We start from the raw sequence: 461,373 nt of genomic DNA, 5'->3' as shown, positions 1-461,373 counted from the left end.
TCCAAACAACCGTAACAGCGCGATGGCGCTGATGCTGCAGCTGCTCGAATCCAGAGGAGATCCAACCAGGAGGTCCATCCATGAGTTTGACATCGTGTCACGTTCACTTCTCGCCGCACAGCGATAGAGTCATCCACTTGTCGGGTTCGCTCCTTAAATCGTTGAAACTGTCGGGTAAGAAGACGGTTCAAATAAGGTTCGGCAAGGAAACGATTACCGCGGCATTGAAATCCATTCGACGCCAAGGCCATCACTTATATCTGTCCGCCGGCGTGCGCCAGTTGATCCGGGTACCGAAGACGGGCAGCATCTCGCTGCTGCATGCAGCCGAGAACGAAGTGAAGATCGGGCCCTTGATCGGGGTATTGACGGACGCCGTTTCCCGTTCGATAACCGCGCCGTTCGGCCCCCGCACCGGACATATCAAACAGCTCGTGCGCACAGGAGAGAGCAAGGCTTACTTCTTCGCCTTTACGCCGCGGGATATTAACTGGCAGCAGGAGACGGTCAACGGCTATTTTCTGAACCAGAGCGGCTGGTACCGCAAGATCGTCCCTCTTCCCGATGTGGTGTATAATCGCCTGCCCAGCCGCAGAGCGGAAACAACTCCCAGCATTATGAATTTAAGAGAGCGCTTCGTGAAGAATAAGATTCCCTTCTTCAATTGGAGCTTCTTCGATAAATCGGATGTATATAAAATGCTTGACCAGGATGTAGAAGCGCTGGAGCATCTGCCGGAATCGGTCAATAACCCAAAGCCGGAGAAGATCAAAGAAATGCTGGAGAAGCATCAATTTATCTACTACAAGCCGACTGCCGGCAGTCTTGGTATAGGCATATACCGGTTAACCTACCATCCGAAACGGGGTTATTTCGCCCGTTACCGCCGCAATGGCTCGAATGTTCTGCTGCGCTTTACGAACTTTCAAAGCCTGATGCGGATGCTGCAGGCCAGGCATGGCAACGCACTTGGACGCTATGTATGCCAGCAGGGTGTCCGGTTGATTGAAATTGACGGTTGTCCGATCGACTTCCGTTTCCACATGCATAAGAACGGTTCGAACGAATGGATTCCCGTCGGGATCGGGGCGAAGAAAGCCGGCCGCGGCAGCGTGACCACCCATATTAAGAACGGCGGAACGCTGCTTACGCCGGAACAGGCGCTTGGGCGGACGTTCGAAGGCAGTGCGGGCGAGATTCTCGATAAGGCCAAGAAGGTTTCCATTAAGCTGTCGGAAGCGATCGAGCGGAATTTCCCGCATACGCTTGGCGAGCTGGGGCTCGATATCGGAATCGATAAAGAAGGCAAGGTTTGGATGTTCGAAGCGAATGCGAAGCCAGGACGATCCATCTTCAGCCACCCGTCCCTGCGCTCACAAGGACGGGACTCCTTCACCCACATTGTTGAACACTGCATGTATTTAAGCAGGTTTAAAGGAGGGGGCAGTTGATGCCAATCGAACCCCAGGATCCGCAGGATTCGGTGGACATCCTGAGCAAGAAGCCGGTGCTCGCCATCCTGACGATCGATGACGACATCCAACTGTTCCGGGGCAACCGAAGCAACTATGCCGACTTAATACGCATTGGCCGCGAGCACGGATTTCTTGTTTATGTCGTGACCATCAAACAGTTGAAGCTGAAGCGAAAAGTTCTCGATGGCTACACTTACCAGGAATCTTCCGATGCATGGCAGCTGCAGCAGTTCCCTTTTCCCGATTTGATCTATAACCGTATTCCGCAGCGCGAGGATGAGCTGCTGCCGATGGTCCGCCAGAAAATCGCCGCATGTATGCGCAGTCCGCATGTCCAGCTGTTCAATCCGAAGTTCTTCAATAAATGGAGTCTGTTCAAATGGCTGCGGCAATCAAGTACGACAAGACCCTATATCCCGTCGACTCAGCGCATGCTGACCCGGGAAAGTCTGGCCAACATGATGCGCAAGCATACGTTTCTGTATTTGAAGCCGATTAGCGGCAAAGCCGGCAAAGGGATCATGACCATCAAGGTGCAGCCGGAGAGGTCGCTTCCCTATAAGCTCAAAGTTCAGGCCAACAAGAAAAGCCTGACGTATAGCTGCGGAACGCTCCAAAAGCTGTGGGTCCGCGTGAAGAAGGAATGCGGCGGCGAGCGGTATATAGCCCAGCAAGGCATTATGCTTGCCGCCTACAATGACCGCCGGTTCGATTTGCGCGCGCTCGTGCAAAAAAACCAGCGCGGCATTTGGGAGCTGTCAGGCATCGGAGCCCGCGTTGCCGGCTCCTTCAGCATTACGACCCACGTACCGCGAGGAGGCAGCATCGAGGACCCGGAGAAATTGCTTGTCAGCGCATTCGGCCAAGAAGAAGCGCGTAAACTGCTAATGAAGGCCCGCATCACCTCCCTGCTGATTGCCAAACAAATCGAGCGCGGCGCCGGATATACGCTCGCCGAGATGTCGATGGATCTTGGCGTTGACCAGCATGGCAATCTGTGGTTCTTCGAAGCCAACGCCAAGCCGATGAAATTCGATGAGCCGGATATACGGAGACTTTCGCTGGAACGCATTTTTCATTATGGCCGCTATTTAATACGAACGAAATCCAGTTAATCGCGAGGTGATTGCACGTGGACATCAGGCTGCTGCCCCCCGACCGATGGCTCGCCACTCGGGAGAAATTGCTCGCCTTCGCCGTTCAATGTGGCAGCGGCCGTTTGTCCGTCGATGCCCTTTCCTTGCTTCGCCATGTTCAAGCATTAGAGCCTGTTACCCATAATAGCCGGACCAGACCAGCCGGTGTTGATGCCGGCACTGCGCCGCGGCAGCCGGCAGAACGCGAATCAGCCGCTATCGCCGTTGCCGTGGAAGCCGGCAAACTAGCGGGCTTCGCCTTTGCCGTGGATGCCGGCGAGCGGGCTTGCATCGTGGTGGTCCGCCCGCAGATGCGCGGCCGCGGCGCCGGCAGCGCCCTGCTGACGCAACTGCGGCAGCATTACGGGCAGCTGGCCTGCAGCGTCGCTGCGGATAACCCGGCCAGCATGCAGATGTGCTTCCGCGCCGGAATGAAGGCTGTCGGGATGCATCGCGGGCCGACTGGCAAGCCGACGCTCCGATTTGAATTCAGCCGCTAATGCCTTCATAATTTTCATGCTTACGATGATGCGTTTTCCTGGTCGAAAACGTCTTAGGAGGAAGCCCCGTGGGATTGCCTGTGCTCGGGATATTGACTCTCTATTTAAATGATAACGGCGCCCTTGAAGAGAGGCCCATCTACCAGCGGATGACGTTAGCCGGCAAAAAGATCGGACTGGATGTCTTCGTCTTTACGCCATCGGATGTTAACTACAAGCAAAACCGGATCCATGCGCATGTCTATAATACGGCTACGAAGAGCTGGTCGCGCAAGTGGAGCTCATTTCCCCATATGATCTACGACCGATGCCGGATTCAACGCAGTCATAGATTCGAGCAGCTTCTCCACTTCCGGAAGCAATACGGTCACCTGACCTTCCTGAACCGGGTGCTGCGAAACAAATGGACGGTTTATAAAACAATGCGCAAGGATGAGCGGTTCCGCGCCAATCTGCCGCATACGCGCATGTATGAAAGCCAGAAGGATCTGACCGATATGATCCGCAAGTACCCTCTTGTCTATTTGAAACCGATCAATGGTACGGGGGGACGGGGCATTCTTCGCATCGAGAAGAATCAAGACGGCACTTATCTCATCCAAGGGCGGGATCAATCGCGGCGGATCATCAGTCCCGTGCGCGTGCCGCTATCCGCGCTGCACAGCCGTCTCGCTTCATGGAATTTGAAAGGAAATCGCTATTTGGTTCAGCAGGGCATTCAACTCAAGCTTTCGAACGGCCGTGTCCACGATTACCGGATGCTCGTGCAAAAGAACGGTTCGGGCGCATGGGAAGTGACGGGCTGTGCAGGACGAATCGGAGCGCCGCGCAGCATTACCTCGAATCTGCACGGGGGCGGCGAGGCCGTTACGATGAAGGCGCTGCTGGAGCGGTGGATCGGCAAAGAAGATTCGATCGAAAAGATCATGCGAACCGCTGAAGAGCTGGGCGTGCAGACCTCCTCCTTCCTGGAGCAATCTTACGGGAGACTTTGCGAATTAGCACTGGATCTAGCCATTGACCGCAAAGGCCATATCTGGCTGCTTGAAGTCAATCCCAAGCCGGCGCGCGAAGTTTTCATTCAAGCCGGGGAGAAGGAGACCTACCGGCGCGCGATCGAAAAACCTCTCGAATATGCCTTATGGCTGTACAATCAGAAGAAGCTTCGCAAAGAGAAAGCGGCCACGCGCGAAGAAACAAATCCCGACACGTAACTACGCTGCCGGGATTCGTCTTCTCTTCCTATATTCGAATGGATAATCGCTACAGCTCCAACAGCTCGCGGAAATCCCGGATGAGCACATCCGCGCCCCGCAGCTCTTCCTGCTTGCCATAGACCGCATAAGCGCAGCCGACGACCTGCAGTCCGTTGTTCTTGCCCGCTTCGACATCGGATGAACGGTCGCCGATCATCCAAGCCGTCTTAATATTGTGGTCTTCGAGGAGTCTTGCGACAAGCTCTACCTTCGACGCCGTCTTGTATTCGCCTGCGCTGTACAAGCCGTCGAACAGTCCGGCAATCCCGCGATACTCCGCCACGCCCTTTACGTATGCCTCCAGTCCGTTGCTGGCGACGAACAGCTTGCGGCCCCGCGCTTTAAGCTCGCGGAGTGTCGTCTCAACATGAGGATATAACGTGCCCTCGCCGGCTGCGAGACCTTCCAGCTCGTACTGCAGCATCAACACGTCCGCTCGTTCGCGAGCCGCATCCGAGCTGCCTGGCATCACGATTTTCCAAATATCCTCCAGCAGCATGCCGAGACAGCCCAGCAGCTTCTCCACCGGCGGGTTCGGTCCCTCATACAGCCCTTCCTCCCGAAGCGTTGTAAAAATACGCTCATGTACGCTTAGGAGCAGCGTATCCGTCTCGAATAATGTGCCGTCCATATCGAATATGAGCGCCTGAGGCTCCGGCAGTTTGTTATAATCGTTCAGTTTATTTCTCTCCCTTCAAAGCATTACCACCTAAAAGTTTTGCTCGTATTCGCTGCCGAAGGAGCGAATACGAGCAAAACTGTCTTCGGAAGCATATGCCCTATTCTACCACTTTCCGCGTTCGATATCCTGCGGTCTTAGCCATCCAAACATTCGGCATCTTTACCTGAATCCGTCCCCCTTCTCTCAAGGTAAAATTTGCCATTGATTTTTCTTTGAACATACACTAAAGTAGTACATAATTTCATACGAAGGTTTTCTAGGGTTCCGCGGTTCAACGCCGGTCTGGTCCAAGGGAAAACGCGCGGAAGCCATTTTTTCGTGAATACACGGAGGGACAAAAGCCCGGGAGATATCGTACAACGATATTTCTCGGGCTTTTTTTAATGGTCCGCATTCCTGACTGGGCAAACTGATGCTATGACCGATGCTGCAGCGAAGCCTTGGTAAATTTTCACGAGACAAAGGAGAGTTGACCATTATGAAATCAGATTGGGTCAAAGTCATTATCGCCGCACTATTTGAGGTGTGCTGGGTAATCGGGTTGAAACACGCGGATTCTGCATGGGAATGGGCCGGAACGGCAGTGGCCATCTATGTCAGCTTCTATTTGATGATTACCGCCAGCCGCCATATACCGGTAGGGACTGTCTATGCCGTCTTTGTCGGTCTGGGAACAGCCGGCACCGTTTTGGCGGAAACGCTGCTGTTCGGCGAACCGTTCAAAGCGGCTAAAGGTTTGCTTATTCTGCTGCTGCTTGCCGGAGTCGTCGGCCTCAAGCTTGTTTCCGATAAAAAAGCAGTGAAAGGGGAGGAAGCGTAAATGGCATGGACTTATTTAATTCTCGCCGGCCTGTTTGAAATGTTTGGGGTAGCCATGATAAATAAATTGAATAAAGACAAGAACTGGAAGGCGTTTCTGCTGCTCCTTACCGGATTCGGTGCAAGCTTCCTATTCCTCGCTCTTGCGATGAAATCGCTGCCGATGGGTACGGCTTATGCGGTATGGACGGGAATCGGCGCATCGGGCGGAGCCATTCTAGGCATGCTCGTCTATGGCGAGCCAAAGACGGCGCTGCGCATTCTGTTTATTGCCATGGTGCTCGGCGCAGCGGTTGGATTAAAGCTGATTTCCTAGCGCTTGACCATTTTCGCATCCAGCTTTTGCATGTAATCCCGCTCCTTATGACATGATAAACAAAGTGATCGATATCATGTGTAAGATGCAAAGGATGGATCCGTATGTTTGCACGTATAAGTTTGCTCGGGATGATCTGCCTTTCGGTTCTGCTGATGGCTAGTGATGCAAACGGAGCGCCCCTAAAGAAAGACCGGTTTTATTATGAGAAGAAAGGCGAAATGATTTGGGAGGTCCAAACGGATCAGAAAATGATTGCGCTCACCTTCGATGACGGCCCCGATCGCAGACAGACCAATGAAATTCTGGACCTGCTCGAACGTTATGATGCAAAATCCACCTTCTTCGTCGTGGGCAAGCGTGTCGCACAGTACCCCGATGTGGTCAGACGGGTCGTAGCCGAAGGACATGAGGTAGCCAATCACACGTACAATCACGTTTATTTCCAGCTGCCAGCCTCGGAGGAGCTTGTCCGGGAGGAAATCGAACGGACGGAGAAAGAAATCATTCAGGCAACAGGACGGAAATCCGCTTTATTCCGTCCGCCGGGCGGGACCTATGACGATCATATCGTACAAATTTCCAACCGGATGGGTCTGATGCCCGTCATGTGGTCATGGCATCAGGATACGCGGGATTGGAGCCGCCCCGGAACACGCAAGATTATAAATAAAGTTCTGCAGAATGCACGAAACGGCGATATCGTTCTGTTCCATGATCATGTGCGCGGTAATTCGCAGACGATACCGGCACTGGAGGTCATCCTTCCTGAATTAAAGGAACGGGGGTTTCGCTTGGTGACCGTTTCCGAGCTGATCAAATCGTCCGTTTCCGAAATCAACAAGAAGCTGCCAGCAGGTGGCAAAGGTTCTTGATTTTTACCCTGTATGGTTCACCAGCTTCCCGCACATTCTATGTGCAGGAGGTGATAAACCAAATGTTAAAATACTGTGGAGCCTTGGTTTTATCAGCAGCGCTAATTGTGACTGCAACTGGATGCGCAACGAACAGAACTACTGACGGTGTTAAAACAAATCAATACAAGGCTCGTACTACTCACCCTGGTACTCCCCTTGGTACGGACGGGTATCGCACCCGCACGACGACGCCTGCGCCTTACGGCACGACGGACGGATTCCGTACCCGTTCAACCACTCCGTATGGCATGGATAACACGTTGACGGATGGTAATCGGACGCGTACGACGGGTCCTCACACAATGATGGATGGCACTGGCACTGGCACGCATACGTCTTATCACAAGGATCATTCCGATAAGCTGGCCAAGCATATCTCCTCCATTAAAGGCGTGGATAAAGCGACCGTCGTCGTTCATAACAATGACGCTATCGTCGGTCTTGATGTCAAACCAGGGCAAAACACGTCGAAAATCACAGATGAAGTTCGACGCACTGTGGAACGCGAACATCCCGGATATAAAGTGCATGTAACGACGGATAAAAACATGCATACAAGAGTAAAGAACTTCCAAACGCAGATGGTTCCTCTGGACGGACACCCGATCCGCAACATGTCGGAAGACGCCGGAATCCTGATCCGGGATATCGGCCGTACCATAACTGCACCATTCCGTTAATGCCGCTTCAATAGGTTTCGGATAACAATAAGGGCAATCCAAGCTGGCTTCAGCTTGGACTGCCCTTATTAAATAATGCCCGTTGGATTGGTTAGCCTCTGAAAAACTTCTCGGCTTTATCGTAAAACACCTTGTCCTCGTCTGTCATTTCATCTTCCCATACAATCGCATCTACCGGACATGCTGCTTGGCAAGCGCCGCAATCGATACATATCTCGACATCGATAAAATATTGATCCGGTCCTTCCGCAATACAATCGACCGGACATACGTCCACGCAATCCGCTGCTTTCTCGTCGACACAATTACCTGTAATTACAAAACCCATGATGTCCCATCCTTTAAATTATGCTTCAAGCTGTTTAATAACCTGCTGGGCAAGATTCGCGTAAATCGCCCCGTTAGTCGTTTCCGGCTTATAGATGGAGGTCGAGAAATCAGGCTCGTCCTGATCATTCGGAGGCGTATCAATCGGAATTTGCGCGAGCAGCTCCGTCTGCAGCCTTTCCGCCAGCTGCTTGCCGCCGCTGCGTCCGAATAAGTAATGCTTCTTCCCGGTCTCGTCTTCATAGTAAGACATGTTCTCGACAACCCCTAGAATACGATGCTCGGTTTGAATCGCCATCGCTCCCGCCCGGGTTGCCACACCGCTGGCCGTCGCGTGAGGAGTCGTCACGATAATCTCCGCGCATTGCGGGATTCTCCGGTTAATGTCCAATGCGACATCTCCGGTTCCTGGCGGCAGGTCGATAATCATATAATCGAGCTCGGGCCATTTGACTTCATTCAAGAACGTATTCAGCATCTTCCCGAGCATCGGTCCGCGCCAAATTACGGGATTATGCTCCGATACGAAGAAGCCGGTCGAAATAATATGCATGCCATACCGTTCGACCGGAACGATATGATTCTTGTCGGTTTGGCGCACATCCTCGACACCGAGCATGCGCGGAATACTGAACCCGTAAATATCGGCATCGATAACTCCGACCCGCTTGCCGGCCCGTACCAGCGCCGAAGCAAGGTTTACCGTGACCGTCGATTTCCCGACGCCGCCTTTACCGCTGGCAACAGCGAGGAATTTCACGCTCGAATCCGGCGATGCGATTGGTGCGAGCTCCTGCTTCGCGCTTGGGATGCGAGCGGGCTTCGGGGCATAAGCTCCGCTGACGATAGCATCCTTCTCCTGTTTCGTAATGCTTTTGACACGGATATGCACGTCTTGAACGCCGATCGCATTCAGCTTTTCCGTCAGCTTCGTCCGGAAGAGGGCTTCCTCTCCGCTTTCTTCCGAATGGAGCAGCAATGTTAGCGCAACTTGGCGCTCATTGACCATTACGTCACGAATAAGACCCGTATCCAGAAAAGGTCTTCCGCTCTCGTCATCTATTAATTCGGCAAGTGCTTTCTCAACAAGTTCTCTTTGCATGGGCTTCACCTACTAATCCTTGAACTGGGTGGAAAAATTGCAACTTTGGGACTTACTGCGTTGGTTGGGCGCGTATAGCAGCACGCGAGAGGCTGTAACGCCGAAAAACGACGCGAGCGCTGTAAGGCCGTTTTAGGGACTTACAGCGTGGAATGCGCACGCGTGAGCAGCCCGCGAGAGGCTGTTAGTTATTTCAGGGCTGAATATGTTTTAGTGTCTAGTAACGCCTGTATTATACACCCGTATAATCGGATATGCAATATTGCAAGAGCGAGTTGCGATAATAGGGCTAAAGCCAATAAAAAAGGGCTTTTCCCGACTATATACTGTGCAGAAAAGTACCCTATCGATTCATATACTTTCATTAAAACAGTCTCCCGCTCTCTGAGTAATTTCATACTTTCCTGAGGACCCACTTTATCGATGTCATATCAACAGGTGTCGCGAGCCTTATTCTCCGTGACAATGCCCTCGTATTGCTTAGCAAGAGGATCGCCCTTGTCTTGGAAAAGGCAGACATCCTAGGAATGCCTGAAGCATTGCTGTAGAACTAGGCGCTGTCATAGAGGGCGAAGTATTTACACAGTCAAGCCGCTTTCATCTGCCCACAATTTAACATCGAGATATAACAGGAAAAAGTACTGAATTTTTCATGTGTTTCGCCGATTTTGGTCAACAGGTATAAGAAAGACCAAGACACATCTATCTTTGATCCGTTGCATAAATATGCTGCCTTTTTAACTTCCCTGATTAATAAAAGCTTGTCGTATTTGGCTCCACTCGAAGAAACCCACATATTGGCATCAATACTGAGGGTTACTTCTGAACAATATAAACATATAATATACAAACGTACGTTCTGTAGAGAGGTGGGATTCTAATGAGGCGTAACATTCCTTCCCGCAAAGAAATAGAGGCTGTGCGTGACTACATCTTATTGCCGTTTATGTTGGATATAGTGGAGACAAATCGAAGGAAGTTAATGAGCGACCCCTTGTCCCTGAGATTATTGTTTGAGGCCTCCTGCGGATTGCTTGCTGATCGGATTCACCAGGATCTTATTAAAGTCCGGAAATTCCTAAAGGAACATGAAATCAAAGTTGCGGACGTCGGTCAGTTCGAGGGGCAGATGAATTTTAAATATTGGGTACGCGGCTATGAAGATTCGTTTATGCTATTGCGGGAGTTAGTAAAGGCGGAGATCAGCAAAAGATTCGGAACGTATATTTCGGAGATAGCAAGAGGATGGAACACAAATGTTAAAAAATCCCTTATCAACAGATATGGTCAGTGAGGACTTACTTCGTTCACTCTACTTTTATACGAGTCTTACTAATAAGGAGGCACAGATCGCTAACGTGGTTCTACATTAGGCTTTCCACCCCCAAAAAAAAAAGCTTTCCCGGCTAAACTGCTCCAGGAAAGCACCCTAAAATTCAATTAAAATACTTTCTTTGTCTCCCGGTCCGCCTTAATGATCTCAACCGCTTCCTTAAAGCGCAAGGCGTGAACAATCTCCCGTTGGCGGAGGTACTTCAAGCTGTCTTGGAGATCCACGTCATCGGTCATATCAATGAGCCATTGATAGGTGGCGCGTGCCTTTTCCTCTGCAGCTATATCCTCATAAAGATCGGCAAGCGGATCGCCCTTGGCTTGAATATAGGCAGCCGTCCAAGGAACGCCGGAGGCGTTGTTGTAGAACAATGCGCTGTCATGGGAGGCAAAATGTTCACCGAGCCCAGCCGCTTTCATCTGCTCCGGCGTCGCGTCCTTGGTCAGCTTATAGATCATCGTCGCAATCATTTCAAGATGCGCAAACTCTTCTGTTCCGATATCAGTCAGCAGGCCGATTACTTTATCGGGAATCGTATAACGTTGATTTAAGTAGCGCAATGCGGCGGCAAGTTCGCCGTCGGCCCCGCCGTATTGCTCAGCCAAATATTTAGCCATTTGCGGGTCGCACTTGCTGACCCGTACCGGATACTGCAGCTTTTTATCATAAATCCACATGAATGCCTTTCCTCCCCGTTACCTGCCGACTTAAACTTGCCAAGGCCAGGGCGTCTCAACCCACTGCCAAGGATACTTCGAAAAGCTGTGCCCGTACTGAAGCAGCGGCCCGTAGTGCATCTCAAAATGATAGGCGCATTGCTTGCGCTGCTGAGCCAATTGATTGAATTGCTGCAGTGCCTGCATATCGTTCGGATGCGTGTCTAGATACAACGTCAGCTCGACAAGGCCAAAATCAAGCTGCTGCAGCTCTTCCAGCTTGTGGTAGTACTGTTCATCCAGCTTCGTATTCATGTTATGTCACTCCTGTTCCGCATTTGGAATCATACGGACTGTATAAGGCAGGCCATAACGTTCCCCGTCTAAGCGCTTCCGGGAGCGGGAACTGTGGTAGGTTCATTGGCTGAAAGGGAATGAATTGATTGGGGGGAACAACATACGTCTTCACGTACTTCGGCGGACAAGGATCGAACGGTCCGACAAACGGGTACCATTCCCGGGTTTGATTGCTTACGTTCACGTGCTCTTCCTCCTAAAAGTTTAGTGGAGCATTTCTTCAAGGACATCTTCGTAACAAAACTGCTTCGTAAGCATACACTTGAGTTTTGTGAAGCATTGCTTCACTGGACAACTTCGCAACAATACTGCTTCATAAGCATACGCCCATTCCTACCCCATCTTATGACAAATGCCTATAAATGGTTCGACAAATGCTGTAAAGATTTCCCGGGTAATAATGGAGTCACAGGTCAAAAGTCACGTAATATGATGCAAAGCACGCATTTTGCCCACAAAAAAAACCAGCATGCGCACAAGGCGCACACTGGTTCCGCTTACAAGCTACAATTTTATTTTCAACTGAAATAGTCCAGCCTTACGGGCTGCCATATAGATAATAACGACGAGCGGTCCGAGAAAAACGCCGATAATGCCGACCAGCTTAAATCCGACATAGAGACTGATCAATGCTGACAACGCTCCGATTCCAACCGAGTCGCCAAGCACTTTCGGCTCAACGATCCGGCGGAAGACGGTTATCACAATAAACAGTACCAGGAGTCCGATTCCTTCGAAAGTAGCGCCGGTCAGAATCAGGTACGAAGCCCAAGGAACGAGGACAGAGCCTGTGCCTAGAATCGGCATGATGTCTACGATGACGACAAGCAGCGCAATGGCAAGCGGATATTTTAATCCAAGGATAAGCAGCCCAATGAGCGTAATGATATACGTTAACACGCTTAGGATGAACTGCGAGCGAATAAATCCGAATATCGAGCGGCGGAGGTTCTGAAGCACCTCATCCACCTGCTGTCTTGAACGTTCATCGAATATGGACAGAAATGATTTTTTTAAAGTATGCAAGCTGTAGCTGAACAAGTAAACGGCTACTAAGAACACGATAAAGAAGATAAACATGCTCGGTATGCCCTTGGCGAAACCTACAAAAGCACGTGAAACCGACGTTATCATGCTGAACAGCGCATTCGTTAAGCCCTTAAGCCAGCTTTCCAGCTGAGCGGCGGCATCGGGCGGCATATGTTTATATAGATTCTTGGCACTCTCCAGCGTACTCTGAATGTAATGATTGGCCTCGCTGACGACGCTCGGCACTTTACCCCAGAAGGCAATCAATTCGGCAAACACCTTAACGCCGACGATAGCCATCAGCCCGATAAGCAGCACCGTAAATATCGTACTGGATATCGTGGCTGAGGCCAGTCGGTTCAGCCGCATCTTGCGCATGAACAGCTGCGTAAGCGGTTCGAGAAAAATAGCCACCACCAGCGCTAACAGAAAAGGTGCGCCGACAGTGAATAGCAGGTATAGAAAAATTAAGCCTGCTGCGGCTATGAATAGTTGTTTGAACGACATCAGCCTTCCGATCCCCCCTATTACTCCCCTGATCTAATCCTCCGGATCTACAATCTTCAACTGCGGTTCCTGGCCGCTCTTGCGCCGATAAATAAATACCCGCAGCACACGCAGCTTGGCGCTCTCGGCTACTTCGAACACGTAGTCGTCGTACTCGATCTTCTTCCCCTTAACCGGATTCCCTTCCAGCTTCGTGAACAGCCATCCCCCAATCGAATCAACATCCTCGTCCTGGATATCCAGGTGAAACATGTCATTCACCTCTTCAATAAGCATACGCGCATCTACCGAGGTGATGTCCCCTTTCACGATGACGCTTGGCTGGTCGTCATCGAATTCATCATGGATTTCACCGACGATTTCTTCCAGGATGAGCTCGACAGTAAGCATGCCTGCCGTTCCGCCATACTCGTCGACGACGATGGCAAGCTGAGAATGCTTCCGCTGCATGAGCTGCAGGACATGGCTGATCTCCATCGATTCCGGCACGTTCAGAATCGGGCGAAGGAACATTTTCAAATCATGCTCTTCGTCAGGATCGGCCGTTAACAAATCGGTAATATGTACGAATCCAATGAGCTGATCCTTGTCTTCGAAACAAACCGGATACCGGGTATGCTTCGTCTTGTAGACAATCTTCATGTTCTCTTCATAGGACTGGTCCGCGTACAAACAATCCATGTCCGTCCGGGGAAGCATCACTTCCCGGGCAAGGCGGTCCGAAAATTCAAAAATGTTATCGAAGAGTTTCATCTCATCCTTGTCGATAATGCCGCTCTTGGCGCTTTGATCCATCAAAATGCGAATCTCTTCTTCTGTATGCGCGGATTCAAGCTCGCTTGCGGGTTTAATGCCAATCAGCTTGAGAAGCTTATTAGCGGCTCCGTTTAACAGCCATATGGCTGGCAGGAACAAGCGATGGAACCACATCAAGGGCATAGAAAGCCAAAGCGAGGTCGCTTCGGATTTCTGAATGGCCAATGATTTCGGCGCCAATTCTCCAAGCACAATATGGAGAAACGTGATAACAAGAAATCCGATTAATACCGAAATGGAAGTCGTGATAGAATCATGATTCATCCCCAAGTCCAGCAGCAGCGGCTCGACGATAAGTTCGGATATGGCCGGTTCCCCTACCCAGCCTAATCCAAGCGAAGCCAATGTAATCCCGAGCTGAGTAGCCGACAGATAAGCGTCAAGCTTCTTGTTCACTCTTAACGCATGCCGCGCGCGCGTATTCCCTTCATTAGCCAGCTGCGTCAGCCTGGACTGACGCACTTTGACGAGCGAGAATTCCGCAGCAACGAAAAATCCGTTCAAAAAAACAAGAAAGAGAACAAGCAACAGGTTCAGCACTATGGGCCCGGCTTCCAACGAACTCACTCCTTAAAGGTGAACTGTACTATTAAATAACCGCTTGGCGCTTACTGAAATCCGTTTCTTTATAATACATATCTTTCACGAGCAGATTCGGTCCGCAGCAGGAAGCCGCAGGACAATGGCAATCCACGCTGCGCGCGAGCGGATTGGCGAGCCACCGCTCGAACAGATCGTCGAGATTATCGGCATTTACGTTCCCGAATGCGGGAACATCGGAGAAATCGGTGACATAAACATCTCCCGTAAACAAATTGACATTAAGACGGTTGCGGCCATCCGGATCGTTGCGTACCGTTACGTTCGGCTCCTTCGCCAGACGTTCCAGCAGGATCCTCTCCTGCGGGTCGTCGCTGCAGCGGAAGAAAGGAAGCGTGCCGAACAGCATCCAGACATTCGGATCGCGATTGTCGAGAAGGGACGTTACCGCGGCTTTCATCTCGTCCTTGCTGATGACCGGCAGATCCGCAGCGAAGGAGCTCGGGTACATCGGGTGCACCTCATGCCGCTGGCAGCCCATTTCGACGATTAACCGGTGAATTTCGGCCATTTTGGCATGGGTACGGAAGTTGATCATCGATTCTGCCGACACGAGCAAGCCGCCTTCGCTTAGCCTGCGGGCGTTATCGATCATTCGTTCATACATGCGGGCGGCGTTATCGTAAGAAACGGCATGGCCGCTCTTCGCAAATCCCACCTGATGAAAATCGTCAGCCGACGTATAGTTGAACGAGATGTGCATCACATCCATATAGGGTGCGATCGCTTCATAGCGGCTGTAATCCAAGGTGACGTTGGAATTGATTTGGGACCGGACTCCTCGGCTGCGCGCGTATTGAAGCAGCGGGATCAAGTAATCTTTGACCGTCCGGTTCGAGAAGGTAGGCTCCCCGCCCGTTATACTGATCGTTTGGAGATGCTCCACTTCCTCCAGCTTCCTCAGCATGGTCGCAAGCGGAAGCTTGGCCGGCTCAGATAAGACGAGCGTATCGCCGACGGCACAATGTTCGCATCTCATATTGCATAAATTGGAAATGGTCATCTCGACGCTCGTCAGCCGGTGACGGCCGAACTCCCGCAAGGAGACGATAGGATCCCATGGGTCGTTCGTAGGAGATAATGCAGGAAGCAAGCTTGGATGTTCAATGGCTTTCATTATGTTCAGCACCTGACTTTAATTGAATTAACAGTATTCTTTATATTCTAATGTTCATCGCCCCTCGTTGCAAATGAATACAAGAAAAAAGAGCCCTTCTGCGGCTCCCAGTCCTTTGTTCTCATGTTGTCTGTTGCATCAAGCGGGTGAATTGACCAGCAGCTGTTCATCATTGACATTGACGATCATGGCAGTCAGCTCCTTGGACAAATCGATTTCGTAGGGAGCCTTCAGCTCTTCCCCGTATTCGTTATACAGGATGCGCACGATCGGCCGGTGCGGGCACGAGGCGTTGATATCGACGACAACCCCGGATTCGCCGCTTAGCAGCTTGACCGTGAGGCCAAGCGGATAAATCGCCACCTTATCGCGGAACAATTGCAGCATGCGCTGCTCATAGAGCGTTCCCGAACCTGCGTACAGCGATTCCACCGCTTGATGGGGAAGCATCGGATTTCGGTATATACGCGTTGATGTCATTGCGTCGTATGAATCGACAAGGCCGATCCATTTGGCATATTCATGAATTTCATGGCCTCGAATGCCGCGCGGATAGCCGCTGCCATCCAGCCGTTCGTGATGCTGATACGCGCAATGGGCAACGATGAGCGGCATGTTGGGCTCATCCTTGAGCAAATAATAGCCGCGCTCGGCATGCCGCTTCATTTCTTCGAATTCGTCCTGTTCCAAGGAGCCTTTCTTCTTCAAGATGCTCGTGCTGACTTGGGTCTTGCCGATATCGTGCAGCAGCGCTCCAAGACCCAGAATCATCAGCTCGTCGCGCGAATATCCGGCAGCTACACCGAGCAGAGTCGAATATACACATACATTCAAGGAATGCTGGAATAAATAATCGTCTACGATCCCCATGTTCATAAGCATGATGAGTGCGTCCTTCTGGTTGGACAGGTCGTCAAGCACCATGTTCATTACTTGGCGAAACGGTTTCGCGATATACGGGTATGTTACACCGCTCCTCCGGTTGGGCCGTTCCATAATATCACGGAAATTCGAGCGGATTTCAACCAGGGCTTTACGCCTAGTTTCTTCCGAGATCATGTCCGGTATCTGCAGATCCGCCGTCCTAGGATCTTCGATATACACAAAGCTGACGCCGCAATCGCATAAACGGTTAATCAGATGGCTTGTTAATTCGACATGCTCCGCCAGAAGAACTAAGCCATCCTCGGAATATATTTTCTTAGCCAGTCTCATGCCGGGCTGGCAAACCTGAGTGGGCAATAATCGCATTGTACCGACCCCTGCCTTGCTTCTATTTTCCTAATCTTCATCTGGAAAAAACTTCGTAATGTTAATGTAAGATATTTTAGGAAAAAGAGCAATAACTCTTTCGTCAAAACTCGACAATAAGCATGAGATTTCGATCTCAACGCATCACAAGCAGCCAGAAGAGCGCGGCCAATGCAAATCGGTAGAAGGCGAAATATTTCAGCTTGATCTTCTGGATATACTTTAGAAAAATAACGATAACCAGCCAGGCCACAACAAACGATACGATAAATCCAACGACGAAGAACAGCAAATTGTCGCCTTGTATGTACTTGTAATTCTCCAGAAGCTCATAACCTGTAGCGGCTGCCATAATCGGAATCGCCATAATAAAGGAGAAATCCGCAGCGGCTCTATAGCTAGTGCCGACCAGCATGCCTCCGGCGATCGTCGAGCCCGACCGCGAGTAGCCCGGCCAGAGCGACAAACATTGCAGCAGTCCGATATAAAGGGCCTGCTTGTACGTAATATCATCCAACGTATCCGATGACGTGCGGATTCGCTTCGTCTCGACAAGCCATTCCGCTGCCCACATATAGAGTCCACCGACGACAAGCGAGATCAGAACCGTGGTCTGGTTGAAGCCTTCCCCCTTGATGACGTCCCGCAGCAGGAAAGCAAGAAGCAGTGCAGGTACGATGCCGAGTGCGATATGAATAAGATTCATCTTGCGCCGAGTTACGTCTTTGGAGGCGAGATCCTTGATCTTGATGACCTCCGTCCGACGCGAAAACCCGAGAATGCTTGCAATCCTCTCCCGGTAGACGAGCGCGATCGCCATGATAGCCGCAAGCTGAATAATGATTTCGAACGTAATGATCTGCTGGTTATCCGGTAAATAACCGAGCAGCTTATTCGTGAGAATCATGTGGCCGGACGACGAGACCGGCAGAAACTCGGTGAGGCCTTCAACAATAGCTAGAATTATCGCGTTAATGATATCTCCCATACGCTATTCATCCTCGCTCTTTAATATATCGGCTCCATAGTCCGTATCTTCACTCCGATATCCATCGGCTTCGCCTGCAATCGATGAGTGCAGAACGATTGCGCAGCTCTTCTGCCAACACGTTGCGTATAAATTCTGGAAGAAAATACCTGATTTCGGCGCCGCTTTTGATTGTCTCATAGCCGACACCGAACGTAAACATGTCAATCGTCCCGACCGTATACACACGGTTTATGTCGAATGGCTCATTGTTCACCGATAACGAAACGATTTTGTTAAGCGCAGGCCGATCGGAATTCCAATGAATGCTCATACCGTCTACCGCCAACGTGCCCAGCACCGAGCCGCGAAAGCCGAAGCCGCGGATGGGCTTGTCGATATATTCGTCGAGAAGAGACTGCTCCAGCGCTTGAAGAATGGCTTGGCCGCTCAGCCTCATGCTGCACGGATTAATCGGAGACGGACAGAGTGAATGGATCTCCCCTTCCGTTACATCTCCGGCAGCCAGCCCGCCAAGGAGCTGCCCCGCATTGACGATTCCGATCTCGGCTCCCGTCCAGCGGCGCAAGCCGGCTGCCAGCAGATTGCAAAGCGGCGACTCCCGGTCCGACCTGGCGGATAGCGGAGCTTCCAGCTTCGTAACGACCCGAGCTAGCCGCTGCGCCGCCGTTTTCTTATAGCCCTCAATGATTTCGGAAGCTTCTGGCTGCTCTTCATAAGCAGCGACAGGAACGCACGCAGCCTTGTAAGCCGGTTTAGCAGTTACAGCATCCAGACGGATCTCAATCCGTCCGATATATTCGCCGAATTTGCCGGCAGCGCACACTCTGGTCGTCCCGATCAGCTCCGGCTGTTCCAGAAGATGATGCGTATGGCCGCCAAGAATAAGATCGATACCGCTGACCTCTTGTGCCATCCGCCTGTCCAATGTCAGGCCGAGGTGAGACATAACGACGAGAACGTCGACCCGGTTCCGGAGCCGGGACACCTGCGCCTGAACTGCTTCAAGCGGATCCGTAACATCCCAGCCGAGCAGCGTGTAGAAATCGGAGAACGCGGCCGTAACGCCGATAAGGCCTATCCTTATGCCCCCCTTGCGTATAATTGACGACGGCAGAAGCCATTCCGGCCGGGTGCCGCTCTCTGTACGCCTCATGTTGGCGCATAAGGCCACGAATTTCGCCTGTTCGTTGTAAGCCCGTTCCAGCTGCTCCAGCGTAAACGTCAACCCTTCGTTGTTGCCGAGTGTAACCGCTTCATACCCCGCTTCATTGAGCAGGTCGATATTGACCTGTCCGTCGCTTCCTTCCGTCTCGAGACGCATCCGATCCATATGATCGCCGATATCGATCGCCAGCACGCGATCGTTCCCATGCATCCGTCGCGTATCCGCAATGTAGGAGGCCATCTTGGCCGCTTGCTCCAAACGGCTATGTATGTCATTGCTGTATAACAGCACGACTTCCGGCGCATCTTCTGGTGTTTCGTTCATGATTGCCTCCGTCCTCTGGAAGAATTAAGGTTTTTTTAGCAGCTCCTGTGTGGAAAACGTGTTTTTAAATCCATATGCAGCATAATCGAGATTATCCGCATCCTGTAAAAATCGGAGGACAACGACGCTCTTGACGTTCAAGCAGGCGCTTGATCCGCTGGGCGCATACAGCCTGATCGGCCCGCCCTTGACAAGCGGTTCTCCGGCAATAGAAAACTGGATTGCAGCATCCTCCAGCTGCTTCCACGGGATGACAGCCTCGAAGGTATCGATGCCCTCAACCTTCAGATGGGTTGGGAACGGCACGTCCGCTCCCAGTCCGTTCTCCTGACGCCATGCCGCATACCATTCCTTGAAATCGAACGCTTCCCCTTCGCCGTTCCCGATGCGCTCAGCCAGCGGGAACACCTTTCCTGCCTGCGCAGCCATCGCTTCAGGGCTTGTTACGGCCGGCTCCGCTCCATCATGCTCAATTCGAATTGACTGCATGTCTACGGTATTCCCCATTATTGTTGCCCCTTCCCGAATGAAAAAGTCTTGTTCTGCCCGCAAGAGTCGTCAACCGCCAATCTGCGACATGCGCCTTCCGGTCGGTTCATGGCTCTGTGATTCATCGGACAGCTTCGCCGCCATCTCATGATTGAGAGGCTTAATATCGAGCGCACGCATGAACAGCTCACGCAGCGCCGCGGGATCTCCGATCGCCTGCTTGACGTTCAATTCGTCCACCCAGTACAAGCACGGCTTCAGATTTCCATCCGCCGTCAGTCTTAACCGGTTGCATCGCTGGCAGAAGTGGTCGCTGACGGGATGAATCAGCCCAAACGATCCCTTGCCTCCCGCAATCCGGTAATCCTCGGATGGCCCGTTGCCCACGATATCATGCAGCCGGGTGACTTCGAACTGCTGCTCCTCCGCAATTTCCAAAACGCGGGATAAAGGCAAGTAGTGACTCTTCCAATTTTCATCCGCATGTCCGATCGGCATATATTCGATAAACCGGACATGAAGCGGCTGCTCGCTGCTAATCTTCAAGAAGGAGGCGATCTCATCCTCGTTAATCCCCTTCAACAGGACGCAGTTCAGCTTGATCGGGCCGAATCCGACCCGTACGGCAGCTTCGATCCCTTCCATCACACGCTTCAAATCCCCTCTTCTGGCGATCAAGCGAAAGCGTGCGGGATCCAGCGTATCCAAGCTGATGTTGACCCGGTTCAAGCCGGCGCTGCGAAGCGCTTCGGCACGATCGGCCAGCATTATGCCGTTCGTCGTCATAGAGATATCACGAATGCCCGGTATGGCCGCAAGCCTGCGTATCAAGTCTTCCAAATCCGGGCGAACCAGCGGCTCGCCGCCTGTTATCCGAAGCTTGGAGATGCCAAGGCTCGCCGCTGTCTCGACGACCTGGACGATCGCGTCGTATGTGAGTAATTCGGAGGACGGGGCAAACTCAACCCCTTCTTCCGGCATGCAGTATAAGCACCGTAAATTGCACCGGTCTGTTACGGAAATTCGCAAATAATCGTGTATGCGTCCGAAGCGATCCGTTAAAGCGGACATGGGCTGCACCCTCCCTTTACGTCTTTGCTTTCAGCATAACATTTTCGGTTATATTATGGTATGCTATTAGCACGAATACGAGCCAAATTGAGAGGTTCTTTACGATGACATTCGAATGGAAATTGCAGTTATTCGCCGGTCTTGCCGAGCGGTTCGGCACACCCGCGCTTACGTTAATGCTTGATCATGTTCAATTAACCGCAGCAGGCCTGAAAGAAGAGCTTATTCGCGCATATCCCCAGCACGAGCCGCTTATTCGCGTCTCCTTCTTGGCTTGCAATCAAGCTTATGCCGCCGATCAAGACTTGATCCGCGCTGCAGATGAACTCGCCTTGCTTCCGCCTGTATCCGGAGGGGAGGAGCCCGCCGCCGATGCTGCCGGGACGATCGAAGATAACCGGTACCGGATTACGGAAGAGCCGATATCCGTTGCCGGCGTTACGGAACAGGTTATCGTACCCGGTCACGGGGCCGCGATTACCTTCACCGGCACGACGAGAGAGTGGACGCACGGCAAGCGGACCGTACGCCTCGAATATGAAGCCTACATCCCAATGGCAATGAAGACGCTCCGTCAAATCGGAGATGAAATCGATGATCGGTGGCCCGGCGCCTTATGTGCGATCACCCACAGAATAGGTGTTGTCGATATTGCCGAGATCAGCGTCGTCATCGCGGTATCCGCCCCTCATCGAGAGGCTTGCTACGAAGCTAGCCGCTATGCGATCGAAAGATTGAAGCAAATCGTACCGATCTGGAAACGTGAAATTTGGGACGACGGGTCCGAATGGAAAGGACATCAGCTCGGCCCTTGGGATCCCGCGGCGCCACCCGCTATATGAAGATCATGACTCAAGCTCCTCATTCTGGCCTCCTTCGGGAGCGGATAAACAGAAGCTTAGAGTCTATCCTTTCGAAGCGAGACGACTGGGTACCGCTTTCTTCGGGAACGGCAAAACTTTAAGCGTATGCTTCCGAAGTCAGTTTTGCTCGTTTTCGCTCCTTCGAAAGCGAATGATTTCACAAAACTTTAAGCGTATGCTTCCGAAGTCAGTTTTGCTCGTTTTCGCTCCTTCGAAAGCGAATGATTTCACAAAACTTTAAGCATATGCTTCCGAAGTCAGTTTTGCTCATTTTCGCTCCTTCGGAAGCGAATGATTTCACAAAACTTTAAGCATATCCTTCCGAAGTCAGTTATTTGCTCATTTTCACTCCTTCGGAAGCGAATGATTTTCACAAAACTTTAAGGAGGTGCACGTTTGTATCATTCCTCCCATTCGGCTCTAGGAGCTGGAGCGGACGACAGATATTCCCGTCAAACCCGGTTCGCGCCCATCGGACAGGAAGGGCAGCGCGGACTCTCCTCCAGTTGCGCCGTCATTGTCGGAATGGGCGCCCTAGGTTCCGTTATTGCGCAGCATCTCGTCCGTTCGGGTGTCGGGCGCGTTCGGATTATCGACCGCGACGTGCTTGAGCTTAGCAATCTCCAGCGCCAAGTGTTATACACCGAAGAGGATGTTCGCGATGCGCTGCCGAAAGCGGAAGCGGCAGCCGCACGCCTGCGCGCAATCAACAGCTCGGTAAGCATCGAATCCGCCGTTGCCGACCTGACGCCGGTCAATGCCGACACGCTGCTCGCCGGAGCCGATCTCATTCTCGACGGTTCGGATAATTTCTCCGTGCGCTATCTTATCAACGATTATAGCCTAAAACATCATATTCCTTGGATTTACGGCGGTGTCATCGGCGCTTCCGGAATGACAATGACTTATATCCCGGGAGAAACGGCATGCTTCCGCTGCCTCTTCCCGAATCCGCCTGCGACAGGCGCCGTGGATACCTGCGATACAGCGGGCGTTATATCGCCGGCTGTCGATATCATCGCTTCCCTGCAGGCCACCGAAGCGATCAAATGGTTGAGCGGCAATCGCGACGCTCTTCACGGAACGCTATTCCAAATCGATCTCTGGCAGCATCGCTGGATGCCTCTTAAGACAGAGGGCTCGAAGAAAGCCGATTGTCCTGCCTGCGGGCAGCATAAATTCACCTTCCTGGAAGATAACCGGCTGGAACCGGCTGCGGTTTCCTTATGCGGCCGGAATACGATCCAAATTACGCCGCAAAGCGAACTCGTCATTTCATTAGCCGAGCTCGAGAAGCGGTTATCGCGTATCGGACGTGTGGAACGAAACCCGTTTCTCCTCCGTTACTATCGGGATGATCAGCATATGGTCGTTATTTTTCCTGACGGCCGCGCCTTCATTCAAGGCACGGAAGATTCAATCGCCGCCCGGCGCATTTATACGGAGATTCTTGGCAGCTGACCCAAGTGCGTACCGCTGCTCTTTCAATGGTAAGGATTCTGTCATTCTATCAATTCGTCTATTATAACTCGGTGCTTTCTGCCTATTTATTTTCATACCATAATGATAATACTCGTTATTTCGATTTGCTCTTATTGCCAATTCTTCGATTTATTGCTACCATAGTCTTAATTAACGGAGAGAATGAGTACGTTCGAGGTGGATCATGAAGATACATGTGACAGAAATTAAAGATGGCGACAAACTGATATACGATGCGTTCAACTCCTACGGATTACATGTATTATCGAAGGGAACAACGTTATTCACGAAAGAAATTTCAGTTCTTCTCCAGCACCAGATCGATTATGTGGATATCGAGACGCGGCAATCCGATATCCCTTTAAACCGCACGTTGGAATCGGGCTTAAGTCCTAAGTGGCTTCCGACGATTGAACCCATATACCAAGAAGTGATTCATGGCTGCGAGCAGCTGTTTTTGGATGCGCTTCATAACGGCCGCATTGCAGAGGATGACGTCTCGGCCACCTTCCAACCGCTTGTCGATAACTTCAAGATGGAACGCGACGTGGTTTCGATGCTTCTCCTGCTCAATACGAAGGATGACTATACCTACCAGCATTCCGTCCAAGTAGGCATGCTTACATACTACTTATCTTCTTGGCTGGGCTATAGTGAAGAAGAATCGGTCAAGAATGGGCAGGCGGGATTTCTGCACGACATCGGCAAATGCCGGATTAAAGACGATATCTTGAATAAACCGGATCGGCTTACGCCGGAAGAATTCGAATTAATCAAGCGGCACACGATTGATGGCTATCAAATTATACAAACCTCCTTCGGTGAAGATTCCCTCGCGGCCACGGTGGCTCTGCAGCATCATGAGCGGATCGACGGAACCGGTTATCCGCACCAGATTACGGGCGATGAGATGCATCCCGTCTCGAAGATCGTCGCGGTCGCCGACGTTTACAGCGCCATGATTTCTTCCCGGGTATACCAGCAGAAGCGGGATCTGCTCTTCGTCCTGCGCGAGCTGTACCGGATGAGCTTCTCCGAGCTGTGTCCGACTACGACGCATACATTCATCCGGCATATGATCCCGAACTTTATCGGCAAGAAGGTAGAACTCCACAGCGGCGAAGTCGGAACGATCATTATGACGCATCCTTCCGAGTTCTTCCGTCCGCTTGTTCAGATCGACGAGCACTTCATCGATTTGTCCGTGGACCACTCCCTTGAGGTGAAACAGGTCTATATGTAAATAGAACTTACATAAACAAGGAATAAGAAGAATGGCTGAACAAGCTTGAATGAGCTTGTTCAGCCATTCTTCTTTTTTTGGGCTATGTTAAACCTTAATCTTGATTTTCAACTAAAGGAAAAACCGCCCTCTCGGACGGTCTACTTGTTCAGCTATCGTTCCCCGTTTAGCTTAATGAAAAAAAGAGCATCTGCCGCGGCGATCTGCTCCCTGGATCGTTCAACTAACGTTCTCCGTTTAGCGTAACGCGATTCGGTAAAGCATACAAGAATTATCAATTAGCGTGTAGTGTTCATCAGGTAATTTGTCCTTTAATGACTGCTCTATTAAAATGGCATGAAACTTTTGTAGGTTATCCTTGAAATTAAGATTTGCTAAGTGATATTTCTCATTTGGCCAAACTACATTAACATCAAACAAACCTTTCATATCTTCTTCAATTGCTAAACCACCTACGCTAAACTTTAACTCTCTATAGAGTGAGATTAATAAACAGATAAACTCATCAAGTTCATCATCTCTTATACCTGGCTGATTCCACTCTGGAGCATCATCTTTAGCTCCGAAAAAACAAATTGAAAATGATAATAACTCCGAACTTATTTTCTCAACAAACAGTAAAGCTCTCCGTTGTCGGGTTGTGTGGACAGTTAAATTGATTTCTATTCGATGGATCATCACACTGTGGGGATCATCCTCATCATAAGGATAACCCTCGTAAAATTGCTGTATATATTCTGGCGAGTTGTGTACTTCTATTTTAACGTTAGTATTATTCAGTTTAGAGATGACTTTTTCAATTTTCGTTGGTTCATTAAATATAAAGCTAAGTTCTAAAAACGGTCCACCTTGTAACCAACTCATTAATAATCACCTCACAAATAATAATACCACTTATTGGAACTATCCTGCCCGTTGCTTAATGAAAAAGGAGCAGTTGCCGCGGCGATCTGTTCCCTGGATCGTTCAACTATAGTGTCCCTTTAGTGGAATGAAATTTTACTTGGACTGCACTTCTAACTCTTCTCCAATTAGCTTTGTACCTTCATAAATGACACCATGGTCATAATTCTTTATATCAAAATACCCATTATAATAATCCCAAACATCTGAACGATTTGAATACGTAGCAATAACGTCCAATATGCGATTAAATAAAATGGATGCTTCAGCTTCTGTAGGATGTCCATCAACCATAAGCCTGAATTTTATGTCCTTTTTGCCATCAAATGCAGAAACAGCAGATTCTATCCCCTCAAATTGCCTAAAATACTTCTCGGACTTTAAAACTGCATCTCCTATGTCTTTCTCAATTGATATTAAGCTTGGTGATTGCCATCTCTTTTTCTCATATTTAACCCAATACTTCTCTCCAACTGCAATCAAATCACTAATATTCAAGGATGTTGATACGCTCGCTTTCCGCCCACTTTCATTTTCTAAAGAAATTGAGTTTGGTGTTTTCTCTACAATTGTTGCATATTCGTAGGTAACTGTCGTATTTGAAAACCAAATAAAGACCGCAAATATAAGCAGGGCAGTAAAAACTGTCATCATTATTTTCCACTTCTTCGTTATTACTCTATAAATGTTCTCCACTTCCTCTTTCAATCAATTAGGCACTGTCAGCAAAGGAGTTATACAATTTCCATTTACATCCTATACGTAGACCCTAAGGGATTTGTTACGCATGCTGCCCGTTAGCGTAATGAAAAATGGAGCAGCTGCAAGGTGCAGACTGCTCCATGGTGTTGAACTAACGTGTCCCGTTAGGTCAATCGTCAATTCCATAAATAACTATGTCATTTCGCATAACTGAACAAATTTTAAAGAATAAGGGATCCTCTGACTGCCGCTACAGCCGGAGAATCCCTATTAAAGTAACGTGCCCTTTAGGCCGCTGGGTCAACCGCACAACTAAGCTGGAACGTAGGTCAACCTGATTACCTTCTCGCCAATTCGATCGCTTGCCACGAGGCGCAGCGGCGGCCGCGGACCGGCGAAGAACGGCTTGCCGTGACCCAGCACGACTGGATGGAGATAGAGTCGATACTCATCTACGAGACCGAGCTCCGTTAGACTGTGGGCCAACTCCGGCCCGGCAACTTCAATCTCCCCTTCATGCTGAGCCTTCAGCCCACGTATGGCCGCTGCGAGGTCGCCCTCGATCAGAGAAGCGTTCGGACCGACGGACTTTAACGTCCTCGACACCACCCACTTCGGTTTGCTTTGCCACGCCGCTGCGTATTCCCGTTCCGGCGCATCCCATTCAAAATGGTCTCCGTCCCAATACCGCATGGTCTCGTACATGCGGCGCCCGTACAGGCTGCCCGCCAGGCCGCGCACGTCGTCGATGAAATGACGGAATAGCACGGGGTCGGGCTGAAATGCCGTGTGGTCGTGGTCGACGAATCCGTCCAGAGACTGGTTCAATGCGAAAACGATCTTTGCCATGCGACTGACTCTCCTCCCTGGTTTTCTCGCACATTCATCATCAAGATTACACGTTCCATATGCAGCCTCCTTTATGTCTACATTTTATCATCCAACAGCATGTCCGGTTTCTCATGGATTGCTAATGTACACAGTCCTGGCCTGACTGAATACAAATTTAATTTAACGAAGGATGGTAAATTAAACAATTCTGCCCGTTAGCCATCCATGTATCCCTTGATCTGCACCACAGAGCATGAAATTTAGTCCGTTCTTTCATAGTAGTTCAACAAGATAACCTTGTCTATTTTTTGGAATTGCTAATTACAGTAGAGCCAACGACAAGCGTAACTGCAATGACCACTATAATAAATGCAGTTTCTTCTATGTTATGAACCTGATGAATTAAATTAGCAAAGTACAGTAGTTCAATTAATAAGATAATTATCCAGATTCCTACATAACGATTGAGATTGATTTTTAACACCTCCTATTGAGACGGCAGCCATTAAACCGAATGCCGTTCGTCCTGTTCGTTGAGCTAACGTCTCCCGTTAGCGTAATACCCCCTCTAAATCAATGATGTGTCTTTACAAAAATGAAAAGACTTATCCATAAAAAAGCTCCAAACAAAAGGGATGTAATAAAAATGAGCAGATTACTGTTATCCTTGTTTATAATCGCTCGTATTGTACATAAAAATAACAACATAAAGAAAAAACAAATTAAGCCAAAGGCAATATCTAATTGATCCCTCCGTCCTGCATCAAACAATCGATCCACTACAGTTAGACGTCCGCAATTTACAGAAAGTTCCACATTTTAAACAATACATTCACCCTCCGACTCTACTGCCCGTTCGTAACAACAAGGCCGTCGCGGCAGCCTGTTGTTTATTGTTGAGCTATCGTTCTTCGTTAGCTCAACGATCCTTCATTTTGTATTAGTTTCATTTCCAATTATTTTTCACAATGAGAATGACAAGGACTAGCAAGAATAAGCCGGCAATATACCATAAAACTTTTCCCCAATCAAATGTGGAACCGGCATATTCACCCTCATAATTCGCTTTAATGAATGACCCATCTTTTATCTTTATCGCAATTGCCTCATTTTTGTCAACGCCTTTGATATTGTAATATTCAGTGCCCTTCGGATAGTGATTCGAAAAATTACCTGAGTATGTGCCTTCCTTGCCTGAAAATGATGTAACTTTGCCGATTATTGAACCGATTTGTTCCTTTTCCACTCGATTGTCAGAAACCTCTCCTAGCTTCGCCACTTCATCAAGCAAAGCATGCCCCAACAAAAACAAGCGGAAGAGGAGCCGTCTGATGGCTTTACCTCTTCCGCTTGCTCCAACACACTGAGTATCGCCGAGCGTTATGACACCCTTATCCGTGTCCTTTCGAATTTCCATTGCTGCATCCGCGGTAATCTTCTTCTTTCTAATGCATGGAGTTCAATGTCCACACACTTCCCAGAACGATAACGAGTGCGATAAAAGCAGCGGAAAGCATCTTGCCGATCTGCCAAATTCCGTTTTCACCTTCGGATATATGCATAAACATAAACAGCTGAATCGCTGCTTGGATAAACGCTAGGACAAAAACTAGAATAGCAATCGTGCCATACGGTAATTCCGTACGAATACCGATCCAAACGGCTGCGAAAGTTAACGCTACGGACAAGAGGAAACCGATGACCTGCGACCATGGAAAAGAATTGCGTTTCACTGTTTGGTTTTCCATTATCCCACCATCCCCAATAGGTAAACACCTGTAAAGACGAAGATCCATACAAAGTCCAAAAAGTGCCAGTATAGACTGGAGACAAATACCTTTTTAGCCGTATCAGGTGTTAAACCTCTTTGTTGTACTTGCAACATAATTAAGATGATCCATCCAATACCTAGCGATACGTGAAGCCCATGTGTTCCAGTCAGCAAGTAGAAAGACGACCAGAAGGCATTCGTACCCAGCGCAGCACCTTCATTCACTAAGTGAATGAATTCTTCGATTTCCATATATAGAAAGGCCAGACCGAATAATAATGTAATGACTAGCCAAACCATCATGGATTTAACGTTGTTTCTTCTCATTTCATTAATCGCCAAACCGGACGTGAAGCTACTGAACAGCAAAATTAATGTCATGACGATCGTGTTGTTTAAGTCAAATACATCACCCGGCAGCGGGCCGCCGGCTGTGCCGTCCTTAAGGGCAAAATAAGCCGCAAATAAAGTCGCGAACAAAGCAACTTCCGCCCCAAGGAAAATCCAGAATCCAAATATGTTAAGTCTGCCCGTGTCAGACTGATATTCCAAGGGCGTGTTAGGATTGGTTTTATGGTTTACTTGTGCCATAAATTCACGCCTCCCTCTGAATCGGTTGTTCCCGTTTTTTTATTTCATCCACACTGACATAATATCCTTCGTCTTCCCGGTGCGAACGAAGTGAACGCAGGACCAGGCAAGCAAGGATACCGATCCCGCCGAGTATGGCCATCCACCATAGTTCAAACACTAATCCGAAGCCTGCAACAAAGAAGAGCACGGACATGACAAATGGGGTTGACGCATTACTAGGCATATGAATCGGCTTATATTCGATGTTTTCTTTCTTAACGGCATTGTTCGCCTGTTTGATCTCCCAAAAAGCATCGATGCCTTTCACTTCAGGAACGACCGCGAAGTTGTAATGCGGAGGCATCGCAGTTGCGGTTGCCCATTCCAGCGTGCGTCCGTTCCACGGATCGCCCGTCGTCTCTCTCTTCGCATGACGCATGCTATATAATACGTTGTAAACCACGATCATAAAGCCAATCCCCATACCAATAGCACCGATGGTAGAAACAACATTCAATGCTGTCCAGCCATCTTCCGGAAGGTACGTGTACACTCGTCTTGGCATACCTGCAAATCCTAATAAAAACTGCGGTAAGAAGCAGACATTAAATCCAATCGCAAAAAACCAGAACGCCAATTTTCCAAACCGCTCATTCAATTTATGTCCAAACATTTTTGGATACCAGTATTCAAAGCCTGCGAAGCAAGCGAATACGACTCCGGCAATTAAGGTGTAGTGGAAGTGAGCAACAAGGAAGTAGTTGTTATGATATTGGAAGTCTGCTGCTGCCATTCCAAGCATAACGCCTGTTACTCCCCCGATGACGAACGTCGGAATAAACGCAAGCGCCCACATCATCGGTGTTGAAAATTGGATTCGGCTTTTGTATAGCGTGCCTAACCAGTTAAAGATTTTAATCCCCGTCGGTATGGCAATAGCCATCGTCGTAATGGAGAACACATTGTTCAACGCTGCGCTTCCTCCCATTGTAAAGAAATGGTGGACCCAAACAAGGAAGCTTAGCAGCGAGATGACAACTAGAGAAATAATCATCGACTTATGGCCGAACAATGTTTTTCTGGCGAATGTTGAAATAATCTCCGAGAAGATCCCGAATGCAGGCAGAATAACGATATAGACCTCCGGATGTCCCCAGAGCCAGAACAGGTTCGACCAGAGCATCGGATTACCGCCGTCAGTCAGTGTAAAGAAATGCGTTCCGAATAATCTGTCAAAGGTCATTAATGCCAATGAAACGGTTAAGATCGGAAACGCAAAGACGATGATAAACGAGGTGATTAACGATGTCCATGTGAACATCGGCATACGCAGTAATGTCATGCCAGGTGCACGCATTTTGAAAATCGTTACAACAAAGTTTATCCCCGTCAGCAGCGTCCCAATCCCTGAAATCTGTAAACCGAGCAAGTAATAATTGATTCCCGGCCCGGGACTTCCTTCAATGGCCAATGGAGCATAGTTTGTCCAACCGGCATCCGGCGACCCGCCAAATACGAATGATACGTTAAAAAGAATGGCGCCAAAGAAGAAAGACCAAAAGCTTAAGTTATTCAAATACGGAAATGCCACATCTCTTGCTCCGATTTGCAGAGGAATAACGACGTTCATTAACCCAAGCAGAAACGGCATCGCCATGAATAGAATCATGATCGTACCGTGTGTTGTAAAAATTTCATTATAGTGCTGAGGTGTCAACAGTTCGTTATTAGGCACTGTTAATTGCGCTCTCATTAATAATGCATCGAAACCGCCACGGAAAAGCATCAATAATGCAGCAATGATGTACATGATTCCAATTTTTTTATGATCGACGGATGTGATCCACTCGGTCCAAAGCCATTTCCACTTCTTCAGGTAGGTAAGAGCAAATACAATGCCAATTACGGTAAGCGCAATGGAAATATTCGCTCCGAGAATCAATGGATCATCTAGAATTAAATGCTCCTTTATAAACTCAAACATCTGCCGTTCCTCCCCTCTTAATGGCTTGAGTGAGATCCGTGATTGGAGACCTCCACATCACTTTCGCCTTCATTGCCATTTGCTTTCACTTTAATCCCTTTTACTTCAACCCCATATTTCGCGCGAATGTTCATGGCATATTCGGAATTTTGGCCATGATCGACAAACTCCAGATGGGTCGAAGAAAATGACATTTCGTCAACGTTGTCAGGAAGCATTAGCTTTTCATAGGTTTCTTCGGCTAATTTAGGCGCGTTCTGCTGCGTATCTTTCACCCAATCCTGATACTCCTTTTCTTCTAATGCAACAAACTTAAACTGTTGATGCGTCATGCCTAAACCGGTAAAGTTCGAGTTCCGGCCTTTATACTCTCCCGGCTCATCGGCCTGCAAATATAAATCGTTGACCATCCCCGGCATCCCGTAAATTTGGCCGCCGATTTGCGGAACCCAGAAGGAAGCCATAGAGTCTGCAGCAGTTACTTTGAAGAGAATGGGGTGATCTTCAGGAACATTGACGTAATTAACGGTTTCGATATTTTCCTCCGGATAACTGAATATCCATTTCCAATCCGCTGCAGTAGCATGAATGACAATCGGCTCTTTATCGACCGTTGATTTCGGCGGTTCCTTCAATTCATAGAGAGCCTTGGCATTGGGAATCGATAGTGCGGTTACGATAATGATCGGAATGAGCGTCCAAATAATTTCCAGCTTCGTGCTGCCATGCATATCCGGTTTATAATCATTGCTATTATTTTTGCTGTGCTCACGATACTTAATAACCATATAAGCAAACAAAACAAAAACAACGACAAGGATAGCAAGCATAAAGTAAATGGAATACATAATCAGATCCTTTTGAAGGGCACCAACCGGTCCCTTAGGATCCAATATGATGAGGTCGCTTCGAAGAGCCAATACTGTGATGACCAATAGTGATGCTATACTAATCAATACAATAATCCATAATTTTACATTTTTTAACATATCCGTTCCGTTCACCTTCCTCTCTAATTGGGGCTAGCTGGCAGCTTACAGCTATGCTACAACATATAAACTATGATTAGTAGTATAATAATCATTTATCACCAGTTAGCCATTGTTTGTTCAATACTTCCTCACATAACAATCATATTTTATTCACAAATAGATCATTATAAATTTACATTAATTGGTGTCTCCATTCCCCTATAAAGCCGGGCCAATAAATAGTGTCAGCGCGACTCAGGCTTGCGAGCGTGAAAGTCGCAGGACCTCAAAAATATATAGAAATCACGATAGATTACGTTTAAGATTAATGAGGTGAGTACGCTGACGTCAGCGATCGTATTTTGGTCGTCGTCGCGCAGCCTTATTGATGTACATAGGAGGTCGTAAGCGATGAGCCTTCCGGACGCCGTCCAGAAGCAAGTAACCAGACTGTTGAGTCCGCTGGCTGGAACCCCTGTCCGCATCATACGGAGCGAGCCGGTCAGTGCGGGCTGGTCAGGTCAGTTCGAGACGTATCCCTGGGTCGTACGATGCCTCATCGAAGCCGATAATAGCACCCTGCCAGCTTCGGTCATTGTTAAGCTGCGCCGCCTTGCGGCGCATGGACGCAGCGAGCTGTTCCGGTTTCATAATGAAACGGCGGCTTTGGAGTTCTTGACCTCCATTGGCAGCACTATCGGGCCGCAATTTCTCGCCGCTGACGACGAAGCCGGCATTCTTGTTATGGAGGACCTTGGTAACGGCCCTTCTCTGGAGGATCTGCTCATGGGCAGCGATTCCTCCGCCGCCGCGGATGGACTCGTTGCGTTCGCTGAAGCACTAGGCCGCATGCATGCAGCTACCGCCGGTCATGCCGTGAAGTACTACCAGCTGAGAAGCAGAGATGAGAAGACTGACTCCGCCTTTGATCGGGTCAGTATCCTCGGCTTGGGCATTGAGCGCATGTGGTCTTCCCTCCAGGAGATCATGGCTAATTCTCCTTTCTTGCCGGCTCCCCTTGCTATCCATTCCGATATCGACGAGCTGCTTCATGTCCTGTCTGAGCCTGGTCCCTTCCTCGCCTTCTCCAATGGAGATACCTGTCCAGCGAACTGCAGAATGACAGAGAATGGCCTGCGCTTATTCGATTTCGAGCACGCTTCCTTTCGCCATACGCTGCTAGACGCAGCCGCTCTGCGTTTTCCATTCCCGGCCTGCGGGTGCTGGTCCCGTCTGCCTGAACATGTCGCCCGAAGAGCCGAAGACGCTTACAGGAAAGAGATGGCCCGTTCCTGCCCTGGCGTACTCGATCCGGCGAAGTTTGAACATGGACTTACTGTGGCTTGTGCTGCCTGGACGATTGTACGCATGGTGCGGCTGCCCAAACTGGATCAGGGAGATGTCCCTCACCCGATAGGTTTTTCTAGACGGGGACAGCTCCTCGACACCATCGATATTACCGTGAACTGTTCACAGCAATCCCGCAGCCTGCAGCCCCTTGCCTCCTGGCTCGCATCTGTCAGCGATGCCCTCCGTGCACGCTGGCCGCACGTGCCTTCAACTCAGCCTTTCTACCCAGCCTTCCGATAAACGCCAATTTATATCGCTAGGGATACTTTCACTATTAGCATCAACACGGCACATCCTACCAATATGACATTCCTGCGCTTAGTCTCAACTGGAGCCAAAACAAAAAGGCACCCTCGTAGATACGTGAGTGCCTTTTATTGTTCCTCTTGATCATCCGGCTCAATTGGAGCCGTTATCCATCTGCTTGAGGCCGGTGCAAAATAAAAAAATACGTGTCCGAGCGACTTGACCACGCAAGCGTGAAAGTCACTGCAGACACGTATTTACATGTTACTACTAAGATTGAGGACGACGCCCTCACTCTATACGCCTAGGATTAACCGATGCTTCCTTCCATCTCGAACTTGATCAGCCGGTTCATCTCTACCGCATATTCCATCGGAAGCTCTTTCGTGAACGGCTCGATAAAGCCCATAACGATCATCTGCGTCGCTTCCGCTTCCGTAAGGCCGCGGCTCATCAGGTAGAAGAGCTGGTCCTCGGAAACTTTGGAGACGGTCGCTTCATGCTCAAGCGTAATGTTGTCGTTCAGAATTTCGTTATACGGAATCGTATCGGAAGTGGACTGGTTATCCAGAATAAGCGTATCGCATTTGATGTTCGCCTTGGAGCCTTCCGAATTGCGTCCGAACGAAGCGAGGCCGCGGTACGTCACTTTGCCGCCATGCTTGCTGATCGACTTCGAAACGATCGTAGACGTCGTCTCCGGCGCCAAATGGTACATCTTCGCGCCTGCGTCCTGATGCTGCCCCTTGCCGGCAACGGCGATGGAGAGTACCATGCCCTTCGCTCCGCGGCCTTTCAGAATGACGGCTGGATATTTCATGGTCAGCTTGGAGCCGATGTTGCCGTCCACCCATTCCATCGTCGCATTCTCTTCGGCCACCGCGCGTTTCGTAACGAGGTTATAAATGTTCGGCGCCCAGTTTTGAATCGTCGTATAACGCGCGCGCGCATTCTTCTTGACGATGATTTCGACAACCGCGCTGTGCAGCGAGTTCGTGCTGTAGACAGGCGCCGTGCAGCCCTCGACATAATGCACGAAGCTGTCCTCGTCCGCAATAATGAGCGTGCGCTCAAATTGTCCCATGTTCTCGGAGTTGATCCGGAAGTAAGCCTGCAGCGGAATTTCGCATTTTACGCCTTTAGGGACGTAGATGAAGCTGCCTCCCGACCAAACTGCGCTGTTCAGTGCAGCGAACTTGTTATCAGACGGCGGTACGACAGAGCCGAAGTGCTCGCGGAAGATCTCCGGATATTCGCGCAGCGCGGTGTCCGTATCCGTGAAGATAACGCCCTGCTTCTCGAGATCCTCCTGCATGCTGTGGTAAACCACTTCGGATTCGTACTGCGCGGAGACGCCGGCAAGGAATTTCTGCTCGGCCTCCGGAATACCCAGCTTATCGAACGTCTCTTTAATTTCAGACGGCACTTCTTCCCATGTCTTGCCTTGCTTCTCCGAAGGCTTGACGTAGTACTGGATGTCGTTGAAATCCAGATCGTCCATATTGCCTCCCCAACGGGGCATCGGCATCTTGAAGAACTGCTCCAGCGACTTCAGGCGGAAGTCGAGCATCCATTGCGGCTCGTTCTTCATCTCGGAGATCGTACGTACGATCTCCGGGGTCAGACCTTTACCGGATTGAAAAATAGCTTTATGCTCGTCGCGAAACCCATACTGGTATTCGGATAAATCGGGCATTTGTTTAGCCATTGATATAGCCTCCCTTTCGGCAGCGCACCCAGTTGTGCCCTGCCGTTATATTATTGCTGGTTCTCGATCCCTTTACGCAGCGCATTCCAAGCGAGCGTGGCGCACTTGATCCGCGCCGGAAACTTGCATACGCCGGAGAGCGCCTCAATATCTTCGTAGTCCTCGAATTCCACCGGCTCGCCTTTGACGAAGGAGGAGAACTGATCGGCAAGCGCGAGCGCCTCATCGAGCGTCTTGCCTTTGACGGCTTCCGTCATCATAGAGGCCGAAGACAGGCTGATCGAGCAGCCTTCGCCAGTGAATTTCGCTTGCTTTACCTTGCCGTCCTCCACCTGCATCTGCAGCGTAATGCGGTCGCCGCAGGTCGGGTTGTTCAGGCTGATGGAAATCGCATCTTCTTCTAATGATCCGCGGTTTCGCGGATTTTTATAATGATCCATAATGACGCGGCGGTACAAATCATCCAATTGCATAACCGAAGAACTCCTTTGTCTGATGGAGGGCGTCCGCAAGACGGTTAACGTCCTCTTCGGTATTGTATAAATAAAAGCTGGCCCGTGCCGTAGCCGAAACGTCCAGCCAGCGCATCAGCGGCTGACAGCAGTGATGGCCTGCTCGAACGGCGATTCCTTTCGTATCCAATACGGTCGCGACATCGTGAGGATGAACGTCGTCGAGATTGAACGTTACGAGACCGGCGCGATCCTGCTTCGGCCCGTAAATCGTCACCCCATCGATCGCGCTCAACCGTTCATATGCATATGCTGACAATGCGTGTTCATGCGCTTCGATGTTATCGAGTCCGACTTCTTCCAGAAAATCAATCGCAGCTCCGAGTCCGACTGCTCCTGCGATAATAGGCGTGCCGCCTTCAAACTTCCACGGGAGCTCCTTCCACGTCGATTCGCACAAATCGACATGATCGATCATCTCGCCGCCGAATTCGATCGGCTCCATCGCTTCCAGGAGCGCCTTCTTGCCATATAGTGCGCCAATCCCCGTAGGGGCGCACATCTTGTGACCGGAGAACGCATAGAAGTCGCAGTCCAAATCCTGGACATCGACACGCATATGCGGAATGCTTTGCGCTCCGTCTACGACCATCTTCGCGCCATGGCGATGTGCGATCGACGCGATCTCTTTCACAGGGTTCACGACGCCAAGCACGTTCGAGACATGCACAACGGATACGATCTTCGTCCGTTCGCCCACCGTCCGCTCGACGTCTTCAAGCCGAATGCTGCCATCAGGCTGCAAAGGAATGTACTTGAGCGTTGCGCCCGTTGCTTTGGCAACCTGCTGCCAAGGAATGAGATTGCTGTGATGCTCCATAGGCGTCAAGACGATTTCGTCGCCTTCTCCGCATACAGCGCGGGCATAGCTGCTTGCGACCAGGTTCAGCGCCGTCGTCGTGCCCCGCGTATAAATAATTTCCTGCGTGCTGGCCGCATTCAGAAACTTGCGAACCTTCTCGCGGGCGCCTTCATAGGCATCCGTCGCCCGCGAACCAAGCGTATGAACACCGCGGTGAACATTCGCATTGTCCAGTTCATAATAGCGCCTAACCGCATCAATGACGGAACGCGGCTTCTGGGAAGACGCCGCGCTGTCCAAGTAAACGAGCGGATGCCCGTTTACCTCTTGATGAAGAATGGGGAATTGCTCCCTAATCGCCTTTACGTTCATATTTCCAGCTTCCTTTCAAGCAGCTGCTGGAGCTGATCCCGGACCGCCTTGACCGGTATTTCCGAGACGGTCGGAGCCAAGAAACCGTGTATAATAAGCCGCTCCGCTTCCTGCTTCGAGATCCCACGGGACATAAGGTAGTAAACTTGTTCCGGGTTTACCTGTCCGACGCTCGCCGCATGTCCGGCTTTCACGTCATCTTCGTCAATCAGCAAGATCGGGTTCGCGTCTCCGCGCGCTTTCGGGCTAAGCATGAGCACTTTCTCCATCTGCTGGCCGTTCGCCTTCGTCGCGCCCTTCTCGATCTTCGTGATGCCGTTAATGATTGCCGTCGCTTGATCCTTCATAACCGCGCGCGTGACCATCTCGCTCTCCGAGTTGCGGCCGAAGTGAACAGCGCCTGTCGTCAAGCTCATCTGCTGCTTGTTCTTGCCGATGCTGATTGCTTTCGCATCCGATGTCGAGCCGTTGCCTTTCAGCAGCGATCTCGTATCGGACAGCGTATGTCCTTCATTCATATCGCCGACGATCCATTCCATGCGTCCGTCATTCTCGATCAGCGCGCGGCGGATCGTCATGTCGACAACGTTATCTCCCATATGATGGACGGTTGCGAACCGGACATGCGCTCCTGGCTTCACTATTACTTCTACGACAGCCTGTTGGACCAGCGCCTGCGGCTCTGCCGCGGCCGAATAGTCCGATGCCGCATTCTCCACATAGGTCACGCGGCTGTGGCTGTCCGCAACAATCAGCACGTGGCGGGAGAAGCTCGCTTCCGCATCGTCGCTGTGGAACAAGGCTTGCAGCGGCAGTTCCACTTCGACGTTCTTCGGTATATATATGAATACGCCGCCGCTCCATACGGCTGAGTGCAGCGCCGTTAGTTTATTCTCATCCTGCGCCACCACGGTGTTCAAATATTTCTGAACGAGTTCTGCATGCTCGCGCGAGGCGGTTTCCAGGTCGGTGAACAGAATGCCCTTCGCTTGAAGCTCCGGGGACAGCTGCTGATGCACGACGCCGGAATTGCGCTGTACGATCAATCCGGCAGACGCTTCGCCGCTTAAGCTGCGCACGCTTTCCGGCAAATCCGCTGCCGAAGCGACCGGAGACTGCGGTTTAAACGCGCCGATCGCATTCAAGTTCCAACGGTCGATCCGGGTTTTCTCGGGCTTCGGCCACTCCAGCGTTTCCGCGAGTTCCGCTCCCTTGACGCGCCGCTGCGCTAGCCAATCCGGCTCGCCCTTGCTCCGGGACAGCGCTTCGACCGATTGACGGTTTACCGGAGTCGTTAATTGTGTACTCATAGTCAATGCTCCCCCTCCGCTAAACCTGGCCAACCGTTTCGTCGACGATCCCCAGTTCATCTTTAACCCAATCGTAGCCTTCGCTCTCCAGACGCTCGGCAAGCTCCGGTCCGCCCGATTTAACGATACGGCCCTGCATCATAACATGTACAAAATCCGGCTTAATGTAGTCCAGAAGACGCTGATAGTGCGTAATGATCAAGAATCCGCGGTCCTCGGAGCGCATCGAATTGACGCCTGCTGCGACAATTTTCAGCGCGTCGATGTCAAGGCCGGAGTCGATTTCGTCCAGAACGACGATCTTCGGTTCCAGCAGCATCATCTGCAAGATTTCGTTGCGTTTCTTCTCGCCGCCGGAGAAGCCTTCGTTCAAATAACGGTGAGCGAACTCGGGGTTCATCTCCAGCTCCTTCATCTTGCCTTCCATCTGGCGGATAAACTTAATGAGCGAAATTTCCTTCCCTTCCTCGCGGCGCGCGTTGATCGCGCTGCGCAGGAAATCGGAATTCGTTACGCCGGCAATTTCACTCGGATATTGCATCGCCAGGAACAGTCCTGCGCGAGCCCGCTCATCCGTCGCCATATCGAGAACATCCTCCCCGTCCAGCGTGACCTTACCGTCCGTTACTTCATATTTGGGGTGCCCCATTAACGCCGACGCGAGCGTACTCTTGCCCGTTCCGTTCGGTCCCATAATCGCGTGGACTTCGCCGCCTTTAATTTCAAGGTTGATCCCCTTCAAAATTTCTTTATTCTCGATTGCAGCTTTCAAGCCGTCTATCACAAACTGCGTTGCCATGTTATACTGCTCCCTCCGTATTCGGATGTCTCTCTATGCGAGGATTCCATTTATAATTATTCTAAAATGATTCTCATTGATTCTCAATAATCATTTTAATATGAATCCCTATATAAAGCAATCAACACCTCTCCCCAAGTGAGGAAACGTCACACCTTCATCACTTTAAGAGCGCTTCGAATTTCGTTCACGCGGGCGTTAAATTCTTGATCCTCCAGCACGGGCCGCGTCTCCGGCATCGAGACGCCTTCTTCGATTTGAACCCATGACTTGCAGCCGCTGTAGGCTTCTCTCATCGGAATCTCAATCGGATTTGCCAGAATGCCAACCCGCAGCAGCAGCAGGTGAAGAGGCTTCGTCCTTCTCCATCTTAACCGTTCCTCGGCGAACGTGTCCGTCCAAATATGGTATTCCCTTATTTTGTCAAGCTTAGTCTGGTCGTGGATTTCGATATCGTCCACGGCTTCGGCGTATGCACGGAGCTGTACCGTTCCCGCTTGCGGGTCCCACCGCTCGAGCGTCCTTGATATGCCGCCGCGATGCTCCTCCTTAAGCAGCTCCGGCTTCTGATGCTCATAGGCAGGCAATAAATAGAAGCGCGGGCTGACTAATCGAAAGTCGCGCGTTTCCTCCGCGATGCCGCCTTTGCGAAGCACGAGAATCTGCTTGCCTTCGGTCAGCGCATCGACTGCGACCGCCCACTCTTTTAGCGCGATTGCTTCGTTCAAATCGGTCATTTTCTTCCCTCGCAGTCCGCTTGTTTCCTTTCATTGTACCAAACGAGGTATTCCAACGCGAAAAAGAATTCGCTATACTTGTTAAAAAGGTCACACGTACGCGCGAAGGCCCTTATCTATTACCCCATATTGGAGGTGGACAAGCAGTGTCTGCTTATCATCCATTAAACGAAGAAGAAGCGATTGAAATCGCCCGATCCTTAGAAGGCTTTTTTCCGGGATCCGGGCCCTTGAACTGCCGCGAAATCGGCGACGGCAACTTAAACCTGGTATTCCACATCAGCGACCCGGTTAGCGGTCGAAGCCTGATCATGAAGCAAGCACTGCCTTATGCCAAGGTTGTAGGCGAATCGTGGCCGCTTACGCTGGACCGTGCCCGCATCGAGAGCGAGGCGCTTATGCTGGAAGGGAAGCTGGCGCCCGGACTAGTACCGCAAGTATACCAATACAACGCGGATCTCGCCTTGACGGTTATGGAGGATTTGAGCGACCACGTTATCATGCGCCGCGGACTTATCGAGGGCGGACGCTATCCGCTGTTTGGCGAGCATATATCCACGTTTATCGCACAAACGCTGTTCTTTACGTCCGATCTGGGCATGAATCAGCAGGAGAAGAAGCTGAATGTCGGCCGCTTCATCAATCCGGAGCTGTGCAAGATCACGGAGGACCTTATCTTCGACGACCCTTACACCAACGCGGCAAATAACAGCTTCGAGAACGCGATTCAAGACGAGGCGCAGGCGCTTTGGAACGATGAGCAGCTGCACTACGAGGTGGCGCTTCTCCGCGAGAAGTTTCTGACGCAAGCGCAGGCGCTGCTGCACGGCGACCTTCATACCGGCAGCATCTTCATTACACCCGAATCCACGAAAGTGATCGATCCTGAATTTGCTTATTACGGCCCGATGGGCTTCGATATCGGAGCGGTTATTGCGAACCTGCTGCTGAACTACGCTGCTCGCGAAGGCTGGGACAAGAACGAGGCGGCGGCCCAAGACTACCGCCATTATTTGCTGGAAACCGTGCGCGAGGTCTGGACCAAATTCGATGCCAAGTTCCGCGCTTTATGGGACGAGCACGGCAAAGACCGTATGGCCATGACCCCGCCCGGATACAAGGACGACTATATGCTGCGCCTCTTGCGGGATACGATCGGTTATGCAGGCTGCAAGATGGTTCGCCGCATTGTCGGACTTGCGCATGTGGCGGACATCGATCAGATCGAAGACGCCGCAGTTCGGGAACGGGCTCAGCGATCCGCCCTGGCAATCGGCAAATCGCTCATTAAGCTAAACCGCCAAGCCAGCTCAATCGAGCAGCTCATTGAAATCGCGCAAACCGCTGCCGCTTCGGCAAAAGCGTAACGAAAGGGATGAAACGACCATCATGACTCAAACAAACAGCAACGCTCTGCAATCACTCATCTGGACGGACAACCGGCTCGACCTTCTCGACCAGCGCTTGCTGCCCGAGGAAACCGTCTATCTGCCGCTCACAGATGTCGAAGAAGTGTGGGAGGCCATTCGCCACCTGAAAGTGCGCGGCGCCCCGGCGATCGGAATCGCTGCCGCATACGGCGTCCTGTTTGGCAGCCGGAATGTCGATGCCGGCAAGCCGCAGTGGCTTGCCGCAGTCAACGAAGCCGCTGCTAAACTAGCGACATCGCGTCCAACCGCCGTCAACCTGTTCTGGGCGCTCGACCGGATGAAGGCGCGGGCGGCCGAGCTTGCTGACAGCGACCTTACGTTGGAAGCGTGCAAGGAAGCACTCGTAATCGAAGCAATCGCGATCCAGAGCGAGGATGAAGAAACGAACCGGCTGATCGGCGAACATGCGCTGACTCTATTCGAGGACGGCATGGGCGTACTGACTCATTGCAATGCAGGAGGGCTTGCCACCGCAAAATACGGTACCGCGCTGGCGCCATTCTACTTGGCCAAGGAGCAGGGCATGTCCCTGAAAGTGTTCGCGGACGAGACGCGTCCGGTGCTTCAAGGAGCTCGTCTTACCGCCTTCGAGCTGCATCAGGCCGGCGTCGACGTGACGCTTATCTGCGATAATATGGCCGGCATGGTCATGAGCAAGGGCTGGATCAACGCCGTCATCGTCGGCACCGACCGCGTCGCCGCCAATGGCGATGTCGCCAACAAAATCGGCACCTACAGCGTCGCCGTACTGGCGAAGGCGCACGGCATTCCGTTCTATGTCGCTTGTCCGCTGTCGACGATCGACTTGAACACGCCATCGGGCGACCTTATTCCGATTGAGGAGCGCGATCCGGCGGAAGTTACAGAGGGCTTCGGCAAACGCACGGCACCGGGCGGCGTCAAAGTGTTTAATCCGGCGTTCGACGTAACGCCGAATGAATATGTAACGGCTATTATTACGGAGAAGGGAGTCGTTCGGGCTCCGTTCGATACGAATCTGAAGAAGCTGTTCGAAGAATAACGCCTTATTCGCCTTCGCTGACAGGCGGTGTACCGCCACCTCATGCAAAAAAGGGCTTCCTTCCAAGTCGCTCCACCGAGCGCTTCCAGGCGAGGAAGCCCTGTTATTGTTGTGCAAGCGCTTATATCATTAAGCGAACTGCATCCGCGCCCTTCATACCGGGAGCGATTCCCAGCGCTTCCGCTGCCACGGTGACGGATTCAAGAGGCGCATCCATCAGCTCTTCCAGCGTACGGACGCCAACCGCACGTCCCGCAATAATCCCTCGATCTCCAAGGCGCTCGTTCAATAAAGCGACATCCAGCGCACCGCACATAATATACCCTTTGTCTGTCGCAACCGCCAGCAGGGTCGTCTTCGGCAGCTTCACTTCGACGCCGAGCACGCGGACGCCGTCCTCGAGTGAAATGGGAACCATACGCATCATCCGAAACCACCTCCTTTGAACAAAGGTTTCCTTCGATAAGCATTGTGAATTCGCGTATTGCACGCTTCTTCAATATATGCCAAAAGTCCGATTCGGTGTGAGTCTACACTCTCATATGGAGCAAGCCTAATCCGACGCGCTGAATCTGAATTAAAAACTACTTTTATCGCCGGATTAATGATATGATAGAGACATTCACGATATTTACGGAGGCTTTATGAAACCAATCGACAACGATGACGACACAGGTCAAAGTGCCTACTTGTTCAATGTGGATATTCTCGTTGAAGGCTCCGCGAATGCAGTCGCTTTGGAACGGCTGCTGCATCTCTTGAACAACAATTCCGGCGTCCGCGACTTTCGCGTAAATTCCGGCATTCAACTGGGCGAAATCATTCGCGAGCTGGAACAACGCAATGGTTCGAATTACGCAGCGGTCCCCATCCCTGAGCATATGCAGGGCGGTATGACAGCCGCCGTAACGGAAGCCGCAAGCGCAGATGCTTCAAGCGCTGTTTCCAAGCCGAGCATTGCCGAACGAATCCGCGGATATATCGCCGAGAACCGATTAATCCGATTAAGCGTAAATAAAGGACAGGGCGTCAAGCTCAACATCCCGTGCCGGGTCATTCAATTCGATGAAAGCACCCAGCTGATCACGGTTTATCATGTGGATGAGAAACAGGTGTACGCCTTCAATTGGAATGAGATCGACGACTTTGTCGTCTAAGACCGGATCGTTTTCTTCACCGCAGACATCAAGAAACCTCTCCTTGTTCGATGGCAGTACGGCTGCCATCGAACAAGGAGAGGTTTCTTTCTTTTGAATATATTTAAAGAACAGTCCGGATGCAAGGCGAGCTGTAGGATCAGCGGCTGCCTGACTTCCAGAGCGACATGGCCGTAAGCGCCCATGCCGCGATAAAGGCTACGCCTCCGAGCGGCGTGATCGGGCCGAACGCCTTGATGCCGGTTAAGCTGAGCGCGTAGAGGCTGCCGGAAAACAGGAAGATGCCCGCATGCATCAGGCGTCCTGCCCACAGCATTCGCTTGCTCGTACCGATGCGCTCCGCAATCAGCGCGAGAATAAGCAGACCGAGACCGTGGTACATATGGTAACGCACCCCGGTTTCGAATACCTCCAGCATATCCGCCGCAATCTTCCCCTTGAGACCGTGTGCGGCAAATGCGCCTAATGCCACAGCGAGCAGGGCATGAACGGCGCCGTATGTACCTGTTCTTGAAAACATTCTCGATACGCCTCCCTCGATGTATGCGTATAAGCTGAACCCGTGTTTCGAACACTCGTCGTATCTTTCTTCCGTTCAACTTATATCGATTAATATTACTTTCAAGCTTTGCGGTACAAATAAGTCTTTCTTATCCAGGAACAAATCGGTTACAATCATACGAGAACAGCTGCAGCCTCATACCGGAACATAACCACAATATAGGTAAAAGGAGTTCGATTCCATGAACGAATATGAGAACAACACCCATAATCACCCGGACGGCTTCCGCCCTATTCCTGAGCCTGCCATGACCGAACAGCCGAAGAAAATCTCGGGACTCGGCATCGCTTCATTCATTATCGGACTTGTCAGTATAATAACGTTCATCGTATGCATGGTTGTCGTGACCTCTTCCATTATGGACTACATTACCGAAGACGGCAAGCCTGTCATAGATGCCGAAGCGGTCAGTGCCAACGTATCGCTTATCCTCTCCGGACTCTTCCTTCTTGGCAGTCTGGGGCTCTCCTTCATAGGGCTTGTTCTGGGCATTGTCGGAGCATGCATGAAAGACCGCCGCAAAGCGTTCGCCATCGTCGGCATCGTCCTGAACGGGCTGCTCGTTGTGGGAACAGGCGGATTGTTCCTTCTCGGAATATTCCAATCGGCCATATAGCGCTGCATAGCTTCGTCACTGATTTGAATCCGCATGACGGCCTGCGTCATGTGGATTTTTTTGCGTAGGCGCGTCAGCATAAGGCGGTGAAACAACCTTAACAGGCACATTTGCTTCACATAACCGTCCCGGACTTGAATACAATGTTTAACAACCGTATTAGCGCCAAGAGGCTTGTCCGATATGCCACCCGCCGGCTGGTGATGTATAGCAAATCAACGATACGAAAATTGGGGTGAACCAGCATGACAGAACCGTTATTCATCGTATCCCGTGAAGATTGGACTTTGCACCGCAAAGGATATACGGATCAAACCCGGCATCAGGAGAAGGTACGCGAAGCCATCAAGCAGAATCTTCCGGATATCGTTACCGACGAGAGCATCGTATTGTCCAATGGCAAGCGTACGATCAAAGTACCGATCAAGAGCATCGACGAATACCGTTTCGTCTATAATCACAACAAGAAGCAGCACGTCGGACAAGGCGACGGCGATACGCAAGTCGGCGATGTGCTCGGAGTTGACCCGCAGGAGTCGAAGAGCGGGCCCGGGAAAGGCCAAGGCGCCGGCGATCAGCCCGGGGAAGATTATATGGAAACCGAGATCAGCATGGCTGAATTGGAGGATATGCTGTTCGAAGAGCTCGAGCTCCCCAACCTGGAGCAGAAGCAGAAAGAGCAGGTGCAGACGACCGATATCGTATTCCAGGATATTCGCAAGAAAGGCATCATGTCCAACCTGGACAAGAAGCGAACCCTTATCGAAAACCTGCGGCGCAACGCCAATGCGGGAAAATCGGGGATCGGCGGCATATCGCCTGACGATTTGCGTTTCAAAACCTGGCAGGAGGTCATCAAGCCCGAGTCCAATGCAGTCGTACTCGCGCTGATGGACACTTCGGGCAGTATGGGTTCATTCGAGAAATACTGCGCCCGCAGCTTCTTTTTCTGGATGAGCAAATTTCTAAGACGCAAATATGAGCATGTCGAGATGGTCTTCATCGCCCATCATACGGAAGCGAAGGAAGTGACGGAAGAGGAGTTCTTCACACGCGGCGAGAGCGGCGGGACCATCTGCTCCTCGGCCTATCAGAAAGCGCTGGACATTATCGACAGCCGGTACCCTACCGCGAATTGGAACATCTACCCCTTCCACTTCTCGGACGGCGACAACCTCACCTCCGATAACGAGAAATGCGTGAGGCTGATTGAGGAGCTCATGAAGCGGTCCAATTTGTTCGGCTATGGAGAAGTCAATCAGTATAACAGGAGCAGCACGCTAATGTCGGCTTATAAACATATCGGCAATAAGAAGTTTCTGTACGCGATCATTCGGGAGAAGAGCGAGGTATACAAAGCATTGAAAACCTTCTTCTCCAAAACTGCAAGCAGCGTATAGGCTTCATACGGTGACTGTTCATATGAAAATAACAAGCCCGTATGCGCGAGTGAGCGATACGGGCTTGCTTATGCCAGATTATGCAGAGCAGTCTGTACAGGTGCAGCACGGTTATGAGCGAGTGAGCTGTTCCTGCCCTGAACCGGTTTGTGCCGCGAAATGCGCCAGCTTGCTGAATAAGTCTCTGAAGACCGGGTCCCGATGGGCGTAATGCGCCGAGCGAATGAGGTGCCGGGATGTGTCGCGGCTCCACGTCACCTGGTCGGTCAATACGGGGCTGTTCACGAGCGTCGTCGGAATCCAGCTGGCATCGATCAGCCATGCGACGACAGAGATATCCCAGATCACGCGGGAGTATGCAAAATGATCGCTGCTGCAGCCTTCATACCGCTCTGCCAGGAAATCGCCGATTGCCCCTTGTCCCCTCACATAGCGGTCAACCTCCGGAAGCGTCGTATGCAGATGAGAGGCGACCCCCATACAAGGCACAAGCACGGCCGGGACGCCGCAATTGAAGATGACTTGCGCAGCCGGCACATCCTGAATCAGATTAAACTCCCTGGCATCGTTCCAGTCCAAGGCATTCCCGCCCAGCCATACGACAACGATTTTCTCGATGATGCGCGGCTCCAGCAGAATGGCGGATGCCACATTCGTAATCGCGCCGATTGCAACCACATAGAGCGGTTCATCGTCCGGCGCGGCAAGCGCCTTGGCGATCAGGTCGCGCACCGCTTCGCTCTCTACCGGCTGCTCCTTGTCCGGCAGATAACGGTCGGATCCGCGGAAGACAAACCCGTCCGCCGGCACATTCATACGCGTCAGGATGCGGATGATTTCATCATAGCTCTTCTCCATCCCGTCCTTCGGACCTTCCGACAGATCATTGAAGAATGGCGCGGCATATACGGCCTGAAGGTTAATCCGCTCCTTGGACAGCAGCGCGTATACCAGCGCGAACTGATCGTCGATCTCATTGTAAGTGTCGGTATCGAGCACCATGTTGATCCGGCCGGACGGCGGCCGCAAACGGCGAAGACGGACTTCATCGGATATGATTGGAAATTGCATCGGCATAAGTATATTCCCCTCTCCTCTTAGATACCCTCCCTATTCTATGCGCTTGCAGAGCTTGACACTATTACAAACTGGCTTTCTTCTTATATAAGTTGGCGATGGATTTCATTCAACGTCGGCAAGCGAATAGAACGATATAACAAAAAGAAGAAGCAGCAATATGCCGCCTCTAATCGCTGCTCTGAGTTCCGAGTACCTCTTCCAGTGTCGGCATGCCGTCCTGTGCTCCGAATTTCTGCACGGATAGGGAAGCTGCCGTTACGGCAAATGAAACCGCGTCATGCATAGGCTTGCCCTGCGCTAGCGCAAAGGCCAGAGCCGCATTGAAGGAATCCCCGGCGCCGGTCGTATCGACCGGCTTTACTGCAGGCGCCCGAAACGTTGCGAGCTTGCCGTCAACCGTATAAGACGCCCCTTTCTCACCGCGCGTTACGATAACGTTGCAGCCGTACCGGTTCTGAAATTCGGCGATGGATGAAGCAAGCCGATTCTCATCCTGGTCATCCGTGCCGCTAATCAGCTCCCATTCGGTCTCATTTGGCGTCATGTAATCGGTCAATTGCAGCAGCCCTTCTGGCAGCGGCCTGGCCGGTGCCGGGTTCAGGATCGTAAGCGCCCCGCCGCTCTTGGCCAGCGTGAACGCCTCCATAACGGCTTCCAGCGGCACTTCCAGCTGCGCCATCACAATATTGGCGGTCTGGATCGCTACCTTGCGCTCCCTCACGTAAGCGGCCGTGCACGATTCGTTGGCGCCGGGTACGACCACGATACAGTTGTTATCGGGCGTATGCGAAATGTGCGCCGTCCCGGTCATCCGTCCTTGAACAGCCTCCAGCCCGTCAAGCCCGATGCCGTTATCCTTCATCTGCTGCAGCAGCGTCTCGCCGAACATATCTTGTCCGACGCAGCCGATCATTCGGGTATCCGCCGTCAGGCGGGCGCAGCCCAGCGCCTGGTTGGCGCCTTTGCCGCCTGGAATATAATGTACCTCTTCGCCATGGATCGTCTCGCCAATCTTGGGCATCCGTTTCATCGAAACGACGATATCCATGTTCAAACTGCCTACCACCGTAATTCGCGGCGTAATCATACCTTATTCATCCTTTCAACCTAACGGCTCGTCAGCTTATATCGGCTATCTCTAACCAGCGCGAGCCCTTGACCTTATCCTACACAACGAAGCCGCAGAGAGACTATCCGTTTCTGGCGGTATGTTTATAGATTTTGGAGCAAAAAATGTTCCCGGTAAGCCTTGGGCGAGCTTCCGGTATCTTTCTTGAACATCATACTGAACTGTGGAGCATTGCTGAAGCCGCATTCCAGCGCAACCTCAGTTGCCGTCTTATCGGTATCAAGCAGCATCCGTTTGGCCTGCTCCAGCCGGTTGCGGATCATAAACTGGGTCGGCGAATAACCCGTTTTCTCCTTGAAGAAATGACGAAAATGATCATAGCTGTACCCGAGACTGTTCGCCAGGGCAACCATGTCAATCTTTTCGGTACAGTACTGCTCCATATATTTTTTGGCGTAGGTGACCTTATCGCTCGTTTCTTGCTTGGGCAGGCCCTTCATGAGCCTTGCGGAAGCCGCGATCAATTGGCACAACAGGCCGTGCAGAGCCATATCGTAATAATTGTCCTTGCTGCCCAGCTCATCCAGCATCTGCTTCAATATCCCCCGGATCGTTCCTTCCTTATCCTCATACAGTCCATTCTCGAACCGAACGCGTTCATTGTCGTAATAGAAACAGATGAAGATGACCTCCGTATCGGTCTCACGGTATTCATCATGCTTACAGCCGGGCTGGATAATGGTGAAGGTGCCGTCGGAATAACGATACGGGATGTCTCCGATCTTCGTCGTCCCGGTCCCGCTCACATAATAAACCAGTTCATAGTTGGCATGACTGTGATCGTCGATATGAGTCCGCTCTCCCCTTACCGTGTGATACAAAAAATCAAAGGAGAATTTCACCCAATCCCTCCCCTTGCATGCTGCCGACATCCGGCTGCTTCATGTTATCTCCATTATAAGGGATTAGGGCAGCGTAGCAAGCAGCCCCTTCATCCGATATTAAGCGCCAAGGGGCTGTCCATGGGTATGGGCAACCCACGAACAGCCCCTTGATTATGCCACCTATAACCATCTGTGCGCGAAGCGGTCACCGCGGTTCCAGAAGTCCGGATCTGGAACCGGCTCTGCCGCCCAGGACAAAGACAAGCACCCCGATCCAGCCGATAATCGAAGCGCTGGTCAACAGCACGGTCAGCGATACGCTGTCCACGAGTACCGTACTGAGAATCGGCGCGATCGTTCCGCGGATACCGAACAGCATCAGATGCAGGCCGAAGACGACGGCTTCCCGTCCAGGCGCCAGACGGAACACATAGGCGAGAATGCCGATATCCCAGATCGCATCCCCGATCCCTTGAATCCCGCTGCCGACCAATACGGCGGAGTAATTGCCGAAGAACGCATATAACATCGGAACGACGGCGAAGGCCGCAATCCCGTAGACCATCGTATGCTTGGCCGAGAAACGGTCGATAACCCATCCGATCACGAAGTAACTGATTAATAAGCATGCATAGTAAGTGGCGCGCGCATAGCCGATTTCCAAATTGCTCAATTGCAGGCGATCCACCTGAATGATTTGATAGAGCGGATTAGCCAATATATTGCCGAAGCCGGAGAAGAAGGTGGCGAGCAGGAAGATGCCCAGTTCGCGGTTCTGCTTGATTACCGTCATCTGCTCTCTCAGCGAAGCACGTTTGGCCGCCGGGGCAGGAACAGGCTCCGTTCCTCCGCCCTCCCGCAGCTTCGAGAAGACGAGAATCGAAATGACTCCCGTAATGGAGGCAACCATCAGCGGCCCGGAAGGGCCAGAAACGTCCATCCAGCTTCCGACCAGGAAGGCCATGGGGATCATCAGCGCCCCCATCATAATGCGGACATTCGCCATCAGCTTGCCGCGATGCTTCGCGGGATATACGCGCGTAATCATGGCTGCGTATGCAGGGGCTTGTATGCCCATTAAGATCTGGAAGACGAGCGCAGCCGCCACGTAAACGAGCGGAACGCCGAAGAAAGCCGGGAGCAGGATAAGTGCCCGGCCAATCAGGTTCGGAATAATCATATACGGCTTCGGATTGGATCTCTCAATTTGAGCCGCCCAGAGCGGGGAGAACAGCAGACCGATTGCGGGCGCCGCAGCAAGCAGGCCAACCTGCAAATTCGTAGCGCCTTCACGAATCGCCATCGGAATGTAAAATTGGTTGAAAACCACGTTGAACATACTGAACAGTACGGAAGCGATCGCATCGATCCTGTAATTATGTCTGGCTGTAGGATCCAATTGAAGCTTCAATCGGGACATGTTAATCGATCTGCCCGCCATTATCCATCCTCTGCCCTTCTCCAATGACTTAATACGCTAGTAGTCTCGCATGGATAACTATCATGATGCTCTATTATAGGGCATGTCCATCATAGATTATCGGGAGAAACCCGCCTATATAATGAATAATAGATGGTATATCAAAATAGTCAATAGAACTTCTCACAGGGGACCCGCAGACGACACTATTTATCGGGTGAATAGGATGACAATGTCGAATAACGGCTGCTTGGTCAGCGGCGCTGCATGAAAGCTGATCCCCCGTCATTCCTCCCCTTGTGATTGTCCACACTAAGAATGCTCCGAGATTGCCGCCGTGGACGTTTCCAAGCTTCTTACCGTTAGTGTGTGAGTACTGCGTAGTTATTGGAGCTACTGCACGTATTATATGGACATAGGATTCGCTATTCGCTGAATATAGGCCGATTTACGACAGCAGCGGACACCAAAGCCGTTATGCGCCCCAGCCCCATCCATTTAGGGGCATTATGGCACAAATAAAGACTCTCATGTCCGCAACACTCGCAAAACGACCTTGAATAATACATTAACGGATCTCAAGTCCGTTCCCTGTTAAATCGAACAGCAGTCGGATTCCACTTGTTGTTGTACAAGCTATCTTACAATTTCAACCCTGAACGGGTTCGATATTTGAGTGCTGTCCTTCCTTGTGCCCTAACGATATCACGAGTAGAGATGAAATAAAATGCCGGTGACAAACGTCCTGGCCACTTCGACATCCCTCTCTAACACTTACCAAATATTTACATTACGGCAAATCAGGTTTCGACAGGATATATGGAAGTAAAGACGCTATCAGAGGCGGGAGATAGCTGCTCCGGCGGCATCCCGGTATCGTTTCACAGCAAGAATCACCCATCGCATGAATGGGTGATTCTTGTAGGATTGGGAGCTACCCGGTGCTTTGGGCATTCTTCTTGTAGATGGATGGCGATACGCCGGTGTACTTCTTGAACGTCTTCGAAAAATAAGTCAAATCGTTAAAACCGACGCCATAGCACACATCGGTCACGGTCAAGTCGGACCGGAGCAGAAATTCGGTCGATTTATTGATTCGCACGTCGTTTAAGTAATCGTTGAACGTTTTTCCGGTAAACGATTTAAACAAATGGCAAAAATACGTTTTTGATATTTTGGAATATTTGCAAATGTGCTCCAACCGGATTTCTTCGTCGTAATGCTTCTGGATATATTCAACCGCCCGATTAATATTGGGCCAATACTTGCCTGACTTATCCTCCTGCAGGGAGGCATTATTCTGCCCGGTTTCCCGGATAATGTAGGACAACAGCTTGAGCAAGCTGCCTTTCAGCACAAATTCGTAATAGTCCTTGAATCCCTCGTACTCCTCCACCATATCTTGAAATAGCGTTTGAATCCGGTGTACATTAGCGCCCGATAACGGCAATTTCGGTATTTCGTTCAGTTGGCTTATCCGGAACGGATAGTCGATAAATTCCGGCTGAAATTCGCACCCGTAGATTTCCAGCTTGTCGGTGTCGAATTCAAAGCTGTGCACGGCATAGGGCGGAACGACAAACATGCTTCCCTTCATCATAGTGTACTCACGGCCTTGAATGATGTGTTTGAACGTTCCCTTGCTCACATACCAGATTTGCACATAATCATGAGCATGAGGCAGTTCAATACTTCCGAATGTCTCATCGATTTTATACAGCTTGCAAGACATATTCTCCCGCATTTCAAACTTTGCTGAGAAAAACCGGATTCCGGCCATACGTATCACTCACCTCGCATGTTTCCAAGATTAGTTGGACTGGACTAGAGTGGCGGCTGCATCCTTCATTACTGCTTGACGTATGTTCCCTTGACAAATTGGTACATCAGATCGTAATTCTCGCGAACGGCCGGGTCTTGGCTTCTCGCGCTGTCCAGCAGGGCTGTGTTGCCTTGATAATGAGCTTTGTACGCGCCTGTCATATAACCGTAGTCGACCCCTCCGTTCAAATAATGGATGTACCGTTCCTTGAACACCGGATCGGTATTCATCCGTTCATCCAGCTCCATCTCCACGCCGATGCCATACTGCTTCGCCAGCTCCGCCGCAGCTTGGATGCGCGAAGGGTCCATTTCGTCGAAGAAGAAGTTCGGCTGGTACGCTACAGCGTCAAAGCCCAGCTCCTCCCAAGCAAAGATGCCGCCGCCGTAGAAATAGGGGATCCAGAAAAACTTCTGTTTCTCCTGATGCACGAGCCCGCTCGTGTACTGGATAATTTTCTTATCGTTGGCATCGTACAGATCGGCGCCTTCGTTCAGCCAATACATGCCGGACAATTCCAGATTGGAGTAGTTCTTCTCCGCCCAGCGCTGCTTGACCTGGTTCATATACCATGTCACGGCTTTCTGCTTATCCAGATAAGCCGATTCCATGCCAACCTGGTCCGGATTGAAATTCTCCATAACGCCGTCGCCGTCCACGTCCCCGAATTCCCCTACCGCATCGCCCGGGTTCGGAACCATCAGCACGACCTTCACCTTATGCTTGGCCTCGCCCAGCTTGCCCGCGACCTCCTTGGCGGCTTCGTTGAGCTGCCACATGTCGCCTTGCGCCGCAAATGTCTTGTCCAGATACCACTGCCAATCCGCGAATTTCGCATTGATGCCGAAATCCCGCTGTCCGTCCTGCGTCCGCAAACCAAGATACAGCACGCCATCGTAGAACCAGTCGACAGGCTCGCCTTGACCGTCTATATAGCTAATGTACGGGATAATGTTGTCCTTCGTCCAGTCTCCCGCTCCGCTGTCATAGTGTCCATTATACAGCAGCGCCAGATTGCGGATGCCGTCCGTCGCTTTGCCCGGCTGCAGATAAGCCGGCTGCTCCGGCTTCAGCTTGACGGCATGCTTCGCTTTGCCGTCGACGCCCCAAATTTCGATTTCGTCGATGAAGGTCCACACCTGGGTCATAAACGTTATTTTGACATACCGCGTATAGACCGCCTGCGCATTCTTATTGTCTTTCGGCAGGCCGTCTTCCGCAATGTCCCAGACAAAATTCTGATCCGTTGCCGGACCCGGCGACCAGAGCGGGATAGCGGAATTCATGTCCTTCAGCGGCGCCCAATTCACCCCGTCATCGGACACATACATCGAGACCGCATTCGGGTAGAAGATGCCGACTCCCGTATCCTGAATGAAATGCGCCTTCACGGCATGAATCGATTGATAATCCTGCAAGTCAAAGACAACTTCCCGCGTAAGTCCTCGAAGATGGCCCTGCCAAGCCGGGTCCATAAAGTCTAACGACCCGTTCACGCCATCGGTCAGCTCGTTACCGGAATCCGGATAGGACTCGTAAGGATCCTCCGACAATTGATAGCTTAAGCCTGAGGCCAGATTTCTGGGGCTTTCCGCGTCCTTCTTGGCCAGCGCAGTCGAAGCAAGCGCAAGCAGCATAACGACTGTTAACATGAGGGTAAGTCCTTTCCTTACAGAAACCATCAAATTACCTCCTCAGATTCAAATGGTTTATTTCATGCTTCCACATTCTTAACGTCCGGCTCGCGCACCTAGTGCGCGTTCATATCCACCTCCCCTCGGTGCCGGATGGCTTCTACAAACCGCTTCGTAATCTCCTGCGGCCGTGTAATCGCCGTTCCGATCACAACGGCATGCGCGCCCGCTTCAAAGCAGCGAAGGCAATCGCCTGCCGTCCAGATGCGGCCTTCTGCCAATACGGGCACCCGCTTCAAGCCGGCCAGCCGCCGCACCAGCTCGAAATCCGGCTCCTGCTGCTGCAGGCTGTAGGACGTATAGCCGGACAAGGTGGTGGACACCAGATCGGCTTGCAAATCCATCATGCGGACGCCTTCCTCGAAGGTGGATACATCCGCTACGATGGCGACCGAAGGGAATCGTTCGCGCAGCGAGCGAATGAACTCCTCCAGGGCAAGACCGTCCGGCCTCGTTCTTGCGGTCGCATCCACGGCGACGAAATCGGCGCCGGCGGATACGATTTGCTCGACTTCGGTCATCGTCGGCGTAATGTAAATGTCGGAGTTGTCGTAGATTCGTTTGTACAATCCGATGACCGGCAGCGAGCAGCGATTCTTAATCACTTCGATGTCCTTCGGCGTATTGGCGCGAATGGCGACGGCCCCGCCCTCCTCGGCGGCGACGGCCATGGCCGCCATCATGTCCGAGCCGAATAACGGCTCGTGCTTCAAGGCTTGGCAGGATACGATACATCCCGCCTTTAATCGATTAATGAGTGCGGTTTCCATCCGTTCCACTCCTTCGTCTGTAGAAAGATCATCTTAGCCCACAAGCCCTGTCCGCTCTACGCTTTCGACGAAATAGCGCTGCGCGAACAGGTACAGCAGGAAGATCGGCGCAATAGCGAGAAGCGTCGCGGTATTGATAAGCAAGGATACATAGGAGTACTCATCCCGGATGGCCAAGAGGTTGGATGGGAGAATGTACAGCATTTTTGACAAGACGACGGAATTGGCCATATACAAGTTGGTGAAATAGTCATCGTTCCACTGCCATACGAAGGAGAACAGCGCAACGGTAGCCATCGCCGGGATCGCATTGGGCAGCATGACTTTGAAGAACGACTTCATGATTCCCGCTCCGTCCACATAGGCGGCTTCCTCGAGCTCCTTCGGAAGCCCCCGGAAAAATTGCCGGAATATATAGATGTACAGCCCGTTCTTCATCCCCATCGCCGTCGCCGACGATATGAAGAACGGCCAGTAGCTTTCCAGCAGGTTCACGCCCGGTTTGCCGGTGAACAGGCCGTACAGCCCGAATACGTCGAAGAAGCGGAAATGCAGATAGGTCGGCGCCATAATCGTTTGCGGCGGAATCACGATCGTGAATACGACCAGCGCAAACACGATGCTGCTGCCCTTAAACTTCAATCTCGCAAATCCGTAACCCGCCAGCGCGCAAGAGATGACTTGGAGCACAGCCGTTCCGGCGCTCAGAATGAAGGTGTTCGTCACGGCCTCGAAATAATCCAGCAGCTCGATCGCCTTGTAAATATTGTCCATCGTAAAGTGCCGGGGGATCCAGACGATCGTCGAATCGAAGATATCGGCGCGATCCTTGAAGGCGATCGACAATTTGGTCAGAATCGGGTAAATAATGATGAAGCAGATCCCGAACAGAAGAAAGCTTCGGACTATAATCCACAGCACATTTTTCACTTTATCGACCGGCCGGTAGCTGCTGTTCCACTCTCTCACAGTGGCGGCGGCTGAAGCGCCGCGGTTAGGGGTTGCTGCTTTCATACGTATCCTCCCGCCTAATCATAGTAGAACACCCGCTTGGAAATGATGGTTGTCGAGATCAGCAGAATGATCGAGATCAAGACAAAATACGCCCAGGACATCGCCGAGCTTAAACCGAAATTCAACTGCCGGAACGCAATGTCCTTGATGTAGTTCGTAACATTGTTCTTGTAGAACGAGTCGACGATCGAATATACCGTGTTCGTTAATATAAGCGGCGTCATCATCGGGAACGTAATTTTCCAGAACGATTCATACCCTGTCGCTCCCTCCATCTTGGAGGCTTCGTACAAGGACGGCGAAATCGACTGAATCCCCGCCAGGAAAATGAGAATCTGGACGCCGGAAGACGTCACGATCTGATAGATCCGGTCGACCGCCCCGGCAAAATAGAAAACGACGGATCGGCTCATGCCGGCATCCAGCAGAAAAGGAATCAGGTCGAAGCCGCTAAGGCCGGTATAGTTTCCTTCCATGTCGTTAGCGGCCTCGCCCATCATGGATGCCAAATAGTTGCTGCCGTCCAGGCCCGCGATGACCCCCGACGCCATCACGACGGGGAGGAAGATGATCGACCGCGTCAGCATCCGTCCCCGGAATTTTTGCGAGAGCAGCGTCGCCGTGAACAAACTGAAGAAAATGATCAGCGGCACGTTCAGCAGCATCTTCGTCACCGCTTCCGTCAAGCTCCGGTTAAACCAGGTATCGACGAAGAACGCTTTATTGAAATTAGCCCATCCGACGTATTCAAGCGAGTAGCCTGTCGCGTTAATGGTCAATTCGCTGAAGCTGAACCGGATCGACTGGTATAAGGGGACGGCCATCAATAGCAAGAATCCGATTATCCACGGGGAAATAAACAACACGCCAAATATCGATTTTTTCCTCTCCAGGCTGAGCAGACGTTTCTTTGCCATGTGCGATTCACCCCTTCACCTTATAGTGCTCGGCTTCAATCGTTTCGCCGTCGACCGTAACCGCTTCATAACCGTAATTGACGATAACGGACAGACCGTTCTCGTAAGTCGTCTCGTAGACGCCTTCATCCAGCTTCTCGTGCTTGATCATGCGCTGCCCCCGGACCTGCTTCAGAATGCCGTTCACCTCGCGGTAGATTTGCTGCGCTTCATCCATCCAATCCTTGTAATAGGTCGCATACAGCTCCTTATAAATATTGGGATTGATCGAAGCCGGATCCTTGTACATCCATCTGTAAAAGACATTCGATCCCGTCTCGAGCGATTTCAGCACCGACTTGCGGATATTCTGATCGTCGTTATAATTGAACGGCTTGCCGGCATAATCGACATATCCGTGCAGCACCATCTGATAGAACGGAATCGATTCGTCCGCCAGCTGATAACGGTTGCTCTCCAGCGGCACATGGAGCAGTTGGCTGGCATAAGGCAGCACGAACGCATTGCCCCCGCTGACCATCAGCTCCGGCGCTTCCTCCTTAAGCCGTCCGGCCTCGGCGGTTATGGTTCGTACCGCAAGCTGCCTGTCGACCGTTTCCCCGACCGTAAAGTCCGAATTGACTTCCTCGCCCAGGTCGTGCAGGGACAGGGCGCCCGGATTATAGTCCCGGTAATCCTCCAGAAACTCGTCGATAAGACCGCCGAGCTTATTCGGAGACAAGTTATAATGCGAGAACAGGTCATAGTTCTTCTGATAGGTGGCCAGATCGTACGTATAGATCTTCGTAATTCTCCGCGACAGGAACTGCGCGGCATCCCGGGAAGGGCTGTAGCCCGACTTGCGGTATACCCGAAGGAAGGAAACATCGGGATACAAACCGCCGCCGTCCTGCTTCAGCCGCTCGGCAAGCGCTTTCCATTCCTTGCGGGTGCCGAGGACGCTTTCGTGCCTGACCTTGGTCGGAATGCGATGCTCCAGCCCGCCGTTAAACCAGCCGTTATAGCTGACTCTTATATTGCGGATGTCCTGGGCGTTCAGACTGTCCAGCAGCTTATTGGCCTGTGCGAAATCGGTTAAAGGCTCCTGCGTATCGTAAGGAATTCCGAGCAGACTGTCCGGCTTGGACATGCTGCCGAGCAGCTCCAGGTAGAACGGGGCATCTCCCTTCGCCTGCATCGTCTTCATGCCGTATTTCTGTTCGAGATAATGGCGGTAATACGCAGCCATGCTGGAATAATCCGCCTTCTCGCCGTTAAGAAAGCCGTACCGGATTTGCAGCTTGCCTTGATACATCCGATTAGGCGTCCGGATCGTTTGCTCCGTATTGCTCAGCTGTACGACATCTTTGGGCAATACGGTAAAGACGCTGCTCACCGTGTTGTATTGATGCAGCCGGCCGCTAATATCCGCCGTCAATTTGGCCAATGCCTCGCCATCCTCGATAATGCCGAACAATGCGGCATCGCTGCGTTTCATTCCGAATACCGGCAGCCGGCTCGATTCGACCGTTACGGCCTTCTCCGTCTTGCTCATCGACCCATCGTCGCCATAGATCGGGAGGATCAGCGGCTGGGACAGCAGCTTTCCGTTGTTCAGGTTAATGAGCGCTCCCGAACCGTCGGGCACAAGCATGTAGCCTTGATCGCTCAGCCCCATTGCCCCGAAGCTGCCGAGCAGCCCGATCGAATGAATGCGATACGGCTTGCCGTCTTCAATCTTGGTCGTATCGACCGAGGCGATCAAACTGTCGCCATCGAGCGAATATTGCAGCGGAACGGTAAATTTGGCGGCGCCTCCGCCTTCATCGGACGCTTCCACGCCGTTTTCTTGATTGTCCGCGGCCAAATCCTCCTCGGTATAGCCCGCTAATTCAAACAGCGCAATCAGCCGCTTGAGGGCAGCCTTCGGAATTTCCCGCCGCTCGTAAATTTGCGTCTCCTTGTTCAGCTTGAACCGGGCGTCGAGCTCTTCCTTATCGCCTTCATCGTTCAGCTTGTTCATCAGTTTCTCTTCGAATCTTGCTTTACTGATTTTTTGCGGGATCGATTCGATTCCTTTCTCCGTGCTCCCGAACCGGTAGGTTACCGTAACGCTGCTGTCCGATTGCTCGATATCGAATTGTTTATACTGAACGCTGTCCGTATAGCTGTCATAGCTCTGCGTCTGATTGTTCCGGACCAAGTAGACGAGCTGCAGCTGGGAAGATAGATTGGACAGAATTTGCGGTGTTGCCAGCGGATCCTTCTCGCGGTCAGCCGGATTCGATCTCCATATTTGGCCGCTTCGTTTATCCAATACCGCCACTTCAGTTGTCTGCTTGTTCATGAATAACCGGAGCGTCCCGTTCTCCAGTACAGGATCCATGCCTGCCGGAGGCTGCAGATCAGACGGCGCGGCCGTACCCGATTCGTCAAAAACCGGTATGCTCTTCTGCGCGGCTGGATCCTTACCCGCCGCAGGCAGGCTGCCGGAGCGGATCGGATCCGGAGCGAGGACGGTTCCATAGACGATAACCGCAGCAATAATAACAAACAGGGTTGATACGGTTAGAATGTGTTTCCAATATGCCGTCACCTTCCTCACCCCTCCCCGATCCGGAACTTGATCTCTTGGTATATCGTCGTTCCGAACTGTAATATTTGCTGCGCAAGGCTGACCATCAGCATGCCCAGGAAGACGATGATTCCCATGACCAGCAAGGTCAGCAGCATCGTGACGACCGTCTTCAGCACATTGTACTGATGTACGGTCAGCATACCGATGAATAACAGCAAGACGAACCACAGGTATGCGAATGATTCGATCAAACTGTAGAAGGATACTTCCTTCAATGTGATGACTCTGGAGAACAAGAGGAGCGGTCCCTGCACAAGCAGCAGCGGAATCAGCGCCACACCGGTCGCCATGACGATTTCCTTGAACTTGCCCTCGCCGTCCATGAGCGTCGTGATCGACCAGTTGGACACGCACCAGAGGAAGAACGGCAGCACGATAAATTTAAGCTCATCCAGACTGTTGACGACCATATCGTTGACCGGATTAATGACGAACCCGGAATATTGGCGCCTCAAAATCGACATGATGGTGAGCAGGAGCAGTATGAGAAGGGTGAACCATACCCTGCCTTTCTGCTCGTATTTCATCGCCCAGAATCCGTTGAACGGTCTGAATAACGTCTGCCAAGCCGAGCGGATGACGCCCGGTTCCGTATCGCGAACCCGGATGAGCTTGAAGGCCAGGATCAGCAGCACAATGGCGACGACACTGACAGACGCAATGGTGGGGAAGTGGTTCCACAACCATTCCTTCCGGTACCGGTCGAATGCCTTGGAATAATAAACCGGATGCGTCCCGAGCTTAAAGCTTGCCATCGCCGCATAGTTATTGTTCTGCACAAGCTCCCCTTTGCCGATCCCGAGGTAAGCCATTTCCAGATTCCGGTTTAATTTCAATGCCTCCTGCCACCACTTGACGGAATTGCTCTCTTCGCCGAGGTCGTTATAGATGACGGCACTGCGGATGGCTTCCCCATACCGCGTCGGCTCGAACACGGTCAGATGATTCAAGCCCCTATCCAGAACAACGATGCGGTCGCCGAGCACGCTCACTTCCACGGGAGTCTTGAATTGCCCGAATTGCTCGCCGAGCGCGCCGAACTGGTACATCATTTTGCCGTCCTTGTCGTACGTGAAGATCCGCCCCCGCTTCGTGTCCAGGATGCTATAGATCCCGTTCTTATCCGGAGCGACGCTGACAATCGTGGAACGCCCCTGCCTGGTGCCTCTGAACGATGTGCGGATGTCGCCGGACGGCGTGAACCAGCCTTCGCGGCGCAGCACGTCGGAGCCCGAAGGATTGAGCCGCCGCACCGGCTCCGCCGAGGTGCCGTCACTCGTCGTCACATATAGAAAATCCTCTTCGTCGATATCGATATTGTTGAATTCAACGGGGATGAACAAGGCCATCGCTTCCCGCTGCGCTTTGGTCGAGACCTGCTTCCAGAACCATTCCGCCGGATCGACCATAACCTTATTCACGCCGATAAATCCGGTGAAATTGCCTTCCGAGTCGAACTCGATGACGCCGTCGAATACCCCTTTGCTGACGACATAGAGGCGTCCTGCCGTATCGACAACGAGCTTTGTCGGCACGTAGGTGAAATTAGCCCGCAGAATATCCGCCTTCGGCGGGCCGATCTCGCGGATGAATTCGCCGTCCGTCGTCAGCTCGACGACCCGTTTATTGCCGGTATCTGCCACGAACAGGCGGTTCCGGTCGCTGACGAAGAGGCCGAGCGGCTCCTTGAACGTATCGGTTCTGCCGCCGTTATCGAAGCTCTCGATCACGTTCATTACGTTCCCCGCTTTATCGATCTCGACAACGCGCTGATTTCCTGAATCCAATACGAAGATATGGCCTTCCTTCGTAATGTACATATCCTCCGGCGTTTTGAAGGAGCCGATATTCAAGCCGCCGCCGGTGATCAGTTTTGCCGGCAAATAAGGGACCGGGGCCGAGTCGGCCGTGCCTTCGTCGGAATAGTTATATCCGTCGTAGGGGGCCGCATATGCCGCAGGCACAGCCCCGGCCGCAGCAAGCAAGAACAGGAAAAGCGTCACAATCTTCCGTATTCGCTTCACGATAGGCTTCTCCTTTTCCACTAATCTTTCATGCCTGAGGTGGACATCGTCTGCAGCACATTGCTCTGCGTAATGACGAAGATGATGATCGGAACGCTGATCATGAGCAGCGTCGCCGCCATCGACGGACCTGTGCGGATAATGCCCCCCGCAAGAATTTGACCCAGCGCGTAATCAATGGTTTTCAGCTGTTCGCTGTAAATATACATCGATCCGGCAGCACCGCCGGCTCCCCACAAGCCCTGGAAGGAGAAGATGATCAGGGTCAGCCACGCCGGCTTGACCACCGGCATGACAATGCGCCAGAAAATGCGGTACTCGCTGCACCCGTCAATTTGCGCCGCTTCCAGCAGCGCATCCGGGATTTGCTCCATGAACTGCTTCATCAGGTACAGCCCCAGCGACGAGCCGATCGCCGGAATGATGACCGCCCAATACGTATCGATCATGCCGAACCAGGACATCGTCATGTAGTTCGTCACCTGCGTTACCGTCCCGGAGAACATCAGCGACAGCACGACGACCGTGAACAGCACCGATACGCCCGGAAATTTGCGCTTCGCCAGCGGGTATGCGGCAAGCGATGCGATGATGACGTGGCCTGCCGTTCCGATGAATGCAATGAAGAACGTGTTGAACATATATCTCGTAAACGGCACCCATGTACCCGACATCAAATTATACAAGTCGGTAAAATTGTTCAGGCTCGGGTTCCGTACGAGAAACTTCGGCGGAAACTGCAGGATTTCGTTGATCGGTTTAAAAGCGTTGCTGATCACGAATACAAGAGGCAGCGCCATAAAGTAGCCTAACGCCGCAAGGAACAGAAACAGCAGCAGATCGCCTGCTCGGGACCGGTTGATTTTGTTGCCCCTTAATAACTTGGCAGCGGCACTCATCTTAATCACCAACCTTCTTCAGCAGCTTTTGCACGAGCAGATTGGAGCCAAGCATAATGCCGAACAAGACGGTTGCGATCGAAGACGCGTATCCCATCTCGAACCGGATATTGCCATAGTCCATCAAGTGCGTCACAATCGTATGGCCCGCGTACTGCACGCTCGGAAAACCGGCAAGCGTTGTCGCGACTTCAGCGACGGCAAATGACGATGTGATCTGAATAACCGCGCCGAACATCAGCTGGGGCCGCATCGAAGGCAGCGTAATGAACCACAGCTCCTGCCACCGGTTGCGGATGCCGTCGATCGCGCCGGCCTCGAACAGCGTCTTATCCATGCTCTGCAAGCCCGCGATAAACGCGAGAAAGCTGGTGCCGAGGCTGAGCCATAGTTGCACGATAATAATGATCGTCATAATGTATTGCGGATCCTTGAGCCATAAGATCGGCTCCGCGATCAAGCGGAATTTCAGCAGGAAGGCATTGATATAGCCGTAAGAGTCCCCGCTGAACAATAACGTCCATACGATGAAGGCGTTGCCGGACAATACCGGAGCGTAGAAGACTAGTGTCGCCACCGCCCTGACCTTGGGCGACAGCTCGTTAATGACCCACGCCAGCACGAAACAAACGACATAACTGATCGGACCGGTAATCGCCGCAAAATAAATCGTGTTCTTCACGGCAAGCAGAAAGATATCGTCTCTGATAAACAATCTCGCGTAATTTTGCCAGCCTACCCAATCGGGAAATTCCAGCATGTTGAAATTCGTAAAGCTGACCGTGAGCGACAAGAAAACCGGGAGGACCGTGAAGATGAGAAATATCGTAAAATAAGGCGCAATCATGACATACATGTGTTTGTGCCGCTTCACTTCGCTCATTTTCTTCGCCCAAACCGACGCTCTTGGCTGCTTCAGCACCCGTTCTCCCGGTTTCCGGCTTAATGGAATCATGCTCATGACCGCCCTCCCTTCTCCTCTGCTGTCGGCAGCTTGAATTCTTTGCGCTTGATCGTTATTTCTTCATTGATCGTGCGCACGTAATCAAGCAGCGTTTCCCTCGGATCGGTCTTGCTGTTGATCACGGAATAGAAAGCGTTCTGCACATGCCGCACCAGCGAATACCCGCCGGGAACATCTGGCATTCCGCGCACCCACTCCCATTGCGACATTAACTGGTTGTATTCCTTGGCGGACCAAGGCAGCTGTTTCATTGCTGCGATGTTCGCGGCCGCATACCGGCCGGATTCGCCGAGAAGCGCTTCCAATTCGCGGCCGAATGTCGCCTGGGCTTCCGTATCGGTCCACCAGTCGATAAACTTCCATGCCGCATCCTTGTTTTTCGTATTCTTGAACATGACCGTTCCGATGCTCGTCGACAGCGTCTCGCGGTGTATCTCGCCGTCCTCGCCGAGCACGCCCGGTACGGGAGCGAAGCCCCATTGCCCGCGGATTTCCGGCGCGAAGATTGTCAGCGTATTGTAGGTCGTATAGTCCGCGATTCCTAGCGGCATCTCGCCTGTCCGGAAACGGTTCACGAATTCGAATTCCTGCGGCAGCTTATAGTTGTTGTACAGCTCCGTCCATTTCTTGAACGCCTTGATTCCGACGGACGAATCGAGATCGGTCCTCATTCCTTCATCCTTGTAGTACTGGCCCCCGTTCTGATAGAGGAGCATCTCGAATACGGGCGTCGGCGTCATGCCGACCTGCATATGATGCTTCTGCAGCACGGGGATGACATGGTACAAATCCGTCCACGAATCGGGAACCTTCAGCTTGAGCTCCTCCAGAATGTCCTTGCGGTAGAACAGCATCGGGAAAGATTGCTTCTCCGGAATAGCGAAAATTCCGTTCTGGTACGTGAAGCCGACGAAGGCGCTGTCCATGAACCGCTCCCGGACGTCGTCAAAGCCGGGGTATTTCGACAAATCTTCCAGCGCATGCCGCATCGCGAAGTTGACGACCTCGCCCGTCGACAGAGCGACATCGGGACCTTTCCCCGCCAAGGTCGAAGGCAGCAGCACTTTGCTGTCCACCAACTGCAGGTCGATCTTGATCCCCGTCTCCGGCGTAAACGAGTTATCGATCATCGAGCGGATCAGCTGCGCCTGATCGCGGCCGCCGTTCACCCACACGACTACGGAGTCGTCCTTGAAGCCGCTTCCGACATTGTTATAATCCTCCGTGAACGAGGATGCGAAGGAAAGCAGATCATGCTTCAAGCGGCTGAAGAATCCCGTCGTAGCTTTGGGCGTACCGGCATCCGGCGATTTGACGAACAAATAATCGAGCTCAAGCGGCTGTTGATTGACGCCAAGCAGCCACGTTCCAAGCGATGTTACGTTATCCTTGAAGTTCTTCAGGCGGTCGGTCAGCGTCTCCGGCCGGCTGCCGAGATCGCCCAGCTGATAGGATGTCGTGCGCAGAATCGTGGCGCTTTCGCTTGCCCCTCCGATCAATTGGTCCATGCGGTCTGCCGCCGCTTCGAGCGATTTGCTCTGTTTCAGAAACATGTCCGTCATTCCCGGAATCAGCTTCTCCAGCTGATAGTCGCGGAAGGCATCCGGCTCCGTGCCGGTAATCATGATAATCTGCCGATACAGCTTGTTTAGTTCCTGAATGCTCTTGCGTACCGATTGAATGACTTCCGAGAGCTCGCCCATCGTCACTTCGAGCTTGATTTCATGCTTGCCCTTGGTCAGATAGAATAAGTAAGGCTGTTCCTCCGGGCCGGCAACGCCGACCTGCCAGGCGCCATCGTATTGAAAGGTGATGTGCTCCGCTTCCTTGAACGGGATTTGATCGTCGATATACAGCTTGCGCACGACGTTCACCCCACGGGACAGATTCTGTTTATAACGGAAACCGATCTCGTATAGGCCGTCTTCGGGAATGTCCGTCTCCCAAGTGATCCATTGACCGGGAATTTTCCAATTGATCCCGCCGATTGTATTCATCCGAATCTTCGACACATGGTAAGGCTCCGTTCCCGGACTCGACCGGTCGTTGATCGGGTACAGGGAAGGGCTCGATTTGTATAGCGCATCTTCGCCTTGAAGCTTGATCATAACGTCATTCGTAACCTTGTAGCCCTGCGCGTCATAACCGCCGGCAAGCTCCTCGTAGGACGGAAGCTGCTTCTCTTGAAAGAACTGCAAATAATCGATTACCATCGGTTCGCGGAGAGAGACCAGCTCAATCCGGTGCTTGCCCTTTGTCATATAAAAGGAGAACGGCTCCTGAAAGTAGCTCTCCGCATCGCTAAAGCTCTTGTCCTGCCACTTGGGACTTTCGACTTGCCTTGGCCGCAAGTCGTTCTCGTTGCGGTCGCGCTGTATGTCCGGCCGTTCATTGCGCCATACCCGAGAAAAAACGAGTCTGTTCGCTTCCTCGAACGGAAGCGCGCCATCGATCCGGAATTCCCGTTCAATAGGCGAGCTGTTCCCGGCAACCGGAAAATAACGCAAACCGAAGTGATACAGCCCGTCTTCCGGAACTTCAATGTCCCAGTATATCGATCCCGATTCCTCCGTCCGCACGACGGGGCTTGCCGCTTGCTCGAATGAATCCAGAATTTCCGCCTTCATTCCGTGAGTACCCGCGAACGCTTCCGCTTCGATCCGCCCAATTCCATCAGGACGGACGGCATTCGAGTATCGGGCTGCATACTGTTCATAGCGAAGTATTGACGACGATGGGGTATCCGGCGTAACTTCCGGCTGGTCCGCCTCCGTCCCGGCTAGCGCCGGTTCCTTCGCTTTGATTGCCGGCTCATCCGCCGTTATAAAAGAGGTGACGATCCATACGGCAACAATCGCGATTATGGCAACAGCAGCAATATGCTTTCTCTGTAAGATCCGCACGCCCAGCTCTCCTTCCTTACCTGATCCACTACTGTCCCAAGGCGTACCCGAAGGCGTTCCCCATCCGCTCAATCATAAGAGCGTCTGCGCTGTATTCATTCAAGCTTATGCCGCCCTTGCGGGCAGATGGGGATAGGCCGTTCGGTCTAGCACTCTAGCACGCAAACAATCTAGAACCCAGCTATCGATTATTTTTTTGCTTTGTTCAAGATATCGTCCAATGATTTTTGGACCGGCTGCTTGATTTTTTCCATTTCGGATTCCGGCGTACTGCCGTTACGAACAAAGTTCCATATCGCAGGAGACAAATTCCCTCCGATATCGCCTACACCGGCCCAAGGCACGGGATTGACCCAATCGGAAATCGTCAGTGCAGCTTCAACGTCTTCAGCGCCCTGCAGATTGCGCTCGTTGAATTCCTTGCGGATGTTGCGGGTTTCATCCCACAGAATGAGATCATTCCAGATTTGGGCGACGACTTCGGGCTGCTTCACATTGGCAGGCATGAAGTATAACGAGAAATTCTCAAGAGAATTGGCGTATTCGGTCGCCTTCGGCCCTTTCGGGAAGTACACGAATCCGAATTCGTCCGTCATTTCCTTGCGTCCGCCGGCTTCCCACAGCTCGCCGGTGACCATCGCCGCTTTTCCCGTATGGAACGCGGTTTGCGAATCGACCCAATCTTCGAAATTGCCGTTTTTGTTCGGCATCATGACTTTGTGCGTATTAACCAGGTCGTACAGGAAGCGCATCGCTTCAACGGCATTCGGCTCGTCGCCGGTGAATACCCATTTGCCGTCGCGGTTTTCAACCAGCGCTCCATTGTTGGCGTACATAATGATGCGGGCGATGATCGGAGCATGGTTCGCGATGCCCCACTGATCGATATTGCCGTCGCCATCGGTATCCTTGGTCGCTTTCTTTAAGATTTCCAGGAAGGTATCCCAGTTCCATTTGTCCTCTTTGACCAGCTGATGCGGATCAGGCAAGCCTTCGCGTTTGAACAACGTTTTGTTGTAATAAATGCCCGAGCCGGCATTGACCGAATCGGTGAATCCGTACATTTTGCCGTTCCATGCGCCGAAGTTCTGAATCCCTTTCGGCCATTTCGGATCGTTGAAATCGAATAGATCGTCGACCTCGCGCAGCAAGCCTTGGTTGATCAATGGAATCGCGAAATACTTGTCGATGGCAACGATGTCGGCGACCGGCTCGCCGGCCAGCCCCGACGCGATCAATTTCTCGTTGACTTGCCCGTAAGCGAGCGGTTCGTACACGATTTTCACGTTATACTTCTTCTCGACTTCCTTCTGTCTCTCCATCCGCATATCCCCGAACTTCGTGCCTTCGACCGGACCGCCCAGACCGCGCTGCTCGGCGTCGTCGAGCAGAATGCGAATTTCACGTCCGCCCAGATCGATCTTCGGCTCCTCCGGTTCTTTCGGTTCGGGCGTGTCCTCAGGAGCAGCTGCATCGTTCTTAGGCGTTTCTGCATTCTTCTCCGCCCCTGGATCATTATTAGGTTTATCAGACCCCGAGCATGCCGTAACAAAAATGAACGCAAATACGAGCATTACAGATGCAAACGTTTTCAATTTGCGCATTAAAAATAACCTCCCTAGTTTGTTGTCGTATGTGGAAGACCGACATAAAAGCATAAACCGTACCGTTTACATCACGCGAAGGGTGCATCACCTCCTTATCAGCTTAGTTTGATTGGTTTTTTTCTTTATCGCGTTAATAAATAAAGAAAATCTCCTTTTTATAAAGCCGCACAGATGCATGAACAAGATAATCGCTTGCTTTATCTATTATAAAGAGTGTTCTTCCGGGATGATGGAACTATTGTTCAAAAAAGTTGCACTATCATCCATTGTTTCCCATATGGAACAACAAAGAAACTCAAGCCATACATGCAGCCTGAGTTTCACTTTGGTTTCATTTATCTTGATTCGCATTCATTCACACCATTAATTCCATTCTTTTGAAAACCTCGTGTCCCGCTCACTTCTGGATCTGCCGCTTTCTTCACTCCACCTGTTCGGACCAATATTGAATAAAGGCATTCGCATCGGCAATTAATGCCGCTTTCGCACGGCCGGTCATCTCGTCCTTCTTGGACGGGTTGTTAACCGTCTTGATAAAGTCCAAGACCGCTTTGACCGTTTGTTTGGTCTTCCCCTTCGCCCAATGCTTCCCGGCTCTCTTCAGATCCCGCTGGAGCTTCTCCTTGAACGATGCGTTCATATCGCCGGATGCGAAATAACGATCCACATTCTGCATGAGGTCTGCGATCCGCGGTGCAGGGTTTCCGACCTGTATGATTTTCTCCAGCGACCGGGATTTGCCGTTGTATGTCATCGTCACCTTAATGACCGCTCTGCCCTCTTTGACCCCTTTAATTGTGAGGCTGTTTCCCTCTGCGCGTACCCGCTGCGCCGCATCCCCGGTTATTTCCCATACGTAGGAGGCTTCTTGCGCCTGAACCATGTATCCGTTATCGAAGGAGCTCGCCAGTCGGACGGTCTTTTCCGCGGACAGATCGACTTTGAAATTTCCCCCGTTAAGTTCATTCACGGTCCATGGCGATACTTCCATCACGGTGGACGACGCTTCCACATTCCCGACGAAAGCGCGAATGACCGCTTTGCCCGGCTCACCGGCCTTGAACGCACCGTCATCCAACAGCTCCATTACATGAGGGTCCGAGCTCGTAAATCGAACGTCCGCCGCTTCTACCGGGCTGCCTGTGCTATTGTTGACGATGACCGGGCTCCATACCTTGCCGGGATCCAGCGAAGGGATTCCATTCGGCCATTGAATCGTGTAATCCGGTACCGGCTCCAGCCCCTCATATTTTAACAATTTCATATCGTCGACATAGAATGTGGCGTCCTCCGTTTGCTTGTTTCGCATCAGCGCAACGCGAATCATATTCCCGGTGTTCGCCCCGCTCTGTTTCAGCTCATCAATCGGCTGCTTGACGACGGTCCATTGATGAGGCGCCAGCTCGATATCCTTCACGACCGTCTTCGCCCAGCTGTATTCGTACATATATACGAACCGCAGCTCCTGCGGCTGGTCGGAAGGATTGTAGACGGCCGTCGATACGAAATCGTACGAACTCCAGTCTTTAAGCGCGTATGCCGGGTAATGCTCCACGTCCGCAAAGCCCGTATAGTCGGAATCGATATAGAGCCCTACCCAGCTGTCCGGATACGCTTTAAAATCGACCTTCAACGATTGGCTGCCTTCGGTCACAACAATAGGATCTTTCGTCATGGAACGCTGCACATAATAGCCGTTATTTGTGCCATAGATCATGCCGCCTTCGAAATCCGCCAATTGGAATGACTCCTTCAGCGTTCCTTCATCCGGATTCTGCAGCACAATATCGCGATAGACCGGATATCCCTGGGGAATATCCACTGCAATCTGCCGGGTGCTGTAGCCGCTTTTGCCCACCGTGTATGTATGCTGTACGGCGAACAGATCCGGAATGACAAACCGCCCGTTCACATCCGTTACCGCGATTGCGCCGTTATCGTCCTTCAGCGCGGCGCCCGCGATCGGAGCTCCTTGACCGTCGAGGACCCGGCCTTCGAAGCTTCCCTTGGGAGCTTGGAACGTTCCTTTTGCAAATTTATAAATATCTTCGTACAGCTGTCTTCCGAATGAACTCTTATGATGGTAAAAATCATGAATCGCATACACGTCCTGATAATAAGCCAGGATGGAATTGTTCATGTAACCCTTCTTGACGCCTGCAATAAGGTAATTGTACAGCGCTTGACGGTACCACGGGTTGACGAGCACGGTCTGGTCGAATTCGATTTCGACGCCGGCCCCGCTCACCTCCGCAAGCTCCGCCGTCTCCTCCACCCGCTTAACGGTCGAGTTCCGGTCGAAGTAATGATTCGGTTGAATGAGCGAGAAATCAAACCCCAGGCGGCTGCCGTTCGCCTTCTCCCCTGCGCCCGACCACGGAATCCATCCCAGCCGCATATTCATTCCGTTCAAGTAGGCGGATGCGTACTGAACGCTCTCCTGCTCGCCCGGCACGGTAGTGTCCAGATCCTCTTGAAGCCAATAAAAACCGCTTAATGACAGATGCTTGTACTGCTTCTGCTCAAATCTTGCCGACATCGCATCGATATACCACTTGATCAGCTCTTTGCGCGTATCCAGGCTTTGCAAATCCTTCACCGTGCCGTCGCCGTTGAAATCGCCGAAATCGCGGCTCTGCGGATCGGGGAACGGCAGCGTCAGATAGACATTTACTTTCTTGCCGGAATCGTTAAGATCGGCGCTGACCTGCTCCACCGCCTGCTCCAGGCCGTCCAGCTGCAGATCCTCCTCGAATACGCGGTCCATCGCCCACTGCCAGTCCGCAAGCGTCCCCGGCTTGCTGCCCGCCACCCAATCGTAATAACGCGCCAAGCTGCCCTTATGAGGCGAGCCTGTCGTCAGCATTAAGAACGTATCGAAGAAATAATCCTCCGATTTTCCTTCGGCATTCAAGTAGCCGACATATGGCAGAAATTGATCCTTATCGAAATCTCCAATCCGAACGCCGTCGTAATTGGCCGGGTTGTAGTAGCCGGTATAAATCAAGGCGATGTTCGAGGCATAGTTCGACCTCTCATGCTGCTTGGGAAAATAAGCTGCAGACGCAGCAGAAGGCCATAATGACAGGACGAGCATGACGGCCAATAGAAAACCCGCACTTTTCCATACCCTCATAACGTTCAATCACTCCTATGGATTCAATTCCCCACCATTATACGAACATACGACGCGATGTTGTTATAACGATTGAGCATAAAAGTTGAACAATCATACAAAAAGAAAAAACCGGCATCAGGAAGGTAGCCTTTGCTCCCACGGATGCCAGTTTTGCCTCCTATACCTATGATTCTAAGAAACCGGGAACAAAAGTGATCCGAAGAACATTCTGCCTGCGGCGGGCTATGTTCGAAGCATTGGTTTGAATTGGTTTGACTTATGCAGAACCTGGCTATTACTTTAATTTCGAATTGAAAATGTCGAGTATGTTCCGGGCGTATGCGATATCGGCATACATCCGCCGCTTCACCTCCGGCTGGACCTCGATTGACTGCTGAATGCTGTTCTCCAGCTTATCCAGCCGTTTGCCGGCCTGCTTCGCCGAGCCCCGGCTAAATTTGCGGTCATCCTTCGTCTTGTCGGCGGCATCTTCGATTTCTTCCTTCAGCTTCTTCGCCGTGTTCCGGTCCATGCCCCCCAGAGGCAAATATACATCGTCGATCTTCCGTTTCATTTCCTTCAGGATGGTGACGAACGGCTTCGATGTCACGTAATCGGGCATGATCGCCTCCGTACGATACAAGCCCAGCTTCAGCTCGCGGTCATAGCCGTTATTGAACAGCGACTCGAACTCGAACAGCGCGGTGCCCGATACGCCGGTCTCATTCACTTTGTCGATTTGCTCGGCGAGCACCGATTTGGTCAGATTAATGAAGGTGCCGACGCCGGAGCTGACGAACGCCCTTCCGTCAGCCAGCTGCAGTGAATGTTGCGCATCGATGACGATCAGCGACGGGTCCGGCACATAAGACATGTGGAACAAGTGGTCGATGTAGCCTTTGTCCAGCCATGCCTTCGTATCCTGCAGCACCTTCTGCGGCGCCTCCTCATAATTCGGCCATACCGCGGCCGTCAGCTTCATGCCCGGGCGGATCGGCATCACTTCCTCCACGATGCGGCCGACAAAGGAATCGATTATGCCGCTGCGGAATTTGGTCCAGGTTTCCCACAACGGATCGCCCGGATTAATACCGATCGGATCGACGCCGTATTGATTTTGGAACAGGCTCCGCGTATAGGTGTCATACGAGAAGTCGTTCGTATAGTCGCCGGAATCGGGATAACGGGCAAAGTCGAGGTGGATGCCGTCCACATCGTATTTACGCACCAGTTCCTTGTAGATGTTGAGGACGAATTCCTGCGCTTCCGGCAGCGCCGGGTTGATGAAATAAAATTTTTCGCCATTGATATCGTCATAGAGGTCGCCCTGCTTGCTGACCATCGTCCAATCGGGATGATTGACGTATACCGGGCTGACATGATTTTGACCGACATAGAAATTTTCCACCCAGGCATGGATCTCGATCCCGAGCTTCTTTCCTTCCGCGACGTAAGCTTGAAGGACATCAAAGCCTTGATGAATCGGGTTTAAGGCCGTATCGGGACTGGCGATCGGGAACGCCGTATGTCCGTCCCACCACGTTTCCAAATAAATCGAATTGATGTTGGCGGCTTTGATTTTCTGCATATGCTCGCGCACCTGTTCGATATTCGTTTCTTTCGGACGGAGCCACAGCCCCCGCGTTTCGACCTTGCGCGATTCGAAATTCATGAAATTGGCGTCGGTCACGTCGCGGTCCAGCGTATTCAGCAGCTCGATCAAGCCGTCGTAGGAACCGGATGCCAGCTTGCTCCTTACTTGAACGAGCGCTTCCCTGACATTGGCCAGCTTCTGCTCGATTTGCGCGTACGGCACGTCAAGGAAGCGGCTGCGGGAATCCGACAGCCCTTGCTCCGCCTGAGCAATCGCGATTTCGGCTTTGTCGGCGTACGATTCCGGCGTATAAATAAACACGACCTGCTTGCTCGCCTGATTAAGCGTCACGGTGGATCCGATCCAGACGTTATTCGACAGCCAAGCAGCCGTCGTCCCGACGCCTGATACGACGAAACCGCCCTCCGGAATAACATTGTCATTGCCGCCGTTGCTGATGACCTTGCCGTTGGCATTGACGACGACTTCATTGCCCCACGGGTTTGTACCTGTCCGCTCGCCATAGCTGCCGTCATAGATGATCAGCTGATCGGGTCCGCGCAGGCCCGGGTATGGCGTATTGGTCGGATCGTGCCAGCCGCCGGGATTATCCTCCCGCGTACGCGGATTGAGCGCATCGTAGCCGATTTTCCCCGCCCGGTACGCCAAGGTGTCGAGCACGAGCTCCACGCTGTCGCCCACCGCTACTTTTCCGTTCAGCTCGTTATAGTATGGACTGGCCGACTGGATGGACAATACGTACCCGTTCGCGGGAATCGGCGAGTTGTTGTCGATAAAGTTGCCCGAAGCGTCGGCTGCAATCGCAACCACCCTCGTCACGACGTTATCCGCGACGGTAATCTCCATTCCCCAAGCATTCGCCCGGGTCGAGGAGCCGTAGGATGGCTGATACAGGACCACCTCGGCCAATCCGCGTCCTCCGTTGATTTTGTCGATGCCGACGGCAGTGCCCTTGACCTTGGCATAGGAAGCCGGCAGAATCGGAATATCGAGATTAAACGACTGCACCGATTGCCCGACATTCAGGCCGGCCAAGGCTTCCACAGCCGTACCGCTCGCAGAAACGACGTAACCCGTTGTTGGAATGTACGTTCCTGCCTGACCGTTCGTATTGACGACTACGACGACGCCCCCGGAGATGATGAATTCCACCGTATCGGCTCCGAATGGCTTCGTAAAGCTGCCATAGCGGGTCGTATAGACCGCGGTTTGATTCGTTTGGCGTTCCGCATCCATCGCATCGACGGCAACCTCGGTGCCGTCCTCCAATCGGAGCAATTGACCCGTAACCGGCATCGGCAGCTCGTAACCGCTGATGGTTACCGTATCGCCGGCCTGCAGGTTGCTCAGCACCCATTGGCCGCTGTCGTTATTGGCAAAGAGGACAAATCCGTTGCGCGGAATGTTGACGGCGCCTTCCTTGTCTTTAATGGCCGTCACGACATAGCTGCCGTCGACGTAATCGGCGACTGCCGCCGTGGACCATTCATTCGAATCGGTTATCGGACTGCTGTTATCCCGCGTGTACAAGATCACTTCGTTGACCGCTTGGATCGGCCGGTTGACGGCCGTTATGGTTAGCGTGCTTCCGCCCGGCGCTGTTGCTGTGATGAGATTCGAGGAAGCCGCATCCGGCGGCGGATCGGTCTGCTCTCCGTATACATAGGTAATCGTTCCTGAGAGTAAGAGCATGAAGCACATAATGAAAGAAAATGATCTCTTCATAATATTGACCTCCATCTCAAATATTCAGGTGCTTCGACTTGATTGCATCACTTCAGCAAAGCAGGCAGCAGCCCCCACCACTGATAATATTCCAGGTAGCATACATCGAACAGCATGACGCCATGCGACCGCTCGCGGCACATTGCAACCGCTTTCGCAAACTGGTCGGGATTGTTCTCGTAATCTTGCAAATACAGGCTCGCGATAAAAGGAATTTGACCGTTCACCGCGGCGGCGCTCATTTCGATCCCGCCCTCTACGCTGTACCAGAACGCAGGCCGGCCGTTATTCGCCGCTTCTTCCTTATAAACCTCCGGATAATAACAGCCGGTCATCAGGAAATCCAGTTCATCCGCATAACCCGATTCATGATATGTAGGCGACGCCCAGTCCAAGCCGGCTTCATACGTTGCACTGGCCCAGTTGACCCCTTCTTCGTAATACAGCGGGTACCAGGAGCCGACATAGATGCAGAACAGCGCGTCAGGGCGCAGCGTTTTGAACGCCGCCTTGGCTTCCTGGACGAATTGCTTGATATTCATGGCCCGCCATTTGGTCCATTCCGGAAACAGAGCGCCATGGTGAATGCGTTCCTTGCCCTCCCCGCTGCCTCTCGTAAAGATATCCTCCGGCCATCGCTCCACCTCGGCGCCGATGTGAGCTTCGAACCGTTCCCGGCTCAAGTCGCCGAAATCTCCGTACACATTCGGATATCTGCAGCGGTCCAGCACGATGCCGTCGACCGGATAGTTGCCGGCGATTTCATGAATGATGGCAAGTTGATGGGCGCGTACCTCCGGATGAAGCGGATTGACGAAGATGCTGTCCTCGTGTCCGTCTTCGGCTTTGATGAATGCCTGAGCTTCTCCTTCGGCTGCGGGCTGATAGTAAGTCACCTGCCAATCCTTGCGGTCGTATGCCAGTCCGTCCCGGCTGCGGATCGTCCCTTCCGCGAATACGTCGATATTGGCGACGACCGTGAGCCCCGCCTCATGGGCCTTGCCGGTCAGCTCCCTTAGAAAATCGCGCCCGGCCCAGGCGCTGAATCGCCCTCCCGACCACTCGCTCACATGCGGCGCAGCCGTCGAGCTGGCGAACGTGACGTGCCCGTACGGAATCTTCGCATCGACAATCAGATGCGTAATATGCGCCGCCTTCGCCTGATTGACCAGCTTTAGCTGCTCTTGCGGATCCGCCAGCCGATTTCCGTTTGCCAGAAAATCGACCCATAACACATTAGAACCCTTCTCGATCCTTGCGCTCAATCTTCATTCCACCTCACTTATGATGATTAGTAGTGCCTGACTACATCGTAAGATGGGGGAATCTGGCAGTCAATAGATTTTCGGAAAATGTTTTTGTTTTGTTCGGGGGAAAAGAAGGAAAATTTCTTGATGTATAAATAGGCTGCAAAGACGAGAATTCTCACTTTGCGGTCAGATCGCAGAGAATGGAAAAACCGACTCCACTAGGAATCGGTTTCGGCTCTATTTTATGAAGGTAAGGTTACATGTTGAATAGTTTATCCAGGGGAATGGTTAGATCAGCAAATATAGCGGATTGAATCGCATCTTGTTCCGCATATAATTCCCTGACGGAGTAGCTTCCATCCTGCAGCGCAAACAGATGAATCGTTCGGTTGCCGGGGTCCACAATCCAATATTCCTTCACCCCATATTTCTGATACAGGTTGAACTTCTCATTGAAATCCTTGAGTGCGGTAGCTGGCGACAGCACCTCAATGATCAATGATGGGGCGCCATGACATCCCTTCTTGGATATTTGTTCTTTGGAACAAACGACCGAGAGGTCAGGCTGCGTCACATGTTCGGGGGAGTCATAATCATCATTTTCGCTGAACAATACATCGAATGGGGCCACGAACACATAGCAGCTGCGATTTTGAAAGAAAGTCCTTAAGGAAAAATGAAGCTCGCCTACAATAAATTGATGCAGCGGGTTCGGAGCTGGCGACATATCTTGATAGGTGTGGATTTTCTTCTCATCCGGATTAGACATGATGTTCGACCTCCTTCGCGTACTGCGTCAATTGTTTCTTCTAATTGTAACATGTTGGAGACCTTAACTAAAGCTAAGTAATAGGTAACGAATATCAATTACCTTCAATATGGAAAATCCATCACTAACCCGCATCCCGCTCCCGCGTATATTGGCCTACCTTTTCCCATACGTATAGATATGAACGACGAAATCGACCTATATTGAATGAACGAAATTGCGTTCTGCCTGCGCGGCGGCTTGTGTTCCAATCATTCGTTCAATCTATATAGCAAGGGGGAAACAAAGCGTGCACCAAGATGAAATCAAGGCGCTGGAGAGGGCCATCGATGAGATTACCGAGGTTGCGGTAGGATTCGGTCTCGATTTCTACCCGATGCGTTATGAAATCTGTCCGGCGGACATTATCTACACCTTCGGCGCTTATGGCATGCCGACCCGCTTTAGTCATTGGAGCTTCGGTAAGACGTTCAATCGGATGAAGATGCAATATGATTTTGGCCTTAGCAAAATTTATGAGCTCGTCATCAACTCCAATCCGTGCTACGCGTTCCTGCTCGACGGCAACTCGCTCATTCAGAATAAGCTGATCGTCGCCCACGTGCTTGCGCATTGCGATTTCTTCAAGAACAATGCCCGGTTCGGCGGATCGAACCGCAATATGGTCGAGAGCATGGCCGCCACGGCGGAGCGGATCAGCCAATACGAGATGGATCACGGGAATAAGGAAGTCGAGAAATTCATCGATGCCATTCTCGCCATTCAAGAGCATGTCGATCCGACGATCATCAAGCCGTACCAGCTGGACAAATCTCGCTATATCGAGCTGCTGACCAAGGAGCAGAGCCGCTCGTCGCAGGACCCTTTCAAAACCGGCTATGAGGATGTATGGGAGCTGGAATCCGATCCCGAGGCCGAAGAGGCTGCGCGCATGAAGGCGAACGAACCCAAACGGTTTCCGCCGAAGCCGGAGAAGGATCTCATCTGGTTTATCGAGGAGTATTCGCCCAATTTAACCGACTGGCAGCGGGATATTCTGTCTATGCTGCGCGACGAGATGCTTTATTTCTGGCCGCAAATCGAGACGAAAATCATGAACGAAGGCTGGGCCTCCTACTGGCATCAGCGCATCATCCGCGAGCTCGACCTGACGAGCGAGGAAACGATCGAATTCGCCAAGCTGAACTCGGCTGTCGTGCAGCCGTCGCGCCACAGCTTGAACCCTTACTATCTCGGTCTCAAAATATTCGAGGACATCGAGCAGCGCTGGGATAAGCCGACGAAGGAAGAGCAGGAACGGCTCGGCCGCAAGCCGGGAATGGGGCGGGATAAAATCTTCGAGGTGCGCGAATTGGATTCCGATATCTCCTTCCTGCGCAATTACTTGACCAAGGATCTGGTCAGGGATTTGGACCTGTACATCTTCGAGAAGAAGGGGGCCGAATGGAAAATTACCGATAAGGGCTGGGAAAACATTCGCGAGCAGCTCGTCTATTCCCGGGTTAATGGCGGATTCCCCAGCATTGTCGTAACGGACGGCGATCACAACCGGGTCGGCGAGCTTTATTTGGTTCATCAGTACGAGGGCGTGGAGCTGGATTTGAAATACGTGGAACGCACGCTGCCCTATGTCGTGCAGCTCTGGGGCAAGTCCGTGCATCTGGAAACCTTCGTCGAGGATAAGCGGATCGTCTTCAGCTGCGACGGGAAGAAAACAAGCCGCAAGTTTATTTGAACCGTCTCGGACCAACATGCAGAACATGGCCATCTTCAATCCCGTTTACAAGCGGCGAACCTTCCGCTGTTTCAGTTTCCGGCAGGGAGGTTATGTAAATGTAAACAGGGAGGCTTCTCCCGGAACGAAGAGGTGAACAGACAATGAAGATTGTGCTTATTGTCGTTGGTATCGCGGTGCTCTTGTTCCTTGTTGCCATGTTATTCCGAACGAGCCGGTGGAAAACGATTCTGTCTGCGCCGCCAGGAGAAAAGTCGGATGAACTGCAGGATAAGCATGCTTATTTGCATAATAAAGGCGTTCGCTGCCGGGTCCGCGCCGAGGAAAACCAGCCTGCATCCGGTATAGCCGGAGGCGCCAGTTATGGAGCAACAGGCTCCAGGAGCAGCGCTAGCTTGAGGCTTCAAGTACATCAGGACGATATCCGCAAAGCCTCCGATGCCTTGGAAGAATTCGACCGCCAACGCTACACCAGCCAAACGCCAATTGTATAGGTAAAATGCATAAAGATCGCCTGCCGGCCATCAGGTCCGGTTCAGGCGATCTTTGTGTGCCAGGATGCTCCTTATTTAATTGTCTAGTCGTTGAGCTGTTTCAAATCGTTCGTCACTTTCTCGATGGTCGTTACGAAGGCAGCCAGCTCTTCCGATCTTGCCGCTTGCTCGCGCGCTTGTATGGAAAACTCTTCGGATTCCTTGCGGACGACCGAAACCTTCTGCTCGATCTCCTCCAGCCGGTCCTGAATGGAAGCCATCGCCTCGCGCGAAGACGCGGCCAGCTTCCGCACTTCATTCGCGACGACTTCGAAGCCGCGGCCGTGTTCCCCTGCCCTTGCCGCTTCAATTGCCGCATTGAGTCCGAGCAAATGGGTCTGATCCGCAACGTTCCGAATGAGCGTCCCGACCTCTCCAATGTTCTCCACATCGGTCATGAGCTCACCGAGCATCCGGTTGGAATGATCCTGCGATTCCGCGGTCAAGACAGCCGAATCCGCCATCGTCTTGGCGCTTCCCTCCAGATCCACGATCATGCCCGCCAGCTCCTGCACCGCCTGCGTAACCGAACTCAGCATGTTCTGCCTGGAATCCGCCAAATGCTGCACATGCTCTTGCTCCAGCTTCTGATAGGCTTCAAGAACAAGCTGGGAATCGTAATTAAACATCTTGGATAAGGAATGAATGATTTGCTGCCAGCGGTCGGGCATCAACCGCTTAAAGATCTGCGTCGCCAAATCCAAATAGATGGCGTATGAGCCCAGATACCAATCGGTATTCAAGCCGATCTTGGAATGAACGATACCGACCCGTACGCGATTAGCGATAAAATCATCATCGATTTCTCCCGCCGTGAGGGACATCCAATAGACGCGCATCGTTTTCTTCAGCCTGTCGATCGTGCTGTATTTATTAATGATCGCACATAGTTCAGATTCCTTCCCGATCCGATCATAGAACCGGTCCACAACCTCACCTGCGACCTGGTCGAATATTTCACGGTTACTGCTTAAGAGCGATAGATCTTCTTCCGTGATCCCAATAAAATCAAGCTGTCGTTGTCTTTCCGCCGAAACCTGAATCATGCTGTTTTTCCCCCTAGGTCGATATCAAAGGTGACAAACCTTGTATTCTTATATCATCGACGGTTAGAGGTGAAAAATTTACCTTTTCGTGGCGGTTATCCGAATCCGTTCATAATCCAATACCCATTCTCCATTCCGATAGAGCTTGGTTTGCTTCAATCTGCGCTCCGTTTCACCGATTACTTCTCGGCGCTTGGCTTCATTCAGGGGCATCAGCAGACCGTTAGCAAACGTCTCCAGCCAGATCCGCAGCCCTTGTTCGCCCCCCGTTAACGGGGTCGGTCTCTCCATCCGTACCGCCATGCGCACCGATAGCCCGTGACGTTCCAGAAGCGGAGTATATTCGCCAATGGATGGAAAGTACCAGGGGAACTTCAGCAGCTCCAACACACCTGCTCGATCGAAGGATTCTTGAAGCGCCCGCCTGACCTCCTGAATATTGCCCGCAGCGCCAAACTCAGCCGCAAACCGGCCGCCCGCACGAAGCGACCCGGCGATACTCGCAGCCGTCGATTCCGCATCGGTCATCCAATGCAAAGCCGCATTGCTCATAACCGCGTCCACCGGCGTGTCGGGCCGATACCGTTGACCATCCGCTACAAGGAACGTGATATCAGGATATTTGTGCTGCGCTTGTGCAATCATCGATTCGGATGCGTCAATTCCCGTTGCAATGGCTCCCTTCTTGGACAGCTGGGCAGCCAAGTCGCCTGTGCCGCAGCCCCAGTCTATGATCCGTTCGCCTGGCTGCACCGCAATTAAATCCAGAATATCCTCTCCATACTTGGATACAAAGCTCATCGCCTGGTCATACATTCCCGCTTCCCATCGTTGTTCCATCCACTCATCCTCCTTCGATAGCCGTTTCTGCTATCGTTATAACATGAAATTTGATATAGATGGAAATATATAAAGTAAATATAATTTATAGATATTACCTATAAAAATTGTTGGGTCTAGCACGTCCTTCACCAGTTCCTCGAACACCACAAAGGCCGCATCTGGTTGACCGCCGTCATGCAACGCCACACCGCGCGCCATGAGGTGCGCGCGGTGCACTTGCTTGACTCTACTACGATTCATCGCTAAGCCGTAAGAGACAGACCGCTGCCTGTATAGCTAACCGCTTGTCCAACAACCGGTTGAGCTGCGGCATAATAATCCTGCTTCGAGCTGTCGGATTCCCGAATCAGATGGCGCAGCTTATAGCTGTTCGCCGCTGACACGGTTGCGTACAAGCCTCCCCCGCCGGCCGCTTCTTCATCATAATGCAGCTTTCTCTCCACCGGATCGAATGCAACTGCCCGATCTATGTTCGCGATCATATTGCGATCCACTTGCTCGAACCCGTGAGCTCCCAACGCCCGCAGCAGCTGCGCGGCCGTATTCGGCAGCCGGTAGCTTCCCTCTCCGGTTACGAACAATGGGCCTTGTTTCGTCATCGTGATCAGCAGCACGTCTTGAACATGAAGCACAGACGGAAATCCGTTCTTATCCAATACGATCATTTGCATCGAAACCCTCCCCATTAATAGGAACGTGTGTTCTCATTTTATCATATTCATCTGCACATTAAAAGCTGCCTCAGCGAACATGCTGAGGCAGCTTTTCAAAGTATTGCTATGCGTCTATTGTGCAGCCGACTGCATGGATTCATTATAGACTCTTAGCAGCGTATAACGATTCGGCCGGATACGGTGCGCCTCCCGCAAGCTGCGCGCAAGAAGCTCATCGTCGATTCCGAGCGTCTCCGGCATATCGGGTCCTCCGACCTTGCGCAGCAGACTTCGTATGGCATGCTCATCCGGAAGCCGATGGATCTCATCCGCAATCCTCGACTTCTCTGGCCCTGTAACGAATGGGAGCTGCTCTGCCGCAAGGCGGTGATACAGCTTGGATATTTCCGCGCAGGCTGCGCCGACCTTAGCTCCGTGCAGAAGCTGTCTGCGGCCGAGCTTCAAATATTCCATTTCCCAATAATGCGATAGATGGTGCTCCGCTCCCGACGCGGAATGCGATTGGCCGAATAACAGCATCGCAAAGCCGGACTCCAGCAAGGCGCTCATCAAAATTTGGATTCCCGCGTTGCTGCGGGCTGCGATTTCATCGACGTTGTCTACGCAGCGCTGAAGCGCATTCCGGGTCAGCTTCGCAACAAAGGGAGAGTAAGGCTCTCCTCCGGCCAGATGGCCGAATGTCCAGTCGAACAGGGACGTATATTTGCCAAGCATATCGCCAAAACCAGCCGCCACGAGCCCGGACGGCGCTACGGTCAGAATATCCAGATCGGCGAAGATCGCATCCGGCCCAATGGACGGAATGGTTATCTTCTCGCCCCGGACAATAATCGGCGCGCCCTTGGAATTAAATCCGTCGACGGAAGGCGCTGTTGGCACCGATACGAACGGGATGCCGGTCGTATAAGCTGCGAATCTGGCAATATCATGAAGGGTGCCGGAGCCGGCCGCGATAACAACCTCCGATCCACGCTGCCTAATATCAAGCAAAAGCTGGACAATGGACACCTCATCGGCAATGACATCCCCTTGCGAATTCGGCTTAATCATCGTCGAACGCACATCGATTCCCGCGTCTGTTATCGAAGCCGCTATAGAGCCGCCTGCAATCTCATACGTAATGCTGTCTGAGACGACCGATACATGCCGGTAACCCTTTGCTGTAAGATACGGCGCCACCTCCCGTATTGCCCCGGAATCGATGCGTACAGGCCCCATGTCCAGCACGGCGAGATCAAGCCCGGATTCCGCGGCTGCAGCTGCTTGTTTCTTTATGGAAGATAAAATATCTGTCACGCGATTTCCTCATTCCGATTTAGAATCGATTTCAAATCACCGATGGACTCCCATACGCAATCCGGCTTAACCTCCGACGCATCCAGTTCATTACGCGTAACCGAACCGCTAAGCACAAGTGCAGTGCTTATTCCGGACCGTTTCCCAAGCCGAATATCAGACATTAAGCTGTCGCCGATGATCATACAGCGCTCCGGCGGCAGCCCCAGTACGTTCAATGCCTCTTCGGACATATAAGCCGACGGCTTGCCGATTACGACCTCCACTTCCTGGCCGGTCGAAGCGACGATGGCGCCGATCATACCCGCCACGTCGATCGAATCCCCCTCGTCTCCGGGAAAGGTCTTGTCATCGTTGGTTGCGATAATCCTCGCCCCGTTCCGAACCGCTTTGAACGCCTGATTCAGCTCTCTATAAGTAAGCGTCTCGTGCAGCGTGATGACAACCCAGTCCGCCTCTTCCGGCTTCTCTGCCAGCTGAACGCCGCCTGATGCCAGTTCCTCCCGCAGTCCCGGGTCGCCGAGCGCCCATGCCTTGCTGCCTGGATTGTGCTGCATCAAATAGCGTGCCGTCACCGTGGACGATAAGATAATTTCTTCTTCGGGCACATGTATTCCCATCGCCGCCAATTTATCATGACACATCGTTCTCGATATATTGCCGCGGTTGCTTAAGAATACCATTCTCTTGCCGATCGAGCGCAGGTAATCAATCGTCTCTCCGGCTCCCTCAATCGCTGTTGCTCCCTTATATACCGTTCCATCCAAATCAATAATAAAGCCGTCGATCGTGTTCAACATCGTTATCTGCTCCTTGCTGCTCTGTTCCTTATTCTATCTTATATTTTCCTCCCGTTTTTCTTTATTTGTCAACCTTTGTTTATCTTTACCGACGTTTGCATTCGTTTGCAAACGAACGTTTATTTATTGTTAAATAACGACCGTTTTATTCAAGCGACTACTTGCCGGCAATGATAATATCGATACCGGTTAGCTGACGAAGAAACTCCCCGTCGGCCTTGGCATCGGTAATCAAGGTATGAATCCCCTTCGCCTGCACCGAAGTGGCGATCGATCTGCGCCCAAGCTTCGTGTGGTCTACAAGCGCCACCGTCTTGCTTGCATTCGCGGCCATCAGCTTCTTTAATTCGGCCTCGTACAAGCTGAAGTCCGTCATTCCTTCGTTCAAGCTGAACCCCTCGGACGAAGTGAAGAAGATGTCCGCATGAATATCCTCCAGCATCGATTTGCCCAGTACGCCTTCAACCGTTCTAGAGCCGGAACGCAGAATGCCTCCGATCAGAATGACATTGATTCGCGGGTTCTGGTTAAGAATCATGGCTGCTTCCAGCCCATTCGTAACAACCGTCAGGAAATCGCAATCGATCAGCGATTTGGCCAGCTGCAGCACTGTCGAGCTTGCATCCAATATGATACACTGCCCCTTGGTGACGAGCTCTGAAGCTTTCTTCCCGATGACCGCCTTCTCTTCGGCGTTCAGCTCGCCGCGGGAAGGATAGCCGTCGACCTGGAACGACGCCCTTGATTTTACAGGCACTGCGCCTCCATGCGTCCGCTCAAGCAGCCCTTCATCCTCCAGGATCTTCAGATCCGTCCGGAGCGTCCCCTCCGACACCTGAAGCTCGCGCGCCAGCTCCTTGACGACAATTTGCTTATGCTGCTGAAGCAGCTGTACAATTCTCTCCCTACGGTTTGCAGCAAACACCGAACCGACCTCCTCTTTTTATCTCTCTATTATATAGAAACAAACAACAATAAACATCAATAAAACGCAATATACAATAGCCCCATCTAACTGGTCTAGGGGAAATGCCGTTTTATATACGCTCGAGCAAGTGTACATGACCGCCGTCTGCCGGAACATAAAGAAGATCGCCAACCACCTGGCAAGCTGGCCTGGTAGGGCGATCTTCTTCTTTTCAAATACGCGATAATTCACGTTGCGGCGCGCCTGCCCTAGCTTGCCGGCCGTTCCTCCAATCTCTCCAGCAGATTCAGGACGGCTTGTGCCGATTCGGCGCGTGTCGCCGTCGACTGCGGCGCGAAGCGATTGGCTCCTTGCCCTTTCATGAGCGCAAGCGAATGCGCCTTGCTCACGTCCGCCCGAGCCCAGGCCGCGATCACAGCCCCGTCCACATAGGGCGTTTCGTCATCTGCCGGGGCATCCACCGCGCGGCCGAGACCGAGTTCGTACGCCCGAACCAGCAGGACGGCCATTTGCTCGCGGGTGATGCGTTCGCCGGGACGGAACGCGCCTTCGCTGTCGCCTTTGACCAGTCCGGCCTCGTAGGCCGCCGCCGCATTCGCCGCATACCAGGCGCCGCTCTCGATATCCGCGAACGGAAGCTCTGACTGCTTGCCGCTTGCTTCGAGTCCCAGCGCCCGGACCAACAGCGCGACGAATTCCGCCCTAGTTACCGTACCCGCAGGTTGAAACCCGTTCGCGCCAACGCCGCTTGCGATATGCTTCGCCGCCAGCGTCCTTATCGCATCGTACGCCCAGTGCCCGGCCGGCACGTCGCCAAACCGTTTGTCGTACTCGATCGCCGCGTAGAGGCCGAGATGCTTCAATTTCACGGATATGCGATGCGCTTTGGCATCCGTCCGACCGCCGACATACTCCCATGTCTTGCCCGTTTCATCGTAACGATAAACGCCGAGCAGCTTCCCTTCGACGGCTTCTGGGTCGAACGGCAGCGTGACGGTTGCCCCGCCTTCCGTTGCCATGACTTCATAGGTTTTGCCGTCCGGCGTCACCGCGCGTATCGATATATCGTACGCCTGCCCGGCGAGGCGGATATTTGCGGATTCGCCCTGACGCTTCGGTGCGAGGAGCGAGTCCTTCGCAACTCGGGCCATATGAACGACGATCGTCGTCCCTTTCTTATCGCCCGCCTGGGCCAGCAATTTACGCAACAGCTCTCCGCCGATGCGCAGCGAGGCGCCGTCGCCCGCCTGAACGTCCAGCGGCCGGCCGCCGAGCTGTTCTGCGAAAATCGAGACTTCGTCCGCATCATCCGCGATTTTTACCGATAGCACCTCGCCACCGCCACCGTTATTCCAGTCATCCGGCTCGTCGCCGTCGTCCACGGATGGAACGGACGGATACCAGCCGCCCCCGGGATTACCCGGGTTGCCGGGATTTCCGGAGTCCTCCGGCTTGCCCGTCAGCAACATGTCCGACCACTTCGCCTGATCGTCGCCGTCGCCGGACCACATGAGCTGTCCCCATACCCCGTTGCCGGCGTTGCGGGTAGCCGCGACGGTCATGCCGACCTTAGTACCGTTCTTCGGCGCGAACGGCATGATTTGCAGCGCACTCCACGGAATGGCCAACTCCACCGTATACGTATGCGCCGCCATTTCCACGTTCGAATTGATCTTCGCACTGTCGAGCGCGTACTCCTCTTTGCCGCCGTCCGCTCCCTGCCGCATGAAGACATGAGGCTTGTCGTCCGGTCCGCTCGGCGTGAAGAAGATGGCATAATCCCCGTCCAGATAAGCGGAGCCGCTCTTGCCGCGATCCATATCCAGGAACAGCATCGATGCCGTAGAGGCATACATCGTAGCCCCAGTCTCAGTAAAGGCGAACGCGCTGTCTTCTCTTTGCTCCAGCACGTACAGATTGGCATCGTCCCATTTCAGCCGGTAAGTTGCTTTCACGTTGCCGGCCTCGCCCCATACTTTGCCGAATCGCAGCAGATCCGGATCGCTCGAGCTTACCGTGATCGTCCGGGCGCCGCTCCATTCGCTCTCGTCGGCCCTCCCGTCGATAGCGATCGGCGAAGCCGCCCATGTTGCCGGATATTCCGGCTTGATGAAATTGATTTTGACCGGCAGCTCGTAGTCGGTGAAGTCTCCGCCGGCCGACAGCCGGATCGACTGCTGCGGCAGCGCGGACTGAATACCGGATTTCGCCGTTACGGCCACTTCGATCAGCCGCGTCTGATGCGGCTGCAGCTCGATGCCGTCGTTCGGGAAGGCCACCTCCAGCTCGCCCTCGCCCTTCGCCTGCAGCGTCAGCTTCTTCAGCATGCCGCCCCAGCCGCCTGACGGCTGGCTGTTGGCGATTTTGACATAGACGTAGCCCCCGTCGTTCGTGTATTCGCCGAGCTCATAGCTGCGCTCGCCCAGATTGTTCTCGCCTTCCGCCGCCGCCATTTCGCTGTCGACGATCGTCCAGTCGTCCCCATCGCGCGACAGGGATACCTGATAGCGATTCGCCAGCGTCAGCTTCGCGACCGGGGCTTGCATGTCCGCTGGTACCGGCAGCTTGTAAACGAAATAATTTGCCAGATCGGCGTACCGGCCGCCGTTACCCGCCAATTGGGAACCTTCGTTCTCGAACAGATAGTCTGCTTCGGCCGCTGAGCCCGCTGTGAACGACAACGCATTGTACGTGCTCCTGCCGATGCTCATGTCCACCGTCTTCACTTCCGACAAACGGTTCGTAACGGCCAGCTTGAGCATCCTCGTCTGTCCCGGCACCAGATCCAGTGTCTCATTGGTTCGAACGCCGAACGGAGCGATCCGCTGCTCGAAGCCGAGATTGAATCCGTACAGAACGGGGCCGTTCCCTCTCGTCTTGTCGGCATTTTCCATCTTGATATAGACGAAGTCGTCCGCGCCTTTATAGGCTGACAGATCGATCGTCTTGATGGCCCGGTTGCTTCCGTCCGTAATGACGCCCCCGCTCGAATCCGCCGTGTAGAGCGGCGTCCAGGCCGCCTCGTCCGGCGATACGCTCAGCACGTAATTATTCGCCACGTCGAGTGAGATCCGCGCATTGGCGTATCGGTTCAGATCGAACTTGTAGACGATTTCCGCCGTGGTGTCGGCAAACCGGAAAGCGTCGATGGCGCCGCCGGTGTTCCTCCATAAATAAGCCGCATCCAGATTCTCATTGTTCGTCTTCACGTTCAATTCGGCAAAATCGACCGCCGGCGAATCGGCGACGGGCGTTTCCGACCACTGCACGCGTATGGTGACGCCCTGCTTCCGGTGATCGTGGCGGACGAGCAGCGTGTTGGAACGGTTCTCCCATTCCCAGGATACCGTTACCGGCGCGCCGCCGCTGTCCGTTCCTTCTATCGCTTGCGGATAGAGGCCTTGCGGCGCGCCGATTCGGGCTGCCGCTCGGGAATTCGGGGTACCCGCCAGCGTGTAGAGCGTTTCCGCCGCCGATTCGCTCACGCCGGTCAAATTGCCGCTCGCGAACAGAATCGCGGGCTTGTCTCCGGACGTCCGGCCGGTAACGTCGTACAGTAGCGCGCTCGATTGCGCCATCATTTCCGTCTCGCCGGTTACGACCGGCAGCCGGTCGTCGAACAGATCGATATAGCTGCTGCTTTGCAGCTCAATTCGCGCCGGCTCCTCCAAGGTCTGAATCGCCGTATACGGACCGCGGATCGACTTCATGACGTTCGCCTCCGCATAGGTCGCGCCCGTCTGCTCCACGGCGTATTTCGCAATATCGCGAAGAACTTGCGCCGCCATTGCGCTGGATGCGAAGTAGCCGGGCGCCACGCCGGCGACGATCGCTTTGCCGCTGCCAATCGGCTGTTCGTAGACGACCGCCTTGCCGTCGGCCGTCGTATAGAGCGGTACGGCCGGGCTAGCCAAGGTCCCCGCTGTGACGGCGAATTTGGCCGGGACGTCGATCGTTCCGCGACCGCCGAAGACGCCGTTTCCGGCACCTGCCGCACGCAGCGTGACCGTCCCGCTTCCCGTCGTCGTCGCTTCGCCGCTCACGGCAAGGCCGAGCTTGTTCCACAAATCCCGCTTCGGTGACGACAGATCCGCTTCCGACCACCATTCGGACAAGTCGTCGCTGCTCCCCGCTCCTCCCGTATAGACGAGCACGCCGCCTTGGCTAACCCAGTCGCGAAGCGCTTCGTTGACTTTGACGCCGATTCCGCCGCCGCCGTTGCCGTCGACCGCTTTCCAGACGTCGTAGCTGACGAACAGCACATTCATATCGGCGAGCGCGTTCGGCTTCGTCAAATTTTCCGCGGGGATGACCTGAATCGGCACGCCTTTCGCCACGAGAGGGACCGTCGTGCCGTAGAAAGCGTTAATGTCCCCGGACGTCGCCATCTGCGAAATCGTGTCTGAATACAGAACGCCGATGCCAGGCGTGCCCGCTTCCACTGTCGCCGGCTTGTCATACATGTCCTGCAGCGCGCGGTAGACGTTCGTCTGAACCGTCTTGTACGGTCCCGGTGCTTGCGCGAATCCCCGCTCCGACCATGGCACGACCTCGAACTGCTTGAACTGGGGCTGCATCAGCTGAGCCGCGATGGTCGTTTTGTAAAATGCTTCGTACTCCGGCCAACTGTACGTTCCCGAATCCGCCTTGGGATCCGCGAGCGCGTACAGCTGCTTGCCATCGTTGCCCAGCTTCAAATTGGCGAACGAGGAGTAATCGATGTAGGCGGATTCAAAAACCCGCCGTTGGCTTGTGCCGGCGTACGGTACGGGCACCAGCGCCGTGTCGCTCCACACTTGGGCGATATACCCGTCGATCGTCGGGATATTGTAATAATCGTAATTGGATGTCGTGATGCCGTACATCAGGTAGCTGAGTGCCGTATGAGAGGCGATCAGCACCTCGACGTCGGGATAGTTGCTCTTGATTTTCTCCGAAATATCTTTGAAGGCCCGGTAGCTCAAATAGACTTTCAGCTTCTGCGACATGTAGCCCGCATCCTTGGACGATACGGGATCGATCCAATCCGAGCCGTAGAAGGACTTCCACTCGCGTTTGAAGGCGTCGGAATAGCCCGACTTGAGGAATACGTCGGGCTCCTCGAAGACGATCCGCTTCGCGCCGGCTTCGATGGTGCGACGGGACAATTCGTACACGTACTTGTTCCAGTTTTCCGTCGGCACCATGTAAGGCACGTTCACGTCCGTCGGATGGGTGAACCGATTGCCGTCACGATCGACTTGGATTTCGTCGTAGTGCGTCTTCCCGTCGAAATTGCCCCGTACGTAATCGTTCATGTCCCGATTGACGGCCAGCATGGCGTCAACTTGATAGCCTCTGTTCGTCCATGAGGCGATATGCGATTCGATGGAAGCCGGATTGCCGATGTAGGCCATGACGGAATCAGCCAACACATGCGCGTTTTCGTAAGCGCCGCCGGCCCCCGTCTGGAACGTGGTGCGGACCGGAGCGGCTTCGGCTGCCGCCACGCCCGATCCGGCCGGATTAGGTTCCGCGGGCGGTTCAGCCCCCGCATAGACCGGCATGGATAAAGCCATCAACAAAATAAGCGGGTATAAGATCAGCTTTCGGTTCACGTTATACTCCTCCTTGTACTATGACTGCCGGATGCCAAGCATTTTATCGGCGTCCGCTTGTTAACAAACGGCATCATCGCCCGCGATCACCCTGCTTTTCGATACTTCCGGTGGATGAATCAATTCTCGTTCACTATTGCTGTGCTCTCCGGTTTGGTGGGGCCCCACACCGGATAATGAAAGCGATTACATATCCATAAAACGAGATGCAGCTGAACACGAAAAATAAATTACCATAGGCGCCAGCATTTAATAAAAGTAACCCCCTTCCCAAACGTTCTGCATGTCATGTCCTTCAAACAAGCAAAGTCTTGGCACATCTTGGTTTGACTATATCCGAGGTTAAAGTCATATTAAATTACATATTGACTTATGTCAATATTCAAACATTAATAAATGTATTATTATATTATGATAATCATCGCAGCCCATCTTAAAACTCTATATCCGTCATCGGCGAGAAAAGGGAAAAGCGATTGCCGCGACACACCGATCCGTTCCCCTATTCGGTCCAAGCATGTACCGAACATTCACCTGACTGGCTAAAGCGATAAATGACCGCGAATTTCCCAGCATGCGGCCAGCTGTCACGCGTATTTCGAGTTGGACCTTTTTAAACATAATGATATAATACATTATATTACTTTTCTTAAATCGAAAGGAATCCATATGTCTCAACCTATCACAAACCAACCGCTGTATCTGCAAATTCGAGGCATGCTTAAAGAAAAGATCGAGCAAGGTGAATTGCAGCCCGGGGATCAAATTCCGACCGAAGCGGACCTGATTCAGCAATTCGGCGTCAGCCGGATTACGATCAAGAGCGCTTTGAAACTGCTTGTGGACGAAGGACTTGTCTACCGGATCGCAGGCAAGGGCACGTTCGTCGCGGATCCGTATGCCGCGCCGGAAGCGGCTCCGGCTCCGACTGAGGAGCCGGAGCTTGCGCTTCGCAAAATCGGCTTTCTCAGTCCGATGGCCAACGACCAATTCTCAATGCAACTGCTTCAGGGCGTCGAGGAAGCTTGCAAGGAACAGAACGTCATTCTGATCGTCCGCTGGTCTTCCACGCAAGCAGAGGAAAAAGAAGGCATCCGCTTCCTTCGCGCCGCCGGCGTTGAAGGGCTGCTCATCTTTCCTGTGGACGGCGAGTCGTATAGCGAAGCGATTCTGAGCTTGAAGACGGAGGGCTTCCCTTTCGTCCTGATCGACCGTTACCTGCCGGGTATCAAGACCAATGCCGTCTATTCGGACAATTATTTGGGCGGCTATATTGGCACCGAATATTTGATCAGCAAAGGGCATCGTCAGATCGGTATCGTATCTGGCACCAAATCGAAGACATCCAGCTCCGAGGACCGTTTTTCCGGCTATCTGGTGATGGCCAAGAAAGCCGGCCTGAGAATTGAGCCATCGCATTGGCTGACCCGAATCGACGAAATCACGTATATGGACACGGACGTCAGTCAGGAAATGGTGCATGATTGGCTGCTGTCCCAACCGGAAATAACGGCCGTCTTCGCCTTTTCGAGCGCGATTGCCGTCCATGTCGGGGAAGTGGCCATCAAGCTCGGCAAGAAGGTGCCGGAGGAACTCGCCATCCTATCGTTCGATACCCCGCCGATTCGCGATTTCAACGGCAACTTCTTCAGCTGCATCCAGCAGCAGGAGGGGAAAATGGGAGAGGAAGCCGTCACCCTGCTGCGCGAAACGATCGAGGACCCCACCATTATCCGGGAAATCATCATTCCCGTATCGCTTCGGGAAGAGCGCACGACCTAATTGTCTGGATAAATAAAAGAAATCTTGAAGTATCGCGGATTTGAAAAGAAGAAGATCGCCTAACCCGGCCAGCTTGCCAGGTGGTTGGCGATCTTCTTTATGTTCTGGCAGACAGCGGTCATATGCGCTTGCATTAAAACTTTTTCTTGCCGCGCAATCGGCAAGAAAAAGTTCGTGCAGCTCTTTGGTATCCGCGCAACTTCGCTCAATCGTGATCAGATATAGATATTTATCCGAGCGAGAAGGTCCAAAAGAAATAGCCTGTTGAGGTTTCTCAACAGGCTGATGCATGCGCCATTATCCCAATATCCTTCCCCGCATCCGCTTCCTCTTACCGGTTCAACAGACTTCCGACATAACGCATCAGCTCGTTGGCACAAACCGGGCAATAGCCATGATCGTCGATCAGGCGGGACGTCACCTCGTTGATCCGTTTGAGCTGCTTCTCATCCGGCGTCTTCGTGGACGTCGTAATTTTGACGATATCCTTCAAATCGGTAAACAGCTTCTTCTCGATCGCTTCGCGCAGCCGGTCATGGCTGGAGTAATCGAACTTCTTCCCTTTACGTGAGTAGGATGAAATTCGAATGAGGATTTCTTCGCGGAACGCCTTCTTGGCATTCTCGGATATGCCGATTTGCTCCTCGATCGAACGCATGAGCCGCTCATCCGGATCCATCTCTTCTCCCGTAAGCGGATCTTTGATTTTGGACCAGTTGCAGTAGGATTCGATATTATCGAGGTAGTTCTCGAACAGCGTCCTCGCCGACTCCTCGAAGGAATAGACGAAGGCCTTCTGCACTTCCTTCTTAGCCAAATTATCGTATTCCTTACGGGCAAACGAGATGAAGTTTAAGTACTTTTCACGCTCTTCCTTCGTAATGGACGGATGCTGATCCATTCCTTCCTTGAGCGCACGAAGCACGTCTAACGCATTAATGCATTGCAAATCCTGCTTAATGAGCGCACTTGAAATCCGGTTAATGACATACCTGGGGTCGATCCCGGACATGCCTTCCTCGATGTATTCGTTCTGCATTTCCTTCAAATCGGCTTCCTTGTACCCTTCGACTTCCTCGCCGTCATACATATGCATCTTCTTGAGCAGATCCATCCCCTGCTTCTTCGTTTCCTTCAAACGGGTCAGAATCGAGAAGATGGCCGCCGCTCTCAACGCATGCGGAGAAATATGGATATGCTTCATGTCGCTCTGGCTGATCAGCTTGGCGTAAATTTTCTCCTCTTCAGACACTTTCAAATTGTATGGAATCGGCATCACGATCATCCGCGACTGCAGCGCTTCATTCTTCTTGTTGCTGATGAACGCCTTATACTCCGTCTCATTCGTATGTGCGACGATGAGCTCGTCGGCGGAAATTAACGCGAATCGGCCGGCTTTGAAATTTCCTTCCTGGGTTAACGAGAGCAGGTTCCAGAGAAATTTCTCGTCGCACTTGAGCATCTCCTGGAATTCCATCAGACCGCGATTCGCCTTGTTCAATTCGCCATCAAACCGGTAAGCGCGAGGATCAGACTCCGAGCCGTATTCGGTTATGGTCGAGAAATCAATGCTCCCCGTCAAATCGGCAATATCCTGCGATTTCGGATCGGACGGGCTGAACGTGCCGATGCCGACGCGGCTTTCTTCCGAGATGAGCACCCGTTCGACGAGCACGTTCTCAATATCATTGGCATACTCGGTACGCAGCCTCATCTGGCAGGACGGGCACAGATTCCCTTCAATCCGTACGCCAAGCTCCTTCTCCGCTTCCGCCCGCAGCTCGTTGGGTATCAGATGCAGCGGTTCCTCGTGCATCGGACATCCTTTAATCGCGTATACAGCACCCCGCTCGGTTCGGGAGAACTGCTCCAATCCCCTTTTCAGCATGGTGACAATCGTCGATTTGCCTCCGCTGACCGGCCCCATCAGCAGCAGAATCCGTTTACGGACATCCAGCCGCCGCGCTGCCGAGTGAAAATATTCCTCCACTAAACGCTCAACCGCCCGGTCGAGACCGAATATTTCCTGCTCAAAAAATTTGTACTTCTTCTGGCCGGACTCATCCGTTACGCCGTACGACTCAATCATTTCATAGACACGAGCATGTGCTGTCATAGCAGGAGCCGGATCTTTCCTCAGCCGTTCAATATACTCTTTGAACGTCCCTGTCCACGCGAGCTTCTCACTCTCTGCTTTGTACGCTGAAATTCGTTTCAAAATGTCCATGCCGTACCTCCTCTCGTCCCTCCCGATGTTCCTGGCCGCTTGACTTCACCGTGGGTCGTTTATCTATCCGACAACTTGGTTTGATAAGCTTTTTGTTGAAGTAATACAATCCTATGCGATAACGGCAGGGAAGTTGCCCTAAATTTTATTCGTCAATCCATCAAAATCCGAGATTTCTCGCAAAGTGCTGCTGCCTCACCAGGAGGGCTGGTGTGGAGAAGGCCGAAAATAGGCGGATGACCAGAAAAGGAAGCGGATCAGCCCTTTGCGGAACAACTCGATTACTGCCGATGATTTGATTCAATTCACCTGTTTCATGGGTCCCCAAACGAAGCGGATGTGGTATAATGCTCGGGGAAAGGAGCGTTCGGCATGGCAGTCAGGCATGAGACGGAGTTATATCAACCGGTCAAAGCCTATTTCGAAGCGCAGGGCTATGATGTGAAGAGCGAAGTGATGCATTGCGATTTGGTTGCGCTTCATCCGGTAAGCGGGGAAACGATCATCGTCGAGTTGAAGAAGACGTTCAATCTGGCATTGCTGCTGCAGGGCATCGAGCGGCTCAGGCTGACCGAGCAGGTGGTCCTCGCCGTGGAGCGCAACCGCAAGAAGAGCGGCGCGCACAACCAGCGGTTCGGCGACTTGGCCGAGCTGTGCCGCATGCTTGGGCTCGGGCTGATGACCGTCACCTTCTTCAAGACGAAGGCACCGGTCGTCGAGATGCTGTGCGAGCCCGGCGACATGCCGGTCCGCGGCAAACGCCGGGTCCGGGTATCCCGGCTGCTGACCGAATTTCGCGAGCGCAGCGGCGATTACAATGTCGGCGGGAGCACGAAGGCCAAGCTGGTAACCGCTTATATGGAGAAGGCGCTTCGCATTGCGTGGGCTCTTCGTGTCTATGGCGATATGGCGCCGCGGAAAGCTGCGGAATTATCCGATGTCGTACGAGCCGCTTCCATTTTACAAAAAAACTATTACGGGTGGTTCGAGAGAGTCGATCGCGGAATTTACCGGTTGCGGGACGAAGGCAGCAATGCCGTCGCCAACTATGCGGATGTTCTCGACAATTGGCTGCTCACCAAACAATCCAGCACGAAAGGAGACCTTCATTATGAGTGAAGAACAACGTCAAGGTTACCGCGCTATCGGCAAAGTAGAAGATTTCACCTCCTTCCCTGCCCCCGTGACGATCGACTACGATCCCTATTATATCGTCAAGGAAGAATCGGCAGACGGAGAGGAATCCTACAAGCTCATCTGCGCGATTTGTCCGCATGCCGGAGGCATCGTAAGCCAGCATGGGGACGAGTTCATCTGTCCGCTGCACTATTGGATGTTCGACATCCAAACCGGGGAATCGACAAACATGCCCGGCGCCGCGCTCGATTGCCAGCCTCTTGAAGTGATCGACGGCCAATATATGCTGAAGCAAGCCTAAGTCCTACATAGTACAATTTCGCACATTAGAAATAGACCGCTGCATGCTGCAGCGGTCTTTTCCGTTTCATACACGCTTATCGCGCACCGCACGCTGCCCCAGAATGCATTGTGGCGTCACCATGACACGTTGGTCATCGGCCCTTCAACGCGCAGGCAAGGCAGCCACGGCACGAGGTGCTTCACGCAACCCCAATGGCAGATGCCATTCTCAGCTGCGTGCCACGAATTCGGAGATGGCCTCACCAAGCCGGGCGATGCCGGCGGCCATTCGTTCACCGGATGTATACGTGTAATTCAGTCTGGCTGTATTCCGTATCGGCTCCCGCACGAAGAACGTCGAGCCCGGGACGAACGTGACGCCCTTCATAACGGCACAGCGCAGCAGCGCTTCGCCGTCAAGACCTTCAGGAAGCTTCAGCCACAAGAACAGCCCGCCCTGCGGCTCCGCCCACGAAGCATCTCTCATCCCGAGCTGACGCAGGAGGGACTGCATGTGCTGCATCCGCTGACCGTACGATTTCCCGAGCTTGCGGGCATGCCGATCCAGCGGAAAATGACGAAGCAGCTGGTCCACGATTTGCTGATCAAGCGCGCTCGATTGCAGATCCGCCGCCTGCTTCGCCTTTGCCATCATTCGGATGACATCCCTGTCGCCCATTACCCAGCCCAATCGGACAGCCGGCGCCACGGTATGGGTTAAGGTGCTCGTATACAAAACAACGCCGCCGCCGGCCTTCCCCTCGATGGAGAAAAGCGTCGGATAATGCGCATTGGCGTCGAACTTTATCTCTCCATAAGGATCGTCCTCCACGATGGGGATCCCGTGACGCCGGCAGCACTCCACTAAGCCTCGGCGCCGCTGTGTCGTCCATGCCCGCCCGGTCGGGCTCCCGAAGGTAGGAACGACGTACACAAGAGCCGGCTTGTGCTGGCGTATAAGCCGCTCGGCTTCCTCTATAATCATACCGTCGGTGTCGCATTCCACCGGGATGACATGCAGGCCGTTCAGATGAAAAACTTGAAGCCCAGCTATATTGGCCGGATTCTCGACCAATACAGCGCTGCCCGGCTCCGCGAGCGCGCGCACAGCCAAGTCGATGGCTTGCTGAGAGCCCGTTGTAAGCAGCATTTCATCCGGGCTGACAGGCATTCCCTTGGATGCCATCCGCTGGCCCAGCTGCTCGCGAAGCGGCAAATATCCTTCGGTAAGGCCGTACTGAAGCACGCCGCTGCCGTTCTTAAACACCCGGCCGGCCGCTTCCCTTACCGCCTCCAGCGGGAGCAGTTCCTCCGCCGGAAGGCCGCCTGCAAGCGATATGATTTCCTTTCCCCCCGTCCATTTCATGATGTCCCGTTCAGCGGATGATTGCAGCCGATTCACTTTGCTCGAAAATCGATAATCCACGCTCACGCTCGCCTCCTCGCTTCGTTCTTGCCATATCTTACGCACGACGAAGCCTACGGGCTACTGGAGAAGCGATTACCGTAATCACAAAGCATATCTATCTTAGGATATCCGTTCCAAAGCATGATTCATGCACGGCTTATTGTAACAACTTGTTCACATTTGATTGCATTTTCTTTTTGCCTGCGGTTGGTTATAATAAAATCAGGTTTACTGGAGGTGTGCAGGATGACGCTTAATTTTCTGATCGTATTAACCGTCTTCGTCTTGTTCCTGACGGCGATCTTGACATCGTCTTACAATGACGACAAGACAAACGGCATTTAATTGGACGTAATAAAAGAAGCTTCCTGTTGTCGTCGATCGGCAGCAACAGGAAGCTTCTTTTATTTTGGCTTGCCACGCTATGTGTTCGGCGCTTACGCAGGCACGGACTTGTTAAGCCCGGCGTAAACCTACCATTTCAGACACACATACAGAGCATAAGTGACGCTCCTTAAATTCGCGAACTTCATCCATTGATCCACAAAACACGCATCTTGGGCGGTAACGTTCCAAAATGATATGGTCACCCTGGACAAGAATCTCCACGGGGTCTCCTTCGTTCATTTGATATCTTTTGCGCAGCGATTTGGGCAGCACAATACGGCCCAGTTGATCGACTTTGCGCACGACGCCAGCTGGTTTCAAACGTTTTCACCTCTTCTGCAGTCTCGATTTGTAAGTCATGCAAGAAACCTATGCAACTATAAAAATTCGATAGGACCCTACGTTTTCCTCCCCATGCTGCGATTTTCTTAATATTCTGCAACACGCGAGTGATCTCTATCTATACCTCCGGTCATTCCTTAAGAAGTAAAAACCTCGTTAACTTATCTAATATCCGTTACCCCGTACGATGAAACAAGCTCCCCGGGCAGGGAGCTCGTTCAATTTGAACAGGATTTATTCCATCCCGGGAAAACCGGTTTGCCTGAACGCTTCGTACACGACAATTGCGGCTGAATTCGACAAATTAAGCGAACGAACCTTGTCCGTCATCGGCAGCCGCATGCATGTCGCAGGATGCTCGTTCAGTATAGTCTCCGGCAATCCTTTGGTCTCTTTGCCAAATACGAAGAAATCGCCATCGGCAAACGTAAAATCCGTGTATCGTTTGGAAGCCCGGGTGCTTGCGAAGAAGAAACGCCCTTGCGGATTCTTCTCCTTCACTTCCTCGAAGGAATCGTAATAAGTGAGGTTAACCGCGTACCAGTAATCGAGACCCGCCCGCTTCAGCGTCTTGTCGTCGGTATTGAATCCAAGCGGCCGGACCAGATGAAGATGCGTCCCCGTCGCCGCGCACGTGCGTGCGATATTGCCTGTATTCGCCGGTATTTCCGGCTCGACAAGCACAATATGAAATGCCATTTGCTTATTCCTCCCCGCCTTCTGCTTATTATACATGAAATCGAATTCGTTCATAAATTTAACATCACGTTAACGTTTCCTTAATCTAACGAATAACGTCGGTCTTCATAATGAGCTTATATTGCCTGTAAAGGAGAATGAGACGATGAAGAAAAAAATACTGGTCGTCGATGACGAGCCTTCAATCTCCATGCTTATCGAATTTAATTTGAAATTAGCCGGGTATGACGTCCGCTGCGTGCATGACGGCGAAGCCGTATTCGACATGTTAAAGCCGTTTCGCCCCGACCTCATCATTCTCGATCTCATGCTGCCCAAGATGGATGGCATTCAAGTATGCCGCGAGCTTCGTAAACAGAACAATGCCGTTCCGATCGTCATGCTTACCGCCCTTCAGGACGTGACGGACGTGATCGCAGGTCTGGACAACGGTGCGGATGACTACATGACCAAGCCGTTCTCGCCCCAGGAGCTGCTCTCCCGTATTCAAGCGATATTGCGCCGGGTCAAATCGCTGCCGGGCACATCAGAAAATACCGTTCATGAAATTGGCCGGCTGACCGTCTTCTCGGAGCAGCGCGAAGTCCATGTCGATAATAAGCCTGTGGAGCTGACGCCCAAAGAATTCGAGCTCCTGCTGTTCCTCTGCCGCCACCGCGGAAAAGTACTCAGCCGGCAGCAGCTGCTTCACGGCGTGTGGGATTATCATTTCCTTGGCGATACGCGCATCGTTGACGTTCATATTAGCCATCTTCGCGATAAGATCGAGAAATCGGCCCGCTCTCCCGAATATATCATGACCGTCCGCAACGTAGGCTATAAGCTGTCGGGACCCAGTACGGTAGACAGCTCCGTCGCTTCGCTCTAAGCCCGCCGGGCTGCCTTTAAGCGCACGACAGAAGACCGCCCCATTCTCAAGTAGATGCTTGAGGATGGGGCGGTCTTCTTCCTGAATGAATTAACCGTTGCGTTTCTGGAAATCGCTCATGAATTCAGCAAGCGCTTTGCAGCTTTCGAGAGGAACTGCATTGTAGGTTGAAGCTCTCAAGCCGCCGACACTGCGGTGGCCCTTCAAGCCGACGAATCCATGCTGTTCCGACTCCTTGACGAACTGCTTCTCCAGCTCCTCGGTTTGAATGCGGAATGTAATATTCATCACCGAACGGCTGTCTGTGTCGGCAAACCCGCGATAGAATCCGCCGCTTTGATCGATAGTGTCGTAGATCAGCTTCGTCTTGTCGCGGTTATATTGCTCGATGGCCGCTGCTCCGCCTTTGGCTTGCACCCATTTCAACATCAGGTTGGCCAAATAGACCGAGAAGGATGGCGGCGTGTTATATAAAGAGTTGTTCTTCACATGCGTATCGTAGCGCAGCATCGTCGGAATCGATTTCGGACTTTCCGATACCAGGTCTTCTCTGGCAATAACAATCGTAACGCCGGAAGGACCCAAGTTTTTCTGCGCGCCCGCATAAATCATCCCGAACTTGCTGACATCGATCGGCTTGCTCATAATGTCGCTGGACATATCCGCAATGAGAGGTACCTCATTCGTTACCGGAAACTGCTTGTATTGCGTACCTTCGATCGTTTCATTCGAGGTCACATGCAAATAGGCGGAATTGGCTGGAATTTGAATATCGCTAATGTTCGGAATCCGGTTGAATTTGTCAGCCTCGGAAGTTGCTGCAACTGCCGTTTCCCCGATCAGCTTCGCTTCTTTGATGGCCTTGTCGGCCCAGCTGCCTGTCATCACATAAGAGCCGACTTGGCCGGACTTCAACAGGTTCATCGGAATCATCGCAAACTGCGTGCTTGCTCCGCCTTGCAGAAGCAAGACCTTATAATTCGCTGGAATTTCGTACAATTCACGAAGGAGCGATATCGCCTCGTTATGAACCTTCTCGTAGATTTCGCCGCGATGCGACATCTCCATGATGGACATGCCAGCACCCTCGTAGTCGACTAACTGTTCCTGTGCCTGCTGCAGCACTTCAAGAGGCAGCGCAGCCGGTCCAGCGTTAAAATTGTATGCGCGTTTCGTCACGGTAACCCACTCCAATCATCTGTATGCCTAACGTTATGATAGCAATTTTAAGGGCAGGCATCAAGTACAAAAAGTCGAACGTGAAGAACATCAGGACGTATAATCATTCGGATTTTGCGGGTATGAAGCCATAAAAACAAGCTCTCCCATCGGGAGAGCTTGAGGAATCTTAAATCGATAAGTGCTGATTAGCAGTCGAAATACAGGCTGTACTCGTGCGGATGAACCCGAATCGTAACCGCTTTGGCTTCTTGCCGTTTCACGGCAACGTAGTTATCGATGAAGTCTTGCGTGAAGACGCCGCTTTCGGTCAAGAACTCGCTGTCGGCTTCCAGAGCGTCGAGCGCTTCGTCCAGCGTGCCTGGAACCGAACGGATCTCTTTCTTGTCCTCGTCGGACAGCTCGTAGATGTTCTTATCGAAAGGTCCATAGCCAAGCGCGACCGGATCGATCTTGCGCTTAATGCCGTCAAGGCCGGCAAGCAGCATCGCCGCGAACGAAAGATACGGGTTAGCGGTGGAATCCGGCGTACGGAACTCGATGCGGCATCCCTTAGGCGTTACTGCGGCAACCGGAATACGGATCGCAGCGGAACGGTTGCCTTTGGAGAAGACGAGGTTAACCGGCGCTTCGTAGCCCGGAACCAGACGCTTGAACGAGTTCGTCGAAGGATTCGACAACGCGATCAAAGCCGGAGCATGGTGCAAAATACCGCCGATGTAGTGCATTGCCATCGGGCTCAGGTTGGCATAAGCGCCTTTCTCGTAGAACAATGGCGAATCGCCGTCGAAGATCGATTGATGTACATGCATTCCGCTTCCGTTATCGCCGAAGATCGGCTTCGGCATGAATGTAGCGCTTTTGCCATACTGGCGCGCAACGTTATGAACGATGTACTTATATTTCATCAGGTTATCGGCCGTCTTGGTCAGCGTATCGAAACGGAAGTTGATTTCCGCTTGGCCGGCCGTTGCAACTTCATGGTGGTGACGCTCGACGCGCAAGCCCGTCTCCTGCATCACGCGAACCATTTCGCTGCGGATATCTTGCTGGGAATCGACTGGCGCAACGGGAACATAGCCGCCCTTAACACCGATTTTGAATCCGAGGTTTCCGCCTTCTTCCTTGCGTCCCGTGTTCCAAGCCGCTTCTTCCGAATCGACGGAGAAGAAGGAGGTGTTCATCGAGCTCTCGTAACGAACATCGTCGAAGATGAAAAATTCGGATTCAGGCGCGAAGAATGCTGTCGTACCGACGCCGGATTGCTGCAGGAATTCCTCCGCCTTCTGGGCGATGCTGCGCGGATCCCGTTCATAACGCTCGCCGTCCGGCGTGTATATGTTGCACATAATGTTCAAGGTCGGGTGATCCATGAACGGATCGACAAATACCGACTCCGTATCCGGCATCATGACCATATCGGATTCTTCAATACCGCGGAAGCCTGCGATCGAGGAGCCGTCGAACGCAACGCCATTAACGAATGTATCCTCGTCAACCTCTGTCGCCGGAAGCGTAATATGATGCGCGCGACCTGCGAGGTCTACAAAGCGGAAATCGACAAACTGAATATTGTTTTCTGAGATTGTGTTCAAAACGTTTTGAACTGACATAGGGTGTTTCCTCCATTTCCGAACATTTGCGTAGTTATGAACGACGAACGTTCAATATTCTGCATCAACTTATGAGGTAATTATAAATTTCGGCTCCATCGTCGTCAATAGTTATGTCAGGTATTTTTTACTCATATGTAAGGTATCTTCACACATTGTTTGATAATTCAATAAAAATACCTGACATGACGCACAGAAAAAAGTCGCGAACCCCGATTGCGATCAGGTTTCGCGACTTTTTGGCTCTACATGTTAATGTTCGAGAAATCGATTATATCTTCCAGCTTGCAAAAGCTTCGGCTGGCGCTTTCTCCGTGTCGAATCGTTTCCCGACGATATTCGCAATTTGCTCCAGTTCCTTCAGGAGGCCGGCGAACTGATCCGGGAACAGCGACTGTACGCCATCGCCTGTCATCGAGTTGTCGGGATCGGTATGCATCTCAATGATCAGGCCGTTCGCACCGGCGGCGACAGAAGCTTTGGACATCGGCTCAACCAGCTCGCGCCGGCCCGTGCCATGGCTTGGGTCCGAGATAACGGGCAGATGGCTCAGCTGCTGCAGTACAGGAATGGCTGCAAGGTCAAGCGTGTTGCGCGTGTATTGCTCGAACGTCCGGATACCGCGCTCGCACAGCATCACGTTCGGATTCCCGCCGGCCAGCATGTATTCCGCCGCGTTCAAGAACTCGTCATAGGTAGCGCTGAATCCGCGCTTCAGAAGTACCGGCGTTTGAATCGTGCCCAGCTTGCGAAGCAGGTCGAAGTTCTGCATGTTGCGTGTCCCGACCTGTAAAATATCCGCGTACTCGGCGCAAACATCGACGTATTCCGGCGTCATTACTTCTGTAATCGTGAGCAGGCCGTGCCTGCGTCCCGCCTCCGCCATCATGGCCAAACCTTCAACGCCAACGCCCTGGAAGCTGTATGGGCCTGTGCGCGGCTTGAACGCGCCGCCGCGGAGCACCTGGCCGCCGGCCGCCTTCACCAAACGAGCGATCTCATCGATCTGCTCCGGCGTTTCCACGGCACAAGGTCCGCCCATGATAACAAGATTGTCGCCGCCGATTTTGACGCCTTTAATATCAATAACCGTATCGTCGGGATGGAAGTCCCGGCTGGCCAGTTTATAAGATTTCGATATTTTAATGACATTCTCGACGCCCTTCATTTGGCGAAGATGCTCGGCGAGCGTCGGCTCTGCCTTGCCGACGATGCCGATAACCGTCCGGTCCGTTCCTCGCGATACATGGGCTTGAACGCCAGATTTCTCGATATACGCGGTAATTTCACCAATTCGCTCTTCCGTAATGCTGCTGTTTGTTATGACGATCATATCCAATACCCCTTTTCTCGCTTCAACGCGTATACGCTTTTATGCTTCTAAGCTTTTGTGCTTTTAACCACTAAAGCAAATATACAAGAAAAAACCGATCTCGTCAAGAGACCGGTTTTTCCCTTTTTTCTTTATGCGATGACTTCTGTCTACTCTGTCGCGTGCTTCGTGTTCGGCGGAACAGCGGCTTCGAATAAGCTTCGCCGCTCCTTGCGCTTCTCTCTGCGTTTGTCCGCAACGAGCTGAATCGCCCATCTGATCACGAAATAGAACAGTACGCCGAGCAGAATGCCATCGATAATCCCGCCTACAATGAGCTTCAAATTGACGAGCAGGATATGGTCGATCCACCCCGGCGCAAACGGAATATGAATTCTTAGCTGGTTAGGAAGCACCCAGCCTCCCACCATACTGTTCACGAACGCCACGGGAATATATATGATTTTGCCGACGACAAACCCTAGCAGCGCTCCGGCCAGACTTGCGTTCATCCAATAGATTAGGGGAAAGATAAGGAAGAATGCAAGACCGTATGTGGGCAGCGTAACCATTTCGACGGCTATGCCGATCGCAAATCCGAGCGCTACAAAGGATGCTCCGCCGGGAGCCCGCATCAGCTGACTGTATTTATATTTGATCCAGCGTTTAATTGAGCGCGGTTTGCGTCTCACACTCATCCGATATGCGCCTCATTCCCTTTAGATCGACGTGTTCGTACGGACGGTTGGCAGCAGCTTGTTCATGTTGATCGTTCTTTTAGCCACCCATGTGTCGGGGGACGCATCGTCAAACTGTTCAAGATAAGAGATGACTTCCTTGGTAATCGGCGTCGGCGTCGATGCGCCTGAAGTAACGGCAACGCGCTTCTTGCCTTTCAGCCATTCGATCTGGATTTCACTTACGTCAGCGACCCGGTACGCCTTCACGCCGGCAATTTCCTCCGAAACCTGGGCAAGCCGGTTGGAGTTATTGCTTCGCGGATCGCCCACGACGATACAGAGCTCCGCTTCTCCGGCTTGACCGGCAACGGCTTCCTGCCGGACCTGCGTAGCCATGCAGATCTCATTATGAATTTCCGCTGTCGGGAACTTCTCGGACAGCTTGTTGATCAGGTGGCGGATGTCCCATTGCGACATCGTCGTCTGGTTCGTAATGATCATACGATCCGTCGTCAGCGCAAGCCGATCAATCTCTTCTTCACGTTCGATCAGATGCACATGACCTGGCGCAATGCCGATTGCGCCCTCAGGCTCAGGATGCCCATTTTTGCCGATATAAATGATTTCATATCCATCTGCAACCTTATCGCGTATGAGATCATGCGTCTTCGTCACGTCCGGACAGGTCGCATCGACGATCGACAGCCCTTTCTCGCGGGCGATCCGGCGAACCTCGGGCGAGACGCCGTGAGCCGTGAATATGACGGTGCCTTGATCGATTTTGCTTAAAATCTCCAGGCGGTTCTCGCCGTCCAGCGTAATAACGCCTTCCTGCTTGAGCGCCTCTGTAACGTGACTGTTGTGAACAATCATGCCCAATATATAAATTGGGCGCGGCAATTCTGAATTTTTGACCGTTTGCAGTGCCATAACCATAGCATCTACAACCCCATAGCAATAACCGCGCGGTGATATTTTGACAATTTCCATACGTGCACCTACCTTCCCAAAGCCGAGCTTCGTTCTATTATACCTGATTCGACTTGTCGAGAAAAGCAAGAGGCAGCCATACGGTAAATGTCGATCCTTCGCCTTCCCGTGTCGAAACCTCGATCGAGCCGGAATGCTCATCGATAATCCATTTGGCAATCGAAAGCCCGAGTCCCGTTCCGCTTGTCTTGCCGCGGGATACGTCCGCACGGTAGAACCGCTCGAAGATGTGCGGAATTTCATCGCTGTTCATGCCGATTCCCGTATCTTGAATGACAATGCCCGCTTGGTTGCCGGATTTGACCGCATGCAGCTTGACATACCCCGACGGCGTGTATTTGAATGCATTCTCTACGAAGATGAACAGCAGCTGGCGCAGGAAGTCTGCATGGCCGTGTACGGTAACGCCCTCTAACGGGGACAGATCGCCTATCACCCATTCAGCCGTCCGAGGCAGCAGCTGCGCTCTGCGCGCAACGTCCTCGACCAGCGGAAGGAGCAGCTCCTCCTGCTTCTCCATGACGTATCCCGCATCTGCGCGGGCCAGCGACAGCAGATCATTGACGAGCCCCGACATCCGCTTCGCTTCGGCGGCCACATCCATCATGGCTTCCCGCGTCAGCACAACATTGGATTCCGTTAACAGCGATCCCATGTCACCTGATCCTCCGTCTGCCCGTTTGGCTTGCGCCGCTTCCAGCGCGGGCAGCCACATTCGCTCCAGCAGCTCGATATTGCCGCGTATAGTCGTCAGCGGCGTCCGCAGCTCATGCGACGCGTCGGATACGAACCGACGCTGCGCCATATAGGCCTCATCCAGCTCATTGTACGTCGTTTCAATGCGCTCTAGCATGCTGTTCAGCGTATCCGTCAGATGTCCCATTTCATCATTGGGGCCTTCGCGCTCGATCCGCACGCTAAGATTCGATCCGTTCTTGATCTGCGTAACGGCTTGAATGACGTTCTTGACCGGCCGCAGCGCCTGCCGCGCAATAATAAGCCCGACTGTAAATGCGATTACGATGACCGCGAGGGAGGAGAAGATCAGAGTCGTTCTTAAATTTTTCATATAATTGTCAAGCGGGCTTGTATAATAAGCGACCTGCAGCACGCCGACGGTCTCATTGTTAGCCTTTAATTGCAGTGGCAGCTGATAGGCCAGAAACCGGTAATGATCGACCTCCAATTGCACATAACCGGTTTCAATCTTCTTATCGGGATCCGGAACAGGCAGCCGCAGCCTCGTATCCTTCAGATTGTCGGACTGATCCAACTCCCCGTTCGTATAATTGACAACCTGAATATACACATTGTTGCCTTCGAACCGGTTCGAGTAATTAAGATTCAACCCCCCGCTGAAAAAATCAACCGTCGGCACAATGCGCAATTGGCGAAGCTGCTCCTCGATTTGCGATTTTACGTCCCTATAAGTGTTATAGTTGACGAACCAATAGATGGATACGCCAAAGATAAGAAGCGTCACGGCCAGCAAGGAAGAATACCACATCGTTAGTTTCAGCCGGATCGACATCGGATCAATTCTCTCCTCTCAACACATAACCGGTTCCGCGAACTGTCTGGATGAGCCGCTTGTACCCGCCTTCCTCCGTCTTCTGCCGGAGCATGGCGATGTACACTTCAAGCACATTCGATTCGCCGCTGTAATCATAGCCCCATATCTTGTCCATAATGGAATCGCGCGTTAAGACTCTGCGCGGATTCTGCATAAACAGGTGAAGAAGATCGAATTCCTTCGCCGTCAGGTCGATTCGCCTTTCATTGCGGACGGCTTCCCGCGAGTCCAAATCCAGTATCAAATCTTCGTATACGATCCGATTGGTCTGTTCCTCGAGCTTATCGGTTTTCCGGCGCAGCAGCGCTCGGACCCGGGCCAGCAGCTCCTCCAGCGCGAAGGGCTTGACCAAATAATCGTCGGCACCGATGTCCAATCCCTTGACCCGGTCCTGAATATCATCCTTTGCGGTCAGCATCAGGATCGGCACCGTGCTTCCCCCTTCGCGGACGCGGCTGCAGACCTCCCAGCCGTCCACCTGAGGCATCATAACATCCAGAATAAGCAGATCGGGATCGCTTGTCAGCATAGCCTTTAATCCTTCAAGTCCGTTATTGGCAGTCGCCACCTCGTAGCCCTCGAAAGCCAGGCTGCGGCGCAGCAGCGAAGTAATTTTCTCATCGTCGTCCACGACCAGAATATGCGGTCTCATCGGTTCTCTCCCACTCCTTAGCAATCTCTCTTAACGTCTAGTATAACGCAATTCATCACCCGAATCCCAGCCATGCAAAAATGCGCAGGCAGTACTACCTACTGCCTGCGCCGGTTCGGTGCGCTTTATTACTATTGCTGCTGCCGCTGATTCTGCGGCTGCTGAGCGAACTCGTTGGCGTTCCCGATTTCGACAGTCACATCCATGGATTTGCCGTTACGGATAATGCTCAGCGTAATTTTATCTCCAACGGCTTTCGTCTTGACCGCGGCAATAAATTCTTCTTTTGTTTTGTACTTCGTACCGTCCATTGCAGTGATGACATCGTATTGGCGAAGGTCGGCCAAATAGGCTGGCGATTTATAGATCACGCTATCGATATAGAAACCCTCTTTGCTGGAAAGTCCGAGCTCCTGTTGGAGCTGGTCCGATATATCGCCCAGTCTTGCGCCGATAAACGGAGCCGGTTTCTTCGGAATCTCTTTGTTTGCTTTCAGTGCTTCCAGATTCTCCATAATCGTACTGGTCGGAATCGCAAATCCGATGCCCTGCGCTTGCGAGCTGACGGCCGTGTTGATGCCGATCACTTCCCCTTGCAGGTTGAGCAGCGGGCCGCCGGAGTTGCCGGGATTAATGGAAGCGTCTGTCTGCAGCAGGTGCTCGTAGTTACGCGTTCCCTCCGCATCCGGAATGCTGATCGGTCTTTCTTTGGCGCTGAGTACGCCGACCGTTACCGTATGGTCGAAGCCGTGCGGGTTGCCGATCGCCACGACCCAATCGCCGATATCGGCTTTCTCGGAGCTGCCTATTTTCAGCGTCGGGAACCCCGTCCCCTCCACCTTCAGCACCGCAAGGTCAAGATCGTAGTTGGCGCCTAGCTTCTTCGCCGTGAGCGGCTTGTCGTGGCCTTCGACCGTCACCTGAATCTCGTCGGCATCGGCGATGACGTGCTGATTCGTCAGGATGTAACCGTCGGATTCGAAGAAGAAGCCGGTTCCCATTCCGCTCGGAACGAGCTGACCGGTACCTTGTCCGGAGCTGTCGCCGCCGCCTTGATCCCCGTACCCGTCGCCGAAGAACTGACGGAAGAACGGGTCATCCAATATGCTGTCGCTTCGGTTCGATTGCTGCTGCTTGGAGAACGTCTGGATTTTTACGACCGCCGGGCTTGCCTGTTCGAAAATTTTGGCGATGTTATTCGGTCTGACGACATCGGAGACATTCGATACGACGCCGTCGTCTCCCGGCTTGGCGTTCGTGTTCGCCCCTTGTCCGACCGATGGCGAGCCGCCAAGCGCTTGATCGCTGGAGAACCAATTTTGCCGGTCCGCCATGAACATCAAGGAGCCGACTGCCACTACTCCGACCATGAAAGAAGCGAAGACCGCTTTGAACGATGTGCGCCGCGGCTCACGTCCCTGCCAACCGCCTTTAGCCGACTGTGTCGGAGCGAACGGCCGAAGCTGCGCAGGCGGCGTTACCTCAACCTGACTGCCCGGAGCCGAATCGCCGCCATATGCCTGTTTGGATTGCATAGGTTTCGAATCGGCTTCCGCCGCCGGTTTGAACGGACCATACGAATAATAATAGGCCGGCTTCTGCTGCTCGGAATTTTTATCCGTTTGGTGCTCGTTATATGTCTCGTCCGCTTTATCCATCTTGTTGTCGCTGCTGCCCGATTGGAAAAAGTCGTCGAATGGGTTCTTTTTGTTGTCTTCCATTGTGTATCTCCTCCTCATGTTTCATTCCTATTGTACATCATTGCTCGTTTCTATAGTTCTATCTTGCACAATCTACCTTAAATCAAACTTAAAAACAATTTAAATAGACATAAAAAAATCCGACTTTGCTTCAACAGCCTCGTCGGATTCGTCCATTATTCTATTTCACTGCGGCAGAACCTGCTCCAGTTCTCCCAATACTTGTTTCGCTTTATCCACCCAATGCGGTTCGATCTCGGCATCGGGATCGGAAGGTGACTGAAATTGGTCGACGAAACTCCCAAGCGCCCCGGACTGCGCATCGGAATCAAGCCCTTCTTCATATACATGCTTCAGGACAAAGGGCTGGCCGAACCGGATTTTGGCATCGTTATCCGTCGTTTCGCCGTCCAAATTGCCATTGGTAACGTCGAACGGCAGACGAAGCCATACCATGTTCGCTTCATCCAAGGAACGGTCGAAGGAACCGTGGTCATACTCCCAATTGCCTCCAAGGGAGAAGTTGTAGTTCGCCAGCTTCGTTCTCATCTCTACAAATTCCTGCTCGTTATCTTGCAGCTTCGATGAAAGGGGGATCATAGCGTATGCATTCTCCTAACATGTAATCGTTATTTTCTTGTTAGAATGTCCATTACGATCCGTTGCTATCCCGTTTTCACCCATCCTTTGCGATGAGCGAATACGGCAAGCTGCGTTCGGTCCTCCAGCTCGCACTTCATAAGCAGATTGCTTACATGCGTTTTTACCGTCTTGATGCTGATATGGAGTTCCTCGCCGATCTCTTTATTCGAGCGTCCCTCCGCGATGAGCAGAAGAACCTCCCGTTCCCTCTCCGTCAGTCCCTCGTCCGCTCCCTGCGCGGTCCGCTGCCTGAGGCCGCGCGTCAGCGCTTGGGACACGTCCGACGTCATGACCGGCATCCCCTTCACCGCTCCGTTCAGCGCGTAGATCAGCTCTTCGGCGGATACGGTCTTCAGAACATAGCTGACGGCGCCCGCTTCCACCGCAGCAACGACCTTCTCATCCTCCAGAAAGCTTGTCAGCATGACGATCTTCTGCTCGGGAAACTCCTTCATGATGGCTTTCGTCGCTTCCACGCCATCCATATGGGGCATCATCAAATCCATCAGGATTAGATTCGGCTCGCCTCCAGGCACGCCCTTCCTCAGAATATCCAGCGCCTCTAAACCATCGCCTGCCTCGGCAACAACATCGAACTTCGGCTCCAGCATGAGATAGGTGCGAAGACCCGCCCGCACCATATCATGATCATCAACAATCATTATTCTCCATTGTTCATTCCCGTTCATCGTCCATTTCGGCTCCTTTATGGCTATAATTTGGCAATGTGACCCGAACGCGCGTCCCGCTGCCCGGCTTGCTGATGATAGAGGCGTCTCCTCCGAGCTTGTTCGCCCTCTCCCTCATTGTAGAAAGTCCGTAAGATCCCCGCTTCACCTGATCGGCGCGGAAGCCCGCCCCGTCATCCTGAAGGGTCATGACAATTTGCCGTTCCGTCTCGGAAATCGTCAGCACCGCGGTTTGCGCTCCCGAATGCTTGACGATATTGGCCATCGCTTCTTGAAGAATCAGAAACAATTGATGCTCCTTCGCTTCGGACAGCTTCTCCTTCACGCGCCATTCCTGGAAGCCCTGCAGGCCATTCTGGCGGCAGTAATCCGGAAACCACTTGTCGATCGCCTCTTGAAGCGACCGGCCTTCCAGCTCCAGCGGACGAAGCTGGGCAATAAATCCGCGCATTTGCTTCTGCGCCATCGAAGACATGGTTATGAGCTGGTTCATAACCGATTCAGCCCGCTGTTTGTCCATCTCCAATAACTTGGGAAGCGAGGAAGCCGACATATGAATAGCGAATAACTGCTGGCTGACCGTGTCGTGCAAATCCCGCGCCAAGCGCTTGCGTTCCTCAAGCACCGCAGCCTCGTTCGAAGCCGCCTCGTGCATCACTTGCTCTTCGCCCGTACGTTGTATCAACTGCGTACGCTCTTCCAGCGAGGCGACCAAGTCGTTAAACTCCTGATATGCGGAAGAGAACGATCTGGCGCCGGCCACTGGCAGACGGACGGCATAATTGCCGTGCGCGGCCTGCTTGATGCCCAGATACAGCATATCGATCCGGCGCTGCGTCCGCTGCGCCGCCCAATACCCGAAGCCGCTGCTGACAAGTAAAAAAACGGCGGCAACGCCGATCCACAGATCGTGTTTCCCGAACTGTGAATCGACATAGTGGCCTCCGAAAACCCAAACCAGAACCGATATGATCGACGATGCGACGAACATCATGATCATTTCCCATTTACTGCTGCGCAGCAATTTCACCATCATGAACGAGAATCACCCTACCTTCGTAACGCGCACATCGCCGATAAAGGTGCTGACGACCAGCTTAACTTTTTTTTCCGTCTCGTGAAAGTATGCCGTCTCCACATTCATATTCTTGAACATGCCGCCTTCCTTGCGGTCCAGAACGGAAACATCGCCGATAAACGCACTGGATACAACGTGAACGCCGACTTCATAGTCGTTCGGGATAAATACCTTCACATCGCCGATAAAGGAAGAGATATGGATCCGCGTCTCACCGAACGGGATTTGCGCCTTTGTTAAATCAAGCACCGTATCTCCGATAAAGTGGGAGATATTCATCGGCTTCAGCTCATAATAATCTTGCCCGACATAGATATCGCCGATAAAACCGGAACGGTTCTGCGCATTCGAGTCCGAATTCCACCATTCGGTGCGTCCATGGCGTTCCCCGCAGCGATGGCTCCAGTTATCCGCCTTCCGTTCCATCCGTTCCCGGACGCGTTCCGCGCGTTCTTGCATCCGGTCGAGCTTCGACTGCATCTTGGATTCGTAATGGCCTGCGTTGTTATGAGGCGTATATCCTCCCTCATGATGCGGTCCGAACGAATTCGGATTCGGGTTCGGATTCGAATTTTTTGATCCCTGCTGTTCCGCGCCATAATCGTTCTCATTCAGGCCGGAGCCCGGCTTCGTCGGATCCGGATGAAGCGGCGGCGCCGGCGGAACCGGCTTATCCGATGGCGAATACGGGTAGGCCTTCCATTCATCGGTAGGCGACGGCGTATCGCCGCCCTTCTTCTTCGGCTTCATAATCATCCGAAAGCCGAACAAGATAATGATAACCGGCAGCGCGAATTGAATGATATCCCCGAATTCCCATATAAACCAGCCCATATTACGCCCAAGAAATACGAAACCGACAATCGTCAGTACCGCTGCCCCCCAGAAGGAGCCCTGTCCGCCAACCGCTCGCTTAACAAATTCCTTCAAGCCCAGAAACATCAGCAGCAGCGGCCAGAAAACCGAAATAATATCTCCAAGGTCAAAATCGAACACTCCGCCCTGCTTGAGCATCAACCCTACCCCGATGGCGATAATGAATAATCCCCACATCAGACGGTTTAAAAAATGTCCATTCATATCAGCACCAGCCTTCAATTACTCTTTTGTCTTTGTATCCACAGTATACTCGATGCCAGAGGGGGGATAAAGGGTCTGCCGATTGAAAAGATCCTACATCTTAAGACCGAGAACGGACACTTACCTTCGGCATTCACGCAGCAGCGGCTGGCCGAAAACGGCGGCCATAAGAAAGAGGAGCCCTGCGCGGCTCCTCTTGAGATTTGCTTTTATGATCCGGGAAGTCCGGTTACTTGTTCGCTTTTTGCTTAGCGGCTTTGTTTGCTGCTGTATTACCTACTGGTTCACCTGCGTTCTCTTGAGCAAATTCAGCATTGAACTGATTCTGGGACGCCTTCATTTTATTGTTCTTGTTTTTCGCCATTGTACTCACCTCCGTACACCGATAGTATGGCGGAGCGTCAGACACTTTATGTAATCGGCGTATCATCCTAGGCGCTTTCGGGGGAGTCTGGTAGAATAAGAACAGAACATCTGCAGATAAAGGAGAAATACCATGTCTGATATGAACGATAATAAGCCCTCATGCTGCTCGGCTTCCCGCCCTTCCTCCGATAAGGCCATTTCGGAGGCTGATCCTGTTCGTGAAAGCGTCCGGCATCAAGCTCCGCTGACGGAGATGATTCTGCTCCCTGGCGGGACGTTCCGGATGGGCAATGATATGCCCGACGGGTTTCCCGCTGACGGGGAAGGCCCTTCCCGCGATGTGACGGTTTCACCATTCTACATCGCACCCCATACGGTCACGAACAAAGAGTTCGCCCGGTTTGTTGAAGATACGGGGTATACAACCGAAGCGGAACATTTCGGCTGCTCCTACGTATTCCATATGCTAGCAACGGAAGAAACGAGAATTAACTCACAAGTGCCTGTCGAAACACCATGGTGGCTCAACGTAGTTGGCGCCTACTGGCGCGAACCTGAAGGTCCCGGATCCAGCCTGGAGGATCGCTGGAACCATCCGGTCATACACATTTCCTGGAACGATGCGATCAAGTACTGTCAATGGGCCGGTGTCCGTCTTCCTACCGAAGCGGAATGGGAATACGCCGCTCGGGGCGGTCTCGAGCGCAAGACGTACCCTTGGGGGGACCTGCTCAAACAAGACGGCGAGCACCGCTGCAACATCTGGCAAGGAAAATTCCCGATCAAAAACAATGCCAGTGACGGCTATATCGGAACGGCTCCGGTCGATACGTATGAGCCGAACGGTTACGGTCTCTACAATATGTCCGGGAATGTCTGGGAATGGTGCTCGGACTGGTTCATGCCCAATTATCACCGCAGTACGCCAGCACAGGATCCCAAGGGTGAAGTACCGTCCGGCAACCGTTCCATGCGGGGAGGCTCTTACCTGTGCCACCGCTCGTACTGCAATCGTTACCGGGTAGCTGCCCGAAGCAAGAATACGCCTGACAGCTCGTCCGGAAACATCGGATTTCGCGTCGTGGCGGATGCTTAAGATCTCGCGTCCGGGCAGGATAAGCCATGGATAACTAAAAGAGGGCCGCTTATAATCAGCGTGCCCTCTATTTATTGATTCGTCCATCTTCACGACGGGTCAGATATGCAGCTGTTCGTCCATCAGCCGTCTCAATAGCAGCTTCGTACGGTGTATCCGGGCTTTGACGGTACCGACAGGCACCTTCATCGCATCGGCGATCTCCTGATCCTTGAAACCATAGTAGAACTTATACAGCAGCAGCGTCCGGGCCTTCGGATCAAGCAGTCCCAGCAGCTCCGACAGCTCCATCATCAATTCGGCCTCGCTGCTCGTGTCGCAATCGGGATCCTGCTGCTCGTCTGCCAGCCGGTCGCTGGGCTGCGAGCGCTTCGTCTGCCGGTTGATATTGATGGCCACATTCGTCGTAATCGCCTTCGCCCAAGAATTCAGCTTGCTCTGCTCGCGCAGCGTATCCTGTTTCGACAATATGCGTACCCACGCTTCCTGGACCGCATCCTGGGCATCGGATTTATTATTGACCTTTGCGTAAGCCACACGGATCATCTGATTATAAAGATCACGAATTTGGGCTTCATATTGTTCATAGCCAATCGCTTTTCTGTCCATCATTTGATCCGCTCCAAACAATTTATGATGGCGTTTATAATCATCATTATATAGTAAATCTTAACATACTTATATGGCAAAAAAAAAAAGAATGTACAAGCCGGCAAGATGCCAGGGTACATTCTTCTTTTACATCGGCACTAAGATTCGGGCAAATTCGCCGGAATCCTCTTCTGGGCGAGAACGGCGCTGTTCAACGATTTAAGCTTTGCCTCCGTAAGCTTGCCCTCGCCTTTCTTCAAGACTTGAACGGTAACCTTTCGTTTTCCCCATTGCTTATATACTTGCTTCTTCGTCTCGAAATAGAGATCGATTTTCTTCCCTTTGATTTTGGAGCCGGTATCCGCTACGACGGCATATCCGTAACCGGGAACGTACATCAGCGTGCCGATCGGAAACACTTTAGGATCAGCGGCAATCGTAGATACATGGCTGCGCTGAACCTTAACGCCGGAGTAGGTGATTCCGTACAACTTGTGACCGGGCCGCTTCCCCGTCGATTCTATTCCCGCCGTGTAACCGGTGGCAACTACGCTCACCTGGCTTAGCGCTCTTTCAGCGGCAATTGCTGCCTCTGCTTCTTCATTTACAGGAGCCTGAGCCTGTGATTGAGCCTTTGGTTTTGGTGACGGCCCTATGAGGGTGTCAGGCGATGTTGTTTGCATAACCGGCTTCTCCATAACGGCTCGGCTGTCATTGCCGATTTCCTGGGCGAAGCATTCAACCGTAATTCCCGCCATAAAGAGCGCAATCGTGAGTACACCGATATTTATGCAACGTTTGAACGTTTTAAAGCTTGTCGACATCTGGAAGAACTCCTCCTTGTTTCGAAGGTTACCCCATTGTAACAAGCTTTATTCACAAATCTATCATCCAAATACTAGAATACCGGCTGCAAAACCGGATTTTGGTAGATTCGGTTCAATCCGCCTCTTTTGTTTCAAGGAAATCGGCCAATTGGGTTTGGAAAATGTTAACGGCCGCCTTTGTTCCCGACTTTGATGAAAATCAGTGATATTCGTGAACAACAGCGACCGTAAAAACCATTCTGCCTGTACAGCAGGATTATGCTCCAATCATTCGTTCCAAGCGATATCGAGATTAGATTTGCTTTGTGTTTATTTCATCATTCAGCAGCGAAATAACTTCGGCTACCGGCTTCGCTCCGATGTCGCCTTCGCCGCGCTTACGGACGGATACCGTGCCGGATTGCGCTTCATTATCGCCAACGACGAGCATGTACGGCACTTTCTCCAGCTGAGCTTCGCGAATTTTATAACCAAGCTTCTCATTGCGCAAATCCGCTTCGACGCGGATTCCGGCAAGCTGCAGCTTCTCTTCAACCTCCCGGGCATAGCCTTCGTAAGCGGTCGAAACCGGAATGACTTTGGCTTGAACAGGCGCCAGCCAGAGCGGCAGCGCCCCTACGAAATTCTCAAGCAGGAATGCCGTCATCCGTTCCATTGTACTGATGATGCCGCGATGGATAACGACCGGACGGTGCTTCTTGCCGTCATCGCCTACATATTCGAGCTCGAACCGTTCAGGGAGAAGGAAATCGAGCTGCGCCGTGGACAGCGTCTCTTCTTTGCCCAGTGCGGTCCTGATTTGCACGTCCAGCTTCGGACCGTAGAACGCCGCTTCGCCTTCCGCTTCAAAGAATGGCAGCTCAAGCTCTTCCACGACTTCACGAAGCATGCGCTGCGACATTTCCCACATCTCGTCGTTAGGGAAATATTTCTCCGTATCCTTCGGATCCCGGTACGATAACCGGAAGCGGTAGTCCTTAATGCCGAAATCCTCATAGACGCGGCGGATCAGATTGACGACACGGGCGAATTCTTCCTTGATTTGATCCGGGCGGCAGAAAATATGCGCGTCATTCAGCGTCATCGCTCTTACGCGGTGAAGGCCAGTGAGCGCTCCCGACATTTCGTAACGGTGCATCGTGCCAAGCTCCGCAATACGAATCGGCAGGTCGCGATAAGAACGCATATCGCTCTTGAACACCATCATATGATGCGGGCAGTTCATCGGACGAAGGACGAGCTCTTCATTGTCCAGCACCATCTTCGGAAACATGTCTTCGCTATAGTGCTCCCAGTGGCCGCTCGTTTTGTACAGTTCTACATTCGCGAGCACAGGCGTATAGACATGCTGATAACCAAGACGCTCTTCGAGATCGACGATGTAACGCTCCATCGTTCTGCGGACACGGGCGCCGTTCGGCAGCCACAGCGGCAGGCCTTGACCAACCTCGCGCGAGAAGCCGAACATCTTCAATTCGCGTCCAAGCTTCCGGTGATCGCGTTTCTTGGCTTCTTCCAGGAAGTGAAGATGCTCTTCCAGCTGCGATTTCTTAGGAAAGGCCGTGCCGTAAATCCGCTGAAGCATCTTATTCTTGGAATCTCCGCGCCAGTATGCCCCGGCCACGCTAAGCAGCTTGAACGCTTTGATACGGCCAGTCGACGGCAGATGCGGACCGCGGCATAGGTCGAAGAACTCCCCTTGATCGTAAATCGTAATCTCTGCTTCAACCGGCAGATCGCGAATCAGCTCCAGCTTCAGCGGATCGCCGAGCTCGGTGAAGATTGCGATCGCTTCTTCCCGGCTCACGACGCGGCGGCGGATCGGGAGATCCTCCTTCACGATGCGCTCCATTTCCTTCTCGATCTTCGTCAGATCGTCCGGAGTGAGCGACTGCTCCATATCGATATCGTAGTAAAATCCGTCTTCAATAACGGGACCAATGCCAAGCTTTACTTCCGTGTTTCCATATAGCCGCTTGATCGCCTGCGCCATCAGATGCGCCGTGCTGTGACGGTATACCTCCAGCCCGTCGGCCGTTTCGACCGTTACGATCTCAAGTGCCGCATCCGCATTCAGCGGCGTGTACAAATCGACGACCTTCCCATCAACCTTGCCGGCAATCGCATTCTTTTTCAATCCTTGGCTGATTGAGCCTGCCACGTCTTCGATCGTCGTACCTGCGGCATACTCCCGCTGGGCTCCGTCCGGCAGCTTCACTTGAATTGACATGATGATTCCTCCTAAAAGTTTTTGCGTGCGAAGCCCGAAGGAAGCAAGAACTCACTTCGGAAGCATTCGCTTTGTTTTTGCGTGCGAAGCCCGAAGGAAGCAAAAACTCACTTCGGAAGCATTCGCTTTGTTTTTGCGTGCGAAGCCCGAAGGAAGCAAGAACTCACTTCGGAAGCATTCGCTTTGTTTTTGCGTGCGAAGCCCGAAGGAAGCAAAAACTCACTTTGGAAGCATTCGCTTTGTTTTTGCGTGCGAAGCCCGAAGGAAGCAAAAACTCGCTTCGGAAGCTTTGCTTGGCTGTCAAGCGATGTGGAAAAAAGCGCACAAAAAAAGCACTCCATCCCACAAAGGGACGAGTGCTTGTTAGACCCGTGGTTCCACCCTGATTCGACCGTCGCTTAGGCTTCTGCCTGCTTCCGATCCTTTCGGAATTCTGTAACGGGAACGACCCGGCTCGGCTTACTGGCGGACATTGCATCCGGGTTCAACGAGCAGCTAAAAAGGGGTACATCCGCACCGCGCGTAAGGAAATTACAGCCATCGTTTCCTCTCTCTGGGACGTGCTTGTCTTGCGGATACATATCTTTGTCAACGCTTTTGCTGCCTCCATTATAAACATTCCACGCCGCTTCGGTCAAGTCAGGATGCGCCTGATAGATGCCGCCTTGGACACCGAGCCAGGAGCCGTATGCGGGGTTTCGCCAAAATGCGGGGCACAATGCTCGCATATGACGCAAAGGCGTACGCGCTGCTCGAAGATCGTCTCTAGTGTCCGCATCACCGGCAGCTCGGGCTGACGGGTGTGGATGACGATCTGTTTTGGAGAAACGGTAATCAGCGTGCTGACAATCATATCCTCCATGTTCATTTCCGACTCCAGCATTTCCGCCACGATTCGATCGGCAGGAGCCGTCTCCAGCCGCTGGAAATACTCGTCGTACAGAGCAAATTCGCTGCCGCCGTTGTGGAATACATTGACAATCGGCAGTTTGACCTCCTGCATACGCACGAAGTATTTAAGCAGCGAAATAAATTCCTGGTACTGCTTATCCATGACATATTCATCGACCGCATAGGCAACCACTTCGCGAAGCTCTTCCCAATAGGATGTCAGTCTGAATGTGACAAAGCCATCGAGATGAATCCGCGTGTGACTGTTAAGGAACAAATCAATCTCATCGGCCACTTTTGCTTGCCGGCGTTGATTGTCCATTGCGATGGTATCGGCGGAGTAACGATACTCGGATGAGGTTTGCGCTTCATACAACATGCTGCGGCAGTAACGCTCCACGATCTCTCCCTCTGTAGGATCCTCGTAATGGAATTGCTTGCGGATGATCGCCTTCAGCAGCAGAGGCTCCATCTCGGACATAATATACCGGGCGAAGGCAGTTGCGGCCTTCCTGTACACAAGAGGCCCATGCTCGGGAAGACGGAAATTCGTCAGATTGGCGGTGCAGCGGATTTCCCTAACAAATAGATCCATATCGAAACGAATCATGCCCGATTCTGTGCGATCCCTATGTAAATCGTCGGCGAATTCCTCATTTAGAAATTGCTGCAGCCGCTCCATCAATTCACTGGAGGCAGACATTAAAGAAACTGTGAACAGTTCCATACGCTCACTCCTATAAGTTTTTGCGTGCGAAGCCCGAAGGGAGCTAAAAACTCACTTCGGAAGCATATCTTAAGTTTTTGCGTGCGAAGCCCGAAGGGAGCTAAAAACTCACTTCGGAAGCATATCTTAAGTTTTTGCGTGCGAAGCCCGAAGGGAGCTAAAAACTCACTTCGGAAGCATATCTTAAGTTTTTGCGTGCGAAGCCCGAAGGGAGCAAATACTCGCTTCGGAAGCCATACTTAAGTTTTTGCGGGACTATGGTTAATCTGCTTCCGAAGGTAAGCGGATTGGAGCAAATACTCGCTTCGGGAGCTTTCATTTTGCTCATTTCCTTGGCTGCTTTAGTGCCACCTATACAGTATATGGTCCGGTCTAGGCATATATACGATGCAACGGGTGGAGGAATTGGTTAGGGATTGGAATGGATGTACATTCGTGGTATATTGTCTTTTATACGAAGTTGGCCGTTGGAGTGAACTTAATGGATTTTGAATCACTGGATTATAAACGTTCTCGATGGAATCGAATGCTGCTTAACGGATTCTGGTTTATTCTGGTTCTGACCATTGTGCTGGAGTTTCTATATTTGACGGTCTCGGATATATCCAATACGTCCTTTCTAATCGACTACATCTTGAGGCCTTCCATTATACAGCTTGCCGTTCTATGCCTGTCCGAGTTGGGCTTGAAGCTTCTGAAGGGCAAGTACCAGGATTACATCTTGATTTTCACCTCTGCTATACTCGCTTCCGTAATCGTTCTCATTCATAATTCGATTAATTATTTATTGCTAGCCCTCTTTCTTCCTGTAATGGTATCCATCTTTTATTTTCACATCCGAAAGCTGCTGTTTGCTTTCGCAAATACGCTTTTATCCCTTTATGTGCAGTACGGAATCAATGCTTCCATGCAAGAAGATCTGTCAGTGGTGAGTCTGACGACGATTACGGTCATGTTCACGGCGTTCACGTTAATTGCCTGGGGCATTATTTTGCGCGGTAAAGAGCTCATGAACCACTTGAAATCGTATTTCGAGTCCAATCAGCAGCTGCTTGTGAAGACCATCTGGATGGACAAGCTGGCCAAGACCGATGCGCTGACCGAGCTTTACAATCATATGACCTTCCATGAGTTTTTCGAAAAGCTAATCGAGCAGAACGAGCGCAATCAGCTTCCCCTTCAGTTAGCGATCATGGATATCGATTATTTCAAGCAAGTAAACGATACATACGGACACCGTGCCGGGGATGCCGTTCTGAAGTGCGTAGCCGGTATGATCCGTTCCAAAGCTTCGATGAATGATTTTGTGGCCCGGTACGGAGGCGAAGAATTCGCCGTGCTGTTCACGGACAAACCGGTTGACGAAGCCCACTCAATAGTCGAATCGATCCGGCAAGAGATCAGCGCCTGCACGCATGATGCGCTTGGCGGCAAGCCTGTTACGATCAGCGTCGGCTTCGCTTCCTATAATAGCGGGGAAGGCAAGGAATGGTTCTTCAACCGTGCGGACAAGGCGCTCTACAAAGCGAAGAATACCGGCAAGAACAAGGTGGTCGTTGCATCCGAGCCATTCGATAAGCTTGTAAAATGGGTATAGAAAAAACCGTCGAGGAAGTCCGTGAACTGCGACCTCTGACGGTTTTTTCTTCGCCTGTTTAGTTGAACGGCTTCTCCAAGCTGACTGTGCAGTTTGGCAGCTGAGCATAATGGACATAAGAATCGTTATTCACTGAATTTCGCCCTATTAGCGACGGTTGCGGACAACAGATCCGCTATGTGCATGAGATCCATTGATTTGGAGGTCTTTTTGCTCATTTAACGGCTCTCAGGTCCGCAAGCACTCGTAAACCTCTCTTAAATGATACAATAACGGATTTCATGTCCGTTGCATGTTAACACTGCGCCGCGGATCGATTCGAACAATAGCTGCTCATTAGAATGTTCCAACAACGTAAATAAATCTCTGTACGGTTTAGTTCTTCATGACAAAATCTTGCGTAACGGTATCCGCATCCTGGTGCATCTTCAATTTAACGTAGCGCGTATTGCGCTGCGCAGGGATCTTGCCCGCATCGTTTCGCAAAGCAGCCGTCACAGCGGCTGCTTTTTGGCGTCTTTATTTCGATTGCCGCTTCACGCGAATTCGTTTTCCGACATAGCGGCTTTTTTCTAACTTGAGCCGTTAACCTTTGAGCGCGCCGGACGTCATCCCCTCCACGATCCGCTTGTTGAAGAAAAGGAACAGGATCAGCGGCGGGATTGAAATCAGCAAGATGTTCGCAAACAGTAAATTCCATGAGGTCGTGAACATGCTCATAAAGTTGTACAGCGTCAGCTGCACCGTCACATTATCCCCGCCCGGAAAGAAATAAAGCGGGTTGACGAAATCGTTAAACACCGAAATCGACTCTAGAATAATAATCGTCGACGTCACAGGCTTAAGGAGCGGAAAAATAATAGTAAAGAAAAGCCGAAGGCCGCCGCTGCCGTCAATAAAGGCGCTTTCGTCGATTTCTCTCGGCAGCGTCGCCACGAACGACTGGTAGAGAATGACGCAGAACGAGAAGTGCAGCGCGACCTCGATCAAGGTAATGCCGAGCAGCGTCTTGAACAAACTGAGCGCATCCAGCACCCAGATGGTCGGAACGATCGCCGGCGGAATCATGAGTCCCGCCAGGATCAGAAAGTTGATCGTTGCCGTCCCCCTGCCACCGGCCCTCCGTTGGAGCACAAAACCTGCCATGGCGCTTACGAGGATTAGGATGAGCACCGAAAGAACCGTCAACAAGGCGGAGTTCCAGAAGGCGCGGATCAACATATTCTGCGAAGCCGTCAGCACCTCTCTATAATTTTCGATCAGATGAAAGGATGACGGCCAATTCATATTCAGCTCTGAGGATTCCGACTTATTCTTGAGCGAGTTGATGATGACGAAATAGAAGGGGACCCAGAATAGAACCGCGGTAGTAAGGAATGCGACTGCGCCTACGGCATATTTCCTCGTGCGGTTGATCATAACTGAACCTCGTTCTTATTCAAATACCGGTAGAGCGGAAAAGCCAGCACCGATACCAGAATGAACAGAATGACATTGCCCGCTGTCGCAAGCCCGTAAAAGCCGGCCTGATATTGCTTATATATAATAGAGGCTACAAGATCCGTCGTGTACCCGGGACCGCCCTTGGTCATGGCCCAGATCAGGTCGAAGGAACGCAGTCCGCCGATAAAAGCGAGAATGATGACCGAGTTCATCGCGGGCCGGCTGAGCGGCATCGTAAGATGACGGAAGCTGGCCCAGGACCCTCCTCCGTCGATCTTGAGCGCCTCGTAGTATTCCTTCGAGATGGCCATGATTCCGGCGATATAGATGACCGTGGCGATGCCTACGCCCTTCCAGACGTCAACCAAGGCGACGGACAGCAGAGCGATCTTGGTGTTGCCGAGCCAATCGGGGCCGGTAATGCCGATGGCTGCCAGACTGGTGTTGATGATGCCCTGAGACGGATGCATCATCATCGAGAAGGCGATTCCGACCGCAATCGTACTTAGGAGCGTAGGGAAGAAAATAATGGAACGGAGATAACTTTTGAGTACAATATTGGATGTTAGGAAAGTTGCTAGCAGAAGGCCCAGTATGACTTTCAAGGCGCAGGTGACGACGGCGTATACAAAGGTATTCCGGAAGCCTATGCTGAGTGCGGTCTCGGAAAAGAAGGTGACATAGTTCTGGAAGCCGATATACTCCCAATCGGTCAGCGTCCAGCGGGTCATGCTGAAAAAGAGCGAGAGCACGGTAGGCAGCAAGTAAAAGATGAAGTAAATGATCCCGCCGGGAATCAGGAATGCGAACGAATACCGCCGCGCGGAAAATTTGGTCACGTTGATTCTCTCCTCTTCTTAGAGAAAAACAGGCCCTGCAGCATGGATGCAGGGCCTTGCTTTTCAATCGAATTCTGACCCGGGCTGCGGCTTACCAGCCCGGCAAATCCAATTGCTGAGCCTGCTTGATGACGTCTTTATCGTAGTCCTCTGCGCCCTTCTTGGCGGAGCTGATGCCGCTGCCCACTTCCACTGTGATGTTGGACAGGTTGGGCCCTTTGATCGGGGAAATGAACTCGAGCGCGGGGGCAGTCCCGCCCTCGTCGAAGTATGGCTGCATTTCCTTGACGCCGGCATAAGTATCCTCCGGCAGTTCAACGCCTTTGACGACATACGGTCCCGCAGCTTTGAGAGCCGAGGAGAGCACGGTCTGACCCTCGATGGATATGAAGTATTCCACCCACTTCTTCGCGGCATCCAGCTTCTTGCTTTCTTTGTTGATGTACAAGCCGCCCGGCATCCATACGGTCAGTCCGTTCTTGTCCGCGCTGTCTCCCGGTTGGGCGAACACGCCGATGTCATTGATGGCTTCGGGGTAATTCTGATTGATCGCGTCTAGTGCCGAAGTTAGCATCGGATAGTGGGCGCCTTTGGCTTCAGCAAGCATCTTGAGTGCCGCATCATAGGTGGTGGCGAGAAAATCCTTATTCATATAACCGGCCTTGAACACTTCCTCCGTCTTCTCGAAGCCGCGTAGAGCTGCCGGCGTCGTTGCGTATTTCGTCTTGTTGTTCGTATAGTCTTCGGCAAATTTCGGCACCTGTGCCTGTACGTTGTAGTAATCCGCAAGCACGAACAGCTGGGAAGTCCACGTATCTTTATAAGAGGTGATGACAGCCGTTTTGCCGGCTGCTTTGATCTTTTCATTGTTGGCCATGAACGCTTCCCACGTCTTTGGTACGGCCAGTCCCAGATCGGCATAGACCTTTTTGTTGTACAAGATCGCGCCCGCACTGGAAGAGCCGACCGGTACGCCGAAGATTTTGCCGTTAACCGTCACCACCTGCTTGAACGTGTCCAAGATGCTGTCCATGTACGGCTCGTTCGTGAGGTCCGCGAAGTTCTGCTCCGGATTGATAGCTTGCAGGAGCGCGCCGGAGTTATATACAAGCAGGTCGGCCATATCGCCGGTCGCCAAGCGGGTTTTGACAACGTTGTCTCCTTCGACGCCATCCGGCTTAATGTCCCATTCGACGGCAATATTCAGCTCCTTCTCCGCCTCTGCCGCCACTACCTTCAGCGCTTCTAACGTAGTCCCCGTATTGCCTACCATTAGAGTGATCGTTTCTTTCTTGCCGAGTTTGCTTTCTGCAGCCTTATCCTTGGCCTGCGCGTCTCCATCCGCTGCAGCATTATTTCCATTGACCTTATCGCTGCTGCCGTTTCCGCTCCCGCAAGCAGCGAGCATGGCACAGACCATCAGCATGCAGAGAAATAGTGAAGCCCTTCTGAATCCGGTTTCGCTCATTCCGATACTTCCTCCCTTTTATCTTGGACGTTGGCCGGCTTCGCCCCGTTTAGCTCAACGGCTCTTTTTGAGCCTTGCGGTTATTCTATAATGCCGGTTATGGCTTGAATGCCTGTTTTTTTAACCATTTTCGGTGGGTAAGTTTTCTTATTTTCTAATTATTTCGACCGCTTGCTGTAGCTGATAGGCGGCTCGCCCACGATCTTCTTGAACAACTGGCTGAAATGCCTGGGATCTTCATAGCCGACAAGCCGGCTCACGTCGGTCAGCCGCTCCACTCCGGCGGAAAGCAGCTGCTTTGCCTTCTCGATCCGGTAGCGGATCAGAAATTCAGAAAACGTAAAGCCCGTCTGCTCTTTGAACAGCCTGGACAGGTATCCCAGACTTACGTGGTTATCCGCGGCAAACTGCTGCAGCGATATATCGCTGCTGTAATGCGTATGAATCCAGCGGATAATGATTGGCACCAGGCATTTGGGCTTCATGTCTTTCTGCTCCGCCGCTCCAAACAGGTGCCAGACTTTCTCGTTCAGCCATTCCGCAAGCTCGTCGTAGCCTTCGATTTCACCGGCCATTTTCAGATCTTCCTGCAAATGGTTCATATTGGCTTCGCCTATATGGAAGGCCTGCAGATTGTACTTGAGCGAGTAGAACAGATCGTGGATAAACAAGGTCAGCTGCCTGACGGTAATTTCTTTCATCCTGAGATCGTTAAGGATGTTCCGGATCGTCTCTTTGCCTTTGGCCATCTCACCATTCTTGATCAGGGTCTCAAGAACCCTGACCTTGTTCCAAACGCCGCTAACGTCGGCGTCCGCAGGCTGCGCATCGGGCGGGCTGATCGTGGACACGCCGAGTTTGCGGTTGTCTTCGATCCGCTTGGCCAGAACGGCGTAGGGCTTGTCCAAGCCCTCCCGCTCCTTCTTGAAGGCATAAGCCGCGTGAAACTTCAACAGATGCCGATCAAGCTCTTGGCACAAGGCTGCGATTCCCGACTCGATCCGCCTGCCGTCATTTTCGCCGCCGAACGGGACGAGAACCAGCTTGCGCTTCGGGTCGACATCGAAGCAATGAATGTCCTGTTCGCCAATATCCCCGAAGGAAAAATGCCTTTGTATAGAGCCATTTGTTGCCGGTGTATCCCTCCAGCTTCGACAATTGGAACCGCTTTCCATATATAATAATGCCATTACAAATTTGCTGTTGAATATGGACGCGGAAATTTCGTTCTCGACCGTGTAGGAAGTAAGCAGCATTTGGGCGATCGACCAATTCACCTGATCCATCTTCTGTCTGGTATCCTTCTCAATGTTTTCTATCGCCTTGTCGATCGTTTTGTAAAGCGCGTCTTTCTTCGCCGGCTTAAGCAGATAATCGATCACGCCGATCTGAACGCCCTTCTGTGCGTAAGCAAACTCCTCATGCACGCTCAGTATGACGCCCTTGATTGACGGATCGATGCCGTTTAGTCTGCTGATGAGCTCAAGCCCGTCAATTCCCGGCATATTGATATCGGTCAGCACCAATTGCGGCCGTATCTTGCCGGCCGCCTCCAGCGCGTCTTCTCCGTTACCGAAGGCATACACCTGGTGCTTCGGCTCGTAAACCTTGAACAACGACGTAAGCTCGGCCAGCGCCCAGGGCTCATCCTCCACCAAAAATATAATCATGCGAGTCAGACGCCTCCTCTTTCTTGTATGTCAAGCAGGGGAACGTCAGACGCACCGTCGTTCCATGATCGGTTGCGCCGTGGATTTCAAGACCGTAAAGCTCCCCGTGATACAACTGGATCCTTTGCTTGATATTGCGCAATCCGATGCCGCGCGCGCCATCCTCATCGTCATCCATGCGGCTCCTGCTTTCGAGCGAATGGCGAATCGATTCCAGCTTCTTCTCATCGATTCCCCGGCCGTTATCGGCAATTTCGATGACGAGCAGTTCCCCTTGCTTGCGGACCCGTACATCTATATAGCCGCCCGCCTTCACTTTGCCCAGCCCGTGAATGACGGCATTCTCGATAAGCGGCTGCAGCGTCAGCTTGAGCACGGATGCACTCATCAGAGAATCGGGAATGTCTATGCGCAATTGAAAGCGGTTGCCGAACCGGTGCTGCTGAATGTTCATATAATTGCGGATATGCTCGATTTCATCGCGTAACGGAACCGGGTGATGAAGGTTCCTCATGCTGTATTGAAACAGCTCGGCGAGCGACTCCGATATCTCGGCAACTTCATCGACTCCCTTGACCCGGCTGATCGATTTCATGATATTTAACGTATTGTACAGAAAGTGGGGATTAATTTGTGCCTGCAGCGCTGACAACTGGGCATTTTTCTCCGCAAGCTTCGACTCATACACTTCGCTGATCAGGCGCGAGATGCTGTCCAGCATTTTGTTATAGATCCGGCTGAGCCTTCCAAATTCATTGTTGCCGCCGATTTCCATGCGTTCGCTGAAATCGCCCAGCTCAACCCGATTCATCTTCATCATCAAATACCTCATGGGCAGCGTGATTTGATGGGAGAGCATATACGAGACAAGGGCAACCAGAAGCATTGCCAGCAGCCCGACGGGCACAAGAATATATTGAGACCGTTTCTGCTTGGAGATGATCACGTCGTTTGGAATCAGCACCAGTGTACTCCACCCGGTATAAGCTGATCTCTTCACGGTGTAAAGATACCGGCGGCCGTTCCAGTCCAAGTCGCCGTAATGGCTGTCCTGTGCAAGAATCGCGGAATTCAAACCGACGGCCTTGCGGCCTGTCAGCTCATCCTTGTTGTCATATACAATGCTTCCGTCGTCCGTGATGATAAAGACGCGCATCTTCTGTTCAACTTCGTTTCTTCCTGGCGGCACCAGCATGCCCTTCAGCACATTGACATTAATGTTAATCTTCATGTAGGCAATAACTTCGCGGTACGGGATGCGGTTGATGTTGCGGACGAAGGAAACAACCTTTTCCTTGCGACCTCCGTATGTAGCTTCGTAGTAGGTAGGGAGCAGAAAAAATTTATTTTTTAACTTCTTTTCGTTATCCTCGTACCAATCTTCTTCCTGCAGACTGAAACTGACCTTCTCCCCGTTCGCCTTGGAAACGTAATAAACATTCCGGTCAAGCGCAAAAATATAGATACTCTGAAGGAATGGCCTAGGCTGCAGGTAAGTGAACAACTGTCTGTTGATCGCCAGCTCGATCGCATTCTGCACAACCTCATTATTCGTTGAATAATGTTCCAGCAGATTGCTCTGGATGACCGGATCGCCAAAGATCGATACGGATAGCCGCTCTATATCCTGAATAAAAAGCTCAACCGTAAGGCTGAACTGCCTAGTTATCGTGCTCGAAAGCGCATAGGTCTGACTTTTGATATCGCTTACATTTTTGTAGTAAAAAATAATGCATGTCAAAATGACGATAAAGAGGGACACGGCGGAGAACACGACGAACATCTTGGTCTTCAACAATAAGTCATTCCAGCGCTTCATCCCTTATTCCTCTCTTTACTCCGTTAATGGCAGGTTCACCTCGGAAACGTGAATCCGTTAATCGGAAATACCCGATTTCGGCTGGAAAGCATACCGTTTGATCCGTTCCCAATTATTGTAATCCACCTGCCGGCAAACCGCCAATCTTGGTTTTGACAGAGGACAAGCATGCTTTTTTTCTTCCACGGATATCTCTGCCAGACGACAAATAACGCTTTTCCATACTAATCCCTCCATTTGGATTAATATAGACAAGCGTTGTAGTCACTATGACAGAAAAACAGGGTAAATGCTCCATTATATGCAGCACATACCCGTTAATCTACCTATGAAGTTTTAACCCTATTCACTGATTTCATCGAAATTTCCACATATCGCCCCGAAACAAAGCTGATTTAGTTCTGCATGACAAAATCATTCGTAACCGTATCGGTATCATGATACATCTTCAAAATTTCGTAGCGCGTATTGCGCTGTGCCGGGATTTTGCCCGCCTCGCGGATCAATTGAAGGATGAGTTCAATATTCACTTTATGCGTCGTGCCTGCCGCCGATACGACGTTCTCTTCGATCATCGTGCTGCCGAAGTCGTTGCAGCCATAAGATAGCGACAGCTTGCCGACCTCAGGCCCCATCGTCACCCATGACGATTGGAAATTGTCGATATTGTCGAGTGTGATACGGCTGATGGCGAGCGTCTTCAGATATTCCTCCGGCGTCGCTTTCTCCCGCTTCATATTGGTGTTGTCCGGCTGGAACGTCCAAGGAATGAAGGCCAGGAAGCCCTTCGAATCATAGCCGCCCGCGATACACGCATCCTGCGCGTCACGTACGCGCAGCAGATGCAGCGCCCGCTCCTCCATCTCTTCGCCAAAGCCGATAACCATCGTAGCCGTCGTATTCATCCCGATCTTGTGGGCGGTCGTCATCACGTCCATCCAATCGGTCCACGAGCCCTTCAGCTTGCTGATCTTGCGGCGCGTCCGGTCGTCAAGAATTTCCGCGCCGCCGCCAGGCAGAGAGTCGAGCCCCGCTTCATGCAGCTGGCGAACCACCTCTTCCAGCGACAGCCCATCCGATACTTCACGCATCTTGTGAATTTCCGCCGGCGAGAACGAGTGCATCGTAATATCCGGAAAGTGCTGCTTAATCTTGCGGAGCAAATCCAAATAATAAGGGAATGGCAGGTTGGGGTTCGTTCCGCCCTGCATCAGAATTTCAGTTCCGTTCACATCCTGCGTCTCTTGAATTTTCTGCAGAATGGCTTCATCGGAAAGAACGTAGCCTTCCTTCGATCCCGGTGCGCGGTAAAAGGCGCAGAAACGGCAGTAAACGTCACAGACGTTCGTATAATTGATGTTGCGTCCAACGACGAATGTCGTAATCGGATCCGGATGCCGGCGCAGCATCAGCTGGTTCGCGGCATGACCCATCTTCTCAATTTCATCGGATTCAAATAATGCAACGACGTCTTCCAGCATTGGCCGTTTGCCGTTAAGCGCATCCTGCAAAATACGGTCCACTTGACTCATCTTAGGACCCTCCTTCTTCTCTTGGAACCAACGTTCCTTAACCTGAAAACCTATATGCTCATCCTAACATAAATGAACCGCCGCAGTCACCCTTGGAGGGTTTCGACTGCGGCGGTTCGCTCTTCGCATGCATAGGGCTTGCTGCTTATCTGGCAGCCTTCGCCTCTTGGACGGCCTTGCTGAACCGTTCTAACGCTTCCAGGAGAATCGAGCGCGGGCAAGCCAGGTTCACACGCAAATACCCTTCTCCCTGCTTGCCAAAAACGGAGCCCTCGCTGAAGGCGACGCCCGCTTGTTCGAACATTAGCTTCTTCAGCTCCTGAGGGTTGTCCGAAATCGCGCGGCAGTCCATCCAGACTAGATAGGTGCCTTCCGGACGCACCGGCTTCACATCGGGAATATGGGTTTCCACATAATCCAGAAGCGCATCCAGATTGCCTTCCAGGTAGACGAGCAGCTGTTCAAGCCATTCCTCGCCGTGCGTGTAGCTGCTCTCCACCGCGGTCAGCCCGAAGTAGCTTTCCATATGCAGGGAGAGCGTCTTCAGCAGCGTATTATATTGCTGGCGGAGCTTCTCGTTCGGAATGATGACTACAGCAGCCTGCAGACCGGCCAGGTTGAACGTTTTGCTCGGCGCGATGCACGTAATGGAGGCTTGCGCGATCGAATCGGAAATCGATGCGAACGGGGTATGCCGATGTCCCTTGTATACGTGATCGTGATGAATTTCATCCGCTACAACCAATACGCCATGCCGCAGGCAAATGTCGCCAATCCGCTCCAGCTCTTCCCTTGTCCACACGCGTCCGCCGGGATTATGCGGCGAACAAAGCAGCAGCATCTTCGCGTCCTTCGCTTGTTCCTCCAGCAGATCGAAGTCGAACCGGAATTGCCCGTTCTGGAAAATAAGCGGATTATCCACGATGACCCGGTCGTTCATGCGAATGACATCGTAGAACGGATAGTATACCGGCGATTGCAGAATAATCCGGTCGCCTGGTTCCGTATAGGCCATAACCATCATGCTGAGCGCCGGTACAATGCCCGGGCTTGAAGATAACCAATCATGCTGAACCTTCCAGCCGTGGCGGCGGGACAGCCATCCGCTTACCGCCTCATAGTAAGAATCCGTCCGGAGCGTATAGCCATAGATCCCCTGCTTCGCGCGCTCCGTTATCGCTTCGACGACTTCCTTCGGCGCTTCGAAATCCATATCCGCAACCCAGAGGGGAAGAACATCGCGATTGCCGAACAGCTTCTCGGACTGATCCCATTTATAAGAAGCGGTTCCGCTGCGGTCGATTACGCGGTCAAAATCGTATTGAATTCGTGTCATGATGTCTTATGCCTCCCCAATTTCGCGTTTCGCCGCTTCCAGAGCCTGTGCCAAATCGGCGATCAAGTCATCCGCATGCTCGACCCCAACCGAGAACCGGAGCAGCCGGTCGTCCACGCCAACCTGGCGGCGAATGTCTTCCGGAATATCCGCGTGCGTCTGTACGGCCGGATAAGTCATTAGCGATTCGACCCCGCCAAGACTCTCCGCAAAAGCAATCAGCCGGATATGCCTCAAGATCGGCTCGACGTAACGTGCATCCTTCAGCCGGAACGAGAAGATGCCGGTATTGCCCGAGGATTGCCGATTCTGAATTTCATGCCCCGGGTGATGGGGAAGCGCCGGATAGTAGACGTCCTCCACAGCTTCATGCTCCAGCAGCCAGTTCGCGATCTTCGTCGCATTCTCCTGATGACGGTCCATTCGCAGCGCCAATGTCTTCATCCCCCGCATCAGCAGCCAGGAATCCTGCGGGCCGAGTACGGCGCCGATCGAATTGTGCAGGAACGCCATTTTCTCCGACAGCTCCTTGCCCTTGGTGACAATCAAGCCGGCCAGAACATCGTTATGTCCTCCGAGATATTTGGTCGCGCTGTGAACGACGATGTCCGCTCCAAGCTCAATGGGACGCTGCAGGTACGGCGTCAGCAGCGTGTTATCGACGATGGTCAGCATTCCCTTCGCTTTCGCCCAAGCACAGACACGTTCGATGTCGGTAATCATCATGAGCGGATTGGTCGGCGTCTCGATCAGCACCGCTTTGGTATTCGGGGTATACAGTGCGGACATCGCGTCGATATCATTCGTGTCTACGTAAGAAGCGGTGACGCCGAAACGGCTCATAATCTGCTCCAGCAGCCGGTACGTTCCCCCGTACAAATCCAGGGATACGATAAGGTGGTCGCCCTGGGAGAACAGGGCAAAGATGGTCTGCAGCGCAGCCATTCCGCTGCTGCACGCGAATCCGGCATCGCCGGACTCCAGCTGAGCGGATGCGTCTTCAAGTACTTTGCGTGTAGGGCTCTTCGTTCGTGAGTAATCGAAGCCTGTGCTTTCGCCAAGCCGCGGATGGCGGAACGCAGTCGCTTGATAGACAGGAAAGCTGACTGCGCCGGTAACCGGCTCGCTCACGGATCCAATTTGGGCTAAACGACTTTCGATTTTCATAAATGAGATGCTCCTTCTATAAGTATCGGAGAGAGGAGGCTGGTACCTGCCTTGGTACACAGCGCCCTCTTTACGTATGATCATCCGTAAATCTTAATCTTTAAATACCTGCGCCCAAATCGTAAGGTGTCTGCTGATACACATAATAATTTAACCAGTTCGAGAACAATAGATTAGCATGGGCCCGCCAGCTCGAACGGGGCTGAAGCGACGGATCGTTACGCGGAAAATAGTTCTTCGGCACGTCGATCGTCATTCCCTTCGCCTTATCGCGGTCGTACTCGTACTTCAACGACAGCGGATCGTATTCGGAGTGGCCTGTTACGAAAATTTGCCTTCCGTTGCGCGAAGCGGCGATATACACGCCTGCATCCTCGGATACGGACAATACCTCCAGATCCGATACACGATCGATATCCTCCTGACGCACTTCGGTGTGCCGGGACTGTGGCACGAAGAACTGCTCGTCGAAGCCGCGGAGAAGCGGAACGTTCTGCTTCTCGATCGTATGGGTGAAGACGCCGAACATCTTCTCGTCCAAATCGTACTTCGGCACCCCGTAGTGGTGATACAAGCCTGCTTGAGACGCCCAACAAATATGGAAGGTTGACGTCACGCGGCGGGCGCTCCAGTCCATAATCGTCTTCAGCTCTTCCCAATAGTTTACTTCCTCGAACGGCAAATGCTCGACCGGCGCCCCCGTAATAATCATGCCGTCATAATACTCATGCTCGATTTCGTCGAAAGTCTTGTAGAAAGACTCCAGATGCTCGGAAGATGTGTTTTTCGACGTATGCGTCTTCGGGTGAAGCAGGACGGCCTCAACCTGGAGCGGCGTATTGCCGATGAGACGGAGCAGCTGGGTTTCCGTCGTTTCTTTGGTCGGCATCAGATTCAGTATGGCGATCCGCAACGGACGAATATCCTGGTGGTACGCAACGCTCTCGTCCATAACGAAAATATTCTCGTTATTTAAGATTTCCTTGGCTGGCAAATGGTCTGGCACTTTAATTGGCATCTCGATCACTCCTTAATGATAATGTCAATCGCGGGCAAAATTAGGATTGCTGTAAGTCGATCGGCATCGGCATGGAGAAACAAGAACGTAGAAAGCCCCTTCTCCGAAAGGGAGAAGGGGCATAAAGGGTCCATTCATGCGCCTCTCATCTCTCAGAAACCAACTACGTTTCCGCAAGAATTAGCACCGTGCTTTACGCCGGTTGCCGGGCTTCATTGGGCTGTGTCCCTCCGCCTGCTCTTGATAAGAAAGCTATCCTATTCAATTGTGATTTGCTTAAGCTATACTTTAAATCATTCCGGTAATTCCGTCAAGCGGATTCCTGCTTCCAGCTAGCCGCATGCAGTGCACGCACTCGGAGCGCTCCGCACCGCACTGGGGAGCTTCCGCAAGATGCATGTACTTAACGCTTGAATGGAAAGACATTGTAGGAGTATACTAGGTCATGGAATTATTCCATATGATCAATCAATCGACTACAAAGGGGTGTTAGCGAATATGGACGGCGACCCGAGGCCTGCGGACAACCGCAATGATAACCGGTACCGTAAGAACAGATCGTCTCATGAACATCCATGTTCGCCGCATGCCGCAGCGATTTTATAGGACCGCGGAATACGGGCACCTCGGCATGGCTTGATTCGTGAACGTATCTCTCTTTTTTGGATTCCGGCATCCGGGAAATAATCAACATGGGATGAAGGGAGAGGGCGAGGATGAAAATCCGTTTGGTGAATCAAGGCGTGTTCACACCAGTCCAGGATATTAACGAAACGCTTGTCGCTCCAGCCGAAGGCTTCTATTGGATCGACGCCGATGTCGACGATCTGGCTGTGCTGCAGCCGCTGTTTGCGCTGCATGATCTGGCTGTGGAAGACTGCCTCAGCGAAGAGGAGCAGCGGCCGAAGATCGAAATTTATGACGGCCATTATTTTATTGTTATTAACAGCATTCGATTCGATGACGAAGAAATTTTTCTGCGCGCGCTTAACATTTTTTTGGGACGCCACATTATCATTACCGTAACGAAGCAGAAGATCAATGAGCTGCGCTCGTTGAAGCCGATTCTATGGGAAGAGGAAGTTAACCGGCCGGACCGGTTTCTGTACCACCTGGTCGATCTCGTCGTGGATAACTACTTCCTCGTCGGTGACCGGATCGAGACCCGAATCGAGTCGTTGGAAGAAGATATCCTGATGCATACGAAGAAGTCTCACTTGACCGAGATTATCGGGCTTCGAAGCGAGATTCTGTGGCTGAAGAAAATGCTTGGCCCGCAAAGGGACGTCATCGCCACGCTGAACAAGAAAGACCTGAAGCTAATCGACGATCAGCTCCAGAAATATTTTAGCGATATCTACGAGAACGCCGTTAAGATCGCCGAGACCTTCGATACCTATCGCGATCTGATGGGCAACTTGCGCGAGGCGTACCAATCGAGCCTCTCCGCACGGGCGAACGAGATCATGCGCGTATTCACCGCACTGACGACGATCTTCATGCCGCTCACGTTCCTCACCGGCGTATACGGCATGAACTTCGATTACCTCCCCGGCGCTCACATTCAAGGAGGCTCGTTAATTCTGATTTCCCTTATGCTTATCCTCGGTCTTGGAATGTTCTTCTTATTCCGCAAGAAGGATTGGCTCTAACGGTTATACACAAGAAGGCTTTCGCGGATCCCATGCGGTTCGCGAAAGCCTCTTTTATATTCTTGTTTTCCTACATAAGTTGAACGAAAGGTACACGAAAGCGCAGCGGGAAGAATGATTCTGGAGAAGCGTTAGCGTTCACCTTTGTTCCCGGATTTCAACCTAATCGTTCTCATTCACAGAAAACCGGGAACAACAGCGATCGGAAGAACATTCTACCTGCGCAGCAGGTTGTGCTCCAATTTTCCGTTCAACTTATCTACGCGCCTGTTTCTTCCGCGAGCGCTTCCCGCCGTCCCTTCTCCAGGTTGACGAAGGCCAGCAGAACAATGCCGATAATAAAAAAGGCGACAAGCGACAAAATAGCTAAGCGGCTGCTTCCGGTAATGGTTCCCGTTACGGCGAAGACGAACGGACCCGCTACGGAAGAAAATTTGCTCGATAAGCTTAGAAACCCGAAGAATTCAGCCGTACGCGATGGCGGAATGAGGTTCGCATACATCGAACGCGCGATGGCCTGACTGCCGCCCTGTACAAGACCGACCATGAAGGCCAGTAAATAAAAGTGAAGCGCGCTCGTCATAAAATAACCGAGGATGACGATAATGACATAGACGGCCAGCGAGCCGTTCAGTGAAGACTTCGCCCCGAACCGCGAAGCCAGCTTGATGAACAGCAGCGTGCTCGGGTAGCCGACGAACTGCGTAATGAGCAGCGCCACGATCAAATGGGTCGTCTCGATGCCGATCCCCCGGCCATATATGGTCGCCATTACGATGACGGTATTGATGCCGTCATTGAAGAACCAGAAGGATGCCATATATTTCAACAATTCAGGATACTTTCTGGCTGTCTTGAACGTTCGGCCGATCCGGATGAATCCGCTCTTGATCGCCTCGCCGGCGCCCTGCGCGTGTCCTTTGGCTTTCTCTTTCACATTGCGCATCAGCGGGATGGAGAACAGCAGCCACCAAATTCCGACCGTTACGAAAGCGGCGCGCGTCGCCGTCGTCTTGTCCGGAAATCCGAAGGCGCTCCAGCCTTCAATCATGGCAATGTTGACCGCAAGCAGCAGGCCGCCGCCTAAGTATCCGAGCGCATAGCCTTTCGAGCTGAGGCTCGTGCGTTTCTCCGGCTCTGCCAGGTCCGTCAGCAAGCCGTCATAGAAGGTGTTGCCTGCCGAGAAGCCGATCGTGCCGAGCACGACCAGGACCGACGCGAGCAGCCAGCTGCCTTCCCCGGCTAAGGCCAATGCTCCGCTTGACAGTGCGCCTATTATCGCGAAGAACGATAGAAACTTTACCTTCGAGCCTGAATGATCGGCAATCGCGCCCAATATTGGCGATAACAAAGCTACGCACAGCATAGCCACTGTCTGCGTATAGCCCCAATAATTCTCGGCGGTATTGCCCGGCAATCCGGCTCCAGCCACATCCTTGTAGTAAATCGGCATCACCGCTGCCAGAATGGTCGTCGCAAATACCGAATTCGCCCAATCGTACATAAGCCAACTGCGAACCGCTTTTCGATTCACGTCTATTCCGCCCCTCTTTTCGCTTTTGGCCGGCGGTTTGTATCCGCCCTCATGACCATCCATTCGACAGAATAAAATCATTTCCTTCTAAAAATATTGTAAATAAAGGCGTGGTGACCGCAATATGCTTGAAAAATAGTGCACATCGCTTTTTTTCGGGATCTTCCTGTTTTGCGGTCGAACATAAAAAGCTTTATAATAGAGGAATTAGTGATAAAAAAGATTGATCAATAAGGAGGGATTCCGTGAACATTAGCCAGCTTGAAACCTTACTGACCATCTCCAAGACGATGAGCTTCCGGAAAGCAGGCGAGCTGCTCAATTTGACCCAGCCTGCCGTATCCGCACAGATTAAAAGTCTGGAGGACGAGTTCAAGACGGTACTGATTGACCGGAATCAGCCCGTTACGCTTACAGACCGCGGTCAAGTTTTTCTGGATCATGCAGAGAAGATTCTTGGCATCGTCGAGGAATTGAAGCAGAAGCTGTCGGACCTCAGTCAGACGCCGCAGGGCCATATCGTTCTAGGCACGACAGCATCCATTGCGATCCAGATTCTTCCCCGTGTATTATCTTATTTCCAAGATCAATTTCCAAGAATCAAAACTACCATCCATTCCATGCCCTCCTCGCAAGTGATGGCAGCCGTCGAGAACGGATCCGTCGACATCGGCATCACTTACTTATCCGAACGCAATCCGAACGTGGAAACGTCCATCCTGTACTATGATACCTATGAGCTCGTCGTCTCCCCGGATCATTTCATGAGCGGCTTGAAGCATACGACCGTCGAATCCTTGAAGGATATTCCCATGATTATGCTCTCCCCGGACACGCTTGGAAGGCGATTCCTGGATCGGATATTCCGCAAGTACAGCCTTCAGCCGAATATTGTGATGGAGCTGTCCAGCAGCGAGGAAGTGAAACGGATGGTCGAGATTAATCTCGGAGCCGCCGTCGTCTCCAAGCTGTCCATCGCCAATGAGGTGCGGCTGGGTACATTGAAGATGATTAAGGTCAACGAGCTTGATCTTAGCCATCCGGTTGGCCTCGTATATAAATCGGGCCGGTACTTGAACTCCGCCATGCAGCAGTTTCTAAGCGATTTAAAAGGAATGCCGGAAGATCATTTCATCGGCAGCGAATAAGGGAGCGAAACGACATATGATCAAATTCGATTTGCATACTCATCACTACAGATGCGGACATGCCGACGGGGATATCGAGCAGTATATACTAGCCGGCAAGGAAGCCGGACTCGCTGCGATCGGCATCTCCGATCATTCCCCCTATTTCGCCAGCGAGCACGACCAGCCTCAGCCCGGGATCGCCATGGCGAAGAGCGACTTGGTCAATTACATCCAAGAGGTGCTGCGGCTCAAAGCCAAGTATGAAGGTACCATCGACGTGCTGCTGGGTATGGAATCGGACTTCTATCCGGAGCATGCCGATTTGTACCGCCGCATGTATGAGCCTTATCCGTTCGATTACATCATCGGCTCCGTCCATCAGACGCGGGGCGTCAGCATCTTTAACCGGAACCGGTGGAAGAACTTGTCCGAGAAGAAGCAAATAGAGGAGAAAATCCATTATTATGATTTAATTCGCCAATCGGCGCGCACGGGCTTCTTTCAGGTGCTTGGACATATCGATGCCATGAAGGGCTATTATCCGCAGTTCGCCGAGCTTCCGGCCCATGAAGCCATCGACGAAACGATGCAGGTCATCGCGGATAACGATATCGCCATTGAAATCAATACGTCGGGCAAAACGAAATCATGCGGAGGCTGGTATCCGTCCGATGCGCTGCTTGAGCGTGCGCACCATTTCGGCGTACAGGTGACGTTCGGCTCCGACGCGCACACGCCATCCCGTGTCGGAGACGAATGGGAGCTAGTGCGCAAGCGCCTTAAGGAAATCGGCTTTCGCCAATGGGTGTACTACAAGGAAAAACGGAAGGTCATCGTTCCGATCGATTGAGACGTGCGGGCGCCAGAACAAAAAAAGAGGACCTGCGCAATCGGCAGGTCCAACAACATATATAGTAAAAAGGGGGTCTTGTTTATTATAATAGCCCATTAATATGATCGTCCGATAACAGAACGATTTCATTTGTGTAACAAATTATTTCAGGTTAGACACAAATGGAACTAAGTGGACAGAATCCAATAGCGGCGCGGTTTTTGTGGTTTTTAGGGATATCCTCAAGCTCCAGCGCCACCATGATTCTAAAGGGCGGGAGCATTTATTTATGTCGTCCTCTGATGATTAAACTATCGTTTCCCATAATCGTTTCCCATTAACGAAGCAATAGATTGTTTTCAACATTGATAGTTCGAAATTTGACTTACATGCCGATAAACATATTTCTGCTGGAAGGACCCCAGTTCTCCCCCATATAACCTGTTCTTCCCTCTAAATTAACAAAACAAGGTAGTACCGTATACATGACGCCCGACATAGCATTAACCCTAAATGATATGTTAAATCTCATATTCGAATTGTCGGCAGGTGTAATCCGTCCCATATCAGGACGTATTGCGTTTGATGACATAAGTGCGTCACCCATTCCTACGGTTGCAATACCGGTGGGACGCTCCATGTTACTCCTAATCCAGTAATTAGAGACATTCATTGCTGATGATAAATCAGTCCGCTGATCATAAGTAATTAAAATTTGATTTGGGGCAATTTGTTTAGCCTCCAGAAGAATGGGATGAGGTATCATCTGGCGATCGTTTCGATAAGAAATCATTATTTACCTCCACAATATATTGAAATAGTCAAAAGACTATTTATCGTATGGTATTTGACTTGTTCATGTTCCCTAGAAAATCTGCCCGTTGCTTAATCATATATAACCACCGATTATCGCAAATAATAGCGTCAGGCTGCCCCAGACGCAAATTAACACGCTTATGCGAACGTTCAATGATATCTCGCAGTATGTAAACGTCCAAAACGTCACGGCTCGCGCAGGCTATCTACCGCTAACCAATGAGCTACTCTCGGACAATGACGCCAACATCGAATCGCACCATGAAATGTCTCTACTGTGACAACTTGAAACAAATAAAAGGGAAAAAACATAAGTGCTGCATTTGTCGCTGCTGCCCTTCACATGCCCGTAAACTTATCCATTCGTTGTCGCCATACAAGCCCTCCCATGTATTTTCGATTCAAAGGCTAATGTCATATAATAGATGTCTCGGCAACAAATACCCAATCACACAATAATCATCGTGCATAACTTAAAGGGTGTTCTACAGGTTAGGAGGTGCATTGAAAGATGTCTGGATTTGTTGGTGGAGCTTTCACAAGTATAGGAACGATCCTGGTTCTTTTTATTTTGTTGGTGATCGTTGCTTGTGCCTGCATGGGTTTCGGCCACTTCTAGAGGCTACCTGACTAGCGTTCAAGATGTAACCTGCATAAGCATGGACTGTACAATTCCTCCCTCCCAGATAAGGCTCGCATTCACAGCGGGTCTTTTCTATTCATATCGCCGGTCCAGCATTTCTACAAACGCGACGGCTACGGCTGCCACCTATATGGCTTCAGTGCACAAGTTGGCATAACCGCCCTTCTTTCGCTCCTCCTACCCGTTTCTGAACACCGTCTCGTCAATTGCCTAGCACAGCTCACCGAACTCTTCGCCTAGGATCTCGAGCCAGTAAACCGAATCATGGTTCTGCTCGCCCCATTTAGCATCTTGCCGGGCGCGCTTGATGACGACTGGAGTGTCTTTGGTTTCTCGACCATCATGGTCAACAGGCCATAGTAAACGTGCATCAAATTTTTTCTCTTCCAGAGAGCTTTGTACTGTATTGCTGTTCTATCAAGCCCATATGCCTGATCTGGCAAGCTTTGATTGCTCATCTCCGTTCGCCTCCCGTCTTTGCAAACTCCAGGTATTTAGCCGCCTGCGCAAATCCTCGCTGCCATCCTTTAAGCCCGCCCGCGTCACATATTTGAGCACATTACCTTTGCCGGGCGAATTCTTCCGGCGTCAAGCGCATCGAGCTCTTCCGCTCTCCCTTTCCAGCTTTGCACGTCCTCCCGCAGCTCAGCACTAAAGCGTTTCTCTTCTTCCAGCTCTTCCTGCAGCTGCTTAAACTCGACCGCCTTCACTTTTGAATAACACTCCTTTGTTCCCGGCGCCCAGGGAATCGCCATGCCCATTATGTCTAGCGCGTTGTCGAGCTCGTCGGCGCTATCTTTACCTTTTGGGATAAATACGCTATTTTAATTACCAAGAGGTAAACAAGGAGCGATACATATGACAGCGTCGAGGTCATTGTCGATGGCAGACGGAAGAGGAAACAAAAGGAGACAGAGTCATATGCTGCAGCAAAAGAAGCATATGACGCCGGGATCTTAATTGCCGCGGACAAACAGCGAGGGAAGCATGTCGACCAGACCGACGGAGCGGTGTACACTGGTTCCTGATCGTTTTGAAAAAATCATGGGTTAGTCGCCGTATGGGTAACCGGTGGGTAAACCACCTCAAAATAATTCATTTGTTCATTCCATGCTATTGTCGTTATACACAAAAGGGGTTGGCATATCAGATGTGGTTTGCAGCGGCCGTTGGCAGTGCCCTGCTGTTCGGGCTGGCCGGCTGGTGGATGAAGGTATCCCAGATGAGGGGCGGCTCCTCGTCCTATTTGCTGCTGGGGTTGTACATTTCGGGTACGATCGGATTTGGCGTCCATGCAGCCGTCGAACGTACGCTATTGCCCGACTTGACCGACTGGCGAGTATGGGCCGCCGGCTTGCTGATCGGGGCGGGATCGGCACTCGGCAACGCTTTGTTCATGAAGGCGCTTGAAAGCGGTCCGGCCAGCCTGACGTCTCCGCTGACGAACATGAATATCGTGCTTGTCATCGGGCTCGGCACGTTCGTCTATAATGAACCATTCACAAGCATGGAAATGTCGGGCGTTCTGCTGCTGCTTGCAGCGGTCGTGCTCATATCCATACGGGGCAACGAGCAGTTGACTATCACAAGCCGGAATTGGTATTTGTATGTGGGCCTAAGCGTCCTGCTGTTCGCCGTGCGGAACGGCGGCCTGAAGGTTACGGAGGAAATGGGGTTATCCGGCGCTCCCATCCTGCTGATCGCCTATGCGCTGTCCATCATCTGGTTCGGGGCTGCTGCATATAAAGAACGAAATGCAATGAGATCTGCCATGCGCTCGCAATCATCCGTGACCCGGAATATGACTACACCCGACTACTCAAGTTCCTCCGCAATCGGCATGCGCCTCGGGCTGATCTCAGGGTTGTTCTCATACGGTGGACTTCAGCTGTACACAATCGCGCTGCAAACCGGCCAGGCTAACATTGCCGGCCCCATATTCGCATCGAACAGTCTCGTCGTAGCCGTTGGCTCCATTGTGCTCTATCGGGAGAGGCTGTCGCTGCTTCAGTGGATCGCGTTCGTGCTGATGTTTGCAGGATTAATCCTCATACGGTTGTAGAAGAATGGTATGCTCCGGTTATCGCCGGCATGAACGAATTCGTTTCAGCGATAGCCCAATCGCATCTTTAAGCTTGCGATAACCGAGCTTCACCCGGTTCGTAGAGCTTAGCTTCATCGATGAACCCCACCCGTCGTAACGCGCATCATAATGCGAGATAAGCCGGTACAGCTCGCGGACCCGCGCGTTAACCGTATCGAGCAGCACGTTGTCATACCGGCTGATCACAAGCGGATACGGGTAGCCTGTATCCGGTTCCCCCTCCTTCTCCCGTTCGATCAGATACCCCAGATTTTGCAGCGATTGCTCCATCTCCTGTCTGTCCTCGGCTTTCCGGAACAGAAGCCAATGATACACGTTGCGCGGTTGTTTAATATCATCTCCCTTGTGAATGAGGGCATAGATCATATGCGCGTTGTGAACGTACAGCTCTTCCAGCTGATCCGGCAGCATGTACCGGTAGAAGGACCATTCGGGGTCCGCTTTGACATATTCCGTCACTCGAAACGACCAGCTGCCTTCCATCCACTTCCGAAACCGATGAGAATCGAAAAGGTCCGTCTTGCAGTAGAAGTAAAATTCAAGCCGGTTCACCGTATTGATTCTGCCGATATAGAGAGCGGAGAACGTTTCGGAAAGCCAGCCCTCCAGCTTGGCTTCGAACCGTTCAAGCTGTGACACCAGCGCTTGCTTGGTCCGGTTGTTTCGCAGAATCATATATAGATTCACGGTAACGGACAATAAATCGCCGTGCTCCGGCAAAGGAGCCTCCCCTTTATAGCCGATATTAACGAGGACGCGCATCTGCTCCGATTCCGTCCGCCGTTCGTAGAAGCCCCAATCGTCTGCCATGATGCACCTCTTGTCTGTTGGAATTTGGTTATACGAAATAAAACCTGTTGTGTATCCACCATTATAACGTTATCGTCCGACAATATACTAACACATTTGCGAGAAAAGCTAAAAACCGCCAAGGTCATTAACCTTGACGGTATCAATTGCGGACAGTCTTCAGGAAAGCAGAGCATCGATGGAATAGTCGCCTGCACCGGCAATCGCGACGCTTACCGCAATCGCAATAATGATGAGATTATATTCAAAGCCGTTCTTCGTCGCCCACAGCCCGTTCGCGCCATGCACCTTCACGATGGCAACGATCATCGGAATGACGATCAAGATTGCGGCAAACCATGTGAACAACCCGAGCGCGAAAAGAAGTCCGCCTGCGAATTCGCCTACTGCAGCTGCCAGAGCCATCAGCATTGCCGGGCGCATGCCCATCGATTGCAGCCATCCGGCCGTACCCTTCAGCCCCGGGCCGTCAAACCACCCGAACAGCTTCTGAGCGCCATGAGCGGCGAATAATAGTCCGAGCACGACCCGGATCACAAGCAAACCTGCACTTACACTTACCATGTTATTTCTCCCCTTTATTTTGGTTTGTCGATCGCTCAACGAAAGTAATTATACGAAATAAACTTACTTTTGTAAAGTACATATATTTACTATTGTTATGAAGTTTTTTTACGTTATTACTTCCATATCAGATTCGCGTTGTGTTACAATAGAGTTACCGATAGAGGGGTGATACCAATGGATTATTCCCATATGTGTCCAAAGTACGAAATGGCTGCCGAACTTCTCGGCAAGAAGTGGTCCAGTTTAATTATTTATGTGCTGCTAGGGGGCCCTAAGCGGTTCAAGGAAATTAAAGAGCAAATTCCCGATATGAGCGATAAGATGCTGACAGACCGCATGAAGGAGCTGGAGCATTGCCAAATTCTTAAACGCAATGTGTACCCGGAGATGCCTGTCCGGATTGAATATGAGCTTACCGAGAAGGGCCAAGCACTCAAACCCGTCATTGAATCCATTCAATCATGGGGCGAACAATGGTGCTAAGCTAAGCAGCTCAACCCCGTGCAGGACCTGAGGTCCATACACGGGGTTGTTTTCGTATCCGCCGCGCGTTAGCGGGCCGCTGCCAAATCAAGAAAAGAAGCCTCCATTACCGCCTGTTAACAGCGGTAATGGAGGCTTCTATGCGTATTACATGCCAAGCCAAGATTTGAACAGATGCTTGGTCGTATCTTTGTTGATCGCTGCGATTGAAGTGGTCAGCGGAATGCCTTTCGGGCAGGAGCGCACGCAGTTTTGCGAGTTGCCGCAGCCTTCGATGCCGCCGTCATCCATCAGCGTCTCAAGACGCTCTTCCTTGTTCATCTCGCCTGTTGGATGTGCGTTGAACAGACGAACCTGCGAAATCGCCGCAGGGCCGATAAAGCTGTTGCGGTCGTTGACGTTCGGGCAAGACTCCAGGCAGACGCCGCATGTCATGCACTTGGACAGCTCGTAAGCCCATTGACGCTTCGTCTCCGCCATGCGGGGTCCGGGACCCAGGTCGTAAGTGCCGTCGATCGGAATCCAGGCCTTCACGCGCTTCAAGGCGTTGAACATCCGCTCACGGTTAATGACAAGGTCGCGTACAACCGGGAACGTGCTCATCGGCTCCAGCTTGACCGGCTGCTCCAATTGATCGATCAGCGCGCTGCATGCTTGACGAGGCTTGCCGTTAATGACCATCGAGCAGGCGCCGCATACTTCTTCCAGGCAGTTGGATTCCCAACATACCGGTGCCGTCGCCTGTCCGCTCCGCGTCTTCGGATTGCGCTGAATTTCCATCAGCGCACTGATCACATTCATATTCGGACGATATGGAATTTCAAACTCTTCCGTATAAGACGGCTTATCGGGGCCGTCCTGACGCGTAATGATGAGTTTGACCGTTTTTGATGCAACTGTCGTTTCCGCCATCGTTATTCTCCTTTCTACTTGTCCTTCGAGTAATCCCGTTTACGCGGCTTGATCAACGAAACGTCGACATCCTCATAGGAGATTGTCGGACCATCCGGAGTCCATGTCGCCTTCGTTGTTTTGAGGAAATCCTCGTCGTTACGATCCGGGAAATCCGGCTTGTAGTGTGCGCCGCGGCTTTCGTTCCGCATCAAGGCGCCCAGCGTCATCGCCTCGGACAGCTCGATCATATTCCACAGCTGGCGCGTAAACGCGACGCCCGCATTGTTCCAGCGTGCTGTATCGTTAATGTTAATGTTGTTGTAGCGCTGCTTAAGCTCTTTGATTTTGCCGATCGTTTCTTCCAGCTTCTTGTTGAAGCGGACGACGGTCATGTTGTTCGTCATCCATTCCCCGAGCTCCTTATGAAGCACATAAGCATTCTCGGTTCCGTTCATCTTCAAGATGCTTTCGTATTTGTCCGTTTGGCGCTTCTTCTCGCGGTCGTATACGGAAGACGAAATATCATCAGCCGATTTCTTCAGCCCTTTAATATATTCAACGGCCTTCGGACCGGTAATCATGCCGCCGTAAATTGCCGACAGAAGCGAGTTGGCTCCCAGCCGGTTGGCGCCGTGATACTGGTATTCGCACTCGCCGCAAGCGAACAATCCGGGGATGTTCGTCATCTGATTAAAGTCGACCCACATGCCGCCCATAGAGTAATGGACCGCCGGGAAGATTTTCATCGGAATTTTACGCGGGTCGTCGCCCATGAACTTCTCGTAAATTTCAATGATGCCGCCGAGCTTGACGTCAAGCTCCTTCGGATCTTTATGCGACAGGTCGAGGTAAACCATGTTTTCCCCGTTAATGCCGAGCTTCTCGTCGACGCAGACATGGAAAATTTCCCGCGTCGCGATATCGCGCGGAACCAGGTTGCCGTATGCCGGGTATTTCTCTTCCAGGAAGTACCACGGCTTGCCGTCTTTATATGTCCAGATCCGGCCGCCTTCGCCGCGCGCCGATTCGGACATGAGGCGCAGCTTGTCGTCGCCCGGGATCGCCGTCGGGTGAATTTGAATGAATTCGCCGTTGGCGTAATGAACGCCCTGCTGATAGACGGCGCTTGCGGCCGTACCCGTGTTAATGACCGAGTTCGTCGTTTTGCCGAAAATAATGCCGGGGCCGCCCGATGCAAGAATAACCGCATCGCCGGATATCGTAACGACTTCCATGGAACGCAAATCTTGCGCCGATATGCCGCGGCATACGCCGTCATCGTCCAGAACCGCGCCAAGAAACTCATGATGCTCGAATTTCGTTACAAGTCCCGCGGTCTCCCAGCGGCGAACCTGCTCGTCGAGCGCATACAGCAGCTGCTGGCCTGTTGTTGCGCCGGCGAATGCCGTACGGTGGTACTGCGTACCGCCGAAACGGCGGAAATCGAGCAGACCTTCCGGCGTACGGTTGAACATGACGCCCATCCGGTCCATCAAGTGAATAATGCCCGGCGCCGCTTCGCACATCGCCTTGACCGGCGGTTGGTTAGCCAGGAAGTCGCCGCCATAAACCGTATCGTCGAAGTGCTCCCATGGGGAGTCTCCTTCCCCCTTCGTGTTGACGGCGCCGTTAATGCCGCCTTGCGCGCAAACGGAGTGCGAACGTTTAACCGGTACGAGCGAGAACAGGTCGACGTGCATGCCCGCTTCCGCTGCTTTTATCGTAGCCATCAAGCCGGCAAGACCGCCGCCGACGACAATCACTTTACTTTTTGCCATATCGATTCGCTCCTTATCTTAAAGCCTAAACGAGATTCGCCCATGCCAGAGCGGCAGAGGCTGTTTCTTTAAACTCGTCGCCGCGGAACGCTCCCAGCGACATCAGGAACATCACCGTTACAATGACGAACACGGCCATCCAAATGTAGGACGAGATGCGCTGCGCGCGCGGCCCGACCGTAATGCCCCAGCTTACAAGGAATGCCCACATGCCGTTACTGAAGTGGAACACCGCGGAAACAACGCCGATAATGTACAGGATGAAGAAAAGCGGGTTGTTTGCAATGTCGTGCATGACGCCGCCAAGCTCTTCGTGCGATACATTGCCGATCATGACTTGGAAGCGCGTCTGGTACAAGTGCCAGAATACGAAGATGAACGTGATAACGCCCGATATGCGCTGCAGCGTAAAGGCCCAGTTGCGCCCATATTGGAAGCGTCCTGTATTCAAGTTCGATTGGTAGGCGATATACAAGCCGTATACGCCGTGAAACAGCAGCGGCAGCCAGATGCCGAACAGCTCCAGGAAGAAGACAAGCGGCAGCCCGTTCAAGAAAGCTACACTGTCCTTGAATCCTTGCGGCCCGCCTTCGACAGCCGAAAAGTTCGTCAGCATATGTTCAACGATGAACAAGCTGAGCGGGATCACCCCTAGAAGGGAGTGAATCTTGCGCGATAAGTACGAATTTCCTTTCATAACATCTGCGTTCTCCTTTCAATACTGTGGATAGCTTTTTCCGTCACATTTTGTCAAGACACCAAGATTCATTGTACCCCCGACCCTTTACAGCGTCAACAACATAAGATGACACATTTTAGCCACACTTCACATCATACTCCTTTTATGCTTATAATGGAATTGCTTATTATCGATTAAAAGTTATAACTTATTTGCATAAGCAGCCTGAGGAGGGCATGAGATGATCCATGAATTGAACCTGTTCGCCGTCGTCGTCGATCAATCCAGCATGAATAAAGCTTCGACGCTGCTCAATATCTCTCAGCCCGCACTCTCCCGCAAAATCGCCAAGCTGGAGGAAGAGCTGGGTGTCGAGCTGTTTCGGCGAATCGGCAAAAGGCTGGAGCTGACGAGAATCGGCCAGCTGACGTACGAATACGCGGTCGAGGTACGGCAGCAGCATCTCCGCTACCTGCAGATGGTTGCGGAATACAAGGCCGCAGGCCGTACGCTGCTTACGATCGGAGCCAGCCTAACGACGCTGCAAACGACATTGCCCGACTTGCTTCACGCCTTGACGCAGCGGAGCCCGGAGCTGGACATTAAGGCCATTACCGGCAAGACCCATGAAATCGTCACCCTTGTCCGGGAGAAGAAAGCCGACGTCGGCATTGTCGCCTCCCAAATCGACGATCCGTCGCTAACCTGCATCCCGCTGTTCGACGATCACCTTATTCTCGTGCTGCCCCGCAATCATTTCATTATGGAGAAAGGGCTGCCTGAAATTCACGATCTGAACGGCATGCCGATGATTCTCTTCTCCAAGGGAACCTGGTACCGTATATTGACCGACGAGCTGTTCGAGAAATACCGGCTGCTCCCCGACGTTCGGATGGAGATCGATTCCTTCGAAGCGATACTGAGGCTGCTCCATACATGCCGGGCCGGAACCCTGCTCCCGAAATCGTATTTGCGGCCGCAACTGCTGGCGGACAATGATCTTACCGTCGTCTCCATACGCGAGCTTGAGGGAACGAAGCGGACAACGTCGCTCATCCATGCCGAACCGGAAAGCCTTAGCCCGACCGTCCGGCTGTGGGTCGAAGAGCTGTCTACCTTTTATAAACGCACTTAGCGCCGGGCAAAGCACTCCCTGCCAATATAATGAGAAAGGACAGCAGCCGCGAAACGCAGCCCTGTCCTTTATTGTTGCCATTTTTCACATCTGAATCCGCTTCTTTCATTAAATAGATGAATTGGCGAATTATTAAGAAACGGATTCCTCGAATTGCTCGATCTGATTGTTCGTTCCGATGACGACCATAATATCTTTCTCCGCAAGCACGTCGGTCGCTGCGGGAGCGATGATGATGCCGCTCGGTTTGTTGATCGCGACGATGCTGCAGCCGAACCGCGCGCGCGGATTAAGCTCCTGCAGCGATTTGCCGTTCAGGCACCGGGGGACCGCCAGCTCGGCGATCGTATATTCCTTGGACAGCTCGATATAATCAAGCAGGTTCGGCGATACAAGCTGATGCGCAACCCGAATCCCCATGTCCCGCTCCGGGTATACGACGCGGTCGACGCCGATCTTCTCCAGCACCCGCCCATGCAGCTCGCTCATCGCCTTCGCCACTACTTTCTTCACGCCCAAATCCTTAAGCAGAATGGCGGTCAGAATGCTTGCCTGAATATCGTCGCCGATAGCCACGACGCCGCAATCGAAATTGCGGGCGCCGAGCGAACGCAGCACTTCTTCATCGGTGGACTCCGCCACGACGGCATGGGTCAGAATATGGCTCATGTCCTGTACCGCTTCCTCGTCCTTGTCGATGCCGAGCACCTCGTAGTCAAGCTCGATCAGCTCGCGCGCCAGGCTCGAGCCGAAACGCCCCAGACCAATAATAAGAAATTGATTCGTCTTCATCCGCTTCTCCTACTTCCCTATCCAATCGTAATTTTGCCTTCTGGATACCGGAACAGTTCTTTTTCTGTACGTGGGCCGAGCGCATATGCAAGCGTGAGCGGGCCCAGCCGTCCGGTAAACATCATGAGTGAAATCACTATCTTGCCAAACATCGTCAGCTCCGGCGTTACGCCGAGCGACAGCCCTACCGTGCCGAAAGCCGAGGTCGTCTCAAACAAAATTTTGAGGAAAGCCTGATCCTCCGTCGTCGACAGCAGCATCGTCACAAATATGACCAGGGCGAGCGAAAGCAATGTAATCGTCAGCGCTTTAAAGATGCGTTCGCGCCCCAGCCTCATTTTGAACATAACGATATCTTCTTTCCCCCGAATCATCGCTATGACCGCACCGATCAAGGTGGCGAAGGTGGTCGTCTTGATTCCGCCCCCCGTCGATCCCGGCGATGCCCCGATAAACATCAGAATGACGATAAAAAATTGAGTGGCCTGCCGCAGCTGCGTCAGGTCGACCGTATTTGGGCCGGCCGTCCGGGGAGCCACCGACTGAAATAAGGACGCCCATATTTTGCCGTCCCAGCCGAGTGCTCCGAGCGTGTGTTCATTCGTAAATTCGAAGATGAAGATCACGATCGTCCCGATAGCAAGAAGCGCGCCCGTCATGGATAGCACCACTTTGGAGTGCAGCGTCAGCCGCTTCTTGTTCCGGAAGTCGATGACATCGGACATGACGATAAATCCGATGCCGCCCAGAACGATGAGCAGCATGGCGACAATATTGACGATCGGATCGTTCACATACCGGGTAAAGCTGACGAACGGCGTTCCGAACTGCCCGAACAAATCGAAGCCCGCGTTGTTGAACATCGACACGGCATGCCACACCCCAAAGTAGATCGCTTTGCCTAGCGGCATATCATAGGACCAGCGGATGGCGAGCAATACGGCTCCTACGGCTTCGATCGTCAAGGAATAGAGCAGTACTTTGCGAATGAGCCGAATAATCCCTTCCATGCTGCTCTGGTTCAACGCCTCCTGCAGTACAAGCCGTTCCTTCAGTGAGATCCGCTTCCGCAATATAATGGCGAACAAGGTTGACATCGTCATGAAGCCGAGTCCGCCGATTTGAATAAGCGTCACGATAATGATCTGACCGGCTGCCGAGTAATGGCTGCCTGTGTCAACGGTAACCAGACCCGTCACGCAAGTAGCCGATGTTGCCGTAAACACGGCGTCGATGAAGGGTGTTCGCGTGCCCGCTTCGGAAGCGAATGGCATCGACAGCAACAGGCCTCCAAGCAGGATGATGAGCGCGAAGCCCGTTACAAGGATGCGAGGCGGGGACCAGTGCGACAATTTGAACAGTGAAACCACAATCAGCCTCCACCCTATATTTAGTTCTGCCTGATTTTTGGGCACAAAAAAAAGCACTGGATGCCCAATGCTGTTCGCGATGAGTCCTGTTCCATACAGCCTACGAGGTTAGCTGACGGATTCGGGCCTGGAAAGGCAGCCCTATTCGCATGCTGCGTGTGGACGCAGACGGCAAAATTCACCCCTTGTGATCCGTTCAATGCCCGCCCCGTCCTGGCAGCTTGCAGCGGATAACAATTTGGTTCCCCCGTTTTCGACTAGAAATTCGGCTGAGCTATTCAATTCGTCCCCATTATAAAGCCAGATATTAAAAACACCAAACGGAAAACATATAGAAAATGAACCGAAAAGCGCCAAATAGCCGTAGCGGACGGCAAAAATCGAAGTCATCCTTGTTTTCTCCATCGATTATCTCGTCCGCATCACGAAATAAGCGGTTACATGGATAATTTCTGCATAGAATGTTATGGTACAAGTATATTTTCCTACTTGTGCCGTATCCATACCGTTGAAGAGGTGAGCTCATGTATCTAACAGACACGCAGCCAAATTGGAAGATGTATTCGTGGTTTGCCGCCATTTGCGCCGTCATCTATTTGGTTGTCCAAATCGTACCCGTGACCGCCGACGCATTCTTTGGCACGAGCAGCCAGCAGGTTATTAAGAAAAGCGAGGCCGAGCGAGCCGCCTCTGCCTTTACGCAGAGCCAGTTTAATCAAGTGCCGGACAACACGCATGCGGTTCATCAATCGAACAGCCTGCTGTACGGCTATTTGTCCAAACAACAGCGATTATCGGATTACGAGAAACGCTATGGCGCCAAACTCCCGACGGATACCTATCAGGTGTCGGCAAGTCTGCCTGACGGGAGCACACTGTTCGTCTATGTCCATATGGAAAGCGGTGACGTCGTCGCCTGGAACCATTACAGCGAGCAAAATCATATAGCCTCTCCCCCTGATAAGGCAATGGATGCCGCGATTGCTTTCGCCGTCAGTCAAGGATTTGCCAAGGAATCGATCCAGCAAGGCAAGAAACCTCTGGCTGATGGTACGATCCGGCTGTACATCAGCGGCCAGGACTTCGACGAGGCCAAGCTGCAGCTGTCCATCCGCACGGAAGAAACCTCCAGCGGGCAGACGGTTATCGCGGGCTATAAACCGGCTTTTGTCGTGCCGGCCCACTATGAAGCCTATGTGACCGAGCAGTCCAAATTCGCATCGATGCTGTCGCTAATCGGAAGCGTTCTGCTGTCGATCGTCCTCTTTATCCTCGCGATCGTATACGGCGTGTTATACCGCCGCCATACGTCATTCGTGAGGGGATTGTTATTGACGGGCCTATTTCTCGCGTTCTACCTGGTCAATAACATGAACATGACCGACGGGCTGATCGCCAGCTTTGGGGAGGAACCGGATGCTGCCGGGTATGCAGTCGTTGCGGTCGCTATCACCTGTATCATCACCGTCGTTATGGCCGCAGCCGTCTACTTCTCCCTTGTCGCGGGCGATGGCTTATGGCGCGCGATGGGCCGTAATTTATGGCCGCGTATGGGAGAGCCCGGATATGGAACGCATGTCTGGCGCAGTATGTGGCTGGGTTATTTGACCGCCTTTATATTGCTTGGCGCGCAGACTATCATCCTGCTCGTACTGGAGAAAGCAACCGGAGCTTGGTCGACGACGGACGTCACCCAGTCGCCCTACAATTTCGCAGCCCCATGGCTGCTTCCTCTGCTCGCCTGGTGCGCCGCCATTTCCGAAGAGGCTGTATACCGTTTCTTCGGCATCGGCATATTGAAGCGATGGCTGCGCAATACGTTCGTCGCTTCGCTCATTCCGTCCGTCATCTGGGCGCTGGGGCATGTGACGTACCCGATCTTCCCGGCGACAACGCGGCTGCTGGAGCTGACCATAATCGGACTTGCATTCAGTTATGTCTTTCTCCGTTACGGCCTGGTCACGGTCATCTTCGCCCATGCGATATTCAACAGCATTATGATGGCGATCTCTCTTATGTTCATGGGATCAGCGGTTAATATCTTCATGGGCGTCATCTATATCGTGCTGCCAATCCCAATCGCAGCGATTATCCGGTACCGGCACAACAGAACGCCGGTAAGAGAGATTAAGCTGTAGTCCGTTTTCGAAGGATGCGCATCTGCTTAACCCTTCGGATTTACTTAGATAGCGCAAAAAAGGAAGAGCCCGTTGGTTCTACGGCTCTTCCTTCAGCGCTTCTATAATTTGAGCGGCGAGCTTCTCGCCGATCGACAGAGGCCGGAAATCTTCGATTTCGGCTTCTTTTATTTTTTTGATGGAGCCAAAGTGCTTCAGCAGCGCTTTGCGCCGCTTCTCGCCGATACCCGGAATCGCGTCCAAGCGGGACGCAATCATCGACTTGCCCCTCTGTTCGCGGTGGAAAGTAATGGCGAACCGGTGAACCTCGTCCTGGATCCGCTGCAGCAAATAAAACTCCTGGCTGTCTCTGGCCAGCGGAACGATAACCGGCGGATCGCCGCACATCAGCTGCGCCGTCTTATGCTTCGCATCCTTGACGATTCCGCATACTGTGATGTCAAGGCCCAGCTCATTCTCAAGCACATCGAGCGCCGCCGAAATTTGCCCGCGTCCGCCGTCGACGACGATGAGGTCGGGCAGCTGCAGCCCTTCCTTCATTACCCGTTCATAGCGCCGGCGGATCACTTCGCGCATCGTTTCGTAGTCATCCGGACCTTGTACGGTTCGAACTTTGTATTTGCGGTACTCCTTCTTGTCCGGCTTTCCATCGGTGAAGACCACCATCGCGGATACCGGATCCGTGCCCTGAATGTTCGAGTTGTCGAATGCCTCGATCCGGCGGATACCCGGCATGCCAAGCGCATGCGCCAGCCCCTCCGATGCCTTGGAGGTCCGCTGCTCATCCCGCTCGATTAGCTGAAACTTCTCGTCCAGGGCCACTTTGGCATTGTCCACCGCCATGGCGACGACATCCCGCTTACGGCCGCGCTGAGGCATGAATACTTTCACCTTCAGCCACTTCTGCAATGAGGAGCGAATTTCATCCCCTGCCGAGCCGGGGGCCGCTTCCCCGTCATCCGGTTCATTCATGTCCGATGCAGCCGGACCCGGTACATCGGGGAGCGAAGCCTCTTTATCTGCGTGCACTTGTTCATCCTTCGGCTGGTCGGCGGCCTCTTCCGGCGCCGCCGGCAGCAGGATCTCCTTCGGCAGCGCCGGATTTTCGCTATAATACTGGGTAACGAACGTCATGAAATCATCGTAAGCTTCCCCGTAATAAGGAAATAGCGTGGCACGGCGCTCGATCATTTTCCCTTTGCGCATATACATGATCTGCACGCACATCCAGCCCTTGTCCGTAGCGAACCCGAATACGTCGCGGTCCATCGCGTCCGTGAGCGTAATTTTTTGCTTCTCCATTACCGCATCGATCGCAATGATTTGATCGCGGTATTCTTTGGCCCGCTCGAACTCCATCGCTTCCGCGGCTGCCTCCATTTTCTCTTGGAGCGTCCGTTTGACTTCCTCGTGTCCGCCATTGAGAAACCGGGTGATTTCATGAACCATCGCTTCATACGTGCCCGGCTCGACTTCAAATTCACAAGGGGCGACGCATTGTCCAAGATGGTAGTACAGGCACACCTTGTCCGGCAGCGTGTTGCATTTGCGCAGCGGATACAATCTGTCCAGCAGCTTCTTCGTCTGCTGTGCCGCGAATGCATTCGGATATGGGCCGAAATATTTGCCCTTATCCTTCACGATCCGGCGGGTTACCTCCAGCTTCGGATGCTTCTCGCTCGTAATTTTGATATACGGGAACGTCTTATCGTCCTTGAGCAGCACGTTGTAGCGCGGATGATACTGCTTGATCAGGTTGCACTCCAGAATGAGCGCTTCCATGTTGCTTGATGTGACGATATATTCGAAATCGCGGATTTCCGATACCAGACGCTGCGTCTTTCCGTTATGGCTGCCGTTGAAGTAGGAACGGACCCGGTTCTTCAGCACCTTGGCCTTCCCTACGTAAATGATGGTTCCTTCCCCGTTCTTCATCAGATAACAGCCCGGTTGATCGGGAAGCAGCGCCAGCTTGTTGCGAATGTGTTCCGACGCTTGCTTGCGTCCTTCATCAAAGCCCGTAAATTGGCCTTCTTCCATCCGTCTCCCCCTCCCTAAAAGCGAAACGCAATTCTATTTGTTCATTCCCTTTGTGCTTGGAAGCTTGTTGCTCCGGTAATTAAACACATATTTGGCTTTCGATTCGGATTTGTAAATTCGATAGTCCGACTGTTTCGTGAATTCGCTTTCCCGGTAACTTCGATAACACCGGTTAAAGTCACTCCCTTTATTGTAACATAGCCGGCGCAGTTTTGCGGTATGGTCCATCGTAGCCTGCTTTTTTGTAAATCGTTGTCTCATAATTGTCACAAGGCAGCTTTACATTTATTCGGATTGTTGGGTATACTAAGGGAAGCAAAGGTCGCCCGAGGAGGAAATTGTCACATGGAGAATGTTAGAGACCCGCGCGAACACGTAAACGAAGAACCCCGCAACGACTTTTTTGACGTTGCCATCGGTTTTGGCGGTTTCTTCGGGATCATGTTCGTCGTGTTCGCAGCTGCGGTAATTGTGAAATTCATCATTTCGTAATGAAATTGAGAACGAAGCTTCGGTCGCTTTAGCGGCTGGGGCTTTTTTTCAATATGCTCCGGCTCCGGTTGACAAACACGGCTTTGACGCATACAATAGCCATACAGATTATGGAAGGAGGCTGATGTAGATATGTACAACGTTCTTATTGCAGTACCCGAAGCGTCAATCGTATATGCAGCGGTCTCTCCCGGTATGGTCCACATAGTTGGATAAACGCTATTCGAGCTTGCTGCCTTTACTTTCGTAAGGGCGTGGCAGGCGTCGGATCGTCCTTCAACGCAACCATAGCCGAAGAAACCGCATTGGTTTCTTGCGGCTATTTTTTGTGCCTCTTCGCGGCTATCTATGATGTTCTCATGCGTCCCTCTTTGTTATAGGAGGGGTGTAAGAGTCGTCGTTCGAAAGACGGATGGGGTGCTCTAGAACAGCCGCAGGGAAACCGCCTGCGGTTTTTTGTTATGCCGTTCACACCCACAAAACAAATATGAGGAGCACACCCGACACATGACATTATTAAAATTAAAGCAAGAACAGCTAGCCCGATTGACTGCCTTCGGCTGGAACGAACAGCGGGAAGCCGAGATGGGAATGTACGGAGAATATGAACCGGCACGCGTTATTGCTCAGCACTCCAACCTGTACCGGATCGTAACGGGAAGCGGCGAGCTTACGGCAGAAGTATCCGGCAAGTTTCAGTTCGAGGCGGCGGCGCGAAGCGACTACCCCGCTGTTGGCGATTGGTTAGCCGTCAAGGAGCTGCCCGGCGAATCCCGGGCGATTATCCACGCCGTGCTGCCGCGCCGCTCGGCCATGATTCGCAAAGCCGCCGGACCTATGGTCGCCGAGCAGGTTATCGGGGCAAACATCGATGTGTTGTTTATCGTCAATGCGCTCAATGATGATTTTAACTTGCGCAAAATCGAACGTTACCTGGTGGCGGCTTGGGATAGCGGCGCCACGCCTGTCGTCCTTCTGACGAAATCCGACTTATGCAGCGACACTGCCGCAAGGATCGCGGACGTTGAAGCGGTGGCGCCCGGCGTTCCGGTCCATGCCATCAGCGCACTGCAAGGAGGCGGTATCGATGCGCTTGCTTCGTATATGCGGCCAGGCAGCACGATCGGCGTAACCGGCTCATCGGGCGTCGGCAAATCGACGCTGCTGAACCGGTTGGCCGGCGAGGAGCTGCAGCAGGTACAAGGCATCCGCGAGGATGATGCCAGAGGCCGCCATACGACGACGCATCGCGAGCTGTTCCCGCTCCCGGGCGGGGCGCTGATGATGGATACTCCCGGTATGCGGGAGCTGCAGCTATGGGAAGCTGACGAGGGCCGCGAAGAGGCTTTCGCCGATATCGAGGCGCTTGCCCTCTCCTGCCGCTTCCGCGACTGCCGCCACGAATCGGAGCTTGGCTGCGCCGTCAAGGCGGCTGTGCAGGACGGCTCGCTCGACTCCCGCCGGCTGGGAAGCTACCGCAAGACCGGCCGGGAGCTTGCCCATCAAGCCCGCAAGGAAAGAGCGGTCAGCCAGCGGCTGAAGAAGAACGCGGCGAAACGACAGCCGGCCGCTGGCCGCAATGACCGCTCGGTGGAGGATTGAAGCCCGGCTTCAATCCTCTATATATCCAGCGCTTCTGCACGGAGACGGCTTCATATGCACGGTGTGGCGCTTCACCCTGCTGCACCGTATTTGGTTGGATTACAGCAGCGATTTAGCTTTCACTACTCTTGCGCTGTCGGGCGCCGTAAGAGCAGAAAACGGACTTACAGCATCTCCCTCCAGCTTGAGGCAGTGCTGTAACGCCGTTTTTGGGTCTTTCAGCTGCGTGGTCGATTATACTGCGAGCAGCCGGCACTGTACACGATAAATAAGCGCCCCGTATACCCGGTGAATCCGAGTCACGGAGCGCAAATCAGCAGCCATTATATAATACGCAGCGGAGAAGGCTATCCTTTGACAGCCCTCAGCTTGTCTCCGCAGGTTTGCGCCGGGTCCTGCTGCTTGCTGGCCGAAGCGTCGAATCGTTTGCGCTCGGTGCGGTCGATCTGCACAATACGGCCGTCATGGATGGTTATCAATACCGATCCGTATTCCAGTCCGTTGACCTGTCCGGCAATGCGCTCCAGCCATTCTTGATCCAACATCAAAGGCTTAGCCATAGCAATCTCCTCCAATCAGGTATGAATGCATCAAATATGGACCGGCAGCGGATCCGACTTCAGGGGATTTTCCACCATCGATGCCGTCTGCTCGGTAACAAGATAGAGGCGATGGATGAGAACATGAACATCATCACCGGGCTGCAGCGGCTCTTGATCCAGAGACCGGTGGGCCGACAGCCGGTTTTCTCCCACCTGCACCTCAAGCTCCAGATGCGCGCCGCGGAAAAACACATGGCGGACTGTTCCCTTCGCAGCGGCAGACGGATACAGAAGCTCTCTCCGGCGTCCTACCTCGACGAACTCCGGACGGATAATGGCTCTGCTGCTTCCGCTTCCCATTTCAAGACTAGCCACATGCTCGAATCCGCGAAGAAGCTGAGGTTTCTCGATCACCGTGGACTGTCCGATAAAACCGGCGACAAACGCGGTCTCCGGCGCGGTATACACCGATAACGGGGTCCCCTGCTGCTCCAGCCGGCCCTGCTGCACGATCAGCATCTCGTCGGCGACTTCGACCGCTTCATCCTGGTCATGCGTAACGAAGATCGACGTGATGCCGAGGGTTGCAATCAATTGCTTCAACCAGGTACGCAATTCCTTGCGCACCTTGGCATCGATGGCCGCGAACGGCTCATCCAGCAGCAGCAGCTCCGGCCGGGGAGCGAGCGCCCTTGCGAAGGCGACGCGCTGCCGCTGCCCGCCGGACAGCTGATGCGGATAACGGCGTTCGAATCCGCGAAGACCCGTCAGGTCCAGCAGCTCATCGACTCTCGCCGCAATTTCTTTCTTGTCCGTCTTACGAATGGTTAGACCAAAGGCAATATTATCGAACACATTCATATGCTTGAACAAAGCGTAATGTTGAAAGACGAATCCGATCCCCCGCTCCTGAGGAGGCACGTCGTTAACCCGCTTGCCATTAATAAAGACATCTCCGCTATCCGGACTTTCCAGTCCGGCCAGCATACGAAGCAGCGTCGACTTCCCGCCCCCGCTCGGTCCGAGCAGACCGATCAGCTTGCCTCGCCCGACACTGAAGCTGACATCCGCTACGGCCTTATGCGTGCCGAACGTCTTGGATACATCGCGTACCTCAATGTGCATGCTCACCGCTCCTTTCCCCATCCGGCTCCCGTTGAGCCGTTTTCCATTCCACGAAGGATTTGACGACGAGTGTGAAAACCGCCAACAGTACAAGCAGCGACGCTACCGCGAACGACGCGGAGAACTGATACTCGTTATACAATATTTCAACATGGAGCGGCAGCGTATTCGTCTCCCCGCGGATATGACCGGAAACGACGGATACCGCGCCGAATTCCCCCATCGCTCTGGCGTTGCACAAAATAATGCCGTACAGCAGCCCCCACTTGATATTCGGCAGCGTCACCCGCCAGAAGATCTGCCATCCCTTGGCGCCCAGGCTCGCGGCGGCCTCTTCTTCCTGAATGCCCTGCGCCTGCATCAACGGAAGCAGCTCGCGGGCCACGAAGGGGAAGGTGACGAAGGTCGTCGCAAGCACGATACCCGGCAGCGCGAACACGATCTGGATGTTGTGATCGTCCAGCCACGGGCCGAACCAGCCTTGAGCGCCGAACAAGAGGATGAAGATGAGACCGGCGATAACCGGCGATACGGCAAACGGCAGATCGATCAACGTAATAAGCAGATTCTTGCCGCGAAAATAAAATTTGCTTATCGCCCAGGCAGCCGCTATGCCGAACAGCGTATTCAGCGGGACGGAAATCGCGGCGGCGAGCAGCGTCAGCTTAAGCGCGGATACCGCATCCGGATCCGTAATCGACGCCGCATATACGCCGGCTCCCTTCTTGAACGCCTCGACAAAGACGGATGCGAGCGGAAGGACGACGATCAGCCCAAGAAACAATAGCGCAGCGGCAATCAGCACCCACCGGATAATCGGCGCTTCGGTGGTATGCTTCGGGCGGATCGATGCTTTATCGGACAAATGAGTTGTTACAGCTCCTGCCATTGCAAGCCCACCCCCCTATTCCGACGCTGTGCGCCGGTTGCTGCGCCACTGGAAGTAATTAATAAGGAACAGCATCAGGAACGATGCCGTCAGCATAACAAGCGCGATTGCCGTCGCTCCCGCATAATCGAACTGTTCCAGCTTCGTCATGATCAGCAGCGGCGTAATCTCCGTCTTGAGCGGCATATTGCCCGAGATAAAGACAACGGACCCGTATTCACCGATCCCCCTGGCAAATGCGAGCGCAAACCCGGTCAAGAGGGAGGGAAGGAGCTGCGGCAGAATGACCTTGCGGAAGGTCACCCACCGGTAGGCTCCGAGCATTACCGCCGCTTCCTCCGTCTCATTGTCCAGCTCTTGAAGGACGGGCTGCACCGTGCGAACGACGAAAGGTAGCCCGATGAAGATCAAGGCAATCGTAATGCCAATAGGCGTGAATGCCACCTTGATGCCGATCGGCTCAAGCAAGGAGCCGATCCAGCCGTTCGGCGCATAGATCGCCGTAAGAGCAATACCCGCCACGGCGGTAGGCAAAGCAAACGGCAGATCGACAAGACTGTCGACGAGCTTCTTGCCGGGGAAGCGGTACCTCACCAGCACCCAGGCAACCAGCAGACCGAACACAAGATTCGCCAGCGCTGCGGCAAGCGCCGTCATCAAGCTGACGCGGTAGGACGCGAGGACGCGCGCATTCGTTACGGTCTGCCAGAATTGCTCCCACGTAAGACCGGTTGTTTTGATAAACACGCCGGCAAGCGGAATCAACACGATCAGACTTAAGTAAAAAATCGTAAATCCGAGGGACAACCCGAAACCGGGCAGGACGCTGCGAGCTTTGGAACCTTTCATGTGAAGTCAGCTCCCGTCAGCATCCGGATTATGAGCCTGGCGTATAAATTTGATCAAATACGCCGCCATCTGCAAAATGTTTGGATTGCGCTTCTTTCCAGCCTCCGAAATCGCCATCGATGGTCAGCAAGTCAAGCTGCGGGAACCGGTCCTTGAATTGCTCCGCTACGGATGCCAGCTGCGGACGATAGTAGTTCTCCGCTACCAGCTTCTGTGCTTCTTCCGTGTATAAATAGTTGAGATACGCTTCCGCGACATCGCGCGTTCCCTTATTGTCGGCCACCTTGTCGACAACGGCTACAGGCGGCTCTGCCAAGATGCTTATCGAAGGATAGATGATTTCGAATTTATCCTTGCCCAGCTCATTGACCGACAGATACGCTTCATTCTCCCAAGCCAGCAGAACGTCGCCCAGACCGCGCTCGACGAACGTCGTCGTCGATCCGCGCGCGCCGGAATCGAGAACCGGCACATGCTTGAACAGCTCCGCTACGAAAGCCTTCGCTTTGTCTTCATCTCCGCCGTTCTGTTTGAGGGCATAACCCCAGGCAGCCAAATAGTTCCATCTGGCGCCGCCGCTCGTCTTCGGATTCGGTGTGATAACCTCCACATCATCCTTAATCAGATCATTCCAATCTTTGATGCCTTTGGGATTTCCTTTGCGTACCAAGAGCACGATCGTTGACGTATAAGGCGAGCTGTTGCTCTCGAATTTCTTCTGCCAGTCGGGATTGGTGATCCCTTGGTCCGCTATGGCGTCGATGTCGTAGCCAAGGGCCAGCGTCACCACATCGGCCTTCAGCCCATCGATCACGGCGCGGCTTTGTTTGCCTGACCCGCCGTGAGACTGCTTGATCGTGACGTCTTGATTCTGTTCCTTCTTCCAATAATCGGCGAACAGCTTATTGTAAGCTTCGTAAAGCTCTCGGGTCGGGTCATAGGAGACATTAAGCAGCTCTACGGCCGGTTTCTTTGCTTCCCCGGATGAATGGCCGCCGGTTTCGTTGCCGGATGCTTCGTTCTTCGCTTTGCCTGCATCTTCGCCCGCGTCTGCTTTGCCATTGTTATTGGCGCTGCCGCAGCCTGAAAGGACGATTGCGAACACGACGAGGACCAGAAATGAACGGAATGAGAACATGGATTTCGCTGTCATATGTGACATATAAAAAGCTCCCCTCATCACTTGAAACAGATCGATGAATCAATCGTTCACTCCGGTGGTCCGGTCGAAACCATTATTATTCCTACCTGTTTAGTATGTTATGGATGAATAATAGCAGTGGACTAGCATCGATGTCAACCAATTTTTTTAAATTTTCTAATTAGGGGTATAAGTTCCGCTTATATATGTTCGGGCTGCCTATTCACCACATGCCACATGCCACACGCCACACACCGCTCACCTCCCCCGTACGATGTACAACGTCCTCCCTCTGCATTACAACGGCAAAAAGCCCCTTTCCCGTCAGCAAACGGACAAGAAAGGAGCTTCAATTTGTATGATTCCACGCTTACATTACACGCCGCGTTTATTATGGCCGGTAACGAGAACGGTATCCACGTAAGGCCGTACCCGGTCCATCAGACGCTGGCCCTTATGCAGCTCATCGCCCTCCCGGTTCGTAAAGCTGAAGTGGCGTTCGAGCATATCCAGATCATAGTTAGATGTATAAAAGGTCGGCTTCCGGTTCATCCGGTAGTTCAGGATCGCACCCATCACATGATCCCTCGCCCAAGGATTCAAATTCTCCGCCCCGATATCGTCAAAGATGAGCAGGTCCGTCTCCTTCATCAGATCGACCGTTTCCTTCAGCTTCCCAGGCTCATGCATGAGCATCTTCAAATCCTCGACAAAATCCGGCATGTAGACGATCGCTCCCGTATAGCCGGCTTTCGCCAGCTCGTAGAGCATATAGCACATGAGAAACGTCTTGCCTGTGCCGAACGAACCGGCCAGATACAGCCCTCTGCGCTGCAGTCCGCTCTCCTTGGTCTTGTCGATGTATTGAAATACCTGCATGACCGCCTTGCTCCGCTTCAAATCACTCGTTAAGATTTCGTCCGCCGAATACCCTTGGGACAATGCTGTCTCGTCTACATAGAAGCTTCTCACCCGGCTGCGGATTTGTTCTTCGTTCTGTCTGGTCCGCAGCTTGTTGCACATGACTTTGCGGTCATTGAGCTGAACCGTTTCCCCGACGGTTTCACAAGATAATAACGTATAATGGCCTTCGAAATCGTTCGGACAACGATCGAGTCCCGGGCAATCGGAACAGCTGCGCTGCTCCTTCACATATTGATACACGCGGTTCAGATTCAGCCGGATCGTCTCCCGGTCAAGCTCCGGATGCTCGGCGCGAAGGCGCTCCACGAGCGGATCCCCGAGCAGCTCTCCCAACAGACGATCCGCCTCTTGAAGGGCATTCTTGCCTGTCGGCCATTGTTTGATAATTGCGCCAAGAGATTCCATCGCCATATCCGTCATCACCTCCGATTACTTATTGCCGTCCAGCTTGCGCGCAAGCCGGCGCATTTCTTCCAGCTCTTCCTGCGATACGGCCAGCTCTCCGGCCTCCTGCACGATAGCCATGGCCGGTTTACGGCCGCGCGTCCGTCCGGAAGCAGCGCCTCGCGCTCCTCCGGAAGCCTTTCCTCCCGCAGCTCCGCCAGCCTGCCTCAACTCCCGGTCCTTCTCCATGCGAACCTGATCCCGGACATAACGCACCGCTTTCTCGAACGAGTCGATCCGCTTCACTAGCATATTAGAAGCAACTGCATCTATGTACGTCTTCGTCACCCGCTGCGCATCGTTCATGCCGAGCACATAGTGAATGAGCACATTAATGACTGATCCCGTAAGCCGATAATTCAAATCGATCACTTCGAACACTCGTATAATCCATTCCGGAACGGCACCCGGGAAGAACCTGGTGACAAACCTCGTATGCGGCTCGTTGCGCATCAGCATATTATACTGATGAATATCGCAGCGCCCGGCCAGCTGTGCCGGCACCTCCATATAGAACTCTTCCTGAACGGCCACTTCCTCCAGCGGCTCGTCGCCCGTGTCGCCTTGCTCGCCTGCGCTAGCCGCCTCCATCCGCCCCTGCATGCGCAGCCGGTCCTCGTCGCGCTTGCGGTCTTGACGGTACATCTGGCTCGCGCGAAGCTGCAGCTCGTCCATCATCAGCTCGCCCCGGGTACTGAACACATCGTCCTCGTCCAGCAGCCTGCATAAATCGACAACGGTCAGGCTGTATTTATAAGCGACGAAATTGAGCTGAGCCATTTGTTCCTCATCGCCGCGCAGCCGCTCGACATATTTGCGGTTCGCCGAGTTCCGCGGGAAGCGGCTGATGATTTCTCCGTACTGGATGCCTGCCGTCTCCAGCTGCGGCTTCGCGGCCGGGCTGCGGGTCGGCGCAACCTCGGACAACGCCTGCTCCAGCTCCACATCGACCGTCTGCGCATTCAACTTGAACAGCTCATAGAACGGAACCGTTATGTTGTCGCGCGCAAGCTCCGCCCCCGCCAGCTCATCCGCTTCCTTCTCGTAGAATGATTCCCGGAGCGAAATGACCGCGTATTTGCCAACCTTATCCCGAAGCAGCAGCATAAGATGAGGATTGCGGAAAAACTCATCCGGCGAGAGCGGCTTAATGAGTTCATATTCATAGACATAATCGTCGCTGTCGGGAACGCCCAGACGGGATGTCTGCAGCAGACCGACGGCCTCCAGGCGCGATGCCTGTTCGACAAATTCTTGTCGTCCCCGCTCATGCATGTCCAGCCCCGATCCGAGGAACAGCTTCCGCTGCGGCTCAAGCGGCGAATAGCCTACTCTATCATCAGGCACCAGCTGATAGAACAGCTGATACAATCCAGTTGCAAACGCACCGATCATCGGCTGATAGATCAGCCCGATCATCTTTCGGTCTACAGCGCTTAAGGAGAAGTCACGGTAGCTGTAGTACCGGTGATGCTCCGTAAATTGATGCATATTACCGATTCGCATCGTGCAATCGTCTCCATCCGCCTTATACTTTCTACTATTCTAACATACTTTCAAGCACGTCGAAAAAAAGAAAATTCCCCCGATCCGAGGGAATTCGCTTCTCATAAGAATGCCGCGCTTCACGCGCAGAATCAAGGGCTAAATAATGGGATGGGGATATTCCCCGCCGGGCTCGATCCCCTGCTCCGCCAGCTCCTGGAGCAACGCACTCCGCTCCTCGTACGTATCGGCCAGACTCGGCTCCTCCTGCTTATCCAGCCATTGGCGGATAACTGCGGCTGTCTTGGCCGGCTGCTTCATGAGCAGCTGCCGCTGAGCCCTCAGCACGCAATAAATTTCGGCATTCGGCAGCCGCTTATACAAATTCTGAGCGTAATCGCGTCCCGCCTGGTCGCCGCTTCCGTACAAGATGAGCATCTGCTGCCTGATTTGCGGCAGCTGCCGCTGAAGCGTGCCGTTCAAGCAAGCGGCCACATATTCCTTCCATCGCATCGCGTCGCCCAGCTTCGCTTCTTCATTCAAGGCATGGAATGCCGTCCGGTTATCCGCTTCGCTCCAGGCCGCTTGGAACGCCACCGCGCTTTTGGCCTGCAGCACGCTGGACACGTAAGCCGCCTGCAATTTCGACCTGTTTACAATATCGGTATACGCTGCCGTTCCGGATACGATAATGCCGCCTCGGAAGCGATCCGGATACGAAATCAAGGCGGTTAACGCCGGGAATGAACCGGCCCCGTATGAGCATACGTACGCCTCGCGCACCTCGCATTTATCAAGCAGGCGTCTCATATCCTCGGCTATCAATGGAAGCGCAAGCGGCGCATTCCCCGGCTCGGAGCGCCCGTGGCCGCGCATATCCATCGTAATGATTCGATGGGAGCCGGACAGCTCCGTTCTGATATAAGTAAATAAACGGCTGCTTAGACATGGAGGATGAACGCATAGAATGGGTACGCCGGAGCCTTCTTCGTGAAAATGGAGGGATACGTCTGAAAGGCGAAAAAAGGGCATGCTACCACACCTCGGATCTCTTGCCCGTCCTGCATTGGCTGCTTGGAAGGGAAAAATTTTTCCTTAGTATGACCATGCCCTTGCGGTTTTCATGTTAGAACATTTTGTATCCGCCGCGACGCAGCGCACGGATCGCAGCACCGCTTATATACGCCCCAATAACAGCGCCGATTCCCGGAATGATGTCCACGAACGTAAACGCCGTGAAATTGGCCGTGAAGGACTTATCATGATCCCAGGTCTGCCAGATGAACAGAGGCAGCAGGACGATGAATAATAAATAAATCGGAAACCATGTGGTTTTGAGCAGCATGTTGAGAATAAACCCGATTCCGAACATCATGACAAGAAATAATACGGTCGCAATTGCAAGCTGCAATATATCGACATCTGCATTCATGACACATCGTTCCCCTTTCGCTACGATTAGTTTAGTAGATGATACTTAGGAAGTCAATTTCATTCGTCGACTTGTCACAAGACCGTCATTTGCTCTTCCTTGCACGGGTACGTTACAATGAATGCGAATATGTATACAAACCGATATTGGGGTGTTACAGACACCTTAAGAGGGAGAGATAACACATGAGTGAAGCAGCACAAACATTAGACGGCTGGTATGCGTTGCATGATTTCCGTTCCATTGACTGGAGCGCATGGAGACAAGCGGACCCTGGCGTCAGAACTGCGGCGTTGGACGAGCTCCAGAGCTTCTTGAAGCAATGGCAGGCGGCCGAGGACGCAAGAACGGGAAGCACGGCTTTCTATGCCATTGTCGGCCAGAAGGCGGACTTCGTTCTCATGCACCTTCGCGAGACGCTTGAAGAGCTAAACGAGCTCGAAACCGCATTTAACAAAACCATATTCGCCGGATTCACGACACCGGCTCATTCTTATGTCAGCGTTGTCGAGCTCAGCAATTATATGACGCCGCCTGGGGTGGATCCGATGCAGAACCCGGATATCATCGCGCGTTTGAAGCCGGCGCTGCCGAAGTGGAACCATATCTGCTTCTATCCGATGAATAAACGCCGCCAGGGCAATGACAACTGGTACATGCTCAGCATGGAAGAGCGCCGCAAGCTGATGTACAGCCATGGCATGATCGGCCGCCAGTACGCGGGCAAGGTTAAGCAAATCATTACCGGATCCGTCGGCTTCGACGACTGGGAATGGGGCGTAACGCTGTTTGCCCATGAAGCGCTGCAATTCAAGAAGCTCGTATACGAAATGCGTTTCGATGAAGTAAGTGCGCGCTACGGCGATTTCGGCGACTTCTATGTAGGCAACCTGCTTACGGAAGAGAAGCTGTCCCGGATGCTTCAAATCTAATAGAACAAATAAACCGTCAGGGCCTATTGAGAGGCTCTGACGGTTTATTATTATTACGAATCGAATGAAACCGCCAGCCGCTTCATAGCGGAACGGTTCATTCTGTAATAGCCAGCTCTGATCTAATCGTCGTCATCCTCTTCCATCAGCCTCTTCGCTTCAAGATAGGCCTCGGTCTGACGGTCGCGCTCCCGCCCCTTCTCCTTGAGCCGCTCGATAGCGGGAAGAATGAGAATATCGACTTCCTTCTGCACGGTATAGGACAAGTCGTAACGGTTCTGGGATTCCAGGAACGAGCCGACTTCCATGAGCGCATTGTAACGTTCCAGCTCATCACGGGTCAACAGGCTTCGGACTTGCACGCTGCAGTGTCTCATTAGAGTATCTTTCCTTTACGGACAACGAGTGGAATGCCGCCAATAATATAGAGATACCGGATATCAATGGCTTTCTTAAACCAAGCTGCCTTGCTGCCTGTATACTTCTTGCCGAACACGATCCCGATCGCTTCGCCCTTGCCCAGAGAAGCCACCGTACCTTTGTTCTTGAATTCAAATTGCTTCAGCGGCTGGTTGCGGATTGAAGCGACCAGGTTGTGAGCGCAAACGACGCCCTGCTGCATTGCAATTTGAGCGGTTGGCGGATATGGACGCCCTTCCGGATTAAACACGAGCGAATTATCCCCAACGACGTAGATATTCTCATGATTCGGAACGCGAAGACACTCGTCGATCTTCACGCGCCCGCGCATCGTCTCGATGCCTGCTTCCTCGATCAGACGGTTGCCGCGTACGCCTGCCGCCCATATAACGGTAGCCGCCCGGATTTCTTCGCCTTCGCCGACAATGACGCCATCCGGCGTGCATTCCTTGATGGCGGTACCGATGCGGAATATAACGCCTTTCTTGGTCAGCACCTGCATGCCGTATTCCACAAGTTCCGGGTCAAAGCCTGGCAGCGCGGTAGGAGCCGCTTCAATATTATAGAGCTTAACCAACTGCGGATCGACATCGAACTGCTTGCACAGCTCCGGTATGCGATCGGCCAGCTCGCCTACGAACTCGATGCCGGTAAAGCCGGCTCCGCCGACGACAAACGTGAGATAATCCGTGCGATGCGGCTCGCGCTTGTAGCGGGCAAATTGGTATTCAATATGTTCACGGATCAATCGGACGGAATTTAAGCTGCGAATATTCATGGCGTATTCAAGCATGCCCGGTATACCGAAAGTTTCTGGCTCCCCGCCTACGCCGATAACCAGGTAATCATAGGACAAGGTGCCGTCCTCGAGAATGACCTTCTTATCCTGCGTTCGAATTTGAACCACGGTCGACTTGACGAAATCGATTTTGAATTCGTCAATAAGCTTGGAGATGCTGACTCGCGCATTCTCGGCACGGTCCGTTCCGGCTGCAGGCATGTGCAAATGAGTTGTAATGTAATGATAGTCATGCTTGTTAACAAGCGTTACATCAGCCTCATTGTAATTCAATTCTTTCTGGAGGCGAAGCGCCGTCAATATGCCACCGTAACCAGCCCCGAGAATGACGATTTTCGGTATGTTACTCATCGCAGAATCCCATCCATTCCTGTTCCCTTTAACTTTGTGAAAAATTACACAATCGAAGTTAAAGAAGTTAACATTTCTTTTTCTGTAATGTTCGAAAACACGAGTCTTGCTCCATCTTGCGCATTGTAGACAATCTCGCTTTTAATACCTCACATGATACAAACTTTTTCATTAAAGTTCAAGGGTTAAAGTATACGAAAAACTTTAGAATAACATACAATTTTCATTTCCATCCAGCTTGTCGAAAAGCTATAATGAACTCTGTGGATCGATAAAATGGAGGTGCCACCATGTCTAACTCTGAAGCAACAGAATCCATCGTTGATATTGTCATTATCGGCGGCGGCCCAACCGGAATGTTCGCCGCTTTCTACGGAGGAATGAGGCAAGCTACCGTTAAAATAATAGAGAGTATGCCGCAGCTTGGAGGACAGCTTGCAGCGCTCTATCCGGAGAAATACATTTACGATGTAGCCGGCTTCCCGAAAGTGACCGCTCAAGAACTGGTCGATCAGCTTAAGCAGCAGATGAACCACTTCAAGCCTGAAGTATACCTTGAAGAAAAAGTTCAGGAAGTTAAAAAGCTGGACGAGCGCTTGTTCATGGTCAAGACAGACAAAGCAACCCATTATGCGAAGGCCGTCATTATTACGGCAGGCGTCGGTGCCTTCGAGCCTCGACGGCTGGAGCTGCCCGAAGCGGCCAAGTTCGAGAAGAAGAACCTGCATTATTTCGTAAGCGATCTGCAGCAGTTCAAGAATCAGCATGTTCTGATCAACGGCGGCGGAGATTCCGCAGTCGATTGGGCGCTCATGCTTGAGCCGATCGCGGCCAGCGTTACGCTCATTCACCGCCGCGACAAATTCCGCGCCCATGAGCATAGCGTTGAGAATTTGATGAAATCCAAGGTAAACGTGATGACACCGTATGAAATTACAGGGCTGCACGGTACGGATCGCATCGAGCGTCTGACGCTGCAGAACATCACCACCAAAGAAACGAAAGAGCTGCAAGTCGAATCGGTCATCATCAATTTCGGATTCGTCTCATCGCTTGGTCCGATTTCCGATTGGGGAATCGATATCGAGAAAGGATCGATCCTTGTCGATTCACGGATGGAAACGAGCATCTCCGGTATTTTTGCCGCTGGCGATATTACGACATATCCCGGCAAGCTTAAGCTGATAGCCGTCGGCTTCGGAGAAGCGCCTACCGCCATCAATAACGCCAAAGTTTACTTTGATCCCGATGCAAGGCTGTCGCCGGGACACAGCAGCAATATGAAATTGTAGATCATCTGATTGATCCATAAAATGAGGGTATCCTATTCAATACCGACGGTTGACGAGACCATGCGGATCGAGGAGGATACCCTTTATGTTATGTCCCATATGCAATGGATTGGAGCAGCTAGACGCACGGTGTCCGGTCTGTGCAAGTTATATGGACAATTGCGGATTACCAGCCGATTATACTGCTCCGTATGCGCCTTATCAGCCGATTGATGAAGCCTCTTCCAATTTCATGGAAACGGTTATTGTCGATCAAAAGTGCCAGCATGTTGTATATTGTCCGCGATGTGATCATGTTTGCGAGGTGTCGATCCAGAAATGGCGCGAGGGCGGGGCTTGAACCGCTCCTTCACGGTTCTTATGCGGTGATGCGATAGTGATCCGGGTTGATCTGCCTGCGTTTTATTTCAGCGGCGAGCAGTTTGATGAATTCGGATTCCAAGCTTAACTGGATCGCCGCATGATAAGCATCTATCAGCAGCTCGTCAGACAGAATCTCCATGTTCCACACTCCTTTCCTGTATCTTCCATGTTTATCTTAGCATCTCGAAAATGGCGGAACAAGCGTTCCGATTATCCACAGATTACTGTGGACAGCATGTGAGTATGTTGTGGGTAAACGTCGAAAAAACAGGAATATCAACGAGGATAGTGTGAATAATGTTATGCACAACGCCATTTCGAAACGTTCCAATAAAAAACTTTGATGGTAATCTATGAACCTATCAACCAAATATATTAAATGCCATTAACGGCAGCAATCTACTTATTGCGGTCTCGTATTGACTTCAAATATCCACAGCTTGCCGCTTTTATCGATACCGAAATCGAAGCCAAGCTGGCCGATTCCGGGAAACCGGCTTTCCAGCACCTGTGTGGAGATCCTTGTCAGCTCCCGCATCTGCCGTTTCTTGCCAGCGACAGCCGAAGCCGAAACCGAGCGGCGTATGCCATCGGAGCCCAATAATTGCGTGCCGCCCCGGCACAGATTGGTCACGAACAAGCCGGGACGGGCCAATCGTCCGACAATGGCGCGTATCGTCCATACTCCGTTCTCCTTCACGTATTTAACGCGGTAATCAATCGGACGCCCGTCGATCGTTGCCAGACGAATGCCTTTCTGAATCAGATATCTGCGCCCCTTGCGCATCTTGTCCAACGATGCGAATAACCCTTCGAAGCTGGCAAATCGCTTGATCTGGGAATAGTACGTATACGAGTATCCACCTTGATCTTCCATCACTTTAATGACCCCGTGCCCGCCTGCGCCCTTAACCGGTTTAATGACCACCATACCATGCGCTGCCATCATACTTCGCAAATTCTGCGATGAGAACAATCGCGTCGGCGGAATATGAGGCGCAATTCGCGGATGAGACAGTAACGCTTCCGTCTTCGCCCACTTGCTTGCCAGCTGCCTTCCCTGTATTTCAACCATCCTGCTCTCTCCCTTCGATCTGCTTTCTCATAGATAACGTATGCCAGAGAGATAAGTGTCTCTTGGATGATTGTCCTCTATCCTCTCAAAAACAATCATACGCCTTGCATCTGCTAGGTTTATTTAATGATGATAGGCAAGCAGGGACGAACGGTCAAAAACATAGAATAAATAGGCGGCTTCATGAAACGTAAAAAAAAGACTCCCGTCAGGGAGCCTCTCTTATATCCTTATCCGATTCATTCCCTTATGAACTGTAAAGCTGCCGGCTGCTTCACTTTTGTCTTGCTCCGCCATCTCTTACGTATAATCGACAAGATTCTTGAGCTGACCATCCACGTTCTCGCTGCTTATGCCTCCGTGGTAACAAATAACCGATTCAATGTCATAATCCAGAAACTTCTTCAGCGAACGCAGGGCGGTATCCATATCCAATGTGTTTCGTTGAACAGGACCTCTTAAATTACCGTCCGCGCTTATCATAGCGTCGCCGGCAACAAGAATCCGGCTTTGTTTCAGATAGAGACTGATGTGGCCCGGAGTATGCCCGGGAGTGAAGATAACCTGAATTCCTCCGCAATACGGAAGCTCTTGGCCGTCCTGCAGCGTATGGTCTATATGAGCCTTAGGCGGATTCGCATACAAAATTCTGGATCCTTCCGGAAGCGACTCCCACGCCTCTTTACTCATACGGCCCGGATCCGTCTTGATAAGAGGCATGCTCCCTTCGATATAAGGCTTGTCCAGCTCATGGGCATATACGTCAATATGATGATTCGATTCCTTCAGCAGCTCCGGCAGGCTTCCGATATGGTCGATGTCCTGGTGAGTCAGAATCACGGCCTTTAATCGATTCAAGGGAACCCCAGCCTCACTCATGGCAATGCGCAAAGGTTCCAATAGTCCCGGCACACCCGTATCGATTAATATGGCGGCTTCATCATCCCAAATGAGAGTGGGATTCAATACGAAGCCCTGTACATGGATTTCAAGCATTGCGACGCCATCTGATATTCTCAAAGATTGATCCTCCTTCGATGAAGGTATGATTTGGTTTGCATCCTATTAATAGCACATCTCATCAGAAGGAATCAATAATAAAATATTATATTATATCACATAAATTATTATTTGTCAATATGAATGAATCGAACATTCCTTGAACTTATCCCCGCGCGACTTGCACCGATTCGCCTGATGTAGGTCGGCTCGACCTAATCAAATGAATTCAAATTACAACAGCCGGGGATTCCAGTATACTGTCTACACCGCCGCTTTAAGCATCCGTCTCATGTAAGCCATATAAGCAACGACGAAGTAAATGCTCTGCATGACGATGTAGATGGCGATTACTACGCCGGCATATACCCAAGTGCTCATATTGAGCAGATTGCCGAGCGCCTTCATCGCGAAGAACGTATGGAGAATGCCCAGACCCAACGGGACAAAGAAGATCATTCCGACTTGCGAAGCCACGATCCGCTTCATCTCGCCCGCGGTCATCCCAATCCGCGTCAGCGACCGGAACTGCGCCTCGTCGTCCTTCATTTCGGTAAACAGCTTGAAGTAAAGCATGCTGCCGGAAGCAATGAAGAACAACAGGCTGACGAACAGGCCGACGAAGAGCGTCAATGCCGACGTTTGCTGCAAATCCAAATACTGCTCGACACGGAACGTATTCACCTGAAGCTTCGTCTCGTCGGTCAAGGACATCGCGTTCTCGATCTTCTTCACCGTCGGCAGCGCTGTCGTCCAGTCCGCGATTTCGAACCCGTACATGACGTACTGCTTGCTTTCCGGCGTTTCCTGGCGGATCTGTGCGAAGCGGTCGTCATCTACCACGAGCAGGAACGTGAACGGACCTGCGGGCAGCATAACGGCGCCGAACCTGGTTTCCCCTAACGGATAAACGGTTGACTTGCCATTGACCTTCACTTTAATCGAGTCGCCCGCATATAACGGATTTTCACGCATTTCCTCGTAAGGATTGACGATGACGGCCGATCCGGCGCTAAGCGACAGCGGTTTATAACCCTTTACCTCGGCGGCGTGATTATAATCGGCTTGCGATACTATCGCGGCCTGCATGTCGCTTCTGCCTCTTGACCATTTTCCGCCTTCGGCAGGCTCCATCAGCTCGGTAGGAATACCGACTGTCCGCAGCTCGTATGACAATGACCGGTTGTCTGCTTCGATGATCGAACGAACCTTGGCCGGATCGATAATCTCCTGCTTGTTAAGGCCTTTCTCGTAGTATGCGATCGTCTGCGGATAATGCGTCGTAAGCTGTTCTTTACTGCCCTGCTGAAACACATAGAACGTCCCGGAAGCCGTTAACACGACAGCGCTCAGCAACGATACCATGAACAAAATCCGGGCATTGTCTTTCACCTTGAAAGCCATCTGCGAGAACGTAATCAGCCGGGTTCGCTTGAAATAAAACGGCTTGTTCTTCTGCACCAGACGAAGCAGTCCAATACTGCTCTGCGTGAAAAGAAAATATGAGCCCAGCGTCACTAAGCCGAGAATCGGCAGCGCAAAAACAAGAAATGTGGACATATTCATCATCCAAGCGAGCGCATAGCCGCCCCCAAGACTGACAACGGCCAGCAGCGACAGCCACGGCGAAGAGGCCGGAACCTTCTTGGGCTTGTTCGCTTCCTTCAGCAGATCGATAATTTCCGATCGGCCGACGCGAATGCTGGTGAGAACCGATAGAAAGAGGTATAAAGCAAAGTAACCAATCGCCGTGATGAGCAGCGCCTTGAGCGGCACCGCAAACCGGATCGGATTGTTCACGTCCAGCAGCAGCGCAAGCGCCATGAAGAACAGCTTGCTGAACAGAATGCCTATGCCAATGCCGACGCCAATCGCCAGCAGGGCAATAATGGCGCTCTCCATCACGATCATTCGTCTTAGTTGAAAGCGCGTCATCCCGAATAAGGTGAAGAGGCCGAACTCCTTCTTGCGCGTCTTCAGAAATGCGGAGTTCGCATAGAGCACGAAGAAGAACGAGAAGATAACGACGATATACTGGCATGCTTCCATTCCTCTGCGCACCCCGGCCGCCGCTTTGATATGGCCGTTGATCACATCGGGATGATAAATAAACGATCCGTACACGTAGAAGACGAAGACGGAGAACACGCTGCTTAAGAAGAAGGCGCTGTACGCCCGCCAGTTGCCCTTGATGCCGCTAAGCGCGAGAGAACGGAATGTCATCGAAGTTCCCTCCCAATACGCTGAGCGCGTCCAGTATTTGCTGGAAGAACAGCTGGCGGCTTGCGCCCTTGCGGATTTCCGAGAAGAACCGGCCGTCTTTAATGAAGATGATCCGATTGCAATAGCTGGCTGCGAACGGATCGTGAGTGACCATCGCAATCGTGGCGCCCATCGTCTCATTCAATTTCTTCAGCGACTCCATCACGTCCTTGGCCGCCTTCGAATCGAGATTCCCTGTCAGCTCGTCCGCAAGCAGAATGGATGGCTTGTGAATCATGGCCCGGGCGATGGCCGCGCGCTGCTTCTGACCACCGGATACCTCGTAGGTCCGTTTGTCCAGAATGGCCGTAATACCGAGAAGCTCCGCATAGGGATATAAGCTTTCCTCGATCCGCTTGACCGGCACGCCCTCCAGCACGAGCGGAAGGACGATATTCTCCTTTATCGACAGCGTATCGAGCAGATTAAAATCCTGAAACACGAAGCCAAGCTGTCTGCGCCGGAACAGCGCAAGCTGCTTCTCCTTCAAGCTGGACGGCTGCGTGCCGTTGATCTCGATCTTGCCCGAGGTCGGCTTGTCGATCGTGGCCAGCAGATTGAGCAGCGTCGTCTTCCCGCTTCCCGAAGGCCCCATAATGCCGACGAATTCGCCGGCTTCAACCTCCAGATGAATATCGATCAATGCCTTATGGGTCACATTGCCTTTGCTGCTGTACGTTTTGCACAGCGCTTCTGTTCTAAGTACGTTCATGTGCTCCTCCTAATTGTTTATATGAAAAGTAATCCGGATATCGTAAGCGAGAACTTTACGATACTCAGTATAAACCGGAGGAAGCACCGAACCTCATCGATTTACCTTTCAATGCCGATGACGAACCTTACAATCCTGTCACACTTCGGTCCCGCTTGAAAGAATTATTGAAACTTGTGCAGAACTTGCATCTGAAAAGAAACCGTGAACGTCGTACCGCTGCCGGGAACCGACGTTACCGACAGCCGATGCCCGAGCTTCGCGCAAACCTGCTTGGCCAAATAGAGGCCCATACCGGTCGATTCCTCGACAAGCCTGCCGTTATGGCCGGTATAGAACGGATCGAAGATCCGGGGCAGCTCGTGCGCCGCGATGCCGATTCCTTCATCGGTTACGCGCAGCGAGACGCCGCCGTCATCTGTCCGGTCGATTTGCAGCAGCAGTTTCTTCGTGCCGGGCTTAAGCTTACTGTACTTCACCGCATTGCCGACCAGCTGATGTACGACGAAGGCGATCCACTTCTCGTCTGTCTCCACATCCGCCTCTCCAATAATTTGCGGAAAGATAGAATGCTTGATGCAGAGTCTCTTATACGTATTCGTGACCTGTCGAACCAGTTCGTGCAGCGAAACGCGGCGAATATGCACATCCATCTCGAATTTATCCAGCCGCGCCGTGCTGAGCATCATATCGAGTCCCCGGGTGAGCCGCTCCGTCTCTTCACGTATACTGCCCAGTCCGGTCTGCGTATCGCCCGCGCCCTCCATCTGACCGGCCTGCTGCACGATCAAATCAATAACGGCGACGGGGGTCTTCATCTGATGAACCCATTGATGGATAAAGTGATTGTGCATCTCCTGTTGGCGCCGGTAAACGCCCAGCTGCTCCATATAGGCTTCATACTGAGTCCGGAGCAGCCGCTGAACGGCGATCTGATCCGTCGTAACCCCAGACCTGACACGCAGGGCCGCATCCAGCAAGGACGCCTGCCGCTTGGCTTCTTCTAACTGGCGGTAATAGGCGCGCTGTCGCAAATAGTCATATGCGAGCCACAGGGATAAACAGAAGAAAGCCAGCACGCCCGCATATACGGCCGTTGCCGGCTCAACGTCTCCCGGGTTGCGCAGCGCGCCGAGAATAAGAGCTGTATCCGATAATAGCAGCGCGGCCGTGAAGGCCGCGATATAGCTGAGACTGTCTTGGATATAGCGAAGCGGTCTGACCGCTGTTTCCGGTTTATCCGTGCCCGGAGCGGCGTCCGTTTTGTTGTTGTCATGATTCATTCAAACGCCTCCCAATCTTATCCTTCGCCCGTAACGAATTTATATCCTTGACCGCGGACGGTCTCGATACTACCCGGAAGGCCGAGCTCCTCCAGCTTCTTGCGGAGCCTCGTGACATTGACCGTCAGCGTGTTGTCGTCGACAAACTGAACGTCGTCCCACAACGTCTCCAGCAGCTGCTCGCGCGTCACGATTCGTCCCGCATGGCCGATCAAGCATTCAGCCAGCAGGCATTCATTCTTGGTCAGGGCGACGGTAACGCCCTGACGATCCAGCTCGCTTCGGCTAAGATCCAGCTTAAGCCCGTCCGCTTCAAGCAGCGCGCCCGTATTGTGCCCGGCGGCATACTCGCCGTACGCCCGGCGGAGGAGCCCCTTGATTTTGGCAACCAGCAGATCGAGCGGAATCGGCTTCGTAATATAATCGTCTCCTCCGTTCTCAATCGCCATCACCTGATCCATCTCGCCGGAACGCGCGGAGACGAACAGAATCGGCGCGCTTGTAACGGTCCGGAACTGCCGGCACCAGTAATAACCGTCAAAATGGGGCAGGTGGATGTCCAGCAGGATGAGATGGGGTTTAACCTCCACGGCCTCCTTCTTCAAGTCATGAAGGCGGATCGCCCGAACGGCTTCGAAGCCGTATTTATCCAGCGACTGCTTAAGCAGCAAGCCGATTTTGTCATCATCTTCAACAATCATGATCCGATACATCGTTCAACCACCTATTTTCCAACTTAACTTCTATACAATTACGCTATTATTCATTCCTGACATGCGGCTAAACTTCCTTCGCTTCGGGTTCTATTGTACCCGAATTAATTTTTGAATCGCAATGCCCGAAGGACGGCGAATCGCTTCTGGATAGTTGATAACCTTCATTTCAGTCCTTCATTTCCCTCCTGCGGTTCACTATAATGAGAGTGACATTCCAATATGAAGGAGAGATGTTGGCATGAAGTACCGCAAGCTTGGCAAGAACGGTCCCGAAATATCTGTAATTGGCTTCGGCTCTTGGGCGATTGGCGGAAGCGGATGGGCAAGCGCATGGGGAGAGCAGGACGACGATCAGTCCTTCGAAAGCGTGCGCGCGGCGCTGGATGCCGGAGTTACCTTCTATGATACGGCGGCTGTCTACGGACTGGGCCATTCGGAAGCGATGATCGGCAAGGCGCTTGGCGGCGATCGCCATAACGTCATTTTGGCGACCAAATGCGGGCTCGTCTGGGACGAATCGAAAGCGATTTCCCGAAGCGGGACCTATGACTCCGTCATACGTGAAGCGGAGGCTTCCCTCCGCCGGCTCGGAACCGACTATATCGACTTGTACCAAATGCACTGGCCGGCCGAAGACGCACCCGCGGAAGAGACTATGCGCGCCATGGACAAGCTCGTACAGGACGGGAAAGTCAGATATGTCGGCGTCAGCAATTACAATGTCGAGCAGCTTGAGAAATCGCTTACTGTCCGGCATGTAGACTCCCTTCAACCCCCTTATTCGATTCTGAGGCCGGCCATCGAAGAGCAGGTGCTGCCGTTCTGTCTCAAGAACGGGATTGGCGTCGTCGCATACAGCCCGCTCACATCGGGGCTGCTCTCGGGCAATTATACCTATGACACGAAATTCACCGAGGACGATTGGCGTTCACGGAATAAAGCGCATACCGGGGAAGGCCTGCGCAAGAACGTCGATAAAGTCGAGAAGCTGAAGCAAATTGCGGCGCGTCACGGCCTGACCATGCCGCAGCTGGCGGTTGCTTATGTGCTTGCGCATCCGGCGCTGGCGAGCGCGATAGTCGGCGTTCGGAAGCCAAGCCATATTACGGGCGTGCTCCCCGCAGCCGACGTCTCGCTCGACGAAGTCACCCTGGCCGAAATTCGCGCCATTGCTGCGGAATAACCGCCAATAACTGGGATGGTTGCTGCAAAGCCCAACGTGTTTTTATCCTTCGCACCGCGCGCAGTTCCCTGCGCGGTGTTTTCGTTGCATGTCGGGGGGCGGTCGACCACAACCCCTAACGCAAAGAGGCTGGACAGGTTTGTATTACCTGTTCAGCCTCTTTCAGTGTATGATTGCGCGATCTAAATAGGCTTTCTAAATCGATCCTTACCTGAATTAATCGGCAATCGAATATTTGGCCCGGGCAAGGCGGGTCGCTTCTACCATGTGCCGCAAGGAGGTCTCGGTTTCCTCGCGTCCGCGCGTCTTCAACCCGCAGTCCGGGTTAATCCAGAACAAGGCGGGATTCAACACCTGGAGCGCGCGATCGATCATGTCGGACATTTCCTCGACCGGCGGAACACGCGGACTATGAATATCATAAACGCCGAGCCCAATCCCCAGATCGTAGGTATTCTCCTCGAAGCTGTGAATCATCTCGCCATGGCTTCGCGACGTCTCGATCGAGATGACATCCGCGTCCAGCTCCTTGATGGCGTCAATCATATCGTGGAATTCGCAGTAGCACATATGGGTGTGGATCTGCGTCGAATCCGCTACGGTGCAGGTCGCCAGCTTGAATGCTTTAACCGCCCAATCCAGGTAGGATTCATGCTCTTCTTCCTTGAGAGGCAAGCCTTCGCGCAGGGCAGGCTCGTCGACTTGAATCATGCCGATGCCCGCCTTCTCCAGCGCCTCCACCTCCAGCCGAAGCGCATAGGCGATCTGATAGGCAACCTGCTCGCGTGTTATGTCCTCACGGACGAACGACCAGTTCAGAATCGTGATCGGACCGGTCAGCATGCCCTTGACCGGTTTGTCCGTCAGCGATTGCGCATAGACCGTCTCTTCAACCGTCATCGGACTAGTAAAGGCGACGTCGCCATATATAATAGGAGGCTTCACGCAGCGGGAACCATAGGATTGAACCCAGCCGTTCCGGGTAAAGGCGAAGCCGGCCAGCTTCTCTCCAAAATATTCGACCATGTCCGTACGCTCGAACTCTCCGTGCACCAGCACGTCAAGGCCGATTTCTGCCTGCAGCTCGATCCAGATCCCGATCTGCTCCTTGATATAGTCGCTGTAGCGTTCGGCGCTCCAGTCGCCCTTGCGCCAATTTTGACGCGCCTGGCGTACCTCTGCCGATTGCGGGAAGCTCCCGATCGTCGTCGTCGGCAATAAAGGAAGCTGCCACTTCTGCAGCTGAATGCTGTGGCGTTCCTTAAAGCTGCTAGCGCGTGCTGCAGATTGAGCCGCCATGAGCGATACCGCCTGCTGCACGTCTTCCCGGCTGCGCGCAGGCGATTGCTGGAGCTTCCTTAGCGCCTCCTTCTGCCCGGCAAACGCTGCCGCGGCGGAAGCGCCGCTTGCTGCTGCACCCGCAAGAAGCACGATTTCATCCAGCTTCTCGTCGGCGAAGGCGAGCGCATTGCGCAGCTCGGGGGCAAGCTGCGTCTCCCTCTCGGCGGTTACCGGCACATGCAGCAGGCTGCAGGATGATTGCACGATAATCCGGTCATATCCCACTTTATCCGCAAGCTGACCCATCAGATCCAGCTTCTGCTCCAGGTCGGCGCGCCAGATGCCGCGCCCGTCGATTACGCCGGCGCCCAACAGCTTGCCCGCGGGAAACCCATGCTTTGTCAGCGCAGCCAGATTCCCGTTCCCGCCGTGGACGAAATCCAGACCGATACCGTCGACCGGCAGCTTCACGATCTCCTCGTAGCTGTCGACCGCTTCGAAATACGTTTGAAGCATAATCTTCAGCTTCGGCGCTCCTTCGGCAAGCTTTTCGTAGATCGTCTTCAAACGGATGATATCCTGATCCGACACGGACGTGACGAGAATCGGCTCGTCGATCTGCACCCATTGCACACCTTCCCGCTCCAGCTCCTGCACAACTTGTACATACAGCGGGAGCAGACGCTCGATCCAAGCGTCGATGCCGGCGGCGTCATAGCCTTTGGACAGCTTCAGGAATGTGAGCAGGCCGACCAGTACCGGCTTCCCTTCGATGCCGAGCGCCTCCTTCGCTTCCTTGTAAGCGGCGAGCGGACGATTCTCCGTTAGAGCCGGTGCCGCATCGCTTAGTTCCGGCACGATATAGTGGTAATTCGTATTGAACCACTTCGTCATCTCGCAAGCAGCAGCCCCTTGCGTTCCCCTGGCCATGGCATAATAGACGGACAGCGGCACGCGTCCTCCTTCGTAGGCGAAGCGCTTCGGAACAATCCCGAACATCGCTGCCGTATCCAACATATGATCATAGAAGCTGAAATCGTTGACGGGAATCCAATCGATCCCTTTCAGCTGCTGCTTCTTCAAGTGGCTTAGCCGGATTTCTTGAAGCCGTGCCGTGAACTCAGCCTCCTCCAGCTTGCCCGACCAGAACGTTTCAAGCGCCTTCTTCCATTCCCGGTCCGCTCCGATCCGCGGGTATCCCAAACTGCTGCTTCTCACCATGTAAGATTCGCCTCCATAAATTAGGTCTGTTATTCATACATTCATGCAAAAAAGACATCCTTCCCCTTATGAAGACAAGGGAAAAGATGCCTCTCGTTTACGTACAACGGCGGCTGCCATCTTTAACACCTCCCTATCTCCCGTAGGTACAGCAGTGCTTTCAAGAACAGGCAGGTCTCCTGGCTTCAGAATCAACGTCCGCGCAGCCGCCTTCCCAATTGAAAGCTCAATCAGTGGCTCTAGGCTGCAGACTCCTCTGTTACAGTGGCGGGACCGCGCCGGCATCTCACCGGACTTCCCTATTAAGCGCCGGGGAAAGTTCCCGGAGCACCTGTTCCAAATTATTTTATTGAGCGATGGTTCACATCACTGCATAAGTATACATAATGATTAATATTAATACAACACTATTTTAAAAATCGCTTAATTATATAGGTTGAATCAAAGTAAGGAATAGCGACACAGTGCTTGAAGATTGATTATGGAAAGCGGCAGCGGTTCGTTGGCAGGAAACCGTTATGGCTGCGTATTCATGTATGTTATACAACATTGGACGGGTAAAACGCTGATGAATTGATGATTGTTGTAAAATCTGCAATAATTCTCCCCTGCAGAGCGGTTAACCGATGATTTCGCATCCCCAATGCTGTATAAAGTACAACAATATAGTCATTGAGGCTGTATGACGAGGATAATGTTGCATGCTGTACAATACTTTCTCAGCTACATCGATCGAACTAAGAAAATTTTGCATTCATGGACGGTACCGGCAGTGATCGTAAGACCATTGAAAGACCATTCTGCCCATACGGTTAGCTGTGTTCAAATAATTGAACTTATTTAGCTGTACGGATGTCTTGGACCGACCTGCATACTGGAACTGGTCCAGGTGGACGGCTTCATACGATTGAACGGAAGCTCTGACAACACGCAAAAAAGCCCCGAACGATAGCTGTAATGGCTTCGCTCGGGGCTTGCATCTATACGCGGGGCACGAAGTCCCTCTAATGGATCAGCATTCGCCTTCGGCAGCCGGTTTGCCCGCAGCCGTAGCTGTACGGAACGAAGAACCGCAGCCGCATGTTACGGAAGCATTCGGATTATGCATCGTAAAGCCGCCACCCATGGCGGATTCCTTGAAGTCGATCTCAAGTCCGTTCAAATATTTGAGGCTTTCGTTGTCTACCGCAACGGTAAGCCCGTTAATTTCCATGAATTGATCGTCGGCATTACGCTCGTCGTCAAAACCCATTCCGTATGAAAATCCGCTGCAGCCGCCTTCCTTCACGCTGACGCGAAGAAACATATTCGGCGTACCTTCGGCCTCCAGCATCTCTAGTATTTTCTCGTTCGCTAAATCGGTAACTGTGATCATGTGCATTCCCTCCCGTTTTCGCCGCTTCCGCCTTCAGGGCTCTCTTCAATGAGACAGCCCCTGCCGGAAGTGCGCTAATACCCCTAGTATACTCCTAATCGACAATTGCCTCAAGAGACGGATGTCCGTCCATTATCATGCTCAATTCCGCCTGTGCTCCTTCATCAGACTTTTCTTGTTGCCGCACCGCAGAGAGAAGATTATAATAAGGACAGTTATTGTGATTTGTATCCGCTCGGGGTCAGAAAGTTCTTTTTTTCACAAAGTTTCAGCCTACTTGCCTTCCTTTATCATACCCATCCCCCGTGACACAGGATTTCCATCGCATACCCGACGATTGCGGCTGCTCATGCAACACGTTAGAAGTGCAGCCTTATTCAGCCATGCGCAACATCAATTCCCATTATCCGGACCAATATGTGCCCGGCGGACCAGGAGGAAACTCTCATGAACGTCGTCATACCAACAGAAGACAAACAGATGCAGCTTATTAAGGAGAAAGTCAGCTCCGGTGAGCGGCTTTCGCATGAGGACGGCGTGTTTCTGTACCGTTCCGACGATCTGCTGTCGATCGGCCAGATGGCCAACGAAGCCAATTTGCGCAAGAACGGGCGCAAAGTTTATTTTATCGAGAATATGAGCTTATACTTTACGAACGTCTGCGAAGCGCGCTGCGCGTTTTGCAATTTCCGCAAGGATCAGGGCGACGAAGGCGCCTATACGCTAAGCGGACCGGAGATGATTGAGTATGTGGAACAGCATTTCCATCCGGGCGTACGGGAATTCCATATTGTAGGCGGCCATAATAACCATGTGCCGTTTCAATATTATGTCGATTCGTTAAAATCATTACATGAGCGCTATCCCGATGTAACGCTTAAAGCCTACACGGCTGCCGAGATCGACTTCTTCTCGCGCATCAGCGGTCTCAGCTACCGCGAGGTGCTGCAGGAGCTGATGAAGGCCGGCTTGAAGAGCCTGACAGGCGGTGGAGCCGAAATCCTGTCCGATGAATACCGGCGCAAGATGAAGGTCACCAAGGCAGACGTCTCGCAATATTTGGACGTTCACCGTACCGCGCACAACCTCGGATTGCGTACGCACACGACCATGCTGTACGGCTCGGTCGAGAAGCATGAAGACCGCATCAGCCACATGATGCAAATACGCGAGCTGCAGGACGAAACGAACGGCTTTCTCGTCTTTATTCCGCTTTCCATGCAGCCCATTAGCCCGAAAGCAAGTATCCGCCGCCGTAATTCGGCCTTCGAAGATTTGAAGACGATTGCGATCAGCCGCTTGATGCTTGACAATTTCCAGCATATTAAAGCGTATTTCATCAATATCGGGACGCAGCTGACGCAAGTCTCGCTTACGATGGGCGCCTCCGACGTTCACGGTACGATTGTGAAGGAGCGGATCAGCCATGCAGCCGGAGCGCTTACGCCGGAAGGCATTACACGCGAAGACTTGATTTGGCTGGTGAAAGGCGCGGGCCGCATTCCAGTTGAACGCGACACCTTCTACAATGAAATTAAAGTGTACGAGTAAGAAATTCCGCGCATACTAAACGTATACAAAATAGCGAAGACAGCATGAGGGCATTATTCTTACAAATATAACGCAAGGTTGGGATTTCAATGAAACGCATTATCATTTTAGGCGGCGGCTACGGCGGCTTAACCGTCGCACATGAGCTTCTCGCAGGCGAGCTGCCGGACAACTCGCATATCGTCCTTATTGACCGCATGCCTCACCAAGGGTTAAAAACGGAATATTATGCCCTCGCGGCGGGAACGGTGGCAGATGTTGATCTGCGGATTGCTTTCCCATCGGATCCGCGTCTAATTATGACATATGGCGAAGTCATAGACATTGATTTGAACAACAAACAGGTCATGATGGCCGGTCAAGACCCGCTCTCATACGAATGGCTTATCATTGCCTTGGGCTGTACGGACAAATACCACGGCATCGATGGCGCAGCGCAATATTCGAACAGCATTCAGACGTTCGGCGCTACGCGCAGGACGTATCAGCAGTTGAACGATGTGAAGCCGTATGGCCAAGTTACGATCGTCGGCGGCGGGCTTAGCGGCGTAGAGGTCGCATCCGAGCTGCGCGAAGGACGGCCGGACCTCAACATTCGTATTCTGGACCGCGGACCGTCCATTCTATCCGCATTCCCGAAGAAACTCCAGCATTACGTCTCCGAGTGGTTTCTGGAGCATCATGTGGAGATGCGGGGTCACGTCGCCCTGAGCCGCCTGGAGAAGGGCGTGCTCTACGACAGCAATTCCCCTCAGCCGATCTTAACGGATGCTACGGTTTGGACGGCCGGCATTCAGCCCGTATCGGTTGTCCAACGCATGCAGCAGCCCAAGGATAATATGGGCCGTCTGATCATTAATGAATATCATCAGCTGCCGGAGTACAACAATGTCTACATCGTCGGCGATTGCGCCGCACTCCCCTTCTCGCCGAGTGCGCAAGCTGCCGAGGCGCAAGGCAAGCAGGTAGCCGAAGTATTGCAGGCGTTATGGAATGACAAGAAGCCCCGGATTTCGAAGATCAAGCTGAGGGGCGTTCTCGGCTCGCTCGGCAAGAAAGCAGGGTTTGGATTAATGGGTCGCACGGCTATTATGGGACGGGTGCCACGCGTATTGAAGAGCGGCGTATTGTGGAAATCCAAGCGCCACCTTGGGTAGAAGGCTTCACTTCGGATGCCTAGGGGCGTTTTACGCCCCCTAGCCTTCGATCCGCTCGGCATTGACTTCTTCCATGATGCGGTCATATAGTTCATCGGCAGTGGAAGCCGCAACAATTTCACCATTTACGAGAGCGAACGGAAACAAGTAGCATTCTCCGCAGTTGCCCAAACAGCCGTATTCGATGACTTCGGTCAGGCCTTCCTGCTCGAGCCGCTTCATGATTCGATCGGTATCGTGATGCATATTACTTGCGCAAAATTCTATAATGGGTTTTTGCATCATTCATTCACCTTGTTCCTGCTTTGATATCCATTTTCAATTGTATCGTTTTGTACTATAATAGGGGAGAAAGGAGTTGAGTGCAATGAGCGAAAGCACACAAAATACCATGTATGATGAAGTATTGGACGTTCTGGATAAACTTCGTCCGTTCCTGCAGCGCGACGGCGGCGACGTTGAACTAGTCGACGTTGAAGATGGTATCGTTAAATTGCGTCTTGTAGGTGCTTGCGGCAGCTGTCCAAGTTCGACGATTACGCTTAAAGCGGGTATCGAGCGCGCCCTGCTGGAAGAAGTCGAAGGCGTACAAGAGGTTATGCAAGTATTCTAAGACCGAACGGTCCATTATTCAATAAGAGTCTTGCCGGCATAAGCATTTCATCCGAAATGCGAATCCGGCAAGACTCTTTCTCTGTTTTATGGATCTATCAGGACTGGCTGATTATACTCGTTTTAATCGGATCGAACCCGCCGTTGACATCAACGATGTTGCCGGTCAAATAATCGGATTGCGGCAGACATAGGAAAGTAATGACGCGTGCGATATCTTCACCGCTTCCCGGACGGCCGAGAGGCGATTCCTCATCGCGTTCATGGAGCACTTCAGCGATGGTCCGCTCCTTATTGATGCCGCGAATATCGCCGGGACATATCATATGAACTGTAATCCCGCTGGAAGCTTCTTCGACGGCAAGCGTCTTCGTGAATGAGACGAGGCCCGTCTTCGCGGCCGCGTACACGGCACGATGTGGCCAAGCACGGCCTTCTCCTGCATGGCCGAAGCCGAAGTGAATGATCCGCCCCCACTGGCGTGCTCTCATTCCTCCAAGAAGCATATGGTCGAGCAGCATAACGCCAAGCAAATTGCCATGCAGCAGGCCGACGATTTCCTCTTCGTCGTAGTCCGCGAATACCCGGCGCTCCCGGATAAAAGGGCCCGCGTTGTTGATCAGAATGTCGATACCGCCGGTGGAGGACCACTTCTCCGCTTGTTCGGCGAGTTGCTTGACCTCTCCCTGATGTGCAATATCGGCGCGGATTGCTGTTGCGCGAACGCCCAGCTGGCTGATCACTGCGGCAAGCGAATGAGCCTCTTCCGCACTGTTCACATAGTTAAGAACGATATCGCATCCCATATTCGCCAGCGCTAATGCCGTCATTTTTCCTAAACCTTTGGCACTGCCCGTGACCAATGCCGTTCTGCCCTTCAGCTCCATGGGCATTCCCTCCTCATGTAAACGAACGACGTTCCTTGAGAAGTATAGCATATTACAGTCTTTTCCTCATCCGTCTTTCTGCATATTCGAACGACAAGCGCAAGCTTTCCATGACAAGATCCATTCCCTGCCGCAAGTCCTCCGATTGCGCCTGCAAATTCTCCAGTCTGTAACCGGAGCCGTATGCGGTGTGGCTCTGCATCAGATCATCCTGCATTTCCGAATTCATGTAATGAACCTCGGTGTTCCGGCGTTTGCGCAGCCGGCCCATCGGCTCCTTATAGCGTTCCTTCAGCTCATTCAATGCGAGCATCAGCTCGGGATGCGCATTGCGCTGGCGCATGTTGCGAAGAACGGTAAAGTATGAGAAATGCGCCTTGAACCTCTCGGTCTGCAGCTCCAAAACATCGTTGAGCAGCGTACCCAGCTTGTCCAGAATCGAGAACAGCCGAATAAAGGCATTCTTGTCGAAGTAAACATATCGGTTATAATCGAGCCGCTCCGAGCTTGACATGGCGTCAACCGAGCCGGACGTCACCTTGGCCGCAAACTTCTGGGAAGCATATTGGCTCTGTTCCAGTTCATCAAGAGAAGCCAGCAGCCCTAACGTCCAAATTTCGTACTTGCGCAGCTTATGGCTGGAATCGCTGTCGCGCTCGATTCGTTTATTCAGCATACGGCCGAACCGTTCCATGGCCTGCATCGCGCTTAGCAGCTTGCCCTCCGCTTGACGCGGCTGTTCATCGAAGATCATACGCAGCATCGTCTCTTATGCCCCTCCCTGCGCAGCAAGGTGTCCGTGCTTGGAATTCGTTTAGGATGCCCTGCTTAAGGTTCAATAAGCCTGGTCAGTATTCAATCTTCTGTTTAGCCCCAACTACAGCGTGTTTGGACAGTCAGTTTGATCATCGATCCGAACGATCATCGATTCAACCGGTGTTCCTGCCACTTCCAGGCTCGGATGGCCAAATCGGCGACTACCCCGAAGAAAGCGGAAATAATCAGGTTATGGAGCATATTCGTAAAAATAAACAGCTCTTCATTCGTCAGCGTTGCCGTCAGAAGCGCTCCGCTGAGCACTTGGGCGACAATGAGGGCGAATGCGATGACGCCGGAGCGGCGCAGTGCCGCATTCGTTTGGCAGACGCGGTTGATCAAGATCATCAGCCAGCCTACGACGAGAAACAGAATGAATGCTGCAACCCGGTGTGCAAATACGAAACGGGTTATTCCTTCCCATTCGGGAATAATCTGTCCATTGCAGAGCGGCCATCCCAGACAACCGCCTGCTGCATCGGTATGGCGGATGTAGGCGCCCAAATAAATGACGAAATAACAATATACAATTGTAGCAATCGCCAGCATCAAGACCGATCGCGGCACCGCAGCCGCAGGCTTGTCAAGCGATTCTCCCCGGTTCATCCGTCTTGCCCACAGCCAGAGGAGCAGCGTGAAAGCGAAGGCCATGATGGACAAACCGAAGTGAAGCGCCATTACTGCAGCCGATTGCGGCCACATCACAGCTGCGGCACCCATCAGCGCTTGCAGCACGGTAAAGAAGAGTGCGCCGGACGCATGGACGACTCCCTCGCGGTAACGAAAACGGCGGTACAACAGAATGCTTCCAATGAAGGAAGCGAGAACGAAAAGCCCAACGATACTTGTAACAAGCCGGTGGGAGTATTCAATGAAAGATTCAAGCGTATAGGCAGGAATGAACTTACCGTGACATAGCGGCCAATCGTCGCCACATCCGCGGCCGGACTCTGTATTCGTTACGAGCGCGCCGCCAAGCAGTACAAAGAGCATTCCGAGGCACGTCACAGCAGTGAGCATGCGAAACCGTCTGGATACCATGTGTCATCACCTTACTTCCGCGAAATAATCTACTCAATTATAGCCATAAAGATAGGCAAAAACCATGTTGAAAATGTGAACATGGCGATGTATTTCCGGTGTGTCACACTTCGGACATCCTTTAGTATAGCCCGATTCCGCGCAAAAAAAAGACCGCAGGCTGGCCGGAAGTACGGCCATAGCCTGCGGACATTTAACGAGCGCCTATCCGTTATTTAGCGCTCCATCCACTTGAAGCGCGCGGTCAAGGAATTGTTCGATTTCTTCGCGGGTTTTGCGAAGCTTGCTGACGAAGCGGATCATTTCCTTGCCGCTTCGGAACGCAATGAAGCTTGGAATACCGAGAATGTTCAATTCGCTGCACAAGTCCGGCAGTTCATCCCGGTCGATCTGAAAGAACCGGATTCGTCCATCATACTGCTGCTCGACATCCGGCATGAACGGATCGAGAAAGTGGCAATCCTTGCACCAGGTCGTCTTGAACACGGCGACTGTTAATTCTTCCGAAGCAATGGCTTCGCGGAATGCTTCTTCGGTACGAATACTTACCATCGTGCTGTGCTCCCTCCTAAAAACGAAGCCTCATCGGCTCGTTACAGTTCGCGTTCGATAACGAGCATTTTCTCGTCATCGTAGCTGTCCTCCCAGTATACCTTACCGCCAAGCGCTTTGACAAAGTCGCGTGCCGGCACATAGGTAACGCCGTCCACAACGGTGACGGGGAAGGACCAATTAACGGTTTTGCCGTTAATTGCCGCCTGCTTGCTGCCGCTCTTCAGTTCGATCGTCGTCGAGGTCGCATCGTCGCGAAGCGTGATGCTCTTTCCTTTGTCCGTCGCCTTGATCGTTGCTCCAAGCCGATCCGACGTATCCCGCAGCGGAATGAGCGTAATTCCTGCCGGCGTTATAATCGGCGGGTTGCTGCTGTACTCCGGGTACATATGGATTTGCTGACGCGAAATGTGCATCTGATTGCGCAGTATGTCGTACATTACCGAATTGTTGTCAAACTGCCGCAGCACTTGGTAGCCTTGCATATCGAAAAACTGTTCAACCGTTAAACCGTCTTTGGGAATGACGGCTTCATCCGGCTTGATGTCTCCGTTCACATTAGACTTCTCGGAAGTCGCCTTGATCCAGATGCCTGTAATTGGGGAGAAGGACATTTCTTCATCGCCTTCAACCGCGGAAGGCTTAACGGATACTTCAATTACTGATTTACGAACGTCGAGCTTGCTATCGACGAAGAGGTCCGCCTTGACGAACGTTTCTTCATTAAAGATAGCGTTAACGAAGTCGGCTTCCTCTTTCTCCGCTTGTTCCATCTCTTGCTTCAAATCCGCAATGCCTTGAACGATCTCATTGACGGCTTCGTCGATGGCCTTCGAACGGTCATCTTCTTCAGGTATGGAACCGAAGATGCTCTCCGTGTCGACTCCCGCGGAACCAAGCACGTCTTCTTGGCTTTGAACCAGATCGTATACGGCCGCAATCGTCTTGCGGAGATTTTCTTTGTCGCTTACGAGCGCATCCATATAGGACTTGATCCATGGATAGATTTCCTTGCCGCTCAGTTCTGCCTGAACATGCATCACATTGACATTTTCGCCGCGAACGGTTTCCTGAGCCGGACTTACCTTAATCCGCGCCGGATTCGGCAATTTGTCGATCGCATAGCCGGCCACCGTCTCGATCAGCTGCTGGCCTGCTTTGGCCAGGCTCTCTTCTTGGTCTTGTGTAAGCTCTGGCTGATCCGGTTTCCCGTCGATGGATAATTCTTGATCCACCACTTGTCCGAACAATTCGTTCGACGCCATCAGATTCGCGACTTCAAGCACAATCGGCTTCTTGGCGCCGTCCAGCTCAAGAACGGCGGCTTCCGCGTTCATAGCCAGCTTGAAGCCGATCTGCTTCTTGCCCAGCTCCAGTTTCCCCTTGAAGGAGGCATTCTCCGCATCCTTCACCTTGATGTCATCCAGCGTCAGCTTGATATGGGAAATAAGATCAAATAACGCCTTATCTTCTTCTGACGCCCCCAGCTCCCCTTCATCCATTAGAAGCTTGAACTCGAGGGTCTGGCTTCCTTCGTATGCGCCCACCTTAAGCGTTTGCTTCAGCATTTGGTTCAGATCGACCCCGCCGACAGCTTGACAGCCGGCTGCAATCATCATAACTGCCGCGAGCATGACCGCTAATACCGATTTTCGTTTCATCCATTTGACCATAAAAAAACCCCTCTCCATGGGTAGAAAGACTAATGCCTATTCTACCATGCAGAGGGGGTTATTGGAATATATAAGGAAAATTATAGACTAGCTGCTCCCTGTCCCGCGGCTTCTTGCAATCCGCATGACTGGTCCGAGAAGCTTACGCAGCGGACCCGGGAATTGACGGGCATCCTCCGGCCTTACAACCCGAAGCAGCACGAGCAGCAGGACATATAGGCCTAGCGCTACAATGCCTGTGGCTGCAGCGGAGAGGAAGTACGTCAGCTTGGACGGCAAGCCTTCCAGCAGCTGTCTGACGCCCATATCCACGAGCCAGCCCGTTCCTGCGGATACGATGATGGTGGCCATGTAACCAAGCCAGCGCGACCCGAGAATCGAGTACGGAACCACTTTGCGGATCGCCCGCAGGTTGAGCGAGGCAATGGTCAGGAAGCATAGCGTGGAGGCGATGATAAGCCCATAAGCGCCGAGGAGCGGTGCAAGCACCACGCTGCCGACGACTTTCACAATCAGGCCGGCCACGGTATGCATCATCGGAAGCTTCGCCCTGCCAAGACCGAACAGGATGGAGTTGCTCGTCATCATCGTAATCTGGAAGATCGTTCCGGCCGTAAGCGCCGCAACCAGCCCGCTGCCGCTCGCATCTTGATAAATCAATCCGGTTACCGATGGTGCCGCAACAACCAGAGCAAGCGCAGCCGGAACGCCGGTGAAAACCACGATGCGCATAACAAGCGACGTCTGCCGCTGCACCTCGTCCATATTCTTGACGGAATACGCCGACGAGATGATCGGCAGAATCGATGTACTTAACGCGATGGCCAGAATCGGCGGGATGCCAGCCAGCGCCTGAGCCCGGTTCCCAAGCTCCGCCAATGCCTGCAGCGAATCGGCGCTGCTCGCGTAGAACGCATCCGTCAGTCTCTCAAACAGCCAGGTGTCAAAATTATAAATGAATTGAACCGTCATCGCAGCGATGACGATTGGAATCGAGATGGCGAACATCTCGCGGTAAATCGTCTTGAAGGAAAGCCGGCGGCTCGTGTCGGGCCGCGGCTCCGGTTCACTCTTCGCTTCCTGAATATCCTGCTTTCGCAGTTTGCGGGCATAGTACAACATGACGGCGAAGGCCGCCAAGCTGCCGAATACGCTGCCGAATGCCGCAGCAGCCGCCAGCCAGCGGTCGCCCCATCCCCATGATAACACAATCAAAACCAGACCGATCGCGGTCAGGACGCGGGCGAACTGCTCGATAATTTGTGAAATCCCGCCCGGCGTCATCAGCTGCCTGCCTTGGAAGTAGCCGCGCATCATCGCGATGACCGGAAACACCAGCAGTGCCGGCGCAATGGCCGCAACGGCTGCCGAGGCGTCGGGATGGCCTCCGGAAGCCGCAAATACGGGAGCCAGGAAGAATAGTAATGTCGCAATGATGACGCCAGCCAACAAGCCGAATAATAACGCAGCCCTGTAGATCCGCTGTGCCTCCCGCTTCCGGCCCAACGCATAGCGCTCGGATATCATCCTGCTGATCGCGCTTGGGATGCCGCCGGTTGCAATAATCAGGAGCAGCAGGTAAACGTTGTTCGCTATATTGAAGTAGGCAATGCCGGCGCTTCCCATAAGATAATCGAATGGAATGCGCTGGAACAACCCGAGAAACCGGGCCACCAGCGCCGCCGCTGCGAGAATGAGCGTCCCTTTTATCAAGGAGTCCTTTTTTGCCATACGCTGTAAGCCGATCTCCTTGCTGTAAGTTTATTTCGATTTGATGGTCTCAAGCGGCTGATGATTGCCGCGAACCGGAGCAGCCGCACCGGACGGAGCAGCCCATTTGATTCCGTTACGAATAACTTGCAGGACGTTCTTGTCGTAGTAAGTCGGATACGTCTCGTGACCCGGACGGAAATAGAAGACTTTGCCTTGTCCGCGGAAGAAGGTACAGCCGCTGCGGAACACCTCGCCGCCTTCGAACCAGCTGATCAGCACCAGCTCGTCCGGCGCTGGAATATCGAAGTGCTCGCCGTACATTTCCTCACGCTCTAGCTCGAAGTGCTCCGGCAATCCCGCAGCGATCGGATGCGCAGGGTTAACAACCCAAATCCGCTCCGTCTCATTCGCTTCGCGCCATTTCAGGTCGCAGCCGGTTCCCATCAGCTTCTTGAAGATTTTGGAGAAGTGTCCCGAATGGAGAACGATTAGCCCCATTCCTTGCAGGACGCGGGCCTGAACGCGGTCGACAATGGCATCCTCCACTTTGTCATGACCCATATGTCCCCACCAGATAAGAACGTCGGTATTCGCCAGAACCTCTTCCGTCAATCCATGCTCCGGCTGATCCAATGTTGCGGTACGGACCTCGAAGCCGTCCGTGCCGATCCCGTTGGCAATTGCGTTATGGATGCCGTCCGGGTAAACCTTGCGTACTTCCTCATGCTGCTTCTCATGCAAAAATTCGTTCCATACCGTTACTTTAATCATGAATACAACCTCCTAAAATGTGATCCGCTTCACCGCCGGTTATCCGGCAAGCCGGCATCGGATCGCCGTAAGTAATCCGTTGACCGCCATCATGCAGCACGACACCGCTCTAAAATCGATGTGCCGCTGCTCCCAATAACGCAGCGTAGAAAGCAGGCTAGATCCAAATAATGAACAATACGATCATGACAGCTTGCAAAATAATCTTGACGACCATGCTGGAAAACAGCCCGACTACCGAGCCGAAGCCGACTTTAAGCGACTTGTCGAAGCTTGCGCCGGCAAACAATTCGCCAATAATCGCGCCGATCAGCGGGCCTAGCAATAATCCGAAGGCCGGAATGGCGAACGGTCCGACAATAACCCCGACCGTACTTCCGATAACGGATGCGCGAGAGCCTCCGAACCGTTTCACTCCCCATGCATTGACCGCATAATCGGCAATAAACAGCGCCGCGACGATCAGCGTCTGAATCGTCCAAAACCAGAAACCGAATGGCGAGAAGGATATAAAAAAACCGTAAACGAAAAAAGCGGCGTAGATCGCTAACGCCCCCGGCAATATCGGGAAAATGGCACCGGCCATCCCAATTGCAAACAATGCGATGACAATGATCCAACCCGCGATTTCCACCCTTCTCTCACCCTTTCAGCACAAAGTTTCGAATCAGATGCGCGACAGCATGCTCGTTATTGGTTACGATGACCTCATCGGCAGCTTCTTTAACCACAGCCTGCGCATTACCGACCGCAACGCCTAGACCGGCCTTGCGGATCATATCGATATCGTTCAGGCTGTCGCCCATTGCGGCCACCTGGGACATATCGATGCCAAGCAGGCCGCACAGCTCCTGGATTGCGGTTGCCTTGGTGACTCCCGCAGGGTTCATCTCCAGGTTCGAGTGAGACGAATTCGTAATCTCCAAACCGCCCCAGCCGGACGTTTCGCGGTAGATGTCCGCCAGCATGGCCTCATCCTCGGTGTAATAACCGAATTTCAGCCAGTGATGCGACTCGTAATCCTCGCCGGTCCTGAGCCATTGCTCCTTGTTGAAAATGCCTCCGGTCGTGTACGCCCAATACCAGCATTCCTCATGCTTCAGCGCCAGCTCGTGGAGCCGCTTGATGTAAGATACCGGCATAAGCGACCGCTTGTGAAGCACATGCGGCCTGTGCCAAATTTCGCCGCCGTTAACCGTAATCATCGGCGTATCGAGCTTCAGCTGCTCCGCATAAGGCAGCGCGCTTTGAAAACCGCGCCCGGTTGCAAAGCAGACCGTCACGCCTGCATCGAGCGCCTTCCGGATCCACATCTGATTCTCTTGGCTGATTTCTTGCACTTCATTCAGCAATGTTCCATCCATGTCGAGTGCTACCAGTTTGATTGCTCCCAAAATATCTGTCCTCCCGAATCCATCGCAGAAATCGTGTTGCCTACATGCAATCTTAGCACATTTGGGCCCGATTCCAAACTATTACCGAGAAAAACCCCACCCTCGATTTTCCACCCTTACCGATCCATTGCATCGTGTTGGACTCTCGATCGCAAAAGAGCCGCAGCGACAAGGCTGCGGCTTCCCATGGTTGGACACGAACTTTCTTCGCTTCAGCAGAAGGGCTGTACGATTATTTCAACGGCGCAGCTGGTATACTTCTATATTCACGTATCGCGAATTACTATGCAGTGATTATTGTCACGTTATGGACCTGCAATCCGATGCGTAAACATCCACTCCCATCAAGCCGACCGCTTCTATTTGATCCTCCGCGGCATGGCCTGCAGCATACGCAATGGTCCCCGACGTATTCACAGATCGAAGCTTGCCTTCTTCGGACGCCGTCCGATCGTCTCCGCAAGCCGAGACCAAGACTGTCGTCACCGATAAGAACAGCACGGCCCAGAACCAGCGGCGGATAGCAGAGTTCGTTTTTGAACGCATAGTATGAACCTCCCTTATGAGCTTCTTGATGCCTAAGCGCTTTGATAATTCCGATAGCTTGTTTATTTGATTGAGCAATAGTTTGCTCAACGCTTCTTTTTTATTATTATGCAAATATGTTTCATTAGTGCAACTTTTATTGTTGTTAAGTCCTCGCCTATAACTATGGTTGTATACCTGTCAACCCGATAGCGATGATAATCATCATGCGGTATTTCCGCCACACCAAAACCCGTCATCGGCGGATGACGGGCTCTCGGTCTATTCTTCAATCGCGTCTCCTTCCCTTTGCGGCTTCTGCAAGGCGACCGCAACGGTGACGCAAGGCAATCCCTATTTCTTCAGAAGCTCAAGCCGCTTGCGGCGGATTCCATCGTTATGCCGGTCCGTAATTCTTCTCATGCCTTCGCCGATCGCGTTCCACGCCATATCCGGGAACGCGGCACGGTAGTCGTTCGATTCGGAGCCGCGGTAGCCCCACACCAGAATTTGGCGAGCGCCTGCGTCATAAGCCGCATCGGTCGCCCAGATGATCTCTTCTTCGCGTCCCGGAGGGGTGCCGTATCCTTGTATCCAGATGTTGTGATCTTTATTGTGCTTTCTGCATACTTCCAAATTTAATTTGGTATTTTCGTAGACGAAATCGTACGGGTGCACATCCTTTTGTCCAAGCCAGTACGGATCGGAGCCGATGTTCTCCAGCGTATCGAGACCGCAAATCTGCTCGATCGAATCGAGATTGATGCCGTGAGCGCCGCCGAGCATGACGCAGACGATGTTTGCCATCTCTTTCTTCTTGCTATATTCCGTCACCTCGCGGAAATAATCGACGACCGACCAGATGCGGAACGCTTCCACATGCTCGTCGAACGCCTCCGGCATGTCTCTTCCGTATTTGTCCTTGAATCGTGATTTACAGCGGCTGCAGGCGCACGTAAATACCTTCGGCTTGCCATTTTCCATCGATTTGGCGGCAAGGTGCGGTTCATCCCAGAATATGCTCTTGCCGCCGATCTCCTGTACGGCGTCGATCCATTCCTTCGTGAATTGGCGGAAATTCGGGCTGTTCAAGCAGGCGCGGACCGGATCGACCGAGCCGTCCGAATACACTTGATGGCTGTCCGGATAATAGGCTAGAAAGTGCGACTTGTCTCCCGGAGGTCCGCCAAGGCCCCAGTTGTCGACCCAGACGTCAAGTCCATGTCCTTCGGTAATTTGAATGATCTCCTTCATAATTCGGCGGTGACGGTCCCAATCGGTGTGAGAAAACATGTGGACGACGAGGTTGAAATGCCGGTTTACAATGTCGCGCATATCGGTCTCGACATGGCGCAAAATCCGGTTTCCGTGGTACGCAACGCCCTTGATCAGCTTATCCTGCTGGCGATGGATCATAACGGTTAGCTCCTTCTTCCTAATGTATTCATTCATGGGCCCTTCGATAAACCCACGTTCCCCTGCGCCTGACGCCTCTTGAAGCGGATGTAATTGTAATCGCTTCCAGATGTCGGGTTTGATATACTTAAATGCAACCGGATTCGTGAGTGAACAGCCGAGTCAAACGAATGAAAGCTTTATCATTTACAATAGCAAGGATCAGGAGTGGAGGGTAGACATCCGATGACCATGTTATTGGACTATATGATCAGTCCGCAGCCAATTCGAATCATCGATCTGAAAGTAGATCGCGCCAAGTTGAGAATAAAAGGATTGACCCCTCTTCAATTCGGTCATTTGCCCGGAAGAATAATGATGCGCCGCAGCGCCATGCCGGAAAGCTGGGCGCTTACTTACATCGTTAGAGGACGGGGGACGTTCCAGGCTGGCGACGGGCCTGTCCAGAGACTGGAAGCAGGCTGTTTGTTCTGGGAGCACCCGGACAACGTATTTCACTACGGACCGGATCCCGGGGAAGATTGGGACGAGTATTATGTGTACTTCTCGGGCAGCCGCATTCAGGAATGGCAGGAGAACCGGCTGCTGCAGGATGAGGATACGGTGTTCCGGATCGGGCTTGACAGCAAATGGGTCCGCAAAATCGAAACGATCGGCGATTATTTGGAAAGCGGGCTGGCCGACAATGCCGACAGGGCGGCACTGCTGCTGGAATCGCTCATTTATGATTTTTGCTCGGCTAATGAAAGCCGGAGAACGGTCGATAGACCGAGCCGCAAACCCGAGATCGCGCTGCAAATATTGGAGGACATCGCGAGCGGCTTATACCGGCCCTGGGACGAGCGCCAGATATGGGAGCGCAATCATATCTCCCGCTCCACGCTTCGCCGCATCGTGCTCCAGAATACCGGTTATTCGCTGAACGAATACGTGAACCGGCTCAAAGTATCCGAAGCGAAAAAGCTGCTGCGCATGACCGGTATGCAGATCAAGGTCATCTCGCAAAAGCTCGGCTTCGACGACGCCGCCTACTTCTCCCGCCTGTTCCGGAAATTCGCCGGCATGTCTGCCGCTGAGTTTCGCGCGAAGCATCATGATACGGGCTGATTTCAAAAATATCGAATCCGCCGGTCAATGGCAGCGTCTCCCGCTAACCATTCGCAGCATTATCAATTCATGCTATTATTTGATCCGGCGCAAAAAACCGCCCTTCACCATGACAAGCACGGTGAAGGGCGGTTTAGCTTTATTCCGCAGTATTCGTATTGGAGCCGCTATCGCTGCCGTTCGTTTCATTCGCCGCCGGCTTCTTCGGTACGCCGTGCAGACCGATCGCTTCGTCGTAAGCATCGAATATTTTTCGTGCGATTGGAGCCGCTGACTCGGAGCCGAATCCGCCGAAAGGCACGACAACGGCTACGGCTAAGACCGGCTTCTCGGCAGGAGCATAGGCGATAAACACCGAGTTATCGATTGTTTTGCCGCCGACCAACTGCTCGGATGTCCCCGTCTTGCGGTTCACTCTATATGGAGCGTCCTCGAACACTTTTACTTTAACCTGCGACATCCCCGATTCGACTTCCTTCCAGTAGGAGTCCGGGAAATCAACCGTATTGAGCACCTCCGGCGTAAAGCCCTCCACCAGATTGCCTTCTCTGTCGATAATTTTACTGACGAACTGGGGCTTCATCCGCTTGCCGCGGTTGGCCAGCATCGAGGTATATTGCGCCAACTGCAGCGTCGTATAGCGGCCCTGCTGTCCGAACGACGCCTGAATCAGCGCTGACTGCGCGCTCGCAGCCTCCGCCTCGTGGTAATAGTTCACAAGGCCCTTATGCTCGTACGGCAGACCGCTTCCCGTCAATACTCCGAGTCCGAACTGCTTCATATAGCTGTCCCAGATGTCCACGCTTGTGTTGCCTTTATGAGCGAAGTAAAGAGCATTGCCTACCTTCTCGGCCATGAACGGATTGGATGATTTGGCGATCGCTCTCGCCGGATCCATCATGCCATAGGCATGACCGCCCGAGTTTCGAATGGCGCGGCGGTGCGTTCCTTCTTTACCGTAATAGAATGTTCCATCATCGTTATAGTACGTAGAGGGGGTGATCAGCTTCTCGTTCAACCCGACGAGCACCGTCAATGGCTTCATGGTCGATCCGAGCGGCACGAGCGAAGAGGTCAGTTTCTTAACTTCTTCTTCATCGTTGTAGGGACCGTAAATCGACCGGATCGTTCCGTTGCCCATGATGCCTTTGATTTTATTATAATCCTCCGTGCTGATTCCGCCGCCTTCCCACACTTTCGGGTCGTAGTCCGGCATGCTCGCCATTGCGATTACCTTGCCGGTGTTCACTTCCATGGCGACGGCGTATCCGGTTTTCGGTTTCTGCTGCTTTTTCCGCAAATTTGATGAATTCGCCAGCTGATCCATTATCGCCTTCTCCGTAGCCAGCTGCACATCCCGGTTAATCGTCAGCACGATGTTGTTGCCCTTCTCCGGCTTCGTGATGACCGGAGGACCGATGATGCGGCCGCTCGAATTGATCGGATACGTCTTCAGACCGTTCTTGCCGCGAAGCTCGTCTTGATACATCATCTCCAGCCCATCGAAGCCAACGGTTTCCTGCGGCAAATACTTGAGCTGAAGATCCTTATTCTTGTCCTTCCCTTTATACTGATCAAGATCGGAAGCGCCGCTCTCGAATTTCTTCAAGTAGCCGACGAGCTGAACGGCAACCGTGTCCTGGTCGTAATGCCGGATGCTTTCTTCAACAATCTCGACCCCTTTATAGAGGTCGCGGTTCTCCAGGAAATAAGCGATTTCCTTCTGATTCAGCCCTGTCTTGATGCGCCTTGGGACGGAGATCGTATTCTTCCTGTAATCCAAGTCCATGTTCTTGATGATATCATCCAGCGTTAGCGACTTATCATCGCCGTGTTCCTGGAAATCGGCATACAGCCTCGCAGCCAGCGCCTTCGAATCCTCCACTTTCGTGCCGGGCTCGATCGTGTAATAGAGCGACTGCGTTGACGTGGAGTAAGCGATCGCCTTCCCGCTGGAGTCAAGAATATTGCCGCGGATTGGAGGGATCGCGACCGGCTTGGAGCCTAGTGCCGATTCCTCCTCCTTCAGCTGGGGTCCTTCGACAAACTGCAGAATGGCGAGACGGACGATAAGAACGCTGAAAAGAAAGAAGGTGGCGAAGAAAAATAAGTTTAGCCGGAATGAAAAATGTCTCCGGTTCATTATTTCCTTCTTCTGCTGATCTTCCTGCACGGATTCTCCCCCCTTCGATATGATTTGTGCCGGCTGACAGCCCGTCAGTCCGGTCAATTGACGTCTATTATAATAGACGATGGAAAGCCGATTTAAGTTTCCTTAATATGCGTCTGCGAGAATCCTTCTGAATTAAACCAATTTCCCGACGATGCCCAGGTCGCATCAAGCGGAATCCACTCTCCCCCTTGATCGGCCAGCCGCACCTCATTCCAGGCATGCGGCCCAAACCCGCCCCGGCCATCGGCGCCAAGGCCGGTTACGACCCGGACTTCCATCCCTGCCGAGCGCGCCATGACGGCATACAGCCTCGCCGTATCGATGCACACGCCCCGCTTTGTCTCGAACGTCTCGGTTGGCGTCTGTTCCTTCCATTCGCCCCGCTGTTCGTAATTGCGCGCCTTGTCCCAGTCGTAGGCGATGCGCGAGCCGACCCAGTCGTACAGCGCCTTGGCCTTCTCCTTGTCGGTATCGGCACCGCGAACGACAGTAAGGGCCGCCTGTTCGATATCCTTTGGCACCGCTGCGTCGATAACCTCATATTTCCGCTGCAGCACGCGGCGGAATTCCGCCTGTACGGCTTCCGTGAAGACCGGGCCGCTCTTGGCCAGCACGTCTCCGGCTACCGGTTCAAGCAGCTCCTCCGCTGTCTTGTTGTAGAAGGAAGAAGCGCGAATCGAATCGGTAAGCGGGGCATCCGGCAGCAGCGTTACGTAGACGAATAGAATCGCAATCGCAATAAAGGCCCGCCCCGCGCCCATTAAAGCCCCTAATAACGCCCCGGTCGCACGGCTGGCCGCACGTCCGCCGCTTGACGGAACGTAATGCCGGCGCTCCCTTCCATCGATCCGGTCGAACAGCATTCCGCCGAGTGGATAGAGCCAGCTCAGCGCGAAGCGCATCAGCAGGTAGCCCAGCAGGAACAGCATGCCGAAACGCAGCAGCTCGAAATCACGCAAGCTTGTCACCAGCGTGTACCATAGCTGCTTCCATGCCCCTATCTGCTCCTTGGGCACCATTATTTCCCGCGCAATAAGCCATTCCTTCACAACCGGAGACAGCCAGGCAGCCAGCTTGCCTGCCAATATGAGCGATATAACGGCTGTTATCGCCTCCCAGACAAAAAAGAAAAGGTGCTTCGCGGATCCCGACGCACCTCTTCTCAATCCTTGAATAAGCGAGCCGAGCAGGAAGAGAAGCACCATGAGCGCAACTGGTTCCGGCTTAAGCAGCGCCCCAAACCATGTGTTCATGCAACACGTCTCCTCATCTTAGCGCCGCTTCGGCTATCCCGCATGGCGGAATGCATCCTCATGGACGGGGACAGCCCGGTGACCACGCCCGGCGGCTAACTATTCATCTTAGCTTGATCGATCAAAGCCTGAATCGTTTCGTCGATTTTCCAGGTGCCGAGCGATGCGCCTTGAAACGACACTTTCACTTCATTCTCACCCGGATTGCCAGTGATCTCGATATTTTTTGATTTTACCGTAAAGGTTCCGTCGCTGTTGGTCGTATAAGTTGCATCCTTCACTTCGCCGGCCATAGCCGTAACCGCTTCTTGCTTGACGCTCTCCGCCACCTTCGCGCCGAGATCCTTCACATCTTCCAGCGTATAGCCGCTGTAAATAACGACACCGACCACGATAACGGCCACAATCGCCCATTTCACAACCGTCTTGACAATCTTGATGACCAGGAAAAGAACGATCAGTGCAATTAGGAGGACAAGCCAATTGTCTTTGAAAAATTGAATCCACGTATCCATGTCATAATTAAAATTCATCCGATTGTCTCCTCTATTATACTGCTTGTAAACCTTGATTACAAAATATTATACCTGATGCTGAAATGGGCGTAAACGGTTCAATTGCATGATTCATGCACGGCTTTTGCGCATCTGCGGGGGAGATGCAGACATATCGGGGCTTATCCAAGCGTACAAGTAGTAACATGGCTGATCCTGTACGATGGGGTTCCCAACCGCTGCCGACAGCCTTGGCAGGATGATGAACAAAAGCGGCAGACAGCTGCCGTTACTGTGAGGGAGGTAATGTTTTGAGAACCGCGGTATGGCTCTACCTGTTCCTGTTCGTCGCTTTCTTCGATCTTCACGCCCAATACCCGATCTTAACGCCGTTTGCCGTTTCGTTGGGGGCCGCGCCTTCATTTATCGGCCTGATGATGGGGCTCTATTCCATCACCCATCTGCCGGGGAACGTCATTGCCGGCTTTGGCGTGGACCGGTACGGCAGCCGGTTATTTATCGTATTCAGCCTTGCGGCGGCCGGCATTATTCTCGTCTTCCAGGCCGGTGTCACAAATCCTTGGCAGCTGCTCGTGCTGCGTTCCATCAGCGGCTTCGTGCTCGCCTTTCTTTCGCCTGCCTGTATGGCACTGCTCGCCCGGCTTGCGAAAGACCGGGTGGAACAAGGCAAGCTGATGGCCGGCAACGGCCTTATCCATACACTCGCTTCCGTCGTTTCGCCTGCGGCAGGCGCGTTTCTGGTCGCCCAGATCGGATTCACGACCGCATTCCTCGTCCTCGGCTGGATCCTGATCGGCACGGCGGCATGCGCCTTATTATTTATTCGGGATGTACCCCCGCAAGCAAGCGAGGCTCTGGACGACTTGGCGACCAACGGTACGGCGGGCCATCAGCATAGCCCTTTAACGCTGAAGAATCCCAAGAAGAGTACTGCAGGCGGCAAGGAAGCGTCCCCCGACATGTCCGTCCCATGGCTTGTTTATGTTCTTCCCGTCGCCATGAGCTGTGCGCAGGGGATTCTATCCTTCGAGCTCCCGCTTATGGCGCATACGATGGAAGCGATGATGACGACAGGACTTCTCTTCTCCGTCGTCAGCCTCGGCGCGCTGCTTACGCTGAGCCTGCTGTTTCTGAACCGGCTGTCCGCTTATCTTCGGACGCTGTGGGGCGCCTTCATGCTTGCCCTTACCTATTTCGCCATCGCCGCAGGCGCCCCCCTGCCGCTGTTCGTGCTGCTTTTCATTCTCGGCATGGCCAAAGGCATCATCTTCCCCGCCCTCTCTACGCTCCTTATCGAGTTAAGCGGAGGCAAGCGATACGGCCGCACCTTCTCGGTGCTCTCCATCGCGTTCTCGGTCGGTTCCTTTCTAGGTCCGATGCTGGCCGGTCAGCTGCGCGACCATGTGTCGCCCTATTACATCGCCTTTGTCGGGTTGATGATCGCCGTCTCTCTGCTGCCCTTTCATACGCTTCGCCCTCCTAAAGCAAACGCCCATTTTTCCCGGACTGGGTAAGCGCACAGGGCTGCTACCCTTCCAGGGCATACGTTACATAGAGGCAAATGACCTAAGAACGCAAACCGCCTGCCTGCAGTCGCAACGTTACATGTAACGCATGTCAAAAAGGGGGTGACTTCACGATGTCTCAATATGCAGGACCGGTCACTGGCTTTGGCGGCCACAACCGGATTACGCCGGATTTAATTCTTGTGCTGTTCATCCTTCTTGTCGTTATCCTCTGCGGGATGCGGTGCTTCTAAGGTTTCCGGGCATCGCCCTGACAAGGTACAGATAGACCGCGACGGCCTGCTTTAAGCAGGTCGTCTTTTCGTTGGATAGACGTTTGCGATACAATGGTCCCAAAGGGGTGAGAATCGTGGATATCGCAATCATTGTGGAAGGCAAGAACGACCGCAGCCACCTGCGGCGCGTGCTTGCGGAGGAAGTGCCGATCTACTGCACGTATGGGACGCCGGGTACCAATCAACTCGAGACGCTGCGCAAGCAGGTCGGCCACAAGCAAGCCTACGTGTTCACCGACAATGACTCATCCGGCAAACGGATCCGCGGGATGCTGCGCGACGCTTTTCCCGATGCCGAGCATCTATATACGCGCAAAGGATATCCGGGCGTCGAAAAAACGCCGGAGGATTATCTGATCGAGCAATTAGAAAAAGCGGGCCTCGAGGCGTACATTATGTACCCGTCCCCCGATCCCGCTCAGCATGAGAAAAATGATTTTCGCCGCTCCTAAGGGTACCTTGCTTCTTGCGAACAGGCTGCCGTGCGGCTGTATGCTTTAGATTTGCAGCGCGTAGATCACCAGCGTTACCGTTATGACGCTGAGCACCGTCGATACCAATACCGTCTGAGAAGAGAATTCCGCTTCGTTGTCGAACTCGACCGCGAGCAGTACGCTGGACAGCGATGTCGGGACAGCGGATGACAGGATAAGCGCTTGCGCCAGCAGCCCTTCGAAGCCCAGCATCCAGACGACGAACCAGGCCGTCAGAGGGCCGATGATGAGCCGCAAGAAGCTGGACAACCATACATCCTTCAGCCGCGTACCGCTCAGCGTCCACTTCATGCTCCCTAACTGGACGCCAAGCGTGATTAGCGCCGTACCGATAAACGCATCCGCCAGATAGTCGATCGGCGCGACTACCGGATCGGGCAGCGTAATGTTGCAGCCCCGCAGCAGCAAGCCGACCGGAATGACATAGATAACAGGCAGCGCGAGGATCGTTCTGATCACCGTCTTCATGCTGCTCTTGTGCGCATTCACGCTGTAGATGCCGTAAGTATTGGGCAGCAGCGCCTGCATGACCATAACGATCACCTGAACGGATAATGTAAACGGATTGCCTGCGAACACGAACTGATTAAGCGGAATGGCGTAATTCGCGCTGTTATAGAATAAGACGCTGTTCCGCATTGCTCCGCGCATGCCGCCCTGATGGCCCCGCAGCCGGACAGCCAATTCAACCACAATGTATTGAAGGATAAAGAACAGACCGAAGTACAGCAGCGTTTGTCCGAAGATTTTGAGCGATATCTCCGTCGTGTACAATAATCGAAATATAATAGCGGGTGAGAACAAATAAAAGTTAAGCTTGGAGAGCGTTCGAATATCCAAAGAAAAAAACCGCTGAAGGGTGACGCCAAGGGCGATCATCACCGACAGCGGGATCACGTTGTTCCATAGTATCGACCAGAAGACCGTCATTATTGTTTATCCGCCGCCTCTTACTGGTCTATAAGCGCATCGACAACGGTCTTAATCTGGTCCGCGTTCACGGTTTCATCGATGGAGCCCGTCATATATTTGCGGATATTGCCGTCCCGGTCGATCACCGTAATTGTATCCGTATGGCCGAAATTGCCCGTTTTTTCATCTTTAAATAAAGAAAGTCCGAAATCCTCCATAAGCTTCTTTATCTCCGCTTCGTCCTTCCCGCGCAGGAACGTCCATGCCGCCTGATCGATCTCACCCGGGATCTTCTCGATGAACTTACGGATTACTTCCGGCGTGTCCCGCTCCGGATCGAATGAGATGGAGATGAACTCCACATCCTTGCCGAACGTCCCGTCCTTCTTCAGCTTGTCCTGCAGCTGGCTCATAAGGAACGTTGTCGGCGGACATACATCGGGACAATTCGCGAAATAAAAGTAGACGACGCGCACTTTGCCATTGGAATCCGCCAGCGTGACCGGCTTATTGTCCAGATCCGTTAATTGGAAGTTTGGCGCCGCATTGCCTGTATCCAGCAGCTTCACCGTCTCCTTCGGATTGTTGGCAAGATACAGATAAAGTCCAAGCGCCGCGCACAAGGCAAGAACGGCAATTTTGAAAGCATGCTTGCGTATAAAGGCCACCTTGAATTTCTCCCCCTCAATCGATGTTCGGTGCAATCCCGACATAAGAAGAACGGCCGCCTTAGGAGGCGATACCGTTCGTGTCCGCGATCATCACCAAGAAGACAATCATCAAATAATTAATCGATATCATGAAATTCGTTCTTGCCCACTTGGTGTCATCGGACGTGTTCATCCCCATGAGCGTTTGAACCAGCCATATTACGCCGCCCAGCACGGAAACGATCAGAAAAAATATGCCGGCATAGTCGTAGGCGTACATGAAAATCCCGGTCGGGATCAGCAGCAGCGTGTATGGGATCATCTGCAGCTTCGTTCTCTTGATCCCTTTCACGACCGGCAGCAGCGGGTAACCGGCCTTCCGGTATTCCTCCACCCGGCGGATGCCGATCGACCAGAAGTGAGGCGGCTGCCACAAGAAGAGCAGTGCAAACAAAATCCATGCGCCGGCATCCACTTCATTGGTAACTGCGGTATAGCCGATAACGGGCGGCATCGCCCCGGATATTCCGCCAATGGATGTGCTCCATGTCGATGACCGCTTCAGCCACATGGTATAAATGACGACGTATACGAAGAAACCAAGCAAGCCCAGCCAGCCTGTTAACGGGTTGACCAGTATGAAGAGCACGGCCAGTCCAATAATGCCAAGGACGATTCCGTAGATGAGGACGTTCGTCGGATTGAGCCGGTTTGTCGGCAGCGCGCGATTCTTCGTCCGTTCCATCTTCTTGTCCAGCTCGCGGTCCCAGTAATTATTCAGGACGCAGGCCGAAGCCATCGTAAGGCCCGAACCGACCAGCATGTACAGCAGCAGCCACCAATCGATATGCCATTTGGAAGCGACCCAGAACCCGCCGAACGCAGCGAAAGTATTGAGCCGTATAATGCCCGGCTTAGTCAGGGCCACATATTCTTTAAACACAGCGAGCCTCCCTGTTCCGATCCCATTAAGGACGCGATAGCGCCCGTCTTTATTTAAATATAAGGAAGTATAAGTTTCCGCTATACTTTGCTTATATTTCTGCGGGAAGAAACTCAGTTCGCCGCCTAAGACGGCGTCTGCCGTTTCTTCTTGAGGTATCAAATCGTTCTTAATCATACCCTAACTCGCGATGCTTTGACAACGTTCGCGCTGGTTGTTCATGAATTTGACACGGGGCGGGGGCACTTTTGTCGAAGCTCGATTATTTTTCTGGGCCAGGAACCAATTCGCCCACCCGCCAATACAATGTCAATGTGGATAATCGCCCGAGCGGCTAGAGAAGGAAGTGAGAGTTTTAATCATATGGGTGTCATAAAAACAAATGCGGAAGATACGAAGATGCTTGCACGGCTCATGCGCGCAGAAGCGGAGGGCGAAGGCGACCTCGGCATGCTGATGGTCGGCAATGTCGGCGTGAACCGCGTCCTGGGCAACTGTCTTGATTTTAAGAACATCCGCTCCATTCCGGATATGGTCTATCAAAGTCCGGGCGGTTTCGAGGCGACACAGAAGGGCTACTTCTACCAGAGGGCGCGGGAGAGCGAGATCAGGCTGGCGCAGCGCGTGATTAACGGCGAGCGGCAGCATCCCGCCTCGAATGCGCTCTGGTTCTTCCGCCCCACTGGCGGCTGCCCTGCCACCTGGTGGGATCAGAGCAATACAGGCCGCTTTAAAGCGCACTGCTTCTTCGCGCCTACCCCTGAGGATTGTCCGAGTGTTTATTAAGTTTAAGATCAGAAAGTGAGGAATTGGGAATATGTCTAACGGTTACGGGCACAAAACAGCGGTAAGTCCAGCAAGTACAGGCGGATGGGGAAGCTATGGATATCACTATATGCCGACAGCACAAACGCTTCCCGCTTCGAACATTCCTGCGATGAGCGCGCCGGTCATGCAGGCGCAAGCCAACATGCCGATGACGATGGGAGCTTCGATGATGCCGGCGCAAGCCAACATGCCAATGACGATGGGGGCTTCGATGATGCCGGCGCAAGCCAACATGCCAATGACGATGGGGGCTTCGATGATGCCGGCGCAAGCCAAAATGCCGATGACGATGGGAGCTTCGATGGTGCCGCCGACGAATGTGCCCAGCGGCTCGATCGTAACGCCTAGCGGCGGCAATGTCGTACAGCCGGTTACTGAGGAATCGTATGTAGAGAACATACTGCGCCTTAATCGGGGCAAAATGGCCACGTTCTACATGACATATGAGAACAACCGCGAGTGGAACGCCAAAATATTCCGCGGCATTATCGAAGCCGCAGGGCGGGACCATATCATTATTAGCGACCCGGCTACCGGCATGCGCTACTTATTGCTGATGCTCAACCTAGATTATGTAACCTTCGATGGTCCGATCGCTTACCAATATCCGTTCCAAGGCGAATCCGTCACCAATACGACGCCTATGCCGGCCCAGACGACGGGGGGCTAACGGAACGAAATGTCCATGCATGAATCTTGGTCGCGCCTCCTGCGACCCATTCTGCAACGGCATGCCAAGAGGAACGCTCACTGCAGCGTTCTTCTTTTATATCCGCCGCATGCGATTCATCGTCCGCTTCCCATACTTCGACGAACAGCAGCGGCTGATCTGTTCCCTCATATAATAAGAATGCGCGCGTTTCAGCCATCTTGGCGGCCATCCATGCCCGGTACTGAGCTTCGAATTGTTCCTCGATTCGATATTCGACAAAACAAATCGCCATAAAAATGCTCACTCCCTTATAAGTTCACCCGATTCAGAAAATACTGAAGCGTACAAATAGAAGTATACCACTTACCGGGGAGGTACTCATTCATGGATAGCGGAACGCACTTGGTAATGGGGCTGGGGCTAGCCGGATTAGCATCCATCGATCCGGTTATCGCTTCCGACCAGACGGTCTATGCCGCCGTCCTGATCGGTACGGTAGTCGGTTCGCAAGCGCCCGATCTTGACGGGTTGTTACGTTTCAGAAGCAATGCGGTCTATATTCGCAATCATCGCGGAGCATCGCACTCGCTGCCTGCGATCGTCATATGGACGGCGCTGATCACCTTGCTGCTGCAGGTCGGGTTTAGCTTCTCGCTGCCCTGGCTGCACATTACCGGATGGGTATTGCTAGCCGTAGTCGTGCACGTGTTTAGCGACTTGTTTAACACCTACGGCACCCAGGCGATGCGCCCGATTACGGACAAATGGATATCGTGGAATATCATTCATATTTTCGATCCCGTCATTTTTACGCTCCATGTCCTGGCCATCGTGCTGTGGGCTCTGCGGATCGCCGATCCGACAGTCATTTTCCCGATTATGTATGGCTTGTTGATCCTCTATTATATATGGCGGACCATCGTCCATCACGCGCTTGTCAAGCGAATGCCGCAGATAGATGAAGAATATCGGGAGAGCGATACGTATATTGTCATCCCGACTGTGTCCTTGTATGACTGGAATATCGTCAAACGGCGGCCGGACGGCTATTTTACGATCGGCGATTTGCGGCGCGGGAATCTGCGGTGGGTCGATAGCGCGCGCTGTGCCGAGCATCCGGTCGTGGAGATTTCCAAGAACGATCCGGCCATCCGTTCGTTCCTTTACTTTACGTCCTATGCTTGTGCCGAAGTTAAAGAACATTCATGGGGCTATGAGGTGCGTTGGTCCGATGTCCGCTACCGCCACCGCAAGCAATATCCCTTCGTCGGGGTGCTGCTGCTGGACAGCGATTATAAGACGCTCGGCTCCTATGTCGGCTGGCTCAGCGACGACAGGCTCCAGAAACGGCTTCGGATGAATTCCTATTGACGAGAACAGCCTCTTCTTTTCAAAGAAAAGATAGAGGCTGTATCTGGTTATGAACCTGTCACGCTTCTCTCCGGTACCACGGCAAGCGCGATAGAGGAGCACTGACCGTCTGCACGCACGGTCCCTGAACAAGGCTGCCATCGTCGCCGCGCCAAGCGCCTTCCGGGAAGCGTATTTCTCTTTCTGCCGCGCCTTTCCGGATAACCGGCGCGACCAGCACGTCGCTGCCCAGCATAAATTGATCGTTCACTTCCGCGAAGTGTCCGTCACCGAATTCGTAAGCCATATGGCGGATAATCGGTTCACCCGTCTGAGCCGCATGTCTGGCGAGCGACACAATATAATCTCCGAACTCCACGTGGAGTCTGGCCGCTTCTTCACAATAGCGGAAGTGCTCCTGATCCAGCACGCGCCAAGGGGCCGCAGAGAACTGCATCATCGGGAACAGCGCCGAGCATTGCGCATACCGGACGAACAATTCCTGATCCAGCTTATCCGAATTCGCCATGAAATTGACATACTCCCCGCCGCCGATCATGTCCGGGCAAGTAAAGGCGTAGCCCATCAAGCCTTGGGACAAGCCGTTCGGGATCAGCGAGGCAAGCCCGTTCGTCTCCCAGCTGTGCGCTTTATCGCATAACCGCTGCGCAAGCGGTTCGCCGGCCAGCTTCCAGCATGCCCGGTATTCATTCAACCTGTAGTTCAAGCCGATTCGGGCGTAAGCCTCGCACTGTCCATTCGCAGTCGTCCGTTCTGCGCACAGGTCGGAGTTCCTGTAATAGAGCGGGTCTCCTCCATCGAACTTGAATCCATCGATGCCATACTTGTCCTGAAGCCGGTTCAGCTGCCCTTCGAACCATGCAATGGCACCCTTATTCGTCAAATCCAGCATGGCGCTGTATCCGTTCCACCACTCCCGTACGGCTACCGTGCCGTCCTCGCTGCGGACCAGATAGCCCCGGCCCGACAATTCGCGAAACACTGCGCTGTCAGGACTGATGAACGGACAAATCCACAGCATGACGGTAAATCCCAGTTCATGCAGACGGTCTACCATACGGCGCGGGGATTCAAACCGTCCCGGATGGAATTCCCATGTACCGTAATCTTCCTGCCAATTGTCATCGATCATAAGCAGCCCCGGCGGCATCCCATTGGCGATGATCGCTTCCGCATACTCAAGAATGCGATGCTGCTCTTGATCATACATGAGCTCGATCCAAGTATTGTACTGAGGCCGGGTAAACATCGTCTCATGCGGAATGTGTCCTTGAGCAGGAAATCTCTTCGCTTGAACCGCCTGAAACGCTCCCCGCAAATCGCCATGCTGCTCCTCGATTTCGATGTCTGAAGAAGACCCGCTTTCAATACGCAGCTGCCCCTCTTCAAACTCGAAGCGGAACGGGTCCTCCGACCAGATAGATCTTCCCTTGCTGGATACGAGCACAGGTGCAGCCTGATTCGCCGTTAAATTCGGATCAAGTCCTCTGGAGAATGACGCTTTGCCAAACGGCATATGAATGCCATCCGATACCGCGCCTCCCCACCAATACTCGCCTGGAAGTACTTCCATACTGATTTTGTTCAACTTAAGCCCTCCTATTCCTTAACCGAACCAAGCATAATCCCGTGAATAAAATATTTCTGCAGGAACGGGTAGATGATCAGCACCGGAATCATTGAAATGACGACTTTGGCTGCATCCAGCGTTTTGTTGGACAGCTGGGCGACCATCTTCATCTCCTCCGATGTCATACCTGCCGTATTCACCTGCACGATCAATTGCTGAATATACGTTTGCAGCGGATAGAGCTCCGATTTCGTCATCAGAATCAAGCCGTCGAAGAAGGAATTCCAATGCCCGACAATGCTGAACAAGGTGATGGTGGCGAGCGCCGGCAAGGATACCGGCAAATAGATGCGCAGCAGCATATACCACGGCCCCGCTCCGTCCATGACGGCCGCTTCATCCAGATCCTTCGGAATGCTGCGGAAGAAATTGACCAGCAGGATGACGCTGAATACGGGAACCGCGCCAGGCAGGACCAGAGCCCATATACTGTTCAGCAGCCCGTAGGATTTAATCGTCATGAACCACGGAATGAGCCCTCCGCTAAACAGCATCGTAAACACGATAAACCACATATAGAGGTTTCGAACCTTGAATTGTTTCGTCTCGCGTGACAGCGGATAGGCCATCATGACCGTCAAAACAAAATTGATAAGTCCGCCTAAAAGAACCCGTTCGACCGAAATGCCGAATGCGCGAAAGAAGGATTTATCGGACAACAAGTGCTGATACGCGCTTAATGTAAACTCTACAGGCCGCCAAGTAACAAGCCCTGCCGCCACGGCGGCCTTATCGCTGAAGGATACGGAAATCGTATACCATAACGGGGCGATGCACAACAGCGAAATGCATGTGAGAATGGCAACAATGACGGCGTTTGATAAACGGGATGAAAAGGAGCGATTGGTAACCAAGAAGGTTCACCTGCCTTCGATTAAAAAATACGGTAATTAGCAAATCGGGATGCCAGAAAATAAGAGACCATGATGAGCACAAAGCTGACGACCGACTTAAGCAAGCCTACCGCAGTAGCCAAGCTGAACTTGGCCTCGACGAGTCCCGCCCGGTAAACATACGTGTCGATAATGTCTCCCGACTCGTAGACAAGCGGGTTGTACATGTTGAAAATTTGATCGAAGCCCGCATTCAGAATATTCCCCAGACTCAACGTCGCGAGCAATATAATGGTCGGTTTGATGCTAGGCAGCGTAATGTACCAGATTTGCTGCCATCTCGTCGCGCCGTCGATAACAGCCGACTCGTATAGGGACGGGTTAATGCCGGTTAACGCGGCCAAATATATAATCGTGCCGAAGCCGAATTCTTTCCATACGTCACTGCCGATCACGATCGCCGGGAACCAGGTATTGCTGGCCATGAACATGATCGGATCCACGCCGAAGACAGAGAGGATCTGATTGATGATGCCGGTTGTGGAGAATAAATCGACCACGATATTAGCCAATATGACCCAAGATAAGAAGTGAGGCAAATAAATAAACGTCTGTACGCTGCGTTTAAAAAACTGTTTGCGCGCTTCATTCAGCAGAAGCGCGACCGTCAGCGGCACAATGATGCCCGCTATGATCTTCATCACCGCGATGAAGATGGTATTGAAGAAAATCGTCTTCGAATCCGGGAGGGTAAATAGAAATTGGAAATGCTCCAGGCCTACCCATTCGGAGCCCCATATCCCTCTCCCCGGTTTGAAATCTTTAAATGCGATCAGAATCCCATACATCGGCACAATGCTGAACAGGATCAAAAAAATAATTCCCGGCATCAGCATGATATGGTAATGCAGAACGTTCAAATTCTTCTTCATGAATTCACCGCCGACCTGTTTGGATTAAATACGGCGCCGGATCGATCCGGCGCCGCTGCCTTCGTCTTGATTACTTGCTGATTGCTTCTTCGACTTCTTTGGCGATCACATTGCCGCCCAGCTTGTCAAATTGCGTTACATATTCGTCGAACGCTTCCAGAGGCGCGCTGCCCATAATGATTTTCAGGAACGTTTCGTTCTGCACTTTCGTAATGCTGGTCCATTTCGCTTCCATCGTCTTCGTCTGCGAGTAGTAGAGATTGCGCACTTTGTTCATTGGCTGAAGAAGCGCTCCTCCGCCAACCAGGTAGGAATGCGCCGGACCGTAGCTGTCGAGATCGGCAGTCCCTTTCTCGCTGTAGCTCTTGATGGCGTCAAGCAGGCGCGTCGCTTCGATATCGAAGCTGCTCGTGTCCGTATTGCCGCCCAAATACTGTTGGAAGTTCGCCGTTCTTCTCGTCACGGCATCCGCCCAGTCCGTAACCAGACGTACCGGCATATGGCCCGGATTGATCGAGTTGCTTATATTCTGGAATTCCGCATCGGTAGCGGATGCGTTCAGAACCGCCATCAAAGCTTCAGGGTACTTGTAGCCTTTTTTGACAACCGCATAGGTTGGCGAAATTTGCACCATTTTTCCGTTAAACGTGCCTTCCTTGTCGAGCGGAACCGGATAAGCCTGCCAATCCGCCTTCGGATCGACCTTCACCGCTTGCGTTCCGAATCCCCATGGCGTCCACCATTCGCCGAAATGCATGCCGGCTTTGCCGCCGACGACGAGCTCGTTCGGATCTTTCCGCAGAGCAAACTCTTTCTCGATAATGCCGCCCTCATACCACTTGCGGAGCAGCTCCAGGGCTTGTTTCGTCTCAGGCGCGGTCGATCCGTGCACGACTTTGCCGGATGCGTCCTTGATCCAGAAATCCGGGTAAGCATGGAAGGCGCTGAATATGCTATCGAAGCCATGCGTAACGCCGACCAGTCCAGGAATTCCAGTCAGGCCAACCGTGTCCGGCTTCCCGTTGCCGTCCGGATCCTTCTCGATGAACGCTTTCGCTACCTTCTCGATATCCTCAAGCGTCTTGGGAACTTCCAGTCCGAGCTTATCCAGCCAATCCTTGCGGATCCACAGCAGCTGAATCGAATCGCTTTCGAACACGGCTCCCGGAATAGCCATCAATTTCCCGTCGAATGTCGCATTTTTCAAAGCCTGGTCGTTACCGCTCTTGTAAACCTCGCGGAACCAGTCGTTCGCATATTTATTGTAAACATCCGTCAAATCCTCCAGCATGTCCGAGTCGACCAGCTGCTTCAGCTGGCTCTCCGTTACCAGCATCACATCCGGAATATCGTCACTGGCGATTGCGACTTGAAGCTTCTGATTGTATGCATCCCCTGCAGCCCCGGTCAGCGTAGCCTTGAATTCAACGTTTGTCTTTTCTTTCAAGAGCCGCGTGAAGGCATTATTGTCGACCGTATCTCCTTCCGGCAGCGAGTTATCGTTCGGATTCACCGACTTCGCGATGGTCATCGTAACCGGTTCGACCATTTTCCCGTTCACGAGCGTTTCGGCGGCTTTCTCTCCGCCGTTCTCTTCCTTCTCCGGCGCAGCATTGCTGCAAGCGCTAACAACTACGACCGCTAACAGCAGTACTGACATAAATCCTAGCTTCAAGCGTTTCATTGATGTGCCCCTCTCTCTTTGGCTAATCGTTTGCAATTCGATTGTAATTCATTCCTTGAGCCTCGAAGGAGCAATCCGATTGCCGCCGAGGTATCGAATTGCTCCATTCTTTGCGCTGCCCTATGCGGTTGTAAATCAAATGAACCCTATCCATGCAACCAAATGTATACCTTCGGCTTGCTGTTATGTGTTATTAGTCCTGTATTCGCTGGGCAGCATTCCGGTATGCTCGCGAAATACTTTGCTGAAATATTTCTCGTTTGGATAACCGATTTGGGCCGCGATCCAATAAACCGGCTTCTTCGTTTCTTTTAATAACGTCTGGGCGCGCGACATTCTCGCCTGGCGCACATAATCGTTGAAATAACTTCCCATAATATCGCGGAAGCACTGACTAAAGTAACTCGGACTCAAATGAACGTCGCTTGCGACGTCCTTCAGCCGCAGCTCATGGGCAATATCCCGATGAATGATTTCGACGGCCTTCAAGATGCTGGAGCTGACTTCATTGGAATAGGACGAATGCTTGATTTGTCCTTGCAGCATTGTGCGCGTCTCATGAATCCAGTCGATCCAATCATCCCAGACTCGCATGCTTCCCAAGCGAGAGAGCGACGGAATGGCAGAAAACATCTCCCACTTGGAGACGGCGAAATTAAACAGCCCTTCAACCTTCGACGCAGGCAGTCGCAGCTCCGCCAATTCTTCCATCGTTTGGCGGAATAAAGCGTCGTCTACAATCCACTGCAGAGAGGAAATCCGGTCGCGAAGCTTCCGAATATCCGACTCATCATAGCGCATGGGCTCATCGCCGCGATCTTCCGATATCGCTGCCTCATGATTCCCGCCTGTGTTTCCGCCGCCATAGAACATCCGAATTTCCGACTGCCGGACGTTCTCCGCTGTGGAAGGAGACTCGCCGGCCGGCTGGGCCGCATTCGACCGGTCCGCCTTGATGCGGTTCGTAATCCGTTCCAGTACGGGTCCGCACATTTCCTGCTGCAGCTCAACCTTCGCGATATAATCGATTGCTCCGAGCCGCAATGCTTCCTGAACATATTCAAAGTCTTGATGGAAGGTCAAAACGACCGTGCTGATCCGTGGAAAATGAACGCGAACATACCGGAGCAAATCGATCCCGGACATCTTGGGCATAATCAAATCCGTTATAAGCAAATCGACATCATGCTCCCGCAGAAACATGACGGCTTCTTCCCCGTTCGAGGCTTCGCCTGCAATATTCAAGCCATATTCGGCCCATGGCATCATTACCATCAACCCTTTGCGCACCAGATGGTCGTCTTCAACGATCAGCACGTTCATGCCGTTCATCCTCCTTTTCGTTCATAGGCAACAGTAACGTAATCGTCGTTCCCGAACCCTTGTTGCTCTCGATGAGCAGTTGCGCTTCTTCGCCATATTGAAACTGAATCATTCGCAAGACGTACTGAACCCCGATTCCCATGCCGGCCTTCTTCCGTTCGCCGCCGGACTGGTCGAGCAGTGCGCGAATGGATTCATCGGTTATCCCTACCCCGGTATCGGTTACTTGGATGGATAGAAGATCAGCGCTCTGCCAGCCGATCTGGACGCTGATTAACCCATTGTCGCTGCCTCCATGATATAACGCGTTCTCAACCAGCGGCTGCAGAATAAATCTAGGAATATGAATCCCCATAACGGATTCATCGGCATTGACTTCAACGTTGAACTGGAAATTATACCGGATGCCCTGCAGCTCCACATAATCATTCAACGCGGTGACCTCGTCCTTGATGGTGGCCGTTTCGCCTTTACCCATATTGTAATAAAGCAGCCGGTTAAGGGTGGAGACCAGCTTGTCGATTGTTTCCTGCCCGTTGATGCGTGCGATCCAGCGAATCGTATCGAGTGTGTTGTGAATGAAATGGGGATTGATTTGCAGCAGCAGCTTCTCCACTTCCAGTCTGGCTTTATTCTTTTCCTTCTGTTTAATCTCTTCCATTAAATGGATGATTCGATGTTTTAAATATTTGAACTGATCGATCAAGAGATCGAACTCGATGAGCCTCGTCCGTTTCGGCTGAATAAATTGATGATCGTCGATGGATAAGATGGCTTTGCTGATTCGGGTTAACGGCCGGTAGACCGTACGCCAAATAATCCAGACAAACAGCAGACTGATTCCGAGCGAAAGCGCGGAAAACAACATAATTTTGGAAAACCAGCTTCTGGATTCCCGCTCGAACGTTTTCACCGGAATCAGCGAAACGACCGTCCATCCCAGCTTGCTGCCCTCTTGAAACGCATAATAATTCGATTCTTCGAGTTTTATCGTTTTCTGGTGCCGGTAATCCGAGCCGATTGGGAATTTCGCTTCGTTCTCGCTGTACGCAATCATGCCTTCCTCGTTGACAATCAAATAGTTCATATCCATAAAATTGTCGTCATTCAGCGCATCTTCGATGACGGAGCTGTTCGATTCGATATAGATGAAATTGTCGCCGATATCGTAAACGTTGACTTTCCGCGATACCGACAGCACGAAGCCGCTGCTCGCGCTATTGAGCGTCTTGTGCGGACCGTAGTAGGTCATCCCCTTTGTGGTGGCAAGTACCGGCAAATCTTTCAGCGAGGTTTTCACCCGTGCCGGATAATTCTGAAAAATGTACTGGTTGGTCGGGGCATTATAATACATCATCAAAGAGACATTCGGATTCGTGGAGCCGATAAAGTTAATTTCTTCGTTCACGTTGTTCGCCGCTGTTCGCCGGTCCAACAAATTCTCATTCGTCATGTAGTCGTAAATGTTTTTGCCGACCTTTCCGCTCAGAGCCAGCTGCTGGGACACGTGATTTAAATTGCTTAAATTGTTCTCGAGCGCGGTTGCGACTTTCATTAAATTGTTTTGGATCGCGTTTCTTACTTTATTTTCCTGCAGAGAATGGATATAGTAGTAGGAAGTTGTGCCGATTAATACAATTGGAATAATGGATGATAGCAGCAAAATAACGATCAATCTATTCCTAAGCGAGTGAATCCATCGATAACGGATTGTTTCTTCCGCAGAAACGGGCATCCGGTCAAGGTCAGTCCTTTTTGCTGTATCCACTAACATTCTCCTCTTGATTATTTTCATTGTAAAAACTACACTAGCAAATATAATCTGAAGTTAAAGGGACTGGCAAGCATTCGCCTGCGTTCCCGGACATGCAAAAAAAGGATGGCTCTGCCTGCCACCCTTCAATTTTGTAAAATCATATTAAAAAGCTCAAGGTTTCCCTTGAGCTTGTCATTGCAAGGCTTTGCAGCCGCTTGGATTAACGGTTTTGCGAGTAGCCGGAAAGCTGCTGCTCAGCGATTTGTACAAGTTTGCGCGTGATGTAGCCACCAAGCGAACCTGCATCGCGAGTTGCGAAGTTGCCGTAGTAACCGTCTGCAGGAATTTGAATGCCAAGCTCTTGCGCAGCCTCGTATTTCATTTGTTGCAAAGCTGCGTTTGCTTGTGGAACGACCAGTGTATTGCTGCTGCGGGATTGTCCTGCCATGTGGAATTTCTCCTTTCATCTCTTCACAAAGTTGTGTTGCAAGCGTCCTTCATTACGAGCTTGCAAGCTTATTATGATACGATAACGAAAAGAATATGCTTCGATTTTAATTGATTTTAAAAAAGAGGAGAATTTTCATCATGCCTAAACCGCTTGCCTTGTTTTTCGCCGTATTTTCCGTACTTCTCATGAGCGCGACTGCCGTCGCGATTAGCTATAACGGATGGATTGCAGCCTTGCTTTTTATCTTAACCCTATGCAGCATCGTAATCGGGTTTATCGTCAGCGCCAAAATGAAACGCCGCAAACAGGGATAACAGCCCGTTTGCGGCGTTATTTCTTTGGTCTATCGCCAGGCGTTCGCCTAACGCGGCATCAGAAAGCCCATGCGCTCCTTCACATCGCGGACCGTCCGGTCGGCAATAGCCGATACTTTATCCGCGCCTTGCTTCAAGATATCGTGAATGGTTCCGGAGCTGCGGATTTCGTTGTACTTGTCCTGCAGCGGCGCAAGCTTCGCCACGACGTGCTCAGCCAGATCCTTCTTGAACGCCCCGTACATCTGACCCTCGTATTTCGCTTCGATCTCATCAAGGGACATACCCGAGCAGTGGGCGTAGATGCTCATCAGGTTGCTGACTTCCGGCTTTTCCGCAGGGTTATACCTTACTTCGCGTCCGGAGTCCGTCGTCGCACGGCTTATTTTCTTGCGGATGACATCCGGCGGATCCAGCAGCTTGATGGCGCTGCCCTCGTTCGGATTGCTCTTGCTCATCTTCTTCGATGCATCGTCAAGCGACATGATCCGTGCGCCCACCTTCGGAATATAAGGCTCTGGAACGGTGAAATAATCGCCATACCGGTGGTTAAAGCGCTGCGCGAGATCGCGCGTCAGCTCCAAATGCTGCTTCTGGTCGTCGCCGACCGGAACCAAATCCGCATTGTAGACGAGAATGTCCGCCGCCATCAGCGTCGGATAGACGAATAAGCCCGCCCCGACCGAATCTTTGCCCTCGGATTTGTCCTTGAATTGCGTCATGCGCTCCAGCTCGCCCATATTGGCAAGCGTCGTCATCAGCCAGCCGAGCTCGGCGTGCGCCGGTACATGGGACTGTGCGAACACGCTCGCCTTAGCCGGATCGATGCCGGCTGCGATAAACAGCGCAGCGACCGATTCCGTCTGCTCGCGCAGGTCGGCAGGGTCCTGAGGCACTGTAATGGCATGCAGGTCAACGACCATGAAGAAGCACTCATGCGTCTCCTGCAGCTTCACGAAATTTTGAATCGCGCCGATGTAGTTGCCAAGCGTCAGCTGACCGCTGGGTTGAATCCCCGACAATACCCTTTTCATTATTGGAGTCCTCCTAAAAGTGTTGTGGATGCTCACTGCCGAAGGAGTGAATAAAGCAAAACTCGCTTCGTAAGCATACCCTTAGTGTTGTGGATAAGCACAAAAAAGGCCCCTCATTCCCCCTTGCAAGGGACGAAGGACCGTGGTACCACCCTAATTCGCTTGCCTGAACTGTTACAGGCATAGCCTCGAAATTCCATAACGCGGAATAAACGGAATTGCATACTCGCGGATGACGATCCGCTTTCCTCAAGTCGGCTCCGGGATCCATTGGGCATCGAACGCACGCACCGGTTCGCACCTGCCACCGGCTCTCTGCAAGCTTTCGTTCGCGCTTACTTGTTCCCTTCATTGCATTTATGTTGATTATACAGCTCGATTGCTAAAAGTCAAGATCGGAGCTCTTCCCTTTGCTGCATGTGGGCAGTCAGCCAAATCCTCTTCATTGCGCCGGCTCGCTCTAGCGGGCCATATCGCTAAGAAACCGGCCATCTCGTGTAAAAACCGTCAACGGTCTGTCCTTTCTGCGCTCGTCCCCGCATATTCTATACAACATAAAGAAATGGTCCGCTTAGGGAGGAGCTATCCGCAATGTATTATATTTACCGGCTGGGAACGCCGCTTGCTGCCGTCATATGCTTGTTCCTGCTTGCTGGCATAATAATCAATCTTGGGGCGATCGGGCTGCCCGCCGGCGTAGACAGCGCCGCCTTCGGGTCCTTCACCATTTTATTCATGAGCATTCTGCTGGAAGCTCTGCCATTCATTCTGCTGGGCGTGCTCTTCTCGGCGCTGCTCCAAGTATTCGTCTCGGATGCGGTCATTGCCAGATTGACGCCGAGAAACGGGGCGGCCGGCATATTATTCGGCAGTCTGCTCGGACTGCTGCTGCCGCTCTGCGAATGCGGAATGATTCCCGTCGTACGCCGCCTGATCCGCAAAGGGATGCCCGCCTATATCGGCATCGTCTATATTTTTGCAGGTCCGATTATTAATCCCATCGTCTTAACGGCAACCTACGTCGCCTTCCGTACCCAACCGGCCATGGTCTGGTCCAGGCTAGGACTGGCTTTCGCCGTTTGCGTCGTCTTGGGCGCGCTGCTCTTTCGGTACATGAAGGCCGATCCGCTCAAACGCGATGCCTATTCCTTGGCCGCCGCGAATCAAGGACTCGCCTCGATACACGAGCAGAGCCGCCAACATTCGATGCGCTCTGACGTGCCTCTTGGCCGGTTCGGCGCAACGATGTCGCACGCGTCCGACGAGTTTTTCGATATCGGCAAATATTTGATCTTCGGCGCTTTTCTGGCGGCGCTCGTACAGACCTTCGTCGACCGCGAGGTGCTGACTTCGCTCGGCAGTCACTCTCTATCGTCCAATGCGGTCATGATGGGCTTCGCGTTCCTGCTCTCGCTCTGCTCGACATCGGATGCGTTCGTCGCTTCATCATTCACCGGCATCTTCGGGCCGGGAGCGCTTCTTGCCTTCCTGGTATTCGGTCCCATGATCGATCTGAAGAGCACCTTCATGCTCCTCTCGACGTTCCGGACAAAGATCGTGCTTGCCATAATGGGGCTTCTGTTTATCCTCGTGCTCGCCGGTTCCATGTTGGTCGAACGGCTGCTGTTTTGAGTGGAATCGAAGTAGCGGAACTCATGTCCGTTAGATGCCGGCACGATTTCGAATAGCAATGGAGAAAGGAGAAAGCCGCATTGTCAACAACCAATCGCCGACAGCTTGTTCATCACCTGCTGCGCGCAGGGATTCTGGCCGGATTCGCCATCTATATCGTCTATCTCGTCCGTACAGGCAGCATGACATTGTATATCGAGCCGCGCACGGTTCTCTATGTCAAGCTATCCGCCATCGGTCTCATTGCCGCAGCCGTTTACCAGTTTTCCGTCGCTCTTCAGGCGGGGATGGGAATTAATATTCATTACGATTGCGATTGCGGGCATGAGCCCCCTGAATCGGTCTGGAAGAATTTGCTCATCTATGGGCTGTTTCTGTTTCCGCTGACGCTCGGCTTCATTTTTCCGAATGGAATGTTCGATGTCTCGACGTCCGGCGAACAAGGTTACAGCTTCACCGGAATCGAGTCATCGTTAACCGGAACGGGCGGTCATTCGCCATCTTCACTTACGGAAGAGCAGCTGAACCGCCTGTTTCCGGCTGATGAGTCCTCGGAATCGTTCGCCGAATTCGGCAAAAGATTATATAGACAGAAGGAAGTCATCGTCTCTGACCAGCTTTATATGGAAACCTTATCGACCCTTGAGCGGTACCGACCTCATTTTATCGGTAAAACAGTCGTCATTAGCGGTTTCGTATACCGGCAGGAGGGAATGACAAGCGAGCAGCTTGCAGTCGGCCGATATGCCGCGGATTGCTGCCCGGCGGATGCGCAGGCTTACGGAATGGTCATTTCCGCTTCGCGGGCAGCGGCATACAGCAACGGCACTTGGGTTACCGTACGCGGGACGCTGAGCGAGGGAAGCTTCAATGACCAGACCCTGCTGCTGGAAGCACAGCACATTCAAGCCACGAATGCCCCCGATTCGCCCGATGTGTACCCGGGTGTCCAATTGGACCGGAAAGCATACTGATGCAATCTGGAAAAAAATACATACCCATCTTTTGTATCCGGGATCGCATAAAAGGTTCCAACGCGACCATACTAAGGTTACACAAGGGGGTGAACAAGATGGCAGGACAATCCCGCAGCAGTAATTCGCTAGTCGTACCTCAAGCAAGCGCGGCGCTCGATCAAATGAAATATGAAGTCGCCCAAGAGCTAGGCATTCAAATCCCGCAAGACGGCTACTATGGTTATATGGCTACACGCGACGCTGGCGCCCTTGGCGGAAACATCACTCGCAAGCTCGTTCAAATCGCAGAACAGCAGCTTGCTGGCAACAGCGGCTTCGCCCGTTAATACGCTTTCGACAAGCACAAAAATGCTGCCCAGGTTGCTGGACAGCTTTTTTTGTTTACACTATTAAGTTCATCATCCATTAGGGTGTTTCGCGAAGCGCCTGCTGCGAATATTTCGGCTGATAGCGGAACATTCCATTGGCTAAATTATAGTTAGATTCGAACATAATGCTTGCCGACCATGCGCCCGTATTCGAACGAACCGAAAAATCATACAGAATTTCGCCATGGGTCCAATTTCGTTTCAATTTCAGCGAATCGATCGCCATCTGTCTGAATGCCTGCGCCTGTGCGGGGGTCATTCCCTGCTCCGCCCCTTTGTCGCCGATTTGCCCGTTTCGGCTTTCGATGGGATTATGGCGGATTCCGAATTTGCCGACTGCATTATTTCGAATATGTATGATGACTGTACCTGCTGCCGAGTGAACGAGCTCTTCCTCTAATTGACGAAACACGTAGTCTACTTGCCGTGCCAATGACGTCGTTTCTAAATTCATAAGCCTTCACCTCATGAGATCCTCTTTTTTTATTCCGGCTGCCTAATATGTGTCTGCAGTCCCATTATAGGACAGTTAAATAGTTCCATCAACATATTTTTTACAAATTTCTTACACATTCGACTAGTCTTACCGGTTCTTTAGACACAGTTTGTTCAATTTCGTCGTACTTTCGACTTAAACCGATTGTATTAGACGAATATAGACAAATATCGGGGCGGTGATATAATAGGAGAATATTCCAATAAAAAGGGGAGCATTCCATATGCAATGGTTTCATTCCTTATCGATCCGTAACAAGCTTTTGGTTGGCTGTTATACGATTGTAAGTATTTTTGCTCTTCTCCTGCTGCTTACGCTGCTGGTCTCGGGTGGGTCTATTGTTGCAGGACTTATCGTCATCGGTGCAGCCGGAATCATTACCTTTCCGCTCGTAGGAGTGATTGAGAGAGCGCTTACATCATCGATTCGGGACATCTCATCCATCGCGTTCGGCATCGCCAAGGGCGATTTTACTCAACGGGTCGACGTATCTTCCTCCTCGTCGCTGGGCGAGCTGGGCCATTCGTTCAACAGCATGGTCGACAAATTACGCGATATTTTGAAAGAAACGACGAACATCTCCCGCATCGTCAATGATGCCAGCCGGACTATCTTCGAGAAGAATACAAGCTTGAAGCAGGTCATGGAGCAGGTCGGAGCTTCCGCCGGCGAGCTCGCTACCGGAGCGAATGAAATATCCGGCGATGTCAGCGAGATGGCGGATTCGATTCGCGAGATCGAGGACAAGGTCAGCTCGTACGCCCATTCGACCCAAGAAATGAATACCCGCTCCGAATATACGCTTGCGCTCGTCGAGAAAGGCCGGCAAGCGGTTGAAAGTCAATCGGCCGGCATGCAGCGCAACGTAGAAGCGACATCCAACGTTGCGGCGACGATCCAGGAGTTGGCCCGCCAAGCGGAAGGCATCTCCGCCATCACCCGCACGATCTCCGACCTTGCGGAGCAGACGAACCTGCTGTCGCTCAACGCCTCGATCGAAGCGGCGCGGGCCGGCGAGCATGGACGCGGCTTCGCGATTGTCGCCCAAGAGGTGCGCAAGCTGGCCGAGGAGTCGACCTCGTCGACGAAGGAGGTATTCGGGCTCGTTCGCAGCATCGATCAGGGCGTTAAGCAGGCGATTCAGAACATACATATTAACGAGGAAGTCGTCCAGCAGCAGACGGTTATCCTTCGCGAGTCCGAGCATATCTTCGGCGAAATCGTCTCCAGCGTACGATCGATTTCGGAATTGATCGGTCAATTCTCCCGCGAAAGCGAAGCTATGATGGAGAGCGCGCGCGTCATTTCCGGCGCCGTTCAGAATATATCGGCGATCACCCAGCAATCGGCGGCGGGTACGGAGCAGGTATCCGCATCCATGAACGAACAGATCGCTTCCGTGCAAGAGGTGGTCGACGAAACCGAGAAGATGCGGCAGATCGTGATGCAGCTCCAGCGCACCATATCGATCTTTAAAGTGTAACGGTTAAACCGGGTAAGGGGCTGTCCTAGAATGTCATGCACAATGACAGAAAGGACAGCCTCTTTCTGCTATCGGAAATGACAGCTTCGTCCGCCGCCGGCTGTGGTAAAAGGTTCCCATGGTATATAATGAGAGAAAACAAGGAAAGGACGGTTGACCATATGAACAATCAAGCTATGATGAAGGCCGTAGGCCTGCACCGTTACCTCCCCATCGAACAGCCCGACAGCTTAATGGATGTCATGATACCTAAGCCAATCCCCGCAGGACGCGACCTGCTCGTCAAGGTGCTTGCCGTATCCGTCAACCCGATTGATACCAAGCTTCGTTCACCGAAGGATCTTGTCGAGAAGGAGCCGCGCATCCTCGGGTTCGATGCAGCCGGGATCGTCGAGCATGCCGGACCGGATTGCACGTTTTTCAAGCCCGGAGACGAGGTGTACTATTCCGGCAGCATAGCCCGCTCCGGCAGCAACAGCGAGTATCAATTGGTGGACGAACGGATCGTGGGAATCAAGCCCCGGACGCTGGATTTCGCGGAAGCGGCTGCCCTCCCGTTAACCGGCATTACCGCATGGGAAGCCTTGTACGACCGGCTTGGCATCTCCGGCCAGCAGGAGGTCAACCGCAACAAGACCATTCTTATCATCGGTGCGGCAGGCGGCGTCGGTTCTATCGCGACTCAGCTGGCCAATCATGCCGAATTAACGGTTATCGGCACGGCTTCCAGGCCGGAATCCACTGCATGGGCCAAACGTCACGGCGCGGCTCACGTTATTGACCATCATGAGCCTCTAGCCCCTCAATTGAACGCGCTCGGCTATCCGCATGTCAACTATATCCTCTGTTTGAACGATACGGACCGGTATTGGGCGGATATGGCTGAGATTATTGCGCCGCAGGGCGTTATTTGTTCCATCGTCGAGACGAAGGAGCTTGTCCGGATCAGTATGCTGAAGAATAAAAGTGCGGCGTTCGTTTGGGAATTTATGTTCACAAGGTCGATGTACGAAACACCGGATATGGTCCAGCAGCATCACCTGCTTAACCGGATCTCCGGGCTTATCGACGACGGCACTATACATACGACCTTAACCGAGCGCTTGTCCCCCATACATGCGGGCAACCTTCGTCTTGCACATGCCAAGCTTGAAGAAGGCGGCATGATCGGCAAGCTCGTAATCGAAGGCTGGTGATACGAAGATGACAGCTGTATTTCGTTCGCTAGTCGCTCACCGATCCGAAGATGGATCCATCGACGCCAAGATACGGGAGATGAACCTTGAGGACCTGCCTTCCGGCGATGTTACGATACGGGTTCTTTATTCAAGCCTCAATTATAAAGATGCATTGGCGGTTTCTCCGGATAGCCGCATCGTGAAAAACTATCCGATCATCCCCGGGATCGATTTGGCGGGCGTTGTCACCGAATCGCGCGATGAACGCTATGGGCCCGGCGATGAAGTTATCGTCACCGGTTACGGGCTTGGGGTCGCTCATCATGGCGGATTCAGCGAGCTGGCCCGGGTGCCGGGCGACTGGATCGTTCCGCGACCGCAAGGGTTAACGCTGCAGGAGGCGATGGCGCTTGGAACGGCGGGCTTCACGGCCGCGCTATCCATCCACCGTCTGGAAGCCAATGGTCTTGCGCCTTCGCAAGGAACCGTGCTTGTCACGGGCGCGACCGGCGGCGTCGGCAGCTTGGCCGTCGCGATGCTCGCCCGGGGCGGGTATGATATCGCAGCATCGACAGGGAAGGAGAACAGCCGCTCCTACTTGCGCGAGCTAGGCGCGGCTTCCATTGTGAACCGTTCAGAGCTTAACCCGGACAACCCGCCGCCGCTCAACAAGCAGCGATGGGCTGCCGCAATCGATCCGGTCGGCGGCCCATCGCTTGCCTATATCCTGAGCGCCCTTCAATATGGAGGATCCGTTGCGGTCAGCGGACTAACCGGAGGTGCCCAGCTTCCCGCCACCGTCTATCCGTTCATCCTGCGGGGCGTTAATCTGCTGGGCATCGACTCCGTCTATTGTCCGGAGCCTCTAAGACGGCAGCTCTGGGACCGAATGGCTGCGGAGCTGAAGCCGGACGGACTGTTGTCAACCATCAGCAGCGTTATTGCGCTTGCGGATGTGCCGGACATACTCCAGGCTATTCTGTCCGGCCGTCACACGGGAAGAACGATTGTAAAGCTGGATTAGGGGCAGAACTCATCGGGTATAAGTAAGAAGCGTCCCCTCATATAAGAAGAAGCGTCCGCCACTCGGCAGACGCTTCTTCTTATATTATAGGGCTACGTTGTAGTCGAAGCCAACCGCATGCAGGAACGATCTTGCCAGCAGCATATGCCCCGTTCCGTTCGGATGCACGCGGTCCCAGGCTACTGTCGCGGGATACACGTGCTCAAGCAGACGGTTGAACGCCGCTTGCGTATCGACGAACAATGCCCCGTGCCTGGCGGCGATCGTTCTCACTGCATTGCCGTATTGATCCATAGCCGCGCGCATCGGATCGGCTGCATTGGGCTCGATATAGAATGGGGTCATGAGAACAAGACCTTTCAGCAGCGGCTTGGTGCGGACGACAAGCTCTTCCAGCGTCTGCTCATATTCCTCCAGCTTCACGTGGATCTCGGTCTGGAGAGGGTGATCAAATTGTCTCCACACATCATTGGTCCCGATCATGACCGACAGCCAGTCCGGCTTCAAATCCAGGACATCGGTCTGCCAGCGGTTCTTCAAGTCCTTGACGGTATTCCCGCTGCTGCCCATATTAACAACGCGGATGCTGCGCTCCGGATGGACTGCCGTCAGCATTCCCTCCACAATGGATACATAGCCTTTGCCAATCGCGCCCCACAGGCCCTCGCCTACCGGTCTCGCCCGCTCGCAGTCCGTAATGGAATCGCCGATCATGACCAGCTTGTCGTTCTTGCCAATTTGCAGCATGAGTTTGCCTCCCTTTAATAACTACTCTTGTAAGAAGAATTGGATGATTTTATCGCTCATGCCAGGCAGGCCTTCATGTCCGAAATCCGGGTAGATTTCCAGACGCTTCCCCGACATGATCTTGTTGTAAGCGGCAAATTGCGTCGATGGCGGACAGACCGTATCCATCAGTCCAACGCCCATCACGACGTCGCCTTTGATCCGGCCGGCAAGATGCTGAATATCGATATAGCCGAGCCTTGTAAAAATTTCATTCTCCCGCTCATGCTGCGGATCGAAGAAGCGGAAGTACGTGCGCAGCTCCGCATAAGCATCGCGCGCCAGATCCATCTCCCATACGCGGCGGTAATCGCTCAGGAACGGATATAACGCAGCTGCCTTGCGGATGCGGGGCTCCAGAGACGCGCACGCGATTGTAAGCGCTCCCCCTTGTGAGCCGCCTGTCGCGTAAACGCGGTTCTCATCCACCTCCTGCATGTTCATCGCGATCGCAGCCAGCTGCGCCGTATCGAGAAAGATATGACGGAATAGAAGGTTATCCGGTTCCTCGTCGTCCAAGCCGCGGATAATATGCCCGTTATGCGTATTGCCTTTCACTCCGCCGCTATCCTCGGAACGGCCTCCCTGACCGCGGCAATCCATTGCAAACACAGAGAATCCAAGAGATATGTACGCCAGCCGCTCGCTCCAATCCCCCGCGCTGCCCGTATAGCCGTGAAATTGGACGACCGCCGGATGCCGCTCCCGGGTTCCGCGAGGACGCGCATACTTGACATGAATGCGGGCACCGCGCACACCGGTGAAGTAAAGATCGAAGCATTCCGCTGCAGGTGTCTGAAATGCGCTGGGCACAAGCTCGATCTGCGGATCTGTGCCCCGCATCTCGGCAAGAGCGCGCTCCCAGTAGTCATCGAAATCGGCAGGTCGCGGATTGGTTCCCGTATACGCTTGCAATTGCGCAAGCGGCATATCGATAATAGGCATGCTCATGCTCCTTCCGATAAATCGATTCATCCCCCATGTTAAGGCCATTTTCCTCCCATGTAAAGATGTTAAATTCCCAAAAGCTGTGCAGCCTCAAGATGGGCGAAAGATGCATGATTGGAAGTGGTGCGTGGGACAATGAGTAGACGTTTGTACATAGAAATCGCGCAAGCAGGGGGATAGCCGGCCATGTTAGCAGCAAGCCGTATAAGAAAATGGACGCTAGTCCTGTCGATCGTCACACTTGTGCTCGATACCGATACCTTCCGGCCCACGATTTCGGCCATGAAGGAAAAGCCCGCGGCAGCTTGTCTGCCCTCTGTCACGGACGAATTGGACCAACGCGCCGAAGATAGCAAGCCGAATACATCTCCGGGAGCCATCAGCAAGCAGGCGGGGACATACGCAGAGCAGAAGAGCGCGGCGGAGACAGATCGGCGCCGCAGCCGAAAAGGGCATAAACGCAGCAAGCAGGCGCAGCATGCCGTATCCTGGGCACAGCTGCAGAAAATGTACCCGAGCGCCTTCTATTTGGGCGGACCGCGCAAAGTCAGGAAGGTCGCGCTTACCTTCGACGATGTACCGGATGTGAAATACACCCCGCAGGTTCTCGATGTGCTGGCCAAATATAAAGTGCGGGCCACTTTCTTCGTGGTCGGCTCAAGAGCCCGCGCCCATCCTTCTGTCGTCCGGCGGATGCGGAGAGAAGGCCATTTGATCGGAAACCATTCCTACAATCATCCGGTTTTCACCCAGATATCGATGCAGAAATTCCAGCAGCAGGTCTTGCGTACCGATGCCGTCCTACGACCGCTTGCCGGCTACAGCCCGAAGCTCATCCGGCCGCCCTATGGCGAAATATTGCCGAAGCAGATTGAATGGGCGAAGCGGAACGGATTCGTTATCGTAAACTGGAATGTCGACTCGGAGGATTGGAAGAGCCTGGACAGCAGCAGCATTATTATTAACATTAAACGAACGCTGAAGCCCGGATCGATCATCCTGCAGCATGCCGGCGGCGGAGGCGGACAAGATTTATCGGGTACGATTAACGCCCTCCCCCGCCTCATCCGTCTGCTTCGCAGCAAAGGGTATCAAATCGTCACCCTGCCCGAGCTCCTGAACCGTCCTGTCGCCCGATCATCATAACCCCTGCATCAACGGAAAAACCGTGATATACAGCAAACGGCGTTCACCTTGAATCAAGGATGAACGCCGTTTTTATGTGTGAGTGAAGCCCGTATTTCATGTATGAAGGATGAGTATGAACGGCTATTCCAAAACAAAGACATCGACATATTGGAAGCCGAACGTTCTCGCCTGCTGCTGCGAATGCGGAACATAGATGTCGATCCGGTTTCCTTTGATTGCCCCGCCCATGTCGGTAGCTGTCATAATCATGCCGCCTACCGGCAGGCCGTCATAATCGTAACCTGTCACATAAACCTTGCTGCCTAGCGGAATCCGCTTGGGATCTACTGCAATCGTACCGAGCTTAAGCGGATTTCCGAAGTAGTCCACTGCTCCCCAGCCGCCGTTCTCCGAAGCTGCGGATGTGTATGCGCTCGCTTTTACCTGGAAGGCATCCGTGTAATTGAATATCCGTCCGCCAAGGTTGAGCTGCTCGCTGTCGGATGACGCCTTCATCGTGCTGGCGGGCGCTGCCGCAGGTGCTGCAGCCGCTGCTTTCATGGTGCTGCCGCTTGGAACGATAATGTTCAAGCCTTCATAAATGTTCTGCGCATTTACCTTCGGATTCGCCTTCATGAGCGAATCGACCGTAACGCCATAACGTTTGGACAGCTTCCAGAACGTGTCGCCGTCCGCCGCCTTGTGATTCGTAGCCGCATTGGCGGCGCCTGCATGGGCAAATAGGGTCAAGCCAAGCACAGCCGCTGCCGTGCCTTTCTTCCAATTCCAATTCTTCAAAGCGTGTCGTCCTCCTTCGGTTTACGGATCCGCGCCGTCATTCACGACGCTCGTCTCCGTCATCGCGAACGGATGTAAGTCTATTATCCGTTCAAGCATGTGGCCTACGAGGTTAGTTGTCGGATTCGGGTCGAGGAGTCAACCCTTCGCGTCCGCGTATATGCCGCATTCGCGATTCACCCCTAGCATTCCTGCTGCCAATAAGCGTCGATAGAACGCAAAAGAACGGCAGCATTCATACAAGTTTTCGGCTGATAAGCATGGAGAATTTCCACAATTAACGGCCGTCAGGAAACCGTATACCGCTGTTTCCAAAAGTCCCCCGTACGATAAGTTTCGGCTCGCGTAAGAGAATACCATATATCTCCCGCGCAATCCTACCGGTAAATTCGTCCAATCGCTGCAGATGCAAGTACATAAGCCGTTCCGAAGCATGATCAGCTCCGAATACATTGACTGTATATTTAAGGGCTTCTACTGTTTTTTTAGCTATGCCGGAGGTGTTTCATAGCGTGAATATCGTCATCATGGCCGGCGGTAGAGGGACTCGGTTCTGGCCGCGGAGCACCGCATCCATGCCGAAGCAATTTCTGCCTTTCCATTCGGACCGGACCTTAATTCAAGAAACAGCCGCCCGCTTCCTCAAGCTGGTGCCAGGAAGCCGCTTGTACGCAGCCGTACCCGACCGTTACCTGCCTCTGCTCGCCCGGCAGCTCCCCGACATGCCGCCGAATCAATACATTATCGAACCCGAACAAAAGGATACTGCAGCATGTATGGCTCTTGCCGCATTAAGATTTCTGGATCAGGGCGACGATTCGCCCCTTGTCTTTGTCCCCTCGGATCAATATGTTTCCGATGAACGGGCATTCCTGGCGGCTATCGAACAGGCCGCAGCCGCAGCCTGCCTAGATGATGCGATTGTAACACTCGGCATCGAACCGGATCGGCCCGAAACCGGCTTCGGTTACTTACGAACGCTCGATAAGTCCAGCGATATGGCAAAGAATATGCCTCAAGGCGTACTCCGCGTCGTTCAATTTCTTGAGAAGCCGGATGCCGGCCGTGCCGCGGAATTGATTCGCGAGTCTGGAATATATTGGAATAGCGGCATATTCGTATGGCGCCCCTCCACCATTGCCAGCAGCCTGCAGCGTTATCAGCCCCAGTTGTGGAACATACTGAGATCGCATCCGCACGATGCGGCAGCTGCATATGCGCAGATGCCCGCGCTTTCCATCGACTACGCGGTTATGGAGCAGGCCCAATCTATTTACTGCATCCCGGTTCGCTGCGGATGGGACGATATCGGCTCATGGGCTGCGCTCGAACGCCACCTAACCCCGGATTCAAGCGGGAACATCCGGCATGGCGAGGAGCCCATTGTGCTTCCGAACGCTACCGGCAATACCGTATTTGCAGACCGGCAGGCGCTGATCGTCGGCGTCCATGATTTGATCATCGTCTCTACGCCGCATGGTTTGTTGGTCTGTCCGAAGGCGGAGGAAGCCAAGCTCAAGACATGGCTGACGCATATCCGGGGCGAGTAACATCTTCTGAAGACACGAGGGATCTATCGCCCGTTAGCAGCAGGCATTGGGCTGGCTGTACGTTTCATGAACAACGTAAGGCCGTGAAGCGTGAAGGGCTTCAACGGCCGTTATTGTTCAACTGCTCAATTGTGGATTTGTGCGATCATTCCCTCTACCAGCGTTCGAATTCCTTGATCCAGATAAGGAAGTGTCCGCTCCATTATAGCCTCTATTGGCTCTACATGATCGGTATACGTGGACACATAGCCCTGAACCATGAAGAACAGTGCCCGCGTGCGATTGATCATAGCCTCCGGTCCATTATCTTGGGTGCGGTCCGCAAGCGCAAGATGAAGAGCCCTGTCCAGATGGCCGAACAGCTGGTTGCGGATACGGTTGACCGCAAGCTCCGGATCTTCCTCGTCGACACGCACGGAACCTGCGAACAGCACCGTGTAGAAGCTTCCATTGGTCAAGCAGAACGTAACGTATTCCTTGCAAATCCCCGTCAAGACATTCATCGGATCAGCCTCACGGCCTTCCAGCTTGTCCAGCATCCGCTGCTCCAGCTCCAACAGCGACGGGATGGCAATTTGCTGCAGAAGGTCCTCTTTATTCTTGTAATAAATATAGATCGCAGTGTGAGAGCAGCCTGCTGCCTTGGCGATTTCACGCATCGTTACGGACTGATAGCCCCGTTCGGCAAATAACGCGGCAGCGGCGCTGCGGACGGCGGCTTTCATTTCTTCCGTCTGTTTCTTGCGGGTGGTAGTCATTGGACGAACACAGCCTCATTTCCTCTAATAGCTTTTAGTAACCGATGGCAATATAATAACCACTGGTTACTAAAAGGTCAAGTGCCTCTGCCAAACCATCAGCGGACGGATGCCTTCATCCTGATCGGACCGGTAACAATCGCTTTGGAATTAAGGGATCGGATCGTTAGAACTAAAGGTTCCTCTATTCCGCCGCCAACTGGCACCGTGTGCACAAGGCTTGATATTGCTTGTGTTTGGCATATCTCGAGGGATCGGAGCAATTCCGGCCCGACTACCGTACCGCGGCGCAGCACGAGCTCCAGTTCGCCCGAATCGGCAAGCGACGGTTTCACCCAGCCGACCTCGATCGTGATATCGATTTGTCCTCCCTCCTGAATGGCAGGAAGAAGGAGGACCGCCAGCGGTAATTCGAAGGATGGGGCAATAACTGGCCTAATTTGACTTTGTTTCAGCTCGAATACGGCTTCCTTCCCCATTGTCCATCCCCTGCCTTACTCTATCTATTATTTCTATTTACCATTTATTTCTATTAATCTATGCGACCGGCAGTCTTGCCGGTAGGGCAGCTTTTCTTGGCGAATTCGCCTTTTCCCCTCCCAAACCGCTTTTATCCGGAGCCCTATTGCCGCTCGTCCTTCTGCCAAGAGGGCGTAAATGAAACGGGACCATGGGTTTCCAAATCATAGCGTTCAAGGTAAGATAGGGGGATGCGATAAAGGATAAAATTTGCACTTCTACAGGAGGTTACCTTGAGCAGACGAAGTCTCCCGCTGATTCTCGTTATTGCAGTGATCCTCGCAGGCTGGATCGGAAACGGGATTTATTATGAACGTCAGCAGGTGGATAAACCTGTTTTCTTCCAACAATATATTGAGCTTGGCGACTATGAGGGGCAGCAGGTCGAGCTGTCTTATCTGGAAAATGCCAATGGCGGCAAACGCATAAGCACGCTGGAGTTTCCCGGCTTCGAGCTGTATCGCATCGAGAACGCCCAGAACGATCAGCAATACCGCTATCAGATTAACAAGAAATTCCTGCTCTCCATCGACAAACCAACGCTTGATATTCTCCGTCAACCTGGCAAAGCAATTACGAAAGCGAAGGTATATTATCGCGACGGAACAAAGGCGGATGAGGTCGATATTGGCGAAATTCGTTACAGCGGCAAGACCTTTACGCCTCATTCACCGGTCGAACACAGCAGCTCCATGGGATCCTCGGATAATTTGGGCTATTCCGTGCTTCGCGTTGCCGAGCCCGTCACCCTCACGACAATCGAGAGTGAGCTTGCGGCTTCATTGCCCGATTGGCTCAAGATCGATATAGCTGTAACATCCCCTGCGGACCCGAAGATCCCGCAACCGGAAGCCGGTGCAAATGAAGGCGTTCCTTGGCAAGAGCTGCGCCTTCCGATGGAGCTTCCGAAGGGCACGACGATCAAGATCAGCTACCGGTTTAACTTCAACCAAGGGGACGATCGCGCAGAAGAAGCGCTGAATTACTATAAGATTCTGCTCTGGGTCGAAGGCATGGAGAAGAACGGCCGCGCATTCCGGACCGCCGTGCATATCCAGTACGATCCTTACCCGTCCGAGGACGATATTCGAGAGATGACGAGGAATGCAAGGAGGCAGGAACGATGATGGGCAGAGAGTGGAAACAGATGGCTTGGGGACTGCTGCTGGTCATTATTGATATTCGCATCGTCGTATTTGACCTGCTCCCGGATTTCATCGGCTATCTCCTTGTTTCGATCGGCGCTTCCAAATTGATGGCGAAGGACAGATGGAGAGGTGTCGTTATGGTCACAGCCGTCATTCTTGGGATCATGTCGCTGATTGGTATATTCATGCCGTCCACCGATGGATCGGGCATTTCTCCCTTTGGGTATGCATACCTGTTGGGCATGCTCGATGGAATCGGACATCTTGTCATTGTCTACGGGATTTGCAGCCTGGCGGCTGCGCGGGCGCGGGAAGAGGAGGACGAGGAATGGGCGGAGTCGGCCAATGGCCGCCGGACGGCGTTCCTGGTCATTAGCGGTCTTACGATGCTGTACAATACCTTTATCGTTAATATGGATCATGATTGGCGGCTGGCTAGCTTCTTGTTTATCCTTGCGGCCATTGTGATGGAAATTGTGATCATACTCTTCCTCTTCGGCACAGCTAAACGCTGGAAGCCGGAACAATAGCACATCAGAACAAATGCCTTCATTGCTCGCGGTATGGCCGAAGCTAAGAAACAAAAAAACGCAAAAAAGCGGCCTAGCCGCTAATTTGCGCTGTTAAACTTCGATATGCATGGTTAATTAAGACGTAAACTCTTGAACCCATACGCCGTTGTAGTACGAAACGCCGATTTTGTTGAAGCTTTTGTTCAGGATGTTCGCACGGTGACCTGCGCTGTTCATCCAAGCCGTCATAACTTCCTGCGGCGAACGTTGGCCTTTGGCAATGTTCTCGCCTGCAGAGGAATATTTCACGCCATAAGCACGCATCATATCAAAAGGCGAGCCGTAAGTAGGCGAGTTATGATCGAAGTAGTTCTTGTCATACATATCTTTCGCTTTGTCATGAGCGACTTTAGTCAGCAAAGAATCCGAAGTCAGCTGGGACAAGCCGGCTTTGGCACGCTCTTGGTTAACAAGCGTAATGACTTGTGCGGCGAAAGCGTCCTGCGATACGGAGCCGTTAGAGCCGCCGTTGTTCGTGTTTCCGCCATTGTTCGTATTTCCACCGTTGGTGTTACCGCCGTTGTTCGTATTGCCACCGTTGTTAATACCACCGTTAGTGTTGCCGCCGTTGTTCGTATTCCCACCGTTGTTAATACCGCCGTTAGTATTGCCGCCTGTGTTGCCGCCATATCCCGGAGGGCAATTAATAAGGTTATTCCAGAACCAGTTGTTGTTTGCAGAGCCTTGACCGGATCCGATTAGCTTAGACAAGTCTATTGTATTCAAATTATACGTGACGGGGGCTCCGTTCATAGAAGCGGCATCCGCCTTCGGTACAGCAGCTCCTCCTCCGAAAACGATCATTCCTGCAGCGAGTACGCCAGCTACACCTATGCGCCATGGTTGCATCTTCATGAATTAAAAATCTCCCTTCAGTTAACGTTTGTTAGTGCCGGTTACCCGACGCAACTCATGTTAACATAGGGAGTTTTATAGATCATGCCTCAAAATCTACCAGCCTGACATCCTCTTCATTCGTTACTTTATCTCCAGAAACAGGAGAAACCTTTGGCATTCCTGAGGTTAAACCGGGTTGGACAGTCTATTAATTAGAGCCTTCCGAACGTCGGGAGAAAATATTTCCCAGCACTCTTGAATGAACGTTTCCCTCGTATTCTCTCACTCTTTGAGCTCCCGGCATGAAGCCGTCCGCAGCCGTAGCCCGATACGCATTCTTAAGATTTCAAGGTGATAACATAGGTAATAAATAAGGGCTTATTGCCGCGGAAGACCGAAGTCGACATGAGCAGCTTATCGCCTGAAGGGCTCCAGCGCAGCGGATCGCTTGCAAGCTCCATGTCAACCGATAACTGGGTTGCCTTACCGGATACGACATCGGCCACGTAAACGCCTTGGACATTGCCGCCCGAAACAATCGTGTAAGCCAGCTTGGTCCCGTCAGGCGACCAGCTCGTTCCGAATACTTGGTTGCCGCCGGCAATTCTGCCCTTCGGCTGCATGGCCTGATCGACGATCGTAAGCTCCATCTGCATCTCTTCGACCTCCAGCTTGTTCAGATGCTTGACGAGCGCAAATTGCTTGCCGTCATTGGAAGGAGCAAACCAAATCACCTGCTTATCCAGCGCCGTCCGTTCTTTCGTCTTCAAATCATACTGGAACAGCACATTTTGCTCGCTGATGTAATAGAGCATCCCGTCCCTTTGTTTGGCATTAAAGGTTGAGAAATCCTGCGTGGTCACAAGAATTTCCGTATTCCCGTCAATGTCGGACCGGGCAATATCGGCTGATTCCGTAATAAACACAACACGCTCGTTGTCGGCCCATTCGGATTCGTACATCCCGATAAATTGCTTTCCTGTCTGGACGGTCTCGCGAGTAGCCAGATTCATAATATATCCGGTGGCCGTCTCTTCCACATGCTGTTTATAGAACAGATGCTTCTTATCGGGAGACAAGACAGCAGAGCTCTGATCCATCTGTTTCTCCGAAAGAATCTCATCGGCACCGGTCGTAAGGTCTCGAATATACAAGTTGTTCGGCTGACGCTCCTCGCCTTCCACCGACAACGGCTGCGCCTGTTCGTTAGGCTTGGCGATTATCAACTGATCCTCGCTGAGCCAATCCATGCCGCGTACGCCTTCATAGGTGTCGATCTTCTCCACTTCAATCGTCGTTGAGACGGCAGGAGGCTTCTTCTCTACGACCGTGATCGTTTTCTCCGGCTTCTCGATCACGATCCGCTCTTCCTGCCCGGCGTTCGTATTGCATGCGCTAAGCAATAGAAGGCAGACGATACCGGCTGCCGCAGCAGCCTCCCGCTTCCCCTTTGCATGGTTCATGGCATGACCTCCTAAAAGTTTTGGGAGTTATTTCGCTTCCGATGGAGCGAATTCGAGCAAAACTTACTTCGAAAGCATAGGCTTAGTTTTTGGGAGTTATTTCGCTTCCGAAGGAGCGAATTCGAGCAAAACTTACTTCGAAAGCATAGGCTTAGTTTTGGGAGTTATTTCGCTTCCGAAGGAGCGAATTCGAGCAAAACTTACTTCGAAAGCATAGGCTTAGTTTTGGGAGTTATTTCACTTCCGAAGGAGCGAATTCGAGCAAAACTTACTTCGAAACGCCAGAAGCGGCGAGCGGCAGCGTTACCACAAACACCGTCCCCTGTTCACCTCCGGGCGGGTCCGACATCGTGACTTGGCCGTTCTGCAGCTCGACCAACCGTTTCACCAGCGATAAGCCCAGTCCGGTACCGCCGGTCAAGCGCGCACGGTCCTTGCTGACGGTGAAGAACGGCTCGAATAGCTTGGCCCTCGCCTCTTCTGGAATCCCGATGCCGGTATCACGGATGACGACCACGCACCGGCTTCCCTCCGCTCTGCAGGATACATTGATCTGTCCGCCCTCAACGTTGTATTTAATCGCATTATCGAGCAGGTTGAGAAAAATATGCATCAAGCTTTCTCGATCCGCCGTCACGGCTGCGGGCCGCAGATCGGTAATGATTCGCAGCCCGAACTGTACCGCTTTACCGTTCATCCGGCCGCACACGTCGCCAAGCGTTTCGCTGATATCCAGCGTTTCCGCATTCTGGCTAAACTCATACTGCTCCATGGCGGATAGATAGAGCACCTTTTCGACCATCTCCAGCAGGCGGTCCGCTTCCTTGCGGATTCTCAGCCTCGCTTCCTCCAGAAGAGCCGGATCATCCTGATACATATCCAGCAAATCGGTATAGGCCATAATGGAAGTAAGCGGAGTTTTGAATTCGTGGCTAATATTGCCGATAAACTGCTTCTGTCTTGCGAAGCTCTGCTCGATTTCACGGCTCATATACACAATCCCCTCGCTCAGCTCGCCCAGCTCATCCCGGCGTCTAACCGGCGATTGGCCGATATAATCGCCGGAGCGGATCCGGTCGGCCGCCTGCCGGAGCTTGGCCAGCGCCTTCGTTACCCGCTGCACGTACAGAAACCCGATCAAGAAGCTGATCCCCAGTGCAGTCAACCCGATATTACGCATGCTGCGTTCAATGGAAGCATAGAAGTCATGATCGCCTTTAAGCGAGTAGTGTATTTGTACAATGCCGACCTGGCCTATGGACCATACAAGCGGACTCATGTAAATCAGATTATCGCCGGCAACCTGATACACCGTCATTCCCTTCTTCGCCAGCTCAAGCGTATCTGCAATGGAGCCGGTCGTCGACAGCGGAGAGGAATTGCCGACCTCGTTCCCTTTCCGATCATAGAGTACGATATGCGTCCCGCTGAGCAGACCGCTCAGATCCGAAGCCAGCAGCTGCCCGCTCCGCCGCATGAACGTCTGGTCGTCCGTAAGCGAATCGCTGAGAAAGGTTTGCCTTACGCGCAGGCTCGCAAGCTCGCTCCGCCGTTTCAGCTCGGCTTCGACCTTCTGCCTCTGATCGCGTTCAATCTCCCGCAGCACAAGCCAGCTAAGCGCGGATACCGTCAGCAATAGCAGCGCGGCAAGCGCAACGGTGAAACGCCATTTCAAGCTGAGTCTTACCCGCCCGCCGCTCACGCCCTTCATAGGATCAGCTCGCGCAGCGCTTTGTATCCGATGCCATAAACGGTCTGGAGAAGCTGCTGGTAAGGCTCGCCCAGCTTCTTCCGAAGCCGCTGCATATGGATATCCACGGTACGCGTTCCGCCTGCATAATCAATATCCCATACCAAATCAAGCAGCTCGTCACGCGTATACACGCGCTCGGGATGCGTCAACAGCAAAGAAAGCAAATCAAATTCCTTGGGCGTCAGCTCCAGCGCCTCGCCGCGAAGCAGCACCGTCCGATTTGGAATCGTGAGCCGGAGCTCGCCGACCACGACCGGCAGCGCTTCATCCTCGCGCTTGCTCTCCAGCCGGCGGAACAACGCCTTCACACGGGCCACCAGCTCGCGCAGGTCGAATGGCTTCGTCATGTAATCGTCGGCGCCGAGCTCCAATCCGATTACTTTATCTACAATATCGTTCTTCACCGTCAGCATAATGATGCCAAGTCCCGTACGGTTCTCCAGATTGCGGCAAACGTCATATCCGTTCATCTTCGGCATCATGACGTCCAACACCATAACATGCGGCTTGAAGATGGCTGCTTTAGCCAATGCCTCTTCGCCGTTATAGGCGATATCTACCACATACCCTTCGCGCCGGAAGGCATAGGCAATTGCTCCGGCAATGCTCTGCTCATCGTCCACGACGAGAATTTTTTTGTCCATCGTATCACCCTGCCATTAAAAATATCTCATTATTGTCTCATGAGCATCTCCAAATGTTTCAAACTCGTAAACAGTTTACATTAATTAACGATAATTGTTGATTGGCCTTTCTTTCACCTATTATTACCCGGCCAACGCAAAAACCCGTTGAAATTCCCATCCAACAGGCAGTTTGCGGATCGCTCTTTTATAAATCGTCAAAAACGAAGTCAAGATGATCGGCTTTCTTCAGGTTGCATTCCGCGCAAGCGCAGACACAGTTAGCCGGCGTGGACAGCCCGCCTTTTGATTTGGGCATCACGTGATCGATCGTATCTCCAAAACGGCCGCAGTATTTGCATACATAATCGTCTCGTTGAAGAATATATAAGCGGAAATCGGTTTTGGTATACAGCTTATGAATCAACGATGGATTTATAATGCCAGCAGCGCCTTCATTCACCATGCGTACCGCCATTTCCGTCGGAATTTCCGTCGACCAGCGTTTGCCCGTCTCGCGTCTCCCGCGAAGACGAATCAAGCCTGTTCCCCGGTCATTCAATACGCGCGTGTCGTAAATGAACTTTCCTTTGATCGGTACGATACGCTTGTATGGCGGACGGACAGGCGGACGTTCCGCTTCATCCGTCAGGATCGCATTCATACTCTTGCGCTTGCGGCGGCGCTTACGCTTGCGTTTGCGTTTGGGCAGCGATTCGCCGATGATATGCCCGTTTGTTTCAGCCGTCTGTCCGCTCAGCTCCTCACCGCTCTGGTTCGGCAGCTCCGTGGTAGGCACAAGCGGCTCAATAGATTCATCCGGCTGTAGGGCTTGCTTCTCCAGCCCGGATGTCAGCAGCTCTTTCGCCTCATCCGGCCGTCTCCGTTTTCTGCGTTTACGGTTACGCTTCCGTTTAGGGGGGCCGTCATTGGACCGGCCAAGCTCCTGCTCCAATTCGTCGGAAGAGGCTTCCGGCTCTTCTTCCTTACCGAGAAGAGCAGACGATAGCCGCTCTTCCGCGCCGCCTTCACCGGTCTGCTTGCGCTTTCGGCGGGCACGGCGCCTCCGCTTTCGTTTGGGAGGCTCTTCCGGCATATCTTTCATATCCGCCGCGCCCCTCACGGTCCGAGAAGAAGACTCCTCCGTTCCCAAGTCGGCCAATGCCGGCGATGCGGATTCTTCCTCATCCTCCACGGCGGAAACAGCAGCTCCGCGCTGCCGCTTTCGCTGGCAAGAGCGGCAAGTCCCGCGCCGCCCGCCTCGGCCGGAACGCTTCGTAAACGAGGACAACGGCTTCTCTTCGCCGCAGACCCCGCAATGTTTTACATTCATCTTCTTTGTTCGCTCCGATCATTGTGCTAGATAATAATAATTAGAACACGATTCCCTGCATCTTGCGAAATTGATCGGGCGTCATTCCTTCCGTCTTGCCGAAGGTAGCGATAAAGTGGCTCGGGTCGCGATATCCCGACAGCTCCGCAATTTCTTTAATCGATTTCCGGTCCCCCCGGCTCATCAGCTCTTTCGCCTTGCGAATACGAAGCCGGATCAAATATGCATACGTCGTTATGCCGAAGGCTTGCCGGAATAAAGAATTCAAGTAACGCGGACTCAGCCCGAGCAGCTGCGCCATATCGTTCAACCCGATCTCGGGATCGCCGTAATGCCGGTCAAGCCACTGCAGCAGCGGATCAAGCTTCTCCAGATGCTGAAAAAGCGACGATGAACGGCTGCCCGTCTGGCCGTATTTCTTCAAAGTCATAATAAATTGATACAGCTGCGCGGAGGCATTCATGCCGGAACGGTCCTCGTCATGCTGCACCTGTTCGATCATCGCGGCCAATTGAGCCGTAATCGGCGCATCCTCATTCCAATGGAACCATTCCGTATGTCTGATATCGAAAGCGGCGAGTATCGACTCGGCCAGCGAACCGCCGAAGGTTACATACATCGTCACCCATTTCTTATCCTTAGGAGCGTACGTATGCGGCACGCCGGGGAATAGCAGGGAACCGCAGCCGGGAGGCAAGCTGAACTGCCGTCCGCTTAGCTCGAATTCGCCCTCCCCTTCAAGCGTCTGCAGCCAATGGAAGCAAGGATAGCCTTTCGTTCTCGTAATCGGCTCCTGATCGTGATTGTATCCGAGGCTCTCCACTTGCAGCGGCAGTTCATGTTCACCTAGAGCAAATAGAAACCGGCGGCCGTCATCAACCACCGTTTCCGTTCGACGATCAAGCTGTTCCATATTATCATATCCTACCCAATCGTTAATAATAGTTCATCTAGAAGAATGATAACACAGAATAATCGTACAATCACAACTTTTACATGCGAATCATGCTTTTGCCGAATTGTAAAATGCAGCTGAAGGAGAGGTGGCTATGTATACATGAAGATATTCCATAATGTTATATGCATGCGAAAGCAAGCAAAGCGCCAGGATGAAACTCCCTTCCCGGGCACGGTCCGGCACGCGGATAACGCAGCATCGGTTTGAACATATTACAGAAGGAAATCATCCTGTGCGTAAAGGAGACTGCTGCACCATGAAATTCAAACGGTTAGCCGGATTATTGTTATTCGCTATGCTGCCGGCAGCTGCCGGCATCGCATCGGCTGCAGAACCCGGCCAGCATCCCAGCCAGCATATCGTCAAACGCGGGGACAATCTATGGGACATATCCATCAAGCATTTTGTTCCCTTGGCTGCCATCATCAAAGCCAATCCGCAAATTGAAGACCCGCATTGGATTTATCAAGGGGATATCATCCGTCTCCCGGCGAACGGTGCGGGGATGAAATCGCTCGCCTTCGGTGACGGCTTCGGCGGCAGCGGCAGTGCCGATCCCAATGCCGGTGGCAATGCCGGCGGCAATGCTGAAGGCAGCGCCAGCACTGGCGACGTAAACCAGGAAATCGTCCGGCTTGTCAATGAAGAACGTGCCAAGCAAGGACTTTCGGCGCTGACGGAAAATGGGGATCTCTCGCGGGTAGCCCTGTTTAAATCTCAGGATATGCGCGACCAAGGCTACTTCTCACACGACTCGCCATCGTACGGAAGTCCGTTCGATATGATGAAGGCCTTCAATATCAACTACTCGTACGCGGGCGAGAATATTGCCGCCGGTCAAACCACCCCTCAGGATGTGATGAATTCGTGGATGAACAGTCCCGGCCATCGCAAGAATATTATGAGCCCGGACTTCACCGAGATCGGCATCGGTTACTGCACCGGCGGAAGCATGAATCATTATTGGACGCAGCAGTTTATTAAGCCTTGACCGACAGATAACGTGCAGAAGAGCCGCTCATCCACGTAGAAGAGCGGTTCTTTCGCTGTTAAGACAATGTCTTAGGGCCCACTGCCTTTCGTTCCGAATTGGAAGCAAGCGCCCGCAGGTTAGCCCAATCCGGCGGTTTGAAATACTTAAGCAGCAAAAACTGCCTGCCCCTATGCCGAGATCGGCGAGAGTCCGTACCGGATATGCTCTCCCTTCTAAACTATGGTACAATATACTTTCCTACTATATTGACTGCAACATGTTCGCCAGTCATAGACGTCTGTAATAGGGGAGGAGATTAACGCAAGTGAATACAGAGTATCAATCATCCGTGCATACGGTGCACGAGCGGCAGTCCCGGAGAAAATCGGGGCCGTCTGTGCTTGTCTTTCTATGTGTTTGGGTCGTTCTGATCGGCACAGGCATTCTCGGTGCGATATGGTATAGCGGTAAAATCAAGGAGAGCATCACAACGGAAGTCGGACAGCAAACCTCGCAGAAAATCACGGCGATGCAAACCAGCTATGAGGCACAACTGAAACAGCTCGACACGCAGTTCAGGGAAGACATCGCCAAGCTGCAGGGCAAGGTTGACGCGCTTAACGAGCTGCTCGAATTCTCGAAGGACAACGCAAGCAGCAAGACCGATAACAGCAATAAATTGTTCACCCAGCTCAGCGAAGTGAAGAAACAGCTGAATGAGCTGAAGAAAGACTTGGACGTGCTGAAATGAGTATTACCGTTAAACAGCTTAACCGCCTCGGTCTAATCGTTTGCGCCCCGTTCCTTGGCATCTTCTTCTGGCTCGCTGCCGCCAACCTATCCATCACGCTTCCGGACGAAGTGTTCCCGAAAGTTTCTGCAGCATCCGAGATAAGCCTTACCGCTGCCGATACGGACAAGCTCAAGAGCAGTCTCGATCAAGCGAAGCAGACGGCGGTGTCCACCGCTCAGTCGATTAAGAAATCAGTCGCCTTGTACAATCAAACGAACGAGAATATGAGCCAAATCGCCAAAGTAGCCGCCGCGCAATCCGGCAGGCCTGCCATGATCTATGACCGGCGCATCACAAGGCAGCTTGGATACCCTGCCGAAACGGTGCAATCGGACAACTTAACGGCACAGCTCTTCAAAATCAAAGCCCAAAATTTTACCGGGTACGCGATGAAAGTAAAGCTGAAGTCTCCGAATGCGATGCAGATGGTGCTGGGCAAGGATAACGCCGGCCAAGCGGAGACGACCTTGTCTGCCGTCAAGCGCTATAACGCGGTTGCGGGCGTAAATGCGGGAGGATTTGCCGACAGCGGGAAGAAAAGATATCCCCTCAGCACGACTGTCATCGACGGGAAGTATGTGAACGGGTTTGAACCGACGTTCAAAGATTTGTTCTTCGTCGGCATGAACGAGGACATGGAGCTGATCGGGGGCAATTACCACAGCCAAAACCAGCTGGATGCCCAGAAGCCGAAATTCGGCGCTTCCTTCGTACCTGTATTAATGAAGAACCGCGTTCCCCAGCCGATCCCGGACAAATGGCAGGTAAGCCCGAAGCGGGCCCCGCGGACGGTTATGGCGAATTATAAAGATAACCAGCTTCTATTTCTCGTAACGGACGGGTATAACGAGAACGGCAACTCGGGCGCGACCTTGCAGGAGATGCAGCTGCTGCTTACCCGTTACGGCGCCATCGACGGCTATAATTTGGACGGCGGCGGATCATCCTCGCTCATTTTTAACGGAAGGGTCGTTAACAAGCCGTCCGACGGGCAGCTTCGGGCGCTTCCGACGCACTTTCTGTTCTTCAAATAGACAGCTATCATTCGCCATCCATACATGCGGATATCTACATAATAAGAGGAGCCGGGCAAATGCCCTGGCTCCTCTTGTTCATTACACATCTAGGTTCAACCCGCTGTATGCGGTAACGATCTCGCCATCGTACACATCCGCTACCTCGGAAGCAAGCTGGGGCACGCTGCCAAAGTGGGGCAAATGCGTCAGCACGACTTTACGCACGCCGGCCTCCTTCGCTAATCTGCCTACCTCCGCCGCATTCATGTGGCCGTAATTACGGGCATCCTTCATATCGGCATAGAACGATGTTTCCGCTATAAGAACGTCTGCATCCGCGCAATGCATGATAAGCGAATCATCGTAATAGGTATCGGCCGTGTAGACAGCCTTCTTTCCCTTGTATGAGAAGGACATCCCCACGCAATACGCTTCATGAAACGTTTTGAAGAAGGAAACCTCAAGCTCTCCCTCCGTCAAACGCCCGCCTGCATAAATCCGTTCGATGCCGGATCCTTTCATCGGCTTAAACTGGAGCTCTCGCTCCGGTTCTTCCGCGATATAGATCGGCAGCGCTTCACGGCGATGATCCAAGTCGGCATCAATTAAGCAGGCGTACTGCAAGCAGCCCAAATCCGCGACATGGTCGTAATGCCGATGTGAAATGAGTACGCTGTTCAAGGCATACACCGGCTTATATTTCTGGAGCTGGGCCAGCACGCCGCTGCCGCAATCGACCAGCATGCTCCGATTATCGTATTCAATGAGATAGCCTGCCGTCGCATCTCCCGCTTTCGGATAAGCGCCCCACGGGCCAAGAACCGTTATACGCATCTTAAGAATCACGCTCCATTCAGATACAGCAGCGCCTGATCGAATGCATCCGGACACATGAACGCTCTGGCGTGCTCATGCTTGCCCGACTGGAAAAACATCCGGACGAGCGAGCTGTTCGTCTGCATATGCTGTGCATAGGGCGAGAGGTATACCGTTTCAGCCACCGTCGTATGACGCATGTATTGTTCGAGCTGAAGCTCGTACTCCAAGTCCGTCGCGTTGCGCACGCCGCGGATAATCGCTTCGATGCCGTTGGCATTCACGTAATCGGCGACAATGCCTTCGAATGGCCTAATCACCGTACGAGCGGAATATTCGTCCGCGATCGATTTCCTGACGAGCTCCGTGCGCTGATCCAGCGTAAACTTGTGATTCTTCGCCCGGTTATTCGCGACGACAATATGAATGCGGTCAAATAATTTAAAAGCGCGTTCAATAACCGATACATGTCCGAGCGTAATCGGATCGAAGCTCCCCGCATAAACGGCCTCCACGTGCATTCCCCCTCTGCAAGCGATGCTTAGCAGCAAATTTTCTAAAATTGTAACATTTCATCCCATCATGCATCAACAGCCCTTGCAAAATCCCGCTTCCGCTAAGCTTGTATAGCCGTCGGACAGCTGATTGATTACAAGGTTCTATCCCTTGCGGCGCCTAGTCCGCAGCCCAGAACGAGCAGGCTTGCGGCAGCAAGCAGGAGGAACGGCATATCCCATCCTCCTGTCCGATCGTGCAGCATGCCGAAGAGAGTCGGCCCTGCCGCCGCCAGCAGGTAGCCCAAGCTCTGGGCCATGCCGGACAGCTTCGCCGCATCATGAGCGTCTCGCGTACGCAAGCTGAAGAACATCATCGCCAAGCTGAACGAGCAGCCGATGGCGATGCCCAGAATAATCGCCCATAGCGGTATAAGCGCGCTGCCGCCGAAGTAGAATCCGCCGATGCCGGTCAGGTACAGGACGACCGTTATGATAACAAGCACGCGCTGGTTGTTCATCCGTCCGGCAAGAATGGGAATGATGAATGTAACCGGCAGCAGCGCAAACTGCATAAGCGATAGCATCCAGCCCGCGGTATCGGAGCTCATCCCCCGGTCTACCAGAATTTGCGGAAACCAGGTAATCACAATGTAGAATATGAGCGACTGCAGCCCCATGAAGATGGTCACCTGCCAGGCAAGCGCAGATCGCCATAAGCTGCCATTCGAGCCGCGCCGCGCAGGGGCAGACCCTGCCAAGCGTTGGCCGGCACGGAATTGAGGAAGCCAGACCAAGATCGACACCAGCGCAAGAACCGCCCAGCAGCCGAGCGCCCCCCGCCATCCAAGTCCCAGATCGACGGCAATCGGAACACTGATACCGGAAGCGATCGCACCGCACATATTCATCGATACGGAATAGACGCCCGTCATCAGGCCGACGCTGCCGGGAAACTCCCGTTTCACCAGGCTTGGCATCAGTACGTTACAAACCGCGATCGCCAGGCCAAGCAGGATCGTCCCCCCGAATAGAGCTCCCGTCCCCGCCAAGGAACGGAGGACGATACCGCCTGCAAGAGCCCATAACGAAACCATGATGACCCGTTCCGTTCCGAACCGCCGCGCCAGCATAGGCGTAAGCGGAGAGAGCAGGGCGAATGCGAGCAGCGGAAAGGTCGTAATGGTTCCCGCCATCGTATTCGAAATTCCGAGCGATTCCCGAATCGAACCGATTAAAGGGCCTACCGATGTTAGCGGAGCCCGTAAATTCACCGCAATAAAAATAATGCCAAGAACAAGCAGCGCTTTCTTCGAGTGTGCGAGCGCCCCGCCTGCTGCCTTGGCTTCGCTGCTTGGCGAGCTCATGACAATGCCTCCATGCCGCTGCCATTCTCCCGCTTCGAATCCTCGATGTAACGGTGAACGGCCGCAACCGCCGCTTCAGCATCGCAAGCGACAATCGCCTCGATGACCTGCCGGTGGGATTGCAGGTACATCGTCTGATTGTCCGGCTTCAGCAAGGTTGAGATGGACTCCCGTACCGCTTGAATAAGATGATGATACAATTCAACCAGGATATCATTATGAGAAGCGGCCATAATGGTTTGATGGAGCTGCAGATCCGCAGCGACATACGCTTCCCTGTCGTTATCCGCTGCCGCCCGTTCACAAGCCTGCAAGCAGATCAGCATGGATGCGGCATCCTCCTCCGTCCTGTGAATGGCCGCCAGATAAGCCGCTTCCCGCTCAAGCGCATGCCGCACCTCCAGTGTCCGTATCAAATCCGACCTTAATAGACGCCGCTCCAGCGCAGCGCCGAGCGCGCTCGAAGAACAGACGTAAGTGCCGTCCCCCTGTCTCGTCTTCAACAGCCCCGCATGCGTTAGAGCGCGAATGGCTTCGCGCAATGTGTTGCGGCTGACGGACAGCTCGGCCATTAATTCAGGTTCGGCCGGTATCCTCATGCCAACGTTCCACTGTCCGGACTCGATTAAAGCCTCCATCTGAATCGCAACCTGCTCAACCAGGGTTAACCGGTTCGTTTTTTGCAGCATGTTCATTCCCCCTTGCTCTTTCATTCCTGCTGCATGCCTGCTTAATACAAACGTAGGATGATTGGTTTATTGGTACTTTAACACATTTGCCCGCATGAAGCAAAAAACATGGACGAGGCCGGGTCGTACGATCATTTCCTGACAGCAAAAAAGTCCATCCTCAAGCGGATGGACTTTCCAGCATGCTTACCACCAGCATTCAACCGGGTAATGGTCGGACAGCAGTTCGACTTCCGGGTCGCGAATAATTCTGGCCATAGGCTTATGATTCAATAGCGCTTCATTGATCAACATATAATCAAGTCTTAACCTATCCGCATGCATTGGATCCTCATTATACTTCGTAGGTACCGAATGTTGAAAGCCGCTGCCTGCCCCGGCATCAACCAGTCCCGCTTCAAGAAGAACCTCCATCGGCCGATAATTGATTTCGCCTTGAGCCATGAATTTACGGGACAGTCTGTCATCCTGAGACAGTTTTTCCGGTATGCCCGCATGATCATAATGCGCCTTATCCAGCGGCGAGAGGGTATTCAAGTCTCCCATGACGATAACCGGTCCGCAGCAGGTTGATATTTCCTCGATAATGAGCGCCGCTTCACGTTCTCTGTGCAAGGAATCCGCGGAAGACAAGTGCGTTACGAATAGATCCAGATCGAGAATCTTCGCATGAAGCAGACCGTGGTAGAAGCCTTCTTCCTTGATCGACACCCGTTCAACGGGATGCTTGGAGAGGATCCCCAGCCGGTAAGGGCTTCTCCCCGTATCCGTTATGGCATAATACGGGAGACCCCATTCGGCGCCATACTGCTCCATCTGGCGAGTGGTCCATCCGTTCAATTCATTGAAGCCCAATATATCGTAATTTTGCCGACTTATCCACTGCCCCAGCCGAACCAGACGTTCCGGCTCAGGAGAACCGTCCAGAATGTTGTACTGCCCTATTTTCATTTACGAGAACCTCCACAGCAGGGACCTGTCGACTTCTCTCCCCTGAACGAAGCTGCGGCCGGAATTATAATCCGCCTTAAAGCTCAGCCCATTCACCGCATGCGTATGGATGGAAACCGACTGCTGCGTCGCCTCCATAATTTTATACTCGAAAGGCGCTTCAATAAAGGAACTTGCGGTAAGATACACGCCGGCTTCCGTATGCTTCAACGTATTGATGTGGTTATGCCCGGACAGAACGCCTCTTACTTCAGGATAGGATTCCACGATATGGACAATGGCCTCTTGAAATGCGGGAGGGACGTCATGGATAATACGATCTGATCCGCTCTGTTCCATAGATACGCCGTATATCGGATTATGTATGGCTAACCATTGATTTCCCCCCTTGTATCTGGCAATGGATTCTTCCAATAATGGCAGCTGATCGTCCAGGAAATAAGCCTCCTGCCGGCTGCTCCAATAGTAAGGAACGCCGCTCTCCCATTGGTTTGGCGTAACATGTATGACGCAGTCCCCATGTTCGATCGTGTATTGAGGGGATTGGCCTGCGAAAAATTCAGGAGCGAGGGTTAGCCATAACGATAGAGCATCCTTGCGATCCAAGTCATGATTGCCAAGCGATAGATAGACCGGCACCGGGAGATCGAACAGCTGTTTCGCTCTTTCGATTGCAGCCGGCGTACAGGTATCCACCATGTCTCCTCCATGCAGCACAAAATCGATTTCTCCCTTGCGCGCGTGCTCGGCAACCGCAGCGAGAAGCTCTTCCAATTTGTCCGGATAAGCAGGCTGCTGCTGAAAGCCCACAATATCCGCGCCTATATGGGTATCGGATAAATAGATAAAACGAGTCATCTCTCATCCTCCTGACAGCCCGTCAATTCCATCATGTAACAGAACTGGCGGCAGATCATTTATTTCATAAATTATACCACCGTCACGTTACTTGAAGAATATTTTTCCCTCTTTTTCATTCGGCTTGAGGTTGCTTTGCGGAAATCAAAAGGGACACGGATAGCCCGTGTCCCCATTTGTCACCATTCGATTTTATCCTGCAATAACATGTTTTTCTAAAGCATCTTCTACTTTTACATAATCGTAACCAAGATCTTTGGCAACGGCTTCAAACGTAATTTCACCATTAGCCACGTTAACACCGCGTTTTAAAGCTTCGTTTTCGGCGATTGCCCGGTATACGCCTTTGTTTGCCACCTGTAACGCATATGGAAGCGTAACGTTCGTTAAAGCGATGGTCGAGGTCCTTGGAACCGCACCAGGCATGTTGGCTACAGCGTAATGAACGACGCCATGCTTGATATAGGTTGGATTGTCATGTGTTGTAATTTGATCGATCGTTTCAACAACTCCGCCTTGGTCGACGGCAACATCAACGATAACGGAACCAGGCTTCATTGCCTTTACCATCTCTTCCGTTACCAGCTTTGGAGCTTTTGCGCCGGGAATCAATACGGCTCCGATCAGTAAGTCAGCTTCAGCTGCTGCCTGTGCGATATTGAAAGGGTTGGACATTAGCGTCGTTATTTCATTGCCGAAAATATCATCCAATTGACGTAAACGGTCAGCGCTCAAGTCGATAATCGTTACATGAGCGCCTATTCCAATTGCCATTTTTGCCGCATTCGTCCCTACGATACCGCCGCCGATAATGGTCACTTTCCCGCGGTTCACGCCAGGAACGCCCGCAAGAAGAATTCCTTTGCCTCCGTTTGATTTTTGCAAAAACTGCGCACCGATTTGCGTGGCCATCCGGCCGGCAACTTCACTCATGGGCGTAAGCAGCGGCAGCGTGCGATTCACCGATACGGTTTCATAAGCGATGGCAAGAACGCCTTTATCGATAAGTGCCTTGGCTAAAGCCGGTTCAGCGGCCAAATGCAAATAAGTGAACAAAATCAAGCCTTTGCGGAAATAGCCGTACTCGCTTGGAAGCGGCTCTTTCACTTTCATGATCAAATCCGATTTTTCCCATACAGCTGCCGCGTTATCAATAATTTCAGCACCGCTTTCGAGGTAATCTTCATTCGAAAAACCGCTGCCTTCACCGGCGTTTTTCTCAACGAATACTTTATGCCCGGCATTTATGAATGAAAAGACTCCAGCTGGCGTTAAAGCGACACGGTTTTCGTTATTTTTAATTTCTCTTGGTACGCCAATAATCATGAAATAATCTCTCCTTCAGTTTGTTTTTCGATACAATCTCGCTTTGACTGCATTTTTTTCATAATCACATACGCAATGGATAAAAGCAGCAGCCAAGGAATACCAAATTGAAGCATGATTTTGAAATCGGTAAACCATGCCGTGACCATTAAACTTAGCAGGAGAAGTCCTCCCACTATCGTCAAATACGGAAACCCTATCATTCTAACCGGCAGCTTGCGGCCGCCCGTCTTTTCCCATTTCCTTCGGAAATATAAATGAGAAACGAAAATAATCAGCCAGGTAAAAAGTGAACCAAACATAGAAATCCCCATCATAAATGCATAGGAAGATCCGGGCAGCAGCGCATTTACTACTGCAGCGACAATAATGCCCATGGTGGAAACGGTTAGCGCAGCCGTCGGCACGCCTTTTTTATTAAGCTTGCCAAACAGGGCTGGCGCAAACTTTTCTCCCGATAACGAAAACATCGTTCGCGAGGAAGCATAAAGCTGCCCGTTCATGGAAGATAAAGCGGCTGTTAAAACGATAAAATTCATGACTCCAGATGCGCCGGGTATATTCAAGATCTCCATTACTTTTACAAACGGACTTTCTTCAATTCCTGCCGATTGCCATGGAACAATCATCAGCATAATCGCCAAAGTCAACACATAGAAAGCGGACAATCGGAATACCGTCGCTTTCAATGCCTTCGGTACAGCTACATCGGGATCTTTCGCTTCACCTGCCGTAACCGCGACCAATTCCGTGCCTAAAAAGCTAAAAAGAGAAATAAAGACGGCAATCCACATCCCTTTGAATCCAAAAGGCAGAAAACCTCCATGATCGACAAGGTTATTGGCTCCCACATGTTCATGACCGGAAGTTCCGAACAGAATGTAAGCGCCAAGAAGAATAAACCCGACGATCGCACTAACCTTGATCATGGAAAACCAATACTCGAATGCTGCGAACGCATTGACGCTGGTAGCGTTTACATAAATGAGAACCGCTGTAAATAAGATGATCCATATGACGCCAGGAACCCCTGGAAACCAGTATTTCATGTACACCGCGATTGCGCTTATTTCAACCCCGATAGCCAATACCTGCGCAATCCAGTAAGAGTACCGGACAAGAAAGCCTGCCATGGGATGAAGATATCGATCGGCAATCGTTCCAAAGGAGCCCGAGGTTGGATGGGCAACCGTCATTTCCGCCAAACATCCCATCAACAATAAAACGATAAACGCACCAATCGTATAGCTGAGCAGTACACCAGGCCCCGCAGTGCCGATGGCTAATCCGCTTCCAAGGAACAATCCTGTCCCAATGGCCATTCCCATTGCGATCATCGAGAGCTTGCTTGTCGTTAACTCCCGTTTTAATCCTTTACCGCTGTTATTAATCTCCATTCTATTTCATCCCCTTCTTTCACCATCAGGCCTTGTCCGATCATTCCTTAATGCCATGAAAGGGATAGCCGCTCTCATAGCGTTCTACATTATGCAACAACTTCACGTTCATTTATAAATTTCTCATACTGTTTATCAGTCATGATCTTCTTAAGAATTCGAACCGTTTCCCAAACATCCTGATAGGATGAATAAAGGGCAACCGGTGCAAGCCGAATGATATTGGGGGCCCGAAAATCCGGAATGATCCCGTTATCCTTCAATGATTTGCAAATTCGTGCTGCTTCAACATGTTCAAGACTTACATGCCCGCCGCGTCGCGCATCCTCTCTTGGCGTTCCGATGATAAACCCCATACCCGCTAATTCACTGTCAATTAAATCCATTAAATATTGATTGATTTTAAGCGATTTCAGGCGAATATTTTCGATACCCGCTTCTTCAAAAATTTCTAATGACCCGATCAAAGGAGCGACGCTAAGCACATGAGGAGTTCCGATTTGGAACGCTCCTGCGGAATGAGCGGGAGTTAATGAATGCTCCATATCGAATTGTTTCTCTTTAGCGGAACTAAACCAACCGGCAAGTCCAGGACTCTCTCCAAAATGCTTTCGGTTTACAAACAATCCCCCAACACCGCCGGGTCCTCCGTTTAAATGTTTATAATTGCACCAAAACGCAAAATCTACACCCCATTCGTTGAAGGAATGCGGAACCGAACCCGCGGAGTGGCAAGCGTCAAACCCGATTAAAATACCTCTGCGATGCGCTTCATCAGTTAATTGCTTCATATCCAATATTTGACCGCTGCGATACAATACGGTGGGCAAAACGATTAGAGCGACTGTTTCGTCCATGGCTTCGATAATGTCCTCTTCTTCCAGGAAGCGGCCATCCCGGCTTTTCACGCGAATGAGATGCGTATCGGGATCGTATCCATGAATCCTTAATTGGCTTTGAAGAGCATAAATATCGGATGGAAATGTTAGTTCATCCGCTAAAATTTTGGTGCGCATGCCTTCCGGCTTATAAAACGTAGACACAAGCTGATGCAAATTCACGGTTGTGGAACCGGTCACAATGACTTCTTCGGCCGATCCTCCCACTAACGGAGCAAGCTTCTTTCCCAGTTCCTCCGCCATGAAGAACCATGGATGATTCCCCTGCGTCCAGCCATCGATGCCATGGTCCTTCCAGTCTTCTAACGATTCCAAGAGTGTCCTTTCCGCTCTCTTCGAAAGCAGCCCCAAGGAGTTCCCATCCATATAGATGGATCCAGGCTTCAAATAAAACTCTTCCCGATAACGCCCAAGAGAATCTTCCTTATCCAATTCTTTCGCATATTCTAACGTCGCTTCAAAGTTTTTTAAACGCATCAAGATTCTCTCCTTTGCTAAATAAATGATTAAGCGCTTTCTTGAATGAATATGACATAGTGTCAATAACATTATTGCGCTGAATATGACACGGTGTCAATATTACTGCGCGATCCAATTATTGACACGTGCACTTCAAAGGCATCCCTTTCCTTTTGGCTCAAAACCATATATTCTAGAGATAATGAGTCGTGGAGGAATAGAAATGAACCAACGTAATGTAGAGGATAAAAGACATTTGCGCTCACTGAAAACAAGAAGCAAATTATTGGAGGCCGCGAAGGAAGTTTTTCTTCAGGAAGGCTTTCATAAAGCGACGATCAAGCAAATGATTAACAAAGCGGGGATCGGATACGGCACGGCCTATGTTCATTTTGAGGGAAAAGAAGATCTTCTGATTGTATTGATGGAGGATGTCATGGAACGATTTTTTGAAATTGCCGAGATCTCCTTCCTGCCAAAATCGAAACAAGAAGCCGAGGAAATCATTAACAAACAAGCGAATGCTTTCTTAAAAACGGCGGAAGCCGAACGGGATATGATGCAAGTTTTTGAACAGGCCATTGGGGTTTCTTCTATAGTGTCGGATAAATGGAAAGTTATTCGGGGAAAATTTATTCAGCGTATTTCAAAAGACGTTGCCTATGCACAGCAAAATGGACTGGCCAGATCCGGAATAAATCATGAGATCGTGGCACGGGGCTGGTTTTTTACGAATGAAATGTACCTCTGGGAAATTGTCCGGGACGAACATCATGGTTCTGTCGAAGAGATCGCTGCAACGATCACTTCCGTGTATGTCACAGGGCTTTATATATAGTTCAGAATAAAAAGAAAAACTCGCTTATAATGAAAAAGACCAACCGCCGCAGGATTGGTCTTCTTTGTTATGCATGCCCAGAGGATCGTACCCCTGACCTCATCGCTTTTCGAACTATCAAATCTTACGCATTCTAAAATCAACTTAATTTCTACGGTACCTGCCGCCAATACTGCCTCTTCCCTTCATCGCGGACGATGAATCCCATCTTTTAACCCAATAGAAGTCCTATAGCTCCGAATCCAACGTATAAAATGAGCCGTGTTGACTCAGAATACCCCACGACGGTTTGCTGCTCTGATGTATTGGCTGACATGCCGGCATTCACCCTTTTCTCTGTTTGGCTGCTTGACGAACAAGCTTCACAAGCTCGCGGCAGTAGGTTTCCGGATCAATCTTCCGCGTGATCGGGGAAATCCCCATCATGTACTCCCCGATCGCCCCTTGAATCATGCTGGCCATGACGGACGGGTCGAATTCGCCGAATTCCCCCTTGTCCTGTCCGTCTCTCAAAATTTGCTGCAGCTCCCGGACGATCGAATCCTCATCTTCGTCACCTAATTTATAGTCAACATTCGCTAGCTTGCAATAAAAAATAAAGACACAAAAAAATCCCTTGAATAATCAAGGAATTTACATGTTTGTAAGTATGGTGCGGTCGAGAGGACTCGAACCTCCACGAGATTGCTCCCGCCAGCCCCTCAAGCTGGTGCGTCTGCCATTCCGCCACGACCGCAAATTGTGATTTGATATGCTGCTCAATGCATATCGATAAAATGGTGAGCCATGTAGGACTCGAACCTACGACACCCTGATTAAAAGTCAGGTGCTCTACCAACTGAGCTAATGGCTCTTAAGATGGTGACCCGTAGGGGATTCGAACCCCTGTTACCTCCGTGAAAGGGAGGTGTCTTAACCCCTTGACCAACGGGCCGCAATGGTGATCATCAGCGTCAGCTCATTCAAGCGACAAGTAAGATCATAACACTTTTCATTACATGGTGCAAGCTTTTTTTTCGAAGTTTTTTGAAGCTTCTTCAACTCATCCGTGAATGCATTCGCCAATGTATCAGAGTCGATCCAATAAGGCAAACAAAAGGAGCCGCCTGGACGGCCCCGCGTCACATTCATAAATGATGGCGGAGAGAGAGGGATTCGAACCCTCGCACCACTTGCGCAGTCTAACCCCTTAGCAGAGGGTCCCCTTGAGCCACTTGGGTATCTCTCCATGAATGGCTCCCCGAACAGGACTCGAACCTGTGACAACTCGATTAACAGTCGAGTGCTCTACCAACTGAGCTATCAGGGAACATTATTAGTGACAAGAAATAATGTATCACGAATCAATTTTTAAGTCAAGCATAAATAATAATAATTTTCCTCTGCATGCTCCGCAAGCATATCGCCTTGGATCAACCTTACGCTTGCGCAGATATTCCATCCCGCAATTACGGCAAACGAGCTTGTAACGATGCGGCAATGTTCTGCGTATTTCGCGCCCGGGAAGCGATTTGCAGAACCGCGATCCCCCTACATGCGCGAGCAGCTGTTTGAAGTCCGCGTCCCGGTGCTTGTATCCCCGCTTCAATTGATGCAGATGATAATGGCACAGCTCATGCTTGATGATCTTCTCGGTCTCTTCTTCACCATAGCTCTCCAGCTGATGCGGACTGATCTCGATATTATGCGATTTCGTAAAATAGCGGCCGCCGGTTGACTTCAGACGCCTGTTAAAGGTCGCTTGATGCCGGAACGGCAGCTTGAAAAACTGCAGCGAAACCCGTTCCACCCATTCCTGCAGCTGCTTGTCCGTCATGTCCTGCGCCCCCTCCTGTCCGCATACTTCAAGTATGGCTATCGAATCTATGTTGCTACTTGAATTGTAAAGGATGAATACGCTAAACTGTCAAGTAGGTTCATGAATCGACATGTTCGAGAGGAGAGGTCACCCTACTATGCCACACATGCGTTACGTTATTATGAACGGCACCAGCGGCATCTCATTCGTAGAAATGCCCGCATCGCACGCTTATCAGTTAAGCGCGCTTAATCTGCGCTTACATAAAGAAATCGACAAGCTGACCGCCAGCAATGTTCCTCAGCTGCCTTATGCGATCGGTGAATGCGAGGATCTGGAGCTGCACGACAAGTCGCTTCAGAAGCAATCCGGACTGGATTATATGAACGAATTGGAACGAAGCTTCTCCGCTATCGAGGAGAAATCCTATCCGCTCATCTCGCTGCTTACGGAAATCCGCGCGCTTCAAGCGCAGCTCGAGCAGTGGTATGAAGAAGAAATGGATGTCTGATCTGCCTTAGCAGTCTAAGCGGATCGTCGTATGAAGGATTGAATTCATTGGGACCTGCACGGACATCCGCCCATCCCCATATACTAGTTATTACACAAGTATGGGCAGGAGGAGGGCGATGCATGTGCCGCAGTGGCTGTGCAATCAATTAATGCGTGCTTTTATGAAGAAAGACCGGCGGCAAATCAGGCTGTTGAACGATTGCTGGTACTTTTACCGCACGAAGCAGCATCCTAACGACGACAGTGCCAGTTTATAATACACGTTGTTCCATGCTCCTTGCCGTTTGTCCCTGAGGAGCTGGCGCGAACAGCAAAGAAAAGCCCTGACAGTCGGTCAGGGCTTCTCTTTGCTGTTTTGGCCAAATGTTAGTCCGGCTTGCGCATGGTAAGGCCGACGCGTCCTTTCTTGACATCTACGCTCAGTACCCAGACAGTCACGTTGTCTCCGACCGATACGACATCCATCGGATGCTTCACGAACTTGTTGCTCAGCTGGGAGATGTGGACCAGGCCATCGTTCTTAATGCCGATGTCCACGAAGGCGCCGAAGTCTATGACATTGCGCACCGTGCCGTGAAGCTCCATACCGGGCTTCAAGTCCTCGATATCAAGCACATCCGTATGGAAGATCGGCTGTGGCAGCTCCTCCCGCGGATCTCGTCCAGGACGCAGCAGGCTGTCTATAATGTCGCGCAGCGTCGGCACCCCAACCCCCAGCATCGGCGCTGCCTCCTCAGGCTTAACATCCATGAGAGCCGCTTTGAACGACTCGCTGCCGAGCTGATCCAGCTTCAGTCCAAACGCTTGGCACAGCTTGTCCACCACCTCATACGACTCCGGATGAATAGGTGTCCGGTCAAGTATATTCGCGCTTTCCAGCACGCGAATAAAGCCGATGCACTGCTCGTACGTCTTCGCGCCCAATCTCGGCACGCTCTTCAGCGCTTTGCGGTCTTTGAAGATTCCGTTCTCATCGCGGTATTTCACGATATTTTTGGCGGTTGTCGCGTTGATTCCGGCGACATAACCGAGCAGCGAGGGCGAAGCCGTGTTCACATCGACGCCGACATGGTTGACCGCCGATTCCACGACGCCGCCTAGGCTTTCATCCAGCCGCTTCTGGCTTACATCATGCTGATATTGGCCGACGCCGATCGCTTTGGGCTCGATCTTCACGAGCTCTGCAAGCGGATCCTGCAGCCTTCTGGCAATGGAGACCGCGCTGCGTTCGGCTACATCGAGCGCGGGGAATTCATCCGCCGCCAATTTGGAAGCGGAATAGACGCTGGCCCCTGCCTCGTTCACGATAATATATTTGATATCGCGGCCCTTGTCTTGGCCCGCCGCCTTGCGTTTGCCGATCATACCGGCGATGAACTGCTCCGTCTCGCGCGAAGCGGTCCCATTGCCGATTACGATGAGCTCGACCTTATACTTGTCGATGAGGCCGCCGATCAGCTTCTCCGCTTCCGCAACCTTGTTGTTCGGCGCCGTCGGATATACGACCGCAACCTCCAGCAGCTTGGACGTTTCGTCGACGACGGCAAGCTTGCAGCCGGTGCGGAATGCGGGATCGACACCAAGGACGACATGGCCGCGCACAGGCGGCTGGAGGAGCAGATTACGCAGATTTGCAGAAAAAATTTGAATGGCGTGCTCCTCTGCCTTATCCGTAAGCTCCCCGCGCACCTCCCGCTCGATCGATGGAGCGATCAGCCGCTTGTAGGCATCCTCGATCGTCTTCACCAGCACGTCCCTGATTACCTGCGTGGTGCCGCCTCGGACGATCTGGCGGTCGATGTAATCATGCACGCGTTCTGCAGGCACCTCCAGGGAAACGCGCAGCACGTCTTCCCGTTCTGCCCGGTTAACGGCCAGCGTCCGGTGCGGCGGCAGCTTCTTCATAGGCTCCTGATAGTCGTAATACATCTCGTAGACCGACTCTAACGATGCGTCCTTCACTTCCGTCCGCAGCACGCCGTGATCGAATGTATGCCGCCTTACCCAAGCGCGAATCTTGGCATCGTCGGCAATTTGCTCGGCAATGATGTCCATCGCGCCCTGAAGCGCATCATCCGCCGTATTCACGCCCTTCTCTGCGTCGATATAACGCTCCGCCTCCCGCATCGGCTCGCCTTGACGAGGCTGCGAGAAGAGCCACTGCGCAAGAGGCTCGAGACCCCGCTCTTTCGCAACGCTGGCTCTTGTTTTGCGCTTCTGCCGGTATGGCCTGTAGATATCTTCTACTTCCTGCAGTTTGACCGATGCAAGGATGGATTGACGCAGCTCGTCGGTCAACTTGCCCTGCTCTTCAATCAAACGGATGACTTCCCGCTTGCGCGACTCGAGATTGCGCATATACTGCAGCTTTTCTTCAATCAAGCGCAGCTCGTTCTCGTCGAGCTCTCCCGTCATTTCCTTCCGGTAGCGGGCGATGAACGGGATCGTGTTGCCTTCGTCAAGCAAACTAACCGCCGACTTCACCTTCGTTAACGGCAGGGACAGATCAATGGAAACCCGCTTAACGATTCTTTCCTGCTCGGCTGCCTGCTCTTCGGGCGTCAGCTCGATCTTCCCCCCGGCGCCAAGCTCCGCTTCTTCTTCTGCGATACGCTGTTTCGTCTCTGCCACTTTGTCCGTCCTCCATCAGCTTTAGCTTGATATACAACTATATACAATAAGGAGAACCCTTACGCGGCCGGCTAAGCCGGCACATAAGGGTTGTTTGCTTTTTCAAATCCGATTGTCGTCTGCGGGCCATGTCCCGGATATACGCGTACGTTCGAATCAAGCTTGTACAGCTTATTGCGGATCGAATCGTACAGATCGCGTTCGCGGCCGCCCGGTAGGTCCGTCCGTCCGACTGACATGCGGAACAGTACGTCTCCGCTAAGGAGATGCTCGCCGCACAGCAAGCTTACGCTTCCGGGCGAATGGCCCGGGGTGTGCAGCACCTTGAAGGTGTGGCCGATCAGCTGCAGCTGCTGGCCCTCCTCAAGGGCATGCTCTGCCGGATCCGTGGTCAGCGGCTTGGTAACGTCGGACCATCGCATCGACCCGTTCTTGGCCGCATCGGTCAGCCAGTCCGCCTCCAGATCATGCAGATAGACGGGACAGCCCGCGGCTTTCCGCACCTCGTCGACCCCACCCATATGGTCAAAGTGGGCATGCGTCAATACGATCGCTTCGATCTTCACATCGCGAATCCGCTCCAGCAACCGCTTGGGTCCCATGCCGGGATCGACGATAAAGCCGCGCTGGCCGGTCTCTTCCATCACTAAATAAGCATTCGTTTGCAAGGGGCCTAGTGAGAAGGTTTCAATTGTCAGCATGGATTATAGCGCCGACAGCAGCTCGCGCAGCTCTTTCACGATAATTTGCTGGTAACCGGCGCCTTCGCCGTAACGGCGTCCCATCTCTTGGCGCGTCTCGGCCAGCTTCTCTTGATAATCCGCCGCTTCGCGGTCGGAGTTCGCCAATTTGAAAGCGGTCATCGCTTCCTGCACATGGCTTGGACGCGGTCCCCATTGGCCAAGCACGTGTCCGCCCGTATCGGTGAAGATGACGATTGGAATCGCGCGTCCGCCCATCGTCAGAAACTCATCCATCGTGTCCAAATGGTCTTCCATGACCAGCACTTCCGTCGGAATGCCCGTAACCTCCAGCGCTTTGAAGACGACAGGCAGGTTGCGCACAACGTCTCCGCACCATTCCGCCGCCAGAATCAGACAGCGCAGGTCGTCGCGGTTATTGATGGATTCGAAATATTCCCGGTCATCCTCGCTCGGCCATTCGAACTGGCTCTGCCAGCTTTGGAACGTCTCTTTATTTTTCTGGAAGGAATCGATAAATTGCTGTGTGCTGATGCCTTTATTCAGCTTGTTGGCCAAATTTTTGCTCATCGGTTACGACCTCCTAAAAGTTTTGTGTAGCATACGCTTCTTTGCTATTGCTTCGCAGCAAAACTGACTTCGGAAGCATCCGCTTCGTTTTGTGTAGCATACGCTTCTTTGCTATTGCTTCGCAGCAAAACTGACTTCGGAAGCATCCGCTTCGTTTTGTGTAGCATACGCTTCTTTGCTATTGCTTCGCAGCAAAACTGACTTCGGAAGCATCCGCTTCGTTGTGTGAAGCTGGGGCTTCTGTTCGATTGCTTCATAAGCAAGTACTTTATGTTTTGCCGAATAACGTTTATGGTCAAACATAGACGATTCTCTATATTGTACCAAACGATGCTTCCCATCGCCAATTATATCGATTTGCCCCGTTTGCGGAGCACCTTGAACAGCACGTAAACGATCAGCAGGCCGATCGCGATCAAGATTGCCGGCTGCACGTAAGGCGCTGCCTTCTCATCGATATTCTCCCATTGATCTCCGAGCGTATAGCCCAAGTAAACGAACAGAATCGACCACGGGATCGAGGCCAACAGCGTCAGCAGCGTGAACAACCCGAAATTCATCTTCGCGATGCCGGCCGGAATCGAGATCGCCTGCCGCATAACCGGAACGAACCGCGCCGTGAATACGATACCCGCTCCATATTGCTTAAACCACCGCTCCGAGATGTCCAGATGCTTCGGTTTGATTTTTATATATTTACCGTATTTTTCAAAGAATGGACGCCCTGCAAACCGGCCGATCGCATATAAGATCCACTGCTGAATGACTGCTCCGATCGTTCCGAAGATAACGGCGCCGAGAAAGGTGACTTTACCTTGAAACACCAAATAGCCGCCGAATGCCAGTACGATTTCGCTAGGAATGACCTCGATCGCCAATCCGATGACAATGCCGTAATAGCCCAAACTTTCCACCCACAGCAGCAAGCTGTCAAGAACCTTGTGAATCCAATCCATTCTCCGTCTCCCATCCAACGCATATTTTACTTCTCTTAATCTAACGGTATTCTAGCATACTTCCAGACATGCCATCCATAGACCCAATGGAGGACAAAGGTGAGACCCGCATGCATTAATTATCATTTTCGATTTCGTTATCATCGGCAGACAAGCCCGTGCATAGACTAGCTGTGATACTGATCCGATGAAAGAAGGTGGGCGTTTCATGTCAAAAATTTTTGTCGTGAAGAAAAAGCATTTCCGTCTCTTCTCCCTTGTGCTCCTCGTCCTGCTCATTGCTGCCGTTTACATCAAATGGAACCCGGCGAAGCCCGCCATGAGCGCGCCGGAGCAAGTCCGCGTCTTTCACCTGGTTACCGGGGAATTCGAGGCGCGTACGGATGACGGCAAAAAAATCGAGGTCTACCGCTGGGATCCCGGCACCATTATCGTCAACAAGGGGGATCAGGTCGAGCTGCGCATTACAGGCGTCAATGGGGAATCCCATCCTTTCGTCATTGAAGGCCTGGGGATTAAGGGCGTCGTAACGAAAGGCAAGACGACAACCGTCCGGTTCAAAGCGGAAGCGAAGGGCACCTACCCGATCGTGTGCCAGACCCATACGGAATCGAGTCACGGCGCGCCTATGGTCGGATATATTCAGGTCCAATAGTCGCAAACGCGGTACCGTCACGGCCACTGCCTTGAAGCGCCGCCGCTTGTGACCTCCTCCACCCCGGAAGCATATATAGGGGATAGGGAGGAGTCGGTGACGATGAAATCTTCGGCTAACCACAACAATAAGCATACCGAGCAATACCCCAGCGCGCGAAAAATCAGGCGGGCCTGCGATAACGAGCTATACCGGACGATGAAGCGGCTCGGCATTTGGATTCCCAGCGACAAGATCCAGGAAGCCGAGAAGCTGTATTACCGCAAAGTCATCCTGAATTCGATTTGGATTTACGAAAATCGCAGCAATCGGCGTCTGCTCGCCGACTGGTGGGACGAGAACGTCAACGATGAAATCGCCGCATTATGGAACGTCGAGCCGGGCAAGCTGCGAACGGCGTTCCGGGATGCGTTCGGCGGCTGAATATGCCCCTTCCGGCGGCACAACGAACAGCAGCGCAGCTCCGATGAGGAGCTGCGCTGCTGTTTTCGAATGATTAGGGTTAAGTGTGGTTGAGCCATCCTTGCGCGTCAACGAATCGTCATTAGCCGATAATGGCGAACGCTTCGGAGCCCGCTGGAATGGTGCGCTGCCGGAACAGAATGCCGGTGGGGCTGAATGTTTGGATGGTGAAGGTGGCATTCGTCAGCGTTCCGATATTCCCGAAGCGGACGACGCCGAAATTATCGAAGAATGCGGTCGATACGAGCGTGTTTCCCCTGAACAAACGAGCGAAGAAGCCTGTTGTGTTAAAGGTCACTCCATTATTCTGCACCCAAACAACCGTCAGGCGATTCAGAATCGGCCCGGATTGCACATTCCGTTTCGTTGGCACTGCCATGCGGATGACTTTGCCCCTGCCGACCACTTCCCGCCTTGGTCTAACGCGTGTCGATGCCATGCCCATCGCTCCTTTCACGTTTGCAACAGCATATGACGCAAACGGGGCGAAAGATTGGACACACCGCCCGGGCATCGACCCGTTTTCACGGTTCCTGAAGATAATCGAGCAGCCGCCTGCTGACTTTGGCAGCCTTCGCCGCTTCTTCCGTGACTTCAAAGCGGCGGCCATTCGCCTGATAAGACTCGCGTCCGAGCGCTTCATAGGCATCATAGAAGGCCAGCGCCGTCTGAGCGGCAAGACGAGCCTCGCCGTAGAGGCGTTCGGCTCGCTTCGACTGCGCGAGCCGGGTCATGGCGACGACCGCGTCGGTCTGCTTGACGCGGGCGAACCGGTCATACCGCAGCGCGAGGCGCATATGCGCCGCCGCCTGCGAGACGTCGCCGCGCTCGGCCGCTTCGGTGCCGAGCGCCCACAGCAGCGGCACGGACTGCGGCTCGCTCCGCAGTCCGGCAGCCAGCAGCCCCGCGCGTTCCGCCGGCGGGGCTAAGGGCGCCAGCTCGAGGCGAATCCGCGTCCAATGCGGATTCGCCTCGAGCGCAGCGCGCAGCGCGGCTGCCCGCGCATCGCCGTCTGCGGCGACGGCCGATGCGCGGTGCTGCGCGGCGCGATCCAGCTGCCAGCCGGTGACGGCGGCTGCAGCGAACACCACGGCGGCCGTCGCCGCGGCGGTTGCCCGCGCCGCCAGCCGCCAGCGGAATGCGTACGGCGTCTTACCCGCCGCCGCCGCCGCACCGGCTGTCCCCGCTCCCTCCAGGCTGTAGAGCGCGATCCAGCCGAAGGCGAGCAGCCAATAGAAGCCGAACGACATATCGAAGTCGGCGGCGGCATGAAACAGCAATACCGCCAGCGGAATAAGACCGGCCCGGTCATGCCGGAAGACACGCAGCAGCAGCGCCCCCAGAACAACGGCGAACACCGCGGCGCCGACTAGTCCGATATCCAGCAGCAGCTCCAAGTAACCGCTGTGGACTTCACTGCCCACATAGGGCTGCGATTGCATTTGCGTAAACAGCACCTGCCAGGTGTCGCCTCCGCGGCCAAACAGCGGGGCCTCCAGAAACAATTTGAAAGCATCTTGATAGAACAGCATGCGAGAGCCGGCCGTCTGGAAATTGCCGCTTACCCGGCCTTGAACGGCCGTCACGAGCAGCAGAATCGCTGCGGCAGCGCCCGCTGACCAGACGCCCCATGCGATAAGGCGCTCCCGCCGGCCGAGCCCGCGGCTCAAGAGGCGGCGGATTCCGATCATCCCGAGGCCGGATAAGATGACCGCGGCAAGCAATACGGCCGCTCCCGTCATCTCTCCCCAGCCTTGGGAAGCTCCGCTGGTATGTAAGCCCGCTTTCAGCAGAAACCGGTAGCCCGCTCCTGCCGCGAGCAGCGTCCAGCCGCTGTATAGCAGCCAACCGGTTCGCTCTCGGCGCCCAAGCAGCAGCAACCCGGCCAGCCAGCCGATTGCAGCGGCCATCCAAGCACCGCGCGATTCCGTCAGCAGGAGCACAAGCGCCGCAGGAACGCTCTGCAGAGCGGCGGCCGCAAAGGCCAGCCATGACCGTTCGCGGACAAGCAGCAGCCATTGCCAGACCGTATAGGCCCCTGCCACTGCGCCGAGCATATTCGGGTATTGGAAATAACCCGCTAAGCGGGCGCCCGTAGCGGACAGCTGTTCATCGCTTGTTACCATGACGATCTCCGGGAATGCGATCCACCCCATCCATCCCGCCAAGGCCCCCCAGACGACAAAGGCCCCTGCTGCCTGTATAGCCGCCGCAAGCCAGATCCGGCCGGAAGGCGGCCGAAGCCAGAAATAGAGGCTCCATAATATGGCGCCGTATGCGGACCAGCGCAAGGCTTGTCCGATGGTTCCGTTAACCGATGCCGGTTCAAAGGCCAGCGACAGCGCGTACAGCAGCGCGATCGCCAGCGGCCCATATGCCGCGGCGGGAACCGCATGCCAGCAAGCGGCGGCACGTCGAGGAGCTGTTGAAGCAGCCTCCTTCTCCTGAATAAGGGCCGCTGGCTCCTCCGGGAATCCCCGATGGGAGGCTCTCCGGGGAAGTTTCCTGCGGGTAAGGCGGGCAATGGACGCAAGCAGCATCGAGGCCAGTGCGGTTATGGCCAGCAGCCATTCCCATCGGTAGAACGATACGTCGAAGAACATGCCGTATCGGTAGGACGAAACGATAAGTACGATGGCGAACCAGCATGCAGCCGCCACAGCCATAGCCCCGGGCATCCCGGCACCCCCTGATTGTAAGTTTGCTAGTCCTCCGATTCATCGAATCGGCGCAGCGCTTTCCCAGCATCATGATCCCTGTTCCATGTCCAATCGAATGGATCATTTTTGCATGTGCTTATTTCCATCGATTGTATCATAGCGCGCTGCCGCTTTCGAAGGCGGAGAAAAGCCGGTCCAAAACTTTTTTCTGCGTGCTTTCGTTATGTTCACATATAGCAGCGATCGCCACCCGGGCGGCCGGTCCTGCTGCGCAATTGATGGACAACACTCATGAAATTTTAACGATAGATGGAGGTTATTCCTATGATTGAACTGCGTCAAATCGAGCATGCGTTCACGCTTGGCCGCAAAGGCCAAGAGCGCCGCGTTCCAGTTCTGCGCGGCATCGATCTGACGATCCGCAAAGGCGAAATCGTCACGCTGATCGGACGAAGCGGATCCGGCAAATCGACGCTGCTTCATATCGCCTCAGGCTTTATCCGCCCGACCAGCGGCCGTGTCAGCATCGCAGGCCTGGATGTTACCGACTACAGCGAAGGTCAATGGGCCGATTTCCGCAGACGATACCTGGGCTTCGTATTCCAGAATTTCCAGCTCATCCCGAGCATGACCGCTTTCGAAAACACAGAGCTGCCGCTCGTCCTTCAGGGCCTGCCTGCCGGCGAGCGCCGCAAGCAAGCGACGGAGATTCTGGAGAAGCTCGGTATCGCAGCCTACGCCGACCATTATCCGAGCGAGCTGTCCGGCGGCCAGCAGCAGCGCGTCGGCATCGCACGCTCGCTGATCCTGAATCCGCCCGTGCTGCTTGCCGACGAACCGACCGGCAGTCTCGACAGCGAGAACGAAGAGCAGCTGCTGCAGCTGCTGCAGACGTTGAACCGCGATCACGGCATTACGCTGCTCATTATAACGCATGACGATAAGGTTGCATCGATCGGCAACCGGACGATGCGGATCGAGGACGGCCGGCTCGCAGATCCTGCGAACGGAAGCCCGAACGAGTACCGTAAATTGGAGGTGGTGAAACCGTGAAAACCAGCGATAAGCTGCGCTTCGTCAAACAAAACATGGCGAAAAACAAATCGCGCATCTTCATGACGATACTCGCCACCGCTATGGGCTGTACATTTCTGATGATGATCGCCTCCGTTGCATTCGGTCTTCAGCGCAGTCTGGTCGATGATATGATGCAGGGTCAGACGCTGACCGAGATTCAAATCCACGGCAAAAAGAATGGCGACAGCCATGAAGCGATCACCCAAGCCGACGCGGACCGCTTCAAGAAGCGCGACGGCGTGAAAGCCGTAACGGCGCAGCGCTTCACGCAGGGCGAGGTCACCCTGGAGGGTTATAAAAGCAGCCCCTCGGCCATCGTAACCAATTTCGAGGAAGAAACGAAAGCCGGGCTGCAGCTCTCGGAAGGCCGTATGCCCAAGAATGGCACCGAGGCTATCGTCGGCTACCATTTTGCCCAGCAATTGATGAAGGCCGGAACCGAGGATGCCTATACGGGTTCTCTGCTCGGCAAACAGATTGAATTCCGCGCGACCGGGTATAATCCGGCTACCGAGAAAGAAGAGTCCCTTGGCATGGTCAAGCTGACCATCGTCGGATTGACGACGAAGCCGGATAAAGAATGGCTGCAGTCGACTGAGCTCTATCTCGACGATTCGATCCAAGACCGTTTGTTCCATAAAGATTTCGAAACCCATCCCAATGTCAAGGTATACGCCGAGAGCGCGGATCAAGTCACCGCAATGTCCAAGGCTCTCAGGGATGAAGGCTACAGCCTTTATTCGGTTGCCGATACCATTAAGGAAATGGACCTGGTCTTCCTCATCATGAAGATCGGACTGATCTTCGTCGGCACCATCGCCGTCTTGATCGCTTCGATCGGCATCTATAACACGATGACCATGGCGGTTACGGAACGCTCGCAAGACATCGGAATCATGAAAGCGATCGGCGCGAACCCGAAGACGATCCGCAGCATCTTCCTTCTGGAGAGCTTCGGCATCGGACTGTTCGGCGCCTTGATCGGACTGGCCGCCGCTTACGGATTGAGCGCCGTTATCAATGCCGTCGTTCCGATTATCATTGAATCGGCTCTGGACGGTGAAGCTCCGGAAGGCTTTACGTTTACCTATATCCCATTCTCGCTCACGCTCGTCAGCGTCGGCATCAGCCTTGGCGTCGCGGTCCTTTCCGGCATGCGGCCTGCTGCGAGAGCTACGCGGATCGATGTGCTGCGGGCGCTCCGCCGCGATATCTAATCGATTAAGAGGACATCGAATAAGCAAAGGACCGTCAATACAATTACATCCTTCCAAATAGAGGAACCGGACAAGCACCCGCTTGACCGGTTCCTCTATTTCCTATCCCTGTCCCTATGTATAAGACGGAAGCTTATTTGGTTTCCTTCATCCGGTAATAGGAAGCGATCTGTTCCCGGAGCAGGAACGCCCGCAGCGCCCGCTGCCGCTGCTCGTCCAGCCCTTCGTACCTTGCGCCGTAGAAGGTATGGTCGCCGCCCGGCTTGCTGCGAACGATTGCCAGCGTGCAGCGGAATTCAAAGCCTGACTTGATCCTGAATTCCACCTTATCCTCCGGGAACAGGTGAGGACCGCTTACCACTTCGAATCCAAGACCGGCCAGACTGATGTTCCGAATGGTCAGATCGATCCATTCCTCTACCTCGATCGTCTCGGCTCCTTCGCCTTCCCCGATCTCCCGCTTAAGCACATGCCGGAGCGATCCGCCCAGCAGCACGTCGACCCGCACGGATTCCCGCTTCTCCTCCAGCCCATTGAAGGCCCGGGGCGGCAGCAGCACGGCCAGCGAGCCTTCCGCTTTTCCAATAATCGTCGATTGTACCCGCTGTATGCCTGCAGCCGAATAGACGGTAAGATGGACCGGATTGCCAAGCTCAAAGCTCTTGTACTCCGTCATCTCCACTTCCAGCATGTCGCCCTCCACATGGGTCAATATCCCTGTGGATACGTAGCCATCCTTCTCCACTACAGTTCGGCTGTGCAGAAGCGCCTTGGCCGGAAAGCTTGTCTTCTCCATTCCATACCGTCCGTTTCTGCTTGTCTCTGCCTGATTGCTCATGCCGTTCTCCCTTCACGCGCCCGGTATGAGACAATCAAACAGCCCCCATGGCGGTGTAATATAGTTGCATCAAGCTTCTTGTATCCTACTGAGGTATATCTCTTATATCGTCATTAGGACCGGTATTTATGAAAAACAAAAAAAACGCTTCCTGCATCCGGAGCCGTTGTTATCCACCCGATTACGGGCGTCTCGTTTCGGCAGCCAGGCTATCCTCGCCCCTCTTTAAGCAGGGGGACATTAGACCCTGTAGCTTTGCGTCCTTGCCTTTCGACAAGTTTGCCTTTTCGTGCTTTCAGTTATGAAAAGCGCCTATAGGACCGCGTATGGAACTTAACGATAGGATCGTTATAGTTCCTTCACGATCAATAAGCTAAGCGTATCCTTCAAGTCGATTTCATACGTCGATTGCGGCGGCTTGCCGTCCGCTTCACGCAGCACCCGGACTGTCGGACGGTGAACCGCAAGCGGATTATTCGCCGATACGACCCCGACCTGGCCGGAGCTGAGCAGCACCGTTGTCGCTACCGGATAGATCGAGATATGCTTGCAGAACGTCTTGATCAAATCAAGATCGAAATAGGTGTTGCCGGCGGCAAATAGAAACTCGATCGCTTCGGTCGGCGTATATCGTCTTCGATACGGGCGCGGCGAGGTCAAAGCGTCATACACGTCCGCCAGGCCTACGATTTGCGCGTATTCGTGAATGGCATCCGCTTTCAGCCGGCGCGGGTAACCGGATCCGTCATAGCGTTCGTGATGCTGGAAGGCGCAATGGGCCGACAACAAAGAAATATCATGCTGTGCCCGTATGATGTTGAAGCCATCTTCCGCATGCTTCTCCATAATAAGCCGCTCATCCAGCGTCAGCGTAGTGTTCTTGTTAAGCAGCGGTCTGGGCACTTTGGTCATTCCGATATCGAATAGCAGCGCTCCCATCCCCAGCTCCTCGAGCTGCTGTCTGTTATAGCCCTTCGCAAGCCCCATGATTCCCGATAGGATGGCGACATTGACCGAATGCTGAAACAGGTAGGCATCGGTAACCTGTATATTCGTCAAGCTGACCATGACGTCTTCGCGTGTTATAAGATCTTGAAGCATCTCGGAGAAGACGCTCCGGAACGTTCTGCCAAGCTCCGGCGCTATCGTTCTCCCTTTCAGGTTCGGCTGATCCATTAGCTTCGTCATCGTCTTATACACGGCATCAGTGGCCCGCTTATGCGTCGAGTCCGAAATGGCAGTCGTCGGCTCTATATCGCCAGTCAGCGGATCGTCGATATAGAGCACATCTACTCCGATCATGATTAACCGTTCAATAAACCGATCGTTTAACTCCACACCGACGCCCAGAAGTATATTGCCGTCCTCTCGGAAAACGGGTCGAGCCAGCCTGTCCCCTGGTTTTACCGACAGAATATTTACTTTTCTCATTGCTACGCCGCCTTTAATGGTTTACTGAAGGTATTAGACCTACTGTCCGTAAGCCGAATCGTGAATTCCCATGCCCCTACAGGTTCACAACGCGGTTGCGCCCGTCTTCCTTGGCTCTGTACAGCGCGGCATCCGCTTTGGCGAACAATTCCTTTAGGTATAGCTTGGGATCGTCCAGATTCTGCTTCGCTTGCCCGTCTACGGCCAACATCCCCATGCTGATGGTGATGCGGATCGTCTCCCCCTGTTTCCCTGTGCGGTATTCATGCTGCTCGACTGACGTTCGAATGCGGTCCGCCAGCATCTCGGCCTGTGCCCGGTTCGTATGCGGCAAATATACGGTGAATTCCTCTCCTCCGTACCGCGCCAGAATGTCTGTTCTTCTGAGCGAGTCCTTGACGACCTTCGCCGTCGAGCGAATAACCTCGTCCCCAGCCAAATGCCCATACGTATCGTTCACGTTCTTGAATAAATCAATGTCGAATAGAAAGATTGCGAACGGTATGCCGTATCGAATGTTCGTTGCGACTTCATGCTCCAGCTGCAGCATGAGGAAGCGCCGATTATAGCAGCCCGTCAAGCTGTCGGTTATCGCCATTTGCTCCAGCTTGCGGTTCGCTTGAAACAGCTCGTCCTGCATCAGAATCAGCGCCCGGTTGCGGTCAAGAAGCGCTTCATTCTTCGTACGGGTCTCGGCAACCAGCTGCCGCAGCTCCGTCACGTCCTGAATCGTTATGACCCGCCCGATCATCTTCCTGTTAACGGTAATAGGAGCGGCGTTCAGCGTGAAGTGCGCCTCGCCTGCAGTAGTAGACATCGTAATCTCCGTTTCCGCTCTCTCCGGCGGATGCGAACGGTAATGGGTCAGAAACTGCTCTTTGTTCATGACATGCGTCGTGCTCTCCAGAAAGATCTCCATATTGAAGCGTTTACCGAGCTCGAACTGAAGCTGCGGTTGAAAGAACCGGTTCAGCTCCAGCACATGGTCTTGTTCGTCCAGCACAATGATCCCCGCCGATATCGTATCGAACACATCCTGTTGGGCGAACTGAATGATATCGAACAGTTTGTGCCGCTGTATGGCGAATGCAAAATAGATGCCCGACATTACCATGCCTAGCGACATTATACAAGGAATGCGGGGCAGCCAAGGCTCTAATACCACGTTCCATATGGTTCCCAGGGCACCGAAGCCGACAAGAATGAGCATCCCCGTAACCGCATTGTAGATCCGCGGCCGTTCCTGGGCGGGAATCTCGCTGCGGCTCTTCAGAAGCAGGATCAGCGAGTAACCCCCATAGGCAATCAGCTGGACGAGCATGATCCAAAAGAACGGACCAAACTGATGTTCCACATTATAATTCTGGAACGACACGAATGCTCCGCCGGGATTAATGACGATACTGGCTGCCGATAGAACGGCCGGCAGCGATAGATAGAATAGGGAACGCACGGTATATCGTTGTATCCGCCCCGTCAAAGCGAGCGTGAACAAGAACCATCCGAAGCCTAAGAGGGACATGCCGACGTACGATGCAGTGATATAAATCTGTTGAAATTGAGGATAATCCGTCGTTCGGACGGCAAACTGCCCGAAGGGCCACAGCATCATGAAGAAGTGGAACAACAAGTACGTTTTATGCAGCCGGACGATATGATTCCTGCAAAATATATATACGAATAAAGCGAACAGAATGAGAAAGAGGCTTAAATCCACCCATGTCATCAGTCCCACTATCATCATTCCTATCAGGCTTGATATTACGTGAAAAATCCTGGGACTCCCCGTCCCCACTCATTCTATCATACCCCGCGTTTATTCGACAATGTCTATATCCCTTCACTAGAATTGTTCGCAGCAGTCATCCGTAATCAGGGGGTAGGCAGCTTATCCGCCAATGCCCGCTCCAAATAGGGCGCAAGTTGCAGACTGTCCCGGAAAGCGGTATACTCGCGCCACTTGCGATCCGCATCCGTCTTTGGACCTAATGTCGCACGAATCAAAATATTTTTGGGCGTATGCTCCGGATCGATAAATTCGAGCATTTGCACTTTATATCCGAGCACCTCGAGCAATTGAGCGCGCACGGCATCGGTTGCCAATGCCGCAAACCGTTCCTTCAGCAGACCATGGGAAAGCAGCGGGCTCAGCGCCTCATTGGCAACTTGCCGGAACAATTCATGCTGGCAGCAGGGTACCGACAAGATGACGGAAGCTCCCCATTCCACCGATTTGGCAAGGGCGGCATCCGTCGCCGTATCGCAGGCATGAAGTGTCACAACCATATCGACGGCCGACTGCTCCTCGTACTTCGCGATGTCTCCAACCTGGAAGGTAAGACGGACATAACCCAGTTTACGGGCAAGGTCGGAGCAGAATGCAATGACATCCGCCTTCAAATCCAGACCTACAATCGATATTTGCCGTTTCTGCTGAACGGCGAGCAGATGATACAGCGCGAACGTCAAATAAGATTTGCCGCATCCGAAATCGACAATCTTGATTTCCCGGTCTTCGGGAAGGTATGGCAGGATGTCGGTTACCATCTCCAGAAAGCGGTTTATCTGCCGGAATTTATCCTGCTTCTTAGCGGCGACGCGCCCTTCCTTAGTCACAATGCCCAGCTCGACGAGAAACGGAGCGGCATCGCCTTCCTGCAGGACGTACTGCTTCTGGCGGTTATGGGAGAGTGCCTCCGTTTTATTCTTGACTGTCGCCGGCTTGCGAAGAATCGCAGCCTTCCCTTTCTTATTGAAGAGCAGCTGAACATCGGCCTCGTCCGTTTTGATAAGCGCCTGCCGGTATTGCTCGTCCAGCAGCTCTATAAGCCGGGAAGCCGCTTCCGCTTGCGGCACGTTCTCGTGGGTCACTTTCGTCTTGTAATGATATTCCAGCTGGTAGTAGAGACCGCCCCGCAGCTCGACCGGCCGGATCGCCGTCTTCGGAGGCGTATCGCCATCCTTGCGTCTGAGCTGGCTGAACGTCGCCTGCCTGAGCTGCCCGTTATCGATCCACTGCCGCATTTCCATCTGCCATTGTTCCATATGTATTCGATCGCTCCTACCCTATTCTAAACATGAAGCCGCTTCTGACCGTCAATGATTTCATCTCGGGGCAGACCGCCAGCCTCTAGCCATTCATCCGGAAGCAGGAGCAGACGACGATAAAATTCATCCGCATCCTCCTTCGTCAGCACGCTGTCCTCCATAAGCTCGTACAGCACATTCTCCGCCAAATCGTATCTTCTCTCCGCCTCATGCCATTCCAGAATAAGCTGCTTCGTCTCAACAGGCAGTTCATACTCGCCTAGTCGAGCCAGCAGCTCGTCGGCCTCCTCCGTTGGCGTCTTGAGGACCGCCGGGGCATCGAGCAGCGCAAGCCGGATAAAAAGATGGAGCGCCTTCAGCCGCGACGGAAAGCTGCGCTCGGGGCGGCCGAGCTCTTCATTCAGGTCGCCCTCTTCCTTCAATAAACGCGCAATGGCATATACGTTCGCGGTCTCGACAATACCGCTCCTCGTCATCATGGCGATCAGATCGCGATCCGATAACGAGCGGATCAGCTTGGCGTTCAAGCGGAATTCCCGATCAAGCAATTCGTCGATGACAAGCAGCGCTTCCTCCTGCTTTCTTTCCCTCCGCAGACCCATCACTTGCCCAACGACAACGCTCATTTGTTCAATCATCCGCATAAAATAATCCCGTTGAAACATGACAAGCCACTCTCCTCTCCACCCAGTGCCTATCCGTTAACGAGCCGATAAGCGAACGAATGCGTCGATACGGCTTGCAAGCTCGCCCGGAGACTCCAGCATGCTCATATGCCCGCATCCGCCGAGCAAGACCTGAGAGACGCCTGGCCCTTCGGCCGTAAACGTCTTCTCCGCCGGGATGACTCCGTCATCCGAGCCGGCAACGAGCAGTCTTGGAAGGTTCAAGCCTTCCAGCACGACCGTACGGTCCTGCCGCGTCTTCATTCCGCGCGCGGTCGCCGCCGCACCGGCCGCACTGGTGCCGTAACCAATCTTAACGACCCGGCCGACCGCCTCCTCCATCGTATCTCGATGCCGCGGCGCAAACAGCTTCGGAACAAGACCATCGACGAACCGCTCAATGCCTTCGGTCAGAATCGTCTGAACCGCCTTATCCCGGTTCAGCTTAGCTTCGGCGCTATCGGGCAAAGCGGTGGAATGAATAAGCCCCAGCGATTTCAGCCGATCGCCGTTCTTCTCCGCATAGGCGAGCGCCGCATAACCGCCAAGCGAATGGCCGAATAAACAAGCCGTATCGATGCGAAGCTCTCCGATCAAGAGATTCAGATCATCGGCCAGCGTCTCCATCGCGTATGTTTCCTCTTCAGGGGCTGAGCTTAACCCATGCCCGCGAAGGTCGGGAATGACGACGCGTCCGAGCTTCGCAAGTTCCGGCAGCACTTTCTCCCAATAAGCCGAGCTTCCGCAGTAGCCATGAAGCAGAATGATTGCCGTCCCTGCCGGCAAAATTCCATTCACGGCCCCCGAATCGTAATAAGCGGCCTCGAGTCCGCTTGGCAGCGTAACCTTATGATTGGCCAGCGATATCTTCGTCATATCGTTATCATCCTTTCCATTCCATGATAACCACTTCTTCACCGACTATCCTTCATCATGAATCGAAGCAGCGGCATAAGCGGCGCAGCATCCCGGGAATCGTCCGAGGCAGCCCGCTTCCGGTCGGGCCATGCGAGGCAGAGAGCATCCGCTGCTTGACCTGCCATCGCGATGATTTCGTAGAGCGACGCACGCTGCAGGCTCCAATACGACCTGGCGCCAAAGGGGGCAACCACGCCGGCAATGCTGTAATGGCCAATCGGAGACAGACGCTTGTCCGTCGCCTGCGCCGGCTGCAGCTGGCCTTCCTTGACAAGGAAACCGCCCACGCTGTCGGGTTTGCCGAGGCAAGCGTCAATGGCAATGACGGTCTGCTCCGGATGTATGCCGGCGACAGCCCGCTCATAACGATCCGCATCGCAAGGACTGCTCAGCGTCCCGATTACATTCGTCCAGCCCCGCTCCCGCAGCATCGTTCCGATCCAAGGCCCAAACGAGTCGCCCGTCGAACGGTCCGTGCCGATACATACGACCGTAAGCGATGAACGATCCGGATGGCTATCGGCAGCCTGCAGCAAAAAACTTCTTAAGCCATCCGCATCCGCCCGCTGCCAAGATACGGCCCCGCCGTCCGAATGGCGACGCGGCTTGGTTCGACTTTTCATCCGTATCCCAGCCCCTTCCCATGCCCTAATTGTACCCGATATCGCATGATAGCATCAAATGAAAGCAAAGTGGCGGCAGCCTTGCAAGCATGGTACAATACGAACAGCTAATACAGGCCAGGAAGGAGGAGCCCGCGATGAAAAATTTAAGCGAACCGTCATTGGAGAATGTCGAGTATATGATTGAAGCGATCAAGACCAAGCTGCGGATGGCATCGGCCGCCGCTATGCAGGCCACGCACTTCGATATCGCACATTACGAGGACATTAAAGATTTGTATGACGTTGTGGCAGACAAGGAGAAATTCAGCATCAGCGAGGTGGAAGCGCTCGTCTCCGAGCTGGGGAAGCTGCGCAGCAAAAGTCAATGATTTTCACATAACAATTTACATTGTATTACAATTACTAGCATATTGTTACATTATACGACATCATTATTCATACAACAAAACAGCCGATATTCCGTCCGGACCGATAAGATTCCCGTCCAATCTCCGGTCAGTGTTGAACTTCCAATGGACTTTGTCGGTACCCGGAAGAAAGAAACCGGCCCCTCTTCGGGCCGGTTTTGTTATATGCAGCAGGTAAGCCCGGTGCAATCCAATTGATATTACCTAGCTTGCCGTCATCTTTGGGCTTGCGATTACAAAGCTTCCCCTTCCTGCTGATCGCGCATACCCGCTTCCCCTGGCGCATCGGCAGAGATCGACAGCTTGATCGTGACTTCCTTCTGCTCCCCCTTCAAGAAGTGCGCCAATCGCTCCAGCTTGTCCGCAAGCTCCGGACCGCTGAGCGTCACGTTCAATTCATAGCCGAATTGATCGGCAGGGGCTTTGCGCTCGTTCATGGCATACGAATAAGTTGGAAGCGGTACCGCGCCGCCGCGCGAAGAGAGCAGCTGCTCGGGGAAGAACTTGTCCGACTTGTTCACGACACGCTCGTAGATGCGCAGCTTCTTCAGAAGCATATAATACTGGGCCGAGTGCTTAAAGCCCCATACTTCACGGATATCCTTCAAGGTATAATCCATCTTGTATTGTTTCAGCTTTTCTACCTGTTCATCTGTCGTTAGCTTTAAAAAATCATCCAGCGGCATGATCGGCAAAGACACGTGTAACCCCTCCAACTATTCGAGTAAAGTAGTCACTAACTAATTTCGATAGCTTTTATTATAACCCTTTATTAATTATAAAAAAATACCATATTTGATATAATGCTATGTTTACCAAAAAACATTGCACCCGCTTGACTGCCCGCTGCCAATAAAGAATCCCCTCGATACCCGCAACATGCGGGTATCGAGGGGACCGGGCTATCCACTTCTTTATCGTGCCGATAAACCGACGGAAAGCAGGAACCGTTCGAATGCTTCTCTTCCTTCCGGCGTACGCTTGTAAACGCCGGCATCCTTCAGCACTTCGAGAAACTTGCGTCCTACTTCATCCCGCAGCACTTCCGCCGCCTGTACCGCCGTCAATCCGGTTCCGTACTCGCGGATCATGTCCAGAATCCAACCGGCATGCTTGCCCAGCGGTCCGGCTTGAAGGGCCGCTTCATCTGCCGTCACGTCACCGGTCAAGTACCCCGCAATGTCCTCCAGCTCGGTCTTCAGCCTTCCGGGCAGCACCGCCAAGCCCATAACCTCAATTAGTCCGATGTTCTCTTTCTTAATATGGTGCAGATGATCATGCGGGTGGAATATACCGTCCGGATGAGCGGGGCTGGTCCGGTTATTGCGCAGAACGAGATCAAGCTCATACTCGCCGTTATCGTGAATGCGCGCGATCGGTGTAATGGTATTGTGCGGCACGCGCATGCCATCTTTCTCGGTGTAGGCTTGAATATCTGCGAGCGGATCGCTGTATGCGCGCCAGGCGTTCAATAGCCGCTCCGCCGCCGCAAGCACCTTCGGCTTATTCAATCCGTTAATGCGTACGACCGACATGGGCCATGCCACAACGCTGTATGTGATGTCCGGCTCCGCGGAATCCGCATAGACCGCTTCCGCCTGCGCGGTCTCCATCGGAAAGGTATGACGTCCCGCCTGAAAATGGTCATGGTTCAAAATCGAGCCGCCGACGATCGGCAAGTCCGCATTCGAGCCTATAAAGTAATGCGGGAACTCGTCGACAAAGTCCAGCAAGCGGACGAACGAGCCGGCCGATATCCTCATCGGCACGTGCTTGCTGTGGAATACAATGCTGTGCTCGTTATAATACACGTACGGCGAGTATTGAAGGTACCATGTTTCGCCTTGGAGCGTTAACGGCACGACGCGCAGGTTCTGGCGTGCCGGATGATCCGCGCGGCCGGCGTAGCCTACGTTATCAACGCAGAGCAGGCATTTCGGGTAATGGCTCGGTGCCAAAGTTTTCAGCTTGGCGATTTCCCGCGGGTCCTTCTCCGGCTTCGACAGGTTAACGGTAATTTCCAAATTGCCGTATTCCGTCGGCTGTTGCCAGTACTGGTTCTTCCGGATCCGGTCCATTCGGATATAGTTGGAATCGATGCTCAGCGCATAGAACGCATCGGTAGCCTTCACGGCCCCTTCCGCTTTCGCGAGCCGCCAGAATTGAGCGGCTGCTTCGGCCGGGCGCGGCATTAGCAGTCCCATGATGCGCGCATCCAACAGATCGCGGGACGTCGTCGTATTGTCGGGAATTAGTCCGATGGAAACGCCGTAATCGAGCAGCGGCTCCATCAGCTCCATCGCGCTCTCCAGCAGCTCTTCATCAAGAGGCTCCCCGTCGTACGCTTCCGTGAATTGAAACAGATCAAGCAGCGCATTACGCGATGCATAGGCATCGAGCTCGCCCAGCAAGCCGCGCTGAAGTGCGAATCGGACAAGCCTCTCGATCAGAATGACCGCATTGCTTGCGTCCGGCCCATATGCTTGATGTTCTGTCATGATGCATGCTCCTTTTGTTGGCGTGATATCGGTTGAATGAAGAATTGGAACCATTCTTTCTATCGTTCGATACTATCCGTTCTTGTTATAGCCGCCCGGGTTGTTCCGATGCCACGCCCAGGCGCTGCCGATGATGTCCTCCAGCTTGGCGCGGCTAGGGTTCCACCCCAGCTCCTGACGGGCGCGCTCCGAGGATGCGACAAGTACTGCCGGGTCGCCTGCGCGTCTTGCTTCCATCACGGCCGGAATCTCATGGTCGGTCACCCACCGCGCAATGTCGATGACCTGCTTCACCGAGAAGCCCGTTCCGTTGCCCAAGTTATACACGGCGCTATCCCCGCCCTCCCGCAGACGGTCGACAGCCAGCACATGGGCATCCGCCAGATCGCTGACGTGAATATAATCGCGGATGCAGGTTCCATCCTCGGTCGGATAATCGTCGCCGAAGACGGAAATATGCGGACGCTGCCCGAGCGCCGCCTGCAGAACAAGCGGAATCAGATGCGTCTCCGGGCTGTGATCCTCCCCGATTCGGCCGCTCGCATGCGCTCCGGCGGCATTAAAGTAACGAAGCGAGATATACTTCAAGCCGTGCGCGACATCGAACCATTTCATCATTTTTTCCATCGCCAGCTTCGTCTCGCCATATGCGTTCGTCGGGAGCGTCCGGTCATGCTCATCGATCGGAACGTTCTCCGGTTCGCCATACGTCGCGGCTGTAGAGGAGAAGACGATCTTGCCAACTTGATGCCGAATCATGGCTTCAAGCAGACTGAGCGTGCCATAAACATTATTATGATAATATTTCCCCGGGTCCTTCATGCTCTCCCCGACCAGCGAATTGGCCGCGAAATGAATGACCGCATCGATGCTGTTCTCCTGGAATACGGTATCGAGAAATTCGCCGTCGCGCAGATCTCCTACATACAGCTTACCGCCAAGAACCGCTTCCCGGTGTCCCTGCTGTAAATTATCGGCGACGATAATTTGCTCGCCGCGCTCCAGCAAAGCGGCAACCGTATGTGAACCGATATAGCCTGCGCCCCCTGTAACTAGAACCGCCATCTCTGATTCTCTCCCTTCGATATAACACTTCACCTATATAATTATCATTCGTTAAATGCATTCTAAATAGCAGCTGCCGGTAATGAACGAGCAGTACGTGTATGAGCTAAGCAAGCTGCTCGACGCCATTGCCGATGGAGCAGACATAGAAATCCGCCTGCAGCCCCGTCGCTTCCGTATATTGACGGCCGACTTCATCCTTGAAGCGCTCGATGCTGTCCTCGTGAACGAGCGAAACGGTACATCCGCCGAAGCCGGCTCCCGTCATCCGGGATCCGAGCACGCCGGGCACCGAACGCGCGGCATCGACCATCGCATCGAGCTCCTCGCCCGTTACTTCGTATAAATCGCGAAGCGAATCATGCGAAGCGTTCATCAGCTGCCCGAATGATTCCAGATCATTCGCCTTCAGCACGGCGATGGAACGCCTCACGCGGTCGATCTCCTCGACGACGTGACGGGCGCGGTTGCGAACGATATCGTCTTTGATCAAATGAGCATTCGCGTTGAAATCCGAAAGTGAAATTTGGCCAAGCAGCGTCGCGGCAGGGAATGCCGCCTGCAGGTCCTTCACCGCCTTCTCGCATTGGCTGCGGCGCTCATTGTACTTCGAATCGACCAGACCGCGGCGTTTGTTCGTATTTCCGATAACGAGCTTATAGCTTCCCGAATGAAACGGGACCAGCTCGTATTCCAGCGTATCGCACATAAGCAGGATCGCATGATCCTTGCGGCCGTTAGCCACGGCGAATTGATCCATAATGCCGCATTGAACGCCGTTGAATTCGTTCTCCGACTTTTGCGCCAGTCTTGCGATTTCAACGGTATCGGTTGGGTAACCGCCCAGCGTCAGCAGCGCGTATGCCGTAACGACTTCAATGGATGCCGAGGAGGACAGACCCGCGCCGTTCGGGATTTCGCCATGATACAGCAGATCATAGCCGGTCGCGAATGCGTTTCCGCGCTGCTGCAGCTCGTTCACGACGCCCTTGGGATAATTCATCCAGTTATCCGCTTCGTCGAACACGATCGGGGCGATCGGTATATGTCTGCGCAGCTCGAAGTTGGTCGAGGCCAGCCCGAGCTGATTGTCGCCGCGCTCGCGGGCAAGCAATGTCGTTCCGAAGGTAAGCGCCGCCGGGAAGACGTAGCCGCCGTTATAATCCGTATGTTCTCCGATCAAATTGACCCTGCCCGGCGCGTGGAAAACGCGAATGCCTTCCGATGATCCGCCGTAAATGTTTATAAATCGCTGCGTAAGCTCATGGATATCAGCCATCGTCATACACCTATCCTTTTTCGGTCGAATTGGGGGTCTTGCTAGCTTCAGTATAACGGATAACTGCTGTGGACGAAATGGCGGGATATGCATATCGCATGGATAAATGTGACCTTATGTCGAAGCTGAACCTCTGCCTATGTTACAATGGCCATACGATGGATCGTCATGAATAAAGGAGCTGCTATCCGATGGAACGACCGTTCACCTATTCCGTCGTCTCGAATCCGACATCCCATTCAGATGGTGATTTATATGTATTATTTTCAGGGGAAAGCCAGACGAAGCCCGGGCACCGCATCGGACCTAAGATTTATGACTTCTATCTCATGCACCATGTGCTGTCCGGCCGCGGCACCTTCACGGCCGCCGGCAAGCCGTACGAGCTGCACGCCGGCCAAACCTTCCTCATTCGGCCCGAGCAGCTGATCAGCTATGCCGCACATGAGACCGAACCCTGGCGCTACCGGTGGATCGCCTTCGAAGGCAGGCAGGCGGACAGACTGGCCAGTCCGTTCCTGCAAGGGGAACAGCAGGTGGTGGACACAGGGGGCAATCGACGCATCGGGGTCCTGTACCGCAGCATCGAGCGCTCGTTCCGTCTTGGCGGGGCGGATGCGCATTTGCGTTCGGTCGGTTACCTGCATCTCTTGTTCGCCGAATTCAGCTCCGTTCTTCAAGAGCCTGCAGACCGCGCGGTACGGCCCGGCGGCGACGAGGAGCTCTTCCAGCAGGTCATCCGATATTTGTCGACGCAGTACGCCGAGCCCGTATCGATCGAACGGATGGCCGAAACGCTCGGCTATAACCGGGCTTACCTGTCCCGGTTGTTCAAACGCCGTACCGGCATGACGCCGGTCACCTTCCTGCTTAAGCTGCGCGTGGACAAAGCCCGCCTGCTGCTGCGCGAGCGCCAGGAGCTGACCATCGAGCAAATCGCCGCCTCCGCCGGCTTTCAGGATCCGCTCTACTTCTCCAAGCAATTCAAGCGCTTCTACGGCCAATCGCCGAGCGATTACCGCGAAGCGATGCGGCTGGTGTAGCACGCGCCACTTGCACCTTTGCGTCTTCGCGTCATTCGACCAGCTCTTCCACCTTCTCCGCCAGAAAGAGCCGATAGATGCGCACGACGATGATTTTGACGACCATATAGAAGGGCAGGGCCAGAATAAACCCCAGAATGCCTGCTATTTTCCCTGCAACGAGCAGCAGAATAATCGTCGTGAGCGGATGGATTTCGAGCCTCTTGCCATAGATAAGCGGGGAGAGCAGGTTTCCCTCCACCTGCTGGGCGACGATCGTCACGATCAGCACCCACGCCACCATGGAAGGCGAGTCCGTGAAGGCGACGATGACGCAAGGGATGGCGCCCAGAATCGGACCGATATAAGGAATAAGATTCGTGAAGATCATGCCGAGCGGCTTGAACAAGAAGCTGACCTTGGCGGTCAAGTAAACGATTAACAGCAGTGCGATGATTCCCAGACATATTCTGAAAAACCGGTTCTGCAGCAGCATGCCGGATCGCCCCCCTTCTTCTGGCGATTGAGTGTAAGAGCATCCGTCTCGAACGGAAAGTAGACCGTTCGCTCAGGAACGGTCTACCGTCTAATCTTGCTGCCGTATGCCATTAAATGATGAACGGCGGATAATAAGTGATGGTAGAATCGCAGTCTCTATCCGACTCATAGGTCTTGCCGCCCCAAGCGATCACGACGATCTTGTCTTGATCCATTGAACGCTCCAGCCGCTCCGCTTCGGCATCTCCTACGCCAACGGATTTCATCTTCGCCCGCAGCTCGTCCCCGCGCGAGCGGAAAATATTCGCCAGCGCCGTACCGAGCCCTTCCTCCTCCAGCCCGATCTGCTCCGTATCCGTCTTCTCGGCAAGCCGGTCCGTTCTGTCCTTGTCATGTGCCAGCACAAACAGCTGATCTCTCGTATACCCTTGGGCAGCATGCCGCTTAACCTGTTCCTTTGCTTCGGCTGCCGTATTTACCGTATGCACGTGAGTTTCGTTCGCAATATTCGTTTTCATTTGAAAGCCCTCCATTCATTATGTTGTTCCCATCAATCATTCAATTCGGCGTTCTTACACCTTGCCAATCCGCCGATAGCCCCCTTCAGTCCGGCTAAACCCTCCTGCGGCCGAAGATCAGCGAGACAACAAACAGAATCAGGAATACGAAGAACAATATTTTGGCGACCGCGGCCGCCGCGGAAGCAAGCCAGAAGAATCCGGTTACCCCGGCAACAATAGCGATGATGAAAAACAACACTGCCCATCCTAGCATTGAAATTCCGCCTTTCGATTTGGAGTCGATGCAGCGTTTCGTTGCCGCTCTATGCTTCATATACACGCAAGATCATCCGGCTGAAACCAAGAAGCAATCCCCCTCTCATGCAAAATAACGCCATGCTACGATTGCCTGGCGGGAGACTCGGATGCCCCATTAATGAAGCGATATTCGACTCGCCGGGTTCGTCCGGTTATGTGAAGTCATGAAGAACATTTTTGAACGCCGGACAACGCTCGCTCCAAGCGCGTTCCTCCCATCTTTTATCCATTTGTCGTTTCAAAGAGCGTACGGGCGGGGTATAGATAAGACATGAAGGCGGCAGCGCAGCAAGCAGCAAAGCTGACCGGCCGGTTCTCATAACGGACGATATCCGCGATTAATAAAAAAGGAGTTGACCAACAATGGGAAATCAGAATAATCAACAAGCAGGCGGCAGTAAAATGTTGAAGGGGCTATTAATCGGCGGTGCGGTTGGCGCGACGGCAGCCATGCTGATGACCCCGAAGTCGGGCAAGGACATGCGCGAGACGATTCTCCGCAAGTCCTCGGAGCTGTCGACGACGGCTCGTGAAAAAGCGAGCACATTGGCAGCTCAGGCCAAGGATAAAGCAAGCGACGTTAGCGAACGCGTGAACGAAATGGGACGCGCAGCGGCGAGTAAAGTGGCCACTGCAGCCGAAACGACGGCGAATGTCTTTCAGACGATGAAGCGCGAAGAAGGAGCGGATCCCCATGGAGCTACCAATGGAGCTGCCAGCGGAACGACGGCGAGCGAACGCAGCTGATGAGCGGCTTTCATCCGGCCAAGCGGGCCGGAAATCCGAGCCGATCGAGAAAGCCCGTAACGGTTCGATGGTTCAGGACGAGCAGGATGCCAAACGGCTGGGCAATGACATGAAAGGGATGAAAACCAACAGCGAGCTGCAAAAAGACGGCTGGGTGCCGGATCCCATTCAGGAATAGCGCAAGCATGTAGGTAAAGAGGGGGGAACCCCTCTTTTTTCGTCCGCTATCATTCAGGCCGTTACAGCTTTGTTCTTCTGCAGGCCCTCGCGTATACAGCTTAAGCATGAACAAATTATTGAAAATTGGGCAACGTATAGGGAGCTGTTCATTCATGGAGGGATACGATGAAAAAGTTGTACAGCGGGCGGCTTTATTGGCCGGAAACCCTTTCGCAATACCGTTCCTACCCTCCTCTCGAATCCGACCTAACGGTTCATGTCGCGATCGTCGGAGGAGGCATGTCCGGACTATTATGCGGCTATGAGCTAGCGAAGCTGGACATCCGAGCCGTTATCCTGGAACGGGGCGACATTGCGGGGGGAAGCACCTCCGCAAATATCGGATTAGTGCAGTTTGCCAATGATATCATGCTTTGCGATCTAATCGGTCAAATCGGCAAGCCCGCCGCCGTCCGGTTCTACCATGCTTGCGGGCAGGCGGTCCGCGATCTGGAGGGCATTGCCGCCGAGCTGGATAAGAATGTTGAATTCGCCATCCGGAGCAGCCTGTATTTCGCAAGCAGGAAGCAGGACGTGCCGAAGCTCAGGCGCGAGTACGAAGCGCTTCAATCGAATGGCTTCCACGTGGAATATTGGGAACCCGGCGACATTAATGCCCGCTTCCCCTTCCGCAAGCCCGGCGCCATCGTGATGCACGGCGATGCGGAGGTCAATCCGCTGCGGTTCGTGCATGCAGTGGCCGAGGCAGCTTCCGATCAAGGCCTCATCATCCATGAAGGAACCGAAATTACCGCTCATGTCGCGCTGCCCGACGGACGTCACAGGCTGCGGACAAGCACAGGCGTGACGATTGAGGCGGAGCATGTCGTCTATGCGGTCGGATATGAGCCCGTGAAGCTGAAGGGCAAGCTGAATAAGGCCGAATTGAACCGTTCCTTCGCCATCGTAACCGAGCCGCAGCCCAATCTGGAATCATGGTACGGCCGCTATTTAATATGGGAGACGGATAGACCTTATACCTATATGCGAACGAGCCCGGATGGCAGAATTATGGCGGGCGGACTTGACGAGGATCCGCAGGAGCCGCTGGAATCGGAAACGCTGCGGAGTAAGCGGGCCAACATGCTGCTAGATCAGATCAAGAACCTATTTCCCGGATGCACGGCACCGGTTAGCCATGAATGGAGCGCTACGTTAGGCCAGTCGCAGGACAATCTTCCTTTTATCGGCGAAGACCCTGCATGGCCTGGCGTTTATTACTGTCTCGGTTACGGGGGCAATGGTACCGTGTATAGTACAATTGCCAGCAAGCTGCTGGCGAATCTGATCCGCGGCATGGACCATCCCATTGCGGATATTGTAAGGCTGGACCGCCCTACGCTGCAGGAAGCCTGATTAACATGCAAGCCGCTTCGCAGCAAGCTGCAATGAATTTAGGCGATCTAACAAAGAAGTACATACACCGGGTCTGCTGATCTATTCGAAGTACTTAAAGCTTCTCCTTCGTTGATGGCTGGTAACACTTCCATTCTGACTAGGAGAAGCTTTTGTTTTTATTACGAGGGAAATAAGCCAATACGAAGCAGGTCGAATGATGCTGAAGAGGATCAACGGCCCCGTAAGCCAAGAAAGCGCACTGCCGGCATTCGCAGGCAGTGCGCTTCCTCTACAGCAGCGGGGACAGCATCCGGGCTACGACCTCGCTCGCCTTCTGCCAGCGCGGCCGCTGCCGGAAGGTGTACAGATTCAATTCCTCGCATGCTTCCAAATCGCTCATGAAATCTTCTTCCAGCCGCCTGATCGCCGTCTTGTCGAACAGCAGCGCATTAAGCTCGAAATTGCTGAAGAAGCTGCGCATATCCATATTCGCCGTCCCGACGGAAGCGAGCAATTTATCGACGATCAGCACCTTCGAATGAACGAAGCCTTTGTGGTACCGGTAGATGCGAACCCCTACGCCAAGCAAATCCTCCACGTAAGACAACGAAGCATAGAGAACCAGCTTCGAGTCTGCCACGTACGGAATAATGATCCGTACATCGACGCCGCTCAATGCCGCGGTTCTCAGACCCATCAGCACGCTCGGATCCGGTATGAAATACGGCGTTGTAATATAGATCCGGTTCTTGGCCACGGATACGGCGGCAAATACGCATTCCAGAATCGCATCGGCTACGCTGTCCGGCCCGCTGGCTATAATCTGCACCTGCTCGGTGCCCTCGCAGCTGTGCTCCGGCAAATAAGCCGGATTCGAGAGCCGCTCCTTGGCGGTGAACCACCAGTTTCTTAAGAACACGTCCTGGAGAAAATAGACGGCATCCCCTCTTATTTGGAGATGGGTATCCCGCCAGAAGCCAAGCTTCGGATTCCCGCCCAAGTATTCATCTCCGATATTAATGCCGCCCACGAAGCCGATCAGCCCGTCTACAACAACGATTTTGCGGTGATCGCGATAATTCATCCGCTTCTCGAAGAAGGCCATCCGCGGCGTCAAGAAGCAGTGGGTCATGATGCCCGCCTTGTGCAGCTCCTGAAGATAGCCGTCGTCGAGCTCGAGACTGCCGACACCGTCGTAGACGATGCGAACTTCAATCCCTTCCTTCGCCTTGCGGATAAGCGCATCCTTGAATCTCCTGCCGATCACATCGTTCCGGATCGTGTAATATTCCATATGGATATGATGGTTCGCCCCTTCTATCGCATCAAGAATGGCGTCGAAGGTTACGCGTCCGTTCGTTAGCACCCTCGTCTCGTTGCAGCTCGTAATGGGGGAGGTCGACATGCCGGTTAACAGCCGGAACAGCCGTTCCTGGCGGCTGAATTCCCCGCCTTTAATATCCGCCGGACGGTGAACCATCTTACAGCGCAGCAGCGCCTGCAGGCGCTGCTCTTTGGCTACCACATTGCGTTTGCGGACAATCCTCCGATTCTGGTATTCTTTGGCCAGAAAATAATACATGACGAAGCCGATGATCGGAAGAATGAAGAGAATGAGAAGCCATGCTACGGTTTTGGATGGTTGGCGGAATTCGAGAATGAGTATTGTAGCAATTTGAAAGATGAAAATAAGGAGTGCCAGCACCACCCAAATCATACGCGCCCCCCCATCTTGATTACGATATCGATTGAAATGATCGCAGTATTGTTGGCCGTTCCTTCGTTCAATCCCTATAGTTTTGACGCTGGCCCGCAGCCCTATACGTCTTTTAATGGCATGTTTTAAAGCTTTGTAGAATAAATAGCTATAGAACGTCCGAATGGCTTTGCCGCATGTCGACCCGCTTATCGCTTCATCGCAGCGAAAGGCACAATCCGGTTACGGACCTACTCTTCATTAAAAGCCAAATACAGCCGCGCTAAACGCAGCGGTTACTTGCGATGAAGAAAGGAGCGGTCATTCACGACTCGACAAGGAGGAATGAGAACCGATGTTTAAAGAAACCAAACGGCAGTCGTCAACCGATACGTTGATCGGTCCGGGGACGACAGTGGAAGGTCATTTGCTGAGTGAAGCCAACATCCGCATCGAGGGCGAATACCGGGGCGAAATTACATGCCAAGGAGACGTCATTATCGGCGAAGGCGGAGTTGCGCGAGCCAACATAACGAGCAAGGATGTTACGGTCGCGGGCAAAGTAATCGGAGATATCGTCACTTCCGGCCGGCTCACCATCACCGCATCCGGACAGCTTCACGGCAGCGTTACAACCCATAATCTGCTGATCCAGGATGGCGGTCTGCTTAACGGTACATGCACGATGGAGAAAACAGCGGAATACCGGTCGCGGCAAGCGGCGGAAGCCGATTCGCATCAACCGGTCAAGGAGGCCGCGAATAAAGAAACGCATCCGAAGGAGAAAGAAAAGGAGAAAGAGAAAGCGCGGCAAGCCGGGTAACATCGAGCGGATACATAAGCATCAACAACCGATGCCGGCTTTGTCTGGCGAATAGGTCATATAAAAAGAAGGTTCTAGCCCCTACCGGGCAAGAACCTTCTTCTTTGACATTATGCCGCTACGTCGCGCTTGTTAAAGATCAGCCATGTCAATGCGATAAACACAACATAGTAGGCCGCGAGCACGCCGAGCGAGAATCCAAGCGTCATTCCGCCCGCTTCGCTGCCGCCCATGTACTGCGTCAGATTCAAGTGCAGGAACAGAATATAGTCCACCCATGCGTAATCGAGCATGGATAACAGTCCCGCGATCGTGCTGCCCCCAAGAAGCAGGAACAACGAAAGGCCGATCGCCAGGCCGCCGCTGCGGAACACCGTGGACAGCATGAAAGCCATCGTCACGATGATAATCAAGCCGAGGAACTGGTAGAAGTAATACAACAGCATATAGGCAAACGGATGCAGATCGGATTCGAATACCTTCTGGGCTTCTCCACTTCCGCTGTAGCCGAAGAGCAGCATGTTCGCAAGAAAGGTCAGCGCGTATAGAAGAACCGCCTGAACAAGGGCAAACATCAGCAGCGAGATGTACTTGGAGAGCAGAATCTTGGAGCGGCTCCACGGCCGGATCAGGAGCAGCTTGATCGTACCGGTCGAGAATTCGCCCGCTACGCTGTCGGCCGAGACGACGACGGTAAAAATCGTAACCAATTGAAACAGCACCATGGTTTCCATGCTCATCATAAACCAGTTGTCCACATCGCCGTCACCAACCAGCTTGGCGACGATCGATATAGCCAATACAAGCATGATTAGAATGCCGAACATGATCCATGTCCGCACACGGCGGTAGATCTTCATATTTTCATTGCGGACCAGTTGCAAGAAATCAAACATTCAACTCGCCTCCCGTCATTTCGAGGAACTGATCTTCCAGCGATTTGTTCAGAACGCGAATTCCGTATACTTTCAGTCCTGCATTCACAAGCGCGGTATTAATGGCCGCGATCGTCTCGCGATCCACCTGGAAGGTTACGCCATTCTTGTCCCGAACCCCGGAATAGGAGCCGGATAGAAGACGCAGCGCCTCCTCGGGATTGTCCACATCGAATATGACGTTCGAGACCGCCGCCGCCACATCGTCATCCTCGCGCCGGACGCTCCGTACGTCAATGAGCTTGCCGCTTTGAATGATCGCAACACGGTCGCACATGAGCTCCATCTCGGATAACAGGTGGCTCGATACGAAGACCGTAATGCCGTCTTCCTTAGCCAGCTTGCGTAGATAATCCCTCAGCTCGCGTATACCGGCCGGATCAAGACCGTTGGTCGGCTCATCCAGTATGAGCAGCGACGGCTTATGCATAATCGCCTGAGCGACGCCAAGTCTTTGACGCATCCCGAGCGAGTAGGTCTTCACCTTATCGTTAATGCGGTTCGTAAGCCCTACGAGCTCTACGACCTCATCGATCCGCTGCGTTGTTATCCCCGGAACCATGCGGGAGTAATGGAGCAAATTCTGATAACCGGTCAAGTATTTGTACATCTCCGGATTCTCGACAATGGCGCCGACATGCCGAATCGCCTTCTCGTAATCCGTCCGGATGCTGTGCCCCCGGATGATCACGTCTCCCTTTGTCAAACCCATCAGTCCGACCATCATGCGTATTGTCGTCGTCTTACCCGAGCCGTTAGGCCCAAGGAAGCCGAATACTTCCGCTTGGGGAAGATCAAGTGTCAGCTGGTCGATAATCGTGCGTTTCCCGATCACTTTCGTGACGTTCTTCAACTGAACGACCGGACCGCTATTCGTTTGAAATTCCATCGTAAACCTCCTGTCCACTACTGGTAACTGCTCCTTTTTTCCTATGGAGCGTACCGCCTAATTCATTATAGCTGAACCTAAGATCGGATTGATAGTTCCTTTAGGAAAAATTAATACCTGCCCCTAAACGGCATGCCGCCGTTAGAGACAGGTATTATCCAATCTTTCGCGCAAGGTTATAAGGAAACGACCATCCGTGCTGCCGATACGAACGAAGCAGCCGGAGAAGGAGCAGGCTCGCTGCAGCAGTTGTCGGACTGCTTCAGCCTCGACAGATGAACGACGGAGCTCTGCTCCAGCCCGCTCATCTCATCCGGTCGGTCGAGCGCTGAGTCAGCCGTAACGATATCGTTGCAAGTATGGCAGCAGCCGAGCGGATAAACCATCCGATAAAAACCGGTCCGAAAAACAACATGTGCATGCTGATGATCGATTAATTTCCCACAGCCTACACAACAAATCTGTTCCTTCTGCATGATCGACCTCTCCTTTAAATCCTTTTTTTCTACTATATGTATCAAAAATATTAAATATGTTACATAACGTATCTATTTTCTTTAAGATTATGACAAATATCGCGTATTGTCAATATATTCAGGCAAAAATAGTGCTGATTTTGTCGTGTACAGTCTGATTAGAAGACCCGCCGAACAGGGCTTTCGTCGAAACGCCTGTGCATCATCCACTTCCTCTCCAGGATCTGCCCGCCCCTTGACAAAAGGCCCGTTCGCACAAATAACCTTTCCGGGCGGAAAATGTGTATTTATTATACACCCGGGAAGGCTCATATTCATGTGCAAAATAGCGTCATTCTTGTCCGCTCGACAGCGTATGCCCATACTGACGCCGGTAATAGGTTTGGTACGCTCCGGATTTGACCCTCCGCCACCAGCTTTCATGGTCCACATACCAGCGAACCGTCTCCTGAATACCCTGCTCGAACGTATAAACCGGCTTCCAGCCCAGCTCCGCCTCGATCGTCGAGGCATCGATCGCATACCGCCGGTCATGGCCAAGCCGGTCCGGAACAAACTGAATAAGCGTATCCGGCTTCATTAACAGCTTCAGGATCAGCTTCACGATATCGATATTGCGCCGCTCGTTATGCCCGCCGATGTTGTACACCGCCCCGGCCTTGCCGTTATGCAGAACCAGATCCACGGCAGCCGCATGATCCTGAACATGCAGCCAGTCTCTTACATGCAAGCCGTCTCCGTATACCGGAAGCGCCCGATCCTCAAGCGCATTCGTAATCATGAGGGGAATCAGCTTCTCCGGAAAATGATAAGGGCCGTAATTATTCGAGCAGCGCGTGATGTTCACATTCATTCCGTACGTCTCGAAATAGGCTCTGACCATCATATCGGCAGAGGCTTTGCTGGCCGAATACGGACTGTTCGGCGCCAGCGGCGTCGCCTCCGTGAAGCAGCCCGTGTCCCCGAGCGTGCCGTACACTTCATCGGTAGAGATTTGAACATACTTGCGGATCTGCAGCGTTCTGGCCGCTTCGAGCAGCACCTGCGTCCCTAACACATTGGTACGGACGAACACGCCCGGATCGGCAATGCTGCGGTCAACATGAGACTCCGCTGCGAAATTAACGATCGCATCGATCCGATGCGTGCGAATGGTGCGCTCCACGAGCTCCCGGTCGCCAATGTCCCCCTTTACAAAATGATATTGAGGCGAGTGCTGGACCTCCTTCAAATTTTCCAAGTTTCCGGCGTATGTCAATGCATCCATATTCACAATCGTATAGTTCGGATGTTTGCCCAGCATAAAGCGGATGAAGTTGCTCCCGATGAACCCCGCTCCGCCCGTGACGAGTACCTGCATACATTCCATTCCCCCAGCCCTGTCAGTGAAGCTTCCGCTTCTTAACCACTATTCTATGCGGTATGCGATAAGGAGGTATGGATGATCTGGCAACGATAAGGCGCAAGCAGGGGCCTCGTTCGTTATCCTGCTTAGCTCTTCGCATCCACCCTCAATCCCAGGGACGCATGCACATCCGTCAGCTCGCGGTAAATCCGATGAATCCGGTCGCGATTCGGACTCATCCTCTGCAGCTTCTGATGAAGCGCTTGAACGATGGCCGCCTGGAGACTCCGGTCAGAAAGAAGCTCACATCCGTAGACATATAAATTCTCTTCCCGGCGTCTCCATACCACATGACCGATCAGACTGAACTGCCATTCGCCGAACGTAATGAGCACACGGATCGTATAGTCTCTACTGACGGGAAACCGCAGATGCGCAGCAAACTGCAGGCCGGACGGACTCATATCATTCAATAGGACGGAAGTATGTCCGGTTTCTACGCTGCTGTCGAATACATGAACGATGGAGACCTTCGCTTGAATGCCTCCACGCAATCGAATACGCACATCTTTGCGGGAGACCCGCTTCAGCTTGTCGTTCAAGGCTAGTCCGCTCCTTTCTTAAATAAAAAAGCACATTGGAGTAATAGATACAATTTGTAACCATAGAGCTGCAGCTAAATAAGCGGAACCAAAGATCGATCCAAGAGAACATATCGTCGGCGCAGGAGTATATGTCCTATCTTTGATTCAGCTTATATAAATAGCCGATGCTTGTTGAATGACAGTTCCTTCAAATCGTAAGGCCATGATTTAAATTTATGATACAAATCGTAACAAGTCAATCCTTACTTACGGACTCTTCAACCGCAGAGGCGTTTTCATAAGACCACAGCATGCTCCATTTGCCGGACTCTTCTACGGCGTAACAAGGCTGGACGATTTCGAAGTTGCCGTAAGGACTGCGAAAGAGCTGCTTGACGACAACGCGGTATGCTTCCGCGAATTCGGGCGTCTCGTGATCCATCCTCCAGCCTGCGACGAGCTCCGGCTCCCCGACTTCATACTCGAACGTCTTCACCTCGAAGTCCTGCAGGACAATATGGGCGCGCTTCTGTATGTATCCGGCCTTGTCGAAGCGCTTCTGCATGAGCGGGTGGAACAATTCCCAAGCGCTGCCGAAGTCGCCCGCCTGCTCCGCCTTGTAGAACCGCTCCACAATTTCTGCAGCCCCGCCGCCGGTTTCCGGCTTGAACACGCGCGTGCCGTTATGCCATGTTACCCAAAGCGCCCCGATTATAATGACGCCAATGACCAGCCAGCCGACCGGCAAGCGTCTCATCCGTTTTCTTCTTATCAATGCGAAAGCCCCCTGTCCATAAAGCTATTTCACTTTATGAGCCGGGGGCTTGTTTTATGTACGTATGGCCGTCGTCATGTGATCTTTAATCATATTGTGGATCCGGGTACGCTCGGCATCCGTGACGATGTAATACCAGATGCCGCCGATCTTCTTCCCGCTTCCTTCAATCTCCACCGTATCGATCCTGTTTATGGCCGGACGATACTCCATCACGAACTTCTTCATATGCTCGAATGTGATGTCCGTCTTCACGCTGTCCCCAACTTCATTCAGCAAATCCTGTATGCGGGTCACGTTCGAGACGTTCATCGCGCTCTTCATCACTTCTTGCAGAATGGCGCGCTGTCTGGCATTGCGTCCGAGGTCGCCTTTCGGATCGTCGAAGCGCATGCGAGAGTACAGCAGCGCCTCAGAGCCGTTCAAGGACAGCTTGCCTTGCTTGAACTCATGGCCTCCATAATTGAAGGCAAAGGGATTGTCGACCTTCACCCCGCCGATCAAATCGATCAGCCGCGCAAAGCCTTCCATATTCACCTTGATGTAATAATCGATCGGGTAATCCAGAAAGTTCTCCACGGTTTGCAGGGACATCTCCACGCCGCCGAAGGCATACGCATGGTTAATTTTGTCCACCGACCCGCGTCCGATAATTTCCGTCCGCGAATCGCGGGGGATATTAAACATCAGTATCGATTGCTTAGCCGGATTGACGGTCAGCACGATCATCGTATCCGAGCGACCGCGGTCGTTCGGACGCTGGTCCACGCCCAATACGAGGACGTTGAAGGGCTCGCGGTTATCAAGCTTTTGCACGGCCGCCTCTTCCACCTTTGTCTTAACCTTCGATTTCACTTCGGGATCGCGGCTGACATACACGGGCTTAACCGGAGGTTCGTACATCTGGGCGACCGTTTTCTCCACGGAATGGTACATATACCAGACGTACGATCCCGATAAGACAACGATCAATGCAAGCGCGGCGCTGGACCAGATGAGGATTTTCTTCATTGGACGCTTCATCGTTCACGGCCTCATTTCGTTCTGGAATTTCTTTTCCTTGTTTTTATCGATACGATTCGTCTCTATTATAAGTTATTTTTGATACAATTTGTATCTTTATGAGTAAAAAAGCGCTGCTTCACGATAACAGCGCACGGTCAGCAGCCGGGATACGTACATAAAGCTCGGGAATTTTTCACCCGCTGTTATAGTGATAAAAAAAAGCGCTATAAGAAGGTATTCACGCTTCATTATTATATTCGTTAAGAAATTCCGCCAGCGCTTCTTTCCAATGACGCATGGGCGGGAAGCCGTTGCGTTCCAGCGCCTTGTGCGCCATTACGGAATACGCCGGACGCTTGGCGGGACGCGGAAATAGTTCTGTCGGTATGGGTTGGACGAATGTATTCCATCCTCCAAGCTCAAAGATCGAACGGGCAAAATCATACCAGGAACAGCTTCCGGTATTGGATACATGGTAGGTTCCATAGCATTCCGTATGGATCAGAGCGGCGATGCATGCTGCCAAATCAACCGTATACGTCGGGCACCCCACCTGGTCATCCACGACGGAGACAGAATCATGTTCCTCTGCCAGCTTCAGCATCGTCCGAACGAAATTATGGCCATGCTTCCCGTAAGCCCATGATGTTCGAACAATAAAAAACCGCGAATGCAGCTGCTGTACGAATTGCTCGCCCGCAAGCTTCGTCTTTCCATATACATTCTTAGGCAAGGCCGGCATAAACTCATCGTATGGCTGAAGACCAGCCCCGTCGAATACATAATCGGTACTGACATAGACCAGCTTGGCGCCAAGCTTCTCGGCGATAACGGCGACATTCCTCGTCCCGTACGCATTGACTCGATAGGCTTCGTCCGCCTCGGTCTCCGCCAAATCTACTTTCGTATAGGCAGCCGTATGGATGATCGCATCAAACTTCGATGAACCCAGCTGCCGCTCCACGAGATCGAAGCTGGAGACATCCAGCTGTTCGCGCCTGAAGGGCGTCACTTCGCAGCCTCTATTCCGTAGACATTCGGTTATATCCGTGCCCAACTGACCGCCTGCGCCCGTAACGGCAACCTTCATACTGATCCCCTCCCGGCTGTTATAGAAACGAATTTATACATGGAGCAAAACCGCTGCAGGCGTAGTATACTTCCAATCGCATTTATTCCGAATCTCTTCGGAATCATTGATGCCGCACTCGCACGATGCTGCTTGCATTCGTTCACTCGATATGGAAGTTATTATCGGCGTCCTGAAGACAAGGGTGCAGCTTATCCTTATCCGATAAGACAAGATCGGAGGACGGCCATACGATTCCAAGCTCCGGGTCCGACCACAGGATGCCCCGGTCATGCGTCTTCGAATAATACTGGTCCACTTTGTAGAACACATGCGTGTTAGCCGTTAAGGTGCAGAAGCCGTGCGCGAACCCTCTGGGCACGAGCAGCAGGCGGTTGTTGGATTCGCTGAGGATCACACCGGTCCACTGGCCATAAGAAGGCGAGCCTTGGCGAATATCGACGACCACGTCATATATGGCGCCTGTTACAACCTGTACGAGCTTCGTCTGCGCCATGGGTGCCAGCTGATAATGGAGGCCGCGAAGCGTGCCCGCCGCTTGGGAGAAGGAATGATTCTCTTGTATGAAGGCGCAGTCGATTCCCGCTTCCTCAAACCGTAATTTATTGTAGCTCTCGGTAAAATAACCCCGATTGTCCCCGAAGACGTCTGTCTCCAGCATGATGGCGCCTTCCAGTCCGGTCTTAATGATTTTCATAGAGGGATCCCTCGCAATCAGTCAGTTTCGGATCTTCATAAGTATATGCATCCTGTCCCTGATTGTTGAAGAACGGTTACAGCCTAATCGAAAATGGAATGAATCGCGAATGGGTGAATGAGGAGGGTGAAATGACTTCGTTAACATTGAGGAGACATTCAATGGGGAAGGACCCACATACAAGCGAACCTGTACATGGGTCCATGCACATGACGTATGGATGATTAAGAAATTGGCGGCGTGTCTGTAACGTCATGATCACTCACAGTAATCACGTCAACGTACTTCGTTCCTTTACCTTCCATCGTCATGCTTACTTCCAGGGTTTGCAGCTCAGGCTGTTTCCACTCTTGCTTTGCCATACTATCACCTCCTTTCAATACGTTTCAACGAGACTTCTCGTCATGGATTTCATAAATCGGTAGACAATCACGCAGCGCATCAAGAATCTCGTTTCCGGCTGAAATGCATCCTTCGGGCGGGGCATACCGCCTAGTTGGTTCAAGGTCGCTTGTATGCTGCCAGCATTCAACACGCCGCTTACGTCCGGATCCTTGCACAGCTGCTCGAGCTCCTGCTTAAAAGCAGGCCACGCCGGAAGAATCCGATGGATCCAGTCCGCCCCCTGGGTGCCGCGCACCCGTTGGTTCAACCGGACCTGATCCGGCAGGTAGCCCTTCGTCGCGTGCCTGATGAGCGCACGGTCCATTCCTTGTCCGACGTACTGCTCAATCGGCACGGACAGGCAGAACCGCACGACTCTCGGATCGCAGGTCGGATCCCGCTCCCATACCGAATATTTCAACGAAAGCTTCGTGCTCTTCGTTCCTCTCATATTGGCAATGATCAAGCTCTGCAGGTGATTGCTTCGGGCCTCCATAGCATCCTTTCGCAGAAAACCGCTAATTTGGCCGTCCCGCTCCTGAAGCTTGCTGAACACATCCGTCCTCCGGATAAATTCCGGATGGATCATGCGCGGTATATCCGCCTGATCGTTAATCAAGGACCGTTCCGGCGCCGTCGAGAACGCTTGTCTCCCTATGGCCTTCAGCAGGCGGGATTGATTTATGCCCTGCCGACTGCTGTAGAGCTTGAGCTCGCGGTACAATTCCACCCACTTCAGCTTCTTTAAGAGCAGCCCGTAGTAATAAGAGGCCGGCCCCCATGAGATGGTCTGGTTGCCTCTGGCGCCAAGCAATAGAATCTTAACATCCTCTTGCCGTGCCTTCTCGAATATGCCTTTGATCCAGAACGTATTCTCAAAATATTTGTACGGCATCTCCAGCAGCTCCAGCCAGTCGTCCACTTCGGATAAAGGGCTTGCTCCGGGAAAATCCAACAGGTTGCCGCGTATATTCCCGACATACCGGATGGTTTCTTCGATATAAGGCGTTTCATCCGCCACTCTTCCGTGTGCCATCCAATCCTTGAAATCGCGGGCCGGCACATAGCTGTAGGCATGCAGCGGCTTATCGAAGTCCCGCAACCGGCTCGCTGCGAAGCTTGCGATGGTCCCCGAATCAAGCCCCCCGCTGAGCGCAGCCCCTACTTGCCCATGCGTTCGAAGTCTGGCATCCACCGCTTGCTGCATCACATCCCGGAAGGCCTCCGCATACTCCCCGCGAGTCTTCATTCTCAAGTACTCGCGGGGAGCCAAGGAACCATACTGAGCGAGCGACATTTGCCCGTCTCTGATCGTGAAGCTATGAGCGGGAGGGACCAGATGAATATTCCGATACACCGTGGAGTTCGTATCGCCGGATTCGACCATGACGGGTATGGTCATAAACTCCGCGAGCCATAACTCGTTAAGCTCTTTCTTTACATCATCCAGGACAAATAACGGTTGTATCGCGGTACAGAAGGCGAATTGCCGCCGGTTGTAATGATAATAGAGCGTTCGGTTCCCGTATAAGTCCCGCGCACCGAACAATTGATGCTTATCCTCGTCCCAGATGACGAATGCATAATCGCCGATCAAATATTGAGGAGACGACTCGCCCCAATTCCGATAGGCCAGCAGAATGAGCTCGCTGTCCGGCATACGCTTTCTGTCGTAATACGGCACCTGCAGCCGGTCGAACAGCTCGCTGCGATTATCGATAATGGCATCGGCCGTAATAGCCAGCTTAAGATCGCAGTTATAATAAGGCAGCTGCTCATGAACCGATTCGGGCGTAATCCACTGGGCGCAGCAGCCCATGAACACCGAGCCGCTGTTCCATGTTTGTATATCATCGGCAGGATATTTGTGCAGGGCATGCATCACTTGATCCCTAAGCTCAAATGATATGGGGGCTTGATCAAAATTGACGATGCCAGTAATCGCGCTCATGTTATCCTCCTGAATAGATACCCGCTGGGCAGGCAGAATGTTCTTACGATCGTTGTTGTTCCCGGATTTCCTTGAACTTAATAGATAGGTAGAATTGACTACCCTTCGTTCACCAGTCCCTGATACGCCAACAGCTTGCTGAACGTCCCCCGCGTTTCTCTCAGCAGCTGCTGGTAGCCGCCGCTTTGGATGATTTCCCCTTGCTCCATGACAATGACTTGATCGGCATTCCGGATCGTTGATAGACGGTGGGCAATGACAATGACGGTCATGCTCCCCTTCAATCGCTCCAATGTCTTCTGCACGACCGCTTCATTCTCGGTATCGAGTGCGCTCGTCGCCTCATCCAATACGAGAATCGATGGCTTGCGGAGTATAGCTCTTGCCAATACGATCCGCTGCCGCTCGCCGCCGGACAGCCGGATTCCCCGATCCCCGATCGTCGTGTCCAGCCCTTGGGGAAGAGCGCGCACAAACGCATCGGAAGCCGATTGCGTTAGCGCTTCCCACAGCTGCTCCTCACTTGCATCCGGTTCAACCATCATCATGTTTTCTCTTATGCTCATATTGAATAAGAACGGATCCTGCGAAACGTAGCTGATCGAATGTCTTAACGCCAGAATCTTCTCTCTCGTTAACAGCTCGCCGTCTACAATGACTTCTCCCTTCTCGGGGAGGATCATTCCCATCAGCATATCAATCAAGGTGCTTTTGCCGGCACCGGATTTTCCAACGATTGCCGTCATACCGTTAGCCGGTATTCGAAGGTTAATGCCTTTAAGCGCATATACGGCCTGATCCGGGTTGTAACGAAAGTATACGCTGCGGCATTCGATTCCTTTCACGACCCGAATAGCCGCTTCCTTGCTGCCATCTGACAGAAGCTCCTGCTCTCTGGCTTCCTCGCATTCCCTCTGCATCGCCAGCAAACTGTTAAAGGCTGGTATCGTGGTCGTGATTTGTTCCAAGCTGTTCTGGATGCCTGTGAATCTTGGCCATAGCCGCGCGAAGATGATAATAATGAGCATGAGCTGCTCCGGACGTACAACGAATACATTCAACGATAGAAAGACGAATAATACGATCAAGACGGCCGCGGTCGAGCTGTAGAAAAATTGCGTCGTGGACTGCAATTTGGTCAATTGAACGATATTATGCTCCATACGCGAGCACAACGAGCGGAACCAAGCCATATGGGAATGCTCCAGACGGTTGCTCTTGATATCCTTGATGCCGTTGAACTGCTCCGTTACCCCTGCAAAATATTGCTGAGAAAGCGCCGTTGTCCGGTCCCCCAATGTTTTGGCGTGCTTGATGAACCTGCGGGAGAATAGAGCAAGCAGTGCGCCGCTGATCATCACGACCAGCGTCAGCTTGACCGAGATCCAGAACGCGAAACTGAGCTGAACGACCGTAAAGACAAGCGATGTCGCCAGGCGCAGGAACAGATGCGTCCCTTGGGCGACGCGGGCCAGCTCCGACGTGAGAATATGATTGAAATCGGACTTTCTTTTGCTTAGATAGAATTTCCAATTCGCCTGCAATAACGACTGGTAGGTTTCGAGCCTCAGGTAACGGATGAAGCCCTGCTGCATCTTGATGTTCATAATGGCTTGATTCCGCTGCAGGAGTGCTTGCCCGATAATCAGAACGAGATAAGCGGCCAGCACGATCGGCACATTATAGCGCTCCGGGATCTGATCCAGCCTGCTTATTAGCCCGGATAGAAAAGGAACGTCCGCATGGCTGACATCGAATACACCTATGAGGCCGAGCATCGGGATCAGCAAGTAAATTCCGATTCCCTCAAGAAAGCTGATGACAATCATACCTGTCAGTGTAATATACAGCTTGGCTCCGGCGAATGCATGCAGCTTCTTCAGATAGAATATGATCTGCGCCATTGTTCTTCTCCCTCTATGAATTAGCCTGATGTTTCATGCGCCGCCAGAACCATAGGAAGGGCCGTAATGGAAAATATAAAAAGTGCAGCGGCTTGGGCAGCGGCAATAACGCGGTATCCAATGAGCTCGGGTATAGCCGCTCCGCCATATACCGCCATCGTTGACGATTGGACATCATGGCGAATATATACCCTTTGTAATGCGTGTTGACATCCTTGCTTGATTGCAAGTTAGTGACGTCCTTAATGATGAACAAAGCCCTTCTTGCCAAACGGCGCGAGTGCCCCCCTGAGGTAAGCGGCCGAAGCGGTTCCGGGATCGGGGTCATAAATAACTGCGAGGCCAGCAGTACGGCTTGCCCTCCGATATGAATCCCCTCATGCTGCTGCATTAGCTTGAGCAGCGAAGCTGCATGCAGAGGACTTCTGATCAACCGGTCCATATCGGCCAGCCAGCGCAACCGGAACCATCCATGACGGGCCCCGTGAGAAGTAAGATAATAGAACAGATCCTCGCTTCCAAGAAAATAAACCGGGAAGCCGGAAATCGCGCTCGATCTCCTCCGGTTCCACAGCTCATCGAAAGCAGGCTCTGCGACGGTTGAGGGGTTCAGTCTCCAATGGATTTCGATCTGCACTTCCTTCTCGGGATGCGTATACGATACATGATGCGTCTTCATCTTCAAGTCATTCAATACGCGGGGCACTTCATGATCCTGCCGATAACCGGATGCAATCAATACGCGCTCGGCTTCCTCAAGCTTGTTCTCCGGAATGAGAATGTCCAAATCCTTCGAGGTGCGATGGGACAGGCTGCCATACAGCGCCTCCGCAAGGACCGGCCCTTTTAGAACCAGCGAGCGAATCCGATGCTCCTCCAATAGCCGGCTAACCCGCTCCATCTCTGCGGTCAAGTGCAGCATATGGAACGTATTCTTATTGTAAGCGGCCTGAAGGGAGTTCATTACGCGCGCAGGCACATGCACGCTGTTTAGTCGTTTTAAATGCAGGTAGAGCAGCGGATAGACCCGGTGATGGGACCCCAGCCGGAGAAACAATGCCCAGTCTACATCACGGAAGTCGTCTGACGAGAACGCGGAAGAACCCGCATCATCATCCATCCTTAACAGCCGAATAAGCAGCAGTAGTTCTCTAGGTAACGCGCTCACCGGCAGATTGAACTCGTCAGCCATGGATTGTGCTCCTTTGAACCCCTTTGGAATGAATGATCTTGCCGAACACCGCAACCACTGTGAATTTATCTTTCTCATCGGCGCCGGTAAGGTAGATGTTCGAGCTTCTCAGCCAGGCGTGCGCAATCATTTTGCCTGAAGCATCCTTCGTCACGCCCATGTAGAGGGTCGAATCGATTTTTCGCCGTTCCAGCATCTTCATGGCTGCAATCGCGGTAACGAGACATTTGCTCTCCCACCAGGTGCGGCGGCTTACCATGTGAATGGCACGCGATACATCCAGCAATACGGCTTGATTGCCGGCATCGCGGTCATAGGAGCTTTCCGCCATCTTGGTCCCTAGCGAGGGAGCGACCTTCGAGAATGGCAAGGCTTTCAGTATTCTGGCCCAACCTAAGTAAATAAAGGCCTCCAGCACCAACCTCTTCATATGCGGCTTCATGGCAAGGAATATCCTTATTCTCCTTCTCAAGGTTCTAATTCCTTTCCTCATTAAAGTATGGGCTGTGACACGATCTCCAGCATCTGATTCCGGATCTCGTGTGCGGTAAATCCCGCCGATGGTCTGGTAATGCGTTGCATATCCATCCGGCCTGCTGCGGCAACGGATGTTGTAAAGTGCCATTGCTCCAAGCCCATAAGGGGAATAAGCAAATTCCGGTAGGTGTGATAACGTAAGAGCGGGAAGCGTTCCAGCCCCGATACCGGTTCGATCGTTACCTCCGTGACGGTCTGATCGGTCTTCACCAGTTCAAATACGCCGCCAAGCGGGATGGGAGTCTTGCAATAAGAACTCTTGACCGGAATGGCGTATTTATTCACCTCGTCGTAGAGCGGTCGATACCGGCCCAGCTCCATGCCGAGCTGCTCCACGCTTTCCTGCCACAGCTTCTGCTGCGGGTAGGAAGGTATGACTACCGGTTCTCCATCCGGTGAACTGGCCACGGGAATAATATCGTCGCTGAGCAGCGTATAACCCTTGCTGACAAATGCAGCGGCCAGCGTGGACTTGCCTGCGCCGGAGTCGCCGACGATGGCATAAGCCTTCTCTCCAATGACGACTGCGCTGCCATGAAGAGGCCATACTTTCCGCTGGAACAGTATCGCTCCCATACACGTGCCAAGAAGATACAGCCTGATCTTCTGAAAATCGGCATCTACTGCCGGAGACACGGTAATTCTTCGCCCGTCCTCAATCCCGAAGACGGCGACTCCCGGAACGTCAAGAAAGAATGTTCCGTTCTTCACGGCATAGTAAGTCTGATAATAGGCGGCATCTGCCAGTTCGGCCGACAGATCTCCGAAGACAATTTCAATATCAGCCTCGCCCTGCGCTTCCTCGGCCAGCATTAACTCCGGCAGTGCAAGGTCGCTGACGATATAGAGTCCGAATGCCTTGTAGATCGTAGTTGCCCCCATCCGTTATTTATTCAAGTATGCCGATGCCCATTGGTAGAGATGATTTCCGAAAGGAATCTTTGCTTTCGCGCGGTCTATCTTTCTTGTGATATGATCCAGCTTGGTTCGCAGCCGGATTTGCTCATTGTGGCTCTTCTCCAGCCGCTTCTCCAACGACCGGAGCGTGATCTGCAATTGCAGAACCTGCGGATGAACGGCATCATCACCGGTCGGCAGTTCTGCCAAATCCAGGTTGTCATCTGCTTGGTCGAAGTCAGCCGACATTCGATAATTCTCGATCCATCGGCAGCCCGCAGCTTCAGCCAGCTGTCTGGTTCGCAGCTGCAGCAGCTCTTCGTCCGGTTTGGACTCGAATCGGACGCCCGTGATGCGCTCGGCTTCCGCCAGCTCCTCGCTGTAACCAAGTTCATGGAATAGCTCAGCGCCTAACACCCGGCAGTACATTTCGATCTCTTCTTTATCGAGCACTTCTTTCCAAATATGCAATGAATCCGGATGCGGCTCCGTATGCCGGCCGACGAACGGATCGCCGACCCCCATGCTGAAATATAAATCCGATTTGGAGGTATCCATGAAATTGCCGTACTTCTCAAGACCTTCTTCATATGTAATCCCTAAGAAGCCGCACAACTTGAGCAGTTCTTCTTGCGGGCTCGTGACCATCTTCTCGTAATACAAGCGATACGAATGCGGATTTTCCTTGGCAAAATAATTGCAGTAACGAAGCAGTCCGATCGTAATGTCCGCCATCTTGATATTGAATTTGGGACTTAGCAAATCTTCTTTTAATTGAAAACGATCGCCCGTATGCCGATTCACTTTCTTATAGGAAGAAATAACGGCGAGCGGGTTTCGAATAAGCCATATTCGTTTGGACTGCGGGAAGAGCGCATCCAGAAATTCCAAGACATAATAGTAGCGTGGGGACTTATCGACGACCATCTCCGCTTCCCCGCTGCTCTGCAGGAGCCCGTTATAGGTCTGGAGAGCGAATGACTTACAAGCGCGAATATAGGTATCATAAGGTAAGACGCCATTGAAAAATTGTTTGACGATCTCCTTGCCGCCATAAGGCCGCTGAGGCGCAAGATGCAAGTCGTACAGGCTCATCAGAAACCACATTTCCTGCGCAGCGAATATTTTCCGATGATTCTGAAGCATGACCGTGGCGAGCGAGCTGCCGCTTCGGGGAGTACTGAGCAGGAATATGAGATTATTGCCTTTGGAATCAATCAATTTGGAACCCCCTTAAGACAGCCCTCTATTTATATAGTTACGATATGTAGCAATTATAGCACAAACAATCCGATTTGTATCTAAATTTATGCACTTTATAATGAATTTCTGGATGATTTCATGGCCGACAGGATGACGGTCACGATTAAACAAACCACAATGCCCAAGCTCGCTCCCGTAACATCTATCAACACGTCATAAATGGAAGAGGTTCGCTCCGAAGACAGGGACTGATTCCACTCATCTGCAGCGGCGACGGCCGCGGCAATAACGATCGGCAGCAAGGCGCTTAACCACAGGCGTCTGCTAAACTTGTATACCATCGCAAAGGCGATAACCGCTAAGCTTGCATACATAAATAAATGCGCGCTCTTTCTAAATAGAAATTCAATGAAACGATACGGATCATGCCAGGGAGAATAGACAGTATCCATGTAAGTGATATGGATATCGGGGAACACGCGCCGGGCCCAAGCGATATCAATATGCTGCTGCAGAAAGGGAATGATGCTCTGCTCTTCGTAGGATTGCGAGGAGAACAGGAAAATGAGTACGCCCCAAAACAAAAATAACAGAATAAACCAATGTCCCTTATGTACCCGCTTTGGTTTTTGCTTTGACCTGATCATATGGACCTGATTCACCTCGTTTATGACTCCGGTTGTTCGCTACAAGGATAATAAGGGGATCTGCTCCTTCACCCCCTTATTCATATTGGGCCGTCCGACGGAATAATACGCAAACTCCGTACCGGTTACCTGCTCCTCGCTAAATATATTTCTGCCGTCTATCAAGTTCGGGGACTTGAGCCAGGATTGAATATCGTTGAGCGTAATACGCTGGAATTCATCCCATTCCGTCAATATGCATAATGCATCCGCTTGAACCGCTGCCTCGGCAGCCGTCGGGCAATATTGCACATCCAGAGCAGAGAAGCTTCTTCTAAAATTGTCCGCTGCGACCGGGTCATAGGCACGAACCATCGCTCCCCGCTCCAGCAGGGAAACGATGATTTCATAGGCCGGCGTGTCTCTGACGTCATCGGTCTCCGGCTTGAAGGACAATCCCCATATGGCAATCGATTTGCCGTGAAGATCCCCCAGGATCGCTTCCAGCTTTCGGATGACATTATAGCGCTGATCATGATTCACGTCGACGACCGACTTTAATAATTTGAAATCATAATCGACATGACCGGCGATTTGAATCAATGCCTGCGTATCCTTCGGAAAACATGAACCTCCATAACCGATGCCGGCCTTCAAGAAAGAGGAGCCGATCCGTCTGTCCTGCCCCATGCCCTCTGCGACCATCGTCACGTCGGCACCGACCTTCTCGCATATATTAGCGATCTCGTTAATGAATGATATCTTCGTGGCCAGGAAGGCGTTAGAAGCATACTTGATCATCTCGGCGCTTCTCACATCGGTCACGATAATATTTGAAGTAAGCGGTTCATGCAGCTCGACAAGCTTCATCTGCGCGTAAGGGCTGCGTGTTCCGATCACGATCCGGTCAGGATTCATCGTATCCTTGATCGCCGATCCTTCTCTAAGAAATTCAGGAACCGAGGCCATCGCAACCGTATGTCCCGTGTGGCTGCGAATAAGATTTTCGAGCTTCTCGTTCGTTCCAACGGGAACGGTACTTTTGACGACAAGAATAGTGTCTTGGCTGATTGACAATGCGACTTCCTTCGCCGCTTCCATGATGTAGCTTAAATCCGCTTCGCCGTTCGGCAATGATGGGGTACCTACGGCAAGCCATATAATGTCAGCCTGTTTGACGGCGTAGGCTAAATCCGTTGTGAATTGCAGCCGGTCCTCGGCGGTGTTCTTATCGATCAGCGCTTTGAGTCCAGGTTCGTAGATCGGAACCTCGCCTCTCTTCAATCGTTCGATCTTTTCTGCCGCTTTATCCACGCAGATGACCTCATGACCCAAATCGGAGAAACAAACACCCGATACGAGCCCGACATAACCGGTTCCAATGACGGCAAGTTTCATATTCTTTCACCTCTGATTCTGTTCTGAACGTTTAAGTATGAATCGACTCTCCGGCACAACTCAAATCTTCATGCAATATTGGGCAACTTCTTTCCATGTGCTGTACAGCTCCACCACTTGGTTGATTTCCTCTTGCAAGCCGCTCTGCACGATAATGACCTCGAGCTCCGAATTGGCACGTATACTGTGCAGCGTTTTCATGGGAATATGGAGCACATTGCCGGCTTTGACATGCATGAAATTGCCGTTCTGAACGAATTCGCCGTCACCTTTGACAATCGTCCATACCTCTTCACGGGCGGAATGCAGCTGATAGCTTACATTTTTCCCTTCCAGAATCCCGACCCGTTTGGTCAGCACGCAGCGTCCGTCTTCATACTTCTGATCATCCAGAATGCGAATCCATCCCCACTGCTTCTCCTCATACATAGGTCCTTGATCGTAATCAATAAAGTCCTTAATTCTTGGACTCGCGCTTTTGTCGGTAACTAGAATGCCATCCGGACTAACGGCGACCACTACATTCGATAACCCTAGAATCGAGACCGGAATATCGATTTCGTTGATGAGATGCGTATTCAGGCAATCGGGGCTAATCGTGCCCTTCCCGATCTGATTATTTTTCATTTCCTCTGTCAGCGTGTTCCATGTGCCGAGATCCTTCCAGTACCCGTCGTATGGCAGCACAACGATATTAGCCGTCTTCTCGACAACCTCATAATCGAAGCTGATTTTCGGCAGATGATGATATTGCTTTGCTAGCGCTTCATACTGGATGGGCAGCCGGTATTGCTCCAGTATTTGCAGGATGTGACCGAGCTTGAACGCAAATACGCCGCAGTTCCATAAAGCGTCTTGACGGAGCAATACTTCGGCCTGCTCTTCCGTAGGTTTTTCTCGAAAATGATCCACACGCTGATACGCGGCGGCAGCTCCGCCGACTCCCGGTATGATGTAGCCATACTTGGATGAAGGATAAGTAGGCTTGACTCCAATCAGTGCCAGATCCGCCCCCGAGGACAGCAGCACCTCTTCAAGCTGTTTCACCGATTCGAAAAAATGACTCTCCACATAAGGATCGACCGGCAGGATTGCCACGACTTCATCCAGACTTACATCCTTGAAGGAATATAAGAAGGTGGCAGCAAGTGCGATCGCGGGAAACGTATCCCTGCGTTCCGGTTCAATAATGAGCGGCACGTCTACCCCGATCTGACTTTGCATGATTTCGATTTGCGACTGGCTCGTCGCAATATAACTCGAATGGCTGAGGCCGCTTGCGGTGATCTGTCCCCATACGCGCTGAACCATCGAAACTAGCTCATGCTCTTCATTCTCGAGCACCTTCAGAAATTGCTTGGATCGTGCATCATTGGATAATGGCCATAAACGTTTGCCCGAGCCTCCCGATAGAAGTACTAATTTCATCTCCATCCCTCCAATCTCTCTATCTATATTCAGATCGATATGAGCAATTCACGATACTTTTCCAGCGATATATTCCTTCTCAAATGTTGATCCAAATATTTTCTTCCTTGCAATCCGCAATTCATAAGTTCCATTCCATTCCGGTTATACAGCTTTTTCAATTGTTTAATGATTTCTCTGTAATCTTGAGGTTCAGCCACTAAACCGCATTGACTTTCAACAATCAATCGATAGGCTTCGCTACCCTCCTCCAGGACGCCCAATATAGGCTTTCCTGCTGCCATAACCCCGTATATTTTGCTAGGAACCGATACGCCCTTGATGCCTTTTTGGTTGACGACCAAGTGGACATCCGCAGCGTTTAATGAGTATTTGAGGTCATCTTTAGGCTGGTAAGGAAGAAAGTGAACGTTCGTTAAGTCATGCTCTTCAACATACGCCTTCATCTGTTTCTTAACGGCCCCTTCACCTATAAATACAAAGGAGAGATCGCGATATTCTTTAAACTCCGCCGTTATTTTTATCAAATTTTCCAAGTCGTAAAACAGACCTAAATTTCCCGAGTACATGACGATAAATTTATTTTCCCAACCGTTTCTGATAATGAAATCAGATACTTGTGGATGTTCCTTCGTTAACGGAGTGATCTCTTCTTCATTCGTCCAGTTATTAATAACGGAGTTTTCCGTGACATTCCGATCTGCGAACCGCCTGATCAACGTTTCTTGCATATCATGTCCAACCGTTATGATGTGGTCGGCATACCGGCAATTGATCGTATCCAGCCATCTTGCCGCCTTAACGATCCATTTATTTTTCATGAAGCCTACAGCCTCGGCCTGCTCAGGATTAAAGTCCTGAATATTGTAAATATGCTTGGATTTCTTCAACCGTTTGCCAATCGTTCCGATTAACCCTCCCAGTATGGGCGGTTGCGAAATCGTATAGATGATATCGAATTTCTTTTGTTTAAATACCAATAAGTTGGCATAAAAAAAGTAAGTTGCGATATAACGCAGCCTACTTATTTTGCTTCGTTTATTGACCATCGGAAGCCGGATACGGATGATGCGAATATGCTCCAGCTGATCGTATTCCACTCTTCTCTTGTCTGTATGTTCCTCGCCGGCATAACCGGGCTGTGCGGCAATAACCGTAATGTTAAAGTCATGCTGAAGATGTAAGCATAACTCGGTCAACAGCTGTCCTGTCGATGCCATGTCAGGGTAAAAGTAGTTAATGACGAATACAATATCCGGTTTCTTCATTTGATAACCTTCTCTCGCATTTCATACCAATTTCTTGTCTCTTGCATACTTTTCCTGAGTTACTTTTCGTTCACATGAAGATATGAAATTCAAAAAGTCAACATATGAATATGCCTCGCCCTGAAACATATATTGCTCCCTCTTCTTGCTTCTATTCTTCATATAGTTCTTAATCTCCGACACCATTGAATTAACACTTCTTGGATTAAAATATCTCGCATAACTTCCACAGACTTCTCTTGCGTAAGGCAGATCTGATACCAACACATCAATTTTATTGAGCATTGCCTCCTGAAGAGGTAAACCAAGGGTCTCGGTCAGTGAGGGGAAAATTAACGCATCTACATTATTGTACATCCAGTACATGGATTCATATGGAATTTTTCCAGTGAATTTGATATATTCTGAATCTTGTCCCTCAGTTGTAATATATAACGTAATTTTTATAGCTGACTCTTCGTTATATTTAGTTATCGCTTTCACAAGTCTTGCAATATTCTTATATTTATCCATACTGGTCGGATAAATAAATTGGAGTGTATCGCTGCTCTCGAATGCAATTGAAGGCAAAGGTTTCATACGCTCATCTACATTGGATGTTATTAATGAAGGCCGAATGACTTTAATTTCTCCCTCATAACCGTACTTCTCTTTGATTGCATCCTTGACCCATTCCGTTTGGACAATGATGCCTTTAACTTTATGCAAACCAAATTTATGAATTAGACTTAAAACTATATTGTACTTAATAAATATCTTCGGGTTGATCTCACTAATCTTTAGTTTCGAGAGGTGTATTGACTGATGGACAAACATATATTGTGGTACGGTACAACTGCTCAGAAAGGTATTTGATAAACAAAGATAACAATCGGCGTTAATTTCTTGGATTAGTTTTAAGATCATTCTCTTATCGAACAAAAATTTCTTTATTAGATTTTCTTTAGGTTTGTACAAGATTCTTAATTTTTCGCTTGAATACATCATTAATTCCCGAATAGAAACAATTATGGTAATTTTGTAATCATCTGTATGTTTCAGATGCTCATGAAAATCACTTATAACGTTCTTAATAACAGTTAAACTACCTCTGCTATTCAATGCTTGTGCATTAATTAAAATATTGATTGCCATTTTAATTAACCTCTCGCCTTATAATATCTTTCCGCTTATTGCTGCTTTTATCGATAATTTTATGGATCGCGCATAAGAGTAAGGATGAAGCTTTCTCCATAAACTAAAATCTACCTTCCAGTTTGACTTAAAATCATCCATATTACTCAATACCCATTGCAAACCCTCAATGAGATTTTTCGTGTCCGTAGGATCAATAACTAATCCGTTTCTTTTATTGTATATAATGTCCTTAGTAGCTCCAGCGTACTTTGAGGACAAAACGAAAGTTTTTGTCGCAATCGCTTCGTTTACAACAAGCCCCCAAACTTCTATTATGGATGGAAAGACGAGACAATCCGCTTCCAATAAGTAAGAAGTCAGTTCTTCTTGTTGTTTATAGCCTTCAAAATGAATTTGGCTTTCCAGCTTATATTCACGCACACTTTGTTTCAAAAGCATCTCGTCAGGACCCGATCCGACAATTTTTAGATTCCAGTTTTTGGAATCAAGCGTTTTCAAAGCCTCAATAATTTGAGTGACTCCTTTTCTCTCAATGAGTTGTCCTATAAACAAAAAGTTCACTTGCGTCGTATTATTTCTCTTCACACTCTGATTAGCAGCGTATTTTTTGTATTCCTCGTAGAAATACCTAATATTCACTGTATTATAGCCTGTAACGATTCTTGAACTGTCTACCCCGTAATGTTTCAAGCATTCTGCAGCTGCCGTTCCATATGTAACAAAATTATTTGTCATTTTAAAAAAGCTTCTTCGAATCAGATTCACGATTCCATTTTTCACGCGGCTGCTCTCTAACGTACTTCCCCACCAAACAACATATTTCTTATTAAATAGCTTGCAGTAAAGTAATGCCGACCAATACGCTAAGGAATCATAACCGGCAGCCATAACGACATCCGGTTTAAATTTTACTAATTTGTAGAACAATCCTGGGTTAATATGAACTCCCAGATCCATCTTCTGAACATAATAATGAATGCCCTTCAAGCATTCATAATTATACTGGATCTCACCATGGTTAATATTCCAATGCCTATTCCTCTCACGTTCCTCTAGGTACCAAACAGTTAAATCAATTTCATTATCCGTATTTAATCGATTTAATACCGGTATTCGATATGGAGCAATAGTGTTAGTAAGGAGTAACACTTTTACCATAATTAATTCTCGCTCCTTCTCCCCATCGATTCCTATAGTAAATAACGGCTAAAATCCCGCAGAATAAATAAAATAACTTATGCATCCAAAGCGTAAAGCTGAACTGCATCTCCACCATATTCAACAGTACAATAGCAGAAATGATATAAGCTATCGGATTTTGGGTTTGGGTCACTTTCAATATAAGAAAGCTAACCATCATAAATACGACTACTAAAACCATACCGCCAATCACCCCATTTTCAGAAAAGCGTTCAAGGAATACATTATGCGGGTATCCAAGTTTAGAGTGGGCAGCAAATCCCCCTGTTCCCACGCCTAAAAACGGGTTGTTACTGGTCATTTCCAAAGCATCTTGCCAGGCTATTTGTCGTTCGCTTATAGAGGCACCTTTATCGTCACTTGTTAATAATTCAACATTATCTTGAACTTTCCTCATCATTTCTGGGTTATAAGCCCCTACAGCAAATACCCCCAGAACTAAAATAGGTATGACTAAAATTGCTTTACCCAGCCCACGTTGGTAACGTATCGCGACTATGAGTAAATAAACGATTGCAACTGATACTGATATTAGTGTTCCTCTCGTATTCGTATTAATCAGAATGTAAAGGAGAACAATAAAGGAGGCCACCTGACCGAGTTTTAACATCGTATTACTTTTCTGTAATAACCAGAAGAAGTTTATTAATACACCTATAGAAATCAATAGACTGAACGGAATCGGATGAGCAGAACCTATTGTGAGTCTCTTATAATCCACTCCCCAAAACTGAACTATTGCATATATACCTAGGACTAATGAAACGACCCACGTGCTCATAACCACATTCTTTATTGCATTTTGCAAGTTTGGATGATTTGAAAGCCCAACACGGGCAACAATGTAAAAACCAATTCCAAGAGTAAAGTACTTAGCCGAAATCATTATTGCAGCATTTTGTAGTGGGGAATATAAAGAACCGACCACTAGTATCCAGCCAAGCACTATAAAGCCAACATCCATAAAACGTAACGAAAACTTTCTATTTTTATTCACACTTCGCAGAAGAATGATCGAGAATGCAATCATGGGAGCAAGCGCACTCGATAAATCGTTACCATCGGCGATTGGCGCCTGATCAAAGACATTTGGTTGATCAAATGCACTGCTGATCAAATATGTCTGAATGGATATTGCCAGTCCGACTTCTGATTTCCAAAGTGAAAGGAATAAAACAACGAGGCAAATAGCTAATGTTGATATCATAGCAATCTTTCCCCATTCTCAAATTTGTAGAGTGAACCCTATGATGAGCGAATGACTTCTTGCAGTTCTTTTTCCTTGTAAAAAAACATTTGATACTGCCTAATAAATTCATCCCGTTTAATCATTTTTTTGTAGCTAGAATCAGCAATTTTTCTTTTTAAATCCTCATAATTACGAATGGAATCTCGTATTTTCTCACCAAGATCGCTGCTATCCTCTGCCTCGAACACAATCCCGATCTCGTATCTTTGAATCGTATCGCCGATCTCGCCATGGTTAGGACCGATTATAATTTTGTTTCTAATCGCTCCTTCCGTTAAGGGTCCGCTTTGCCCCGAGAATATTTTCCGGTAGGGCAAAACAACGAAGTCGGCAAAATCAAAATAAGCCGAGACTTCTTCGTCCGGTATATATTTCAAGTTCATAACAACTTTATTTTCCAATTTATAATTCCTTATATGTTCCTCCAAATATTGTTGTGAAAACGAATCTTCTTTTCCCGCAATAACGATTGTAAATTCCACATCAGGCAATCCCTCAGCAGCTTTTAATAAAATATCGATCCCCTTATCGTGCCTGAGTCCCCCAAAGCATAATAATACGACTCCCTTGTTATCAGTACTAAACAACCTTTCCTTCACCTGAATGTGCCTGTTATTGGGAATAAGCGGATGTAGATTCGGATAGATAATTGAGAAGATCGTGCTGCAGTTTGAAATGCCCTCAACTTGTTTTTTTGTATATTCACCATGCACGATTAATTCAGAGATTATTTCTCTATTCAAAAGAAACCCCAATGCCTTTCGTTTGCTTGTACGACCGGGAAACCAGTGCAGCGTAGCCGTTATTCTTTTCTTTAATAAGAAAGGATAGAGAAAACATAATGGGAGTATAATGGTATCCAGATACAGAAAATGAATGTTGTCCCATCCGTTCTTTTTCGCATAAGTTACAGCCTTGAAAACCATTATGATGCGGACCAGCATCGCCGGCAATCGCTGAAAATAGGATTCCGCTGTATATTCTTCTACCTGAATCCCGGACTCTATAAGCTCTTTCTTCTTCTTCGGATCAGAAAATTTGGAGTAATACAGAATCTCAGCTGAAGGCCTGCGTTCCTTAAGGCCCTGCATAACAGCGGAGTTATAAGCATAATGATGGCCATCATTCGTAAAATCGACGAACATTCTTCTCATCGTTACAATCCCTTTCGGTCAAATCGAAGGTTTACCGGCTCTTCCTTCTGAACAGCTGCTTTCCTCATCACTTTCTTCTCAATAAAATAGATCGAGAACAATACGAGCGGGACTCCTGCAAACTTTGCTATACCAATCGCCGTCACGCCAAATCGGGGAATCAACAGAAAAAACAGGATGACGATCATTACACTGGTCAGCAAAGAGATAACGGTGTTTAATTTCACGAAGCCTGTTCCGTTCAGGAAGTAATAGGGTACAACACCGAGCGCCCCCATGGACACAGACACCACCAGCAAACGAAACAGCATATAATGCTGCTCGGCGAATTCCGGATTGATCCATAACGACAATATGTGCCTTGCAAATAAGAAAGCTAGCGCTCCAGAGACAGCAACGAATAGAAATGACAGACTGATCGCTTTGTAGTAGACGCTCCGAATCTTATTCCGATCCTCGGACTCGCTTAGATCACTGAATTTTGCGAACAAGTATCCTCCGGCAGCAGCGGGAATTTCGTGAATCTTAATGACGATCTGCATGCATATCGTATAGAAGCCAAGGACCTTGGCACCGAGCAAACCGCCAATGATTAACTTATCCGCCTGCGCATTCAATGTACTGATTACGACTTGAACCCAGGAGTACATTCCATAGCCGAATATTTTATGGAATAACCGTTTATTCAGGCTCAGCTTGAACCGGATCCCCGGCACAGCCGCCTTGGCGACGAAGTAATTAACTACTATTAATAGGACTGAGGACAAGAATAGAAAGATAACCAGTATATGCAGTTCACCATACATAACCGTAAGAACGGTGAAACATATGGATGTAACCAGGTTGTAGACGATATTCATTTTGCTATTGATATCATAACGCTGTTTCGACATATAGGCGCCGGAAATAATGCTGTTCACAATCCGGAGTCCGACCACACCGCTTAATAGATACGACATCGAGAGAATAGAATCGATCGAGCCGGCAGATACGAACAATGGGAAGATATAAGTGCCAAACAGGAGGATAATCACGTTAATCAGAAGCGCCAGCATAATGGATATCGTAAACGAAACGCTAAATAATGCGTTGAATTGTTCCAGTTGATCGTCCTTATTCAATTCCGACCCGAGTTTGATCAGCGCATTCCCTAAACCGAAGTTGGAGACGGCCAGCAGATTAATGATCGAGTTGATCAGGATCCAAACCCCATAGTTAACGTCCCCCAAATATTTCAGCAGAAGAGGGGTTGAAATGATCAGTATGACCGGAGTTATGGCATACGACATTAAGCTGTAAATGACATTGTTGAAGTCACGATTGCGTCTGAGAGAAGCCAGCTTATTCTTGATCGTCATGAATGAGATCCACCTATAAATAACAAGGAGACAGCTGAATCCAGCCGTCCCCGTGTTACCTGTATTATTTTGCCGCTACTGTATAAGACTCGTTGAATTGAATCTCCGCTTTGACCCGCTTCAAATCCTCGTCCACCATCATATGAACGAGCTCCCTGAATCCGACCTCGAGCTTCCAGCCCAGCTTTTCTTTCGCCTTCGTGCAATCGCCGAGCAAGAGATCGACTTCAGCCGGACGTACGAACTCCGGATCGATAACGACATAATCCTTATAATCTAAATCTACATAGGAGAAGGCCGTCTCCAGCAGTTCCCTTACCGTATGCATCTCCCCGGTTGAGATGACATAATCATCTGGCTCATCCTGCTGAAGCATGAGCCACATGGCTTTCACGTAATCTCCCGCGAATCCCCAGTCACGCAATGAATCCAGATTACCCATGCGCAACTCTTGCTGCAGCCCTAATTTAATTCTCGCGGCTGCGTCGCTCACTTTGCGGGTCACAAACTCCAGTCCCCTTCGCGGAGACTCGTGATTGAACAATATTCCGGAGCAGGCAAACATATCGAAGCTCTCCCGATAATTAACCGTGATCCAATGCCCATATACTTTGGCTGCGCCGTACGGGCTTCGAGGGTAGAACGGAGTCGTTTCCTTCTGCGGCGTTTCGACGACCTTACCGAACATTTCGCTGCTGGAGGCCTGGTAGAATTTCGCGCTAGGCTTCATGATTCGAACGGCTTCCAGCATATTGGTCACCGAAAGCGCCGTTAATTCTGCGGTTGCGATCGGCTGCGGCCACGAAGCTGCGACGAAGGACTGTGCAGCTAAATTATAGACTTCATCGGGATTCGATAATTTCACCGCTTCGATCAAAGAGGCCAAGTCCGTCAAATCCGCAGAAATCCATCTGATTCGATCTTTGATCTGTTTACAATTTTCATAATTTGGCGTGCTTGTACGTCTGCGGACACCATAAACTTCATAGCCTTTATCCAATAAAAATTCGGCCAAATAAGAACCGTCTTGCCCAGTTACCCCGGTAATTAATGCTCTCTTCATTATACTTCCTCCACATACTTGTTAATGATTGACCAGATACCCTTCTTGGAATGAAGCATATACGGAACGTAAACCTTCTTCTAATGGAATACTGGCCTTCCACCCCAGCGCATTAATCTTCGTGACATCGACCAGTTTCCGCGGCGTTCCGTCCGGCACGGACGAGTTAAAGACGATTTCGCCTTTATAACCAACGATAGATTGGATTAATTCCGCCAATTCTTTAATGGAAATATCGTTTCCAACCCCAATATTAACAATGTCATTGCCTTCGTAATGATTCATTAAGAATAAGCAGGCTTCGGCTAAGTCGTCGGAGTGGAGAAATTCTCTCTTGGGGCTTCCAGTGCCCCATACTTCAACAGACGGTACGCCGTTTTCCTTCGCTTCATGAAATTTACGGATGAGCGCTGGAAGGACATGAGAGGTTTTTAGATCGAAGTTATCGTTGGGGCCATACATATTCGTCGGCATTGCGGATATGAATCTGGTTCCGTATTGCCGGTTATAGGATCTGCACATCGTAATGCCGGCAATCTTGGCGACAGCATAAGGTTCATTCGTCGGCTCCAGCTCACCTGTAAGGAGATACTCTTCCTTCAGCGGCTGCGGCGCCAATTTGGGATAAATACAGGTCGAACCCAGAAACAGCAGCTTCTGCACATTGGCACGATAAGCGGCGTCAATGACATTCGTTTGAATAAGAAGATTATCTCTTATAAAATCAGCCGGGTACTCTTGATTGGCAATAATGCCGCCCACCTTTGCCGCTGCAAGAAAGACGTATTCGATCGAATGGCTCTGAAAGAAATCCATGACTTGATCATAGTTTCGCAGATCCAGTTCCGACGAAGATCTATAAATCAGATTTGAATATCCTTCGTCCTGGAGCTTTCTTAATATCGCCGATCCCACGAGCCCCTTATGTCCTGCCACATAAATCATTGCATCCTTATGCATCCTGTTGTTCGCTCCATTCATTGGTTAATCATAACGCGGTATATTAATAAGCCCCTCTCTTCAATAGCACGTTCCAAACGGTCATAAATAATATTTTGATATCCAGCCAGATGGAGTGATGGTAGATATAGTGCAATTCCAAATCCACACGCTCCGGATAACCGACATTGCTCCTACCGCTCACCTGCCAATATCCCGTAATGCCAGGTTTTACGGATAAGAAGTCGACAAATCGATCGCCGTATTCCTTCAACTCATCCCTCACGACCGGCCGCGGTCCGACCAAGCTCATCTCGCCCTTGAGTACGTTAATAAGCTGCGGAAGCTCATCCAGGCTTGTTTTTCTCAAGAATCTTCCGAGCTTCGTAATTCGCGGATCCTCATCCTGCTCCAGCTTATAATTGTTCTCCACGTATTTTTGGTATAAAGCGTTGTCCGCCCTCAGCTTCTCTTCCGCGTTCACGATCATCGACCGAAATTTGATGATTTTGAAGGAAGCCATATTTTTACCGATCCGATTTTGCTTGAAAAATACACTTCCGGAAGGCTCCTTAATCTTCATTAATAAGGTGATCAGAATAAAGACGGGCAGCAGGAGAACTAATCCGAACAACGCGCCAAAAATATCTAATGTCCGCTTAGCTGCTTTCGGTAACGATATGGTATAGGCTTTCGACTCCACGCTCGTAGAAATCGAACTGCCGCTGACGATCTCCATCTCATAATGGTTGCTTTTCTTCATCTCTGCACTCATGTCATATCGCTCCTTGAGGCGACCAGCTTCGGAATGCCATTCCTCTCCATGATCTCATCAAGCGCCGATAGTAAAGGAAGACGCAATTCTTGATTGCGGAGGGCAAATTCAATGGTCGTCAGAATGAAGCCCAGCTTGTCGCCGACGTCGTACCGGGTGCCTTCAAAGTTGTACGCATACACTCCGGTCTTCTCATTAAGCCTTTGAATCGCATCCGTCAGCTGAATTTCCCCGCCTGCTCCGATTGTCTGCTCATCCAGAAATGTAAAAATGTCCGGCGTTAATATGTACCTGCCCATGATGGCCAGATTGGAAGGCGCTTGACCGATCGGCGGCTTCTCAACGAACTTGTTGACCTGGCACAACCGTCCCGTCGTATCTACGGGATCCACGATTCCGTACCGGTATGTTTCCTCGAACGGAACGACTTGAACGCCTATAACCGATTTGCCAACGCTTTCGTATTGGTTAATCAACTGCTTGGTACACGGATTTTCGGATTGAACAATATCGTCGCCCAATAGAACCGCGAATGGCTCGTCGCCGATGAAATTTCGTGCGCACCACACGGCATGCCCCAGCCCTTTGGCTTCTTTTTGGCGAATATAATGAATATCCACATTGGAAGACTTTTGCACTTCTTTCAGTATGTCATGCTTTCCTTTTTCATACAGATTATTTTCCAGCTCAAATGCGATATCGAAGTGATCCTCGATCGCTCTCTTTCCTTTGCCGGTTACAATGATGATGTCCTCAATACCCGATTCAATGGCTTCTTCCACGATGTATTGTATGGTCGGCTTATCTACGATAGGAAGCATCTCTTTGGGCATCGCCTTCGTCGCAGGGAGAAAACGTGTACCTAAGCCTGCTGCCGGAATAATTGCTTTCCTTACTTGTTTCATGCCTCATCACCCTATCCTAGTTTTCTATAAAAAAGTTATAAATTAGATCTCTTGGCGTAAGAAGAAACTTAATTTATAACTTTTTAGCTTCTAAAAAATAAATAGGCATCGAACCTGTCCTCACATCACACCACCGACAATAATGTCTAAGGTCCATTGACCCACAGCGTGATCGAGTGCCTGCAATGATAGAGGTACAGCAGACATTACCTGTAATCGAGCTTTGCTACCCAATTAACCATAATAATTGATTGCGGTTTTTCGATCTTTTTTATTCATTTTATTTAACACGGCACCAAGTATTCTGGCGTTCGCATGTTCAAGACTTGACTTTGCTTTTTTTACACGTTCTTTATCAACCTTGCCAGCATCAACGACCATTATGACACCGTCACATAATACGCTTATCACTATACCGTCCGTAACCGCCAATACTGGTGGCGTATCGATTAAGATCATATCGTATTCTGTTCGCAGTTCATCGATCAAAGATTGCATCTTAAAGGAACCTAGCATTTCTGACGGATTAGGTGGAATTGGACCTCCAGTAATAACGGATAAGTTATCGACCACTGTGTCCCGAACAACTTCCTGCAATCCGTATTGATTGGACAATATGCTCGTTAAACCGACTCGATTGGGCAAAGAAAATACATGGTGCAGGGAAGGATCACGTAAATCCGTATCAATAAGCAATACTTTCTTTCCTTCCTGTGCATATGCAACGGCTAAATTACTTACCGTCGTCGTTTTCCCTTCACCTCTCTGAGCAGAGGATATCATGATGACATGGATTGGCCTGTCAATCGACGAAAACTGTATATTTGTTCTTAGAACGCGATACGCCTCGGTAACTGGTGATAAGGGATCTAATGAAGTTACCAGATTTAAACTACTGTTATTATTGGTTGATTGACGCATATGTGCCATCACCTACTTTGTGGGTTTCCAAACTTTTTCTGCGTTTTCGGTCTCCCTTTTTGATCATAGTTACAGAAGCTAGCACTGGTAATCCTAGATCATCTTCCAACTCATCTTCGGTTTTGTAGGTATTATCCAGGTAATCGTGAAGAAAAATAATGCCGATCGCTAACATGAGTGAGATTATAAAACTAATCATGACATTCAATATTGGAAATCCTTTTTCTGCATTTATAGCAGTTTCAACAGCTTCATTTAGAATCGTGACATTATCTACTTTCATTATTGAAGGAATTTCTTCCTTAAACACACTGGAAATCGCATTAACACTTTTTGCTGCATTCTTGTAAGATTCATCGCTATAGGTTAAATCCATGATTTGCGAGTTATTCGCAGATGTAACAGATATTCTAGCCGGGCTAATTTTTAATTCAGGATATTTCTCATTTACTTTCTTTAAGATCGCCGTTGATTTAATGATTTCTTTGTAAGAATTAATGAGCATAATATTCGTCTGGATCGACCCTGGGTTTAGCACCGACAGTCCATCATTCATAATGGTCTGATTGACAATCAATTTGGCATTGGCTTGATAGATCGGTGTTGTAAAGTAATAGCTCTTAATGAATGTACCGGTGCAGATGATAATGACAATTGCTGCAATGAGCCACAGCTTCTTTCGAATGATCTTCAAATATTGTTTCAATTCCACTTTATCGTACCTCCTGCCGCTGTTTTGGATCGAATTTCTTATTTACCCCCTAAACGGAACAATCCTTGGCGAATAATACAATTGACGGCATTTTAATTTGTCGAAAATTCATTTTTCTTCATAGCTCATGCCGATGAAGGAATAGAATGAACATTTTGCGACCATAATGAATACAACTACATATGATACAATATGTATCAATTTCAATGTTTACTTTACGATACAGAGCGTAACAAGTCAACCCCTTTTTGATGCTCTTTACAATATTGCGACATTTTGTCTCATTGAATGCAATTGGACGCATTTCGTATTAATATGAGAATGGCAGTAGTTATTTAGGAGGCGTTGTATGAACATTGGTAGCCGAATTGCGAAATTGAGGGATGATCGGGGGTGGACTCAAGAACAGACAGCTTCGTCTCTTGGGATTTCACGCGCTGCTTTATCACACTACGAGAAGAACCGCAGGGAACCAGATTCCGAGACATTATCTAAATTCGCCGACTTGTTTCACGTCTCTGTAGACTACTTGGTCGGCCGGACAAGCGCGCCTCAAAGTGTATTGGATGGACCGGTTCGCGATTTCGTCGACAAATTGGAATTGTCCAATGAAGATTTGCTCAAACAATTTGATCTTACAATAGATGGACGAAAATTGACCCCGGAAGAAGCTAGGCGTTTCATCGCGTTTGTACGTGCCGAACGAACGATGGAATGATTCAATATGTATCTGTCAGACACAAAACCATAGTCACGGCAATCGCCGACTATGGTTTTGTCGTAAAATGAGCTATTCATCGCGTAAAGGCGGCCAATCCTTAGGCCATCTTGTACGCTCTATTCCAAGCTGCTCTAGTATCGTGAGGACATCCAGCTCGATAACAGCTTGGGGCGTTTCTTCTTCTTTCAGCTGATCGTTTGTATTCATCTCTCCGACTCCTAGTCAAATAAGCTAAATTTCTTATCGCTAACGCTTATTCCACGTTATAATAGTCAATTATAGCGGGGTTCCCCCACAGAATCTGTCAGTTGATCGGCACCTTTTTTTACTATTATCATCCAATTTTGTCGAATCTCCTACCGAAGGATATACATCATTCTCTTTTTAGTTTGCTGCTCCTGCCACTTATCCAAGCTAATGCCCAATTGCTCCAGCAATACAGCGACATCGATCGTTTGTTTCGGTTTCGCAGCTTTTGTAAGCGCTCTCTCTAATACTAACATCGTTATGACCTCTCCTATCTCTATCTGCTTCTTTTTTCTTGCCATCACCTATTATAACCAAATAAATCCACAAAGGTTGTCGAACACCGCGGACTAAAAGTAGCAATATTTTTGTTTTTTTGTCGTATGGTGTTAATAATTTAGGAAAGCATGTTACAACCACATCCATAGTCTCATTACAGGGCTCACTCACATCATCATCGATTCAACTTCTTCCCAACAAAAAATAAACCCGAGACTCTATACCTGAGTCTCGGGTCGTTATCCTGTTTATTCCAGTTCCAGCTGTTAGTTGCCGCCTACGCGAGCCAAATCCCGAATGTTCGCTTCGAACGCCGCGAGAAGTGCTGCTTCGCCTGTCAAGCCGGCTTGCTCGACTCGCTCGATTTGCTCAAGCATGCGTTTGTAATCCTTCGGTATAATGCGCACGAAGTTATCCAGGGATGCCTCCCAATTCGAAAGCAGGCGATCGCCCGCCGCGCTTCCCGTATAGCGTACATGTCGCTCTATCAAGCCGCGCAGCTCATTCTTGTCATTCTCGGTCTCTACGCGCTCCAGCAGCACCATCTCGAGGTTGCATCGCTTGTAGAAGTCGCCTTGCTCGTCGAGCACGTACGCCACGCCTCCGGACATCCCGGCCGCAAAATTACGTCCCGTTCCGCCCAAGACGACGACGCATCCGCCCGTCATATATTCGCAGCCGTGATCGCCTACGCCTTCAACGACCACGTTAGCGCCGGAGTTGCGTACGGCGAACCGTTCGCCCGCGATGCCGCGGATGTAGGCTTGCCCGCTTGTCGCGCCATACAGCGCCGTGTTGCCGATAATGACATTCTCTTCCGCGGCGAAGGTTGATTTCGCCGAAGGGGCCACAATAATCTTACCGCCGGAGAGGCCTTTGCCGACATAGTCGTTAGAATCGCCTTCCAACGATAGCGTCATGCCCTTCGGTATGAATGCGCCGAAGCTTTGTCCGGCCGATCCGACGAAGTGGAAGGAGATTGTATCTTCCGGCAATCCTTTCAGTCCGTAGCGGCGCGTTACCTCGCTGCCGACAATCGTGCCGACAACGCGATTGGTGTTGCAGATCGGGAATGTTCCCCGGACCTGTTCGCCGTGCTCGATCGCAGGCTTCGCCAGCTCGAGCAGCTGTTTCATGTCCATCGATTCTTCAAGGCCGTGATTCTGTTCTTGCGAGCAGTAACGTACGGCGTCTGCTGGCAGTTCCGGCTGATGAAGCAGCGGGGAAAGATCGATGCCTTTCAATTTATAGTGGTCGATGACCGTTTTCGTCTGCAGTCGGTCTACGCGACCTACCATCTCGCGAATGGTTCTGAAGCCAAGCTCAGCCATAATTTCGCGAAGCTCTTGGGCTACGAACAGCATGTAGTTGACCATATGACTCGGGTCGCCCATGAACTTCTTGCGAAGCTCCGGATTCTGTGTCGCTACGCCGACAGGGCATGTATCCAGCTGGCAGACACGCATCATGACACAGCCCAGAACGACAAGCGGAGCAGTGGAGAAGCCGAACTCCTCGGCGCCAAGAAGCGCTGCGATCGCCAGGTCGCGTCCATTCATGATCTTACCGTCGGTTTCAACGACGACGCGGTCGCGCAGATTGTTCAGCATGAGCGTCTGGTGCGTCTCCGCAAGCCCAAGCTCCCACGGTAAGCCTGCGTGGCGCATGGATGCCAGCGGCGATGCTCCCGTACCGCCGTCATATCCGCTGACAAGAATGACGTCCGCACGGCCTTTGGCTACGCCGGCCGCGATCGTTCCTACCCCTACCTCGGATACGAGCTTCACGTTAATGCGGGCGCGTGGATTCGCGTTCTTCAAATCGTGAATGAGCTCGGCCAGGTCTTCGATCGAATAGATATCGTGATGCGGCGGCGGCGAGATTAGACCGACACCAGGCGTGGAGCCGCGAACCTCGGCGACCCAAGGGTAAACCTTGCGTCCGGGCAGCTGACCGCCCTCGCCCGGCTTCGCGCCTTGCGCCATCTTGATTTGAATCTCGTCGGCGTTAACCAGGTAATTGCTCGTAACGCCGAAGCGTCCCGATGCCACCTGCTTAATTGCGCTGCGGCGGGAATCGCCGTTGGCATCCGGGATAAACCGGGCCGGGTCTTCCCCGCCTTCGCCGGTATTCGATTTGCCGCCAATGCGGTTCATCGCAATAGCAAGCGCTTCGTGCGCCTCTTTACTAATCGAGCCGTAGGACATTGCACCGGTCTTGAACCGTTTGACGATTGATTCGACCGGCTCGACTTCCTCTAGCGGAATGGGCTGCTGATTATAGTTGAATTCGAGCAGGGAGCGCAGCGTCAGATGCTTCTTGTCCTCGCCCTGAACGAGCGCCGAGAACTTCTTGTACAGCGTGTAATTGTTCGTACGCGAAGCCATCTGCAGCGTATGAATCGTCTGCGGGCTGAACAGATGCTCCTCGCCGTCTTTACGCCACTGGTATTCGCCGCCGGAGTCAAGCTCTTTCACTCGGCCTTCCTGCTCGGAGAACGCACGGTTATGATGCTTCAGCGTCTCTTCGGCAATGACATCGAGACCGATTCCGCCGATGCGGGATTCCGTCCATGTGAAGTACTCGTCGATCAGATCCTTGTTCAAGCCGACCGCTTCGAAAATTTGTGCGCCGCGGTAGGATTGTATCGTCGAGATGCCCATTTTGGACAAAATTTTAACGACGCCCTTCGTAGCCGCTTTAATGTAATTCTTAATCGCCTTCTCCTGCGTTACGCCCTTAAGCATGCCTTGGCGGATCATATCATCCAGCGTTTCGAATGCCAGATAAGGGTTAACCGCACTTACGCCGTACCCGAGCAGCAGAGCGTAATGATGCACTTCTCTCGGCTCGCCGGATTCCAGCAGCAGGCTAACCTTCGTCCGCGTTCCCTCGCGGATGAGATGATGGTGCAGCGCCGATACGGCAAGCAGCGCCGGAATGGCCGCCGTCGAACGGTCAATGCCGCGGTCGGACAGAATCAGAATGTTATGTCCCTTGCCGATGACGCGGTCAGCGGCTTCGCACATTTCTTGAAGAGCAAAGCGCAGACCTTCTTCGCCTCGATCCGCTTCGAACACGATCGGAAGCGTGATCGATTTGAAGCCCGGACGGCGAACATGGCGCAGCTTCGCGAATTCTTCGTTCGAAAGAATCGGCGTGGCCAATCGGATGTGGCGGCAGCTCTCCGGCTCCGGATGGAGCAGATTCCGTTCCGGCCCGAGTGTCGTGCCTGTAGCCGTAATGATCTCTTCGCGAATAGCATCGATCGGAGGATTCGTTACTTGCGCAAACAGCTGCTTAAAGTAGTTGTACAACCGCTGCGGACGATCCGAAAGCACCGCGAGCGGAGCATCGTAGCCCATGGAAGAGATCGGCTCCGTGCCGCTGCCTGCCATAGGCTCGAGCACTTTGCGCAGATCCTCGAACGTATAGCCGAACGCCTGCTGGCGAAGCTCGACACTTTCGTGATGCGGCTCGGGAAGCTCGCGCGCATCCGGAAGATCATCCAAGCCGACGAGATGCTCGTCGAGCCAATCGCGGTAAGGATGCTCGTTTACAATCTTCTGCTTCACCTCTTCATCGGAGATGATACGGCCTTCCTTAGTGTCGATGAGCAGCATCCGTCCAGGACGCAGACGGTCTTTGTATAGAATGTTCTCCGGTTCGACAGGTACGGTACCCGCTTCAGAGCCGAGAATGATAACATCGTCCTTCGTGACATAGTAACGCGCCGGGCGCAGCCCGTTCCGGTCAAGAATGGCGCCGATCTGCGTGCCGTCGGTGAACGCCATTGCAGCTGGTCCGTCCCATGGTTCCATCAGTGTGCTGTGGTATTCATAGAATGCTTTTTTGTCATCGTTCATGCTCTCATGATTGGACCAAGGCTCGGGAACCATCATCATGGCTGCGTGCGGGAGCGAACGTCCGGAAAGATATAGGAATTCCAGCGTGTTGTCGAACATCGCTGTATCAGAACCGTCGGGATTGATAATGGGTTTTATTTTTTCCATATCCGCGCCGAATAATTCGGTAGCGAACAAGGTTTGGCGGGCATGCATCCAGTTCACATTGCCGCGAAGTGTATTGATTTCGCCGTTGTGAATCAGATAGCGGTAGGGATGGGCACGTTCCCAGCTGGGAAAAGTGTTCGTGGAGAAACGCGAATGGACCAAAGCGATTGCGGTTTCGACTGACTCATCGTTCAGTTCGGTATAGAAGGAACGAACCTGCTCTGTCGTCAGCATGCCTTTGTAGACGATTTTCTTGCTCGACAGGCTGGAAAAGTAGAAGCTGTCTCCGCCTTCAGCGCCGGAGTAGCGAATGGCATGCTCCGCCCGCTTGCGAATGACATACAGCTTGCGCTCGAACGCAAGCTCATCCTGCAGGTCTGCACCTTTGCTGATGAACACTTGACGAACATAAGGTTTCGCAGCTTTGGCGGACGTCCCCAGCTTCTCGTCATTCGTAGGAACAGTCCGGAATCCAAGCAGAGTCTGGCCTTCCTCTCGGATAATAGCCTCCAGCGCGGCCTCCTGCTTGCAGCGCAAAGCCTCATCCTGCGGCAGGAACAGCATGCCGACGGCATATTCGCCGCTATCCGGCAGACTGATTCCAAGATTATTCAGCTCGCGGACAAAGAAAGCATGCGGAATTTGCAGCATAATGCCCGCTCCGTCTCCCGTATTCGGCTCGCTGCCTTGTCCGCCGCGATGTTCCATATTCTCAAGCACCGTCAGCGCCTGAAGAACGATCTCATGCGACTTTTTACCCTTGATGTTAGCTACAAATCCCATTCCGCAAGCATCTTTCTCGAACTGCGGATTATACAAACCTTGCTTCTGCGGCAATCCCATACGATTCTCTTTCATTGCATGCAACCTTCCTATGAAAAATTTTTTTTGAATAGGCCTTTATTCGCAACGCTATCGCTTCATATTTGAAGAATAATCGCTTAGAATGTAAAGGAATGGAACGTGAACCGTCTCGCCCCAATCGGCTACCTGGGAGGATAATAAGACACATGTGTCACAGCGCTTAGACATCCTCGGATGGAACAGCTAGTAGTGGCATTTTCTTTGTGTTGTTATTTTATCTCACATCACCCCGTAAGATCAATTTAATATTTTTTATGATTATGATAAGAGTTCTTTTGCAGGAACGCGTCGAATATTGGCGAAAGTCCTTCAAACCCAGTAATAATGCTGCATCCCATACATATATTATGACCTGGAAAGGGACGTGAAAGTGTTGTCTAGAAAGTTTAGGAAAACGAGTTTAACCGCCGCCGCATTGTCTGCCGCCCTGCTTGCCGGCTCGCTGCCGGCGTCAGCTGCCGCTGCTGCACAAGAGCGTGTCATCATACCGACGCAGCCTGCTGCCTTAACGGCATTCGCCGCAGCGAATACCGGCTCCGCCATTGCCGAGGCCGCTGCGCCATTTCGCATTGTGGCCGTGGGCGATTCCATTACCGCGGGCTATGAGCTTGGCATGACCGAGAAATCGGCTGTGTACGGTTATGTCGACCGCCTCTATGAGCAGGCACTGTATCATGGAGCCGCCGAAATGCAGAACTTCGGCATTCTGGGGCTGAAATCGGCCGGCTTGAATCGCTGGCTGGAAGCAGCCGAGCAAGGTAAGCCGATCGGGGCCGAGGAAGCGCAAGCCGGCGTCACGAAGTACCCGAACGCCGTGGAGACCATTGCCCGTTCGGCCGAGCTGCGCACCGCGCTCACTCAGGCCGATCTGATCGTGATGACGATCGGCGGCAACGACTTTCTTCCGCTGTTCGACGAGATGCGATCGCGCAGCGTCACTCCCGAAGAACTGACAGCATTGCTGGATAAGATGCTAGAGGGCTACATGAGCGCATTGGAAGGCTCGCTGAGTTCCGTAGCGAAGATCAGCCCGGAAGCGCAAATCGTGCTTACGGACCAATACTTGCCGGTACCGAAGCCCTCCAAACTCAATAAGGCCGTCACGGAAGAACAATATGCGGTATTGCTGCAAGGTGTCGCCAAGCTCCGTGAACAGGTGGAAGCTGCCGCCGCGAAGCTGGAAGGCGAAGGAGTCCGAGTCAAAGTTGCGAACGTCTCCGAGCCTTTCGCCGGCCACGAGCTGTCTTACACCTCGATTATTCAAGGCGACAGCCATCCGAAGCAGGCCGGGTATGATGTGATTGCCGAGTCATTCGCCAAGAGCATCTGGGGCTCGTACCGCAAGCCGCTGCCGCTGCCTGCAGGCGTGCCGCTTCATGTGATCGTAGGCGGTAAGGAAGTTGCCGGAGCCAACAAGCCCATCGTCAAGAACGGTACGACCTTTCTTCCGATGCGCGATATTGCGAATGCGCTTGGAGCGACGCTCGGCTGGGACGGGAAGACGCAGACGGCGACGATCAAAGCGGACGGAGTGGAAGTCGCATTCACCATCGGCGCCAAGACGATGAAGGTGAACGGTCAGTCCATGCCGCTGGAGACGCCCGCTTATTTGGAGAAAACCGGCAAGACCTCATCCACCTATTTGCCGCTCGCCGCGCTCTCCAGAGGATTAGGCTATCAGGTTATTTACCGCAAGCCAATCCAGACCGTATTTATTAATTCTTAACCAAATTTCATATAAAATAAAAAAAAGCGCCCTGACCGCTAATCGATAAAGACGCAATTGTCTTCCCTTAGCGGTCGTGAGGCGCTGTTATCTGTCCAAGCGGTTAAAGACGCGGTACCTGTTCGATTATTTTCTTACTTCGCGGATAAGCCATCCTGGAGCAGTGCAGTTGCATAATCCGCAATCTCTTCTTGACTTAGCGCTTCATGATGTTTGCTCCAATCCACTGACATCGTCACATATAACTTCAGCATAACCAGAGCCGTTAATGCCGGATCGACCGGCCTCAGCTCGCCCTTCTCCACAGCCGATGCGACTTCCTCTTTGATAAAGCCGACGATCGCATGCTCAAGATGATCGATACCTGCCTTCGCCATCGGCGTTCCAATATCGCGAACCTCCTGGGACAGCTTGACAATAAGCTCATGCTTCTCGCGGAATTGCTGCAGCTCATGGAGAACAGATGTCAGGTTATCGAAGAAAGGCTTCTGTCTGTCGATCGTTCTTATGGCCAGAGAACGAAGCTCAGCCGTCAGATGCTCCATAATTTCATTAAATAGCTCTTCCTTCGTGGCAAAGAACGTGTAGATCGTTCCTTTGCCGACTGACGCGATTTTGGATACGAGATCCATCGTCGTCGCTTTATAGCCGAACATCGCGAATGACTGGCCGGCCGCCTCTACAATCTGCTGCCTGCGGTCGATCGGCTTTTTCGTCACATCCGTCATCGCCACTGTCTCCTTCTTCGCATTTCATTATAGTGCCGTACAATTGACCGATATCACAAATCAGTCAAAAATCATTGGGTGCATCTTATCACACATCGTTCAAGGACGCAATTGCATCTTTTGCTCCTTGTTGCTCGTCAGATCATTGTATCGGTATTGTAAAAGGGGGCACTTTTTGTCTTTATATAATTTTTAGCAAGAAAACTCCCTTTCTAAGGCCTTGGACTCATTTGCAAACTTGTTTTAGATGCCTACGCATCGTAATATGGTATAAGAGACAAGCACGGCTTACTATTGAAGGACTTCGATAGAAGTTTTTCTCATCTTTGAGGGAGAAGCAGGTGAGAAGATGCATAAGAAACGAGTGCTATTGCTCTCGGAAGGATTCGGATCCGGACATACACAAGCAGCGTATGCACTCGCCTACGGGCTTCGCGAGCTGGATCCAAGCGTTCAGACGCGTGTTATCGAGCTTGGCAAATTTCTTAATCCGGTACTCGGCCCCATGATCGTGAATGCCTACCGCAAGACGGTCAGCAAGCAGCCGAAATTGGTCGGCATCGTCTATCGCAGACAATATAAAAAATCACTCAACCGGCTTACACAGCTCGCGCTGCACCGGATTTTTTATACTCATACATCCCAAGTCATTAATCAGCTGAAGCCGGATTTAATCGTGTGCACGCATCCCGTGCCGAATGCGGTTGTATCCCGGCTGAAGCGGCTTGGACTTGATGTTCCGCTTTATACATTGATCACCGATTACGATGCCCATGGTACGTGGACGAGTCCGGAGGTCACCAAGTATTTGGTGTCCACGCCGCTCGTGAAGAAGAAATTGACCGACCGCGGAATATCCGAAGACCGAATCGAAGTAACAGGAATACCGGTTCATCCGAACTTCTGGCATACCCATGACAAGCCGGAGCTTCAATCACAATTCGAGCTGAAGCCGATGCCCACCGTTCTTATCATGGGCGGCGGCTGGGGAATTCTGTACAGCGACAACCTTCTCGAATATATGACGCGTTGGAGGGACACCATCCAGCTCATCTATTGCGTAGGCAATAATGATCGCGCGCGTGAGAAGATGCTTTCCGATCCGATTTTCCAGCATCCGAATATTCGCATACTGGGCTTTACCCGGGAAGTCAGCAAGCTGATGGACGTCTCCGACCTGCTTGTTACCAAGCCAGGCGGTATGACATGTACCGAAGGTCTCAGCAAGGGCATCCCGATGCTCTTCTACGAACCGATTCCAGGTCAAGAAGAAGAGAACTGCGAATATTTCATCCAGAATGGTTTCGGAGAAATGCTTGATTCGACCGCAACCATTGACAAATGGTTTAAACTCATCCAAGAACCTTACGCGTCTGTCCAATTCAGGCGCAACCTCTTAACGAAACGCAATCAACAATATAACCCGACCCAATGCTCCCGTGCCGTCCTGCAGCTGCTGCAGTGACGGCTTTTTCCCCTTATAAGGCGATATTCACAAAGAAGGGGCCTTCCTTCACGGAAGACCCCTCGATTCATTCAATTTTTACTATTCAACCACTACAGAGCGCTTCCTCCGAATAAGAAACGATGCTCCCAATGCTTGCCGGCAATGCTGTCCGTCCGTACCCCTCCTGATTCCTTGGAGTAAGTATGAAGGATTTTTCCATCCCCAAGATAGATCCCGACATGAGTTATCGCTGCCTTCGATTTGTTTACGCCGGCATAAGCGGACGCTTTCGTTCCTTTATACGACATGAAGAACATCAAGTCGCCGCGTTTTAATTGATGCCAATCGTAAACGGCATTGCCTTTATCCTTCACGTAGCTGCCCTGCTGCCGCGAATCGGCGGGAAGCGTGCGATTCAAGGCGTCGCGGAAAGCCGTTCGCACGAAATCCGAGCAGTCGAACGTTGTCGTCGTATTGCGGTTTGACCCGAACTCATACGGCGTCCCCAAATATTTCATGCCGGCTTTAATGACGGCTTCCGCCTGGGCGGCTTGTCCGCCGTTAACCGGGGGATTCACAACGCCGGAATTACCGTTAGAACCGCCGCCCGGTATTGTCTGACCCGCATTCACCTTTATGTATTGGGGACTCGTGCTTACATAACCTTTGACGCCGTTTGCGTCCTTTACTTCATACCAGTATTTATTCGGCTGTCCGGTAACCGTCACATTCTCGCCCTTCTGTATGTAGCGGATCCGCGCTCCATCCGTCGAAGGGGATTTCCGGAACGACACGGATGAGACAATAACCGCATTGCCAGCAGTGCTGCCGACTGTACCGCCGGACGATGCATTTTCCAATGCGATGTATTTTTCATTCGAGGAGACATAACCGATTTTTCCGCTGCTGTCTTGAACCTGGTACCAATACGCGTTCACCTCGTTCAGCACGGACACTTCCTCGCCCTTCTTCAAATATCGCACCACGTTGGATGAGGTGGACGGACGGTCCCTGAAGCTGACGGATGATTGTACTTCTGCTGTTTGCTGGGCTGCCATCGCGGCAGGCAGAGAAATAGAAGCGGCAAGGATCGTGACCATCGTTATCGCTGTAATCTTCTTCTTCATCTGAGATACCTCCATAGCTGTTTAGTAAGATTAGCGTTCCTGCTTGTCGTCTTGTCCTGCTATTCATTCTACTTTCGACATATACGTACACATATCGTTCTCACGTCTCATTTTCAGATGCCATCTAGTACCCTCTATATTTGTAAAAGCGCTATAACGCACAACAAAAAAGACGCTCTGGAAGAACCTCCAGCACATTGGAACGCGTGCCAGTTCTTTCATTGAGCGCCTTTACATTCCTTCTAGTCCCGATCCCGGAAACAAGACCTTTGTACTATCCGATATGTCCCGGTCTATAGGACCAGGTAAATAATTCCACCGGGTGTAAAGTAGGATTGTCGCTGCTTATTCGTTACACAAAACACAATAAATGGCTATTCACGTTCTTGCGTTAGGCTAATTCTCCCATCTGCGTCAGGGAATGATCCATGACAACAGGCAGCTGTCCCCGATTGGTCACCCTTACGATCGCATCTAACCGGTTCGTTGAATCCAATATGGATTGATACTCCGCTTTGCCGACGGACGGATAGGTAACCACTTCTCCCGTGTGATAATACAACTGAAGAATACCGCCCTCTTCATGATACGAGCAGAACGCAATTTGTTTCGACTCAATCGGTACCAGCATGAGAACACCTCCGCAAATTTAGTTTTCGTGAAACTGTCTACATCGCTAAATTGTATGAGATAGGGCTTGAATTTCTTACCGTTTATTTCTATGGACAGGCTTGAATATCCTTTTACCTGTACATACCCCCTTCCGATAAAATTACACTTTATACCGCTGCAGTTTTCCCCTGGCAGATAAACGCAAAAAAACCGGCATCGCACAATGCCGGTCATTCTAAACTTCTGCTTTCAATTTCCAGCTATCTTACTGGCTTCTTCAGGAACAAGCGGCTCCACATGAACATGAACACTCATAATATTGTGCTTGCGTTCCATCCGCTTCTCGATTTCATCGCTGATACGGTGGCTCTCGACCAGCGACAATTGGGGATCGACCATAACGACGACGTCCAGCAGCACATTACTGCCATGAACGCGCGCTTTAATGTCTTTGATAAATCGCACGCCCTGGGTTCGCTCAATGGTGCCGCGCAGCGAGTTCAGCTCTTTTTCATTGAAGCCATCGGTCAGTGCATGCGTCGAGCTATAGAAAATCTCCCATGCGGTTTTGCAAATGATGAAGCCGACAGCAAGCGCCGCTACAGGATCCAACCAAGGCAAACCGAGCTGCGAGCCGAAGATGCCGACAGCCGCGCCGACGCTGACAAGCGCATCGGATAGATTATCCTTGGCAGCGGCCATGAGGGCTTGGTTGTTTATACGTTGAGCCAGCCTGCGGTTATACATGTAGACACCGGCCATGCAAACAGCCGATGCGAGCGCAACCCAAGCCGAGAGCATTCCCGGCGCTTCATGCTCGGTAGCGAATAACGAGTTCGCCGCGCTTATGAGCACCTGTATGCCAACGGTGGCCATAATGAACGAAGCTACGAGTGCGGCGATCGTCTCTGCGCGGAAATGGCCGTACGGGTGATCTTCATCCGGCGGCTTCTGCGAAATGCGGAGGCCGATCAGCACCGCAGTTGAAGCTATGATATCGGTTAGGTTGTTGTAGCCATCCGCGACGAGTGCGGCTGAAGCAAATACATAACCGGCAGCAAGCTTGATTACAGATAGTACGATATAAGCGCCGATACTAAGCCAGGCTCCTTTTTCGCCTTGTTTGATTTCCTGATACTGATTCAGGTTCGGCACCCCCTTTACGTAACACCATGATGTGGTAACAATGACTAAAAGCTATCATACTCGATGAAAGTCGTGTGGGTCTAGAGAAACAGTGTTGGCGACGGGGTCACTTTTGTGACACGAAGCAACTTGTTTGGCTGTGTCCAAAAACAAACGCCTTGGCAACAATTAGCATAACCGTTCGCGATGGAAATGAAACCTGCGCCCGACATAAATAGACAGCCATCCCAGGCGCAAGCGCCTGGGATGGCTGTCTAGAATTTATAACGTTTAGCGTCCGTGCTCGTCATAGGCGTCAGCATGTCCGCTGGAGGGAGCAAGGCCGCTCCCGCAGGTTAGGCAGAACTTCGCATTCAGCTCGTTCTCCGTCAAGCAATGGCTGCATATAACGCGGATTTCGCCGACCGTTGTTTCCGGTTTGGGCTCTTCGGCAAGCTGCGCACCGCAATCGGGACAGAAGCGCGCATCGAGCGGCACCACTTTGCCGCAGCTGCAGCTTTTTTCGTACCTGATATTTTTAATTCGCTCCTCGAGCAAATTTATTTCCGTTTGGATTTCGTCCAACTGCTGCAAGAAGCCGGCTACTTCCTCTTCCGATTCATCGCTGCCTCCGACTTGGTGTGCACGGTATACCGAAGCGCCAATGCTGTGAAACAACTCCTCCATATCCTTCTCTTTGCCAGAAATTTGCGATTTCAGCTTCGTTATTTCGACAGTTTGCTGTGCTTTCTTGGCAGCATCCGACGCGCCTTGCTTCACTTTATCAAAAAAGGACATAATACCGACTCCTCATTCCATTATTCGTCATGACTTGTCTTATTCTAACATGAGTGCACGGTCGATTCACGCGTCCTAAGACGGGTTTTTCTTACGATCCCGTGTCCAAAACGTTACAGCAAAGAAGAGAGCCCTAGGCGGACTCTCTTCTTGCTGTGCTTCGTATCGTTATTCAGCCGGGTACATGCGTTCGCGAAGGCCTTTGACCTCCGGGCTCTCCAGGTACTCGTCATAGGTCATGATCCGGTCAATGATACCGTTCGGCGTAATTTCCACGATCCGATTGGCAATCGTTTGAACGAATTGATGGTCATGCGAAGTAAAGATCAGTGTACCGTCAAAATCGATAAGCCCGTTGTTGAGCGCGGTAATCGATTCCAAATCCAGATGGTTCGTCGGTTCGTCCATAAGCAGCACGTTAGAACCGGAGAGCATCATCTTGGAGAGCATGCAGCGCACTTTCTCTCCACCGGATAGAACGCTTGCCTTCTTGAGCGCTTCATCGCCAGAGAACAGCATCCGGCCAAGGAAGCCGCGAATGAACGATTCGTCCTGATCCTTCGAATATTGACGAAGCCAATCAACCAAATTCAACTCGACTCCGTCGAAATACGCCGAATTGTCCTTTGGAAAATACGCCTGAGTCGTCGTAATGCCCCACTGGTATGTTCCGCTATCCCCTTCAACCTCGCCCGTGAGCAGCTGGAACAACAATGTCTTAGGCAGTGTATTCGGACCAACGAGCGCAATTTTGTCGCCTTTGTTGATGGTCAGCGTCAGATTATCGATGAGCTTGTCGCCTTCCAGCGACTTCGTCAGCCCTTCAATCAGCAGCAGCTGCTTGCCCGCTTCGCGTTCCGGTTTGAAATGGATGAACGGATATTTGCGGTTCGATGGACGAATATCGTCCAGCGAGATTTTATCCAACAGCTTTTTACGGGACGTCGCTTGCTTGGCTTTCGACTTGTTCGCGCTGAAGCGTTGAATAAATGCTTGGAGCTCTTTAATCTTGTCTTCCTTCTTCTTGTTCTGGTCACGCATTAGCGTAAGCGCCAATTGGCTGGACTCATACCAGAAGTCATAGTTACCCACATACATCTGGATTTTGCCAAAGTCGATGTCCGCGATATGCGTACATACCTGGTTCAGGAAGTGCCGGTCATGAGATACGACAATAACGGTACCTTCATAGCCGGCAAGGAAGTTCTCCAGCCACTCAATCGACTGCATGTCGAGGTGGTTAGTAGGCTCGTCAAGCAGCAGGATATGAGGATTGCCGAATAACGCTTGCGCCAAAAGGACACGCACCTTCTCGTTACCCGAAAGCTCATTCATCTTCTTATCGTGCAGTTCGGGAGGAATGCCCAGACCGTTCAGCATACCCGCTGCTTCGGACTCGGCTTCCCAGCCATTCATATCGGCGAATTCCGCCTCTAATTCACCCGCGCGCATGCCGTCCTCGTCGGTGAATTCCGTTTTGGCATAGATCGCGTCCTTCTCCTTCATGACGTCATACAGCTTCTTGTGACCCATAATAACCGTTTCTAGCACTTGAAACTCATCATATTCATAGTGGTTCTGCTTCAATACCGCGAGCCGTTCGCCCGGCGTAATGTGTACTTCGCCGTTCGTTTGCTCCACTTCACCGGATAATATCTTCAGAAACGTCGATTTGCCTGCACCGTTTGCCCCAATGAGGCCGTAGCAGTTACCCGGCGTAAATTTAATATTCACATCTTCAAATAACGCGCGCTTCCCGTAACGAAGCGTCACGCCGCTTGTACTAATCATTGTGCGTGATCCCGTCCTTCTCAAATAATCGTATTGTATCGCATCATTATAGCATACGTGCCTTGAAATGTCTGTCTATCCGTGAATCCTACTGCAATTTCACTTCATTCACGGGATAGAGCCTCCGTCTTTCCGCGTGCTGCATCGCAAGGGGCAGTACCGGATGTTGATTCATTGTTACAACATCCCCTAACTATAATATGGTTTAGGCTTGCCATGTTCTACCGTGCGGCAGCACGACTAGCCGCTCCTCATCAATGCCGAGGCGATCCCATTCAGCCTCAAGGCGGTCTAACGCCTCACGCGGGGTATCGTCCGCCAGCCGGAACGAGCCGTAATGCATCGGTACGAAGCGCCGCGCTCCAATGTCGATAAATGCGCGCAGCGCCTCTTCCGGCGTTACATGCTGGGGACCCATGAACCATTCAGGGTCATAGGCTCCGATTGGCATGAGCGCAATATCAATGTCGAACCGCTCGCCGATCGCTTTGAAGCCATCGAAGTATCCGCTGTCTCCCGCAAAATAAACGGCAGGCATAGGTTCAGCAGCGGTATCGTTCCGTTCTGTGTGGGATTGAATGACATATCCGCCCCAATGGGATCGATTCATATCCAGCAGCGTCCGTCTCGTCCAATGCTGGGAAGGGACGAATGTTATCGAGACTCCTCCGATCGTAGTAGACTCCCACCACGAAAGCTCAACCACGGACGTGAACCCTTTGCGCCTCATCATATCAGCCAATCCGACCGGAACGATTAGCATTTTGCTGCCTTTTAAAGCAAGCAGAGATCGCATATGGAGATGATCATAGTGAGAATGGGAGATGAGCACGATGTCAACCGGCGGCATGTCTGCTATGGGAATACCCGGATTCGTCAAACGTTTTTGAAAGCCCATCTGCAGCGCCCAGACAGGATCAGTGACGATATTCAAGCCGGAGTGCTGAATGAGAAAAGTGGAGTGGCCGATCCACGTAACGGAAGGCATACTTGAATTGTTGTTCAGAAAAGAAATATCCGGCGTCTCGGACGGTACATTCCAAGTGAAATCCTTGGACTTCATCTTTCTGGCCCGCTCTTGGCGCCATTTTCGGAGATCCTTGAATCCAGATTCTCGTAACGTATCGTAGCCATGTTTCCTCCTTATTACGACTCCTGCCGTCGAATCGGCGGCAGCGACTACATTTACCTTCTACGATACCAACCATGAACGAACAACGCAAATAAAGGAAGACGGAAGGTGAAATTCGCATCTCCCGGTTATTTTCGATAAAATAATCAGTGAAACGTGATTCAAATGTATTGGGGAGGGATTACAACAATGCGTTTAATATATATTGAACCGACGCCAAGTCCAAATACGATGAAACTCAATGTCGACGAGATGCATCCTCACGGACGCCGTGACACCTATACAGCTGCCGATGCGGCGTCCGCACCGGAATCGCTGCGCGGCTTGCTCGCCATCGATGGCGTTCGCCGCTTGTTCCGAACGGCCGATTTCATAGCGCTCGACCGTAAGCCCGGCGCTGACTGGGAACGAATATTGGCTGAAGCAAGAACTCTGCTGCAGGCCGGTGAAGGATCAGAAGGCCGCTCTGAGTCCGGTCAGGAACCAGCGGCCGAGAGCTTCGGCGAAGCGCATGCCTTGGTACAAATGTATCGGGATATTCCGATGCAGGTGCGGGTTCGCATGGGCGATCGCGAGGTTCGCGCTGCGATGCCTGCGGCATATGCAGAGGCGGTCACAGCTGCTGCGGGAGCTACAATGATTCGCGAACGGAAGCTTGAAGAGCTTGGCGTCCGGTATGGCGAACCTGAAGAGATCGCCGCTGAGATCGTGAAGGAGCTCGTAGCCGCTTATCCGCAGGAGCGCCTCGACGAACTAGTCGCGTCTGCAATCGCACAAGGCGGCACTGCTTCCGATACCAATGCACCCGCGGTATCTGTGCGGCCAGAGCCGTTAACCGCAGAGCAGCTTGCGGAGCGGATGGCTTCGCCGGACTGGAACGTCCGCTACGAAGCCCTTTCGCGTACGACTCCACAGCCCGAGATGCTGCCGCAGCTTGAACAAGCATTGTCGGACGACAATGTCTCCATCCGGAGGCTTGCCGTCGTATACTTGGGCGACCTTCGCATCCCGGAAGCGCTCCCCCTCTTATTCACCGCCCTGCGTGACAGTTCCGCTTCCGTTCGGCGTACCGCCGGTGACACGCTGTCCGATCTGGGTGACCCGGCAGCGATTGGACCTATGATAGAATCGCTAAGCGATTCCAACAAGCTGGTACGTTGGCGCGCGGCCCGATTCCTTTACGAGATCGGGGATGAATCGGCTCTGGAATCATTGCGCCAAGCAGCTGACGATGCCGAATTCGAAGTCCGCCTACAAGCCCGCATGGCAATGGAGCGAATCGAGCGCGGTGAAGAAGCTGCCGGCTCCGTATGGCAGCAGATGACCGCCCGCACACGCAGCCAAGATAAAAACTAACTTCACGAAGCAACGATCGGATGACGACCCTCCTCCTCGACAAATGATTGACGGAGCGAGGGTCGTCATATTATTGTTCTCGTCGGTCCTGTCGTTCGTTAGAAATGTGATATTGTGGTTATGTAAACCTCCTTTTTCAACAAATAATCCCTGTTTTTTTCTTATGACCACTATCCCCTCAACTCAGTTAGCACCCATTTTCATATTCACACTACTAGTTTATTTTTCTGCATATTTTTTCTATGTATCATTGCAGCATTGCCCTCATTGCTTCCTTCATTACTGGCTTCTGCTTAGCTGTTTCCAGCATACCGCGTCTCTGTTGCTCTGCTTCGCTGTTTCCTAAATACCGCGTCCCTGTTGCTCTGCTTTGCTGTTTCCTGCATACCGCATCTCTGTTGCTCCGCTCTGCTGTTTCCTGCATACCTCGTCTCTGTTGCTCTGCTTAGCTGTTTCCTGCACACCGCGTCTCCGATGCTCTGCTTCACTGTGTCGTGCATACCGCGTCTTTGTTGCTCTGCTTCACTCCTCCCTGCATTCTGCGTCATGCATCCTTCGCCTCTACTTTACTTTCCTGTTTCATGCTTTCTACTTCCAGCTTTTCTTATATCTCTTCCATCCCTCCATTCCCAGTAATAACGGACGGTTAAGAACTTCTAATCGACCATTGTAAAAATTATAAATGAACAAGATTTCACTTGATTTAAGAACGTCTGTTCTATAAAATAAAAGAGAACAAATGTTCCTGTTTTTCAAAAAATCCAAGCTCAATCTTCCTTACTATCAAGTGTGCAGGCTTTCTTTTACAGTTTTTTTTGGGGGGGACAATCGAATGGACATATCGATGAACTTTGAGGAGATCCGTCAAACCTACAATTGCGAAGAAGCATGTATCGATATTCTATATGCGGAGAAATGGCCTCACGGTTATCATTGTCCCCGCTGCGGACATCATTTGGCCTATACGATTAGAACTCGTAGACTTCCGTTATTCGAATGCCGTTCCTGCCACCATCAGGCTTCCCTTATCTCCTCAACGGTAATGGAAGGAAGCAGGACGCCATTGCATAAGTGGTTCCAGGCCATATACTTGGTCGCTAATCCATCCATAGACATTAACGCTACGCTTCTGGCAGAGCTTGTTCAGGTTACCTACAAAACCGCCTGGCTAATCCTTCACAAGCTGCGCAATGTAATAAGCCAAGCCGATTCGATAGAGATTCTTAACGGAAACGTCAAAGTCAACGCAGCCCTATACGGCAAGCCATATAATCCTTATCGTCTATCGCACCCTCAAGAACATCCGCTGCTAAGCGGCGCTTCATTAGATGCACAGGGAAAGATCACGTACGTCAAAATTAAACAGGTACCCAAAGTACATATTTCGCAAACCAACATTCTTCGGTCCGGCATAGATGGATTTTTGAAAAATAATGTTGATCCTCTTACTGAAGACGTGACAATCGTAAAGCTTCGTTATCCGAAATTCAGCTTCAGCCCCTTATTCAACCTATGTAAAGAGGCCAACCTCCGAATAAACGCAAATTTCCACGGCATTGGCGGCAAGCACCTGCAAGCTTATTTAGATGAATATTGCTTCATTATCAACTATTCCAATAAGAAACAGTCAACATTGGACCAACTCTTGCATTTATGCGCTACACGACCTTCCATTACCTACAAAGCCTTAATTCATCGAGACTCTTCCGCTCCGCATCACACCGGTCATCTTTATGCTGCTTGAATATACATACTCTTTCAGTATGCTGCTGCACACAGAACTGTTTATTTCCGTTGCGCTTATATTTTTGCCCATGCCTATTTATAGAACTCATCACAAACTATGAGCAGGATTAAATTGAGTAAGAAGTTCGGTCGCCCATTGATGAACTTTCAGACTTTTCGGCGCTTCAGTGATCATTTTTTCGTTTGGAATCACTTCTGTCCTGATCTGTCGTAAAACCAGCAGAGCGAATATACAGCTTCATTGCAGTTTTTTTATATAAACTGAGCGTTAGGGATAGTGGCCATAAGGAATAAAGGGATGTGTTCACTGCAGGAAGGCGGGAATCCGAGGATGCTCAAATGCTCATTCTTGATCATATGTTTCAGGAACATATCGTATCCACTCCTATTATCCGATCATATATTCAATAACTTTATTTCATTATTCATAAATCCGAATAGAGTATCCTGAACATACGTCTAGAGAGTTAATGATTGCGGTTGACTGCTGCGTGCTAACTTAGCTGAATTACTTCCTGAGGCATCGGGATAGTGGTTATAAGAGCCAGGAAGGGACAATGGCATCTCCCCTTCCTGGCTAGTTTGTCCGGAATTTCAAGGCGGTACAAGACAAAAGACGCACCGTGTGTGCGTCTTTCTCGTAAACGTCCCTCGAATCTCACCACTACGAAGCCTCTCCGAACCACAGCTTCCTGAATGAATCGCTGCTTTGCAGGAGCTGTTCCGCCGTCCCTTCGGCTTCGATTCGCCCATCCTCCATTACGATGATCTGGTCTGCATGGGCTAGCGCCGCTTTACGGTGCGACACGACAAGGCATGTAGCATCGCCTCGGGCGGCAAACAGGCGGTCCCACAGCTTCTGCTCCGTCTCGACATCGAGTGCGCTGGATAAATCGTCAAACACGTACAGCTCGGCGTCGCGCACCAGCATTCTTGCCGCTGCCGTTCTTTGCGCCTGTCCGCCTGACAGCTTGACTCCGCGCGGCCCAATCATCGTGTCCAGCCCCAGCTGTAAATGCTCTACATCATACTCCATGACAGCGGCATGAATCGCCCTCGCAAGATTGCCATCATGCTCAGACAGTCCTAGCAAGATGTTGTTGCGCAAAGTGTCACTGTACAATCTTGGCATTTGTGCCGTATACGCGCTTCTGGGCGGGATGAAGAATGCGCCTAAATCCTCGACGATCCTGCCGTTCCAGCGGACGGTCCCTTCCGTAACCGGCAGCAGTCCGAGCAGCGCGCGTACGAGCGTCGTCTTGCCTGATCCGATTGTACCTGTAATCACGGTAAAGGAGCCGCGCTCAAGCGTAAGGTTTATATTTCTAATGCCTCTTCCCGTATCCGGATATCGATAGCTTAAACCGTTCAATTCAATTCGATCGAGCCTGGACTCATCCACTCTCGCTGATATTGCATTCTCCAGCTTGACCCCTTCTGCCTTGGCCGGTCTTGCATTTCGCTCCCCCTTGGAAAGGTAAAGCGGGTTGAATACGGTCAGCACCTTGGCTGAAGCGCCCTGGAGCAAGGCTGTCAGACGGTCGAGCGCTACGCTCATCTGTTTGAAGAAGGTCAGGAACTTGCCGAAGTTCGTGATGAACTGCGTCACGAAAGTTAAGTAGTAGACAAACACGGCGAAGTCGCCGACGGAGAACGATCCGTCCCTCATTTTCTGAGCGGCTAGCAGCAGAATCAGCCCTGTGCCCAGATTAACGGAATTGGAGAAGATCGAATCCAATACTTCCGTCATTAATCGATCCTTCAGCATCGTCTTCCGGCGTTCGTCCCCCAGACGTCTGAAGCGCTGCGCCACCCGGTGCTCTGCGCCTGCGACCTGAATGGCCTGCACGTTGCCGAACATCTCGCTTATCGCGCCGGTTACTTTAGATGTTGCTTCCCGGCTCGCGGCGCGATATTTTTGCAGCCGTGACGTAGCCAGCTGTGCTGCGGTTACGACGAGAACGAGAGGCAAAAATACGAATAGCGTCATCTGTGCGTCGATCCGGATCAGTATGAAGCAGGAAACGGCTGCGAAGCAGGTCATCCCGAACGAATCAACGGACCAGCTCACCGCTTCTTCCGTCTGATCGACGTCGTCCCGAAAATGACTGATCGCCTCGCCGGGCGAGCAAGGGATTGCCCGGGCTCCCGGCTGTTTCAGGACATGCTCCAGCACGTTACGTCTGAGCAGCATGCCCATTCTGAACCGGAATTGTACATCCGTAATGAAACCGACAATGATCAGCATTACGCGAGCGACAGCCGCTCCCAGCAGCAGCGCAATAATGCCCCAAGTGCCATAGGCAACGGCGGATTCACCCGTTAAGGAGTCGAAGAACTGCTTGGTGATAAGACCTGGAGCAATCGGCGCCAAATAAATGAGTGTCCATGCAACAGCGTTGGCACTGTACCGATAGGGCCGATACATGATTAACTTCCATAGAAAGGTCAATGTACTCATACCAACACCTCCTCAAGCCCGGTTGAAAGCATGCGGCTGAACCGTGATCCCGGATCAGCTGCAAGCTCGGATCTTCGGCCTGATTCAATCACACTGCCATTCTCCAAAATGAGAATATGGTCGGCCCGCTGAACGGTCGTTAACCGATGCGCGATAATAATGCAAGAACGATTGGCGAGCAGTTTGCCAATCGCGTTCTCGATCCTCTGCTCGGTTAGCGGGTCAAGCCGCGAAGAAGCTTCATCCATAATGATTAATCCCGGATTCGTTAGAAATACGCGGGCGAATGCAAGCAGCTGCGCCTCCCCGGCAGATAATCCGCCTCCTCCCGAGGCCAGCTTCGTATCCAATCCGCCCGGCAATGCTTCATACCACTCCTGCAGTCCCAGATCCGCTAATACTTCCAATATTTTATCGTCCAGGATCGATTCATCGTAGAAGGTCAAATTATCGCGGACCGTTCCTTCCATGATTTCGATCGTTTGGGTTACCAAGGCGACCCGTTTGCGGAGCGCATTCAACTTGCATTGGCGTATATCGACGCCTCCAATCGCGATAACTCCTTGCTGCGGATCGTAGAAACGCAGCAGCAGACGGGCCAGCGTAGATTTGCCGCTGCCGGTCCGCCCCAATAAACCAAGCACTTCGCCGGGCTGAAGCGCGATCTGCAGCCTGTCCAGCGTTGGCGTATCATCGACATCGCGATCGTAGCTGAATGTTACGTCACGAAATTCAACTCCTAACGGGCCCTCGGGAAGGGCTGCTCCGGCACCGTCTTGTATTAACGATGGGGTGGCGAACAACTCACGGATGCGCGAAATGCTAGCATCGGCCCGCTGCAGGTCTTCCATCTGCGTTCGGATTTTCTCGATAGGCTTGGCTAACAGTTCCGTGTAATAGAAGATTAAATATACTGTTCCAAGCGTGATCGCTTGGCTCTTCCACAAGTAGGCGCTGACGGCGAATGCCAGGGCATTCCCGATTGCGAAAACGATAATTGTCGTGTTCCACATCATCGCGAAGCCTAGAAACGCTTTCATTCGTACCGGCAGCATCCGATTCACCAGCGCATAGAACCGGTTCATGACGAATCCTTCCGCTCCGTTCGCGCGGATATCCTCCGTGCCTTCAAGCTGTTCGCCGATAAAGCCATAGAACTCGGCATTCATCTGTCTCCACTTTGCCCAGACCGGCACAGCGAATTTGCGAATCCATTGAATGATGTAGACGGCAAATACGACGAACACCGTCATCCCGATCCCGATAAGCCAATTTTCCCGGAAGAGCAGAATGATGATCCCTGCCATCAGCAGTATGTTCCCTACGAGATGAATGATCATGCTGGAGAAGAAATTGCTGAGCGCATTCACGTCGCCGTCCACCCGTTCGATAATCGCACCCGATGTGTGTGATTTATGAAACGACATGTCCAGGGACAAGCAATGCTCCGCCAAATCGCCGCGAAGCGTGTTGGTCGTCTTCCATGCGACGTTCTCGCTTATATAAGTTGCCAGAACGGATACCACCTGGTGCACAATCGAGAAGCCGATAAATATCCCTGCCGCATAGAACAGCGGTTTCAGCTCTCCTTGCGATTGAGCGGTATCGATGAAAAATCGAATGATCTGCGGATTGATGAGCTGCAGCCCGATGGATGTAAACAGCAGCAGGGCTAATCCGATCAGCGCCCTCTTCTGCGGAAGCAAATACCGGCGCAGCAGCTCATAGTACTGTCCTATAGTTACCTTCTGTTTATTCTGCACCATGAATTCTATCCTCCCGAACATGTGATCGCTCTAACCAGATTATCACAGGGAAGTTGACCTGTTAAGTCTTTTTCGAATATATATACCAAAAACTGTAACCTCCATCCTTATATAAGCGTCAATAACGACAAATAGAAGCTTATGGGGGGGATACAATGCATTCAAAGACATTATGTATTGGGATGAGAACAGCGGCTGCATTACTAGCCATTATGATTCTGGTTATGACGGTCGGCTGCGGTAACGACTCCAAAAAGCTCACCTTTACGAATTCGGATGTTAATGTTCGTCAGATCCAGGCATACAATAAATTTTCACTGCAAATGACGGAACAATTACTCCAGGAAGCCCGGGGCGATAACGTATTCGTCTCCCCCCTCAGTATGACGTTTGCTCTCTCGCTGGCGATGAACGGCGCTGGGGGCAATACTTTAAAAGAAATGAAGGCAGCATTGCAGACAGATGACATCGCCCTTGAGGCTATTAATCAAGGGAGCCAGGTTTTGCGCCATCTACTGGAACAATCCGATCCCGAGGTAGAACTCGATATCGCTAACGCGCTCTGGCTCAGGAAAGGAATCTCGCTTAACGAAGCGTTCGTTGAGCAAAACAAACGATATTTCGATGCCCAAATACACGAACTGGACTTTTCCGCTGAAAGTGCCGTCCATACGATTAATAAATGGGTAAAGAAACAAACCCGTAAGAAAATCGATCGAATCCTCGAATCATCGATTCCTGACCAAACACGGCTTCTCTTAATGAATGCGATTTATTTCAAAGCCGGGTGGCAGAAGGCGTTCGAGGCAGATGCGACTCATGACGCGCCGTTCCGGCTTATGGGCGGATCAACCGTCACCGTTCCGATGATGCGTCAGACGGACAACTTTGAATATTTGAACGGCGGCGGCCGTTATGAGGCAATCCGGCTCCCTTATTCACAAGGCACGTGGAATATGATCATTGTCTTGCCTGGGGAAGAAGTCACGCTTGACGAACTGGAAGCTGAGCTGCTCCGGAAGCCGGAGATGTGGAGGAGCGGATACACCGAAGGCAAAGGCATTATCGAGCTTCCACGGTTCAATATAACTTATAAAGCCAAGTTGAATGATGCTCTCCAATCACTTGGCATGAAGGAGGCATTCGCCTCGGAACATGCTGACTTTTCCGGGATGATCAAAGATCAATCCACTCTATTCATCGGTAATGTGGTGCATAAAGCGTTTATTGAAGTGAATGAGCAAGGAACGGAAGCAGCGGCTGTCACTTCCATACAGATGGATGGAAGCTCTGAAAGCCCCCAATATGACTTCAGAATGACCGTGAACCGCCCGTTCTTCTTTGCCGTTGAGGAACAGAAGACCGGGGCGCTCGTCTTTCTTGGCTCTATAAAGGATCCTACGAAGGAATAAATGCCGCGGGTTTACCCTGCCTGCCCACGGGTAAAGAATACTGTGGATGATAAAGTAAGGGCAGGTTTCATGAAAGGAGGATGTGCGTGATGGCAAACACCTTACATCCTGCAAGCAAAGATTCCCGTACCGTTACAACGCCAAATAAGCCCGAAAACGCTAAGATAACCCCTGCGCCGGGCAAGCGTCCTGCTTTGGGCAAGCGAACCATGAACTTCGCTCAAAGCCTCCACTGCCGGATTCAAGACGATGAGGTTCCGGCAATGGGCGCTCAGCTCACCTACTATTTAATTCTGGCCTTCTTCCCGTTCTTAATCTTCATCATTGCTGTCCTCAGCTTTGCCAATTTAACCGTCAGCGATGTTATTGACGGGATACAATTCGTGCTACCGGAAATGTCGACCAAAACCATCGCCGATGCGTTCGGGGAAATCCAGCAATCCCGCAGCGGCTCCCTGCTCTCCTTTGGTTTGCTCGTCACCCTGTGGTCGGCTTCAAACGGCGTAAGCGCGATTATAAAGGCGCTCAACAAGGCTTATGACGTCGAGGAGACGCGTCCATTCTGGAAGGTAAAAGCGATCTCGCTGATCTTTACGATTATCCTCGCGCTGGTCATCGTATTCAGCATGGTGATGCTGATCTTCGGCCGCGTCATCGGAAACATGCTGTACCGCTGGACACATCTGCCGGGTAATATCGACGTCGTATGGGGCATTGCGCAGTTTGCGCTGCCGATTCTCATTATGGCCTTCGTTTTCACTGCGCTCTATATGTTTATACCGAATCTGCGCATAACCTTTCGGGAAGCAGTCCCGGGTGCGCTGTTCGCGACGATCGGATGGATTGTGACATCGCTGCTTTTCTCGTTCTACGTCAATAATCTCGGCAGTTACAGCAAGACATACGGGAGTATCGGCGGGATCATCGTCCTGCTCACTTGGCTTTACCTATCCAGCATCATTGTTGTGCTCGGCGGTGAAATCAACGCCGTGCTGCATTTCGATAAGAACGGCAAACGGAAGGAAAACTGCAAGCAATTCTCTATTCCGCTGCCATTCTTCAGAAAAGACAAGAAGCCATAGCAAGTCTCCCCTTCTGCGCGTGCGGCATATCGTATGACACAGGATCTGCCGCCTCCGTCACGCAGCGCCGCATTTCATATTGGGAGGCGCACGCGCAATGCAATCAGCGGCAGCAATAGAAGAACGGCACCCGCAGGTGCCGTTCTTTTGCTGTTCTTTTGCTGTTCTTTTGCTGTTCTTTTGCTGTTCTTTTGCTTCTATACACGTTCTTATTCAAGCATCCTGCCTGGAGCTCGGACGGACCGATTTTATTTGCCCAGCAAAATCTTCGCATACGGCGAATCGATCGGCAGCATAATGACCGGCTCATTCTTGAGCGTCGTAACGTAGCTCTCCAGCGTGCGGTAGAGGCTGTAAAATTGCGGACTCTTGCCATACGCCTCATTATAAATCTTAGCGGCTTCTCCCTCGCCCTGGGCTATGATTTTCTTGGCATCCGCTTCGGCCTGCGCAATCAGCTCGGTTGCCGTACGGTCCGCCTTCGACGTAATCTTCCGCGATTCCTCGTCACCTTCGGAAAGGTACCGTGCCGCGATCGATTCACGGTCCGATATCATCCGGTTATAGACGCTCTGCTTGTTGCCTTCCGGCAGGTCGGTCCTTTTGATCCTCACGTCGACGATCTCAATCCCGTAGTTGTCGCGTTCCAACGCGGTAGCAATATCTTTCGTAATTTCATCGTTGATATTACCGCGTTCCGTATTCTCGCTGATGATGCTGTCGTAATTAATTTCCGACAGCTTGCGGCGCACCGTGTTGTATACCGCCTCATCGATCCGCTGCACGCCGGCGCTAACCGTCTGCACGGACTTCAAGAACCGCTCCACGTCGGTGATCCGCCATACCGTATAGTTATCGACGATAATCGGTTTCTTGTCCTTGGTAAGAATGGATGTCGGCTTGCTTTCATAGGACATCTGGTATTTCGGAAGCGTCTTGGTCGATTCGATAAACGGGATCTTAAAGCTGATTCCCGGCTCTTCAATGACTCGAACCGCTTCACCGAATTGAAGGACTACCTTGTACTCGCCTTCCTTGACGACGAAGGCGGAGCCGAAGACGATAATGAGTGCGACAATGATGATGGCAATTGATCCGTAGGTCCACTTCTTCATTTGGCAGTCCCTCCTTGCGCGCCTTGTCCGCCGGCATTCGGCTGTACGGCCGAAGCTGAACCGCCTCCGCCGCGCAGAAGCTCATTAATCGGCAAATATTTGACCGTATCGCCGGAAGAGTCGGAAATAAAGATACGCGCATTCGGTAAAATTTTCTCCATCGTCTCCAGGATCAGCCGGCTTTCCGTAACGGCAGGATTAGCGGCGTACTGCGCATAAATCGCATTGAATTTCGCCACGTCGCCCTGGGCGTTCAATATCCGGGATTTCTTCTGCGCTTCCGCATTCTCAATTAACGCCTGAGCTTCCCCTCTCGCTTTCGGAATACGATCGTTCTCGTATTTGGCTGCATTGTTAATTTTCGTGTTCTTCTCTTCGCGGGCATTCGTTACCTTCTGGAAGGCTTCCTCCACTTGACCGCTTGGCGGCTCAATGTCCTGGAATTTAATATCGATGATATGGATTCCCGTCTGGTATTTATCGTGAAGCTCCAGCATCTTCTCGTAGACTTTCGTTTGAATTTCGGTCTTTCCGTCCGTAATCGCATAATCAAGCTTGGATGAACCGATTACAGAGCGAATGGCCGAGCTTGCCGAGTTGCGCAAAAATTGTTCCGGATCGTCAATGTTATACAAGAAATCGCGTATATTGCTTATTTTCCACTGAACGACTGCGTCAGCGGACACGATGTTCTCATCTCCCGTAATCATCATCGCTTCTTCGTCGACCGGAGTTACGGTATTGCCTTCCTGCCGGTAGCCGATATGGATCCGCTGCGTCAAATTGGCAGGCACTTTAACGACTTGCTGGATCGGGTACGGCCATTTGATTCCAAGACCTGCGCCCTTCTCATCCGTGTACTTTCCAAACGTCAGAATAGCAGCCTTCTCCTGTTCCTGGACCGTATAGAACATTGTGCTGCCCAATCCCAGGATCGCCGCGATCAGTACCCCAATCAGAATCTTCTTCAGCAGTCCTGGCGGCAGCTGGTTCGGATCCCCCTTCTCCGGCTTTGGTACACCATGCAACATAGATTATCCCCCTTCTAACAACGTGCGTTCGGGAGTAAATACGAGCAATCACCACATTCGTTTCATAATTTAACCATATTCTCCATTTCAGATCGTTAAATAGCTGACTATTCGTTTTTATAGCCGTTCGGAAACAAGCTTCGCTTGGCTGAACAGCAGCAAATAATCCCGGCCGCCCGCTTTGGAATCCGTGCCCGACATGTTGAATCCGCCGAATGGGTGCACGCCGACCAACGCTCCCGTGCACTTGCGGTTGAAATACAGGTTGCCGACATGGAATCGCTCTCTGGCTAGCTCCAGATGCATGCGGTTGCGGGAGAAGACGGCTCCCGTCAAGCCATATTCCGTATTGTTCGCGTATTCGATCGCTTCCTCGAACGTGGAAGCCTTCAGGAACGCGACGACCGGCCCGAATATTTCTTCCTGTGCGATCCGTGCCTCAGGCGAGACATCCGCGATAACCGTGGGCTCGATAAAATATCCACGCGGGTCGCCTTTTCCCCCGCCAGTTACTATGCGTCCTTCTACCCGGCCGAGCTCGATATAGGATAATATCTTCGCATAAGCTTTATCGTCGATGACCGGCCCCATATAAGCAGCTGCATCCGCCGGCTGTCCAACGGTCAGCTGCCGGGCACGCGCCGACACCTTCTCCAACACGCTATCGTACACCTCGTCGAGCGCAACTACCCGGGAGCATGCCGAGCACTTCTGGCCCGAGAAGCCGAAGGCCGAGAAGGTAATCGCTTCGGCTGCCAGATCAAGGTCGCAGTCGCTGTCGACGACGATCGTATCCTTGCCGCCCATCTCGGCAACGACACGCTTCATCCAGCGCTGGCCGGGATTGGTCTTGGCCGCTCGTTCGTTAATGCGAAGCCCCACTTCGCGCGAACCGGTGAAGCTGACGAATCGGGTAAGGGGATGGTCCACCAGAACATCGCCTACCTCGCCTCCGGACCCCGGCAAATAATTGACGACTCCTGCCGGAACGCCCGCTTCCGCAAGCAGCTCCATAAACTTCGCCCCTATAACCTGCGTGGCGCTTGCCGGTTTCAGTACAACCGTATTCCCGCAAACGATTGCCGAGGTCGTCATCCCTGCAAGGATAGCCAGCGGGAAATTCCATGGCGGAATGACTACGCCTACTCCGAGCGGGATATAAGCAAGCTCATTGTCTTCTCCCGTTATACGTATCAGCGGCTGCCGCTCAGCCAGACGCTGCGCCTCGCGTCCGTAAAATTCCATGAAGTCGATCGCCTCGGCGGTATCGACATCGGCTTCCACCCAGCTTTTGCCCGCTTCGATAACCATCCAAGCCGAGAATTCATGCTTCCGCCGTCGCAGGATGGCAGCCGCTTTATAGAGGCAGCGGGCTCTAACCGCAGGGGGAACCCGCTGCCACGTACCGAAGGCTTCAGCCGCCGCTAGTATCGCCTGCTCCGCAAGCTTTCCGTCCGCTTGCTCTACGACGCCAACGATCTGCTCGATATCGGCAGGGTTGATCGAGTTCTGCTTTCGCCCGGTCGACACCCTTCTGCCACCGACGACCGGCCCGTAATCACGGCCCAATTCCGCCTTCACCTTCGACAGGGCATCTAGGAACGCTTGCTTATGGCTCTCCACAGTAAAATCGGTAAACGGTTCATTCCGGAACGCTTCCATCATGACAGATAGCCTCCTTCAGTCAACGAATAATCGCTCTACACCAATTTAAGCAGCTGAAGGAGCAAACATGACCATATTCCAAAAACATCGCTATCGTTCTCCGCCGATTAACGTAACCGCTCATCCTTCGTAAACCACAACCGGTAGCTGAGCGCACCGAGCAGAATAGCGGTCATCGTCGCGGCGGAGGAGAGCACGAACATGATTAAGATTTGATAACGCACCGCTTCGATCGGATCCGCACCCGCGACGATCATCCCCGTCATCATTCCCGGCAGCTGAACGAGCCCGGTCGTCTTCATTCCGTCGAAGGTCGGAATCATGCTCGCGCGAACCGATCGCTTGATCGCGCCTTGAATGGCTTGCTTCAGCGTTGCGCCGAGCGACAGAAGCGTCTCGATCTCGCCCCGGGACGCTTCCATCTCCCGGTTCATCTGATTCAAGAAAAGGCCTGCGACGATCATCGAGCTTCCGATCGTAATGCCGCTGACCGGAATGATGAACTGCGCCGTCGGTTCGATAATTTGAAGGCCAAGCAGCAGCCCCATCGTGATGGCTTCCGTACAGCTGAGCGCTAATGCAATCCGCAGGCGGATCCCCGGGATTCGCGCCGAACGCTGCCCCGCGTTCCACGAAGCGATCGTAATCATGGCAGCTACAATAAGTATGATGAATATGGGGTTCCCTACATTAAAAACAAAGTGCAATATGTATCCGATAAAGAGCAGCTGCAGAGCCGAACGGATCGTGCCGATGGCGATCTCCTTCTCTAGACCAAGCTTCCGGCGGATAGACAGAAACATGGTCACCATTACGAAAACAAGCGTGCACAATAAAGCGAGATTGGACATTAGACGCTCTCCTCTTCCTTGCGCGACTGCTGCAGGTAGCGGCGGGCCTGATCCGTTGACGGGCAATCAAAAAATACGGCGGTCTCGCAGTGCTCGAGCAGCTTCCCCTCCGCCATAAACCATACGGTATCGCTCACTTGCTTCGCCTGTTCCAGATCGTGCGTCACCCAAATAAGCGCCTTCTCCTCCTGCGCTGCCCATTCGCTCAGACACCGTTCAACCAACCTCTTGCTGCCCGGATCGAGCGAAGCCGTTACCTCATCGAGCAGCAGCACATCGGGACTAAGCAGCATAGCCCGCACGAGAGCCGTCCGCTGCTTCTCCCCTCCTGACAAATCGGCTGCCGGCTTCTGCCAATCTACCGCTCCCAACCCAACGGCTTCCATGCAGCGCTTTGCCAGCGCTTCATGGAAGGGAAGCCCATGCAGCTCGCTGGCGGTCCGTAAATTCTGCTCCACGGTTCCCGGCAGCATAACGGCTTGCTGCGCTACATAACACACCTTCCTCCGCCAGTCTTGGGGCTTCCAGGCGGCGATCGGTTTTGAATGCAGCGCGATCTCGCCTGCATCGCATCGCTCCAAGCGGGCTATTATCCGAAGCAGGGTGCTCTTCCCCTGTCCGGATCCGCCAAGCAGCGCAACATGTTGACCGGCTGCGATCTCTGCCGTTATTCGCTCAAACAATATCTTGGACGCATCGTCCTGCCGATGCTTCGTAATGTTCTCCATGGCTAACAGTACTGTCAATCCGAATCCTCCCGTGACGTTGCGGCACGCCTATGTCATGTATTAACTGTCCTCATTATACCCGATTCCTCTTTTAGGCGCCCCCTGCGCAGCAAGCAGCCAACAGCTCCCAATCATCGGACTGGCCGGCTCGGTTGGTACAAGTGCATATAAAAAGGCGGATGCTCTCCGGCCGATTGACCGGAATGAGCATCCGCCGCTTAAGCAGCCGCAGATCGAGGACACAGCTTCGTTAACCGCCGGAGACGGCCTGCAGAACAAGCAGCCGATCCCCCGCCTGCAGAGGAATGCTGCGATCCGCCAGCCATTCGATGTTCTCGTCGTTATAGTAGAGAAGTACATGCTGGCGAATCCGGCCTTCTTCGTTGTACACATGATGATGGAGCAGGGGGTAATCGGCGAATAGACGATGAACGGCTTCCTCCAGCGTATCGGCTTCTAACGAGAAGCCGCTTCTCCCCCCGGTGCAATCCGATAGCAGAAACGGTACGACGATATCAATCTTCATGACCGTCGTCCACGATCCATGATTTGACGGACATGATCCGGGATAGCTGACCGGGCAGCCGCATCCAATTCACGCCGCGGTCAAGCGAGCAGTACACCTCCCCGGAAGTCGTACCGAAGTAGAGGCCGTACGGGTCGAGCTGATCGACCTCCATGGCGTCTCTCAATACGCTGACATGCCGCTGCTCCTCCGGCACCACGTCTCCGACAGGCTGCCAGGACGGCTCGTCGCGGTTGCGCCGGTAGACGAGCATCTTGCCGTCTTTCATAGTCCGCTGCTCCGAGCTTTCCAGCGGAATGAGGAACAGATCGCCCGTCTGCGAGACGCAGATCGGAAAGCCGAATGGACTGTCACCTTCCCGCATCGTCAATCCTTCCTCAATCGGATACCAAGTGCTGCCTGCGTCCTCGGACTTGAATACCCCGCAATGTTCCTGCATGTACAGCGTGTTCGGATTGGACGGATCGCACGCCATCTTATGAATGCAATAGCCCACTTCCGGGAACGGCTGCCCGGTAGGTACCCGTGCCAAGCCCTGATTGCATGTCTCCCATGTTTCCCCGCCATCCTCGGAACGGAATACGCCGACGGCCGACATAGCCGTCCACAGCCTTCTGGGATTGTGCGGGTCAACCAGTATCGTATGCAGGCACATCCCGCCCGCGCCCGGAAACCATCCCGGCCTGGAGGGATGCTTGGTCAGGCCGTCGAGCTCCCCCCACGTCTGCCCGCCGTCCCGGCTGACGAACAGCCCGGCCTCCTCGACGCCTGCATACAGCGTATCGGGCTCCGACGGAGCGCCCGGGGCAATCTGCCAAATCCGGTTTAACGAGAATCCGCTCTCTTGCGTATACTTGGGCCCGTCTACAATTTGAGTCCACGTCTTCCCCATGTCGTCGCTGACCCGAATCGTCGCCCCGTATGCCGCATGAGACGTACCGGCGTAGAGACGCTGCCTTCCCTTCCGGCTATCCCCAAATACGCTATATACCTCCCAACCGTTCAAATAGGGGCCATCGAGATTCCACTGCCGCCTGTCTTCGCCGGACGTATAAATAAATACGCCTTTATTCGTCCCGACCAACAATTTGACCAGCTTACCCATAAGCAATGCCTCCTTCGGAATGATTGCGTTTTCAACAGCTCCGCTACAGCCGCCTCAATCGTACCCGCTCATCACTGTCGCCAGACTGTCATGCGAATATACATTCGCCTTTTTATTGGAAAATCCTTCTATCTGCGCAAATAAAATTATCCCTTCCTCAAAAAAGGAGCGCTAACGACAACCATCGTCGTTAACGCTCCATCAAGCGATCTATGCGGTTCCCTCAAATTAATTAGCAGATACAGGTCTTCCTCTTCGACCCCAGCTTGCCGGCGGCTTCCACCTTATGAATATACTCCGCTGCAGGCGGCACTTTGCAAGCGGTCTGGCCCACATTCACATGAACCTTCCCGATCCGCTCCGCCGCTTCCAGCGCTTCATCCTGCAGAGCCGTAACATAGGATCCGATTGCAATCACGAAGCTGTTCATCGTATAGCGGACGCGATTCTGCTCGCCATGAATCGTATCCGCTACCTGCCGCAGCAGACGGCTGATCTCATCCAGATCCAGCCGTTCATCCGGCGTAATGGAAATATAATTCGCATACGTGTTCCAGCCGCAAGCGGCAATCGTCTCTTCCGGCGCTTGTATCCATTCTCTGGCCAGCTCAAGCGCGTAAGGACTTTCAGCCGCCACCCCCGCTACCGCATATTCCGACAGCATAGACCATCTGGCATGACGTACCCAATCCAGCAGCCTTTCCTTGGTCATCGTCTTCGGATTAACGGTAAGGCCGGCCAAATACATGGCATCGCTGATACCCGAATCATACAGTTCAAGCGCCAGCGCCTGATCCTTCTTGACGGCTTTCACCAGCTTTTTCAAATCGCCGACCTTCACGCCGTATAAAGGTTCACTGGCACCATGACGCAGAAATGTCTTCTTCGTTTGCTCCGTCCCCATATTCTCCAGCTGCTGCATCACTTCTTCGTAAGTCACCGGATCACCTGCTTGTTTGTTTTCTGCCATTGTAACATATTTGTCGTTCCGTTAATCCCAAGCACGATATATCACAGCTTATTCAGTGCCCTTCAGCCATTGATTGACGCGGTCCCCATGATCTTCGACCCACTTGCTGGCGGCCTCTTCGGGAGATGCTCCGCCTTGAATCTCAACCATGACGGCAGCCATATCATCCGGCGTCCATTCGAACTGATCCAAGAAAAGATGCGCGGACGGCTGATCATTCTTCAGGCCTTTGCGAACCATCGTATGAATTTGCTCTGCGCCCCCGTAAGCGCCCTTCGGATCGTCCAAATATTTCAGGTCCATCTTGGCGAACATCCAATGAGGCGTCCAGCCGGTTACGACAATCGGACGCTTCTCGTCATAGGCCTTCTGCAGCTCCTGCGCCATCGCCGCGGAAGAGCTCTCTACGAGGGTGTACGAATCCAAGCCATAATCCGCCATCGCCTTCTCGGTTGCCATCATAATACCGGCTCCGGGTTCAATGCCGATAATTTGATTATTAAGCGACTTCGCCGTATCCGCCTTCTTCAAATCATCGATCGCGGCAATGTCCATATACGTCGGAACGGCAAGCCCGGTCTTGGTCCCATCCAGATTCGGTCCCAGATCCTCGACGTCCGCTTTATACTTCTCGACATACGAGGCATGCGTGCTCGGCAGCCATGCCGCCACCATAGCGTCCGCGCTTCCGTCGGCTATGCCCGCCCACATCGGACCGGCGTCGACCTGCAGCAGCTCCACTTTATAATCCAGCTTCTTCTCCAGCACTTCCTTCACCACATAAGTGCTGGCAATCTCCGAATCCCAGGCTACATACGCAAGCTTAATGTTCTTGGAAGACGCTCCGTTCGAACAACCGGCCAGAACAGCAGCAACGAATACAATGCAAATCAAAAGACTCCATTTTTTCAATACGATAACACTCCTTAAATGGCTTATTGTTGTTTCTTCTTAAATACGTTCTGCGTTAACCGATCCAGCAATATGGCCATAATGACGATCGCGATGCCAGCCTCGAAGCCAATACCGGTTTTGGCCTGCGTCACAGCACGGTATACATACGCTCCAACGCCCTGCGCGCCGATCATGGACGAAATAACGACCATCGATAAAGAAAGCATGATCGTCTGATTGATCCCGGCCATTATCGAGGGCATCGCTATCGGCAGCTGAAGCTTGAACAGCTTCTGGGCCGGTGTGGAGCCGAATGCGTCAGCCGCTTCCACGAGCTCCTCCGGTACCTGGCGGATGCCCAGATTCGTCAGACGGATCGTAGGCGGTATAGCAAATATGACTGAGGCAATTACACCCGGCACAACGCCCAACGAGAAGAAGGAAACAGCCGGGAGCAAGTAGACGAAAGCCGGCATCGTCTGCATGAAATCCAATATCGGGGTTACCGTATTACGGATGACGTTATTTCTTGCGCACGCAATCCCGATCGGCACGCCAATAACAATGGATAATAGAGAGGCAGACAGCACCAGAGCCAACGACTGCATGGACTGCGTCCATAAGCCCAAGTTATCGATCAAGAACAGACCCAGGAAGGCGAACAGCGCCATCTTCCAGCGTCCGATCCAGTAAGCCAGCAGTGTGATCAGTAAGATCAGCAGCAGAGAAGGAATCGAAGTCAGCAGTAATTCCAAGGAGCCAACCATCGTTCCGATGACTGCTTTGATCGCGTCAAACAACGGTCCGAAATGGCGCGTTAACCAGCCCTCCACGGACTCGATCCATTCGCCGAGCGGCAGCTTCGGAAGGCTCATACGGCTTCACCCGCTTCCGGCACGGCATTGCCCGCGAGGGCGGAGAGGACGGCTCCTTTGATGACGATGCCCTTCAATACGCCATCTTCGTCCACGACGGACACCGGCAATTTCGCGGTACTCATTAGATCGAACAGCTCATTGAGCAGCGTGCCCGGGAGTACCGTCGGAACGTCCACCTGCATGATCGCTTCAAGAGACAGCTGCTCCTTAATCGCCCTCGCGGCATCCTCGGCCGTTATGACGCCAAGCAGCTTCATCCCCTTGTCCATTACATACAAGCTGGATACGCCGCTGTCGCGCATGAATTGCAGGGCAACACGCGGTCCGCGTTCCAGAGTAATGGTCTCCGGTTTGCGCATGACATGCGCGGCTGTTAGCACCTTCGACAGATCGACATCCTCCACGAAACGCTCGACATATTTATTGGCAGGCTGAATGAGGATTTCTTCGGGCGTACCGATCTGGACGATCGAGCCATCCTTCATAAGCGCGATCCGGTCGCCGATTCGCAGCGCTTCATCCAAATCATGCGTAATGAACACGATGGTTTTCTTCATCTTGGCCTGCAGCTGAAGCAGCTCATGCTGCATATCTTTGCGGATGAGCGGATCAAGCGCGCTGAAGGCCTCATCCATCAGCAGAATGTCGGGGTCGTTGGCCAGCACGCGGGCAAGACCGACACGCTGCTGCATGCCGCCGCTCAGCTGATCCGGCCGGCTGTTCTCCCATCCGTTCAAGCCGACCAGCTTGAGCGCGTTCATGGCAAGCTCTCTTCTTGCCTTCTTGTCGACGCCCTGCACTTCCAGACCGTATTCCGCATTCTGCAGGACGGTCCGGTGAGGAAATAGACCGAATTTCTGAAAGACCATGCCAATGTTCTTCCGCCGGAATTGACGCAGCTGCTCCGGATTCATGCGAAGCACGTCTTGACCATTGAACAGAACGGCTCCCGAGGTTGGCTCGATCAGACGGTTCAGCAGCCGGACCAGGGTCGATTTCCCGCTTCCCGACAGCCCCATAATCACGAAGATTTCGCCTTGCTCGATCGTGAAATCCGTTTGATTCACGCCGACAGTGAGCTTATGCTCCTTCAATATTTTCTCCTTGGACCAGCCTTGATTCAGCAGGGACAGCGCCCTTCCGGGATCATGGCCGAACACTTTGGTCAGCTGTTTGACCTCGATTATCGGCATAAGGACCTCCTCTTGGATTATTTTTAACTAGGTTATTGCTCGGTTTAACCAGCTTAACGTTTCATCGCAAAAGGGGTCAAAGACTGTAATCCGTTCAAATCGTACGTACAGTTTTAACTTTACGTACTTTATGTACTGAATACTCTTTATTGCATACATATCCTTACACATTGCTTTCTTTACTTCCTCGATTAGATATGCTTACAATACAGAATAGAGGTTTGCAGCTAACGAACCCCATACCTCGGGAGGGAACTTCATGAATGATTTAACAGATATTCCGGCAGAGCAAGCCCTAATAATTCAAAAAAACCGGGAACGCGTAATCGACTCCATCGGCAAAAACATGGATTTATACGGCATTACGCTGTCCATCGGTCACTTATACGGTCACATGTACTTCAATAACGGCCCCGTAACCTTAAACGAGTTGAGCGAGTCCATGGGGATGAGCAAGACATCGATGAGCACGGGAGTCCGCACTTTGATGGATTTGAAGATGATCGAGAAGGTATGGGGCAAAGGCTCCCGCAAGGACCTGTACGAAGCCGTTCCGGACTGGCACCAGAATTTCGCCGACTACTTCTCCCTCAAGTGGCGCAAGGCAGTCGAGAGCAATATGAATGTCCTCGCACGCTCGCTGAATGAAATCCGGAAATTGAAGTCCGCAGATGAAGGAAACGAGAAGCTCTTGAAGATTATCGAATCGGACGAAGCCAAGATTACGCAGGCCATAGATTATTATAAGTGGCTTCTGAAGCTGATCGAGTCCTTGGAGACGGGGAAGATTTACGAGTTCATTCCGAAGGTGTAAACCATGCAGAAGAGACCCGGTCCGAACAGGATCCGCGTCTCTTTTTGGTTTTTCATGAGCTGTTCGCTCTCTATATTCGTTCAACCTGCACGCGGCCGGAGAAGAAGACCGCGCCTCCGCCCATGTCGGCAATCCGGTCCGGCGTCAAGGCATTGACCGTCCGCTTGCCCCCCGGAACATCCGCCCACAAGCCTTGGCTGACAACGACGCCGGGCAGTACGTCCTCGCCGACTGCCGCGGTAAGCTCGCATTCCCCCCGCCCATTCGAAATCCGCACGGTATCCCCGCTCGCAATGCCGCGCTCGGCAGCATCGGCGGCATTCATATGCAGCCTCGGCGTCTTCTCCAGCCGGATATGCTTCTCATTCAGAGCGAAGGTCGAATTCAGAAAGTTATGATTCGGCGCCGGAATGAAGAGGAACGGCAAATCCCCGTCCTCCGCCAGCGGCGTATAGGTCGGCAGCGGAGGGTACCCTCTGCGCTCCATTATGGCGGAGTAGAGCTCGATCTTCCCGCTCGGGGTCCTCAATTTGCCCGGCAGGAGCGGCTTCGTTCTCCCCTTCGCATACTGCCTCTCCGCCAGCAATTCATAGGTAATGCCCTCCAGGCTCGGGTTGGAAGGATTATCGAGCGCCTGCCGGATCATCTCTTCGTCCGTATCCTGGAGCGGCTGTTCCGCAAATCCCATCGCCTCCGCCAGCATGCGGAAAACGTCCGTATTGGAGCGGCTTTCTTCATAAGGTTCTACGACCGGCTGCTGAATTTGGAGGTAGTGATGCCAGTATGAATGGTATAAGTCCGTATTCTCGAAGGAAGAGGTCGCAGGAAGCACGATATCCGCATACTTGGCCGTCTCGGTCAGGAACAGATCATGAACGACGGTGAACAGATCCTCCCGTTCCAGTCCCTGTCTCACCTTATTCGCATGCGGCGCCACGATGGCCGGATTCGAATTGTACACATACAGCGAACGGACAGGCGGCTCCGTATCCATCAGCGTCTGGCCCAGCAGGTTCATATTGAATCTGCGCGTCTTCTTCTTGAGCAGGTCCGGCCGCTCCAGAGCGGCTGAATTATGGCTCAGATATCCGCCGTTTCCTTTGATCGCGCCGCCGCCCCGCTTCAGCCACTGGCCCGTCAAAGCCGGCAGGCAGCTGATCGTCCGGACGTTCATTCCGCCGTTGTCATGGTGCTGCAGCCCGTTGCCGATGCGGATGAACGATGGAGAGGTCTGTCCGTATAACCGCGCCAGACGGTACAAATCATCCTGAGGGACGCCCGTAATGGCCGATACGACAGCAGGATCGTACTGACGGACATGCTGACGCAGCTCCTCATGGCCGACGGTATATTCGCGCAGAAACTCCTCGTCCACCAGCTGCTCCGCAAACAGGATATGCATCATACCCAGCGCAAGCGCAGAGTCGGTGCCGGGCTTGAGCGGAATAAACCAGTCCGCCCACCGGCCGGTCTGATTCTTGTGCACGTCAATGACGATAATCTGCGCGCCGTTCTTGCGGGCTTTCTCGGCGAGCATCACCTGATGCATATTCGTGCTGACCGCATTAATGCCCCACATAATGATCAGCTTCGCGTTGACGGTATCCTCCGGATCGGTGCCGAAGCTGCCGCCCATCGTATACCCGTAGCCTTCCGATCCCGCCGCTTCGCAGATCGTATACTGCAGCCGGCTTGCGCCAAGCCGGTTGAAGAAGCGGCGGCCCATCCCTTCCGTGCCGATGATGCCCATATTGCCATAGAAGCTGTAGGGAAGAATAGCCTCCGCCCCTTCGCTTGCGATGAGCGTCTTCCAGCGCGATGCAATCGTCCCGATCGCTTCTTCCCATGAAATCCGCGCGAACTCGCCCTCACCCTTCTTCCCGGTCCGCTTCATCGGGTAGCGAAGCCGCTTCGGATCATAGATTCGTTCCGTCATATTGCGGACCTTGTTGCATATGGCCCCTTCCGTGACGGGGTGATTGGGGTCCCCTTCGATCTTCGTGATTTTCCCTGCTTCCTTATGAATAAGCAGCCCGCATTGATCCGGGCAGTCCAGTGAACAAACAGACGGAAATACGCCGCTTGGCTGATTTATTATTGAAGTCATCTATATGGGCTCCCCTCATCCTATTTCGCTATCGTTACTTCCATACGACTTTATCGCCGTAATCTTTGCCCCAGTTATACATCATCTTCAGAATCGGCATCAAGCTTTCGCCATACGGCGTCAGCGAATATTCAACGCGCGGCGGAACCTCTGCATACACTTTGCGTTCCACCAATAGATCGTCCTCCAATTCGCGGAGCTGGTTGGTCAGCATCTTCTGGGTGATGGAAGGAATTCTCTTCTTGAGCTCGCTGAACCGCTTGGTTCCCTCAAGACCCAGATGCCACAGAATGATCAGCTTCCATTTGCCTCCGATCACCGCAAGCGTCAGTTCCTTCTCGCAATTGATTTCCTTCAGGTTGATCCGTTCCTTCAACACGTTTGCCATCGTCGATCTCTCCCTTGCCCTCCATATATTGAAAAATAATCGATATTTCCCCTCCGGCATCTAACTTGCTCGCTTACTTGGACCTTTCTTCGATTCAACTTGTATAGCATCTCATCCGGAGCAGCAGCCGGATGCCTTGCCAGGCACAATAGTATCCTCACGGTAACTACAGCACTTTGAAGTGCGTACTTCCTTAATCGAAACTCCAGTCTTAGAATAAAACTTGTTCCAGATAAACACAACACCAAACTTAGGCCAATAACTGGCTCAACAAAACGAAGCCTATGCTTCCGATGCAAGTTTTGTTTCGAAGCTTCTCGCGAAGCATGGCTACACAAAACTAAGCCTATGCTTCCGAAGCAAGTTTTGTTTCGAAGCTTCTCGCGAAGCATGGCTACACAAAACTTTTAGGAGTGATCACTATGAAACTGCAGCTCGCACTTGATCTTGTTACGATTCCGGAAGGCATTGAATTGGTGAAGGAAGTCGAAGCTTATATCGATATCGTTGAAATCGGAACGCCGGTCGTCATCAATGAAGGTCTTCGCGCCGTCAAGGAAATGAAAGAAGCCTTCCCGAACCTGAACGTGCTGGCGGACCTGAAAATTATGGATGCCGGCGGTTACGAGGTCATGAAAGCATCCGAAGCCGGTGCGGACATTATTACGGTACTGGGCGTTGCCGATGATTCGACCATTCGCGGTGCCGTTGAAGAAGCCAAGAAGCAAGGCAATGAAATCATGGTCGATATGATCAATGTAAAGGATATCGAAGCGCGCGCCAAAGAAATCGACGCGCTTGGCGTAGACTATATTTGCGTACACTCCGGTTACGATCATCAGGCGGAAGGCAAAAACTCCTTCGCGGATCTGTCCGCGATCAAACGCGTCGTCAAGCATGCGAAAACGGCGATTGCCGGCGGCATCAAGCTGGACACGCTGCCTGAAGTGATCCAGGCGAATCCTGACCTGGTCATTGTCGGCGGAGGCATTACCGGCCAGCAAGATAAGAAATCAACTGCATCCACGATGCAGCAGCTGGTCAAGCAAGGACGCTAATCATGTCTGCAGCCCAGTATACGCGAGGAATCCTCGATGAAGTGACCCGTACCGTATCTTCGGTCTCCGAAGATGAAATCGAACAATTCCTTCATCATCTGCTCGAAGCCAAACGAATTTTCGTGGCGGGCGCAGGGCGTTCCGGTCTGATGATGCGCTCCTTCGCAATGCGCATGATGCATCTGGGGTTGCAAGCCTATGTTGTCGGTGAATCGGTAACGCCCGGAATTCAAGAAGGGGATCTGCTGATCATCGGCTCGGGCTCGGGCGAAACGAACAGTCTGGTCGGCATGGCGGAGAAAGCGAAGCGGCTTGGCGCCCTTGTAGCCGCCATCACGGTGAAGCCGGAATCCACCATCGGCCGGCTGTCGGATGCGGTCCTTCACGTGCCCGCCTCCCCCAAGGAGTCGGCGAATGGAGGATCGACCTCGATCCAGCCTATGGGTTCTCTGTTCGAGCAGAGCATTCTGATTCTGTGCGACGCCATTATTCTGCGGGCGATGGAGAGGCAAGGTATCGACGCCGCATCCATGTTCGGCAGACATGCGAATTTAGAATAAGTAAGAGCCATCAGGCGTTGTCCTGATGGCTCTTTTTTACGTTCAGCCGTTCTTTCCCAAACCGAATATGTTCACATGCATCCGCCACTTAACCGTTCGTGGAGATGGCATATTTTATGCATGGGTTCAATTGCAGCATCTAAGACTTCACGGCACCTGAAACCATGCCCTCGATGTAGTATTTCATTCCGAATAGAATCACGATAATCGTCGGGATACTGCCGATCGCATAGCCTGCCGTGGACAACCCGAGGTCTGAGCTGCCTGCCCGATTAAGACTGACGGCCGCCATCGTAAACGTCTGATTCTCTTGCTTAAGGACGATGAATGGCCACAGGTAGTCGCTGTACACGGACAGGAACGTAACAATGCCGACTGTGATGAGAATCGGGACACAGAGCGGCATTGCGATCCGAAGGTAGAGGTACCATTCCCCCGCACCGTCCATACGCGCCGCTTCGAATAATTCCTCCGGAAGAGATTCGAAGAATGTCCGGGTCAGCATAATGCCAAGCAGCTGCGTGCCGGCGATATAGGGCAAGATCAATCCCCAGAAGCTGTTGGTCAAGTTCAAATTCGTAATGGTTGCATACAAAGGAACAATCGTCAGAAGCGATGGAATCATCATAACGCCGATGAGAAGTAAAAACAGCAGCCCCTTAAGCGGAAATTGATGACGCGCAAACACGTACCCGGACAACGAGCCGATGAAGACGGCCCCAATCACGGTAACGACGCAGACGAAGAGGGAATTGAAGATGCTGTCTTTCACGACCTTCCACGCTTCCGTGTAATTCGCCCATTTCGGCGTATCCGGCAGCGACCAGAAATCGATCAGGATGTCGAGATTGTCGCGAAGCGAGAAGACGAGCAGCATCAGGACGGGAATCAATGTCAGGACCAGAAGAAGCACTAAAACCGTGCCTCCGATCCATTTTGGAATACGAGCGGTCATGGGTTTCGCCTCCTTGTCAATGGTCCGTCTTCAATACTTTAAGGTTAAAGATGGTGAGCGCAAGAATAACGAGGAACAATGCGACGCCGATTGCGGAGCCATAACCGTATTCAGAGCTCCCGAACGCCGCTTTATACATGAGAATGGCCGGATTAATCGTGGCGGTGCCGGGACCGCCGTCGGTCATGACCAGAATTTTAATAAAGTCCTGCAGACTTCCGATAATCGTCAAAATGGTAACCAGCTTGAATTGCGGAATAAGGAGCGGAAGATGAATCCTCGTCAACACCTGCCAGCCGTTGGCGCCGTCGATCTTGGCCGCTTCAATCTGATCTTGGCTCAGATTGCCGATGGACGCGTAGAAGATCAGGAAGTTGAGTCCTGAGATGAACGGAAAGCCAAAAGCAATGATCGCCCACAATGCCGTACTCTCGTCACCGAGCCATGGCTTCGCCAGACTGTCCAGTCCAAACGAAATCAGCACTTGGTTGATCAAGCCGTTGGTTGGATCGTACATATTCTGCCAGAGAAGGATCGTTACGATGCCCGGGAAAAGCATCGGCAGAATGAAGCCGGTCCGGAAGAAATATTTCAGGCGGCTCCCGCCGATCAAATAGATCAGCTCGGCCGCAGCCAGCGGGAATATGATCGATTTGAGAACGTCCGTTACCGTGTAGATGAGCTGGTTCAGCATCCCCTTGCGGAAGATGGCGTCACTGAACATATTGCGGTAATTATCGAAGCCTATCCATTCTGACGTGACCAGATTCCATTTGGTGAAGGAATGGAAAAAAGCCAGAATCATCGGGTAATAGAGAAAGGCGAGCACGAAAACAAACGACGGAACGAGAAACAAATATGAGGTGCCGTATTTTTTCCAACGCGCGCTCTTATTCATGACGGTGACACTCCTTTCTTCGCGGGCCGTTTCGGATGAAACGACGAAAGGGGGATGGCTTGCACCATCCCGCCTCCGCCGATCACGGCAAAGCCTTTATTACGGATTCGTTTTGACATCGAGATCGAATTTACTTGCTTCGATAAATTTCTTATTCGCTTTCTTAGCGAACTCCGCTTTCTGCTTGAGGAATTCGGCCAAATCGATTTTATCCATGTAGTACTGCAGCTGGAGCGCCTTGGCTTCCGTCAGGAGCGTCTGGTCGTTATTCGCATTGCCGCCGCTTAACGTTCCTAGGGCACCGTTCATGTTTCCTGCTACTTTAAAGCCTTCCAGATAGCCGTTAATTTCATCCGACAGCGTAACGCCCTTCACGAGGCTCGGCCCTTGAACGAACTGGCCAGCCGCAAGCGTCGTTTCGTATACCTTCTGCGCTACCTCAGGCGAGAACAGATACTGCAGGAAGTCTTCCGTACGCTTCTGCTGCTCCGGATCCTTCTTGTTTACAATGGAGAGCTGGTGGCCTGGAACCAGGATGCCGCGCGGCTCGTCAGGGAAGTTCGGATCCTTCTCTTTGAACGTCGGGAATTTGAACGTGCCCCACTCGAAGCCTTTGTCGCCCAGCTTCTTCTGATCCTGAACCAGCTGTCCGACCTGCCAGCTTCCGTTCCAATAGACGGCCGCCTTGCCGCTGATGAACAATTTATACAAATCGGCATCCGTCGATGTCGCAAAACCTGGCTGATAGAACTTGGAGAGCTCTTTCAGCGTCGTCCAGTACTTCTGCTCTGCCGGGCCTTGATTGTCGTAACGGCCTTCTTGGGCGAGAATCTGCACGCGTTCTTCGTCGACGATTCCGCCCACGTCGAACATCGGATTGCCGGGCTCGTACTTGATTTTGCTGTTTACCGCTTCGACATCCGGCGTATTCCGGGCATCGCCCGGCTGAACCAGAATTTCAGGGATCAAGCTTCTGGCCGTCCAGTCCATGAATGCGGTGCGCATCCATCCTTCATAGTCGGCTGCAATGTTGAATGGCATTGCAAGCGGGATATAGTTCTTGTCTTTGATTTTTTGCAGGGCTGCGAACAGGTCTTCCCACGTCGTCGGCGCTTCCGAGATGCCGACTTCTTCGAATATTTTTTTGTTGTAGTAGAAGCCGGTACCGACCAGGTCAAAAGGAAGCATGAAGATCTTGCCCGATGCCGTCATCATGTTCGGATGATATTTCTCGTCGACGCCATCATAGATGGATACGTCGTTGTTGTATGGGTTCGGTTTCTTGGCGAACTCGTCAAGCGGCAACAGCCAGCCTTTGTTCAAGTTGTTGTCCGGCGAGTCGCCCGTCAGGTTGGCATGCACGATATCCGGCGCATCCTTGCCGCCCGCTGCCATCTTCGCCTGGAACGAAGTGATGAAGGCGCTGTTATCGGTTGCGATATCGATCGTGACCTTCGTCTCCGGATGCAGCTTCGTATACTCTTCCGCCGCTTGCTTCAGGCCGTCTGTGTAGTAGTTCGTGATCGTAGCAAATACGACGGTACGGGTTTCTTTGCTTGCATTGTCGCCGCCGCCTGTCCCGGCGTTGGTCCCGTTATCGGGTTTGTTACCGCCATTGTTGCCCGAGCAAGCCGCCAGAACCGTCATAACAAGTACAAGCGCAGTAATCAGACTTACGATTTTTTTCATGGTAAACGTATCCCCCAGTCTAATTTATCGTTCGGTACCATCTGATATTTATAAAATCGTTTTATAAAATGATTGCAGCAGCCCTTACCACCTCCAACACTCCTATAAAATCGCCGATTTTACTGATAAAATAAGGCATCCACAATTCGCCAATGCGTTTGAAAGCACTTACATTCATCGGTTTTTTCCATCATAACATTTTGTGTCATTTGCAGACAACATTAAAATATACCCATGTTTCGAATCCCTAAACCATGCATAAACACTGATTTTTAAATGACTTTTAAATTAAAATTTTTAAAAAAACGTTTTTATAATTTAAATTGACGGCATTTCATGCCATGTGTTAGGTTACTAGTATAGCAATTCCATTTTTATAGGAAAGAGGGGTCCGGATGATCAAGAAGAAGAAACGCGCTGTTACGATTAAGGACATTGCCCGTGAAGCAGGCGTTTCGATCTCTACAGTATCCTTCGCCTTCAACGGGACTGCGCCTGTCGCCCAAGAGACGAAGGACCGAATATTCGAGGTGATCAACCGGTTGAATTACCGGCCAAATTCCGCCGCCCGCGGACTTGTCACCCGAAAGACGAACAACATCTGTCTGTTCACGCCGCATCCCACCTCCGACTTTTTCTCCTTCTCGGGTAACGGCGTGTTCTCGGATCTGATGCAAGGGATCGGAGAAGTGCTGGATCAGAAAGACTACAACCTGCTGATCTCCTGGGATACCGTCGGCTACAAAGCAAAGACGCCGAAGCTCATCCGGCTGATTCGCGAGCAGGCGATGGACGGCGTGCTGATCTGCTTGCCGAGCCAGGATTCATCCATCATCAACGAGCTCAATGAGCATAACTTTCCGCTTGTTATTATCGGCGGCGCGGACAAGAGCTCGGCTGTCAATACCGTTGACGTCGATAATCATGAGATCTCTTACCGCGTTACCCGTCATCTGCTGGAGCTCGGACATAAGCGCATCGCCTTTATCAGTCCCGGCCAGCTGGAATTTCTCGTCTGCGAAGACCGTCTTGAGGGGTACAAGGAAGCGATGTCTGATGCCGGCCTAAAGGTACGTGACGATTATATCTTCATCGGCGATGAGACCGAATCGAGCGGATACCGCGCTGCGGAGGCTTTCATGTCGCTGAAGGAACCGCCGACCGCGATTGTCGCCGGCCGCGATATCCAAGCCGTGGGCGTATTGGAATATACCAAGGAGCATGACATTAGTGTGCCCCAAACATTGGCTTTAGTCAGCTTCGAAAATTCCCAGCTCGCCGAGAAGCATGGCATTACGTCCATCACGACCAACCTGTATGAGATCGGGAAGGAAGGCGCTAAGCTGCTCATCAAGCTGTTGAACCGGAAGAAAGAACGGGCTGCGCAGAATATGGTCATTCCATCCGGCCTTGTCGTTCGAGGCAGCAGCCAGCCTCAATCCGAATCTTCCGCTCCCTCCGTGGCCGCTTCTACAGAATCAATCAGCGTCAGGACTCGGAGCCGAAAGCAATAAGCCGGTTATGGTCATCTGCCACCTGCCCAAATCACGGAACTATCAGCCGCCCGCGCGCCGAATGGAAAACGCATACATTATAAAAAAGGAGCGGCTGATTGCAGGTTAATGGCTTGAGAATGCCTTTCATGCCGGCATGGTTTTTCAAATGAGAAGAGACCACATCGCGTATACACACCTGTGGTCTCACCAATATTTATTATGTCGTACATTTATTGATCCATCCACATGCCCCAGCACCGGCCCGGCCGTTCCACGCGGAACGTCTGAACGCCGCCCCGGTCTGCAACCGTGACATAACATTGCTTGCCGTCCGGCCCGCCAAAGCATACATTCGTGCAATCGGTACCTTCCAGTTGAATTTCATGGAGCACTTCCCCCTGCGGAGAAATTTTCGCAACAACACCCTTCCCGTGACGCGTTACGTATAGGTTGCCATCCATATCGCAGCGCATGCCGTCAAGAGAATAGTCGTCGAAGGCAATGAGCAGACGCTTATTTGAAATTCTCTTGTCCGCATCCAGATCATAGGCCCAAATGGTGCGCTGCGCCGACTCATTGACGTACAAGACATCCTCCCGGGGCCCGACTTCCACACCGTTGGTCGTTCCCATATTCTGCTCCAATAGCGTTACGGTTCCGGGCGGATGAATGCACCACAGATTCCCCGTACCGTCCGCCCAGTTCGGATCGCTGGCGAATATGGTACCGTCCCGCATGATGGCAATATCATTGGGCTGATTCATCCTCGGTTCATGTGCCCATACGGATACCTCTTTGGTCTTCATATTGACGCGCAGAATATTATGACCGGTGTAGTCGGCGATGAACATATCGCCTTCCCGGTTGAATCGGATGCCGTTGCCGGTGCTCCCTTCGGGCAGCTCCAGCCACAGCTCTCCGGTGCCGTCCGGCGCAATCCTGCCAATCGTACCTTGCTTCGCATAATTAACCGCGTATAAATTGCCCTCCCGGTCACAAGCCGGCCCTTCAATGCCGCCGGTAAACACATGCTCGTCCGTAAGCTTGCTGCTGACCATCGTCATCCTTACCACTCCTTCAGGAATCGAATCGAATCCTACCTCGTCCTAGCGAACGAACCGCATCGTACCGAAGCGCGACGGAATATGATAGTTGATTGCCCCGGTTGGCGACCAGGCTTGAAATTCCCGCGTACCGTCCCGCTTCTCGTCAATCCGGTAGAAATTGACGCGCCAAGCGGTGCCGTTCTCCGGCTTGCGACGGAAATGGGAAAGCGGCAGCTTCATAAGAAACGTCCAGGAATGCTCGTTCATGCGAACCTCGGTCTCGAGCCCTTCCGCATCCCACGCCGTATCGACGGTATATTGGCCGCCGCGGTTATCGATCATCGCATCGAAGATCACATTGCGCGGACTGAATTCAAACTCCATGTAGCGGGTGCCGTTGCCGTCCTCATCGATGAACAACTCGACTACATCCTCATCATAGAGCGGATCATCCCGTTTCGTGTAATTCGCGACCATGTAGTCGTCCTGGCAGTCGAATCGGACGTACAGATATTCATCGTCCCAGCATGCTTTGAATCCGGTTGCATCCTGTACAGGCCCGCCGTCGACGACGTCGACAAGCGTGGTCTCCTCTACCGTCTCCCACACAGCGTCATCATACTTCACGTACCTGCAATCCAATTGATAATCTTGTTCCGCCATCCCGTCAACAACCCCAATCTGCGTCAATTTGGTCGTTTCTACGCGTGTCTGTCACTTCCACTCTCTTATTATCATCGAAAAAAACATTGGCGTCGATTGCCATTAGCAAATTATTTTCCAAGCTGAAAATTAAGGGTATTCGGATTTTATGGTGGAAAAGGGCTTATAATTCGCCCTTCTCCAATTTTTCAATCAAGGTGGAAATGTCGATTCCAAGTAGCTCTCCACGTTCACGAACAGCGCCAATAGGAAACATTTTTTCGAACATCGGATAGTTGTAGTCTCGAAGCTCATAATCATCGATACGCTTCTGGTACTTGGGCCTGCGTTTCTTTTGAAGCCCTTCTGTAAAGAGTATTTTGGCTCGTAAAGCGTCGAATGAGTATCCACGCCCTAAACGATTGACGACACGTATCAAGCTGTTCAGAGACTCCGTATAGGCGTTTGTGATGCAATGGTCGAAGTAGGCAAATATCTCTTCTTCCCAATTCGCCATAGCCTTTGTAAGAGGCTCAAAAGCGGATTGTAATTCCTTTGGTATCTTGGATTTCCAGTCGTGGTATATGAGGAACGCTTTCTGTCTGCTGTCACATTCCCAAATATCGAAATAGGATTCCTTTAAGTCGTAAGCAATGCCAAGAGAAGGGTGATTCTTCGTCCAAAGGTCAAGCGTTATCTTATCCATCTCTGTAAGCTCTTTGTGGCGTTTTAGGAGGATAAACCGGTCGTGCATAAGCCCACGACGTTCCTTCGGTGATAAGCCCTCTCTAAGCTGTTTGCGAATTGTATTCTTCCTCTGTTTGGAAGGCGAGAGAGGTAGCCTATCACCGTCTCCTTATTGCGATTAGGAATAATGTCCAGCAAGGTTCGTTCCTCTATGTTGGTTAGGACGCAACGAGGTTTGATTATGTGGATTTCATCAATCCCAAGCCAATTGGGAGTTTCAAACCGTATAGTTTCTTCAAGGCGGTTGATATAATCATAAAAGATGTTCCGTATCGTTTTCTCATTCAACCCAACATCTTCTGAAATGCTGGTGAAAGTACGCTTGATGCTCTGTTTCTCGATGTATGATAGCAAACGGTTTGTACAGCTTCGCTTTTCGTTTATCGTGTGGTCTAATCGTTCCCAGAAGGTTTGTCTACAATCTCTGCAACGATACCGCTGACGCTTTATGAGAAGTCCTACACGCTTTCCGTGGATAGGCAAGTCCATACACAAAGCTGTTCTCTATTATCGTGCTTGTAAAGGTTCGCTACGTACCCACAATGAGGGCAAGCCAAAGGTGGAGAGTTCGTCTCCACCCGAATTTGAAAGTCGTGTTCGTTCTCGGCAACGTTCACTATGTTGAATTTTGGTAGGTTTAAGATGTCCATAGTCTTACTCCATCTTGTACTGGTTTCAACCATTATTTTCCGAAGAGGCTTGTTTTTCAAAATAGACTTAATTATTTCTCTTTGAACGAGGAAGCGTAGGGTTAAGTTTTGTAGAAAAGAACACACCGGTCTGAATTCGGTGTGTTTTGAAAGAGTATATACTGTTGGACACCACTATAATGTTTAACTTGTTTGGTTAGAACGAAAAAAGACTTCGAACATCGCTTTACCCTTCTTCTCTAGCCAAGTGTCGAAATTCATAAGACCAGGGTGAAGGTTGCCCAATGTGGGAAAATCTACTTTGTAGCCGTCTCCGTTCAACCATTCATATATCCGGGCCAAGATCTCGTTATGCTGACGTACAGTTTCTATAGGAATCTGGACGTAGTTGACTGGGCGACCAGTCGCACGAGTAATGGCTGCGGCAATGTTAGGCGGAGTCAACGCATCACCGGCGATTTCGATCGTCTTACCCAAAAATTTGTCGGGATGTTTGAAGGCAAGCATGACAAATGCACCGATGTCATCCACAGCTATACACTTTACAGGCACGTCCGGGTTGGCGGCTTCTGCTAATGTTCCATTTTGAATACCATAAAACGGGCTAACGTAACTTTCCATAAATCCAGACGGGCGCAATATCGTTGCTTGAAGACCAAGCGTCTTAATATATTGTTCAATTTCCCACTTGGCAAAGTAACGAAAGCGGGACTGTTTGTCAGCACCGCTATTCGATGAATAGACGAAATGTTGAACCCCGGCATCTTTCGCAGCATCAGCTACATTTTTACCCAATTGAATCTCTTCGATCGTAGAGGCATCGCTAGGTTCCCACATAGGGGGTTGAACGCTGAAGACCCCGTACACTCCTTGCATAGCAGCATCTAGCGATCTACGTTCTCCCATATCCCCTGAGACAAGTTGAGCGCCAGCCTGTGCAAGAGCCCGAGCAGCCTTACTTGAAGTATCACGGGTGAATACACGCACTTGCCAACCATCAGCCAGTAGATGTGCCGCTACCGCACCACCTTGCTGGCCGGTAGCTCCTAAAACTAAAACCGTCTTATTAAATGATGTCATATGCTTCCTCCTTCATAGATTGTTTGAACTTTTCTAAACCTCGCCAAGTCTTCTTGGTTTTTAAAATGCTCAATTGAAATATTAAATCATATATTATATCTTTGTAAGAAGACACTTTGTTTAGTTTTACTTACTAATAGTAAGTGGCATGTAAGGAAGTGATAACTTGAACCGAAATGATGAGCAAATATGCCTTGCCGCTGTTAACGAAGCGTTACAAGTGATAGGCAGCAAATGGGCGTTCTTAGTAATCTCTCAATTATATTATGGTCCTCAGCGCTTCAATCAGTTGCGTAGAAGTTTGAGCAAAAGCAACATCAGCATCAAATCTTTAACAGATATCCTGCGACATTTAGAACATTATAAAATCGTAAATCGTCAAGTATTCCCAACAATCCCTATAAGCGTAGAGTACTCTTTAACGGAAAAAGGCAAGGAGTATAGGACAATACTCCTTCAAATGCGCGAATGGGGAGAAAAATGGATCACGACTCCAAATAACTAAAGTCAGTCAATCTCATACAGAATTGACTGGCTTTAGTTATTTCCCCTATAAAAAGCCTTCAGTTATATGGTTATTCAACCAATCAACCACATATCATTCACTACGGGTGTGACCACCTTAAATTCCGATTTAGAGTTATGATGACGAAGGTGAGGATTCCACCATAAAATCCGAATACCCAAAATTAATATTACAAGCAGCCCAAACAAAAACGGCCGCACTCCGATGGATAATCGGATGCAGCCGCGGCATGATTCGTTTTATTGCAGGGCGTTACTTGTTGTTAAAAAATTGAACGGCCTTCTCGATGTATGCTTCTTCTTCTTTCGGCACATCATCGATGTAATAGATCGCCGCAACCGGACACATCGTTTCGCAGGCACCGCAAGCGATGCAAACGTCCGGATCAATATAGTACTGATCCTCGCCTTCATGGATACAATCGACCGGACATGCGTCTACGCAATCGGCTGCTTTCTCATCCACGCAAGCAGAAGTAATAACATAACTCATTTGTAACACCACCTTTTCATAATATAATATTTGTTCTTCAGATTGAACATCAGCTGGTGAAACCTAGTCGAACCTATCCTTCTCAATTGGGGCTGCCGCCTGACTCTCGGGTGCTCCAGGCTACCTCAACTGATGCCAATCATCCTCAATCAAGGCCCCGTATCTCTGTCGCAGCAATTCGGCCGTCATTATGGCAACCGATGTTGCGAGTCTGTCATTATCCCTGCCCGAGCGGATCCGGACCTTCTCCAAGGTCCGGTAAGGACCCTCGAAGTTAATCAGCAGGTCGTTCGAGAAGGACAATGCGGAGCGGTACCGAAAATCTCGATCAGCAGCGTAATGGCTGCTCTGAAGCCGGGCAGCCATAGCATCGATATCCTCAATGGCTTCTGCGCTCTTGATCCCGCTAATAATGGGTACGTACGAGCGAACCGCGGAATGATTCCATTCGCTGTTCCGCTCTTTATTTTCCATTATAACAGAAAGAACGGGAATAAGAACGCCGCCCGGCTCCCATCCTTCTCCATCTCCGGTTTCCCAAATGACAGCATACGGGCATGCTTTGCGCGCAAAATAAACAATCGCAACCGCAGCGGTTATTTCTTCCTCCGTCAGACTGCCAAAACCAAGCTCAGCTACCGTGCCCGCCACAGCGCGAACCTGCTGCTCAACTTCATCCGCAGTATCCTGAGGCATAACATTCCCGTTATAGGTTATCGAAGAGAGAGCCTTATCCGGGGCATAGGAATACACCCCTACGCCGTACTGGCTATGCTGAAGAATCGTGCGCAATGCTTCGCTGACCGCCGCTGCTCCTTCCGAGCCCGATACCCGTATGACCTTCAAGCGGCGGTTAGGCAAGTCCAGCATTTCCATAAGCTTCTCCATCCTGGCGTCCTGTACCGTTGTAGAATGAGCCGCCAAACGAATACACCTCCACCCAAGGCTATCTTAAATTAAAATTAGAAATAAGGCTTATATTTCACCGTAACCGGTCCGGCAGTCCGGATCCGGGTCTGACAGGCCAAGCGGTAGCCCTCTTCAAGCTCTTCGGGCTCCAACCGGTTTAATTCCGCTTCATTCGTTTCGGTTAAAAACTCGCTTCCATCCACGACAAGACAGCGGCAGCGCGCGCATGTGCCGCGTTTGCAATTCGAGTTCCAATCCACCTCATGCTTCTGCGCCAGCTCCAATATCGTAACGCCTTCAGAAGCCGCGACCTGACGGCGAATACTGCGGCCAATTAGCACCACATCGCCAGCCATTGCAGATGCCTCGTTACGCCCGGTCTCAGGCGGGCTTAGGCGATCGACGGATTCTTCCGGTGAACCGGACTTGCTGGAAAACAGCTTGCGCAACAATTTCATGAGGCTTAACCCGCTTTCTGTCCCACTTATGTGTTATTATTCGAAGAACGCCTTAATTTCCTCCTCGACGGCTTCCTTTACCTTGCCGAGGCATCGTTCCTCCGATTCATCGTAGATCTTCTTCTGGTTAACCATTGCGTAAGGCCTTGCCCGGCACAGATTGCACATCGACAAGCAATCCGTTCGTTGAATGGCAACCTCCGGATATTCTTCCTCCAGCTCTTCCAATGCGTGCTTCGCCATTGCATTTCGGATACATACTTCGACGACGACAAGCCCCAATCCCATTTACATTACCCCTCCGTATTAACGAAGAAGTAGGCGGATGAGGATAGTCGTTCCAATATACTGTCTCGAAGCGAAGCGTCCGGCACCGTTTGTTCCAATGCCCGTCTCATGCAGGACAGCCATGCATCCGCGCGCTCCCTCGTAATTTCGAAAGGCAAGTGGCGCGCTCTCATCCTCGGATGGCCGTGCACGCTTGTATATAAAGGCGGTCCGCCTAGAAATTGCGTGAGAAACTGTGCCTGCTTCTCCATGACAGGCGTAATATCCTCCGGAAACAAATGAGAAATCTTCGGATCAGTCACCACATTCTGATAAAATAGCGTGACCGTCTTGTTCAATACGGGCGTTCCGCCCATCTGTTCGAATAGGGTCATTCAACTTCCCTCCAATGCTCAAAAACGGCTTAAAAAGTCTATATTTCATGAACTTTTTCAATAATTATCTTGAATAAGCCTGGGCTTGTCAATGCCGGACCATGGTTAAAGCGCGGCTTCGGAACTGCTCCCTCGACGCCGAATCGTATACGCGCATTTCGTTGCGCCCTGGGACAAGCATTCGGGCCGGTCAATGTCCGCATCCAACAAGGTCTCGAATAATTCCAATTCGCAACGGCAAACATGCTTATATTGAATGGCTATTTGAGAGATGGGACAATTATGCTCCGTGAGGAGAAATTCGTCCTCGCTGTTTTTTTTCCATTCCGCCATATAGCCGTTGTCGTTCTGAATCCGGGCAAGCGCGGCGACTTTGCCTTCCAAGTCCTTGTCCGCCAACGAATCTTTATATTTATTGTACAAAGTGTGTGCACGGCGCTCGAACAACCGGTCAACCAGCCCGGGTTCCGTTTCTTGTATAAGCTCATCGAGGAGGTCAAGAGCAACCGCATGATACTTGCTTGGGAATAACGCATCGGCTTTCGAGGTCAGCCGGAATACCGAAGCGGGCCGGCCCATCGGCTGCCTTACGGTCCTTGAGTCCACTAATCCATCGCGTTCCAGCACGTCGATATGACGGCGAACCGCCATAAGGGTAATATTCAAGCGCTCCGTCAGTTCTTTGGCGCTGAGCTCGTCATTCGTCTTGAGCAGATGCAGGATCGTCTCCCGTGTCGATAAATCGTCTCTAGGCTCCACTGTTGTTCACCACCTGGCCTTTAACTCTGCACAGCCGTTTTTTGTGTAACAGCTATTTAATAAACATAATACTATATTATATCGGTTATTGTACCTTTCTTTATTCGGGGTTGCAATATCATAGCTCATCTCGAAAGAATAGGTTTTTTCTGGTTATATATTGACTAAATATATAAGAGAGAACTACACTAAACCTGTATCATGGGATTAGCTATCAACAAATCATCATAAAGGAAGGGATTCTAGATGCCATTTGTAATCGTTGAGCCTTGTATCGACGAGAAAGCAGCCGATTGCGTCGATGTTTGTCCGGTTGACTGCATTGCCGAAGGTCCGGATCAATACTTTATTGATGTCGACACCTGCATCGACTGCGGCGCTTGCGAAGCAGCCTGTCCCGTTGAAGCCGTTAAATGGGATACAGAATTGACGGAAGAAGAACAAATATTTGTCGAAAAAGCGGCACAGTTTTATAGCAGTCGCTAATGAAGAGAACCATCCCCGCCTCGCGCGGGGATGGTTTTCTATATTGCCCGATTTTGAAAATAAGCTCCACCATCCGATCTCATGGGCGAGATGGAAGAATGGAGCAGTTTGACGATGGATTATGATTTTAACTGCCGCTGCATCCATACCAGCTCATGAGCCAGGTGATCGATGCGGCTTAGAGCGTCCAGATCTGTGATTTCCCGGTTTTCATTAAAATGATTGTCGTGAAGGTACACGTAGCTTGGCGTGACAAAAGCTCTGAAATAGCCCGCGATCGGCTTCAACTGATTCTCGATGACCAGATAATGCTGGTACGTTCCGCCTGTAGCGAGAAACCCGATGACCTTGCCCCGGAAGGCCGACGGGGGAACGAGATCGAACAGGTTCTTCAGCGCGCCTGTGAGCGATGCCTGATAGATCGGCGTGGAAATCAAATAAAAGTCTGCCGACATCACCTTGTCGATGACCGCCTTCGTATCGCCTGTATAAGTAAGGGGATCCCGCCCATCGCAAAATTGTACGTTATAATCCTTCAAATCAAGCAGTTCCGCAGTGACATCTTCATAGCTGTTCCGAACGGTTTCAAGCACCTTTTCAGTTCCGATCCGGGTCTTCGAACCGGTCACCGTTCCCGAAATACCGAGTAACTTCATCCACGAGCCCACCTTAATATATATAGTATACTTGAATGTATGTTAATTATGGAGGACGGTATGCCCCGTTGTCAACTGCTGGAAGGTGATAACCCTGGTAAATTATTAAATAAATTGACTTTGGCTGCTGATTTCAATAAAATTATATAGTTAAAGAGGGATATTTCTTAGCAAAAAACGAACAGGGTGAATAAAATGACGAACACAGAATCAAAATATGCCGTATTGCTATTCTATAAATTTGTCAACATTCCGAATGCTCAAGAATTCACGCAAGAGCATCTGGCTTATTGTAAACAGCTTGGCATTAAAGGACGGATTCTCATTGCCGACGAAGGCATTAACGGAACGCTGTCCGGGACGATTGAGCAGACCGATCAATATATGGCGGATATGCGCCAGAATCCTCTTTTTACCGACATGGTATATAAGATCGATTATGAAGACGAGCATGCATTCAGGAAGATATTCGTTCGCTATAGACAAGAGCTCGTTACGTTCCGCTTGCCCGATATGGAGCTGGATCCGAACGTAATCGGCGGTAAGCGGCTGAGCCCCGTTGAGTTTCACGAGTATCTCCAGCGGGACGATGTCATCGTGCTCGATGGCCGGAACGGATACGAATTCGACCTTGGGCATTTCCGCAACGCGATACGGCCCGATATCGAGGCGTTCCGCGAGTTCCCCGAGTGGATTCGGGAGAATATGAGCCAGTTCAAGGACAAACCCGTTCTCACTTACTGCACGGGCGGAATCCGCTGCGAGAAGCTGACCGGCTTCCTGATCGAGGAAGGGTTCCAGGACGTCTACCAGCTGGACGGGGGCATCGTTACCTACGGCAAGGATGAAGAGGTCAAGGGTCGTCTGTTCGACGGCCAATGCTACGTATTCGATGAGCGCATCTCCGTTCCGATTAACCGTACGGATGAAGATATTACGGTGGGACGCTGCATTCACTGCGACAGCCCGTCTAACCGCTTCATTAACTGCGCTAACGATGCCTGCCACCGTCAGCACATCTGCTGCGAGGAATGCGACGTCATTCACAGCAGCCATTGCTCCGACGAATGCGTCGAAGTTACGAATACCCTCTTAGCTCAAAAGCAGGATAGGGACCAAGCCATGAAGAAGGCTGCCATCTAGATTAGTCGATAAGCAGCTCATCATAAGGGATAGAATAAGGACCGCATGGATAACGAATTATTCATTGCGGTCCTTGTTCTTGTGCCCATAAACGAGGTGCTGTTACCAACCAAGCGCTTTTTTTCCAGCGGCAAGCGCGGTTATAATTCTCTCCGTATCGTAAACGCAACCGCGCCAAGTACCTCCGCTCACGGATTGCAGTGCGGCCCACAATCGAGTATCCTCAGGCAATGCCGGATCGGAGGCCAAATCCGGATGGGGGCCGCGGGCCGCCAGTATAGCCTCGCCTTCCGCCGCGGTGAAGCGTTCCTCTCCTTGGCCGACGAAGTTGACGGATCCCTCCAGCCTGTTAAGGTCGATGACAATCTCGATGAGATCGCCGTCCAACAGCTTGCCGATCGGCCCTCCCGCTAATGCTTCGGGTCCAATATGACCAATACACGCACCCGTGGAAACGCCGGAAAATCTCGCATCGGTAATAAGCGAGACATATTTGCCGAAAGGCAAGTATTTCAACGCGGATGTAAGCTGATACGTCTCCTCCATGCCGGTTCCGGAAGGCCCTCTGCCGATCAGAGCCAGAACATCGCCGGCTTCGATGCCGCCCGTTTTCAGTGCCCGGATCGCCTCCCTCTCGGTCGTAAACACCTTGGCTCTGCCCGTATGCCGATAAACCCCGTCTGCGCCAACGACGCTGGGATCGATTGCGGTCGACTTCATAACCGAGCCCTCCGGGGCGATATTGCCGGACACGAACGTAATCGTCGAGGTGAGTCCACGTCTCTTCGATTCCTCCGGACTCATGATGACGCTGTTCGGATCCACGCCGTCCGCCTCCCGGAGCCGTTCCCGCAGCAGGGCGCGTCTGTCGGAAGTCTTCCACCAATCGAGCACCCGACCGAGAGTTTCCCCGGCGGCCGTCATGACGCTTTCGTCTAGCACGCCGAGCTGTCGAAGCTGCAGCATGACTTCAGGAACTCCGCCCGCCAGAAAAGCGCGAACCGTGGAATGATACTCGGGTCCGTTCGGCAATACGCTCACTAGCCGCGGTACAGACCGGTTGATTCGGGCCCAGTCGTTTACCGTCGGAACCGCGCATCCTGCCGCATGAGCGATCGCGGGAATATGCAGAAGCAAATTCGTGGAGCCTCCGAAGGCAGCATGTACGGCCATGGCGTTGTGAATCGAGGCGTCGGTTACGATATCCCGCATGCGTATCCCTTTCGCCTCCAACTCCATGACCGAGGCGGCTGACTGACGGGCCATTTCCTCCCAGATCGGCTGGCCTGAAGGGGCAAGCGCCGAATGCGGGAGCGCCATGCCGAGCGCCTCGGCAACGACCTGCGCGGTTGCCGCCGTGCCAAGAAACTGGCAGCCTCCTCCAGGCGTTGCGCAAGCGCGGCAGCCGGCATCGGCAGCCTCCTGCAGCGTAATCTCGCGATTCGCATACCGGGCGCCTATCGTCTGTACTTTACCGGCGTCCTCGCCGTGGCTTGGCGGCAAGGTAACTCCGCCCGGAATAACGATGCAAGGCAGGTCATGCATGGCGGCAAGGGCGATCATCATTGCCGGCAGTCCTTTGTCGCACGTAGCTACGCCTAGCACCGCCCGTCGCGTTGGCAACGAGCGGATGAGCCTCCGGAATACGATGGCAGCGTCGTTGCGATACGGCAACGAATCGAACATCCCGGTCGTGCCCTGCGAACGGCCGTCGCATGGATCGCTGACGTAACCGGCGAAGGGCACTCCCCCTCTTCGCTGAATTTCTTCGGCGGCGGCTTTTGCCAGCAATCCCACCTCCCAGTGGCCCGTGTGGTAACCGAGCGCTATCGGCGTGCCATCCTCGTTCCGAATCCCGCCTTGTGTGCTAAGAATGAGCACTTGCTTGCCATGCAGTTGATTCGGCAGCCAGCCCATACCGACATTTTGCGACAATCCGAATAAATCGCCGCTCGGTGCCTCCATCAGCAGCTCATGCGTAAGCGGCAAGGAGCCCGCAGGTCCGGGCGCCGAAGTGCGAATATCGTAGAGGTCATGTCTCGATTCGTCCATCATGCGAGTGAACAGACTGCTCATCCATTCGTCCCTCCTGTCGAATTGTTGTCTATTCATTGTTTTGTGAAATAATACGCCATGATTTTCACATCATTCAAAATACCTCTCTATATGCTTCAGAGAGGTATTCCGTGCCGTTGCTTTGAGAAGGAAATTCACGATATGGCTCTTCGCCCGGGCCTGGCTGCGTCACACGCGATGCAGCTTCTGCGTCACAGGCTTTGCTCTGGATTCCAGCCAGAGGTTCTTCCATTCCTCATGGTCCGTGAGAACATTCTCCGGCGCCGCTTTGCTTCTTACGACGAAGGACGGCTGGATCGAGCGGCCGGAGTTGGCTCCGCTCTTATGATAGCGGAGGTCGATCGACCATCTGATCCGGTCCGAGCGATTCGTTATTCCGCGGTGCGGGGTGTACTTGTTCATGATTACGATACCGCCTTTGCGGCATTCCCCACATACAGGCTCAACATGAGGCAGCTGTTCGGGAACGATCGTCGTCCCTCCTTGCGCCTGATGCTTCATATAGCCGAGCTTGAACACCTCCGGCATAATTTCCATGCAGCCCGTCACTGCCGTCGCGTCGATCAGCGGCAGCCAGAAGGTAATGATTTCGGAGGCATCCGAATCCTCGGTGGTAACGGCGCAGTCTTGATGCCATGGCACGTTCTCGTAATAGTTCGTTTCCGTCCGGCCTGCAGCCGGGTTCAGCGGCAGCTTCGCGCGTACATGCTGTATGGGATTGCAGCTCAGCTCGCTTCCGAGCAAGCACTCCACCAGATCAAGCAGGCTGTCGTTGCGCAGGAAATCGAACATGGCTTTTCCCAGATATTCATTAATATCCAGCCCTCTGCCGATCTCGGCACATTGCGCGTGAAGCAGGCCATAACGCCGCTCGAAAGGCTCCGATTCATGCAGGTTCGTTATTTTCCCTTCCGTATGTAGCTGCTCGGCCTTCCTCGCGATTTCGGCGCTCAGTTCATCGATGACCGGCTGCAGAATGTCGTCGCTGATTACATCCTCTACGATTAAGTAGCCTTCCGTCTGGTATTGAATCACTTGATCTATAGTCAGTCTCATGGCTGCGGTCCTCCTATTCGATACGTTGATTTGAACGCAACCTGCTGCGCTGGCAGAATGTTCATGCGATCGCTGTCGCTTCTTCAGATCATTCTTCCTGCTTAAGCTCGTTGCATTCTTATCTTAGCAAGGAGACTTCGCGGCATGAAGGTAGAAAACAACGGAGAATGCGGACTATATTATCCTGTATTCCGTAGGTGCGCGGCCATGATGTCTGCGAAATAAGCGGGCGAAATAAGAAGCGTCGTCATAGCCCAGCAGCTCGGAGATGGCAAAGATGGGCAGGTCGGTATAGAGCAGCAGCTTCTCGGCTTCCATCATGCGTATCGACTGAAGGTACGCCATAGGCGACTTGCCGGTGTGCTCCTTAAAGATTCGACACAAGTAATTGGGCGACCAATGGATAAGCTGCGACAGCTTCTCCAGCTTCACGGGTTCAGCCAGATGCGTTCTCATATACTGCTTGATCAACGCAATCTCCTTGGCCCCCCGCTGCACATAAGCAGCCTCATCGGATCTGCCGATCTGCCAGATCGTTTCTTCGGTACGCAGCAGCAAATCCGCCACCATAAGCGACAGATGCTCAGCCGTGACATAACGGTTGCCTGGATCAAGCAGCCGCTGGAACCCTTCGATCAGAAAGGGCCGCAGATGGCCGGGAACGAAAATGGGTCCAGAGCGGTATGATTCCGGCAGCGGAAGTCCCCGCTTCTCCTCCACCCAGTCGAAGAAGTTCGCCTCCACCGGCTCGTCTTGTTCATTCCGGACAAGAAAGGTGCACTCCAGATTATTCAGCGGCTCATGTTCATCGCCATGGAATTGATGCCATTCATTCGGATTGATGATATATAGAAGCCCGGCTGATGCTTTACTCACTTTATCGTTGACCAGAAATTCCCCTAAGCCTTCGGTTATGTACATCAAATGAAACACCGGATGCTGGTGCCGCACCGTCAGCATCCCTTTGCGATTCGTTTGAAAATCGGTTGTAATATGATCCACCTTCAGGTTCTGTTCGTGCATAACGATACGAATGCTCATAGCATGAAGCCTTATCGCAGCATGGCCGCAAGGCTCCGCAACGCGAGTCGGCTGCCCGTTCATCTCCTTCCCCAAGGTTCGCAGGCTCTATCGGCTGCAAGTCGTTGAATGGCTTAGCTCAACTATAAGCAATCCGGATAGCGCTTACAATAAGAACATTCGCATAATCGGTGCAAACAAGAAGAACCGGCAGACGGCTGTCATCCCTGCAGCTAATCATACGCTAACCACGCGCTCGACGACCGTCAGCGTGACATTCGCCTGACCTGCCAAATAAGCGGCATGATCGCCAGCGCCGTAAGCGCAAGGCAATCATGCCGCTTTGCAATAACTGTATATCGTCATTCTCTAGTGCCTGACATGCCCAATCGGTTCGTGTAGGCCGTATATATAGGAGGAGCGTCAATCGTTTTATCCGCAGGCGCTTGAATCGCTCTCTGTTTCTCGGACAGCTCCATGAACCAGGCTTCGTCCTTGGTCGATAAAGCAAGATCGATTAAATTCTGAATCGACGGGGCATCCTCCATCGCAAGCTCCGGAAGCTTCTTCAGCCACTGCTCCCGCACCGAGACCCGTGTTCCGATCGCGTCCTCGTTATCCGATTGAACGACGTAAACCTTCACGATTGCCTGCAGCGAATCGACCGATTCGATGAATCCGCGGATTAACTGCCCATCTCTCGTTTTTCCTTGCACCCAATCACTGATTTCAATACGCATGGCCAACACCACCTGTCTATAGTATAAAGCAGAAGTAACTGTAACTATTTTAGTTACTGTAATAATAGTTGATACAGTTACCGGTGTCAAGTGAAATTCGCCGTCTTTCTTTCCCTCTGCCCTTATTAAGTTTATAAACAGAATTATACAATCTGATGCCCTAAACCTTCGGAACGAATCATAAAATAAGGAAACAGGAGAGCGATAGTTCCGTCCATGCAAGCCGGTTTTGAATTCCCATCTCGTACCAAGAAGGGGGCAGACGCGATGATTGTGGGCGTTATTATGAAGCAGACATTCGATACCGAGGAAAAAATCGTGATCCATCAAGGCATGATCAGCGAAGAGGGCGTAAAATTCGTGATCAACCCATATGACGAATACGCCGTTGAGGAAGCGATCCGCATTAAGGAGAATACAGGCTGCTCCGTCGTCGTTGTTTCCGTCGGGCCGCCGCGAAGCTCGGAGGCGCTTCGAACTGCGCTGGCCATGGGCGCCGACGAAGCCGTACTCATCACGGATGACCGTATTCCGCAGGATGAATACGCCGTCTCCATCGTTCTCGCCGCCTATTTCGCAAGCCATGCCTGCGATCTTATCCTGGGGGGCAATTTCGCGGTGGATACCGGCTCGGGCCAGGTTGCGATCCGGCTGGCGGAGCTGCTGAAGCTGCCGCATGTCGCCTCCGTTACGAAGCTGGAGCTGCAGACCGGCGGACGCGCGAAGGCGGAGCGGGACGCCGAAGGCGACCTGGAGCTGCTGGAGATAGAGCTGCCTGCGCTGTTCACCGCCCAGCAAGGCTTGAACGAGCCCCGTTATCCTTCGCTGCCGGGGATTATGAAAGCCAAGAAGAAACCATTCCGGCAGCTTTCGCTGGATGATCTGGGTATTGCTCCGGTTGCACTGCAGGCGAGAACGACTCAGGCGGAGCTGAGTCTCCCTCCCGTCAGACAGGCCGGACAAATTCTTCAAGGCGATCTGCAGCAGCAGGCGGCCAAGCTCGTAGAGCTGCTGCGCACAACACAACGCTCAGGAGGACCCACATTATGAGCAGAACGTTTCTCATTATCGCGGAGCATCGGGACGGCAAGCTTCGTCAGGTGACTGCGGAAGCGCTCCAAGCAGCTCTGCTCGCTTCCGGAGACGGCGACCGCATCTCAGCCGTTCTGTTAGGAAGCGGGACCGAGCCGCTGGCAGAGGAGCTGTCGTCATTTCCTTTATCCGAAATTCATGTTGTCGATGATCCCGGGCTCTCCGCCTACAACCCGGAGGCATATACGGCGGTTCTCGGCGAGCTGATCGAGGCCGTTCGGCCTGACGCCGTCTTTATGGGGCATACGGCGATGGGACGGGACATCGCCCCTGCTCTGGCCGCCAAGCTGCAGGCAGGCCAGCTGTCCGATGTGATCGCGATCGAGCGGAATGATGGCGATGGGACCGTTCTGTTTACCAGACCTATATATGCGGGTAAAGCGCTGGAGAAGAAGACATTCGTCCAATTTCCATGGGTCGTAACGGTGCGGCCCAACAATTTCCCCGCAGCCCCGTCCTTGGAAGGTCACCGGGCACCGGTCGTGAAAGCCGGCATCGCAGCCCCCTCCCAGCTGCGGACGATCGTCAAAGACGTCGTTCGCAAGACCTCCGGCAAGGTCGACTTGACGGAAGCGAAAGTAATCGTATCCGGCGGCCGGGGCGTCAAGAATGCGGACGGCTTCAAGCCGCTTGAAGAGCTCGCCGCCCTGCTCGTCGGCGCAGTCGGAGCGTCGCGCGGCGCTTGCGATGCGGGCTATTGCGATTATGCGCTGCAAATCGGCCAAACCGGCAAGGTCGTGACACCGGAATTATACATTGCCTGCGGAATCAGCGGCGCGATTCAGCATCTTGCGGGCATGAGCGGGTCCCGCGTCATTGTCGCCATTAATAAGGATCCCGAGGCGCCGATATTTAAAGTAGCCGATTACGGGATCGTCGGCGATCTGTTCGAAGTGGTCCCGCTTCTTACCCAGGAATTCCGCAAAGTGCTAGGCTAACCGAAACAGCCCGCAAGGCCTTCTTGGCCTGCGGGCTCTCTTCTTATTATGGCTGATCGAACAGCCTGGCTGTAATCATCGCTTGGGCGACTCGCTTGTTTCCGCTTAAGACCTCGACTTCCACTTTACAGAACCTTCGGCTTGATTCGATGACTCTTGGGTACAGATCCACGGTATCGTCGATCTCTACAGGCGCGAGATAGTATACGGAGGAGCTGTCGATGTGAAGATCTCCTCTGCGGTGCTCCTTCATCGTCCGCGTCACGACCTGATTGATCAAGCTGGCTAATATGCCTTCGGACAGATTTCCAACCTGGTTGCTCATATGGGCGGCTATGACCCCCCGGTAGAATAACTGTCCATGCTCATCGCGGTTCCCTTCGAAAGCCGACCAGATTTGATTCTCCAGCGTTTCTCCGCTCTGGGGCTGCAATTGAATATTCTGCATCGCCTTGAGCACATCGTTCCGGCTAATGACACCCGAGAGCTTCCCTTCCTCATCGATGACGGGCAGCAGCTCGATGGCTTCCCACACCATCAAATGCCCCGCGGTTGCAACTGAAGCCTGCAACGTCACCGTGAGCGGGTTGCGCGTCATAATCTTTTCGACGGTCTGGCCGGCCGCTGCCCCGATCAGATCCTTGGTCGTAATCATGCCGACCGGTTTATCGTTATCGTCCACGACAGGAAACCGGTTATGATTCGTTTCCTCGATGCGTCTCAGCACATCCTCGACGGTATCGGATCTGCGCATGTATGCCAGCGGCATATCTTGGCGTACAATATCCCCGACGAGAACGATCTGCTTCTTGATCAGCCTGTCGTAGATGGCCCGGTTGATCAGCGCCGCTACCGTGAACGTATCATAACCGCTGCTGATGATCGGAAGCTCCAGCTCATCGGCGAGCTCTCTCACTTCCTCGGTCGTATTGAACCCGCCTGTAATCAAGACGCCCGCACCCAATGTCAAGGCGCTGTAGTGGGCTTTATTCCGGTTCCCGACGATAAGCAGGTTGCCCGGTTCTATATAACGCATCATCGCTTCCACTTGCATGGCGCCGATGACGAATTTATTCAATGTCTTCTGCAGACCGGCTGCGCCGCCCAGCACTTCGCCATCCACCATCTTGACGATCTCCTCGAAGGTCAGACGGTCGATATGCTGCCGCTGCTCCTTCTCTACCCTGACGGTTCCGGTTCGCTCCTTCGTGCTGACGATGCCTTGCGCCTCCGCATCCTTGATGGCACGGTAAGCCGTTCCTTCGCTTACTTCCAAGGTCTGGGCGATCTTGCGGACCGAAATCCTCGTTCCCACACTGAGTTCTTCAATATATTGAATGATCTGCTCATGCTTCGTCGCAAATTCAGGAGAACCCATCGTATCAAACTCCTCAGCACTGCCTGTTATATTCTGCGCCACCTATTATATAACAGTCGGCTGGAAATGAAAACGAGCGGAGCCGCTCTCACGCGCGGACTGCATTCTTCTCGAGCTCATCCATATGACGGCCGATCTCTGCGGCTGCTTCCGCAAGAATATCCCTCTGCCGGTTCAAGTGACCGGTGTCTTTGCGTAACCCACAGATCCGCTGCGGCAGGCGATATCGCTTCAAACACGGCCTTTCTGTTTTCAAAGGGAAGAACATCCTCCGTATAAACAAAAATATCCAGGTCCGAATGGGCATCGGCCTTGCCTTTGGCATGTGCGCCCGCCAGTGCAATCGCATATTGACCGCTAATTATTTTCTTATAGAAGGGCATAAGTTCATTGACGATAGACTGAATCTCCACAACCGCACCGCCTGTTCTAAGGTTACATCTATAGTTCGCGGTATTCACTGCGTCTCCTTCCAACGCAAAAAAACCACCTCGGGGATTCCTCGCCGGAGGTGGAGTGATGGGCGAATAAGAAGTGCCTTGCCTGTAACTTGCATAAGCCTTGGTTAGTCCGCGTAACGATAATAATAATGATTCAAGTAATGATGGGCGACCGGCAATTCGCTCGTTTCCTCACAGTGGGGGCATAGAATGGAGGAAGCTCCGGATGGAGCGGTCTCCAAACCTTCTCCACATAAGAAACAGACTTCTTTATCCGGCTCTGTGCTTGCTTGACCTTGCTTCGATTCCACGCGATCCCCTCCGATAATGTTATATAACAGTTTTATTATTATTGAGGTTATTATATATCAGCAGACCGAACTGTTTCAATACTGTTTTTGTATTTTTTAATGTGTTATATAACATTCGCCCGGTAAAAAGAGGTCGCTTGATTTGAGATTCAGCGGCTATGAACGAAAGAATGGTCAGCGGATGAAGCAGGGGAAATGATTCGTCGAGAGGTGATTTCAACCTATTGAGAATTCGGGGCACGCGCTTTCGAAGCGCACTGGTCTGCGCGGCGGATTGGATAGCCGGACATGACAAAACAAGCCGACCTCCATCTCAGATCAGATGAAAATCGGCTTGGTACGTGAATACGATCTATAGACAAGAGATACTCCTCTATCATGGATAAAGAAGCGATCAGCTCTGTTTACCGAAAAATAATGCAATTTCTCTGCTGACGCTCTCAGCCGAGTCCGAACCGTGAATAACATTGCTCGCCACATTCAAGGCCAGATCGCCGCGTATCGATCCCGGCAATGCCTCAAGCGGATTCGTGAAACCGATCAATGTACGGGCATTCTTGATGGCCTGATCGCCTTCCCAGACCATGGCGAAGACCTGTCCGGAAGTAATGTAATCGACCAGCTCGCCGAAGAAGGGCTTTTCCTTCAGATGGCCATAATGAAGCTCCGCTGTTTCTCTGGATACCTGCATCAATTGAGCGCTTGTCAGCCGCAGTCCTTTCCGTTCGAAACGGGCGACGATTTCACCGATAAGTCCTCTTTCCACGCCGTCTGGTTTAATCATGATAAACGTTTGTTCCAACGCATTCCACTCCTATTCCATGTGAGGTCAGGTTCTTGGCAAGGGACGGGCTCTGGCTGCTACCCTCCTCTCAACGAGCTTGATTACATTTAATATACTACTAATTTACGGGGATGCAACGGATAGAAGTGTACATCTTATTAACGTTTCATTATTCCCTCTTATGGATCCGATCCATACGCGTAACAGGGCCGACATTTACCAATAAAAAAAAATTCCGGTTTAGTTATTTTTTTTAGAGGAATGTTTCATTATGTGGCGAAGTATACAAAGGAATAGCTGTAAATTGTTAGAAACAAGGGAGGATTCAACATGACAATCAAAGTAGCCATTATCGGATGCGGGACGATCGCCAGGAGCGCACATATTCCGGCATACCTGAAAAATCCAAACGCAGAAATCAAATATTTCTGCGACATCAAACCGGAAGCCGCCGAGAAGGCCGTTCAGGAATTCGGCTGCGGCCAGGCTGTCGTGAATTACCGCGATATCCTGAACGACCCGGAAATCGAAGCCGTTTCGATCTGTACGCCGAATGATGGTCACGCTTCCATCGCGATCGATTTTCTAAGAGCGGGCAAGAACGTCTTGTGCGAGAAGCCGGCCGCAAGAACCTATGCCGAAGCGTTAGAAATGCAGAAGGCGCAGAACGAAACCGGTAAAGTGTTGAACATCGGCGTCGTCAACCGCTTCAACAAAGGCGTCAACATTATCAAGAACATGATTGCCAGCGGCGAGCTTGGCGAGCTGTATCATGTCTATGCCAGCTTCCGCGCACAACGGTCCATCCCGGGGCTCGGGGGCGCATTCACCACGAAATCCATCGCCGGCGGCGGCGTGCTGATCGATTGGGGCGTCCACTTCCTGGATATCGTCATGTACTGCTCCGGCGATCCGACTCCGAAGACGGTATCCGGCCAGGCGTACTGCAAGCTCGGCAAGGATATGGAGAACTACTCCTACCTGAATATGTGGGCGGGTCCTCCGAACTACGCAGGAACGTATGACGTTGATGATTTCATTACGGCGATGATTCGTACCGAAGGACCAAGTATCACGATTAACGGCGCTTGGGCGCAAAATATCGGCGTCGATGAGATGTATATCGACTTCTTGGGCGACAAGGCGGGGATCCGTCTGCAGTACGGGTCCGACTTCAAATTGTACAGCGCGCAGAACGGCGCTCTGCTGGAAACCACGCCGAAATTCAATATGGGCGATCACTTCCAGAATGAAATCGACGGCTTCCTGGCCTGCATCAAGAGCGGGGAAAAGCTGCCTTCACACATCGACACGGTCATTGTCACGGCGAAGATACTGCAGGGAATCTATGATTCGTCGGATAGCGGCAAGGAAATTACTTTCGAATAGGCTCCGGGGGCGTGAACGATATGAAGAAAATCGGTTTTATCGACTATTTTCTCGATGAATGGCATGCGGAGAAGTATCCCGAATGGATCGAGAGCGCATCGAACGGTGCGATGAAAGTGACCTATGCCTATGGCAAGAAGGATTCGGAGAATGGACTGAGCAATGCGCAGTGGTGCGCCAATAAAGGAATCGAGCTGCTCACGACGATCGAGGAGGTTGTGGAGAAGAGCGATTATCTGATCGTTCTGTCTCCGGACCATCCGGAATTCCATGAAGAGCTGGCTATGCTGGCGTTGCAATCGGGGAAACCAACCTACGTGGACAAAACGTTCGCGCCCGACCGCGCAACGGCCCTCCTTCTGTTCGAAACCGCGCAGAAGCATGGAACGCCGATGTATTCGAGCTCCGCGCTCCGGTTCGCTTCCGAATACTCCGCAGCGCCGCGGCAGGGAATCGAAACGATCTGCAGCATCGGCCCTGGACGATTCGACAACTATTCCATCCATCAGATCGAGCCGATCATCTCTCTGATGGGAAGCGACGTAAGCCGGGTGATGTACATCGGAACGCCGCATTCGCCTGCCTTGCTGATCGGGTTCGCGGATGGCCGTCAGGCGACGATCAACCATTTTGGCGGGGGCTGTCCGTTCAGCCTGACCATAAACTATGAATCCGGCGACTCGTCCATTCTTCGGCCCGAGTCGGACTTCTTCGCTTCCTTCATTAAACAGCTGGTCGCCTTCTTCGAGACTGGCGAAGTGAAAGTGGATCAAGCGGAGACCATCGCCATCATCACGATCATTGAATTCGGCTTCAAAGCCGCCAAGACGCCTTATCAGTGGATTGAGCTGCCTTCTTAGAGAAGAAAGTGGCGGGATTCATTAAGGGGAAAAACCGCCAGCGTATCCTACGCTGGCGGTTTCTTTATGCTATTGAGGGGAGCTATTATACGAGTGTCCAACCAATCTATTTGCGGCGATAACCTCTTTCACACATTGGAGTACCCTGTCTTGATCCTCTTCTGTTAGGCCCGACCCGGATGGAAGGCAGATTCCATGCCGGAAGGCACTCTCCGAGAAACTCTCTTGCTCATGGTGTGGATAGTACCTTGTATGCTCGAATAGCGGCTGGGTATGAAGCGGCTTCCAAACCGGTCGTGCTTCGATGTTTTCTTCCGTTAATGTACGCAGTAGGTCAGAAACGCTGCATCCCGCTTCTGCAGGGTTAATTGTCATCACGGTCAGCCAACGGTTCGAACGGGTGTCCGCCAGCTCAGGCATAAACTGGATGCCAGGCAGATCTGATAGCTGCTCGCAGTAGCAGTCAAATATAGCTCTTCTTGCGTTAACCCGGTCTTCTAATACCTGAAGCTGAGCCCTGCCGACCCCCGCTAGTAGATTACTCATACGGTAGTTATAGCCGAGCTCGCTGTGCTGGTAATGCGGTGCCGGATCTCTCGCCTGTGTAGCAAGAAACCGAGTTTTACGCAGTGCTTCCTCATCGTTGGATACGAGCATTCCCCCGCCGGAGGTCGTAATAATTTTATTGCCGTTGAAGGAGTAGATTCCGAACTTACCGAACGATCCGCTAGCCTTTCCTTTATAAGTCGATCCCAGCGATTCCGCGGCATCCTCGATAACGGGGATATCATAGCGGTCACATGCGGCGATAATCTCATCCATCCGGGCACTCTGACCGTATAGATTCACGACAATAACCGCCTTAGGAAGGCTCCCCTCCCGATCCGCCTCTGCCAATGCCCTTCCAAGCGCAGCAGGTGACATGTTCCAACTATCCGGCTCCGAATCAATGAAAACCGGCACCGCTCCTTCATAGAGGATCGGATTTGCGCTCGCAACGAAGGTAAGACTCGAGCAGAAGATACGGTCTCCCGGCTTCACGCCCAATAATCGTAGTGCCAAATGAATGGCCGCCGTTCCCGATGCTACAGCCGCCGCGCCATTCACGCCGGCATAGGCCGCAAGCTCATTCTCGAATGCATCCACATTCGGGCCAAGCGGAGCTATCCAGTTCGTATCGAATGCCTCATTAATATAGTCTTGCTCCCGGCCGCTCATATGCGGAGGAGACAGATATATTTTCTTCTTATCCATAGTTGGCATGACAAACGTCCTTTTCATGATTATTGTTGAAGGGGCAACTGGGGCTATATACGGAAAATAGTCTTAATTCCATATTACTTCCCCATCCGCTCCAGCTATTTAGATATCATCAGTATTCTTCCTTTAATCTCTTCAATAATTTCTTTCATTTGCAGCGTATCCGATTTCTTGCTTTTTTCATGAATATCTAACAAAATGGCTAGCAGCTGCTCTTGAGTCAGGTCAATGGCCTGGTTCATGATTCATCCCCTTCACAAAGAAGACGTCGTAAAAAAACCTCGCGGCGCACTGGCCTGCGAGGTCGGAACCATTTCTTTATATCCTTCTGGATTGTGCAGCTGCCACAACCATGAATCGACACACATCTCTTCGATGTTTCGAACAGCCTCCCAACCAAGCTCTAATTGCGCCTTGGAAGGGTCGGCATAGCATGTCGCAATATCTCCCGGTCTCCTATCCACGATAGTATAGGGGATCTTTCTCCCGGAGACCTTCTCGAACGCCTGCACAACCTCCAGCACGCTATATCCTTTCCCCGTCCCCAAATTATAGATATCCATCCCAGACTGAGACAAACGCTTTTCCAGCGCCCGCAGGTGACCCTGCGCCAGATCGACAACATGGATGTAATCCCGAACGCCCGTACCGTCTTTGGTAGGATAATCACTGCCATAGATGGTCAGCCGCTCTCTTCTCCCGACCGCTACCTGCGTAATAAACGGCATGAGATTATTAGGAACCCCGCTGGGATCCTCTCCGATTCGGCCGCTCTTATGCGCGCCGATTGGATTGAAGTAACGTAATATCGAAATGCTCCATGAAGGATCGGACGCATATAGATCTTGCAGGACCTGCTCGATCATCTGTTTCGTTCGGCCATAGGGGTTGGTCGCCCCGACAGGAAACGTCTCTGTAATGGGAACACTCCCCGGCAAGCCGTATACGGTTGCAGACGAGCTGAATACCATCCGATGGACACCATACTTTCGCATCGTCTCGCAGAGATGGAATGTACTCGTCATGTTGCTGTAATAGTAATGCATCGGCGAGCTTACCGATTCGCCTACGGCCTTCAATCCAGCCAGATGGATGACGCCCTGAAACGCGTGATTCGAAAATACGCGCTCTAGTTCATCCCGATTCAATAAATCAACGGCATAGACCGGAAACTCTCTGCCCGTAATTTCACTCACCCTTCTTAATGATTCCGGCGAGCTGTTTGAGAAGTTATCCAGGACGACAATATCATACCCTGCTTGAAGCAGCTCAACACAGGTATGGCTTCCAATATAGCCAGCCCCGCCGGTTATAAGAACAGTCATTGCTCTACCCCCTCCATCTTTCGGGATAATTTGGATCCGATCGGCAGCTTTTTTAGAAGATTCGCAATCATTCGGATTAAATACTTAAATTCTTCCGATCTATAGAAAACCGCTGCAAATACGGCATTAATGACGAGGAAACAAATGATGCTTTTCCATGCGAGAGAAAAAAATCCGTCCACCGTAATAAAACCGGATATATATTTAGCAATAAAATATGTCCCTACCCCTAATGCCGAATAGGAAGCGTAACGGATAAAATAGTGCGTTACGGGCTGTTGAAATACTTTGCGGTAAACTAGTAATGGCGTTAGCCAGAATGGCACAGCCAGTGCACTGACAAGTGATCCAATGAATACGCCTGTAATGCCCAGATAGTGAACAAGCACCAGAGAGAGCGTCACACTCACTGCGGCTTGACATAAAGGTGCAAAACGGTCTTCATGAAAGATGCCTGCCGTCGTTTTCACCGTCGTAATGGAATTTCGCATGCCTCTCTCATAAAACAGCAGCATTAAGACAAGCAGCACGCTGCCCTCCATTAGAAACTTCGATCCGATCCAAACCGTAATGAAGGGCTGGATCATAACGGCCATGAAGATCGTAAATAAGGAGTACAACCAGAAATTCAACAACATCGTTACTTTGTACACCTGATAAACCTTGGCTTTACTCTCCTTGGCAACTAAATTGCCCACGCTATGGTACATGTTATTGAAAATTTGATTTAAGAAGGTTCTGCTGATATCGATCAGCATTTTGTAATTTGAATATAATCCGACTGCCGCAAGACTGACGAAGGCCGAAATAATCAGGCTGTCTGCACCAAGAATGAAATAGGTTCCGATATTCTGCAGCACGATCGCTTTGATATTTTTAATCAGGTTCCCTTTCGTCTCCGCATCCAGCTTACCTGATGGTTTGTTTTTCAAGAAAGGATACATTCTGTTGACGATGGTGTTCAAAATAAGAGAGGTCGTAATCGTAATCATGCTGTCTATAATTAGGTACAAAATAAAGTTTTGCGTGTAGGTTAGGACGGCGATTTTCAGGCTGGTGGATATGATCTGTGATACGGAGTACACGCCTGTTACCACATAGTTCTTTTGACTAACACTCAAAAATGACTGTTTATATTGAAAGAAATAAGGCACAACGGTATTAAACAAAAATATCAAATAGATGATGTAGACGTCTTTCACACTGGTGTCTTTTACGAAATGATCCAAGAAAGGCAGAATCGATAATCCAAGCAGCAATACAACGAAGGCTATCACAATATACGCATTACGATACAGCTTCATCAGCCGGTTAATTTGTTCTTGATTGTTCTCAGCGACCGGCTTATATAAATTGTATATAATGCTCGACCCAATACCCGCTTCTGCCAGCGATAGCATTGCTAATAAGCTGGTAAAGAGTCCGTTAACCCCCAAATATTCGATCCCTAATGTACTGATGAATACGCTTCTTGAAATAAAGCTTAAGGCTGTGATTATAAGTTGATTGCCCAAACCTGCGGAAATGTTAATGAGCGAGCTCTTTACTCTCATTCAATCCCTCTTTTTTTGCCGCATATTCTTGCTTGCCGCTCTTCCTTGCAGCGTTATATCTTTGAATTAACCTGACCCCAAAGCCTTGTGTAAACGGCAGAATACCGAACTGGTTGGAGTAGACGCCGATATCCTTCGTATCGCCTTGTGAGAAATCAATGGCTCCGTTCCTTCTGGTCACCTTCATTAAATAATGAATAGCGCGTTCTGCACTTGCGGAGCACTCATCCGCAAGTGCAGGAATGGACGCCGCTTGCTGCATGAACCAGCCTACTGTAGCCGTTGAGGAAGAATCCGGAATCGACTCCTGGCGCGTTACAGTCCAGTTCCAATTCCCGCTCGGCTGCTGAAAACGGATAGCAGCCTTGGCAAACCTGCTTATGCAATGCTTCAGTTCTGATTTATATGGGTGCTCCGTTGGCAATTCGTACCACGCATCAATCAGACCAATTGCATACCATCCAAGGCCTCTTCCCCAGCCATATAAGCCCATCGGCACTTTATGATCGATCAGATAGGCATGGCAAGGGATGCCGTGATTTGTCAGCATACCGTATCGTTCATACGTCAGAATTTGCTTTATGGATAAATCGATACATGCATCTTCCTCGTATCTAAGTCCATACGCGACCAAGAACGGGCAAATAAATCCGACCGTATCTACATATCTGTAATGATTCATGGATTTTCGATATTCCACGGTTCCGTCCTCGCCAATATACTCCTTAATCATCGCCCATGTATAATCGAGCGCTTCTTTGTAACGGTCAGTTTCAACAAAGGATAACTTCATTAATGCATAAGCAAGGATTGCCCCATCAACATGCTTTGGCTTCTCCCGCCATTGACCGTTATGATCAAACGTTTTTTCCAGATACTTCACAACTGCTTGCTCTACTTTTTTATCATCGTGATGCTTCAAGTATTCAGAGGTGCCCAATAATAACGCCGCCTCTTGCCAATGCTGGATGGAAGACCGCGAATAATTGCCTCGCAGCATATCAATCACGATCAGCCTTGTATGGTCTGTTAGCTTGATTGTTGGTGTATGATTTAACCATTTAACAGCCAATTCGGTAATAGATTCCCCCCATTTCTCCTTATCGCTTGCCCGGCCTATATGGATCCTTCCGAACCAGTCCTTCCACAACGGAATAATGTCAATAATTAAGATAACAGCGACAACTGCGAGCAATATCAGTCCTGCGATTTGGATCAGGATACAATCACGTCCTAGCTAATAAATTGATAAAGTTTTTCTATCTCTGATTCCGTCCCTAAATGTTCCTTAGATAGATGATGTTCGAACGAATCCCTTAACTCTTTATCACTAATTAAACGCTTGATGCCTTCGAAAATGGATGCTGGATCTTGCTTGACGATTAGCCCGTTTTTCTCATTCTGGATTTGTGCATGAATGACGTTGAAGTCGGTCGATACGATCGGTCTCTTTAATATCTTAGCTTCTGTAATCGTCAAGCAATGACCCTCGAATAACGAGGTTTGCACATAAATGTCGCACTGCCTTATATACGGATATGGATTGTCTTTAACCCCCGTCAGAATGAAGGCAGCCTCCAGCTTACGCTCTTTGATAAGTCGCTCCAGCTTCTCCCGTTCATCGCCTTCCCCAACCACATACCACTTGATATCATAACCATCTTCAATCAACATAGCACAAGCCTCTACAGCCATCTCGAACCCTTTCTGATAGTGCAACCTTCCCACAGAAACGATTGAAATTCCTTTATGCCGCAGGTCTACTTTCCTTTGCGAAAGCCTCTTTATGACGTCAGGAGATACGATGTTATACATCAATTTAATTTTAGGTTCAAACATCGGGAATCGATCTTTGAGTACTTTGACGCACCCTTCAGAAACCGTCACAATATTATCAAGCTGCTCGAAATAGCTTCTATCGATGGAGGGGTCCATACCAAGTTGATCGTAATCGTTATGTATAAACCCGATTTTTTTAGTGGCATTCACTTTCTCAATACAAAAATAAATCGGGTTTTTTTCCAAATAACCAATTGCCGCATCATACTGCTTGGATAAACTCGGCAGCGCCTTGGACAAATACTTCCAAACTCTTTGTTCACAGCGTACTCTGTTCTTCTCGCTTCTGAATATAAATGCCGCGCACGCCCTGGCTATAGCTACATCGAACCTGCGCTTATGAACACAATCTTTGATGGCAGCCTTAATAGGCATATTAAAGTAGCTGTAATCTTGCGGTTCTTCCAAGAGGTTAACTTGTTTCGGAACATCGGCGAGAAAGATACCCTCACGGCGGAATAATAATAAATCGACAGTATAAGCGGAATAATCAATCGTATTTAATAAAGCAATAAGTGCCTTTTCCGCGCCCCCGCAATTCAAATTATTCATTACAAATAACAGATTTTTTTTCATAGCACCCATCATCCACCTATGCAAATAGACTGTTCAGCTTCGTTATTTCCTCTTCTGTTCCGAGTTTCGAACGAGATAAGTTTCCAGTAAAGCGGCTCCTCAGCGTTTCATCATTTATCAGCTTCTCAATCCCATCCGCAATCGCACACGGATTCATCTCGACAATCAGCCCATTCTCTTCGTGTTGTATCTGGTCCTTTGCTGTGCTGAAGTTGGTTACCACGATAGGTTTCTTCATAATTTTCGCTTCATCTATTGCAATGGATTTCCCTTCATATCTAGATGGTTGAACGTACAAATCAGCTTGCTTGATAAAAGGATACGGATTTGATTTCAAACCCAGCAAGTAGAATTGTTGCTCAACCCCGTATTTACGTATAAGGTCAGTTAAGGCTTCTCTCAGTTCCCCCTCTCCTATTACATACCACTTCACCTTGTATCCTCGATCTCCGAGTATTCTACAGGCTTCAATTGCCCATTCGAATCCTTTCTGATCATGTAGTCGGCCTATGGAAAGGATGACCTGTTCGCCGTTCACTCGTGAATATAAGTCCTTATCCTCTTCCTCTGCCATCTTATAAATCATATCGGGCGATACAATGTTGTACACAATATGGATCTTCTTTCGCTGCTCCGGAAATCTTGCACGTAAGATTTCCGCACATTCATCGGATACGGTAACAATATGATCTAATTGCTCAAAATATAGGTTATCGATGGCAGGATCCATACCAAACTGATCATAATCAATATGGACCCAGCCGATTTTTTTAGATGCTTCAACCTTATCTACACACAGATAAGTGGAGGTGTTCTCTAGAAAGCCAATAGCAATGTCATAATGTGTTGTCAGTCTTTCCAGAGCACGTGATAAGTGCTTCCAGCTGTATTGTTCATTAATTGGAATACTTCTTGCTCTTCGTACATTAATCGCATACATGAGCCTGTTGAATACTAGAGAAAATTTTCTTTCCTTCAGCAGCTTCAATACTGATTGAAAGAGCGGCAGCGTAAACCATTTATAGGTTTGCTGTAAAGGCAGCACTCTGACCTCAGGAGGCAAATATTCCATAAAAATCCCGTCATGATTAAACAAGAATAGCTCAACCTGATATTTGTCATAGTCCAGCTGGGATAGTAAGTTGACTAAGCTTTTCTCTCCGCCTCCAGCTGCTAAACTTGGCATAATAAAAAGCAATCGCTTTTTCATCGCGCACCTCGAATTATTTAACAAGTTCTTTTAAATAATCAACCGCTTTATAAGATAATCGCTTTATATCTGGAACTGATTCCTGCATCTTCTGCTTCAGCTCCATTTCATCCCTCACCATTTCATCAAATTTATTTTTTAATTTTTGTGAATCAGAAATCTCATCAATGCCCAGGACCAATCTCTCTTCCCCAAAAATATCTTTAGCAATCCCTTTCGACTTAACGCTGTACCCAAGTACCATCGTTGGAACTAAGCTTGAATAAGCTGCAATCGTAGCATGGGTTCGTGCTCCAATAAAAAAACGCATTCTAGCAATATATCCTTTATACTGAGTCGCATTTAAGTTGTCCGGCAGGAGGATCATTCTGCCGGTATGACGAAATTCATCATAGTACTTGTAAAGAACCTCGTAATCATTATTTCCACCCTGGGTGACATGCGGTGTTAGCGCGATGGTCATATTCGTCGTTTGCAAAATATGCTGGAGCAGCGCCCGTGCCGCTTCTTCTGATTTGTTGTTTCTCTTCCATATAAGAGGACTGTAGTTAAAACCTACTACATTTCCTTCCTGCCAGCCATCGGGTAACATCAATTCCTCTTTGACCATTGTGAATGCAGCATCCGCACACAATTTCACATTGGTTAAGCCCTTGCCTCGTAACAACTCGTATGACAGAGTTTCACGAGTAAGTATAAGATCGAACAGTTTTAAGTCCGCCAGTTTGCGTTCGGACAAATCCTCTTCTCCGATGGAACATCCCCATAAGACGAGTTTCTTCCCTTGGGCCTTTACTCGTCTGTCAATCTCATACCAACCCGGCTGTTCACCATAACAGTAATTATCACCACCTATGGATAGACATACATCCATATCTTTAATATGCTTGATCGTATTATTCTCAATTTTCCCTAAGGCATAGGATTCATCACGGAACAACTTTACCTGAAGCGATGAGATGAACCAATCATATGAATACTTAGATATGTTTCTTTTGGAGGCATCAAATACACCATCTAGTTTGGTGATAATTTTATCCGTCGCTGGATTTTCCGAAGCTAAATAGACCTTAGCTCCCGTAACTTGTTCCTTAATAATCTCAGTTGATGCACGAACGATGGCCTCGCATCCGCGATTTAAACTTCCACCATGTGCAAACATCATAATTTTCATCTCTACCATCCCCCTATTTACTGCTTCTCAATCGACTATATGCTGCCGCAAAATACAAGCCTGGCGTAAAGCGCCTTTTAATCATGCTAAACATAAATCGGTGATACATGCCTAATGATTCATAAACCTCTTTGTAGTAAATCGGCAGTGCATTTCGGACATGAGGATCGTTAATCATCCTCCGAACATACCCATACCTTTTAAAGAAACCAACCTCCGCGGTTGGTTTAAAGTACATATAGATGAAAGACATAACGCTGTTCATGAGCTTTATGGAACGAAGACTACTAATGCGATAGGGATCGATTTGAAGTGCAGCCAGCTCAGGGTTTTCTCGTTTATAGGCTTCTAGGGCCCGACCAAAGTAGTCTTTAGTCAAAATATCTCTTGTTGCACTACCAGCTACTTCTCTATAATGATAGCCCGTATAATTTATGTACTTCATGGTGTTTGCAAGACTGAAAAACCTTATATTAAATCGTTCATCCTCACCAAGGGCTACCGCATCCGGGAATTGCAAGCTGTTTTCTTGAATAACAGAATTACGGAATAATTTATTGCATACTGAATTTAAGTTTTCTTCTTTTATAAAATGGATCATAATTTCTTGCTCAATAAACGATCGATTCAGTTTGGTGTCGGTAGGAAACGTGTAAGCGACCGTAACTTTATGCCCTTCCATCTCGCTTTCAAAGTTCGATATCACCACATCGCAGTTATCCTGTTTAGCCGCGCGGTACAGCACGGCGTACATATCCGGTTCTACGGTATCATCCGCATCCACAAATCCCACATATTCTCCAAGCGAGGCAGCCAGCCCCGTATTCCTCGCCGTGCTAACCCCTTGATTGGCTTGATTGATCAGCTTGATCCGATTGTCCGCCTGCATGTAGGTCTCGATGATCGATTGGCTGTTGTCCTGCGATCCGTCATTCACGAATAGAAATTCGCAGTCCTTGAGCGTCTGATTAAGCAGCGATTCTATGCAAGGGACAAGGAATTTCTCCGAATTAAACACAGGGATGACGACACTTACTTTAATGCTCATGCGAGGGCGGTCTCCTTACTCCTGATATCCATGTCTTCTCGTTTTTCTCCATGCCCACAGAAAGGGACGCAGCGGGAAATAAAGCATATGCAGTGATTTCGGCAGCGGGAGCGTCTGCGTATCCATCGGATATGGAAATAGAAAGCTTAACAAGAACAATGACTTTTGTTGAATAGACATGAGAGCAAACAAATGCTGCTTGTGGTATCTTGCCACTTCGATGGGCAGCGGATCCGTATGTAGATTAATCAGCTGCCTGATATAGAACATCGCGTCTTGGGCCAACTTTCGTGCACGTTTTCCCTCTGCCAGCTGCTGTAATGAACTATTTAGCGGCGTATGCAGCAGCTCCGAGCACAAGAATAACGCCTGGCCTGCTGTCTGGAGGAAGTGATTGCTCCGCAAGAGCTTCATAACAAGATCGGCATCAAGCTCTTGCTGCGAGATTTGATTGATATCCAGCAGCCAGCGCAGTCTGGACCATCCGTGACGGGCTCCGTGTGAGATCAAGAATAGGAACAAATCCTCGCGGCCAAGCAGATGGACGGGCTCGGCCGAAATTGCGCTTACTCTTCTGCGTTGCCACAACTCATCGAAGCCCGGCTCCTTCGAAGGGCCCGGATTGAGACGCCAATGAATTTCGAGCTTAACCCGCTTAGCGGGATGGTAGAATGCAATATGATGATGTCTCCACTTCCAGTCATTCAAGACCGATGGCAGGTCGCCTTCCTTAACATATCCCAGCCCCGCAAGAATTCGCTCCACATGCTCCAGATCATCCAGATGCACCAGTATATCCAGATCAGAGGACGTGCGAAGGGAAAGACTCCCGTATAGATCCACTGCAACCACAGGACCCTTGAGCATAATGGAACGTATGCCTCTTTCACTTAGCTGCTTGCTCACCTGGGTCATCTCACCGCTTAGCTGCATCATTTGCAGCGTATTATTCCGGTATTCGCGGGATATCGTCTGCAGGACATAGGGCGGTATTCCCGTTAACGAGAGCTGTTTCATGCGATGATGAAGGAACGGGACGAGACGGTGATGTCTCGATAGAAGGAGAAAGTGATCCCAGTCCACATCGGCAACCTGCTCGATTTCGGATTGAATGATCCTCTCCGAACAGTCTGCTCTCATAAAGGAAAGCAGAAGCTTAAGCTCACTGGGAAGGAGCTTCAAATCAATACCATCGTATCTCATCCAAATCTCCTTCATAGTCGTTTTATCTTCTTTCAATGTGCTAGAATACTATAAAGATTATTTATTCGAATACAGCCGCTGCACAGGCAGTAGAAAGGGCGTTTCATATGGATAGAATCGTTGTAATAGGTTCCGGCGGTCATGCCAAAGTCGTGATCGATAGCTTAGAACAATCGAAGCAGTATACGATTATCGGATTAATCGATGACAATAAGACGCCCGGAACACATGTTTACGGCTACGAAGTTCTAGGAGGACTGAATTATATCCAAGACCACCGCAGTCAGATCGACGGCGGCATCATCGCGATTGGGGATAACTGTGTCCGCTCTTCAATAGCAGCGCGAATCATGAATATTCAACCGCAATTTCGTTTTATTACAAGCGTTCACCCTTCAGCATCGATTGCACGCGGTGTCACCATCGGAGAAGGAACGGTCATTATGGCTGGCGCCGTTATTAACAGCGATACCCATATTGGCAAGCATTGCATCTTAAACACGAAGTCTTCAGTCGACCATGATAGCAGCGTTGGCGACTTTGTGTCGCTTGCTCCAAATGCGACGACCGGCGGTCAGGTTAGTATCGGCCGGTATTCCGTTCTTTCGCTCGGAGCCTCTGTGATCCACGGTATAACGATTGGAGAACATTCCGTTATTGGTGCCGGCTCTACCGTACTGTCCTCCATCGACTCCTACGTCGTAGCCTATGGAACGCCAACCAGAGTTGTTCGCACACGAGAGCGCGGCGAGCGCTACCTGTAGCGATCAAATCAAGCATCGTAATGACGGTCGTTCCCGCGAAAAGGCGGCATCGTCGCATGGTTCGCATTGCTGATTCCTGCCGGACGCACAATTCTCATGAACGTTAACAGCAGTATTCGCAAATCAAGCCGCAAGCTTTGATGCTCGGCATACCAGACATCCAGCTTGAACTTCTCTTCCCACGTAATCGCATTTCGTCCGTTTACCTGCGCCCAGCCGGTTATGCCTGGCTTGACACGATGGCGCTTGGCTTGCTCGGTCGAATACAAGGGAAGATACTCCATCAAGAGCGGCCTCGGTCCGACGAGGCTAATCTCGCCCTTCAATACATTAAGGAGCTGCGGCAGTTCATCCAAGCTGTATTTCCTCAGGAAGACGCCGAAGCTCGTTAGCCGCAAATAGTCGGATAACAGCACGCCGTCACCGTCTTTGGCGTCTGTCATGGAACGAAACTTCAATAGGATGAACGGCTTTCCGTTAAGCCCCGGACGCTCCTGCTTGAACAGGACGGGTTTTCCGAGCTTGATGCGGACTAAGATGACCGTTATCAGCATCACGGGCGATAGCAGGATGAGCAGTAGAATGGCGGCTGACAGATCAATTAGCCTTTTCATAATACGCCTCTTCCCCTTCAATCAGCTGATAGAACCTGGCAAGCTCCTGTTGATGGCGGCTGCCGGAGTGGAACAGCCGCTTGGTGAACCCTTCCCGGAGCTCCTTATTCGCAATCAGCCTCATAATACCTTCTGCGATACCTTCTGGACTGACCGGCACGATGATCCCGGTTTCTCCGTCCTGGATCTGATGTCGGAACGACGGGATATCGGTCACGACTACAGGCCTGCATAAAGCCAGCGCTTCCTCTACCGCAATGCAATGAGCTTCCGTCTTGGAGGGCTGAATATAGATGTCGGAGGCGTTCATATACGGATAAGGGTTCGCTTGTTCGCCAAACAGCAGGAAGCGGCCCTCCAGCTGCAGCTCCTCGGCCCGCATAGTAAGCTCACTGCGCAGCGCTCCGTCTCCAATGATTTGCCAGCGTATATTAGCGCCTTGCTTGACCAAGAGTGCGCATGCCTCAAGGGCAAGCATGACCCCTTTCTCATCCCCTAAGCGCGCTACCGTCGTCAATGTTATGCCCACAAAGCGGCAATCGTCGGCCTTCTCTTGAGCCAGCCGCCGGACAGCATCCACAGAAACCCGGTTGCGAATGACCCTCATCTTGGGAGCATATTCCGGAAAATATCTCTCCAGGGACAGCTTCGCCGAATCCGCTACGGTGACTATGTAATCGCACTTGGCGAAGCTCTTGCGCTCCATCCTCGGACAAGGCCACCCTTGCTGCTCACTGTAGCCGTAGTCCATATGGTTGTAGAGAATTTTCTTGCGGGCGCGAACCTTCTCGGCTACGTAGTAGTTGCAATGGAAGTCAAGATAGCTTATTGCAACATCATACTGACCGCTGAGCGAACGAAGCGCATGACGGTAGATCGCCCATCGGATCCCGACCCCTTTTCCCTTCGAGAATCCAGCGAGCACCGATGCTAATATTCTTCCTGCCAGCAGGCGGAACCGCCCTTTCTTCATAAGAATCGGAATCGCCTTCGACAAGGGCACGGTGAACGTATCGAACAATGGCGGAAGGATATTAACCATAGGCGGCACCTGCTCGAAGAGCGCTCCACTATGGTCGAACAAAAGTAAGTCGACCTCGTATTTATCGTAATTCAACTCGGAGAGCAAGGTCAGAAGACTTTTCTCGGCGCCGCCAGTGTGAAGATATTGGGTAACGAACAACAACCGTTTCTTCAACGTCAACTTCCTTTCTTAGCCTCTCATCTTGACCGCGTCACGGAGCTTGGCGATCATCTTCGGCCCTACGAACCGGCTCAGCATTCGCTTCACTTCGCTCCGGTAGCGGACATGGGCAGGCAGCCAAGACTTAGCGAAATGATGAATGGCATAACTTTCATCTGTTATATAATTCGCACCATTGATGTAATCATAGGGGCAAAAGGTTGTTCTCGGATAAAATACGACTCCGTTATGAAGCTCCTGATATTGTCCGTTCGGTATGAAGCCGTTCGCTGCGCAGTGATTCGTAATAATGCTTGTATTGGTTGTCATATCAAACGCCCCATCCGGCTGAATAAACGTTTTATCCGAATAGTATTCCAGCAGCTCTTTAATCCATATATGCCCCTTGATGGATGCCATAAGCCCGGTAGGCACGTGCTTATCATCTTCGAAGCCGGAGAAAGCTTCATGATGAAGAAAAACGTCCAGCGGCTTTAATACTTCCACATCCGTATCCATGTAGATCCCGCCATGATGGTACAGGGCATACAGCCTTACATAATCGCTGACGAAAGCGAATTTTCGCGCCTCATAGGCCTGCTTCACATAGCTGTTGGAGTTTACGTCGAAATTATCCTCATTCCACTCGATGAACTGATAGTCGCCCAAATGGCGCTGCCAGCTTTTCATGCATTTCTTGATCTTTGGCGACTTTTCCCCACGGCCGAACCATATATAATGAATAATTCGAGGGATTTTCTCCATTCGTTTCTTCTTACCCCCTATGCTTATCCGATATTTCATATCACCACGTGATATAGTCACTCTTATATAAAATTCCTAACGAAATTACCTGCTCGTAGTAAAAATAAGCCAAGTAGCAGAGTAGCAATCCTAAGTAGATTAGTTTTCGATCCTTCTTCACAAATAAATGGACTAACCATGATATAAGGATGAGGTTATACAGCCCAAAATATATATTAAATCTAGCGAATATCCAATTTTGAGTAGCAATTATGATGAAGACACAGCTCAATAGAGAGAGATTTACGATATAATCGCTATTTGGCCACAACTCACGTAATCTATGTCTTCCTAAATATGCAATAACGACCGGCGCTCCATTAACAATGACCCGAATAAAACTGGCACCGCCTTCGGCAAAATCCTTATAACCACTGTAGTGGGTATCATCGATCGCTCTGAAGATGACATCGGAAAATTGCTGGAAGCCGAATGTAAGAATGACCGCCATACCAAGCATCAAGAAAGTCATCTTGGTCCATGCTTCTCTTCGTACGATGAAATAAATCGGAATTAATATAAGCGCGGTATTATGGAAAGTGGAAGCAATCAGTACTATAAGAAAATACTTCTTCCAATCCCCATTCAAAATATATTTGGTTGCAAGAAATACAATAGAAGCGGCCAAACATTGACGTATTCCATTCATGGAAATTGTGAACATACCCGAAGCAATATAGACGTATAGACTAACCTCGATCATTCGAGAATATTGACGCAATACGAGAACAATGAATATATTCGTAAACAATGCCGTCGTAAAGATTAACAGTTGGGGGTCATCTGAGATGAAATGAAGCAGTGCCTGCAGGAAGTTAAACCCAAAATCGCCTTCCAGTTGAATCTGATTCAACCGAAAATCCCCTGTTGAGTAGCTATGCATGTAATAATACGTATCTCCGATATTCTTTCTTAATCCGGCTACCAGAACCAACGATGCCATAATGCCTAAGGTGAGTAATCTACTTGAACGAATATATGTAGGCCCCAAATAAACCGGAGTTGAAAAATATCTTGATAATACTGACAGCATAAAAACTACTGCTAACATGAGCCATATTACGGTCATTGTTTTTCTCCTTCATGGTACTGATTAGCTTTTTAACGTCGTAGACCTCCGTGTATTCTGTATATATAAATACAGCAGCATCCCTAGGGGGGAAGCTGCCAAAGTGGCCAGCTTACATGGCGACTCCAGCAAAAATCGATAATTGCGACTCATTAGACTGCTTGCCACGTAATGAACGGATTCACGAAGGCGTTTCTTAGAAGTAGGGGCATATTTCATCGCGACCTTCCGGAAGAACGTAAATCCCCTCGGGTTGTTCTTATACTGCTTGATAATATTCATGCTCGATCCATCTGGTAAATACTCCACAATACACAGTACATCATTCATAATGAGCAAAGGATGTTGTTGGTCAATAAGAATATATTTGTACGACAACGGGCAATATTTCTCACCAGGGAAAATAGGATAAGGCGGGCATTGCCGGGTCAGCTCCGATCGATAAACAAGCTTCTTGTCTCCCTTCACCTTGTGCTTCTCATATAGGTCCGAGAGAGTAGATTCTTTACAATTCCCCGGCATCCTCGTACCGATAATCCGGCCATCCGGAGAAGCATCAAGGCCTACGATTCCAGCTGCCTTCTCAGTGCCATACTGTTTCCAGAAATTTATTATTTTTTCAACGGCATCATCGGACATATAGTCATCGGAATCTATGCATACATTAAGCTCAGTGTCCACTAGCTCATATGCTGTATTATGTGCACCGTGCATGCCTTGGTTTTCCTGGAAGTGATAACGAATTGAAAGAAGTCCTTCCGCTATCCATCCTTCGACTAACTCCTTTGTATTATCACTTGAGCCGTCGTCGATAATCAGCCAGATAAATTCTTTACAGCTCTGACGAATTAAGCTTTCATAGCATTGATGAAGGATATAGGCCCGGTTAAACGTCGGTGTAAAGACGGTCAGCATCGGCTTCACTTCTGAACCTCCTGAATATTAGGCATGCTTATTATAATAATTCACCAACCATTGTGTTGCCGTTGCTGTATCATAGCCACTCGCGGCTAATTGCATAGATGTATCTATATGATGATTCGTCGAGGCAAGTATTCGCTCCGCCCACTCTTCCGGACTTTGTTTAAGGCCGACGAACTCGACTCGACCTGTTACATCCGCCTCCCTTGTAATCGTATCGGATACGACACTCATTAGACCTGCGGCCTGGGCCTCTACCAGAACGACGGGCAGCCCTTCAAACAAGGATGGCAGTAGAAAAATATCGAAGCCCTGCAGCAATCGTGCAATATCTTTACGAACGCCGAGAAATTTGACATGATCAGTTAAACCTAGCTTAGCTGCTTTCTTTTCCATCGTCGCTCTTAATTGACCTTCACCAACGAGTACAAGTACGGATTTCGGGTTTTTCATATGAACGGCTTTGAATATATCCAGCAGAAAAGTATGGTTTTTCTGTTTATAGAACCGACCGATATGACCCATAACAAAGCGGCCCTCCACACCGAGCTCTGCTTGAATCTCTTCTCGAATTGATTCATTATATTGAAAGTCCTCTACATTCACAGCATTGTTAAGAATCGTGACGTTCTGTGAATGCCCGAATAACCATTTCCCCGCATTTTTGGAACAAGCAAAGTAATGATTAGGATGTCCGCTCATGTTCATTCTTGCGTAAATCCGAAAGGGTAGCTTCATATCCAACCGATTATCACTTAGGTGGCTATGCGCAATTCGGCATGGAATGCCCGCCTTTTTTGCCGCACGGAGAACAAAACCGCTATTCTCATTAATGTGGGAATGAACAACCTGATAGTCAGGATGGTCAATAAAAAACGCATCAAGCTTGCCAAAGTAGTTGCGGTATTGGCCTGGACGAATGGCTGGCATCCGATAGATCTTTCCCCCGAGACGTTCAATTTCGTCATCGTAATGACCTCTTTCATTGCGATGCACCATAAAGTCAAATTGAACCTGACTTCGATCTATCTTTCGATAATAGTTCATTAACATCGTCTCTAATCCGCCGCGATTCATAATTGTGACTACCTGCAGTACGCGAATAGGCTTCAGAAAACCACCTCCTATCTCTTCATCTTTCTGAGTCGATCAACTGCCAGCAGCAGCATGTAAAGTCCCAATGAAAACCTATTTTTGGCACATAAAAAAAAAGCCTTCCACACCATCGGGCATGAGGAAGTTTCAAATTGGGACAATGAACCTCTTATACGTGGATGATTGAGAACCGTCTGAATGTCGCTGACCTTTCGATACATAGAAGACTTCTTCGTGATCGTATTCAGACCAAGTCCGAGCGTATTAAGTGAAATTCGATTGGATAAAGCCAGCTGAAAGGAACTGGGCATCATCTTCTCTTTCAGAAAGCTCTCAATTAACGTATAGAGAACGAGAAATTGATTCATCAGATTCGGATTATGCCGTGAGGTTATTGAACCGGTATTTGCCTTCCAATAGTGATAATACGGCTTGTTCATGAATACAAACGATGTTGCATAATAAAAAGCATGGATATTAAATAGTGAATCTTCATTGCTCCCGATGAGATGCAAATCGACGAATGTTATTTCATTATTCTTAATGATCTCTGCTCGAAATATTTTAGACCATACCGTTCCCCATGCATCCAGAAGCTCTGGGTTCGCAACTTCATCGTTTATTGGACCGACGAGTCGTCTTACCATTTCATTTCGAACTTCTTCTCCCCGATAGCATACTAGATCAGCTACCGGATATTTCTTTTCTATGGCGTGGCTGCCGAACTCGCGAATATAAGAACACATTACGATATCAACCTCATGGCGGATGGCTTCCTTGTACATATCTTCATACATGGTAGTATCTATCCAATCATCCGGATCTACAAAACCGATAAATTCCCCTTCAGCCGCCCGGATACCTGCATTTCGTGCGGAGGACACACCGCCATTTTCCTGGTGAATAACGATTATACGATCATCATTCTCGGCGAATTGGCGAACGATTTGCAGGCTGCTGTCTGTCGATCCATCGTTTACTGCAATAATTTGAATATCATCCATACTTTGCGAGGTCAGACTCGTCAAACATCTGTGAAGATAGGACTCCATATTAAATATAGGCACGATTATACTGATTCTTGGTTTCATCCTCTTCCTCCGACATATAACTGGTATAAATGTCCCCTAGTTGTACGGTTACTTGTGCAAGAGAATAATTCATTGCCCGCTGCATACTTTCATTCCCCATACGCTCCCGCAGAAGCTGCGAGCTGCACAGCTGTTCGATCCGGCCTGCGAAAGCCTCAACATCTCCCGGAGAGACAATAAACCCATTGCCTTGATCCGCCACCAGCTCGGAATGCCCTCGATTCGCCGTCGCAACGATCGGCAGCCCGCAGGCCATCGCCTCCATAATATTGACAGGCAAGCCTTCACGAAGACTCGAGGCTACGGCAGCATCGCACATCGGCAGCAGGGCTTCGATATCGTTACGATAGCCTAAGAAATGAACCCGCTCGCCAATGCCAAGTTTGTCGGCCAGCAACCGGCATTCATCAACCAGACTCCCCTCACCTGCAAGCAGGAGCTTACTGTGAGGAACCTTATCTTTAATAGAGGCAAGCGCGCGAATCAGAAGCTGCTGATTCTTATTCTTATTAAATTCACCGGCGAAGAACAGCAGGAAATCGTCGGGGCTATAACCAAGCTGCTCTCTTCGTTCGCTTTTCTCCTTGGCGCCAATAGGCCGGTAACGCTCCAGATTCACCCCGACCCCACTCACCTGTTCGATCCGTCCGGCTTTGAAACGGCGCTGCTGCGCTAATGAATAATCTTCCGAATTAATTGTGATCAGACAGTCCGTCAGATAAGCCAAGCTTTTCTCGATCGGATAATAGACCAGCCAATTCAGCAGCGGCGCCCCCTTGCAGAAATGAAACCCATGGGCCGTATAGATGACCTTCGTTCCCCGCTGTCTTGCTTTACGTGCCGACAATCTGGCAAGAACGCCGCCCATCGGAGTATGGCAGTGTATCAAATCGAAGCTGTGGCCGTTTACGATCGCAGCCAGCTGCCGGTAAGCGGTCACGTTGGCCAGCGAGAAGGGCGAGCGATGAATGGCAATGCGATGCTTGACATCTACATAGGGCAGTTCCATATCGCCGTTTGAAACAACATGAACCTCCCAGCCTTGGTTCTGAAACCACTGCAGATAAGGGAGATGAAATTTCTGAAAGTGAATATCGACCGTCGCGCAAAATAGAACTTTAGGCATCCTCCGCACTCCTAACCTAACATCATGACCAATTGATCAGCAGGGGCGGCAACCCGATTGTTTGCAAGATCGATTAGCCATTCCCTCAACTTCGTCTTCTCCAATGTTGAGAACGATTGAAGAAGCTCTTGAATTTGCTCCATGTGAAGCTCGGATGTCTTACCGATGTAAATCTTCGGATACACCTGCTTCTCATTGATTTCATCCGGGTTCAACAGCTCTTCGAACAATTTCTCGCCTGGCCTTATACCCGTATATTCAATGCCGATATCCTCAACCGAATTGCCTGACAGCAGAATGAGGTTTTTGGCCAAATCGACGATTTTAACCGGCTCCCCCATATCGAGCACGAATATTTCCCCGCCTCTTGCCAGCGCCCCAGCCTGAATGACCAATCTCGAAGCCTCCGGAATGGTCATGAAGTATCGGATCATATCCGGATGCGTCACTTTGACCGGACCGCCCTGTTCAATTTGCTTCTTGAACAGCGGGATTACGCTCCCGCGGCTCCCCAGCACATTGCCGAATCGCACGGCGACGAACTTGGTCGAGCTCTTCTGGTCCATATCCTGGATGATCATTTCCGCCAGCCGTTTGGTCGCTCCCATTACGCTGGTCGGATTGACGGCCTTATCAGAAGAAATCATCACGAAGATGCCGACACCCGACCGGCCGGCCGCTTGGGCAACGTTCATCGTACCGATCACATTATTCTTGACCGCTTCTTCCGGGTTTCGTTCCATTAGCGGCACATGCTTATGCGCAGCAGCATGATAGACAACATCGGGCTTATACGTGTTCATGACCGACATCATTTTGTCCGGATCCTGCAGATCGGCAATTTCAGTGACAAAGTTTATGTTGGAACCGCCATAACGCTCTTTCATTTCCATCTCAATGGAATAAATGCTGTTCTCGCCATGACCCAGCAAAATAATCGTCTCCGGATTAAATTGCGCCGCTTGCCTGCAAATTTCCGATCCAATCGAGCCTCCTGCGCCAGTAACCAATACAACCTTGCCCGTTATATTTTCGGAAATACCCGCAACATCAAGGTCAACCGGCTCACGGCCAAGGAGATCCTCCACTTGAACATCGCGAACTTCATTCACCGATACCTTCCCCAGCACGATATCTTCGATCATGGGAAGAATTTGCGTCTTTGCGTCTGTCTTGGCGCATTCCTGATAGATGGCGTGCAGCGCTTTGCGCTTTAAGGAAGGGATGGCGATGATGATATTGCTTATATCCAGCTCCTTGGTCGCTTTCTCAATCATATGTAAGCCGCCGACGACGGGGAGCCCCATAATATCCAGATCCTTCTTCTTCACGTTGTCATCGATGAAGGCAACCGGCTGGAGCTCGACATCATTGTTATGAAGCAGCTGCCTGGCGATCATCGTACCAGCCGCGCCCGCGCCGATAATCAAAGTCCGCTTCTTGTTTTGCTTCTCTTTTATGTATGTATCCTTATAGATGCGTAGGCAAAAGCGCGAGCCGCCAATTGCGATCATATGCAGCATCCAAGTAATGGCAAGGAGTCTGAAATAAATGTCGTTATTCATCAGCTGCTGTATGATGGCCGCCGTTATTATGGACAGTGTTACGCATTTCAAAATAATAATCAGTTCGCCGATGCTTGCGTATTCCCAAGCCTTCTTGTACAGGTTATAGCGAAGGGAAAACAGATGATGGCTGAGAACTAACGTTAACGAGCTAATAACAAGGGATGTGTTAGCGACATCTAAACTGATGCTTAACAAGAACCGTCCAAAAAATATGGCACTGATGATAATGACCGAATCCGTGAACATGGACAAGGACAGCCTTTGAAAATATGTCATGGACCCTTCCCCCTCCCAAACTAATTGATTACCGCGCTTATTGTTGTTTACTTCGTTTTTTACCGGCGTGATCGTTCGTTGACAAGAACGATCCATGCAGATAAAAAACCAAATAAAGCAAGGGCATCAAACCCCACCTCACATCACACTTCCGACGACGCAGCGTCTAAGGTCTCATCCAACCCACAGCATGACCGAGTGCCTCCATCGATAACGGCAAGGAGACATCGCCAAAGTTTTAAACTGTTCTTTATAACGAACGTCGGGACATAGTTAAAATTGATTCATGATAATACCCATCATTTTGGCGCCGGAGAACGCCAATGTTTCCTTGGCTGCTGCCGCTGCCGCGTTCTTCGTTCTATTGTTGCGGACAACCATAATGACACCATCGCAATAATGAGCCAGCAACTTCACTTCCGACGCATGCAGAACAGGAGGCGCATCGATAATCATCATGTCATAATGCTCCTTCCCGGAGTCAAGGATCTCTTTCATGGAGCGAGGCTGAAGCAGTTCACTGATATGATCCATGGACGTGCCGCTGGCGAGGACATCCAATTTGCCGATATCCGTCGCGTGCACCGTATCCAGCAGCTCTGCCCTTCCGGTGAGCACATTAGTTAACCCGACGTGCTCCGATAGATTGAACATGGCACTAAGATCGGCTTTCTTAACATGAGCGTCGATAATAAGGATTCGTTTGCCTTGCTGAGCCATCGACACTGCCAGGTTCATCGCCGTTAGCGTCTTGCCTTCCTTGTAGCCCGGAGACGTGACCATGATCAGCCGAAGCGGTTCGTCCATCGGCAGCAGCTCAATATTGGTCCGAATGCTGCGGTATTGCTCGGATGAGGCCGACTCCGGGTCGATATAACTAATCAGTCCCTTGCTCAAGAAAGCATTATCCAGCTTTTGTTTCTTATGAGCCAACCGTTTCACCCCTAACCGAAATGCCGGACGTTAGCTGCTTCGCTTTCTTCGTTAACGGCTTTGCCTTAATTCTTGTTACGGTTCCTAGAATGGGGACTCCTGCCAAGTCCTTTGCCCTATGCTCCAATCTGATCGTATCATCCAGAGAGTTACGAAGAAGAGCCGCGCCAATCCCAAACACAAGGCCGATCATAATACTCAGAATATTATTCCGTATTTGATTCTGCGGATTGATCGGCTCCTGAGATCCGCTGCCATTGGCATCCGACAGAACTGTAATGCCGGTAAAATTCAACAGCTCCCTGGCAGCTTGCTTCAACTGTTCTACCGTTTCATTGGCAATTGCAGCGGCAACCCTTGGATCGGGATCAACAACGGAGACCAGAGCCACCTGCGTGCCATCCACATTGCTGGTGAAAACTTGATTCCTGAGCCCATTGACCGACCGGTTAAGCTTCAGCTCGCCGGACACCTTCTCCAGTACGATCGGTTCCTTTAACAATACCCGTATCGTATTGAAAGTATCGGTGTCCGAATGAACGATCATTCTTGCGGATACCTGATAGAGCGGCACAGCAGGACGAGAGCTGTATAACACGCCCGCTGTTGCGATTACTACCGTAACGATAAGAATGGTTAACCATCGTTGCTTTAGGACTAGAAGCCATTCCTTAATATTGATTTCTTTCGCTGTGTGCAGATTATTCATATGAATCTCCCGTTTCCTGACGTTTCCTGAATCAATCTTCCGTTTCTTATAACGAACTACAAGGAAATTATAGTTCATTATAACGAACGTGTCAACAAGGTTTACCGTTATTGAGATCGCACTCGTTCGCTTAAACGAATAAAATCTTCCTTGCTCATCCCGTCCTCGATTGCCTTATTCAGCAATGCAAGCCATTCTTGATCGAATATTTCTTCTCTCGGTGCTTCTTGATCGTTCAGCAGGTATTGAACCTTCGTTTCAAGCGGCACGGAAATTTTGGATAGCATCTGCAGCGAAGGATTGTTCTGCAGCTTTCGTTCAATATGACTCAAATAAGATTTGGAAACGCCGGCTAGGTCCGCCAGCTCGGTGAGGGTAAGGCCCTTCTTCTCCCTTAGCTCTTTAATTCGATCTCCAATCATAGACTTCTCCTTCATAGGGTTGATTATTATCAAAGTCTCTGCGCGCGCCAAGCAGCTTTCGGAATAACCCTCTTTGTTCGAGCGCCAGCTGCTTGTAGTCGCCATTCTGCACAATCCGCCCCTGATCCAGTACAATGACTTGATCGGCATTACGAATGGTCGAGAAGCGGTGAGCGATAACAAGAATCGTCGTTTTTCCTCTTAATTGGTCCAGCACTTCCTGAATTTTCGTCTCATTCTCCGTATCTAGCGCACTAGTCGCTTCATCCAGAACGAGAATGGACGGTTTTCTCAGTAGTGCACGCCCGAGAACCAGCCTTTGACGCTCGCCGCCCGATATTTTGATTCCACGGTCGCCGATCAGCGTATCCAATCTTTGCGGAAGCTGCCTGATGAAGCTTGCAGCTGCCGATAACTCAAGTGCCTCCCAGATTCGTTCATCGGTAGCGTCCGGTTCAACGAGCAGCAGATTATCCCGGATACTTCCATGAAATAGGAAAGGATCCTGCGGTACATAGCTGATGGAATGTCTGAACTGCTTCAGCTTTTCTCCCGTTAAAGGCTTGCCATCGATGAGAACTTCGCCTTCTTCAGGTTGAATAAGCCCCATAATCAAGTCGATTAACGTGCTCTTGCCTGCGCCGGATCGTCCTACAATGGCCGTCATTTGATTAACCGGGATCTGTAGACTGACGTTCTCAAGCGCATACCCGGACTCTTCGGAACGGTAACGGAAATAGACGTTTCTGCATCCGATCCCCTGCTTCATTCGAAGCGGTTCCGTCCTGCGAAGGTCTTGTATTTCCGCCAGCGCACTTTGATGCTCAGCTTCCTCATTACTATGCTTCTGAAGCTCGTATAGCGAACGGAATGCTGGAATAAATGATGATACTTGTTCAAAATTCGCCTGAATATTAATGAATCTCGGCCATAACCGAGAAAAAATGACAATAATGACGATCATCTGCTCTGGTCTCGATTGAAAGAATATGACCGAAGTATAGATGAAGGCAGCGATTAATACCGCGGATGATATTTTGTACAGAAGCTGTGAAGCCGTTCTTATTCTCGTAAACTCCCTCTGTTCCTGCCGGAGTTTGCCCGACAGCATCTGGACCCATTTCATCCGAGAATGCTCTAATCGATTGCTCTTCACTTCCTTGATTCCGTTGAAGAGATCCGTAATTCCCGCCATATATTGCTGCGAAAGTTCAACGGTTACCCGGCCGAGGGCCATCGACCTCTTGGAGAACCTTCGCGAGAAGAGCGCCAGCAGGACGCCGCTGATTACGACTAAGAGTGTAATCGGTGCGGATATCCACAGCGCAAGCCCGATTTGTATAACCGTAAAGATAATGGAGGTCGTCGTCTGCATGCATAGATGAACGCCCGTATTGACCCGTGACATCTCTGCCGTTAACGTATTAATAATATCCGACTTTCTTCGGTTCAGATAGAACTCCCACTTGGCCGACAACAGCTCCCGGTAGCTCCGGAGTCTGAGCTCATGGATAAAGCTTTGATGAATATCCACATTCTGCATATTTAACTTTCTTTGCATGATGAATTGAGTGACTGAGATGACCAGATAGGCTCCCAGAACAAGGATTAAACCGGTTGATACCGGGAACTCGCGCAGGAAGGATAGCGCCTCGTCCATAGAGGGAATGCTGACATTACCATCCACGATTCCACTTATGCTCAGCATCGGAATAAGAAGAAGAATTCCAATCCCATCCAATAAACTGCTTACGACCATGCCGGCAAGATTGAAGTAGAGCCTCCTGCCTGAGAATGAGGTAAGCTGCTTCACGTAATGCAGCACAATATTCATTGCAATCCTCCTACGACACAAGCAGATCCAGCATTTCTTATATCATTCGTAACCGCGATAGCTTATCTATTGCTTGGTCACTAAGCCTTCCTCCAGCAGCTGCTCCAGGAAAGCAATCACTTGCTCCTCGCACTCCGCTTGTTCAACCGCATATTTCGTCATCAAATCCGCTACCAGCTGATGAACCGTAATCGGCGATTGAATTCCGCTCCAGATCGATCCGCCAACATCGCCCAGATTGTAATATTTGCCGATTTCCACGCTAAGCATGACGGTTTCGCCATCCATGTCGCTTACAATGTGTCCGGGCTGTTGAACAATGACGTCGTCAAGTTGAATTTGTCTGTTCTTAATCATTGGTTGTATTCTCCTTTCCAATCGCTGTTAATAGGATGGACGATAGCTGATGCGCCGTAAATTGCTGCAATGGCCTGCTGAGCTGGTAGATGTCAACCTTGCCTGCAAAGCTCGCCGTCGTATGCAGATGCCACTGCATTAAACCGCTGTCTGCGAGCAGAAAGTTACGGTACGTATGGCGATATAATAGCTGCAAGCGTTCCAGTCGTTCAATCCCTCTGAGACGGGCTTGCCCGGATTCTGTCTTCACAAGCTCGAAAATCCCCGCTAACGGAAGAGCTTCTTGAGCGAATTGAGACCGGACCGGTATCGCATATTTGGTTTCCCGGTCGTACAATGGACGGTATTCACTCGTTTCCATTCCGAAGGCATGCATACTTTCCTGCCACAGCTTCTGCTGCGGGTAAGCCGGTATCACATACGGTACATGGTCATCACCCAACGTAACGGCGATGACATCATCGCTTAGCAGCTGGAAGCCTCTCTGCAGCAATGCCGATGCGAGCGTCGATTTTCCGTTCCCGGAACTCCCGATGATCGCATACGCCTTGCCATCGATGGCTACCGCGCTTCCGTGCAAAGGAAGAATTCTTCTTTGCAGCAGCAGCGACCCCATACAGCTGCCCAGGATGAAGAGGCGGATTCGATCCCCGCTTGCGCCTTCCTTAGGTGTTACATCGATCGTTTTGCCTCCATGAATAGAAAAGATGGCCGTATCCGCAACCTCGAACATGACCCGATTCTCCGTTACGACAAGCTTCTGGGGCGAGACAAGCCTGGACCATTCATCTGTCAAATCGGTCGTTCGAATAACAATGTCAACACCTGTCCCGTCATTCCCGCTAAGCTGCAATTCCGGCAAAGGAATGTCACTTTGAATATGATAGCCGAATGCTTTGTATACCGTCTTGCTAACCGTATCAAGCATATTTCTCACTCCAACCAAGATCAGATAATCACAAGAATAGACGGAAAGGAAATGCCCTTATACCGTACTCCTGCATATAAGGGCAATACTAACCGTCTAATCCCTAGCTCTCTATGATGCCGGTATTTTAGCTCTCGAAGTGAATGACTTCCGTTGGATCCGGTTGATCGGCATCCGGAATGATTTCTCCGGGACCGGCCATTGTCATGCTGACGCTAAGTACTTCCAGATTTGGTTTTTTCCACTCCTGCTTCATAGATTCACCCCCCCTCAGAAGTTTTTTTGCAGAAATCGATAGATAATCAAACTGCGCATAAGAATTTTAATTTGGGGATTATAGGCCGTTTCGGGCTTGGGCCCCTGCTCAACCAATGCAAGTCCGTTTTGGATCACTGGCATATGAATGATTTGCTGCATTTGCGTATCCTGGCTCATACGCCGCAGCTCGTCAACGAATGCCGGCCAAGCCGGAATCATCCGATGGATCAAATCAGCTGCCTGGATTCCCCTAACACGCTGGTTCAATCGAACCTGATCAGGCAGGTAACCTTCTGTCGACCTTCTGATTAACGACCGATCCACGCCATTCTGAACGAACTGCTCCATGGGAAGCGACAGACAATATCGGATCACCCGCAAATCATTGGTCGGATCATGACCTCTCACGGAATAGCGCAAAGATAATTTGGCACCTCTAGCCCCTGAAATACTCCATACATGGAGGCGTTCAAAATGTTCTTTTCTGGCTTCCATTGGATCGGAAGGCAGATCGGCTGTCGTTCCAATTCCCGTGAACTTACGGTCGTGAAGCCTATCATAAATTCCGGTCTGCATTGCAAATTCCGGATTAACCAATTGCGGAAACTCATAAGGTTCACTTACAGGTCTCCAGCGGTTTAATATAGGGAACGCCTTACGGCTGACAACTCGATAAATACGGTCTTTGTCTACGCCGATATTCGCGCTGTACTTGTTAACTTCCCGCATAAGTCGAAACCACTTCATGCCTCTCATTAGGGTCATATAATAATCCAATGCAGGTCCCCAAGAGATGCCATAATTCCCGCGCTGTCCATTCAGCAGGATGCCGATCTCCTCCTGCTGCGCTCTCTCATAGATGCCTTTCAGCCAGAAGGAGTTCTCGAAGGACTTGTAGGGCGTCTCCATGATATCAAGCCAGTCATCCATCTCCGAGAAAGGACTTCGGTCCCCAAAGCTCAAATAGTTGGGCTGAATATTCCCGACATGCTGCACGGTCGCTTGGATGTTGGGTCTTTCATTCGCCATCTTATATTTGGGTGTCCAATCTACAAAATCATCAACAGGGACATAGCTGTACGTATGCAGAACGCGATTTTCCTTCTGCAGAGCCTTGGCCGCAAAGCTGGCAACAGAGCCTGAATCCAATCCTCCGCTCAAATAAGCACCCACTTGGCGGTTCGTACGCAGCCGCGATGTTACTGCGCGCTGAAAGACATCCCTAAATGCCTCTTCATAGTCCGTATTTGATTTCAGCTTAAGCGGTGATACATTCGCAAAAGTATTATATCGGGTCACCTTCACTCCACTAGAAGATATTGTTATGTAATGAGCGGGCGGAAGATGTTCGATTTCTTTATAGACCGTAACTCCGCAATTCGGCGGTTCAAACATGCCGGTAATGGCAATATATTCGGCCAGCCATTCCTCATTCAGTCTCTTCTCTACATAAGGCAAGGAGAAGAGCGGATTCATGACCGTACAGAACGCTAGCTGCTCATTATTCCGGTAGTAGTACAGCGTCCGAGCGCCGGAGAAGTCACGGGCGCCAAATAGCTGCTGACGGCTTTCATCCCAGATCATAAAGGCAAAATCTCCGACCAGGTATTTAGGCGATTCTTCTCCCCACTTCTGGTATGCGAGCAAAATAAGCTCGCTATCCGACATCCCTTGTCTGCGGCTGTGCTCCACCTGCAGCTTTTCGAATAATTCATCCCGGTTATCGATGATCGCGTCTGCCGTAATGGCAAGACGCCTGTTAGGGTCATAATAAGGCAGCTGCTCATGAATCGATTCATTCGTAATCCACTGGGCATGGCAACCTAGAAACACCCCGTCCTTATGCCACGTATCCACACGGTTAGCCGGGAAGCGCTGCAGGGCATCCATCAAGCGGCCCCCATGCTCGACAACGATTGGATCTCCGTTGAAATGGTAAATTCCCGCAATTGCACTCATCCATGTAATCCCCCGTGTCTTCTGAACAAATAGATCATTTTGTTCTTAATAACGAACGCAAACTTAGTCTAACAGTCATTCTTTCCGTTGTCAACGACATTTTTAACCTTAATAAAGAACAAAGACACCGTCATTCCGGTGTCTTCATGTTCTTTATTGCAGTGTATTCTTCGCTGCGACATCGTTCTTCTTTAATTCTAGTTTAGCCTTCTTCAAGCTATTATTGGTCACCGTGTATGGAGGCGCTCCGACTCCTGCATAAATTGTCGAAATACCGATGGCCGCAATATTAGTCGTAATCTGATTGCCGCTAATGGCAGCCGCTAATATGTCATGGCGTTCTGTACGCTTCCAATAGTCGTTAAGCTTGATCATGGGAACAGTCAATTGTGTGAGATTATTAGCGGTAATGCTATTGTTTTGCAGGTCGACTTTTTTTGCAGCCTGCACCGAAATAGCCGGCGAATTTCCCGTGATCTCGAACGTACTATCCTTTACGGTAAAATTACTAGCTTTATTATCCAGATACAGTCCCGTTAAATCTGATTTGATTTTGCAGCCGTTAAATACATAATTGCCGGCACTTGTGGCTACTAATTCCCTCTTATTCCCTTGTGCCGACTCGAAGACGCAATTGTTATAGGTCCCCCTCGGCAAACCAGCTCCACTATGACCAAGCAGCTGCAGGTTGTCGAAGATGCTTCCATCCTCAACGCCGCCAACTATCGTGTTCAGCTTCGTTTCGCCATGAATCGTCACGTTTGACAATCGTACGGGCTTCTTCCATACACTTACTGCACTTTCCTGTTTTTTATTGTTATACATCGTAATATCGGTAGCTGTAACTCCAAACGGAGTACTGCTTGATATAGCTAATATGGAGTCTGTAAATGTCATCTTTTCAATTTTGACATTCGGTCCTTCGAAAAAAGTGTATGAATCATTCATACGGTTATCAATGAAGGTCACATCATGGTAAGCCACGATCCTCGTTCCATCAAAATGATTATTCCTTACTACAGCACCTGTGAACGGGGGGCTAACAGCTAAACCAATTACCCCTTTCGAGGCGAAATGATTCCCTTCGACAATGGCATTCCAACCATCATATAAGATGAGATCATAAGCGGCGTTATTATAGAACTCATTGTCTTTGATTTTAATGTTCGTATTACGGTGCCCGTTCTCACCGAATCCACCTTCAATATCGATACCAGATTGAGGGGCTATACCTTTCATATCATGAAAGACGTTATTCAGAATTTGTACTTGATCTCCTCCGCCAATCGTAATTCCCTGACGACGGTTAAAGGCAAATTCTGAATCTTTCACTACGATGTTTTTTGATACCGTTTTGTTCCAAACCTCTACGTAAGTTCCAGCAGTAACTGTTTTTTTGAATACAAGATGGAACTTTGCTGCACCTGTAGGAATCTGAAGGATTTTCTGTACCGATGCATTTTTAATACTAGTCAAAAACGTGTTATCACTCTTATAAAAATAAATATCAAATGTTCTAGGCAGATTGATATTATTGGTTACTTCAAATGTCTGCTCATTAAGAAAGATTGGATTCGTAAAAGGAATTGGAACCTTCGTTCGAATCGAATTCTTGTCCACATTTCGTTTGCCGGCCGCATCAAAGGAACCAGATTCAAAATGCGATGCATAGATATCTTTGACCAGCGTTCCTTTTCCACCGATTACCATTCCATCGCCAGTGAAGTATTCTGCCTTAATTCCCTCGACGGATAAATTCTCAGCACCCTCTGTCATTATCCCATATCCGCTCTCATGAGTACCCGCCGTATACTTATTGTCTTTCTTGGAATAGTCATGCGTATTCTTGTCGCCCCGATAAATCCCACCCTGCAGTTTGACATTCGTTATACCGTATCCTATGTATAACGTCTCGTATCTTTCTTTCCCATTCTTTTCTTTCTGAATGACCGTTTTATCATCCAGCTTGAAGGTCATATTGCTGACCATGTTGATCCGGCTGTTCTTATCGATCAGATAGGTACCCGTAGGCAGGGTCGTCGTTGTGAACCCTTGTGAGCTTGCCCATACAAGCGCATTGTTGATTCCACGCGTTGTTTCTGCTGCTTTTGTACCATCCTTAGTGATGCCCCACCGGGCCAAATCGACAACATAAGTCTTTCTATACGTACTTGTACTTGCAATTGCACTCACAGCTGCTTCAGCTCCATTAAGCTCGGAGATTCCTACAGGTGCTTCCGCATTTGATGTGCTAGTAGCGATTGGCAGAACCAATGTGCCTGCCAGCAGCCATTTCCATAATCGATTCATTTTACCCTCCTGCAACCATTTTTTGTCTTCTAGTATACCTAACAATATATTCTTTTAATATCATAAACTTACAATTTGCAACAAAATAGGACTTTATCCTGATACAATCCGTATAGACAGTAAGCACTTCTCGGTCCCGCTACCTATAAAAGGACTGTCCGCCCGAGCAAAGCTCGACTAACGGACAGCCCTTCGTCAGGAAAGATGATCTTTATTCCACAATCGCAAGAAATACGAATAAACCGTAACACGCTCATAAGCGGTTACTTTCCCTTATGCATGCACACCTTCCCGGTTACGCACCCCATCGTCGATTCTCAACTGCCCATGAACTGAACAACGTGATCAGCCTCAAACTCCATATGGCTGTCCCGCTTCTCGAATTCCATATGGCTGTCCCGCTTCTCGCCCTGCCACAAGAACGACCGTATTTCTTCAACGGATAACCCCTGCTTGCGGGCCATCGATATTAATTCCTGCCATTCAGGGTCTAATGCACGCACTACTCCGATTGAGTTTTCCATTCGCTCGCAGCCTCCATAAGTGGGGGTGGGTGCACCACTCGCTCCATATGTTCAAGGTGCCCAGATTCAGAACATATTTCGTAGCTTCCCGTTTTGTATCATTTCATAGTCATATTATACAGTTTGTATCATAGCAAAATTTGTCACATTCTGCGCAACACGCAAATTATTTTTTATATCGAACAACCGGACACAAAAAAACGCCTCTCTAAGCAGAGGCGCTTCTCATCCATCGAACGGTTTATTCTTGCGTTTTCTTCCATCGCTGAAACTCCAGAAACTCCTTGAATTGACTCTTGCTGATGCCCGATGCCATCGCATCCAGCACAAGCTGCTGCCATTCCGAATCCAACTCCTGGTCGGCAGCGTTGTCAAACAGCAGCGCATTGGGCGATATATTCAGCGTAGCAGCAATCTTCTCGATAAATTGAATGGAGGGGTTGCTTTGAATGCCCCTCTCGACATTGCTTAAATAGGATTTCGCGACTTCAGCGGATTCCGCTAACTCGGAAAGAGATTTTCCTTTGCTTAAGCGAATTCGCTTAATACGTTCCCCGATCGTCTCCGTCATCTGATCTCGCCCTTCGCGTATGGTTCTATTCTTCATTATACCAAAGATTGATGCTGCGTAAAAACCAACCTACCATAATCTTCGTAACGAAAAATAAAATACAGCCCGTAGGCCTTGGTGGCTTACGGGCTGCTCCGACTCTGCTTGAATCTCTTTAACACGACCCTTCTAATTCTACTTGCTTCGTCCGCCGGCTTGCAGCACTCGCTTGTAGCTTTCGTAGTATATCGGGTCGACTTGCTGCGGGCTCACGTAGTGATTAAAGCTGAAGCAAGTGATGTTGCTGATGAACGGCGCCACCAGCTCCATGCATTCGTACACTGGCGCAAATTCTACGGGAGCGAACTTTCCGTTCACGGTACGGAAGGTTTCCGTATCGCTCCACAGTGCTACTGGCCGGTCCAGCCGCTCAAGCGCTTCCTTGGTGGCCGAGAACCATGCCGGCAAGTGTTCCGGCAGCGAGTGAGCCGCTCCAACCCCATCCTGCAGATTCACAATGTCGATTGGGCTGTGGGTCAAAATATACGTCCACATCGTCCCCCACTGCTTCGGTGTTTGACCGGCCCCATCCACGAAGAACGGAGCAACCATGATCGGTTTATCCGGTGTAAGAGACTTCATGACGCCGCCAACCTTCCGGTAAAAAGCAATGGATTGATCCCAATCGCTCACTTCCGGTTGGTTCACGTTGTCGGGCTCGAAGCTTAAATACCATCCGGTAAAAGAAGCATAGTGTCCGTACTTGCTCCACAGATCGCGTGCCAATGCGCTGGCAAGATCCGCCTCATGATCCAACCATGCCGGGTCGCTCGTATATTTGCCGAACCAATCATGGTTCAGATGCAAGCCGACATAGATCTCGAATCCGTATCGGCCGCCGCGCTTCAGCGCCTCCTCAACAACATCCGCCTTCATCTGATGCTTGAATCCCGGAAGAGAAGTCGGATACGCGGCGGTAAAATGCTGACTGTCCGCCGACCACTGCAAAATAAGCTGATGCATGCCGATCTCTTTCATGTACCGAAATTCATCATCCCACTGCTTCTCCGACCAATTTCCGCCCAGATAGGGCTGCAGGAACGTTCCCGAAAGGGATAAAGGGGGAATCAATGCCATCGCGAGCTCTCCTCCGTCGATTACACGTTTAGAATCATGCCGTCATAAGCAACCAGAATTTGTTCCGGATCAAAAATATTCGTCAGGTCATTGTACAGCAGACCGATATTGTGGGAGAAATGAGTAGCGATGACCGTTGCATCCTTCGCAAGCACACCTTTATCCCGCAGCCTATTGCGTATGCCAATCACCGCTTCAATATTCAGGTGGCCGCCGGTAAACGGCAAATTGCCGTTCGTGCAGTCCAAGATGACCGCATCCAAGGTTGTCTGCTCCAGCCAAGCCCAAGTCTCTTCCGGCAGAAGGCCCGTATCATGGCCATAAAATAACCGCTTCCCGTCCTTTTCTATGAAGAACAGCAGGCAGGTTTCGTCCGGGTCATGATTAGCAGGCAGCGCCGTCACCTTGGCCGTACCGGTATCGACCGTTTGGAACGGAACGATCCGGCTGAGCCGGATTCTCGACGCATCCGGTCTGCCGAACGCCTCCCGGCATTTGCGCACCGCGGCGTCATGGCCGTAAATACGCAGCGGATGATCCAGCCCGTGAGCGTAGACCGGCAGCCGCATGGCCAGATCCTCGGCCCGAAGGTGATCCAGATGGGTGTGGGTAATAAACAGATCCTCGACAAGCCCGAGATCGATTCCGTCTCGCAGCACATGATGAAGCGTATCCGGCGGAAAGTCCACCTTCAAGATATCGTCAATAATGACCGAGCTCCGGGTCCGAATATCTCTCCCGCCCGCTTGGCGTGCCTTCATGCAGTGCTCGCAGCGGCAGAACATGGCAGGAAATCCTTCCGCCGCGGCCGTTCCTAGAAAATGCAGCTTCACCCTTTCTCCTCCTTCGCGGACATTCAAGCCATCCTTGATTAAAGCCGTCAGTTGATACAACAACCCGCTGGCCAGGCAGAATGATCTTCCGATCGCTGTTGTTCCCGGATTTCTTTGAATCAACGAGAACAGGTTGAAATCCGGTAACAAAGGCGACCGCTGACGCTTCTCCAGAATCATTCTTCCTGCTCCGCTCGTCTTCTTTCGTTCCAACTTTCTTAGAATCACCACCGCTTCATGTCTACTCTCGCATGTGCGGTATCGACACAGGAAGGCAGCCGCACCGAAGCCCAGCCGCCTTCCACCATTTATTATCCCAGAAGCTGCTTTCAGCCTCAGGTCACTCGCAAGCTTTAACTATTCGTGCTTACATAGGTACCTTTCACAAATCTATAGGTCATGTCATAAATCGCTCTCTTCGCCGGATCCTCGTTATACGCCGCGGCTGCAAGCAGCTTCACATCCTGGTAATACCCCCGGAACACGTCGCCCGCAAATCCGTATTCCACCCCGCCATTCAAGTAATTGAGGTATTTGCCGCGGAATGCCCCGTCCTCCCCGAACACCCGGTAATCGACTTCCATTTCCAAGCCCATGCCGGCCTTAGCGGCCATATCGGCCGTGACTTGAATCCGGTCTGCACCCGTTTCCGTGAAGAAGTGGTTCGGCTGCAGGACAGCCGCATCGAAGCCGAGCTCCTTCCACTTCCCATAATTCTCGGCGTTGAAGTAAGGAATCCAGAAAAACTTCAGGCCTGCATCATGGATAAGGTCTCTCGTCCATCCGATCAGCTCTTCTTCCTGCGGCACGGATTGGTGAACCGCCTCGTTCATCCAATACAGAGCGGAGAGCTCCAGACGAGGCAGATCGGCTTCGTCCCAGCGCTTCAGCAATTGGCCGACGTACCACTTCAAGGCCAATTGCTTATTGCGGTGCGCCTCTTCGGGAGCAACCCGCCGGTAGTCGAAGCTGAGCGGACCGCTTCCCGCAAGCTCGCCGAACTCGTGCTGGCTGGGATCGGGATACGGGATCATAATGACGACCTTCATCTTGTAGCCAGGATCGTTCAGCTGTACGGCAACGTCCTCGACGGCTTTGTTCAATTCCGCCAGGTCTCCGGCTTCGCCGAACGTTTTGTCCAAGTACCACCGCCAGTCCTCCAGGTTGTTCGAGCGTTCGTCCCCAACGGGGTACCCTTCATACCCGCGGAACGCGAAGGACCACTTGGCCAGAAACAGCGCTCCGTCGAAAAACCATTCCCGAGGCCGTCCGCTTTCATCGACATAGCTAATATAGGGTACAAAATCGTCTTTCTTCCATATGCCGGCATGACTTTCATAATGGCCATTATAAAAAAGCATCAGGTTGCGTATCCCGGCGGTATGCTCCCCAGGCCGCAAATAACGACTTTCTTGGCTATATTCCACCCTGGCACCTCCTATTACGACTCCAGCATCTTTGCCTGGATATTGGTTACGAAGCGCTTGACAATCTCCTGCGGTCTCGTAATGGCCGTACCGACCACAACCGCATGTGCGCCCATCTGATAGCAGCGGAGACATTCCTCGAGCGACCAGATCCGACCTTCCGCAAAAACAGGCACGCGCGCTAGCGCGGCTAGCTTTCCGACCAGCTCATAGTCGGGCGTGGCGATTTGCGGACTATGGGGCGTATAGCCCGACATCGTTGTCGACACGACATCGGCCCCCAGCTCCATCGCCATCACCCCTTCCTCGAAGGTCGATATATCGGCCATAATCAGCGTCTGCGGGAAGCTCTTCCGTATTTCCGCGATCAGCTGCTCCAGCTTTTCATTCCGGGGTCTGGACATGAAGGTGCTGTCGATCGCCACCATATCCGCCCCCGCCGATACGACGTCGCTGACCTCGCGAATCGTTGGCGTAATGTAGACGTCGCTGTCAGGGTAATGCTTCTTGTACAGCCCGATGACCGGCAGGGAGCATTTGTCCTTGATCGCCGAAATATCCGCCGGGCTGTTCGCCCGTATTCCCGCCGCACCGCCTTCCTCCGCGGCCCGTGCCATAGCCGCCATGATCGATGCGCCATGCAGCGGCTCGTTCTCCAATGCCTGACAGGATACGATGAATCCATTCTTTAAGCGCGCGATGACATCGTCCATGGGTCAACCCACCAGCCCCGTACGCTCCACACTCTCGACAAAATACCTTTGTGCGAATAAGTAAAGTATGAAGATCGGTAAGATGCCCATCAGTGTTCCCGTATTCAAATATAACGAGGTATGGGAGATGCCTCCGACATACTCCGGCCGTATGGCGCCCGGCAGAAGATCGAGCATCCGGGACAACAGCGTCGTATTCGGCGCGAAAATATTGACGAAATAACTGTCATTCCACTGCCAGATGAAAGAGAACAGCATGACCGTCGCGATGGCCGGAACCGCATTGGGCAGCATGACTCTCCAGAACGTCTTCAGAATGCCCGCACCGTCCACATAGGCGGCCTCTTCCAAGTCCTTCGGAAGCGACCGGAAAAACTGGCGGAAGATGAAGATGTAGAGCCCGTTCTTGAGCCCCATCGCCAGCGCGGACGAAATGAAGAACGGCCAGAAGCTTTCCAGCAAATTCACCCCTGGCTCGCCTGTAAACAACCCGTACAGGCCAAACACGTCGAAGAACCGGTAATGCAGGTAGGTCGGCACCATAATCGTCTGCGGCGGAACGACGATCGTGAAGATTACGACTCCGAACAGAATGCCGCTGCCGCGGAATTTTAATCTGGCGAAGCCGTAACCGGCCAGCGCGCATGAGATCAATTGAAGGACGGAGGTCGTCAAGCTTAAGAAGAAGGTATTCGTTACCGCCTCGGTGTAATTCAGGTAGCCGAAGATGAGCTTGATATTGTCCAATGTGAAATTCCGCGGCAGCCACACGACCGTCGAATCGAACATATCTTGCTTATCCCGGAACGCAAGGGAGACCTTCGTTATGATCGGGTACAGAATAATAAAGCAGATCCCGATCAAGAGAATGGCACGGATAATAATCCACAGCCAATGCTTCACCTTATCGACGGGATTATAGCTTTCATACCACCTCGTGACCGCTTGCAGTGCAGCGGAAGCAGAAATGCGGCCGTTTGTCTTAAGAGATGCTTTCATTTCTTCTCCCCCTTAGTCATAGTAGAACACCCGTTTCGAGATCAGATACGTGGAGATGACCAGAATGATCGATATGACTAAAAAGTAAACCCAGGACATCGCCGCACTGACGCCGAAATTCAAGTTGACGAAGGCCGTGTCTTGAATCATCTGCGTAACGCTGTTGTTATAGAACGAATCGATGATGGAATAGATCACATTCGTTAAGATGAGCGGTGAAATCATCGGAAACGTGATTTTCCAGAAGGCTTCGTATCCCGTCGCTCCTTCAATCTTGGCCGCTTCATACAGCGATGGCGAAATCGACTGCAAGCCTGCCAGGAAGATGAGGATTTGCACGCCCGACGAACTAATAATTTGATAGATGCGGTCTACCGCGCCAGTTAAATAGAAGACAATATCTCTGCTGAGCCCCGCTTCGAATAGAAGCGGCTCCAGCTCGATGCTCCGCAAGCCGGAATAGTTGCTCTCCACATCCGTAGACGCGGCGCCCATCAAGGTGGCCAAGAAATTGCCGCTGTCCAGCTTCGCTATAACTCCGGATGCCAGCACGACCGGCAGGAAGATGATCGCGCGGGCCAGCATCCTCCCTCTGAATTTCTGAGAAAGCAGCGTAGCCGTGAATAGACTGAAGAAAATAATGAGCGGCACGTTCAGCGCCATCGTCGTCACGGCGTTCGTCAGATTGCGCACATACCAGGCATCTACAAAGAAAATATGGTGAAAGTTATCCAGACCGATAAATTTCAAGGAATAGCCTTCCGGCGTAAGCGTTAGCTTGCTGAAGCTGAATTGCAGCGATTGAAGAAACGGAACGGCCATCAGTAAGATCAAGCCAAGCAGCCAGGGGGTTACGAACAACACGCCAAACAACGCTTTTTTACGCTCTAAACTTATCGCTCGTCTCTTAGCCATGTTTATCCCCCCTCAACGATATAATCAAGTGCCTTAATCGTGACGCCGTTAATAGATACATCTTCGTTACCGTAGTTGACCGAGATCTTCGTACCGTTCTCATAGGTCGTTTGATACACCCGTTCGGATAATTTCTCATGCTGAACGATCGCTTGATTCCGGACGTTCTTCAGGACGCCGTTGACTTCTTCGTAAGCTTGAACCGCATCATCCATCCAGTTCTTATAGTAAGTCGAGTACAGATAGTTGTACGTGGTCTCTTTAAGCACCGCCGGATCTTCATAAATCCAGCTGAAGTAGACGTTAGCGCCCGTTTCAAGCGAGCGGAGCATGTTTACGCGAATGTTCTGGTCGTCCGTAAGATTGTAAGGCGACCCTGCATAATCCACAAAGCCGTGCAGCACCATCTGGTTGAACGGAACCGATTCGCCGGCGAGCTGATATTCATTGCTCTTCTCGGGTACGCGGATAACATGAGACGCATAAGGAAGCGTATAGGCATTGCCGCCTGCCACCATAATATCCGGCACCTCTTCATGAATGCGCTCCACCTGCTCCGTTACGATCTGCTTCGCTCCTTCCCGGGTTACTTCCACCTTGCGGCGGAAATCGGAATAGAGTTCGGAGCCCATATCGCGTAAAGAGATCGAGCCCGGATTCAGCTTCTTGTAATCGGACATAAATCCGTCGATCTCCGCCTTCAGCTTGTTCGGAGACAGCAGATAATACATCAGCTTGTCGCTTCTGAAGTACGCCGCGCGGTCAAACTCGTAAATTTTGGCATACCGGCGTGAAATATACTGCGCAGCGTCTTTGTTAGGACTGAAGCCGCTGGAATTCTGATAGACCTGAAGGAACGCCGCATCCGGATAGAAGCCGCCGCCGCTTTGGCTGAGCTTATCCCCCAGCTGCTTCCATTCCTTCTTCGTTCCGATGACGCCTTCCATATCGATATCGGAAGGGAATTCATGGCGGAGCCCGTTGTTAAACCACCCCATGTAATTCAGGCGAATGTTCGCAATTTGTTTGGCATTCAGCTGATCGACAAGGTCGGTTGCCTGCTGAAGGCTCGTTAGCGGAACGAGGGATTCATACGGGAAGCCGAGCAGATTCTTCTTCTTCGGAATGGAACCGGCAAGCTCAAGATAGAATGGCGTATCTCCGCCTTCCTTCATCTTGACCATGCCTTTGGTATTCTCCAAGTAAGAACGGTAAGCTTCCGCCATGCCGGAATAATTGGCCTGCTCGCCGTTCATGAAGGCATATCGGATCTGAAGCTTGCCGCGGTACGTGTTCTTTGGCGTTTTATACATAATCTCGTTATTGCTAAGACGGACTTCGTCTTTAGGCAATATAATGAATTGGCTGAAGACGGTATTGAACTCATGCTGTCTTCCCGCAATATCCGCGGACAGCCAAGCCAGTCCGTCCCCTTCTTCAATAATCGCAAGGAACGCTGCTTCATTCTTCTTCATGCCGAATACAGGCAGACGATTGGATTCCAGCGTATTGTACTTTTCGATGACGTATTTCGCCTTGTCTTCCCCGTATACCGGCATCATAATCGGCTGAGACAGCTTCTTGCCGTTATTCAATGAAATCAGCGTTCCCGAGCCGTCCGGCAAGAAGATATAGCCTTCATCCTGTTTGCCGGCAGCCCCGAAGTTCTCCAGCACGTTCAGGGTATGGATCCGATAGGGAGGCGTATCTTCCGTAATCGAGCTCGTATCGACGGAGACCACTAGATCCGCTCCGCTTAGCGTATACCGGATAGAAGCCGAAAATTTGGGATTCGCGGCATCCTCTTCCGATGCCTCGCCGCCGCCTTCGCCGTTATCAATCGACAAATCCTCTTCGGTATATTCGACTTTCTCGAATAGAGCCAGCAGCTTTTTCAATACGGCCTTCGGAATTTCCCGACGTTCATAGACGTTCTGCTCTTCAATGAACTTATACCGCACCTTCAGCTGTTCCTGATCGGCCGGATCCTCCAGGCGCTTCAGCAATCGCTCCTCGAACCTTTCCTTGCTGACAACCTTCGGGATCGATTCAATGCCCTTCTCCGGGTTGCCGAACCGGTACGTGACGGTTACATCCTTGTCCGTGGGCTTAATATCGAACTGATTATACTTGATGCTGTTGTTGTAGCTGTCATAGTCCTTGTTCTGCCCGTTCTTCGTTAAGTAGATGAACGAGATTTGGGAAGACAGCTTCCCTTTCAAATAAGGCGTAGCCAGCTTATCCTCGGAGCTGTCCGGATTCGAACGCCAAATTTGCCCGCTTTGTTTATCCAAGACGGCAATCTCCGTCGTCGCCTTGCTGATGTATAGACGGAGCGAATCGTTCTCCAATACCGGATCCAGTCCGTCAATACGCGGCTCCACCTGCGCGGAGGGATCCAGCGCCTTCAAGCTTGGATCCGGCTTCTCGTTATCCGCCTTGCCCGAAGGCAGTGCCGATGCGGGTTGGTCTGCCCCCTCATTTCCCGACGAGCAAGCCGATACAGCCAGCATAATAATCATCAGGGATAATACCGCCAAATACCTGAAGCCTCGATTTTTCACGACATTATCCCTCCCCAATTCTGAATATAGCTTCTTTGTACACCGTTGTTCCGAACGAGAGCATCTGTTGAACGAGGCTGAAGAACAGCAGGCCAAGGAAGATCATAATTCCGATTACAATTATGGTTAATATCATGGTCACGATCGTTTTGGAGACACTGTATTGATGAACGGTAAGCATACCGACCAGCAGCAATCCGAAGAACCATAGGAATCCAATGGACTCCAATAATTGGTAGAAGGAGCCTTCCTGGATTGTAATGATGTTCGACAGCAGAATTAACGGAATTTGCATCAGAATGAGCGGTATGAGCGCATAGGCCGTCGCAATGACAATTTCCTTGAATTTGCCTTCGCCATCCATCAAAGTGGTGAGCGACCAGTTGGCAATGCAATACATGAAGAATGGCAGTACGATAAACTTGATTTCGTCGATCATATTCACGCTGTCCGGATCGTTAATGGCAGGGTTGAATATGAATCCCGTATATTGCCGCTTTAATAGGTACAGCAGCGATAACACGAGCAGAAGCAGAAGCGCGAACCATACCCGGCCCTTCTTCTCAAATTTCAGCTCCCAGAATCCGTTGAACGGGTGGAAGATGGTGTACCATGCTATGCCGACTACCCCGGGCTCGGTTTCTTTCCGCTTAATAAAGACCCTCGCCAGGAAAAGCATCGCCGCGACTGCAATAACGCCTACCATGATTTTGCCGAAGTGCTCCCACATGAATTCCTTCCGGTAGCGCTCGAATGCCCGGGAATAATACTCGCGATGCATGCCAAGCTCGAAGTTCTGCATGGCCTCGTAATTGTTCCCCTGTCTGAGCTCGGCCTTCCCGATCCCCAGGTAAGCAAGCTCCAGGTTGTTGTTCAAGCTCAGCGCTTCATGCCACTTCTCGACCGACTTCTCTTCCTGGCCGGTATCGTTCAGAATAACGGCATCCCGGACCGCGCTTCCGTACCGGGTCGGCTCGAAGAAAACAAGCTGATTTAGCCCCTTGTCCAGAACGACCATCTTGTCGCCAAGCATATCGATATCGTTCGGCGTCTTGAACGTCCCGACCTGTTCGCCGAGCAGTCCGTAAATATACATCAGCTTGCCTTCCCGGTCATAGGTGAATATGCGGCCGCGCGTCGTATCCAGAATGCTGTAAATCCCGTTCCGGTCAATCGCTACGCTCGCGATGGCGGATGTACCCGGTCTTAGCCCGCCTATCCTAAACCTTACATCACCTTTGGGAGGATGGTAACCCGTCCGCTTGAGAACATCGTCTCCCGACGGGTTCAGACGCTTGACCGGCGCATCGCTGAACGCTTCTCTGGTCGTTGCGTAGATGAACCCTTCGCTGTCGATATCGACGTTGTTGAATTCGACCGGAATGAACAACATCATCTTTGACCGCTGTTCATCCGTGCTGAATTTCTTCCAGAACACTTCTACCGCGTTGTATCGCACCTTATTGACGCCCATGAATCCTGTAAATTTGCCACCGGAATCGAACTGCATGATTCCGTTGAAGACCCCTTTGCCGACCACATACAGCCGGCCGGCGGAATCCCCGACGAGCTTGATGGGCTCATACACGAAGCCGCTGCCCAGCACATCGCTCTCCGGGGCTCCGATAACGCGTACTAAATCTCCTTCTTTGGTCAGCTCGACCACACGCTTATTGCCCGTGTCCGCAACGAACAGATGACCGTTCGTATGAACGTAAATCCCTTGCGGAGCCGCAAACTTATCTTCTTTGCCACTGTTTGTAAAGGTGCTGATGATCTGCGTTACATTGGCATTCTCGTCCAGACGGACGATCCGGCTGTTACCCGTATCGACAACGTATATTTCCTTGTCCGATGTAATGAAGATATCCTCCGGCGAATTGAACGCACCGGACGACAGCTGGTCGCCTACCACCTGCTTAACAGGCAAATACGGAACGGGCGCCGGATCGGGCTCTCCCCACCATGAATAGTTGTATCCATCGTATGGGGCGGCGGACGCCGGAACTGCGATGCCAACCATGACCAACAAAAGTGGGAAAAGCAGCAGAACTCTTCGTAATCGATTCACCGTGGCTTCCCCTTTCCCCTCAATCTTTCATGCCGGAGGTTGACATGGTTTGGATGATGCTGCTCTGCGACAGAATAAAGATGAAAATCGGCACCGTCAGCATCAGCAGCGTTGCCGCCATCGAAGGTCCGGTCCGTATAATGCCGCCCTGCAATATTTGACCGAGCGCATAGTCGATCGTCTTCATCTGCTCGCTATAAATGTACATAGCGCCGGCTGCGCCTCCAGCACCCCATAACCCCTGGAACGAGAAGATAATGAGCGTCAGCCATGCTGGTTTTACCACCGGCATGACAATCGTCCAGAAAATGCGGAACTCGCCGCATCCGTCGATTTCGGCGGCCTCCAGCAAGGCGTCCGGTATTTGCTCCATATATTGCTTCATTAAATAGATGCCAAGCGAGGAACCGATCGCCGGTATGATGACCGCCCAATGCGTATCAAGAAAACCGAGCCAGGACATCGTCATATAGTTCGTAATCTGCGTTACCGTCGCGGAGAACATGAGCGACAATACGACGATCGTAAACAGGGTGGCTTTCCCCGGAAAATGGCGCTTGGCAAGCGGGTACGCCGCCATCGATGCAATGATGACATGGCCGGCCGTGCCGACGATCGCGATAAAGAAGGTGTTGTACAAATATCGCGTCACCGGAACCCAGGAGCCCGCCAGCAGATGGTACAAGTCGGAGAAATTGGTCATGGTCGGATTCCGGACCAGGAAATCCGGCGGAAATTTCAATATTTCATTGATCGGCTTGAACGCGTTGCTGATGACGAAGACCAGCGGCAGCGCCATGAAGTATCCAACCAGGGCGAGCAGCGCGAACAGCATGACATCGCCCTTCCAGGAGCGGCTTATTCTCTTTTTTGGCAGCCTGATTTGAATCACGGTCATTCACCGACCTTCGCAAGCAGTTTTCGGACGATAAGATTGGATCCCAGCATCATGGCGAACAATACGGTCGCGATGGCCGACGCATACCCCATCTCGAAGCGGATGGAGCCGTAATCCATCAAGTGCGTGACGATCGTATGTCCCGCATATTTAACGCTCGGAAAACCGGCCAAGGCCGTAGCCACTTCCGCAACGGCGAAGGAAGCCGTGATCTGTATGACCGCCCCGAACATCAGCATCGGCCTCATCGAAGGCAGCGTAATGAACCAGAGCTCCTGCCAGCGGTTGCGGATGCCATCGATGGCCCCGGCCTCAAGCAGCGTTTTATCCATGCTCTGCAGCCCCGCGATGAAGGCGAGGAAGCTGGTTCCTAGGCTAAGCCACAGCTGAACGATGATAATGATCGGCATAATATACTTCGGTGTCTGGAGCCACAGAATGGGCTCCGAATTCAGATGCCACTTGATCAGGAAGGCGTTAATGTAACCGTAGGAATCGCTGCTGAACAAGAGCGTCCAGACGATGTACGCACTGCCGGATAAAGCCGGCGCATAGAAGACTAATGTAGCAATCGCTCTTATTTTGGGCGGGAATTCATTGATGATCCACGCCAGCACGAAGCATGCGATATAACTGACGGGACCTGTGATGGCTGCGAATATGAGCGTGTTCTTAAGGGCGATGAGAAATACGTCATCGCGTACGAACAATTGCGCATAATTCCGCCATCCGACCCATTTCGGAAATTCCAGCATATTAAAGTTCGTGAAGCTGACAAGAAGCGATAAACAGACGGGAAGAACGGTAAACGTGAAGAATATGAGGAAGTACGGCGCGATCATCGCATAGATGACTTTTTTCCGCTTCATTTCCTTCAGCGTAGCGTTCAATCGAAGCTTCGGCTTACCGCTCCCAAGCGCTGTTCGTGTTTTTCTGACTAGCTGTACCATGCGGATCCTCCCCTCTACTTCGTTGGCAAACCGAATTCCTGCCGTTTGATCGTAATCTCTTGATTAATGGTCCGGACGTAATTCTCCAAGGTTTCGCGCGGCTCTGTGCCGTCGGTGTAAACCTCGTAGAATGCGTTGTTCAGATGGCGGTCTAACGAATATCCGCCTGGGACGGCCGGTCGGCCGACGACCCAATTCAATTCCTCGGTCAACTGCTTCAGCTCTCTTGCGGACCAAGGCAGCTGTTCAAGCGCTTCCAGGTTTGCCGCGGCATAACGCGCCGACTCCCCGAGAATGGCTTCCATCTCGCGTCCGAACGTCACCTGAGCCTCCGTATCGGTCCACCACTTGATAAATTCCCAGCCGGCTTCTTTATTCTTCGCATCTTTGAACATGACCGTGCCGGTAGCGGTGCTGAGCGTTTCATGATGAACCGATCCGTCCGCGTCGCGCATTCCCGGAAGCGCCGCGAAATTCCATTGGCCTCTGATCTCGGGAGCGAAGACGGTCAAGAAGTTATAGGTGGTATAATCCGCAATACCCAGCGGCATCTCGCCCGTGCGGAAGCGGTTGATGAAATCGAATGTGATCGGCAGCTTATAGTTGGTGTACAGCTCCGTCCATTTCTGGAAGGACGTGATTCCGACGTCCGAATCCAGGTCGGTGGCAATGCCGTCTTCCTTATAGAATTGGCCTTTGTTCTGGTAGAGCATCGTCTCGAAGACGATGTTGGTCGGCAGTGCAAGTTCCATGTTATGCTTCTGAAGCTCCGGAATGACCTTATACATATCCTCCCAGGTTTGCGGGACCTCCAGATTCAATTCGTCCAAAATATCCTTCCGGTAGAACAGCATCGGGAAGGTTTGCGTTTCGGGAATGGCGAATACGCCGTCTTTATAGTTGAAGCTTGTAAACGCGCTGTCCTTGAACCGGGCTTTGATCGAATCGAATTCCGGGAATTTCGATAAATCCTGGAGCGCGTTGCGCATGGCGAAGTTGATCACGTCCCCTTGGGACAACGCGATATCGGGCCCCTTCCCCGCCAAGGTGGCAGGCAGGACGACAGCCGCATTAACAAGCTGCAGATTGACGGAAATACCCGTCTGCGGCGTGAAGGAATTGTCGATCATCGACCGAAGCAGCTGAGCTTGGTCCCTTCCTGCGGCAATCCACACCGTTACTTGTTTCTTGCTGTCTTGCCCGCTGCTGCTTACCGTATTGTAGTTCTCCGTGAAGGATTTCGCGAAGGACATCACCTCATGTACGGTTTTGCGGACAATTCCGGTACTGACAGGCGGTGTCGCAGCATCCGGGGATTTGAAATACAAATAATCGATTTCCAGCGGCTGCTGATTCACGGTAAGAAGCCAAGTTCCCAGCGCTGTTACATTGTCTTTGAAGCGCTTCAGCCTGGTCGCCAGAGTCTCGGGCCTGCTGCCCAAATCGTCAAGCTGATAAGCAGTCGTTCGCAATATCGTTGTGCTGTCGCTTGCTCCGCGAATCATTTCGTCCATCCGTTTCGCCGCTTTCTCCAGTATCTCGCTCTGCTTTTGGAAGACCGATTGGAGCTCCGGAATTTTCTTCTCCAATTCATAGTCGCGGAGTGGATCCGGAACGGTTGACGTAATCATGACGATTTTGAGATACAGGGCATTCAGCTGCTGAATGCTGGAGCGGACCGTGCGAATAACCTCGGTCAGCTCTCCCATGTTCAGCTCGAGCTTGATTTGGTGCTTGCCTTTGGTCAGATAGAATAAATACGGCTTTCCGTCTTCCCCTGGGGTTCCGATCTGCCACGCCCCGTCGTACCGGAACGGAATCGTTTCTGCCTCTTTGAATGGAACGATGCCGTCGATCGTGAGTTTCCTTACGACATTGACGCCCCGAACCGTATTCTGCTTGTAACGCAGTCCGAATTCATAGAGACCGTCCTCGGGCACTTCAATGTCCCAAGCGATCCATTGGCCGGGAATTTTCCAATTGACCCCGCCGATCGTATTCATCCGAATTTTCGACACATGATAGGGCTCCGTACCCGGGCTTGACCGGTCGTTAAGGGGATACAGCGAGGGATTCGATTTCAATGACGCGCTTTCGCCTTGAAACTTAATAAATTGTCCCTTGGTGACATCGTAGCCCTTGTCCTCATAGGACTTAACCACGGTCTTGTAATCAGGAATCGTCTCTTCCTGGTACAGCTTCAACGAGTCGATAATCATAGGCTCTCTGAGCGAGTTCAGTGTAATGCGATGCTGCCCTTTCGTTAAAAAGAACGAGAACGGCTCCTTATAGTAGCCTTCCGCATCATGAAATATCGTTTCCTGCCATTCCGGGTTCTCGACCTGTCTGGGTCTCAGCTCATTCCCGTTCGAATCCATTTCCACCTTGGGAAGCTCATTGCGCCATACCCGCGAGAATAAGAGTCTGGTCGCCTCATCGAATGGAGCGCTTCCATCAATGAGCAGCTCCCGCTCGATCGACGAGCTGTTGCCATCCACGGGATAGTAACGTAAACCCATATGATATAAGCCATCCTCAGGCACCTGAACATCCCAGTGAATAGCGCCGGTATCTTCCGTGCTGACCACAGGAGTCGATGAACCTTCATAGGAGTCTATTATTGTCGCATTCATTCCGTCGGCAGCTGCGAATGATTCCGCTTCGATCACTTGCGTAACGGAGGGACGTGCTTGATCCGCGTATTGTGCGATGTACGATTCGTACCGATTGCCAGCCGAGGTTTGAATTGCCGCAGGGTCTGCCGTAAGCTCCAGCCCTCCCTTGACGGGTTCCAGAACACTGCCTGACGATTGTTTCACAGGAACAACGGAGACGATGATGATGACTACGACCAGGGCCAGCAGGGCAGCAGCAATCGCCTTTGTTTTCCTCGTTACCTTCCGCATGCGAAACCCTCATTCCTCTTCAAATGGTAATCCATATAAAAGGACGGGAATCCCGACTGGGATTCCCATTTTCAACCTGTTATGTGTGCTGCGTTACTTCGCTGCTGGCGCTTCCGCAGCGGCTTCTTTAATCGTATTCAGCTGCGCATCGATTGCAGCCTGGGCCTTCAGCTTGTTCCGTTCCATAACCGTTTCCGGCGACTCTCCACGATTACCAATGGAATAAGCCGAATCACCGAGCGCACCATCTAGAGGAAGGAAGATTGGCTGGGAATATTTCACGATTTCCAGCATAGCTTCAATGTCCTTCTCATCCGCGAGCAGCTGCTTCTCCGCCTCTTCGCGCAGCTTCGGCTGCACGCGGTCCCATGTCTGGATGTAATCCCAAATATAAGCTTTCTCTTCCGCTCTCTTTACGTTAGCCGGGATATAGTTCTGTACGTAGTTCTCGATGCTTCCCTGCCATACGGTTGCTTTAGGGCCTTTAGGGAAGAAGACGAAGCCTTGCTCATCCGTCATCGTCGTGCGTGTCGCGCCTTCCCATACCTCGCCGGTTACCATAGCCGCTTTACCGGCAGCGAACACGGTTTGGGAATCATTGTAATCGTCGAAGTTCTCATTCTTGCTCGGCTTTACGACCTTATGGACATTGTACAGGTCGCTGTAGAAGTGAAGCGCTTCCAGAAGGTTCGGATTGTCGAATGCAAACACATGCTTGCCGTCCTTTTGCTCAATGAAAGCGGCATCATTCGAGTGAATGAGAATCCGCTCCAATGTCGGTGCCGTGTTGGTTACACCCCATTGATCGATTACGCCGTCGCCGTCCGTATCCTTCGTCGCCTTCTTCGCGATATCGAGGAAGGTTTCCCAATTCCATTTGTCTTGCGCCACTAGATCATGCGGATCCGGCAAGCCTTCACGCTCGAACAGCGTCTTATTATAATAAATACCCGATGCATTGCTGATGCTCGTCGTGAAGCCGTACATCTTGCCGTTGACCATGCCATGCTTCTTCATGCCTGCAGGCCACTTCGGATCTTCGAAGTCGAAGAAACCGTCAACTGGCATGAACAGACCTTGATTGATAGCCGGGATAGCGAAGTACAGGTCCAGCGGTACGATGTCCGCTACGGATTCGCCGGTCAGCGCTGCGTTGGTGACCATCTTGATGCTTTCGCCCCATGGCACCTTCTCATATACGATCTTAACGTTGAATTTCTTCTCCGCCTCTTTCCATCTCTCAAGCTCCAGAGCGCCCTCAGGCGTTTCTTCGGATGGACCGTCCACCCAGTTGATAATTTTGAGCGTTTCACCGTTCATGTCGATCTGCCGTTCTTCTTTTACCGGCGGCTCTTCTTCCTTGACGGGCTCATTCTCCTGCTTGTTTACTGTCCCGTTTCCTTCAGATTCCTTCGCGCCATTGTTTCCCGTACTGCCTGAATTAGAGTTGCCGCATGCAGCTACAAAAATGAGTGTAAACGCAAACAAAATGGTGATGACTACTTTCACTCTCGACATACCGTGAACCCTCCCCATTAAATGATGTGCAAGCTCATCTTTCTTTCCCCTTATTAAACAATGACAGGCGTTCTAGTCGTCATCCCTCCTAACCATAGTTTCCCCGAAGCATAAATCGGATCTTCCGGAAGTATCCTTAAGTATGGCGATTCTCTCATTATTCCATAAATTCAATATATCACCGCCGGAGGAATCATTCAATATTAATTATTATAATAAAAAATAATTCTTTTTTTAAAGTTGGACCGCCCCGCGCAATCGAACAGGCCGCTCCCCTCGAACCCCCGTCATCTCTCCATATTTTCATTATCCAGATCAGCATTGACTCCAATTCCAACTTGTTCCACACCGATCTCACAATATGATCCTAGCACATTGTGAAAAAACCTTCCACTATTTTATATAAAATTAAAATAAAATACCTTTCTCCAGTCACAAGAAGAACGGGATTGCGTCATCCTGGGGGCGAAGTTAGTTTCTTCCGTAAAAAAAACCTCAAGCGCCACTTATACAAGTGGAACTTGAGGTCTATATTCCCGCGTCCTAATTAACTCCGGCGTCTATGGCTCCCCTCGCGCATGACGACCGGACCGATCGTTAACGCAAGCACGAGCAGCACGATACCCGTCAGAAAAGAAATCCCGTAGCTCTGCAGCCAGAATGGGCTGTTCTCGATCTGCTTATATATTCGTCCGCCAAGCAGCGGCCCGATAAAGCCCGTCACCCCTGTCAGCGCCGAGAATACCGCCACGTACATGGGACGGTCGGCCTTGGGCGTATCGCCGATCATAAAATTAAATACGAGCAAATTATAGCCGCCCAGCCCGAATCCCAATGCAGCATGAATAATTAGGAGAACGAGGATGGCCGGCAGGATCTCGATTCCGACCCACAGCACGCAGGAAGCGCCAATGATCGGCAGCGTCCAGAGCAGCAGCGTGCGCGTCGCGAATCTAGCATTCATAATGCCCCAATAATAGTAGCTGAACATCATGACGACCATTTGCACCGTTGTTATGAACGTCACCCACCAAATGCTGACTTGGAGTATTTCCAGCATCACATAGGAAAATAACGGGACGGCTATATTTTGCACCAAAATAAACAACGCGATGAACAGAGTCGCTTTCATATAGGATAAATCTTTTAGCGGCTTCAGGAACAAGCCCGCCGAGCTGGATGCCGCCGAACGCTCGAAGGGAGGGTTCGGATACCGGCTCAGCTCGATTCCGTTCCATACTACGCACAAGACACTGACGGCGTATAGAATAATAAAGGCGGTCTGCTGATCGAACTGCTGCAGGATCTGACCGCCGACCAGAAGCGAGAAGCTGGCGACAGCCCAATGAATCGTATTGCGGATGCCGAAATAGCGGCCGCGCACCTGAGCCGGCACCATATCCGCCACCAAGGAGGCAAAGAAAATGCTGCTGGTCGCACCCATGATGAAGGAGAAGAGAAACATGCCGATAAATACCGCAACGCGCGATCCTTCCGGTACCAGGAAGGGGATGAGCCCCGTTGCCACCCATACGATCCGGTGCATAACGCCGAATATCGTAAGCAGCAGACGGCGATTGTTAAATCGCTGAATGTAATAGGCGGCAATCAACTGCACGACGTTAGCGAGCGCCGGAATAGCAAGCGCCAGGCCAACCTCCGCAGAACCTCCTCCCAGATACACGATATACGCGGTCAGGATCGGGGCACTCCCCAGAAAATTGGCCAGGATGACTGCCGGTATCCCTTCCATGATCGAGGTATATAGGCCGCGTCGTTGGTCGGATAAATGTTTGCGATAAAAGACTGATACTACATGTCTGAAGAATGACATGGCGGGCTTGCTCCTTCATGGTGTCTATTCCAATGCCTTGTCTTGTCTTGCCTTGTTCTGGTCTTGCCTTTCGCTTAAATTCTCTTTATTGCTCTTGCGTCAAGAGCTCGCCAAGCGTCCGAACCATGACGCCGGTGCCGCCCTTCGGCTCCCAGGAGCGTTCGCTGTCGAGCCACGCGGTTGCCGCGATGTCCAAATGCACCCACGGCCGATCTTCAGCGAACGCGCCGATGAATAGGCCGCCTGTAATCGTGCCTCCCATCCGGCCTCCGCTGTTCTTCATATCGGCGGCATCGCTGTCCAGCTGCTTGCGGTATTCGGGGAAGGACGGGAGCTGCCAGATCCGTTCTCCCGACTGCTTGGAAGCCTGCATCACCTGCTGCAGCAGCTCATCATTATTCGTTACCGCGCCCGTGACGACATTCCCCAAGGCAACGCCGACAGCTCCGGTGAGCGTCGCAAGATCGATCAGCTTCGTCGCGCCGCGCTTGATCGCGGTCGTAAGACCGTCGGCCAGGACGAGGCGCCCTTCGGCATCCGTGTTCACGACTTCAACCGTCGTGCCGTTCATCATCTTCAAGACGTCGCCCGGCTTATAAGACCGGTCTGAAGGCATATTCTCCGCGGATGGAATGACCGCAAGGATGTTCACCTTCGGCTTCAGCTCCCCGATAATGCGCATGACGCCCAGAACGGAGGCGGCCCCGGCCATATCGCAGATCATGGTCTGCATGCCTTCCGCGTTCTTCAATGAAATGCCGCCCGTATCGAACGTAATGCCTTTGCCGATCAAGCCCCATACCTCTTTATCGTCAGCGGCGCCTTCATAATGAATGACGATCATCCGCGGCGGGTTGGCGCTGCCCTGACCGACGCCGAGCAGGCCGCCCATTCCTTGTTCAGCCGCCGTCCATTCATCCAGCACTTCAATCTCCATGCCATATTGCCCAGCCAGCACTTCCGCCTCTGAAGCCAGAAGCTCCGGCGTCAGATGGTTGCCCGGAAGATTGGTCAGATCACGCGCATAGACAACCCCAGCCGCAAATACCGTTCCGCGTTGAATGCCCGCCTTCCACTGCTCCTCCGCTTCCGGTGAATGGCCTGCTGCGTCCGCAGGCGTGAAAGTGACCGAGCGAACGGTCGATTGACGCGGGCTATCGTCCGTCTTTACCGTCTTGCGCTTGAATACGCCGAGCGCGTAGCCTTCCGTCATCGACTGCGCCGCCTGTGCCGGCGTACAAGCCGAAGAACCGAGGCGCACCGCCTCCGGGAGCAATTGTTGAACGGCATTCGCTTTCAGACGCCCTGCCGCCTTGGCAGCAGCTGTTGCCGCATCCCGCAAGCTGTCGGTTGTCAGATCCGAAGGAGCCACGCCTACGTAGATCACATGGCTGGCAGGAAGAAGACCGAGCGTCGGCAGCGCAAGCACTTCCTTCGCTTCCGCTTTAAACAGCCCCTTCTCTACATGTACGCGAAGCGCCGCGTCCAGCTGCGGATGCACCCACAGGGCGCTCTCCTCCTGTACGTCCTCGCGGCTTACAAACTTGACGATGACGTCATAGTCCGCCGTCTCCCCGTCATTCATCCCATATGTAAACTGAACCTCGCTCATCCTATCATCCATCTCCTCTCTCATATCCCGGATACCAAAAAATCAGGCTATCCCCGCCCTCGTCAAGCTGGCCCTCAAGTGATGATAGACGCTGCCTGGAAGCGCACGGCTTCCAGGCTTCTCCAGTCCTTATCATCCGTCTAGCTGAGGTCCAAAGTCACGATGGTATCGGTTATAACCCGATTCTAATCCTTTACTCTACTAATGGCAAATAGATCTTGAATTCCGTTCCTTCTTCCGTATCGCTCGTCACTCGGATCGTGCCGCCGTGATTGCGAATGATACGATAACTGACGGATAAACCGAGACCGGTGCCCTCGGCCTTCGTCGTATAGAACGGATCGAACAGCCGAATCTTCGTCGTATGATCCATCCCTTTACCGTTATCCCGTATCGCAATTTCAATATAAGCGCCCTCACGCCTTGCAAGAATGACAATGCATCCGCTGCGCTCGTCTCCAAGCTCCTCAATGGCATCCATCGCGTTGCGCATGATATTCAGAATGACCTGCTTAATCTGCTTCACATCGATGGAGACGGCTAGCTGCTCATCATAGAATTCCATCTGAATCTGACAGCCTTTCATGAGCGCTTCGCTTTCGCACAGCAGAACGACTTCCTTGAGCAGGGAGGTGATGTAAACCTTCTGCTTCATCGGGGCGGAAGGCTTCGAGGAGTTGAGAAATTCGTAAATAATATCGTTTGCCCGGTCGATCTCGGCCAATATGATGCGGGCGTACTCCTCTTTGCCGAGCTGCAGCAGGTGCGGCTTGAGAAGCTGAATGAAACCGCGGATGGAGGTTAACGGATTGCGGATTTCATGCGCAATGGCTGCCGCGATCTTGCCGAGCATGGCCAGCTTATCGTTCTGGTAAGCGGTTTGCTCGATCTGCTTGTATTCCGAAACATCCTTAACGCTGAATAAGTAATCGCCGTCCAGCTGGTCCCCATAAGTCACGGTCACCAGCAGGTGCTTGCCGTTCGAGTCCTGAAATTCCAGATAGCGGCTGCGGCTCAGAAACATTTCCTTATACAGACGCAGCAGAATGCGCTTCGTACCCGTTCGCAGCTGCGGATGGGTCAATAATTCGCGCAAGCTGCATCCGATCAGCGTCTTTCTCGGAATATCGAGCATCTTGGCCATCTGCAGATTAATGAAGGACAGCATGCCGTCGCTGTCGAATATCGCGATTCCGCTATCCATATGCTGGAGCACATTCTCGTATTTGTTTTTAACCATGCGGAACGAACGGTGTGAATTGAGCAGCATGTCGCGCATTTCACTGAATCGCTGCTCCTGCGTTTGCTCCGGCTGCACCCGGAAGCGAAAGGCTACCATCAGCTCGATCAGGAAGATGAACGATCGGTGGTACAGCTTTAACGCCTCTTCCGACTCCACATTCGCCACGAGTGTCTGCATGGACTCTTCATGGATGGCTATAATATCTTCCGGATGAATGCCGTGAAGCAATTTGCCGATTTCCGTTGCTTCATAGAGAGAAGCTTCACTGCCGCTTCGTATGTATTCGGCAAGCGCCGGAAAATATCGCTTTCGAATCGCTTGCATGTTCTGCTCCTCTCTTGCGGCCCCATAGGGGAAGCGAGGCCATAGCGGGTTCACCTGTGTTAATAACGCACCGATTCGCGACAAATATCGCTCTATTCATAACGCTTAAAGTAATAATAGTAACAGCTTCTAATAATTGTCAACAGGAGATCCTGTCGAATATCGCCTGCTTTCCGGGTAGGATGAAAGGGCTACGCGGTCCTCCGGCGGGGTATGGATAAGAACCGATACTTAGCAATAAACCGCATGAACGCAGATTCATTATCCTGTGTTCACGCGGTTTATTCATTGCTGCCCAGCAGTATGCTTCTAAGGTGTCAATCCCCGCGCTCCCGCTCTTTCCCGGCTTTATGAGACTTCTCGTTTTCTTTATCTTTATCTTTATCTTTATCTTTATCTTTATCTTTATCGCTAACTCTATCTTTTTCCTTTTCCTTCTCCTTACGCTCCTGCTTTACTTCCTTTTCTTTCTTCTTCTCCTGCTCACGCTTGCGCCCATCGTCGTCCTCTTTATCCTTCTTCGACCCGTTTGCTGCCGAAGGCGGATAAACGGCAGTTTGGCGGCCACCATTGGCTTGTTCGCCACTCTGCTGCCCGCCTGAACGATCCGAGTCCTTGGAATCGTGTTTCGTGTCTTTATTCTTTTCTGGGTTGTTTTTTACCGATTGGGATTTATTCGGTTGGACCGATGATGACCGGTTACGGTCGCCGTTATGATCATCATCGTCATCGTTATCGTCGCTGCCTTGCTTCCATTTTCGATTCGAGCCTGACTCTTTGCGGTCATCATCGTCTTTCTCTTTATCCCGATTCCGCTCCTCCTTGTTGTTTTTGCCCTGGTTTGTCCCCCGCTCTCTTTCTTTGTCCTTATTCTTATATTTCCCGTTTTCCTGCTGATCCTCGGTCTTGTTCTTTGCCTGGCCTGGCTGATTGACAACGGCAGCTTTGCCGTTTGCAGTCTGCGCATCCGCCTTGTCATTCTGCTTCGGGTTAAGAGCCTCTTTATTCGGCAAATTATTAGCCTTCTTATGCTGTTCCTTTTCTTTCTTCAACAGCTCCTCAAGCTTCTTTTTCTGCTCCTTCTGTCTCTGCTCCGCCGCTTTCTTTTCTGCCGCCTGCTTCTTATCATCGTCCAGAACGGCGCCGACGCCGCCCCATTGCTTCGCCGTTTTGTGTATGGATGTATGCTTCAGCTTCTTAATATCGACATCATGGCCCTGGCTCTTGGCTACGAGATAGAATGCCATTTTCCCTGAGGAGAGTCCGGCTTCGTTCGCTGCATCCCGAATTTCCTTCGGCGCGGACACGGTGTTTACTCGTACGGTACGCTTGCTATCCGCATCGTTCTTGGCGAGCGACTTCTTCACGGCCGCATCCACATGGGCGGTTAGCCGGGATTCGAAGTCAGCCTTGCCCGTTTCCTTGACAAGCACGCTCGCGATGAGAACATCGCCTTCCCCGCTGTCAAAATAATGGGCGGCATCCACACGGTCCATAATCGTCTCTGCGACCTGTTCCACCTGTAAACCCTCGTATTCCATTCCCTTGGTCAGCTTCTTGGCCGACCGATTCATCGCGCGCAGCTCGACTACCTTCTCTTCGTCGTCGACTCCAATCTCGATGCTTGGATTGATATCCATCGTCAAATAAGCGACAACGCCGGTCTGCGAATTCCCCAGGCTCATAAGAAGCGGAATGATCAGAAGCAGCACAATCGCCGCCGCACCGATCCCCAAGCTGTACAGAGCTTTCGGCTTACGGATGCGGGGGAGGGCATCCAACCGGATTTCGTCTCCAACCGATACGCCGGCTGCGGACGGAACGCGCCGGAATTGTCCATCCGGCGTCAAGACAATACTATGGCGATTTTCGATTTCCATAACGATCCCGCGGTTCATGCTCTCACTCCTTTCGCATCGTTCTCGTTATCGTTTACTTGCTGCAAGGGCTGCAGATAAGCCTGCAAATAGGGATAATCCCCTTTATGTAATAAAGCTAGCGCAATAATGTATTTGCGATTGCGCTCGATCGTTTTTCTCGACACGCCGGCCAGCACGCACAGCTCTTTAATGGGAAGCTTCTGCGTCGCTTCGAACGATTGAAATAAGGCCGGCGTTGCAGCCAGCGATAAGCTGATGGATGCCAGCAGCAATCTGGAATCCGCATGCTTGGGAGACAGGTCGGGCAGCTCAGCAAACGTGATGCCGTAGTGCTGAAGACAGCCGTTATACTCGGCGATTTCCATTTGTCTCGCCTCGGCATCCTGCTGCAAGCTGTAACGCTGCATCGCCTCCTGCGTTTCGATCGGATTTACCGTCTGATCTTCTTCATCGACGGTTTCGAAGGAGCTGTATGAAATCGTATTGGAATGACGCTGCTCTTTTCGGACATAGTCAATAAGCCTCCGCCGGATGACCGTTTCGGCAAAGCCGAGAAACGATTTTCCTGCATGGCTTGCGTATTGCTCGATGGCTTCATTGAACGCGCTCAGCGCAATGCTGAATTCGTCATCGCGTGTAGGATCGATATATCTTTTGCAAAACCGGCTGGTCACCTTGACGATATACGGCTGATAGGCGGCGATAAATTCATCGCGTGACGCAAGTCCTTCGCGTATTCGCGCAACCGTGTCTTCCGGCGATTCTTCACTCTCACCGGCCGATCTCTGCTTACCGAAAAACCGCTTAAACAGTACGAGTAGCAACCGCTCCACCTCACATGTATAGATTTCGTGTTGTTCTTTGCTCTTGTGGGGGTCTCCATATTAAATAACAAATAAAAAGCCTCCTTCTACAGGAGGCAAAGTGGTTAACAATATCCTTCCGAGGTTCGCCGCTGACGCAGCTTGGCGCGACGCTTGACGAGCACGCCCAATCGATGCTTCAATTCAGCCTCCCAAGCCTCGTCGCCGATCTGCTTCGCAAAGCTTAACAGGTCAAGCGCCATATCGATTTGGTTGGAGACGACATCCATCGGGTCTTCATTCTCATTATTGACGCAGTTCTCGAACAGTTCACTGCCGTCCTGATCGACATATTCAAGAAAATCAACTTCAGAAGCCCCATCCCCATGGGCATATTCAGCTAGTATTTCGTACTCGTTCTCGATGCCGTGGTGGATTGCAACCCGGTGGCACACCGGACAAAACAATATCGGGACATTATGAATATGCGTCCGAAAATGCTTCAGCGTTCCGTTCGTGCCGATCATACTGGCGCCGCAACAAAAACTCATGTTCGTCTCCCTCCTTACCACTGTCTCATTCGCGATATAAAAACCGTAGAAGACCGATGCGACATTCTTCTACTCAACCTATTCGCGACGGGGGAATGAAATTCCTGCTTTCCAAGTTTCGACACTAGCCCGAAAGGGACGCCAACGCTGCGGAAATGAGCTTCATCCCTCCGAAATATAAGCATTGTATCGCGATCATTAATATTTTCTTATCTTTCAAAAAAAATAAAACCCGGCACCGTGAACCGGTGCCGGGTTATCGTACGATTCGTTAATGAATCGCGCTTCGTTATTATTTCGCTGTCAGATGCTTGTCGCCTGGTTTCCAGTTGATTGGGCACAGACCGCCGGATTGCAGGGCTTGCAGGACGCGAAGCGTTTCTTCTACGCTGCGGCCAACATTGTTGTGGTTGACGACTTGGTATTTCACTTCGCCTTCCGGATCGATAATGAACAGGCCGCGCAGTGCGATACCTTCTTCTTCGATCAGGACGCCGTAATCACGAGCGACGCTCTTCGTGATGTCAGCGGCAAGCGGGAAGTTCAATTGGCCAAGGCCATTATCATTTACTGGTGTATTGATCCAAGCGCGGTGGCTGTGCTTGCTGTCAACGCTGACACCAAGAATTTCAGTACCCAGCTTGCTGAATTCGCCGGCTGCTTCGCTAAGCGCCGTAATTTCAGTTGGGCATACGAAAGTAAAGTCAAGTGGATAGAAGAAAAGTACGAGCCATTTGCCTTTGTAATCCGAAAGAGAAGCCGTGCCGAAATCTTGTCCATTGCCCGTTGCCGTTTCCATGTTGAAATCTGGAGCCGGACGGCCTACCAAACGTTCTGCCATTCGAGAATACCTCCTTGACGCTTTCGCGTTCATATTTAGATAGGTCAGTGTCACTAAGTGACTTCATTAGAAATCGTAACATTACATTGTAGCTTAGTCAATATTGAAATTATTATTTTATAATAATTACTATAAATTATTATTTGTTCATCGCTGCAATGATCAAATCGCCCATTGCCTCGGTGCCGATTGCCTTGCTCTTGTCAACCGCGATATCGGTTGTGCGGTGTCCGGCATCCAGAACATTCTTCACCGCATCTTCAATCAACTGCGCCGCTTCATGGTAGCCGAACGTCAGGCGGAACATAAGCGCAACGGAAAGAATCGTAGCGATCGGATTGGAGATGCCTTGTCCGGCAATGTCAGGCGCCGAGCCGTGAACCGGCTCGTACAGGCCGAAGCTTCCTTCTCCGAGGGAAGCCGAGGAGAGCATGCCGATCGAGCCTGTCAGCATTGCGGCTTCGTCGCTCAGAATGTCGCCGAACATATTTTCCGTTACGATGACATCGAAGCTGGAAGGACGGCGAAGCAGCTGCATCGCGCAGTTGTCGACAAGCACATGCTCGAGCTCGACATCCGGATATTCCGGAGCGATCCGGTTAACCACTTCGCGCCACAGACGGGACGTCTCGAGGACATTCGCTTTATCGACCGAAGCCAGCTTCTTGCGGCGGGTTTGGGCGATTTCGAACGCTTGACGCACAATGCGCTCCACTTCCGTTACATTGTATACGCAGGTATCGACCGCTTCTTGACCGTTTGCTCCCTCGCGGCGGAATTTCTCGCCGAAGTAGATGCCGCCCGTCAGCTCGCGCACGACGATCAGATCCGTTCCTTCCAGTACTTCAGGCTTCAGAGTGGAAGCTTCCTTCAAGCAATCGAATACGTTCGCAGGACGGATGTTGGAGAATAGTCCGAGCGCCTTGCGGATCCCGAGCAGCCCCGTCTCCGGACGCAGCTCCTTCGAATTGTTGTCCCACTTCGGACCGCCTACGGCTCCAAGCAGGACGGCGTCGGCTTTCTTACAGATGTCGAGCGTTTCCTGCGGAAGCGGCGTGCCTTTCTCGTCGATGGCGATCCCGCCGAACAAGCCGTGCTCGATTTCGAACTGGTACCCGAACAGCTCCTCCGTTTTCTTCATGACTTTAAGCGCTTCGCCTACTACTTCCGGGCCGATTCCGTCGCCCGCGATGACTGCGATTTTTTTTACGTCTGCCATTATGATTTGACACTCCTTCTTTTCGTTCAAGGCCCGCATCGGGATGTGGACGTTCGTATCCGTCTGCCAGGCCTTTGATTATTATTCTCATTCTATCATAAGTTGTACCACATTTACGTCCGTAAGACAAAGATATGAAAGCTATGATTTTTATAGGTTAGATTTATAAGTGGGGTTTGTCTTTGGCTGCCGCCTTCACTGCCGACCTGATCCTGTCGATCGCTTCCTCTGACAGCAGCCCTTCCGGTTCGGCTTGAAGCCGCTCCTCCGCTTCCTTGCCCTGCCAGCGGCTGTTGACCCATGTAATAAGGAACGATATGGCGCCCAGCACGACGAATATAATCATTTTGTAAAAGGTATCGCTGTTCGCCATATCGAGAAACACGGCTTTAAGCGACACGATTACAAGCAAGGTCGAACCAAACCAGCGGAACATCCGCTGCCTGCTGTAAGCTCCCCACACGAAGAGAAGCAGCGCATACAGCCCCCACACGACAGACAGCGTAAGATTCAAGCTGCCTGCAATGTCATGCTCTTCATACAAACTTGTAATTTGAAGCGTCAGCAGTCCGCCGACCACCCAATGGGCAAAGAGCGCGTACACATTGGCAAAGACTGCGTTCGTCTGTTTATCCGCTATGCGATACTGGACGGAACGTGCACAGTAGAAACCGAATGCAGCGATCGCGATCCAGGCCACGGCACCGCCGTTCAAGAACGGTACGAACGTGCCAAACCAATTCAGCCTCGGCACATCCCATGACTCGACGAACCAATACATGCCGGTGCACAGCCAGATCAGCGTCGCAGCCCCTTTAATTATATCGGAGCGCAGCTTGCTGCCGATAGCCACCAGGCTCCACGCTATAACCGCCCATACGTATACGCCGATCATCGGACGCATTTCCGAGCCGCTGCCGAGACCGGACAAGCCGAGCAGCAGCGCCAATCCTCCAAAACCCGCATGAACGGTAAACGACAGACTCTTATCTCCTTCACGGCGGTAAACGAAACCGGCAAGGGACAGATAGAGCAGCCCGATCACGGTAAGGACGATCGTCACCTGGTTACGGCCATCCAGCAGAAAGGATGCCCATATGCCGAACAGTACCGTATTAGCGAAACTGAAATAGATATTCAACCCGGCAAAGCTGCACTTTTCCTTCCATGCAGCCGCATAGAACGCTATCGTATAGAACAAGAACGCCGCCACCGCATAGCGCACCGGCATGCTCCACCAGCCGCCAAGCTCCGGATCCATCTGGAGAAAATATACCCCGTACAAGATCCAGGTCAGGATAAAGGCGGCCGTCCGCAGCTCCACCCAAGACTTCATCAAGCTAATCGAGAAGAATGCCGCATTGACGACAAGCAAATAGAGAAACAAGGTAAAGATCTGATCCGTATCCGGCCGCATAACGAGCGGCGCGAGCATAGCGCCGCCAAGGCCAACCGCCATCAGCATCCGCGAGTTGTAAGAGTAGGCGATATAGGAGATGCCCGCCGTTATGGCGCACATAACCAGCATCACGATGAGCGAATCCCACAAGGCGGTATACACGCCCGCGTAGGAACAGGTGGAATACCAGACGGCGGCGCCGAGGCCGGTACCGATCTCTCCGGCCATTCGTTTGCTTCCTGCGGAATTTCCGCCGCGGCCGAAGCCGTATAAGGTAAGGCCAACGGCAGCGAAAGCCGCGCCTGCCAGAAGGCCGATGCCGATTTTGATCGGATCGGTTAATAATCCCTGGTCCGAGGTGTACTTAAACAACGTTAATAACGAAGCGAGCATAAACAGCGATCCGACGAATGTCGTCCAATGCTTCTTCCATACATTCAGCATGCTTTGGGCCTCCCGCTTGAGAACAAGTATTAGGATCTGATCCTTAATCCTTATTTTACTCAGCCAGCGGCTGCTCAATAGTACCAACTTTCCCTGGTACCGCGAACCCGCGTTCCCAACCCGAATGCATGCTGCAAGCATAGAGCATTAGAACAATCCCATATCCTTCGCCTGCTTGGCCGCATCCTTGCTGCTCTTCCCGCCCAGCTTCCGCAAGATGTTATTGACGTGATTTTTCACTGTGCGCAGCGACAGGAATGACTTTTCCGCAATCTGAGATTGGCTGTAGCCCTCGTTGATCATGGATAGAAGCTGAACCTCCGCAGGCGTTATCAACCGTTTGAACTTATCGATCTCATATTCCTGCTCGACGGCCTTGAGACGGCGGAATTCCTGCAGCATATGCTGCGCGGCCGCCGCATCGATCGCAGAGCGGTCGGCGGCCGCCTCTCGGACCGCCGCCGGAATATCGGCAAAATCCGATTTCACGATATAATTAACGGCTCCTGCACGGAAAGCTTCCACGACGAATGACCTGTCCTCCATGGAGGTCAGCATGACGATCCGCGCACCTGTAGCGGCGGGGAGCTCCCCGGCCAGACGCAGCCCTTCCGGGCTGTCGGCCATCATAATATCCAGCAGGATGACATCAGGCTTCGTTTCGGATGCCAGCGAGAGCGCCAGCTCCGGCGTGTCCGCTTCCGCCGCAACCGTAATGTCGTCCTCCTTATTCAAATAAGCCTTCAAGCCTCTCCGCCAATCGGGATCATCCTCCACGATCATGACCCGGATCCTTGTGCCGCTCATTACAAAACCCCCTATATAGAATGAACGAACTTCTGCCCGCTCAGCGGTTTGCGTTCAATCTTTCGATCAAACGATATTCTTATTGCATCCCGCTTTTTACCGCTGGAAAATAAAACGTCACCTCGGTGCCCTTACCCAGCTCGCTCTCGATTCGCAGCTCTCCGCCCTGCCGGTTCATCAGCTGATAACAATACGCCAGTCCCAGACCGAAATTCATCGTTCTGCCGCTCTTCGTCGTGAAGAATGGCTCCATCACCTTGCGCAAATGACTCTTGTCGATTCCGCATCCGTTATCCCGAATAGTAATTGTGCTTCCGCGCTTGCCGCTGCGTACGTGAATGCGGATCTCCCCGCCGCCCGGCATCGCCTCGACCGCATTATTCAAAACATTGCTTACGGCTTCGGCCGTCTGGGCAGGGTCCGCGTTGACCGTTGCATGCTCGTCGTACTCCGCATAGACGCGAATCCGATCACCGCTCCGCACCTCGATTGCCCCGGCCTGTTCCCGTACCAGATCCGCCAGGCGCAGCCTCTCCGGCGTAAGGCGCAGCTCCTGGGTCCGGTCATGCACGCTGAGGATCATCGCTTCAATATGGCTCGTAGCCGCTGCGATGACGCGAATATCCTCGCGCAGCTCGGACATCCCATCCGCTTCCGCAGCCTGTTCGATTTTGTGGCTGAACAATTTAATCTTCCCGATGTCATTCTTAATCGCATGATTAAGCATCGCGGTACCGCTCGTAATGGCGCGTAGGGAATAATTCATTTGGCGGCACTCGATCAGCAGCTGCACGCCCATGAAGCCGAAGTTGAACAATGCCACGATGAACACGGCGAAGGCGAATGCAATCGGCCATACATTGTACCGCCACATCCGATAGATGCCAAACAGCGGCATGACATTGTTCATCGTCAGGGCGATAAGAACGGCGGGCAGAACCGCAGCAACGACGACAAGATGGGCTTTTCGCTCAGCCGGATTCATCCCCCGTTTACGGAGGAGAAGCGCGCCTCCGATCAGCGTATAGGGAATGGCCCATACAGCCAGCAGATTATAATGAACCGGGTACTCCTCCGTAATCGGAAGCGCCAGCATCCCTACCGGCAGTACGAGCGCTGCATAAGGGAGCACGCGTGCTGCGGCGCCCGGAATTGCTCCCTTATTATATGCAGCGGCAAAACAAAGGAAGCTATAGGGCAGTCCGTAATAGCTCATCCAGGAGCAGCCGCGCTGCGCTGCGCGCAGCCATCGCTCGTGGATGTCCGTGATACGCCCCTCTTCTGCCAGCATTACAATAAAGCCTTCCATTACAGATGCCAATGCGCCGAACCCTCCGCATAGCGCCAATAAGCTGAGCCAGCGCATAACCGGACTCTTCCGGTTCGCAACCAGCAGGAGCCCTGCGGAAAGCCAGAGCGCAATCCATACAAACAGCATGCTTATTTCGTCCCCCGTGTCATATCCATTTGCCTTATTATAGCATGGGATTCTCGTTCAACGTGACAACAAGTTCGAAATCGCCCACACGTCCGGCCTCCATATTTTGGTGATTTCATCCGCACGCAGAACCTCCATTGAAAATTGACTGAACGTTTTTCGCCGTCCTCTTCTCCGAAGTCATTTTCTTTGCCTGAACAAGCGTACGCCTTCTGTCTGCTGAGCTTACAAAAAAAAACGCCTCCCTGTCGCCTCCTGTCCGGTTGACCGGTACGAGAGGTGCGGCGGGAGGCGGCGGACTCGAAACGGATGTACTGCCGCTTCGACTTCTTCCACAACGGTTACGGCCACCTGTTATCAGATAGGCCGATCAGCCTTAAATTAGATCAAGCTCAATTTGTCGCGGCGTCCTGGTGATTTGCGCTTCTCGATGAGACGATTGAGCGCATCGGTATACGCGCGGGCGCTTGCTTCCAGAATGTCCGTGCTCAAGCCGCGGCCTTGCGCGGACACGTCATTCTGTTTCAGCACGACATGCACTTCGCCCAGCGCGTCCTTGCCTTGCGAGACGGATTTGATGGAGTAGTCCTCCAGTTCGACCGTTTCGCCGGTCGCCATATCAATGGCGTTATAAATCGCATCGACGGAGCCGTTGCCTTCTGCGGACTGTTCTTTCGAACCGCCGTCCGGCGTACGGATGGTTACCGTCGCGCTTGGTACCGAACGGTTGCCGTAGACGACATGAATCGTCTCCAGCGAGAACACCTCCGGCGTATCGACGAGCTTCTCCTCGAGCATGGCCCGAATATCCTCATCGCTGACGTTCTTCTTCTTGTCGGCCAGATCCTTGAACTTGGCGAATGCCGCATTCACGGATTCCTCGTCCAGCTCGTAACCGAGATCGATCAGCTTCTCGCGGAACGCATGACGGCCGGAGTGCTTGCCGAGTACGAGCTTCGATTCTCTCAATCCGATCGTTTCCGGCGAAATAATCTCGTACGTCGTTTTCTCCTTCAGCATGCCGTCCTGGTGAATGCCCGACTCATGCGCGAACGCGTTCGCGCCGACGATGGCCTTATTGCCAGGAACGACCATCCCTGTCAGCTTGCTCACCAAACGGCTCGTCTTCGCGATTTCCGTCAGCTTCAGCGATGTCTTCGCACCGAAATATTCGGCGCGCGTCTCCAGCGCCATGACCACTTCTTCGAGGGATGTGTTGCCGGCCCGTTCGCCAATCCCGTTGATCGTGCCTTCGATTTGATCGGCGCCATTCAGAACCGCTGCCAGCGCATTGGCCGTCGCCATGCCGAGATCGTCATGACAGTGGGCGCTTAGCTGGATTTTCTCAATGCCCGGCACTTCCGATTTCAGCGTTTTGAAGATCCCGCCGAATTCCACAGGCGTCAGATAACCGACCGTATCCGGTATGTTCACGACCGTTGCGCCCGCGCGAATAGCCATAGCCGTCACTTCGCACAGGAAGTCGATTTCCGTACGGCCTGCATCTTCGGGAGAGAACTCGATTTTGTCAAAATAACGCTTCGCATAACGTATTGCCTTCTCCGCCGTTTCAAGGACCTGCTCCTTCTCCATGCGCAGCTTATGCTTCCGATGGATCGGCGAGGTGGCCAGAAACAGATGGATGCATGGATCCTCCGCGCCTTGCAGCGCTTCGCGCACCGCATCGATATCCTGCTCGCGCGAACGGGACAAACCGATGATCGTCGCTCTCTTAACCGCACGCGCTACTGCGTTAACCGCAGCGAGGTCTCCAGGAGACGCAGCGGGAAAGCCTGCTTCGATCCGGTCGACCCCGAGCTTCTCCAGCTGCAGGGCGATCTCGACCTTTTCCTGCGTATTCAAGTTGACGCCGGGTGATTGCTCGCCGTCACGGAGCGTCGTGTCGAAAATATATATTTTGCGCATCGCTAGCACCTCCATGAACAGAATCATCCCGAAGTGGCGAAACGCCCCCGCATAAGCGTCGATCGCTTATACGGGCGCGGTTCGCGACAATCCGGGATTGCATACATACCTATTCTATTAATCCGCCTTTATCGGCAGACCGTTATTATTTCTTGATCCAGTGCATCAATTCACGAAGCTGTCCGCCTACTTGCTCGATCGGATGCTCAGCTTCATTGCGGCGGGTAGCCGTCAGCATAGCACGGTTGGATTGGTTCTCCAGGATGAAGTCGCGTGCGAAACGTCCGGATTGGATATCTTCCAGAACCGCTTTCATCGCTTTCTTCGTTTCGTCCGTTACGATGCGTGGTCCGGTCACATAGTCACCGTATTCAGCCGTATTGGAGATCGAATCGCGCATCGAAGCAAGGCCGCCTTCGTACATCAGGTCGACGATCAGCTTCAGCTCGTGCAAGCACTCGAAGTAAGCCATTTCTGGCGCGTAGCCTGCTTCAACCAACGTTTCGAAGCCTGCTTTAACAAGCGCGGATGCACCGCCGCACAGTACGGCTTGTTCGCCGAACAGATCGGTTTCGGTTTCTTCGCGGAACGAAGTTTCGATAACGCCTGCGCGGGTACAGCCGATACCTTTTGCATATGCAAGACCGATCGCTTTCGCGTTGCCTGTTGCATCCTGCTCGATCGCGATCAGACCTGGAACGCCGAAGCCTTCCACGTATGTGCGGCGAACCATGTGGCCCGGCGATTTAGGAGCAACCAGCAATACGTCCGTATCTTTGTTCGGAACGATTTGTCCGAAATGAACGTTGAAGCCGTGGGAGAACATGAGAGCCGCGCCTTTTTTCAGGTTTGGTTCGATCTCTGCTTTGTATACGCTGGCTTGCGTTTCATCCGGCATCAAGATTTGTACGACGTCTGCGACTTTAACTGCTTCGCCAACGGAAAGGACTTCAAAGCCGTCGTTCTTCGCTTTGTCTGCGGATTTACCAGGGCGCAGACCGATAACAACTTTCAAGCCGCTGTCGCGAAGGTTTTGTGCTTGTGCGTGGCCTTGGCTGCCGTAGCCGATAACAGCGATCGTTTTGCCTTGCAGTACGCTTTGGTCTGCATCTTTTTCATAATACAATGTAACTGCCATTTGGAATGATGCCTCCTTTAAATTGGGACCCTTTTGAGCGGGTGTTGAAGGAGAGAAACGTTATATACATCTGCATGTCGGCTTCCCTCGCTTGAACTCCCGCTCAAAGCGGGCGATTCTCCTGCTTCTTGCTTTCTTCAACTTCATGGACAAGCCTTGCAGCTGCTTAGCCGGATGACGGCGCATCCGCCGTCATCTTAGCTCTTTGCGTTCTTATCGCGCGTTGCCGCGAACCATCGCGGTTACGCCGGTGCGGGACAGCTCGCGAATGCCATACGGCTTCAGGAGCTCGGTCATTGCGTCGATCTTCTCGGAATCGCCGACAACCTGTACCATCAAGGTATGCGTGCCGATATCGACGACGGCTGCGCGGAAGGTTTCCACGACGCCCAGAATTTCGGGCCGTGCCGATGGCTCCGCATTCACCTTGATCAGCGCAAGCTCGCGGCCAACCATCGGATTCGAGCTGAGATCCACTACTTTGATGACATCGATAATTTTGTACAATTGCTTCGTGACCTGCTCCAGCGTCTTGTCGTCGCCGCTAGTCACGATCACCATGCGGGACAAGCCGGCTTCCTCGCTTGCCCCGACGGTGATGCTTTCAATGTTGAAGCCGCGGCGTCCGAACAAGCCGGAAACACGCTGCAGGACGCCGGGCTGGTCGTTCACAAGAACGGCAATCGTGTGCTTCTTCATTCCGAATCCCCCATTAACATATCATCGATCGTGGATCCTTGCGTAACCATCGGATAGACGTTCTCGCCCTTGCGGACGACGAATTCGACAACGGCCGGACCCGGATGGTTCATCGCTTCGATCCATGCAGTACGCGCTTCTTCTTTGTTCGTGGCGCGGAAGCCTTTGACGCCGTAGGCTTCTGCCAGCTTGACAAAGTCCGGGCTGCCTGCCAGATCGATGTGGCTGTAGCGATTGTCATAAATAATTTCCTGCCACTGGCGGACCATTCCAAGCACCTGATTGTTAATGATAGCCACTTTGACCGGAATGTTATTGATCGCACAAATCGCTAGCTCCTGCGCGCACATCTGCATGCCGCCGTCGCCGTTAATGGAGACGACGAGCCGGTCCGGATGCGCCATCTGCGCGCCGATCGCCGACGGGAATCCGAAGCCCATCGTACCGAGGCCGCCGGACGTAATCCAAGAACGCGGCTGATTGAAGCGGTAATATTGTGCCGCCCACATTTGGTGCTGGCCGACGTCTGTCGTCACGATCGCTTCGCCCTTCGTCTCGTCATGGATCATCTCTATGACCCATTGAGGCTTCAGCTCCACGTCGGAATCGATATACTTAAGCGGCTTTTCCTGTTTCCATTGCGCCGTCTGGGCACGCCATGCATCCGCCTTGCTTGCCAGCTGGGCATCTTGGTTCGCGACCTGAAGAACGGTCTTGATATCGCCGACAATCGGGATGTCCGTCGGCACATTCTTGCCGATCTCGGCCGGATCGATATCGATATGGACGATCTTCGCATGCGGGGCGAAGCCGTTTAGCTTCATCGTCACCCGGTCATCGAAGCGCGCGCCGATATTAATAAGCAGGTCGGAGCCTTGTATCGCTTTATTGGATGCGTACGTTCCGTGCATACCCGGCATGCCGAGCCACAGGTCGTTACCGCTTGGGAATGCGCCAAGTCCGAGGAGGGTTGTCGTAACCGGAATCCCCGTCTTCGTAATGAATTCATGCAGTTCTTCGTGACCGCCGGAGTAGACGACCCCGCCGCCTGCCAGCACAACCGGACGCTCCGCTTCTTCGATCGCCTTGAGCATCTTGTCGACCTGCAGCTTGTTCGGTGATACCGTCGGGTGATAGCCGCGGATGTTGACCTCGGTTACCGGCTTGAACAGCGTCGTCTTCGCCGATACATCCTTCGGAATATCGATCAGTACGGGACCTTTGCGGCCTGTATTGGCAATATAGAAAGCCTCGTGAATGACACGCGGCAAGTCTTCCACATCGCGCACCAGGTAGCTATGCTTGGTAATTGGCATTGTAATGCCGGTAATATCCGCTTCCTGGAAAGCGTCCGTCCCGATAAAGTTCGTTGCGACGTTGCCCGTAATGACGACAAGCGGCACGGAGTCCATATAAGCGGTTGCGATCCCCGTTACAAGATTCGTTGCACCCGGACCCGATGTTGCGATACATACGCCGACTTTACCACTCGCCCGCGCATAACCGTCGGCGGCGTGGATGGCGCCTTGCTCGTGGCGGGTCAGCAAATGGTGAAAATCAGAGAAACCGTGCATAGCGTCATAGATGAACAACACCGCACCGCCGGGATAACCGAAGACGCAGTCCACGCCCTCTAACACTAAACTGCGAAGCAGAATTTCCGAACCGGTAATAACCTCGGGCTTCATCAGCTTTTCCATTATTTCTTCTTTTGACCTTAACGTTGCACTTTGCGCGACCATCAGTCGTCCTCCTCTCTAAGAACAAAACAAAAAAAACCTTCCAATCCCCGATGCCTTAACAGCATCCAGGGACGAAAGGTTTAGCTTCCGTGGTACCACCCAACTTCGTTACATGCCTCACAGCATGTAATCTCAATAGGTAAGAACGCATGCACGTAAAACGTTCATACCTTGGCACATTAACGCGTGCCCCGCGATTCTCCCTAATGCGACCGTTCGTCTTTTCAGGAAAACAGCTCCGAGGTGAGCTCGTTGGAAAGGGGTTTTGGCGACGGTTGCAGCAAATCCGTTCGCTCTCTGAGCAAAAGAGCCCTTAACACTTCGTCCTCATCATAGCCGATGAATTATTAGCTTAAAACATATTATATGCTTAGAAATTCCGTTCGTCAAGGATTAGGATACCAGCATCAGTAAAAAGTTATGTAACCTTACGCGCACGGCGATCTATCTTTCTACATACGATACAGCATCCAATACAGAAAGCGGGATGAAATGCTATCGCACTCATACGAGAACGCCGCTCCCGCACGGATGACGCCGAGATCATCCGGCTAATCCGGACGGAGCTGATGCCTCTGTCGTACACCGCCAATCCGCGCGACGCCAAGGCCATCCGCGAGCTTCCGAAACGGCTGAGCCAAGGGGTCACCTTCGTCATTTCCCGCACGAAGACGAGCATGCCCCTTGGTTTCCTTCACCTGTATGTGAACGGTGACGTAATTCAATACGACATGCTCGCCGTACATCCCCGGCATCGAGGCAAACAATGGGGCAAAATGCTTATGGCGCGCGGCGAAGCATATGGCCTATCCAAATCGTGCACGATAGCCCGGTTATTCGTGGACGACGGCAACGACAAAGCCAAGCGAATGTACGAGAAACTCGGATACGTGACCGTTCGTTATTATCCGGACGTCCGCTGCTATGAAATGATGAAGATACTTCCGACAGCTTCTTCTTGACGGTTGAGTTTTCTTAGATGATTACGTTCTCTCGCTAGAACAATCCGTTGTTGTATCCATAGCCTCCAGGTACGCCATAAGGTCCCACAGGACCAGCAGGGCCGACAGGACCAGCAGGGCCGACAGGGTCAACTGGCCCGCCATAAGGCGGACAGCACTGATTATTGAAACCTCCCGCGTATGGCGGGCAGCCGCCGCCGCAGCCGAACCCTCCGCCGAAACCGAAATACGGAAGCGTACCGATCGCGAGCAAATCAAATAAAACGAGCGGCAGGATCGCCTTCGTTCTGACTATCTTTCCTTTATCTATGCCTTCCGGCTGCAAAATGAGTTTATTCTGATGGAGACGGACGAGTTTGCCCGAGGCAACGGAACCGTCCTTGCGCATTACGTAGACCGTCTTGCCAATCAAAGACTTAACTTGCTCTTTGGAGACGCGCTGCATGCGTATTTCCTCCTTCTCCCGTTATTCTATACTGTATTCGGGATATGCATGCCCGGCCTGTATAGTTGTCTATACAGGAGGGAAAATAGGCCGGCGCTGCAGCGCGAGTCTTCATGGGGTGCTGATCGAACAGACAACAAAAAAAGCGCCACCCTGCGAAGGGTAGACGCTCTTTGTTATCGCGTAATTACGCGTTTGCTTTCTCTTTTGCGATGCTTGCAAGCGAGTTGAATGCATTGATGTCGTTAACGGCTAGGTCAGCGAGCATCTTGCGGTTCACTTCAACGCCGGCTTGCTTCAAGCCGAACATGAACTTGCTGTAGGACAAGCCGTTCTGGCGAGCCGCTGCATTGATACGTACGATCCACAGCTTACGGAAGTCACGTTTCCGTTGACGACGGTCACGGTAAGCGTAGATCAAGGATTTCATGACTTGCTCTTTAGCGGTTTTAAATAAGCGATGTTTGGAACCGAAGTAGCCTTTGGCCAGCTTCAAAATTCTTTTGCGACGACGTGCACGGACGAATCCGCCTTTAACTCTTGCCATAAGTAGTACCCTCCTGAATGTTGGATGAACGTATTATCTCCGTAACCGGATTATTTAAGGTTGGACAGGCCTTGCTTCAAGCGACGAACGTCGCCTGCCGCCATCAGCGGCTGCGTTGCAAGAACGCGTTTTTGACGAGCGGATTTACCGGAAAGCAAGTGGTTTCTGAACGCTTTGTAGCGTTTCACTTTGCCAGTACCCGTAATTTTGAAACGGTCTTTCAAGCTGCTGTGCGTCTTCATCTTCGGCATTTGGTGATCCTCCTCAAGAAATTCTTTAGTTAGTAGTTTTCGGTGCCAAAATCATAATCATGCTGCGGCCTTCCAACTTCGGATGACGCTCGACAACACAAATATCGGCAACCTCTTTCGCCAGCCGGTCAAGAATACGCTGACCGATCGCGGCATGCGTAATTTCACGGCCGCGGAAGCGGACGGAAGCTTTCACTTTGTCCCCTTCGCCAAGAAACTTCACGACGTTGCGGTACTTCACCTGGTAGTCGTTTTCCTCAATGTTGGCGCGGAACCAAACTTCCTTCAGATCCACGATCTTCTGGTTCTTCCGCGCTTCCTTCTCTTTCTTCTGCTGCTCGTAACGAAACTTGCCGTAGTCCATAATCCGGCATACCGGCGGTTTCGCAGTCGGCGCAACGTTCACGAGATCGAGGTTCAAATCGACTGCCATCTGAAGTGCATCCCTTAAAGGCTTAATTCCAATCTGTTCGCCTTCAGCTCCGACGACGCGTACTTCCCTCGCCCGAATCTCGTCGTTGATTTGATGTTCCCTGCTAATAACGTGCCACCTCCAAAATTGTTCTCATATATAGCGCCAGAAGGCGCAGGCTCAAATAAAAAATGCGAGCCCAGTTGGGACCCGCATTCCATTAACCAAGATTGTCGGCATCTCAATCATCGCGTGCTCGCGATGCTGCCAGTTCAATTCTTCGGTCGCATACCAGCCGGCAGTGCCGGGCAGGTGAGAAGCGGGCGCTTCTGCTTGTGCGTTTAGTTGATTCATCAATCGTACCGACTTACTATAGCACAGCACTCTATATGATGTCAACACAAACCTATGTAGAAAACCTTGCATCCTTGATCGCTTGATCCCCATTGACCGTTCGCTTGCCCGTTCTTTGATCCACCGCGTTAGCGTCTCAACGAACATAACAAAGGGAGTGGTCTCATCCATGATGGCTTGAGACCGCCCCCTTATGCTTGTTCACGCGCGATTAAATATCCGCCGGTGCCCCGAAAGCTACTCTTGAGGATGGATATATTCGTTCGGGATTTCCTCACCTTGATGATTATTGTTCTTGAACAAGCTTTTGCGTCCGTTCCGGAATTCGCCGCCATGCACGTTGGAGTTGCTCTGGCCGTTGTTGTCGCTGCCTTTGTTGCGGTTCCGGTTATAGTTGGCATTGCGTGACATCGTCTTCCACCTCTCTGCTTCAAGCATAGATCGCCTAAGCGCTCCCTTGTAGGTTCTGGAGCAGGGGCCGACTTTATGCATCGCAAAGGGGGCTATCGAAGATTGCTCGTGCTATACCTGCTTGCTTTGTACCTCTTCCAGACGAATGACGCGCGTATGCTGCGTATGGCTCCATTGCTTGTTGTTCTGCGTGAAGAACGCGTAGAACGTAATCGGCAGCCATGACAGCTGGAAGAAAATCATCGAGAACAGGTGCCCGTACATTTTCCAGGACTTCACGCGTTCCAGCATCATGACGAGCGGGAACATGACGGCCGCCAAACTGATGGCAACGACCGCTACCCAACTTGGCAAGTATTGATATATCGAGACGAATGCATTCTCCGCTGGAATGATGTTATCGATCCAGATCATCGCGGTCGCGATAAAGCCGAAGAACGTC

428 protein-coding genes, 5 tRNA genes, 1 pseudogene, 7 riboswitches and 1 other annotated feature (2 of these 442 cut by a window edge) are annotated in these 461,373 nt (G+C 51.8%); of the genes and pseudogenes, 97 read left to right on the top strand and 337 right to left on the bottom strand.

Annotation, left to right across the window (positions count from 1 at the left end):
- The 5 genes from L1F29_RS08760 to L1F29_RS08740 form a co-directional block, all read left to right on the top strand.
- Positions 1-32, top strand: the 3' end of a protein-coding gene (locus tag L1F29_RS08760; protein WP_258387944.1) for a YheC/YheD family endospore coat-associated protein. It extends 1,135 nt beyond the left edge of the window; 32 of the gene's 1,167 nt are visible here — the last part of the coding sequence; the start codon falls outside the window, past its left edge; the stop codon is at positions 30-32.
- 48 nt (positions 33-80) lie between these two features.
- Complete coding sequence (locus L1F29_RS08755) at positions 81-1,451, top strand: YheC/YheD family endospore coat-associated protein (protein WP_258387943.1); 1,371 nt, start codon at positions 81-83, stop codon at positions 1,449-1,451.
- Positions 1,451-2,590 carry a YheC/YheD family endospore coat-associated protein gene (locus L1F29_RS08750; protein ID WP_258387942.1) on the top strand — a complete coding sequence of 380 codons (1,140 nt, stop codon included), beginning with the start codon at positions 1,451-1,453 and terminating at the stop codon, positions 2,588-2,590. The genes L1F29_RS08755 and L1F29_RS08750 overlap by 1 nt, the downstream gene beginning before the upstream one ends.
- A 17-nt stretch (positions 2,591-2,607) precedes the next feature.
- On the top strand, positions 2,608-3,111 hold the full coding sequence (locus L1F29_RS08745; RefSeq protein WP_258387941.1) for a GNAT family N-acetyltransferase: 504 nt from the start codon (positions 2,608-2,610) through the stop codon (positions 3,109-3,111).
- A 68-nt stretch (positions 3,112-3,179) separates the two neighbouring features.
- Positions 3,180-4,325, top strand: a complete 1,146-nt coding sequence (locus L1F29_RS08740) for a YheC/YheD family endospore coat-associated protein (protein WP_258387940.1) — start codon at positions 3,180-3,182, stop codon at positions 4,323-4,325.
- Positions 4,326-4,374: 49 nt separating this feature from the next.
- On the opposite strand, the gene L1F29_RS08735 is transcribed toward L1F29_RS08740, so the two are convergent.
- Positions 4,375-5,046 (bottom strand): HAD family hydrolase, encoded by a 672-nt coding sequence (locus L1F29_RS08735; protein WP_258389646.1) that lies wholly within the window; start codon positions 5,044-5,046, stop codon positions 4,375-4,377.
- A gap of 248 nt (positions 5,047-5,294) precedes the next feature.
- A riboswitch (guanidine-I (ykkC/yxkD leader) is annotated at positions 5,295-5,400 on the top strand.
- A 127-nt stretch (positions 5,401-5,527) separates the two neighbouring features.
- Here L1F29_RS08735 and L1F29_RS08730 point away from each other — a divergent pair.
- From L1F29_RS08730 to L1F29_RS08715, 4 genes are all read left to right on the top strand, one after another.
- Entirely contained in the window at positions 5,528-5,869 is a 342-nt protein-coding gene (locus L1F29_RS08730) for a DMT family transporter (protein WP_258387939.1), read from the top strand.
- Positions 5,870-6,184 carry a DMT family transporter gene (locus L1F29_RS08725; protein WP_258387938.1) on the top strand — a complete coding sequence of 105 codons (315 nt, stop codon included), beginning with the start codon at positions 5,870-5,872 and terminating at the stop codon, positions 6,182-6,184. It begins immediately after the preceding gene.
- A 104-nt stretch (positions 6,185-6,288) separates the two neighbouring features.
- Complete coding sequence (locus L1F29_RS08720) at positions 6,289-7,059, top strand: polysaccharide deacetylase family protein (RefSeq protein ID WP_258387937.1); 771 nt, start codon at positions 6,289-6,291, stop codon at positions 7,057-7,059.
- Positions 7,060-7,166: 107 nt separating this feature from the next.
- On the top strand, positions 7,167-7,781 hold the full coding sequence (locus L1F29_RS08715) for a YhcN/YlaJ family sporulation lipoprotein (RefSeq protein ID WP_258387936.1): 615 nt from the start codon (positions 7,167-7,169) through the stop codon (positions 7,779-7,781).
- A 91-nt stretch (positions 7,782-7,872) separates the two neighbouring features.
- Here the strand turns inward: L1F29_RS08715 and L1F29_RS08710 are convergent, their stop codons facing one another.
- Both L1F29_RS08710 and L1F29_RS08705 read right to left on the bottom strand, forming a co-directional pair.
- On the bottom strand, positions 7,873-8,109 hold the full coding sequence (locus L1F29_RS08710) for a DUF362 domain-containing protein (protein WP_258387935.1): 237 nt from the start codon (positions 8,107-8,109) through the stop codon (positions 7,873-7,875).
- Between the two features lie 18 nt (positions 8,110-8,127).
- A complete protein-coding gene (locus L1F29_RS08705) occupies positions 8,128-9,210 on the bottom strand; it encodes an Mrp/NBP35 family ATP-binding protein (protein ID WP_258387934.1) in 1,083 nt (360 codons plus the stop codon).
- Positions 9,211-10,090: 880 nt separating this feature from the next.
- On the opposite strand from L1F29_RS08705, the gene L1F29_RS08700 reads away from it, so the two are divergent.
- On the top strand, positions 10,091-10,504 hold the full coding sequence (locus tag L1F29_RS08700) for a YhjD family protein (RefSeq protein ID WP_258387933.1): 414 nt from the start codon (positions 10,091-10,093) through the stop codon (positions 10,502-10,504).
- 146 nt (positions 10,505-10,650) lie between these two features.
- Here the strand turns inward: L1F29_RS08700 and L1F29_RS08695 are convergent, their stop codons facing one another.
- The 11 genes from L1F29_RS08695 to moaA all read right to left on the bottom strand — a co-directional run bounded on the left by L1F29_RS08695 (position 10,651) and on the right by moaA (position 20,916).
- Positions 10,651-11,220, bottom strand: a complete 570-nt coding sequence (locus L1F29_RS08695; protein WP_258387932.1) for a manganese catalase family protein — start codon at positions 11,218-11,220, stop codon at positions 10,651-10,653.
- Between the two features lie 30 nt (positions 11,221-11,250).
- Positions 11,251-11,514 carry a spore coat protein CotJB gene (locus L1F29_RS08690; RefSeq protein WP_258387931.1) on the bottom strand — a complete coding sequence of 88 codons (264 nt, stop codon included), beginning with the start codon at positions 11,512-11,514 and terminating at the stop codon, positions 11,251-11,253.
- A gap of 1 nt (position 11,515) precedes the next feature.
- A complete protein-coding gene (locus L1F29_RS08685) occupies positions 11,516-11,740 on the bottom strand; it encodes a spore coat associated protein CotJA (protein WP_258387930.1) in 225 nt (74 codons plus the stop codon).
- A gap of 320 nt (positions 11,741-12,060) precedes the next feature.
- Positions 12,061-13,092: a sporulation integral membrane protein YtvI gene (gene ytvI, locus L1F29_RS08680; RefSeq protein ID WP_258387929.1), complete on the bottom strand. Its 1,032-nt coding sequence runs from the start codon at positions 13,090-13,092 to the stop codon at positions 12,061-12,063.
- Between the two features lie 33 nt (positions 13,093-13,125).
- Positions 13,126-14,475 carry a hemolysin family protein gene (locus tag L1F29_RS08675; protein ID WP_373876486.1) on the bottom strand — a complete coding sequence of 450 codons (1,350 nt, stop codon included), beginning with the start codon at positions 14,473-14,475 and terminating at the stop codon, positions 13,126-13,128.
- A gap of 22 nt (positions 14,476-14,497) precedes the next feature.
- A complete protein-coding gene (gene yfkAB, locus L1F29_RS08670; RefSeq protein ID WP_258387927.1) occupies positions 14,498-15,625 on the bottom strand; it encodes a radical SAM/CxCxxxxC motif protein YfkAB in 1,128 nt (375 codons plus the stop codon).
- A gap of 138 nt (positions 15,626-15,763) precedes the next feature.
- Complete coding sequence (locus L1F29_RS08665; protein WP_258387926.1) at positions 15,764-16,876, bottom strand: HD-GYP domain-containing protein; 1,113 nt, start codon at positions 16,874-16,876, stop codon at positions 15,764-15,766.
- Between the two features lie 136 nt (positions 16,877-17,012).
- Positions 17,013-17,864, bottom strand: a complete 852-nt coding sequence (locus L1F29_RS08660) for an undecaprenyl-diphosphate phosphatase (RefSeq protein WP_258387925.1) — start codon at positions 17,862-17,864, stop codon at positions 17,013-17,015.
- 49 nt (positions 17,865-17,913) lie between these two features.
- The gene (locus tag L1F29_RS08655; protein ID WP_258387924.1) at positions 17,914-19,356 is read right to left on the bottom strand and encodes a bifunctional metallophosphatase/5'-nucleotidase; all 1,443 of its coding nucleotides are present in this window, start codon (positions 19,354-19,356) and stop codon (positions 17,914-17,916) included.
- Between the two features lie 24 nt (positions 19,357-19,380).
- Entirely contained in the window at positions 19,381-19,863 is a 483-nt protein-coding gene (locus L1F29_RS08650; protein WP_258387923.1) for a hypothetical protein, read from the bottom strand.
- 51 nt (positions 19,864-19,914) lie between these two features.
- Complete coding sequence (gene moaA, locus L1F29_RS08645) at positions 19,915-20,916, bottom strand: GTP 3',8-cyclase MoaA (protein WP_258387922.1); 1,002 nt, start codon at positions 20,914-20,916, stop codon at positions 19,915-19,917.
- A 104-nt stretch (positions 20,917-21,020) separates the two neighbouring features.
- Here moaA and L1F29_RS34195 point away from each other — a divergent pair, with 104 nt between their 5' ends.
- The 3 genes from L1F29_RS34195 (at position 21,021) to L1F29_RS08625 (ending at position 24,504) form a co-directional block, all read left to right on the top strand.
- The gene (locus tag L1F29_RS34195) at positions 21,021-21,758 is read left to right on the top strand and encodes a molybdenum cofactor biosynthesis protein MoaE (RefSeq protein WP_309252389.1); all 738 of its coding nucleotides are present in this window, start codon (positions 21,021-21,023) and stop codon (positions 21,756-21,758) included.
- Positions 21,759-22,175: 417 nt separating this feature from the next.
- Entirely contained in the window at positions 22,176-23,240 is a 1,065-nt protein-coding gene (locus tag L1F29_RS08630; protein ID WP_258387921.1) for a ThiF family adenylyltransferase, read from the top strand.
- A 205-nt stretch (positions 23,241-23,445) separates the two neighbouring features.
- Complete coding sequence (locus tag L1F29_RS08625) at positions 23,446-24,504, top strand: HD-GYP domain-containing protein (protein ID WP_258387920.1); 1,059 nt, start codon at positions 23,446-23,448, stop codon at positions 24,502-24,504.
- A gap of 237 nt (positions 24,505-24,741) precedes the next feature.
- Here the strand turns inward: L1F29_RS08625 and L1F29_RS08620 are convergent, their stop codons facing one another.
- The 8 genes from L1F29_RS08620 to qoxA form a co-directional block, all read right to left on the bottom strand.
- On the bottom strand, positions 24,742-25,368 hold the full coding sequence (locus L1F29_RS08620) for a hypothetical protein (RefSeq protein WP_258387919.1): 627 nt from the start codon (positions 25,366-25,368) through the stop codon (positions 24,742-24,744).
- 135 nt (positions 25,369-25,503) lie between these two features.
- Positions 25,504-26,061, bottom strand: a complete 558-nt coding sequence (locus tag L1F29_RS08615; RefSeq protein ID WP_258387918.1) for an IolE/MocC family protein — start codon at positions 26,059-26,061, stop codon at positions 25,504-25,506.
- A 360-nt stretch (positions 26,062-26,421) separates the two neighbouring features.
- Entirely contained in the window at positions 26,422-26,958 is a 537-nt protein-coding gene (locus L1F29_RS08610) for a dihydrofolate reductase family protein (RefSeq protein WP_209979975.1), read from the bottom strand.
- A gap of 928 nt (positions 26,959-27,886) precedes the next feature.
- Entirely contained in the window at positions 27,887-28,357 is a 471-nt protein-coding gene (locus L1F29_RS08605) for a hypothetical protein (RefSeq protein WP_258387917.1), read from the bottom strand.
- A gap of 28 nt (positions 28,358-28,385) precedes the next feature.
- On the bottom strand, positions 28,386-28,688 hold the full coding sequence (qoxD, locus tag L1F29_RS08600) for a cytochrome aa3 quinol oxidase subunit IV (protein WP_258387916.1): 303 nt from the start codon (positions 28,686-28,688) through the stop codon (positions 28,386-28,388).
- Positions 28,688-29,302 carry a cytochrome aa3 quinol oxidase subunit III gene (gene qoxC, locus L1F29_RS08595; protein WP_258387915.1) on the bottom strand — a complete coding sequence of 205 codons (615 nt, stop codon included), beginning with the start codon at positions 29,300-29,302 and terminating at the stop codon, positions 28,688-28,690. The genes qoxD and qoxC overlap by 1 nt, the downstream gene beginning before the upstream one ends.
- Positions 29,303-29,306: 4 nt before the next feature.
- Positions 29,307-31,268: a cytochrome aa3 quinol oxidase subunit I gene (gene qoxB, locus L1F29_RS08590; RefSeq protein ID WP_258387914.1), complete on the bottom strand. Its 1,962-nt coding sequence runs from the start codon at positions 31,266-31,268 to the stop codon at positions 29,307-29,309.
- Positions 31,269-31,285: 17 nt separating this feature from the next.
- Positions 31,286-32,257, bottom strand: a complete 972-nt coding sequence (qoxA, locus tag L1F29_RS08585) for a cytochrome aa3 quinol oxidase subunit II (RefSeq protein WP_258387913.1) — start codon at positions 32,255-32,257, stop codon at positions 31,286-31,288.
- A 393-nt stretch (positions 32,258-32,650) separates the two neighbouring features.
- On the opposite strand from qoxA, the gene L1F29_RS08580 reads away from it, so the two are divergent.
- Entirely contained in the window at positions 32,651-33,829 is a 1,179-nt protein-coding gene (locus L1F29_RS08580; RefSeq protein WP_258387912.1) for a hypothetical protein, read from the top strand.
- A gap of 316 nt (positions 33,830-34,145) precedes the next feature.
- On the opposite strand, the gene sufB is transcribed toward L1F29_RS08580, so the two are convergent.
- The 6 genes from sufB to L1F29_RS08550 form a co-directional block, all read right to left on the bottom strand.
- Positions 34,146-35,543, bottom strand: coding sequence for a Fe-S cluster assembly protein SufB (sufB, locus tag L1F29_RS08575; protein ID WP_258387911.1), 1,398 nt, complete (start codon positions 35,541-35,543; stop codon positions 34,146-34,148).
- Between the two features lie 50 nt (positions 35,544-35,593).
- On the bottom strand, positions 35,594-36,016 hold the full coding sequence (gene sufU, locus L1F29_RS08570) for a Fe-S cluster assembly sulfur transfer protein SufU (RefSeq protein ID WP_258387910.1): 423 nt from the start codon (positions 36,014-36,016) through the stop codon (positions 35,594-35,596).
- Positions 36,003-37,229 carry a cysteine desulfurase gene (locus tag L1F29_RS08565; protein ID WP_258387909.1) on the bottom strand — a complete coding sequence of 409 codons (1,227 nt, stop codon included), beginning with the start codon at positions 37,227-37,229 and terminating at the stop codon, positions 36,003-36,005. Before L1F29_RS08565 ends, sufU begins: the two co-directional genes overlap by 14 nt.
- Positions 37,226-38,539 carry a Fe-S cluster assembly protein SufD gene (sufD, locus tag L1F29_RS08560; RefSeq protein WP_258387908.1) on the bottom strand — a complete coding sequence of 438 codons (1,314 nt, stop codon included), beginning with the start codon at positions 38,537-38,539 and terminating at the stop codon, positions 37,226-37,228. The genes L1F29_RS08565 and sufD overlap by 4 nt, the downstream gene beginning before the upstream one ends.
- A gap of 19 nt (positions 38,540-38,558) precedes the next feature.
- Complete coding sequence (gene sufC / locus L1F29_RS08555) at positions 38,559-39,338, bottom strand: Fe-S cluster assembly ATPase SufC (protein ID WP_258387907.1); 780 nt, start codon at positions 39,336-39,338, stop codon at positions 38,559-38,561.
- 149 nt (positions 39,339-39,487) lie between these two features.
- Positions 39,488-40,075, bottom strand: a complete 588-nt coding sequence (locus L1F29_RS08550) for a DUF1802 family protein (RefSeq protein ID WP_258387906.1) — start codon at positions 40,073-40,075, stop codon at positions 39,488-39,490.
- A gap of 146 nt (positions 40,076-40,221) precedes the next feature.
- Between L1F29_RS08550 and mtnK the strand changes: the two genes are divergently transcribed.
- Entirely contained in the window at positions 40,222-41,442 is a 1,221-nt protein-coding gene (gene mtnK / locus L1F29_RS08545) for an S-methyl-5-thioribose kinase (protein ID WP_258387905.1), read from the top strand.
- A 22-nt stretch (positions 41,443-41,464) separates the two neighbouring features.
- On the top strand, positions 41,465-42,526 hold the full coding sequence (mtnA, locus tag L1F29_RS08540; protein ID WP_258387904.1) for an S-methyl-5-thioribose-1-phosphate isomerase: 1,062 nt from the start codon (positions 41,465-41,467) through the stop codon (positions 42,524-42,526).
- Between the two features lie 121 nt (positions 42,527-42,647).
- Here mtnA and L1F29_RS08535 read toward each other — a convergent pair whose 3' ends face one another.
- Positions 42,648-42,953, bottom strand: coding sequence for a YunC family protein (locus L1F29_RS08535; RefSeq protein WP_258387903.1), 306 nt, complete (start codon positions 42,951-42,953; stop codon positions 42,648-42,650).
- Between the two features lie 217 nt (positions 42,954-43,170).
- Here L1F29_RS08535 and L1F29_RS08530 point away from each other — a divergent pair, with 217 nt between their 5' ends.
- Positions 43,171-43,683 (top strand): hypothetical protein, encoded by a 513-nt coding sequence (locus tag L1F29_RS08530; RefSeq protein WP_258387902.1) that lies wholly within the window; start codon positions 43,171-43,173, stop codon positions 43,681-43,683.
- A gap of 139 nt (positions 43,684-43,822) precedes the next feature.
- Here L1F29_RS08530 and L1F29_RS08525 read toward each other — a convergent pair whose 3' ends face one another.
- Positions 43,823-44,203 carry a DUF423 domain-containing protein gene (locus L1F29_RS08525; protein ID WP_258387901.1) on the bottom strand — a complete coding sequence of 127 codons (381 nt, stop codon included), beginning with the start codon at positions 44,201-44,203 and terminating at the stop codon, positions 43,823-43,825.
- Positions 44,204-44,426: 223 nt separating this feature from the next.
- Here L1F29_RS08525 and L1F29_RS08520 point away from each other — a divergent pair, with 223 nt between their 5' ends.
- Both L1F29_RS08520 and yhbH read left to right on the top strand, forming a co-directional pair.
- On the top strand, positions 44,427-44,861 hold the full coding sequence (locus L1F29_RS08520; RefSeq protein WP_258387900.1) for a hypothetical protein: 435 nt from the start codon (positions 44,427-44,429) through the stop codon (positions 44,859-44,861).
- A gap of 245 nt (positions 44,862-45,106) precedes the next feature.
- Complete coding sequence (gene yhbH, locus L1F29_RS08515; protein ID WP_258387899.1) at positions 45,107-46,261, top strand: sporulation protein YhbH; 1,155 nt, start codon at positions 45,107-45,109, stop codon at positions 46,259-46,261.
- A gap of 111 nt (positions 46,262-46,372) precedes the next feature.
- Here yhbH and L1F29_RS08510 read toward each other — a convergent pair whose 3' ends face one another.
- The 19 genes from L1F29_RS08510 to L1F29_RS08420 form a co-directional block, all read right to left on the bottom strand.
- Positions 46,373-47,338 (bottom strand): nucleoside hydrolase, encoded by a 966-nt coding sequence (locus tag L1F29_RS08510; protein ID WP_309252388.1) that lies wholly within the window; start codon positions 47,336-47,338, stop codon positions 46,373-46,375.
- A 169-nt stretch (positions 47,339-47,507) separates the two neighbouring features.
- The gene (rbsK, locus tag L1F29_RS08505) at positions 47,508-48,428 is read right to left on the bottom strand and encodes a ribokinase (protein ID WP_258387898.1); all 921 of its coding nucleotides are present in this window, start codon (positions 48,426-48,428) and stop codon (positions 47,508-47,510) included.
- A gap of 125 nt (positions 48,429-48,553) precedes the next feature.
- Positions 48,554-49,312 (bottom strand): AraC family transcriptional regulator, encoded by a 759-nt coding sequence (locus tag L1F29_RS08500; protein WP_258387897.1) that lies wholly within the window; start codon positions 49,310-49,312, stop codon positions 48,554-48,556.
- A 187-nt stretch (positions 49,313-49,499) separates the two neighbouring features.
- Positions 49,500-50,735, bottom strand: coding sequence for an MFS transporter (locus tag L1F29_RS08495; RefSeq protein WP_258387896.1), 1,236 nt, complete (start codon positions 50,733-50,735; stop codon positions 49,500-49,502).
- Positions 50,736-51,648: 913 nt separating this feature from the next.
- Entirely contained in the window at positions 51,649-52,446 is a 798-nt protein-coding gene (locus L1F29_RS08490; protein WP_258387895.1) for an AraC family transcriptional regulator, read from the bottom strand.
- Positions 52,447-52,562: 116 nt separating this feature from the next.
- Entirely contained in the window at positions 52,563-54,218 is a 1,656-nt protein-coding gene (locus L1F29_RS08485) for a DUF4855 domain-containing protein (RefSeq protein WP_258387894.1), read from the bottom strand.
- Positions 54,219-54,286: 68 nt separating this feature from the next.
- Complete coding sequence (locus L1F29_RS08480) at positions 54,287-55,000, bottom strand: N-acetylmannosamine-6-phosphate 2-epimerase (protein WP_258387893.1); 714 nt, start codon at positions 54,998-55,000, stop codon at positions 54,287-54,289.
- A gap of 33 nt (positions 55,001-55,033) precedes the next feature.
- Positions 55,034-56,014, bottom strand: a complete 981-nt coding sequence (locus L1F29_RS08475; RefSeq protein ID WP_258387892.1) for a carbohydrate ABC transporter permease — start codon at positions 56,012-56,014, stop codon at positions 55,034-55,036.
- 14 nt (positions 56,015-56,028) lie between these two features.
- The gene (locus L1F29_RS08470; protein WP_258387891.1) at positions 56,029-56,931 is read right to left on the bottom strand and encodes a carbohydrate ABC transporter permease; all 903 of its coding nucleotides are present in this window, start codon (positions 56,929-56,931) and stop codon (positions 56,029-56,031) included.
- A gap of 7 nt (positions 56,932-56,938) precedes the next feature.
- Positions 56,939-59,506 carry a DUF5696 domain-containing protein gene (locus tag L1F29_RS08465; RefSeq protein WP_258387890.1) on the bottom strand — a complete coding sequence of 856 codons (2,568 nt, stop codon included), beginning with the start codon at positions 59,504-59,506 and terminating at the stop codon, positions 56,939-56,941.
- A 5-nt stretch (positions 59,507-59,511) separates the two neighbouring features.
- Positions 59,512-61,572 carry a YIP1 family protein gene (locus tag L1F29_RS08460; RefSeq protein WP_258387889.1) on the bottom strand — a complete coding sequence of 687 codons (2,061 nt, stop codon included), beginning with the start codon at positions 61,570-61,572 and terminating at the stop codon, positions 59,512-59,514.
- Between the two features lie 20 nt (positions 61,573-61,592).
- A complete protein-coding gene (locus L1F29_RS08455) occupies positions 61,593-62,471 on the bottom strand; it encodes a carbohydrate ABC transporter permease (RefSeq protein WP_258387888.1) in 879 nt (292 codons plus the stop codon).
- A 1-nt stretch (position 62,472) separates the two neighbouring features.
- The gene (locus L1F29_RS08450) at positions 62,473-63,426 is read right to left on the bottom strand and encodes a carbohydrate ABC transporter permease (protein ID WP_373876532.1); all 954 of its coding nucleotides are present in this window, start codon (positions 63,424-63,426) and stop codon (positions 62,473-62,475) included.
- Between the two features lie 2 nt (positions 63,427-63,428).
- On the bottom strand, positions 63,429-66,338 hold the full coding sequence (locus L1F29_RS08445; RefSeq protein WP_258387886.1) for an extracellular solute-binding protein: 2,910 nt from the start codon (positions 66,336-66,338) through the stop codon (positions 63,429-63,431).
- Between the two features lie 188 nt (positions 66,339-66,526).
- Entirely contained in the window at positions 66,527-67,942 is a 1,416-nt protein-coding gene (locus L1F29_RS08440) for an ABC transporter substrate-binding protein (protein WP_258387885.1), read from the bottom strand.
- A 424-nt stretch (positions 67,943-68,366) separates the two neighbouring features.
- Positions 68,367-71,081, bottom strand: coding sequence for a DUF4855 domain-containing protein (locus L1F29_RS08435; protein ID WP_258387884.1), 2,715 nt, complete (start codon positions 71,079-71,081; stop codon positions 68,367-68,369).
- Between the two features lie 277 nt (positions 71,082-71,358).
- Positions 71,359-74,403, bottom strand: coding sequence for a glycoside hydrolase family 10-like protein (locus tag L1F29_RS08430; RefSeq protein ID WP_258387883.1), 3,045 nt, complete (start codon positions 74,401-74,403; stop codon positions 71,359-71,361).
- A 47-nt stretch (positions 74,404-74,450) separates the two neighbouring features.
- Entirely contained in the window at positions 74,451-75,668 is a 1,218-nt protein-coding gene (locus L1F29_RS08425) for an alpha amylase family protein (RefSeq protein WP_258387882.1), read from the bottom strand.
- 241 nt (positions 75,669-75,909) lie between these two features.
- Entirely contained in the window at positions 75,910-76,422 is a 513-nt protein-coding gene (locus L1F29_RS08420; RefSeq protein ID WP_258387881.1) for a Uma2 family endonuclease, read from the bottom strand.
- 289 nt (positions 76,423-76,711) lie between these two features.
- On the opposite strand from L1F29_RS08420, the gene L1F29_RS08415 reads away from it, so the two are divergent.
- Both L1F29_RS08415 and L1F29_RS08410 read left to right on the top strand, forming a co-directional pair.
- A complete protein-coding gene (locus tag L1F29_RS08415; RefSeq protein ID WP_258387880.1) occupies positions 76,712-78,157 on the top strand; it encodes a SpoVR family protein in 1,446 nt (481 codons plus the stop codon).
- A gap of 143 nt (positions 78,158-78,300) precedes the next feature.
- The gene (locus tag L1F29_RS08410) at positions 78,301-78,651 is read left to right on the top strand and encodes a hypothetical protein (protein ID WP_258387879.1); all 351 of its coding nucleotides are present in this window, start codon (positions 78,301-78,303) and stop codon (positions 78,649-78,651) included.
- 83 nt (positions 78,652-78,734) lie between these two features.
- Here the strand turns inward: L1F29_RS08410 and L1F29_RS34190 are convergent, their stop codons facing one another.
- The 7 genes from L1F29_RS34190 to L1F29_RS08370 form a co-directional block, all read right to left on the bottom strand.
- Positions 78,735-79,736 carry a protoglobin domain-containing protein gene (locus tag L1F29_RS34190; protein ID WP_309252387.1) on the bottom strand — a complete coding sequence of 334 codons (1,002 nt, stop codon included), beginning with the start codon at positions 79,734-79,736 and terminating at the stop codon, positions 78,735-78,737.
- A 78-nt stretch (positions 79,737-79,814) separates the two neighbouring features.
- Complete coding sequence (locus L1F29_RS08395; RefSeq protein WP_258387878.1) at positions 79,815-80,576, bottom strand: class I SAM-dependent methyltransferase; 762 nt, start codon at positions 80,574-80,576, stop codon at positions 79,815-79,817.
- Positions 80,577-80,821: 245 nt separating this feature from the next.
- Positions 80,822-81,250: a hypothetical protein gene (locus L1F29_RS08390; protein ID WP_258387877.1), complete on the bottom strand. Its 429-nt coding sequence runs from the start codon at positions 81,248-81,250 to the stop codon at positions 80,822-80,824.
- Between the two features lie 114 nt (positions 81,251-81,364).
- On the bottom strand, positions 81,365-82,549 hold the full coding sequence (locus tag L1F29_RS08385; protein ID WP_258387876.1) for a sn-glycerol-1-phosphate dehydrogenase: 1,185 nt from the start codon (positions 82,547-82,549) through the stop codon (positions 81,365-81,367).
- Positions 82,546-83,349 (bottom strand): HAD-IIA family hydrolase, encoded by an 804-nt coding sequence (locus tag L1F29_RS08380; RefSeq protein WP_258387875.1) that lies wholly within the window; start codon positions 83,347-83,349, stop codon positions 82,546-82,548. The genes L1F29_RS08385 and L1F29_RS08380 overlap by 4 nt, the downstream gene beginning before the upstream one ends.
- A 157-nt stretch (positions 83,350-83,506) precedes the next feature.
- Entirely contained in the window at positions 83,507-84,274 is a 768-nt protein-coding gene (locus tag L1F29_RS08375; protein ID WP_258387874.1) for a DeoR/GlpR family DNA-binding transcription regulator, read from the bottom strand.
- 251 nt (positions 84,275-84,525) lie between these two features.
- Positions 84,526-89,874 carry an S-layer homology domain-containing protein gene (locus L1F29_RS08370; protein WP_258387873.1) on the bottom strand — a complete coding sequence of 1,783 codons (5,349 nt, stop codon included), beginning with the start codon at positions 89,872-89,874 and terminating at the stop codon, positions 84,526-84,528.
- Between the two features lie 669 nt (positions 89,875-90,543).
- Between L1F29_RS08370 and L1F29_RS08365 the strand changes: the two genes are divergently transcribed.
- Positions 90,544-91,656, top strand: coding sequence for a GntR family transcriptional regulator (locus L1F29_RS08365; RefSeq protein ID WP_258387872.1), 1,113 nt, complete (start codon positions 90,544-90,546; stop codon positions 91,654-91,656).
- Between the two features lie 331 nt (positions 91,657-91,987).
- Here the strand turns inward: L1F29_RS08365 and prkA are convergent, their stop codons facing one another.
- Positions 91,988-93,883: a PrkA family serine protein kinase gene (gene prkA, locus L1F29_RS08360; protein WP_258387871.1), complete on the bottom strand. Its 1,896-nt coding sequence runs from the start codon at positions 93,881-93,883 to the stop codon at positions 91,988-91,990.
- Between the two features lie 372 nt (positions 93,884-94,255).
- Here prkA and L1F29_RS08355 point away from each other — a divergent pair, with 372 nt between their 5' ends.
- Together L1F29_RS08355 and L1F29_RS08350 are read left to right on the top strand one after the other, a co-directional pair.
- Positions 94,256-95,002 carry a DUF2161 domain-containing phosphodiesterase gene (locus L1F29_RS08355; protein WP_258387870.1) on the top strand — a complete coding sequence of 249 codons (747 nt, stop codon included), beginning with the start codon at positions 94,256-94,258 and terminating at the stop codon, positions 95,000-95,002.
- Complete coding sequence (locus tag L1F29_RS08350; RefSeq protein WP_258387869.1) at positions 94,995-95,321, top strand: Rieske (2Fe-2S) protein; 327 nt, start codon at positions 94,995-94,997, stop codon at positions 95,319-95,321. Before L1F29_RS08355 ends, L1F29_RS08350 begins: the two co-directional genes overlap by 8 nt.
- A gap of 210 nt (positions 95,322-95,531) precedes the next feature.
- Here the strand turns inward: L1F29_RS08350 and L1F29_RS08345 are convergent, their stop codons facing one another.
- The 3 genes from L1F29_RS08345 to trmL all read right to left on the bottom strand — a co-directional run bounded on the left by L1F29_RS08345 (position 95,532) and on the right by trmL (position 98,138).
- Positions 95,532-96,728 carry an aminotransferase-like domain-containing protein gene (locus L1F29_RS08345; protein ID WP_258387868.1) on the bottom strand — a complete coding sequence of 399 codons (1,197 nt, stop codon included), beginning with the start codon at positions 96,726-96,728 and terminating at the stop codon, positions 95,532-95,534.
- A 438-nt stretch (positions 96,729-97,166) separates the two neighbouring features.
- Positions 97,167-97,418 (bottom strand): AbrB/MazE/SpoVT family DNA-binding domain-containing protein, encoded by a 252-nt coding sequence (locus tag L1F29_RS08340; protein ID WP_258387867.1) that lies wholly within the window; start codon positions 97,416-97,418, stop codon positions 97,167-97,169.
- A 255-nt stretch (positions 97,419-97,673) separates the two neighbouring features.
- The gene (trmL, locus tag L1F29_RS08335) at positions 97,674-98,138 is read right to left on the bottom strand and encodes a tRNA (uridine(34)/cytosine(34)/5-carboxymethylaminomethyluridine(34)-2'-O)-methyltransferase TrmL (RefSeq protein WP_258387866.1); all 465 of its coding nucleotides are present in this window, start codon (positions 98,136-98,138) and stop codon (positions 97,674-97,676) included.
- Positions 98,139-98,283: 145 nt separating this feature from the next.
- Here trmL and L1F29_RS08330 point away from each other — a divergent pair, with 145 nt between their 5' ends.
- The gene (locus L1F29_RS08330) at positions 98,284-99,006 is read left to right on the top strand and encodes a response regulator transcription factor (protein ID WP_258387865.1); all 723 of its coding nucleotides are present in this window, start codon (positions 98,284-98,286) and stop codon (positions 99,004-99,006) included.
- A gap of 90 nt (positions 99,007-99,096) precedes the next feature.
- On the opposite strand, the gene serC is transcribed toward L1F29_RS08330, so the two are convergent.
- From serC to L1F29_RS08265, 13 genes are all read right to left on the bottom strand, one after another.
- On the bottom strand, positions 99,097-100,185 hold the full coding sequence (serC, locus tag L1F29_RS08325) for a 3-phosphoserine/phosphohydroxythreonine transaminase (protein ID WP_258387864.1): 1,089 nt from the start codon (positions 100,183-100,185) through the stop codon (positions 99,097-99,099).
- Positions 100,186-100,373: 188 nt separating this feature from the next.
- Complete coding sequence (gene glnA, locus L1F29_RS08320; protein WP_258387863.1) at positions 100,374-101,798, bottom strand: type I glutamate--ammonia ligase; 1,425 nt, start codon at positions 101,796-101,798, stop codon at positions 100,374-100,376.
- 271 nt (positions 101,799-102,069) lie between these two features.
- A complete protein-coding gene (aroF, locus tag L1F29_RS08315) occupies positions 102,070-103,131 on the bottom strand; it encodes a 3-deoxy-7-phosphoheptulonate synthase (protein ID WP_258387862.1) in 1,062 nt (353 codons plus the stop codon).
- A gap of 149 nt (positions 103,132-103,280) precedes the next feature.
- Positions 103,281-103,808: a DUF2062 domain-containing protein gene (locus L1F29_RS08310; RefSeq protein ID WP_258387861.1), complete on the bottom strand. Its 528-nt coding sequence runs from the start codon at positions 103,806-103,808 to the stop codon at positions 103,281-103,283.
- A 21-nt stretch (positions 103,809-103,829) separates the two neighbouring features.
- A complete protein-coding gene (locus tag L1F29_RS08305; RefSeq protein WP_258387860.1) occupies positions 103,830-104,780 on the bottom strand; it encodes a 4-hydroxy-3-methylbut-2-enyl diphosphate reductase in 951 nt (316 codons plus the stop codon).
- A 37-nt stretch (positions 104,781-104,817) separates the two neighbouring features.
- Entirely contained in the window at positions 104,818-106,311 is a 1,494-nt protein-coding gene (locus L1F29_RS08300; protein WP_258387859.1) for a sensor histidine kinase, read from the bottom strand.
- 4 nt (positions 106,312-106,315) lie between these two features.
- The gene (locus tag L1F29_RS08295; protein WP_258387858.1) at positions 106,316-107,005 is read right to left on the bottom strand and encodes a response regulator transcription factor; all 690 of its coding nucleotides are present in this window, start codon (positions 107,003-107,005) and stop codon (positions 106,316-106,318) included.
- A 131-nt stretch (positions 107,006-107,136) separates the two neighbouring features.
- A complete protein-coding gene (locus L1F29_RS08290; protein ID WP_258387857.1) occupies positions 107,137-108,726 on the bottom strand; it encodes a S1C family serine protease in 1,590 nt (529 codons plus the stop codon).
- Between the two features lie 165 nt (positions 108,727-108,891).
- Positions 108,892-109,305 carry a YugN family protein gene (locus tag L1F29_RS08285; protein WP_258387856.1) on the bottom strand — a complete coding sequence of 138 codons (414 nt, stop codon included), beginning with the start codon at positions 109,303-109,305 and terminating at the stop codon, positions 108,892-108,894.
- A 65-nt stretch (positions 109,306-109,370) separates the two neighbouring features.
- Entirely contained in the window at positions 109,371-110,036 is a 666-nt protein-coding gene (locus L1F29_RS08280) for a response regulator (protein ID WP_258387855.1), read from the bottom strand.
- The gene (locus L1F29_RS08275) at positions 110,023-111,072 is read right to left on the bottom strand and encodes a sensor histidine kinase (RefSeq protein ID WP_258387854.1); all 1,050 of its coding nucleotides are present in this window, start codon (positions 111,070-111,072) and stop codon (positions 110,023-110,025) included. Before L1F29_RS08275 ends, L1F29_RS08280 begins: the two co-directional genes overlap by 14 nt.
- Positions 111,073-111,081: 9 nt before the next feature.
- Positions 111,082-112,194, bottom strand: coding sequence for a cell wall-active antibiotics response protein LiaF (liaF, locus tag L1F29_RS08270; protein ID WP_258387853.1), 1,113 nt, complete (start codon positions 112,192-112,194; stop codon positions 111,082-111,084).
- Between the two features lie 229 nt (positions 112,195-112,423).
- Positions 112,424-112,558 (bottom strand): hypothetical protein, encoded by a 135-nt coding sequence (locus L1F29_RS08265; RefSeq protein ID WP_258387852.1) that lies wholly within the window; start codon positions 112,556-112,558, stop codon positions 112,424-112,426.
- 132 nt (positions 112,559-112,690) lie between these two features.
- Between L1F29_RS08265 and L1F29_RS08260 the strand changes: the two genes are divergently transcribed.
- Positions 112,691-113,656 carry a formylglycine-generating enzyme family protein gene (locus tag L1F29_RS08260; protein WP_373876485.1) on the top strand — a complete coding sequence of 322 codons (966 nt, stop codon included), beginning with the start codon at positions 112,691-112,693 and terminating at the stop codon, positions 113,654-113,656.
- A gap of 99 nt (positions 113,657-113,755) precedes the next feature.
- On the opposite strand, the gene L1F29_RS08255 is transcribed toward L1F29_RS08260, so the two are convergent.
- The 4 genes from L1F29_RS08255 to L1F29_RS08240 all read right to left on the bottom strand — a co-directional run bounded on the left by L1F29_RS08255 (position 113,756) and on the right by L1F29_RS08240 (position 118,922).
- Positions 113,756-114,268, bottom strand: coding sequence for an RNA polymerase sigma factor (locus L1F29_RS08255; protein ID WP_258387851.1), 513 nt, complete (start codon positions 114,266-114,268; stop codon positions 113,756-113,758).
- A 137-nt stretch (positions 114,269-114,405) separates the two neighbouring features.
- The gene (locus L1F29_RS34185) at positions 114,406-115,071 is read right to left on the bottom strand and encodes a 3D domain-containing protein (protein WP_309252386.1); all 666 of its coding nucleotides are present in this window, start codon (positions 115,069-115,071) and stop codon (positions 114,406-114,408) included.
- Between the two features lie 295 nt (positions 115,072-115,366).
- Positions 115,367-117,304: a threonine--tRNA ligase gene (thrS, locus tag L1F29_RS08245; protein WP_258387850.1), complete on the bottom strand. Its 1,938-nt coding sequence runs from the start codon at positions 117,302-117,304 to the stop codon at positions 115,367-115,369.
- A 634-nt stretch (positions 117,305-117,938) separates the two neighbouring features.
- Positions 117,939-118,922, bottom strand: coding sequence for a putative sporulation protein YtxC (locus L1F29_RS08240; protein ID WP_258387849.1), 984 nt, complete (start codon positions 118,920-118,922; stop codon positions 117,939-117,941).
- A gap of 481 nt (positions 118,923-119,403) precedes the next feature.
- On the opposite strand from L1F29_RS08240, the gene L1F29_RS08235 reads away from it, so the two are divergent.
- Positions 119,404-120,519: a GGDEF domain-containing protein gene (locus L1F29_RS08235; protein ID WP_258387848.1), complete on the top strand. Its 1,116-nt coding sequence runs from the start codon at positions 119,404-119,406 to the stop codon at positions 120,517-120,519.
- Positions 120,520-120,894: 375 nt separating this feature from the next.
- On the opposite strand, the gene L1F29_RS08230 is transcribed toward L1F29_RS08235, so the two are convergent.
- From L1F29_RS08230 to metA, 10 genes are all read right to left on the bottom strand, one after another.
- The gene (locus L1F29_RS08230) at positions 120,895-121,017 is read right to left on the bottom strand and encodes a hypothetical protein (protein WP_258387847.1); all 123 of its coding nucleotides are present in this window, start codon (positions 121,015-121,017) and stop codon (positions 120,895-120,897) included.
- An 87-nt stretch (positions 121,018-121,104) separates the two neighbouring features.
- The gene (locus tag L1F29_RS08225) at positions 121,105-121,938 is read right to left on the bottom strand and encodes a carbohydrate ABC transporter permease (RefSeq protein WP_258387846.1); all 834 of its coding nucleotides are present in this window, start codon (positions 121,936-121,938) and stop codon (positions 121,105-121,107) included.
- Positions 121,935-122,801, bottom strand: a complete 867-nt coding sequence (locus L1F29_RS08220; protein ID WP_258387845.1) for a carbohydrate ABC transporter permease — start codon at positions 122,799-122,801, stop codon at positions 121,935-121,937. The genes L1F29_RS08225 and L1F29_RS08220 overlap by 4 nt, the downstream gene beginning before the upstream one ends.
- Before the next feature lie 91 nt (positions 122,802-122,892).
- Positions 122,893-124,269 carry an ABC transporter substrate-binding protein gene (locus L1F29_RS08215; protein WP_258387844.1) on the bottom strand — a complete coding sequence of 459 codons (1,377 nt, stop codon included), beginning with the start codon at positions 124,267-124,269 and terminating at the stop codon, positions 122,893-122,895.
- A 158-nt stretch (positions 124,270-124,427) separates the two neighbouring features.
- Positions 124,428-125,939 (bottom strand): response regulator transcription factor, encoded by a 1,512-nt coding sequence (locus L1F29_RS08210; protein WP_258387843.1) that lies wholly within the window; start codon positions 125,937-125,939, stop codon positions 124,428-124,430.
- Positions 125,914-127,758: a sensor histidine kinase gene (locus L1F29_RS08205; protein WP_258387842.1), complete on the bottom strand. Its 1,845-nt coding sequence runs from the start codon at positions 127,756-127,758 to the stop codon at positions 125,914-125,916. The genes L1F29_RS08210 and L1F29_RS08205 overlap by 26 nt, the downstream gene beginning before the upstream one ends.
- Positions 127,759-128,153: 395 nt before the next feature.
- Positions 128,154-129,290, bottom strand: a complete 1,137-nt coding sequence (gene mqnC / locus L1F29_RS08200) for a cyclic dehypoxanthinyl futalosine synthase (protein WP_258387841.1) — start codon at positions 129,288-129,290, stop codon at positions 128,154-128,156.
- A gap of 145 nt (positions 129,291-129,435) precedes the next feature.
- Positions 129,436-130,626: a MalY/PatB family protein gene (locus L1F29_RS08195; RefSeq protein ID WP_258387840.1), complete on the bottom strand. Its 1,191-nt coding sequence runs from the start codon at positions 130,624-130,626 to the stop codon at positions 129,436-129,438.
- A 6-nt stretch (positions 130,627-130,632) separates the two neighbouring features.
- On the bottom strand, positions 130,633-131,793 hold the full coding sequence (locus tag L1F29_RS08190) for an aminotransferase class I/II-fold pyridoxal phosphate-dependent enzyme (RefSeq protein WP_258387839.1): 1,161 nt from the start codon (positions 131,791-131,793) through the stop codon (positions 130,633-130,635).
- Positions 131,794-131,893: 100 nt separating this feature from the next.
- Positions 131,894-132,811, bottom strand: coding sequence for a homoserine O-acetyltransferase MetA (gene metA / locus L1F29_RS08185; RefSeq protein WP_258387838.1), 918 nt, complete (start codon positions 132,809-132,811; stop codon positions 131,894-131,896).
- Positions 132,812-132,953: 142 nt separating this feature from the next.
- Positions 132,954-133,061: riboswitch (SAM riboswitch) on the bottom strand.
- 466 nt (positions 133,062-133,527) lie between these two features.
- On the opposite strand from metA, the gene corA reads away from it, so the two are divergent.
- Positions 133,528-134,463: a magnesium/cobalt transporter CorA gene (gene corA / locus L1F29_RS08180; RefSeq protein WP_258387837.1), complete on the top strand. Its 936-nt coding sequence runs from the start codon at positions 133,528-133,530 to the stop codon at positions 134,461-134,463.
- 259 nt (positions 134,464-134,722) lie between these two features.
- Here the strand turns inward: corA and L1F29_RS08175 are convergent, their stop codons facing one another.
- Positions 134,723-135,997, bottom strand: a complete 1,275-nt coding sequence (locus L1F29_RS08175; protein ID WP_258387836.1) for an MFS transporter — start codon at positions 135,995-135,997, stop codon at positions 134,723-134,725.
- Positions 135,998-136,242: 245 nt separating this feature from the next.
- On the opposite strand from L1F29_RS08175, the gene L1F29_RS08170 reads away from it, so the two are divergent.
- Both L1F29_RS08170 and L1F29_RS08165 read left to right on the top strand, forming a co-directional pair.
- Positions 136,243-137,145 carry a LysR family transcriptional regulator gene (locus L1F29_RS08170; protein ID WP_258387835.1) on the top strand — a complete coding sequence of 301 codons (903 nt, stop codon included), beginning with the start codon at positions 136,243-136,245 and terminating at the stop codon, positions 137,143-137,145.
- Between the two features lie 19 nt (positions 137,146-137,164).
- On the top strand, positions 137,165-137,977 hold the full coding sequence (locus tag L1F29_RS08165; RefSeq protein WP_258389642.1) for a histidinol-phosphatase: 813 nt from the start codon (positions 137,165-137,167) through the stop codon (positions 137,975-137,977).
- Positions 137,978-138,344: 367 nt separating this feature from the next.
- Here L1F29_RS08165 and L1F29_RS08160 read toward each other — a convergent pair whose 3' ends face one another.
- On the bottom strand, positions 138,345-138,752 hold the full coding sequence (locus tag L1F29_RS08160; RefSeq protein WP_258387834.1) for a hypothetical protein: 408 nt from the start codon (positions 138,750-138,752) through the stop codon (positions 138,345-138,347).
- A gap of 534 nt (positions 138,753-139,286) precedes the next feature.
- Here L1F29_RS08160 and yjcZ point away from each other — a divergent pair.
- The gene (yjcZ, locus tag L1F29_RS08155) at positions 139,287-139,394 is read left to right on the top strand and encodes a sporulation protein YjcZ (RefSeq protein WP_258387833.1); all 108 of its coding nucleotides are present in this window, start codon (positions 139,287-139,289) and stop codon (positions 139,392-139,394) included.
- A 566-nt stretch (positions 139,395-139,960) separates the two neighbouring features.
- Here yjcZ and L1F29_RS08150 read toward each other — a convergent pair.
- On the bottom strand, positions 139,961-140,128 hold the full coding sequence (locus tag L1F29_RS08150; protein WP_258387832.1) for a hypothetical protein: 168 nt from the start codon (positions 140,126-140,128) through the stop codon (positions 139,961-139,963).
- A gap of 440 nt (positions 140,129-140,568) precedes the next feature.
- On the opposite strand from L1F29_RS08150, the gene L1F29_RS08145 reads away from it, so the two are divergent.
- The gene (locus L1F29_RS08145; protein ID WP_258387831.1) at positions 140,569-141,480 is read left to right on the top strand and encodes a DMT family transporter; all 912 of its coding nucleotides are present in this window, start codon (positions 140,569-140,571) and stop codon (positions 141,478-141,480) included.
- 18 nt (positions 141,481-141,498) lie between these two features.
- Here the strand turns inward: L1F29_RS08145 and L1F29_RS08140 are convergent, their stop codons facing one another.
- Both L1F29_RS08140 and L1F29_RS08135 read right to left on the bottom strand, forming a co-directional pair.
- Positions 141,499-142,332, bottom strand: coding sequence for a DUF695 domain-containing protein (locus L1F29_RS08140; protein WP_258387830.1), 834 nt, complete (start codon positions 142,330-142,332; stop codon positions 141,499-141,501).
- A gap of 159 nt (positions 142,333-142,491) precedes the next feature.
- Entirely contained in the window at positions 142,492-142,896 is a 405-nt protein-coding gene (locus L1F29_RS08135) for a DoxX family protein (protein ID WP_258387829.1), read from the bottom strand.
- Between the two features lie 177 nt (positions 142,897-143,073).
- Between L1F29_RS08135 and L1F29_RS08130 the strand changes: the two genes are divergently transcribed.
- The gene (locus L1F29_RS08130; protein ID WP_258387828.1) at positions 143,074-143,382 is read left to right on the top strand and encodes a winged helix-turn-helix transcriptional regulator; all 309 of its coding nucleotides are present in this window, start codon (positions 143,074-143,076) and stop codon (positions 143,380-143,382) included.
- A gap of 147 nt (positions 143,383-143,529) precedes the next feature.
- On the opposite strand, the gene sdhB is transcribed toward L1F29_RS08130, so the two are convergent.
- Genes sdhB through L1F29_RS08115 form a run of 3 tightly spaced genes read right to left on the bottom strand, consistent with a single transcriptional unit; the run spans position 143,530 to position 146,751 of the window.
- Positions 143,530-144,294, bottom strand: a complete 765-nt coding sequence (gene sdhB, locus L1F29_RS08125) for a succinate dehydrogenase iron-sulfur subunit (protein ID WP_258387827.1) — start codon at positions 144,292-144,294, stop codon at positions 143,530-143,532.
- 14 nt (positions 144,295-144,308) lie between these two features.
- Positions 144,309-146,054 (bottom strand): succinate dehydrogenase flavoprotein subunit, encoded by a 1,746-nt coding sequence (gene sdhA, locus L1F29_RS08120; RefSeq protein ID WP_258387826.1) that lies wholly within the window; start codon positions 146,052-146,054, stop codon positions 144,309-144,311.
- A gap of 25 nt (positions 146,055-146,079) precedes the next feature.
- Positions 146,080-146,751, bottom strand: a complete 672-nt coding sequence (locus L1F29_RS08115) for a succinate dehydrogenase cytochrome b558 subunit (RefSeq protein WP_258387825.1) — start codon at positions 146,749-146,751, stop codon at positions 146,080-146,082.
- A 223-nt stretch (positions 146,752-146,974) separates the two neighbouring features.
- Here L1F29_RS08115 and L1F29_RS08110 point away from each other — a divergent pair, with 223 nt between their 5' ends.
- The gene (locus L1F29_RS08110; RefSeq protein ID WP_258387824.1) at positions 146,975-147,868 is read left to right on the top strand and encodes a LysR family transcriptional regulator; all 894 of its coding nucleotides are present in this window, start codon (positions 146,975-146,977) and stop codon (positions 147,866-147,868) included.
- Between the two features lie 132 nt (positions 147,869-148,000).
- Here the strand turns inward: L1F29_RS08110 and L1F29_RS08105 are convergent, their stop codons facing one another.
- Positions 148,001-148,660, bottom strand: coding sequence for a potassium channel family protein (locus L1F29_RS08105; protein WP_258387823.1), 660 nt, complete (start codon positions 148,658-148,660; stop codon positions 148,001-148,003).
- Between the two features lie 17 nt (positions 148,661-148,677).
- Complete coding sequence (locus L1F29_RS08100; RefSeq protein WP_373876484.1) at positions 148,678-150,030, bottom strand: TrkH family potassium uptake protein; 1,353 nt, start codon at positions 150,028-150,030, stop codon at positions 148,678-148,680.
- Positions 150,031-150,112: 82 nt separating this feature from the next.
- Positions 150,113-150,311, bottom strand: a riboswitch (cyclic di-AMP (ydaO/yuaA leader).
- A gap of 243 nt (positions 150,312-150,554) precedes the next feature.
- On the opposite strand from L1F29_RS08100, the gene L1F29_RS08095 reads away from it, so the two are divergent.
- Positions 150,555-152,168, top strand: coding sequence for a CPBP family intramembrane glutamic endopeptidase (locus L1F29_RS08095; protein WP_258387822.1), 1,614 nt, complete (start codon positions 150,555-150,557; stop codon positions 152,166-152,168).
- Between the two features lie 78 nt (positions 152,169-152,246).
- Here the strand turns inward: L1F29_RS08095 and uvrC are convergent, their stop codons facing one another.
- The gene (gene uvrC, locus L1F29_RS08090) at positions 152,247-154,208 is read right to left on the bottom strand and encodes an excinuclease ABC subunit UvrC (protein ID WP_258387821.1); all 1,962 of its coding nucleotides are present in this window, start codon (positions 154,206-154,208) and stop codon (positions 152,247-152,249) included.
- 345 nt (positions 154,209-154,553) lie between these two features.
- Here uvrC and L1F29_RS08085 point away from each other — a divergent pair, with 345 nt between their 5' ends.
- Together L1F29_RS08085 and rsgA are read left to right on the top strand one after the other, a co-directional pair.
- Positions 154,554-154,700: a YqzM family protein gene (locus L1F29_RS08085; RefSeq protein ID WP_258387820.1), complete on the top strand. Its 147-nt coding sequence runs from the start codon at positions 154,554-154,556 to the stop codon at positions 154,698-154,700.
- A 507-nt stretch (positions 154,701-155,207) separates the two neighbouring features.
- Positions 155,208-156,302 carry a ribosome small subunit-dependent GTPase A gene (gene rsgA, locus L1F29_RS08080; protein WP_258387819.1) on the top strand — a complete coding sequence of 365 codons (1,095 nt, stop codon included), beginning with the start codon at positions 155,208-155,210 and terminating at the stop codon, positions 156,300-156,302.
- Positions 156,303-156,649: 347 nt separating this feature from the next.
- On the opposite strand, the gene L1F29_RS08075 is transcribed toward rsgA, so the two are convergent.
- From L1F29_RS08075 to L1F29_RS08035, 9 genes are all read right to left on the bottom strand, one after another.
- The gene (locus L1F29_RS08075; protein WP_258387818.1) at positions 156,650-156,862 is read right to left on the bottom strand and encodes a YezD family protein; all 213 of its coding nucleotides are present in this window, start codon (positions 156,860-156,862) and stop codon (positions 156,650-156,652) included.
- Between the two features lie 30 nt (positions 156,863-156,892).
- Positions 156,893-157,969 (bottom strand): ABC transporter ATP-binding protein, encoded by a 1,077-nt coding sequence (locus tag L1F29_RS08070; RefSeq protein ID WP_258387817.1) that lies wholly within the window; start codon positions 157,967-157,969, stop codon positions 156,893-156,895.
- On the bottom strand, positions 157,959-158,858 hold the full coding sequence (gene cysW, locus L1F29_RS08065) for a sulfate ABC transporter permease subunit CysW (protein WP_258387816.1): 900 nt from the start codon (positions 158,856-158,858) through the stop codon (positions 157,959-157,961). The genes L1F29_RS08070 and cysW overlap by 11 nt, the downstream gene beginning before the upstream one ends.
- 15 nt (positions 158,859-158,873) lie before the next feature.
- Positions 158,874-159,707: a sulfate ABC transporter permease subunit CysT gene (cysT, locus tag L1F29_RS08060; protein WP_258387815.1), complete on the bottom strand. Its 834-nt coding sequence runs from the start codon at positions 159,705-159,707 to the stop codon at positions 158,874-158,876.
- A 28-nt stretch (positions 159,708-159,735) separates the two neighbouring features.
- A complete protein-coding gene (locus L1F29_RS08055) occupies positions 159,736-160,869 on the bottom strand; it encodes a sulfate ABC transporter substrate-binding protein (RefSeq protein WP_373876483.1) in 1,134 nt (377 codons plus the stop codon).
- A 354-nt stretch (positions 160,870-161,223) separates the two neighbouring features.
- A complete protein-coding gene (gene dnaI, locus L1F29_RS08050; protein ID WP_258389639.1) occupies positions 161,224-162,177 on the bottom strand; it encodes a primosomal protein DnaI in 954 nt (317 codons plus the stop codon).
- Positions 162,178-162,201: 24 nt separating this feature from the next.
- Positions 162,202-163,722, bottom strand: a complete 1,521-nt coding sequence (locus L1F29_RS08045; protein ID WP_258387814.1) for a replication initiation and membrane attachment family protein — start codon at positions 163,720-163,722, stop codon at positions 162,202-162,204.
- 138 nt (positions 163,723-163,860) lie between these two features.
- Positions 163,861-164,733, bottom strand: coding sequence for an alpha/beta fold hydrolase (locus L1F29_RS08040; RefSeq protein ID WP_258387813.1), 873 nt, complete (start codon positions 164,731-164,733; stop codon positions 163,861-163,863).
- A 94-nt stretch (positions 164,734-164,827) separates the two neighbouring features.
- Positions 164,828-165,133, bottom strand: a complete 306-nt coding sequence (locus tag L1F29_RS08035) for a YuiB family protein (RefSeq protein WP_258387812.1) — start codon at positions 165,131-165,133, stop codon at positions 164,828-164,830.
- A 185-nt stretch (positions 165,134-165,318) separates the two neighbouring features.
- On the opposite strand from L1F29_RS08035, the gene hemQ reads away from it, so the two are divergent.
- On the top strand, positions 165,319-166,065 hold the full coding sequence (gene hemQ / locus L1F29_RS08030; protein ID WP_258387811.1) for a hydrogen peroxide-dependent heme synthase: 747 nt from the start codon (positions 165,319-165,321) through the stop codon (positions 166,063-166,065).
- 122 nt (positions 166,066-166,187) lie between these two features.
- Here the strand turns inward: hemQ and L1F29_RS08025 are convergent, their stop codons facing one another.
- Positions 166,188-166,442 carry a hypothetical protein gene (locus tag L1F29_RS08025; protein ID WP_258387810.1) on the bottom strand — a complete coding sequence of 85 codons (255 nt, stop codon included), beginning with the start codon at positions 166,440-166,442 and terminating at the stop codon, positions 166,188-166,190.
- Positions 166,442-167,635 carry an NAD(P)/FAD-dependent oxidoreductase gene (locus L1F29_RS08020; protein ID WP_258387809.1) on the bottom strand — a complete coding sequence of 398 codons (1,194 nt, stop codon included), beginning with the start codon at positions 167,633-167,635 and terminating at the stop codon, positions 166,442-166,444. The genes L1F29_RS08025 and L1F29_RS08020 overlap by 1 nt, the downstream gene beginning before the upstream one ends.
- A 290-nt stretch (positions 167,636-167,925) precedes the next feature.
- On the opposite strand from L1F29_RS08020, the gene L1F29_RS08015 reads away from it, so the two are divergent.
- Positions 167,926-168,927 (top strand): NAD(P)/FAD-dependent oxidoreductase, encoded by a 1,002-nt coding sequence (locus tag L1F29_RS08015; protein WP_258387808.1) that lies wholly within the window; start codon positions 167,926-167,928, stop codon positions 168,925-168,927.
- Between the two features lie 358 nt (positions 168,928-169,285).
- On the opposite strand, the gene sda is transcribed toward L1F29_RS08015, so the two are convergent.
- From sda to L1F29_RS07980, 7 genes are all read right to left on the bottom strand, one after another.
- Complete coding sequence (gene sda / locus L1F29_RS08010) at positions 169,286-169,429, bottom strand: sporulation histidine kinase inhibitor Sda (RefSeq protein WP_258387807.1); 144 nt, start codon at positions 169,427-169,429, stop codon at positions 169,286-169,288.
- Between the two features lie 264 nt (positions 169,430-169,693).
- Positions 169,694-170,365 (bottom strand): YheC/YheD family protein, encoded by a 672-nt coding sequence (locus L1F29_RS08005; protein ID WP_258387806.1) that lies wholly within the window; start codon positions 170,363-170,365, stop codon positions 169,694-169,696.
- 300 nt (positions 170,366-170,665) lie between these two features.
- Positions 170,666-171,385 (bottom strand): MBL fold metallo-hydrolase, encoded by a 720-nt coding sequence (locus tag L1F29_RS08000; RefSeq protein WP_258387805.1) that lies wholly within the window; start codon positions 171,383-171,385, stop codon positions 170,666-170,668.
- Positions 171,386-171,628: 243 nt separating this feature from the next.
- A complete protein-coding gene (locus L1F29_RS07995) occupies positions 171,629-173,587 on the bottom strand; it encodes an FtsX-like permease family protein (protein ID WP_258387804.1) in 1,959 nt (652 codons plus the stop codon).
- A complete protein-coding gene (locus L1F29_RS07990) occupies positions 173,562-174,338 on the bottom strand; it encodes an ABC transporter ATP-binding protein (RefSeq protein WP_258387803.1) in 777 nt (258 codons plus the stop codon). Before L1F29_RS07990 ends, L1F29_RS07995 begins: the two co-directional genes overlap by 26 nt.
- Before the next feature lie 164 nt (positions 174,339-174,502).
- Positions 174,503-175,621, bottom strand: coding sequence for a sensor histidine kinase (locus L1F29_RS07985; protein ID WP_258387802.1), 1,119 nt, complete (start codon positions 175,619-175,621; stop codon positions 174,503-174,505).
- Positions 175,622-175,638: 17 nt separating this feature from the next.
- Positions 175,639-176,334 carry a response regulator transcription factor gene (locus L1F29_RS07980; RefSeq protein ID WP_258387801.1) on the bottom strand — a complete coding sequence of 232 codons (696 nt, stop codon included), beginning with the start codon at positions 176,332-176,334 and terminating at the stop codon, positions 175,639-175,641.
- Between the two features lie 241 nt (positions 176,335-176,575).
- Between L1F29_RS07980 and L1F29_RS07975 the strand changes: the two genes are divergently transcribed.
- The gene (locus L1F29_RS07975; protein WP_258387800.1) at positions 176,576-177,520 is read left to right on the top strand and encodes an aldo/keto reductase; all 945 of its coding nucleotides are present in this window, start codon (positions 176,576-176,578) and stop codon (positions 177,518-177,520) included.
- A gap of 216 nt (positions 177,521-177,736) precedes the next feature.
- Here the strand turns inward: L1F29_RS07975 and metE are convergent, their stop codons facing one another.
- Both metE and L1F29_RS07965 read right to left on the bottom strand, forming a co-directional pair.
- Complete coding sequence (metE, locus tag L1F29_RS07970; RefSeq protein ID WP_258387799.1) at positions 177,737-180,022, bottom strand: 5-methyltetrahydropteroyltriglutamate--homocysteine S-methyltransferase; 2,286 nt, start codon at positions 180,020-180,022, stop codon at positions 177,737-177,739.
- 152 nt (positions 180,023-180,174) lie between these two features.
- Positions 180,175-180,372: riboswitch (cobalamin riboswitch) on the bottom strand.
- Positions 180,373-181,034: 662 nt separating this feature from the next.
- Positions 181,035-181,397: a HesB/IscA family protein gene (locus L1F29_RS07965; protein ID WP_258387798.1), complete on the bottom strand. Its 363-nt coding sequence runs from the start codon at positions 181,395-181,397 to the stop codon at positions 181,035-181,037.
- Between the two features lie 447 nt (positions 181,398-181,844).
- Here L1F29_RS07965 and mqnE point away from each other — a divergent pair, with 447 nt between their 5' ends.
- Positions 181,845-182,948, top strand: coding sequence for an aminofutalosine synthase MqnE (gene mqnE, locus L1F29_RS07960; RefSeq protein WP_258387797.1), 1,104 nt, complete (start codon positions 181,845-181,847; stop codon positions 182,946-182,948).
- A gap of 89 nt (positions 182,949-183,037) precedes the next feature.
- Complete coding sequence (locus tag L1F29_RS07955) at positions 183,038-184,105, top strand: NAD(P)/FAD-dependent oxidoreductase (protein ID WP_258387796.1); 1,068 nt, start codon at positions 183,038-183,040, stop codon at positions 184,103-184,105.
- A gap of 39 nt (positions 184,106-184,144) precedes the next feature.
- Here L1F29_RS07955 and L1F29_RS07950 read toward each other — a convergent pair whose 3' ends face one another.
- The gene (locus L1F29_RS07950) at positions 184,145-184,387 is read right to left on the bottom strand and encodes a YuzB family protein (protein WP_258387795.1); all 243 of its coding nucleotides are present in this window, start codon (positions 184,385-184,387) and stop codon (positions 184,145-184,147) included.
- Between the two features lie 85 nt (positions 184,388-184,472).
- Here L1F29_RS07950 and L1F29_RS07945 point away from each other — a divergent pair, with 85 nt between their 5' ends.
- The gene (locus L1F29_RS07945) at positions 184,473-184,718 is read left to right on the top strand and encodes a NifU family protein (protein WP_258387794.1); all 246 of its coding nucleotides are present in this window, start codon (positions 184,473-184,475) and stop codon (positions 184,716-184,718) included.
- Positions 184,719-184,815: 97 nt separating this feature from the next.
- Here L1F29_RS07945 and L1F29_RS07940 read toward each other — a convergent pair whose 3' ends face one another.
- The 11 genes from L1F29_RS07940 to L1F29_RS07890 form a co-directional block, all read right to left on the bottom strand.
- A complete protein-coding gene (locus L1F29_RS07940) occupies positions 184,816-185,604 on the bottom strand; it encodes an SDR family oxidoreductase (protein ID WP_258387793.1) in 789 nt (262 codons plus the stop codon).
- A 52-nt stretch (positions 185,605-185,656) separates the two neighbouring features.
- Entirely contained in the window at positions 185,657-186,367 is a 711-nt protein-coding gene (locus tag L1F29_RS07935) for a Cthe_2314 family HEPN domain-containing protein (protein ID WP_258387792.1), read from the bottom strand.
- A gap of 158 nt (positions 186,368-186,525) precedes the next feature.
- On the bottom strand, positions 186,526-187,461 hold the full coding sequence (locus tag L1F29_RS07930) for a COX15/CtaA family protein (protein ID WP_258387791.1): 936 nt from the start codon (positions 187,459-187,461) through the stop codon (positions 186,526-186,528).
- A gap of 204 nt (positions 187,462-187,665) precedes the next feature.
- A complete protein-coding gene (locus L1F29_RS07925) occupies positions 187,666-188,013 on the bottom strand; it encodes a thioredoxin family protein (protein ID WP_258387790.1) in 348 nt (115 codons plus the stop codon).
- Positions 188,014-188,054: 41 nt separating this feature from the next.
- Entirely contained in the window at positions 188,055-189,686 is a 1,632-nt protein-coding gene (locus tag L1F29_RS07920; RefSeq protein WP_258387789.1) for a copper amine oxidase N-terminal domain-containing protein, read from the bottom strand.
- An 87-nt stretch (positions 189,687-189,773) separates the two neighbouring features.
- Complete coding sequence (locus L1F29_RS07915) at positions 189,774-191,417, bottom strand: putative polysaccharide biosynthesis protein (RefSeq protein ID WP_258387788.1); 1,644 nt, start codon at positions 191,415-191,417, stop codon at positions 189,774-189,776.
- A gap of 30 nt (positions 191,418-191,447) precedes the next feature.
- Positions 191,448-192,170, bottom strand: a complete 723-nt coding sequence (locus L1F29_RS07910; RefSeq protein WP_258387787.1) for a ThuA domain-containing protein — start codon at positions 192,168-192,170, stop codon at positions 191,448-191,450.
- A gap of 157 nt (positions 192,171-192,327) precedes the next feature.
- Positions 192,328-192,804, bottom strand: a complete 477-nt coding sequence (locus tag L1F29_RS07905) for a DUF456 domain-containing protein (RefSeq protein WP_258387786.1) — start codon at positions 192,802-192,804, stop codon at positions 192,328-192,330.
- A 7-nt stretch (positions 192,805-192,811) separates the two neighbouring features.
- Positions 192,812-193,564: a Cof-type HAD-IIB family hydrolase gene (locus tag L1F29_RS07900; protein WP_258387785.1), complete on the bottom strand. Its 753-nt coding sequence runs from the start codon at positions 193,562-193,564 to the stop codon at positions 192,812-192,814.
- A 300-nt stretch (positions 193,565-193,864) separates the two neighbouring features.
- The gene (locus L1F29_RS07895) at positions 193,865-194,110 is read right to left on the bottom strand and encodes a hypothetical protein (protein ID WP_258387784.1); all 246 of its coding nucleotides are present in this window, start codon (positions 194,108-194,110) and stop codon (positions 193,865-193,867) included.
- 333 nt (positions 194,111-194,443) lie between these two features.
- A complete protein-coding gene (locus tag L1F29_RS07890) occupies positions 194,444-195,505 on the bottom strand; it encodes a hypothetical protein (RefSeq protein WP_258387783.1) in 1,062 nt (353 codons plus the stop codon).
- A gap of 225 nt (positions 195,506-195,730) precedes the next feature.
- Between L1F29_RS07890 and L1F29_RS07885 the strand changes: the two genes are divergently transcribed.
- Complete coding sequence (locus L1F29_RS07885; protein ID WP_258387782.1) at positions 195,731-196,612, top strand: helix-turn-helix transcriptional regulator; 882 nt, start codon at positions 195,731-195,733, stop codon at positions 196,610-196,612.
- A gap of 139 nt (positions 196,613-196,751) precedes the next feature.
- Here the strand turns inward: L1F29_RS07885 and L1F29_RS07880 are convergent, their stop codons facing one another.
- The 3 genes from L1F29_RS07880 to L1F29_RS07870 all read right to left on the bottom strand — a co-directional run bounded on the left by L1F29_RS07880 (position 196,752) and on the right by L1F29_RS07870 (position 200,571).
- Complete coding sequence (locus L1F29_RS07880; protein ID WP_309252385.1) at positions 196,752-198,785, bottom strand: peptidoglycan D,D-transpeptidase FtsI family protein; 2,034 nt, start codon at positions 198,783-198,785, stop codon at positions 196,752-196,754.
- A gap of 92 nt (positions 198,786-198,877) precedes the next feature.
- Positions 198,878-200,038, bottom strand: coding sequence for a transglutaminase domain-containing protein (locus tag L1F29_RS07875; RefSeq protein WP_258387781.1), 1,161 nt, complete (start codon positions 200,036-200,038; stop codon positions 198,878-198,880).
- Between the two features lie 95 nt (positions 200,039-200,133).
- Positions 200,134-200,571, bottom strand: a complete 438-nt coding sequence (locus tag L1F29_RS07870; RefSeq protein ID WP_258387780.1) for a hypothetical protein — start codon at positions 200,569-200,571, stop codon at positions 200,134-200,136.
- Between the two features lie 272 nt (positions 200,572-200,843).
- Between L1F29_RS07870 and L1F29_RS07865 the strand changes: the two genes are divergently transcribed.
- From L1F29_RS07865 to L1F29_RS07855, 3 genes are all read left to right on the top strand, one after another.
- Positions 200,844-202,067: an MFS transporter gene (locus tag L1F29_RS07865; RefSeq protein ID WP_258387779.1), complete on the top strand. Its 1,224-nt coding sequence runs from the start codon at positions 200,844-200,846 to the stop codon at positions 202,065-202,067.
- Positions 202,068-202,192: 125 nt separating this feature from the next.
- Positions 202,193-202,312 carry a sporulation protein YjcZ gene (locus L1F29_RS07860; RefSeq protein ID WP_258387778.1) on the top strand — a complete coding sequence of 40 codons (120 nt, stop codon included), beginning with the start codon at positions 202,193-202,195 and terminating at the stop codon, positions 202,310-202,312.
- A 116-nt stretch (positions 202,313-202,428) separates the two neighbouring features.
- A complete protein-coding gene (locus L1F29_RS07855; RefSeq protein WP_258387777.1) occupies positions 202,429-202,806 on the top strand; it encodes a DNA primase in 378 nt (125 codons plus the stop codon).
- A gap of 45 nt (positions 202,807-202,851) precedes the next feature.
- Here the strand turns inward: L1F29_RS07855 and L1F29_RS07850 are convergent, their stop codons facing one another.
- Genes L1F29_RS07850 through cyoE form a run of 3 tightly spaced genes read right to left on the bottom strand, consistent with a single transcriptional unit; the run spans position 202,852 to position 205,353 of the window.
- A complete protein-coding gene (locus tag L1F29_RS07850) occupies positions 202,852-203,778 on the bottom strand; it encodes an AEC family transporter (RefSeq protein WP_258387776.1) in 927 nt (308 codons plus the stop codon).
- A gap of 20 nt (positions 203,779-203,798) precedes the next feature.
- Positions 203,799-204,473: an SCO family protein gene (locus L1F29_RS07845; RefSeq protein ID WP_258387775.1), complete on the bottom strand. Its 675-nt coding sequence runs from the start codon at positions 204,471-204,473 to the stop codon at positions 203,799-203,801.
- A gap of 16 nt (positions 204,474-204,489) precedes the next feature.
- Positions 204,490-205,353 carry a heme o synthase gene (cyoE, locus tag L1F29_RS07840; RefSeq protein ID WP_258387774.1) on the bottom strand — a complete coding sequence of 288 codons (864 nt, stop codon included), beginning with the start codon at positions 205,351-205,353 and terminating at the stop codon, positions 204,490-204,492.
- Positions 205,354-205,716: 363 nt separating this feature from the next.
- On the opposite strand from cyoE, the gene L1F29_RS07835 reads away from it, so the two are divergent.
- Together L1F29_RS07835 and gerQ are read left to right on the top strand one after the other, a co-directional pair.
- Positions 205,717-206,139, top strand: a complete 423-nt coding sequence (locus L1F29_RS07835; RefSeq protein ID WP_258387773.1) for a cell wall hydrolase — start codon at positions 205,717-205,719, stop codon at positions 206,137-206,139.
- A gap of 31 nt (positions 206,140-206,170) precedes the next feature.
- Positions 206,171-206,851 (top strand): spore coat protein GerQ, encoded by a 681-nt coding sequence (gene gerQ, locus L1F29_RS07830; RefSeq protein ID WP_373876482.1) that lies wholly within the window; start codon positions 206,171-206,173, stop codon positions 206,849-206,851.
- Here gerQ and L1F29_RS07825 read toward each other — a convergent pair.
- Positions 206,823-207,125: a hypothetical protein gene (locus tag L1F29_RS07825; RefSeq protein WP_258387772.1), complete on the bottom strand. Its 303-nt coding sequence runs from the start codon at positions 207,123-207,125 to the stop codon at positions 206,823-206,825. The genes gerQ and L1F29_RS07825 overlap by 29 nt on opposite strands.
- A 92-nt stretch (positions 207,126-207,217) precedes the next feature.
- Here L1F29_RS07825 and L1F29_RS07820 point away from each other — a divergent pair, with 92 nt between their 5' ends.
- Positions 207,218-208,204 carry a metal-dependent hydrolase gene (locus tag L1F29_RS07820; protein ID WP_258387771.1) on the top strand — a complete coding sequence of 329 codons (987 nt, stop codon included), beginning with the start codon at positions 207,218-207,220 and terminating at the stop codon, positions 208,202-208,204.
- A gap of 58 nt (positions 208,205-208,262) precedes the next feature.
- Here the strand turns inward: L1F29_RS07820 and L1F29_RS07815 are convergent, their stop codons facing one another.
- The 7 genes from L1F29_RS07815 to L1F29_RS07785 form a co-directional block, all read right to left on the bottom strand.
- Positions 208,263-209,792 (bottom strand): glycoside hydrolase family 31 protein, encoded by a 1,530-nt coding sequence (locus tag L1F29_RS07815; RefSeq protein ID WP_258387770.1) that lies wholly within the window; start codon positions 209,790-209,792, stop codon positions 208,263-208,265.
- 11 nt (positions 209,793-209,803) lie between these two features.
- Complete coding sequence (locus L1F29_RS07810) at positions 209,804-210,688, bottom strand: carbohydrate ABC transporter permease (RefSeq protein ID WP_258387769.1); 885 nt, start codon at positions 210,686-210,688, stop codon at positions 209,804-209,806.
- 20 nt (positions 210,689-210,708) lie between these two features.
- Entirely contained in the window at positions 210,709-211,599 is an 891-nt protein-coding gene (locus L1F29_RS07805; protein WP_258387768.1) for an ABC transporter permease, read from the bottom strand.
- A gap of 70 nt (positions 211,600-211,669) precedes the next feature.
- Positions 211,670-213,283, bottom strand: a complete 1,614-nt coding sequence (locus tag L1F29_RS07800) for an extracellular solute-binding protein (protein ID WP_258387767.1) — start codon at positions 213,281-213,283, stop codon at positions 211,670-211,672.
- Between the two features lie 183 nt (positions 213,284-213,466).
- Positions 213,467-214,606, bottom strand: coding sequence for a response regulator transcription factor (locus tag L1F29_RS07795; RefSeq protein ID WP_258387766.1), 1,140 nt, complete (start codon positions 214,604-214,606; stop codon positions 213,467-213,469).
- Positions 214,587-216,374, bottom strand: coding sequence for a sensor histidine kinase (locus tag L1F29_RS07790; protein WP_258387765.1), 1,788 nt, complete (start codon positions 216,372-216,374; stop codon positions 214,587-214,589). The genes L1F29_RS07795 and L1F29_RS07790 overlap by 20 nt, the downstream gene beginning before the upstream one ends.
- A gap of 208 nt (positions 216,375-216,582) precedes the next feature.
- Positions 216,583-216,810 (bottom strand): alpha/beta-type small acid-soluble spore protein, encoded by a 228-nt coding sequence (locus L1F29_RS07785; protein WP_258387764.1) that lies wholly within the window; start codon positions 216,808-216,810, stop codon positions 216,583-216,585.
- 140 nt (positions 216,811-216,950) lie between these two features.
- Here L1F29_RS07785 and L1F29_RS07780 point away from each other — a divergent pair, with 140 nt between their 5' ends.
- Complete coding sequence (locus tag L1F29_RS07780) at positions 216,951-217,127, top strand: DUF5325 family protein (RefSeq protein WP_258387763.1); 177 nt, start codon at positions 216,951-216,953, stop codon at positions 217,125-217,127.
- Between the two features lie 47 nt (positions 217,128-217,174).
- On the opposite strand, the gene trpS is transcribed toward L1F29_RS07780, so the two are convergent.
- Positions 217,175-218,161 carry a tryptophan--tRNA ligase gene (gene trpS / locus L1F29_RS07775; protein ID WP_258387762.1) on the bottom strand — a complete coding sequence of 329 codons (987 nt, stop codon included), beginning with the start codon at positions 218,159-218,161 and terminating at the stop codon, positions 217,175-217,177.
- A 125-nt stretch (positions 218,162-218,286) separates the two neighbouring features.
- Positions 218,287-218,522 (bottom strand) — a binding site (T-box leader).
- Between the two features lie 230 nt (positions 218,523-218,752).
- On the opposite strand from trpS, the gene L1F29_RS07770 reads away from it, so the two are divergent.
- The 3 genes from L1F29_RS07770 to L1F29_RS07760 all read left to right on the top strand — a co-directional run bounded on the left by L1F29_RS07770 (position 218,753) and on the right by L1F29_RS07760 (position 221,096).
- The gene (locus L1F29_RS07770; protein WP_258387761.1) at positions 218,753-219,793 is read left to right on the top strand and encodes a permease; all 1,041 of its coding nucleotides are present in this window, start codon (positions 218,753-218,755) and stop codon (positions 219,791-219,793) included.
- 80 nt (positions 219,794-219,873) lie between these two features.
- The gene (locus L1F29_RS07765; RefSeq protein WP_258387760.1) at positions 219,874-220,767 is read left to right on the top strand and encodes a TIGR03943 family putative permease subunit; all 894 of its coding nucleotides are present in this window, start codon (positions 219,874-219,876) and stop codon (positions 220,765-220,767) included.
- A gap of 98 nt (positions 220,768-220,865) precedes the next feature.
- Entirely contained in the window at positions 220,866-221,096 is a 231-nt protein-coding gene (locus L1F29_RS07760) for an alpha/beta-type small acid-soluble spore protein (RefSeq protein ID WP_258387759.1), read from the top strand.
- A gap of 79 nt (positions 221,097-221,175) precedes the next feature.
- Here L1F29_RS07760 and L1F29_RS07755 read toward each other — a convergent pair whose 3' ends face one another.
- Positions 221,176-221,592: an O-methyltransferase gene (locus L1F29_RS07755; protein WP_258387758.1), complete on the bottom strand. Its 417-nt coding sequence runs from the start codon at positions 221,590-221,592 to the stop codon at positions 221,176-221,178.
- Between the two features lie 265 nt (positions 221,593-221,857).
- Between L1F29_RS07755 and L1F29_RS07750 the strand changes: the two genes are divergently transcribed.
- The 3 genes from L1F29_RS07750 to L1F29_RS07740 all read left to right on the top strand — a co-directional run bounded on the left by L1F29_RS07750 (position 221,858) and on the right by L1F29_RS07740 (position 225,319).
- Positions 221,858-223,117 (top strand): methyl-accepting chemotaxis protein, encoded by a 1,260-nt coding sequence (locus tag L1F29_RS07750; protein ID WP_258387757.1) that lies wholly within the window; start codon positions 221,858-221,860, stop codon positions 223,115-223,117.
- 161 nt (positions 223,118-223,278) lie between these two features.
- The gene (locus tag L1F29_RS07745; protein ID WP_258387756.1) at positions 223,279-224,313 is read left to right on the top strand and encodes a zinc-binding alcohol dehydrogenase family protein; all 1,035 of its coding nucleotides are present in this window, start codon (positions 223,279-223,281) and stop codon (positions 224,311-224,313) included.
- Between the two features lie 7 nt (positions 224,314-224,320).
- Positions 224,321-225,319 carry an acrylyl-CoA reductase family protein gene (locus L1F29_RS07740; protein WP_258387755.1) on the top strand — a complete coding sequence of 333 codons (999 nt, stop codon included), beginning with the start codon at positions 224,321-224,323 and terminating at the stop codon, positions 225,317-225,319.
- Between the two features lie 84 nt (positions 225,320-225,403).
- Here the strand turns inward: L1F29_RS07740 and L1F29_RS07735 are convergent, their stop codons facing one another.
- Both L1F29_RS07735 and L1F29_RS07730 read right to left on the bottom strand, forming a co-directional pair.
- A complete protein-coding gene (locus L1F29_RS07735) occupies positions 225,404-226,063 on the bottom strand; it encodes an SGNH/GDSL hydrolase family protein (RefSeq protein ID WP_258389636.1) in 660 nt (219 codons plus the stop codon).
- Between the two features lie 24 nt (positions 226,064-226,087).
- Entirely contained in the window at positions 226,088-227,050 is a 963-nt protein-coding gene (locus L1F29_RS07730; protein WP_258387754.1) for an alpha/beta fold hydrolase, read from the bottom strand.
- A 189-nt stretch (positions 227,051-227,239) separates the two neighbouring features.
- Here L1F29_RS07730 and L1F29_RS07725 point away from each other — a divergent pair, with 189 nt between their 5' ends.
- The gene (locus L1F29_RS07725; RefSeq protein WP_258387753.1) at positions 227,240-228,199 is read left to right on the top strand and encodes a polysaccharide deacetylase family protein; all 960 of its coding nucleotides are present in this window, start codon (positions 227,240-227,242) and stop codon (positions 228,197-228,199) included.
- Between the two features lie 123 nt (positions 228,200-228,322).
- Here L1F29_RS07725 and L1F29_RS07720 read toward each other — a convergent pair whose 3' ends face one another.
- Positions 228,323-228,979: a 3D domain-containing protein gene (locus L1F29_RS07720; protein WP_258387752.1), complete on the bottom strand. Its 657-nt coding sequence runs from the start codon at positions 228,977-228,979 to the stop codon at positions 228,323-228,325.
- Between the two features lie 87 nt (positions 228,980-229,066).
- Positions 229,067-229,331, bottom strand: a riboswitch (cyclic di-AMP (ydaO/yuaA leader).
- Positions 229,332-229,491: 160 nt separating this feature from the next.
- Between L1F29_RS07720 and L1F29_RS07715 the strand changes: the two genes are divergently transcribed.
- Positions 229,492-230,529, top strand: a complete 1,038-nt coding sequence (locus tag L1F29_RS07715; RefSeq protein ID WP_258387751.1) for a mannose-1-phosphate guanylyltransferase — start codon at positions 229,492-229,494, stop codon at positions 230,527-230,529.
- A gap of 125 nt (positions 230,530-230,654) precedes the next feature.
- Here L1F29_RS07715 and L1F29_RS07710 read toward each other — a convergent pair whose 3' ends face one another.
- Together L1F29_RS07710 and L1F29_RS07705 are read right to left on the bottom strand one after the other, a co-directional pair.
- On the bottom strand, positions 230,655-231,287 hold the full coding sequence (locus L1F29_RS07710) for a TetR/AcrR family transcriptional regulator (RefSeq protein WP_258387750.1): 633 nt from the start codon (positions 231,285-231,287) through the stop codon (positions 230,655-230,657).
- A gap of 98 nt (positions 231,288-231,385) precedes the next feature.
- Positions 231,386-231,766 carry a hypothetical protein gene (locus tag L1F29_RS07705; protein WP_258387749.1) on the bottom strand — a complete coding sequence of 127 codons (381 nt, stop codon included), beginning with the start codon at positions 231,764-231,766 and terminating at the stop codon, positions 231,386-231,388.
- Positions 231,767-232,039: 273 nt separating this feature from the next.
- On the opposite strand from L1F29_RS07705, the gene L1F29_RS07700 reads away from it, so the two are divergent.
- Positions 232,040-232,933, top strand: a complete 894-nt coding sequence (locus L1F29_RS07700) for a hypothetical protein (protein WP_258387748.1) — start codon at positions 232,040-232,042, stop codon at positions 232,931-232,933.
- On the top strand, positions 232,930-233,484 hold the full coding sequence (locus L1F29_RS07695) for a hypothetical protein (RefSeq protein WP_258387747.1): 555 nt from the start codon (positions 232,930-232,932) through the stop codon (positions 233,482-233,484). Before L1F29_RS07700 ends, L1F29_RS07695 begins: the two co-directional genes overlap by 4 nt.
- 117 nt (positions 233,485-233,601) lie before the next feature.
- Here L1F29_RS07695 and L1F29_RS07690 read toward each other — a convergent pair whose 3' ends face one another.
- The 6 genes from L1F29_RS07690 to L1F29_RS07665 all read right to left on the bottom strand — a co-directional run bounded on the left by L1F29_RS07690 (position 233,602) and on the right by L1F29_RS07665 (position 240,448).
- Positions 233,602-234,381, bottom strand: a complete 780-nt coding sequence (locus L1F29_RS07690; RefSeq protein ID WP_258387746.1) for a CAP domain-containing protein — start codon at positions 234,379-234,381, stop codon at positions 233,602-233,604.
- A gap of 320 nt (positions 234,382-234,701) precedes the next feature.
- A complete protein-coding gene (locus L1F29_RS07685) occupies positions 234,702-235,826 on the bottom strand; it encodes a TolB family protein (protein WP_258387745.1) in 1,125 nt (374 codons plus the stop codon).
- Between the two features lie 268 nt (positions 235,827-236,094).
- Positions 236,095-237,537 carry a sensor histidine kinase gene (locus tag L1F29_RS07680; RefSeq protein ID WP_258387744.1) on the bottom strand — a complete coding sequence of 481 codons (1,443 nt, stop codon included), beginning with the start codon at positions 237,535-237,537 and terminating at the stop codon, positions 236,095-236,097.
- Complete coding sequence (locus L1F29_RS07675) at positions 237,534-238,223, bottom strand: response regulator transcription factor (protein WP_258387743.1); 690 nt, start codon at positions 238,221-238,223, stop codon at positions 237,534-237,536. Before L1F29_RS07675 ends, L1F29_RS07680 begins: the two co-directional genes overlap by 4 nt.
- Before the next feature lie 187 nt (positions 238,224-238,410).
- Positions 238,411-239,535, bottom strand: coding sequence for an HNH endonuclease (locus L1F29_RS07670; protein ID WP_258387742.1), 1,125 nt, complete (start codon positions 239,533-239,535; stop codon positions 238,411-238,413).
- A gap of 40 nt (positions 239,536-239,575) precedes the next feature.
- Positions 239,576-240,448, bottom strand: a complete 873-nt coding sequence (locus L1F29_RS07665) for an AraC family transcriptional regulator (RefSeq protein WP_258387741.1) — start codon at positions 240,446-240,448, stop codon at positions 239,576-239,578.
- Between the two features lie 301 nt (positions 240,449-240,749).
- On the opposite strand from L1F29_RS07665, the gene L1F29_RS07660 reads away from it, so the two are divergent.
- The 3 genes from L1F29_RS07660 to L1F29_RS07650 all read left to right on the top strand — a co-directional run bounded on the left by L1F29_RS07660 (position 240,750) and on the right by L1F29_RS07650 (position 243,293).
- The gene (locus L1F29_RS07660) at positions 240,750-241,484 is read left to right on the top strand and encodes a CAP domain-containing protein (RefSeq protein WP_258387740.1); all 735 of its coding nucleotides are present in this window, start codon (positions 240,750-240,752) and stop codon (positions 241,482-241,484) included.
- Positions 241,485-241,791: 307 nt separating this feature from the next.
- Positions 241,792-242,217, top strand: a complete 426-nt coding sequence (locus L1F29_RS07655) for a hypothetical protein (protein ID WP_258387739.1) — start codon at positions 241,792-241,794, stop codon at positions 242,215-242,217.
- Entirely contained in the window at positions 242,214-243,293 is a 1,080-nt protein-coding gene (locus L1F29_RS07650; protein WP_258387738.1) for a phosphodiester glycosidase family protein, read from the top strand. The genes L1F29_RS07655 and L1F29_RS07650 overlap by 4 nt, the downstream gene beginning before the upstream one ends.
- Positions 243,294-243,374: 81 nt before the next feature.
- On the opposite strand, the gene L1F29_RS07645 is transcribed toward L1F29_RS07650, so the two are convergent.
- From L1F29_RS07645 to kynU, 9 genes are all read right to left on the bottom strand, one after another.
- A complete protein-coding gene (locus tag L1F29_RS07645; protein WP_258387737.1) occupies positions 243,375-244,109 on the bottom strand; it encodes an MBL fold metallo-hydrolase in 735 nt (244 codons plus the stop codon).
- Between the two features lie 8 nt (positions 244,110-244,117).
- Complete coding sequence (gene coaD, locus L1F29_RS07640; protein WP_258387736.1) at positions 244,118-244,606, bottom strand: pantetheine-phosphate adenylyltransferase; 489 nt, start codon at positions 244,604-244,606, stop codon at positions 244,118-244,120.
- A 134-nt stretch (positions 244,607-244,740) separates the two neighbouring features.
- Entirely contained in the window at positions 244,741-245,952 is a 1,212-nt protein-coding gene (locus L1F29_RS07635) for a CynX/NimT family MFS transporter (protein WP_258387735.1), read from the bottom strand.
- Positions 245,949-246,641 (bottom strand): FadR/GntR family transcriptional regulator, encoded by a 693-nt coding sequence (locus L1F29_RS07630; protein WP_258387734.1) that lies wholly within the window; start codon positions 246,639-246,641, stop codon positions 245,949-245,951. Before L1F29_RS07630 ends, L1F29_RS07635 begins: the two co-directional genes overlap by 4 nt.
- A 186-nt stretch (positions 246,642-246,827) precedes the next feature.
- Positions 246,828-247,592 (bottom strand): endonuclease/exonuclease/phosphatase family protein, encoded by a 765-nt coding sequence (locus L1F29_RS07625; protein WP_258387733.1) that lies wholly within the window; start codon positions 247,590-247,592, stop codon positions 246,828-246,830.
- Positions 247,593-248,450, bottom strand: a complete 858-nt coding sequence (locus L1F29_RS07620; protein WP_258387732.1) for a metallophosphoesterase family protein — start codon at positions 248,448-248,450, stop codon at positions 247,593-247,595. It abuts the gene before it with no gap.
- Positions 248,451-248,642: 192 nt separating this feature from the next.
- A complete protein-coding gene (gene ald, locus L1F29_RS07615; protein WP_258387731.1) occupies positions 248,643-249,776 on the bottom strand; it encodes an alanine dehydrogenase in 1,134 nt (377 codons plus the stop codon).
- The gene (locus tag L1F29_RS07610) at positions 249,773-251,173 is read right to left on the bottom strand and encodes an amino acid permease (RefSeq protein ID WP_258387730.1); all 1,401 of its coding nucleotides are present in this window, start codon (positions 251,171-251,173) and stop codon (positions 249,773-249,775) included. The genes ald and L1F29_RS07610 overlap by 4 nt, the downstream gene beginning before the upstream one ends.
- A gap of 89 nt (positions 251,174-251,262) precedes the next feature.
- A complete protein-coding gene (kynU, locus tag L1F29_RS07605; protein WP_258387729.1) occupies positions 251,263-252,549 on the bottom strand; it encodes a kynureninase in 1,287 nt (428 codons plus the stop codon).
- 205 nt (positions 252,550-252,754) lie between these two features.
- On the opposite strand from kynU, the gene L1F29_RS07600 reads away from it, so the two are divergent.
- Positions 252,755-253,369 carry a TetR/AcrR family transcriptional regulator gene (locus tag L1F29_RS07600; RefSeq protein WP_258387728.1) on the top strand — a complete coding sequence of 205 codons (615 nt, stop codon included), beginning with the start codon at positions 252,755-252,757 and terminating at the stop codon, positions 253,367-253,369.
- 151 nt (positions 253,370-253,520) lie between these two features.
- Here L1F29_RS07600 and L1F29_RS34590 read toward each other — a convergent pair whose 3' ends face one another.
- From L1F29_RS34590 to L1F29_RS07565, 8 genes are all read right to left on the bottom strand, one after another.
- On the bottom strand, positions 253,521-253,577 hold the full coding sequence (locus L1F29_RS34590; RefSeq protein WP_444980956.1) for a CysS/YqeB C-terminal domain-containing protein: 57 nt from the start codon (positions 253,575-253,577) through the stop codon (positions 253,521-253,523).
- A gap of 116 nt (positions 253,578-253,693) precedes the next feature.
- Positions 253,694-253,966, bottom strand: coding sequence for a hypothetical protein (locus L1F29_RS07595; RefSeq protein ID WP_373876530.1), 273 nt, complete (start codon positions 253,964-253,966; stop codon positions 253,694-253,696).
- A 53-nt stretch (positions 253,967-254,019) separates the two neighbouring features.
- Positions 254,020-254,105, bottom strand: a tRNA-Leu gene (locus L1F29_RS07590).
- A gap of 41 nt (positions 254,106-254,146) precedes the next feature.
- Positions 254,147-254,222: transfer RNA gene (locus L1F29_RS07585), tRNA-Lys, on the bottom strand.
- Between the two features lie 6 nt (positions 254,223-254,228).
- A tRNA-Glu gene (locus L1F29_RS07580) sits at positions 254,229-254,303 on the bottom strand.
- A 203-nt stretch (positions 254,304-254,506) separates the two neighbouring features.
- Positions 254,507-254,597 (bottom strand) — tRNA-Ser (locus L1F29_RS07575).
- A gap of 5 nt (positions 254,598-254,602) precedes the next feature.
- Positions 254,603-254,678 (bottom strand) — tRNA-Asn (locus tag L1F29_RS07570).
- Positions 254,679-254,705: 27 nt separating this feature from the next.
- Positions 254,706-255,185 carry a SprT family protein gene (locus L1F29_RS07565; RefSeq protein WP_258387726.1) on the bottom strand — a complete coding sequence of 160 codons (480 nt, stop codon included), beginning with the start codon at positions 255,183-255,185 and terminating at the stop codon, positions 254,706-254,708.
- Between the two features lie 139 nt (positions 255,186-255,324).
- Here L1F29_RS07565 and L1F29_RS07560 point away from each other — a divergent pair, with 139 nt between their 5' ends.
- Complete coding sequence (locus L1F29_RS07560) at positions 255,325-255,678, top strand: hydrolase/acyltransferase (protein WP_258387725.1); 354 nt, start codon at positions 255,325-255,327, stop codon at positions 255,676-255,678.
- A 124-nt stretch (positions 255,679-255,802) separates the two neighbouring features.
- Positions 255,803-255,937: a cortex morphogenetic protein CmpA gene (gene cmpA / locus L1F29_RS07555; protein WP_204817941.1), complete on the top strand. Its 135-nt coding sequence runs from the start codon at positions 255,803-255,805 to the stop codon at positions 255,935-255,937.
- A gap of 109 nt (positions 255,938-256,046) precedes the next feature.
- Here cmpA and L1F29_RS07550 read toward each other — a convergent pair whose 3' ends face one another.
- From L1F29_RS07550 to uptA, 5 genes are all read right to left on the bottom strand, one after another.
- Positions 256,047-258,311 carry a Tex family protein gene (locus L1F29_RS07550; protein WP_373876481.1) on the bottom strand — a complete coding sequence of 755 codons (2,265 nt, stop codon included), beginning with the start codon at positions 258,309-258,311 and terminating at the stop codon, positions 256,047-256,049.
- A gap of 71 nt (positions 258,312-258,382) precedes the next feature.
- Positions 258,383-259,012, bottom strand: coding sequence for an MBL fold metallo-hydrolase (locus L1F29_RS07545; RefSeq protein WP_258387724.1), 630 nt, complete (start codon positions 259,010-259,012; stop codon positions 258,383-258,385).
- A 3-nt stretch (positions 259,013-259,015) separates the two neighbouring features.
- Positions 259,016-259,582: a thioredoxin family protein gene (locus tag L1F29_RS07540; RefSeq protein WP_258387723.1), complete on the bottom strand. Its 567-nt coding sequence runs from the start codon at positions 259,580-259,582 to the stop codon at positions 259,016-259,018.
- Between the two features lie 111 nt (positions 259,583-259,693).
- A complete protein-coding gene (locus L1F29_RS07535) occupies positions 259,694-259,885 on the bottom strand; it encodes a hypothetical protein (RefSeq protein ID WP_258387722.1) in 192 nt (63 codons plus the stop codon).
- 44 nt (positions 259,886-259,929) lie between these two features.
- Positions 259,930-260,538 (bottom strand): undecaprenyl phosphate transporter UptA, encoded by a 609-nt coding sequence (gene uptA / locus L1F29_RS07530; RefSeq protein WP_258387721.1) that lies wholly within the window; start codon positions 260,536-260,538, stop codon positions 259,930-259,932.
- A 208-nt stretch (positions 260,539-260,746) separates the two neighbouring features.
- Between uptA and L1F29_RS07525 the strand changes: the two genes are divergently transcribed.
- Positions 260,747-261,193, top strand: a complete 447-nt coding sequence (locus L1F29_RS07525; protein WP_258387720.1) for a cupredoxin domain-containing protein — start codon at positions 260,747-260,749, stop codon at positions 261,191-261,193.
- A 102-nt stretch (positions 261,194-261,295) separates the two neighbouring features.
- Positions 261,296-261,616 (top strand): dehydrogenase, encoded by a 321-nt coding sequence (locus tag L1F29_RS07520; RefSeq protein ID WP_258387719.1) that lies wholly within the window; start codon positions 261,296-261,298, stop codon positions 261,614-261,616.
- Positions 261,617-261,737: 121 nt separating this feature from the next.
- Here L1F29_RS07520 and L1F29_RS07515 read toward each other — a convergent pair whose 3' ends face one another.
- Together L1F29_RS07515 and L1F29_RS07510 are read right to left on the bottom strand one after the other, a co-directional pair.
- Positions 261,738-262,094 carry a hypothetical protein gene (locus L1F29_RS07515; RefSeq protein WP_258387718.1) on the bottom strand — a complete coding sequence of 119 codons (357 nt, stop codon included), beginning with the start codon at positions 262,092-262,094 and terminating at the stop codon, positions 261,738-261,740.
- Between the two features lie 85 nt (positions 262,095-262,179).
- Complete coding sequence (locus L1F29_RS07510) at positions 262,180-264,333, bottom strand: O-antigen ligase family protein (protein WP_258387717.1); 2,154 nt, start codon at positions 264,331-264,333, stop codon at positions 262,180-262,182.
- Positions 264,334-264,639: 306 nt separating this feature from the next.
- Between L1F29_RS07510 and L1F29_RS07505 the strand changes: the two genes are divergently transcribed.
- Both L1F29_RS07505 and L1F29_RS07500 read left to right on the top strand, forming a co-directional pair.
- Positions 264,640-265,368, top strand: a complete 729-nt coding sequence (locus L1F29_RS07505; protein ID WP_258387716.1) for an ABC transporter ATP-binding protein — start codon at positions 264,640-264,642, stop codon at positions 265,366-265,368.
- Positions 265,365-266,609: an ABC transporter permease gene (locus L1F29_RS07500; protein ID WP_258387715.1), complete on the top strand. Its 1,245-nt coding sequence runs from the start codon at positions 265,365-265,367 to the stop codon at positions 266,607-266,609. The genes L1F29_RS07505 and L1F29_RS07500 overlap by 4 nt, the downstream gene beginning before the upstream one ends.
- Before the next feature lie 133 nt (positions 266,610-266,742).
- Here the strand turns inward: L1F29_RS07500 and L1F29_RS07495 are convergent, their stop codons facing one another.
- The 7 genes from L1F29_RS07495 to yyaC all read right to left on the bottom strand — a co-directional run bounded on the left by L1F29_RS07495 (position 266,743) and on the right by yyaC (position 274,132).
- Entirely contained in the window at positions 266,743-267,447 is a 705-nt protein-coding gene (locus tag L1F29_RS07495; protein ID WP_258387714.1) for a PilZ domain-containing protein, read from the bottom strand.
- Positions 267,448-267,643: 196 nt separating this feature from the next.
- Positions 267,644-267,741: riboswitch (cyclic di-GMP riboswitch) on the bottom strand.
- A gap of 54 nt (positions 267,742-267,795) precedes the next feature.
- Positions 267,796-268,878 (bottom strand): HD-GYP domain-containing protein, encoded by a 1,083-nt coding sequence (locus L1F29_RS07490; RefSeq protein WP_258387713.1) that lies wholly within the window; start codon positions 268,876-268,878, stop codon positions 267,796-267,798.
- 76 nt (positions 268,879-268,954) lie between these two features.
- Entirely contained in the window at positions 268,955-270,604 is a 1,650-nt protein-coding gene (locus tag L1F29_RS07485; protein ID WP_258389634.1) for a histidine kinase N-terminal 7TM domain-containing diguanylate cyclase, read from the bottom strand.
- Between the two features lie 146 nt (positions 270,605-270,750).
- Positions 270,751-271,923: a class I SAM-dependent methyltransferase gene (locus L1F29_RS07480; protein WP_258387712.1), complete on the bottom strand. Its 1,173-nt coding sequence runs from the start codon at positions 271,921-271,923 to the stop codon at positions 270,751-270,753.
- Between the two features lie 26 nt (positions 271,924-271,949).
- Positions 271,950-272,591, bottom strand: a complete 642-nt coding sequence (locus L1F29_RS07475) for a DUF6483 family protein (RefSeq protein ID WP_258387711.1) — start codon at positions 272,589-272,591, stop codon at positions 271,950-271,952.
- Between the two features lie 36 nt (positions 272,592-272,627).
- Positions 272,628-273,467: an alpha/beta fold hydrolase gene (locus L1F29_RS07470; protein WP_258387710.1), complete on the bottom strand. Its 840-nt coding sequence runs from the start codon at positions 273,465-273,467 to the stop codon at positions 272,628-272,630.
- A gap of 38 nt (positions 273,468-273,505) precedes the next feature.
- Entirely contained in the window at positions 273,506-274,132 is a 627-nt protein-coding gene (gene yyaC / locus L1F29_RS07465) for a spore protease YyaC (protein ID WP_258387709.1), read from the bottom strand.
- A 137-nt stretch (positions 274,133-274,269) separates the two neighbouring features.
- Between yyaC and L1F29_RS07460 the strand changes: the two genes are divergently transcribed.
- Positions 274,270-274,503, top strand: coding sequence for a DUF1128 domain-containing protein (locus L1F29_RS07460; protein ID WP_258387708.1), 234 nt, complete (start codon positions 274,270-274,272; stop codon positions 274,501-274,503).
- A gap of 272 nt (positions 274,504-274,775) precedes the next feature.
- Here the strand turns inward: L1F29_RS07460 and L1F29_RS07455 are convergent, their stop codons facing one another.
- The 4 genes from L1F29_RS07455 to L1F29_RS07440 form a co-directional block, all read right to left on the bottom strand.
- A complete protein-coding gene (locus tag L1F29_RS07455; RefSeq protein WP_258387707.1) occupies positions 274,776-275,243 on the bottom strand; it encodes a hypothetical protein in 468 nt (155 codons plus the stop codon).
- A gap of 213 nt (positions 275,244-275,456) precedes the next feature.
- Entirely contained in the window at positions 275,457-277,040 is a 1,584-nt protein-coding gene (locus tag L1F29_RS07450; protein ID WP_258387706.1) for a UDP-glucose--hexose-1-phosphate uridylyltransferase, read from the bottom strand.
- A 72-nt stretch (positions 277,041-277,112) separates the two neighbouring features.
- A complete protein-coding gene (gene galE / locus L1F29_RS07445; protein WP_258387705.1) occupies positions 277,113-278,105 on the bottom strand; it encodes a UDP-glucose 4-epimerase GalE in 993 nt (330 codons plus the stop codon).
- A gap of 106 nt (positions 278,106-278,211) precedes the next feature.
- Positions 278,212-279,384, bottom strand: coding sequence for a galactokinase (locus L1F29_RS07440; RefSeq protein ID WP_258387704.1), 1,173 nt, complete (start codon positions 279,382-279,384; stop codon positions 278,212-278,214).
- A gap of 191 nt (positions 279,385-279,575) precedes the next feature.
- On the opposite strand from L1F29_RS07440, the gene L1F29_RS07435 reads away from it, so the two are divergent.
- A complete protein-coding gene (locus L1F29_RS07435; RefSeq protein ID WP_258387703.1) occupies positions 279,576-280,427 on the top strand; it encodes an AraC family transcriptional regulator in 852 nt (283 codons plus the stop codon).
- 31 nt (positions 280,428-280,458) lie between these two features.
- Here L1F29_RS07435 and L1F29_RS07430 read toward each other — a convergent pair whose 3' ends face one another.
- The 3 genes from L1F29_RS07430 to L1F29_RS07420 form a co-directional block, all read right to left on the bottom strand.
- Positions 280,459-280,902, bottom strand: a complete 444-nt coding sequence (locus tag L1F29_RS07430; RefSeq protein ID WP_258387702.1) for an AI-2E family transporter — start codon at positions 280,900-280,902, stop codon at positions 280,459-280,461.
- Positions 280,903-281,014: 112 nt separating this feature from the next.
- Positions 281,015-281,422: a YflT domain-containing protein gene (locus L1F29_RS07425; RefSeq protein WP_258387701.1), complete on the bottom strand. Its 408-nt coding sequence runs from the start codon at positions 281,420-281,422 to the stop codon at positions 281,015-281,017.
- A gap of 94 nt (positions 281,423-281,516) precedes the next feature.
- Positions 281,517-281,678: a DUF1328 domain-containing protein gene (locus tag L1F29_RS07420; RefSeq protein ID WP_258387700.1), complete on the bottom strand. Its 162-nt coding sequence runs from the start codon at positions 281,676-281,678 to the stop codon at positions 281,517-281,519.
- 407 nt (positions 281,679-282,085) lie between these two features.
- On the opposite strand from L1F29_RS07420, the gene L1F29_RS07415 reads away from it, so the two are divergent.
- From L1F29_RS07415 to L1F29_RS07405, 3 genes are all read left to right on the top strand, one after another.
- The gene (locus tag L1F29_RS07415; RefSeq protein WP_258387699.1) at positions 282,086-282,469 is read left to right on the top strand and encodes a YtxH domain-containing protein; all 384 of its coding nucleotides are present in this window, start codon (positions 282,086-282,088) and stop codon (positions 282,467-282,469) included.
- Positions 282,417-282,647, top strand: a complete 231-nt coding sequence (locus L1F29_RS07410; RefSeq protein WP_258387698.1) for a hypothetical protein — start codon at positions 282,417-282,419, stop codon at positions 282,645-282,647. Before L1F29_RS07415 ends, L1F29_RS07410 begins: the two co-directional genes overlap by 53 nt.
- A gap of 167 nt (positions 282,648-282,814) precedes the next feature.
- Positions 282,815-284,044, top strand: a complete 1,230-nt coding sequence (locus L1F29_RS07405) for an NAD(P)/FAD-dependent oxidoreductase (RefSeq protein WP_258387697.1) — start codon at positions 282,815-282,817, stop codon at positions 284,042-284,044.
- Between the two features lie 271 nt (positions 284,045-284,315).
- On the opposite strand, the gene cls is transcribed toward L1F29_RS07405, so the two are convergent.
- A complete protein-coding gene (cls, locus tag L1F29_RS07400) occupies positions 284,316-285,743 on the bottom strand; it encodes a cardiolipin synthase (protein WP_258387696.1) in 1,428 nt (475 codons plus the stop codon).
- Between the two features lie 334 nt (positions 285,744-286,077).
- On the opposite strand from cls, the gene L1F29_RS07395 reads away from it, so the two are divergent.
- Positions 286,078-286,545, top strand: a complete 468-nt coding sequence (locus L1F29_RS07395; protein ID WP_258387695.1) for a bactofilin family protein — start codon at positions 286,078-286,080, stop codon at positions 286,543-286,545.
- A 110-nt stretch (positions 286,546-286,655) separates the two neighbouring features.
- Here L1F29_RS07395 and L1F29_RS07390 read toward each other — a convergent pair whose 3' ends face one another.
- The 31 genes from L1F29_RS07390 to L1F29_RS07240 form a co-directional block, all read right to left on the bottom strand.
- Positions 286,656-287,441, bottom strand: coding sequence for an ABC transporter permease (locus L1F29_RS07390; protein WP_258387694.1), 786 nt, complete (start codon positions 287,439-287,441; stop codon positions 286,656-286,658).
- Positions 287,434-288,369 carry an ABC transporter ATP-binding protein gene (locus tag L1F29_RS07385; protein WP_258387693.1) on the bottom strand — a complete coding sequence of 312 codons (936 nt, stop codon included), beginning with the start codon at positions 288,367-288,369 and terminating at the stop codon, positions 287,434-287,436. The genes L1F29_RS07390 and L1F29_RS07385 overlap by 8 nt, the downstream gene beginning before the upstream one ends.
- 176 nt (positions 288,370-288,545) lie before the next feature.
- On the bottom strand, positions 288,546-288,845 hold the full coding sequence (locus L1F29_RS07380; RefSeq protein ID WP_258387692.1) for a hypothetical protein: 300 nt from the start codon (positions 288,843-288,845) through the stop codon (positions 288,546-288,548).
- 331 nt (positions 288,846-289,176) lie between these two features.
- On the bottom strand, positions 289,177-290,205 hold the full coding sequence (gene rfbB / locus L1F29_RS07375) for a dTDP-glucose 4,6-dehydratase (RefSeq protein ID WP_258387691.1): 1,029 nt from the start codon (positions 290,203-290,205) through the stop codon (positions 289,177-289,179).
- Positions 290,206-290,336: 131 nt separating this feature from the next.
- Positions 290,337-290,792, bottom strand: a complete 456-nt coding sequence (locus L1F29_RS07370) for a PilZ domain-containing protein (protein WP_258387690.1) — start codon at positions 290,790-290,792, stop codon at positions 290,337-290,339.
- A gap of 238 nt (positions 290,793-291,030) precedes the next feature.
- Complete coding sequence (locus L1F29_RS07365) at positions 291,031-291,549, bottom strand: hypothetical protein (RefSeq protein ID WP_258387689.1); 519 nt, start codon at positions 291,547-291,549, stop codon at positions 291,031-291,033.
- A 54-nt stretch (positions 291,550-291,603) separates the two neighbouring features.
- Entirely contained in the window at positions 291,604-292,572 is a 969-nt protein-coding gene (locus L1F29_RS07360; protein WP_258387688.1) for an LCP family glycopolymer transferase, read from the bottom strand.
- A gap of 220 nt (positions 292,573-292,792) precedes the next feature.
- Complete coding sequence (gene rfbD / locus L1F29_RS07355) at positions 292,793-293,644, bottom strand: dTDP-4-dehydrorhamnose reductase (RefSeq protein ID WP_258387687.1); 852 nt, start codon at positions 293,642-293,644, stop codon at positions 292,793-292,795.
- Between the two features lie 142 nt (positions 293,645-293,786).
- The gene (gene rfbC, locus L1F29_RS07350) at positions 293,787-294,341 is read right to left on the bottom strand and encodes a dTDP-4-dehydrorhamnose 3,5-epimerase (protein ID WP_258387686.1); all 555 of its coding nucleotides are present in this window, start codon (positions 294,339-294,341) and stop codon (positions 293,787-293,789) included.
- Positions 294,342-294,565: 224 nt separating this feature from the next.
- A complete protein-coding gene (locus L1F29_RS07345; RefSeq protein ID WP_258387685.1) occupies positions 294,566-294,703 on the bottom strand; it encodes a paeninodin family lasso peptide in 138 nt (45 codons plus the stop codon).
- Between the two features lie 14 nt (positions 294,704-294,717).
- Positions 294,718-296,676 carry an asparagine synthase-related protein gene (locus L1F29_RS07340; RefSeq protein WP_258387684.1) on the bottom strand — a complete coding sequence of 653 codons (1,959 nt, stop codon included), beginning with the start codon at positions 296,674-296,676 and terminating at the stop codon, positions 294,718-294,720.
- 98 nt (positions 296,677-296,774) lie between these two features.
- Positions 296,775-298,580: an ABC transporter ATP-binding protein gene (locus tag L1F29_RS07335; RefSeq protein WP_258387683.1), complete on the bottom strand. Its 1,806-nt coding sequence runs from the start codon at positions 298,578-298,580 to the stop codon at positions 296,775-296,777.
- A gap of 13 nt (positions 298,581-298,593) precedes the next feature.
- Positions 298,594-299,772, bottom strand: a complete 1,179-nt coding sequence (locus tag L1F29_RS07330; RefSeq protein WP_258387682.1) for a nucleotidyltransferase domain-containing protein — start codon at positions 299,770-299,772, stop codon at positions 298,594-298,596.
- A complete protein-coding gene (locus tag L1F29_RS07325; protein WP_258387681.1) occupies positions 299,765-300,214 on the bottom strand; it encodes a lasso peptide biosynthesis B2 protein in 450 nt (149 codons plus the stop codon). The genes L1F29_RS07330 and L1F29_RS07325 overlap by 8 nt, the downstream gene beginning before the upstream one ends.
- 50 nt (positions 300,215-300,264) lie before the next feature.
- Positions 300,265-301,191, bottom strand: a complete 927-nt coding sequence (locus L1F29_RS07320) for a phosphoenolpyruvate carboxykinase (ATP) (RefSeq protein WP_258387680.1) — start codon at positions 301,189-301,191, stop codon at positions 300,265-300,267.
- A gap of 3 nt (positions 301,192-301,194) precedes the next feature.
- A complete protein-coding gene (locus tag L1F29_RS07315) occupies positions 301,195-302,427 on the bottom strand; it encodes a sulfotransferase family protein (protein WP_258387679.1) in 1,233 nt (410 codons plus the stop codon).
- A 95-nt stretch (positions 302,428-302,522) separates the two neighbouring features.
- Positions 302,523-303,056: a VanZ family protein gene (locus L1F29_RS07310; protein WP_258387678.1), complete on the bottom strand. Its 534-nt coding sequence runs from the start codon at positions 303,054-303,056 to the stop codon at positions 302,523-302,525.
- 39 nt (positions 303,057-303,095) lie between these two features.
- Complete coding sequence (locus L1F29_RS07305) at positions 303,096-304,433, bottom strand: UDP-glucose dehydrogenase family protein (protein ID WP_258387677.1); 1,338 nt, start codon at positions 304,431-304,433, stop codon at positions 303,096-303,098.
- Between the two features lie 60 nt (positions 304,434-304,493).
- Entirely contained in the window at positions 304,494-305,861 is a 1,368-nt protein-coding gene (locus tag L1F29_RS07300) for a sugar phosphate nucleotidyltransferase (RefSeq protein ID WP_258387676.1), read from the bottom strand.
- Positions 305,862-305,890: 29 nt separating this feature from the next.
- Positions 305,891-307,129: a glycosyltransferase family 4 protein gene (locus L1F29_RS07295; RefSeq protein WP_258387675.1), complete on the bottom strand. Its 1,239-nt coding sequence runs from the start codon at positions 307,127-307,129 to the stop codon at positions 305,891-305,893.
- A 21-nt stretch (positions 307,130-307,150) separates the two neighbouring features.
- Positions 307,151-308,263, bottom strand: coding sequence for a glycosyltransferase (locus L1F29_RS07290; protein WP_258387674.1), 1,113 nt, complete (start codon positions 308,261-308,263; stop codon positions 307,151-307,153).
- Between the two features lie 18 nt (positions 308,264-308,281).
- Complete coding sequence (locus tag L1F29_RS07285; protein WP_258387673.1) at positions 308,282-309,424, bottom strand: glycosyltransferase family 4 protein; 1,143 nt, start codon at positions 309,422-309,424, stop codon at positions 308,282-308,284.
- Complete coding sequence (locus tag L1F29_RS07280) at positions 309,399-310,673, bottom strand: O-antigen ligase family protein (RefSeq protein ID WP_258387672.1); 1,275 nt, start codon at positions 310,671-310,673, stop codon at positions 309,399-309,401. The genes L1F29_RS07285 and L1F29_RS07280 overlap by 26 nt, the downstream gene beginning before the upstream one ends.
- 38 nt (positions 310,674-310,711) lie before the next feature.
- A complete protein-coding gene (locus L1F29_RS07275; protein ID WP_258387671.1) occupies positions 310,712-311,869 on the bottom strand; it encodes a glycosyltransferase family 4 protein in 1,158 nt (385 codons plus the stop codon).
- A 2-nt stretch (positions 311,870-311,871) separates the two neighbouring features.
- Complete coding sequence (locus L1F29_RS07270; RefSeq protein ID WP_258387670.1) at positions 311,872-313,227, bottom strand: lipopolysaccharide biosynthesis protein; 1,356 nt, start codon at positions 313,225-313,227, stop codon at positions 311,872-311,874.
- Between the two features lie 64 nt (positions 313,228-313,291).
- Positions 313,292-314,290, bottom strand: a complete 999-nt coding sequence (gene gmd / locus L1F29_RS07265; protein ID WP_258387669.1) for a GDP-mannose 4,6-dehydratase — start codon at positions 314,288-314,290, stop codon at positions 313,292-313,294.
- Positions 314,291-314,311: 21 nt separating this feature from the next.
- Positions 314,312-315,250 (bottom strand): GDP-L-fucose synthase family protein, encoded by a 939-nt coding sequence (locus L1F29_RS07260; RefSeq protein WP_258387668.1) that lies wholly within the window; start codon positions 315,248-315,250, stop codon positions 314,312-314,314.
- Positions 315,251-315,293: 43 nt separating this feature from the next.
- The gene (locus L1F29_RS07255) at positions 315,294-316,004 is read right to left on the bottom strand and encodes a sugar transferase (RefSeq protein ID WP_258387667.1); all 711 of its coding nucleotides are present in this window, start codon (positions 316,002-316,004) and stop codon (positions 315,294-315,296) included.
- The gene (gene galU, locus L1F29_RS07250) at positions 316,001-316,909 is read right to left on the bottom strand and encodes a UTP--glucose-1-phosphate uridylyltransferase GalU (protein WP_258387666.1); all 909 of its coding nucleotides are present in this window, start codon (positions 316,907-316,909) and stop codon (positions 316,001-316,003) included. The genes L1F29_RS07255 and galU overlap by 4 nt, the downstream gene beginning before the upstream one ends.
- A gap of 234 nt (positions 316,910-317,143) precedes the next feature.
- Entirely contained in the window at positions 317,144-317,830 is a 687-nt protein-coding gene (locus L1F29_RS07245; protein WP_258387665.1) for a CpsD/CapB family tyrosine-protein kinase, read from the bottom strand.
- Complete coding sequence (locus tag L1F29_RS07240) at positions 317,811-318,542, bottom strand: YveK family protein (protein ID WP_258387664.1); 732 nt, start codon at positions 318,540-318,542, stop codon at positions 317,811-317,813. The genes L1F29_RS07245 and L1F29_RS07240 overlap by 20 nt, the downstream gene beginning before the upstream one ends.
- 349 nt (positions 318,543-318,891) lie before the next feature.
- Between L1F29_RS07240 and L1F29_RS07235 the strand changes: the two genes are divergently transcribed.
- Entirely contained in the window at positions 318,892-319,260 is a 369-nt protein-coding gene (locus L1F29_RS07235) for a helix-turn-helix domain-containing protein (RefSeq protein ID WP_258387663.1), read from the top strand.
- 72 nt (positions 319,261-319,332) lie between these two features.
- Here L1F29_RS07235 and L1F29_RS07230 read toward each other — a convergent pair whose 3' ends face one another.
- The 3 genes from L1F29_RS07230 to gltB all read right to left on the bottom strand — a co-directional run bounded on the left by L1F29_RS07230 (position 319,333) and on the right by gltB (position 324,659).
- Positions 319,333-319,470: a hypothetical protein gene (locus L1F29_RS07230; RefSeq protein WP_258387662.1), complete on the bottom strand. Its 138-nt coding sequence runs from the start codon at positions 319,468-319,470 to the stop codon at positions 319,333-319,335.
- A 149-nt stretch (positions 319,471-319,619) separates the two neighbouring features.
- Complete coding sequence (locus L1F29_RS07225) at positions 319,620-319,766, bottom strand: hypothetical protein (RefSeq protein WP_258387661.1); 147 nt, start codon at positions 319,764-319,766, stop codon at positions 319,620-319,622.
- Positions 319,767-320,054: 288 nt separating this feature from the next.
- Positions 320,055-324,659 carry a glutamate synthase large subunit gene (gltB, locus tag L1F29_RS07220; protein ID WP_258387660.1) on the bottom strand — a complete coding sequence of 1,535 codons (4,605 nt, stop codon included), beginning with the start codon at positions 324,657-324,659 and terminating at the stop codon, positions 320,055-320,057.
- Positions 324,660-325,038: 379 nt separating this feature from the next.
- On the opposite strand from gltB, the gene L1F29_RS07215 reads away from it, so the two are divergent.
- A complete protein-coding gene (locus L1F29_RS07215; protein WP_258387659.1) occupies positions 325,039-326,391 on the top strand; it encodes an SGNH/GDSL hydrolase family protein in 1,353 nt (450 codons plus the stop codon).
- 134 nt (positions 326,392-326,525) lie between these two features.
- Here L1F29_RS07215 and L1F29_RS07210 read toward each other — a convergent pair whose 3' ends face one another.
- The gene (locus tag L1F29_RS07210) at positions 326,526-327,119 is read right to left on the bottom strand and encodes a TetR/AcrR family transcriptional regulator (protein WP_258387658.1); all 594 of its coding nucleotides are present in this window, start codon (positions 327,117-327,119) and stop codon (positions 326,526-326,528) included.
- Between the two features lie 349 nt (positions 327,120-327,468).
- Between L1F29_RS07210 and L1F29_RS07205 the strand changes: the two genes are divergently transcribed.
- Positions 327,469-328,584 (top strand): MGDG synthase family glycosyltransferase, encoded by a 1,116-nt coding sequence (locus tag L1F29_RS07205; RefSeq protein WP_258387657.1) that lies wholly within the window; start codon positions 327,469-327,471, stop codon positions 328,582-328,584.
- A gap of 92 nt (positions 328,585-328,676) precedes the next feature.
- On the opposite strand, the gene L1F29_RS07200 is transcribed toward L1F29_RS07205, so the two are convergent.
- The 6 genes from L1F29_RS07200 to L1F29_RS07175 form a co-directional block, all read right to left on the bottom strand.
- Entirely contained in the window at positions 328,677-329,693 is a 1,017-nt protein-coding gene (locus L1F29_RS07200) for a C40 family peptidase (RefSeq protein WP_258387656.1), read from the bottom strand.
- A 391-nt stretch (positions 329,694-330,084) separates the two neighbouring features.
- The gene (locus L1F29_RS07195; protein ID WP_258387655.1) at positions 330,085-330,324 is read right to left on the bottom strand and encodes a KTSC domain-containing protein; all 240 of its coding nucleotides are present in this window, start codon (positions 330,322-330,324) and stop codon (positions 330,085-330,087) included.
- Between the two features lie 230 nt (positions 330,325-330,554).
- Entirely contained in the window at positions 330,555-331,451 is an 897-nt protein-coding gene (locus tag L1F29_RS07190; protein ID WP_258389633.1) for a cation diffusion facilitator family transporter, read from the bottom strand.
- A 270-nt stretch (positions 331,452-331,721) separates the two neighbouring features.
- Positions 331,722-332,228 carry a zinc ribbon domain-containing protein gene (locus L1F29_RS07185; RefSeq protein ID WP_258387654.1) on the bottom strand — a complete coding sequence of 169 codons (507 nt, stop codon included), beginning with the start codon at positions 332,226-332,228 and terminating at the stop codon, positions 331,722-331,724.
- Positions 332,229-332,396: 168 nt separating this feature from the next.
- Positions 332,397-334,019: an ABC-F family ATP-binding cassette domain-containing protein gene (locus L1F29_RS07180; RefSeq protein ID WP_258387653.1), complete on the bottom strand. Its 1,623-nt coding sequence runs from the start codon at positions 334,017-334,019 to the stop codon at positions 332,397-332,399.
- 205 nt (positions 334,020-334,224) lie between these two features.
- The gene (locus L1F29_RS07175) at positions 334,225-335,082 is read right to left on the bottom strand and encodes an MBL fold metallo-hydrolase (protein ID WP_373876480.1); all 858 of its coding nucleotides are present in this window, start codon (positions 335,080-335,082) and stop codon (positions 334,225-334,227) included.
- 258 nt (positions 335,083-335,340) lie between these two features.
- Between L1F29_RS07175 and L1F29_RS07170 the strand changes: the two genes are divergently transcribed.
- Together L1F29_RS07170 and L1F29_RS07165 are read left to right on the top strand one after the other, a co-directional pair.
- Complete coding sequence (locus tag L1F29_RS07170; RefSeq protein WP_258387652.1) at positions 335,341-336,507, top strand: virulence factor; 1,167 nt, start codon at positions 335,341-335,343, stop codon at positions 336,505-336,507.
- An 832-nt stretch (positions 336,508-337,339) separates the two neighbouring features.
- Complete coding sequence (locus L1F29_RS07165) at positions 337,340-338,251, top strand: transposase (protein ID WP_258387651.1); 912 nt, start codon at positions 337,340-337,342, stop codon at positions 338,249-338,251.
- 666 nt (positions 338,252-338,917) lie between these two features.
- On the opposite strand, the gene L1F29_RS07160 is transcribed toward L1F29_RS07165, so the two are convergent.
- Together L1F29_RS07160 and L1F29_RS07155 are read right to left on the bottom strand one after the other, a co-directional pair.
- A complete protein-coding gene (locus L1F29_RS07160) occupies positions 338,918-340,714 on the bottom strand; it encodes an ABC transporter ATP-binding protein (RefSeq protein WP_258387650.1) in 1,797 nt (598 codons plus the stop codon).
- Positions 340,711-342,480 (bottom strand): ABC transporter ATP-binding protein, encoded by a 1,770-nt coding sequence (locus L1F29_RS07155; RefSeq protein ID WP_258387649.1) that lies wholly within the window; start codon positions 342,478-342,480, stop codon positions 340,711-340,713. Before L1F29_RS07155 ends, L1F29_RS07160 begins: the two co-directional genes overlap by 4 nt.
- Positions 342,481-342,635: 155 nt before the next feature.
- Between L1F29_RS07155 and L1F29_RS07150 the strand changes: the two genes are divergently transcribed.
- Complete coding sequence (locus L1F29_RS07150) at positions 342,636-343,892, top strand: serpin family protein (protein WP_258387648.1); 1,257 nt, start codon at positions 342,636-342,638, stop codon at positions 343,890-343,892.
- A gap of 89 nt (positions 343,893-343,981) precedes the next feature.
- On the top strand, positions 343,982-344,974 hold the full coding sequence (locus L1F29_RS07145) for a YihY/virulence factor BrkB family protein (RefSeq protein ID WP_258387647.1): 993 nt from the start codon (positions 343,982-343,984) through the stop codon (positions 344,972-344,974).
- A gap of 248 nt (positions 344,975-345,222) precedes the next feature.
- Here L1F29_RS07145 and hflC read toward each other — a convergent pair whose 3' ends face one another.
- From hflC to L1F29_RS07090, 11 genes are all read right to left on the bottom strand, one after another.
- Positions 345,223-346,089: a protease modulator HflC gene (hflC, locus tag L1F29_RS07140; RefSeq protein WP_258387646.1), complete on the bottom strand. Its 867-nt coding sequence runs from the start codon at positions 346,087-346,089 to the stop codon at positions 345,223-345,225.
- Positions 346,086-347,120, bottom strand: a complete 1,035-nt coding sequence (gene hflK, locus L1F29_RS07135) for an FtsH protease activity modulator HflK (RefSeq protein WP_258387645.1) — start codon at positions 347,118-347,120, stop codon at positions 346,086-346,088. Before hflK ends, hflC begins: the two co-directional genes overlap by 4 nt.
- Before the next feature lie 117 nt (positions 347,121-347,237).
- Entirely contained in the window at positions 347,238-348,785 is a 1,548-nt protein-coding gene (pruA, locus tag L1F29_RS07130; RefSeq protein ID WP_258387644.1) for an L-glutamate gamma-semialdehyde dehydrogenase, read from the bottom strand.
- Between the two features lie 107 nt (positions 348,786-348,892).
- On the bottom strand, positions 348,893-349,636 hold the full coding sequence (locus tag L1F29_RS07125; protein WP_258387643.1) for an ABC transporter permease: 744 nt from the start codon (positions 349,634-349,636) through the stop codon (positions 348,893-348,895).
- Positions 349,636-350,382 (bottom strand): ABC transporter ATP-binding protein, encoded by a 747-nt coding sequence (locus L1F29_RS07120; protein ID WP_258387642.1) that lies wholly within the window; start codon positions 350,380-350,382, stop codon positions 349,636-349,638. Before L1F29_RS07120 ends, L1F29_RS07125 begins: the two co-directional genes overlap by 1 nt.
- 232 nt (positions 350,383-350,614) lie before the next feature.
- Positions 350,615-350,890: a MoaD/ThiS family protein gene (locus L1F29_RS07115; RefSeq protein ID WP_258387641.1), complete on the bottom strand. Its 276-nt coding sequence runs from the start codon at positions 350,888-350,890 to the stop codon at positions 350,615-350,617.
- Positions 350,880-351,995: a WD40/YVTN/BNR-like repeat-containing protein gene (locus tag L1F29_RS07110; RefSeq protein WP_258387640.1), complete on the bottom strand. Its 1,116-nt coding sequence runs from the start codon at positions 351,993-351,995 to the stop codon at positions 350,880-350,882. The genes L1F29_RS07115 and L1F29_RS07110 overlap by 11 nt, the downstream gene beginning before the upstream one ends.
- Positions 351,996-352,227: 232 nt before the next feature.
- Positions 352,228-352,935 carry a DNA alkylation repair protein gene (locus L1F29_RS07105; RefSeq protein WP_258387639.1) on the bottom strand — a complete coding sequence of 236 codons (708 nt, stop codon included), beginning with the start codon at positions 352,933-352,935 and terminating at the stop codon, positions 352,228-352,230.
- Positions 352,936-353,013: 78 nt separating this feature from the next.
- On the bottom strand, positions 353,014-353,883 hold the full coding sequence (locus tag L1F29_RS07100) for a glycine betaine ABC transporter substrate-binding protein (RefSeq protein WP_373876529.1): 870 nt from the start codon (positions 353,881-353,883) through the stop codon (positions 353,014-353,016).
- 17 nt (positions 353,884-353,900) lie between these two features.
- Entirely contained in the window at positions 353,901-354,734 is an 834-nt protein-coding gene (locus tag L1F29_RS07095; RefSeq protein ID WP_258387637.1) for an ABC transporter permease, read from the bottom strand.
- On the bottom strand, positions 354,731-355,930 hold the full coding sequence (locus L1F29_RS07090; RefSeq protein ID WP_258387636.1) for a quaternary amine ABC transporter ATP-binding protein: 1,200 nt from the start codon (positions 355,928-355,930) through the stop codon (positions 354,731-354,733). Before L1F29_RS07090 ends, L1F29_RS07095 begins: the two co-directional genes overlap by 4 nt.
- Positions 355,931-356,189: 259 nt before the next feature.
- Here L1F29_RS07090 and L1F29_RS07085 point away from each other — a divergent pair, with 259 nt between their 5' ends.
- Positions 356,190-356,744: a GbsR/MarR family transcriptional regulator gene (locus tag L1F29_RS07085; protein WP_258387635.1), complete on the top strand. Its 555-nt coding sequence runs from the start codon at positions 356,190-356,192 to the stop codon at positions 356,742-356,744.
- A 70-nt stretch (positions 356,745-356,814) separates the two neighbouring features.
- On the opposite strand, the gene L1F29_RS07080 is transcribed toward L1F29_RS07085, so the two are convergent.
- Both L1F29_RS07080 and L1F29_RS07075 read right to left on the bottom strand, forming a co-directional pair.
- Positions 356,815-358,851: a molybdopterin oxidoreductase family protein gene (locus tag L1F29_RS07080; protein WP_258387634.1), complete on the bottom strand. Its 2,037-nt coding sequence runs from the start codon at positions 358,849-358,851 to the stop codon at positions 356,815-356,817.
- 34 nt (positions 358,852-358,885) lie between these two features.
- Positions 358,886-359,239 carry a winged helix-turn-helix transcriptional regulator gene (locus L1F29_RS07075; RefSeq protein WP_258387633.1) on the bottom strand — a complete coding sequence of 118 codons (354 nt, stop codon included), beginning with the start codon at positions 359,237-359,239 and terminating at the stop codon, positions 358,886-358,888.
- Between the two features lie 422 nt (positions 359,240-359,661).
- Here L1F29_RS07075 and hxlA point away from each other — a divergent pair, with 422 nt between their 5' ends.
- Together hxlA and hxlB are read left to right on the top strand one after the other, a co-directional pair.
- A complete protein-coding gene (hxlA, locus tag L1F29_RS07070) occupies positions 359,662-360,297 on the top strand; it encodes a 3-hexulose-6-phosphate synthase (RefSeq protein WP_258387632.1) in 636 nt (211 codons plus the stop codon).
- 2 nt (positions 360,298-360,299) lie between these two features.
- The gene (gene hxlB / locus L1F29_RS07065; protein ID WP_258387631.1) at positions 360,300-360,857 is read left to right on the top strand and encodes a 6-phospho-3-hexuloisomerase; all 558 of its coding nucleotides are present in this window, start codon (positions 360,300-360,302) and stop codon (positions 360,855-360,857) included.
- A 139-nt stretch (positions 360,858-360,996) separates the two neighbouring features.
- Here hxlB and L1F29_RS07060 read toward each other — a convergent pair whose 3' ends face one another.
- From L1F29_RS07060 to L1F29_RS07050, 3 genes are all read right to left on the bottom strand, one after another.
- Positions 360,997-361,812 carry a carbohydrate ABC transporter permease gene (locus L1F29_RS07060; RefSeq protein ID WP_258387630.1) on the bottom strand — a complete coding sequence of 272 codons (816 nt, stop codon included), beginning with the start codon at positions 361,810-361,812 and terminating at the stop codon, positions 360,997-360,999.
- 16 nt (positions 361,813-361,828) lie between these two features.
- Entirely contained in the window at positions 361,829-362,710 is an 882-nt protein-coding gene (locus tag L1F29_RS07055; protein ID WP_258387629.1) for a carbohydrate ABC transporter permease, read from the bottom strand.
- 99 nt (positions 362,711-362,809) lie between these two features.
- A complete protein-coding gene (locus L1F29_RS07050) occupies positions 362,810-364,399 on the bottom strand; it encodes an ABC transporter substrate-binding protein (RefSeq protein WP_258387628.1) in 1,590 nt (529 codons plus the stop codon).
- A gap of 395 nt (positions 364,400-364,794) precedes the next feature.
- Here L1F29_RS07050 and L1F29_RS07045 point away from each other — a divergent pair, with 395 nt between their 5' ends.
- Positions 364,795-365,913, top strand: a complete 1,119-nt coding sequence (locus L1F29_RS07045) for a LacI family DNA-binding transcriptional regulator (RefSeq protein WP_258387627.1) — start codon at positions 364,795-364,797, stop codon at positions 365,911-365,913.
- A gap of 212 nt (positions 365,914-366,125) precedes the next feature.
- Here L1F29_RS07045 and L1F29_RS07040 read toward each other — a convergent pair whose 3' ends face one another.
- The 4 genes and pseudogenes from L1F29_RS07040 to L1F29_RS07020 all read right to left on the bottom strand — a co-directional run bounded on the left by L1F29_RS07040 (position 366,126) and on the right by L1F29_RS07020 (position 370,060).
- Positions 366,126-366,959, bottom strand: coding sequence for an SMP-30/gluconolactonase/LRE family protein (locus tag L1F29_RS07040; protein ID WP_258387626.1), 834 nt, complete (start codon positions 366,957-366,959; stop codon positions 366,126-366,128).
- Positions 366,960-367,001: 42 nt separating this feature from the next.
- Positions 367,002-367,604, bottom strand: a complete 603-nt coding sequence (locus L1F29_RS07035; protein WP_258387625.1) for a carbohydrate-binding family 9-like protein — start codon at positions 367,602-367,604, stop codon at positions 367,002-367,004.
- Between the two features lie 163 nt (positions 367,605-367,767).
- Positions 367,768-368,980 (bottom strand): annotated as a pseudogene (locus tag L1F29_RS34585) (transposase).
- Positions 368,981-369,163: 183 nt separating this feature from the next.
- Positions 369,164-370,060 (bottom strand): NmrA/HSCARG family protein, encoded by an 897-nt coding sequence (locus L1F29_RS07020; RefSeq protein WP_258387622.1) that lies wholly within the window; start codon positions 370,058-370,060, stop codon positions 369,164-369,166.
- A 166-nt stretch (positions 370,061-370,226) separates the two neighbouring features.
- Here L1F29_RS07020 and L1F29_RS07015 point away from each other — a divergent pair, with 166 nt between their 5' ends.
- A complete protein-coding gene (locus tag L1F29_RS07015) occupies positions 370,227-370,565 on the top strand; it encodes a winged helix-turn-helix transcriptional regulator (RefSeq protein WP_258387621.1) in 339 nt (112 codons plus the stop codon).
- A gap of 273 nt (positions 370,566-370,838) precedes the next feature.
- Here L1F29_RS07015 and L1F29_RS07010 read toward each other — a convergent pair whose 3' ends face one another.
- The 6 genes from L1F29_RS07010 to L1F29_RS06985 form a co-directional block, all read right to left on the bottom strand.
- Positions 370,839-371,078, bottom strand: a complete 240-nt coding sequence (locus L1F29_RS07010; protein ID WP_258387620.1) for a ferredoxin family protein — start codon at positions 371,076-371,078, stop codon at positions 370,839-370,841.
- A 120-nt stretch (positions 371,079-371,198) separates the two neighbouring features.
- Positions 371,199-372,002 (bottom strand): folylpolyglutamate synthase/dihydrofolate synthase family protein, encoded by an 804-nt coding sequence (locus tag L1F29_RS07005; protein WP_258387619.1) that lies wholly within the window; start codon positions 372,000-372,002, stop codon positions 371,199-371,201.
- A 38-nt stretch (positions 372,003-372,040) separates the two neighbouring features.
- Entirely contained in the window at positions 372,041-372,445 is a 405-nt protein-coding gene (locus L1F29_RS07000) for a 2Fe-2S iron-sulfur cluster-binding protein (RefSeq protein ID WP_309252384.1), read from the bottom strand.
- Between the two features lie 36 nt (positions 372,446-372,481).
- Positions 372,482-372,733: a DUF1450 domain-containing protein gene (locus L1F29_RS06995; RefSeq protein WP_258387618.1), complete on the bottom strand. Its 252-nt coding sequence runs from the start codon at positions 372,731-372,733 to the stop codon at positions 372,482-372,484.
- Between the two features lie 5 nt (positions 372,734-372,738).
- On the bottom strand, positions 372,739-373,107 hold the full coding sequence (locus tag L1F29_RS06990) for a globin domain-containing protein (protein ID WP_258387617.1): 369 nt from the start codon (positions 373,105-373,107) through the stop codon (positions 372,739-372,741).
- 105 nt (positions 373,108-373,212) lie between these two features.
- Entirely contained in the window at positions 373,213-373,866 is a 654-nt protein-coding gene (locus tag L1F29_RS06985; RefSeq protein WP_258387616.1) for a helix-turn-helix transcriptional regulator, read from the bottom strand.
- Between the two features lie 246 nt (positions 373,867-374,112).
- Between L1F29_RS06985 and L1F29_RS06980 the strand changes: the two genes are divergently transcribed.
- Positions 374,113-374,352 (top strand): ferredoxin family protein, encoded by a 240-nt coding sequence (locus L1F29_RS06980; protein WP_258387615.1) that lies wholly within the window; start codon positions 374,113-374,115, stop codon positions 374,350-374,352.
- A gap of 119 nt (positions 374,353-374,471) precedes the next feature.
- Here L1F29_RS06980 and L1F29_RS06975 read toward each other — a convergent pair whose 3' ends face one another.
- Positions 374,472-375,008 carry an NADPH-dependent FMN reductase gene (locus L1F29_RS06975; RefSeq protein WP_258387614.1) on the bottom strand — a complete coding sequence of 179 codons (537 nt, stop codon included), beginning with the start codon at positions 375,006-375,008 and terminating at the stop codon, positions 374,472-374,474.
- A 195-nt stretch (positions 375,009-375,203) separates the two neighbouring features.
- Between L1F29_RS06975 and trhO the strand changes: the two genes are divergently transcribed.
- Positions 375,204-376,151 carry an oxygen-dependent tRNA uridine(34) hydroxylase TrhO gene (trhO, locus tag L1F29_RS06970; protein WP_258387613.1) on the top strand — a complete coding sequence of 316 codons (948 nt, stop codon included), beginning with the start codon at positions 375,204-375,206 and terminating at the stop codon, positions 376,149-376,151.
- Between the two features lie 102 nt (positions 376,152-376,253).
- Here the strand turns inward: trhO and L1F29_RS06965 are convergent, their stop codons facing one another.
- The 4 genes from L1F29_RS06965 to L1F29_RS06950 form a co-directional block, all read right to left on the bottom strand.
- Complete coding sequence (locus L1F29_RS06965; RefSeq protein WP_258387612.1) at positions 376,254-378,227, bottom strand: YjhG/YagF family D-xylonate dehydratase; 1,974 nt, start codon at positions 378,225-378,227, stop codon at positions 376,254-376,256.
- 168 nt (positions 378,228-378,395) lie between these two features.
- Positions 378,396-379,283, bottom strand: coding sequence for a phytanoyl-CoA dioxygenase family protein (locus L1F29_RS06960; RefSeq protein ID WP_258387611.1), 888 nt, complete (start codon positions 379,281-379,283; stop codon positions 378,396-378,398).
- Positions 379,284-379,457: 174 nt separating this feature from the next.
- A complete protein-coding gene (locus tag L1F29_RS06955) occupies positions 379,458-380,399 on the bottom strand; it encodes an AraC family transcriptional regulator (protein WP_258387610.1) in 942 nt (313 codons plus the stop codon).
- 266 nt (positions 380,400-380,665) lie between these two features.
- Entirely contained in the window at positions 380,666-381,043 is a 378-nt protein-coding gene (locus L1F29_RS06950) for an IDEAL domain-containing protein (RefSeq protein ID WP_258387609.1), read from the bottom strand.
- Between the two features lie 267 nt (positions 381,044-381,310).
- On the opposite strand from L1F29_RS06950, the gene L1F29_RS06945 reads away from it, so the two are divergent.
- Together L1F29_RS06945 and L1F29_RS06940 are read left to right on the top strand one after the other, a co-directional pair.
- Positions 381,311-382,093, top strand: a complete 783-nt coding sequence (locus tag L1F29_RS06945; protein WP_258387608.1) for an electron transfer flavoprotein subunit beta/FixA family protein — start codon at positions 381,311-381,313, stop codon at positions 382,091-382,093.
- A complete protein-coding gene (locus L1F29_RS06940) occupies positions 382,090-383,073 on the top strand; it encodes an electron transfer flavoprotein subunit alpha/FixB family protein (RefSeq protein ID WP_258387607.1) in 984 nt (327 codons plus the stop codon). Before L1F29_RS06945 ends, L1F29_RS06940 begins: the two co-directional genes overlap by 4 nt.
- Before the next feature lie 46 nt (positions 383,074-383,119).
- Here the strand turns inward: L1F29_RS06940 and L1F29_RS06935 are convergent, their stop codons facing one another.
- The 4 genes from L1F29_RS06935 to ndk form a co-directional block, all read right to left on the bottom strand.
- Positions 383,120-384,451, bottom strand: a complete 1,332-nt coding sequence (locus L1F29_RS06935; protein WP_258387606.1) for a DRTGG domain-containing protein — start codon at positions 384,449-384,451, stop codon at positions 383,120-383,122.
- A gap of 116 nt (positions 384,452-384,567) precedes the next feature.
- The gene (locus L1F29_RS06930) at positions 384,568-384,864 is read right to left on the bottom strand and encodes a nucleotidyltransferase domain-containing protein (RefSeq protein WP_258387605.1); all 297 of its coding nucleotides are present in this window, start codon (positions 384,862-384,864) and stop codon (positions 384,568-384,570) included.
- A 152-nt stretch (positions 384,865-385,016) separates the two neighbouring features.
- Positions 385,017-385,202 (bottom strand): hypothetical protein, encoded by a 186-nt coding sequence (locus tag L1F29_RS06925; RefSeq protein ID WP_258387604.1) that lies wholly within the window; start codon positions 385,200-385,202, stop codon positions 385,017-385,019.
- Positions 385,203-385,596: 394 nt separating this feature from the next.
- Positions 385,597-386,004: a nucleoside-diphosphate kinase gene (gene ndk, locus L1F29_RS06920; protein ID WP_258387603.1), complete on the bottom strand. Its 408-nt coding sequence runs from the start codon at positions 386,002-386,004 to the stop codon at positions 385,597-385,599.
- A 312-nt stretch (positions 386,005-386,316) separates the two neighbouring features.
- Here ndk and L1F29_RS06915 point away from each other — a divergent pair, with 312 nt between their 5' ends.
- Together L1F29_RS06915 and L1F29_RS06910 are read left to right on the top strand one after the other, a co-directional pair.
- A complete protein-coding gene (locus L1F29_RS06915) occupies positions 386,317-387,375 on the top strand; it encodes a Gfo/Idh/MocA family protein (RefSeq protein WP_258387602.1) in 1,059 nt (352 codons plus the stop codon).
- A 20-nt stretch (positions 387,376-387,395) separates the two neighbouring features.
- Positions 387,396-388,235, top strand: coding sequence for a Gfo/Idh/MocA family oxidoreductase (locus tag L1F29_RS06910; protein WP_258387601.1), 840 nt, complete (start codon positions 387,396-387,398; stop codon positions 388,233-388,235).
- A 69-nt stretch (positions 388,236-388,304) separates the two neighbouring features.
- Here L1F29_RS06910 and L1F29_RS06905 read toward each other — a convergent pair whose 3' ends face one another.
- The 10 genes from L1F29_RS06905 to L1F29_RS06860 form a co-directional block, all read right to left on the bottom strand.
- Positions 388,305-389,498 (bottom strand): DegT/DnrJ/EryC1/StrS family aminotransferase, encoded by a 1,194-nt coding sequence (locus tag L1F29_RS06905; protein WP_309252383.1) that lies wholly within the window; start codon positions 389,496-389,498, stop codon positions 388,305-388,307.
- 95 nt (positions 389,499-389,593) lie between these two features.
- Entirely contained in the window at positions 389,594-389,737 is a 144-nt protein-coding gene (locus tag L1F29_RS06900; protein WP_258387600.1) for a YwzD family small protein, read from the bottom strand.
- Positions 389,738-389,749: 12 nt separating this feature from the next.
- On the bottom strand, positions 389,750-390,820 hold the full coding sequence (gene galE, locus L1F29_RS06895; protein ID WP_258387599.1) for a UDP-glucose 4-epimerase GalE: 1,071 nt from the start codon (positions 390,818-390,820) through the stop codon (positions 389,750-389,752).
- Complete coding sequence (locus tag L1F29_RS06890) at positions 390,817-392,373, bottom strand: lipopolysaccharide biosynthesis protein (RefSeq protein ID WP_258387598.1); 1,557 nt, start codon at positions 392,371-392,373, stop codon at positions 390,817-390,819. The genes galE (L1F29_RS06895) and L1F29_RS06890 overlap by 4 nt, the downstream gene beginning before the upstream one ends.
- On the bottom strand, positions 392,348-393,595 hold the full coding sequence (locus tag L1F29_RS06885) for a glycoside hydrolase family 88 protein (protein WP_309252410.1): 1,248 nt from the start codon (positions 393,593-393,595) through the stop codon (positions 392,348-392,350). The genes L1F29_RS06890 and L1F29_RS06885 overlap by 26 nt, the downstream gene beginning before the upstream one ends.
- Positions 393,596-393,606: 11 nt before the next feature.
- The gene (locus L1F29_RS06880; RefSeq protein ID WP_258387596.1) at positions 393,607-394,788 is read right to left on the bottom strand and encodes a glycosyltransferase; all 1,182 of its coding nucleotides are present in this window, start codon (positions 394,786-394,788) and stop codon (positions 393,607-393,609) included.
- Positions 394,789-394,804: 16 nt separating this feature from the next.
- The gene (locus L1F29_RS06875) at positions 394,805-395,998 is read right to left on the bottom strand and encodes a glycosyltransferase (protein WP_258387595.1); all 1,194 of its coding nucleotides are present in this window, start codon (positions 395,996-395,998) and stop codon (positions 394,805-394,807) included.
- A 13-nt stretch (positions 395,999-396,011) separates the two neighbouring features.
- Positions 396,012-397,172 carry a polysaccharide pyruvyl transferase family protein gene (locus L1F29_RS06870; RefSeq protein ID WP_258387594.1) on the bottom strand — a complete coding sequence of 387 codons (1,161 nt, stop codon included), beginning with the start codon at positions 397,170-397,172 and terminating at the stop codon, positions 396,012-396,014.
- 13 nt (positions 397,173-397,185) lie between these two features.
- A complete protein-coding gene (locus L1F29_RS06865) occupies positions 397,186-398,220 on the bottom strand; it encodes a glycosyltransferase family 2 protein (RefSeq protein ID WP_258387593.1) in 1,035 nt (344 codons plus the stop codon).
- Positions 398,221-398,235: 15 nt separating this feature from the next.
- Positions 398,236-399,423, bottom strand: coding sequence for a nucleotidyltransferase domain-containing protein (locus L1F29_RS06860; RefSeq protein WP_258387592.1), 1,188 nt, complete (start codon positions 399,421-399,423; stop codon positions 398,236-398,238).
- A gap of 107 nt (positions 399,424-399,530) precedes the next feature.
- On the opposite strand from L1F29_RS06860, the gene L1F29_RS06855 reads away from it, so the two are divergent.
- Positions 399,531-400,187 (top strand): acetyltransferase, encoded by a 657-nt coding sequence (locus L1F29_RS06855; protein WP_258387591.1) that lies wholly within the window; start codon positions 399,531-399,533, stop codon positions 400,185-400,187.
- Between the two features lie 8 nt (positions 400,188-400,195).
- On the opposite strand, the gene L1F29_RS06850 is transcribed toward L1F29_RS06855, so the two are convergent.
- The 47 genes from L1F29_RS06850 to ilvB form a co-directional block, all read right to left on the bottom strand.
- Positions 400,196-400,801: a sugar transferase gene (locus L1F29_RS06850; RefSeq protein ID WP_258387590.1), complete on the bottom strand. Its 606-nt coding sequence runs from the start codon at positions 400,799-400,801 to the stop codon at positions 400,196-400,198.
- The gene (locus tag L1F29_RS06845; RefSeq protein ID WP_258387589.1) at positions 400,785-401,999 is read right to left on the bottom strand and encodes a glycosyltransferase; all 1,215 of its coding nucleotides are present in this window, start codon (positions 401,997-401,999) and stop codon (positions 400,785-400,787) included. Before L1F29_RS06845 ends, L1F29_RS06850 begins: the two co-directional genes overlap by 17 nt.
- A 15-nt stretch (positions 402,000-402,014) precedes the next feature.
- Positions 402,015-402,749 carry a glycosyltransferase family 32 protein gene (locus tag L1F29_RS06840; RefSeq protein WP_258387588.1) on the bottom strand — a complete coding sequence of 245 codons (735 nt, stop codon included), beginning with the start codon at positions 402,747-402,749 and terminating at the stop codon, positions 402,015-402,017.
- 40 nt (positions 402,750-402,789) lie between these two features.
- The gene (locus L1F29_RS06835; protein ID WP_258387587.1) at positions 402,790-403,857 is read right to left on the bottom strand and encodes an EpsG family protein; all 1,068 of its coding nucleotides are present in this window, start codon (positions 403,855-403,857) and stop codon (positions 402,790-402,792) included.
- A gap of 24 nt (positions 403,858-403,881) precedes the next feature.
- Positions 403,882-404,781: a glycosyltransferase family 2 protein gene (locus L1F29_RS06830; RefSeq protein ID WP_258387586.1), complete on the bottom strand. Its 900-nt coding sequence runs from the start codon at positions 404,779-404,781 to the stop codon at positions 403,882-403,884.
- Positions 404,782-404,799: 18 nt separating this feature from the next.
- Positions 404,800-405,855, bottom strand: a complete 1,056-nt coding sequence (locus tag L1F29_RS06825) for a glycosyltransferase family 1 protein (protein ID WP_258387585.1) — start codon at positions 405,853-405,855, stop codon at positions 404,800-404,802.
- Positions 405,856-405,902: 47 nt separating this feature from the next.
- Positions 405,903-406,964 carry a glycosyltransferase family 2 protein gene (locus L1F29_RS06820; protein ID WP_258387584.1) on the bottom strand — a complete coding sequence of 354 codons (1,062 nt, stop codon included), beginning with the start codon at positions 406,962-406,964 and terminating at the stop codon, positions 405,903-405,905.
- Positions 406,927-408,090: a glycosyltransferase family 4 protein gene (locus L1F29_RS06815; RefSeq protein WP_258387583.1), complete on the bottom strand. Its 1,164-nt coding sequence runs from the start codon at positions 408,088-408,090 to the stop codon at positions 406,927-406,929. Before L1F29_RS06815 ends, L1F29_RS06820 begins: the two co-directional genes overlap by 38 nt.
- Before the next feature lie 11 nt (positions 408,091-408,101).
- Positions 408,102-409,934, bottom strand: coding sequence for a polysaccharide biosynthesis protein (locus L1F29_RS06810; RefSeq protein WP_258387582.1), 1,833 nt, complete (start codon positions 409,932-409,934; stop codon positions 408,102-408,104).
- 273 nt (positions 409,935-410,207) lie between these two features.
- A complete protein-coding gene (locus tag L1F29_RS06805; RefSeq protein ID WP_258387581.1) occupies positions 410,208-410,867 on the bottom strand; it encodes a CpsD/CapB family tyrosine-protein kinase in 660 nt (219 codons plus the stop codon).
- Positions 410,857-411,576 (bottom strand): YveK family protein, encoded by a 720-nt coding sequence (locus L1F29_RS06800; protein ID WP_258387580.1) that lies wholly within the window; start codon positions 411,574-411,576, stop codon positions 410,857-410,859. The genes L1F29_RS06805 and L1F29_RS06800 overlap by 11 nt, the downstream gene beginning before the upstream one ends.
- Before the next feature lie 107 nt (positions 411,577-411,683).
- Positions 411,684-411,998 (bottom strand): helix-turn-helix domain-containing protein, encoded by a 315-nt coding sequence (locus tag L1F29_RS06795; protein ID WP_258387579.1) that lies wholly within the window; start codon positions 411,996-411,998, stop codon positions 411,684-411,686.
- Positions 411,979-413,832: an ABC transporter ATP-binding protein gene (locus L1F29_RS06790; RefSeq protein WP_258387578.1), complete on the bottom strand. Its 1,854-nt coding sequence runs from the start codon at positions 413,830-413,832 to the stop codon at positions 411,979-411,981. The genes L1F29_RS06795 and L1F29_RS06790 overlap by 20 nt, the downstream gene beginning before the upstream one ends.
- Positions 413,833-413,898: 66 nt before the next feature.
- On the bottom strand, positions 413,899-414,189 hold the full coding sequence (locus tag L1F29_RS06785) for a lasso peptide biosynthesis PqqD family chaperone (RefSeq protein WP_258387577.1): 291 nt from the start codon (positions 414,187-414,189) through the stop codon (positions 413,899-413,901).
- Complete coding sequence (locus tag L1F29_RS06780) at positions 414,182-415,117, bottom strand: HPr kinase/phosphorylase (protein WP_258387576.1); 936 nt, start codon at positions 415,115-415,117, stop codon at positions 414,182-414,184. The genes L1F29_RS06785 and L1F29_RS06780 overlap by 8 nt, the downstream gene beginning before the upstream one ends.
- Before the next feature lie 127 nt (positions 415,118-415,244).
- Complete coding sequence (locus L1F29_RS06775) at positions 415,245-415,373, bottom strand: paeninodin family lasso peptide (protein ID WP_258387575.1); 129 nt, start codon at positions 415,371-415,373, stop codon at positions 415,245-415,247.
- Between the two features lie 14 nt (positions 415,374-415,387).
- Complete coding sequence (locus L1F29_RS06770; protein ID WP_258387574.1) at positions 415,388-417,334, bottom strand: asparagine synthase-related protein; 1,947 nt, start codon at positions 417,332-417,334, stop codon at positions 415,388-415,390.
- Positions 417,335-417,487: 153 nt separating this feature from the next.
- Positions 417,488-419,644 carry a right-handed parallel beta-helix repeat-containing protein gene (locus tag L1F29_RS06765; protein ID WP_258387573.1) on the bottom strand — a complete coding sequence of 719 codons (2,157 nt, stop codon included), beginning with the start codon at positions 419,642-419,644 and terminating at the stop codon, positions 417,488-417,490.
- 317 nt (positions 419,645-419,961) lie between these two features.
- Entirely contained in the window at positions 419,962-420,168 is a 207-nt protein-coding gene (locus L1F29_RS06760) for an anti-repressor SinI family protein (protein ID WP_258387572.1), read from the bottom strand.
- 14 nt (positions 420,169-420,182) lie between these two features.
- Positions 420,183-420,266, bottom strand: a riboswitch (cyclic di-GMP riboswitch).
- Between the two features lie 143 nt (positions 420,267-420,409).
- Positions 420,410-420,739 carry a helix-turn-helix domain-containing protein gene (locus L1F29_RS06755; RefSeq protein ID WP_258387571.1) on the bottom strand — a complete coding sequence of 110 codons (330 nt, stop codon included), beginning with the start codon at positions 420,737-420,739 and terminating at the stop codon, positions 420,410-420,412.
- Positions 420,740-420,913: 174 nt separating this feature from the next.
- Positions 420,914-421,855 (bottom strand): DUF4434 domain-containing protein, encoded by a 942-nt coding sequence (locus L1F29_RS06750; protein WP_258387570.1) that lies wholly within the window; start codon positions 421,853-421,855, stop codon positions 420,914-420,916.
- A gap of 20 nt (positions 421,856-421,875) precedes the next feature.
- Positions 421,876-422,901 carry an MBL fold metallo-hydrolase gene (locus tag L1F29_RS06745; protein ID WP_258387569.1) on the bottom strand — a complete coding sequence of 342 codons (1,026 nt, stop codon included), beginning with the start codon at positions 422,899-422,901 and terminating at the stop codon, positions 421,876-421,878.
- A 140-nt stretch (positions 422,902-423,041) separates the two neighbouring features.
- Positions 423,042-424,115 (bottom strand): DUF4855 domain-containing protein, encoded by a 1,074-nt coding sequence (locus L1F29_RS06740; protein ID WP_258387568.1) that lies wholly within the window; start codon positions 424,113-424,115, stop codon positions 423,042-423,044.
- Between the two features lie 14 nt (positions 424,116-424,129).
- Positions 424,130-424,828: an N-acetylmannosamine-6-phosphate 2-epimerase gene (locus L1F29_RS06735; protein WP_258387567.1), complete on the bottom strand. Its 699-nt coding sequence runs from the start codon at positions 424,826-424,828 to the stop codon at positions 424,130-424,132.
- 3 nt (positions 424,829-424,831) lie between these two features.
- Entirely contained in the window at positions 424,832-425,827 is a 996-nt protein-coding gene (locus L1F29_RS06730; RefSeq protein ID WP_258387566.1) for a carbohydrate ABC transporter permease, read from the bottom strand.
- 12 nt (positions 425,828-425,839) lie between these two features.
- Positions 425,840-426,742, bottom strand: coding sequence for a carbohydrate ABC transporter permease (locus L1F29_RS06725; protein WP_258387565.1), 903 nt, complete (start codon positions 426,740-426,742; stop codon positions 425,840-425,842).
- 2 nt (positions 426,743-426,744) lie between these two features.
- Positions 426,745-429,306 (bottom strand): DUF5696 domain-containing protein, encoded by a 2,562-nt coding sequence (locus L1F29_RS06720; protein ID WP_258387564.1) that lies wholly within the window; start codon positions 429,304-429,306, stop codon positions 426,745-426,747.
- A gap of 4 nt (positions 429,307-429,310) precedes the next feature.
- Positions 429,311-431,377, bottom strand: a complete 2,067-nt coding sequence (locus L1F29_RS06715) for a YIP1 family protein (protein ID WP_258387563.1) — start codon at positions 431,375-431,377, stop codon at positions 429,311-429,313.
- A gap of 19 nt (positions 431,378-431,396) precedes the next feature.
- On the bottom strand, positions 431,397-432,275 hold the full coding sequence (locus L1F29_RS06710; RefSeq protein WP_258387562.1) for a carbohydrate ABC transporter permease: 879 nt from the start codon (positions 432,273-432,275) through the stop codon (positions 431,397-431,399).
- The gene (locus tag L1F29_RS06705; protein ID WP_258389629.1) at positions 432,272-433,144 is read right to left on the bottom strand and encodes a carbohydrate ABC transporter permease; all 873 of its coding nucleotides are present in this window, start codon (positions 433,142-433,144) and stop codon (positions 432,272-432,274) included. The genes L1F29_RS06710 and L1F29_RS06705 overlap by 4 nt, the downstream gene beginning before the upstream one ends.
- Positions 433,145-433,239: 95 nt before the next feature.
- Positions 433,240-436,131 (bottom strand): extracellular solute-binding protein, encoded by a 2,892-nt coding sequence (locus tag L1F29_RS06700; protein ID WP_258387561.1) that lies wholly within the window; start codon positions 436,129-436,131, stop codon positions 433,240-433,242.
- A 93-nt stretch (positions 436,132-436,224) separates the two neighbouring features.
- Positions 436,225-437,649 carry an ABC transporter substrate-binding protein gene (locus L1F29_RS06695; protein ID WP_258387560.1) on the bottom strand — a complete coding sequence of 475 codons (1,425 nt, stop codon included), beginning with the start codon at positions 437,647-437,649 and terminating at the stop codon, positions 436,225-436,227.
- 547 nt (positions 437,650-438,196) lie between these two features.
- A complete protein-coding gene (locus L1F29_RS06690) occupies positions 438,197-439,483 on the bottom strand; it encodes an MFS transporter (RefSeq protein WP_258387559.1) in 1,287 nt (428 codons plus the stop codon).
- An 85-nt stretch (positions 439,484-439,568) separates the two neighbouring features.
- Complete coding sequence (locus L1F29_RS06685; RefSeq protein WP_258387558.1) at positions 439,569-441,095, bottom strand: leucyl aminopeptidase; 1,527 nt, start codon at positions 441,093-441,095, stop codon at positions 439,569-439,571.
- Positions 441,096-441,288: 193 nt separating this feature from the next.
- Positions 441,289-442,662 carry an ATP-binding protein gene (locus L1F29_RS06680; RefSeq protein WP_258387557.1) on the bottom strand — a complete coding sequence of 458 codons (1,374 nt, stop codon included), beginning with the start codon at positions 442,660-442,662 and terminating at the stop codon, positions 441,289-441,291.
- A gap of 317 nt (positions 442,663-442,979) precedes the next feature.
- The gene (locus tag L1F29_RS06675; protein ID WP_258387556.1) at positions 442,980-444,560 is read right to left on the bottom strand and encodes an anti-sigma factor domain-containing protein; all 1,581 of its coding nucleotides are present in this window, start codon (positions 444,558-444,560) and stop codon (positions 442,980-442,982) included.
- Positions 444,557-445,366, bottom strand: coding sequence for an RNA polymerase sigma factor SigI (sigI, locus tag L1F29_RS06670; RefSeq protein WP_258387555.1), 810 nt, complete (start codon positions 445,364-445,366; stop codon positions 444,557-444,559). The genes L1F29_RS06675 and sigI overlap by 4 nt, the downstream gene beginning before the upstream one ends.
- Before the next feature lie 104 nt (positions 445,367-445,470).
- The gene (locus tag L1F29_RS06665; protein ID WP_258387554.1) at positions 445,471-445,896 is read right to left on the bottom strand and encodes a hypothetical protein; all 426 of its coding nucleotides are present in this window, start codon (positions 445,894-445,896) and stop codon (positions 445,471-445,473) included.
- A 292-nt stretch (positions 445,897-446,188) separates the two neighbouring features.
- Positions 446,189-446,737, bottom strand: coding sequence for a peroxiredoxin (locus L1F29_RS06660; protein WP_258387553.1), 549 nt, complete (start codon positions 446,735-446,737; stop codon positions 446,189-446,191).
- A 139-nt stretch (positions 446,738-446,876) separates the two neighbouring features.
- Complete coding sequence (gene leuB, locus L1F29_RS06655) at positions 446,877-447,956, bottom strand: 3-isopropylmalate dehydrogenase (RefSeq protein ID WP_258387552.1); 1,080 nt, start codon at positions 447,954-447,956, stop codon at positions 446,877-446,879.
- Between the two features lie 163 nt (positions 447,957-448,119).
- Positions 448,120-449,799 (bottom strand): DUF2339 domain-containing protein, encoded by a 1,680-nt coding sequence (locus tag L1F29_RS06650; RefSeq protein WP_258387551.1) that lies wholly within the window; start codon positions 449,797-449,799, stop codon positions 448,120-448,122.
- A gap of 147 nt (positions 449,800-449,946) precedes the next feature.
- Positions 449,947-450,606, bottom strand: coding sequence for a response regulator (locus L1F29_RS06645; protein WP_258387550.1), 660 nt, complete (start codon positions 450,604-450,606; stop codon positions 449,947-449,949).
- A 79-nt stretch (positions 450,607-450,685) separates the two neighbouring features.
- On the bottom strand, positions 450,686-452,044 hold the full coding sequence (locus tag L1F29_RS06640) for a sensor histidine kinase (protein WP_258387549.1): 1,359 nt from the start codon (positions 452,042-452,044) through the stop codon (positions 450,686-450,688).
- Between the two features lie 381 nt (positions 452,045-452,425).
- Entirely contained in the window at positions 452,426-453,970 is a 1,545-nt protein-coding gene (locus L1F29_RS06635; RefSeq protein ID WP_258387548.1) for a 2-isopropylmalate synthase, read from the bottom strand.
- A 145-nt stretch (positions 453,971-454,115) separates the two neighbouring features.
- Positions 454,116-455,108, bottom strand: a complete 993-nt coding sequence (ilvC, locus tag L1F29_RS06630) for a ketol-acid reductoisomerase (RefSeq protein WP_258387547.1) — start codon at positions 455,106-455,108, stop codon at positions 454,116-454,118.
- Positions 455,109-455,321: 213 nt separating this feature from the next.
- On the bottom strand, positions 455,322-455,807 hold the full coding sequence (gene ilvN, locus L1F29_RS06625; protein ID WP_258387546.1) for an acetolactate synthase small subunit: 486 nt from the start codon (positions 455,805-455,807) through the stop codon (positions 455,322-455,324).
- Positions 455,804-457,549, bottom strand: coding sequence for a biosynthetic-type acetolactate synthase large subunit (gene ilvB, locus L1F29_RS06620; RefSeq protein WP_258387545.1), 1,746 nt, complete (start codon positions 457,547-457,549; stop codon positions 455,804-455,806). The genes ilvN and ilvB overlap by 4 nt, the downstream gene beginning before the upstream one ends.
- Positions 457,550-458,118: 569 nt before the next feature.
- Here ilvB and L1F29_RS06615 point away from each other — a divergent pair.
- The gene (locus L1F29_RS06615; RefSeq protein ID WP_258387544.1) at positions 458,119-458,511 is read left to right on the top strand and encodes a GNAT family N-acetyltransferase; all 393 of its coding nucleotides are present in this window, start codon (positions 458,119-458,121) and stop codon (positions 458,509-458,511) included.
- Positions 458,512-458,545: 34 nt separating this feature from the next.
- Here L1F29_RS06615 and L1F29_RS06610 read toward each other — a convergent pair whose 3' ends face one another.
- The 6 genes from L1F29_RS06610 to L1F29_RS06585 form a co-directional block, all read right to left on the bottom strand.
- Positions 458,546-458,956 (bottom strand): hypothetical protein, encoded by a 411-nt coding sequence (locus L1F29_RS06610; RefSeq protein WP_258387543.1) that lies wholly within the window; start codon positions 458,954-458,956, stop codon positions 458,546-458,548.
- A gap of 187 nt (positions 458,957-459,143) precedes the next feature.
- Positions 459,144-459,503, bottom strand: coding sequence for a 50S ribosomal protein L20 (rplT, locus tag L1F29_RS06605; protein ID WP_258387542.1), 360 nt, complete (start codon positions 459,501-459,503; stop codon positions 459,144-459,146).
- 50 nt (positions 459,504-459,553) lie between these two features.
- Entirely contained in the window at positions 459,554-459,754 is a 201-nt protein-coding gene (rpmI, locus tag L1F29_RS06600; RefSeq protein ID WP_258387541.1) for a 50S ribosomal protein L35, read from the bottom strand.
- A 25-nt stretch (positions 459,755-459,779) separates the two neighbouring features.
- Positions 459,780-460,277, bottom strand: coding sequence for a translation initiation factor IF-3 (gene infC / locus L1F29_RS06595; RefSeq protein WP_258389628.1), 498 nt, complete (start codon positions 460,275-460,277; stop codon positions 459,780-459,782).
- A 480-nt stretch (positions 460,278-460,757) separates the two neighbouring features.
- Positions 460,758-460,931, bottom strand: a complete 174-nt coding sequence (locus L1F29_RS06590; RefSeq protein WP_258387540.1) for a hypothetical protein — start codon at positions 460,929-460,931, stop codon at positions 460,758-460,760.
- A 111-nt stretch (positions 460,932-461,042) separates the two neighbouring features.
- Positions 461,043-461,373 carry the 3' portion of a glycosyltransferase family 2 protein gene (locus tag L1F29_RS06585; protein WP_258387539.1) on the bottom strand. Its footprint extends 908 nt past the window's final position, so the window shows 331 of its 1,239 coding nt (coding positions 909-1,239); the start codon falls outside the window, past its right edge; the stop codon is at positions 461,043-461,045.

It is taken from the genome of Paenibacillus spongiae (genome assembly GCF_024734895.1).
Taxonomy (GTDB): Bacteria; Bacillota; Bacilli; order Paenibacillales; family Paenibacillaceae; genus Paenibacillus_Z; species Paenibacillus_Z spongiae.
The sequence above is the reverse complement of the archived record's forward strand: the minus strand, read 5'-3'. Positions and strand labels throughout refer to the sequence as shown.

What these genes read in the sequence shown, in the direction of transcription:
- L1F29_RS07430 (WP_258387702.1), bottom strand. Translation starts at nt 280,902, where the DNA reads ATGCTGCTGCAGAACCGGTTTTTCAGAATATGTCTGGGAATCATCGCA.
- L1F29_RS07225 (WP_258387661.1), bottom strand. Translation starts at nt 319,766, where the DNA reads ATGTTAGTATTAGAGAGAGCGCTTACAAAAGCTGCGAAACCGAAACAA.
- L1F29_RS06905 (WP_309252383.1), bottom strand. Translation starts at nt 389,498, where the DNA reads ATGCCAACTATGGATAAGAAGAAAATATATCTGTCTCCTCCGCATATG.
- L1F29_RS06680 (WP_258387557.1), bottom strand. Translation starts at nt 442,662, where the DNA reads ATGCAAGCGATTCGAAAGCGATATTTTCCGGCGCTTGCCGAATACATA.
- L1F29_RS07850 (WP_258387776.1), bottom strand. Translation starts at nt 203,778, where the DNA reads ATGACGGTCTTCTGGTCGATACTATGGAACAACGTGATCCCGCTGTCG.
- L1F29_RS07090 (WP_258387636.1), bottom strand. Translation starts at nt 355,930, where the DNA reads ATGCCGATAATCGAGGTCAAACAGCTGACCAAAGTGTTCGGCCATGAT.
- mtnA (WP_258387904.1), top strand. Translation starts at nt 41,465, where the DNA reads ATGACTCAAACAAACAGCAACGCTCTGCAATCACTCATCTGGACGGAC.
- L1F29_RS07930 (WP_258387791.1), bottom strand. Translation starts at nt 187,461, where the DNA reads ATGGTATCCAGACGGTTTCGCATGCTCACTGCTGTGACGTGCCTCGGA.
- L1F29_RS08490 (WP_258387895.1), bottom strand. Translation starts at nt 52,446, where the DNA reads ATGTCTTGCAAGCTGTATAAAATCGATGAGACATTCGGAAGTATTGAA.
- L1F29_RS06690 (WP_258387559.1), bottom strand. Translation starts at nt 439,483, where the DNA reads ATGTCATTCTTCAGACATGTAGTATCAGTCTTTTATCGCAAACATTTA.
- ilvC (WP_258387547.1), bottom strand. Translation starts at nt 455,108, where the DNA reads ATGGCAGTTACATTGTATTATGAAAAAGATGCAGACCAAAGCGTACTG.
- L1F29_RS06735 (WP_258387567.1), bottom strand. Translation starts at nt 424,828, where the DNA reads ATGGACGATGTCATCGCGCGCTTAAAGAATGGATTCATCGTATCCTGT.
- L1F29_RS08265 (WP_258387852.1), bottom strand. Translation starts at nt 112,558, where the DNA reads ATGGCGAAAAACAAGAACAATAAAATGAAGGCGTCCCAGAATCAGTTC.
- L1F29_RS07195 (WP_258387655.1), bottom strand. Translation starts at nt 330,324, where the DNA reads ATGCTGGTACCGATTGAGTCGAAACAAATTGCGTTCTGCTCGTATCAT.
- L1F29_RS07010 (WP_258387620.1), bottom strand. Translation starts at nt 371,078, where the DNA reads ATGAGTTATGTTATTACTTCTGCTTGCGTGGATGAGAAAGCAGCCGAT.
- sufU (WP_258387910.1), bottom strand. Translation starts at nt 36,016, where the DNA reads ATGCAATTGGATGATTTGTACCGCCGCGTCATTATGGATCATTATAAA.
- L1F29_RS07920 (WP_258387789.1), bottom strand. Translation starts at nt 189,686, where the DNA reads ATGGTCAAATGGATGAAACGAAAATCGGTATTAGCGGTCATGCTCGCG.
- L1F29_RS08725 (WP_258387938.1), top strand. Translation starts at nt 5,870, where the DNA reads ATGGCATGGACTTATTTAATTCTCGCCGGCCTGTTTGAAATGTTTGGG.
- L1F29_RS07085 (WP_258387635.1), top strand. Translation starts at nt 356,190, where the DNA reads ATGAATGATTTAACAGATATTCCGGCAGAGCAAGCCCTAATAATTCAA.
- L1F29_RS07035 (WP_258387625.1), bottom strand. Translation starts at nt 367,604, where the DNA reads ATGGCGGAACAAGATTATCAATTGGATTGCAGGTACGTGAAGTATGAT.
- L1F29_RS07395 (WP_258387695.1), top strand. Translation starts at nt 286,078, where the DNA reads ATGTTTAAAGAAACCAAACGGCAGTCGTCAACCGATACGTTGATCGGT.
- L1F29_RS06785 (WP_258387577.1), bottom strand. Translation starts at nt 414,189, where the DNA reads ATGATTAAGAACAGACAAATTCAACTTGACGACGTCATTGTTCAACAG.
- L1F29_RS07795 (WP_258387766.1), bottom strand. Translation starts at nt 214,606, where the DNA reads ATGAACGTGCTGATCGTTGAAGACGACCATCTGGTGCGCAAAGGGTTG.
- L1F29_RS07285 (WP_258387673.1), bottom strand. Translation starts at nt 309,424, where the DNA reads ATGGTAAAAGTGTTACTCCTTACTAACACTATTGCTCCATATCGAATA.
- L1F29_RS06645 (WP_258387550.1), bottom strand. Translation starts at nt 450,606, where the DNA reads ATGAGCGGCACAAGGATCCGGGTCATGATCGTGGAGGATGATCCCGAT.
- L1F29_RS08710 (WP_258387935.1), bottom strand. Translation starts at nt 8,109, where the DNA reads ATGGGTTTTGTAATTACAGGTAATTGTGTCGACGAGAAAGCAGCGGAT.
- L1F29_RS06960 (WP_258387611.1), bottom strand. Translation starts at nt 379,283, where the DNA reads ATGAGACTGACTATAGATCAAGTGATTCAATACCAGACGGAAGGCTAC.
- L1F29_RS07515 (WP_258387718.1), bottom strand. Translation starts at nt 262,094, where the DNA reads ATGGCATCGACACGCGTTAGACCAAGGCGGGAAGTGGTCGGCAGGGGC.
- L1F29_RS07995 (WP_258387804.1), bottom strand. Translation starts at nt 173,587, where the DNA reads ATGACATTCCGTTCTCTCGCGCTTAGCGGCATCAAGGGCAACTGGCGG.
- L1F29_RS07380 (WP_258387692.1), bottom strand. Translation starts at nt 288,845, where the DNA reads ATGCAGAAGGAACAGATTTGTTGTGTAGGCTGTGGGAAATTAATCGAT.
- L1F29_RS06855 (WP_258387591.1), top strand. Translation starts at nt 399,531, where the DNA reads ATGGATAGAATCGTTGTAATAGGTTCCGGCGGTCATGCCAAAGTCGTG.
- L1F29_RS08480 (WP_258387893.1), bottom strand. Translation starts at nt 55,000, where the DNA reads ATGGAAACCGCACTCATTAATCGATTAAAGGCGGGATGTATCGTATCC.
- L1F29_RS06945 (WP_258387608.1), top strand. Translation starts at nt 381,311, where the DNA reads ATGATTGTGGGCGTTATTATGAAGCAGACATTCGATACCGAGGAAAAA.
- L1F29_RS07310 (WP_258387678.1), bottom strand. Translation starts at nt 303,056, where the DNA reads ATGATCAGGTCAAAGCAAAAACCAAAGCGGGTACATAAGGGACATTGG.
- L1F29_RS08290 (WP_258387857.1), bottom strand. Translation starts at nt 108,726, where the DNA reads ATGGAAGACAACAAAAAGAACCCATTCGACGACTTTTTCCAATCGGGC.
- L1F29_RS08475 (WP_258387892.1), bottom strand. Translation starts at nt 56,014, where the DNA reads ATGAAAGCAGCAACCCCTAACCGCGGCGCTTCAGCCGCCGCCACTGTG.
- L1F29_RS07405 (WP_258387697.1), top strand. Translation starts at nt 282,815, where the DNA reads ATGAAAAAGTTGTACAGCGGGCGGCTTTATTGGCCGGAAACCCTTTCG.
- trmL (WP_258387866.1), bottom strand. Translation starts at nt 98,138, where the DNA reads ATGGCATTTCATATTGTGCTTGTCGAGCCGGAAATACCGGCGAATACA.
- L1F29_RS07305 (WP_258387677.1), bottom strand. Translation starts at nt 304,433, where the DNA reads ATGAAACTTGCCGTCATTGGAACCGGTTATGTCGGGCTCGTATCGGGT.
- L1F29_RS08355 (WP_258387870.1), top strand. Translation starts at nt 94,256, where the DNA reads ATGGCAGTCAGGCATGAGACGGAGTTATATCAACCGGTCAAAGCCTAT.
- L1F29_RS08380 (WP_258387875.1), bottom strand. Translation starts at nt 83,349, where the DNA reads ATGTTGAACACGATCGACGGCTTTATTATTGATTTGGATGGAACGGTA.
- L1F29_RS07480 (WP_258387712.1), bottom strand. Translation starts at nt 271,923, where the DNA reads ATGGAACAATGGCAGATGGAAATGCGGCAGTGGATCGATAACGGGCAG.
- L1F29_RS08195 (WP_258387840.1), bottom strand. Translation starts at nt 130,626, where the DNA reads ATGACACGAATTCAATACGATTTTGACCGCGTAATCGACCGCAGCGGA.
- L1F29_RS07760 (WP_258387759.1), top strand. Translation starts at nt 220,866, where the DNA reads ATGGCAGGACAATCCCGCAGCAGTAATTCGCTAGTCGTACCTCAAGCA.
- L1F29_RS08115 (WP_258387825.1), bottom strand. Translation starts at nt 146,751, where the DNA reads ATGAAAGGAAATTCGTACTTATCGCGCAAGATTCACTCCCTTCTAGGG.
- L1F29_RS08390 (WP_258387877.1), bottom strand. Translation starts at nt 81,250, where the DNA reads ATGCAAATGATCGTATTGGATAAGAACGGATTTCCGTCTGTGCTTCAT.
- L1F29_RS07360 (WP_258387688.1), bottom strand. Translation starts at nt 292,572, where the DNA reads ATGAAGCGTCCAATGAAGAAAATCCTCATCTGGTCCAGCGCCGCGCTT.
- prkA (WP_258387871.1), bottom strand. Translation starts at nt 93,883, where the DNA reads ATGGACATTTTGAAACGAATTTCAGCGTACAAAGCAGAGAGTGAGAAG.
- L1F29_RS08695 (WP_258387932.1), bottom strand. Translation starts at nt 11,220, where the DNA reads ATGTGGATTTATGATAAAAAGCTGCAGTATCCGGTACGGGTCAGCAAG.
- L1F29_RS07075 (WP_258387633.1), bottom strand. Translation starts at nt 359,239, where the DNA reads ATGGCAAACGTGTTGAAGGAACGGATCAACCTGAAGGAAATCAATTGC.
- L1F29_RS06765 (WP_258387573.1), bottom strand. Translation starts at nt 419,644, where the DNA reads ATGAATCGATTATGGAAATGGCTGCTGGCAGGCACATTGGTTCTGCCA.
- L1F29_RS07545 (WP_258387724.1), bottom strand. Translation starts at nt 259,012, where the DNA reads ATGCTGACAATTGAAACCTTCTCACTAGGCCCCTTGCAAACGAATGCT.
- L1F29_RS06795 (WP_258387579.1), bottom strand. Translation starts at nt 411,998, where the DNA reads ATGATTGGAGATCGAATTAAAGAGCTAAGGGAGAAGAAGGGCCTTACC.
- L1F29_RS08225 (WP_258387846.1), bottom strand. Translation starts at nt 121,938, where the DNA reads ATGATCAACCGCACGAGGAAATATGCCGTAGGCGCAGTCGCATTCCTT.
- leuB (WP_258387552.1), bottom strand. Translation starts at nt 447,956, where the DNA reads ATGGCAGACGTAAAAAAAATCGCAGTCATCGCGGGCGACGGAATCGGC.
- pruA (WP_258387644.1), bottom strand. Translation starts at nt 348,785, where the DNA reads ATGATGGAAGCGTTCCGGAATGAACCGTTTACCGATTTTACTGTGGAG.
- L1F29_RS07695 (WP_258387747.1), top strand. Translation starts at nt 232,930, where the DNA reads ATGATGGGCAGAGAGTGGAAACAGATGGCTTGGGGACTGCTGCTGGTC.
- L1F29_RS06900 (WP_258387600.1), bottom strand. Translation starts at nt 389,737, where the DNA reads ATGAACCAGGCCATTGACCTGACTCAAGAGCAGCTGCTAGCCATTTTG.
- L1F29_RS06965 (WP_258387612.1), bottom strand. Translation starts at nt 378,227, where the DNA reads ATGAGCAGTCTGTTCACTCGCATGATGGACGAATCGAGACATGACCTC.
- L1F29_RS07485 (WP_258389634.1), bottom strand. Translation starts at nt 270,604, where the DNA reads ATGACATGGGTGGATTTAAGCCTCTTTCTCATTCTGTTCGCTTTATTC.
- L1F29_RS07525 (WP_258387720.1), top strand. Translation starts at nt 260,747, where the DNA reads ATGTCAAAAATTTTTGTCGTGAAGAAAAAGCATTTCCGTCTCTTCTCC.
- L1F29_RS07910 (WP_258387787.1), bottom strand. Translation starts at nt 192,170, where the DNA reads ATGATTAAAGTAACGGTATGGAACGAATTTTTGCATGAGAAGCAGCAT.
- L1F29_RS06940 (WP_258387607.1), top strand. Translation starts at nt 382,090, where the DNA reads ATGAGCAGAACGTTTCTCATTATCGCGGAGCATCGGGACGGCAAGCTT.
- L1F29_RS08750 (WP_258387942.1), top strand. Translation starts at nt 1,451, where the DNA reads ATGCCAATCGAACCCCAGGATCCGCAGGATTCGGTGGACATCCTGAGC.
- L1F29_RS08420 (WP_258387881.1), bottom strand. Translation starts at nt 76,422, where the DNA reads ATGTCTAATCCGGATGAGAAGAAAATCCACACCTATCAAGATATGTCG.
- L1F29_RS07450 (WP_258387706.1), bottom strand. Translation starts at nt 277,040, where the DNA reads ATGACAGAACATCAAGCATATGGGCCGGACGCAAGCAATGCGGTCATT.
- L1F29_RS08145 (WP_258387831.1), top strand. Translation starts at nt 140,569, where the DNA reads ATGTGGTTTGCAGCGGCCGTTGGCAGTGCCCTGCTGTTCGGGCTGGCC.
- L1F29_RS06835 (WP_258387587.1), bottom strand. Translation starts at nt 403,857, where the DNA reads ATGACCGTAATATGGCTCATGTTAGCAGTAGTTTTTATGCTGTCAGTA.
- L1F29_RS07845 (WP_258387775.1), bottom strand. Translation starts at nt 204,473, where the DNA reads ATGTCGGGATTGCACCGAACATCGATTGAGGGGGAGAAATTCAAGGTG.
- L1F29_RS07890 (WP_258387783.1), bottom strand. Translation starts at nt 195,505, where the DNA reads ATGATCCATCGCCAGCAGGATAAGCTGATCAAGGGCGTTGCGTACCAC.
- L1F29_RS07825 (WP_258387772.1), bottom strand. Translation starts at nt 207,125, where the DNA reads ATGGCGATTTGTTTTGTCGAATATCGAATCGAGGAACAATTCGAAGCT.
- L1F29_RS07875 (WP_258387781.1), bottom strand. Translation starts at nt 200,038, where the DNA reads ATGAACACATGGTTTGGGGCGCTGCTTAAGCCGGAACCAGTTGCGCTC.
- L1F29_RS06880 (WP_258387596.1), bottom strand. Translation starts at nt 394,788, where the DNA reads ATGAAAAAAAATCTGTTATTTGTAATGAATAATTTGAATTGCGGGGGC.
- L1F29_RS07320 (WP_258387680.1), bottom strand. Translation starts at nt 301,191, where the DNA reads ATGGGGGCAACTACGATCTACAAGGCATTCGGACTCTATATCGTCAGC.
- L1F29_RS08580 (WP_258387912.1), top strand. Translation starts at nt 32,651, where the DNA reads ATGAGCCTTCCGGACGCCGTCCAGAAGCAAGTAACCAGACTGTTGAGT.
- L1F29_RS07080 (WP_258387634.1), bottom strand. Translation starts at nt 358,851, where the DNA reads ATGACTTCAATAATAAATCAGCCAAGCGGCGTATTTCCGTCTGTTTGT.
- trpS (WP_258387762.1), bottom strand. Translation starts at nt 218,161, where the DNA reads ATGAAAAGGGTATTGTCGGGGATTCAACCCAGCGGTCAGCTGACGCTT.
- L1F29_RS07770 (WP_258387761.1), top strand. Translation starts at nt 218,753, where the DNA reads ATGTATTATATTTACCGGCTGGGAACGCCGCTTGCTGCCGTCATATGC.
- L1F29_RS07940 (WP_258387793.1), bottom strand. Translation starts at nt 185,604, where the DNA reads ATGGAGCTGAAGGGCAGAACGGCATTGGTCACGGGCAGTGCCAAAGGT.
- hemQ (WP_258387811.1), top strand. Translation starts at nt 165,319, where the DNA reads ATGAGTGAAGCAGCACAAACATTAGACGGCTGGTATGCGTTGCATGAT.
- L1F29_RS08110 (WP_258387824.1), top strand. Translation starts at nt 146,975, where the DNA reads ATGATCCATGAATTGAACCTGTTCGCCGTCGTCGTCGATCAATCCAGC.
- L1F29_RS07290 (WP_258387674.1), bottom strand. Translation starts at nt 308,263, where the DNA reads ATGGCAATCAATATTTTAATTAATGCACAAGCATTGAATAGCAGAGGT.
- L1F29_RS07000 (WP_309252384.1), bottom strand. Translation starts at nt 372,445, where the DNA reads ATGAAATTGTTGCGCAAGCTGTTTTCCAGCAAGTCCGGTTCACCGGAA.
- rfbC (WP_258387686.1), bottom strand. Translation starts at nt 294,341, where the DNA reads ATGAAAATCATTAAGACCGGACTGGAAGGCGCCATCATGCTGGAGACA.
- L1F29_RS07410 (WP_258387698.1), top strand. Translation starts at nt 282,417, where the DNA reads ATGGAGCTACCAATGGAGCTGCCAGCGGAACGACGGCGAGCGAACGCA.
- L1F29_RS07945 (WP_258387794.1), top strand. Translation starts at nt 184,473, where the DNA reads ATGAGCGAAAGCACACAAAATACCATGTATGATGAAGTATTGGACGTT.
- L1F29_RS07275 (WP_258387671.1), bottom strand. Translation starts at nt 311,869, where the DNA reads ATGAGAAGAATGTTCGTCGATTTTACGAATGATGGCCATCATTATGCT.
- L1F29_RS06825 (WP_258387585.1), bottom strand. Translation starts at nt 405,855, where the DNA reads ATGAATCGCGGCGGATTAGAGACGATGTTAATGAACTATTATCGAAAG.
- L1F29_RS06820 (WP_258387584.1), bottom strand. Translation starts at nt 406,964, where the DNA reads ATGAAACCAAGAATCAGTATAATCGTGCCTATATTTAATATGGAGTCC.
- L1F29_RS07470 (WP_258387710.1), bottom strand. Translation starts at nt 273,467, where the DNA reads ATGACGAAGATATCGCTGGCCAATCATAAGGTTACGCTGCCAAGCGGA.
- L1F29_RS07440 (WP_258387704.1), bottom strand. Translation starts at nt 279,384, where the DNA reads ATGGCTGATATCCATGAGCTTACGCAGCGATTTATAAACATTTACGGC.
- L1F29_RS08525 (WP_258387901.1), bottom strand. Translation starts at nt 44,203, where the DNA reads ATGTTTTCAAGAACAGGTACATACGGCGCCGTTCATGCCCTGCTCGCT.
- L1F29_RS07460 (WP_258387708.1), top strand. Translation starts at nt 274,270, where the DNA reads ATGAAAAATTTAAGCGAACCGTCATTGGAGAATGTCGAGTATATGATT.
- L1F29_RS08615 (WP_258387918.1), bottom strand. Translation starts at nt 26,061, where the DNA reads ATGATGACAGTTTTTACTGCCCTGCTTATATTTGCGGTCTTTATTTGG.
- L1F29_RS08300 (WP_258387859.1), bottom strand. Translation starts at nt 106,311, where the DNA reads ATGTCGATCCGGCTGAAACTAACGATGTGGTATTCTTCCTTGCTGGCC.
- L1F29_RS08470 (WP_258387891.1), bottom strand. Translation starts at nt 56,931, where the DNA reads ATGGCAAAGAAACGTCTGCTCAGCCTGGAGAGGAAAAAATCGATATTT.
- yjcZ (WP_258387833.1), top strand. Translation starts at nt 139,287, where the DNA reads ATGTCTGGATTTGTTGGTGGAGCTTTCACAAGTATAGGAACGATCCTG.
- L1F29_RS06650 (WP_258387551.1), bottom strand. Translation starts at nt 449,799, where the DNA reads ATGCTGAATGTATGGAAGAAGCATTGGACGACATTCGTCGGATCGCTG.
- L1F29_RS06725 (WP_258387565.1), bottom strand. Translation starts at nt 426,742, where the DNA reads ATGGCTAAGAGACGAGCGATAAGTTTAGAGCGTAAAAAAGCGTTGTTT.
- cysW (WP_258387816.1), bottom strand. Translation starts at nt 158,858, where the DNA reads ATGGCAGGAGCTGTAACAACTCATTTGTCCGATAAAGCATCGATCCGC.
- hxlB (WP_258387631.1), top strand. Translation starts at nt 360,300, where the DNA reads ATGTCTGCAGCCCAGTATACGCGAGGAATCCTCGATGAAGTGACCCGT.
- L1F29_RS07645 (WP_258387737.1), bottom strand. Translation starts at nt 244,109, where the DNA reads ATGCGTATAACGGTTCTTGGCCCGTGGGGCGCTTATCCGAAAGCGGGA.
- L1F29_RS06755 (WP_258387571.1), bottom strand. Translation starts at nt 420,739, where the DNA reads ATGACGGAGACGATCGGGGAACGTATTAAGCGAATTCGCTTAAGCAAA.
- L1F29_RS08260 (WP_373876485.1), top strand. Translation starts at nt 112,691, where the DNA reads ATGTCTGATATGAACGATAATAAGCCCTCATGCTGCTCGGCTTCCCGC.
- L1F29_RS08365 (WP_258387872.1), top strand. Translation starts at nt 90,544, where the DNA reads ATGTCTCAACCTATCACAAACCAACCGCTGTATCTGCAAATTCGAGGC.
- L1F29_RS08730 (WP_258387939.1), top strand. Translation starts at nt 5,528, where the DNA reads ATGAAATCAGATTGGGTCAAAGTCATTATCGCCGCACTATTTGAGGTG.
- L1F29_RS06995 (WP_258387618.1), bottom strand. Translation starts at nt 372,733, where the DNA reads ATGGGATTGGGGCTTGTCGTCGTCGAAGTATGTATCCGAAATGCAATG.
- L1F29_RS07245 (WP_258387665.1), bottom strand. Translation starts at nt 317,830, where the DNA reads ATGCGTCAATCAACCAATAATAACAGTAGTTTAAATCTGGTAACTTCA.
- L1F29_RS06705 (WP_258389629.1), bottom strand. Translation starts at nt 433,144, where the DNA reads ATGAAGCGGAAAAAAGTCATCTATGCGATGATCGCGCCGTACTTCCTC.
- L1F29_RS07800 (WP_258387767.1), bottom strand. Translation starts at nt 213,283, where the DNA reads ATGAAACGCTTGAAGCTAGGATTTATGTCAGTACTGCTGTTAGCGGTC.
- L1F29_RS06850 (WP_258387590.1), bottom strand. Translation starts at nt 400,801, where the DNA reads ATGAAAAGGCTAATTGATCTGTCAGCCGCCATTCTACTGCTCATCCTG.
- L1F29_RS08070 (WP_258387817.1), bottom strand. Translation starts at nt 157,969, where the DNA reads ATGCACATTGAGGTACGCGATGTATCCAAGACGTTCGGCACGCATAAG.
- L1F29_RS08295 (WP_258387858.1), bottom strand. Translation starts at nt 107,005, where the DNA reads ATGAGACCGCATATTCTGGTCGTGGACGACGATGAGAAAATTACTTCG.
- L1F29_RS08395 (WP_258387878.1), bottom strand. Translation starts at nt 80,576, where the DNA reads ATGGAACAACGATGGGAAGCGGGAATGTATGACCAGGCGATGAGCTTT.
- L1F29_RS07325 (WP_258387681.1), bottom strand. Translation starts at nt 300,214, where the DNA reads ATGAAGCCGCATATGAAGAGGTTGGTGCTGGAGGCCTTTATTTACTTA.
- liaF (WP_258387853.1), bottom strand. Translation starts at nt 112,194, where the DNA reads ATGAATGGACATTTTTTAAACCGTCTGATGTGGGGATTATTCATTATC.
- L1F29_RS34190 (WP_309252387.1), bottom strand. Translation starts at nt 79,736, where the DNA reads ATGATTCAGGTTTCGGCGGAAAGACAACGACAGCTTGATTTTATTGGG.
- L1F29_RS07660 (WP_258387740.1), top strand. Translation starts at nt 240,750, where the DNA reads ATGAAATTCAAACGGTTAGCCGGATTATTGTTATTCGCTATGCTGCCG.
- L1F29_RS06685 (WP_258387558.1), bottom strand. Translation starts at nt 441,095, where the DNA reads ATGAGCGAGGTTCAGTTTACATATGGGATGAATGACGGGGAGACGGCG.
- L1F29_RS08045 (WP_258387814.1), bottom strand. Translation starts at nt 163,722, where the DNA reads ATGCGAATCGGTAATATGCATCAATTTACGGAGCATCACCGGTACTAC.
- rfbD (WP_258387687.1), bottom strand. Translation starts at nt 293,644, where the DNA reads ATGAAGGTTGCCGTTACGGGCGCAGGCGGTCAGTTGGGCACGGATATA.
- L1F29_RS07050 (WP_258387628.1), bottom strand. Translation starts at nt 364,399, where the DNA reads ATGAAAAAAATCGTAAGTCTGATTACTGCGCTTGTACTTGTTATGACG.
- L1F29_RS08720 (WP_258387937.1), top strand. Translation starts at nt 6,289, where the DNA reads ATGTTTGCACGTATAAGTTTGCTCGGGATGATCTGCCTTTCGGTTCTG.
- galU (WP_258387666.1), bottom strand. Translation starts at nt 316,909, where the DNA reads ATGAAACAAGTAAGGAAAGCAATTATTCCGGCAGCAGGCTTAGGTACA.
- L1F29_RS07425 (WP_258387701.1), bottom strand. Translation starts at nt 281,422, where the DNA reads ATGAAAACGAATATTGCGAACGAAACTCACGTGCATACGGTAAATACG.
- mqnC (WP_258387841.1), bottom strand. Translation starts at nt 129,290, where the DNA reads ATGAGTCAAGTGGACCGTATTTTGCAGGATGCGCTTAACGGCAAACGG.
- gerQ (WP_373876482.1), top strand. Translation starts at nt 206,171, where the DNA reads ATGTCTAACGGTTACGGGCACAAAACAGCGGTAAGTCCAGCAAGTACA.
- L1F29_RS08240 (WP_258387849.1), bottom strand. Translation starts at nt 118,922, where the DNA reads ATGGAACTGTTCACAGTTTCTTTAATGTCTGCCTCCAGTGAATTGATG.
- mqnE (WP_258387797.1), top strand. Translation starts at nt 181,845, where the DNA reads ATGAACGTCGTCATACCAACAGAAGACAAACAGATGCAGCTTATTAAG.
- L1F29_RS08430 (WP_258387883.1), bottom strand. Translation starts at nt 74,403, where the DNA reads ATGAAGAGATCATTTTCTTTCATTATGTGCTTCATGCTCTTACTCTCA.
- L1F29_RS08210 (WP_258387843.1), bottom strand. Translation starts at nt 125,939, where the DNA reads ATGATTATATTTTTGGTGGAGGATGAGCCCTGGGCGCTGGCCGAGCTT.
- L1F29_RS07965 (WP_258387798.1), bottom strand. Translation starts at nt 181,397, where the DNA reads ATGATCACAGTTACCGATTTAGCGAACGAGAAAATACTAGAGATGCTG.
- L1F29_RS07725 (WP_258387753.1), top strand. Translation starts at nt 227,240, where the DNA reads ATGTTAGCAGCAAGCCGTATAAGAAAATGGACGCTAGTCCTGTCGATC.
- L1F29_RS06810 (WP_258387582.1), bottom strand. Translation starts at nt 409,934, where the DNA reads ATGACATATTTTCAAAGGCTGTCCTTGTCCATGTTCACGGATTCGGTC.
- L1F29_RS08330 (WP_258387865.1), top strand. Translation starts at nt 98,284, where the DNA reads ATGAAGAAAAAAATACTGGTCGTCGATGACGAGCCTTCAATCTCCATG.
- L1F29_RS07205 (WP_258387657.1), top strand. Translation starts at nt 327,469, where the DNA reads ATGCATAAGAAACGAGTGCTATTGCTCTCGGAAGGATTCGGATCCGGA.
- L1F29_RS07495 (WP_258387714.1), bottom strand. Translation starts at nt 267,447, where the DNA reads ATGAGCAATCAGGCAGAGACAAGCAGAAACGGACGGTATGGAATGGAG.
- L1F29_RS07475 (WP_258387711.1), bottom strand. Translation starts at nt 272,591, where the DNA reads ATGTTTCAACGGGATTATTTTATGCGGATGATTGAACAAATGAGCGTT.
- L1F29_RS06710 (WP_258387562.1), bottom strand. Translation starts at nt 432,275, where the DNA reads ATGACCGTGATTCAAATCAGGCTGCCAAAAAAGAGAATAAGCCGCTCC.
- L1F29_RS07340 (WP_258387684.1), bottom strand. Translation starts at nt 296,676, where the DNA reads ATGAGCGCGATTACTGGCATCGTCAATTTTGATCAAGCCCCCATATCA.
- qoxA (WP_258387913.1), bottom strand. Translation starts at nt 32,257, where the DNA reads ATGTTAAAAAATGTAAAATTATGGATTATTGTATTGATTAGTATAGCA.
- L1F29_RS08285 (WP_258387856.1), bottom strand. Translation starts at nt 109,305, where the DNA reads ATGATCCCCCTTTCATCGAAGCTGCAAGATAACGAGCAGGAATTTGTA.
- L1F29_RS07390 (WP_258387694.1), bottom strand. Translation starts at nt 287,441, where the DNA reads ATGTTTGATTTCTTGCAACTGGTCCGCAATGAAAATATGAAGATCTAC.
- ilvN (WP_258387546.1), bottom strand. Translation starts at nt 455,807, where the DNA reads ATGAAGAAGCACACGATTGCCGTTCTTGTGAACGACCAGCCCGGCGTC.
- L1F29_RS07780 (WP_258387763.1), top strand. Translation starts at nt 216,951, where the DNA reads ATGCCTAAACCGCTTGCCTTGTTTTTCGCCGTATTTTCCGTACTTCTC.
- L1F29_RS06730 (WP_258387566.1), bottom strand. Translation starts at nt 425,827, where the DNA reads ATGAAAGCATCTCTTAAGACAAACGGCCGCATTTCTGCTTCCGCTGCA.
- sda (WP_258387807.1), bottom strand. Translation starts at nt 169,429, where the DNA reads ATGGAGATTCTGTCTGACGAGCTGCTGATAGATGCTTATCATGCGGCG.
- L1F29_RS07520 (WP_258387719.1), top strand. Translation starts at nt 261,296, where the DNA reads ATGAAATCTTCGGCTAACCACAACAATAAGCATACCGAGCAATACCCC.
- L1F29_RS07985 (WP_258387802.1), bottom strand. Translation starts at nt 175,621, where the DNA reads ATGAATCATGACAACAACAAAACGGACGCCGCTCCGGGCACGGATAAA.
- L1F29_RS08310 (WP_258387861.1), bottom strand. Translation starts at nt 103,808, where the DNA reads ATGAGTGTGAGACGCAAACCGCGCTCAATTAAACGCTGGATCAAATAT.
- L1F29_RS07705 (WP_258387749.1), bottom strand. Translation starts at nt 231,766, where the DNA reads ATGGGGAAGGAAGCCGTATTCGAGCTGAAACAAAGTCAAATTAGGCCA.
- L1F29_RS07665 (WP_258387741.1), bottom strand. Translation starts at nt 240,448, where the DNA reads ATGGAACAGCTTGATCGTCGAACGGAAACGGTGGTTGATGACGGCCGC.
- L1F29_RS07420 (WP_258387700.1), bottom strand. Translation starts at nt 281,678, where the DNA reads ATGCTAGGATGGGCAGTGTTGTTTTTCATCATCGCTATTGTTGCCGGG.
- cls (WP_258387696.1), bottom strand. Translation starts at nt 285,743, where the DNA reads ATGATTTGGGTGGTGCTGGCACTCCTTATTTTCATCTTTCAAATTGCT.
- L1F29_RS07740 (WP_258387755.1), top strand. Translation starts at nt 224,321, where the DNA reads ATGACAGCTGTATTTCGTTCGCTAGTCGCTCACCGATCCGAAGATGGA.
- L1F29_RS07870 (WP_258387780.1), bottom strand. Translation starts at nt 200,571, where the DNA reads ATGAATTTTAATTATGACATGGATACGTGGATTCAATTTTTCAAAGAC.
- L1F29_RS07835 (WP_258387773.1), top strand. Translation starts at nt 205,717, where the DNA reads ATGGGTGTCATAAAAACAAATGCGGAAGATACGAAGATGCTTGCACGG.
- L1F29_RS08610 (WP_209979975.1), bottom strand. Translation starts at nt 26,958, where the DNA reads ATGGCAAAGATCGTTTTCGCATTGAACCAGTCTCTGGACGGATTCGTC.
- L1F29_RS07175 (WP_373876480.1), bottom strand. Translation starts at nt 335,082, where the DNA reads ATGAAGTCCAAGGATTTCACTTGGAATGTACCGTCCGAGACGCCGGAT.
- L1F29_RS07055 (WP_258387629.1), bottom strand. Translation starts at nt 362,710, where the DNA reads ATGAATAAGAGCGCGCGTTGGAAAAAATACGGCACCTCATATTTGTTT.
- L1F29_RS08625 (WP_258387920.1), top strand. Translation starts at nt 23,446, where the DNA reads ATGAAGATACATGTGACAGAAATTAAAGATGGCGACAAACTGATATAC.
- L1F29_RS07755 (WP_258387758.1), bottom strand. Translation starts at nt 221,592, where the DNA reads ATGAATTTAGAAACGACGTCATTGGCACGGCAAGTAGACTACGTGTTT.
- L1F29_RS07690 (WP_258387746.1), bottom strand. Translation starts at nt 234,381, where the DNA reads ATGAAGATGCAACCATGGCGCATAGGTGTAGCTGGCGTACTCGCTGCA.
- L1F29_RS06665 (WP_258387554.1), bottom strand. Translation starts at nt 445,896, where the DNA reads ATGAGTTTTTGTTGCGGCGCCAGTATGATCGGCACGAACGGAACGCTG.
- L1F29_RS07045 (WP_258387627.1), top strand. Translation starts at nt 364,795, where the DNA reads ATGATCAAGAAGAAGAAACGCGCTGTTACGATTAAGGACATTGCCCGT.
- L1F29_RS07540 (WP_258387723.1), bottom strand. Translation starts at nt 259,582, where the DNA reads ATGAGCAAAAATTTGGCCAACAAGCTGAATAAAGGCATCAGCACACAG.
- L1F29_RS34195 (WP_309252389.1), top strand. Translation starts at nt 21,021, where the DNA reads ATGACATTCGAATGGAAATTGCAGTTATTCGCCGGTCTTGCCGAGCGG.
- L1F29_RS08140 (WP_258387830.1), bottom strand. Translation starts at nt 142,332, where the DNA reads ATGGCAGACGATTGGGGCTTCTACGAACGGCGGACGGAATCGGAGCAG.
- L1F29_RS06695 (WP_258387560.1), bottom strand. Translation starts at nt 437,649, where the DNA reads ATGTCGAGAGTGAAAGTAGTCATCACCATTTTGTTTGCGTTTACACTC.
- L1F29_RS07280 (WP_258387672.1), bottom strand. Translation starts at nt 310,673, where the DNA reads ATGATATCAACATTAGCTATTTGCCTCGTTGTTTTATTCCTTTCACTT.
- L1F29_RS07895 (WP_258387784.1), bottom strand. Translation starts at nt 194,110, where the DNA reads ATGCGTTCAAAAACGAACTCTGCTATCCGCCGCTGGTTCTGGGCCGTG.
- L1F29_RS08105 (WP_258387823.1), bottom strand. Translation starts at nt 148,660, where the DNA reads ATGAAGACGAATCAATTTCTTATTATTGGTCTGGGGCGTTTCGGCTCG.
- L1F29_RS06870 (WP_258387594.1), bottom strand. Translation starts at nt 397,172, where the DNA reads ATGAAAATTATGATGTTTGCACATGGTGGAAGTTTAAATCGCGGATGC.
- L1F29_RS07490 (WP_258387713.1), bottom strand. Translation starts at nt 268,878, where the DNA reads ATGAGAAAAGTAAATATTCTGTCGGTAAAACCAGGGGACAGGCTGGCT.
- L1F29_RS07955 (WP_258387796.1), top strand. Translation starts at nt 183,038, where the DNA reads ATGAAACGCATTATCATTTTAGGCGGCGGCTACGGCGGCTTAACCGTC.
- L1F29_RS06950 (WP_258387609.1), bottom strand. Translation starts at nt 381,043, where the DNA reads ATGCGTATTGAAATCAGTGATTGGGTGCAAGGAAAAACGAGAGATGGG.
- L1F29_RS07295 (WP_258387675.1), bottom strand. Translation starts at nt 307,129, where the DNA reads ATGAAGAAACCGGATATTGTATTCGTCATTAACTACTTTTACCCTGAC.
- L1F29_RS08035 (WP_258387812.1), bottom strand. Translation starts at nt 165,133, where the DNA reads ATGAATGCAGATGTCGATATATTGCAGCTTGCAATTGCGACCGTATTA.
- rpmI (WP_258387541.1), bottom strand. Translation starts at nt 459,754, where the DNA reads ATGCCGAAGATGAAGACGCACAGCAGCTTGAAAGACCGTTTCAAAATT.
- qoxB (WP_258387914.1), bottom strand. Translation starts at nt 31,268, where the DNA reads ATGTTTGAGTTTATAAAGGAGCATTTAATTCTAGATGATCCATTGATT.
- L1F29_RS07385 (WP_258387693.1), bottom strand. Translation starts at nt 288,369, where the DNA reads ATGGAATTTCAAACGAATAGCGGTCCGGTCGTTCAGTTGAAGAACGTC.
- L1F29_RS07610 (WP_258387730.1), bottom strand. Translation starts at nt 251,173, where the DNA reads ATGGAGATTAATAACAGCGGTAAAGGATTAAAACGGGAGTTAACGACA.
- L1F29_RS08205 (WP_258387842.1), bottom strand. Translation starts at nt 127,758, where the DNA reads ATGAAGCGCTGGAATGACTTATTGTTGAAGACCAAGATGTTCGTCGTG.
- L1F29_RS07975 (WP_258387800.1), top strand. Translation starts at nt 176,576, where the DNA reads ATGAAGTACCGCAAGCTTGGCAAGAACGGTCCCGAAATATCTGTAATT.
- L1F29_RS07675 (WP_258387743.1), bottom strand. Translation starts at nt 238,223, where the DNA reads ATGGACAAAAAAATTCTCGTCGTGGACGATGAGCAGAGCATTGCCGGA.
- L1F29_RS07180 (WP_258387653.1), bottom strand. Translation starts at nt 334,019, where the DNA reads ATGATTAGTACAAGCGGCGTGACGCTTCGTTACGGGAAGCGCGCGTTA.
- dnaI (WP_258389639.1), bottom strand. Translation starts at nt 162,177, where the DNA reads ATGGAATCTCTTGGCGCAATTATCAAACAATGGCCGACAGGCAAGAAT.
- L1F29_RS08130 (WP_258387828.1), top strand. Translation starts at nt 143,074, where the DNA reads ATGGATTATTCCCATATGTGTCCAAAGTACGAAATGGCTGCCGAACTT.
- L1F29_RS08255 (WP_258387851.1), bottom strand. Translation starts at nt 114,268, where the DNA reads ATGATGGACAGAAAAGCGATTGGCTATGAACAATATGAAGCCCAAATT.
- L1F29_RS08005 (WP_258387806.1), bottom strand. Translation starts at nt 170,365, where the DNA reads ATGGTTGAAATACAGGGAAGGCAGCTGGCAAGCAAGTGGGCGAAGACG.
- L1F29_RS08275 (WP_258387854.1), bottom strand. Translation starts at nt 111,072, where the DNA reads ATGATGGTGAAATTGCTGCGCAGCAGTAAATGGGAAATGATCATGATG.
- L1F29_RS07125 (WP_258387643.1), bottom strand. Translation starts at nt 349,636, where the DNA reads ATGTCCAATCTCGCTTTATTGTGCACGCTTGTTTTCGTAATGGTGACC.
- L1F29_RS07110 (WP_258387640.1), bottom strand. Translation starts at nt 351,995, where the DNA reads ATGGGTAAGCTGGTCAAATTGTTGGTCGGGACGAATAAAGGCGTATTT.
- L1F29_RS06635 (WP_258387548.1), bottom strand. Translation starts at nt 453,970, where the DNA reads ATGCGCAAAATATATATTTTCGACACGACGCTCCGTGACGGCGAGCAA.
- L1F29_RS08705 (WP_258387934.1), bottom strand. Translation starts at nt 9,210, where the DNA reads ATGCAAAGAGAACTTGTTGAGAAAGCACTTGCCGAATTAATAGATGAC.
- L1F29_RS08410 (WP_258387879.1), top strand. Translation starts at nt 78,301, where the DNA reads ATGAAGATTGTGCTTATTGTCGTTGGTATCGCGGTGCTCTTGTTCCTT.
- yhbH (WP_258387899.1), top strand. Translation starts at nt 45,107, where the DNA reads ATGACAGAACCGTTATTCATCGTATCCCGTGAAGATTGGACTTTGCAC.
- L1F29_RS06860 (WP_258387592.1), bottom strand. Translation starts at nt 399,423, where the DNA reads ATGAGATACGATGGTATTGATTTGAAGCTCCTTCCCAGTGAGCTTAAG.
- L1F29_RS06610 (WP_258387543.1), bottom strand. Translation starts at nt 458,956, where the DNA reads ATGCAGCGCGTCTCCAAAGAGCAAGTTAAGTCTTTGATTGGCAAGACG.
- L1F29_RS06910 (WP_258387601.1), top strand. Translation starts at nt 387,396, where the DNA reads ATGAAGAAAATCGGTTTTATCGACTATTTTCTCGATGAATGGCATGCG.
- L1F29_RS08085 (WP_258387820.1), top strand. Translation starts at nt 154,554, where the DNA reads ATGGAGAATGTTAGAGACCCGCGCGAACACGTAAACGAAGAACCCCGC.
- L1F29_RS07710 (WP_258387750.1), bottom strand. Translation starts at nt 231,287, where the DNA reads ATGACTACCACCCGCAAGAAACAGACGGAAGAAATGAAAGCCGCCGTC.
- L1F29_RS07670 (WP_258387742.1), bottom strand. Translation starts at nt 239,535, where the DNA reads ATGAATGTAAAACATTGCGGGGTCTGCGGCGAAGAGAAGCCGTTGTCC.
- L1F29_RS08550 (WP_258387906.1), bottom strand. Translation starts at nt 40,075, where the DNA reads ATGACCGATTTGAACGAAGCAATCGCGCTAAAAGAGTGGGCGGTCGCA.
- L1F29_RS08075 (WP_258387818.1), bottom strand. Translation starts at nt 156,862, where the DNA reads ATGGCTAAGCCTTTGATGTTGGATCAAGAATGGCTGGAGCGCATTGCC.
- L1F29_RS08535 (WP_258387903.1), bottom strand. Translation starts at nt 42,953, where the DNA reads ATGATGCGTATGGTTCCCATTTCACTCGAGGACGGCGTCCGCGTGCTC.
- L1F29_RS08040 (WP_258387813.1), bottom strand. Translation starts at nt 164,733, where the DNA reads ATGCCCTTTTTTCGCCTTTCAGACGTATCCCTCCATTTTCACGAAGAA.
- moaA (WP_258387922.1), bottom strand. Translation starts at nt 20,916, where the DNA reads ATGTCCGCTTTAACGGATCGCTTCGGACGCATACACGATTATTTGCGA.
- L1F29_RS06840 (WP_258387588.1), bottom strand. Translation starts at nt 402,749, where the DNA reads ATGGAGAAAATCCCTCGAATTATTCATTATATATGGTTCGGCCGTGGG.
- L1F29_RS07115 (WP_258387641.1), bottom strand. Translation starts at nt 350,890, where the DNA reads ATGAAGATTGATATCGTCGTACCGTTTCTGCTATCGGATTGCACCGGG.
- metA (WP_258387838.1), bottom strand. Translation starts at nt 132,811, where the DNA reads ATGCCAATTAAAGTGCCAGACCATTTGCCAGCCAAGGAAATCTTAAAT.
- L1F29_RS06660 (WP_258387553.1), bottom strand. Translation starts at nt 446,737, where the DNA reads ATGGCAGAACGTTTGGTAGGCCGTCCGGCTCCAGATTTCAACATGGAA.
- L1F29_RS06915 (WP_258387602.1), top strand. Translation starts at nt 386,317, where the DNA reads ATGACAATCAAAGTAGCCATTATCGGATGCGGGACGATCGCCAGGAGC.
- L1F29_RS07935 (WP_258387792.1), bottom strand. Translation starts at nt 186,367, where the DNA reads ATGCTGCGTATGATCTTCGATGAACAGCCGCGTCAAGCGGAGGGCAAG.
- L1F29_RS07625 (WP_258387733.1), bottom strand. Translation starts at nt 247,592, where the DNA reads ATGAAAATAGGGCAGTACAACATTCTGGACGGTTCTCCTGAGCCGGAA.
- L1F29_RS06990 (WP_258387617.1), bottom strand. Translation starts at nt 373,107, where the DNA reads ATGACCCTATTCGAACAGATGGGCGGAACGCCCGTATTGAACAAGACG.
- L1F29_RS07950 (WP_258387795.1), bottom strand. Translation starts at nt 184,387, where the DNA reads ATGCAAAAACCCATTATAGAATTTTGCGCAAGTAATATGCATCACGAT.
- L1F29_RS07685 (WP_258387745.1), bottom strand. Translation starts at nt 235,826, where the DNA reads ATGAACCATGCAAAGGGGAAGCGGGAGGCTGCTGCGGCAGCCGGTATC.
- yfkAB (WP_258387927.1), bottom strand. Translation starts at nt 15,625, where the DNA reads ATGAAAGCCATTGAACATCCAAGCTTGCTTCCTGCATTATCTCCTACG.
- corA (WP_258387837.1), top strand. Translation starts at nt 133,528, where the DNA reads ATGAAAATCCGTTTGGTGAATCAAGGCGTGTTCACACCAGTCCAGGAT.
- L1F29_RS08215 (WP_258387844.1), bottom strand. Translation starts at nt 124,269, where the DNA reads ATGAGCGAAACCGGATTCAGAAGGGCTTCACTATTTCTCTGCATGCTG.
- L1F29_RS07435 (WP_258387703.1), top strand. Translation starts at nt 279,576, where the DNA reads ATGGAACGACCGTTCACCTATTCCGTCGTCTCGAATCCGACATCCCAT.
- L1F29_RS08655 (WP_258387924.1), bottom strand. Translation starts at nt 19,356, where the DNA reads ATGAACGAAACACCAGAAGATGCGCCGGAAGTCGTGCTGTTATACAGC.
- L1F29_RS07260 (WP_258387668.1), bottom strand. Translation starts at nt 315,250, where the DNA reads ATGCATAAGGATGCAATGATTTATGTGGCAGGACATAAGGGGCTCGTG.
- L1F29_RS07345 (WP_258387685.1), bottom strand. Translation starts at nt 294,703, where the DNA reads ATGGCAAAGCAAGAGTGGAAACAGCCTGAGCTGCAAACCCTGGAAGTA.
- ald (WP_258387731.1), bottom strand. Translation starts at nt 249,776, where the DNA reads ATGATTATTGGCGTACCAAGAGAAATTAAAAATAACGAAAACCGTGTC.
- L1F29_RS07270 (WP_258387670.1), bottom strand. Translation starts at nt 313,227, where the DNA reads ATGACGATCAAGAATAAGCTGGCTTCTCTCAGACGCAATCGTGACTTC.
- L1F29_RS07510 (WP_258387717.1), bottom strand. Translation starts at nt 264,333, where the DNA reads ATGCCCGGGGCTATGGCTGTGGCGGCTGCATGCTGGTTCGCCATCGTA.
- L1F29_RS08135 (WP_258387829.1), bottom strand. Translation starts at nt 142,896, where the DNA reads ATGGTAAGTGTAAGTGCAGGTTTGCTTGTGATCCGGGTCGTGCTCGGA.
- L1F29_RS07680 (WP_258387744.1), bottom strand. Translation starts at nt 237,537, where the DNA reads ATGAAGGGCGTGAGCGGCGGGCGGGTAAGACTCAGCTTGAAATGGCGT.
- L1F29_RS06935 (WP_258387606.1), bottom strand. Translation starts at nt 384,451, where the DNA reads ATGGGTTCTCCTGAATTTGCGACGAAGCATGAGCAGATCATTCAATAT.
- L1F29_RS07535 (WP_258387722.1), bottom strand. Translation starts at nt 259,885, where the DNA reads ATGTTTGACCATAAACGTTATTCGGCAAAACATAAAGTACTTGCTTAT.
- L1F29_RS06760 (WP_258387572.1), bottom strand. Translation starts at nt 420,168, where the DNA reads ATGGAAAACTCAATCGGAGTAGTGCGTGCATTAGACCCTGAATGGCAG.
- glnA (WP_258387863.1), bottom strand. Translation starts at nt 101,798, where the DNA reads ATGTCAGTTCAAAACGTTTTGAACACAATCTCAGAAAACAATATTCAG.
- L1F29_RS08650 (WP_258387923.1), bottom strand. Translation starts at nt 19,863, where the DNA reads ATGGGGAATACCGTAGACATGCAGTCAATTCGAATTGAGCATGATGGA.
- L1F29_RS08440 (WP_258387885.1), bottom strand. Translation starts at nt 67,942, where the DNA reads ATGCGCAAATTGAAAACGTTTGCATCTGTAATGCTCGTATTTGCGTTC.
- L1F29_RS08485 (WP_258387894.1), bottom strand. Translation starts at nt 54,218, where the DNA reads ATGGTTTCTGTAAGGAAAGGACTTACCCTCATGTTAACAGTCGTTATG.
- sdhA (WP_258387826.1), bottom strand. Translation starts at nt 146,054, where the DNA reads ATGGCAAAAAGTAAAGTGATTGTCGTCGGCGGCGGTCTTGCCGGCTTG.
- L1F29_RS07885 (WP_258387782.1), top strand. Translation starts at nt 195,731, where the DNA reads ATGACCATGTTATTGGACTATATGATCAGTCCGCAGCCAATTCGAATC.
- L1F29_RS07145 (WP_258387647.1), top strand. Translation starts at nt 343,982, where the DNA reads ATGGCAAACACCTTACATCCTGCAAGCAAAGATTCCCGTACCGTTACA.
- L1F29_RS06750 (WP_258387570.1), bottom strand. Translation starts at nt 421,855, where the DNA reads ATGGCATTGATTCCCCCTTTATCCCTTTCGGGAACGTTCCTGCAGCCC.
- L1F29_RS07210 (WP_258387658.1), bottom strand. Translation starts at nt 327,119, where the DNA reads ATGACGGATGTGACGAAAAAGCCGATCGACCGCAGGCAGCAGATTGTA.
- L1F29_RS07040 (WP_258387626.1), bottom strand. Translation starts at nt 366,959, where the DNA reads ATGACGATGGTCAGCAGCAAGCTTACGGACGAGCATGTGTTTACCGGC.
- rplT (WP_258387542.1), bottom strand. Translation starts at nt 459,503, where the DNA reads ATGGCAAGAGTTAAAGGCGGATTCGTCCGTGCACGTCGTCGCAAAAGA.
- L1F29_RS08700 (WP_258387933.1), top strand. Translation starts at nt 10,091, where the DNA reads ATGAGGCGTAACATTCCTTCCCGCAAAGAAATAGAGGCTGTGCGTGAC.
- L1F29_RS06975 (WP_258387614.1), bottom strand. Translation starts at nt 375,008, where the DNA reads ATGAAGTTACTCGGTATTTCGGGAACGGTGACCGGTTCGAAGACCCGG.
- L1F29_RS07560 (WP_258387725.1), top strand. Translation starts at nt 255,325, where the DNA reads ATGCCACACATGCGTTACGTTATTATGAACGGCACCAGCGGCATCTCA.
- L1F29_RS08450 (WP_373876532.1), bottom strand. Translation starts at nt 63,426, where the DNA reads ATGATTCCATTAAGCCGGAAACCGGGAGAACGGGTGCTGAAGCAGCCA.
- L1F29_RS07820 (WP_258387771.1), top strand. Translation starts at nt 207,218, where the DNA reads ATGGATAGCGGAACGCACTTGGTAATGGGGCTGGGGCTAGCCGGATTA.
- L1F29_RS08160 (WP_258387834.1), bottom strand. Translation starts at nt 138,752, where the DNA reads ATGATTTCTTATCGAAACGATCGCCAGATGATACCTCATCCCATTCTT.
- L1F29_RS07730 (WP_258387754.1), bottom strand. Translation starts at nt 227,050, where the DNA reads ATGCCTATTATCGATATGCCGCTTGCGCAATTGCAAGCGTATACGGGA.
- L1F29_RS06700 (WP_258387561.1), bottom strand. Translation starts at nt 436,131, where the DNA reads ATGCGGAAGGTAACGAGGAAAACAAAGGCGATTGCTGCTGCCCTGCTG.
- L1F29_RS06780 (WP_258387576.1), bottom strand. Translation starts at nt 415,117, where the DNA reads ATGCTTGATACGGTTAGCAAGACGGTATACAAAGCATTCGGCTATCAT.
- hflK (WP_258387645.1), bottom strand. Translation starts at nt 347,120, where the DNA reads ATGTTGCATGGTGTACCAAAGCCGGAGAAGGGGGATCCGAACCAGCTG.
- ytvI (WP_258387929.1), bottom strand. Translation starts at nt 13,092, where the DNA reads ATGTCGTTCAAACAACTATTCATAGCCGCAGCAGGCTTAATTTTTCTA.
- L1F29_RS06875 (WP_258387595.1), bottom strand. Translation starts at nt 395,998, where the DNA reads ATGAAAAAGCGATTGCTTTTTATTATGCCAAGTTTAGCAGCTGGAGGC.
- L1F29_RS06865 (WP_258387593.1), bottom strand. Translation starts at nt 398,220, where the DNA reads ATGAGCATTAAAGTAAGTGTCGTCATCCCTGTGTTTAATTCGGAGAAA.
- galE (WP_258387705.1), bottom strand. Translation starts at nt 278,105, where the DNA reads ATGGCGGTTCTAGTTACAGGGGGCGCAGGCTATATCGGTTCACATACG.
- L1F29_RS07155 (WP_258387649.1), bottom strand. Translation starts at nt 342,480, where the DNA reads ATGGTGCAGAATAAACAGAAGGTAACTATAGGACAGTACTATGAGCTG.
- L1F29_RS08510 (WP_309252388.1), bottom strand. Translation starts at nt 47,338, where the DNA reads ATGCCGATGCAATTTCCAATCATATCCGATGAAGTCCGTCTTCGCCGT.
- L1F29_RS07600 (WP_258387728.1), top strand. Translation starts at nt 252,755, where the DNA reads ATGAACCAACGTAATGTAGAGGATAAAAGACATTTGCGCTCACTGAAA.
- L1F29_RS08665 (WP_258387926.1), bottom strand. Translation starts at nt 16,876, where the DNA reads ATGCGATTATTGCCCACTCAGGTTTGCCAGCCCGGCATGAGACTGGCT.
- L1F29_RS34185 (WP_309252386.1), bottom strand. Translation starts at nt 115,071, where the DNA reads ATGTCGACAAGCTTTAAAACGTTCAAACGTTGCATAAATATCGGTGTA.
- hflC (WP_258387646.1), bottom strand. Translation starts at nt 346,089, where the DNA reads ATGAAGAAGTGGACCTACGGATCAATTGCCATCATCATTGTCGCACTC.
- L1F29_RS06675 (WP_258387556.1), bottom strand. Translation starts at nt 444,560, where the DNA reads ATGAACCGCGGGATCGTTATGGAAATCGAAAATCGCCATAGTATTGTC.
- L1F29_RS06640 (WP_258387549.1), bottom strand. Translation starts at nt 452,044, where the DNA reads ATGCTGTTTGTATGGATTGCGCTCTGGCTTTCCGCAGGGCTCCTGCTG.
- L1F29_RS08015 (WP_258387808.1), top strand. Translation starts at nt 167,926, where the DNA reads ATGTCTAACTCTGAAGCAACAGAATCCATCGTTGATATTGTCATTATC.
- aroF (WP_258387862.1), bottom strand. Translation starts at nt 103,131, where the DNA reads ATGATCGTCATAACAAACAGCAGCATTACGGAAGAGCGAATTGGTGAA.
- L1F29_RS08660 (WP_258387925.1), bottom strand. Translation starts at nt 17,864, where the DNA reads ATGGGAGATATCATTAACGCGATAATTCTAGCTATTGTTGAAGGCCTC.
- L1F29_RS07565 (WP_258387726.1), bottom strand. Translation starts at nt 255,185, where the DNA reads ATGACGGACAAGCAGCTGCAGGAATGGGTGGAACGGGTTTCGCTGCAG.
- L1F29_RS08495 (WP_258387896.1), bottom strand. Translation starts at nt 50,735, where the DNA reads ATGGCGGGCAGATCGATTAACATGTCCCGATTGAAGCTTCAATTGGAT.
- L1F29_RS06890 (WP_258387598.1), bottom strand. Translation starts at nt 392,373, where the DNA reads ATGAGAGTAAAGAGCTCGCTCATTAACATTTCCGCAGGTTTGGGCAAT.
- L1F29_RS07330 (WP_258387682.1), bottom strand. Translation starts at nt 299,772, where the DNA reads ATGGCTGACGAGTTCAATCTGCCGGTGAGCGCGTTACCTAGAGAACTA.
- L1F29_RS07165 (WP_258387651.1), top strand. Translation starts at nt 337,340, where the DNA reads ATGGACATATCGATGAACTTTGAGGAGATCCGTCAAACCTACAATTGC.
- L1F29_RS07505 (WP_258387716.1), top strand. Translation starts at nt 264,640, where the DNA reads ATGATTGAACTGCGTCAAATCGAGCATGCGTTCACGCTTGGCCGCAAA.
- L1F29_RS08605 (WP_258387917.1), bottom strand. Translation starts at nt 28,357, where the DNA reads ATGGAAATTCGAAAGGACACGGATAAGGGTGTCATAACGCTCGGCGAT.
- L1F29_RS07230 (WP_258387662.1), bottom strand. Translation starts at nt 319,470, where the DNA reads ATGAATACAAACGATCAGCTGAAAGAAGAAGAAACGCCCCAAGCTGTT.
- L1F29_RS08190 (WP_258387839.1), bottom strand. Translation starts at nt 131,793, where the DNA reads ATGAAAATCGAAAGTCGTTTAGCCCAAATTGGATCCGTGAGCGAGCCG.
- sufB (WP_258387911.1), bottom strand. Translation starts at nt 35,543, where the DNA reads ATGGCTAAACAAATGCCCGATTTATCCGAATACCAGTATGGGTTTCGC.
- L1F29_RS07150 (WP_258387648.1), top strand. Translation starts at nt 342,636, where the DNA reads ATGCATTCAAAGACATTATGTATTGGGATGAGAACAGCGGCTGCATTA.
- L1F29_RS07860 (WP_258387778.1), top strand. Translation starts at nt 202,193, where the DNA reads ATGTCTCAATATGCAGGACCGGTCACTGGCTTTGGCGGCCACAACCGG.
- rfbB (WP_258387691.1), bottom strand. Translation starts at nt 290,205, where the DNA reads ATGCAGGTACTCGTCACGGGCGGAGCGGGGTTCATCGGGAGCAACTTC.
- thrS (WP_258387850.1), bottom strand. Translation starts at nt 117,304, where the DNA reads ATGTCAATTCAAGTGAAGCTGCCGGACGGAGCCCAGCGGGAGTATGCC.
- L1F29_RS07750 (WP_258387757.1), top strand. Translation starts at nt 221,858, where the DNA reads ATGCAATGGTTTCATTCCTTATCGATCCGTAACAAGCTTTTGGTTGGC.
- L1F29_RS07805 (WP_258387768.1), bottom strand. Translation starts at nt 211,599, where the DNA reads ATGAAGAAGAATTTGAACGTTCTGCATTACCATATCATGCTGATGCCG.
- sufD (WP_258387908.1), bottom strand. Translation starts at nt 38,539, where the DNA reads ATGAGTACACAATTAACGACTCCGGTAAACCGTCAATCGGTCGAAGCG.
- L1F29_RS08235 (WP_258387848.1), top strand. Translation starts at nt 119,404, where the DNA reads ATGGATTTTGAATCACTGGATTATAAACGTTCTCGATGGAATCGAATG.
- L1F29_RS08565 (WP_258387909.1), bottom strand. Translation starts at nt 37,229, where the DNA reads ATGAACGTAAAGGCGATTAGGGAGCAATTCCCCATTCTTCATCAAGAG.
- L1F29_RS07745 (WP_258387756.1), top strand. Translation starts at nt 223,279, where the DNA reads ATGAACAATCAAGCTATGATGAAGGCCGTAGGCCTGCACCGTTACCTC.
- L1F29_RS07635 (WP_258387735.1), bottom strand. Translation starts at nt 245,952, where the DNA reads ATGAGCTCGCCAAGCAGCGAAGCCAAGGCAGCAGGCGGGGCGCTCGCA.
- L1F29_RS08095 (WP_258387822.1), top strand. Translation starts at nt 150,555, where the DNA reads ATGTATCTAACAGACACGCAGCCAAATTGGAAGATGTATTCGTGGTTT.
- L1F29_RS07060 (WP_258387630.1), bottom strand. Translation starts at nt 361,812, where the DNA reads ATGACCGCTCGTATTCCAAAATGGATCGGAGGCACGGTTTTAGTGCTT.
- metE (WP_258387799.1), bottom strand. Translation starts at nt 180,022, where the DNA reads ATGGTGAGAAGCAGCAGTTTGGGATACCCGCGGATCGGAGCGGACCGG.
- L1F29_RS07300 (WP_258387676.1), bottom strand. Translation starts at nt 305,861, where the DNA reads ATGAAATTAGTACTTCTATCGGGAGGCTCGGGCAAACGTTTATGGCCA.
- gltB (WP_258387660.1), bottom strand. Translation starts at nt 324,659, where the DNA reads ATGAAAGAGAATCGTATGGGATTGCCGCAGAAGCAAGGTTTGTATAAT.
- L1F29_RS06615 (WP_258387544.1), top strand. Translation starts at nt 458,119, where the DNA reads ATGCCTCTGTCGTACACCGCCAATCCGCGCGACGCCAAGGCCATCCGC.
- kynU (WP_258387729.1), bottom strand. Translation starts at nt 252,549, where the DNA reads ATGCGTTTAAAAAACTTTGAAGCGACGTTAGAATATGCGAAAGAATTG.
- L1F29_RS07925 (WP_258387790.1), bottom strand. Translation starts at nt 188,013, where the DNA reads ATGGTAAGTATTCGTACCGAAGAAGCATTCCGCGAAGCCATTGCTTCG.
- L1F29_RS06770 (WP_258387574.1), bottom strand. Translation starts at nt 417,334, where the DNA reads ATGAGTGCAATTGCGGGAATTTACCATTTCAACGGAGATCCAATCGTT.
- L1F29_RS08755 (WP_258387943.1), top strand. Translation starts at nt 81, where the DNA reads ATGAGTTTGACATCGTGTCACGTTCACTTCTCGCCGCACAGCGATAGA.
- L1F29_RS06800 (WP_258387580.1), bottom strand. Translation starts at nt 411,576, where the DNA reads ATGAATAATCTGCACACAGCGAAAGAAATCAATATTAAGGAATGGCTT.
- qoxD (WP_258387916.1), bottom strand. Translation starts at nt 28,688, where the DNA reads ATGGAAAACCAAACAGTGAAACGCAATTCTTTTCCATGGTCGCAGGTC.
- L1F29_RS07020 (WP_258387622.1), bottom strand. Translation starts at nt 370,060, where the DNA reads ATGACATCATTTAATAAGACGGTTTTAGTTTTAGGAGCTACCGGCCAG.
- trhO (WP_258387613.1), top strand. Translation starts at nt 375,204, where the DNA reads ATGACGAACACAGAATCAAAATATGCCGTATTGCTATTCTATAAATTT.
- cysT (WP_258387815.1), bottom strand. Translation starts at nt 159,707, where the DNA reads ATGAAAGGTTCCAAAGCTCGCAGCGTCCTGCCCGGTTTCGGGTTGTCC.
- L1F29_RS08280 (WP_258387855.1), bottom strand. Translation starts at nt 110,036, where the DNA reads ATGAACGGGAATGAACAATGGAGAATAATGATTGTTGATGATCATGAT.
- gmd (WP_258387669.1), bottom strand. Translation starts at nt 314,290, where the DNA reads ATGAAGAGAGCATTAATTACCGGGGTAACTGGGCAAGACGGTTCTTAT.
- L1F29_RS07785 (WP_258387764.1), bottom strand. Translation starts at nt 216,810, where the DNA reads ATGGCAGGACAATCCCGCAGCAGCAATACACTGGTCGTTCCACAAGCA.
- L1F29_RS07630 (WP_258387734.1), bottom strand. Translation starts at nt 246,641, where the DNA reads ATGCTGCAAAAAACGAACCGGTTAACCCTGGTTGAGCAGGTTGCGATT.
- L1F29_RS07095 (WP_258387637.1), bottom strand. Translation starts at nt 354,734, where the DNA reads ATGAGCCTTCCGAAGCTGCCGCTCGGCGAATGGATCGAGTCCGTGGAG.
- uptA (WP_258387721.1), bottom strand. Translation starts at nt 260,538, where the DNA reads ATGGATTGGATTCACAAGGTTCTTGACAGCTTGCTGCTGTGGGTGGAA.
- L1F29_RS07915 (WP_258387788.1), bottom strand. Translation starts at nt 191,417, where the DNA reads ATGGCAAAAAAGGACTCCTTGATAAAAGGGACGCTCATTCTCGCAGCG.
- L1F29_RS08350 (WP_258387869.1), top strand. Translation starts at nt 94,995, where the DNA reads ATGAGTGAAGAACAACGTCAAGGTTACCGCGCTATCGGCAAAGTAGAA.
- L1F29_RS08620 (WP_258387919.1), bottom strand. Translation starts at nt 25,368, where the DNA reads ATGAGTTGGTTACAAGGTGGACCGTTTTTAGAACTTAGCTTTATATTT.
- L1F29_RS07185 (WP_258387654.1), bottom strand. Translation starts at nt 332,228, where the DNA reads ATGTCCTTTTTTGATAAAGTGAAGCAAGGCGCGTCGGATGCTGCCAAG.
- L1F29_RS08690 (WP_258387931.1), bottom strand. Translation starts at nt 11,514, where the DNA reads ATGAATACGAAGCTGGATGAACAGTACTACCACAAGCTGGAAGAGCTG.
- L1F29_RS07620 (WP_258387732.1), bottom strand. Translation starts at nt 248,450, where the DNA reads ATGACTCGTTTTATCTATTTATCCGATACCCATATAGGCGCGGATATT.
- uvrC (WP_258387821.1), bottom strand. Translation starts at nt 154,208, where the DNA reads ATGGAAGAAGGCCAATTTACGGGCTTTGATGAAGGACGCAAGCAAGCG.
- L1F29_RS07200 (WP_258387656.1), bottom strand. Translation starts at nt 329,693, where the DNA reads ATGAAGAAGAAGATTACAGCGATAACGATGGTCACGATCCTTGCCGCT.
- hxlA (WP_258387632.1), top strand. Translation starts at nt 359,662, where the DNA reads ATGAAACTGCAGCTCGCACTTGATCTTGTTACGATTCCGGAAGGCATT.
- ilvB (WP_258387545.1), bottom strand. Translation starts at nt 457,549, where the DNA reads ATGGTCGCGCAAAGTGCAACGTTAAGGTCAAAAGAAGAAATAATGGAA.
- L1F29_RS06815 (WP_258387583.1), bottom strand. Translation starts at nt 408,090, where the DNA reads ATGCCTAAAGTTCTATTTTGCGCGACGGTCGATATTCACTTTCAGAAA.
- L1F29_RS07160 (WP_258387650.1), bottom strand. Translation starts at nt 340,714, where the DNA reads ATGAGTACATTGACCTTTCTATGGAAGTTAATCATGTATCGGCCCTAT.
- yyaC (WP_258387709.1), bottom strand. Translation starts at nt 274,132, where the DNA reads ATGAAAAGTCGAACCAAGCCGCGTCGCCATTCGGACGGCGGGGCCGTA.
- sdhB (WP_258387827.1), bottom strand. Translation starts at nt 144,294, where the DNA reads ATGGCGGAAACGACAGTTGCATCAAAAACGGTCAAACTCATCATTACG.
- qoxC (WP_258387915.1), bottom strand. Translation starts at nt 29,302, where the DNA reads ATGGCACAAGTAAACCATAAAACCAATCCTAACACGCCCTTGGAATAT.
- L1F29_RS08055 (WP_373876483.1), bottom strand. Translation starts at nt 160,869, where the DNA reads ATGTCACATATGACAGCGAAATCCATGTTCTCATTCCGTTCATTTCTG.
- L1F29_RS06590 (WP_258387540.1), bottom strand. Translation starts at nt 460,931, where the DNA reads ATGTCACGCAATGCCAACTATAACCGGAACCGCAACAAAGGCAGCGAC.
- L1F29_RS08305 (WP_258387860.1), bottom strand. Translation starts at nt 104,780, where the DNA reads ATGGAAATTGTCAAAATATCACCGCGCGGTTATTGCTATGGGGTTGTA.
- rsgA (WP_258387819.1), top strand. Translation starts at nt 155,208, where the DNA reads ATGACATTATTAAAATTAAAGCAAGAACAGCTAGCCCGATTGACTGCC.
- L1F29_RS07170 (WP_258387652.1), top strand. Translation starts at nt 335,341, where the DNA reads ATGCGTTTAATATATATTGAACCGACGCCAAGTCCAAATACGATGAAA.
- L1F29_RS08455 (WP_258387888.1), bottom strand. Translation starts at nt 62,471, where the DNA reads ATGAGTGCCGCTGCCAAGTTATTAAGGGGCAACAAAATCAACCGGTCC.
- galE (WP_258387599.1), bottom strand. Translation starts at nt 390,820, where the DNA reads ATGACTGTTCTTATAACCGGCGGGGCTGGCTATATTGGAAGCCATACC.
- L1F29_RS08025 (WP_258387810.1), bottom strand. Translation starts at nt 166,442, where the DNA reads ATGAGACACTGCAGCGTGCAAGTCCGAAGCCTGTTGACCCGTGATGAG.
- L1F29_RS07650 (WP_258387738.1), top strand. Translation starts at nt 242,214, where the DNA reads ATGAGTATTACCGTTAAACAGCTTAACCGCCTCGGTCTAATCGTTTGC.
- L1F29_RS08520 (WP_258387900.1), top strand. Translation starts at nt 44,427, where the DNA reads ATGAACGAATATGAGAACAACACCCATAATCACCCGGACGGCTTCCGC.
- L1F29_RS08020 (WP_258387809.1), bottom strand. Translation starts at nt 167,635, where the DNA reads ATGAGTAACATACCGAAAATCGTCATTCTCGGGGCTGGTTACGGTGGC.
- L1F29_RS07235 (WP_258387663.1), top strand. Translation starts at nt 318,892, where the DNA reads ATGAACATTGGTAGCCGAATTGCGAAATTGAGGGATGATCGGGGGTGG.
- L1F29_RS07980 (WP_258387801.1), bottom strand. Translation starts at nt 176,334, where the DNA reads ATGTATCGGATCATGATTGTTGAAGATGATGACAAAATCGGCTTGCTG.
- L1F29_RS06790 (WP_258387578.1), bottom strand. Translation starts at nt 413,832, where the DNA reads ATGAATATTGTGCTGCATTACGTGAAGCAGCTTACCTCATTCTCAGGC.
- L1F29_RS06775 (WP_258387575.1), bottom strand. Translation starts at nt 415,373, where the DNA reads ATGAAGCAGGAGTGGAAAAAACCAAATCTGGAAGTACTTAGCGTCAGC.
- L1F29_RS08530 (WP_258387902.1), top strand. Translation starts at nt 43,171, where the DNA reads ATGAAACCAATCGACAACGATGACGACACAGGTCAAAGTGCCTACTTG.
- L1F29_RS07335 (WP_258387683.1), bottom strand. Translation starts at nt 298,580, where the DNA reads ATGGCGCAGATCATATTCTATCTGAAGAAGCTGCATGCATTCGCCGGA.
- L1F29_RS07255 (WP_258387667.1), bottom strand. Translation starts at nt 316,004, where the DNA reads ATGAGTGCAGAGATGAAGAAAAGCAACCATTATGAGATGGAGATCGTC.
- L1F29_RS07990 (WP_258387803.1), bottom strand. Translation starts at nt 174,338, where the DNA reads ATGAACGTACTTAGAACAGAAGCGCTGTGCAAAACGTACAGCAGCAAA.
- rbsK (WP_258387898.1), bottom strand. Translation starts at nt 48,428, where the DNA reads ATGATTACGCCGCGAATTACGGTGGTAGGCAGTTTGAACATGGATATC.
- L1F29_RS06980 (WP_258387615.1), top strand. Translation starts at nt 374,113, where the DNA reads ATGCCATTTGTAATCGTTGAGCCTTGTATCGACGAGAAAGCAGCCGAT.
- L1F29_RS08435 (WP_258387884.1), bottom strand. Translation starts at nt 71,081, where the DNA reads ATGAGGGTATGGAAAAGTGCGGGTTTTCTATTGGCCGTCATGCTCGTC.
- L1F29_RS07415 (WP_258387699.1), top strand. Translation starts at nt 282,086, where the DNA reads ATGGGAAATCAGAATAATCAACAAGCAGGCGGCAGTAAAATGTTGAAG.
- sufC (WP_258387907.1), bottom strand. Translation starts at nt 39,338, where the DNA reads ATGGCAACGCAGTTTGTGATAGACGGCTTGAAAGCTGCAATCGAGAAT.